Raw genomic sequence first — 461373 nt, forward strand, 5'->3', positions numbered from 1 at the left:
ACGGCAGGTCGCAGACATCGGTGATTCGGCGCACGTCCACCAGCACGTCTTCCAGGGTGTTGATGCCCAGGTCCGGCAGGCCCAGCGAGCCCGCGGCAACACCGCCGCCGGACAGGTAAATGGCGCGGAAGCCGGCGCGCTTGGCCAGCAGGGCGTGGTTGGCGTTGATCGCGCCGATCACCTGCAGCGGCGATTCGGCAGCCAGCGCCTCACGGAAGCGGGCACCGGCGGAGAAAGGAGTGGAAGCTGTCATGCGGCAATCCAGGTTGAAGTACGGGAAAGAGACCGCAAGCACCATGCCAAGCTGCAAGCCGTTGATTTCACGGGAATGACGTCGACGCAACAGTGAAACATATGAAACATTGAAACAGATGTATCATGAAACATCCCGTCCAACGCGCGCCGTCATGTACCTGCCCCGCTCGCCCCTGCGCCACGCCGATGCCGACCCCAGTCGGCCGGTGATCTGGACCGTCAGCGTCTCGCGGTTGACCGGTCTTCTCGGCGACGTCATTCCCGAGTTCGATCGCCGCGCGCGTGTCGAGCAGATCAACCTCGGCTTCGAGGAAGCGGTGGACGTGATCGGCCAGCGCCTGCGCCGCGAGCACTGCGACGTGGTCATCGCCGGCGGCTCCAACGCGGCCTGGCTGCGCAGCCGGCTGGAGCTGCCGCTGGTGCCGATCCAGGCCAACGGCTTCGACCTGATGGAAGCCTTGGCGCGCGCACGTCGGATCGCCGGCCGTATCGGCCTGGTCACCCACGCCAGCGACGTGCCGGTGTTCAGCAACTTCCAGCAGAGCTTCGGCCTGGACATCGAGCATCGCCGCTTCGTCACCCGCGAGGATGCCCGCGACTGCATCGCCGACCTGCGCGCCAACGGCATCGAGGTGATCGTCGGCACCGGCATGGCCATCGACCACGCCGAACAGGCCGGACTGCCCGGCGTGCTGCTGTACTCGGCAGATTCGGTACGGCAAGCGTTCGAGCACGCGTTGGAACTGACCCAGACTCTGGCCCGCTCCGGCGGCAGCCGGCCCGCGCCGCGCCGCCGTGCCGCACCGCGCAGCGATGCCCACGACCTGCTCGGCGACAGCGAGGCCATGGCACAGGTGCGCGCACAGATCACGCTGTACGCCCCGCATGACAGCACCGTACTGGTCACCGGCGAAACCGGCACCGGCAAGGAACTGGTGGCGCGCCAGCTGCACGCCGCCAGCGGACGCCGTGGCCGCTTCGTGGCACTGAACTGTGGCGCGATCAGCGAATCGCTGCTGGAAGCGGAGCTGTTCGGCTACAGCGATGGCGCCTTCACCGGCGCACGCCGTGGCGGCCGCGTCGGCCTGGTCGAGGCCGCTGACGGCGGCACCCTGTTCCTGGATGAAATCGGCGAACTTCCGCTGCCACTGCAGACCCGCCTGCTGCGGGTGCTGGAAGAACGCGAGGTACTGCGTGTCGGTGCCACCGAGCCGACCCCGGTCGACCTTCGCGTGGTGGCCGCGACCCTGCAGTCGCTCGAGCAGCGCGTGGCGGCCGGCAGCTTCCGCCGCGACCTGTATTACCGCCTGGCCGCGCTGCGCATCGCCCTGCCCGCACTGCGTGCCCGGCGCGGTGACATCGCGCTGCTGGCGCAGCATTTCTTCCGCCAGCTGCGTGGTATCGACGCGCCACTGGATGCGGAGGCACTGGCGGTGCTGACCACCGCAGAGTGGCCCGGAAATGTGCGCGAATTGCGCAATCTGGTGGATCGGCTGCGCATCCATTGGCAACCTGGTGAGGGGCTGATTGATGCCGCGCGACTGCTGCAGCTGGCACCCGAGCTGGTGAATGAGGGCGCCGCTGCGCTACCAGTGGAAAGCAATGGCAAGCGGCCGCCGCGTGCGCAGTTGGAAACGCTGTTGCAGGAACACCGCAATGACCGCGAGGGCATGGCACAGGCGCTGGGCGTCTCACGCACCACGCTATGGCGCTGGCTGCGCGCGGAGGGATTGTAACGTCCTGCCATCTGGCTGGTGCACACCGATCTCTGGCCGGGGCGAACCGATGCCGATGTCTGTTTGGGGGCAAACCGATGCCCTCGGCGGTGCGAAGCGATTCCCGGTGGGTGCGAACCTTGGTTCGCACCGCTTTTCCCAATCATCCCATCCACGCATGGCGTGGATCTACTGGAGCGTCCAGGCGCTACAGCACGCTCGTCGGCCGGGCGCGGAATAAAGTGCAATCAGCGCGCCCAACGCGCTTCGATCGCGAACCGTCCACTCCCCACTGCGGCAATCCACAACAGCAACACACCCAGCGGCACTTCGCTCAGGTAGAAGAACCAGCTCAACCAATCCGGCACGCTCAGTCCCGCAGGAATGCGCGCGATGCCATCGGTCAGCGCTGCCACCGCACAGATCCCCGCCAGCAGCAGGGCCGAAGGCCGGCTGAGCAGGCCCAGCACCAGCAGGCCGCCCGCAATCCATTAAATGCCGCCGAGCACCGGCGCACTGAACACCGGGAACGGGATCCCCGCATCAACCAGCGTATGCACCATGCGTTCGCGGCCCGCATCGGTGAACACCTTGTTCCAGCCGGACACGCAGAACATCACCCCGGCGACGATGCGGGCGATCAACAGCAGGAACGCTTCCACGCCGTGACGCGGCGGCGGCACCGCAAACAGGCAACGCCAGGAGGGCATGGCAACTCCGGAAGTCGAGATCATCCATCGGAGTGTGCCGGTTATGGGCCTGCTCGCAGATGAAGCAATCCGGTCCATTTGCGACAGCCTGCTCTTGTGGAGTCGAGCCCTGCTCGACTGCCTCATGCGTCGGAGCAGCAGCCGAGCAGGGCTCGACTCTACAAAAGGCGTGCGTCGGCCAGCAGAAGCTCGATTTCCTCCACCTGCACCACCGGCACCTGCCACGGATGATGCGGCACGATGCCCTGTTCGAAGATGCGCTGCAGCCGCTGCGGATTTCGCGGCAGGCAGAATTCCAGGCGTACGCTGTCGACCACTTCGGTGCGCCCCGCCTCACCCTGCACGGGCGACGCACCCACGCGCGGGCGGAACTGTTCGAACCCCGGCGCCGACCACCACATACCGTGCTCGTAGTCGCCGGCCGCCAACGCATCCACCGCCAGGATGCCCTGCTTCACAGCGCCCAGTGCTGCCGACGGCACGAAAACCACCACGCGGTACAGCGGCAGGCGTTGCATCGGGCAGCCTTACGGGTACAGCAGGCGCTTGCTCCAGCGCCCTTCGGCGCCGGCTTCATAGCACCAGCGTTCGTGCAGGCGGAACTGCGCGCCGTACCAGAACTCGATGCGGTCGGGCACCACGCGCAGGCCGCTCCAGCCTTCCGGGCGCGGCACATCCTTGCCCTCGAAGCGGGCTTCGACCTCGGCCACGCGCGCATCGAATTCCTCGCGCGTTGCCAGCGTCTTCGACTGCTGCGAGGCCCACGCGCCGATCTGGCTCATGCGCGGGCGGCTGGCGAAATAGGCATCGGCTTCGGCATCGGCAACCTGCTCGACACGGCCTTCAATGCGCACCTGGATACCGGCCTCGCGCAGGCTGCGCCACAGGAACAACAGCGCGGCCTGCGGATTGGCCTGCAGCTCCTGGCCCTTGTGGCTGTCCATGTGGGTGTAGAACACGAAACCACGCTCGTCGAACGCCTTCAGCAGCACGGTACGTGCCGAGGGACGGCCGTGCGTATCGGCAGTGGCCACGGTCATCGCGTTCGGCTCGACCTCGCGGCTCTGTTTGGCTTCTTCGAACAGGCCGGCAAACGTGGACAGGGCTTCGGCGTACAGGTCGCTCATGATTGCGTTCTTCTCACACGGATTGGGCTATTGTGGCTGCATGGCCGCTGCTGCGTATATGCCCCAGGTGAAAGGATTCCCCGAAACATTGGCCGAACAGGTGCTGGACGATGCACTGGGCAACGCTGCAGCGGTTCCAGTATTGGCGATCAGCGGCCTGCAGGGGAGCGGCAAATCGACGCTGGCCGCGCAGGTGGTGGCGCGCGCCCAGTCGCGCGGCCTGAACGCCGCCACGCTGTCCATCGATGATGTCTACCTGACCCGCGCACAGCGGCAGCGTCTGGCCCGCCAGGTGCACCCGCTGCTGATCACGCGCGGCCCGCCGGGCACCCATGACCTGCCGTTGGCCCATGCAGTGCTGGACGCCGTGGCCACACGCCAGCCCTTCGCGATGCCACGCTTCGACAAGCTGGCCGATGAACGCCTGCCCGAAGCGCACTGGCCGCAGCTGCAACGACCGCTGGACCTGCTGGTCTTCGAAGGCTGGTTCCTGGGCACCCCCGCGCAGGATGAGGACGCGCTGGACAGCCCGTTGAACGCACTGGAGCGCGAAGCCGACGCCGATGGTCGCTGGCGGCGCTGGTGCAACCAGGCGCTGGCCCGCGACTACCCGGCGCTGTGGCAGCGCTGCGACCGCCTGTGGTTCCTGCAGCCACCGGATTTCTCGGTGGTACCGCGCTGGCGCTGGCAGCAGGAGCAGAACCTGCAGGCCGCGCAGCCGGGCCGGCACGGCATGAGCCGGCCACAGCTGGAGCGCTTCGTGCAGTACTACGAGCGGGTCAGCCGCCAGGCGCTGCATGCCCTGCCCGCCCTGGCCGACCACGTGGTGGTGCTGGACGGCCAGCGACAGGTGCAGGACGTGCGCTGAGCGCGCCTATTCCACCAGGAAGGTCACCCGCAGGTTGACCCGCCATTCGGTGATTTCGCCGCTGCCATTGGTCACCACCTTGGTCTCGTTCACCCAGGCTCCCTGGATGCCCTTGACCGTCTCGGAGACCTTCTTCAGACCGCTGCGCACGGCGTCCTCCACGCTCTTCGGCGAGGAGGCGGTGATTTCGATGACCTTGGCGACCGTCATTGCCTGTACTCCGGTTGGCGCGGGAAACCCCGCAGGAACGCCTACCCTGACGTGAAGGACGTAAAGGCCAGGGCACGGAGGTGTTAGCATCACAGGGCATGAATCCTGCTCCGAACCTGATCCTGATCGGCCCGATGGGCGCCGGCAAAACCTGCATCGGCCGCCGCCTGGCCGAGCGCTTCACGCTGGACTTCGTCGATGTCGACCAGGCCATCGTCGATGCCGCCGGCGCCAGCATCCCGACCATTTTCGAGCACTCCGGCGAAGCCGGCTTCCGCAGCCATGAACGCGAGGCGCTTGCCCGCGTGCTGGAAGGTCGCGGCCAGCTGGTCTCCACCGGCGGCGGCGCGGTGCTGGATCCTGGCAACCGTGCGTTGATCGCCCAGCGCGGCTTCGTGGTCTACCTGCGGGTCAGCGTGAACGCGCAGCTGGAACGCCTGGCCCGCGACAAAGGCAGGCCGCTGCTGCAGCGCCCGGACCGTGAGCAGGTGCTGCACGATCTGGCCGCGCACCGCGACCCGCTATACCGCGAACTGGCCGACATCACCCTTGATACCGACCCGTACACCGCTGCCGACGCGACCGCCCACCTGGTGGTCAAGCTGGCCACGCAATGGCAGCGCCAGGACCTGACCCCATGACTTCCCCCGCCCTGCTGCAGGTCGCCGTCGGCGGCGACCGCCCTTACTCCATCACCATCGGCGCCGGTGCGCAGGCAGACGGCATCGCGCTGGCCTCGCATGTGCGTGGCCGCCACGTGCTTTTGCTCAGCGACAGCGAAGTGGCCCCGCGCTATCTGGATGCCGTGAAGCAGACCCTTCTGACCGCACGCCCCGACCTGATCGTCGGCGAGCATGTGCTGGCCGCGGGCGAAGCCTCCAAGACGCTGGCCGAATTCGGCCGTGCCATCGAAGCGCTGGCCGCGCTTGGCGCCACCCGCGACGCCTGCGTGTTCGCCCTCGGCGGCGGCGTGGTCGGTGATCTCGCCGGCTTCGCCGCGGCCTGCTGGATGCGCGGCGTGGACTGCGTGCAGCTGCCGACCACCCTGTTGGCGATGGTCGATTCGTCGGTGGGCGGCAAGACTGCGGTCGACATCCCGGCCGGCAAGAACCTGGTCGGCGCGTTCCATCCGCCGCGCGCGGTGATCGCCGATACCCGTGTGCTGGCCACCCTGCCGCCGCGCGAGCTGCGTGCCGGCCTGGCCGAAGTGGTGAAGTACGGCGCGCTGGGTGATGCCGTGTTCTTCGAATGGCTGCAGCAGCATGCCGATGCGCTGCTGGCCGGCGAGGATGCGGTACTGGCCGAAGCCATCGCGCGCAGCTGCCGGCACAAGGCTGCCATCGTCGAGCGTGATCCGTTCGAGAAGGGCGAGCGCGCCCTGCTCAACCTCGGCCATACCTTCGGCCATGCCATCGAGACCGAGCAGGGCTACTCGGCCCCGGGCCGCGATGCACTGAACCACGGCGAGGCGGTGGCGGTGGGCATGGTGCTGGCCGCGAAGCTGTCCACCGATCTGGGCCTGGCCGACGATGCCGATCGCGCACGCCTGCAGGCGCTGCTGGAACGGCTCGGCCTGCCGGTGTCGATCCCGGCCGGGCTGGACCCGCAGGCCCTGCTCGGCCGCATGCGGCTGGACAAGAAGAATGTGGCCGGCCGTCTGCGCCTGGTGCTGTGGCGCGGCATGGGCCGCGCCGAAGTGGTGCCGGACGTAGGTGAGGCGGCGGTGCTGAAGGTGCTGTCGGCCCGGTAGTGCCGGCCGCTGGCCGGCAACGTCAGCAACGAGGAAGCCCGCCAGCCGCCGGCACGACCGCGTTGCGGCCGGGGTCACCCTGGCCCCGCTACAATCGGCCCATGCACGTCTACCTGCAACATCCCGATGCCGGTGCGCAGGCACCGCGCTTCCTGCGCCTGAGCCTGCAGCCGGACCTGTTCGGCGGCTGGGAGCTGCTGCGCGAGAGCGGCCGCGTCGGCAACCGCTCGCAGCTGCGGCGCGAGCTGTTCCTGCAGGCTGACGAAGCCCGTCATGCCTTCGAGAAGGCCCGCGATGCCGAACTGCATCGCGGCTTCCAGATCCTCTCGCACGGCGACTGACGCCGCTGCCAACTTTCGTCCAAGGAATGCCCATCGTGACCAGCCCTCTCCGCAACGATCGCCTGCTGCGCGCCCTGCGCCGCGAACCGGTGGACTGCACCCCCGTCTGGCTGATGCGCCAGGCCGGCCGCTACCTGCCGGAGTACCGCGCAACCCGGGCCAAGGCCGGCAGCTTCCTGGCCATGGCCAAGAACCCGGAGATCGCCTGCGAAGTCACGCTGCAGCCGCTGCGCCGATTCCCGTTGGACGCAGCCATCCTGTTCTCGGACATCCTCACCATTCCCGATGCGATGGGCCTGGAGCTGTACTTCGTTGAAGGCGAAGGCCCGAAGTTCCGCCATCCGGTGCGTGACGAAGCGGCCATCGCCCGGCTGGCGGTACCGGACATGGAGCAGGACCTGGGCTATGTGATGGACGCAGTGCGCCTGATCCGTCGGGAGCTGGACGGCCAGGTACCGTTGATCGGCTTCTCCGGCAGCCCCTGGACACTGGCCTGCTACATGGTGGAAGGCGGCGGCAGCAAGGATTTCGCGCGCATCAAGGCAATGGCGCTGAACCATCCGCAGGCCCTGCACCGCCTGCTGGAGGTCACCACCGACGCGGTGATTGCGTACCTGGGCGCGCAGCGCGCGGCCGGTGCGCAGGCGCTGCAGGTGTTCGACACCTGGGGCGGCGTGCTGTCGCCGGCCATGTACCGCGAGTTCTCGCTGCGCTACCTGCAGCGCATCGCCGAGGGCCTGGAGCGCGGCGAAGGCAGCGAGCGCACGCCGCTGATCCTGTTCGGCAAGGGTACCGGCCTGCACCTGGAAGCGCTGTCGCAGACCGGCGCCGATGCACTGGGCCTGGACTGGACGCTGGACCTGGACGAGGCGATGCGCCGCACCGGTGGCCGCGTCGCGCTGCAGGGCAACCTCGACCCGACCACGCTGTACGCCTCGCCGGATGCGATCGCCGCAGCCGCAGCGCGGGTGCTCGACACCTACGCCGCCGGCAACGGCGGTTCGCGCGAGGGCCATGTGTTCAACCTCGGCCACGGCATGTCGCCGGACATGGACCCGGCCCACGTGCAGGTGCTGGTCGACGCGGTGCACGCGCACAGCCAGCGCTGAGCATTCGGCATACGGTTGCGGCGCGATGTTGATCGCGCCGTGACCCACAGTGCGCGATCATGGCATCCCCCACGCTGCACCGGCCGCACCCCATGTCCACATCGCCATCGACCTACAACCGCCAGCGCCCCCTGCTGTGGCTGGTGTCCTTGGCGATCTTCATGCAGATGCTGGACTCGACCATCGTCAACACGGCATTGCCGGCGATGGCGGCCAGCCTGGGCGAAAGCCCGCTGCAGATGCAGTCGGTGGTGTTCAGCTACGCGCTGGCGGTGGCCACCTTCATTCCCGCCTCGGGCTGGATCGCTGACCGCTACGGCACCCGTCGCACCTTCCTGGTGGCGATCATTCTGTTCACCCTCGGCTCGCTGGCCTGCGCGCTGGCCCAGCACCTGCACCAGCTGGTCGGTGCGCGCGTGCTGCAGGGCATCGGCGGCGCAATGCTGCTGCCGGTCGGCCGGCTGGCAGTGATGCGATCAGTGCCGCGCGAGGATTTCCTGCGCGCGATGAGCTTCATCGCCATCCCGGCCCTGGTCGGCCCGCTGATCGGCCCCACGCTGGGCGGCTGGCTGGTGGAGATCGCCTCGTGGCACTGGGTGTTCCTGATCAACCTGCCGATCGGCGTGATCGGATTCATCGCCGCGATGAAGATCATGCCCGACCACTACGCCAGCCATCGCACCCGTTTCGACCTGCGTGGCTACATCATGCTGGCCTTCGCGATGGTGGTGCTGTCACTGGCACTGGACGGCATCTCCGGACTGGGCACGCCACACGCGTTGGTGATGCTGATGACCGTTGCAGGGCTGGCGGCGCTGGTGGGTTACTGGCTGCACGCTGCCAATTCGACGGCGCCGTTGTTCTCGCTGGCGCTGTTCCGCGTACCCAGCTACCGCATCGGCATTCTCGGCAATCTTTTCTCGCGCATCGGCAGCAGCGCCATGCCGATGCTGATCCCGTTGCTGCTGCAGGTCGGCCTGGGCCTGGGCCCGATGAACGCCGGCCTGATGATGGTGCCGGTGGCAGCCGCCGGCATGGTCTCAAAGAAACTGGCGGTGAAGCTGGTGGAGCGCTACGGCTACCGCCGCGTGCTGATGGTCAACACCGTGCTGGTGGGCCTGGCGATGGCCAGCTTCATCCTGATGACACCCGGCCAGCACCTGGCCTGGCGCCTGTTGCAGCTTGCGTTCTTCGGCGCGGTCAATTCGCTGCAGTTCACCGTGATGAACACGGTGACCCTGCGCGATCTGGACCGTGAGTTCGCCAGTTCCGGCAACAGCCTGCTGTCGATGGTGATGATGCTCGCCGCCGGCTTTGGTGCTGCTGCGGCCGGCAGCCTGCTGGCCGCGTTCGGCAACCACCTGGACAGCAACAGCGCCACCGCCGCGCTGCATGCCACGTTCCTGTGCGTGGGCGCGATCACCCTGACCTCGACGATGATCTTCTGGCAGCTGCCCGATACCAAGCCGGAGCCACGGCAGGTCGAACACGTTGCGGAGTGAGGGTGCTTCGGCAGGGCCTGCGGCCCTGTACCCGCAGAAGCCGAAGCAACAGCAACAGCGAGCATTCCGTGGGTTGGCGGGGCGGTGTGGGCTTGCAGCACACGCCGTAAACCCATCCCTGGGGGCTCGATGGCGCCATCCATGGCGCCAACGGTCCTGCAAGCCCACACCGCCCCACCTCTGACAGGTTCACGCGGCTGTGGGTAACAGCGACTGTTGGAACGCGCGGTTGTTGGTAGGTGTCGACCTTGGTCGACACATCTGTCAGATCTCGAATTCCAGATTGGGGTCAGAGCCCGTTGCGCAGCAACGGGATCCGACCCTGTGCTCCGACAGATCGCGGAAAACTGTCGAAGGCGGGGTGGGTCCGGTTGCGGGAGTGTCCGCGGCATGGATGCCGCGGCCAAGCCCCCATGGATGGGTTCACGGCGTCTCCCGCAACCGGATCCACCCCGCCATCCCACAGGACGCCAGCTTTTGCTTCGGCTGTTGCTGTTGCTCCGGCTTGCAGCAGGTGCAGGGCTGCAAGCCCTGCAATAAACCCTACCTGCCCATCGCCCTGGCGATCGCTTCCACCAGCAGTTCACCGGTCACCGGCTTGCGCAGGAAACCACCGATGCCGGCCGCTTCCACCTGCTGCTGAAGGTCCGGATCGGTCCGTGCCGTCACGGCGAGCAGTGGCAGCATGTAGCCTTGGTTGCGCAGGTGCTGGGCCAGCTCGAAGCCGCTCAGGCCCGGCAGGTCCAGATCCAGCAGGCCGACGTCGAAATCCCCTGCGCTGATCTCGCGCAGTGCCGCCAGCGCATGGCCCGCATGCACCACTTCATGGCCGCGCGCACTCAACAGCCCGCGCACCACATCAGCCACGGTTGCATCATCCTCGACCAGCAGCACGCGCAATGGCGGCATGTTGGCCGCATCCTCGCGGTGCACTTCGCCCTCGGACTCTGCATTGGCATCGACCACCAGCGGCAACGGCAGGGTCACGCCAAAACACGTGCCGCGGCCGAGCTGGCTCTCCACCTGGATACGCCCCTGCATCGCCTGCGCCAGTTCGCGGCAGATCGCCAGGCCCAGGCCGCTGCCGCCGTACTGCGCCGCGGTGCGGGCGCCATCGGCCTGCTCGAAGCGGCGGAACAGGCGCTGCTGCTGTTCCTGGCTGATGCCCGGCCCGGTGTCGCGCACTTCGAAATGCAACGCGCGCAGCTCGCCGTCGCTGCGCGCATGCAGGGTGATGGTTCCGCGGCTGGTGAACTTGACCGCGTTGGAGAGCAGGTTGAGCAGGATCTGCCTTACCCGCATCGCATCGCCGGTCGCCTGCAGGCCAGGCGGCAACTGGTTGTCGAGGGTGAAGCGCAGGCCCTTCTGCGCTGCCAGCGGTCCCATCAGCGCGGCCAGGTCCTGCAGCAGGCAGCTCAGCGCGAACGGCTTGGACTGCAGCTCCAGCCGTCCGGATTCGATCCGTGCCAGGTCCAGTGCATCGTTGACCAGGTGAAGCAGGTGTTCGCCGGCGTGCCGGATCGACTGCGTGTAGCCGCGCTGCTGCGGGTCCAGCGGCGAGGCCAGCAGCAGTTCGCTCATGCCGAGCACACCGGTCATCGGCGTGCGGATTTCGTGGCCGAGATTGGCCAGGAAGCGGGTCTTGGCCGCCGAGGCCTGTTCGGCCAGTTCCTGTTTATGCAGTGCCAGCTGATAGGCATGGCGCCGCTGCAGGCGACGGCGATACAACCAGGCAAACCAACTGGTCAGCAGAAGCGCGATCGAGGCCAGCACCAGCAGCCCGGACAGGCTGCGCCACCACGGTGGCTGTACACGGAATTCCAGGCTCTGCACCCGCGACCAGACATGGTCGGCCGAGCGCGCCTGTACCTCCAGGCGGTAGCTGCCCGGCGGCAGGCGCGAAAACAGGCGCTCACCGGCCGGCCCCACTTCCACCCAATCGGGGTCGTAGCCGGCCAGGCGGTAGCGGTAGCTGTTGGAGGCCGAATCGGCGAATGACAACAGTCGCGCGACGATGCGCAGGTCACGGTCACCATCGGCAATCTGCAAGGGCGTGTCGTGGGTCAGGTCGAGTACCTGCTCGTTGCGGCGGACTTCGACCCGTTCGATCACCAACGGCGCCCGCCGCACCGACGGCCGCACCTGTTCCGGGTCGAACACCACCACGCCGGCCGGGGTACCGGCCACCAGATGGCCATCGCCGGACATCGTCAACGTGTGCTCGCGGAACTCCTGGCTGGGCAGGCCGTCGTGGACGCCGTACAGGCGCACGCTCTGGCCATCGGCGCCAACCCGGACCAGGCCGCGCGCACTGGTGGCCCAGGCCACCCCCTGTGCGTCGACCACCAGCCCGGAAGCGGAGATCGCCGGGTAACCCTGCTCCGCGCCGACCACGGCCTGCCGTTCAAGCCGCCCCTGGCTCCAGCGGTAGCGCGACAGGCGGCCATCCTCCGACAGCCAGACCTGGCCATCGCGGCCCACGTGCAACGCATGGATCGCGGTCGCCGGCGCGCCCGGCACCGGCTGGAAGCGCTCGCTTTCCGGCAGCCACTGCAGCAGGCCACGGCTACTGGCCAGCCAGATGTGGTCCTGCGGCCCGCATTCCACATCCAGGTTGAGCTGGCCCTGCTGCAGGCCGCGCTGGCCGTTTTCCAGCTGGCGGCGCAGGCGACCGTCGAGGTCACGCTGCTGCAGGCCTGCAGGCAACATCAACCATAGACTGTCGCCGTCACAGGTCATCATCGACTCGATGACCCCTTCCATGGTCGCGTCGGCCCCGGCATCACGGCCCCAGCGACGTAGCTCACGTCGCTTCGGGTCATAGCGCAGCAACGCATCGGTCGAGCCGATCCAGACCTGGCCACGGCGATCCTCGCGTACCGAGGACAGCCAGTACATGCCATTGACCCAGGTGCGGTGCTGCTCGATCTTGCCGGTCCTGGGATCGAACCGGTCCAGCGCGCCGTGGCTGCCGACCGTCCAGATGCCGCCATTGCTGGAAGGGCTGGTGCCGAGCACGAAGGCATTGCGCAGCGAACCGGTGTCGTCCTCCAATCGCGACAGCACCGAGAACTGCCACCAGCGCGGCAGCAGGTGCCACAGGCCGGCATTGGTACTGGCCAACCAGATGCCGCCTTCGCGGTCCTCGTAGGCGCCCGTCCAGTTCGGCCGCACCGGCCCGCGCGCAACGGCGCTGTACAGCGGAACGGTCTGGTACTGCCCATCCACGGCCCGACCAAGCCCGGTACGGGTATCCAACCAATGCCCGCCCTGTTCATCGCGCAGCATCATGCCGAGCACCTGCTCGCCTGGCGGCAGTTTCCAGGGCGGCGATTCAAAACGCCCGTCGGGGCGACGCACCGTGGCGCCGGCCATCGTACTGATCCACAGGCTGCCATCGGGTTCGCTGGTCAACCCATTGATCAGCAGGCTGGGAATGACGTCGGTGCCGACCCGCTCGAAGTCGGTGCCGGTCCAGCGCGCCACGCCATGCTTGGTGCCGACCCACAGGCTGCCATCGGCCAGCGTAGCCAGGTACGGCACCGAGGCGGCAGGCAGGCTGCGGGGATTGTTGGCCTCGGGCAGGAAACGCTGCAGGCGGTCCTGGCTGTCCAGCCGGTACAGCCCACCTTCGTGGGTCCCGAACCAGATCGCACCGTCCGGCGTGGTCGCCAGGCTCCAGACCGTGTTGGTCCCCATCAACGGCTGGCTGCTGCGGTCGTAGAAATGCAGCTGGCGGCGGTCGGCCGACATCCGTACCAGGCCCGCGTTCTCGGTCCCGATCCAGAGCTGGTTGCGCGCATCGACCAGGACCGTCCAGATGCGGTTGTCGCGCAGGCCATCCTCAGAACGCCAGATCCGGTAGTTGCGCCCGTCGTAACGGGCCAGGCCGTCGTTGGTGGCGATCCACAGGTAGCCATAGCGGTCTTCGGCCATGCGGTTGACGGTATTGGACGGCAGGCCGTCGAATACCGTCACCTGGCGCGGGCTCGGTGGCACCGGCTGCGCGGCAGCGGGTGACAGGCCGCACAGGAGGATCAGCAGCAGCATTGCCGCCCGCAGATACACCACCGATTGCCTCCTCACGCTGCCTGATGATTCCCGCGCCGCGGGCGTCGGCATGGTAAACCGAAAGTCGCGCCGTTCACGCCCGGCGTCGACGTTTTCAAGGTGTGGTCTGTCGTTTGGCGCGAGCCTGGATGATCGCTGCCACCAGCATGTCGCCGGTCACCGGCTTGCGCAGGAAACCATCGAAACCGGCAGCGAGCACCTGCGATTCGGCATACGCATCGGAGCGGGCGGTCACCGCCACCAGTGGCAGTTCGTAGCCCAGGGTGCGCAGCTGGCGGGCGATCGCAGTGCCGTCCAGCGCAGGCAGGTCGAGATCGAGCAGGCCGACATCGAAGCCGTCGGTAGCGATCTCCGACAAAGCCCCCAGGCCATGCAGCACATGCACCACCTCATGGCCGCGGCTGCGCAGCAGGCCGGCGATGACCTCGGCCACGGTGGCATCGTCCTCCACCAGCAGGATGCGCAGTGGCGGCAGCATCGGCAGTGCCGGCGCTTCGCCCGTGGCGGCTGCCTGCCGGGTCCAGGGCAGCGGCAACCGCACCCGGAAACGCGCGCCCTTGCCTGGCTGGCTGTCCACTTCGATGCGCCCGCCCATCGCCACGGCCAGCTCCTGGCAGATCGCCAGGCCCAGCCCGCTTCCACCATAGCGCGAGGCCGTGCGCGGCCCATCCGCCTGTTCGAATCGGTGGAACAGCCGCTCCTGCTGCTCGGCATTGATACCCGGACCACTGTCGTGCACTTCGAAGCAGAGACCGCCGCCGTTCTCTTCCAGGTGCACGGCCAGGCCGACATGACCGCGCTCGGTGAACTTGATGGCATTGCCCAGCAGGTTGAGCAGGATCTGCCGCACGCGCATCTCGTCGCCACTGACGCTGATCGGGCCGGGCGGATCGTCGCCACGCTGGAAATCCAGCTTGCGCTGTTTCGCCATGGGCTGCATCAGCGCCTGCACCTGGTCGAGCAGTCCGGCCAGGTCGAACGGACGCAGATCCAGCTCCAGTCGACCGGCTTCGATGCGCGCGAGGTCCAGCGCATCGTTGACCAACCGCAGCAGATGGCTGCCGGCCTGCTGGATGGAGCCGGCATAGCTGCGCTGCACCGGGTCCAGCGGTGTGGCCAGCAGCAACTCGCTCATGCCAAGCACGCCGGTCATCGGCGTGCGGACTTCATGCCCCAGCGTGGCCAGGAACCGGCTCTTGGCCTGCGAGGCCTGTTCGGCCAGCTCCTGCTTGTGCACGGTCAGTTGCCATTGCTGGCGACGGCGCAGGCGCGCACGGATCGACCAGACCAGGACGAGCAGCAGCAGCGAACCGATCAGGATGTAGCCGAAGATCGCCATGCCGCTGCGCCACCAGGGTGGCAGCACCTTCACCTGCAGCTGCTGCGAAGGCGTCCATGCACCATTGGCGGTGGCCGCCTGCACTTCGATGACGTAGCTGCCGGTCGGCAGTCGCGACAGCGTGCGCTGGCCGTCGCCGCCCTGCTCCACCCAGTTCTGGTCATACCCGCGTACCCGGAAGCGGTAGCGGTTGCCCTGGGGATTGGCATACGACAACAACCGTGCATCGATCTGCAGGTCGCGATCATCCGGTCCCAGCAGCAGGGTGCCGGTGTTCGGCAGCGGCTGCCAGCCGCGTGCATCGTCGCGGCGCACGCGCACCTCGGCAATCACCAGCGACGACCCGGGCAGCACCACGTCGTCGGCATTCACGTCGAATGCAACCAGGCCGGTCTGGGCAACGGCCAGCACGCGACCATCGGCATTCACCGCTGGCGGCCGGCTGGTGAACTCGGCATCGGACAGGCCATCGCGTTCATTGAACAACTGCAGGCGCCGGGCTTTCGGGTCCCAGCGCAGCAGGCCGCGCGGCGTGGTCGCCCACACCCGGCCATTGTCGGCCAATGCCAGGCCCCCCATGCTGACCGGCGGCACACCGGCGCTTCCATCAATGCGCTGGATCAGGCGCAGGCTCATGCCATCCCACTGGTAGCGCTCCAGCGCGCCCTGGCGGGCCAGCCACAACTGCTGCGGATCCACCCACACCAGGTCGTAGATCAGCCCGCGCGAGACCCCCGGCACCGCTTCGAAGCGACCGGCCTGCTCACGCCAGATGCCCATGTCGCCCATCACCCATGCCTTGCCATGGGCATCGAAGCGGATCTGCTCGATGGGTGAGTCGGCCGCCTTGCGGAAATCGTCGAGAGGATAGCTGCGCAGCACCCGGCCCTCCGCACTGCGCTGCTGCAGGCCCAGGTTCATCACCGAAAGCCAGACCGTGCCATCGGGTGCCTGCCGCATCAGGTCGATGCGCTGGCGCAGATCGGCGCCTCCACCGATGTGCCAGTCGTGCAGCGCGCGGGTGGCCGGGTCATACACGCTGATGCGGCCGGCACGCCCCAGCCACAGGCGCCCGTCCGACCGCGGCAGTACCGACCACACCGCACCGCTGCCGATCTCGCGGTCGCTGGCCAGCAGGCGCAACGTGCCGTGTGCGTCCAGCTGATACACGCCGTGCGCCGAACCCACGTAGTAGTTCTGGCCATCACTGGCCGCGCCCAGCAGGTACTGGCTGTCCAGCGGCTTGCCATCGAGCTGGTTCCAGATCGAGAAGCGGCGCCAGTCCGGCGGGAGGTAGGCCAGTCCCTGGGTCAGCAGGGCGACCCACAATCCGCCTTCATGGTCCTGCAGCAGATCGAGCACACCGCTCTGTGCAGTGAGGAAACCACTGCCGCGGTCGCCGTCGAGCCGCCATAGCGCACTTGCGTCGCCACGCAGCAGGCCATCGGACGTGCCCGCCCAGTAGCCGCCCTGGCGATCGGCCAGCACCAGCGCCGAGCGCAGGCCGGCGCTGTCGCTCCAGCGCGGACGACTGACCCGGTCCTGCGCATCGATGCGGTACAGGCCATCGTTCTGGCTGCCGACCCAGATCGAGCCATCCGGATCGCGGCTCATCCGCAGCACGCTCAATGCGCCCAGCGCGTGCGGTGCCACGGGCTCGAAGTCACGGCCATTCCAGCGTGCGACGCCGGCCTCGGTACCGATCCACAGGCGCCCCCGCGCATCGACCAGGCTGCTGTAGATGGTGTTGCTGGGCAGGCCGTCGGCACGGGCCGGGTCGTGCTTGAAGAAGCGCAGGCTGCCGTCCTCCCCGAACCGGCAGATACCCTGGCTGCTGGTGCCGATCCACAACGCATCCCCGGCGTAGGCCAGCGTCCAGAACTGGCCCAGGCACGGACCATTGACCGCATCGAAGGTCTTGAACCGCTCGCGGTCGGCATCCAGGCGGGCCACGCCCTTGCCATTGATGCCCACCCACACACGGTCCAGCGGATCGACCAGCAGGGTCTCGATCTCGTTGCCGGGCAACGAACCGGGCTGTTCCGGGTCATGTTCCCAGACCCGCAGCGAGCTGCCGTCGTAGCGCACCAGACCGCCATCGGTTGCGGCCCAGACATGGCCCTGGCGGTCCTCGGCCAGCGCCAGCACCATGCGCGAAGGCATGCCTTCGGCGGCACCGAAGCGCCGCAGGCGTGGTGTTTCTGCCATGTCCAGGGCTGCAGCCGCCGTGGCAGACGCCAACAGCAGCAGCCCCGTTGCCGCGATGCCCAGGCACCACAGGCGCCAGCTGCTCGTCATCCTGAACCCCCTGTCCTGTCCCGATTGTCACACAGGGCCGGGGTCATGGCTGCAACAGCCTGTTGCCGGGGCAGGACCACCACGAACTGTTGCAGCCATGCACGCATCCTTGGCAGGGGCCTGTGCGTATGATCACAGCGTCCCCCTTCCGGAGCCCGCCATCGATGCGTCCCTGCCTGGCCCTGCTGCCGATGCTGCTCGCCACCGCTCCCGCCTGGGCGGATGCAGATACCTATCGCCTCGATCCGGTGCACACGCGTGTGCTGTTCAGCATCGACCACGCGGGCTACTCGCAGGCGATGGGCACGGTCTCCGGCAGTGAGGGCCGGCTGCAGTTCGATCCCGACAACTGGCGCGAAGCCACGTTGGACGTCGAAGTCCCCGTGTCGCGATTGGACCTTGGTGACGCCAAATGGAACCAGGCCACGCTGGCCCGCAGCCTTCTGGATGGCGAGCGTTTCCCGAAGGCACATTTCGTCTCCAGCCGGGTCGAACCGATCGATGCCAGGCGCGCCCACGTGATCGGCACCCTGACCCTGCGCGGGGTCAGCCAGGAGATCACGCTGGACGTGACCCTCAACGCCATCAAGCGCTACCCCCTCCCCCCGTTCCGACGCACCGCCGGTTTCTCCGCCAGCACCACGCTGAGCCGGCGCGCGTTCGGCATCACCGCCTGGCCGGGCGTCATCGGTGATGCAGTACAGCTGAGGATCGAGGCCGAAGCCACCCTCGACCGCAGCGACGCCCCGGGAACTCCCGCTCCCGTTCCACACTCCGACCCCAAGACGGCCCCCTAGAGGACCCTTCATGACCGCCAAGAACACCCCCGCCGCCTGGGGGAGTGTCAGCCAGATCCTGCATTGGTTGATCGCATTGCTGATCCTCGCCCTGGGCGTGGTCGGCCTGACCATGGGCGAACTGCCCAAGACCCCCAAGTATTTCTGGGTCTATACCGCGCACAAGTCGATCGGCATCACCGTGCTGGCGCTCGTGCTCTTCCGCCTCGGCTGGCGCCTGTATGCCGGTGCCCCCAAGCCGGTGCCGGGCGTGCCCAGCTGGCAGGAACGCATCGCCAGTGCCACCCACGTGCTGCTGTATGTGCTGATGTTCGCCATCCCGCTGTCGGGCTGGCTGTACGACTCGGCCAGCGGCCTGCGCCCGTTCCGCTGGTTCGGCCTGGTCGACGTGCCCAAGCTGAGCGGTCCCGACCCGCAGGTGGTCGCCGTATCGCATGCCATCCACGAGTACGGCTTCTGGCTGTTGATCGCGGTGGTGCTGGCCCATGCCGGCGCTGCCTTCTACCACCACCTGTTCCAGCGCGATGCGACCTTGTCCCGCATGTTGCCGCGCGGCTGGCTTGCCTCCCCTCAGAAGGACTGACCGATGAACCTGAAACTGACCACTCCGGCCGCCGTGGCCGCCGCCCTGGCCGGCATGCTGGCCACCACCCCGGTGTTCGCCGCCGACTACGCACAGGCGCCCGGCGCCGGCTCGATCCTGGTGTTCGCCACCAAGTACGACGGCGAAGTGTTCACCGGCACCTTCCCGGGCTTTGCCACCAAGCTCAGTTTCGACCCGGCCAATCCGGCCGCCGGTTCGCTGGACGTGGTGATCCCGCTGGCCGGCGCCAAGAGCGGCAACAGCGACCGTGACTCGACCCTGCAGACCGCTGACTTCTTCAATGTTGGCAAGTTCGCCACCGCACGCTACACCGCCAAGGGCTTCCGCGCGGTGGGCAATGACCAGTTCGCCGCCGATGGCACACTGGAGCTGCGAGGCGTCAGCAAGCCGGTCACCCTCACCTTCACCTGGAAGCCGGGCACCCAGCCGGTGCTGACCGGCAAGGCCACGGTCAAGCGCCTGGACTTCGGCGTCGGCGGCGGCGACTGGGCCGACACCAAGACCATCCCGGACGAAACCGCGATCAGCACGATCGTGAAGTTCGACGCGAAGTAAACCGCGTCTGGTAGTGCCGGCCGCTGGCCGGCATCACCGGGCACGGCAACGCATCTGGTAGTGCCGGCCGCTGGCCGGCATCACCGGGCACGGCAACGCATCTGGTAGTGCCGGCCGCTGGCCGGCATCACCGGGCATCGCGGGGTTGCCGGCCAGCGGCCGGCACTACCGATCGACGGCCAGCCAGGCCTGGACCGTGGCCGCGTCGAACGGCCAGTCCAGCTCACGGTCGCCGCGCTCGTCGCGCAGCACCGGCACCCGCGCGCCGTAGCGCGCTTCCAGCGCAGGCTGGTCATCCAGGAACACCGATTCGAACTCCGGTGCCCGCGCCTTGGCCAGCTCGGCCAGGGCCATGTCGCACAGGTGGCAGTCATCGCGCTGGAACAGGGTCAACACCGGTTTTGCTCCCTCTGCCGAAATGCTGCGCCGCAGCCATGGAAGTGCGGCATGAACCGCTAGAATAGCGGTCTCCTCCGGTACCCGCAGTACGGCAACCATGGCTGTCAGCACGTTCGACGTTTTCAAGATCGGCATTGGCCCGAGCTCCTCGCACACCGTCGGGCCGATGAAGGCCGCCGAGCGATTCATCCATCGCTGGCTGCTCGACCCGGGTCGCCTGAACGAAGTCGCGCGCATCCGCGCCGATGTCTATGGCTCGCTGGCGCTGACCGGCCGCGGCCATGGCACCGACAAGGCGATCCTGCTGGGCCTGGAAGGCCAGCGGCCGAACCTGATCGATCCGGACATCATTCCGGCCACCCTGGAGCGCATCCGCAGCAGCAAGCGCATCCAGCTGATGGGCCAGCACGAGATCGCCTTCGACGAGAAGCGCGACCTCGGCATGAACAAGCGCCAGAAGCTGCCGTACCACACCAACGGCATGCGCTTCACCGCGTACAACGCCGAGGACGAGGTGATCGCCACCCGCGACTATTACTCGGTCGGTGGCGGCTTCGTGGTCAACCAGGACGACGCGGCCGATGACCGCATCGTGCCCGACGAGACCCCGCTGCCCTACCCGTTCAAGAGCGGCGACGAGCTGCTGGCGCAGACGGCGCGCAGCGGCCTGAGCATCGCCCAGCTGATGTTCGAGAACGAGAAGTGCTGGCGCAGCGAAGACGAGATCCGCGCCAACCTGCGCGAGATCTGGAGCGCGATGCAGTCGTGCGTGGCGCGCGGCATCCGCGAGGAAGGCGTGCTGCCGGGTGGCCTGAAGGTCGGCCGTCGTGCACCGGCGCTGTACCGCGAGCTGTCGTCGAAGCCGGAAGCAGCGATGCGCGATCCGCTGACCACGCTGGACTGGGTCAACCTGTACGCGCTGGCGGTGAACGAAGAGAACGCCGCCGGTGGTCGCGTGGTGACTGCGCCGACCAACGGCGCTGCCGGCGTGCTGCCGGCGGTGCTGCATTACTTCGACCGTTTCTGCCCCGGCGCCAACGAACAGCGCGTATTCGACTTCCTGCTGACCTCGGCAGCGATCGGCATCCTGTACAAGGAAAACGCCTCGATCTCCGGCGCCGAAGTGGGCTGCCAGGGCGAAGTGGGCGTGGCCTGCTCGATGGCGGCCGGGGGCCTGGTCGCGGCGCTGGGTGGCAACCCGAGCCAGATCGAGAATGCCGCGGAAATCGGCATGGAACACAACCTCGGCCTGACCTGTGATCCGATCGGCGGGCTGGTGCAGATCCCCTGCATCGAGCGCAATGCGATGGGCGCGGTGAAGGCGATCAATGCCTCGCGCATGGCGATGCGCGGCGACGGCAAGCACAAGGTGTCGCTGGACAAGGTGATCAAGACCATGCGCGATACCGGCCGCGACATGCAGGACAAGTACAAGGAAACCAGCCGTGGCGGCCTGGCGGTGAACGTCATCGAGTGTTGAGGCCGACCGGGCCCGGCGCGATGGTGCCGGGCCGCAGGTAGAGTCGACTGTTGGTCGACTATCGCGCGCAGCGCGGGATTTTCGCTCGTTGTGGGGAAGGTAGTCGACTAACAGTCGACTCTACCCAGTCGACTCTACCTCGTCGCCCTTGCCCGGTCGGACGACACCGTCACTGCGTTCCGGTTAGGCTCGGGGCTCCCCTATCCAGGACCGCCCCATGCGCGTGATCGCTGCCGCCCTGCTTGCCTGCCTTCCACTGCCTGCGCTGGCCGCGCCCACTTACGGGCCGCGGCTGGAGGGTTTCGACTACGGCTATCCGGTGAAGACCTTCGCGCTGGAATCGCAGCGGCAGCCGCTGGAAATGGCCTACCTCGACATCCCGCCGAAGAAGGCACCCATCGGCGTGGTGGTGCTGCTGCACGGCAAGAACTTCTGTGCCGCCACCTGGAAGGAATCGATCAAGCCACTGGTTGCCGCCGGCTATCGGGTGATCGCCCCGGACCAGGTGGGCTTCTGCAAATCCAGCAAGCCCGAGCGTTACCAGTATTCGTTCGCGCAGTTGGCCGCCAACACCCATGCCCTGCTGCAACAGCTGCAACTGGGTGATGTCCCGGTGCACCTGGTCGGTCATTCGATGGGCGGCATGCTGGCGGTGCGCTACGCGCTGATGTTCCCGCAGGACCTGCGCAGCCTGTCACTGGTCAACCCGATCGGGCTGGAAGACTGGAAGGCGCTGGGTGTTCCCTGGCGCAGCGTGGACGCGTGGTACGCCGGCGAGATGAACATCAGCTATGACAGCATCCGCCGCTACCAGCTGGATGTGTACTACGACGGCAAATGGAAGCCGGCATATGAACCGTGGGCGCGGATGCAGTCGGGCATGTACGAAGGCCCGGGCAAGCAGGCCGTTGCATGGAGCCAGGCGCTGGCCTCGGACATGGTGTTCAACCAGCCGGTGGTCTACGAACTCAAGAATGTTCAGGTGCCGACCACGCTGTTCATTGGCCAGAAGGACCGCACCGCGATCGGTCGCGACCTGGCGCCACCAGCGGTGAAGGCGACGCTGGGCAACTATCCGGTGCTCGGGAAGGCGGCAGCCGCGGCGATTCCCGGCGCGACGCTGATCGAGTTCGCCGAACTGGGCCATTCGCCGCAGGTGCAGGACCCGAAGCAGTTCAACGCGGCGTTGCTGAAGGCATTGAAGGCGCATTGAACGGCAGCCCTCCCCTGTAGAGTCGAGCCATGCTCGGCTTATCCAGCAAGAGGGATCTCGCCAGTAGCAGCCGAGCATGGGCTCGGCTCTACAGAAGCAGTGCGATCAGCCGAGGATCCGCAACACGTCATCCAGCAGCGCGGCGGCGGTGACTTCCGCGCCCGCGCCCGGGCCCTGGATCAACAACGGCTGGCGGTGATAGCGATCGCTGTGGATGGCCACGCGGTTGTCGGTGCCCGCGCCCTGCGCCAACGGGTGATCGGCAGGCAACTCACGCAGGCCCACCTGCGCACCCTCGCCATCGACACGGCCAACGAAACGCAGCACGCGGCCATTGTCATGCGCCTGCTGCCAGCGCGCCTGCAACGGCGCATCCAACTGCTCAAGCGCCGCCACCGCATCCTCCAGCGGCAGCGCTGCCAGCGCTTCAGGCACCAGTGAATCCACCTGTACCTGCGACGCATCCAACGCCAGCCCGCTGCTGCGCGCCAGGATCAGCAGCTTGCGGCGCACGTCTTCACCGGAAAGGTCCAGGCGCGGATCGGGCTCGGTGTAGCCGGCAGCCAGCGCCTCGCGCACCGCCGCCGAGAACGGCGACTGGCCGTCATAACGATGGAACAGCCACGCCAGCGAACCGGACAGCACGCCTTCGATGGCATGGATGTGATCGCCACCGGCCACCAGTGCACGCAGGCTGCTCAACAGCGGCAGGCCCGCGCCCACCGTCGCGCTGTCGCCATAGCGCGCGCCACTGTCGGCACAGCTTTCCGCAATGGCCTGCGCGCGGGCCAGCTGCGCACCACGGCCCAGCTTGTTGGCGGTCACCACATGCACGCCCCGCGCCAGCCACTGCACGTGGCGCGCGGCCACGTCTTCGCTGGCGGTGGCGTCGACCACCACGTCGCCACGCTCCAGTCCTTCGGCACTCGCCCACGGTGGCGAACTCTGGCCATCGCGCGGTGCACGCCGTGCCAGTTCCAGCGGCAACGCCAGGTCACGATCGATCTCCAGCGCAGTGCGTGAATTGGCCAGCCACTGCACGCTGGGCAGTTCCAGCCCACGCGCCTGCAATGCCTGGTAACGCTGTACGAAGGCCGAGCCGACCGTGCCGGTGCCCAGCAGCGCCAGGCGTCCCACGCCCAGAGCAGGAATTTCTGCGGCGAGCGCGCTCATGCATCCACCACCTGTTTGCGGCGCGCAGCCGCATCAATCACCGCTTCGGCACGCTGCAGCGCGGCGCCGAGATCGGCCAACAGGTCACGCTCGGCCTCGATGCCAACCGACAGGCGCAGCAGGCCTTCGCTGATGCCGGCCGCAGCACGCGCTTCGGCGGTCATCGCCGCATGGGTCATGGTGGCGGGATGCGCGATCAGGCTTTCGACGCCGCCCAGCGATTCGGCCAGCGTGAAACAGCGCAGGCCATCGACGAGCGCGCGCACCGCCGCGTGCGGATCATCACCCGCGCAGTGCGCCAGTTCGAACGACAGCATCGCGCCGAAGCCACTCTGCTGGCGAGCAGCGATGGAGTGGCCCGGGTGATCGGCCAGACCCGGATAATAGACGCGGCCGACCGCCGGATGCTGGTCCAGCAGCGCAACGATCGAAGTGGTGTTCTCCTGATGCACGCGCAGGCGCGCATCCAGCGTGCGCAGGCCACGCAGGGTCAGGAAGGCATCAAACGGCGAACCCGTCAGGCCCAGCGCGTTGCCCCACCACACCAGCTGCTCATGCAGTGCCGGATCGCGCGCGACGACCGCACCGCCCACCACGTCGCTGTGGCCGTTGATGTACTTGGTGGTGGAATGCAGAACCAGATCCGCACCGAACGACAGTGGTTGCTGCAGGGCCGGCGACAGGAAGGTGTTGTCGACCACAACCAGAGCACCTGCCTTGTGCGCGGCATCGATGACGAAGCGCAGGTCGGTGATGCGCAGCAGCGGATTGGACGGCGTTTCCACCAGCACCAGCTTCGGCTGGGTGGCCAGCGCCTGCGACAGCGCGCGCGGATCGGTCAGGTCGGCGGTGACCAGTTCGAAATGGCCCTTCTTCGCCAGCGCATTGAACAGCCGCCAGCTGCCACCGTACGCGTCGTGCGGCACGACCAGGGTATCGCCCGGCTGAAGCAGCGCGTTCAGCACCAGGTTGATCGCCCCCATGCCGGTGGCGGTGATCACGCCGCCCGCACCGCCTTCCAGCTCGGCCAGCGCTTCACCCAACAGGTCGCGGGTCGGGTTGCCACTGCGCGTGTAGTCGTACTGGCGCTTGTTGCCGAAGCCTTCAAAACTGAAGTTCGACGACAGCACGATCGGCGGCGTGACCGCGCCATGCGCGGTGTCCCGATCGATGCCGGCACGGACGGCGGCAGTGGTGCGGCTACAGGACGGCTCGTTGGCGTGCAGGCTCATGCGGACTCTCCAGAGGTGCGGAAGGCGGTGGCGAGGATCGCGTCGATGCGATCGGTTTCTTTGAGGAAGGCGTCGTGGCCATAGGGCGAGCGCAGCACGCGCAGGCTTCCGCGCGGCCCCAGCCCCTCGACCAGGCCGACCAGGTCGGCCAGCGGCACCAGGCGGTCACCCTCCACCGCGACCACCACGGTCGGCGGCAGGATGGCCGCGGGGTCCACGCGGTGCAGGTCGATCGATTCGGACAGGCGCAGGTAGGCGGTCACCGGCGTGCGCGCGACGTACTGCGCGCCGGCGGCGTCCAGATAGTCCTCGGCGGCGACCCGCACGCGGCCGTTGATCACTTCCGGCGCGGCGTCGAAGCGCTCGCCGAACTCTTCCGGGGTGCGGTAGCTGAGCATGGCGAACTGCCGGGCCAGCGCCAGGCCGTGGTCTTCGCCGCACTGCAGTTGGCCGAGGGCGACGGCGCGGCGCTGCAGTGCGCGCCAGGCCGCGGCATACGGGTGCGGACGATGCGCGCCGCTGGCCAGCACCAGCTGGCGCACCCGGGCTCGATGACGGATCGCGAACTGCTGGCCGACCAGCGCGCCATACGAGTAGCCGACGAAGGCCTTCAGCGTGCGGATACCCAGATGATCCAGCAGCAGTGCCAGCGCATCGGCCTGGTCAGCGGTATCGATCGGCACGTCCAACGCACCGTCGGCCCCGATGAAGTCGAACGCCAGTACGCGCAACTGCTGCGGATCCAGCGTGCGACCACTGCCGACCAGGTCTTCGGCCCAGCCCTTCTCGCTGAACTGTGCGTTGGACGCCACATGGCGATGGGCGGAGATGCCGCCGGCCAGCACCACCACCGGCGCATTGGCCGGGCCGACCCACTCATAGCGCAGGCGCACCGGGCTGGGGCCAGCGTGACGCATCGACAGCACCGCGGCGAACTCACCGCGCTCGGCATGCACGCGGTCTTCGACCGGCACGCTGACGGGGACAAAGGGTTCGGGGCGAACGGCGGTACTGGCAGCGAAGCTCATGGCGGGATCCGGTTGGGGAATCGGCCATCGAGCCTTCGCGGGGCTCGCGTTCGAGATGCACGTGCGGTGCATGGATCGAACCATCTTTCGGTGGACGCCACGGTCCCCGCAGGATTTGGCACCTACGCGAACGCTTTCGCATCCGCGGGCTGCCCCGGCTTCAAAGGGCCTGTCCCTCTGCCGGTCTCGATGGTGAGGCCACGATGCCAGCGCTTCCGGGCGCTGTCAATCCCTTCATGCGGATAAAGCGATGAATATTTTCGCAACAGGTATGCGAGAGGCGTCGCGGTCGCTCCGTTCAGGATCGGGTACAGTCCGGACGGTCCGTTTTCCTGAATCCGCTGATGCCACGCCTGCCCTTGACCTGCCTGCTCCTGCCGCTGCTGGCCAGCGCCTCTGCCGGCGCCAGCGACTGGCGCCAGGGCTGGGGGATGCTGCCGAAGGCGCCTGCCCCCGCCAGCGCGGAGGCGAAGGCCCCCCTTCCGATGGCCCAGCTGCGCCTGCAGTCGATCGGCGAACAGTGGCAGGCCCGGATCGACAACACCCTGGCCGGGCCGTTGCAGATCGAACTGCGCGCCGCCCCTGGGCACCCGGTCGACGGCTTGCCGGTGCAGTCACTGATACAGGGCGACAGCAGCCTGGTCGTCGGCCACCTCCCCGCGCCGGTCAACGGCCCGATGCTGGACCTGCGCCTGCAGTCGGTACCAGGCAACCCCGCCGCACAGGCCGAGGATGTGGCCTACCGCCTGCCCTTCGATGATGCACGCCCGCGCGTGGACCAGGCGCCGCAGGGCCGGTTCAGCCACGACGACGAGGAAAACCGCGACGCGGTCGACTTCGCACTGCCGGAGGGCACACTGGTGCTGGCCGCGCGCGAGGGCACGGTGATGCAGATCCAGGATGGCTTCCGAGGCAACGGCCAGGACCGCGAACGTGATGGTGCCCGCGCCAACTTCATCCGCGTGCTGCACAGCGACGGCAGCATGGCCCTGTACGGCCACCTGCAGGCCGGCGGCATGCGCGTGCGTCGCGGCCAGGCGGTGGGCGCCGGGCAGCCGATCGGCCTGTCCGGCAACAGCGGCTTCAGCAGCGCACCGCACCTGCACTTCGTGGTGCAGGTCAACCGCGGCATGGGCCTGCGTTCGGTGCCGGCACGCATCTTCGCCGAGCAGGGCCAGCTGCAGTTCGCCCGCCAGGGCGAGGCCGAGGGCGGCATCGGGCGCTGAACGGCCCCGGCCGGTATAATCGGGCGCTTATCTCTTTGAAAAGCGCCCCGGGCGGGCGCCACTGCCATGTCCGAAGTCGCCAACGAAGCGTCGCGTCGCCGCACCTTCGCCATCATTTCCCATCCTGACGCCGGCAAGACCACGCTGACCGAAAAGCTGCTGCTGTTCGGAGGCGCGATCCAGATGGCCGGTTCGGTCAAGGGCCGCAAGGCCGCCCGCCACGCCACCTCCGACTGGATGGCATTGGAAAAGGAACGCGGCATCTCCGTCACCTCTTCGGTGATGCAGTTCCCGTACGAAGACAAGATCGTCAACCTGCTCGACACCCCCGGCCACGCCGACTTCGGCGAGGACACCTACCGCGTGCTGACTGCGGTGGACTCGGCGCTGATGGTGATCGACGTGGCCAAGGGCGTGGAAGAGCGCACCATCAAGCTGATGGAAGTGTGCCGCCTGCGCGATACCCCGATCATGACCTTCATCAACAAGCTCGACCGCGAGGGCAAGGACCCGATCGAGCTGCTGGATGAAGTGGAAACCGTGCTGGGCATCCAGTGCGCGCCGGTCACCTGGCCGATCGGCATGGGCCAGCGCCTGAAGGGCGTGGTCCACCTGCTGACCGGCGAAGTACACCTGTACGAGCCGGGCCGCAACTTCACCCGCCAGGACTCGACCATCTTCCCGTCCATCGACGCCCCCGGCCTGGCCGAGAAGATCGGTGCGCAGATGCTGGCCGACCTGCGCGACGAGCTGGAACTGGTGCAGGGCGCCAGTCATCCGTTCGACCTGGAGGCCTACCGCGCCGGCAAGCAGACCCCGGTGTTCTTCGGCTCGGGCGTGAACAACTTCGGCGTGCAGCCGCTGCTGGACTTCTTCGTCGAGCATGCGCCGTCGCCACAGGCCCGCTCCACCACCGGCCGCGAGATCGCCCCGGAAGAAAACAAGCTGACCGGCTTCGTATTCAAGATCCAGGCCAACATGGACCCGCAGCACCGCGACCGCGTCGCGTTCATGCGCGTCTGCTCGGGCCGCTTCAGCGCTGGCATGAAGACCTTCCACGTGCGCACCGGCAAGGAAATGAAGCTGGCCAACGCACTGACCTTCATGGCCAGCGACCGTGAGATCGCCGCCGAGGCGTGGCCGGGCGATGTGATCGGCATCCACAACCACGGCACCATTTCCATCGGCGATACCTTTACCGAAGGCGAAGCGGTCACCTTCACCGGCATCCCCAACTTCGCCCCGGAACTGTTCCGCCGCGCGCGCCTGCGCGATCCGCTCAAGCTCAAGCAGCTGCAGAAGGGACTGGCCCAGCTGTCCGAAGAAGGCGCGACCCAGTTCTTCCGCCCTCTCACCAGCAACGACCTGATCCTGGGTGCGGTGGGTGTGCTGCAGTTCGACGTGGCGGCCTATCGCCTGAAGGACGAGTACGGCGTGGAAGCCACCTTCGAGCCGGTCAGCGTGACCACCGCGCGTTGGGTCCACTGCAGCAACGAGAAGAAGCTGGAAGAGTTCCGCGAGAAGAATGCGCTGAACCTGGCACTGGATGCAGCCGGCCACCTGGTCTACCTGGCACCGACCCGGGTCAACCTGCAGCTGGCGCAGGAACGCTCGCCGGACGTGCGTTTCTCGGCCACCCGCGAAGCGGCGCATACCGTTTCGGTGGGCTGATGCCACGGGGTCGGATCCCTTTCCGGCAGGAAAGGGCTCTGACCCCAGCCAACGCAAGGCCGGCATTCACCCACCATACGGTGACCGGCGTGCACGCATCGCCCATCGCGGCGATGATAAGGGGGTGCGGGTCCCCCTCCCCGCGAACAATGCCTACGCCATGTCCACGACGTCCATTGCTTCGATCCGTGAAGAAATCGCCAGCGCCCTGACCCATGGCCTGGGCGCGGTATTCGCCCTGGCCGCCAGCGCGGTGTTGATCACCCTGGCTGCGATCTACGGCGACGGCTGGCAGCTGGCCAGCGCGATCGTGTTCGGTATCGCGCTGTTGCTGCTGTACACCGCCTCCACGCTGTACCACGCCATCCAGCATCCGGTCGCCAAGGGCCGGTTGAAGGTATTCGACCACTGCGCGATCTATGTGCTGATCGCGGGCACCTATACCCCGTTCACCCTGATCGGCCTGCGCGGTCCGTGGGGCTGGGGCCTGTTCACCGCGATCTGGGCGCTGGCGCTGGGCGGCGTGGTGTTCAAGCTGTTCTACACCGGCCGTTTCAAGATGCTCTCAACGGTGATCTACATCGCCATGGGCTGGCTGGTGGTCGTGGCGATCAAGCCGATGTGGGCCTCGATCGATGGCGGCACCCTCACCTGGCTGTTCGCCGGCGGCCTGTCGTACACGCTGGGGACCTACTTCTACCACCGTGAATCGATCCCGTACTCGCATGCCATCTGGCACCTGTTCGTGATCGGCGGCAGCGTCTGCCACTTCGTCGCGGTCACCATGCAGGTGCTGTAAACGGCCGCTCGAGGGCGGCGTGTGCACGCCATGCACATGGTCGCTTCGCGCCCTGTCCACGAACAGAGGGCAACCATGGCAGCGTGAATGCTGCCGCCTCCCCTGCCGCAAGGCGCACGCCCCGCTGGCGCCTCCGCCGCCCCGGCCCACGAGGCCGGCGCTGGCTCACGATCCTGGTTTTCCTGCTGGCGGCGATCCTGGTACTGCTCGCGTTGTGGGACTGGAACTGGTTCAAGGGACCGGTGGAGCGCGCGGTGCAGGCACGCACCGGCCGAGTGCTGCACATCGGGAACCTTGATGTCGACCTCGGCCGCACCAGCACGATCCGCGCCGATGCGATCACCTTCGCCAATGCCAGCTGGGCGAAACAACCTGAGATGGCCAGCGCAGACCGCGTCGAGATCGACGTGCGGGTCTGGCCCCTGCTGCGCGGCAGCGTGCAGCTGCCCGAGGTGCGCCTGACCCGGCCGGACGTGCTGCTGGAAACCGCCCCGCGCAAGGGCGAGCCGGGCAACTGGGACTTCCTCGGTGACAGCGCCGGCGGCACAAGCCCGCAGCTCAAACGCCTGCGCATCGACGATGGTCGGCTGCAGTTCATCGATGCATTGGGCCGCACCGACATCCGCGTGGGCGTGCGCAGCGGTCAGCCGAAACAGGCCGATGCCTCGCCGCCGCTGCTGGTGCAGGGCAAAGGCCACTGGCAGGGCAACCCGTTCACCCTGCGCGGTGGAACCGAATCACCGCTGGAACTGACCGACAGCGACCACCCGTTCCGCATCCACCTCGACGGTCGCGCCGGCGCTACCCACGCGGTGGCCAGTGGCACGCTGACCAATCCGTTCCAGCTGCGGGTGTTCGACCTGCAGTTCGCACTCAGCGGGCAGGACCTGTCGGACCTGTACCCGCTGCTCGGCATTGCCATCCCGCCCTCACCGCCCTACGCCTTGGACGGACGGCTGAAGCGCGACCACAACGTCTGGCGCTACGACAGCTTCACCGGCAAGGTCGGTGACAGCGACCTCGCTGGCAACCTGCAGTTCGAGGTGGGACGCGACCGTCCACGGCTGACCGCGACACTGGAATCCAGGCGCCTGGACTTCGATGACCTGGCCGGCTTCGTGGGAGCGCCACCGAAGACCGGCGGCGGCGAAACCGCGAACGCGGAACAAAAGGCACAGGCCGCCCGCATCGCCGCCAGCAGCCGGGTATTGCCCGACACGCCCTACAATCTGGGCAAACTGCGTGCGATGGATGCCGACGTGCGCTGGAAGGCCCACCGCATCAACGCGCCCTCGTTGCCACTGGACGACATGGACGCGCACCTGCTGCTGGATGACGGCGTGCTGCGGCTGGACCCGCTGAACTTCGGCGTGGCCGGCGGCGATATCCGCAGCACGATCCGCATGGATGCACGCCAGGCGCAGATTCGCACCGCGTTGAGGGCCAGCGTACGCGGCGTGCAGCTGGGCCAGCTTTTCCCGGATGCGAAGCTGGCCGAGCAGGCCAAGGGCGGCATCGGCGGCGAAGTGGACCTGAGCGGGCACGGCAACTCGATCGCCGCCATGCTCGGCAGCAGCAGCGGCAAGGTCGGGCTGGCGATGGGCCGTGGCCATGTCGGCAACCTGGTGATGGAACTGGCCGGGCTGGATATCACCGAATCACTGAAGTTCCTGGTGACCGGTGACAAGCAGATTCCGCTGCGCTGCGCCTTCGCCGACTTCGGTGTGCAGGACGGCCTGATGACCAGCCAGGCACTGGCGGTGGACACCACCGATACCATCCTCATCGGCGAAGGCACGGTCAGCCTGCGCGACGAGACCCTGGACCTGCTGCTGAAACCGCGCCCGAAGGACAAGAGCATCCTGGTACTGCGGTCACCGTTGCATATCAGCGGCACGTTCAAGGACCCGTCGTTCCGCCCTGACTTCAAGGCGTTGGGTATTCGCGGCGCGGTGGCCCTGGCACTGGGCAGCATCGCGCCGCCGGCGGCATTGCTGGCTACGATTGAACCGGGGCCGGGCAAGGATGCCAACTGCGGTGGGCAGTATGCGAAGTAGGGTTACAGCGTTGTTCGCGGCGCCTCCCTTCCCGCGCGTAGAGCCGGAGCAAGGCGACAGGCAGGACACGCCGTAAATACGTCCCTGTAGGCTCGGTCGGCGCATCCATGCGCCTCACGGTCCTGCCTGCCGCCTTGCTCCGGCTCCGGACAGTTTCCTGCGCGCGCGGAACGAGAGCGAAGTTCAAAGTCAAAAGAAAGAGCAGAATCAAAAGCCAATGCCAACCAAGGTTGGCATCTGCCAGGAGCGGGGGACCGGCACTGAAACGCACCGCGCTCGCGGGAACGTGTCCAGAGGCGGAGGGTCCTGCCCAGCCGCACCCTCCGCCTCCCAACGTATCAGGAAGGCGCTGCTTTGGCTTTGAGCTTCGAAAAGCGGGCCGGCGGGCCGCAGGCCCGCCAGCGAAAAACTCATCCCGCCACGATGTACTGCTGCAGCTGATCCAGCTCCCTGCGCTGCGCATCGATCACCGACTTCACCAGGTCGCCAATGGAAATCACCCCCAGCACCTGCACGCCCTCCACCACCGGCAGGTGGCGGATGCGGTAGTCGGTCACCAGCTGCAGGCAATGCTCCACCTGTTCGCCCGGCGACACCGTCACCACCTGCGTCGTCATGATCTCGGCCACCGCCGTATCGCGCGAAGAACGATCACGCAACACGATCTTGCGCGCGTAATCGCGCTCCGAAAGGATCCCGACCAACCGCGGCCCGTCCATCACCAGGACCGCGCCAATGCCCTTTTCCGCCATCAACCGGATCGCATCGATCACCGCCGCATCCGGCGCGACCGCATGTACTTCAGGAGACTTGCCGTCCAACAGTTGCCGTACCGTGGTCATCTGCCTGCCCTCCGAGGGTGGGTTGCAGGTCCGAGTCTGCCACGGCGGATGCTAGCCACGCGTCAACCAGGTACAACGGCCGCTGCTTGGACTCTTCGTACAGGCGCCCCAGGTACTCACCGATCAGGCCCAGCGCGATCAACTGCACCCCGCCCAGGAACAGGATCACCGCCATCATCGTCGGCCAGCCCGCCACCCGGTCGCCGTACAGCGCGGCCTTGACGATCACCCACATGCCGAACACGAAGGCCACCGCCGCGGTTGCCAGCCCCAGGTAGGTCGCCGCGCGCAGAGGCACGGTCGAGAACCCGGTGATGCCCTCCAGGGCGAAGTTCCACAGCCGCCACAGGCTGAACTTGCTGGTGCCGGCCACGCGTGCGTGGCGGTGATAGGGCACCGCCACGCGCTTGAAACCCACCCAGCTGAAAAGCCCCTTCATGAAACGATGGCGCTCACGCATCTCGCGCAGCGCACTCAGCGCGCGTGGTGACAGCAGGCGGAAATCCCCGGTGTCGGCCGGGATCGGCGTACGCGAAAGGCGCCCCATCACGCGGTAGAAGATCGCCGCCGTGGCACGCTTGATCCAGGCCTCGCCATCGCGCGCCAGGCGCGTGCCATAGACGTTGTCATGGCCCTCGCGCCAGCGCGCGACGAACTGCGGCACAAGCTCCGGCGGGTCCTGGCCATCAGCATCCAGGATCATCGCCGCCCCTTCGCGCACCAGGTCCAGGCCAGCGGTCAGTGCGGCTTCCTTGCCGAAATTGCGCGACAGCTTCAGCGCGGAGACCCGCGCGTCGGATTGGGCCAGGCGGGCGATCACTTCCCAGGTCCCGTCATGGCTGCCGTCGTCCACGTACAGAATGTGGCCGTCGATGTCGGGCAGCGCGTCGAGCACCGCGCACAACCGCGGATGCAGCAACGGCAGTGCCAGGGCCTCGTTGTAGGCGGCGATGACGAAAGTGAGCCGTTCGCGGGTCATGCCCGGATTGTACGTTGCCGCCGGCCGTAGATCAGGCGGCGCGCGCTCACTCTTCCGAAAGGTACGCGGCCCCGCCCAGCTGCCGTGCCTGGCGCTGGATCCAGGCGGCGCGCCGCTGCACGTACGGCCCTGGCTTTGCGGCGTTGTAGCGCCGCGGTGCCGGCAGCACCGCCGCCAACCGCGCGCTATCGGCCGGGCTCAACCTGGCCGCGTCCTTGCCCCAGAACTTCTGCGCCGCCGCCTGAGCTCCGTACACGCCATCACCGAACTCGGCGATGTTGGCGTACATCTCCAGGATGCGCTCCTTTGGCCACAGCGCTTCGATCAGCACGGTGTACCAGACCTCCAGCCCCTTGCGGATCCAGCTGCGGCCCTGCCAGAGGAACAGGTTCTTGGCCACCTGCTGGCTGATCGTGCTGGCGCCACGCAGTCGCCCGCCCTTGGCATTGTGGTCGCGGGCCTTCTCGATGGCCTGCAGGTCGAAGCCGTTGTGGTCGGGGAAACGCTGGTCCTCGGCGGCCACCAGCGAAATCGGCAGGCTCGGCGCCATCTGGTCAAGGTCGCGCCACTGGTAATGCAGGCGATAGGACCAATCGGCCTCGCCCAGCGCCTCGCCATAGCGCCACAGCATCACCATGGACACGGGCGGGTCGATGAACCGCAGCACCAGGACCTGCAGGCAGCTGAAAGCAGCCAGCAGCACCGGCAGCCACAGCAGCCGTTTCCAGCGCCAGCGCCTGCGGCGCGGGCCTTCTACGACAGCTTCCACCTTGTGCTGCTCTCCCCCTGCCCCCATTACTGGTGCATCCTTCTTCTATCTGGTTGTCGGCGCATTATCCGGCAACTGCCCCCGTTTACGCGCGATGTGAGCCGATGACCGCCAACTCCGATTCCCTGATCCGCTTCCTGCTCCCCGACGCCGGCGTCCGCGGCGTCCACGTGCACCTGCAGGCCACCTGGCAGGAAATCCTGTCCCACGCCGAGTACCCGGATACCGCCGCCGAACTGCTCGGCGAGGCCTGCGTGGCCTCGGCGCTGTTCACCGGCCATACCAAGATCGATGGACGCCTGTCGATCCAGCTGCGCAGCAGCACTGCCCTGCGCACCCTGTTCGCCGAATGCACCGCCGCCGGCACCCTGCGCGGCATCGCCCAGCTCAGCGAAGGCGGCGACGCGCCGCGCGACCTGTCCAGCCTGGGCGATGACGCGATCCTCGCCATCACCATCGAGAACCCCGGCCTGGACCCGCGTGAACCACAGCGCTACCAGAGCCTGGTCGGACTGACCGCGCCGGAACTGGACGAGGCCTTCGAGGACTACTTCCGCCAGTCCGAGCAGCTGCCGACCCGCCTGCTGCTGGCGGCCGACCGCAATGGTGCCGCCGGCCTGCTGCTGCAGAAGCTGCCGGGCGACGAGGGCGACGAGGACGGCTGGGCGCGCGCCAGCGCCCTGTTCGAGACCCTGGGCAAGGCTGAACTGCTGGCCACCCCGGCCGAGCAGCTGCTGCACCGCCTGTTCCACGAGGAGAAGCCGGCGCTGATGGGCGAAAAGCCGCTGTCCTTTGCCTGCTCCTGTTCCCGCGAGCGGGTGGCGGCGATGCTGCAGTCGCTGGGTGAGGAGGAGGCCCGTGCAGCGGCTGCAGACACCGGCGCCGTCGAGGTCCGTTGCGAATTCTGCGGGCGTGAGTATCACTTTCCATTGACGGAGTTCGGCATACTGTTCCACGGCGCCCAGGGGGCTGTACCGGCGCCTGAACGGCTTCAATGAACGGCAGTCTTGTACCTGGGGAGGATCAAGGCTTGTTAAGAATTCATAAACACCCTACGATCAAGTTCCCGTCCCCACGGGAACTTCCGTTGTCCGTCCCTGTCTGAACTGGTCCGATGCGTACCTTCCTGCGTCTACCGCTGGCCATGATGATCGCCCTTGGCGCGATCACGGGCGTGCATGCGCAGAGCAAGGACACCCGCACCGTGCTGCCGGTATGGAACAAGGGCAGCGGCAAGGTCGAGGCCCTGCTGTACCTGGAGCCGACCGGTGAGCAGGCGGCCGGGGCGCGTTGGCATTTCGGCCGCAACTCGCTGGATGCGGCCTTTGGCCTGTCCTCCGGCGATTCGCTGGGCCTGCTCTGCAGCAGCAGCGGGACCAGCATGAGCGGCCTGGCCAGCCACTGCATGCTGGCCAGCCTCGGCGACGAGGACGACCTCAACAGCCGGCGTTTCACCGGCACCGCCGCATTGAACCGTGGCAGCAGCCGCCTCGGCATCACCGCCGGCACCGGCCGTGAAACCCTGCCGGCATGGCTGGCAGGCCCGAACAAGACCCCTTCGCTGCGCGCCGAGCAGAATGACCTGACCGTGTTCGCACAGAAGAACATCGGCCGCGAAGGCTTCGTGTCCATTGCCGGCACCTACGCCAAGGCCCGCCTGGTACCGCTGGCCGACGCCTCGCCGGCCATTGCCGACCGCTGGGACAGCAAGAGCCTGAGCATCGGCGCCGGCTACGGCAATTTCACCGGCAGCATCATCGGCCGCGTCATCGACGTGCCCGGCAAGCCCGGCAAGTGGGAAGGCCTGGGTATCGGCCTGACCTGGCGCACGCCATGGTCCGGCCAGCTCACCGTGGGCGCCGAGAACGTGATCAGCCGCGGCAAGAATCCGTTCTCGCCACGCAACGAAAGCAACGACGACGGCACCGTGCCGTACGTGCGCTACGAGCAGGACCTGTAAGCTCCCTGCTGCCTCACCGCGACGTTTCCGCGCGCGCTCCCTTCGCCCATCCCCGTAATGACACCTCGCCGCCACCACGCGGCGATGCGCAAGCGCCTGTGCGCGGCCTGGTCCAGCACGGCTGCGCAAAGGCCTGCGCCATCAAGCCTGGCTGCCCCATGAAAAAAGCCACGCCCCTTTCGGGGCGTGGCCATGTCACACATACATATTACGCCGCGATCAGAAGCGCTGGGTGTACTTCATGTACAGGAAGCGACCGATGTCGAAGCCACCGTAGTAGGAGACGTTCGCGCTCGGCTGGCTGTACATGGTCGGGCCCACGCGGCCGAACACGTTGTTGGCACCCACGGCCACGGTCGCATTCCACGGTGCGTTCCAGCGCAGCTGGACGTCGTTGAATACGGTCGCGCCACGCTGGTTGGTCGCGCTGCCCACCGCCACGCCCTGGTTGTTCGGCGAAGCGTAGTTCGGCAGGTTGCACTCTTCCGGGAACGTCACGGCACTCAGGCACGCTTCCTTCATGCCGGAGAAGTAACGGACGGTCCAGCTGGCGCCGAAGTCACCCATTTCCCAACCCAGGTTCAGGTTCGAACGCACGCGGAAGGCGTAGCCAGCCCAGCCCACGCCGGTGCGGGGGTTCGGGTGGGTGACCGCGTTCTTGGTGGTGACCAGGTCATCACGCGAGGTGTAGGTGCTGGTCCACTGCGCGCTGAAGTTGCCGAAACGATCGGTCGGCAGGCGGTAGCTGACATCCAGGTCGAAGCCTTCCACCTCGCGGTAACCGGCGTTGATGCCGGTGCGCTTGAGGTTGTTGACGATGCCGGTCACCGGGTCACGCGTGAACGCCGAGCAGCGTGCCGCGATGTCGTTGATGTAGCAGTCGTTGAGGATCAGGTTGGCCGTGTCCGAGATGATGGTGTTCTCGACGCGGATTTCCCACCAGTCCAGCGACATGTTGAAGTTCTGGATGAAACCCGGGCTCCAGACGAAGCCCAGGGTCTTGGACGTCGAGGTTTCCGGGGTCAGCTGGTCGTTGGAGCCGGAGACGAAGGCCAGCGGGGTCTGCGACGATGCAGCGGTGGTCGGGGTGAAGCCCTGCTGCTGCTGGCGGAAGTTGGCTGCATTTACGCCGGCCGGCAGTGCGGCGGCGCAACGGGCACGCACCGCAGGATTGGTGCGCGCCGCACCGTAGACCGAATCGCACGGATCGGTGAAGAAGTCGAACGACTGCGAACCGCCGCTGTACAGGTCGGCGATGGTCGGGGCACGGAAGCCTTCCGCCCAGGTACCGCGGATGAGCAGCGAGTCGATCGGCTTCCACTTGAAGCCGAACTTGCTGTTCAGCGTGGTGCCGAAGGTGTCGTAGTCCGAATGGCGGGTGGCCGCGTTGAGGCTCAGCTCGCGGGCGCCCGGCAGGTCGGCCAGGATCGGCACGTTGAACTCGGCATAGACTTCGTCAACCTTGTAGCCACCACCGGTGGGGAAGTTGGCCAGGCCGGAGGTGTTGCCCGACTGCACCAGCGCGTCCGGGCTGAAGCTGCCGGTTTCCTTGCGGTGCTCGACACCCACGGCGAAGCCCAGGTCGCCGGCAGGCAGGGTGAACAGGCTGCCGGCCAGGTTGGCGGTGATGACCTTGGTGGTGGTCTCGGCGGTGGAGTGCGCGGACGGGAACAGCAGGTTCTGCAGGGCGGTGTTGCCGGTCAATGCGCCGTTGGCACCGTTGCTCTGGATGCCGGCATGCAGGAACGGGTTGTACGGCACGCACTGGTTCAGCCCGATCGGGTTGGCCACGGTACCGCACTGCGCCACGCCGCTGCTGTTGATGAAGGACGGACCCACCGCCGCACGCAGCGCGGTCAGGTTGAGGTCGCCGGTGCTGGTCTGGACCAGCTTGTTGTTGTTGTACAGGTAGCCGACATCCCAGTCGAACAGGCGGTCGGAGAACTCGAAGCTGCCTTCCAGGCCGCCGCTGAAGCGGAAGGTGGTCAGCTCGGCGCGGGTGTTGCGCGGCACTTCCGAAGTACGACGCCACCAGTTGGCGATGTCAGCACCCAGCGGATTGAACACACTGCTGGCCGAAATCGGCGAACCGAAGGCCAGTGCGCCGTACGGGTAGCCGGCGATCTGGCGGTTCGAATCGCGGAAGCTGTACAGCATGTTGGTGCGCAGGCGCACGTTGTCGGTCAGGTCGTAGATGCCATCGACGAACACTGCACGGCGTTCCTGCGGGGTACGCAGGTCGGTCTGCAGGTTGGTGTTGGTCTTGTCCTTGGTGGAGAAGCTGTTGACGTTCTGCGCGACGTAGTCGGCCTTGTTGTTCGCGTTGCCACCCTCACGCAGGATCACGCGCACTTCGCGGTTCGGGTTGGATGCGCTGGCGGCCGGATAGGTGACGCCCGGCAGGCCATCGGCCGGACGGCTGACGAAACCGCCGAACTCACCGACGGTGGTCCAACCGAAGTCCGGGTGGTTGGAGCTGCGCGGGAACGCACCGTACGGACGATCGGCCGCCCGCACCTTGTCTTCCTTGGCGTACTCGGCACCGATGGTCAGCGAACCGCGCTCACCCTTCACGCCCATGGTGAAGTCCATGGTGCGGGTGGCACCGTCGCCTTCACTGTACTGGCCGTAGTAGACGCTGCCGGTGGCGCCTTCGAAGTTGGTACGGGTGATGATGTTGATGACGCCGGCGATGGCATCGGAACCGTAGATCGACGAAGCGCCGTCCTTCAGCACTTCGATGCGCTCGATGGCCGAGACCGGCACGGTCGAGATGTCCTGCAGGCCACCGGTGGTGATGCCCAGGCGCTTGCCGTTGAGCAGCACCAGGGTGCGGGTGGCGCCCAGGTCACGCAGGCTGATGTAGGTGCCGCCGACGGCTTCGCCCGAGGACAGCGGCTGGGCACGGCTGATCGGCGGCGTACCCACGGCGCTGATGTTCTGCAGGATGTCAGCGACCGACGAGAAGCCCTGCTTCTCGATGTCAGCGCGGTTGAGGGTCAGGACCGGCTGGGCGGTTTCGACGTCGACGGTACGGATGCGCGAACCGGTGACTTCGATGCGGTCCAGGTTGGTGGCGGTCTGGGCAGACGCCACCCCGGTACCGGCAACGGATGCGGCGCTGGCGGCCAGCGCAACGCACACTGCATCGCGCAGCTTGTTGCTGTTCAACTTCATGGGCTCTCTCTCCATGGATCTTGGGTTGTGTGCTGAGTCCAACCGACGTGCCCCAAAAGGGAGGCACAAAAAACGGCTGGTGACCCGATAGTAGCCACACTTGATCTGGAATTAAAGAGTCGTTAAGAAAATGCCCAAATCGCGTGAAACCAGCCTCACCACGACATACGTTGGCGCATTGAGGTCGCCTGCAAGGCGCATTCGGCACTTGCAGGGCGCCAATCTCCCATTCAGCTGGGAATGAGCGTCTCGATCAGATGCTCGACATAGGCCTCGAAATCCTCGCGGGCCTGCTTGGGTTGCTGCAGCTGCAGCGACAGCTGCAGGAAGCCGACGTAGGCGGCATAGGCCAGGCGCGCGCGATGCCGTGCATCGGTGGAGCTGAGCCCGGCCTGGCGGAACGAAGCAACCAGGTAGTCGAGCCGGCGCTGCGAAACGCGGTCGATCACCGGGCGCACCATCGCGTGGTCCAGCGCCTTCAGCAGTTCGCTGTAGATGATGTGCGGCTGCACTTCGTGCGCGACCATCTGGAACAGCTGGCGCAGGCGCACGCGCGGATCCGGCACGTCCTCCAGGCTGCCGAACACCTGTTCCTGTTCGAACAGTTCCCAGCGTTCCAGCGCCGCCTGCAGCAGTGCATCACGCGAGGGGAAGTGCCAGTAGAAACTGCCCTTGGTCACACCCAGGCGCCGCGCCAACGGTTCCACCGCGACGGCACCCACACCTTGTTCAGCAATCAGATCGAGAGCGGCCTGGGCCCAGTCTTCGGCACTCAGGCGGCTGTTGCGGCCGGCGCGCGGTTCGCCGGCGGAAGCGTCAGGTTGATTCATGGGCTGATTTAACCATACGCCGGGGTTCGTTGCAGTACGCGGTTGCGGCCGAAACCGTCGCGACGCCCGCCTGGGCACCTGCCGCAGCGCACCATACCGTGCAGTATTGACTTCCCTCGCAAGCGATCCATACTAGCAAGTATGGTTACGTCCCCTACTCCCGCTGCGTTCCATGATCTTCGCCTGGAGGCCGCCCATGGCACACGCCTGGCCGCAACCGCCAGCGACCACGGCCGCCGTGGCCGCGTGTTGTTCGCGCATGGCTTCGGCCAGACCCGGCACGCATGGAACGCCCCCGCGCGGGCCCTGTCTGCGGCGGGGCTGCAGACGCTGGCCTACGACGCCCGTGGCCACGGCGATTCGGACTGGAATTCTGCCGAACTGCCCTATCACGGCGAGCAGTTCGCTGATGACCTGATCGTGCTGGCCGGGGAACAGCCACGCCCGCCGGTGCTGGTCGCAGCCTCGATGGGCGGCCTGTTCGGCCTGCTGGCCGAATCGCGCTGGCCGGGCCTGTTCTCGGCAATGGTGCTGGTGGACATCACCCCGCGTTGGGATACCGCCGGTGTTGAACGCATCCTGGCCTTCATGACCGCCCATCCCGACGGCTTTGCCTCGCTCACCCAGGCCGCCGATGTGATCTCGGCCTACATGCCGCACCGTCCGCGCAAATCCGAGCAGTCGCTGCGCGCACTGCTGCGCGAGGACGGCCACGGCCGCTGGCGTTGGCACTGGGACCCGCGCCTGGTGGCCGAACTGGCGCGCGACAGCGAGCAGCACCAGGATGCGCTGGCCGAGGCCGCACGCCAGGTGAAGTGCCCGCTGCTGCTGGTCAGCGGCGGCCGAAGCGACCTGGTCACGCCACAGACCGTGGCCGAATTCCTGGCGTTGGCGCCGCACGCGCGTCATGTACAGCTGCCGCAGGCCACGCACATGGTCGCCGGCGATGACAACGACGCCTTTACCGCTACTGTGTTGGACTATCTGGACGTGTTGCCCGCAGCGGATGCTGCAGCTTCGTCCGCCACAAACGAGCACGTCACCGGAGCACGCTCATGAGCATCGTTCTTCCCTTCCTCGCCCTGCTGCTGGCAGGCGCGTTCGTCGCCTACCACCGCATGCGGCTGGTTACCTGGACGCTGATCAGCGTGGCCCTGCTGGTCGCCTGCTGGTTCATTCCCTACGTCAACCAGACCGCCACGATCGTGGCTGCCGCCGTATTGGCCGTCATCGCCGTGCCGCTGCTGCTGCCGTTCATCCGCAAGCCGCTGCTGACCGGCCCGATGATGAAGGTGTTCCGCAAGGTGCTGCCGCCGCTGTCGCAGACCGAGCGCATCGCGCTGGAAACCGGCTCGGTTGGCTTCGAGGGCGAACTGTTCACCGGTGATCCGGACTGGAACATCCTGCTCAATTACCCCAAGCCGCAGCTGACCGCCGAAGAACAGGCCTTCCTCGATGGCCCGGTCGAAGAGCTGTGCACGATGGTCAACGACTGGGAAATCACCCACGTCCACGCTGACCTGCCGCCGGAGCTGTGGGCCTTCATCAAGAAGAACAAGTTCTTCGGCATGATCATCCCGAAGGAATATGGCGGCCTGGGCTTCTCTGCGCTGGCCCACCACAAGGTGATCCAGAAGCTGGCCTCGGTGTCCTCGGTGGTCAGCTCCACCGTCGGTGTGCCCAACTCGCTGGGCCCGGGTGAACTGCTGGTGCATTACGGCACCCAGGAACAGAAGGACCAGTACCTGCCGCGCCTGGCCGATGGCCGCGAAGTGCCCTGCTTCGGCCTGACCGGTCCGTTCGCCGGCTCCGACGCCACCTCGATTCCAGACTACGGCATCGTCTGCAGGGGCGAGTGGAACGGCGAGCAGGTGCTCGGCGTCAAGCTGACCTTCGACAAGCGTTACATCACCCTGGCCCCGGTCGCTTCGCTGATCGGCTTGGCCTTCCGCATGTACGACCCGGATGGCCTGATCGGCGACACCCGCGACATCGGCATCACCCTGGGCCTGCTGCCGCGCGACACCGCCGGCGTTGAAATCGGCCGTCGCCACTTCCCGCTGAACTCGACGTTCCAGAACGGCCCGATCCGCGGCAAGGACGTGTTCATTCCGCTGACCCAGCTGATCGGTGGCGCGGCCATGGCCGGCAAGGGCTGGAACATGCTCAACGAGTGCCTGGCCGTGGGCCGCTCGATCACCCTGCCGTCCACCGCCAGTGGCGGAGCCAAGGCCGGTGCCGCCGTGACCGGCGCCTATGCACGCATCCGCAAGCAGTTCGGCCTGTCGGTCGGCCGCTTCGAAGGCGTGGAAGAAGCGCTGGCCCGCATCGGCGGCAAGGCGTACAAGATCAGCGCGCTGTCGCAGGCCACCGCTGCTGCAGTCGACCGTGGTGACGTGCCGTCGGTACCGTCGGCCATCGCCAAGTACCACTGCACCACCATGAGCCGCGAAGTGATCTCGGACATGATGGACGTGATCGGCGGCAAGGGCATCATCCTGGGGCCGCGCAACTTCGCCGGCCGCAGCTGGCAGGCCGCGCCGATCGCGATCACCGTGGAAGGCGCCAACATCATGACCCGCAGCCTGCTGATCTTCGGCCAGGGTGCGATCCTCTGCCACCCGTGGGTACTGAAGGAAATGAAGGCCGCGCAGGATCCGGATACCCGTGCCGGCCTGCAGGACTTCGACCGCAGCCTGTTCGGCCACATCCGCTTCGGCATCTCCAATGCCGTGCGCTCGTTCTGGTTTGGCCTGACCGGCGCGCGCTTCGGCGCCGCCCCGGGTGACGCCTACACCCGCCGCTACTTCCGCAAGCTGGACCGTTACTCGGCCAACCTGGCGCTGATGGCCGACATCTCGATGATGACCCTCGGCGGCAAGCTGAAGTTCAAGGAATCGCTGTCCGGCCGCCTGGGCGACGTGCTGAGCCACGTCTACATGACCAGCGCCATGCTCAAGCGCTACCACGACGAGGGCGCACCGCAGGCCGACCAGCCGCTGCTGGCCTGGGCCTTCCATGACAGCGTGCACAAGATCGAGGAATCGCTGTCGGCGGCCCTGCGCAACTTCCCGATCCGTCCGATCGGCTGGCTGATGTGGGCGCTGATCTTCCCGCTGGGCCGTCGTGCCGAGGCCCCGGGCGACCGCCTGAGCCGCCGCGTCGCCGCCCTGCTGATGGCGCCGAACGAAGCCCGCGACCGCTTGGCCAGTGGCGTGTTCCTGACCCCGTGCGAGAACAACCCGGGTGGCCGCATCAACAGCTACCTGAGCAAGGCGATCATGGCCGAGCCGGTGGAGCGCAAGTTCCTGAAGGCGCTGAAGAGCAAGGGCATCGAGGCGCTGGACTTCAAGAGCCAGCTGGACGAAGCCGTGGCCGAGGGCGTGATCACCCAGGACGAGCGCAGCCTGCTGGAAGAGCTGCGCACGCTGACTCTGGATACGATCACCGTGGACGACTTCGACACCCACGAACTGCGCGCGGCCAGCTACTACGACCGCCAGCACAAGGATCCGCATTCGCAGGCCGCCTGATCGCCCGCGATACGCGTTGCCTTCGACGGCGGGCCTCGGCCCGCCGTCGCTCTATCCGACGACCGGAACACCGACCATGTCCACGCCTCTGCTCTCGCTCTACCACCGGCTGCAACGCTGGCCTGCCGGCACCTGGCTGTTCTCGCGCGCGGTCTGCTTCAAGGCGCCCTACTTCGCCAGCATCGCGCCGCGCATCACCCGCCTGGAACACGGCCGCTGCGAAGGCACGCTGGCCGACCGCCGCAGGGTGCGCAACCACATCGGCACGGTGCACGCGATCGCGATGTGCAACCTGGCCGAACTGACCGCCGGGCTGATGGTCGACGCCTCGCTGCCGAAGGGCATGCGCTGGATTCCGAAGGGGATGCAGGTGCAGTACCTGGCAAAGGCACGGGGCATGCTGCAGGCGGTGGCATTGCCGGCCCAGCCGATCGTGGCCGCTGCCGAGGGCTATGCACTGCCGGTGACGGTGAGTGTGCGCGACCGCGCGGGGACGGAGGTGTTCAGCGCGGTCATCGACATGTGGATGTCGCCGGCGAAGTAGTGTTCCGACGAACGGCGCAGCCCCTCGTGGGTGGACGGTTGATCGCGGAAAGCCTTGGTTTGGCTGGGGGCGGTGAGTTCGCGGGGGACGCCGTGAACCCGTCCCTGGGGGCTTGGCCGCGGCATCCATGCCGCGGACACCCCCGCGAACTCACCGCCCCCAGCCTCTGACAGATTTCTGCGGCGTCCACCCACGGAAGAAAAAAAAGATCAAAAGCAAAAGCAAAAGCAAAAGCGGCCCTTCGGCCGCTTTTTTCGTGCGCGCAGAACCCACGAGCGCAGCGACCCGCTGTTGCTCTTGATCTTCTTTTTCTTCTCCGTGGGCTGGCCGCACACGGAACCTGTCCGGGGTCGGGCGGATGGGCTGGGCAGGGGTGTCCGCGGCATGGATGCCGCGGCCAAGCCCCCAGGGACGGGTTTACGGCGTCCCCTGCCCAGCCCATCCGCCCGGCCAGATCCACGACCCGCATTCCGCGACCAACCCACGAGGGGCTGCGCCGTTGGCTGGAAACTACGCCACCGCGCGAAACACCAACGCCAGGATCGCCGGCACCGCCTGGATCATGAAAATGCGGCGGCTCACGCTGTAGGCGCCATAGCACCCTGCCACCACCACGCAGGCCAGCGAGAACGTCACCAGCACCGGCTGCCCGATCACCAGCCCCACCACGATGCCTGCTGCCAGGAAGCCGTTGTACAGGCCCTGGTTGGCCGCCAGCACCCGCGTGGTCTCCGCCTTCTCCGGCGTGTTGCGGAAGGTCTTCAGGCCCAGCGGGCGGGTCCACAGGAACATCTCCAGCACCAGGAAATAGACGTGCAGCAGGGCGACGAGCAACGTCAGGGTGAGTGCGATCCAGTACATGGGCAGTTCCTTGGACAGGGATGGGGATCGGGCCCCGGAAAATCAGCGGTCGCGCGGCAGTTTCTTTTCTTCGCGCAGTACACCGAACGCGGCTGCGGTCATGCACGCGGCCACCAGCATGCCGCCGATGAACACCACGTGCGAGCCGAACAATGACAGGCCCTTGTGCACCCAGGCAAAGCTCAGGTCCGCACCGCGGTAGACCACGGTGTCGATCGCTGCGCCGGCCTTGTAGCGCCACTGCCGGTCCACGCGCGTGTAGATGGTCTCGCGCGCCGGCTTGGCCAGTGCAAATTCGCTGGCGCGGGTCATCACCTGCACCACCGCGACCATCAACGGCATCGGCGAGGCTGCCAGAACCGAGAAGCCGATCAGGATCGCGAAACCGGGAATCAGCAGCGCCGGCGCGATGCCGTGGCGCGACAGCAGCCAGCGGGTCAGGCCCACCTGCATCAGCAGCGCCAGCGCGTTCACCGCCAGGTCGATGCGCGAGAAGAACGCGGTACTGGCCGCCGGGTCGGTGAACGCCGCACGCACGATCGCAGCCTGCTGGTTGTAGAGCAGCGTCCCCACGCCCACGCCGAACACCACCATGATCGCCAGCCAGCGCAGCAACGGCTCGCGCACGATCAGTTTCAGGCCATCCAGCACGCTGCCGCCCATCGGCTTCTCACCCGATACCAACTGCTGCTCCTGCTCGCGCAGCACCGCCCAGTGCCGCAGGCGCCAGATGCAGAACAAGCAGATCGCCAGGAAACCGGCCGACACCAGCATCAGGTTGGCGATGCCCACGCGCTGCACCAGCGCACTGGTGATGACCGGACCAAGGAAGGCACCGACGGTGCCCGCCGCGCCGATGTAGCCATAGAAGGCCCGGGCCTGCACATTGGAGAAGACATCGGCCATGAAACTCCAGAACACCGCCACTGCGAACAGGTTGAAGACGGTGATCCAGAAGAAGAAAGCCATGCCGCGGCCAGGCACGCCGCTGTCGAACATCATGTAGAAGCCAAGCAGGGTCACGATGAAGAACCCATACACCGCCGGCAGGAACACCCGTCGCGGGAAGCGGCTGACCAGCCAGCCGTACACCGGCTGCAGCACCAGCATGATCACGAACACACAGGAGAACAGGAACTGCAGGACGAAGTCCTTCAGCGCGATGCCGTGACCGGCGAACCAGGCAATCAGCATTGGCGGGAACACCGTTTCCAGGTCCGCCGAGGCGGCCATGGCTTCACGCACCGGACGCAGCACGTAGTAGCCGCTGAGCAGGCAGAAGAAGTACAGGAACGACCACCACAGCGCCGGGGACTCGCGCAGTGCCGCCATCAGCCCCTGCAGCGGGCCCTTCCCTCGTACCGCGCTCACGCGGCGTCCCTCGCCAGATGACGGCGGTTGGACAGCGGCATGGCAAGCTCCGGGGCGGTGAAGCGCGTACGTTATCCAATGCACTGCAACATCGCCAGCAGGTGGCCGTCTGAAGGCCGCAACGCGGTGTCATGACCGGGTCCGGATGACACGTTCCGATACACGCCTTCGAGGCGTCAAAATCCCAACTTTTTCAACGAGATGCGCATTCATCTTCGCTTTGTTTGTGCACAGAGGAAAAGCGGCGCTAGAATCGCCATCAGCAGTCGCGCACGGGTCCCACCGATGAAAAAGAACAGCCTGCGTCGTCCGATCCGTTCGGCGGCCACCGGTTTGCTGGGCATGTTGATGCCTGTTGCCTTGTCCACCACCGCGCAGACCCCGCCGCCGTTGCCGCCGATGCCGGCCAACATCGAGTCCGCTGCGGCCACCGCCGTTGCCCACACCCAGCCGGCGGCCTACCGTACCGGGCTGGTGCCGCAGGTGCAGGCGCCCGCCGCAGGCTTCAACGTCGCCAATATCGAATCGATGGCGCAGCAGCTCACCTATGGCGAGCGCGTGCCGGGCATGGCCGTGGCCATCGTGCAGGGCGGCCGCATCCTCAGCGCGCGCGGCTATGGCGTTACCGACGTCAACAATCCGCTGCCGGTCGACGCCCACACCGTGTTCCGCCTGGCTTCGCTGTCCAAGGCCTTCGCCGGCACCATGGCCGGACTGCTGGTCAACGATGGCACGCTGCGCTGGGACAGCAAGGTCACCGACTACGTGCCGGGCTTCCGCCTCAACTCGCCCGAAGCCACCGACCGCCTGACCGTGGCCGATGTGCTCAGCCACCGCGTCGGCCTGCCCTACAACGCCTACGACCGCGACATCGAAGGCAACGCCGAGTACTACGCGCTGACCCAGAAGCTGGCCAACACCAGCCTGAAGTGCCTGCCGGGCGACTGCTACGCCTACCAGAACGTGGCCTTCAGCCTGATCGGCGACGTCGTCTATGCCGCCTCCGGCAGCTTCTACGAGCAGTCGGTCGAGCGCCGCATCTTCAAGCCGCTGGGCATGAACGATGCCAGCCTCGGCCTGGCCGGCATCCAGGCCAGCTCGCGCTGGGCTCGCCCGCACGTGCGCAGCCGCAACGGCTGGGTGTCGCTGACACCGAAGCCGACCTACTACCGTGTTGCCCCGGCGGCTGGCGTCAACGCCAGCGCCAGCGACATGGCGCAGTGGCTGCTGGCGCACACCGGCCATCGCCCCGATGTGCTGCCGGCACCGTTGCTGGCTACCCTGCATTCGAGCCTGATCAACACCCCCGGCGAGATGCGTTCGGGCTGGCGCCGCGAGCGCCTGCACTCGGCCGGCTACGCGCTGGGCTGGCGCACCTTCGACTACGCCGGCCACGACGTGGTGTTCCATGCCGGTGCCGTACAGGGCTACCGCGGCCTGGTCGCGCTGGTCCCCGAACGCGATCTCGGCATCGCCATCATGTGGAATGGCGAGAGCGGCCTGCCCAGCGGCCTGCTGCCGACCGTGCTCGATTCCGCGCTCGGCCTGCCGGCACAGCGCTGGCTGGATGTGGACACCGACTTCGGCAGCGACAACCTGATGGCCGAAGGTGCAAGCCCGGCGCAGCAGGACAAGCGCAAGGGCAAGGGCGCTTCGAGCAACCGCGCGGTGGCGTCGCCGCGCTGATCAGGCGGGCGCGACCGTGAGCATGAAGGGCGGCCTGCAGGCCGCCCTTTTTGTTGGCTGTTGTGGAATCGAGCCGCGCTCGCCTCTACAAACGCAGCGCTAATGCGCGAAGTAGTGCATGCCGCCGTCCACCGGAATCACTGCACCGGTGATGTAACCGGCCAGCGGCGAGGCGAGGAATGCCACCAGCGGCGCCACTTCTTCCGGCTCACCGAAGCGTCCGATCGGGATGTTACTGGCGATGAACGCGCGTCGGCTTTCCTCGGTGGGATGCAGGCGGTCCAGGATCTGCGGGCTGTTGATCCGACCCGGCGCAATGGCATTCACCGTGATGCCCTGCCCGGCCACCTCCGACGACAGCCCCTTGCTCCACAGATGCAGCGCTGCCTTCGCCGCGGTGGCGGCATTCACCGAACGGGGCTCCATCGAACCGCTGAAGTTGATCACCCGCCCCCATCCCTGCGCCTGCATCGCCGACAGCAGTGCCTGGGTCAGCCGTCGTGCGGCAGAGAAGTTCAGCGCCAATGCCTCCTCCCAGATCGTGTCGGCTGCATCGACGGTCGTTGGCCGCGAACCGCCAGCCGCGTTGACCAGGATGTCCACCCGCTGCAACGCCGCCAGCGACGCGTCAGCAATGCGTCGCACGTCCCCGGCGTCAGTGACATCGCCCAGCAGGATGATCGGCGCGGGTGCGCCCGCCGCTTCGATCCCTGCCGCCAGCGCCTGCAGCGGTGCCTGCCGCCGTGACGAGATGGCAACACGTACGCCCTGCGCGGCCAGTTGCCTGGCGACAGCGGCACCGATCCCACTGCCCGCCCCGGTGACCAGCGCTGTGCGTCCCTCAAGATTCAAATCCATCGTGTTCTCCTTTCAGCACGGCCGGTGGATCCGGCCCCTGCAGTGCATGCTGTTTGATCACCCGTGATTGATAAACTCCGCAAAAGTTTCAGCATTCAACACCCGGAGTTTCAGATGAACCTGCTGGAAAGCATGCAGGTGTACGTGCTGATCGTGGACAAGGGCAGCCTCAGCGCTGCAGCGGCAGCACTGGCCATCTCCCCGACGATGGCCGGCAAGCACCTGCGTGCGTTGGAGGCGCGGCTGGGCATGCAGTTGCTCAGTCGTACCACCCGGCGCCAGCACATGACGCCGTTCGGCGAGGACTACTACGCCCGCTGCCGGGAGATCCTGCGCCTGGTGGAGGAAACCGATGCTCAGGCCCAGTACCAGCACCTTGCACCCGCAGGCACGCTGCGCATCAGCGCGCCGGTGATCTTCGGCACGCATGCGCTGGTGCCGGCGTTGGCCGATTACATGGCGCGCTACCCCGACGTGCGTGTCGACGCGGTGCTGACCGACCGCGTGGTCGACCTCGCAGAGGAGGGTTTCGAAGCAGCCCTGCGCATCGGCACGCTGGCCGACAGCAGCGTGCTGGTGGCGCGTGCATTGGCACCGTATCGCTTGATGATGTGCGCCTCGCCCGGATACCTCGCCCGGCACGGTACGCCCTCCGACCTGCTGGCGCTTGCCCGGCACCAATGCCTGTCCTTCGAACCCAGCGCGCTGGCGCAGTGGCTGCAGGCCGATGCTGGCGGGCTCGGCCATGTGCCCACAGGTCGGCTGCAGATCAACAACGGCGAAGCGCTGCGTACAGCGGCGCTGCATGGGCTGGGCATCGTGCTGCAATCGGCACTGCTTCTGGCCGCGGATGTCGAGGCTGGGCGGTTGGTGCAGCTGTTTCCCGAACACGGCCACGCGGGGCGGCCGATGCACGTGGTCTACGCCCACGACCGCTACCCCTCGACCCGCCTGCGCAGCTTCATCGATTTCCTGGTGGAGCGCTTTCCACCGGCGCCGCACCGCTAGCATCGACCGTCAGCAAGGCGGTCGAGCATGGCTCGACGCTGCCAATGGCCCCATAAAAAAACCCCCTCCCCGCTGGGCAGCCAGGGAAGGGGTTTCAGGATGCGGCTATCGGGAAGTACTTAGATCAGCGGCGCCGGGGTTGCCGGCAGAGCGACCGGAGCGGCCTTCTTCTTGCGGGCGGCCGGCTTGCGCTTGGCAACCTTCTTCGCTGCCTTCTTCGGGGCAGCCTTCTTGGTGGCCTTCTTCGCGGTCTTCTTCACTGCCTTCTTGGCGGTCTTCTTGACGGCCTTCTTGGCAGTCGCCTTCTTCGCGACCTTCTTGGCCGGCTTGCGGGCCGTTGCCTTCTTGGCAGTCTTCTTGGTGGCCTTCTTGGCTACCTTCTTCGCGGTCTTCTTGGCAGGAGACTTCTTGGCTACCTTCTTCGCCGCCTTCTTCACTGCCTTCTTCGCAGTGGCCTTCTTGGCGACCTTCTTCGCAGCCTTCTTCACTGCCTTCTTGGCGGTCGCCTTCTTCGCGACCTTCTTCACTGCCTTCTTGGCAGCGGCCTTCTTCGCGACCTTCTTCACCGCCTTCTTGGCGGCGGGCTTTTTCTTCGCAGCTTTCTTGGTTGCCATGGGATGGCTCCTCGTCAGTGATAGGGAGTTGAAACGCCCAGGTGGATCAAACCCGCGGATGCTGCGTGCGGGGACCGCCGGCGCGTCAAGCGCGCCGTTACGGATGCGGCAATGCCCGCCTCGATCGGCGGAGCGGGCATCGGAACGGGAGGTGCCTTGCATTTCTCCGGGGGAAGCGGGGCCATGTCCACCGTCATCTGGGTCGCGGTGGTCTTGAAGGGGCTGCTTCGCATCGGACGATTGATTCTGCGCACTCGGTTTGGCAGGCAAGGTCTGCTGAGGCGAAACCTAATCACGGTTTTTTTTACTGTCAACAACCCCCGCGAAAAATTTTCACATCCGCGCCATCCGCGGTGTTGCCTGCACGGTCGCGACGCTCCGCCCTCGACGACCAACAAAGCACCACGCACGCGCGTTGCCTGCAGCAACAACAACGCAAGCGTTGAACAAAAACCACTTGAAATAGGCACTCTGCGCAGATGCATGCATGTTGGCGGCCACTGCATGCACGCAACGCCGGCACCGGCCGGCGCCGGCACCAGCGCCAGCACAACGGCACCGCAACGGGGGGCGAAAAGTTTTCACATCCGGACGCGTCGGCGCGGGGCGGAAACGCGGATTTGCGCAAAACTGCGCACGCCCCTCGGTACCGTTCGCGGGTCTGCTGATGCCGCGTCGAGGGCGCGCAGCAAACCCTGCGTCATGAGCCGACGTACTCGCCAAAACAAAAACGGCCACCCGAAGGTGGCCGTTGCAGAACCCGGAAACGACGACTCAGTGGTCGTCGTTCTCCAGGGCTTCGGCGTACGCGTCCGGGTCCAGCAGCTCGTTGACCTCTTCAGCGTTGGTCAGTTCGACCACGAACATCCAACCTTCGCCGTAGGCATCTTCGTTGATGGTTTCCGGCTTGTCGGACAGGGCCGAGTTGACCTCGACAACCTTGCCGCTGATCGGGCTGTAGACGTCCGAGGCGGCCTTCACCGACTCGACGACGGCGATCTGTTCGCCGGCCTTGGCGTCGGCGCCGACTTCCGGCAGTTCGACGTAGACCAGGTCACCCAGCAGGCCCTGGGCATGGTCGGAAATACCGACGGTGACGCGGCCATTGCCTTCGACACGGGCCCACTCATGGGACTTGAGGAACTTGAGGTCGCCGGGGATCTCGCTCATGGGACTGCTCCAGAGATATGCAGGGGTGGAAAAAACGGGGCTAGTGTAACCAACCGGCCGCCACTGCTGTCAGTGACGACCGGCATGTCCGGATCAGGCGTCGGCGAGCACGCCGGGCTGGGCCTGGCCTTCGCGCACGAACGGGAACTTGACCACGCGCACGGGCACCTGCCGGCCGCGGATGTCGACGGTGACCTCGCCGAGTTCACCGGCGGGCACGCGGGCAAAAGCGATGCCCTTGGCCAGGGTCGGCGAGAAGGTGCCGGACAGGATCTCGCCCTGGCCGCCAGCGGTGGTCACCGCCTGGCCATGGCGCAGCACGCCCTTCTCGTCCATCACCAGGCCGATCATCTGGCGTGCTGTGCCTGCAGCCTTCTGCGCTTCCAGCGCGTCGCGACCGATGAAGTCGCGGCCTTCGTCCAGCGACACGGTCCAGGCCAGCGCCGCTTCGTACGGGCTGATCTCTTCGTCCATGTCCTGGCCATACAGGTTCATGCCGGCTTCCAGGCGCAGCGTGTCGCGTGCGCCGAGACCGGCCGGCTTCACGCCCGCCGCCAGCAGGCGGTTCCAGAACGCGACCACCGCGTCCTGCGGCAGCAGGATCTCGAACCCGTCCTCGCCGGTGTAACCGGTGCGGGCGACAAACAGTTCGGCGCCGTCGTCGGACTGCACCTGCAGGGCGGCGAAGCGACCCAGCTTGGTCAACGCGGCACGGTCGGCTTCGCGGGCCAGGCCGATCACGATGTCGCGCGCCTGCGGGCCCTGCACGGCGAGGATGGCCAGGTCCGGGCGCTGCTCGACGGTGACGCCGAACGGCGCAGCCTGCTCGCGCAGCCAGGCCAGGTCCTTTTCGCGGGTGGAGGCATTGACCACCATGCGGAAGAAATCCTCGCCCAGGTAGTAGACGATCAGGTCGTCGATGACGCCGCCGCGCGGATTCAGCATGCACGAGTACAGCGCCTTGCCGGTGACCTTCAGCTTGTCGACCGAGTTGGCCAACAGGCGGCGCAGGAACGGCTTGACCTGGTCACCGCGCAGGTCGACCACGGTCATGTGGCTGACGTCGAACACACCCGACTCGCGACGCACCAGGTGGTGCTCGTCCAGCTGCGAGCCGTAGTGGATGGGCATGTCCCAACCCCCGAAATCGACCATCTTGGCGCCAAGGGCGCGGTGGGTATCGTTGAGCAGCGTCTTCTGGGTCATGACCGGGTCCGGCAGCAGAGGAAACAAGAATGCCCATTATCCCAGATCGGTCGCCTGCAGGTCGCGCCGCAGCGCAGCGGGGGGTGTTTGGCCGGCCTGCGGCCGGCGGGCGCCTTTTACAGGCCAGGCAACGGCAACAGCCAAAGCGTATCGGCTCGGCGAAGTCGACGGCTTGGCCGGAGCGGTATGGGCGAGCGGGACACGCCGTGATCCCATCCCTGGGGGCGCTTTGCTTGCGAAGCACTGCTTCGCAAGCGCCCGAACGCGCAGCCGCCAGCGGCTGGGCCGGACCGCGGAGCGGGGTTTACGGCGTGTACCCCGAACCCAACCCGCCCGACCCAACACATGCCAGTCGACTATCAGTCGACTCTACCCGCAGCAGACTCGACCACCAGCGTGCTGCCCTGCACCGCTACCACCCGCACCATGGCACCGGCCTGCAGTTCCGGGCCGCTGACCTGCCAGTACGCGTCGTCGATGCTGACCCGGCCCTGCCCACCAACGATACCCTGCTGCAACGGCACCACCCGTCCGACCAGTTGTTCGGCGCGGCGGTTGAGCAACGGTGCATCGCTGGGTCGCGCCCTTGCCTTGCCCCAGCGCCGGTAGCACTGGATCGAGACAACGCTCAGCACGACGAAGGCAACGACCTGCCACAGCAATGGAATGCCGCTGAACACCGCAACCAGTACGAACACCGCCGCCGCGCCAATGCCGATCCACAGCATGAACGCCCCGGGCGCCAACGCCTCGGCGGCAAACAGCAGCAGCGCCAGCGCGCCCCAACCGACGACTTCCCAGCGCATGTCAGCCTCCGAGCGGCGGCGGCCGCTTGCCCGCGGCCTTGTTGTCCTGGCTGGCCAGCGCCTGCTTCGCCAGTTCGGCCACGCCGGCGATCGAACCGATCACGCCACTGGCCTCCATCGGCATCAGCACCAGCTTCTGGTTCGGCGAACTGGCCAGCTCCTTGAACGCTTCCACGTACTTCTGCGCAACAAAGTAGTTGATCGCCTGCACGTCGCCCTCGGCAATCGCCGCCGACACCACCTTGGTCGCCATCGCTTCGGCCTCGGCCAGGCGCTCGCGCGCCTCGGCATCGCGGAACGCGGCTTCGCGACGGCCTTCGGCCTCCAGCACGGTGGCCTGCTTTTCGCCATCGGCGCGCAGGATCTCCGACTGGCGGGAACCCTCTGCCTCTAGAATCTGCGCGCGCTTCTCGCGCTCGGCCTTCATCTGCCGCGCCATCGCATCCAGCAGGTCGCGCGGCGGCTGGATGTCGCGGATCTCGATGCGGTTGACCTTCACACCCCACGGGTTGGTGGCATGGTCGACCACGCTCAGCAGCTGGGCATTGATCACCTCGCGCTGGCTGAGCGATTCATCCAGGTCCATCGAACCGATCACGGTACGGATGTTGGTCTGCACCAGGGCGATCATCGCCACTTCCAGGTTGGCCACCTCATAGGCAGCCTTGGCGGCATCCAGGACCTGGAAGAACACCACGCCGTCCACGCGCACGGCGGCGTTGTCCTTGGTGATCACTTCCTGGCTGGGTACATCCAGCACCTGCTCCATCATGTTCACCTTGCGCCCGACCCCGTACACGATCGGAATCAGGAAGTGCAGGCCGGGGCTCATGGTGTGCGTGTAGCGCCCGAAGCGCTCGACGGTCCACTCGTAGCCCTGCGGCACCATCCGTACCGCCTTGAACAGGATCACCACGGCCACGAAGGCCAGCACCACGGTAAAGAACATGGTCGGGAACATCTTGCTTTCCTTATCTATGACGTCCAGGCCCCAGCATAGCGCGTGAAGGCCGCATTCACAGCGGAGCTACCAGGGCATGCGCCCGCGCAGGATGTCGGCGAACATCACCCAGTCGCCCATGAACGAGTACAGCGGGTGCTGGAATGTCGCCGGGCGGTTCTTCTCGAAAAAGAAGTGACCGACCCAGGCGAAGCCGTAACCGCAGACCAGGGCGGCCAGCACGAGGATGGCTTGCCCGCGCAGGATTGCCGCCGCAACCAGCAGCAACACCCCGCAGCTGCCGATGAAGTGCAGCCGGCGCGATACCGGGTGGCGATGCTCGCTGAGGTAGAACGGATAGAACTCGCGGAAGCTGGCGAAGCGGGACATGCGCGTGCTCCGGGAACCAGGGGCGTCGCCATCATGCACCATCGCTGACCTTGTGGCGCCGAGCCATGCCCGGCTTGCGCGCGCCAGCGCGGTCGGAAGGAGGCGCAGCCACGCACGGCCCGGCGCTACCCTGATGAGGTGCGCGGCCCGAACATGATCACCGCCATGCCGGCCAGGCACAGCGCAGCGCCCAGCAGGTCCCAGCGGCTGGGGCGGATGCCGTCGACCAGCCACAACCAGAACAGCGCGGTGCCGATGTACACGCCACCGTAGGCCGCATAGACCCGCCCACTGGCGGCCGGGTGCAGGGTCAACAGCCACGCGAACAGGGCCAGGCTGGCCGCGGCCGGCAACAACAACCAGACGCTGCCGCCCTTGCGCAGCCATACCCAGGGCAGGTAGCAGCCGACGATCTCGGCCAGCGCGGTCAGCAGGAACAGGCCCAGCGTCTTCACGCTTTCTCCGCCGCCTTGGCCTGCTGCCACAACGCTTCCTGCGCATCCAGGCCCATCGCAGCCAGCGCCCCACCCTGCGCGTCGGCCTGCGCTTCCATCGCGCGGAAGCGGCGTTCGAACTTGTGGTTGGCCCCGCGCAGCGCCGCACCCAGGTCGATGTCGGCATGGCGCGCCAGGTTGGCGCAGACGAACAGCAGGTCGCCCAGTTCTTCCTGCAGCCGCGCCTTGTTGCCGGCGATATCGCCGCGTTCGAACTCCTCGCGCAGTTCCTGCAGTTCCTCGGCCGCCTTGTCCAGCACCGGCAACGGGCCGGGCCAGTCGAAGCCGACCTTGGCCGCACGCGACTGCAGCTTCACCGCCCGCTGCCATTCCGGCAGCCCGCGCGAAATGCCGGCCAGCGCGGAGGTGTCCTGCTCGCCCTTGGCGGCACGCTCGGCACGCTTGATCGCGTCCCAGTTGCGCGTCACGCCGTCGGCATCGTCGACGCTCACGTCGGCGAACACGTGCGGGTGACGGCGCTGCATCTTGTCGCTGATCGCGCGTGCGACCTCGGCGAAGGCAAAGGCCCCCTGCTCTTCGGCCATGCGCGCATGGAACACCACCTGCAGCAGCAGGTCGCCCAGCTCGTCACAGAGATCGTCGAGATCGCCACGGTCGATCGCATCGGCCACCTCGTAGGCTTCCTCGATGGTGTACGGCGCGATGGTTGCGAAGTTCTGCTCCAGATCCCACGGGCAGCCGCCCTGCGGGTCGCGCAGGCGCGCCATGATCGCCAGCAGGCGCTCCAGCTCGTGGGCGGCGGCGCTGCCGGTGGCGGGGGTGTCGTGCGCGCTCATGCGGCCTCCAGGTTCAGTCGGACAACCAGTCGCGCCACGGCAGGCTGGTATCACCAAGGGCAATGAAATCGCCGTTCAACAGGGTTTCGCGGCGGTTGTAGCGGAACGGCTTGCCGGTCGCGGCCGACAGTACCGCACCGCCGGCGGCGTGCAGCACGCACTGGCCGGCGGCGGTATCCCATTCGGAGGTCGGGCCCAGCCGCGGATAGACATCCAGGCCACCTTCGGCGATCCGGCAGAATTTCAGCGACGAGCCCTGCGCGATGGTCTCGATGCGGCCCATGCGCGCCAGCAGCGCCTCGGTTTCCGCTGAGCGGTGCGAGCGGCTGGCGGCGACGCGCAGCGGGGCGGTGGCCGGCGTGCGGGTGCGCAGCACGGTGTCGTGCAGGCCCTGCCGGCGATAGGCCAGCTCGCCACGCATGGCATGCCAGACGATGCCGGTGACCGGGGCCAGCACCACGCCGAACGCTGGTGCGCCCTGGTAGATCAGCGCGATGTTGACGCTGAACTCGCCATTGCGCTTGACGAACTCGCGGGTGCCGTCAAGCGGATCCACCAGCCAGTACGCGCCCCAGTGGCGGCGGTGCTCCCACGGCACCTGCGCCGATTCCTCCGACAGGATCGGCAGGTCCGGGGTCAGCTGGCGCAGGCCCAGTTCGATGACCTGGTTGGCGGCCAGGTCGGCGGCGGTGACCGGGCTGTCGTCGTCCTTGATCTGCACCTCGAAGCCATCGGCGTACACCTGCATGATGGCCTGTCCGGCTTCCTGGGCGATGGCGATGGCGGTCTCGCGCAGGTCCGTGGTCAGTTTGATCATCGCGTTCCCTGCAGCCACTGGCGAGCGATGAACAGCGCCGCCAGCGAGCGTCCCTCGGAGAAGTCCTCGCGCAGCATCAGCTGGTCCAGTTCGGCCAGCTTCCACGGCACCACCTCCAGTTCTTCCGGCTCGTCGCCGGCCAGCTTTTCCGGATACAGGTCGCGTGCCACCACCAGCCACGACTGGTGGCTCATGTAGGTGGGGGCCAGGGTCATCGCGCGCAGCACGTCGACCCGGCGTGCACCGTACCCGGCCTCTTCCTTCAGCTCGCGGTCGGCGGCCTGCCCGGGGGTTTCGCCGGCGTCGATCCGGCCTTTGACCAGGCCCAGTTCATAGCGGTGCATGCCGGCGGCGTATTCACGCACCAGCAGCACCGTCTCGTCATCGAGCATCGGCACCACCACCACCGCACCATGGCCACGGCTGACCAGGCGTTCGAAGCGGCGGCGTTCACCGTTGGAGAACTCCAGGTCCAGGTGCTGGCGCTGGAAGGGGCCGTTCTCCTCATCGGTGATCCGATGGATGATCGGCAAGCGCCGGCCGGCACGGTCATCGTTCATGCGGAATCTCCGCGGCGGCCGGCGCCAGCGCCGGGGCCGATAGAATGTGCAGGCAGCAACATGTTCATGAGCCCGAAATGCTAGCAGACCCAACCCCCTCCCCGCTGGCCCAGCACTGGCGGCAACGCGACCTGCAGGTGCTGTGGCATCCGTGCACGCAGATGCGTGAGCACCCGCATACCCTGCCGCTGGTGCCGATCGCCCGTGGTGAAGGCGCATGGCTGATCGACCACGACGGCAACCGCTACCTGGACGCCGTCAGCAGCTGGTGGACCAATCTGTTCGGCCATGCCGAGCCGCGCATCGGCGGCGCCATCGCGGCGCAGGCCGGGCAGCTGGAACAGGTGATGCTGGCTGGCTTCGGCCATGAGCCGGCGATCACCCTGGCCGAGCGCCTGCTGGCGCTGGCGCCACGCCAGCCCGGCCGCGAGCCGCTGGCCAAGGTGTTCTACGCCGACAACGGCTCGGCCGGCGTTGAAGTCGCGCTGAAGATGGCCTTCCAGTATTTCCAGAACCGCGGCGAGCCACGGCGCACGCGCTTCATCGCGCTGGAGAACGGCTACCACGGCGAGACCCTTGGAGCGCTGGCGATGGCGGACATTCCGCTGTACCGCCGCGTCTACGCGCCGCTGCTGGCCGAAGGCCTGTTCGCGCCCTCGCCCGATGCCTACCTGGCCGAGCCGGGCCAGAGTGCGGCTGATCGCGCACGCCAAGCCGCTGATGGCCTGGCCACTCTGTTTGACCAGCATCCCGGCGAGATCTGCGCAGTGATCCTGGAACCGCGCCTGCAGTGCGCCGGCGGCATGCGCATGCATGACCCGGTGTACCTGCAGCGGGTGCGCGAACTGTGTGATGCGCACGGCGCATTCATGATCGCCGACGAGATCGCCACCGGCTTCGGCCGCACCGGCACCCTGTTCGCCTGCGAGCAGGCCGGCGTGATGCCGGACCTGATGTGCCTGTCCAAGGGCCTGACCGGCGGCTTCCTGCCGCTTGCCGCGGTGCTGGCCACGCAGGCGCTGTACGACGCCTTCCTTGATGACTCGCGCGAGCGCGCCTTCCTGCATTCGCACAGTTACACCGGCAACCCGCTGGCCTGTGCGGCTGCGCTGGCGACGCTGGACATCTTCCGCGACGACGATGTGATCGCCCGCAACCGTGGCATCGCCTCGGTGATGGGCGCGCTGGCTGCGCCATTGAGCGACCATCCGCACGTGGCCGACGTCCGCCAGGCCGGCATGGTGGTGGCCTTCGAGCTGTCGCGGGATGGCAACAAGCGCACGCCGTTCGATCCGGCGCTGCGACTGGGCCTGCACGCCTACAAGGCTGCGCTGAAACGTGGCGTGGTGCTGCGTCCGCTGGGCGACGTGCTGTACTGGATGCCACCCTACTGCGTGGATGACGAACAACTGGAGCTGCTGGCACATACCACGCTGGCGGCGATTGACGAGGCGATTGCATGCGCGTGACCCGCTGCCCCATCGACCTGGCGCTGCACAGCGGCCAGACCGTGACCCTGCCGGAAGAGACGGCCAACCATCTGGTGCGGGTGATGCGCCTGCGCGAGGGTGATACCTGCGTGCTGTTCAACGGCGATGGCCACGACTACAGCGCCACGCTGACCGCCGCTGGCAAGCGCGAGGTGCAGGTGCGCATCGATGCGGTGCAGGCGGTGGACAACGAATCGCCGCTGGCGATCACTCTGCTGCAGGGCATTGCCCGAGGCGAGAAGATGGACCTGATCCTGCAGAAGGCCACCGAGCTGGGCGTGAGCGCCATCGTTCCGGTGAATGCCGAGCGCACCGAAGTGAAGCTGGATGCCGCGCGCGCGGAGAAGCGCGTAGCGCACTGGAACAACGTGGTGACCTCGGCCTGCGGCCAGTCCGGGCGCGCGCGCATTCCGCAGGTGGGCTCGCCGGTGGCATTGGCGCAGGCGGCGGCGACGCTGCCGGCCGATACGCTGCGGCTGACGCTGGACCCGCACGGTGCCCATCGCCTGTCGACGCTCGACGCGGCGCCGACCGGCGGCATCGTGATCGCGATCGGCCCGGAAGGCGGCTGGTCGCCGCGCGACCGGGATCAGCTGGCAGCGGCAGGATTCCAGGGCCTGCAGCTGGGGCCGCGCATCCTGCGCACGGAGACCGCCGGGCTGGCCGCGATCGCGGCATTGCAGGCGTGGTTGGGCGACCTGGGGTAAGGTTGATTGGTGGTAGTGCCGGCCGCTGGCCGGCATCCAAGGGATCATGAGGTTGCCGGCCAGCGGCCGGCACTACCGGGAACCCGACCGGCGGATTGCCGATCAGGTCGCCAGCGAATCCAGCGCGGCTTCCAGCGCATCCAGGTTCGGCAGCAGCGCGCTCTGCTCACCCAGCAGCACGCGCATGTGCACGATCTGCGGCAGGGTTTCCTCGGAAGCATCGGCCAGCAGGCCATCGCGCGGCACCGAGATCAACTGCGGGAAATTCTGCGTCAGCAGCGCGTAGTAGGGGCGCTGCGCGTTGCCGCTGAGGGCCTTCAGCACGACGACCTTGTTGTGGCCGCCCACGGCTTCCTCGCCCAGGCCGGAAAGGCGCGCGAACGACACCAGCGGCACCTGCCAGCCGTGCCAGCCGATTTCGCCGACCAGCCAGCGCGGGGCGTCGGAAACCGGCTGCACCGGCACCCGCGACATCATTTCGGCCACGGTGGCATTGGGCAGCAGCACGCGCTCGTTGCCGGCCTGGATCAGGACGCCGCGGATTTCGTCATTGCTGGCATAGCTCATGGTGCCTCTCCGTTATCGTCTTCCACGCCCCAGCGCGAGGCGATGGCCTGCGCCAGTTCCTGTGGCTCACCCGCCACCATGCCAGCGGCGACCACCGCCGTGGCTGCGGCAGGGTCATAGCAGCCCTCGCCGACCTGCCCGGCCACCCAGGCACCGGCGGCGGCCAGATCCAGCGCCGGACCCACATGCGCAAGGTCGGCGCCGCTGAGCAGGACCAGCGCAGTGTGGTCGGCCGGCAGCCCGGCAATCGAAATGCCTTGCGCGTCGCTGACGAAATGCAGGCCGTCGCTGGCTGCCTGCACGCCGATGTCATCGGCCAGCACGTGCACTTCACCGGGTGTTGCACGCTGGCCGGCTTCGGCCAGCTGCACCGGCAGCGGCGACACCCGTGCCATCTGCTTGACCAGGTTGCCGTAGCGGCCACCGTCCAGGCGCATGTGCACCAGCACCGGCACGCTCAGCGACGACGGCAGCGCACCGAGCAGGCGGCGCAGCGCATCCGGGCCGCCAATGCCGGCCAGCACCAGCAGCGAGCCGGCACGTGCGCCCGCAGGCGCCGCAGTGTCCAGGTCCACCAGGCTGAGGTGATCGGTATCGAAGGACGGCAGCGGGGCTTCCATCGCGGCGCTGTACCCGGTGGCTGCGGGTGCGTCTGCTACATCCTCGACCAGTGACCACGCGGTGTGGTCGAAGGACACCGGCGGCGTTGCCGGTGTGGCAACCGGCTGCATCGGCACTGTCTCCAGCGCCTCCGGCACCACCGGCTGCAGCGCGGCCAGTGCCTGCTCCAGCGCGATCGGTTCGTGCAGGTGCGCCGGTGGCGCATACAGGCTGTCCGCCGGTACCTCGTCGGCCCAGCTCAATGCCTGGTCCAGATGCGGCTGGAGCGCTTCTTCCCGTGGTGCCGGCGGCGGTGCCGGGTGGCCCGGTTCCAGCTGCAGGGCGGGTTCGTCTTCCGCACCCGGCGGCAGCACCTGCTGGTGGCCGTGCAGCTTGGCGGCCAGGTGGCGGCCCCAGCGCTGTGCCTCCCAACCATCACGGCGCGCCGCCAGCTCGGCTTCGTCGAAGACCAGGGTCAGGCCTGGTGCGGACAGCACCGCTTCAAGCCGCTCCAGAGCATCCTCGATGGCCGCTTCCAGCGCGATCACCACGAACTGTGGACGCGCGTCCTGCAGCAGCTGCGGCTCCAGGCCGTTGGGGTCGTCTTCCAGCACCAGCTGCACATCGGCATGCGACAACGCCTCGCGCAGGCGCTCGCGCGCCGCGCCAGGACGGGCCAGCAGGGCGACGGCCGGGGCCGCCTGGGCTTCACTCACGGACACGGGCGATCCCCAGCAGGTCGTACACGTTACGCATCAGGTCCAGCTCCTGGTACGGCTTGCCCAGGTAGCGCTGCACGCCGATCTCGAAGGCGCGCTGGCGGTGCTTGTCGCCGCTGCGCGAGGTGATCATCACGATCGGCACGTCCTTGTAGCGCGGGTCGGCACGCATCGCGGTGGCCAGCTCGTAACCATCCATGCGCGGCATCTCGATGTCCAGCAGCATCAGGTCGGGCACGCGTTCTTCCAGGCGCTCCAGTGCTTCCACGCCGTCGCGGGCGACGCTGACCTCGAAGTTGTGGCGTTCGAGGATGCGCCCGGTCACCTTGCGCATGGTCAGCGAATCGTCCACCACCATCACCAGCGGCACCTGGCGCTCCTGGCGTGGCGCGTTGGCCAGCACCGGCAGCGTCGGGTTGGCGAGGAAGCGGCGCACCAGCGGCGCGACGTCCAGGATCACCACCACGCGGCCATCGCCGGTGATGGTTGCACCGTAGATGCCCGGCACCGACGCGATCTGCAGGCCGACCGGCTTGACCACGATTTCGCGGTTGCCCAGCACCTGGTCGATCGCCACGGCGGCACGCAGGTCACCGGCACGGACCAGCAGCAGCGGTACCTGGTCCTGGCCATCGGCACGCGCCGGGGCCTGCCCGACCAGGCTGCCGAGGTCGTACAGCGGATAGTCCTCGCCGCTGTAGCGATAGCTGCTGTCGGCCGCTTCGAAACGCTCGCGCGACAGGCGGCCGATGCCACTGACCGATGCGACCGGCACCGCAAAGGTGGTTTCGCCGATCTGCACGAACACCGCCTGGGTGACCGCCAGCGTCTGCGGCAGGCGCAGGGTGAAGCGCACGCCCTGGCCCCGCACTGACTGGATATCGACCGAACCGCCCAGCTGGCGCACTTCGTTGCGCACCACGTCCATGCCCACGCCACGGCCTGCCAGCTGGCTGACCTGGTCGGCGGTGGTGAAACCAGAGGCGAAGATCAGGTTGTCCAGTTCCTGCTCGTTCGGCTGCGCATCGGCAGCCAGCAGGCCACGGTCGATGGCGCGGCGGCGGATCGCCTCGCGGTCCAGGCCGGCGCCGTCATCGGCCACTTCCAGCACGATTTCCGAGCCTTCGCGGTGCAGGCGGATGGCGATCTCGCCCTCCTCCGGCTTGCCGGCGGCGCGGCGCTGTTCCGGCGCCTCCAGGCCATGGGCCACGGAGTTGCGCAGCATGTGTTCCAGCGGCGCGACCATGCGGTCGAGGACGTTGCGGTCCAGTTCGCCGTGGGTACCTTCCAGGGTCAGGTGGACCTGCTTGCCGGTATCCATGCCGGACTGGCGGACCACGCGGCGCAGGCGCGGCACCAGACCGTCGAACGGCACCATGCGCGCGCGCATCAGGCCATCCTGCAGTTCCGAGCTTACGCGCGACTGCTGCTGCAGCAGGGAGTCGTACTGGCGCGACAGATCGTCCAGGACGCCCTGCAGGCCGCCAAGGTCGGCGGCGGACTCGTTCAGCGCACGGCTGAGCTGCTGCAGGGTGGAGAAACGGTCCAGTTCCAGCGGATCGAACTTCTGGTCCGCCTGGTCCTGCTCGCGCTGGTAGCGGGCGACGATCTGCGCCTCGGTTTCCAGGTCGAGTCGGCGCAGCTGGTCGCGCAGTCGCGCATTGGTGCGCTCCAGTTCGGCCATGGCACCACGGAAGGCACCCAGCTGCTGTTCCAGACGCGAGCGATAGATCGCCACTTCACCGGCATGGTTGACCAGGCGGTCGAGCAGGTCGGCGCGCACCCGCACCTGCTCCTGCTGCGGACGCGCCAGCGGATCTTCGTCGGCCACGCGTTCGGCCGGCAGTGGTGCCGACAGCGGGGCATCGGCCGGCGTCGTCAGCGGGCCCACAGCCTGTGCCGGCACGGCCTCGGCCTCGCTGGCCGCACGCGCGGCCGCAGCGGCCGCCGCGATATCGGTGGTGGTGCGGACCTCGAAGGCCTCCACCAGGTCCTGTGCAGGCGCCACCACGCGGTGGGCACCGGTCCGCGTCAGCAGCTGGTGCAGGCGGTCGAAGCCGCGCTCCAGCAGCTGCACGTCGCGGCGTTCGATCTCGGTGCGGCCGGCCGCCACGGCTTCCAGCAGGGATTCGATGCTGTGGCCAAGGTCGCCGATGGCATTGATGCCGGCCATGCGTGCGCCCCCCTTCAGGGTGTGCAGGTCACGCTGCAGGCCGGCCAGCACCTCGCGATCCTGCGGCGCATTGCGAAGCTCGCTGATCAGGCCATCGCAGTGGTCGAGCAGGTCCTTGCCTTCCTCGACGAAGATGTCGACCAGTTCGCGGTCGTACACGCTGAAGTCGAGCGCATCGGCGCCATCCGCGGTGTCTTCCAGGGTGGAGGCTTCATCGTGGAGCGGCGCCCGCTCTCCGGCGTCGGCCTCGGCAGGTTCGGCATCGGTGTTGGCCGTGCCCTGCCCCGGCGCTTCTTCCAGTTCGAAGAACCGCACCGGCTCGGCGGTGGCCTGCAGTGCTTCGGCAGCGCTCACCTCGTTCACCGTCGCCGGGGACGGCTGATCGGCGCTCTCTCCTTCGCCGACCGCCGCCTCCCCGCCGACGTCCGCATCCTCGGCAAAGGCTTCCGCCTCGCCCGGCGCGAGTTCGCTGGCCTGGAGGCCGAGCACGGGCCATTGCCCGTCGTCGTCCAGGGTCTGCTCGTCTTCGATCACGTGCAGGCCGGCCTCGAGCGCGGCTGCCAGCGTGACCGGTTCTGCAAAACCCGGCGCAGCCATTTCATCCTGCAGGCTCGACAGCCCGCTGTCGAGTGGCAGTGCAGCAGCGGCGTCAATGACGCTGTCATCGGCACTGCCCGAATCAAAGGACAACGGCGTATTCAGGTCGATCGCGTCAACTTCCGCAGGCACCGGCCGCTCTTCCGCGTCGCGGTCATCCACCGGCAGCGCACTGGCGTCGAGGTAGGGCGACAGATCGTCGGCCATGGTCAGATCAGCGTCGTCGACCGTCGCGATCGTGGGCACGGCATCTGCTTCGGCCACTTCGACAACAGGCGCACTCTCGACCGGCTGGATCGATTCAATCGCGCCGGGGTCCGCCACGGCAGGTTCACCTTCGCCCGGCACCGACGGCCAGCCGGCGTCGAAGTAACGCGAAAGATCGTCGCTGGCGGTCAGCTCGCCCACGTCCAGGCCGCTGTCGGCCGCGATGTCCAGCGTCTGCGGGTCGGTTGCAGCTGGAACCGGTTCCAGCGCATCTTCGGCAAGCGGCTGCGGCTCGGCACTGAGATCGGGCGCCGCGTCGAAAGCGGACGCCATGCTGGTTTCGTCCAGCGTGTCCAGCCCGGCCAGCGGCGCTTCGGCTTCGGATGCCTGCCCGACATCGGGCGCCAGCTCGATGCCCTCTTCATCCTCGTCTCCCAGCCCGACCATCGGCCAGCGCGCTTCCGGCAGTTCACCGGCCAGCGCCTGCAGGCGCTGCACCAGCGCTTCCTGCGGCATGATGCGCGGCTGTTCGGCCTGCAGCGCTTCCATGGTCGCGGTGATCGCCTGCGCGGTCGCGTCCAGCGCAGCCACGCCCTCGTCGCCCGGCACCACGTCCGCGGCCAGCGCGCGCTTGATGTAGGACTCGGCACCGCCGGTAACGGCAGTGATTTCCGGCACTTCGGTCATCGCGAAGGCGCCGTTCATGGTGTGCACCGCGCGCAGCAGCGCGTCGCTGACCGGCTGCTGCGCCTGCTGTGCCAAGCGCAGCCAGTCCTGCAGGGTCGCCTGGTGGACTTCCACTTCGGCTTCCAGGATCTCGCGCAGCACGCTGTCGATGTTGGCCGGCGTGCCCAATGCTTCGGGCGCCGGGTCCGCATCGGCTTCAGCCTGCACCGACGCCATTGCTGCGCCTTCGAGGATGCGGCTGATCTCGTCCTCGCCATCGGCTTCGACCACCGGTGCGGCGGGAGCGGCCGCAACCGGCAGCGGTACGTAATAGGTTTCCTCACCCGCGCCGACGCGATCGGCAATGGCCTGCATCGCTTGCAGGTCCACGCTGATCCGCTGGCCATGACGCAACGCGGCGTTCAGCTGCGGCAGCGCGGCATGCGCGTTGTCGACCATGGCCAGCACGGCTGGCGTCGCCGGGCGGCTGCCGTCGAGCACGCGGTTGAGCATGCCCTCGATCTTCCACGCGAATTCGCCCAGGGTGCGTGCACCGACCAGTCGGCCACTGCCCTTGAGCGTATGGAAGATGCGACGGATGGGACGCAGACGGTCCATGTTGTCCGGCTGCATGCGCCATGCCGGCAGCAACGTTCCGAGGTTGGCCAGTTCGTCGTCGAACTCTTCCAGGAACACCTCGCGGATGTCCTCGTCGATGTTCTCGGCATCGTCGTCGAAGCCGGCCTCGAAGCCGGCGTCTGCATCTTCCGCGCTGCCCACGGCGACTGGCGCTTCCGCATCGGCCGGCGTCGGGGTCGCCTGCGGATTGAAGTCCGCGGCGGCAGCGCTCAGCTCGACAAAGAACTGCGCGTCGGCTTCGCTGAAATCAATCGGTGCGATGGTGTCGATGTCGATCATCGACACCGCCGCTGCCGGCACATCGGCAAGCGGTGCCGGCGCTTCCACCGGCACATCCACAGGGGTGATGTCCGGCTCTGCGGCAGCCGGGCTCTCTTCCACCACCGCAGGGGCAGTGGCATCGATGCTCTCCAGCGACGGATGCAGCCCGGCAGCGTCCTCCAGCGACAATGCCTCCATCGCATGCAGCGACAACACGTCGTCGGCATTGTCCAGCGCATCGGCATCGAAACGGAACACGACGTCGTCACTTGCAGAAACCGCGTCATGTTCGGCGGCCACCGGGTCGAACCCCGGTGCGGCATGCGCGCCGGTCTCGATGGACAGCGAGGCGTCGGCGGCGTCCTCTACGTCCAGGCCGGTTGTCGCATTGGACTGCACTGGCAGAGCCGCCTCCGACAGCGTCCAATGGGCGGCGGCGCCCTGCCCTGCATCGAGCTGTTCGAAACTGACCGGATCGAAGCTGGCAAACGTCGGACTGCGCTCATCGTCCGCTGGAGCGGGCGGATCGGTCTCAGGATGGAACGGTGCCAGATCCCATTGCGGGACCTCGGGTGCAGGTGCACTGGAGGCGGCAAAGACCAGCGGTGCATCCGACTCGTCACGCAGCGATAGTGGCGCGGAGGCGACGGATCCCAGCCCACCGAACATCAAGCTGTTGTCCGCCGCTGCAGGCGAAGGCGTGGCCGGTGGCGGATCGAAGGTGAAGTCCGGCAGCGGTACCGGCACCTCACCGGGTGCCGGCGCGGCCGACTGTACCGGGATCTCGATGTGCTCTGGCTGCAGTGCCTCGCCCTGCAGCACGACCGGCTCACGCTCGATCGACTGCGGCACGGACGCTGCCGGCTCAGCCGCATCGTGGTCCGGCAACGGCCAGTAGCGCAGCGCCTCAAGGCTGCTGCGGGTGATGTCGAGGATGTCCTCGCGACCCGGACGACGGTCGCGCAGGGCTTCCAGGTAGTACTCCAGGCTGGCCATGGCGTCGGCCAGCGTGTCCAGCTGGCGGCCACTCGGCACGCGCTGGCGACCGATCAGCTCGGCTTCGATGTACTGCTGCACACCGCGCAGGTAATCGGCGGCGGTACCCAGGTCGAGCATGCGCAGCGCACCGGACACATCGCCCAGCAGGCGCGGCACGTCGTGCAGCTCGGCATGGTTCCAGCTGGTTTCAATGAACGCGACGAAGTGCTCGCGCGCGGCGGCGAAGTTGGCGATGGCCTCGTGCGCCAGCACCTCTACCGTGCGCCGGTTCTCCACTGCGCTCGGATCGTCCTGGCCACTGCCGCCGGCGCCCAGGTGGGCGACCTGGTCATCCAGCGACGCATCCACGTAGAGCAGCGCCCCGGCGATATCCAGCAGCAGGTTTTCGTCGATCTGCTGGCGGCCCTCGACCACGCCACGCAGGGCATCACGTTGCTGCACGACCACGCCGCGGGCCACGCCCAGGCCCATCATGCCCAGCGTATCGGCGACCGCACCGAGCTCGTTGGCCTGGGTCTGCAGCTGCTCCGGCGCACCGCCGGTACGCAGGTGCAGGTCCAGCGCATCCTTGATGCGCAGCAGTTCTTCCTTCACTGCACTGCCCACGGTATCGAGCAGCTCGCGGTTGCGCCCGCTCAGGCTGCCACGGGCATGGTCCAGCTCGGCCTCGGTGGCGGTGACGCTGTCCGGTGCGAATGCCAGCAGCACGCTGTCATGTACGCCCTCTTCGCCACGTGCGGCACGGATCTCGTTCAGCAGCGGCATCAGCACGATCGGGATGTCACGGTGACCGTTCTGCAGGCGCTCCAGGTAATCGGGCAGCAGCACGCTGCCACGCATCAGGGTCGCGCAGGCTTCATCCCGATCGGCCACGCCACCGGCGCCAATGGCATTGGCCAGCTGTTCCAGCTCCTCGGCCACCATGGCCGGGGCGTACAGCTCGACCATGCGCAGGGTGCCCTGCACCTGGTGCAGGTAGCCGGCGCAGATGCGCATGCGGCTGGCGTCGGTCGGGTCTTCCGCGTAGTACTCGACTTCGTTGCGCACCTGGCGCAGGGTCTCGTCCAGCTCGGGCTTGACCCAGCCCAGCGCTGCGTGGCTCATCGCATCGCGCAGACTGCTCATGGACGCGCTCCGTTCGCCGCCGCGCGGAAGCCGCGCGAGTTCTGGCGTGGGGAATGGAAATGCTTCATCGACTGGTTCCTTGCTCGCCGCCCTGCCCGCGTCACGCCGGCAGCTTGAAGTCGGCGACCGAACGACGCAGGTCGGCCGCCAGCTGCGCGAGGTGGCCGATCGATTCGGCGGTCTGCCCGGCACCCTGCGAGGTCTGGCCGGTGATCTGCCGGATCACGCCCATGGTGCGGGTGATGTCCGAGGCCGCGGCCGACTGCTGCTGGGCGGCGATGGAGATGTTCTTGATGAGGGTGTTCAGTGCATTGGACACGCGCTCGATCTCGGTCAGCGCGGTGCCGGCATCCTCGGCCAGGCGTGCACCGGACACCACTTCGGCGGTGGTCTGTTCCATCGAGGTGACCGCTTCGTTGGTATCGGCCTGAATGGCCTGCACCAGGTTCTCGATGCGTCGGGTCGCGCCGGAGGTACGTTCTGCCAGGCGCTGCACTTCGTCGGCCACGACCGCGAAACCGCGACCCGCTTCACCGGCCGACGCCGCCTGCACTGCCGCGTTCAACGCCAGGATGTTGGTCTGTTCGGAAATGTCGTTGATCAGTTCCACGATCGAGCCGATTTCCTGCGACGACTCACCCAGGCGCTTGATGCGCTTGGAGGTTTCCTGGATCTGGTCACGGATCTGGTCCATGCCCTGGATGGTCTCGCGCACCACGCCGGCACCTTCGGCGGCGATCACCACCGAACGCTGTGCCACGTCGGCCGACTCGGCCGAGTTGCGCGACACCTGTTCGATGCTCGCCGCGATTTCGCCGATGCGGTCCGACGCCGAGGTGATCTGGTTGGCCTGGTGGCCCGCCGCCTCTGCCAGCTGCATGGCGGTGGCCTGGGTTTCCTGGGTGGACAGCGCGACCTTGGCCGAGGTGTCGTTGATGGTGGTCACCAAGTGGCGCAGCTCGTCGACGGCGTAATTGATCGCGTCGGCGATGGCGCCGGTCATGTCCTCGGTCACCGAGGCCTTCACCGTCAGGTCGCCCTCACCCAGCGAGGAGATTTCGTCCAGCAGCCGCATGATCGCCTGCTGGTTGCGGCTGTTGAATTCCACCTGGGTCTGGTAACGCAGTTCCTGCTCGCGCGAGCGGCTGCGCACGTTGGTGGAAACGAAGCCGATGATCGCGATCAGCGACAGCGCACCGGACACCACACCGATCCAGAAGTTCGGGAACAGGCGGGTGTCAGACACCGAGCCGAACGAGGAGAACGCGTCGAACAGCTTGCGGCTGTCATCCAGCATGTGGGCCGAACCCTGGCCCAGCGCGGTGGCGGCGGACTGCGCCGCGAACAGCTGGCGCGAGCTGGCCAGGATCGCGTCAGCGTCCTGCTTCATCGCTTCCCACTTCTGCTGCGACTGCTCCAGTGCGGCGACGGCGGCGGCACCGCGCACGGCGGTGATGCCCAGTTCCTCGTTGCCGTTGCGCAGGCCGTCGAGCACCTGCGAGAACACGGTGATGTCGCGTGCCAGTGCATCGCCGGACGTCGCTGCGGCGCTGCCACCGGCACGCATTTCGGTTACGCGGCGGGCCATCGAGCCAGCCACCACGACCTGCTGCAGTGCGCTGTACACCTGCGACGACGGCGCGCCGGAGGCGGACATCGCACGCACCAGCTCGTTCAGCTGGGCCTGCAGGCCCGGCACCGCGCCGGTGAAGTTGTTGGCATTGCCGGCCAGCGCCAGCACCGCCGGTTCGCTGGCGACCAGCTGCCCGGCCTGCTTGCCCAGCGGCGCCCAGGTCTCGCCCAGGGTGGCGATGGCACCGGACACGCCCGGCTCCTTGCCGTAGCGCCCCTGCAGTGTCGACACGTTCTGTTCGATCGCGTTGCGGGTCGCCTTGAAGGCGGTGAACGCCTGCGCGTTGCCGCCCACCGCGTCACGGCCCTGGTTGGCCAGCTGCTGCGACAGCACCTGCAGGTCGGCCGCCTTGGAACCGGCATCGGCCAGGCGACTGCCCTGCCAGGTGGCGACGCCGGTGTTGACGCCGAACAGGATCATCGATGCCAGCAGCAGGAACAGCCAGAGGTTGCTGCCGCCCAGCCGCAGCTTGCCGGTCTTGGTGGCGTCCGAAGCAGTACTCATCGTTCAACCTCGATCTTCAATGCAGGGGGCGATGCCCGGCCTCAGGCCGCGGCTTGCCGGAATTCAGGGGTACGCGACAGCAGCGAGAGGGAGAACACGCCCCAGTCGTGGCCGTCGGCGTGGAAGGCGCGATCGACGAAGTGGCCGTAGCGCCCTTCGGCCAGCGTGCCGGCCGCGATCTGCTGGTCCAGTTCAAAGCTGCGCTGGCCGAACAGTTCATCGATGGTCAGGGCGACGTCGCCGCCGGCCTGGCGCATGATCAGCACGCGCTGGCCTTCCTGCTGCACGGTACGCGTGCCTTCCAGGAAGTACTTCAGGTCGACCACCGGGAACAGGTTGCCGCGCAGATTGCCCACGCCCAGCAGCCACGGCTGCGCGCACGGCACCGGGGTCACCGGCGGCATCGGCACGATTTCCACCACTTCGCGGAAATCGGACACCAGCCGGCGCTGGCCGACGCGGTAACCCACGCCACGCCAGAGGTCCTGGGCGAACTGCCGCTCGGGCAGCTGCACCGCGTGGGCCAGGCTGCGCCGTTCGTAGGCTTCGAGAATGTCGAAGGGCGAGCGCATCAGGCCACCAGTTCGTTGATCCGCGCGATCAGTTCATCCTCGCGCGGCGGCTTGACGATGTAATCGGCCGCGCCCTGGCGCAGGCCCCATGCCTTGTCGGTTTCCATCGCCTTGGTGCTGACGATGATCACCGGGATGTGCTTGATCGCCGCATCACGGGCCATCGCGCGGGTGGCCTGGAAACCGCTCATGCCGGGCAGGACCACGTCCATCAGCACCAGCTGCGGCACCTGGTCGCGGACCAGCTGCAGTCCATCCTCGGCATTGTCCGCCTCCAGCACCTCGTGGCCGGCACGGCGCAGCCACTGGGTGAACACCGCGCGGTCGGTCGGTGAATCCTCGATCAGAACGATACGAGCCATTGTGCCTTTCCCCCCTGGTCAGGCGTTGACGTATGTGCGGATGGCACCCAGCAGTTCTTCACGCGTGAAAGGCTTCGTCAGGTACTGCTCCGAGCCGACGATGCGTCCCCGCGCCTTGTCGAACAGGCCATCCTTGGACGACAGCATGATGACCGGGGTCGCCTTGAACAGCTGGTTGCCCTTGATCAGCGCACAGGTCTGGTACCCGTCCAGGCGCGGCATCATGATGTCGACGAAGATGATCTGCGGCTGCTGGTCTGCGATCTTCGCAAGCGCTTCGAAGCCGTCGGTGGCGGTGACCACCTCGCAGCCTTCGCGCTTGAGCAGCGTTTCCGCAGTCCTGCGGATGGTCTTCGAATCATCGATGACCATCACCCGGAGTCCTGCGAGTTCCCCGCCCGCAGTCGTGTTTTCAGTCATTGCCTATCCCCAAGCGCACGGCCCGATCTCTGGCGGGGGCCGCTACGAAAGCGTATCTATATCGCACTTTCCGCGCCCGCTTCAAGGCCGCCCCATGGCGCGGGGCATGGCACCCTCCTGAACGTGACGGGTTTCGCAATGCGTGCGCGACCGCCGGGCGGACGCTGCGTTGCAGGACGGCGGGGAGGCGCGCGAGCGGCGTTGCCGCTACCATCAACGCCTTGCCTGACAGGTGCGCCCATGCCGTTGAACGTCATCGTGGTGATGGATCCCATCGCCCACATCAAGATCGCCAAGGACACCACCTTTGCCATGCTGCTGGAAGCCCAGCGCCGCGGCCATGCCCTGCACTACGTGCGCCCGGGCGGCCTGGCCCTGGAGGGTGGCGTAGCGGTGGCCCAGACCGCGCCGCTGCAGGTGCGCGACGACCCGGCCGGCTGGTATGAGCTGGGCGCGTTCAGCCGCACCGAGTTCGGCCCCGGCCAGATCGTGCTGATGCGCAAGGACCCGCCGGTCGACGCCGAATACATCTACGACACCCAGGTGCTGGACGTGGCCGCAGCGGCTGGCGCCTGCGTGGTCAACAACCCGCAGGGCCTGCGCGACTACAACGAGAAGCTGGCCGCGCTGCTGTTCCCCCAGTGCTGCCCGCCGACCCTGGTCAGCCGCGACGCGAAGGTCTTGAAGGCCTTTGCGCTGGAGCACGGCCAGGCCGTGCTGAAGCCGCTGGACGGCATGGGCGGCCGCTCGATCTTCCGCAGCGGCCAGGGCGATCCGAATCTGAACGTGATCCTGGAAACCCTGACCGACGGCGGCCGCAAGCTGGCGCTGGCCCAGAAGTTCATTCCCGACATCACCGCCGGTGACAAGCGCATCCTGCTGGTCGATGGCGAACCGGTGGACTACTGCCTGGCGCGCATCCCGCAGGGCGATGAATTCCGCGGCAACCTGGCCGCCGGCGGCCGCGGCGAAGGCCGCCCGCTGAGCGAGCGCGACCGCTGGATCGCCGCCCAGGTCGGCCCGGAGATGAAGCGCCGCGGCATGCGCTTCGTCGGCCTGGACGTGATCGGCGATTACCTGACCGAGGTCAACGTGACGAGCCCGACCTGCGTGCGCGAACTGGACGCGCAGTACGGCCTGAACATCGCTGGCACCCTGTTCGACGCACTCGAGGCCGGCCTGCGCTGATGTCTGCCGCACCTGCCGTCCTGCCCCCGCCGCCGCGCGAAGCGCAACGGCTGGGGGCGACCATCGCGCTGTCGGTGCTGGTCCACGCCCTGCTGATCCTGGGCGTGGGCTTCGCCGTGAAGGGCGATGCGCCGCTGGTGCCGACACTGGAAGTCATCTTCAGCCAGACCCGCACCGCGCTGACCCCGAAGCAGGCCGATTTCCTGGCCGCGGCCAACCAGGAAGGCGGTGGCGAGCACGACCGCGCACAGCGTCCGCGCGACAACCAGGCCGGCATCGTGCCGCAGGCCCAGTCCGGAATCAGCCCGGTTCCACAGCAGCAGCAATCGGCCGCGCCGGTTCCGCCGCCACAGGCACGGGTGGTCAGCAGCCGCAATGGCGAAGAGGTGGTGGCGCAGGCGCAGTCCCGCCCCACGCCGGATCAGCCCGAACCGGATGCGCCCTTGAGCGCACGCGAACAGCGCGACGTGGAGATGGCGCGGCTGGCTGCCGAAGTACATCTGCGCTCGGCGCAGTACGCCAAGCGCCCGAACCGCAAGTTCGTGTCGGCCAGCACGCGTGAGTATGCCTATGCCAATTACCTGCGCGCCTGGGTCGACCGCGCCGAGAAGGTAGGCAACCTGAATTACCCGGATGAGGCGCGGCAGCGCCGCCTCGGCGGCCAGGTAGTGATCAGCGTGGGCGTGCGCCGCGATGGCAGCGTGGAGAGCAGCCGGATCCTGCGTTCGAGCGGGACGCCATTGTTGGATGAGGCCGCACTGCGGGTGGTGCAGCTGGCCCAGCCGTTCCCGCCATTGCCGAAGACTGAAGACGAAATCGACATCCTGCAGGTTACCCGTACGTGGGTGTTCCTGCCGGGCGGCGAACTGCGCGACGACCGGTAGGGTTTGTTGCCCGGGCCTGCGGCCCGGGACCCGCTGAAAGGCTAGAGCAACGGCAACAGCAACAGCGGCGGTTGGTGTACTGAAGCGTGGCGAGGCGGGGTCGGGCGGCGGGGGCGCCGCAAGTACGTCCGTGTAGGCTTAGCCGCGGCATCCATGCCGCGGATACCCCGCCGCCCGACACCGCCCCGCCTCTGACAGATCGCGGCGCACCACTGCTTTGGTAGGTGTCGACCTTGGTCGATACACATCCACGCTACGCGTGGATGCGAGCGAAGCGATCCGCTTTTGACTTTGATTTTCTTTTTTGATTTTCCGTGGCAGACGCACACGGAAACTGTCAGAGGCCGGGCGGGTGGGCTGCGCAGGGGCGTGAGCCGCATGGGCCCGAGGCATGCCTCGGGCGGGTTGGGCAGGACGCCCAACCCCGGTCTTGCCGTGTGCGCAGGACAGCGCACACGAGCAAGCGGCGACCGAGCTTACAGGGACGTACTTGCAGCGCCCCCTGCGCAGCCCACCCGCCCGGCCAAACCACGGCTTTTGATCTACGCGACCAATCCCGCCACGAGGGGCTCAGCCGTTGGCCTTCGCCTTCGCCTCGCGCGCGGCCTGCTGCTCGACCAGGGTCAGCGCCACATTGTCACGCAGGTACGCCGGCTCGACCTTCTCCGGTGCAATGGCTTCGCCGCGAGCGAACGCCGGCACCGCCAGTGCCAATACATCCGACGCCCGCGGCAGCGCCGTCGCATCAAAGCCGCGCAGGCCGGTGCCCAGCTGGGTCACCAGTGCCCCCTCGGCTGCACCGAAACCGGTGCCGACACCGTAGGCCGACATCCCTTCCGGCAGCGCAACCGCAGCGGGTGCGCACACGCGCTCGGCATCGCGTGCCACCGGTAGGCCGTCTACACGTTCGAAGCGCGCGACATACAGCTCCCCCATCCGTGCATCGATCGCCGACAGGATCTGCGTTTCGTCCGCCGGTGCCCGCAGCGCCAGCACCTGCAGCGTCGAGACCGGCAGCAACGGCCGATCCAGTGCCAGCGCAATGCCTTGCGCGATGGCGATCGCCAGGCGCACGCCGGTGAACGCACCCGGGCCGCGGCTGAGCGCGATACCGTCCAGCTGGCGGCGGCTGATGCCTGCTTCGGCCAGCAGCGCCTCGGCCCACGGCAGGCTCAGTTCGGCATGCCGGCGCGGGGCGATCTCGAAGCGTTCCAGCACCTGCCCATCGACATGCAGGGCAACGGAACAGGCTTCGGTGGCGGTTTCAAAGGCGAGCAGTTTCATCGGATCGGGTCAGAACAGGGGGAACGTGGCACCGGGCGCCGGCTCGGGGCCGGTCGCAACGGCGGCCGGGGCAGCCGCATGATCGGCCACGGGCGCCCATTGTGGCGTAAAGAAGGCCTGCACATCGGCCAGACTGCGGGTACGGCGGAATGGCGGCAGTGAATCGAGGAAGACCCGGCCATAACCACGGTTGAGCAGGCGCGGGTCGCACAATACCAACACACCACGGTCGCTCTCACTGCGGATCAGGCGACCGACGCCCTGTTTCAGCGCAATCACCGCCTGCGGCAGCTGCTCATCGCGGAACGGATTGCCACCCTGGCTGCGGATCGCCTCCAGCCGTGCCTCGTACACCGGATCGTCCGGCGCCGCGAACGGCAGCTTGTCGATCATCACCACGCTCAGCGCCTCGCCCACCACGTCCACGCCCTCGCGGAAACTGGCCGAGCCCAGCAGCACGCCATTGCCCGATTCGCGGAAGCGCTGCAGCAGCGTCGCGCGCGGCGCCTCGCCCTGCACGAACAACGGCCATGGCCCATCACGCAGTGCCTCGGCGGCCTCGCGCAATGCACGGTGCGAGGCAAACAACAGGAATGCCCTGCCCTGCGAGGCCTGCAACACCGGCCGCAGGGTCTGGATCAACGCAGTACCGAAGCCCCGCGCAGCCGGATCAGGCAGGCCTTCGGGCAGGTAGCACAATGCCTGCTCGGGCCAATTGAACGGACTCGGCTGGACCAGCGTGTGCGGATCGTCCAGGCCCAGGCGGGTGGCGATGTGGTCGAAGCCACCGCCCACGGTCAGCGTCGCCGAGGTGAAGATCCATGCCGCGCGACTGCGTTCGCGATGCTCACGCAACGGGCCGGACACATCCATCGGCGTGCGCTGGCAGCGAAAACCACGTGGCGTGAGCTCGTACCAGAGCACATCAGCGGCAGTGGCGGTTTCGGCCGGGTCGGTATCGAAATCGAGGGCAGGTTCGTCATCGCCCAGCCAGCGGCTGAGCCGCGAGACCGCTTCGCGCGCCCGTGCATGGCAGGCATCCAGGCCCGCCGCGGCTTCGCGCAGCGGCTGCAGTGCCTGCTCCAGCGTCACCAACCCCGCCATCACCGTATCGAATCCATCGCGCACCTGCGGCATCGCCAACGCGCGCCATTGCGTGCCACGCGGCGGCAGTCCCTCCATCGCCGAACGCAGGGCCAGCAGCGCCTGCTGCAACTGGTCGACCGGTTCCTGCAGCGCGGACTGCGCGCCGCCGACGCCACGCGCTTCGGCCAGGCAGTCGCGGCCCAGTTCCTGCCACGGGCGCATGCCGAAACCTTCGCCGAAGAACTGCGCGGCCAATTCGGGCAGCTGGTGTGCCTCGTCGATGACGAAGGCCTGCGCCCCCGGCAGCAGTTCACCGAAGCCATCCTGCTTCAGGGCCAGATCGGCCAGCAGCAGGTGATGGTTGACCACCACCACATCGGCCGCCTGCGCACGCTGCCGCGCGCGCACCACGAAGCAGTCATCCCAGAACGGGCAGTCGGTACCCAGGCAGTTGTCGACAGTGGAAGTGACCATCGGCAGCAGCGGCGAATCATCGGCCAGGCCTTCCAGTTCGGCGATGTCACCGAACTCCGAACGACCGGACCAGGCCAGGATGCGCTGGAACTGCGCCGCCTGTTCGGGGCTGGAAAAACGCGGCTCGCCACGCGCCTGCTGCAGGCGATAGCGGCACAGGTAGTTCGCGCGCCCCTTCAGCAGCGCACTGCGCAGGCCGACACCCAGCGCCTGACGCACCCGTGGCAGATCGCGGTGGTAGAGCTGGTCCTGCAGCGCGCGGGTTCCGGTGGAAATGATGGTACGCAGCCCGGACAGCAGCACCGGCACCAGATAGGCAAAGGTCTTGCCAGTGCCGGTACCTGCCTCGGCCAGCAGCAGGTCACGCTGCTGCAGCGCATCGGCGATGGCTTCGGTCAGGTGCAGCTGTGCCGGACGCGGGACGAAGGCATCCAGGTGCGAGGCGAGCGCGCCGCCGTCGCTGAGGGCTTCGCGGCTGGCATGGACAAGGTCGGACATCAGAGGGAAAGGATACCCGGCCGGGCGCTGCCCGGCACCCGTTTCAAGCCAGGGCAACAGCAAGAGCAAGAGCGTTGTTCATGGCTCTGGGTTGTACTGAGGATTGGCGGGGGACTGTGGGTTTGCGGGGACGCCGTGAACCCGTCCCTGGGGGCTTGGCCGCGGCATCCATCCCGCGGACACCCCGCAAACCCACAGTTCCCCGCCTTCGACAGTTTCCCGGTGACGGAGGGACGCGCTTCGTAGCGTCGAGCTTGCTCGACTGGCAGCTCAGAAGCTGTGGCAGGAACGGGAAAAGAAGAGGGACTACTGCGAGCGCGCGCAGCGCGCGACCCGCTTTTGTTTTTGATTTTGTTCTTGCCTGCGGCCCGCGCGATGTATGGCGGGCCGGGTGGGTGGGGCGTGCAGGACCGTTGGCGCCATGGATGGCGCCATCGAGCCCCCAGGGATGGGTTTACGGCGTGTCCTGCACGCCCCACCCACCCGGGCCATCACCCGCATCCATCAGTGCGCGCGCCGCGGAGGGGGCAGCGCCCGATGGAGTGGAATACCTCAGTACCGCTTGATCCCCGGCACCGTGCAGCCTTCCAGCTGCGCATGCGCCGACACCGCATTCTCCTTCTCGCCCCGCGCCAGGCGAGACTGCTCGATCGTCGCCCAATGCCGGCGGCACAGCGGCCCTGTCTTCGAGCCCAGGTCGACCGCTTTGCGCGCGAACGCCTCCGCCTGCGCCCACTGCCCCTGCAGCAGCGCCAGCTCGGCGCGCTCCTGCAGCACCGCCGGGTCGCCGGCGACGATTTCCAGCGCGTGGTCCAGGCTGCTGGCGGCACCGGCCAGATCGTTGGCTTGGCGTTGCGCCTGCGCGGTCACCCGCAGATCTTCCACCTGCGAGTCACGCAACGGCTGCACCGACAGCTCCTTGTCATCCGGGCCAGCGGCTGCGTCAACTGCGGCCAGGCGCTGCGCCGGCGTGGTGGTATCGACCGGTTTGACCACCGGCGGTGCACTGCTCACGCAGGCGGCCAGGGACAGGCTGAGGCCGGTCAGGGCCAGGGGCTGCAGCAGGGATCGCATGTTCATCGGCATCATCGGCTCGGGGGAGGAGTGGCAGCGGGCGTCGCGGCAGGTTCGGCAGGCACTTCCGGCTTGCGGTCCAGGCCGAACCAGCTGCGCCAGCCACCACCCTCGCCTTCGGCCTCACCCTGCCCGTCCGGCGACACCGCCGGTGCACAGGGCGCATAGGCCGGCGCATAGCCGACCACGAACGGAAAGCGGCGCGCTCCCGGGCAGCCTTCGTCGGTCGTGTTGAGGCCGCTGGCGGCCACCGACTGCCAGTCCAGGCCCTTGTTGCTGACCCGCAGCGGCGCACTGGGAAGACGCTGGAAGATACCCGACCAGACCCGCATCGCGCCGGTAGCACCGTACAGGCCAGCCTGCTCGTTCTGGTCGTTGCCGATCCAGATCACCGCCAGGTGATCCCCGGTGTAACCGGCATACCAGCTGTCACGACCATCATTGGTGGTACCGGTCTTGCCGGCCGGCTGCAGGCGGCTGAGGCCATCGGCGTTGAGCCGCTGCGCGGTGCCGCTGGCAACCACCTGCTGCAGGCCGACACTGATCAGGTTGGCGGCAATCGAATCGCCTTCCTGGGCCGGTGCCGGGGTCTTGTCGTAACGCTTGAGCAGCTTGCCCTGCGGATCGAGCACGCCACGCACCGCATGCAATGGCTGGATTTCGCCACCGGACGCGAGGAACTGGTACAGCTGTGCCATCGCGTATGGGCTCTGGTCGGTCGAACCGAGGATCACCGCCGGATTCGCTTCGGCCTTGATGCCGGCCAGCACGTGGATCAGCTGGGTCACACGCTCGGGGCCGACCTGCATGCCCACGCGCACCGTGGCCTGGTTGTAGGAATGCGCCAGCGCGTCGATCAGGCGCACGGTGCCGTGGCTGCGGTTGTCCGCGTTGCCCGGGCTCCAGTTGCGGCCACGGCCGAGCTGCACCGTCACCGGCGAATCGTCGACCCAGCTGGCCAGCGAGTAGCGGTCCGGCTGCGCCAGCGCCAGCAGGTACACGAACGGCTTCAACAGCGAGCCGACCGGGCGCTGTGCTTCGATCGCTCGATTGAACCCCACCTCGGACACCTCACGGCTGCCGATCACCGCCAGCACGTCACCGTTGTGCACGTCGGTCAGCACCATGCCGGCCTGCAGTTCGGGACGGCGCTTGCTTTCCAGCGACTTGATGGTGCGGGTCACCGCGCCTTCGGCATAGGCCTGCGCGGACGGCGACATGCCGGTCATCACGCTCAGGCCGGCGCCCTGCAGCGCCGATTCCGGATAGTCATGGCCGAGCTGGCGGCGAACCAGGTCCACATAGGCCGGGAAGCGGTTGGCCGCCACCAGGCCCGGCGTCTTGGGCACGCCCAGCGGCGCCTTCAGCGCACGCTGGTACTCGGCATCGTCGATCAGCGTCGCCTCATGCAGCTTGCCCAGCACGAAATTACGGCGATCCAGCGCGCGTTCCGGGTTGCGCCGCGGATCGTAGTAGGACGGGCCCTTGACCAGGCCGATCAGCAGCGCGATCTGCTCGGTTTCCAGCGATTGCAGGTCACGGCCGAACCAGAACTCGGCGCCGGAAGACATGCCGTGGATGGCCTGGCTGCCGCGCTGCCCCAGGTACACCTGGTTGAGATAGGCCTCGAAGATGGTGCGCTTGTCGTAGCGCGCCTCCATGATCAGCGCGTACAGCACTTCGTTGAATTTGCGGGTGACCGTCTGTTCCTTGCCGATCCCGAGCAGGCCGCTGCGGGCCAGCTGCTGGGTCAGCGTGGACGCCCCCTGGCGACTCTGGCCACCGGAACGGACCGTCACCCACACCGCGCGCGCGATGCCGGACAGATCGATGCCGTGGTGACGGTTGAAGTCCTTGTCCTCCACAGCCTGCAGGCCGGTCACCAGCAGGTCCGGCGCCTCGTCCATGCGGATCAGGCGGCGTTCTTCCTGCTTCTGCCCGTACAGGGTGGCAATACGCGCCGGGTCCAGGCGCGCAGCCTTCAGCGCCTTGCGGTTGTCGGCATCACGCAGCGACGCGACCGCACCGTCTGCCAGCGACAGTTCCAGCCGACGCGGTGCGACGCGGCCATCCACATCGTTGTAGCCACGGCTGGAAATGACAAAGCGCCCGCCGTTCACCGCATAGGTCGCCGGCTCCTTGCCCTGCCCGTCATCGCGGTAGGCGGATGCGGCGAGTTCGGTCTTCAGGGTCGCCGCGTCCATCGCCTTGCCGGGTGTGAGCACCAGCGGCCGCGCATATACCCGGGTCGGGATCTGCCAGCGCAGTTCACCGAAGCGCTGGGTCACCTGTTGGTTCAGGTACAGCGTATAAGGGATCAGGAAGCCCAATCCCAACGCGACCGCAGCCATGCTCCAGGTGATCAGGCGACGCCGCCACAGCGGGCTGTCGTCCTGCTGGTCGTCGTCGAAATCGTCGATGTCGTCGGAATCGTAGCGTCGGGGCACGGGCATGCAGGCAGGTAGGGTCTGGCGAGTCTAACGCAGGCGCCGCGGTGGCTGGCAGGCGATGGCCCGCGGTTTCACTGCAGTTCAAGCAGCGCGCGGCGCCCGCCACCCGGCCCACGCACCCGCAAGCGCTGCCCAGCCCCCTTTCCAGCCGCCCCCCGCCAGGCAGACGTTGGCCAGGCGTGCGATCAACCGCGGCGCATCATGGGCGATCCAGCCTGCCGGCACATCCACGCGGCGATACAGCTGCAGGCGCGACCAGGCCATGCGCCAGGCGAGCGCGTGAAGTCCCTGGAAGCGCTCCGGCGCCACCACCACGCCGCGCTGCCCCAGCAGATCGGCCAGGGCCAGCAGGCGCCCGGCCGTGCGCTGGCGCGCCTGTGAATCGAACAGATCGAGATGGCGCAGGCGTTGCAGGAAACCGCGGCGACTGGCACCGATCTGGTTGTTGCCATGCTGCCGGTAGTCGATGGTCGGTTCGGCCAGCATGTCCAATCCTCCACGCAGCGATGCGTGGACCGCCAGCCATTCGTCGTGGCTCCAGCCCGGCGGGACCGGCAGCGATCCGGCCAGCAGCCCGCGGCGCAGCGCACAGGTGGCACCGGTGATGAAGTTGCGCAGCAGGATCGCGTCGATCGCAAGGCCCGAGCGTTCCAGCTCGACCTCGGCCGGATGGACCACCAGTACCTCCAGCAGCCGCTGGCCAAGCGGCGCGCCCTGCGCGTCCACCAGCCATGCATCGCTGTGCAGCAACAACAGGCCCTGATCGGCCTGGAAGCGCTCCACATAGCGGCGGACACGCCCCGTATGCCAGACATCATCCTGGTCGCACAGGAACAGGATGTCGGCCTGGCAACGCATCAGTGCATCGGCGAAATTGCGCACATAGCCGAGATTGCGCGCGTGCTGGACGATCTCGACACGGATGCCCAGCGCCTGTGCACGCGGCACGAAGGCCTGCAGCAGCTGCAGCGTCTGGTCGCTGGAACCGTCATCGCCGATCATGACTTCGTTCACCGGAAGATCCTGGTCGAGGATGCTGTCCAGCTGCGCCTGCAGGTAGCGCGCACCGTTGTAGGTGCACAGCGCGACGCCAATGCGCTCGGCAGGGGCCGATCGGGATGGCGCGTCAGGCATCGAACGTACTCGCGGAAACAAGGGCCGGGGGATGGTAGCAGAGCCCCCCAAGAGGATGGATACGGTGGCTGGCTAGCCGTTGCCGGGATACGCAGCGATCCGCTGCACGGCCTGGGCCGCGCTCATCGGTCGCCACGTGTCCGCGTCGGGCTGGAACGGCCGCGGATGTACGTCCAGCAGCGCCTGCAGCGGGCCATTGTCCGCAATCAGATCCTGCTGCAGGCGTGACACCGGACCACGCGCCCGCGGCAGCACCGCGGCCAGGCCCCGCAGTGCCGCGCCCGGCAACGGCAGCGCCAATGTCGGCTGTGCCAGGCTGGCGTGCACGCGGCGGAACATCGCGTGATAGGGCAGGCGCTCGCCACCGCCGATTTCCAGCACCCGTGCCGACGCTGCACCGGTGGCGATGCAGGCCACCACGGCGCGGGCGATATCGTCGGCATGCACCGGTTGGCGCAGGCCTCCCACCAGCGGAATCGGAAACAGGCGCAGACGCAGCGCACGCTGCACGATCGGGGTGATGCTGCGGTCGATGCCGGCCCCATAGATCAGGGTCGGCCGCAGGATCGTCCAGCCCATGCCAAGACGCTCGGCCTGCGCGATCAGGCCCGCTTCGCCCCGCTGCAGCATCGCCACGACGTCCTGCTCGTCGGCCTGCTCGGAATTCTGCTTGCTCAGCACGCTCATCGAACTGGTGGCGATGACCTGCCGCGCGGGGGCCGCCGTCTGCCGCGACAACCACTGCGCCAATGCTTCAAGGGGGCCGAAGCTGGCAATCGCCTGCCAGTCCGGAGACGGCACGCTGTCCAGCGCAGCTGCCAGGTCCCCGCACAGCCACTGCACGCCGTCCTGTGCCGGTTGCGGTTGCCGGCTCACCGCCTGTACCCGCCCATGCGCCTGCACCAGGCGCGGCAGCAGGAACCGGCCGATCTGGCTGGTGGCTCCGGAAACAAGGACGGTCATCGGCACTCCGTGGGGATGTTGCGAGGGGTGGCTACTATAGCGGTCCCTCCGGCAGCGGCGGGCTCAGGGCGACGACACCCCGATGTCGCGCAGGCGCTGCCGCAACTGCTGGTACTCGCTGCTGGAAGTGCCGACGCCAAGCTCGCCCGCCTGCTGGAGCGCACGTTCGGCAAAGGCGACATCTCCGTTGCCCAATCGTTCGCTGCCAATCGCAATCCAACGCTGCGCGAGGCGCTGGCGGGCCGCAGGCAGGCCGCCAGCGGTGGGAGACAACGTCTGCCAGGCCTGCAGGCAGGCACCTGCAGCCTGCACCCGGTTCTGCCGGAGGTTGTCGTCGAAACAACGGCGACTGGCAGGCAGCAGGCGCGCGGCCGCGGCCTTCACCCGTGAATCGCGCGGTGCCAGCGCCTGTGCTTCGCGAAGGGCATCGAATGCGCTGTGCCCCGGCGGGCTGATCCATTGGCCTGCGCGCTCGGCGCGTTCGATCCGGCGCAGGTGATCGCGCAGCTCGCGTTCACGCTGCGCGTTGCTCACTGCGGGCTGCTGCAGTGCCTCCCGGGCCTGCCGTGCACGCTGCAGGCGCTGCACCAGTTGCTGTCGTGCCGCCTGCGAAGCGCCCAGTGCTTCGGCCAGCACGGCATCACGCTGCGCCGCCTCGAACTGGAAATCGTCGGCCTGGATCTGGCTTCGCGCCAGCACCGCCTGCAGCACCTGCTCGCGGCCCCGCTGGGCAGTGGGATCGTCCGGCGCCACCGCCAGCACGGCCAGGAACCCCTTTGCGGCACGTTCCAGCTGCTGTCGCTGAAGTGCGCGCTGTGCCTGCCGCAAGCGCTCGTCGACCGCCCGTGCCAGGGCCTCCTGGCTGGCGGGAAGATCGGCGTGGCCTGCATCGAACAGGCGCGCGCGCTGCAACGTCGTAGCGGCTTCAGCCAGTTCCCCGCGTCCAGCCAGCGCGCGCGCATGCTGCAGCAGATCGCTCAGTGCATCCTCGCGCCCCTCCAGAGCGGGCAGGTTGTCCGGCTGCAGTGCCAGGATGCGCTGGAACAGCGGCAACGCACTGCTGTCGCCATCGTCCAGCCGGCCGGCCGCGAACGCATTGCGGGCCTGGGCCAGCAACGCGCCGATACCGGCGCCGGCGCTACGCCGCGCCTGCAGTTGGCGGGCCACGGCGTCGGCGTCGCCCTGCGGCACCTGCAGCTCGCGGGCCAGCGCCAGTGACTGCGCGCTGCCCTCCAGATCGTCGCCCTGCAGCTTGTCGCGGGCCTGCTGCAATGCTGCCGCGGCGGTTCGTGCAAGGCCCTGGCGCGCCTGCGGCCGATCGCCATCCAGTGCCAGCACCGCCTGGTAGCGCTCCCGCGCACCACTGCCGTCGGCCGCACTCAGCCGGCCGGCGGCGAGCGCGCGATCGCCTTCGACCAGCAGCTGATCGATCTGCGGCTCGTCCCAGAACCAGTCGGCCAGCGGCTTGCGCAGCAGCACCAGCAGCACGAACACAGCCAGCGCCGCGACCAGCGCCCATCGCCAGACCCGCCGCGCATGACGTGCCTGCAGCCACCACCAGCGGCCTTCGCGGCGGACGCGATCCAGCGCAGGGTGTTCAGCGCCATGCGGGCGATGCGGGGGCTCGCGTTCCATGCGTGCAGGGTAGCCGGGGCGGCGTGAAGCTCAGCCGAGGCGACGCGCCTCGCTCACGCCCGGCAGCGCGTCCAGCTTGCCCAGCAGGTTCGACAACTGGTCGTAGTCGCTGACCTTCAGCCTCAGGCGCAGATGGGCACGGCCACTGTTGCGCACGTTGTCACTGTGGATGTCGAGCACGTAGGCGTCTTCCTGGGCGATCAGGTTGGTGACGTCCTTCAGCAGCCAGCGGCGGTCGACCGCATTGACCACCACGTCCACCTCGTAGCCGCCCCCGGCCTGGCCCCATTCCACCGGCAGGATGCGCTGCGGGCTGGTGGCCGCCAGCCGGGCCAGCGCGGCACAGTCTGCCCGGTGCACGGTGACACCACGGCTACGGGTGAGGTAGCCGACGATCGGTTCGCCGGCCACAGGCTGGCAGCAGCGCGCCAGCTGCACCAGCAGATTGCCCACGCCCTGCACCGTGAACTTGGACTTGCCCAGGTTCTCGCGGCGGGCGGTCGGGCGCGGAAGCGCCGGCGCAGGGGCCGGCTGGCTGGCCGCGCGCTCTGCCTCCAGCAGCGTACGGCTGACCTGGTTCGGGCCGGTGTCGCCCAGCGCCACCTGGATGTAGAGGTCGTCAACGCTGTCGGCATGGAACTTCTTCGCCGCCACCGCCAGATCCGAATGCTGCAGCCCCAGACGCTTCAGCTCGCGCTCGAGCAGTTCGCGCCCGGCCTGCACGTTGCGCGCGCGGTCCAGCTTGTGGAACCAGCTGCGCACCTTTTCGCGCGAGCGGTTGCTGGCCAGGAAGCCCAGCGCGGGCATCAGCCAGTCGCGGCGGGGGTCGGCCTCCTTGCCGGTGAGGATCTCGACACGGTCGCCGCTGCGCAGGCGATAGGTCAGCGGCACGATGCGGCCATTGACCTTGGCGCCACGGCAGCGGTGGCCCACCATCGTATGTACCTGGTAGGCGAAATCGAGCGGCGTGGCCCCCTGGGGCAGGTCCAGCACCTCGTCCTTCGGGCTGAGCGCATAGACCCGGTCCTCGGTCAGCTCGGCGTCGAGTGCCCCGGCCAGTTCATTGCCCTGCCCGTCCTGCGCCTGCTCCAGCAGCTGGCGCATCCAGGTGATCTTGCGATCGAACGACTTTTCCGCGCCCTTGCCGCCTTCCTTGTACTTCCAGTGCGCGGCCACGCCCAGCTCGGCCTGGGAATGCATCTCGTGGGTGCGGATCTGCACTTCGATCGTGCGCCCTTCCGGGCCGACCACGGCGGTGTGCAGCGAACGGTAGTCGTTGGCCTTCGGGCGTGCGATGTAATCGTCGAACTCGCTCGGCACCGGGGCCCACAGCGCATGCACCACACCCAGCGCGGCGTAGCAGGCGGCGACGTCGTCGACCATCACCCGCACCGCGCGGATGTCGTACAGCTGGTCGAACGCCAGCCGCTTCTTCTGCATCTTCCGCCAGATGCTGTAGATGTGCTTGGGGCGGCCACTCACTTCGGCATGGATGCCCTGTGCGGCCAGCTCGCGCGACAGCTGCTTCTTCACGTTCTGCACGTAGCGCTCGCGCGCCACGCGGGTTTCGTCCACCTCGCGCGCGATGCGGCGGTAGGTTTCCGGCTCCAGGTGGCGGAACGCCAGGTCCTCCAGCTCCCACTTCAGCTGCCAGATGCCCAACCGGTTGGCCAGCGGCGCATGGATGTCACGGGTCAGCTGCGCCAGCGCCCGGCGCTGCTCGTCGTCCAGCTTGTCGGCAGCGCGCATTCTCGCCAGCTGCCGGGCCAGCAGGATCGGCACCACGCGCAGGTCGCGGATGATCGCCAGCAGCAGGCGGCGCAGGCCCTCGCTGTTGCGCCCGGCCTCGCGGCCAGCATGCAGCGCCCAGACCGGATCGGCGGCGTCCTGGCCGTCGAGCAGGCCGATCACCGCCGCCTTGTGGTTGCCCAGCGGCAGCTGGTCCAGGCTGGCGCGCAGGCCGGGCAGGTCGAACAACAGCGCGGCAACCACCGCGCCTTCGTCGGCCGAGAGCATCGACAGTGCATCGAGGGTATCGCCCAGCACCGACCAGCTGGCGCGCATCTGGTGGTCGCACTCCGGTGCTTCCCAGTGTTCGCGCAGGGCCTGGCGCAGCGGAGCGGGCAGCACCGCGGCGGAGGGACGGTTCAACAAGGCATCCAGGCCGGGGACAGAAGCGCGGTTCACAGCATCGAGCAGGCAAGACAGAGGTTCCTACACTAGCGCCGGCGCCGTTCAGGGACAATCACCGCAGCCACCATCACCCGGCATGAAGACATGCCGCTACACTCGCCGGCAAACCCAGGAGAGTTCCGCCATGCCCTCGATCGCCCCACGTTTCCGTCCACGGCTGCTGGCCTGCGCCGCACTGCTGCTGTCCCTGTCGGCGCCTGCGCTGGCCCAGCGCGTGGTGGACGGTGACCTGCAGCAGCAGATGTCGCCGACCGAATTCAAGGCGGCCGGCCTGGACAAGCTGAGCGCGCAGGAACTGGCCACGCTCAACCGCTGGCTGCAGGGCAAGGTTGAAGCGGCGACGACCCAGGCTGTGGCAGCGGTACGCGAAGAAGCCCGCGAACAGGGCCGCCAGGAAGTGATCGTGAAGAACCGCGGGTTCTTCGATTTCGGCAGCAGCGAGCCGATCACCGGCGTGCTGCAGGGCGAGTTCCGTGGCTTCGGCAAGGGCCGCGTCTACGTGCTGGACAACGGCCAGGAATGGGAGCAGACCGACAGCACCAGCGTGGTCGGCGTGCGCAAGCAATCGCCCAAGGTCAGCATCAAGCCCGGCGTGATGGGCGTGTGGTACATGAAGGTGGAAGGCGTGAACAGCCAGCCCAAGGTGCGCCGCTCCAAGTAGTGGATCCACGCCACGCGTGGATGACATTCCACCGTACCCCGCCGGTCATCGTCCGGCGGGGTCGGGTCGGGGGTTACGAGGCCTGGCGCAGTGCCGTCACCCGCTGCGCCAGCTTCTTCGCCGAAATGCCGGTACGTGCCCCCAGCTCCTGCGCGAACAGTGACACCCGCAGCTCTTCCAGGTCCCAGCGCAGCGCCTGCCATTGCGGGCGATCGCGCAGGCCCTGCTGCTCTGCCGTTTCCAGCGCTTCCAGGAACGGATGCAGTTCCAGCATGCGTGCCTGGTCACGTGGCGGATCACGCTTGGCGCGTTCGCTGCGCAGGATCATCGCCTTCAGGTAGCGCGGATACTGCGCCAGCGCGTCGGCCGGCGTGTCGCGCAGGAAGCCGGGGTGGATCAGCCCGGACAGCTGCGCTTCCATGTCGTCCAGGTTGCCGCGCGCCCAACCCATCAACGGTGCTTCCAGCATCGGCTTCAGTTCCGCCACCAGCGCCAGGATGGTTTCGGCCAGTTTCAGCCGCGACATGGCCTCGCCGAACAGGGCCTTGGCCGCATGCTCACGGCGCTGTTCGAAGGCCGCCGCATCGCGGATGTCTTCCAGGCCCTCCGCCAACACCGCGTTCATCGCCGCATCCACCAGGTCTCCGCGCAGGCGCTCCTGCGACTCGATCGCCGCATACAACAGGCCGGTCTTGGCGCCCACCGGCAGCTGCTTGCGCGCCTGCTTGACCTTCTCGGCCAGGGCGAACTCCAGCAGCCGGCGCACGCCCAGCGGGTGAGCCTCCTGTGCCTGCTGCCGATCGGCGAAGATGCGCAGCGCCACGCTGTCACCCTCGTCCAGCAATGCCGGATAGGCCGGAACGCCGGCTTCACCGGGCACCTGCAGCGGCATCGGCGTGGCCGGGAACGTGCGCAGGCCATCGGCCGCCATCTCGCGGCCAGCGCGTGCAGCGAACGCATCGCCGGCACGACCGCCGAATTTCGCGCGCAGTGCGTCCAGATCACGCGAAGTGGCCAGCACCTTGCCCTGCTCGTCGCGCAGCCGCAGGTTCATGTGCAGGTGCGGCTCGATCGAACCGGGCTCGAAATCGAGCGCGGTCACGGTGGCACCGGTTGCACGTGACAGGAAACGTGCCAGTTCGCCGGTGATGGCATCGGCGCTGGGCTGCGGGAACGCCTCGTAGAACGCGCGGCCGAAGTCCGGCGCCGGCACGTAGTTGCGGCGCGTTGCCTTGGGCAGGCTGCGGATCAGTGCCGAGGCCTTGTCGGCGACGAAGCCCGGCGCCAGCCAGCCCAGCTGCACCGGGTCCAGTGCATTGAGCAGGTGCAGCGGCACGTCCAGGGTCACGCCGTCATCGTCGGCACCCGGCTCGAAGCGGTAGTGCAGCGGCAACCGCGCCTGGCCCAGCGCCAGGTATTTCGGGTAGCGCTCCTGCTCACTGCCCTCTCCGGGCAGCAAGTCTGCGAGCGACCAGTGCAGGGTCTTGCGCTGTTCCGGCACCAGCCCCTTCCACCAGGCATCCAGGCCCGCCGCCGAATGGATCTGCGGCGGCACCCGGTCCAGGTACCAGCGCGCCTGCCAGTCCTCGTCGGCGACGATGCCGGCGCGGCGCAGCTTGGCTTCCTCCTCGCGGGCGACCTCCAGCACTTTCTGGTTGTCGGCCACGAAACTGGCGCGGGTGTTGATCTCGCCGGTCACCAGTGCCTGGCGCACGAAGATGTCATGTGCCTCGCCCGGCTCGATGCGGCCGTAATGCACCGGCTTCTTCGGCGCCAGCACCAGGCCGAACAGGCTGATCTGCTCGGAGGCCAGCACCTGTCCCTGCGCGCGCGACCAGTGCGGATCGAAGTGCTTGCGCAGCAGCAGGTGCGGCAGCTCGGCAATCACCCAGTCCGGTTCGATCGCGGCCAGGGTCATGCCCCACACCTTCTGCGTATCCAGCAGGTTGGCCACCAGCAGCCACGGCGGCGGCCGCTTGGACAGCGCCGACCCCGGGAACGGCAGGAACCGGCGCTGGCGTGGTGCCTGGAAATCGCCCTTCTCGGTGCGGTGGCCGATCTGCGTCGGCAGGCCCGCCACCAGCGCCCGGTGCAGGGTCTGGTAGGCGGCGGCGCGCACGCGTTCGCTGAAACCGCCGCCAACCGGCGCCTGTTCCTTCTGCGCGCGCACGGCCACCGGCGCCGGTGCGGCCTCCGCCTTGCCTTCGCGGGCCAGGCGCGCGGCGCGGTGCAGCTGGCCCCGGGTGGCTTTCACCGCCGCCGCGTCGTCACGCGCCGGTGCCGGCGCACTGCTGCCGGCCAGCAACGGCGCCATCGACGCCTCGCTGGCCTCCTCCTTCCAGCCCAGTTCCTCGCACAGCAGCCGCAGCTGGCGATGCAGCTCGCGCCACTCGCGCATGCGCAGGAAGCCGAGGAAATGACGTCCGCACCAGTCGCGCAGCTTGGACTGGGTCAGGTCTTCATGGGCCTGCCGGTAGGCATCCCACAGGCGCAGCACGCCAACGAACTCGGAGCGGCCATCGGCGAACTGCGCGTGCGCGCTGTCGGCCGCACCACGCGCTTCGGGTGGGCGTTCGCGCGGGTCCTGGATGCCCAGGAACGAGGCGATCACCAGCATCGGCCGCAGGCAGCCTGCAGCCTGCGCGGCCACCAGCATGCGCGCAAGCTTCACGTCCACCGGCAGGCGTGCCATCTGCTTGCCGATGGTGGTCATGCGCCGCTCGGCATCGATCGCGCCCAGTTCGGTCAGTTGCTGCCAGCCATCGGCCACCGCACGCTCGTCCGGCGCTTCCAGGAACGGGAAATCCTCGATGCGGCCCAGGCCCAGCTGCAGCATGCGCAGGATCACCCCGGCCAGGCTGGAGCGGCGGATCTCTGGATCGGTGAATTCGGGCCGCGCCTGGAAATCGGCTTCGGCGTACAGGCGGTAACAGATACCTTCGGCGATACGTCCGCAGCGACCTTTGCGCTGGTTGGCGCTGGCCTGCGAGATCGGCTCGATGTGCAGGCGGTCCAGCTTGTTGCGCGGGCTGTAGCGCTTGACGCGGGCGAAACCCGGATCGACCACGTAACGGATGCGCGGCACCGTCAGCGAGGTTTCGGCCACGTTGGTGGCCAGCACGATACGCCGGTTCGGCCCGGGGTTGAACACGCGGTCCTGGTCTTGGTTGGACAGCCGCGCGTACAACGGCAGCACCTCGGTATTGCGGTACTTGCGCCGTTCCAGCGACTGGTGCGCATCGCGGATCTCGCGCTCGCCCGGCAGGAAGATCAGCACGTCGCCGCGCGCATCCAGGCGGGTGATCTCGTCGATGGCCGACACGATGGCGTCGTTGACGGTGCGTTCGCCCTGGTCTTCGCCCTCGCCTTCCAGCGCGCGGTAGCGCACTTCCACCGGATAGGTACGGCCTTCGACGCTGATCACCGGCGCATTGTCGAAATGCTGGGCGAAGCGTTCGGTGTCGATGGTGGCCGAGGTGACGATCAGCTTCAGGTCCGGGCGCTTGCGCAGCAGCTGCTTCAGGTAGCCCAGCAGGAAATCGATGTTGAGGCTGCGTTCGTGCGCCTCGTCGACGATGATCGTGTCGTAGTTCGACAGCCAGCGGTCACTGGCGATCTCCGCCAGCAGGATGCCGTCGGTCATGAACTTGATGCGGCTGTCTTCGCTGACCTTGTCATTGAAGCGCACCTGGTAGCCGACCAGCTGGCCCAGTTCACTCTGCAGTTCCTGTGCGACACGGCTGGCCACCGCACGTGCGGCAATCCGTCGCGGCTGGGTGCAGCCGATCATGCCGGCCTGGCCACGGCCGGCGGCCAGGCACAGTTTCGGCAGTTGGGTGGTCTTGCCCGAGCCGGTTTCACCGGCGATCACCACCACCTGGTGTTCGCGGATCAGCCCGATGATGGCGTCGGCTTCACGCGCAATCGGCAGCTGCGGGTCCAGAGTAATGGACGGCTGCTGTTGCGCCCGCACCTGCCGGCGCTGCACCGACGCCTGCAAGGCCTGCTCGAAGGTGGCGGCCAGTGCCGCATCCTGTGGCTTGGCCTGGCAACGCGAGAGCATCCCCAGCAAACGGCCCCGGTCGCGGCTCATGGCGCCGTCGATGGCGGCACGCTGTTGGCGCAGGCGGGGCGATGGATTTTTATCGATAGAGTTCATCAATCGGTTCGTTCAAAACTTTGAAAGCGACCAGTCATCACGACCGGTTTATTGTGAAGGCCAACGATTCCACAAGGAGGAACCCCATGGCGAAGACCAAGAGCACGACCAAGGCCAAAACCGGCAAGCAGAAGCTTGCTGCGGCGGCACCGTCGGCACCGAACATCGATATCGGGATCACCCAGGGCGACCGCAAGAAGATCGCCGACGGTCTGTCGCGCTTCCAGGCCGATGCGTTCACGCTCTACCTGAAGACGCACAACTTCCACTGGAACGTGACCGGGTCGATGTTCAACTCGCTGCACACCATGTTCGAGACGCAGTACACCGAGCAGTGGGCGGCACTGGACGACGTGGCCGAGCGCATCCGCGCGCTGGGCTTCAATGCCCCGGGCTCCTACCGGGAATTCGCTGCGCTGACCTCGATCGCCGAGGAACCGGGCCTGACCGACAGTGCGGACTGGCGTGAAATGGTACGCCAGTTGGTGGTCGCCAACGAAGCAGTCTGCCGTACGGCACGTGAAGTGCTGGAGGTGGCGGCCAAGGGGGACGACGCCCCGACCGAGGATCTGATGACCCAGCGGCTGCAGACACACGAGAAGTACGCCTGGATGCTGCGTTCCCTGCTCCAGTAAGGGTTGGGGGGCTCGGCAGGGCTGCGCCCTGCACCCGCCGGGGCAACGGCAACGTCAAAAGCTGGCTATCTGTGGGCTGGCGGGGTGGGTCCGGTGGCAGGGGACGCCGTAAACCCGTCCTTGGGGGCTTGGCCGCGGCATCCATGCCGCGGACACCCCTGCCACCGGCCCCACCCCGCCTTCGACAGATTTTCGCGATCTGCTGGAACAGCGTCCGCTCTGGTAGGTGTCGACCTTGGTCGACACGGATGAATTCATTCGATATCTGACAGAGGTGTCGACCAAGGTCGACACCCACCAACGGCCGCGGGAAACTGTCGAAGGTGGGGCGGTATCGGATTGCGGGGTGTCAGCCGCATGGATGCGGCTGCCAAGCCTACACGGACGTACTTGCGGCGTCCCCGCACTCCGACACCGCCCCACCAAACCACGAATCCCCCCCAGAGCCGGCTGTTGCCTTTGACGTTGCTCTGGCTTGTAGCAGGTGCAGGGCGCAGCCCTGCCGACTCCCCCGCCGGGGTAAACTAGCCGGATGGCTTCCCGTCCCGCGCACGACCTGCTCCAACGCGTCTTTGGTTACGACGATTTCCGTGGTCCGCAGCAGGACATCGTGGAGCATGTGGCTGCCGGTCATGATGCCCTGGTGCTGATGCCCACCGGCGGTGGCAAGTCGCTGTGCTACCAGGTCCCGGCCCTGCTGCGTGACGGATGTGGCATCGTCATCTCGCCGCTGATCGCGCTGATGCAGGACCAGGTCGAAGCCCTGCGCCAGCTCGGCGTGCGTGCCGAGTACCTGAATTCAACCCTGGATGCCGAGACCGCCGGCCGCGTCGAGCGCGAACTGCTCGCGGGTGAGCTGGACATGCTCTATGTCGCTCCCGAGCGGCTGCTGACCGGCCGCTTCCTGTCGCTGTTGTCGCGCAGCCAGATCGCCCTGTTCGCCATCGACGAAGCCCACTGCGTGTCGCAGTGGGGCCACGACTTCCGCCCGGAATACCGCCAGCTGACCGTACTGCACGAGCGCTGGCCGCAGATCCCGCGGATCGCGCTCACCGCCACCGCCGACCCGCCGACCCAGCGCGAGATCGCCGAGCGCCTCGACCTGCAGGAAGCACGCCACTTCGTCAGCTCCTTCGACCGCCCCAACATCCGCTACACCGTGGTGCAGAAGGACAACGCGCGCAAGCAGCTGACCGATTTCCTGCGCGGCCACCGTGGCGAGGCCGGCATCGTCTACTGCATGTCGCGGCGCAAGGTCGAGGAGACCGCTGAATTCCTCTGCGGCCAGGGCTTCAACGCCCTGGCCTACCACGCCGGCCTGCCGCCGGAAGTGCGCGCGAACAACCAGCGCCGCTTCCTGCGCGAGGACGGCATCGTCATGTGCGCCACCATTGCCTTCGGCATGGGCATCGACAAGCCGGACGTGCGCTTCGTGGCGCATACCGACCTGCCCAAGTCGATGGAAGGCTACTACCAGGAAACCGGCCGCGCTGGTCGTGATGGCGAAGCTGCCGAGGCCTGGCTGTGCTACGGCCTGGGCGACGTGGTACTGCTCAAGCAGATGATCGAACAATCCGAGGCCGGCGAAGAACGCAAGCAGCTGGAGCGGGGCAAGCTCGATCACCTGCTGGGCTACTGCGAATCCATGCAGTGCCGCCGCCAGGTGCTGCTGGCCGGTTTCGGCGAGACCTATCCCCAGCCGTGCGGCAACTGCGACAACTGCCTGACGCCGCCGGCCTCGTGGGACGCGACCATTCCGGCGCAGAAGGCACTGAGCTGTGTCTACCGCACCGGCCAGCGCTTCGGCGTCGGCCACCTGATCGACGTCCTGCGTGGCAGCGAGAACGAGAAGGTGAAGCAGCAGGGCCACGACAAGCTCAGCACCTACGCCATCGGCCGCGATCTGGATGCGCGCACCTGGCGCAGCGTGTTCCGCCAGCTGGTCGCCACCAGCCTGCTGGAAGTGGACAGCGAGGGCCACGGTGGCCTGCGCCTGACCGATGCCAGCCGTGACGTACTGACCGGCCGCCGCCAGATCAGCATGCGCCGCGACCCGGCCAGCAGCACCAGCGGACGCGAGCGCAGTGCGCAGCGCACCGGCTTGTCGGTACTGCCGCAGGACCTGGCACTGTTCAACGCCCTGCGCGGGCTGCGTGCCGAACTGGCGCGCGAACAGAACGTGCCGGCCTTCGTGATCTTCCACGACAGCACCCTGCGCAACATCGCCGAGCAGCGCCCGACCAGCCTGGATGAACTGGCCCGGGTCGGCGGCATCGGCGGCACCAAGCTGAGCCGCTACGGCCCGCGACTGGTCGAGATCGTGCGCGAAGAAGGGTAACGCCGGGCTCCCTGTAGCGCCGAGCCCACGCTCGGCTGCCGTGGCCGCAGAAGCAGCCGAGCGCGGGTTCGGCTCTACATTGGTGCAGGTCCATCCTTGAACCGGCCATTCAGCCGGAAGTGCATCCACGGCCGCTTGCGGCTAGATTAGCGCCATGTCCCTCGCCTCGACCCTGCTTCGTGTCGTGCTCATGCTCAGCCTGCTGCTCAACGGGCTGAACGCGGCCATGGCCAGCGGTCACGAGGAAATGGGCCGGATGGCCCACGCGGCAGCCGCCCTTGAAGGCGGCAATGCCGACTGCCACCACCACGCCGCCATGCAGGCCGATCAGGCCCCGCAGGCCAAGGCCCCCGCCCACGACGCCCACTGCCAGATCAAGGACTGCGTGCGCAGCTGCGCCCAGCACCCGCTGCTGGTGGTGCAGGCGTTGCCGTTCATGGCCGGCCCGGCGTTGTCGCTGGCACCACAGCCGATGCCGGCCACCGGCCGCCCGTCGCCGCCGCTGCCGCCGATCTCACGCCCTCCCATCGGCTGATTCCCCACGCACTGTGCGCCCTGCGCACCGGAGCCGGCGGCCTGCCGGCGTCTTTCCGTGTCTGGAGTCTCCACCATGAATACCCGCAATCCCCCCGGTCCGGGCGCTGTGCCCATGCCGTCGCGCCGCCTGTTCGTGCAGGGCCTGGCCGCCGGTGGCGTGGTCGCCGGCATCGCCGCTGTCGGCGTGCCGCAGCGCGCGCTCGCCGCCGCCACTGCCGCCCCACGGTTGGCCGGTGCCCCTGCCGTGCTCAGCGATACCCGCATCGAACTGGCCATCGGCGAATCGCTGGCCAATTTCACCGGCCGCACCCGCCCGGCGATCACCGTCAACGGCTCGTTGCCGGCCCCGATCCTGCGCTGGCGCGAAGGCCAGACCGTGGACCTGTTCGTGCGCAACACGCTGGAACGCCACCCGACCTCCATCCACTGGCACGGCATCCTGCTGCCGGCCAACATGGACGGCGTGCCGGGCCTGAGCTTCAACGGCATCGGCCCCGGCGAAACCTACCACTACCACTTCCAGCTGAAGCAGTCGGGCACCTACTGGTACCACAGCCACTCGATGTTCCAGGAACAGGCCGGCCTGTACGGCGCGCTGATCATCGACCCGGCCGAACCGGCGCCGTACCACCACGACCGCGAGCACGTGATCATGCTGTCGGACTGGACCGACATGGATCCGGGCGCGCTGTTCCGGCGCATGAAGAAGCTGGCCGAGCACGACAACTACTACAAGCGCACCCTGCCCGACTTCCTGCGCGACGCGAAACGCGACGGTTGGTCCGCGGCGCTGTCCGACCGTGGCATGTGGGGCCGGATGCGGATGACGCCCACCGATATCTCCGATATCAACGCGCATACCTACACCTACCTGATGAACGGCACCGCCCCGGCCGGCAACTGGACCGGCCTGTTCCGCAGTGGCGAAAAGGTGCTGCTGCGCTTCATCAACGGCGGGTCGATGACCTACTTCGACGTGCGCATCCCCGGTTTGAAGATGACCGTGGTGGCCGCTGACGGCCAGTACATCCACCCGGTCAGCATCGACGAATTCCGCATCGCTCCCGCCGAAACCTACGACGTGCTGGTCGAACCCACCGGCCAGGATGCGTTCACCATTTTCTGCCAGGACATGGGTCGCACCGGCTACGCCGCCGGCACGCTGGCGGTACGCCACGGGCTGCAGGCACCGATTCCCGCGCGCGACCCACGCCCGTTGCTGACGATGAGCGACATGGGGCACGACATGAGCAGTGGTGGCCATGGTGGCCACGACATGGCCGCGATGAAGGGCACGGAAGGTAGCTGCGGCGCCAGCATGGGCCACGGTGCGCACGGCGGCGGTGCCGCCAGCAAGGTACCGAAGCATCCGGCCAGCGAGCGCAACAACCCGCTGGTGGACATGCAGAGTTCGGCCACCGAGCCGAAGCTGGACGACCCTGGCATCGGCCTGCGCGGCAACGGCCGCCAGGTGCTGACCTACGGCGCGATGCGCAGCCTGTTCGAAGACCCGGATGGCCGCGAGCCGAGCCGCGAGATCGAGCTGCACCTGACCGGCCACATGGAGAAGTTCTCCTGGTCGTTCGATGGCGTCCCGTTCGCCAGCGCCGAGCCGCTGCGGCTGAACTACGGCGAGCGCATGCGCATCGTGCTGGTCAACGACACCATGATGCAGCACCCGATCCACCTGCACGGCGTGTGGAGCGATCTGGAAAACGCGCAAGGTGAGTTCCAGGTCCGCAAGCACACCATCGACATGCCGCCGGGCACCCGCCGCAGCTATCGCGTGCGCGCCGATGCACTCGGCCGCTGGGCCTACCACTGCCATCTGCTGTACCACATGGAAGCGGGCATGATGCGCGAAGTGAGGATCGAAGAATGAGCCGCTCACTGCTTTCCCCCACCCTGCTGGCCCTGGGCCTCGCCGCCGCGTTGCCGGTGTTCGCGCAGTCGCACGCCGGCCATGACATGGGCGCGATGAACGCGCCTGCGAAGAGCGCGAAGACCCCGGCCGAACCGGTCGATCATTCAAAGATGGATCATTCGGAGATGGACATGGGTACGGCGGATCACGCCGGCATGGACCACTCCACGATGGACCACTCGAAGATGGACCATGGCGCGATGCAGCCGGCGACGATGGACCATTCCAAGATGGATCACTCCAGCATGGATCACGCGGCGATGGGCCACGGCACGCCTGCACCCACCGAACCGCGCGAACCGATCCCGGTCCCGACCGATGCCGACCGCGCCGCCGCCTTCCCGCAGATCGCGCATGGCGCGATGGAGCACGCGCCGGAGATCAACAGCCTGCTGCTGATCGACCGGCTTGAGCATTGGGATGGCAAGAGCAGCAACGGCCAGGCATGGGAAGCCACCGGCTGGATCGGCGGCAACATCAACCGCCTGTGGCTGCGCACCGATGGCGAACGCAGCCGCGGCCGCACCGAATCGTCGTCACTGGAAGCACTGTATGGTCGCAGCGTGTCGCCGTGGTGGGACGTGCTGGTCGGCGTGCGCCAGGACTTCCGCCCGTCCGACTCGCGCACATGGGCGGCCATCGGCATCCAGGGTCTTGCGCCGTACAAGTTCGAAAGCTCGGCCACGCTGTACATGGGCTCCGGCGGCCAGGTGCTGGCCAAGGCCGAGGTCGAGTACGACGTGCTGCTGACCAACCGATTGATCCTGCAGCCGCTACTGGAAGCTACCGTTGCGGCCAAGGACGAGCAGGAGTACGGCATCGGCCGTGGCCTGAACAAGGTAGAGGCCGGCCTGCGCCTGCGCTACGAGTTCAGCCGTCGCTTCGCGCCCTACATCGGCATCAGTCACGAACGCAGTTTTGGCGACACCGCCGACTATGCCGGTGACCACGCGCGCGACACGCGCTGGGTGGCCGGCGTGCGCATGTGGTTCTGAGCAGCAGATCGTGAGCAATGGCCAGCCCCGGCAGCCGCCGGGGCCGGCTACACTTCGCCACGTTCCAATGCAGGCACCGCCATGTCGTTGCAGATCCGCCGCGCCACCCTTGCCGATGTCGACGCGCTGTCGGCGATCGCCATCGCCACGTACAACGAAACCTGGGGCGATTCCTATCCGCCGCAGGAGCTGCACGATTTCCTGCAGGCGCACTACAGCAGCGAACCGCAGCGCATCGAACTGTCCGACCCACGCAGTGCCATCTGGCTGTTGCTGGACGATGACGCCGTGGTCGGCTACCTGGCCGCCGGTGCCAACACCTTGCCGCACACGGATGCATGCGAGGGTGACATCGAACTGAAGCGGTTCTACATCCTGGCCGGACACCAGAACGGCGGACATGGTGCACGCATGATGGACGCGTTCATGGCGTGGCTGGACCAGCCGCAGCGCCGCACCCTGTGGGTGGGCGTGTGGGAAGAGAATTTCGGCGCGCAGCGCTTCTACGCGCGCTATGGCTGCAGCAAGGTTGGCGAGTACGACTTCATCGTCGGTGACACGCGCGACCGCGAGTTCATCCTGCGGCGGCCGTGACCATGCGCGCCCTGTAGAGTCGAGCCATGCTCGACTATTGGCAGCAACAGCCAGTCGGGCATGGCTCGACTCTACACGTTAGAAATCGAACAACTCCGACAGGAAGCTGTCCTTCTTCTTTTTCCTGTAGCCGTGTCCGCGGTTGTCCTCGTAGCGCTGGCCGAGGTGGCGAGTGTCACGATGCATCACCGGCGGCGGCGCGGGCGCCGGCTGAGCCTGCACGGGCGCAGGCGGCGACACGGCCGCACCGGAACCCGCGCGCTCGATGATCTTGTCCAGCTCGCCACGATCCAGCCACACACCGCGGCAACTCGGGCAGTAATCAATCTCGATGCCATGGCGTTCGGCCATCTGCAGCGTCTGGGTCTTGCACACGGGGCACAGCATCGGCATTGCTCCTGTCGGTCTGGTTTCGACTGTACCTGCACCGCGATGACTGTGCGGCAACGCGTGACCGATGGCACAGGGACTTCCGGCGCGTGTCCACATGCATACCGCGTGGCACGCTGCGTCCTTGTTCCGCAGGGAATGCGTACATGACCGTGTTGTCCCGCCTGCCCACCACCGCACGCCTGTTGCTGGTGCTGCTGGGTGTCGGCCTTGGCCTGAACCTGCGCGATATCGCCACGGCCATCGGCACACCGATTCCCGCACTGCCCATCCCCTATGGCGGCAGCCTGTTGGACAACGCGCTGGCGGTACTGGTGGCACTGCTGCTGGCCGCGTTGCTGCGGCCCCGTGGCATGAGCCTGCTGGCCAGCCTCGGGCTGCGCACAAACGGCTGGAGCGGTCCAATGTGGGTGTTGCTGGCCAGCCTGCCCTGCTGGCTCGGCCTGGCGCTGCTCGGCACGCCGAACACCGCGCTGACCGCCTTGGATGCCACCATGCTGGCGGTGCTGTTCCCGCTGGCCGAGGAAGTGCTCTTCCGCGGCCTGGGCTTCGTGCTGCTGGTGAAGATCGTGCGCGGCCCCTGGCCATGGCTTGCACTGCCGCAGGCGCTGTTGTTCGGCATGGTGCACTGGTTCGGCTTCGGCGGGTTCGACGGTGGTGGCATCGCGCTGTTCGTCGGCGCGGTGATCGGCCTGGGCGGCTTCATCTTCGCCTGGCTCGACCACCTTGACGGCAACACGCTCTGGTGCGGCCTGGTCCTGCATGTTTCGATGAACCTGGCCTGGAATGTGTTCAGCCTCGATGACGCCCTCGCATTGGGCTGGCAGGCCACCAGCCTGCGCATCGGCACCGCCCTGCTCGCGGTCGCGGTGCTGGCCTGGCACGTGCGGCTCCGGCGCCAGAGAAGCCTGTAACGCCCGCTTAGCTTGCCGTGCACGTCGGGATCACTACCGGCTTGCGCATACTTGCGCGCCTTTTCACCGTTGCTGTCCGGAGTTGTCGCGTCATGTTGCTGTCCAAGCGCCACGTTGAACCCCGCGTCCTGCTCATCGAGGACGCCGAGGAAACCCGCGAACTGAGCCGGCTGGCGCTGGAAAGCCAGGCCTGCCACGTAGTGGGCGTGAGCTCTGCCGAAGCGGCGCTGGGCCTGCTGGCCGCCGGTGAGCGTTTCGACCTGCTGTTCACCGACGTGAATCTGGGCGCGATCAGTGGCATTGAAGCCGCCAACCGGGTCCGCGGCCTGTATCCCCAGCTGCCGATCCTGGTGACGTCGGGCATGGACCAGCACCAGGTGCTGCCGCAGCTGCGCGACGGCATCCATTTCCTGCCCAAGCCGTACAACATGAGCGAGCTGCTCGACGCCATCCGGCTGTGCTTCCGGCACGCCGATGTGGGCGTGTTGACCGGGCCGGATGCACAGGCGGCCTGAGGCATTCATCAACCGCTGCTGTACGGTCCGGTACCCGGGAACACCTTCAGCAGTGCGCGGGTGATCATGTCCGGGTAGACGGTGAAGTGATCCTCGTCATCGATCACCATGTTCTCCACCTTCAACGATCGCCCGCTGCTGCGCAGCTGCTGGGCGAATTCGGCGTTGTGGCGCAGCATGTCGTTGCGGGTGAAGTAGCGCGGTTCGGGCTTGACCGTTTCAAAGCTGCCCACCGACAGCACCACCGTGGTGGGCTGCGCCGGCGCCTTGGCTTCGGCCTGCATGCGCGGCACCCGATGGTCGTCGAACCACAACGATGGGCTGGACAGGATGTAGGTGCGGAACATGTCCGGGCGCGTGGTCAGCACATAGGCGCCGAACAGGCCACCATAGGAATGACCCGCATAGGCACGCCGCGCCGGATCGGTGCGGTAGCGCGCATCGATCATCGGCAGTACCTGCCCAGCGAGGAAATCGCGGTAGTGCGCCGCGCCGCCGTAGCTGACATCATCGCTGTAATCACGCGGATCGGTACGCGCCGGGTCGCTGGGCGTGTAATCGCGCGAGCGGCTCTGCTTGGAGGTCAGGCCTTCCTGCGGCGGCAGCCCGACCAGGATGAAATCCTCGATGTTGACGCCCTTCTGCCCGACCATGTTGCGCACGCTGCGCACCAGCGGGAAGCTGTACAGCGCATCGGTCACGTACAGCACCGGGTAGTGCTTTTCCGGACGCGCCGCATAGTCGGCCGGCAGCGCCACCCAGACCGGATAATCGCGGCCGACAGGGTCGTGCACGCGCAGCGCTTCGGTGTCTGGCAGCACCACACCCGGCGTGGCAGTCGGCGCACTGTCCTTCGCTTCACTCTGCACTGCGGGCGGCGCGACCGACATCGCACAGCCACTCACGGCCAGGCAGGCCGCCACACTCCATCCACGCACACGCTGCATCCACACGCTCCCGTTGCGGGCGGCGCACCCGATGGCGCCGCTGCCGCATCGTTGCATGGTGTGCAGCCGGGTACCAGTGCGGTCAGGGCGAGGCCGGCGGCGGCGCCGGGAACAGCGTGCGCAGCGCCTGCAATGCGGCCGGGTGATAGATCGTGGCGTGGGTTTCCTCCGGCAGCGGCAGGTACTTCACCAGCGCAGATGGCGATGATTGCTCCAGCAGCGTTGCCAGCTGTGCGGCAGAGGCTGCCAGCTCCGGCTGCCCACTGCTGGCCAGGAACACGCGCGGCCGTGTGCGCGTCACCGCCGGCAGCTGTCTGGCCGCCCCGGCCAGCATTGCACCACGGTTCCACCACAGGCTGGGGTCCAGCGCGATATAGCTGTTGAACAGCGTCGGCTCCTGCAGCAGCGTCTCGACCACGAACAGGCCGGCCAGCGACTCGCCGATCAGCGCGCGCTCGTCGGTGATCGGGTAGCGCTTGCGTACCTGCGGCATCAGTTCATCGCGCAGGAACGCGCGGTAGGCCGCCGAGCCACCGATGCGCGGCGCGATCTTCTGGTCCTGCGGGTCCTTGCTGGGGCCGGTCATGTCGCGGCGGCGCTCGGTGTTCTCGATGCCAATCAGCAGGAACGGACGCATGCTGCCGTTGCCGCTGAGCACCTGCACCAGCCCGGCCACATGCAGGAAGTCCTCGCCGATGCCGCCGTCGGGCATGTAGAGCACCGGTAGCGGTGCCTTCGGGTCCAGCCCCCACGGCTGCGGGCGGTAGACGTTGATACGACGGGTCTCGCCCAGCGCCTTCGACTCGACGGTGAAGGTCTCGCCGATGACCAGCGGCGTGGCGGCGGCGGGCGACGCGGATTCGGCGGCCATCAGCGGCGCGGCGGAGACGACGGACAACAACAGCGACAGCACGATCAGACGCATGGGACGGCCCATCCTGGGAAAGATGCCGAGCATAGACCGCCGGAGGCACTGTCGTTCGCGGCACTTTGCCGATCTGCCGGAACTGGAGCACCATGGAGCCGGTGATGGTCATGCAACGGGCACCTTGGCTCACGGACTGGTCGCCGCCACGCTCATATCCACAAGGAGGTTCCCATGTTGAGTGTATTGATCGCCACCACCCTTGCCGCCGCCTCACCGCAGTCCAGCAGCACTCCGCCAGCATCCGCAGCGTATGCGGACTGCCTGCTCGCCCACCTCCAACCGGGATTGTCCGACCACGCGATCCCGCTGCTGCAGCAGGCCTGCGTCGCGAAGTATCCGGAGAGCTACGTCGCATATTCAGAACTGGAACGCCGGATCAGCGCGCAGCGCCGGGCTGACTTTGACGCGGCTCAAGCGGAAGCCGTGCGTTCCGCGAATGCGGCAGCGACGGCCGCACAGCAAGCTGCCGACGCGGCGGCCGCAAAAGCCAAGGGAATGCGGGCGAAGTAGAGGCCACGGACCAGGGCAACAAAAAAGGCACCGCATTACGGTGCCTTTCTGAATGACCTGGGTCATTGGATGCAATGGTGGGCCGTGAAGGATTCGAACCTTCGACCAAAAGATTAAAAGTCTTCTGCTCTACCGACTGAGCTAACGGCCCATTGCACTGCCCCAGCCTTTCGGCGGGGTGGGCATTCTACCCTACTTTGCCGGGCCGGGTGAAACCCTGGTGCGTCGAGGTTGCCGGCCAGCGGCCGGCACTACCCGATCTGGTGAGCCCGCTTAAACCTTCTGGGCCTCACGCGCATCCCAGCTGTGATTCCTGCCCGGAGCCACGGATGCGCCTGCCCTTCTGCCTCATTGCCGCCCTGTTGCTGCCCTGTACGGCACTGTCCGCCCCATCCCAGGTCGCCACCGACGACATCGGCCGCTTCTGGGCCACCTATGACGCGGTGCGCGCCGAGCCGGACGTTGAACGCCAGGTCGCACTGGTGCAGGAGCGCTACATCGATCCAGGCAGCCCTGGCCTGCATGCGCTGATGCAGGTCCGCAACTACACCGCCCGCGAATACGCCGAGGCCATGCGTGCGTGGCCGCGCTTCTGGACGTCGGTACGCCCATTGACCACCAACGCGCAGCAGGCCAGCGCCACACTGGAACGGGACCTGGCCGCCTTCCGCACGCTCTACTCCGCCCTGCGCCCGGCCACCATCACCTATGCCGTGGGCGTGCTTCGCACCGGTGGCACCACGCTGGGTGACAAGGTACTGATCGGTGCGGAGATGGCGCTGGGCGATGAGCGCGTGGACGTGAGCGAGCTGCCGGAGCCGATGCGCAGCCGCCTGCGGATCTTCTACGACAGCCGTCCGGGGGCGAACAACGCGCAGAACAACCTGCACGAGTATGTGCATACCCAGCAGCGCGAAACTACCGGCAGCCTGGCGCAGTACGCGGTGCGCGAAGGCGTGGCGGAGTATGTGGCCGAACGGCTGAGCGGGCGTCGGCCAGCGTTGCCGCTGTACAGCTACGGGCCCGCGCACGAAGCGGAAATCCGCGCGCGTTTCGTCGCTGAAATGGACGGCGGGGATCTGGACAACTGGCTGTACAACAGCGCCGGTAATCCGTTCGGGGTAAGTGATGTGGGGTACTACGCCGGCTACCGCATCGCGCAGGAGTACATGCGCCAGCAAGCCGACGAGAAAGCCGGTGTCGCGCGGATGATCGAGCTGAACTATGCCGATCCGAAGGCGGTGCGGGCGTTTATTGAAGCGTCGGGGTGGCTGCGGCAGCGGTAGCGCCGGGCCATGCCTGGCGGGTCAGGGAGTGCGATCCAATGGTTCGCGCCCACACCCGAGTCAGACCTCCCCGGCGGGTCAGGGAGTGCGAACGAAGGTTCGCACCCACCGAGGAGCAGTTCGCCCCCACCATCTGGGAATTCACACCCATCAGGGAAGCCGGCCAGCGGCCGGCACTACCAGCGGCGATCAGGCGTACAGCGTCGGGTCGGGCACGCCGGCTTCGGCGAAGCCCTGCGCGCGCAGGCGGCAGGCATCACAGTGGCCGCAGGCGGCGCCGTTGGCGTCGGCGTTGTAGCAGGACACGGTCAGGCCGAAGTCCACGCCCAGGCGCACGCCTTCGCTGACGATCTGGCCCTTGCTGAGGAACTGCAGTGGGGCATGCACCCTGATGCCCGCACCTTCCACGCCCGACTTGGTGGCCAGGTTGGCCAGCGCCTGGAACGCGGCCACGAACTCGGGGCGGCAGTCCGGATAGCCGGAATAATCCACGGCGTTGACGCCGCAGAAGATGTCGTTGGCGCCGAGCACTTCGGCCCAGCCGAGGGCCAGCGACAGCATGATGGTGTTGCGCGCCGGTACGTAGGTGACCGGAATGCCGGCACCGCCGGCCTCGGGCACGTCGATGTCATCGGTGAGCGCCGAGCCACCGATGCTGCGCAGGTCCACGTCCACGGTCTTGTGCGCGACCACGCCCTGGGCCTTGGCCACGCGGGCGGCGGCATCCAGTTCGGAGGTATGGCGCTGGCCATAGCGCACGCTCAGGGCATGCACGGCAAAGCCCTGTTCCTGGGCCATGGCGATGACGGCGGCTGAATCCATGCCGCCGGAGAGAAGCACGACTGCCTTCTTCATGGGTAAAACATCCGGTTGGGAGGGGAAAGCCAGCACGCTGTCCCGCGCCGGAGCTACATCAGGGAACGCCGCGCGGGCTCATCGGCCCGGCTCGTCGTTCCACAGGATTTTATGCAACTGCATCTGGAAGCGCACCGGCAGGCGGTCTTCGACGATCCAGTCGGCCAGCTGCCGCGCGGTGACCTCGCCCTTGCTGGGCGAGAAGAACACGGTGCAGCGCTTCACCAGCTCGTGCTCGGCGACCAGGGCCTTGGCCCAGTCGTAGTCCTCGCGGCTGCAGATGACGAACTTGATCTGGTCGCGTGCGGTCAGCAGCGGCAGGTTTTCCCAGCGGTTGCGCGCCACTTCGGCCGAACCGGGGGTCTTGATGTCGACCACACGCGATACGCGCGAATCGACCGCGCTGACGTCCAGCGCGCCGGAGGTTTCCAGCGAGACGTCCATGCCGGCGTCGCACAGCTTCTGCAGCAGCACCAGGCAGCGTTTCTGCGCCAGCGGCTCGCCGCCGGTCACGCAGACGTGGCGCACGCCCTGGGCCAGCACCTCGGCCACGATGTCGTCGATGTCCCACCAGGTGCCGCCATGGAAGGCATAGGCCGTATCGCAGTACTGGCAGCGCAGCGGGCAGCCGGTCAGGCGCACGAACACGGTCGGCCAGCCGGCGGTATCGGCTTCGCCCTGCAGCGAGGTGAAGATCTCGGTGATCTTCAGGCGCGGCAGCGGCGACTGCACGATGTCGCTGGGGGTGGCGACGGCGTTGGACGGAGTAGCGGCGGTCATGGCAAACAATTCTTCATGGGACGGGCGACCGATTTATCGGCGCCGGAAACGAAAGCAGCCGAGCATGGGCTCGGCTCTACAGGAGGCTGCCGGAAATCAGCCCGGCGCCAGGGTACGCATTGTACGCCCGGTCAGCGGATCAACGGATCTGCTTGCCGAGGCGGATGGACTGCAGCCGATCCTGGGCGGTGCGCGCGGCGTCCGAGCCCGGGTACTGCGCCACGACGCTCTCCAGCGTCTGCTGGGCCTGGTCGACCTTGCCCTCGCCATACTGCGAGAGGCCAACCTTGAGCAGGCCGCCAGCGGCCTTGTCGTGGGTCGGATAGCGCGCGAGCAGTTCACGGAACTGGGTCTCGGCCATCGGGAAATTGCGGGTGGCGTAGTAGCTCTCGCCCAGCCAGTACAGCGCGTTCGGCGCGTAGACGCCGTTCGGGTACAGCTGCAGGAAGCTCAGGAACAGCTGCGCCGAATCATCGTACTTGCCGGCCTTCAGCGAATCGAAGGCGACGTTGTAGGAGGTGCGCTCGTCGCCGGTGGCGGCAAGGCTGCCGGCATCACCATGGACGGAAGGCGGCCGCTCGGAAGTGGCCGCCGCTGCGGGTTTTGCCGGGGCCGGTGCGGCCTTCGGCGCGCTCGCCGGAACGGGCGGCAGGGCCGGGGCCGCATTGCCCCCTTCCAACCGGTTCAGGCGGCTGTCCAGATCCAGATACTGGTCCTGGGCGGACTGCTTGAGCTGGGCGTTGTCGTGCTGCAACTGCTCGATCGAGGCCTGCAGGCTGGTGACCTGCTGCCGCAGCTGGTTGATCTGGTTCAACAGGTCCTGGTTGGCACTGTTGTTGTACATCTGCTGCTCGAGCGCGCCGACACGGTCAGCCAGGCTCTGTCGCTGTGCATGCGCCGGTGCGGCAGCCACGAGGGCTGCCGCAACGACCAGCATCAGTTTGATGCCAATGCGCATGGATTACTGCGCGGTGTAGACGATTTCGACGCGACGGTTCTGCGACCAGCAGGACTCGTTCGACTCGGTGCAGACCGGACGCTCTTCACCGTAGGAAACGACGGTCAGCTGCGAAGCCGAGCCACCGTTGGCCTGCAGGGCCGAGTTGACGCCGTTGCCACGACGCTCACCCAGGGCCTGGTTGTACGCGCGCGAACCGCGCTCGTCGGTGTGACCCTGCAAGGTGATGCGCGAGGACGGACGGTCACGCAGGTACTTGGCGTGGCACGCCATGATGGCCTGGAATTCCGGCTTCACGTCTTCCTTGTCCAGGTCGAAGTAGACAACGCGCTGGCGCAGGCAAGCGTCGGTATCCAGGTCGCCCGGGCCGTACAGGCCCGAGGTCGACGGACCGGTCGGGGTGGTGGTCGAGGTGCCGGTGTCGACCGGGGCTGCCGGCTCTTCCTTCACCTTCTTCGAGCAACCGGCCAGGACGGCCACAGACAGCAGGGAAACAAGCAGAACGCGGGTGGACTTGTTCATGGCGATACCTTTGTGGCTCCTAGGCCGATGAGGGGTTCAAGACAACGAAAATATTAACACTCTTTTAGCGCTGGGTACGGTATGGGGACCATGCCGGCTCGCGCACATCACCATCGGCCAGGACCAGGCGCTGGCGAACCCGCGCATCGGCCGAGACGGCATACAACACACCACGGCCACCTTCGCGGGCGGCGTACAACACCATGCTCGCGTTGGGCGCAAAGCTCGGCGATTCATCCAGCGAGCCCGGGGACAGCGTGCTCCAGCGAGGCGAACCCAGCGAGCTGTCCATCACCGCGATCTTGTAGCTGTTGCCCGAGCCCTGGGCGACGGCGATCTTCTTGCCGTCGTAGGACACCGAGGGCTTGGCATTGTAGTTGCCCTGGAAGGTCACGCGCTCGGCGCTGCCGCCGCCCGCGCCGACCTTGTAGACCTGCGGACGGCCGCCGCGGTCGGAGGTGAAGTACACCGCGCTGCCGTCCGGCGCCCAGGTCGGCTCGGTATCGATGGCGAAGTGGTTGGTCAGCTGGGTCAGCTGCTTGCTGCCCAGGTCCATCACGTAGATTTCCGGGTTGCCCGAACGCGACAGGGTCAGGGCCAGCTTGCGGCCGTCCGGCGAGAACGCCGGGGCGCTGTTGATGCCGCGGAAGCTGGTGACGAGCTCACGCGCGCCGGTACCGATGTTCTGGATGTAGATGGCCGAATTGCCACGCTCGAAGCTGACGTAGGCCAGCTTGCTGCCATCCGGGCTCCACGACGGCGACAGCAGCGGCTCGGCCGAACGCACGATGGTCTGCGGATTGAAGCCATCGGAGTCAGCCACCATCAGCGCGTAGCGCATGGCGTCGCCCTTGCCGCTGGCGGTCACGTAGGCGATGCGGGTCCAGAAGGCGCCGCGCACGCCGGTGATCTTTTCGTAGATGGCGTCGGCCATCTGGTGGGCAACATCGCGCATGGCGTTGCCACGGGCGGTCATCGCCAGGCCCAGCAGGCGCTCGCCCTTGGGTACGTCGAACAGTTCGTACTCGACGCGGTAGGCGCCGGCACCGGCGTCGAGCACGCGGCCGACCACGATGTAGTTCTGCTTCAGCGCGCGCCAGGTGGCGAACTGGATGTCGCCGCCGCGCACCGGCTTCTCGACGATCTGCGCTTCGGGCAGCGTACGGAACTGGCCCGAGCGCTCCAGGTCGGCACGGACCACGCCGGCGACGTCGGTCTGCGGTGCAGCCGACGACCCCTGGTAAGGCATCGGCACGATGGTGATCGGCAGCGCGGAAGCATTGCCGCCGATGATGTCGATATCCAGCCCCTTCTGCTGCGCGACGGCAGCAAAGGGCAGCAACAGGGCCGCAAACACGGCAAGCCAGCGAGGCATCTTTTTCATGGAGCGCTCAATAGGGGGAAACCGGAACGAGGGATAACAAAGCGGCAGTGAACCGCTTCGCAATCATGAACCAAGGGTACGTGAATTCCGGGTCAGTTCCAGCCCGTCCTCTCACGCACCGTTAACGTCGTGGCTAACATCGCGCCCGTCTCCCCGTCACGCCGCCCTGCGGGGCGGTGTCCGACAGCAGCCCACAGCCTGCCCGGTCGAGACCTGGCCTGCCAGAGGCAAGCGCGACATCCGTGGACGCGGGCAGCGGAGAGCCACCCTGCCCTGCCCGCATCAGCGATCCTGGGCGGTGAAGGTGAAGTTGAGCGTGCGTGCGAACACCGACTCGAAGCCGCGGTACGGCAGCGGCTGCGCGTTGAGTACCGCGGCCTCGATCGAACGCTTGCCGGCCTCGTCGTACGGGCAGTTCGGGCTGACCTTGGCCTGCATCACCGTGCCACCCGGAATCTGGGTGATGGTGATCTGGCAGCGCTGGCCCAGCGGCACCGTATCCGGGCGCACCCACTGCGACAGCACCTTGGCCTGGATGGCGGCTGCGTACTTGGCCGAAAGGTCGTCGCTGTTGCCACCGCCACCGGCGGCCGGCTGCGAGGCACCACTGGAACCGGCAGCGGCACTGCCGGCGGCATTGCGCGCGGCGGCCACCTGGCGCAGCTTCTGCTCGGCCAGCTTGGCTTCCTTCTCGGCCTGCTCGCGGCGGGCACGGATCTCGGCGATCTTCTTCTGCTTTTCGGCCTCGGCCTTGTCAGCGGCCACGCGCTCCTGCTCGGCCTGCTTCTTCTTCTCGTCCGCTTCCTGCTGCTTGGCCAGGCGCAGCTTCTGCTCGGCTTCTTCCTGGCGCTTGCGTTCGGTCAGGTCGATCTGTTCCTGGCGGCGCTTGGCTTCCTGTTCCTGCTTGGCCTTCTCCTGGGAGATGGCCAGCGCACTCACCGCTTCCTGGTCCTTGGTATCCGGCTGCGCGACACGCTCCTGCGCCTGTTGCTGCTGCGGCGTGGGGGCGTCCTGTGGGCGCGGTTCCGGGATCGGCTGCGGCGGCGGAATGGTGTCTTCCGGCACCGGGATGGGCTCGGCCACCGGCGGCGGCAGGTCTTCCAGCTTTTCCGACTGGCGCAGGGCCTGGCGCGCAGCGGAGGCCTCCGACGCAGACAGCGCCAGGCTGGCCTCGACCGACGGATCGCCGGCGGCGGCGTCGGTGTTGCGCTCGGGCGACCAGAACCAGGCCACGATGAAGACCAGCGCGACCAGCAGGTGTACCAGCAACGCCAATGCCAGGGGCAGGCCCCAGCCGGGTTCGCGCTGATGCGGGGGTGGCAGGACGTCAGCGTGCATCGGTGGCCAGGCCTACCTTGTCTACCTTGGCGCGCTTGATCACATCCATCGCAGCGATGACCTTTTCATAGGCCACGGCACGGTCGGCGGCGACGATCACGCGCACGCCCTTGTCCTGGGCGGCGATGCCGGCCAGGCGGCCTTCCAGTTCCTCGGCCGACACGGCGGTCGGTTCCTTGGCATCGGGCAGCTTCAGGCTGAGCTGGCCGTCCTGGCGCACCGAGACGATCACCGGGTCCTGCTTGCTCTCCAGCGCCTTGGCGTTGGACTGCGGCAGGTCGACGTCGAAGCTCAGGGTGAGCAGCGGCGCGGTGACCATGAAGATGATCAGCAGCACCAGCATGACGTCGATGTAGGGAACGACGTTGATTTCCGATTTCAGCTTGCGGCGCTTGCGGCGACCGATGGCAGCGGACATGGCTTGGACTCCCGGGTCAGGCGCTTACTCGTCGCCAGCGCTCTGGCGCTGCAGGATGGAGCTGAACTCTTCGGCAAAGGTCTCGAACCGCACCGACATGCGCTCAACGCGCGTTGTGAAGCGGTTGTAGGCCCACACCGCCGGGATCGCCACGAACAGGCCGATGGCGGTAGCGAACAGGGCTTCGGAAATGCCCGGCGCGACGGCGGCGATACCGGCCTGCGCCCCACTGCTGATCATGTCGTGCATGGTCACCATGATGCCGAACACGGTGCCGACCAGGCCCACGTACGGCGCGGTCGAACCGATGTTGGCCAGCAGTTCCAGGTTGCGCTCGAGCTGGTCCACTTCGCGGGTATAGGTGGTGCGCATCGCGCGCTGCGCGCCTTCCAGCTGTGCGCGGCCATCCAGGCGGCGCTTGTCACGCAGGCGGGTATATTCGCGGAACCCTGCTTCGAAGATGGCTTCCAGGCCGGTCACGCTGCGGCTGCGGTCGGTGGCCGCGCTGTACAGCTTGCCCAGGTCCGCGCCGGACCAGAAGCGGTTCTCGAACTCGTCGGCTTCGCGGGTGGCCTGCTTGAACACGCGGGCCTTGCGGAAAATGATCACCCAGCTGACGAACGAGCCGACCAGCAGCAACAGCACGATGATCTTCACCGGCAGGCTGGCCTTGGCCATCAGTTCGAGGTAGTTGATGCCGCCGCCGGTGGTGGCCTGGGCAAGGGTCTGTGTCGCGGCGTTGCTGACGTCGGCCGGCAGTGCCTCGGTGACCGTGGCCTGCAGGGCCAGGAGCGTTGCGATCATCCGTTGTTCCTCAGTGTTCGGATTCGGGGTGGAGGTGGGGTTGCAGCACGGCAAGGACGGCCTCGTCCATGCCACGCGGGCGGAAACTGGCCGCGTCCAGTGCGGCGATGCGGACCTGGGCCGACAGCAGCAATTCGCCGTCGCGCAGGATCTGCTGGTCGAAGACCATGCTGGCCTTCTTCAGCTGGACCAAACGGGCGCTCACCTGCAGGGTGTCATCCAGCCGTGCCGGCCTGATGAAATCCATCTGCATCGAGCGCACCGCGAAGATCATCCCGTGCTCGGCGCGCATGCGCTCCTGGCCGTAGCCCAGCGCACGCATCCATTCGGTCCGGGCCCGTTCCATGAAGGCCACGTAGCGGGCGTGGTAGACCACGCCGCCAGCGTCGGTATCTTCCCAGTAAATGCGTGTCGGCCAACTGAATAGTGGCTCAACCGACATCGGGAACCTCCGCGAACAGGTCCTGCGGCGGGTTCTTCGGCTTCAGACCCATGTGCCGGTAGGCCTTGTGGGTGGCCATGCGGCCACGCGCGGTACGCACCAGGAAGCCCTGCTGGATCAGGTACGGCTCGACCACGTCTTCCAGCGTGCCACGCTCTTCGGACAGCGCCGCGGCCAGCGATTCGATGCCGACCGGGCCACCATCGAAGTAGTCGACCATGGTCTTGAGCAGGCGCCGGTCAAGCTCGTCGAAGCCTTCCGGGTCGACCTTGAGCATCTTCATCGCGGCCTGGGCCACGGGCTCGTCGATGTGGCCACCGGCCTTGACCTGCGCATAGTCGCGCACGCGTCGGAGCAGGCGGTTGGCGATACGCGGGGTACCACGCGCGCGGCGCGCGATCTCCCCTGCCCCATCGGCGGTGCAGTCGATGCCGAGGATGCTGGCGGAGCGGCGCACGATACGGGTCAGTTCCTCGACGCTGTAGAACTCCAGGCGCTGGACGATGCCGAAGCGGTCGCGCAGCGGCGCGGTCAGCAGGCCGGCGCGGGTGGTGGCGCCGATCAGGGTGAACGGCGGCAGGTCGATCTTGATCGAGCGGGCGGCGGGGCCCTCGCCGATCATGATGTCGATCTGGAAATCTTCCATCGCCGGGTACAGCACTTCCTCGACCACCGGCGACAGGCGATGGATCTCGTCGATGAACAGCACGTCGTGCGGCTGCAGGTTGGTCAGCAGCGCAGCCAGGTCGCCGGCCTTTTCGATCACCGGGCCGGAGGTCACCCGCAGGGCCACGCCCAGTTCGTTGGCAATGACATGGCTGAGGGTGGTCTTGCCCAGGCCCGGCGGCCCGAAGATCAGTACGTGGTCGAGCGCGTCGCCACGCCCCTTGGCCGCCTGGATGTAGATTTCCATCTGCTCGCGCACCGGCACCTGGCCGAGGTAGTCGGCAAGGCGCTTGGGGCGGATGCTGGCGTCGGCGGCGTCATCCTCGCGGGTGGCGCCGGCGCCGATGATGCGGTCGTCGGTCATGTGCTGATTATGCGGCAAAAGTACGGGTTTCGGCCGGGCTGCGCCCGGCACCCGCAGAGGCAACAGCAACGGCAACATCCAGAGCAACAGCCGAAGCGGGCTTCCTGGGGAATGGCGGGGTGGGTCCGCTTGCGGGGGACGCTGCAAGTACGTCCATGTAAGCTCGGTCGCCGCATCCATGCGGCTCACGCCCCCGCAACCGGACCCACCCCGCCTTCGACAGGTTTCTGCGATCTGCCTGGATGGCGTGGCCTGCTCTGCCTACTCTTGGTGGGTGTCGACCTTGGTCGACACGGTAGATCCACGCCATGCGTGGATGGATGTGTGGATGGCTCAAGACATGGGGTCAGAGCCCTTTTCCTGCGGAAAAGGGATCCGACCCCGCGCGGTCAGATCTCCACCTGCGCGCCGAGTTCCACCAGGCGGTTGCCCGGAATCCGGAAGAAGCCGGTCGCGGGCGCGGCATTCCGGTGCATCAGCGCGAACAGCTTGTCGCGCCAGATCGGCATGCCGCGGTTGGCGGTGGCCACAATGGTTTCGCGGCTGGCGAAGAAGGTGGTGTCCATCGGGTCGAAGTAGATGCCACCGTGGTCACACGAGCGCATCAGCGCCAGCGGCACGTCCGGGGTTTCCATGAAACCGAAGCGCACATAGACCCGGTAGAACTCGTCGCCCACCGACTCGATCTTCAGCCGCTGCCCTTCCATCGCATAGGGAATGGGCAGGGTTTCCACGTGCAGGAACACGTTGCGCTCGTGCAGCACCTTGTTGTGCTTGAGGTTGTGCATCAGCGCGTGCGGGGCCACGGTCGGGTCGGCGGTGAGGAACACCGCGGTGCCCGGCACGCGTACCGGCGGTGCCAGCATCAGGCCCGGCAGGAAGGTGTCCAGGCGGATGCCGTCCTTGCGGATCTCATCACGCAGCAGCTCGCGGCCACGCCGCCAGGTGCGCATCATGGTGAACAGGAAGATGCCCAGCACCACCGGGAACCAGGCGCCCTGCAGCAGCTTGGCGCCGTTGGCGATGACAAAGCCGAGGTCGATGATGAAGAACACCACGCACAGCGGCAGCAGCCAGCCACGCGACTTCGGCCACAGCGAACGTGCCACCACGGCCAGCAGCAGGGTGTCGATCAGCATCGTGGCCGACACCGAGATGCCGTAGGCCACGGCCAGGTTGGACGAGCTGCGGAACGCCAGCACCAGGCCGAACACCATCACCGCGATGCCCCAGTTGATGCCCGGGATGTAGATCTGGCCGATGGTGTCGTGCGAGGTGTGCTTGATGCGCATGCGCGGGATATAGCCCAGCTGCATGGCTTGGCGCGAGACCGAGAACGCGCCGGTGATGACCGACTGCGAGGCGATCACCGCCGCCATGGTGGCCAGGATGATCATCGGGTACAGCGCCCACGAGGGCACCGCCTCGAAGAACGGGTTCTTCAGGGCCTCGGGGTGGTTGAGCACCAGTGCGCCCTGCCCCAGGTAGTTCAGCACCAGGCACGGCAGCACGAAGAAGTACCAGGCGTGGCGGATCGGTCGCAGGCCGAAGTGGCCCATGTCCGCATACAGCGCTTCGCCGCCGGTCACCGCCAGCACCACTGCACCGAGAATGAAGATGCCGTGCCAGCCGTGCTCCATGAAGAAGCGGATGCCCCACCATGGGTTGAAGGCCTTCAGCACCTCGGGCGCATCGACAATGTTGTAGATGCCGATCGCCGCCAGCGATACGAACCAGATCGCCATGATCGGGCCGAACGCCTTGCCGATCTTCTCGGTACCGAAGCGTTGCGCGGCGAACACTGCCAGCAGCACCACCAGGGTGACCGGCACGATGAAGACATGCAGTCCGGGCGCGGCCACCTCCAGGCCTTCGACCGCACTGAGCACGGACATGGCCGGGGTGATCACGCCGTCGCCGAAGAACAGCGAGGCGCCGAAGATGCCGAGGATGCCCACTACATAAGCCGAGCGCGAGCCATTGCGCAGCGTGCGCTGGGTCAACGCCATCAGCGCCATGATGCCGCCCTCGCCATCATTGTCGGCGCGCATGATGATGGTGACGTACTTCAGCGTCACCACCAGGTTCAGCGCCCAGAACGCCAGCGACAGCACGCCCAGCACGGTATCGTGGTCGCTGTTGAGCCCGTAGTGCGGCGAGAACGCCTCCTTCAGGGTGTACAGCGGGCTGGTACCGATATCGCCGAAGACCACGCCGATCGCACCGATGACCAGCGCCAGTCCTCCAGCGGAGGGGGCGTGGCCATGGCCGCCGGGGGCGGCTGCGTGCGGGGTTTGACTGCTGGACATGGGACTCCTGGCGAAGCTCAGGCGGTTTGTTGAAGGAAAGGAAGGCGGATCAACGCAGCGCCGACTGCAGCGCCTTGCGGATCACGGTGGCCACTTCGTCGCCTTCATTGAAGGCGTCCCGGGCCATGCGGGCGGCTTCAGCCGGCTTGTAGCCCAGCTGCTGCAGCGCCACGGTGGCATCGGACAGCGGGTCGGCCGGGGCCGGGCCACTGCCGGTGGGCAGCGCGCCGCCGGCACCGAACTGGGCCGCGCGGTCACGCAGCTCCAGCACCATGCGCTCGGCGGTCTTCTTGCCGATGCCCGGAATGCGGGTCAGCGCGGTGATGTCACCGGCCTGGACCATGCGCGCGAACTCCTCGACGGTGACGCCGGACAGCACGGCCAGCGCGATCTTCGCGCCGATGCCGCTGACCTTCTGCACGTCGCGGAACAGGCGCCGCTCGCCCTCGCGCAGGAAGCCGTACAGCGAGACGCTGTCTTCCTTCTGCGAGTAGTGGGTATACAGGGTGACCTCGCGGCCGAGCTCGGGCAGGTCGTAGAAGGTGCTCATCGGCGCCTCCAGTTCGTAGCCCACTCCGTTCACGTCCACCACCAGCCACGGCGGCGCCTTGTAGGCGACGATGCCGCGCAGTCGACCGATCATTGCGTGCAGCTCCTCATTTGCGGCCCCATGCCTGGCGGGCACTGAGCCCCAGGCGGTTGGCCGTCGCCCTTACGTGGGCATGGGTGATCGCCACCGCCAACGCGTCGGCCGCGTCGGCCTGCAGCTTGATTTTCAGGTTGAGCATGAGCCCGACCATGTGTTGAACCTGTTGCTTTTCGGCGCCACCGCGCCCGACAACCGCCAGCTTGATCTCGCTGGCAGCATATTCGTGCACCGGCAGGTCGCGCAGCACCACCGCCGAGATCGCCGCGCCACGGGCCTGGCCCAGCTTCAATGCCGAATCGGGGTTGCGGGCCATGAACACGCGTTCGATGGCCACTTCCTGCGGCTCATACTCGCGGCACAGGTCGGCCAGGCCCAGCACCAGCAGCTTCATGCGCTGCGGGAAGTCGTCAGCGCCCAGCAGCACCAGCGGCTGGTGGTGCACGTAGCTGACGCGTCCGGTGGCATCGACATCAATGATGCCGACCCCGGTCCGCTGCGAACCGGGGTCGATGCCGAGGATGCGGGTCATGCTGCACTCCTGGCGGGGCGGAACGGAATGCGCTGGCAGGCGTATGGGCTCATGACTGTCCGCGGTGACCGTTCAACGGCCCGCGCCCAGGCCGTCGAAGACGGCTCAGGCGTAGGCGTCGGCGCCGAGTTCGGCGTTGGAATACACGTCCTGCACGTCGTCCAGGTCTTCCAGCATGTCCAGCAGCTTCTTGACCTGCAGGGCGACCTCGCCCTCGACCTTGATGTCGTTGTCGGCGCGGAAGGTGATCTCGGCGTGGTCGGCGACATGGCCAGCGGCGGTCATCGCGTCCTTGACTGCGCTGAACGCGTCAGGGCTGGTGACCACATCGATCGAGCCATCGTCCGGATAGACCACGATGTCATCAGCGCCGGCCTCGATGGCCGCCTCGGTGATGGCTTCCTCGTCGGCACCCGGGGCGAAGCTGAGCACGCCCAGGCGCTTGAACATGAAGGCCACCGAGCCTTCGGTGCCCATGTTGCCGCCGCACTTGCTGAACGCATGGCGGACATCGGCCACGGTGCGCACGCGGTTGTCGGTCAGGCAGTCGACGATCACGGCCACGCCACCCGGGGCGTAGCCTTCGTAGCGGATTTCCTCGTAGTCGACGCCTTCCAGTTCACCGGTGGCCTTCTTGATGGCGCGCTCGATCACGTCCTTGGACATGTTCACGGCCAGGCCCTTGTCCACCGCCACGCGCAGGCGCGGGTTGTTGTTGGGGTCGCCTCCACCGCCGCGCGCGGCAACGCCGATCTCGCGGATGATCTTGGTGAAAATCTTGCCGCGCTTCGCGTCGGACGCGTTCTTGCGGGCTTCGATGGAGGGGCCTCTACCCATGGGTGCTACCGTCTGGCTGCTTCAGGATCAAGGCGCGGATTCTACCTGATCGGGGGCGGCAACCGTGTCTAGGGCGGAGATGCCGTCGCGCATGGCCCGGCGAAGCGCGTGCGAACCAACGGTTCGCATCCACCAAGGCAGGACGGTCCGCACCCACCGAGCCAGGGCGGTCGCCCCTACCAGATTACGCGGCGGCGGCGTCGCGGCTGTGGTCGAACTGGCCGTGGCGCAGGAAATGCGCGGTCTGCCGCGCGGCATCCGGCGACACCACGAGGCCGCTGTGGCTGGTGCGCACCACGCAATGATCGGTCAGGCCCGGCAGGCGGGTTTCGGCCAGGGCCACAGTGCCATCGGAGGCGTCGTCCATCGCGCCCAGCAGGCTGCCCAGACCATGCGGCACCGAACCGGCGATCAGCCCGACCTCGGCCTTGCCCTGCCAGTCCGGCAGGCCGTCCAGCAGCAGCTCGCTGCTGCGCCCCAGCGCCAGCCCCCAACCATGATCGGACAACGAGCGCGCGGTGCCACTGCCGCGCAGCGGTGAACCCAGGCAGACCACGCGCTGCACCGGCAGCTGCGGATTGCGCCGCAGCGCTTCCAGCGCCAGCAGCCCGCCCAGGCTGTGGCCGACCAAACTCAGTGGGCCGGCGTCGGCCAGCCGCTCCAGCAGCTGCGGTACGGCCACGTCCGGCCCACCGAACACCGAGGAATAACCAAACGCGTGCACCTGGAAGCCGCGCGCGCGCAGGCGCCAGGCCAGCGGCCCGACCCAGGCGCGGGCATTCCAGATGCCATGCAGCAGCAATACGGGGGGAGTCATGCAAACAGCCTGGCGGTCAGCGGGGCAGGAACGTACGGTGATTGAACACGCGCGCGCAGCAAGCGGCAGTGAACATCAGGCCGCGCGCGGTGCGCGGCGCAGGATGAATTCGAGATCGTTCGTGTCGCCCACCGGGAACAGGTATTCGCCGGCCTTCTCGAACCCGTAGCGGGCGTAGAAGCGCTGTGCGCCGAAGTTCTCCGACCACACGCCCAACCACAGGGTGCGCGGGCCCTCGTGTTCCAGCCAGGCCAGCGCGGTTTCCAGCAGGCGGCTGCCCCAGCCGCAGCTTTGCTGCGTCTTGATCAGGTACAGGCGCTTGAGTTCGCCGTCACCGGGCTTCACGTCCGGGTGCGGCAGGCCACAGGGGCCGGCGGCGGCATGGCCGACCGCCTCCCCGTCCAGCTCCAGCAGCCACACCGCGTAATCCGGGTGGGCCAGGATCACGCGCTGGCGCTCGACCGTGTAGGCCTCCTCAAGGAAGGCCTGCAGGTCCTGCGGCGGATACAGATGGCCGAAGGTTTCGGTGAACGTGCGGGCGGCCAGCGCCGACAGGGTCGGCGCGTCGTCCACGGTGGCGCGGCGGATGGAATACATGCAGGAAGTTGACGTCAGCGCGAAGGGGCGGTCAAGCCTTTTCCGACGATTCCGCTTCTTCGTCTTCCTCGTCCTCTTCCTCGTATTCCTCTTCGTCCTCGTCTTCTTCGCCTTCCTCGTCCTCGTCGTACTCTTCCTCTTCGTCGTCCTCGTAATCCTCGACGCCGAAGTCTTCTCCATCCCAACGGCCTTCACCGTCGGCGACGAAGGTCAGGGCCATCGCGGCCGGGTTGGTACCGACGCGGACCAGCCAACCGCCGAACACGCGTGCACGCTCGGTGACCAGGTTGGCCTCGGAGCCTTCATTGCCCAGCTTTTCCCACTCCAGCGAAAACGCAAACTCGGTCATTGCCTGGATCTCCTGATCAGTTGGTCTTGGGGCGAACCTGGATGTGTACTTCGGCCAGCTGCGCGTCGACGATCGGCGACGGCGCGTCGGTCATCAGATCCTGTGCACCCGTGGTCTTCGGGAACGGGATGACGTCGCGGATCGACTCGGTGCCGGCCATCAGCGCGGCGATGCGGTCGATGCCGAAGGCGATGCCACCGTGCGGCGGCGCGCCGTAGTTCAGCGCGTCGAGCAGGAAGCCGAACTTGGCACGGGCTTCTTCGGCACCGATGCCCAGCAGCTCGAACACCGCGCTCTGCATGTCCGGACGGTGGATACGGATCGAACCGCCGCCGATCTCATTGCCGTTGAGCACCATGTCGTAGCCGCGCGAAACGGCGGTACGGGCATTGGCGCGCAGGTCGGCGATGTCGTCCACGGCCGGTGCGGTGAAGGGGTGATGCAGGGCGACGTAGCGCTGTTCTTCCTCGTCCCACTCGAACATCGGGAAGTCGGTGACCCACAGCGGCGCCCAGCCGTCGGCGACCAGGCCGAAGTCCTTGCCGGCCTTCAGCCGCAGCGCGCCCATGAAGTCGGAGACCTTGTTGTAGCCACCGGCGCCGAAGAACACGATGTCGCCGTTGCCGGCGCCGACGTGGGCCACCAGCGCGGCGAAGGATTCCTCGCTGAAGAACTTCTGGATCGGTGAGCTGATTTCGCCGTTGTCGGCGATCTTGATGTAGGCCAGGCCCTTGGCGCCGTACTTGGCGGCATGCGCGGCGTATTCGTCGATCTGCTTGCGCGACAGCGACGCACCGCCCGGGATGCGCAGCGCAGCAACGCGGCCTTCGGCATCATTGGCCGGGCCGGTGAACACCGGGAACTCGCTGTCCTTGACCAGTTCGGCCACGTCCACCAGCTCCAGCGCGATGCGCAGGTCCGGCTTGTCCGAGCCGTAGCGGCGCATGGCCTCGGCCCAGGTCATGCGCGGGAAGCTGGCATCCAGCTGCACGTCCACCACTTCCTTGAAGATGGCGCGGATCATGTCCTCGACGAAATCCTGCACGTCGCGCTCGCGGACGAAGGCGAATTCCATGTCCAGCTGGGTGAACTCCAGCTGGCGATCGGCACGCAGGGCCTCGTCGCGGAAGCAGCGCGCGATCTGGTAGTAGCGGTCGAAGCCGGCCACCATCAGGATCTGCTTGAACAGCTGCGGGCTCTGCGGCAGTGCGTAGAACTCGCCTGGGTGCATGCGCGCCGGCACCAGGAAGTCGCGTGCGCCTTCCGGGGTGGCCTTGGTCAGGATAGGGGTTTCGATGTCCTGGAAGCCCTTTTCGTCCAGGTGGCGGCGCAGCGCCTGCACCAGCTTGATGCGGGTGCGCTGCATGCGCTGCATTTCCGGGCGGCGCAGGTCCAGGTAGCGGTACTTCAGGCGGGTTTCCTCGCCCGGGTTCTCATGGGCGTGGAACGGCAGCGGCGCAGCCTTGTTCAGCACGGTGATGGCGGTGGCGATCACTTCCACCTTGCCGGTGCGCATCTTGTCGTTCACCGCGTGGCGGGCACGCACGACGCCTTCCACCTGCAGCACATCCTCGTAGCCCAGCGACGCGGCCACCGCAAACACTTCGGCATTGTCGACCTCCACCGTCACCTGCACGATGCCTTCATGATCGCGGAGATCGATGAAGCAGACGCCGCCCTGGTTACGGGCCACGTCGGTCCAGCCGGCGAGGGTGACAGTCTGGCCAATCAGGGTCTCGTCGACCAGGCCGCAGAAGTGGGTACGCATGGGGGGAAGCTCCGCTGGAGAACGCCGGCACTGGGTGGGGGCCGGAAAGCCTCGTATTCTGCGGCCGAGGCCCCGGCTGGGGCAAATCCGGCCAGTCACACCGGCTTGATCGTCCCCCTCCCTATAGTCGGGCACCTGCCACCGTATGGGATGCCGCCATGAAACCGCTGTCCCTGGCCAGCCTGGCCGTGACCCTCAGCCTGGGTGCGCTGGGCACCCTTGCCCTGCCCGCCCCGTCCGCCTCTGCGCAGAACGGGGTGATCCGCTGCGAAAGCCAGAGCAACCGCGAACGGGTCTGCAACACCGGCTGGCGCGGCGCGCAGCTGGTCCGCCAGTTGTCTGGCAGCCCCTGCGAGGAAGGGCGCTCCTGGGGCAGCCGCAATGGCAGCATCTGGGTCACCAATGGTTGCCGCGCCGAGTTCGTCGAGGCCCGTGGTGGCTGGAGCGGCGGCAATGGCGGTGGCTGGGGAGGCAACAACGGTCGGCCCGGCGAGACCATCCGCTGCGAAAGCCAGAACAACCGCGAGCGCAGCTGCCCGGTCGGCTGGCGCAATGCCCGCCTGGTCCGCCAGTTGTCCGGCAGCCCTTGCGACGAGGGCCGTACCTGGGGTGTGCGCAACGGCGCGGTATGGGTCAGCAATGGCTGCCGCGCCGAATTCGCCGAGGCCCGCGGCTGGGGCGGTGGCGGCTGGGGCGGTGGCAACAGCAACTATTCCGTCACCTGCAGCAGCAACAACAACCGCTCGCAGACCTGCGACTGGGATGAGCGCCAGGGCCGGCCGGTGCTGCAGCAGCAGCTGTCGGGCAGCGCCTGCCAGGAAGGCCGCAGCTGGGGTTACTCGCGTGGTCAGGTGTGGGTGAGCAACGGCTGCCGGGCGCGCTTCGGCACGCGATGAGTGCAGGGTCGGGGTCAGAGCCCTCCGCAGGAGGGATCCGACCCCGGGATCACGGCGCGGGTGCTATGTCGTCGCCCCACGGTGGCGGTGGCAGGTCGACCGGCTTGCTCAGGTCGAACTGCACGCGGAAGCGGCGGCCGTCCGGGCGCGTCAGTTCGTAGACGAACGTCTGGTCCGGATCGATCTCCATCGCCCAGGTGTTGTGCGTGGAAGCCAGCATGTCGGCACGGCGGAACATCGCCACCGAATCGGCATCGGCAGGGAACTGCTGGCGCTCGGCGGTGCCCGGCGGCGTGCTGTCGCCACCGTACAGGGTGATTGCGTCGGGGCTGCCGTCTTCGTGGCGATGGTCGTGTTTCAGGCGCAGCCCGTTCGGCGTGCGGGTCAGCACCCAGGTCCGCGAGTGGTCATCACCGACATGGAACGGAATGCGCAGCTCATGCGCCGGGTCGGCGCAGCCGCGCACATGCATGACCAGGCGCTGCCCGGCGAACGGATCCTTGGCGGTCGGTGCAGGCGTGTCCTCCACCACCTTGCCGACGTAGGCCTGGCCGCAATGTGCGGCGATGGCGGCCATGAACGCATCGGCCGGTGCGGTCGCCAGGTCATGGGCGACCGTATCGGAGCGCTGCGTGCACGCAGCGAGGCTGAGCAGGAGGGCGGCGGTAGTGGCAACGGCAATCGGTCTCATGCCCCAACCCTAACGGCCATGGACGATGGGCGCAAACCGCGCGCCAGTCCCGCTCAGCGCTCGGCAGACGGTGCTGCCGGCAGTGCTTCGGTCGCCGCCACCGGTGCGGCCTCGCCCTCGCCGGCCGGCTCCTGCTCCACCGGATCAACGTCAAACGGTGTACGGAACACCAGCGACGGCAACAGCGTGGTCAGCGCCGCGTACAGCAGCAGCGCACCGAACAGCACCGCCGGAATCTGGAAGCGCTCACGCATGATCGCCGCCAGCACCAGGGTGAAGATCAGCGTCGGTGCCAGCGCCAGCGAGACCCGCAGGCTGCTGCGGAAGCTCTCGCCGAACATCACCCGGCGCTGCAGCCAGACCACGCCGATGCGCAGCGGCAGCACCACCAGGGTGATCACGATGCCCAGCCCCAGCGCCTCGAAGCTCAGCGCTTCGGCGGGCACCTTGGTGCCGGCGTTGAAGAAGTAGAACGGCACGAAGAACGAGGCGAACAGGCGCAGCGCGTGCAGGTTCTCGTGCGAGGCCAGCAGCGGCATGCGCTGGTGCAGCAGGCGCGCGACCAGGCCGGCGATGAACGCGCCAACCAGGTAGTACACGCCCAGCAGGTAGGTGATGTAGGCCGCCACCATGCCGACCATCACCAGCAGCGAGAATTCCGAGCCCGGCGCGTGCGGTGCCACCCAGCGGCCCAGCGCGATGAACAGCAGCGGCAGGCCGATCATCATCGCCAGCAGTGCCAGGCTGGACAACGCCATGTGCCCTGGGTCACCGGCCTGCAGCACGATGAACAACGCCGCCAGCGCCAGCAGTTCACCGGCGATGGCCTTGCTGGTCACCCAGAACCGCTCGTCTTCGCTGAGGCCCAGCCGCGACAGCGAGTCCATGATGAAGCCCGTGGACGGCGTCAGCAGCGCCAGCGCCAGCAGCCCGGCGGCCTGCCACGGCAGCCCCGCATAGCGCCAGGCCAGCCAGCCCACGCCGAACAGCGTGCCGGTACGGATCACCAGGTGCGCCAGCAGCGGCCACATGCCACGGCGCAGCGCCTGCAGGTCCACTTCCAGGCCGGCGAACAGGAACAGCGAGGAAATGCCCAGCGTGGCCAGCAGGCCGATCACCGCATCGTGGGCCTGGTCGCCCAGCCAGAGCATGCCGATGATGCCGAACAGCAGGCAGGTCAGCGGCGCGGGCAGGCTGAAACGCTGCAGCGCGCGCGGGATCACCAGCAGCGCGAAGATCAGCAGCAGGTAGATCAGTTCATGGCTCATGGGGGACTTCCGTGTGGTTCGAACGCGCGCAGGATGCGCGCGCCGAACCGATCCGGCAAGCCACGTTTGAATGACCCCGGTTACCTCATCCGATCAACCGGTCGGCAATCCGCCCCACCTGTGCCAGCACGCTAGCGCGTTGCTCGTAGCTGATCGCACCTGCCTGCAGATAAGCCGTCAACACCCACGGGGCGCCCCCGGCTACGGGCCACAGCACGGCGATGTCGTTGCGCGCGTCTTCACCATTGCTGCCGGTCTTGTCACCCACGCGCCAGCGCTTGCCCAGGCCCGCGCGCAGGCAGGCGTCGCCGGTTTCGTTGTCGATCAGCCAGTCGGCCAGCTGCTGCCGCGAAGCCGGTTGCAGTACCTCGCCCAACACCACGCGCTGCAGGGTCGCGGCCATCGCCGCCGGCGTGGTGGTATCGCGTGGATCGCCCTTGGCAAAGCTGTTCAGCTCCGGCTCCAGCCGGTCACTGCGGCTCACCGTGTCGCCGCTGGCGCGCAGGAACGCGGTCACTGCGGGCGGGCCACCGACCACGCCGAACAGCAGGTTGGCGGCGGTGTTGTCGCTGGTGATGATCGTGGCACGGCACAGGTCGCGCACGGTCATGTCCTTGCCGGCGTGGCGGCGGGTGACCGGTGCATGCGAGAGCAGATCGGCCTCGCCCACCGGCACGCGCCTGTCCAGCAATGCCGGCATGCGTTCGGCCTGGCTGAGCGCGGTGGCCGCCAGCATGCTCTTGAAGGTGCTGCACATCGGGAAGCGCTCGTCCTGGCGATGACCGATGCGGCGACCGCTGGCAGTGTCCAGCAGGGTCACGCCGAGGCGTCCGGCGCAGGCCTTTTCCAGCGCGGCGAAATCACTGGCGGCGGTGATGGCGGCATCGGTGGGTGCGTTGGCGGTGGCCTTGCCCGCTGCACGTGCCAGCAGCGGCAAGGCAAGCGAGGAAGCCACGGCGGCACCACTGAACTGCAGGAATCGGCGACGGGCGAGCATGCGGGTTCTCCTGGGGGACCGCTCGATTATTGAAGCCTAGATCGGGGGCGACCAGCGCAAAAAATCTGCGAGAGACATTAGTTCAACTAATGCCTGACGCGTTCAACCCCTTAATTTTCCGAAATGTTTCGTTGAAGCGTTAGGATCATCCATCACTCCAGCTCACGACTGCGCGATGTTGCACCCTGCCCTGCCACTGAACGCGCTGCGCGCCTTCGAGGCCGCCGCCCGCCACCAGAACTTCACCCGTGCCGCGCTGGAGCTGTGTGTCAGCCAGGCCGCACTGAGCCACCAGATCCGTGGGCTGGAGGACCGGCTCGGCATCCGCCTGTTCCATCGTCTCCCGCGCGGCGTGGCGCTCACCGATGAAGGCGCGGCCCTGTATCCGGTGCTCAACGAATCGTTCGAGCGCATCTCCGCCAGCATCGCGCGTTACACCGGCGGACCTGCGCGTGAAGTGCTGACCCTGGGCGTGGTCGGCACCTTCGCCACCGGCTGGCTGCTGCCACGGCTGGCCGCGTTCGAGGCAGCGCACCCGGACATCGAGCTGCGCCTGCAGACCCACAACAACCGCATCGACCTGGCCGGAGAAGGGCTGGACCTGGCGATCCGCTTTGGTGATGGCGACTGGCAGGGCCAGGCGTGCACGGCGATCCTCGACGCGCCGTTTGCACCGCTGTGCGCACCGGCGCTGGCGCGGCGCCTGAAACAGCCACGCGACCTGGGCACGCTGCCGCTGCTTCGTTCCTACCGCAGCGACGAATGGCCGCGCTGGCTGCAGGCGGCCGGGGTCAGCGGCGTGGAAGCGCGCGGGCCGGTATTCGATTCCTCGTTGACGGTCGCGATGGCGGCCGCCGGTGGCGCCGGTGTGGCCTTGCTGCCGCTGCGCATGTTCGAGCAGGAACTGGCCGAGGGTCGCCTGCTGCAGCCGTTCAGCACCACGCTGGAGCTGGGGCGCTACTGGCTGACGCGGCTGCGATCGCGTGCCGAACGTGAGCCGGCCAGGCGCTTCCGCGAATGGCTGCAGGCACAGGGCGCGTAGGCAGTGCCGGCCGCTGGCCGGCCATCCCTTGATCGTTGTGGGCGCATCGCGCTGCCGGCCAGCGGCCGGCACTACCGGTCAGGACTCGAGCAGTTCCATCCAAGCGGCTTCGGCCTTTTCCAGCTGCGCGGCGGCGGTTTCGCGATCGCGGCCAAGCACGGCCATGCGCGTGGCATCGGCGTAGTTGGCCGGGTCGGCCAGCTGGCGGTCCAGCTCGGCCAGGGCACCTTCCAGCTCGGCCACCTTGGCTTCAGCGGCGGCCAGCTTGTGCGGGTTCACCGGCTTCTTCTGCATCACCTGCGCCACCGGGGCGGTCTTGACCACCACCGGCTCTTCCACCTGTTCCATGCGCGCCTTGGTGCCCTGCGCCTGAGGGCGGGTACGCAGCCACGCGGCGTAGGCATCCAGGTCGCCATCGAACGGCTCGACCACGCCATCGGCCACGCGCCAGTAGGTATCGCAGACCAGGCCGATCAGATGGCGGTCGTGAGAAACCATCACGATCGCGCCTTCGAAGGTGGCCAATGCTTCGGCCAGCGCTTCGCGCATTTCCAGGTCAAGGTGGTTGGTCGGTTCGTCCAGCAGCAGCACGTTCGGCTGCTGCCAGGCGATCAGCGCCAGCGCCAGGCGTGCGCGCTCGCCACCGGAGAAGCCATCGACCGGCTCGAACGCGCGGTCACCCGGGAAGTTCCACTTGCCGAGGAAGTCGCGGAACGACTGGTTCGGTGCGTCCGGGGCGATCTCGCGGAAGTGCTCCATCGGCGACTGGCCTTCGTGCAGCGACTCCACCGTGTGCTGGGCGAAGTAGCCGATCTTCAGGTCCGGGTGCGCCATGCGCTCGCCGACGATCGGCGCCAGCTCGCCCACCAGGGTCTTCACCAGGGTGGTCTTGCCGGCACCGTTCGGGCCGAGCAGGCCAATGCGCTGGCCCGCTTCCAGACCGAAGCCGACGTTGTGCAGGATCACTGCGTCCTTGCCGTAGCCGGCCTCGACATGGTTCAGGCGGATCAGCGAGAACGGCAGCTTGGCCGGCGGCGCGAACTCGATGCGGAACTCGCGCTCGGCGCGCACTGCTTCGGTGCCGGCCAGCTTGGCCAGGCGCTTCATGCGGCTCTGCGCCTGCGCGGCCTTGCTGGCCTGTGCCTTGAAGCGGTCGATGAAGCTCTGCAGGTGGGCGCGCTCGGCCTGTTCCTTCTCGTGCGCGATCTGCTGCTGGCGCAGCTGTTCGGCGCGCTGGCGCTCGAAATCGGTATAACCGCCCGGGTAGAGCTTGGCGCCGCCGCCGTGCAGGTGCAGGGTGTGGGTGGCCACGTTGTCGAGGAACTCGCGGTCATGCGAGATCAACAGCAGGGTGCCGGGGTACTTCAGCAGCCACTGCTCCAGCCAGTACACCGCGTCCAGGTCCAGGTGGTTGGTCGGTTCGTCCAGCAGCAGCAGGTCGCTGGGCATCATCAGCGCGCGGGCCAGGTTCAGGCGTACGCGCCAGCCGCCGGAGAACGAGGACACCGCGCGGTGGTGGGTCTCGGCCGGGAAACCGAGGCCGTGCAGCAGCTTGCCGGCGCGCGCTTCGGCGTCGTAGGCCCCCATCTCGGCCATCTTCGTGTGCGCGTTGGCCACCGCCTCCCAGTCTTCGCGCGCGGTTGCTTCAGCCTCTTCAGCCAGCACCGCAGCCACATCGGTATCCCCGCCCAGCACAAAGCTCAGCGCCGGGTCCGGCAGCGACGGGGTTTCCTGGGCCACGCTGGCGATACGGACCTTGCCGGGCAGGTCGACGTCACCCTTGTCGGCCTCCAGCTCGCCCTTCACCGCCGCGAACAGGCTGGACTTGCCAGCACCGTTGCGGCCGACGACTCCCACCCGGTAACCGGCGTGCAGGGTCAGGTCGACATTGGACAACAGCAGCCGCTCGCCGCGGCGCAAGGCGAAATTACGAAGGGAGATCATCGGGGGAGGGGTCCATATAACCGGATGGAATGTGCTGGTGAGCACTGTTCCTGCGACGTAATTCTAGCGTTAACGAATACTTGACGCGCCCCGGGATGCGCGGCGGCAGGCCAACTCTCTCCCTCGTCGGCCCCGCGCAGCCCCCGGGCCCCACCTCCCGCCGCTGCCCTCTGCCGCTAAATGGTTGCTGCTGCAACGTTTTTTCCTGTTGCAACCATTTGACAGGCACTGAATATCCCGTTAATTCCTGCCTTGCGCACCGCAACAACCGCCGTCCGCCTCACCCCCGTGATGTCGATTCCGGTGCCACCCCCGCCAACCGGAGCCCCATCCCGATGACCCGCAAGACCAGCCTGATCGCCGCCGCCGTCGCTGTCGCACTCGGTGGCTCTCCGTTCGTTGCCGCTGCCCAGCAGGCCGGCACCGCCGCCAACACCCTGGACACGGTGATCGTCACCGGCACCCGCGTGGCCGACCGCACCGTCGCCGAATCGCAGTCGCCGATCGACATCATCACCCCTGAAGTGCTGCAGTCCACCGGCACCAGTGAACTGGCCACCGCACTGTCGCGCGCCCTGCCCTCGCTGAACTTCCCGCGCCCGGCCTTGACCGACGGCACCAGTGGCGTGCGCCCGGCGCAGCTGCGCGGCCTGTCGCCGGACCAGGTGCTGGTGCTGGTCAACGGCAAGCGCCGCCACACCTCGGCGATGATCAACGTCAACGGCAGCATCGGCCGTGGCTCGTCGGCAGTGGACATCAATGCGATCCCGATTGCCGCCATCGAGCGCGTGGAAGTGCTGCGCGACGGTGCGTCGGCACAGTACGGCTCGGACGCCATTGCAGGCGTCATCAACATCGTGCTCAAGGGCAGCGGCCGTGGCGGCAGCCTGGCCGTGGACTACGGCCAGTACTCGGCCGGTGACGGCAACAAGTACCAGCTCTCCGGCGATACCGGCGTCGAGTTCGGCAACGGCCGTGGTCGCGTGCACGTGGCTGGCCAGATCAGCCAGCAGGACGAGAGCAACCGCGCCGGCCCGTACCGCGGCACCACCCCGAACACCGGCAACTTCCCCAGCATCGGCCAGAAGACCTTCATCGTCGGCGACCCGCGCGTGGATGCCACCGCCGCGTCGGCCAACGCCAGCTTCGACTTCAGCGACCACGTGACCGGCTACGCCAGCGCGCTGCTCAGCAACCGCGACATCACCTCGTTCGCGTTCTACCGTTCGCGCAACCACAGCGGGCAGAGCGCGCTGCTGGCGCAGACCTACCCCGACGGCTTCGTGCCGGAGATCAACCAGTATTCGAAGGACCGCTCGCTGGTGGCCGGGGTCAAGGGCAACACCGACAACGGCTGGACCTGGGACCTGAGCCTGAACCACGGCGAGAACACCCTCGACTTCCACACCCGCAACAGCATCAACTACAGCCTCGGCGCAACCAGCCCGCGCTCGTTCTACGACGGCACGCTGAAGTACCAGCAGGACATCTTCAATGCCGACCTGACCAAGTCACTGGACTGGGGCCTGGCCTACCCGGTCACGCTGTCCTTCGGTGGTGAGTACCGCAAGGAAAAGTGGGACCAGAACCCGGGCGAGCTGAACTCGTACACCGGCAGCGGCGCGCAGGGCTTCGCGGGCTTCACCCCGACCAATGAAGTGCATGCGGACCGCCACAACTACGCGGTCTATGCTGGCCTGGAAGCGGACCTGACCGAGAAGTTCTCGGCCGGCATCACCGGCCGCTACGAGGACTACTCGGACTTCGGCGACCGCTTCTCCGGCAAGCTGTCGGCGCGCTATGCATTCACCGACAAGGTCGCGCTGCGGGCCACCGCCTCCAGTGGCTTCCGTGCACCGTCGCTGGCGCAGCAGGGCTACCAGGCAGTCACCAGCCAGTTCCTCAATGGCGTATTCGTCGAGCGTGGCACCTTCCCGACCACCAGCCCGGCCGCGCAGGCGCTGGGCGCCTCGCCGCTGAAGGCCGAAACCTCCACCTCCTACAGCCTGGGCCTGGTGCTGCAGCCGGCCGACCGCCTGTACATCACCGTCGACGCCTACCAGATCGACATCGATGACCGCATCGCATTGTCGTCCAGCATCACCACCAACGCGGCCACCAGCGCGCTGCTGGGCACCCTGGGCCTGCCGCAGGTGACCGCGTTCTCCTACTTCACCAACGGCCTGGATACGCGCACACGTGGCGTCGACTTCGTGTCCAGCTATACGGTGCCGTTCGGCGCCAGCAGCCTGGAGCTGACCGCTGCGTACAGCTACAACGACACCGAAGTGCGCCGCGTCGGTGGCACCCCGCCGGTGTTCGGCACGCTGGGCCTGACCCAGTCGCTGATCGGTCGCGATGAAATTGGCCGCATCGAGGACAGCTACCCGCGCGACAAGGCGATCCTGAGCGGCACCTGGCGTTCGGACCACTGGGAACTGGGCCTGGCCGCCACCCGCTACGGCAAATTCACTGTGCGCAACTCGGCCACCGCGCTGCGCGACCAGACCTACGGCGATGCATGGGTGGTGGATGCCTCGGCCAGCTACAAGCCGAGCAGCAACTGGACCCTGACCGTAGGCGCCGACAACCTGCTGGACAAGTACCCGGACCGCACCGAAGACCTGCAGAACTCGACCTTCGGCATGCTGCCGTACAGCAACTACTCGCCGTTCGGCTTCAACGGCGCGTATGTGTACGGGCGGATCAAGTACACCTGGTAAGGGGTAGAGCCGGCCGCTGGCCGGCAACCCCGGGCCGCGTCTGGAGGAGCGCCCCTTCTTGTTGAAGGGGCGCTCCGAAGGCGGGGGTAGAAGAGAAATGCGTGGGCAAACCCGCCGGCCACGGCACGTGGACGGCGGGTTTGCCGTATCTGGCCGCTTCGGTGAAAATCGGGGTATCCCCCTGCTTTCTGCGAGTGCCGATGCACCATGACACCGACCTGATCAACATCGTTGCCGTTGGCCTGGGGCTCGCCTTCATCTTCGGCGCGCTGGCCAACAAGCTCCGCTTGTCTCCCTTGGTCGGTTACCTGGTTGCTGGCATCTGCGTAGGTCCGTTCACCCCCGGCTTCGTCGCCGACCAGGCGCTGGCCAACCAGCTGGCCGAACTGGGCGTGATGCTGCTGATGTTCGGTGTCGGCCTGCACTTCTCGCTGAAGGACCTGATGGCGGTCAAGGCCATCGCCATTCCCGGTGCCATTGGGCAGATCGCAGTGGCCACCCTGCTCGGCTGGGGCGTGGCCTCGCTGATGGGCTGGCCCGCCATCCATGGCGTCATCTTCGGCTTCTCGCTGGCCACCGCAAGTACCGTCGTGCTGCTGCGGGCGATGGAGGAACGCCGCCTGCTGGAGACGATGCGCGGCAAGATCGCGGTCGGCTGGCTGATCGTGGAAGACCTGGCCTGCGTGCTGGCACTGGTGATGATGCCGGTGATGGCCGGCGTGTTCGGCCCCGACGCGGCCAAGGAATCGCACTCGCTGGGCAGCGTGCTGGCCGACATCGGCTGGACCTTCGTGCAGCTGGGCCTGTTCGTGGCGGTGATGCTGGTGGTCGGGCGCCGGGTCATCCCGTGGATCCTGGAACGCATCGCCGGTACCGGTTCGCGTGAGCTGTTCACCCTGTCCGTGCTGGCGATCGCGCTGGGCGTGGCGTTCGGCTCGGCGATGCTGTTCGGCGTCTCGTTCGCGCTGGGCGCGTTCTTTGCCGGCATGCTGCTCAACGAATCGGAGCTGAGCCACAAGGCCGCGCATGATTCGCTGCCGCTGCGCGATGCGTTCGCAGTGTTGTTCTTTGTGTCGGTCGGCATGCTGTTCGACCCCAACATCATCGTGCAGCACCCGTGGCAGGTGCTGGCCACGGTGCTGATCATCATGTTCGGCAAGTCGGCCGCCGCGTTCTTCATCGTGCGTGCGTTCGGCCACCCGACCAGCACCGCGCTGACCATCTCGGCCAGCCTGGCGCAGATCGGCGAGTTCGCCTTCATCATCGCCGGCCTAGGCGTGGCGCTGCAGATCCTGCCGAAGGAAGGCCAGTCGCTGGTTCTGGCCGGGGCACTGGTGTCAATCATGCTCAACCCGCTGGTGTTCGGCCTGCTCGACCGTTGGCAGGCCAAGCAGGAGCAGTCTCCGCAGGTACCCGAGCCGCCCGAAGCGATCGGCCCGTCGCGCGACCTGCATGACCACGCCATCGTGATCGGCTATGGCCGGGTGGGCAGCGAACTGGCGCAGGTGCTGCGCGACCGTGGCGTGCCGGTGCTGGTGATCGATGACAACAAGGAACACGTCGAGCAGGCGCACGCCAAGGGCCTGGCGGCGATCCGCGGCAGTGCCGCTGCCGACCGGGTGCTGGCCGAGGCCCATCCGGAGCGCGCGAAGATTGCGGTGCTGGCGATTCCGCAACCGCTGGAAGCCGGTGAGGCGCTGGCCAAGCTGCGGGCGATCAACCCGGACCTGACCCTGCTGGCGCGCGCACACAGCGATGCGGAAGTGAAGCATCTGCTGGAACACGGTGCCGATGGCACGGTGATGGCCGAACGTGAGCTGGCGTATTCGCTGGCGGAGATGATCATGTCCACGCCGCCGTACCGGAATCTGGGGCAGCACAGCATTCCGGTGGTGTGAGGGGTGTGGGTGCGGCAGGGCTTGCAGCCCTGCACCTGCCAAGGCAACAGCAAAGGCAAAGGCAAAAGCTGACTATCCGTGGGATGGCGGGGTAGGTCCGGTTGCAGGGGACGCCGTGAATCCGTCCATGGAGGCTCGGTCGCGCCATCCATGGCGCTCACGCCCCTGCAACCGGACCCACCCCGCCTTCGACAGATTCCTGCGATCTGCCGGAACGGCGTTCTGCTCTGGTAGGTGTCGACCTTGGTCGACACGGCGGCGCATGGGGTCAGATCCGTTTTCCGCAGGAAAACGGATCTGACCCCGGAAACAAAAAATCCCCGGTCGACCCGCATCGACCGGGGATCTGGATCGCCACGTTGCCACGCCTTGGAGAGGCAGTTCCACCGTAGCGCATTGCAGCGCCGGTGGTGATCGCCTGTGGCGATGACGACCAAGCGTGTGGCTATCAGGCGCCGGCCAGGGCCTGTTCCAGGTCAGCACGCAGGTCGCCGATGTGCTCGATGCCGATCGACAGCCGCACGGTGTCCTCGCTGACGCCAGCCTTGGCCAGTTCGGCGGCATCCAGCTGGCGGTGGGTGGTCGAGGCTGGATGGGTGGCCAGTGACTTCGCATCGCCGAGGTTGACCAGGCGGGTGAACAATTTCAGCGCGTCAAGGAAACGTGCGCCTGCCTCGCGCCCGCCCGGCAGGCCGAAGGTCAGCACGCCCGAGCCGTGCCCACCCAGATAGCGCTGCGCGGCGGCGTGCTCGGGATCGTCGGCCAGCCCGGCATAGCGCACCCACGCCACCTTTGCGTGTGACTTCAGGAACTGCGCGACAGCCAGTGCGTTGGCGTTGATGCGTTCCATGCGCAGGGCCAGGGTCTCGATGCCCTGCAGGATCAGGAACGCATTGAACGGCGACAACGCAGCACCGGTATTGCGCAGCGGCACCACCCGCGCGCGGCCGATGTAGGCCGCTGGCCCCAGGGCTTCGGTATAGACCACGCCGTGGTAGCTGGGGTCGGGCTGGTTGAGCCGCGCGAAGCGTTGGGGCTGTGCGGTCCAGTCGAAGCGGCCGGAATCGATGATCGCGCCGCCGAGGCTGGTGCCGTGGCCGCCCAAGTACTTGGTCAGCGAATGCACCACGATGTCGGCGCCGTGCTCGAATGGGCGCAGCAGGAACGGCGTGGCCACGGTGTTGTCGACGATCAGGGGCACGCCAGCGGCATGCGCGACCTCCGCAATCGCAGCGATGTCGGTGACGTTGCCGCGCGGGTTGCCGATGGATTCGACGAACACCGCCTTGGTGCGCTCGTCGATCAGCGCGGCGAACGCGGAAGGATCAGCCGGATCAGCAAAGCGCGCCTGGATGCCGTACTGCGGCAGGGTGTGCGCCAGCAGGTTGAGGCTGCCGCCATACAGCGCACTGGAGGCGACGATGTTGTCGCCGGCCTCTGCAATGGTCTGGATGGCATAGGTGATCGCGGCCTGCCCTGAGGCCAGCGCCAGCGCACCGATGCCGCCTTCCAGCGCGGCCAGGCGCTGCTCCAGCACGTCGGTGGTGGGGTTCATGATGCGCGTATAGATATTGCCCGGTACCTTCAGGTCGAACAGGTCGGCGCCGTGCTGGGTGTCATCGAAGGCATACGCCACCGTCTGGTAGATCGGCACCGCCACCGCGCGGGTAGTCGGGTCGGGACGGTAGCCGCCGTGCACGGCCAGGGTTTCCAGTTGCCACTGCGGGTCGCTCATTGCGCCAGGCTCCATCCGGGGAAACCGCCACCATAGGCCAGCCGTCGCCGGCCGCTGAAAGCTGCTGGCGATGACGTCCATACCGGGGGTTATCAGGTTGGCCGCGATTCAGGCAGCGGTCACGGGGCGTTGATAGGCTTCGCCGCCGGGCGCTCCTGCCCGGGCACGGAGGCCCCACGCGCATGCAGCCATCCCCCTGGACACCCACCGCCAACGGCACCCCGACCCAGGTCTTGTTGGTGGAGGACGACCGTCGCCTGGCCGAGCTGGTCAGCGACTATCTCCACGAACATGGTTTCGCCGTGCAGCATGTCGCGCGCGGTGACCTTGCCGGCGCGGCCTGCCGCCAGCATGCGCCCGAGCTGGTGGTACTGGACCTGATGCTGCCCGGCCTCGGCGGCATCGATGTGTGCCGGCAGATCCGCAGTTTCTCCGACGTGCCGATCCTGATGCTGACCGCCTGCGAAGACGACATCGAGCAGGTGCTGGGCCTGGAATCGGGCGCCGATGACTATGTGCACAAACCGATCGAGCCGCGCCTGCTGCTCGCCCGCCTGCGCGCCCTGCTGCGCCGCCGCCATGGCAGCAGCAACACCGGCACACCCAGCCGTCTGATGCATGGCGAACTGCTGATCGACCGCATGCAGCGCGAAGTGCACCTGCACGGTCAGCCGGTCGAGCTGGGCACCACGGAATTCGAGATCCTGTGGCTGCTGGCCAGCCAGCCGGGGCAGATCCTGTCGCGCGACCAGATCCTGCAGGCAGTGCGCGGCATCGGCTTTGACGGCCTGGACCGCAGTGTCGATGTCAGCATCGGCAAGCTGCGCCGCAAGCTCGGCGATGATGCGCGCGAGCCGCGGCGGATCAAGACCGTGTGGGGCCGTGGCTACCAGTTCAATCCGTCGGCCTGGACGGCATGAAGCGGCTGTTCCTGTGGTTGTGGTTTATCACGGGTGCCTGCTTCCTGGTGTCGGTGTTCTTCCTCAACCACATCCTGGACGGCATCTACACGCCCGTGCAGGATCGCGTCTTCGTCCAGCAGGTGCGTGGTCAGGTGTACGCCCTGCGCAGTGGCCTGGCCGGCCTGGATGCCGACCAGCAGCGTGAGCGCCTGCAGCAGTGGCAGCCACACTACGGCATCGCCCTGACCCTGCTCGACAAACCTCCCGCACTCGACGCGCAGGAACAGGTGGCCGTGAAGGCCGATGGTTTCATCGTGCGCGATCAATACCAGCAGGTCCTGCTGCCCATCGAGGGCAGCGATGGCCGCTGGCTGCACCTGCGCCTGCCTGGCGCGGTGCAGATGACGACGTACATGACCATCGCCGCCTACCTCAGCATCCTGCTGCTGGTGGGCGCCAGCCTGTACGCGTGGGTGCGCCTGCTCTGGCGCGACCTGGAAGCGCTGCGCCGGCATGCCGACCGCATCGGTTCGGGCGATCTGCAGGCACGTGCACAGGTCTCGCCACGCTCGCAGATCCGGGTCATCGTCGACCACTCCAACCGCATGGCGGCACGCGTGGCCGAACTGGTGCAGCGCCAGCGCGACCTGACCCATGCGATCTCGCACGAGCTGCGCACGCCGATCGCGCGCGTGGCCTTCGGCCTGGACCTGATGCAGGACAGCGATGACCGCGAACGCCGCGAACGGCTGGCGCAGGGCCTGCACGGTGACCTGGCCGAGCTCAACCGGCTGGTCAGCGAACTGCTGGCTTACGAACGGCTGGAGCATCCCAGCGAGGGCGAGCCGATGCAGCGCATCGAAGCCAATGACTGGCTGCAGGCCTGCCTGGCCGATGCGCGCCGTGATGCCGAACGTGCCGGGGTGGTACTGCGCGTGCAGCCCAGTGCGTTGCCGCGGGTGGATGCCGAACCACGCCTGCTGCAGCTGGCACTCAGCAATCTGGTGGGCAATGCGCTGCGCCATGCGCGTTCGCAGGTGGAAGTCTCGCTGGTCGGTGTCAGCGGCCGCGCCTGCCTGCGTGTGGATGACGACGGTCCCGGCATTGCCGAAGCCGATCGCGAGAAGGTGATGCGCCCGTTCACCCGCCTGGATGACAGCCGCAGCCGCGATACCGGGGGCTTCGGCCTGGGCCTGGCCATCGTCAGCCGCATTGCCGTCCGCCACGGCGGCGAGCTTCGCATCAGCCGCGCCACGTTGGGCGGCGCGCGCATGGAAATGCACTGGCCGCTGGCTGCCAGCTGAACGCCCTTGGGCGCAATTACAGTTGATTACAACTCCCGCACAACTGCGGACGGATCGGTCGCCGGAGTATCGCCACGCTAGCGACCCTGCAGCACTCGCCGGATGCGCGTGCTGCCTTCCTCCCATTGTCGAGAGTTTCCATGTCCCAGCTTCGCCGTTCCCCCGCCCTGCTCTGCTTGGCCCTGTTGCCGCTGTTCGCCGCACCGATCGCCCACGCCAAGGATGACCACTGGACCTTCGAGGTCGCTGCCGGCGGTGGCGTGGCGCCGCGCTACAGCGGCAGCGAGGAGTATCGTGCGACGCCGTCGTTGTCCTTTGATGTCACCTCGCCGGGTGGATGGTTTCTGGGCACCAGTGGCATTGGCTGGGGCACCTCCATCGGCGAGCACACCCGCGTGCGCGCGTATGTCGGCGCCAGCGGCATCCGCAAGGAAAAGGACTCGCTGCTCGGCGGTTCCGACTTCCTGCGCGGCATGGGTGATATCGATGCCCGTCCCCTGGTCGGCATCTCGGCTGGTTATACGCTGGGCGAAGCCGTGCTGAGCGGCTCCTGGCAGTTCACCCGCAAGGACGAGGACAAGGCCGAGAACGGCCTGGCCACCCAGCAGATCCATCTGAACCTGAGCATGCCGCTGTTCGACCTGGCCGGTGGCGTGGTCAGCGGCAGCGTGTCCACCGACTACGGCAACCGCGGCTACATGCAGACCTGGTACGGCGTCAGCCCGGAACAGGCGGCGCGTACCGGCTTTGCCGAGCACAAGCCAAAGGCCGGCCTGGTCAGTGCCGGTGTCGGTCTGAAGTGGAGCCACCGCGTGGGCCGCAACGGCAACTGGTACATCTCGGCCGAAGGCACGCGCCTGCTCGGTGATGCCGCCGACAGCCCGATCGTGCAGAAGGCGAACCAGTTCGGCTTGATGAGCGGCTATACGCACCGCTTCTGAGTGAGCGCCGGGCATGGCCCGACCCACTTCGCAGGAAACGGGGCGCTGCGGCCAAGCAGCGCCCCGTGTGAATCACGCTTTGGCGAACACCAGGCGGCCGCCGTCGTTTCCGACTTCGATGGTATCGCCGTTGACGAAAGCACCGGACAGGATCTGCTGCGCCAGCGGATTCTCCAGCTGCGACTGGATTGCACGCTTCAACGGGCGCGCGCCATAGACCGGATCGAAGCCGACGTTGCCGAGCAGGTCGAACGCCGCATCGGAGACCGCCAGCTTCAACCCGCGCTCGGCCAGCCGCTTCTCCAGCCCGCGCATCTGGATGCGCGCGATCTGCTTGATCTGCTGCTTGTCCAGCGGGTGGAACACCACGATGTCGTCCAGGCGGTTGATGAACTCCGGACGGAAGTGCGCCTGTACCACGCCCATCACCGCCGCCTTCATCTGCGTGTAGGCCTCCGGACTGTCGTCGGCGCTCATGTCCTGGATCTGGTGCGAGCCCAGGTTCGAGGTCATCACGATGACGGTGTTGCGGAAGTCCACGGTGCGGCCCTGTCCATCGGTCAGGCGGCCATCGTCCAGCACCTGCAGCAGGATGTTGAACACATCCGGATGCGCCTTCTCCACTTCGTCCAGCAGGATCAGCGAGTACGGACGGCGACGCACGGCCTCGGTCAGGTAGCCACCTTCCTCGTAGCCGACGTAGCCCGGAGGCGCGCCGATCAGGCGGGCCACGCTGTGCTTCTCCATGAATTCGCTCATGTCGATGCGGATCATCGCGTCGGCACTGTCGAACAGGAATTCGGCCAGCGACTTGCACAGCTCGGTCTTGCCGACACCGGTCGGGCCGAGGAACAGGAACGAGCCGGCCGGGCGATTCGGATCGGACAGGCCCGCACGCGAACGGCGCACGGCATCGGAGACGACCTTGATCGCTTCTTCCTGGCCGACCACGCGGTTGTGCAGCACCTCTTCCATGCGCAACAGCTTGTCGCGCTCGCCTTCGAGCATCTTGTTGACCGGGATGCCGGTCCAGCGCGATACGACTTCGGCAATCTCCTCGTCGGTCACGCGGTCCTGCACCAGCTTGAAGTCCTTGTGCTCGGCCTCCTGGGCCGCGGCCAGCTGCTTTTCCAGCTGCGGCAACAGCCCGTACTGGATCTCGCTCATCTTGGCGAAATCCTGGCGGCGCTGCGCGGCCTCCAGCTCCAGCTTGGCCTGCTCGACCTGTTCCTTGATCTTGGTCGCGCCCTGCAGCGCGGCCTTCTCCGACTTCCAGATTTCATTGAGGTCGGAGAACTCGCGCTCCAGCCCGTCGATGTCGTTTTCCAGATCGGCCAGGCGCTGCCGCGAGGCTTCGTCCTTCTCCTTCTTCAGCATCTCGCGCTGGATCTTCAGCTGGATCACCCGGCGCTCAAGGCGGTCCAGCTCTTCCGGCTTGGAGTCGATCTCCATGCGCAGTCGCGAGGCGGCTTCGTCCATCAGGTCGATGGCCTTGTCCGGCAGCTGGCGGTCGGTGATGTAGCGGTTGGACAACGTCGCAGCCGCGACGATGGCCGGATCGGTGATCTCCACGCCGTGGTGCACGGCGTACTTTTCCTTCAGGCCGCGCAGGATCGCGATGGTGTCCTCCACCGACGGCTCGCCCACGAACACCTTCTGGAAGCGACGCTCCAGCGCAGCATCCTTCTCGATGTACTTGCGGTATTCGTCCAGCGTGGTGGCGCCGATGCAGTGCAGCTCGCCGCGTGCCAGCGCTGGCTTCAGCATGTTGCCGGCATCCATCGCGCCATCGGCCTTGCCGGCGCCGACCATGGTGTGCAGTTCGTCGATGAACAGGATGATCTGGCCCTCGTTCTTGGCCAGGTCGTTGAGCACGCCCTTCAGGCGCTCCTCGAATTCGCCGCGGAACTTGGCCCCGGCAATCAGCGCGCCCATGTCCAGCGACAGCACGCGCTTGCCGCGCAGGCCTTCGGGCACTTCGTCGTTGATGATGCGCTGGGCCAGCCCTTCGACGATCGCGGTCTTGCCCACGCCGGGTTCGCCGATCAGCACCGGGTTGTTCTTGGTCCGGCGCTGCAGCACCTGGATGGTGCGGCGGATTTCCTCGTCACGGCCGATCACCGGGTCGAGCTTGCCGCTCTCGGCACGCGCGGTCAGGTCGATGGTGTATTTCTCCAGCGCCTGGCGCTGTTCCTCGGCATTCTCCGACTGCACGTTCTCGCCGCCGCGCAGCTTGTCGATGGCCGCCTGCAGGCGGGTCTTGTCGGCACCGGCGGCGCGCAGCGCCATGCCCAGCGTGCCGCCGTCGTCCAGCGCCGCCAGCACGAACCACTCGCTGGCAATGAAGGCGTCCCCGTGCTGCTGCGCCAGCTTGTCGGTCTGGTTCAGCAGGCGCCCCAGATCGTTGCCCATCGAGACGTTGCCGGCCTGGCCGGACACCTTCGGCAGCGCATCCAGCGCCTCGGTCAGGCGCTCGCGCAGCACCGGCACGTTCACCCCGGCCTGGGCCAGCAGCGGGCGCGTGCTGCCACCCTGCTGGTCCAGCAACGCGCTGAACAGGTGAACCGGTTCGATGATGCTGTTGTCGCGGCCCACGGCCAACGACTGTGCGTCTGCCAGCGCCTGCTGGAAACGCGAGGTGAGCTTGTCCATCCGCATTGCGAATCCTCATCGGTCATCAGGGCCGGCCCGCGCCGGCGATGCTGGAAAGATGCGGTTGCCCCACCCGGTTTCAAGGGTGGCTGCGACTGCACCCCGAGGCCAGTCAGGCTCCGGCCAGCATGCCGGAACCGGTGTGGTCGGCGCGTTGATCCCGATCAGTTCTACGCGGTGAACGGGCTCAGCGGGTGATCGCGCTGCGGATCGCCCGCAGCTGCTGCTTGACCGCCCGCGCCTGGGCGGCATCCATCCGCAGCAGCGCCTTCTGCCCGATCGAGCGCGACTGCAGGGTGGGATCGACAAAGCGGTAGCGGCCGCGTTCATCGCGCTGCACCACTGGGGACTGGGCCAGTTCCGGGGTGTCCAGCAGGTTGTCGATCACCGCGACCAGGCGGTCGTTGAAGTACCCGTCGGGCCGGCCCAGGTCCACATAGGCCTGCTGGATCAGCGGATAGAAGCGCTTGTAGGCGGTAGACGTTGCCGCCGGGTCCAGCGCGGTGAAGGCCTGCACGTAGGGTGCATAGCGCGCCGCGTTGCTGGCGGCGATGCGTTCGCCACCCTCGCCCGGCTCGACCTGCAGGTTGCCCGGCAGCGGCCGCGCGGCCAGCGCAGTCGGCGGCACGCTGGGCTTGTCCAGGTTGTCGACCTGGGTGACCAGGCGCTGGATCAGATGATCGCGCAGCAGCAGGGTCAGTGGCCCCTCGCCCTGGAACAACTGGGTCAATGCACCCCAGGCGGCCGTATCGCTGTCAGCCAGCTTCGGCAGCGCCGGATCGGCTGCGGCCTCGGTATCCAGCGGATGCTTGATCGCGGGCGGTGCTGGCGCGGGTTCTGCGGCCGCATGCGGTTGCGGCGGCGCGCTGGTACTGGCGGGGGTTGATTGCACCGGCACGGAAACACCGTCTGCCAGGCGCTTCAGCTGATCGCGGAACAACCAGCCGCCCGCACCACCGATCACCACCACACCCAACACCCAGGGCCAGACCGCCTTTCCGCTCTGCATGATGCAGCACCTCGTATTACACGCATGGAAAGGGTGTGACCCCCACGGTTGCAACGGGTTCCCCGCCTGTTCCGCTGCCGTTGGGGTTCGCCTGCACCCGTGTCGCGCTCACGCCTGCTTTGCATGCTTCGCGCGAGGCTGTACGCCTTGCACTGTGGAGGCACCACCATGCAGTACGCGCTGTATTACTGGACCGGCATCCAGGGCCGTGGCGAGTTCGTGCGGCTTGCGCTGGAGGATGCCGGTGTCGATTACATCGACATGGCGCGGGTGCACGGCGATACGGTGATGCAGCCGTTTCTCGATGGCAGCAGTGAAGGTGCGCAGCCCTTCGCGCCGCCGTTCCTGAAGGCGGGCCGCCAGGTCATTGCACAGGTCGCCGCGATCCTGGATTTTCTCGGCCCGCCGCTGGACCTGGTGCCGCAGGCGGCCTCGCGGCGGGTGCAGGCGCTGCACTTGCAGCTGACCATCGCTGATCTGGTAGCCGAGGTGCACGACACCCACCATCCAATTGCCGCATCGAAGTACTACGAAGAGCAGAAGACCGAAGCCAAGGCACGGGCCGCCTCCCTGCGTGGCGAACGGCTGCCGAAGTTCCTCGGCTACTTCGAGCAGGTGCTGGCCGCCAATGGTGGCCGCCACGCACTGCGCGAGCATTCCTATGTGGATCTGTCGCTGTTCCAGCTGCTGAGCGGGCTGGACTACATGTTCCCGCGCCGGATGCAGGCACTGGCGCCGACCCTGCCCCTGCTGCGCGCGCTGCAGGAGCGGGTGGCAAAGCGGCCGAACATCGCCGCCTATCTGGCCTCGGAGCGGCGGTTGCCGTTCAACACCAACGGTATCTTCCGCCACTACCCGGAACTGGACGCCGAACGGTAGTGCCGGCCGCTGGCCGGCAGCTGCACGATCCGACCGAAGCCCATGAGGATGCCGGCCAGCGGCCGGCACTAGCGTTGGGTCAGTTGTTTTCACCCAGCGGCTGCACCGGCTGCTTCTGCAGCGAAAGCAACCCCAGCAACAACGCCAGTGCCACGTAGGCACCAGCGAACTGCCAGCTGATGATGCGCGCCAGGCCGTCCAGCTCCCACGGGAGATAGATGCCACCACGCGGATCCACCGAGTGGATCAGGCCGAACAGGGTCAGCACCGCAGCCACCAGCAGGAAGCCGCAGGCACGGCGCAGGCGGCCATCGACCATCGCCGCCACCGCCGAAATCCACAGCATCGAGGTGATGATGAAGCCGTTGCCGAGGGTAAAGATCACCGCCAGCTCGGGCAGGCCGTGGCCATCCAGTTTGGTCAGCAGCTGCGGCAGCTGGTCCGGCGCGATCCAGCCAGGTGCCTTGATCGCCAGCAGGTAGGCCACCGACGGCAGGAAACCGAACACCATCGCACCGGTGTGGTGACGCGGCGTGGCCTGGAAGGCCTGGGTGGTGATATCGATGGCCACGTACACGATGATCGGTGCCAGCACCGCCAGCGGCAGCCACTGCACCAGCCCGGAGATGATGCCGAGCATGCCGCCGATGCCGACGAACAGGCCGGTCAGCAGCGTGTAGCCGCTGCGCGCACCCATGTGCTTGTACGCCGGCTGGCCGATGTACGGCGTGGTCTGCGCCACGCCGCCACAGACACCGGCCACCAGCGTGGCTACCGCTTCCACCAGCAGGATGTCGCGGGTGCGATAGTCGTCGCCGGCTGCGCGCGCGCTTTCAGACACGTTGATGCCGCCGACCACCATCAGCAGACCGAACGGCAGCAGCAGCGGCAGGTAGGTCATCGCGGTGGGCAGGCCGTCGAGGAAGCCCAGTGTCGGCAGCGGCAGCACCACCTGCGGCGGCACCCACTCCGGTACATGGAAGCCCGGCGCGCCCAGCCCGGCCAGGCCGAGGCCGTAATACAGCACGGTGCCGAACACGAAGGCCAGCAGCACGCCCGGGCCACGCACCGGCAGCTTGCCCTTGGCGATCAGCACGTACAGCAGCAGGCCCAGCGTGGTGAAGCCGACCAGCGGCGAGCGCAGCGTTTCCAGCAGCGGCAGCAGGCCCATCAGCACCAGCGCGATGCCGGCGATGGAACCCAGCAGCGCGGCTCGCGGCAGCGCGCGGGTGACCGCTTCGCCGAAGAACGACAGCACGAACTTGAGCACGCCCATGATGACCAGCGCGGCCATGCCCAGCTGCCAGGTGGCGATGCCCGCAGCGTGCGGGTCCATGCCCTGCTGCTTGAACGCGAGGAAGGCCGGGCCGAGCACCAGCAGCGCCATGCCGATGCTGGTCGGTGCATCCAGGCCCAGCGGCATGGCGGTGACGTCGTCGCGGCCGGTACGCGCGGCCAGCCGGCGCGCCATCAGGGTGTACAGCAGGTTGCCGACCAGCACGCCGAAGGCGGTGCCGGGGAACATGCGGCCGAACACCACGTCGGCGGGGAACTGGAAGATCCCGACCAGGGCCATGGCGATGAAGCCGAGGATGGAGAGGTTGTCGACGACCAGGCCGAAGAAGCCGTTGAAGTCGCCGGCGACGAACCAGCGACGCGGTGCGGCGGAAGCGGGAGCGGACATGGAAGGGGCGGTGGGGGGTGGGGACCGCCGATGGTAGGCCCAGCGGGGCCAGCGCGCCAATTCCGTCGTGGAATGATGGGTTCCAGCCAACGGCGGAGCCCCTCGTGGCTGGGGGGGTCGTCAAAAGCAGCTTTATCGGAGTGGGCCGGTCGGGATGGGCTGCGCAGGACACGCCGTAAACCCATCCCTGGGGGCTCGATGGCGCCATCCATGGCGCCAACGGTCCTGCGCAGCCCATCCCGACCGGCCCCTGATAATTCCTTGCGCGTGCCAGCCACGGAAAGGAATCAAAGGATCAAAAGCAAAAGCGGGTCGCTTCGCTCTGAGCCGAGCATGGCTCGGCTCTACACGAACAATTCGATCATTTCCACGCTATCCACGCAGGGCGTGGATCTACCGACAGATCGCAGGAAACTGTCGAAGGTGGGGTGGGTCCGGTTGCGGGGGTGTCCGCGGCATGGATGCCGCGGCCAAGCCCCCAGGGACGGGTTTACGGCGTCCCCCGCAACCGGACCCACCCCGCCATCCCTCAGGAAGCCCGCTTCTGCTCTGGCTCCGGCTCGTAGCGGGTGCAGGGCGCAGCCCTGCATCAAACCCACCCCGTTACTTCTTCAGGAAGTTGTCCACCAGCAGATGCTTCACGTCGTCGAAGCGGCCGTTCAACACCGCCTTGGCTGCATACAGCGCGGTACCGGCCACCTGCTTGGCCTCGATCTGCGGCGGCATCACCAGCTCGGCGCGGCTGGTATGCACATCCAGCAGCGCCGGGCCACGCTGCGACAGGAAATCCTGCACCGCTTCTTCCAGGTCCTCGCTGCGCGTCACCGTGCGGCCGTGGAAGCCGATCACTTCGGCAAGGCGGCCAAAATCCGGGTTCTTCAGGTCGGTGTAGTTGTCCAGCAGGCCTTCCACCTTCTGCTCCAGCTCGACGAAGTTCAGCGAGCCATTGTTGAACACCACCACCTTGATCGGCAGGTTCTCCTGCACGGCCGTCAGCAGGTCGCCCAGCAGCATCGCCAGGCCGCCATCGCCGGACAGCGAAATCACCTGCCGGCCGGGGAACGCCTTCTGCAGGCCCAGTGCCTGCGGCATTGCATTGGCCATCGTGCCGTGCAGCAGGCTGGTCAGCGTGCGGCGGCGACCGTTGACGCGGATATGCCGCAGCACCCAGACCATCGGCGAGCCGCCGTCAGCGGTGAACAGCGCATCGTCGCTGGCGTACTTCGACAGCAGCGCGGTCAGATGCTGCGGGTGGATCAGCTCGCCCTCGCCCGGCTGTTCTTCCTGCTCGCGCTTCTTCAGCGCCTTGTCGCGACGTTCGATACATTCGTCCAGGAAACTGCTGTCCTCGCGCGGCGGCAACATCGGCAGCAAGGCATCCAGCGTCGGTGCGATGTCACCGACCACGCCAAGGTTCACCGGGTGGCGGCGGCCAAGGTGGCTGCCATCGCGGTCGACCTGGATGATGGTGGCCTTGTCCGGGTAGAACTGGCCCCAGGCGAAGTCGGCGCCGAGCAGCAGCAGCGTGTCGCACTCCATCAGCGTGTGGAAGCCGGATTCGATGCCGAAGATGCCGGTCATGCCCATGTTGTACGGGTTGTCCGGCTCGACGAAATCCTTCGCGCGCGAGGTATGCGCGATCGGGGCCTGCAAGCGCCGGGCCAGCTCCAGCAGCTGCGCGTGCGCGCCCTGGCAACCGGCACCGGCGTAGATGCCGATGCGCTTGCCCTGCCCCAGCAGCTCGGCGATGCGCTGCAGCTCGGCGTCGGAGGGGCGCAGTACCGGCTGGGTGTAATGCACCGAGAACGGCACGTCGTGCTTCACCTGGGCCTGGCTGATATCGGCCGGCAGGATCACCACCGCCACGCCACGGCGGCTGATCGCGGCCTGGCAGGCCAGGGCCACCACGCGTCGCGCCTGCTCCGGGCTGTGCACCTGCTCGCAGAACACCGTGCAGCTGCCATAGACCGCCTTGAAATCCACTTCCTGCGGGAATTCCATGCCCAGCTCGCTGGTCACCACCTGGCTGGCGATCAGCACCATCGGCGCACGGTTGCGGTTGCTCTCGAACACGCCGTTGATGAAGTGCAGGCCACCGGGACCACAGGAACCCGCGCAGGCGGTCAACTCGCCGCTCACCAGCGAATCGGCGCCGGCAGCGAATGCGGCCACTTCTTCATGGCGCACATGCACCCAGGCGATCTCGCTGCCATGCATCGCATCGGTCACATGGTTGAGCGTATCGCCCACGATGCCGTAGCAACGGCGGACACCGGCCTGCTGCAGGGCGTCCACCACGATTTCGGCTACGCGCTTGCTCATCGGATACATCCTCGAACGGGGGAACGTCCGAGGCTAGACCTGATGAAGTGATGCCTCCGCAAAAAAAGGGGACGGAGGGAATTAAGTCGTATGTGCCACAAACGACTTAATTCCCTCCGTCCCCTTTTTCTTCAATCGTTGACGTTGATCCAGCCCACCACCGCGCCCTGCTTCACGTTGCGGTAGCGCAGCTTCACCCAGCCGTCCTGTTCATCCAGCAGTTCCACGCGATCCCCCTGCACCAGGTAACGTTTGGTGCTGGACGCGCCGGGTCGGTCGAAGAGGAACAGGCGCGCGGGCACCACGGTGGCCTGCTGCCCCCGCAACGGCCCGTCCGGCGGTGCTCCCAGGCCATCGGCGATGGCACTTTCCAGCACACGGCCGGCGGGGTCATAGGTGCGCCAGACCGCCAACGGGCCCTGCTCTTCGGTCTGTTCCCAATGCAGCGCGGCGTTCAACGTATCGCCCAGCATCAGCACGCTCTCAGAGCGGTACAGATGGAGCTTCGCGCCTGCAAACCGGTACTGGTCGGTGTACCACATCGGGCCGCTGCGGCAGCTGCTGGTCAGGGTGCGGCTCGGACGGTCGACACTCAGCCCCATCAGGTCACCACAACTGTCCTTGCCGTGGGTATCGGCCTGCAGCGCGCGGAAACCGGCACTGGCCGGATCGAAGCGGTACACCGCCACCGCCTCGTTGACCATGCCTACCGAGGCGCGCGCGACCAGTTCCGGGTAGCCATCGAAATCGACGTCCTCCAGACCCCAGCGCGAATTGCCGTCGGCATCCGCCGCGCCCGCCAGCGTCTGCCGCTTGCCCGACGGTGACAGCTGCACCACGATGCTTCCGTCCTGCTGGGGATCGGCGTGCGCCTGCACATGCGCGGCCACCTGGAAGCGTAGCGTTTCGCCCTCGTCCTTCGCCTGCGCCGTCGGTGCCAGCGCGCCGGCCAACACCAGGCCCAGCAGGCATTCCCTGTAGTTCATCATTGCTCCCTGCGGCACCGCGGCGGCACCTTCAACTCAGAACGATACCTCGACCGGCTGCCGCGACCACAGCACCGACTGATGCCTGGTCTGCTGCTTCCACGCCAGGCGGATCGCTTCGATATCGGCGCGGCGCTGCGGGGTGTCCTCATGCAGCACCACCAGCACCTTGGTGCGCAGGCGGTTGGGCGCGGCATCACCGCGGAACAGCCATTGGCCATAGGCATCGAACACGGTCAGGCCATCCGGGAAGCGCGGGGTCACTTCCTTGTCCAGGAAGGTGCGCCACTGCGCCTCGCTGATGGTATCGGCCTGCGGGCGGTTGCCGGCGCCCTGCTCCTCGCCCACGCCGAAATACAGCTCGCTGCGCACCCAGCCGTGGCCGGCGGACGGGCGTGCAGCATCGCCCTTCAGTTCGGCGGTGGTGGCCGTGGCATAGGCGCTGGGCGCCTGCGATGAGAGGCTGGCGCAGCCGCTGGTGGCCAACAGCACGGCGAAGACGAGGCCAAGGTGTTTCATCGGTACAGCTCCGGAGAAGGGGGGACAAGGCGAGCCGGCAGCGTACAGCGCCACCGGCCCGGCGTGCTGATGCCAACCGGGCATCAGCTCATGCCGGACCGGCAGGGGCTTGCATCGGCACCGGTCATCACGCGAAGATAATATATCGCTTCATCCGGATGGATGTAAGTGAAACCATCTCCCCCCTTCCCCGTCGTCGTTGTTGCTGGAGCCCCCATGTCCGTCCGCCTGCCCGCGTCGCCGCTCGGCCTCGCCATCGCCCTCGCGCTTTCCTCCGCCGCCGTCCCGGCCCTGGCCCAGGACGCCACCAACCTGGACACGGTGATCGTCACCGGCACCCGTGCCGCCGACCGCACCGTGCTTGAATCCACCTCGCCGGTGGATGTGCTCAACGCCGAGGACATCCGCAAGGCCGGCGTGGTCAACGGCGAGCTGGGCAGCGCGCTGCAGGCGCTGTTGCCGTCGTTCAACTTCCCGCGCCAGTCCAACTCCGGTGGCGCCGACCATGTGCGCGCCGCACAGTTGCGCGGCCTGTCGCCGGACCAGGTGCTGGTGCTGGTCAATGGCAAGCGCCGCCACCACACCGCGCTGGTCAACACCGACAGCAAGATCGGCAAGGGCACCACCCCGGTTGATTTCAATTCGATCCCGGTCAGCGCGATCAAGCGCATCGAAGTACTGCGTGATGGCGCTGGTGCGCTGTATGGCTCGGATGCGGTGGCCGGTGTGATCAACGTGATCCTCGACAACGGCGGCGACGGTGGCGAGATCGAGGCCAGCTACGGCGCCAACCACACCGACCTCAAGCCGATCGGGCGTACCCTTACCGACGGCCAGACCGGCAATATCAGCGCCAAGGTCGGCACCTCGCTGGGCGAGGACGGCGGCTTCCTGCGCGTCGGCCTGGAATACAAGCACCGCAACGGCACCAACCGCGCCGGCTTCGACCAGATTCCGCCGTGGGACCAGACCCCGGGCAACCTGGCGCTGCAGGGCAAGCGCAACTATGTGCTGGGCGATGGCAAGAGCAAGGACATCAACCTGTGGCTGAACACCGAGATCCCGGTGGGCCAGACCTCGACCTTCTATGCATTCGGCACCTTCAACCAGCGCGATACCGAAGGCGCCAACTACTTCCGCTATCCCGATGGCGATGCCAACTGGAAGCAGGTCTATCCGAACGGCTACCGACCGATCTCCGAAGGCGAGAACCGCGACGTACAGGCCGTGGCCGGCGTGCGCGGCCAGTGGGGCGAGTGGAGCTACGACGGCAGCCTGGACTACGGCCAGAACGACTTCACCTACCGCCTGCGTGATTCGCTCAACGCCTCGCTGGGCCCGACCAGCCCGACCCGCTTCAAGACTGCCGATTACCAGTACGCACAGACGGTGGGCAATCTCGACCTGAGCCGCGTGTTCACCCAGAGCGACAGCATCAGCCACACGCTGGGCCTGGGCGTGGAAGCGCGCCACGAGCGCTACCAGACCCGTCCCGGCGACCCGGCCAGCTATGCGGCCGGCCCGTACACCGACCGCCCGACCGGTTCGCAGGCCGGTGGCGGCTTGACCCCGCAGGACGCGGCCACCCTGTCGCGCGATGTCGCCAGCGCCTACGCCAGCCTGTCCAGTCAGTTCGGCGAGAAGTTCTCCACCGACCTGGCCGCGCGCTACGAGCACAACGACGACTTCGGCGGTGAACTGACCGGCAAACTCGGCCTGCGCTATGAATTCACCCCGGCGTTCGCGCTGCGCGGTGCCATCTCCAACAACTTCCGTGCGCCGTCGCTGGCACAGATCGGCTACGAATCCACCTCCAGCGGCTACAACGCTGGCGGCCAGCTGGTGCAGGGCCGCCTGCTGTCGGTCAACAATCCGATCGCGCGTGGCCTGGGTGCGCAGAATCTGAAGCCGGAGAAATCGCTGAACACCTCGTTGGGCTTCACCAGCCGCATCGGCGAGCATTTCGACCTGTCACTGGACTTCTTCCAGATCGACATCGACGATCGCATCGCGCTGTCGGAGAGCATCACCGGCGATGCACTGACCGACTACGTGGCCGCCAACTACGGCGTCAGCGGCCTGCAGAGCGCCAGTTTCTTCGTCAACGCCGCCGATACCCGCACCCGCGGCGCCGAGCTGGTGAGCAACTGGCGCCAGTCGCTGGGCGACGGCCAGCTGCTGCTGACCGGCACCTATGCGTACACCAAGACCACGCTGAAGAACGTGCTGGCCACGCCGGCACAGCTGCGTGCACTGAATCCGGACTACGTGCTGTTCGGCATCGAAGAAACCAACACGCTCACCGACGCCACGCCGCGCACGCGCGGTAGTTTCTCTGCCGCGTGGAGCAACGACCACTGGTCGCTGAGCAGCCGCGTGAACCGCTACGGCAGCGCCACCCGCGTGTTCAACTTCGGTGACGGCTACATCCCGCGCCAGACCTACCAGGCCGAGTGGCAGCTGGATGCGGAGGTCGAATACCGCATCACTCCGCGCTGGAGCGTGGCCATCGGCGGCCAGAACCTGACCGACAACTACCCGGATCGATCCAACAGCGATATCCACTACTTCGGCAACCTGCCGTATGACGTGCTGTCGCCGATCGGCAGCAACGGCGCGTACTACTACGGCCGCGTCCGCTATACGTTCTGATCGCATTGGGTAGGTGCGGACCGTTGGTCCGCACGACACGGTAGTGCCGGCCGCTGGCCGGCAACTTCGTGATCCGGGTGCGGATCTGCTTTGGGGGGGGGCGGACCGTTGGTCCACACTGTTTGAGCTGGATGCAGGCTGACCTGCCGTGCCGACCAACGGTCGGCACCCACCGAAGCAGGGCCGTGGCCTGCCCTCGACCCCGCGTACACGCCCACGCTGGCAAGCTGGGCGTCATGGCTGAACCGCTCCCCCTGCGTCCGCCACCGCCATTGCTGGACGACGCCTGTGCGTTGTTCCTCGATGTCGATGGCACCCTGATCGAATTCGCTGCACGCCCGGATGCCGTGCAGTTGCTGCCGGATGTGCGTGAAGCCATCGGCCGCATCAGCGACCGCCTGGAAGGTGCCGTGGCACTGGTCAGTGGTCGCCCGCTTGAACAGCTGGATCAACTGTTCGCCCCTCTGCAACTACCCGCCGCCGGCCTGCACGGCCATGAGCTGCGTGGCGAAGACGGTCGTGTGCTGCGCGACGAACACGACGACGACACCGCCGAATGGCTGCACGCGCTGCATCAGCAGGCGATGCGCTTCGCCCATGGGCATCCTGGCGTGCTGGTGGAAGACAAGGGCGTCGGCCTGGCCTTGCACTGGCGCGGTGCGCCGCATGCCGCCAGCGATGTCCGCGCCTTCGCTGACCGCCACGTGCGTGGCCGCACCAGCTACCGCCTGCAGCCTGGCGACCATGTGGTCGAGTTCGTGCCTGTCGGCACCGACAAGGGCCGTGCCGTGCGCCGGATGATGCAGTACCTGCCCTTCCGCGGCCGCCTGCCGGTGTTCCTCGGTGATGACCTCACCGACGAATTCGGCTTCGATGCCGCCAACGGCCAGCATGGCTGGAGCGTGCTGGTGGGTGAACGTGAACCCAGTGCGGCCGTGTTCGCGCTGCCCGACATACGCAGCGTGCACGCCTGGCTGCGTGAGAATGCCTATTGACCCGGCCAACCCCCACGGCCGCAACCGAGATGTACCGCGTGATGACCCAACCCGATCTTGATCTGGGCGTGGTCGGCAACGGCAGCTTCGGCGCCCTGGTCGACAAACATGCCCGCGTTGTCTGGAGCTGCCTGCCCACCTTCGACGGCGACCCGACCTTCTGCGCCCTGCTCGGCCCCAACCAGCAGACCGGCGGCGACTTCGCCATCGAGCTGGAGGACTTCGCGAGCAGCGAGCAGGAATACCTCACCAACACTGCGATCCTGCGCACCGTGCTGCGTGACACGCAGGGCGGCGCATTGGAAATCCTCGATTTCGCCCCGCGCTGGCGCCAGAACGATCGCTTCTACCGCCCGGTCAGCCTGATCCGCCAGGTGCGTCCGCTGGCTGGCAGCCCGCGCATCACCGTGCGTGCGCGACCCCTGGCGGACTGGGGCGCACGCGTGCCCGAATCCACCTGGGGCAGCAACCATGTGCGCTGGATCCTGCCCGAACACGTGCTGCGGCTGACCACCGATGTGCCGGTGCGCTTCGTGCGCGACGGCCTGCCGTTCGTGCTCAACCATCCGATCCACCTGATCCTGGGCGTGGATGAATCGCTCAATCGTTCGATCAGCGGCTACGTGCAGGAAGCCTTCCAGCGCACCCGCGACTACTGGCGCGAGTGGGTGCGCTACCTGTCCATTCCACTGGAATGGCAGGACGCGGTCATCCGCAGTGCGATCACGTTGAAGCTGTGCCAGTACGAGGACAGCGGCGCGATCATCGCGGCGATGACCACTTCCATTCCGGAAGCACCCGGCAGCGTGCGCAACTGGGACTACCGCTACTGCTGGCTGCGCGACGCGGCCTTCGTGGTGCGGGCGCTGAACCGTCTTGGCGCCACGCGCACGATGGAACAGTTCCTCGGCTACATCTTCAACCTGGCCACCACCGACGGCACGCTGCAGCCGCTGTATGGCATCGGCTTCGAGGCCAAGCTGGACGAGGACGAGGTACCCAGCCTGTCCGGTTATCGCGGCATGGGCCCGGTGCGGCGCGGCAACCTGGCCTGGGTGCAGCGCCAGCACGATGTCTACGGCAGCGTGGTACTGGCCTCCACGCAGCTGTTCTTCGACCGGCGCCTGCAGGACCCGGGTGATGCGCACACCTTCGCCCGCCTGGAACCCCTGGGCGAACAGGCCTTCGCCCTGCACGACGTACCCGATGCCGGCCTGTGGGAATTCCGCGGCCGCACCGAAGTGCACACCTACACCAGCGCGATGTGCTGGGCTGCCTGCGACCGCCTGTGCAAGATCGCCGTGCGCCTGAAGCGCGATGACCGCGCGCATTACTGGCGCGAGCGCGCCGACACCATCCACGCGCGCATCATGGCCGAATCCTGGAACGAGGAGCTGGGCCACTTCACCGATACCTTCGGCGGCCATCGGCTGGATGCCTCGCTGCTGCTGCTGGCCGATATCGGTTTCATCGACGCGCTGGACGCCCGCTTCATCGCCACCGTCGATGCCATCGGCCGCGACCTCAAGCATGGCAATTCGCTGTACCGCTATGTCGCGCCGGATGACTTCGGTGAGCCGGAGACCAGCTTCACCATCTGCACCTTCTGGTACATCGACGCGCTGGCCGCGATCGGGCGCATGGATGAAGCACGTGAGATGTTCGAGCTGCTGCTGAAGCAGCGCAATCACCTGGGCCTGCTGTCGGAGGATCTGGCCTTCGACAGCGGCGAGGCCTGGGGCAATTTCCCGCAGACCTATTCGCACGTCGGCCTGATCACCGCCGCAATGCGCCTGTCGCGGTCCTGGCAGGAGGCATCGTGAGTCGTCTGGTCGTGGTTTCAAACCGTGTGGCCGTGCCCGGCGAGAACCGCGCCGGCGGCCTGGCTGTCGGCCTGCTGGCTGCCCTGAAGGAACGCGGTGGCCTGTGGTTCGGCTGGAGTGGCAAGACGGTGAAGGAAGGCAGCGGCACGCTGCACCGGCAGAAAGACGGTGACATCGACTACGTCACCATGGACCTGAGCAAGCGCGAGGTCGATGGCTACTACAACGGCTTCGCCAACCGCACCTTGTGGCCGCTGCTGCACTTCCGCCTGGATCTGGTCGACTACGACCGCGGCACCCGCGAGACTTACCACAAGGTCAACGCGCTGTTCGCCGACAAGCTCGCGCCACTGCTGCGCGAGGACGACATCGTCTGGATCCACGACTACCACCTGATCCCGCTCGGTGCGCTGCTGCGCGAGCGCGGCATCGGCTGCCGCATAGGCTTCTTCCTGCATATCCCGATGCCGTCTGCCGACCTGCTGCAGGCGATGCCCGACCACCTGCGGCTGTTCTCCGCGCTGTACGCCTACGACCTGGTCGGCTTCCAGACCCAGCGCGACGCTGATCGCTTCCAGACCTACCTGCGCCTGTTCGGCGGCGGCCGCGTGCTCGACAACGGCGAGCTGGAAGCACCGGGCGGGCGCCGCTTCCGTGCCGCCGCCTTCCCGATCGGCATCGACACCGAGCTGATCGCACGCCAGGCCGGCACCGCGGCCACCAAGGCCGCCGTGAAGAACCTGCGCGCCAGCCTGCGCGATCGCCAGCTGGCGATCGGCGTGGATCGCCTGGACTATTCCAAGGGCCTGCCCGAACGCTTCCTTGGCTTCGAGCGCTATCTTGAGCGCCACCCCGACCAGCGCGGCTCGCTGACCTACCTGCAGATCGCCCCGGTCTCGCGCGGCGACGTCACCGAGTACCGGCAGCTGCGCAGCCAGCTGGAACAGATCGCCGGCCACATCAACGGTGGCCACGCCGAACCTGACTGGACGCCGCTGCGCTACGTCAACCAGAACTTCACCCATGCCACCCTCACCGGCTTCTACCGGGCGGCGGCGGTCGGCCTGGTCACGCCGTTGCGCGATGGCATGAACCTGGTGGCCAAGGAATACGTGGCGTCGCAGGACCCGGAAGATCCCGGCGTGCTGGTGTTGTCGCTGCTGGCCGGCGCTGCCGACGAACTCAAGCAGGCATTGCTGGTGAACCCGCACGATCTGGACGGCGTGGCCGACGCCATCGCCACGGCAGCAACGATGTCACTGAGCAGGCGCAAGGAACGCTGGCACGCGATGATGGATCACCTGCGCACCTACGACATCAATCACTGGCGCCGCAGCTATCTGGACGCGCTGGAAGGTTGAGGAAAAAAGGGACGGAGGGGATCAAGGCGTTTGTGCACAAACGACTTGATCCCCTCCGTCCCTTTTTCCTTCAATCCAGGAATCGCGCTGCCTGCTCCGGTGCGGGCAGATGACAGGCGTCGTGCCGCCCGAACCAGCGGTAGCGGTTGCGCGCCAGCGCGCGATACGCGGCATCACGCCAGCCACGCGGCACTGCCCGCACCACGCCGATCAGGCGCCAGGCGCCGCCCAGCCCCGTCAGCACGCGCAGGATCGCATCGGTATCGGTCCAGGCGCCCTGCGCGTCCAGCAGCAGGAACGACATCGGGTCCTGCGGGTCCAGCCCGTGCGCGCGCAACATCGCGCTGCCCTGCTGCCCCTGCATCGCCGCAAAGCGGTAGCGCCCCGCGCGGCCGAAACGCAGCAGGAAGCGCACCCAGCGATTGCACAGCGCGCATACGCCATCGAATACGATCACCGCGCTGCCCGCCTCGGCGGCGGCCTCACTGCGGTTCGAGCCAACCTTCATAGCGGATCAGGGCTCCCGCCCAGGGCAGCGTCACATCGACCAGGAAAGTGTAACGCTCGCCCTGCCAGGCTTCGCGGCAACGCACGCCACCAAACCAGCGCCTCGGCAACGGCAGCAGCCCGAACGCCCAGACCCGGCGCACCGACCAGTCGATGCCACCCTCGCGGGCCTGCAGATCAAACTCGAAGCGCACCGCGCCCAACTGCTCGCGCAGGCAGCCCTCGTGCGCCCATAGACGCGACACCATCGGCCAGCGGCCAAAACGCCGCGCCCACTGCTCGCCCTGCCCGTGTGCACTGAACGCCACTTCGGTCGGCAACGCTCCACCGTCCTTCGGCAGCCGCGCCAACGCGGCCAGCAGCGGCACCAGCCAGTGCCGCCCCCTCACGATGTGCGCCCGCCCCACGTAGCGGCAAGGCAACGGCGCGGCATGCAGCGCCTGCACCGGCGCGCCAGGGTGGCGAAGGCCGGCCCCAGCACGCGCGCGAACAGCGGCAAGGTCAGGGCGCGATCCAGGCCAGCGTCGCCATGCGCCCGGTGCGACGGTCGCGCCGGTGCGAATACAGGTCCGGATCGGCCATGGTCGACACCGTGCCGCCATGGACCTGCGCCGGGTCCATGCCCGCCGCCTGCAACCGCTGCCGCGCCAGCGCGAACAGGTCCACCCTCCAGTGGCCCGCGCGGGTGGCAACGAACGCCGCCTCGGCGGCCGGATCATGGCCGACGAAGGCGTGGTAGACCTCCTCGCCGATCTCGTAGTCGGCCGGTCCGGCGGCCGGGCCCAGCCACGCCCGCAGCTGCGCCGGCGGCGTCTGCATGGCGGCCACGGTGGCCTCCAGCATGCCGTCGGCCAAGCCACGCCAGCCTGCGTGGGCCGCGCCCACCTCACTGCCATCGGCGGCGGCAAACACCACCGGCAGGCAGTCGGCAGTCAGGATCGCCAGCACCACGCCCGGCACCGAGGTCACTGCGGCATCGGCCACCGGCTCGCTTGCGCCGGGCACCGGCGGCGCGGTGAAGCGCAGCACGGTGCTGCTGTGCACCTGGCGCAGCCAGTGCGGTGTCGACGGCAGCGCCAGCCCCTGCTGCAGCAGCTGGCGGTTGTGCTCTACGTTGGCTGGGGTATCACCGTCGGCCGCGTGCCGGTTGCCCAGGTTGAACTGCGCGAACGGCGCCGGCGAAATGCCCGCACCGTGCCGACGCGTGGTCAACGCATGGACGCCCGGCGGCGCCGGCCAGTCCGCCTGCAGCACGGGCAGCGCGGCGGCCATCACCAGCGGTCCCGCTCGCGCGCGGCGAAGGCCTCGCTGTCTTCGCGCAGCACCTTCATCAGGTGCAGCATGTCCTCCGGCACCGGCGCGGTGTTGCGCACCGGCTCACCGGTGATCGGATGGGTGAACTCCAGGGTCTCGGCGTGCAGGGCCTGGCGCTTGAAGCCACGCAGCGCGGCCACCAGCTCATCGCTGGCCCCCTTGGGCAGCTTCAGCGCACCGCCGTACAGCGGGTCACCGATGATCGGATGGCGCACATGCGCCATGTGCACGCGGATCTGGTGGGTACGGCCGGTTTCCAGGCGGCACTCCAGCGCGGTGTGCGCACGGAAGCGCTCGCGCAGGCGGTAGTGGGTGATCGCTTCCTTGCCGTCCTCGCGCACCGCCATCTTCAGGCGGTCGCGCGGGTGGCGGTCGATCGGGGCATCGGCGGTACCGCCGGCCACCAGCGCACCCATCACGATGGCCAGGTACTGGCGGTGCACGTCGCGTGCGGCCAGTTGCTCGACCAGCGCGGTCTGCGCTTCCAGGGTCTTGGCCACCACCATCACGCCACTGGTGTCCTTGTCCAGGCGGTGCACGATGCCCGCGCGCGGCAGCACCGCCACCGACGGGTCGCGGAACAGCAGGGCGTTGACCAGGGTGCCGCTGTGGTTGCCCGCGCCCGGGTGCACCACCAGGCCGACCGGCTTGTTGATCACCAGCAGGTGCTCGTCCTCGAACAGCACGTCCAGCGGGATGTCCTCCGGCTGGGCGTCGGTCTGGGTTTCCAGCACCACGTTGAGGGTCACCACCTCGCCACCGCGCAGCGGATCGCGCGGGCGCACCTGGGCGCCGTCCAGCAGGACCTCCCCGGCCTTGATCCACTCGGTCAGGCGCGAACGCGAGTATTCGGGGAACAGTTCGGCCACCACAGCGTCGAAACGGCGGCCGGCAGCGGTGTCGGGGACGATGGCCTGGCGGGCCGATTCAGAGGGTTGTTCAGACATGGCAGGGGGCATTCTTTGAAATTTTGGGGTCCCGGCGGCCGGTTTCAGTCGCTGGACAGGACACTAGGCTATCATCGACCCTTCGTATTCCAGCCGCGTCCCGCCTTGACCTCATGATCCGACGCTCCTCCATGCTCTCCGCGCCCGTCCGCCTCACCGCCCTGCTGCTGGTGCTGGTCATCGCCGCCACCGGCTGCCACCGTGGCGCCAAGAAGGGCGATCGCCCCGATGAAGGGACGCCGGTCGAACAGTTGTACGAGAAGAGCCACAAGCTGATGCAGGGTGGCAACTGGAGCGGGGCTGAAACCAGCTTCCGCCGCCTCGTGGCCCAGTATCCGTACGGCCCGTATACCGAACAGGCGATGATCGAAACCGCCTACGCGCAGTACAAGGCCGGCAAGCACGACGATGCGGTGTCCAGCATCGACCGCTTCATCCGTACCTACCCGACCCATCGCAACATCGCGTACCTGTACTACCTGCGCGGCCTGGCCAACTCCAACCGCAGTACGGTTTTCCTGCGTCGCGTATGGTCGCTGGATGCCAGCCGCCGCGATCTGTCCACGCCGCACCAGGCGTATTCGGACTTCAACATCGTGGTGGACCGTTACCCGAACAGCCGCTACGCCGCCGATGCGCGCCAGCGCATGCTGGAGCTGCGTGACGTGTTCGCCCAGCATGAGCTGGACAACGCCCTGTACTACATGCGCCGCGGCGCCTGGGTCTCGGCCGCCGGCCGCGCCAACTACCTGCTGGAAACCTATCCGCAGAGCGCGTTCCAGTACGATGCCGTCGCCGTCCTGGCCGATTCCTACACCCACCTGGGCAACAAGACCCTGGCCGACGACGCCCGCCGCGTCCTGCAGCTGAACCAGCCGGACCACCCGTGGCTGGAAGGCAAGTGGCCGAAGTACCCGTGGATGATCCGCAAGCTGAACCCGTTCGCTGGCGAAAAGTCCGCCAGCACCGGCCAGCGCAACGCGCGACTGGAAAAGAAGTAAAAGAAGGCCCCGAAAGGGGCCTTTTCTTTGTCGGCAGATCCACGCCATGCGTGGAGGGTTCGTGCGCCCATGGACCACGACACTAGGAATTCTACGAATCCCCGGCGGATGCGACGCCGGTCCCGATCGGCGTAGGCGAGGCCATCCACACTGCGGCGCAACGGCCATCCCGGCCGTGAAGGAGCGCCCCATGACCCCACCGCCCCGCCGTTTCCGCCCGCTCGCCTGCCTCCTCGCCACTGGCCTGCTGGCGCTGTCCTCGGGCCCCGTGGCGGCTGCCTCACCCGCACCCGGCGATCTGCTGTCTGCTGCCCCCTATCGCGCATCATGGGTGCCGTCCAAGGCCGCGCAGGCCTACAAGCTGCGCTACCGCACCCCGGATCATCGCGGCCAGCTGGCCGAAGGCGCCGGCCTGCCGTACCTGCCCGCCGGCGCGGCGCCTGCAGGCGGCTGGCCGGTGGTGTCCTGGGCACATGGCACCCAGGGCATCGCGGATTACTGTGCGCCCTCGGTCTCCGGCCCCTACCAACCCGAACGCGACGGCCGCTTCCTCGATCAGTTCCTGGCACAGGGCTATGCGGTGGTTGCTGCGGACTACCAGGGCCTCGGCAGTCCAGGTGACCATGCCTATCTGCATGTGCGCGCTGCCGCGCGCAATGCCATCGACCTCGTCAAAGCCAGCCGCCAGTACCTGGGCACCGCAACGCTGTCGCCGCGCTGGGTCTCGGTCGGCCATTCGCAGGGTGGTGCCGCCGCGCTCACTGCCGGGCATCTGGCGCCCACCTATGCTGGCCCGTCGCTGCACTACCGCGGCAGCTTCACCACCGGCACGCCCACCGCCGTCGATCTGACCGCACTGGTGATGAAGCCGGACAACCGCATCGCCAATCCTGGCGCGCTCAACGCGTATCACGCGTATCTGCTCGATGGTCTGTTGCAGGTTGCGCCGCAGATCGACCGCGTCCTCAGCGACACCGGCCGCGCTCGCGTGGCAGTGGCACGCGAGCAGTGCCTGGGCGAACTCGCCACCACGCTGGACGGCGCGGATACCGGCAGCATGTTCACCGCACCGCTGACCAGCGTGCCGGGCATCTGGGCCGTGTTGTACGACTATCTTGGCGTACCGCGCCGCGGTTTCAGCCAACCGCTGATCCTGGGCCACGGCAGCGAGGACCGCGACGTGCCCTATCTGACCACCCTGCTGTATGCCGCAGGCCTGGCGCTGCGCGGCGAGCCGGTAGCGTTCCGGCGCTACCCGGTCGACCATCGCGGCACGCTGGACGCGGCGGCGGATGGCCTGGCGTTTGTGCGTGCACGGCTTGAAGACGGCCACTTCAACGACGCTGCGGAAACCGCCGGCCTCGAACAGCTGCTCGACGACGCCCGGTAGATCCACGCCATGCGTGGATGCGCGGCATACGGGCTGCCGGCCAGCGGCCGGCACTACCTGCCAACGGCTACCTCAACCCTTGTAGCCGTTGCTGATCGGGTAGCGACGCTCACGACCGAAAGCACGGCGCGACACCTTCGGGCCTGGCGCGGCCTGGTGCCGCTTCCACTCGCTGATGCGCACCAGGCGCAGCACGCGGTCGACCACGGCCGCGTCATAACCGGCGGCAACGATCTCCGTGCGCGACTGCTCCTGGTCGATGTAGCGGTACAGGATGCCGTCCAGCACGTCATAGGCCGGCAGCGAGTCCTGGTCCAGCTGGTTCTCGCGCAGTTCGGCCGACGGCGGGCGGCTGATCACCGCCGGCGGGATCACCGGCGCGCCGCCCACGGTGTTGCGCCACTTGGACAGCCCGAACACCTCGGTCTTGTACAGGTCCTTCAGCGGCGCATAGCCACCGCACATGTCGCCGTAGATGGTGGCGTAACCCACCGCGTACTCGCTCTTGTTGCCGGTGGTCAGCAGCAGGCCACCGAACTTGTTGGCCAGCGCCATCAGGATCACGCCACGGCTGCGCGACTGCAGGTTCTCTTCGGTCACGTCCGGCGCAGTGCCTTCGAACATCGGCGCCAGCGATTCCATCAGGCCCTTGAACGCCGGCTCGATCGAGACCGCTTCCAGCTTCACGCCCAGTGCCTGGCACTGCTCGGCGGCGAGATCGTTGGACATGCCGGCGGTATAGCGCGACGGCAGGCGCACAGCGGTGACGTTCTCGGCGCCGAGCGCGTCGACCGCCAGCGCCAGTACCAGCGCCGAATCGATGCCACCGGACAGGCCCAGCCAGACCTTCTTGAAACCGTTCTTGCGGCAGTAGTCCTGGATGCCACGGGTCACCGCGCGCCAGGCCAGCGCGTCCATGCTCTCGTCGCCGTCGTCCATCCACACGTTCGGCATGAAGCGGCGTGTTTGGCCGTCGTACTCCACCACCAGCCACTGGTCGACGAAGGCGGCGGCGGCGGGGTGCACCGTGCCGTCACCATCGGCCACCACCGAGGCGCCATCAAACACCAGCGCATCCTGGCCACCGACCACATTGAGATAGGCAATCGCTGCCCCGCTCTCGCGGGTGCGTGCGGCCAGCACCGCATCGCGCTGGGCGTGCTTGCCGCGCTCGTACGGCGAGGCATTGGGTACCACCACCAGCTGCGCGCCGGCGCGCACGGTGTCGGCCAGCGGCTCGGCGAACCACAGGTCCTCGCAGATCAGCAAACCCACCGGAATGCCGTTGACCTCGAAGACGCAGCTGCCGCCGTCCGGATCAACATCGAAGTAGCGGCGTTCGTCGAACACGGCGTAATTGGGCAGCTCACGCTTGCGGTAGGTCTGCTCGACCAGCCCGTCGCGCAGCACGCTGGCGGCGTTGTAGACCACCGCGCCAGCCGCCTGCGGCCAGCCGACCACCGCGGTGATGCCGCGGCAGGCTGCGGCAATGCGCATCATTGCCTGCTCGCACTCGTACAGGAAGCCCGGGCGCAGCAGCAGGTCTTCCGGCGGATAACCGCTCACCGCCAGCTCGGGGAACATCACCAGCTCGGCGCCGTACTCGTCGCGCGCCTGGCCGATCATCTCGATGATGCGCTCGGTGTTGCCGGCGACGTCGCCGACCGGGAAGTCGAACTGCGCCATCGCGATGCGGATCGAAGCCATGGGAATCCAGCCTGTGGTTGCAATGCTGCCATTGTAGCGCTGCGCCATGCGCGCGCCGGGCGCGCTCGCTGCGTGGACAGCCCCGGCTCAGTAGATCCACGCCATGCGTGGATGAGCTTGCCGGGATGGCCAGGGCGCCAGACGCAGAAAGGCCGCCCGGAGGCGGCCTTTCTGTTTCAGCAGCCGGCCAGCGGCCGGCCCTACAGCATCGTCTGCCGGAGGCAGTCGATCTTATTTCACCAGCTTGGCGATGGCAGCGCCCAGGTCGCCCGGCGAGCGGACGGTGACAACACCGGCAGCTTCCATGGCGGCGAACTTGCCTTCGGCAGTGCCCTTGCCGCCCGAGGCGATCGCACCGGCGTGGCCCATGCGCTTGCCGGCCGGAGCCGACGCACCGGCGATGAAACCGACGACCGGCTTCTTCACGTGGTTCTTGATGTACTCGGCACCGGCTTCCTCGGCGTCGCCGCCGATTTCACCAACCATGATGATGCCTTCGGTCTGCGGGTCTTCGTTGAACAGCTTCAGGCAGTCGACGAAGTTCAGGCCGTTGATCGGGTCACCGCCGATGCCGATGCAGGTGGACTGGCCCAGGCCGACTTCGGTGGTCTGCTTGACCGCTTCATAGGTCAGGGTGCCCGAACGCGACACGATGCCGATCTTGCCCGGCTGGTGGATGTGGCCCGGCATGATGCCGATCTTGCACTCACCCGGGGTGATGACGCCCGGGCAGTTCGGCCCGATCAGCACGGTGTCCGGATGCGAACGGGTCAGCACGTTCTTGACGCGCAGCATGTCCAGCACCGGGATGCCTTCGGTGATGCAGACGATGACCTTGATGCCGGCAGCAGCGGCTTCCAGGATCGCGTCAGCCGCGTACGGCGGCGGCACGTAGATGACCGAGGCGTTGGCGCCGGTGCTCTGCACGGCGTCGGCAACGGTGTTGAAGACCGGCAGGTCGATATGGGTGGTGCCACCCTTGCCCGGGGTCACGCCGCCGACAACCTGGGTGCCGTACTCGATCATCTGAGTGGCGTGGAAGGTGCCCTGCTGGCCGGTGAAGCCCTGCACGATCACCTTGGTGTTCTTGTTGATCAAAACAGACATTGGAATTCCTTGGTGTCGGTATCAGGCGGCGTTCTTGACAGCTTCAACGATCTTCTTGGCGCCATCGTTGATGTTGTCAGCCGGGATGATGGCCATGCCGCTGTCACGCAGCAGCTGCTTGCCTTCTTCCACGTTGGTGCCTTCCAGGCGCACCACGACCGGAACCTTGACGCCCACTTCCTTCACGGCGGCGATGATGCCTTCGGCAATCATGTCGCAGCGGACGATGCCGCCGAAGATGTTGACGAAGATGCCTTCGACCTTGTCCGAGGACAGGATCAGCTTGAAGGCTTCGATGACGCGCTGCTTGTTGGCACCGCCGCCCACGTCCAGGAAGTTCGCCGGCTCGCCGCCGTTGAGCTTGATGACGTCCATGGTGGCCATGGCCAGGCCGGCGCCGTTGACCATGCAGCCGATGTTGCCGTCCATGGTGACGTAGTTGATGTCCAGTTCCGAAGCGATCACTTCGGTCGGATCTTCCTGGGTCTTGTCGCGCATGGCGACCAGGGCCTTCTGGCGGAACGCGGCGTTGTCGTCGCTGTCGAACTTGCCGTCCAGCGCGTACAGGTTGCCGTCGTCCAGGATGGCCAGCGGGTTGATTTCAACCAGGGCCAGGTCCTTTTCGTTGAACAGGCGGTACAGGTTCACCATGATGCTGGCGAACTGGCCGGCCTGCTTGGCGGTCAGGCCCAGCTTGAAGCCGAAATCGCGGCCGTGGTAACCCTGCACGCCTTCGACGAAGTCGACGTTCAGCGAGTGGATCAGCTCCGGGGTTTCAGCGGCGACCTGCTCGATCTCCACGCCGCCTTCCGAAGAGGCGATGTAGGTGATGGTCTTGGTGCCACGGTCGACCAGCACCGACAGGTACAGTTCCTTGACGATCTCGCCGGCGGTGGTCACCAGCACCAGGTTGACCGGCAGTTCAACGCCAGCGGTCTGGTAGGTGGCCATCTTGGTGCCGAGCATCTTGGCCGCAGCGGCCTTCACGTCGTCGGTGGTCTTGCAGAACTTGACGCCGCCAGCCTTGCCGCGGCCGCCAGCGTGGATCTGCGCCTTGACCATCCAGGGGCCCTGGCCCAGGGAGTTGGCAGCGGCAACCGCTTCGTCCGGGGTCGCAGCGACCTTGCCGGCCGGGACCGGGATGCCGTACTCGGCAAGCAGTTGTTTTGACTGGTATTCGTGGAAATTCATGCGTCACCGTGGGAATAGGAACGACCGCACGCAATTCCTCAGGGCCCCGGCGGGGCGCCGGCATGGACCGCGGCGGGCCCACTATTGTGGCCGAGCCGGCGCCGGGGCGCAAAGAAGTCTGTACAAAACGCCAGACGCGGGCAGATTTCCACGGTCATTCAGGCAGTTGCACCCGGGCCGTGGCTGGCCACCGGTGTCCGCATCGGGCCAAATGCGCGATCCGGGCCACTTCGGCGGCGCCCGGCCGGGGGCCCTATACTGCCCGTCGCAAACGCGACGTGCCGGCCCGGCTTCAGGGGACGCCGGCCAGGCCCGCCGCAGAATCCAGACCCAGGCAGCCAGAAGGGGAGTTCCGGCGTGTCACCCAGTGCTTCATTGATTGACCGCATCGAATCGATTCCGCGGCGTGAACTGTATTTCTTCGCGCTGTACCGGGTGCTGATCGCTACGGTCATTGCCGCCCTGCTCTACAGCCCGTTGTCGGCCATGGTCGGCGAAGCCCACCACCCGCGGCTGGCCGATGTCGTTGCGGTCATCTACCTGGCCCTGTCGCTGCTGGCCCTGGTGGTCGGCCGCAACGAACGCTGGCTGCGCCCGATCGTGCTCAGTGGCGTGCTGGTGGATATCGTGGCCGCCACCCTGCTGTCGCACGCCCTGCCCGGCGCCAGTGCCGGTATCTCGATGTCGCTGCTGTTCAACATCGCCGCCGCCGCCACTCTGCTGCCGCTCAGCCTGGGGCTGGGCCTGGCGCTGGCCGCCAGCCTGGCCACCGGCGTCGAGTACACCTGGAAGCTGCTGGAAGGCGGCGACCCCACCCGCACCCTCGCTGAACTGGCGATGTTCGCCACCAGCTACCTGGCACTGGCCTTCATCAGCTACCAGGTGGGCAACCGCGCCCGCCGCAACCAGCAGCTGGCCAACCAGCGCGGCGATGAAGTCGCCAATCTGTTCCAGATCAACGAACTGATCATCCGCCGCATGCGCACCGGCGTGCTGGTGGTGGACGCCGACAACCGCATCACCCTGGCCAACGAAGCCGCCTCGATGCTGCTGGGCGACAACGACGGCAACGGCGAAAGCGGGCGCCTGGACCTGGCCAGTGCCGCACCGGAACTGGCGCGCCGGCTGCAGCGCTGGCGCAATGGCTGGGCACAGGACGAACTGCCGCTGCAGCTCAACCCCGACCAGCCGGAAGTGCAGCCGCGCTTTGCCCGCCTGCTGGCCGGCAGCGACCTTGCGCTGGTGTTCCTGGACGATTCCAGCGTGGTCTCGCGCCGCGCCGAATCGCTCACTCTGTCGGCCATGGGCCGCTTCTCGGCCAGCCTGGCCCACGAGATCCGCAATCCGCTGGCGGCGATCAACTATGCCGTGCAGCTGCTCGAGGAAGGCACCGGCTTCAACGAGAGCGACCGCCGCCTGCTGCAGATCATCCGCCAGCAGTGCCAGCGCACCAACGGCATCGTCGAGAGCGTGCTGGGGTTGGCTCGGCGCGAACGCGCCACGCCGGAGAACGTGGACCTGGTCGCCTTCGTGCGCCGCTTCGTGCTGGAGTACAAGCAGGGCCAGACCCTGGAGACCGACAGCATCGAACCGATCATCAACGACACATCGGTGATGGCCCAGGTCGACGCCAAGCATCTCTACCAGGTGCTGACCGTGCTGGTGCACAACGCACTGAAGTACGGCCGCATCGGCCAGCAGCCTGCACGGGTGCGGCTGCGCGTGGCCCAGCACGAACGCAGCGCGGTGATCGACGTGATGGACCGTGGCCCGGGTATCCCGGAGAGCGTGGCCGCTCAGCTGTTCCGGCCCTTCTTCACCACGTCCGAGCATGGCACGGGACTGGGCCTGTACATCGCGCGCGAGCTGTGCAGGGCCAACCAGGCCCGCCTGGACTACATCGCGGTGCCGGCCGGTGGCTCCTGCTTCCGCCTGGTGCTGCCCGGTCCACATACGCTGCTACCGAGCTGATCCCCATTCTGTGCGTCAAACATTTGTCGCTTCCAGCCCCCTCGTTTATCTTTCACGCCCATGAATGAAACCCGCAGCGCCCTCGTCGTCGACGACGAACGCGACATCCGCGAACTGCTGGTGCTGACCCTCGGCCGCATGGGGCTGCGCATCAGTACCGCCGCCAACCTGGCCGAGGCACGTGAGCTGCTGGCCAGCAATCCGTACGACCTGTGCATCACCGACATGCGCCTGCCCGATGGCAACGGCATCGAGCTGGTCAGCGAGATCGCCCAGCACTACCCGCGCACGCCGGTGGCGATGATCACCGCATTCGGCAGCATGGATCTCGCTGTGGAGGCACTGAAGGCCGGTGCGTTCGATTTCGTCAGCAAGCCGGTGGACATCTCGGTGCTGCGCGGACTGGTCAAGCACGCGCTGGAACTCAACAACGCCGAGCGCCCGGTACCGGGCCCCAACGCCGAACAGGGCGGTCGCCTGCTGGGCCACTCGCAGGCCATGGATGTGCTGCGCACCACCATCGGCAAGGTCGCGCGCAGCCAGGCGCCGGTCTACATCCTCGGCGAGTCGGGCGTCGGCAAGGAGCTGGTTGCACGCACCATCCATGCCCAGGGCGCGCGCGCGGCCGGCCCGTTCGTGCCGGTCAACTGTGGCGCCATTCCCGGCGAGCTGATGGAGAGCGAATTCTTCGGCCACCGCAAGGGCAGTTTCAGCGGCGCGCACGCCGACAAGCCCGGCCTGTTCCAGGCGGCGCACGGCGGCACCCTGTTCCTGGACGAAGTGGCTGAACTGCCACTGCAGATGCAGGTGAAGCTGCTGCGCGCGATCCAGGAAAAGTCGGTGCGCGCGGTGGGCGCGGCCAACGAGGAGCCGGTGGATGTCCGCATCCTCTCGGCCACCCACAAGGATCTGGCCGAGCTGGTCGAGGACGGGCGCTTCCGCCACGACCTGTACTACCGCATCAACGTGATCGAACTGAAGGTGCCACCGCTGCGCGAGCGCCGCCAGGACCTGCCCGAACTGGCCGCGGCCGTGCTGGCCCGATTGGCCCGCAGCCACGGCCGTGCCACCCCGCTGCTGGCGCCGTCGGCGCTGGAAGCGCTGGCGCAGTACGCGTTCCCGGGCAATGTGCGCGAGCTGGAGAACATCCTGGAACGTGCGCTGGCCCTGGCCGAGGAAGACTGCATCGGCGCCGATGACCTGCGCCTGCCGCAGCACGCGCCGCGTGCACCCGGCAGCGCGGCGCCCGCCGAAGCGGTGGCCGACCTGCAGCCGGGCAGCGCCGCCCTGCCCTCCTACATCGAGCAGCTCGAGCGCAGCGCCATCCAGCGTGCGCTGGAAGAGAACCGCTGGAACAAGACCCGTACCGCCGCGCAGCTGGGCATCACCTTCCGTGCGCTGCGCTACAAGCTGAAGAAGCTGGGGATGGAGTAAACCCGGGGGCCGGATCCCTTTCCCAAGGAAAGGGCTCTGACCCGGCGCGTACCACCAACCTGGTAGTGCCGGCCGCTGGCCGGCAACCCCATGCATCGCGTCATCCACGCATGGCGTGGATCTACCTCAATCCTTGGTGACGCGGTTGATCTCGGCCAGGCTGGTAATGCCCGCCGCCGCCTTCTTCAATGCCGACTGGCGCAGGTCATTCACCCCGATCTGCTGCGCCGCCTCGGCAATCTGCAGCGCATTGCCACCGGCCAGCACGATGGTGGCGATCTCATCGGTCATCGGCATGACCTGGTAGACGCCGGTCCGGCCCTTGTAGCCCTCGGTGCATTCGTCGCAGCCCACGGCCTCGTACAGCTCGATGCCCGCATCCAGCTGCGCCTGGGTGAAGCCTTCGGCCAACAGCGCATGTTCGGGCAGGCTGGACGGACGCTTGCAGTTGCCGCACAGGCGGCGCGCCAGGCGCTGGGCGATCACCAGCGTCACCGAGCTGGTGATGTTGTAGGGCGCGATACCCATGTTCATCAGGCGCGCGATGGTCTGCGGCGCATCGTTGGTATGCAGCGTGGACAGCACCATGTGGCCGGTCTGCGCGGCCTTGATCGCGATCTCCGCCGTTTCCAGGTCGCGGATTTCGCCGACCATGATGATGTCCGGGTCCTGTCGCAGGAACGAGCGCAGCGCCGCGGCGAAGGTCATGCCGCGCTTGTTGTTCTGCTGTACCTGGTTGACGCCGGGCAGGCGGATTTCCACCGGGTCTTCGGCAGTGGAGATGTTGCGCGTCTCGTCATTGAGGATGCCCAGCGCGGTATACAGCGACACCGTCTTGCCCGAACCGGTCGGGCCGGTCACCAGCACCATGCCGTAGGGCTTGTGGATGGCATCCAGGAACAGCTTCTGCTGGTCCGGCTCGTAACCCAGCTTGTCGATGCCCAGCTTGGCCGCGCTGCCATCGAGGATACGCAGCACCACCTTCTCGCCGAACAGGGTCGGCAGCGTGCTGACGCGGAAGTCGATCTGCTTGGTCTTGGACAGGTTGAGCTTGATGCGGCCGTCCTGCGGGACGCGCTTCTCGGCGATATCCAGCTGTGCCATCACCTTCAGGCGCGCGGCGATGCGCTGGTTCAACTTCACCGGTGCGCGCGCGACCATCTTCAGCAGGCCGTCGATGCGCAGGCGCACGCGGTAATCGTCTTCGTAGGGCTCGAAGTGGATGTCCGAGGCGCCCTTGCGGATCGCATCGACCAGCACCTTGTTGACGAACTTCACCACCGGGGTGTCGTCACCCTTGGCATCGATGCCGGACTCGCCGCCGGTGGCGCCGAGATCCTCGTCGCCGGCCGCCACGTCCAGGTTGCCCATGCCATCGTCATCACCACCCAGGGCATCGCCGAGGGTGTCATGGCTGGCGTGCCACTGTTCCAGCGTGCGCCGGATCTGGTCCTCGTCGACCAGGATCGGCTCGACCACCAGGTTGGTGTGGAACTTGATCTCGTCCAGCGAGTGGGTCGGATTGCTGGTGCCGACGAACAGCTTGCCACCGCGCTTGAACAGCGGCAGCACGTTGTGCTTGCGCAGCAGCTCCTCGCTGACCAGGCTCATCGCGTTCTGGCTGGCGTCGAAGGTGGACACGTCGAACAGCGGCATGCCGAACTCGACCGCATTGGCGGCGGCCAGCTGCGAGGCATTGACCAGCTTGTTCTGCGCGAACCACGTCGGCAGCGGCTGGCGCGCGGCGGCGGCCTTGGCCATGGCGTCGCGGGCGGTGGCCTCGTCCAGGGCCCCGTCCTGCACCAGGCGACGGGCCAGGCCGGTGATGCCGACAAGATTGGCGGTGGTGACAGCGTTCATATGAATCCTTGGCTCATGGGGTCATGCCATGCCGTGCGTCTTGCACGGACACCGCACGGGGCAGCAGAACCCGCCGCGACCCAACGGCCATCGGCATTGCCAATCCATGAGCAACACTGCCTTGCCCGGCACTCCCGGCCCGGCAGGCACGATCCTGACTCCCCCGGGGATGATAGCCCCGTCAAGGGGCAGCCAGCATCCCATCGGATGCGCTGAAGTGTGATCAGCAGCCTGTCGGGCGATAGCGCGCTTCGAACGCGCTGCCATCGCAGCTCCAGATGCCCTCGGCGGAGCGGCGCAGGATCAGGTCCTTGCCGTCCAGCGCGCTGTGTCCCTTCAGGGTGCAGCTGATGTGGCCGACACCGGAGTCGCTGAGTTCGGCTTCGACGTTGGAGCAGTGGGCGTTCTGGGCGCCGCCGATGAACTCGGGGGTGACCAGGCTGGCCGAGCGGTTTTCATAGACGACCGTTTCAACCAGCATCTTGCCCGGGCTGATATCGGCCAGCGCGGCCGTCAGCTGGGTACGGATAATGTAAGGCTGGAACGCCACCGTCGCGATGGTCGCCAGGATGGCGATGATGGCCACCACGATCATCAGCTCGATGAGCGTAAAGCCCTTCTGTGTGTACATGACTCCCCCTGTTTGTGTCAGCAATCCCCATTGCTGCGTGCTGACCGGAGTTCGTACTCCAGTCAGCACAAGGCCCGCCGAAGCGGGCCCTGTGTCAACTCTGATGACAGCTACAGGAGCAAAAAACTCCTATGCCTGTCACGTCAAGAGTATTAGGTACCAGTGCAGCCAGCCGGACGGAACTTCTTGTCAACCGACACGGTGACGCAGCTGAAACCACCCGCCGCGGTGATCGCGCCCGTGGCTGCGTCAACTTTCGCATCAGCATAGGTCAGGGCGATGGTGGAGCTGGTGCCGATACGGCCCGGATCACGGATGGTGCAGGTCATGCCATCAGCATCAACAGCAATCTTCGAGCAGCTACCGGTCTCCTTCGCTTGGAAGCCCGCAGTCACCTCGGTCGGATCACGGCCCGCGCTCTTCTCCATCTCGAACTGGGTCTTGTGCGAGGCCAGGTCGGCCAGCGCAGCGGTGACCTTCGACTTCGAGGTGTAGTCCTGGTAAGCCGGCAGCGCGATGGCGGCCAGGATGGCGATGATCGCGACGACGATCATCAGTTCGATAAGGGTGAAGCCCTTCTGGTTCTTCATTGGTACATCCCCAAGATAGTGGTGGTTGAGTTCAGTGCACGGGATCGGACCGGACGGTGCCGGTTGAGCGGGCCCCATGCCCTGCGGGTGGATCAACGCAGGTTGCGTGCCAACCCCGGCACGCCTCCCCCTGGATTTCCCCGCGCCCATGATGGCAGCAATTTCGCGGATGGGAACCCCCCGCTTACGAATCTGCGATGGACGCGGCAATGTGACGCAGTACGTCACCTTTGGTCGGCACCCGGCACGAAATCGCACGCTGGGCCGCCTGCCAACTGCCCATCCGCCCTTGAACCCGCTACCATCGATGGCTAGTTACCCGCCTGGGGATGGCGGGTCTTGGGGAGCCAACATGTCTGTCAGTCGCAGTGCGATCAAGAAAGAGCCGGTGGCGCGCGCCACCATGGAGCTGCAGCCGTTTGTCTGGGAGGGGACCGACAAGCGGGGCGTGAAGATGAAGGGCGAGCAGCTGGCCAAGAACGCCAACCTGCTGCGCGCCGAGCTACGCCGCCAGGGCATCAACCCGGGACAGGTCAAGCCCAAGTCGAAGCCGCTGTTCGGCGCTGCCGGCAGCCCGATCAAGCCGAAGGACATCGCCTTCTTCAGCCGGCAGATGGCCACGATGATGAAATCCGGCGTGCCGATCGTGTCGTCGCTGGACATCATCGCCAGCGGGCACAAGAACCCGCGGATGAAGAAGCTGGTCGACACTATCCGCACCGACATCGAGGGCGGCTCCTCGATGTACGAAGCGATCAGCAAGCACCCGGTGCAGTTCGACGAGCTGTACCGCAACCTGGTGCGGGCCGGCGAGGGCGCCGGCGTTCTGGAAACCGTGCTGGACACGGTGGCCACCTACAAGGAGAACATCGAAGCGCTGAAGGGCAAGATCAAGAAAGCGCTGTTCTACCCGATCATGGTGGTGGTGGTGGCGATGCTGGTCAGCGGCATCATGCTGGTGTTCGTGGTGCCGCAGTTCGAGGACGTGTTCAAGAGCTTCGGTGCCGAGCTGCCCGCCTTCACCCAGATGGTGGTGAACCTGTCACGGTTCATGGTGTCGTGGTGGTGGCTGATGCTGCTCATCGCGATCGGTGCCGCTGTCGGCGCCATCATGGCCTACAAACGCTCGCCGAAGATGCAGCATGCGATGGACCGGTTCGTGCTGAAGGTACCGGTGATCGGGCAGATCATGCATAACAGCGCCATCGCCCGCTTCTCGCGCACCACCGCGGTGACCTTCAAGGCCGGCGTACCGCTGGTGGAGGCGCTGGGCATCGTGGCCGGCGCCACCGGCAACACCGTGTACGAAGAGGCGGTGCTGCGCATGCGCGACGACGTCTCGGTGGGTTACCCGGTGAACATGTCGATGAAGCAGACCAACCTGTTCCCGCACATGGTCATCCAGATGACCGGCATCGGCGAAGAGGCCGGTGCGCTGGACGCCATGCTGTTCAAGGTGGCCGAGTACTATGAGCAGGAGGTCAACAATTCGGTGGATGCCCTGAGCAGCCTGCTGGAACCGATGATCATGGTGTTCATTGGTACCATTGTGGGCGGCATGGTGATTGCCATGTACCTTCCTATCTTCAAACTCGGCGCCGTCGTCGGATAACACATACATGGCTTTTCTCGACCAGCATCCTGGCCTCGGCTACCCCGCCGCGGCCGCCTTCGGACTGCTGCTGGGCAGTTTCCTGAACGTCGTCATCCTGCGCCTGCCCAAGCGGCTGGAGTGGCAGTGGAAGCGCGATGCGCGCGAGGTCCTGGAGGAGCCGGACTTCTATGAGCCGCCCCCACCGGGGATCGTGGTCGAGCCGTCGCACTGCCCGCACTGCAAGCACAAGCTGAGCTGGTACGAGAACATCCCGCTGTTCAGCTGGATCATCCAGGGCGGCAAGTGCCGCCACTGCAAGGCGCCGATCTCGCTGCAGTACCCGCTGGTGGAGGCGCTGACCTCACTGCTGGTGGTGGCCTGCGTCTGGCAGTTCGGCTTCGGCTGGCAGGGTTTCGGCGCCATCGTGCTGACCTGCTTCCTGATCGCATTGTCCGGCATCGACCTGCGCACCCAGCTGCTGCCCGACCAGCTCACCCTGCCGCTGATGTGGCTGGGGCTGATAGGCAGCATCGACAACCTGTACATGCCGGCCAAGCCCGCCCTGGTGGGCGCGGCGGTGGGTTACCTGTCGCTGTGGACCGTCTGGTGGCTGTTCAAGCAGCTGACCGGCAAGGAGGGCATGGGCCACGGCGACTTCAAGCTGCTGGCAGCGCTGGGCGCATGGTGCGGGCTGAAGGGCATCCTGCCGATCATCCTGCTGTCCTCGGTGCTGGGCGCCATCATCGGCTCAATCTGGCTGTACAGCCGGGGCCGTGACCGCGCCACGCCGATTCCGTTCGGCCCCTACCTGGCCATTGCCGGCTGGTTGTACTTCATGTGGGGTGCGCCGCTGGTGGAGCAGTACATGGTGATGAGCGGGCTGCGCTGAGGGGAGGCCCCATGAGCCGCTATGTGGTTGGCCTGACCGGTGGCATCGCCTCGGGCAAGAGTGAAGTGACCCGGCGCTTCGAAGCGCTGGGCATCGTGGTGGCCGATGCCGACCTGGCCGCCCGGGCCGTGGTGGCTGCCGACAGCCCGGCGCTGGCCCGCATTGCCGAGCGTTTCGGCGCCGACATGCTGCTGGCCGACGGCAGCCTGGACCGGGCCCGCCTGCGCGCCCACGTCTTTGCCGATCCGGCCGAGCGGACGGCGCTGGAAGCCATCACCCACCCGGCCATCCGCCTGCTGATGCAACAGCAGTGCGAGCAGGCTGGGAGCCCCTATGCGATTGCGGCCATTCCGCTGCTGACCGAGGTGGGCGGGCGGAAGGCCTACCCCTGGTTGGACCGGGTATTGCTGGTGGATGCACCGGAAGCCGTGCAGCATGCCCGGCTGATGCAGCGCGACGGCATTGATGCTGCGCTGGCCGACCGGATGATTGCTGCGCAGGCCAGCCGTGCACAACGGTTGGCGCTGGCCGATGACGTGGTGGTCAATGATGGGCAGCCGGAGGACCTGCAGGTGCAGGTGGAACGGCTGCATGCACAGTATCTGGGCTTGGCCGGGGCTTGAGGCCTGGTTGCCGGCCAGCGGCCGGCACTACCAAAGCGCATCCATGCGTGGCGTGGATCTACTGGCCGATTCGATTGCCGGCCAGCGGCCGGCACTACCGAAGCGCATCCGTGCGTGGCGTGGATCTACTCCAGCTGCTGGCGGGCGTAGCGGGCCAGTTCGCGGGCGCCCAACAGCAGGCCGTCGACCACATCGGGATTGAGCTGCTGGCGGGCGCCACCCTGCTCCCGCGCGATTTCGGCAGCGTGCAGCAGCTGGATCAGGGTATTCAGGCCGGCAAGCGTGCGGCTGAGACCGGCCATCGTGGCGGCCTGCGCCGGGCTGGCCCCCTGCACATCCAGCCGCTGGCCGTCGGCGGCGTCGCGGCCATCCATGCGCGCCAGCAGGGCGGGCAGCAGGTCCCTGGGGTCATCCAGCAGAACTTCGACCCGCTCGGCGACGTCGGCAGGCAGCAGGTGGGCGGCATCGCCGATCAGGGCGTGCAACTGGGGGAACAGCGCGCGGGTGGACATGGTGAAGCTCCTCGCAGACGGCAGGCCACCTGCAGATGCAAGGTGGCGGACGGTGCGGGTTGGCGTACCGGACAACTCCCAGATGGATGGAAACTCCGGCGGATTCCCGGGAATCCCCACGCACCGCCCGCCATGAAGCGAGCACAGCGCATTGTCCGCGATGCCGCGCGAGGCATCGGAAGTTTTCCATCTGACAGTTGATTTCAGGACGCCAATCCCGGCCAAGGCACCTGCCCCAGCCAGGTCATCAGGCCATCGCCGCGCACGGCAATCTGTAAGGAAATTCCCAAGTGCGGCGCGGGCTTGCGAATGCGTGCGTTGGAACACGCGCCGGGCGCGGCAGCGATCACGGTGGTGTCGTGTCGGGCCTGCGATGGGATGTTCGCGTGCGGTGGATTCAGTGGCACAAGCGACACAGGGCGTGATGCAAGGTCGGCAGGGTCCGTGCCGACCAAGGTCGGCACCCACCCAAGCAGGGGTGCTTACAACGGCTTCGGCGAGAACGTCAGGGTGGCGATCACGCCACGCTCGCCACCGGGACGCACGCTCACCTGCCAGCCGTACAGGTCGCACAGACGGCTGACGATCGACAGGCCGATGCCGCCGCCCTGCGAATGACCAGCGTGCGTGCCGCGGTAGCCACGCTGGAACAGCTTGGCCGCATCTTCCTCGCTCAGGCCCGGGCCGCTGTCGGTCACCGACACCGAATTGGCGCCCACGAAGACGCGTACTTCGCCATCCTGCGAGTACTTCACCGCGTTGCCGATCAGGTTGCCCAGCGCCACCGACAGCGCCGCCTCGGGTGCATCGATCACCAGGTTGCGCTCGCCTTCCAGCAGCAGCTCCAGCGGCTTGCCACCCAGCTGCGCGCGGTGCGCATCCAGCAGCTGCTCGGCCACGCGGGCCACGTTGCTGGTGCCCTGCCCGCGCTCGTTGCGCGACAGCAGCAGCAGTGCGCCGATCAGGTCGCTGCACTGCTGCTCGGCACGCTGGATACGCTGCAGGCGCTGCAGCACCTTCTCGTCCAGGCCGGGCCGGGTCAGCAGCAGCTCGGTGGCACCGCGGATCACTGCCAGCGGCGTGCGCAGTTCATGGCTGACGTCTGCATTGAACTCGCGATCGCGCTGCACCACTTCGGTCAGCCGCGAGGAATAGTCGTCCAGCGCCTGTGCCAGCTGCCCCACCTCGTCATCGGGAAAGCGCGGCGCCAAGGGCTCGGGCTCACTGGTACCGCCGCGGTACGCACGCAGCCGCGCGGCCAGGTCCGACACCGGCTTCATCACCTTCGACGCCGACCACCAGCCCAGCACCAGCGACAGCACGCTGAACACCAGCACCGACAACACCAGCGCGCGGTTGAGCTGCTTGCCGCCGCGCACGCTGTCGGTCATGTCATAGGCGAGGAAGAACCAGGCGTCGTCGGCCTTGCGTACCGCCAGCTTGTAGGCATACGGCTGCCCCTGCTCGTCGGTGCCACTGAGGTTGTAATTGCCGTTCTGCAGGTCGGCCCACTGCGGCCACGACTCGCGGGCCTTGTCGAACTTGTCAGCCGAGTAGGCGTACGCCCGGATCTGCTGCACGGGCACTGCCGGATTGCGCCCCGGATGCTCGTAGAAGCGCCGCGCATACTCTTCGATGTTGTGGTTGATCACGTCTTCCACCAACTGGTTTTCCACCCGCATGCGGGCCCAGTTGGTGGCGAACGCGAACAGTGTCGTCAGGCAGAAGCCCAACAACACGAACGAGACGATGATGCGGCTGCGCAGGCGCCGCCGGTATGGCGTGCGCCGGCGCTCCCCCTTGGCTGCCACGGAATCAGGCTTCCGGGGTGGCGATGCGGTATCCGATGCCATGGCGGGTCTGGATCAGCGGCACTTCAAACGGCTTGTCGACCACCGCACGCAGGCCATGGATATGCACGCGCAGCGAATCCGAATCGGGCAGTTCCTCGCCCCACACGCGGGTTTCCAGCTCCTGGCGGGTCACCACCGCCGGTGCCGCTTCCATCAGCGCCTGCAGGATCTTCAGCGCGGTCGGGTTGAGCTGCAGCAGCTTGCCCTGGCGGCGCACTTCCAGCGTATCCAGGTTGTATTCCAGGTCGCCGGTTTCCAGCACGCGGGTCTGCACGCCCTTGCCGCGGCGCGACAGGGCGTTCAGACGCACTTCCACTTCCTGCAGCGCGAACGGCTTGATCAGGTAGTCATCGGCACCGGAATCGAAGCCGGCCAGCTTGTTGTCCAGCGAATCGCGGGCCGTCAGCATCAGCACCGGGGTCTGCTTGCGCGCTTCATTGCGCAGCTTGCGGCAGACTTCGATGCCGTCCATGCCTGGCAGGTTGAGATCCAGCACGATCGCGTCGAACTCGTGCACCACGGCCAGATGCAGGCCGGTGACCCCGTCAGCCGCGAAGTCCACCGTATGCCCCCGGTCCTCCAGATAGTCGCCCAGGTTGGCCGCAATGTCGCTGTTGTCTTCGATTACCAGGATTCTCACTGTCACCTCTAATTGACTGTACTGCCGGCGCGCATGACCTGCCTCATGTCCTGCTGTGCCCGTTCCTTCTGCCGAGCGCGCTCGGCAACGGTCATGCACTGCGTCGTGGTCCGGTTGGAACCGATGGGCTTTTCACGTTGGCATATTAGACGACTATCTTCACGCGCCCGTGTCAAAACCGTGTTCACGACCTGCTGATCGTTGAAGACCTGGGTTTGCACCGGTTCAGGCATGGAATCGCGTGCCGGGTACTGCTCCACCGCTGCGCGCATGCGTGCCAGGGCGTCGTTGACGCGGGTGCGCTCGTCCTGCTTGAGTTCCGAATAGGTTTCGCCGTCCTTGAGCTCCACCTCGATACGCGCGATCTGCTGCTGCAGCGGCTGGCCGGGCACGAACACGTCCTTGCCCCTGGATGCCGATGCGGTACTGACCAGGGCGAGTCCTGACAACAGGACGGCCGACATCAAAGCCTGTTTCATGGCAAACAAATCCTTGTCTGTGGCGAATCCCGACTCTATTCGCACCCCCTTCACGCCAGCAAGTGCCAATGGTCGGGGCAGCGGAAGCCCTACCGCGAGCTGGCAGGGTTGAAGTTGTTGAAGGTGCGCTGGTCGTTCAACAGCGCCTTGCCCTTTTCCTCGATCCGGCGGCGCTCGGCCACCGTCAGGCAGCGGCTTTTGGGCATGTTGCTGCCGGTACTGCGCGTGTGCTGGCAGATCTGCCGGCTGTCCTCGTGGGCGCGGGTGAGCAGGGTATTGATCCGCTCCTGGTCGTTGAAGACCTCCCCCTGCACCTGCGGCGGCAGTTCCTGCACGCTCTGGTGGCCGCCCATCCTCGCGGTGATCCGGGCCAGCGCTTCGCGCACGGTGCTGCGGTCATCAGCGGAAATCTCGCTGTAATCGCCATCATCCAGGGCCTTTTCGACCTGGCGCACCTGCTCGGCCACCGGCGACTGCCGGTCCATCTGCACAACGGGTTTCTCCGGCTTGGCCGCAGCAGATCCGGCCAGGCCCAGCAACAACGCGATCATCGTGATGCGGTACATCGCCAGCCTCCGATCCATCCAGGAACGATGGGGGCCACTCTACGGCCGTCACGCCACCTCCACAAGGGACAGCGGGCAGGCATAAAAAAGACCCAGGCGGTGCCCCCGCCTGGGTCTGAAGTTGTATCCCGATACCGATCCTGCTGAGAGGCAGAGCTGCGGTTCGCTGAAGCCTACGCGTGGGCCGATTAAAGGCTTGTTAAAGCCGGCCTCATCCGCCCGTGAGAATCTCAAGGCGCTGAATAATCAGGGTTTTTTAAGCTTCTCGACGTGCTCGATGATGCGCGTGGCCACGTCCACCCCGCAGGCGGCCTCGATCCCTTCCAGCCCCGGCGTTGAATTGACCTCCAGCACCAGCGGGCCGCGCTCGGAGCGGATCAGGTCCACCCCGCACACCGACAGTCCCAGCGCCTTGGCCGACCGCACCGCCACCTGCTGCTCGGCACGGCTGGCCTTGGCCGCCACCGCCGTACCCCCGGCATGCAGGTTGGAGCGGAAGTCACCTTCCGGCGCCTGCCGCTGCATCGAGGCAACCACCTGGTCACCGACCACGAAGCAGCGCAGATCGGCGCCCTTGGCCTCGCCGATGAATTCCTGCATCAGGAAATTGGCGTACAACCCGCGCAGGGCCTCGACAATGCCGCGCGAGGCGCTGGCCTTCTCGGTCAGGATCACGCCGCGCCCCTGGGTACCCTCGTTGAGCTTCACCACATGCGGCGGTGGGCCCAGCATGGACAACAGGTCGACGGTGTCGTCGGGGTTGTCGCCGAACACAGTGACCGGCATGTCGATGCCCTTGGCCGCCAGCAGCTGGTGTGCGCGCAGCTTGTCGCGCGAACGGAGGATCGCGTCGGACGGATTCGGGGTGCGTGCACCCATCAGTTCGAACTGGCGCAGCACGGCCGTGCCATAGCGGGTGATCGAGGCACCGATGCGCGGGATGACCATGTCCACGCCGGTCATCGGCCGGCCCTTGTAATGCATCGAAAAGCCATCGGCGGCAATGCGCATGTAGCAGCGCAGCGGATCGAGGATGCGCACGGTGTGGCCGCGCGCGCGCGCCGCCTCGACCAGCCGGCGGGTGGAATACAGGGAACTGTTGCGGGACAGGATGGCGAGCTTCATCGCGGCAGGATCGGGCGGCAGGCGCGCAGCATAGCGCGGGCGTGTGGCGGGCGGATGATGCCCTGCGGCGTGGCTTGCTCAGGCGCAGGCGGCACACTGCGGGGCAGGCCAGACCGCAAGGAAACCCGATGTCGATCACCGTATTCCCGCGCTTCTCCGAAGTGGATGTACTCGGCCACGTCACCAACACCGCCCTGCCCGTCTGGTTCGAGGAAGGCCGCCAGGAGATCTTCCGGCATTTCAGCCGCGAGGCCAGCATGCGCGACCTGGCACTGATCCTGCGCCGCTACGAGATCGACTTCCTGCAGCAGATACAGGCGGGACACGAAGTGCGCATCGAGACCCGGATCGAGAGCATTGGCCGCTCCTCGCTGTCGATCGTGCAACAGGCGTTGCAGTTCGAGGCCCTGGTAGCCAGCGGGCGCAGCGTGATGGTTCATTTCGACTACACGGCCAACGCCTCGCGCGAGATCGATGCGGAGCAGCGCCAGGCGTTGTCGGGGCTGTTCACCGAGGAATATGCACAGTCGCTGCGGGAAACGAGCGCGCGCGCCGCCGAGGCCTGATCAGCGCGAGGGAAGGCGCAGCCTGAAGCGCCCATCACGGGCGCGCAGCGCCAACCCGGTTTCACGCCATTCCACAGGCAGCTCCAAGGCTGTGTGGCGCGTGGGGTTTCGATGGACGGCATCGAACTCCCAGCGTTCCTCATAGGCTTCGCACTGGAGTGTGCCGTCATCGTCAGCATCGATCACATTGATCCAGGCCACGCTCCGGGCCTTGCCGAAGCCGCCCATCGCATGACGGGCAAAGGCTTGCCAACGACCCTGCCAGCAGACAAGCCACACGCCCTCGATGGGTCGCAGGTTCTCATCAAGCACACTGCCGGCCACCACCAGGCAGCGTCCCGACGGGCTCGCGATCACCGTCTCCAGATCACAGGCGTGGCGACCACTGGAGGCGTCGTCAAGGTAAAGGGCATACGGGCAGATGCACGCGAACAGCGCCGGATGCGCGGTCACGCGCAGATCCTCGGGAAGCAGCGGGACCGCGCGCAGCACCCGGGCATCAGGCAGGACGTGCCTCAGCTCCCGCGGCACTCCGGCGGCCAGCGCCGGATGTCCCTGCTCCAGCCATAGGCCCCGGCAGGGATGCAGCTGGGTCATGCCGCCGGGCTGGCTGCGCAGCCACGCCTCCGCACCGGCGTCCCCATCGGACTGCTGGCGCTCGCTCAGCTGCTGCCGGAACAGGCCGGGAGCAGCCGCAAGCACCTGCACCGTCTTTTGGCGCTCGTCGTAGACGATCACTGCTTCGCATCGATCAACATACCCGCTGGCCAGGCGCAGCGCGCCTCCCGGCAGGTCCTGCCATTCACCACTGGCATCACGACTGCCTCCAGTGGATACGCCTTCGACGATGGCGCCATCGCGCAGCATCTGCGTGCTGTACGCCGGTCCGCCCATGCCCAGCTCGCCCCAATCCAACAGCACATCATGTGCGGGCGGCCGTTCGGCAAAGGGCTTCATCGATCGCGAGCGCAGGCGTGAACCGCCCACCGCATCGCCGACCAGATCGATGCGCTGCAGCGCGCCCCCCAGCGCAAGGCACACGGCAAGGCCGACAATCACTCCCAGAGGCGACCACCAGGCCACACAGACGGCGACCAGGGCCAGGAACGGCAACCACTGGGTGTAGCGCCGCAGGGCGGTTCGATCAAGGGACATGCGGATGAGAGAGGCGCCCCAGCGAACCGTCCACGCCTTCAATGCCGATCCGATCGATTGAGGCCGATGCCGGTTCAAGCATCCTGCGCTCCTGGAACTGCGCCAAATCGATTCTCTTCCTCACTCCCGGGAAGCAGCATGACCGGAAAGAGGACGAACACCCCCAAGGGAATGAACGCGATCACGGTGTACCAGCCTGACTCGTCGATGTCGTGCAATCTCCGCACGGTCAGGGCCAGCATCGGAGGCAGGAAGACGATGACAGCGCAGACGGTCATGACCCATCCCAGCTTCCACAGGATCTCTGACGTTTCCCAATCGAACGACAGGTAGCCGACCAGCCAGTAACCGCGATCCATCACGCTGTAGCTCACCGCTATGACGAACCCGGCAAGCAGCGAATACGACCAGAACTCCCGCCGGTCGGATCGCCCGGAAAAATCAAAGCATCGCCTGATGGGCACAAGTGCAGCGATCATTCACGCTCCGGGCAACGGATGATGGGCGTCAACAGCTAACGATCTTTTAGCATTCCCAAGCCAAGCATCAACTGAACCCTGCAGCCTGACCAAGCCCGGAAGGCCACAGCGCTGGGGCAGGGGAATTCCTGTCCTGCAGGCTATGCGCAAGGATGCATTCGGACACGACCGATCCGGCCGAGGGATGTTTGCGAAGCGACGTCCAGCCCTGGCATTCACCGGGCATCTCGACCGGGATCCATGCGCGGAAAAGCGGGGTTCGGATATCGCGGAGCGTCTGCCTGATACAGACCGCTGGAGACATGGAGCGGGCGATGGGAATCGAACCCACGTCAGTAGCTTGGGAAGCTACAGCTCTACCATTGAGCTACGCCCGCGTTGCGGTGGAAAGTCTATGCGCTGGGCCCCGTGTTGCGCAATGGTGCCCATCGCATCAGGCCGGGGGTCAAAGCCCTCTCGTTGCCGAGAGGGCCGACCCCGCCTGGTTTCTGCTTAGAAGCTGCCGCTGAAGTTGGCGAACAGCGTTGCGTCCTGGGCACGCTTCTGCCCGGCCGATGCACTCAGGCCGAAGTTGCTCTGCAGCCCGAACAGTTCGGTGCGGGCGCCCAGCACGACGGTCGCGTAGTCCTTGTCGAACTTCAGGCCCGGCACACGGTAGCTGCCCAGTTCCGGCAGGGTCTGCAGCCACGCGCTGCCCTGCTTGGTGTCTTCGAACTCATGGTCGTAGGTCAGCTGCGCGTACGGCTTGAGGGTGCCGCCATCGAAGCGGGCCTGCCAACCGATCCGACCAACGGTCGAATCAACGTTCTGGCGGTCGTAGCCCAGCGCGGTGGCCAGGGTGCCGGCCGCAGCGCTTTCGGTGTAACCATCGATCTTCACCTTCTGCCAGATCACCGAAGCGATCGGGCCGTGGCGGAAGCCGCCTTCGGTGCCGAACTCGTAACCGGCGTTCAGGGCGGCGGTCAGGTTGCTGCCGTCCGGCGAACCACCGTGCTCGCGGGTGGCCGGGCCGAGCTGGACCTTGCGGTTCACGTCATACGACAGCCAGGTGTAGCTGACCTGGCCGTTCACCCAGATGCGATCGCCGTACCAGCCGGCGAACAGACCGGCGGTGGTGTCCTTCTGGGTGAAATCGCCACGGCTGTTGCCGAAGTCGGCGTTGAGGCGGCCGAAGCCGGCGAAGCCGCCGACCACCATGCCGTCGCGCGCCCAGTCGATGCCGAACAGGCCGGCCGGCGCCAGGCCGTCGTACAGATCCGCGTGGTCGTAGCGCTGCAGGTCACCGCGGACGCCGCCCCACCAGGACAGGCCGTCGGCCGGACGACCGCCCAGGTGCATGCTGACCTGATCGGCACGCGAACGACCGATGGTCTGTGCCGAGTGGCTCAGCACCTGCTGCAGGCGCGGGGCTTCCAGCACCGAGACCGCGTACTGGCCCAGCAGCTGGTGGCCCGCCGTGGTCGGATGCACGCCATCGGCGAACAGATAGGTGTTGGCCGCATCCGGGCTGACGTAGCTGGTCGGATTGCAGGTCAGGATGCTCTGGGTCGAATTGGCCGGATCGATCTTGCAGGCGGTGCTGGTGACGTTGGTGAAGCCGTACATGGCCGGATTGGCGGCGACTTCGCCCAGCACGGTGAAGGTATCGAGCGGGATGAACTCGATGCCGGCCTGCTTCAGGCCACCATAAAGAGCCTTGTTGTAGCCGGCTGACAGCGCGGTGGCGGTGGCCGCGTTCGGGCCGCGGAAGGCCGGAGTCAGGCCGACGTTCGGCAGGTTCGGCACCAGCACATACTGCGCACCGGCCTGCTTCAGCGCACCCACCAGAGCGATCTGGTCGGTGACGGCGGCGCCGATAATGGCCTGTGCCTGCGTCGGCGCAGCTGCGGCGGCGAACAGGTCATTGGCGCCGCCCCACACCGTGTACAGGACATTGCCGTCAGCCTTGCCGCCGTTGGCGGCCAGATAACGGGCCGCCTGCGACTTCAGCGAGGGGATAGTCCCCATTGCGCTCGGCACGTCCACGCCAACGCGGGCACCACCGACCGCGTAATTGTCACCGTTCTGGCCGTTACCATTGGCGGCGCCATTGAGGCCATAGTAGTTGGCGACCTGCTGCGACCACACCCAGCCCGGGTTGGTGGTGAACTGGCCGGTCACCGGACGCACATCGGCCGGCAGCAGCGGGCGGAAATAGCCGGCATCGGTCAGGCTGTCGCCGAAGAACACGGCCTTGGAATACGGGGATTCGCCTGCCATGGCCGGAAGCGCGGCCAGCGCGATCGCGGCCGCCATCAGGGTGCGGATCGGGCGTTTGCTGAGCAGCATGAAAAAACTCCTGTGGGGATATCGTTGAGGACCCGGCGGACGTACGCCGGCGCACGGTGAATGGTTTCACTGCGCCGCGTTTTGCTCACGCTGCGCCGCCGCATGGATTGTCGCCCGATCACCGGGAAACCTGCTGTGCCGGAGCTGGCGCCCCGTTCAATTTGCAAGTGTTCCGATCCCGGCGGGCTATCGGCGACAATGCACGGATGAACATCCAGCTCAATGGCGAACCCCGCGCCCTGCCCGCTTCGGCAACCCTCCACGACCTGCTCGAGGCCGAACAGTTGCTGCAGCGCCGGGTGGCGGTCGAGGTCAACGGCGAGATCGTCAGCCGCAGCCGCCACGGCGAGCACGTCCTGGCCGAAGGCGACGTGGTGGAGATCGTGCACGCGTTGGGCGGGGGCTGAGACCTCCGGGTGGTGCCGGCCGCTGGCCGGCAATCCGACGCTGTCAGGCACCCTGCATGTGCCGGCCAGCGGCCGGCGCTACCCTCGCCCTCCTGCGGACAGCACCGCCTTGCGTGATCCCATCTTCAGGCGGATAGGCGATAATCGCGCCATGAACGTTCATGTCTCCCCCGATTCGCTGGTGATCGCCGGCAAGACCTATGGCTCGCGGCTGCTGACCGGCACCGGCAAGTTCAAGGATCTGGAAGAAACCCGCCTGGCCACCGAGGCCGCAGGCGCCCAGATCGTCACCGTGGCGATCCGCCGCACCAACATCGGGCAGAACCCGGGTGAGCCGAACCTGCTCGACGTGCTGCCGCCGGAGCGCTACACCATCCTGCCCAACACCGCCGGCTGCTACACCGCCGAAGACGCCGTGCGCACCTGCCGCCTGGCCCGTGAGCTGCTGGACGGCCATAACCTGACCAAGCTGGAAGTGCTGGGCGACCAGAAGTCGCTGTACCCGGACGTGGTGCAGACCCTCAAGGCTGCCGAGCAGCTGGTCAAGGACGGCTTCGAAGTGATGGTCTACACCTCCGACGATCCGATCCTGGCCAAGCGCCTGGAAGAGATCGGCTGCGCTGCGGTGATGCCGCTGGCCGCGCCGATCGGTTCGGGCCTGGGCATCCAGAACAAGTACAACCTGCTGCAGATCATCGAAGACGCCAAGGTGCCGATCATCGTCGACGCCGGCGTCGGTACCGCGTCGGATGCCGCGATTGCGATGGAGCTGGGCTGCGACGGCGTGCTGATGAACACGGCCATTGCCGGTGCGCGCCACCCGGTGCTGATGGCCAGTGCCATGCGCAAGGCGGTCGAGGCCGGCCGCGAGGCCTTCCTGGCCGGGCGCATCCCGCGCAAGCGCTACGCCAGCGCCTCCTCGCCGGTGGATGGGCTGATCGGCTGATGACCAATCCTTTCGACAGCGCCGGTTCCAAGGCTCCGCCCAAGCCCTTCACCGTAAGCGAGGGCCGCCGCGAAGTGCGCAGCTTCGTGTTGCGCCAAGGCCGCTTCACCCCCGCCCAGCAGCGCGCGTTCGACGAACGCTGGCCGCGCTTCGGCCTCGACTACACCGGCCAACCGCGTGACCTGGACGCCACCTTCGGCCGCCCGGCACACAAGGTGCTGGAAATCGGCTTCGGCAACGGTGCCGCGCTGCGCTTCGCCGCCCAGCACGACCCGTCGCGCGATTACATCGGTATCGAGGTGCACGCCCCGGGCGTGGGCCGGCTGCTGAACGCGCTGGCCGACGACAACGCCGACCACGTGCGCCTGTACCACCACGACGCGGTGGAAGTGCTGCAGAACGAGATCGCCGATGGCGCGCTCGATGAAGTGCGCATCTACTTCCCGGACCCGTGGCACAAGAAGCGCCACAACAAGCGCCGCCTGCTGCAGCCGGCGTTTGCCGAACTGCTGGTGCGCAAGCTGCGCCCGGGCGGCCGCCTGCACTGTGCCACCGACTGGGAGGACTACGCCGAGCAGATGTGGGACGTGCTCGATGCCACCGCCGGCCTGGTCAACCGTGCCGGCCCGCGTGGCAGCGTGCCGCGCCCGGACTGGCGCCCGCAGACCCACTTCGAGACCCGCGGCCAGAAACTCGGCCATGGCGTCTGGGACCTGCTGTACGACCGCACCTGACGATCGCCTGAGGACGCCGCGCCCCACATGGATACCGCGCTGACGCTGACCAACGACATGAAGCTCGTGCTCGGGCTGGTCGGCTTCACGATGGCGATGTTCCTGTTCGAGCGCATCCGCGCCGACGTGGTCGCGCTGGTGGTGCTGGTGGTGCTCGGTGTCACCGGGCTGATCGCGCCGGAGGAAATCTTCGGCGGCTTCTCCGGTAACGCGGTGATGAGCATCATCGCCACCACCATCCTCGGTGCCGGCCTGGACCGCACCGGGGCGCTGAACCGGCTGGCCGCGTGGCTGCTGCGACGCGGTCATGGCGTCGAGCAGAGGCTGCTGATGATGACCACGGCCATTGCCGGCCTGAACTCGTCCTTCATGCAGAACCCGTCGGTGATGGCGCTGTACCTGCCGGTGGCTTCGCGACTGGCAGCGCGCACCGGCCTGACCCTGCAGCGCCTGCTGCTGCCGATTTCGGCGGCGATCGTGATGGGCGGTGCGCTGACCATGGTCGGCAATTCACCGCTGATCCTGCTGAACGACCTGCTGGCCTCGGCCAACAACAACCTGCCCTCGGGCCTGGCCACCATCGAGCCGCTGCGCATGTTCGCGCCGCTGCCGATCGGCGTGGCGCTGCTGATCGCCTCGCTGCTGTACTTCCGCTACTACGGCGACCGCAAGCTGATCGAGGAAGAGAACCTGGCCAACGACGGGGTCACCCCGGCGCGCACCGAAAGCTACTTCGCCAAGACCTATGGCATCGAAGGCGATGTGTTCGAGCTGGTGGTCAGTGCCGAAAGCCCGCTGGTCGGCATGACCCTGGGCGAGGCGGAGAACCTGCACGATGCCCCGCTGCTGCTGGCCCTGAAGACCGGCAACGACACGCGCCTGGCGCCGCCGGCGGAGATGCGCATCTGGGTGGGCAGCGTGCTCGGCGCAATGGGTCCGCGCGAGCAGATCAACGACTTCGCGCAGAACCAGTTCCTGCGCATGTCTTCGCGCCTGAAGCACCTGGGTGACCTGTTCAACCCGAGCCGCGCCGGTATTTCCGAGGCGGTGGTGCCGCCGACCTCGAACGTGATCGGCAAGAGCGCGGCCGACCTGCGCCTGCGCAAGGAGCGCGGCATCAGCCTGCTGGCGATCAACCGCGACAAGCAGGTGATCCGCGAGGACGTGCGCGACGTGCAGTTGCGTGCAGGCGACATGCTGGTCTTCCACAGCATCTGGACCGACCTGGCACAGGCGGCCAAGAGCCGCGACTTCGTGGTGGTGACCGACTACCCGACCGGCGAACAACGCCCGCACAAGTTCAAGATCGCCATGGCGATCTTCGCGTTGACCATCCTGATCGCGCTGACCAGCAAGCTGCCGGTGGCGCTGACGCTGATGACCGGCGTGGCCGGCATGCTGCTGACCGGCGTGCTGCGCATGGACGAGGCCTATGCCTCGATCAACTGGAAAACGGTGTTCATGATGGCCGGGCTGATTCCGCTCGGCTGGGCGATGGACTCCAGTGGTGCGGCGGCGTGGGTGGCCGGCCATACCATCGACAAGCTGCCCACCGGCATCCCGGTGTGGGTGCTGGAGGTGGCGCTGGCGCTGCTGACCACGGCGTTCTCGCTGGTGATCAGCCACGTGGGCGCGACCATCGTGATGGTGCCGATCGCGGTGAACCTGGCACTGGCGGCGGGCGGCAACCCGACCGCGTTCGCGCTGATCGTGGCGCTGTCGGCGTCCAACAATCTGATGACGGCCTCCAACCCGGTGATCTCGATGATCACCGGCCCGGCCAACTACACCCCGCGCGAGATGTGGCGGGTCGGCGGTCCGCTGTCGCTGATCTACACCTGCGTGGTGGTGCTGATGATCAACCTGATGTTCTGAGGGGCTTGATCGGCAGGGCTGCGCCCTGCACCTGCAGAAGCCGAAGCAACAGCAACAGCAACAGCGGGCATTCCGTGGGATGGCGGGGCACTGTGGGTTTGCGGGGACGCCGTAAACCCATCCATGGGGGCTTGGTCGCGGCATCCATGCCGCTCACACCCCGCAAACCCACAGTGCCCCGCCTTCGACAGTTTCACGAGGCTGGTGGTGGGTGCCGACCGTTGGTCGGCACGGATCTCGCTCTGGTAGGTGTCGACCTTGGTCGACACGGCTTTTGTAGAGTCGAGCCGTGATCGACTGTTTCTGGCCTCAAGCCAGGTAAACCTGCCCGTCGCGCACGTCCACCGGCACCACGCGCAGGCGGTCGCCCTTGCAGGGGCCGGCGATGCAGTCGCCGCTGTCCAGCGCGAACGAGGCGCCATGCGCGGCGCAGACCAGGTGGCCTTCACGGCTCTTCAGGAACTGGCCCGGGGCCCAGTCCAGGCGGCGGCCGGCGTGCGGGCAGATGTTCAGGAACGCACGCACCTGCGCACCGTCGCGGTACAGCACCAGCGATTCGGCATCGCCATCAACCACCGCTTCGACCTCGGCAAACGCGCCATCGGCAATGGCATCAAGGGCGATCAGGGCGGCAGAGGCAGTCATGGCGAAGGCTCGGACAGTAAACCCGCATTGTCGCACGCCCACTCAGGTGACTGGCTGCGACATGAACACAAGTCATTGATCCGTAATAAGCACAGGCTATATTTAACGAGTTTTTCACTCAATGACAGTGGCGCGTCCCGATACTCTGGTTTCGCTGATCCCAGCCTATCGAGCCGCCATGTTCAATCGCGCATCCGCCTTCAACCAGTTCCGCACCCTGTTCGCGCCGCGCAAGCCGCGCCATCCGCTGGTGCGCGTTGCCGTGGGCCTGCTTGGCCTGGCGATCCTGGCCGCGATGGTGTTCATCGGCGTGTTCGTCGGTGCAGCGATGATCCTGGTCGGCCTGGCGTGGAAGCTGCTGGCCTCGCGCAAGCCGGGCGTTGCCCGTCCGGTCGATCCGACCGTGGTCGAAGGCGAGTACCGCGTGGTGCGCAAGCCGGTGCTGCCGGCCTCGCGCTGATGCGGGTCTTCCGCGCCCGCTGACGGCGGGCGCCATGCGTTCTAGACTGCGGGCACGCCCTTCCTGGATGCCCGCATGTCCGATGTCTCCGATGTGATCCCTGCCGTAGCCCTGCCGCGTGTACCGGTGGTGGGCGGTGGCAGTTTCCCCGTGCACCGCATCTACTGCGTCGGCCGCAACTTCGCCGACCACGCCCGCGAAATGGGCGCGGCGGTGCCGGCGGCCGATGACCGTGGCCGCCCGATGTTCTTCAGCAAGCCGGCCGATGCGATCGTGGTCGGCCATGACGACGCCATCCCCTACCCGCCGGCGACCGCCAACCTGCACCACGAAGTGGAGCTGGTGGTGGCGATCGGCCGTGATGCGCCCGCAGGCGAACTGGCCGTGGCCGATGCCGAAGCACTGGTCTACGGCTACGCCGTCGGCCTGGACCTGACCCGCCGCGACCTGCAGGCTGCGGCCAAGGACAAGGGCCACCCGTGGGATGCGGCCAAGGGCTTCGATGCCTCCGCGCCGATCAGCGAGATCGTCCACGCCGAAGAGGTCGGCGACCTGGCCGCGCTCAACCTGTCGCTGGAGGTCAACGGCGAGGTGCGCCAGCAGGCGCTGCTGGACCAGATGATCTGGAACGTGCCGGAGATCCTGCACGAGCTGTCCAAGCTGTGGCAGCTGCGTGCCGGCGACCTGGTGTTCATGGGCACCCCGTCAGGCGTGGCTGCACTGAAGCCCGGCGACCGCTTCAGCGCGCGCCTGGAAAACGTGGCCGAGCGCCACGGCGTGATCGCCGGCTGACATTACCTGCGCTACCCTGCGCGCTGTCCACTTCCCCACCGGAGAAAAACAACAATGGGAATGCTCACCGAGTTCAAGGAATTCGCGATGCGCGGCAACGTCATCGACCTCGCCGTCGGCGTGGTGATCGGCGCGGCCTTCGGCAAGATCGTGACGGCGCTGGTCGAGAAGATCATCATGCCGCCGCTGGGCCTGCTGATCGGCAAGGTGGATTTCTCGCAGCTGGCGTGGACGCTGTCACCGGCCCGCATCGGGCCGGACGGCAAGGAGATTCCGGCCGTGGTGATCGGCTATGGTGACTTCATCAATACGCTGATCCAGTTCGTGATCGTGGCCTTCGCCATCTTCATCGTGGTCAAGGCGATCAACCGCCTGTCGCGCAAGCAGGAAGCGGCACCGGCCGCACCGGCCGAAGAAGTGGTGCTGCTGCGCGAGATCCGCGACAGCCTGAAGAAATAAGGCCGCAGAACGGTAGTGTCGGCCGCTGGCCGGCAATATCGGAACATGCGGAAGCCGGCCAGCGGCCGGCACTACCGCGACTGCGCGAAAGCCCCGCTCCGGCGGGGCTTTCGCTTTGCCGGACATGGCGGAAAACAGCGTTCGCGCCAGCCATGACCTCCCGCCCATGCGCCGGGCTGAACGACTGTTAAGCTCCAAGGCTTAGGTCCCTTCCCGGAGTTGTCCATGCGTCGCCGCGTCCTTGCCATCGCATCCTCCCTCGCCCTGCTGGCCGCCCCGGCCTTCGCGGCGCCGCATACCACCACCCTGCCCCCGGCGTCGCTGGCCACCGCCGCGCAGCTGCGCGACCAGGCGCTGGCCGATGACACCGGCTGGAAGGTGGTCGAATCGCTCACCACCGAAATCGGCCCGCGCATCGCCGGCAGCGAGGCCGACGCCCGCGCCGTGGCCTGGGCCGAAGCCAAGTTCAAGGCACTGGGCTTCGACAAGGTGTGGAAGGAACCGGTGACCTTCCCGAAATGGGAGCGCCGCAGTGAACACGCTGCCGTGACCGGCAGGAACCAGCAGCCGCTGCAGATCACTGCGCTGGGCGGCAGCCCGGGCGGCACGGTGGAAGCGGAGGTGGTGCGCTTCGCCGATCTGGCCGCCCTGCAGGCGGCACCGGCCGGTTCGCTGAAGGGCAAGATCGCCTTCGTCGATTACCAGATGCTGCCGTTCCGCGATGGCCGCGACTACGGCCGCGGCGGTGCGATCCGCAGCAAGGGACCGTCAGAAGCGATCCGCAAGGGCGCGGTGGGCTTCCTGATGCGCTCGGCCGGTACCGACTCCCACCGCGTGCCGCACACCGGCATCACCCGTTTCGATGACGGCCTGACCCCGGTGCCGTCGGCCGCGCTGTCGGTGCCCGATGCCGACCAGCTGGCGCGCCTGCTGGCGCGTGGCAGCACCACGGTGAAGGTGGCGCTGGACTGCGGTTGGGATGGCACGGCCACTTCGTACAACGTGATCGGCGAGATCACCGGCCGCAGCCTGCCGAAGGAAGTGGTGGTGATCGGCGGTCACCTGGATTCGTGGGACCTGGGCACCGGCGCCGTGGATGACGGCGCGGGCGTGGGCATCACGATGGCCGCCGGCCACCTGATCGGCCAGCTGAAGCAGGCACCGAAGCGCACCATCCGCGTGATCGCCTTCGCCAACGAGGAGCAGGGCCTGTACGGCGGCAAGGCCTACGCCGAAGCGCACGCCAAGGACGTGGCCCTGCACCAGCTGGCCGCCGAGAGCGACTTCGGTGCCGGCCGCATCTATGCCTTCAATACCGGTTCGCCGAATCCGGAAGGCTCACGTGAAGCGACGAAGCAGATTGCCGAAGTAATGAAGCCGCTGGGCATCGAGTACCAGGCCGACAAGGGTGGCCCGGGCCCGGACGTCGGCCCGCTGGCCGCCAAGGGCGGTGCGTGGGCGTGGCTGGCGCAGGACGGCTCGGACTACTTCCACCTGCACCACACCGCCGACGACACGCTGGACAAGATCGACCCGAAGGCGCTGGCGCAGAACGTGGCCGCCTACACCGTGTTTGCCTACCTGGCGGCAGAAGCCGATGGCAGCTTCGGCAGCGAAGCCAAGGCGACCACGCCTCCGAACGAGTGATGCGGTAGTGCCGGGCCATGCCCGGCGAGCGCAGCGGCAGGAGCGGTGCGAACCAAGGTTCGCCCCCACCAAGGCGGGTCCTGAATCAGGAACCCGGCAGGGTCAGAGCCCTCGCCTGCGGCGAGGGATCCGACCCCGATCATGCGAGCCCGGATACGGGATCACCCGCGTCGACTGGCCCATTGCGCCAGCAGCACCGCCGTGGCCGAGGCCACGTTCAGGCTCTCCACCGCGCCACTGCCGGGAATCGAGACCCGCATGTCGCATTCGCTGGCCAGGCCGCGGTCCATGCCCTCGCCTTCAGCGCCCATCACGTACACCAGCCGCTCCGGCAGCGACGCACGGAACACGTCGTCGCCACCCTCAACGAGGGTCGCCGCCAGCCCGAAGCCGGCCGCACGCAGCTGCGCCATCGCCTGAGCAGTCTCCGGCAGCTGCACCAGCGGCACCGACTCCGCCCCGCCTTCGGCCACGCGTGCGGCAGCACCGGACAGCGCCAGCGTACTGCCGACCGGCAGCAGCAGCGCCTTGACGCCGAAATGCGCGGCCGAGCGCAGGATCGCGCCGAAGTTGTGCGGGTTGCCGACACCATCCAGCCACAACGCCAGCACCGGGCCCTGCTCCAGATCGGCCAGCCACTGCGCCAGCGGCACGACCGGCGCACGCAGCACGTCGGCCACCAGGCCCTCGTGATGGGTCGTGGCAGCCAGCTTGTTGAGATCGCCTTCCTCCACCACGCGATAGCCCACGCGGTTGGCCACGCACCACTTCAGCACCGGCTGCATGCGCGGAATCAGCGCGTCCACCAGGTACAGCTTGCGCAGCGCCTGCGGGCGCTTGGCGAACAGCGCCTGTACGGCGTTCCAGCCATACAGGCGCAGTTCGTCGTTGCCGCGCCCCGGCGGCGGCGGGGTGCCGCCCTCACGCGGTGGCAGCGGGGTGGCCCGCGGCGGTCGCGACGACGGGCGGCGGGCATTCTTCCAGGGATCATTCACTACGGGACAACTCCAGCTTGCGTTGACGCCAGAAATCGGCGTTCTTGATGCCCAGGGCATCGGGGTCGAAGATTGGATCGAGGCCGAGCTTCTTCTGTCGTTCGTAATCACGCAGGGCGAGCATGGCCGGCTTCTGGATGATGAGGATGGCAATGATGTTCAGCCAGGCCATCAGGCCGACGCCGATGTCACCCAGCGCCCAGGCCAGGGTCGCATTATGGAACGCGCCGAACACCACCATGCCGATGATGCCCAGGCGCAGCACCAGCACGGTCAGCGGGCGCTTCCTGTTGTGGTTCACATAGCTGAGATTGGTCTCGGCCATGTAGTAGTACGCCATGATGGTGGTGAACGCGAAGAAGAAGATGGCGATGGACACGAACGCCGAACCCCAGCCCGGCAGCACGGCTTCCACGCCGGCCTGGGCGTAACCGGCGCCTTCGGGAATGCCGGCCAGGCCCTGGAAGATCGGCGGGGCGCCGGCACCTGCCGGCGAGTACACGTTGTAGGTGCCGCTGGCCAGGATCAGGAAGGCGGTAGCGGTGCATACCATCATGGTGTCGAAGTAGATGGCGAAGGCCTGCACGTAGCCCTGCTTGGCCGGGTGCGAGACTTCCGAGGCGGCCGCTGCATGCGGGCCCGAACCCTGGCCGGCTTCGTTGGCGTAGATGCCGCGCTTGATGCCCCACTCCACTGCCAGGCCCATCATCGCGCCGAACGCGGCGTGGGTGCCGAAGGCGCTGCTGAAGATGATGTTGAACATCTCCGGCACGCGGTCGTAGTTGATGATCATGATGACGATGGCCATCAGGATGAAGCCGGCGGCCATGAACGGCACCACCACTTCGGCGAAGTTGGCGATGCGCTTGACGCCACCGAAGATCACCACGCCCAGCAGCAGCGCGACCACGATGCCGATGCCCAGCTTCAACGCCTGCACCGATTCCATGCCGAAGGCCTGGCCATCGAGCGGACCGCACAGGGCGGTGCCACGGCAGGCGTTGATGATGCTGTCGGCGATCGCGTTGGCCTGCACGCCCGGCATCAGGAAGCCGGCGGCGATGATCGTGGCGATGGCGAAGGCCAGCGCGTACCACTTCAGGCCCATGGCCTTTTCGATGTAGTAGGCCGGGCCACCGCGGTAGCGGCCTTCGGCGTCCTTGGTCTTGTAGATCTGCGCCAGGGTGCATTCCACGTACGAGGTGGACGCGCCGAGGAAGCCCATCACCCACATCCAGAAGATCGCACCGGGGCCGCCGAAGGCGATGGCGGTGGCCACGCCGGCGATGTTGCCGATACCCATGCGGCCGGCCATCGACATGGCCAGGGCCTGGAACGAGGACACGCCGGCGTCGGATTTCTCACCCTTGACGGTGAGGCGGCACATCTCGAGGAAGCCGCGGATCTGCATGAAGCGCGTGCGCAGGCTGAAGAACAGGCCGGCGCCCAGGCACACGAAGATCAGTGCCTTGCTCCAGATGATGCTGTTGATGAAATGTACGGTTGCTTCCACGCGCGCTCTCTCCAGTCGGCGGGTTGTAAGGACGTCCCGTCGGCTGGAAGGGACCGGTCGATTCTCCCTGATCGAAGGCCGCTGCGGTAGCGCCAAGAGGATGGGGTCACGGCAGCTGGGTGCGTACCCGGGCGAAGCGGCGCAGGTCGTGCAGGACGCCGCGCTTGTAGACCGCACAGCGCTCCACGCCCTCTTCCTGGAAGCCGTTCTTCTCCAGCACCCGGGCCGAGCCGAGGTTGAAGTCGACCACGGTGGCCTGCAGCCTGAACAGGCGCAGTTCGTTCATCACCCACGGTGCGAACAGGCCAACCACGCGGGTCATCACGCCCTGCCCCCAGTAGGCCTGGCCGAGCCAGTAACCCAGTTCGGCGGTGTGCCCACGCTCGGCCACGCCCTGCTGGGCGCCGACGCTGCCGCAGGCCTGGCCGTCGATCTCGATGGCCAGGTTCAGCGTGCCAGGGGCCAGCACGCGGCCGGCGAGGAAGGCCTCGCCATCCTCGCGCGTGTACGGGTACGGGAAGCGATCACGCAGGCCGCGCGATACCTCGGCGTCGTTGGCATGGCGCAGCAGCGATTCCAGGTCTTCCGGGCGCCAGGGGCGCAGGCGGAAACCTTCTCCCTGTAGTGGCGGGGTCAGAGCCCTTTCCGTTCCGGAAAGGGCTCTGACCCCTGGACCGACCCCGTCGGCAGGCCGGTCAGGCATGCCCGCCCACCGAGGGCGATTCGGCTTCCTGCTTCTCCAGCTCGCGCTTCACCGCTTCCGGCGAGCGGGTGTACGGGGCCAGCCGCGCGTAGAACGCCGGCACCACGAACAGCGACAGGAACGTCGAAAGAGTCACGCCGAAGATGATCACGATGCCGATCGTGCCACGGCTGGCCGAGCCGGGGCCACCGGCCACCACCAGCGGAATCGCGCCGACCACGGTGGCGATCGAGGTCATCAGGATCGGGCGCAGGCGCACCATCGCCGATTCGATGATCGCCTCGCGCACGGTTCTTCCGTCGTCGCGCAGCTGGTTGGCGAATTCGACGATGAGGATGCCGTTCTTCGCTGCCAGGCCGACCAGCATGACGATGCCGATCTGGCTGAACAGGTTCACCGTGCCGCCGCTCACCCACAACCCGACCAAGGCACCGAGCACGCCCAGCGGCACGGTCAGCATGATGGTGAGCGGGTGGATGAAGCTCTCGAACTGCGCGGCCAGCACCAGGTAAACCACCAGCAGGGCCATGGCGAAGGTCAGCAGCACCGCGCCACCCGCACTCTGGTACTCGCGCGATTCGCCCTTCCAGTTCACCTGCGCATACTGCGGCAGTTCCTCGCGGGCCACGTTCTGCGCCCAGGCGATGGCCTCGCCCAGCGGATAGCCCGGTGCCAGGCCGGCGGTGATGGTGATCGAGCGCAGGCGGTTGAAGCGGTTCAGCGTGCCCGCCTCGGCCACTTCACTGAGCGTGACCAGGTTGGACAGCGGCACCAGTTCGCCGGAGGTGGCGCGCACGCGGATCGCAGCCAGGTCGGCCGGGCTGGCACGGCCATCGCGACCGGCCTGGACCAGCACGTCGTACTCCTCGCCGTTGTCGACGAAGGTGGTGACGCGGCGCGAGCCCATCATGGTTTCCAGTGCCGAACCGATCGCGGTGACCGGCACGCCGAGATCCGCCGCACGCTGGCGGTCGATGTTCACCCGCATCTGCGGCCGGGTTTCCTTGTAGTCCGAATCCGGGCCGACCAGGCCCGGGTTGTCGGCCATGCGCAGCAGGATGCGGTCACGCCACTGCGCGATCTCGGCGTATTCCGGGCCGCCCAGCACGATCTGGAACGGCTGGCCGCCACTGCGCACCAGCCCGCCACCCACCTGCGTACGCACGCGCACGCCGCGGATGGTGTCCAGTTCCTTCTGCAGTGCGTTGGCCACGTCCGGCGTGGCCTCGCTGCGCTGGCGCCACGGCTGCAGGAAGATGCTGACGCGGCCGGTGTGCATTTCCTCGCTGGCACCGAAGCCGCCGGGCACGCGCGGGTTGGCACGCACGATCGGCTTGTCGGCGCCCACGTGCGGGGCCAGCAGTGCCTCCACCTGCTGTACCTGCTGCACGGTGTAGTCGTAGCCGGCGCCTTCCGGGCCGTCGATCATGATCTGGAACGAACCGCGGTCTTCGGCCGGCGCCAGCTCCGACGGCAGCAGTTTCAGCAGGCCCCAGCTGGCGGACAGCGCGGCCACCATCACCAGCAGGTAGATCCACGTGCGGTCCACGTGATGGTCGAGCACGCGGCCATAGCCGGAGGCCAGGCGCTCCAGGTTGCGGTTGACGAAGCCATGCAGGCCGCGCGGTGCCTGCCCGGTGTGCGGCTTGAGCAGTTTGGAGGCCATCATCGGCGTCAGCGTCAGCGCCACGAACGCGGACAACGCAACCGCTGCCGCCAGCGCCACCGCCAGTTCGCGGAACAGGCGGCCGGTATTGCCTTCCAGGAAACCGACCGGCAGGAACACCGCCACCAGCACCGCGGTGGTGGCGATCACCGCGAAGGCGACCTGCGTGGTGCCACGTTTGGAGGCCACCAGCGGGGGCTCGCCCAGGTCGATGCGGCGCTGCACGTTTTCCACCACCACGATCGCATCGTCCACCACCAGGCCGATGCACAGCACCAGGGCCAGCAGGGTCAGCAGGTTGATCGAGAAATCGAACGCATACAGCGCGATGAACGCCGCGACCAGGCAGACCGGCACCGTTACCGCCGGGATCAACGCGGCGCGGAAACTGCCGAGGAACAGCCAGATCACCGCCAGCACCAGGATCATCGCTTCCACCAGCGTGGCATAGACGCGGTCAACTGCGGCTTCGATGAAGGTGGTGTTGTCGAAGGCGACGAAGATCTGCGTGCCCTTGGGCAGGGTCAGTGCCACCCGCTCGGCTTCAGCGCGCGCGGCACGCGCCACGTCCAGCGAGTTGGCGGTGGAGGTCTTGACGATGCCCAGGCCGATGCCCGGCTCGCCGTTGCTGCGGTAGTACGCGCGACGCTCGGCCGAAGCCAGTTCGATCTTCGCCACGTCGCCCATGCGCACCACGTAGCCGTCGCGGCCCTTGCCCAGCGGGATGGTCGCAAAGTCTTCCGGCTTGATGTAGTTGCGCTCCACGCGCAGGGTGAAGTCACGGTCGGTCGACTCGATGCGGCCGGCCGGCAGTTCCACGTTCTCGTTGCGCAGTGCGGTTTCCACATCGCCAGTGGTCAGCCCGCGCGCGGCCAGCTGGTCACGGTCCAGCCAGATGCGCATCGCATAGCGCTGGCGGCCACCGATGCGGACCTGGGCCACGCCATCGAGGCTGGAGAAACGATCGACCACGTAGCGGTCGGCGTAGTCGCTCAGCTCCAGCGTGTCCATGGTCGAGGACACCATGTTGAACCAGATGATCGGGTCGGCATCGCTCTCGACCTTGGCGATCTCCGGCGGACGCGCTTCTTCGGGCATGCGGTCGGCGACGCGGCTGACCGCATCGCGCACGTCATTGGCGGCCGCTTCGATATCGCGGTTGGAGGTGAACTCGATGCTGACCTGCGAGCGGCCGTTGGTGCTGCGCGCATTGATCGTATCGATGCCTTCGATGCCGGCCAGCGCATCTTCCAGCACCTGGGTGATGCGGCTTTCGATGACCGCCGCCGAGGCGCCGGTGTAGTCCACCGACACCGACACGATCGGCGGATCGATGGCGGGCAGTTCGCGCAGGGTCAGGCGGGTGAAGGACATCACGCCCAGCACCAGCAGCAACAGGCTCATCACCACGGCGAACACTGGCCGCTGGATGGAGATGTCGGACAGCTTCATCCGCCGTGGCCCTCGGCCGCGGCCGGCGCCGGTGCATCCGCCGGTTTGGCACCGCTGGCCGGGGCCGCATCCTTGGCCGCGACCTTCAAGCCCGGGCGCAGCTTGCCGGTGCCATCGACCACGATGCGCTGGCCGGCTTCCAGGCCCTGTTTGATCTCAACCACGCCGGCGCGGCGCGCACCGGTCACCACGTCCACGCGTTCGACGCTGTCGTCGCTCTTGATGCGGTACACGAACGTGTCGCGGCCCACCTGCACCACGGCGATTTCCGGCACCACCAGCGCCGGGCGCTCGGGGCGGAACAGGCGCACGTCCAGCAGCATGCCCGGGCGCAGCGCGTGGTCGCTGTTGGCGAAATCGCCGCGCACGGTCACCGCACGGGTCGCCGGGTCGATGCGTGCGTCGATGGTACTGACCACGCCCTCGAAGGTGCGGCCCGGCCACGCCACGCTGGTGGCGCTGACCTTGTCACCGACGCCCAGTGCGGCCAGTTCCACTTCCGGCACCTGGAAATCGATGTGCATGTGCTCGATGTCGTCGAGCGTGGCGATGACCGTGGTCGGGGTCACCAGCGAGCCCGGGCTGACCTGGCGGATGCCGAGCACGCCGGCGAATGGTGCGCGTACACGGCGATCACCGATGTCGGCCTGCATCTGCATCACGCGCGCCTCGGCGGCATCGCGGATCGACTTCTGCGTATCCAGCGTGGCACTGGACACCAACCGCTGGGAGGCCAGCTCGCGCTGGCGCTTGTACAACTGGTCGGCCTCGTGGAAGGTGGCCTGCGCCTGCACCAGCGCCGCTTCCTGGGCCTGCCCGCGCAGCGTCACGATCGGGGCACCGGCGGCGATGTGCTGGCCGCTTTCGAAATGCACCTTCTCGACGATTTCGCTGACCTTGGCGGTGACGCTGATCGACTCGCGCGCCTTGGCCGTGCCCAGCGCCTGCAGGGTGTCGTTCCACTGCGTGGGCTGCACCACCTGCGCCGTGACCGGCACTGCTTCGCCCTGCCGACGCGCGGCGGCCTCCTGTTTGCCTGCGCACCCGGCCAACACGGCCAGGCTGAGGCCAAGGGCCAGGGTCGAAGCGATACGAGCCAACATGAAGGGTCCTGATTGATCCACGGCCGCCGAGTGTAGGCAAGGCCCCGCAGAAGCGGTATGTGCCAAGCGTTTACCATCGTGGAACCGAAGCCGTGATAGCGCCTTGAACCCGTTCCGTGCAAGGCTGTCCTTGGCGGTGTCGGCGTGTGTCGGGTTGTATCCAGCCGTGCACCACGGGCGTTGCCATCGTAGAGTCGAAGCTGCCCGACAGAGGGCGTCGGGCGGGGACGGATCCTGGCGGGGATCCGGCCCCGGTTTTTTTTGCACCCGGCGGATCAGTACCGGTAGTTCACCTTCATCCACAAGCTGCGCCCGGGCTCGTTGATGCGCACCGGGTCGGCCGGGAAGCCGAAGTCGGCACTGCCGGCCAGGTTCAGGTGCTCGCTGTAGGCGCGGTCGAACAGGTTGTCGACGCCCGCGCTGAGCTGCAGCTGCGAACTGAAACGGTACGCGGCGTTGAGCGCGAACGTGGCGAAACCGGCACTCGGCCCCAGGTCCTGCGCAACGACATTGCCTTGGCCATTTGCGACACGATGCTGGTGGTTCACCGCACGCAGCAGTGCCCCGGCGCTCCAGCGCTGGCCTTCCCAGTTCGCACTCAGGCGCGTTTCCAGCGGCGGCATCTGCGGCAGCGGACGCTGCTGGTCGCGGTTCTCGCCCCAGGCATAGGCCAGCGTGCCCCCCAGTTTCCACTGCTCGGCCACGCTTACCTCCAGCCCCGCCTCAGCACCGGCGATGCGCGCGTCGACATTGCGGGCCTGGCTCATGCCCATCATGCCGCTGCCGTGGTACGTGAACAGGATGTAGTCCTGGATCTGCCCGGCGTACGCCGAAACCCACGCCTGCACGCGCGGTCCCTTGTACTGCAGGCCGACGTCGAGCTGGGTGGTGCGTTCGGGCTGCACGCCGGTGAACGCGTTCACTGCGCCGGCCGGGCCATGGTTGGGCGAGAACAGCTCCCAGTAGTCGGGCATGCGTTCACTGTGGCCGAGCCCGGCGTACCAGGTCAGGCCGTCGGCCAGATCCTGCTCGTAGCGCAGGAAGCCGCTGCCGAGCCAGTCCTTGCGGCGCTGGCCCGCAGTCGGATTGGGCCTGTTCCCCATCATTCCGCGGATCGATTGCCGCTCATCTCGGACGCTGCCGCGGTCGATGCGCAGGCCGCTGATCCAACGCTGATCGGTGCCGGCGCCGAGGGTCAACTCGGTGAACACGCCATAGCGGCGGAAGTGGGCATCGGTCCCCCAGGCGGCCTGGCGGTAGGTGTCGCGGCCCATGCCCATGCGGCCACGATGGCGGCTGTCTTCGCCGTCCACACCCGCCACCAGTTGCACGTCCTGCCAGTGCCACTCGGAACTGACCCGGCCGCCCTGGGTACGGCGGTCCACGTTCGACGCCATCGGCATCGGCATCATGCTGTTGGGATTCGGCGTGCGCAGCGTGTAGTTGTCCATCACGTGGTCGGCTTCGTTGTAGTACACGTTGGCCTGCAACGTGTCCCACGCACCGGGCAGATTTCGTTTTTCGAAGCGCGCGGCATAGCTGGTGCGTTCGAACGCGGCACCGTCCATGCCGCGCCCGGCGTAACGCGCGATGGCATCGCCGGCACCGGCGGAAATCTCCAGCAGCGTGTCGGCATCCGGCGTCCAGCCGATGGCCACGTCGCCATTCCACTTGCGCCACTTCGACGGCACCACGTCACCGTGGCCGTCCTTGTAGTCATCGGCCTCGGAGCGGTTGCCGCTGGCGCGTACATAGCCGGTCGGATTGCCCAGGGTCAGGTCCAGTACCTGGTCATTGCGGTTGCGCGAGCCGACCAGCGCACTGGCATCGGCACGCACGCCGGGTTCATCGAAGCGCGGGGTGTCGCGCTCGAAGCGCACGGTACCGGCCGAGGCACCTGCGCCCCAGCGCACGCTCTGCGGGCCCTTGATGATGGTCAACCGGTCGAAGCTTTCCGGCGCGATGTAGGACAGCGGATTGTCCATGCGCGACGGGCAGGCACCGATCAGGTTGCCGTCGTTGCTGAGGATGTTCAGGCGCGAACCGAACATGCCGCGCAGCACCGGGTCGCCGTTGGTGCCGCCGTTGCGGATGGCAGAGAATCCGGGAACGGTTTTCAGGTAATCGGCACCATCACTGGCCGGCACCGGCTGCCGCGGCAGGCGTGGGTCGGTCACCCAGTGCAGCGGCGAGGACGGTGCGGCGGCGGTGACCACCATCGTATCGAGGGTACGCGCCTCGTCGGCGGGCGCAGCGTGGGCCAGTGACGCGGCCACGGCCAGGCCAAGGGCAACCGGCAGGCGCGCGCAGGCGCCCGCGGGGCGGGAAGTCATTTTCATCGGAACAGCTCCAAGGTACGCACGCGCGCACGGCGCCCGGTCAGGCGCGTCGTGCGGCAGATTCACGGGGATATCAGCGGACGATGGAGACGCGCGGTGGCCCACGTGCGGCATGTGCGGGCCAGTGCGGTGCGGGCAGCACCCGTTGCGACCACGGGAACACCAGGCGCGGCCGCCACAGCAGCGGCAACAGCAGCACCAGCACCGCCAGCCATGGCAGCAGGCGCATGGCCAGTACGCAGTATTCGCAGGCTTCGCCATGCATGGCGTGGGGATCGGCCGGGCGGTCAGGCGCTGCCGGCGCGGCGCCGTGCTGATCGTGCCCGGCCATGGCCATGTCATGCATGTCGTGACCCATGGCGGCGTGGTCCATGCCCGCCATTGCGGTGTGGTCCATCGGCGGCGCCTGCAACGCGCGGCTGACCAGCGGCGCAAGCACCATCAGCAGCGTCGCCAGGATGGCGAGCTGGAGCAGAAGGGGCTGCGGGCGGGACAGGCGGGGCACCCCGCTAGTGTAGATGCGGGTCCAGGGTTGCCCGTGCGACGAACGGTCGCAGGAGGGGGTTTATCGGCAGGGCTGCGCCCTGCACCCGCTGCGAGCTGGAGCAACAGCAACAGCCGAAGCAAAAGCGGGCTTCCTGTGGGTAGGCGGGGTGGGTCCGGTTGCGGGAGACGCCGTAAACCCATCCTTGGGGGCTTGGCCGCGGCATCCATGCCGCGGACACTCCCGCAACCGGACCCACCCCGCCTTCGACAGATCTCTGCGATCTGCAGTAGATCCACGCCATGCGTGGATGAATCTCAATCGGAATCGAATATTTCGAACTGGAATCGAAAAGCATCCACGCATGGATCTATCGTGTCGACCAAGGTCGACACCTACCAACAGCCGCCGGAATCTGTCAGAGGTGGGGCGGTGTCGGAGTGCGGGGTGTCAGCCGCATGGATGCGGCTGCCAAGCTTACAGGGACGTACTTGCAGCGTCCCCGCACTCCGACACCGCCCCGCCAACCCACGGAATGCCGCTTCTGCTGTTGCTGTTGCCTTTGTCCGCAGCAGGTGCAGGGCTGCAAGCCCTGCTCGACCAACCCCTCACACCGTGATGGTCTGGGTCAGTGACTCCCACGTCGGGGGCACCGGCCACGCGGCGGCCTGGTTGCCATCCAGCACCCTGCGCAGATCGCGCGGATCAATCTGCGGTGCCAGCACGTGCACCAGCTCCAGCGCGTAATCGCGCAGCACCCGGTCGCGCGGCAACACCGCCCAGGCAATGCACTCGCTGATCGGGTCCGGCGCCGGCCACGAGCGCAGGTCTTCGTCGCTGGAACTGACCGCCATCTCGGCCAGCAGGCCTACGCCCAGACCGGTACGCACATAGGTCTTGATCAGGTCCGCATCGAGCGCGGTCAGCGCCAGGTCCGGCGCCAGGCCGTTTGCAGCGAAGGCGCGCTGCAACGAGGAATTCGGGCGGGTCGAGGATTCGTAGCTGATCAGCGGCTGCCGGGCCAACGCGGCCAGGTCCGGTGCGCGGCCGGCGCGGTCCAGCGGGTGCCCCTTGGGTACCACCACCAGGCGTCGCCAGCGGAACAGCGGCACCGCGATGCCATCGGTGGGCTCACTGCCGGCGGTGCTGATGATCGCGATATCCGCGTCACCCTGGTTCAAGCGGTCCAGCGCGTCGGTTTCACCGGCCTGCTGCAGGTGCACGCTCACCTGGGGATAGGCCTGCTTGATCGCTGCCACCGCCGGCGGCAGCACGAAGCGCGCCTGGGTGTGGGTGGTGGTCAGGATCAGCTGGCCCTGGCTCTCGCGGCGCTGGTTGGCCGCGTAGGTGCGGATGTTGTTGGCCTCGGCCAGCACCGCGCGGGCGCGGGCGATCACCTCGGTACCGGCCGGGGTGACCGACTCCAGGCTGCGGCCCTTGCGCACGAACAACAGGAAGCCGAGCTCGTCTTCCAGCTGCTTGAGCTGCTTGGACAGGCCGGGCTGGGTGGCGTGCACGCGCGAGGCGGCCAGCGTGATGTTCAGCTCGGCGTCGGCGATGGCGACCAGGTAGCGCAGCTGGGTCAGCGTCATGGGAGGCGGGCGGCGTGGGGCGGAGGTCCACTCTAGGGTCAATTGCCGTCACCAGCTTATAACCAAAGGTTGTTTAAGAAAGGTATCTGGTCATTTCCGGGCGTCATATGCCGGCGCTACGGTCAGCCGGCAGCCGCTGGCCTGAACAGCCAGCCCTCCCCTTCTGCCCGCCGGCGTCCGGCGCGGCCCTGTTTCCGGAGCGCTTCCATGGCCCTGTACGACTCCATCCTCGATACCGTCGGCAACACCCCCATCGTCAAGCTGCAGCGCCTGGCGCCGCCGCAGGTCAGCGTCTACGCCAAGGTCGAGTCGTTCAACCCGGGCGGCTCGGTCAAGGACCGCCTGGCGCTGGCGATCATCCTCGACGCCGAAGCACGTGGCCTGCTCAAGCCGGGCGACACCATCGTCGAAGCCACTTCTGGCAACACCGGCGTGGCGCTGGCGATGGTCGCCGCCGCGCGCGGCTACAAGTTCGTGGCGACCATGGTCGAGACCTTCTCGGTGGAGCGCCGCAAGCTGATGCGCGCCTATGGCGCCAAGGTGATCCTGACCCCGGCCGCCGAACGCGGCAGCGGCATGGTGCGCAAGGCGCGCGAACTGGCCGAGCAGCACGGCTGGTTCCTGGCCAGCCAGTTCGCCAACCCGGCCAATCCGGCGTATCACCGCAACACCACCGCCGCCGAGATCCTGCGCGACTTCGCCGGCAAGCGGCTGGACTACTTCGTCAGCGGCTGGGGCACGGGCGGCACGCTCACCGGCGTGGGCGAAGTGCTGAAGGTCGCGCGTCCGCAGACCCGCATCATCGCCACCGAGCCAGCCGGCGCCGCACTGCTGAAGGGCGATGACTGGAAGCCGCACAAGATCCAGGGCTGGACCCCGGACTTCGTGCCCGACGTGCTCAACCGTGATGTGGTGGATGAACTGGTGACGGTGGAAGATGACCGCGCGATCGCCACCGCGCGCCGACTGGCTGCGGAAGAAGGCATCTTCGTCGGCATCTCCGCCGGCGCTACCGTGGCCAGCGCACTGGATGTGGCCGCACGTGCCGAACCGGGTTCAGTGATCCTGGCGATGCTGCCGGACACCGGTGAACGCTACTTCTCCACGCCGCTGTTTGCCGACGTGAATGAGGGTTCCGACGACGACTGGCTGGCCGGCCTGCCGTGACACCCGGGCTCAGAGCCCTTTCCATCCGGAAAAGGCTCTGACCCCATCCTGTTGCATGCCCAGGGTCGGATCCCTTTTCCGCAGGGAAAGGGCTCCGCCCCCCTTCTGCTTCAGCCTGCATGAAGGCGTCGCCCGCCATCGTGCGTGAAGGCCGTCGGATCGCAGCGCGTGAGACGGTCATGACGCAGTATCGATGCCCTGTCCCCTACCGTGGGAACAGCCGGCGCAGATGCTGCGCGGATCACCTCACAGGCAGGAGACGGACGCATGAAGATCGAAGTTTGGCAGGGCGACATCACGACCCTGGCGGTGGATGCGATCGTCAACGCGGCCAATGAAACGCTGCTCGGTGGTGGCGGTGTCGACGGCGCGATCCATCGTGCGGCCGGGCCCGCATTGCTGGCCGAATGCGCGCAGCTGCCGGAACTGCGCCCGGGCGTACGTTGCCCGACCGGCGAAGTGCGCGCCACCAGTGCTTACGCTTTGCCTGCACGCTACGTACTGCACACGGTGGGCCCGGTCTGGCACGACGGCCAGCGCGATGAACCGGCGTTGCTCGCCAACTGCTACTGGAAGTCGCTGCAGCTGGCCGAACCGCTGGGCGTGCAGTCGATCGCATTCCCAGCCATCAGCTGCGGCGTATACGGCTATCCGCTGTACCAGGCCGCGCAGATCGCAGTGACCGAAACACTGGCCTGGCAGCGCAGCCACGCGCAACCGATGCGCATCGTGCTGGTGGCGTTCAATACCGCTACGGCCAAGGCCTACCAGCAGGCGTTGAGTGCCGCCGGGCAAAGCGCCGACAGCGAACCGCACGGGTCGATGCTGCCGCCCCTGGGTGACACGGGTTTTGCCGCCGCGCATTGAATCGCAACGCAGCGCGGAAAGGAAAAGGCCGGGCATTGCCCGGCCTTCTCAGTTGCACCGTTGATGTCATCCACGCATGGCGTGGATCACGCTCAACGACTGGCAGCTTCCACCGCAGCGGCGTCATCGGCCACGGCGGCTGCCGCGTCGGCAGCGGCACGTGCAGCCGAGGCGGCAGCACCCTCGGCGCTGGCCCCTTCCACCTGCACGCGCACCTCGACCATGCCTGCACCATTGTTCAGGCTGGACACGTCGACGGTGTAATGACCGGCCGGCAGAGTCTCTTCCAGGCGCGAGTTGGTACCGTTGCCACCGTCGTCGTCGGTCAGCTCGACATCGCCACCGACCACGCGCAGCACGGTATCGACCTGGCTGGAAATCGCGTCCAGGCGCACGTCGGCCGGCCGGTCCAGGGTCAGCAGGAAGCGGCGACGGCCTTCGTTGTCCAGCATGGTGTACACGCTGCCCGACTTCGGCAGGGCGGTGCCATCGCGCTCGACCAGATTCCCCGGCAGTTCGATGCGGGAGGCAGACAGGGTGAACATGCCATTGACACCGCTGCCGAGGCCGCGCGCGGTCAGGGTGTACTTGCCCGGCTTCAGCGACAGGGTCAGCCGCGAGTTGGTGCTGTCGTTGCCATCGTCGTTTTCGGCTTCAACGCCCTGGCCCGACAGCTTCAGCACCGGATCGAAGACATCCGACACCAGGCGGATTTCGTACAGGCCGGCCTTGTCCACCTGCAAGGTGTAGTCCTGCGAATCACTGGCCAGCATGTCCACGATTTCGCCACTGCCCGCCAACGGCTTGCCGTCGTAAGGTTTCAGCTTCTCGGCTCGCAGGCGATACGGACCAAAGGCGGTCGGGCCATCGGCATTGACCGCCACCTGGTAGGTGCCGCCGCCATTGGCACGGAACGCCAGCGAGACGTCGCCTTCGCGTTCGTAACCGGTGTTGCTGGTGGAAACAAGACTGCCGTTGTTGAACACGGCGATCGAGCCGCTGAGGGCACCAGTGAGCTTCAGGCCGACCAGATCCTTGTCTTCCAGCTTGATCTGGTAGAGCTGGTGATGGCTGCCATCATTGAAGTTGATGCCGCTGCGCGAGGTGATCTCGCCGGACACCGGCTTGTCGAAATCGAGCGACGCGGCCTTGCCTGCCTCTGCGCCGCCGCCGATACGGTTGCACCCGCCGGCGACCAGGACCGTGGCTACGGCCAGTGTGATTGCTGCCAAACGCATGTTGTTTCTCCTTGGCCTTCCATGTGGTTCCCGCGTACCGGCCGGGCACGCGGGGGCGGAAAAGATACCCGCAAAAGCAAACGCCGGCGTGATGCCGGCGCTGCCTTGTTCATCCAGCGATGGGACGGATCAGCCGTTCCACTTGCCCAGCGCAGCCAGGCCGTTGTCCTTGGCACGCTCGTACACGGTCTTCTGGGCGGCTGCGTAGTTGCCCTTCATGTCCTTGGCCCACAGCTTCAGCGCGGCCTGCTGCATGGCGCGGCCGTAGGAGAAGCTCAGCGGCCACGGCAGGTTGCCCAGCTGGTTCATCGCGTTCAGGTGCTCGGTGGACTGCTCGTCGCTCTGGCCACCGGACAGGAACACCACGCCCGGCAGGATGGCCGGCACGGTGCTCTTCAGGCACATCACGGTCGACTCGGCCACTTCCTCGACGTCGGCCTGCTCATCGCAGTTCTTGCCGGAGATGACCATGGACGCCTTCAGGATGGTGCCTTCCAGCAGCACGTTCTGCTGGTACAGCGCGTCGAACAGCGAACGCAGGGTGGCTTCGGTGACTTCGTAGCAGGTCTCGATGTCGTGGTCGCCGTCCATGATCACTTCCGGCTCGACCATCGGCACCAGGCCGCATTCCTGGCACAGGGCGGCATAACGGGCCAGCGCATGGGCGTTGGACTCGATGCAGGTGCCCGACGGAATGCTCTCGCCGATGTTGATGACCGCACGCCACTTGGCGAAGCGCGCACCCAGCTTGTAGTACTCCTGCAGGCGCTCGCGCAGGCCGTCCAGGCCTTCGGTGACCAGCTCGCCCGGGCAGCCGGCCAGCGGGTGCGCACCCTTGTCCACCTTGATGCCCGGAATCATGCCGTGGTCGGCCATGTACTTGGCGAACGGCACGCCGTCCCTGGTCGACTGGCGGATGGTTTCGTCGTACAGGATGGCGCCGGAAATGTGCTCGTTGAGCTTCGGCGTGGTCAGCAGCAGCTCGCGGTAGGCACGACGGTTCTCCTCGGTGTTCTCGATACCGACGCCGGCGAAACGCTTGGCGATGGTAGCGGTGGATTCGTCGATCGCGATGATGCCCTTGCCCGGGGCGACCATGGCCTGGGCGGTTTCGGCCAGCTGTTCGATGCTCATGTATTTCCTGTGGCGGGTGCGGGAAAAACGTAAGTATAGCCCCGCTGCCCGTTGCCCCGGTGTCGAGGCCAGGATGGAAACGATTCCAATGTCCGCGCAGGACAAGGGATGTCCTGCGGCATGGGGTCAGAGCCCCTTTGGGGATCTGACCCCGGGTCGGATGCGCGCAGCGGCTCCGATCCAAGGCCGACTGGGTTTACAGATCGCCCAGCCCAATGGCACGGCCGTCTTCACCCACTTCCAGCAGGCGCAGGGTATTGGTGGCACCGTGGGTTTCCATGTGCTCGCCGCTGGTGAACACGACGCGGTCGCCGGCCTGCAGCAGTTCGGCTTCCACCAGCAGGCGGATGCTGCCGCGCGCGGCTTCGCGCGGGGTCAGGCCGCGGCTGTCGAAGTTGATCGGGAACACATCGCGCATCAGCGCCATCTGCCGGCGCGCGCCGTCATGGCGGGTCACCGCGAACACCGGCGCCTTGGCGCGGAAACGCGACAGGTAACGCGCGGTGCCACCGGACTCGGTCATTGCCACGATCGCGCGCACGCCCACGTGCTGGGACAGGAACATGGTGGCCATGGCAATGGCCTGGTCGGCACGCTCGAGGTTGCGCGGCGAAGCGTTGAAGTCGGTCTCGGTCTGGAACTGGCGCTCGGCCCCCAGGCAGATGCGCGCCATTGCTTCGACCGCCTTGACCGGCCAGGCACCTGCAGCGGTCTCGGCCGACAGCATCACCGCATCGGTGCCGTCGATGACCGAGTTGGCCACGTCCAGCACTTCGGCACGGGTCGGAATCGGGCTTTCCACCATCGACTGCAGCATCTGCGTGGCGGTGATCACCACCTTGTTCTGTGCCAGCGAGGCCTTGATGATCTTCTTCTGCAGGCCCGGCAGTTCGGCATCGCCGATCTCCACGCCAAGGTCGCCACGGGCGACCATCACCACGTCGCTGGCCTCGACGATTTCTTCCAGGTTCTCGATGGCCTCGGTGCGCTCGATCTTCGACACCAGCGCAGCATCACAGCCATGCGAGCGGGCGATGTCACGCGCATCGTTCATGTCCTGCGCGTTGCGACAGAACGACACGGCGATGAAGTCGACACCGATCTTGGCGACGATGCCGATCAGCTCCTTGTCGCGCTCGGTCAGCGCGCCCAGCGAGAGGCCGCCGCCCTGCTTGTTCAGGCCCTTGCGGTCGGACAGCACACCGTCGTTCAGTACGGTATTGATGATGCGTTCGCCCTGCACCTCCACCACCTGCAGCTGCATCAGGCCGTCGTCGAGCAGCAGGACGTCGCCCGGACCCACGTCCTGCGGCAGGCCGAGGTAGCTCACACCCACCTGGGTGGCATCACCCGGGCCGGCGCCGGTGCTGGCGATCAGGTCGAAGCGGTTGCCCGCCTTCAGCTGCACCTTGCCTTCTGCGAAGCGCTCGATGCGGATCTTCGGGCCCGGCAGGTCGGCCAAGATGCCCACTTCCACGCCGACGCGGGCGGCGGCGGCACGCACTTCGGCGGCACGCTTGGCCTGGCCGGACGGGTCACCATGGCTGAAGTTGAGGCGCACCACGTTGACGCCGGCGCGGAACAGATCCTCCAGCACGCCCGGCGGATCAGTGGCCGGACCGAGGGTGGCAAGGATCTTGGTGCGACGCTGACGCTCGAACATGGTGAATGGGCCTCTCCCGATAAAGAACGGAAATTAGCACATCCTTCACGCCGCATGTATACGGTTACAGCCTTGTGCTGCCTGACTTCGCGGGTCATGGAACGGACATCACCCCGACATACGCTGGCGCAGGGTGTTCTGTAGAGCCGGGCCATGCCCGGCTGCACCGTGGGCCGCAATCAGCCGAGCGTGGGGCCAGCTCTACAGGCAAGGGCGGCTAGGCCAACAGCGTCGTCAGCTGTGCCGGCTCGCGAGCCAGCTGGCCCGCACCGGCTTCGGTCAGTTCGGCCTCACCGCCAAAGCCCCACAGCACGCCCACGCTGCGCAGGCCGTGGTGGCGTGCGCCCTCGATGTCCATGCGGCGGTCGCCGATCATCCAGCACTGTGCGGGCTGCAGCTGCAGGCGGCGCAGTGCCTCCCCGACCAGCTCGGGCTTGTGGCTGCGCGAGCCGTCCAGGGTCGAACCGACGATCTCCTCGAACAGCCCGCCAAACGGCAGGTGCGCAAGGATGCGGCGCGCATGCGGCTCGTTCTTGGCGGTGACCACCGCCAGGCGGTGGCCTCGGCCATGCAGCGTGCGCAGGGTGTCTTCCACCTGCGGGTACACCGTGTGTTCGCGCCAGCCTTCGGCATCGAAGCGCTCGCGGTAATAGCCCACCGCCTGCTCCACCCGCGCTGGTTCGACGAACAGTGGCGTGAAGGTGGTACGCAGCGAAGGACCGATCCAGCCCAGCAGCGTCTCCTGCGGCGGCACCGGATGGTCCATCTTCTGCAGCGCATAGGCGATGCAGGCGGTGATGCCCACCTGCGAGTCGATCAGCGTGCCGTCCAGGTCGAAGAACAGGACATCCTTGCTGTGCCCGGCACTCATGCGCCGCGCGCGTCGAGTGCGGCCACCGCCGGCAGGGTCTTGCCCTCCAGGAACTCCAGGAACGCGCCGCCGCCGGTGGAGATGTAGCTGACCTGCTGGGCGATATCGAACTTGTCGACCGCCGCCAGGGTGTCGCCGCCACCGGCGATGGAGAACGCCCTGGAGCTGGCGATGGCGCGGGCCAGCGCTTCGGTGCCCTTGCTGAAGGCCTCGAACTCGAACACACCGACCGGGCCGTTCCAGACCACGGTACCGGCCTTGTCGATCAGCTGCGCGTACTGCGCCGCGGTCTGCGGGCCGATGTCCAGGATCAGATCATCTTCGGCAACGGCGTCGACTGCCTTCACCTGGGCGACCGCGTCGGGCATGAACTGCTTGGCGGTCACCACGTCCACCGGCAGCGGGATGTCGGCGCCGCGCGCCTTGGCATCGGCCACGATCTTCTTCGCGGTGTCCAGCAGGTCCGGCTCGTACAGCGACTTGCCGACGTTGTAGCCGGCGGCAGCGATGAAGGTGTTGGCGATGCCACCACCGACGATCAGCTGGTCGACCTTGCCGACCAGGTTGGCCAGCAGTTCCAGCTTGGTGCTGACCTTGCTGCCGGCGACGATGGCCAGCAGCGGCTTGGCCGGTGCATCCAGCGCCTGCGCCAGTGCGTCCAGTTCGGCCATCAGCAGCGGGCCACCGGCAGCAACCGGGGCGAAGCGGATGACACCGTGTGTGGAGGCCTGCGCACGGTGCGCGGTGCCGAAGGCGTCCATCACGAACACATCGCACAGGGCGGCGTACTTCTTCGACAGGGCTTCATCGTCCTTGCCCTCGCCGACGTTCATGCGGCAGTTTTCCAGCAGCACCAGCTGGCCCGGCTGGACCTCTACACCGTCGACCCAGTCGCGCACCAGCGGAACCTCGCGACCGAGCAGCTCGGACAGGCGCTGGGCCACCGGCGCCAGCGAATCGGCTTCGCTCCACACACCTTCCTTCGGGCGCCCCAGGTGCGAGGTGACCATCACCGCCGCGCCCTGCTCCAGCGCGCGCTTGAGCGTCGGCAGCGAAGCGGTGATGCGCTGTTCGGAAGTGATGCGGCCATTCTCGATCGGCACGTTCAGATCCTGGCGGATCAGCACGCGCTTGCCGGAGAGGTCGAGGTCGGTCATGCGGACGATGGACATGGGCAACTCTTTGGCTCGGGGACGGGATGCCGGAATGCGGCAGGCGGCCATTGTATCGGGTGCGGGTGGTGGGAGGGTCGATGCCTGCGGCAGGCAGAGGCGTAACTGCAACTGCAACTGCAACTGCAACTGCAGCAGCAACAGCACAGCCAGAGCCAAAGCGCTGGCGCTTCGTGGTGCCGTGAGTGGGCCGGGGCGGTGTGGGCTCGCGGGGGACGCCGTGAATCCATCCCTGGAGGCTCGGGCGCGCCATCCATGGCGCTTACGCCCCCGCGAGCCCAGACCACCCCGGCCTCGACAGGTTCATGAGGCGGAGCGGACGGCGAAAGCAAAGGCGGTTTCTGGTGTCGGAGGGAGATGGAAGGTTGAGCCGAGCTGATGCTCGGCTGGAGATCTCGTGGAGAGCAGCCGAGCGTGGGCCCGGCTCTAGAAAGAGCGCCCAGCCAAGCAGCTGTTGCTCTTCTTTTTTTCTTTCCGTGGGTGGACGCACACGGAAACTGTCAGAGGCCGGGCGGGTGGGCTGGGCAGGGGTATCCGCGCCATGGATGGCGCGGCTAAGCCTCCAGGGACGGATTCACGGCGTCCCCTGCCCAGCCCATCCGCTCGGCCCATCCCCGGGATCGCGCTTTGCAGCCACCCACGAGGGGCTGCGCCGTTCGCTGGAACCTATTCCGAAGGCGCCGGCTTCTGCCGAAGCAGGCTGACCGCCAGGCCGCCAACAACCAACACACCCAGCCCCAGCAACGCCCACAGCAACCACGCCTTCCAATCGTGCTGCGGCTTCAGCGCCGCGTCACCGGCCAGCGGCTCCGGGCTGCCCTCCAGGCGCGCCAGCGTCGGCTGCCACGACGGATCATTGCGCTGCCGCAGTTCCTCGATCAACACACCGATCGGCGCTTCCATGCGGCGCGCGGTCGCGCTGCCCACTGCCAGTGCATACGGCGCTGCCCCCTGGCTCAGGAACACCAGTACTTCCGGCTGGTAGCCCAAGCGCAGGGTCGGTGCGGTCGCAGTTTCCGCCGGGTTCGCCACCAGCTTCCAGTAGCGGTCACGATGCACGCCCCCCAGCGGCTGGGCCGCTGATTGCTGGCGCTGGCCCTGCGCGCCCTGCTGCAGTTGGTACGCAATCCATGGCGCACCGCGGCGCTGCCATTCCGCACTCTCGTCATCGCGGCTGAACAACGTCCACTGCACCAGGCTGTTGTCGGTGCTGGTCACATCCGCGCGCGCTACCGGGAAACGGCCGTCGAGTTCGAAGGTGTATTCACCCTTGCCCTTCGAGGTCGGTTCCAGCGACAGCCACTCCCACGGCAGCGTGGCCGGCGCCGGCGGCAGCTCGGCCAGCACGCTGCGCAGCGTCGGCAGGCGCGTATCGCCCTGCGCCAGCACGCGCACATAGCGCGCCTCGCCGTCCACCTGCAGGCGGCGCTGCAGCAGGCGCTTGCCAGCACGCTGCAGGTCGACCAGCGGGATGTCACGCCCGATCGGACGCCAGTGCTGCAGGTCGTCGCTGGCATCCAGCTGCACCTGCGCCTGCAACGGCTGTCCGCTGTCAGCCCAGTCCAGCACCAGTGCCGCCAACGGTTGCTGGCCGAGCACGCTGGCATCGATCAGCCAACCACCCTGCCCGTTCGCTGCCGCACCGCCGCTCACGCGTGCTTCGACGCGACGGACACGGCCATCGGTATCGCGCTCGGTCAGCAACTGCAGATCGTTGCGCTGTGCTTCGGCCAGCGGCGGCAGCGCGAACCACGGCAGCTCACGCTGCACCGGCGGCTGTGCCAGCGGCTGGTCCGGCGCCAGCAATGCCGATGGCAACGATTGGCCGGCGGCGTTGAACACCTGCAGGTCACCCAGGTCTGCGGCACCTGCACGGCGATAGATCGCCGGCTCCAGAACCACCCTGTACGCACCGGACTGTGCGCTGGACAGCGTCAACGGCCACTGCTCGGCGTACTGCGTGCGGTAGTCGGCGGCCTGCACCGCGACGGCGGCCAGCATGCCGAACATCGCCGGCAGCAGCGCCCTGCTCCACTTCCTCATTGTTTTTCCTCCACGGACGGCGCCGCGCTGGGCGGTGCCGGTGCCAGATAACCCACGACCGTGCACAGCAGGCCGTAGGCGATGAACGATGCGATGCCCAGCAGGTTGCCCAGGTGCTGGCGATCGACGATGACCAGCTTGGCCAGCACCACGCCCATCAGCACGGCACCGACCATCCACAACACGCGCTGGCCACGGCGCGATCCCCACACCCAGGCAATCACGCCAAGCACGCTCCACAGCACGGTCAGGCTGGTCTGCGCCAGGCTGGAACGCATCATCGACGCACTCCACGACAGGCCGCCCCACTGATGCACGCCATGCAGCACCACGCTGGTCAGCGCGACGAACGTTGCCAGTGACAGCAGCGGCATGCGGATTCCCGACAGGGTCTTCGGCGCCTGATCGCTGTACAGCCAGCGTGCAAGCAGCAACAGGCTCAGCCACTGTCCGAGCTCGGCCGGATTCAATACCGGCAGCCAGAGCAGCGGCGCAGCATCGCCCGGCAGCAGCTGTCCGAACAGCCAGCCGATCGACAACAGGCCGAACAGCACGCACTGCAGCGGCTGGCGCACGCGATCGAACGCTGCACCCAGCGGCCAGCGAAGCGCATTCCAGCGCCACAGCGACAGCGCCGCCATCAGCAGCCACGGCACCGTCACCAGCAACGTGGTCCAGCCCTGTGCCAGCCCGGCCTCGCCACCGCCCCACAGGGCCAGCAGCGAAAGCAGAGACGGCCACAACAGCCACCACAGGAACTGCGCGATGCGCGCCACGCTGTCGCCCCCCTGGCGCAGGCAGAGCAGCGTGCGCACGCCCATCACCGCGAACACCGCCCAGGCCAGCGCGCCGTAGCCGGCGAATGGCTGATGGTGCGCGTCGCTCTGCATCAGCGCCAGCGGGAAGCCCAGCGCCAGCATGGCCAGCGCGGTCACGCCCAGTGCGCGTGCCGGCTGACGGCGCTGCATTTCGGCGGCCAGCCAGGCAGTGACGGCGGCCAGCACCAGCAACGCGTCCACTTCGGCGCGGTACGGGAAGAAGCGGGTGATCTCATGCACCATGCCGCCCAGCCACCACAGCAGGCCCCACAGGTAGTAGACCAGGGCGATCTCGTGGCGTGACCTGCGCTGGTAGCTCCAGGCCGACGCGAAGCCGGCCAGGGCCAGCAGCAGCGCCCCGATGGCAGTCGGATTGATCAGGAAACGCAGGTCCTCATGCCAGTGATCGCCACCGGCCACGAAGGCGAACGCAGCGCCCATCTGCAGCAGCGCGCCGGACACCTGCGGCAGCCAGCGCTTCTGGCGCAGGCCCAACCAGGCCAGTCCGGCGCCTTCCAGCGCGAAGACCGCGCCGGTGGCCCGCGCCGACAAGGCCAGCGGCACCGCCAGCGTGGCAAAGCCCACCGCCAGCACCGCGTGCGACTGCGCCAGCACGGTGTACGACGCGCGCCTGATCAACGCCCACGCCAGCGCCGCGTAGATCGCGGCCAGGCCCAGTGCGCACAGCGCCAGCGTCATCGGCTGCTGGTACAGCATCCCCGCCTGCAACGAGAACGCGACCAACGGCGTACCGAACACCAGGCTGCCATCGACCAGGTCACGCTGCCCGGCGGGCTGCCGGCGTGCGTAGAGCAACGGGATCAGCAGGTAGAAGGCGAAGAACAGCAGCAGGAACGGCTCGGTGCTGCTGAACTTGTCAGGCGCGTACTGCAGCACGCCCCAGAACGTGCCGATACCGAAGGTGAAGGCGAAGCCCAGCAGGTTCAGCGCGCGCCACGGTCGGAACCAGGCAATGGCGAAGATGCCGGCGTTGAGCACGGCGTAGTAGCTGAACAACCCCACGTGGTTGCCGCTGCCGGTGGACAGCCACAGCGGTGCCATGAAGCCGGCGAGGATGCCCAGCACCGCCAGCGTACGCGAGTTCTGCACCACCGCCAGCACGCACAGCGCGGCCACCAGTGCAATGGAGCTGACGAAGGCGAAGCCCGGCGGAATCAGCTCGAAACGCTTGAAGGCCGCGAAGATGGTCAACAGCAGCACGCCGATGGCACCGCCCTGCAAGGCCAGCGCAAACAGGCGCCGGCGCTCGCGCTGGTGCCAGCCGAACGCCAGCAGGCCCAGTGCACCGACGGTGACACCGGCCAGGCGCAGCTCGATCGGCAGCACCAGCCAGCCCTGGTCGCTGACGTACTTCAGCAGCGCAGCGACACCGGCCAGCAGCACCAGCATGCCGATCTTCACCGGCACGTTGCCCTCGGTGAACCAGCGCTTGACCGCGCCACTGCCGCGCTCGATGAAGTTCGGCAGCGCCGGTCCGGAAGGCAACGGTGGCTGCATCGGCGCGGGTGGCACCGGCGGTGGTGCGATCGGGCGCGGCGCCTCCGTTGCCGCAGGCACCGCTTCGCGCACCGGCGTTGGCTGAGGCGGAGGCGGAGGCGGAGGCGGTGCAGCAGCCGCCACCGGCCGCAGGAACGGTGGATCGGCACTGGCCACAGGGGGGGCCGCAGGCCGTTCAGGCGCGTGCATGGCGGCGACCGGCGCGGCAGCCATGGCGCTTTCCAGCGCGGCGACGCGGCGGCGCAGGCCGGCAATCATCACCAGCGCCACCACCAGCAGCAGCGGGATGGCCAGCAGGACCAGTACGACCAGGGCAATCAGTGCTTCCATTGCGTGCTTCCATAGCGTTCCCGCGCCCCAGCGGCAGCGGTCGACCGGCCCATGCTACGACAGGGCCGGCCCCATAAACGACGAACCCCGGCCAGGCCGGGGTCCGTGTGCGATCTTCGCCGGCCTTACTTGGCGGCGATGACCTTGGCCATTTCCAGGCACTTGTTCGAGTAGCCCCACTCGTTGTCGTACCAGGTGACCAGCTTGACGAAGGTGCCGTCCAGGGCGATGCCAGCGTCGGCGTCGAACACCGAAGTGCAGGTTTCGCCGCGGAAATCGGTGGCCACCACCTTGTCTTCGGTGTAGCCCAGGATGCCCTTCAGCGGGCCTTCGCTCTGTGCCTTCACTTCCGCGCAGATCTCGGCGTAGGTGGCTTCCTTTTCCAGTTCGACGGTCAGGTCGACCACCGACACGTCAGAGGTCGGGACGCGGAAGCTCATGCCGGTCAGCTTCTTGTTCAGTTCCGGGATGACCACGCCGACGGCCTTGGCCGCACCGGTGGACGACGGGATGATGTTCTCCAGGATGCCACGGCCACCGCGCCAGTCCTTGTTGGACGGGCCATCGACGGTCTTCTGGGTGGCGGTTGCCGCATGCACGGTGGTCATCAGGCCGCGCTTGATGCCCCACTTGTCATTGATGACCTTGGCCAGCGGGGCCAGGCAGTTGGTGGTGCACGAGGCGTTGGAAATGATCGCCTGGCCGGCGTAGGTCTTGTCGTTCACGCCGTAGACGAACATCGGCGTGTCGTCCTTCGACGGCGCCGACATGATGACCTTCCTGGCGCCGGCATCGATGTGCTTCTGCGCGGTTTCCTTGGTCAGGAACAGGCCGGTGGCTTCCAGCACCACGTCGGCACCGACTTCATCCCACTTCAGGTTGGCCGGGTCGCGTTCCTGGGTCAGGCGGATCTTCTTGCCGTTGACCAGCAGGTCGTTGCCCTGCACTGCCACGTCGGCCTTGAAGCGGCCGTGCACGGAGTCGTACTTGAGCATGTACGCCAGGTAGTCCGGCTCCAGCAGATCGTTGATGGCCACGATTTCGATGTCGTCGCCGAAGTTCAGCACCGCCGAGCGCAGGACGTTACGCCCGATGCGACCGAAACCGTTGATACCAACCTTGATTGCCATTTCTCAAGCTCCTGCGGCCGCTACGGGTGCGGCGGGATGGATAGGGCCCACAAGTCTAGCAAACCGGGGCTGGCCACCGTGGGCCAGCGCCCGGGCCAGAGGGCCGGCGGACAGGATTTGATCCGGATCAAAGCGTTAGCACGGCGTGAGGCCGAGACTGTCGCCATCCACCCAGCAACGAGATCACCCCCATGCGCAAGACCTCCCCCCTGATCCTGGCCGGCCTGGCCGCCGCCCTGTCCCTCGCCGCCGCCCCGGCCATGGCCCAGTCCAAGGGCGACTGGACCGTCTCGGCCGGCGTCCACCAGGTGGCGCCGAAGTCGAACAACGGCTGGCTGGCCGGCCACACGCTGAACGTCGACGTCGACAACGACGTCAAGCCGACCATCACCGGCGAGTACTTCATTGCCGACAACCTGGGCATCGAAGTGCTGGCCGCGCTGCCGTTCAAGCACGACATCAACATCAATGGCCTCGGCCGCGTCGGCAGCACCAAGCAGTTGCCGCCGGTGGTGACTCTGCAGTACCACTTCAACAGCAAGGGCAAGGTCTCGCCGTTCGTCGGCGCGGGCGTGAACTACACGACCTTCTTCAGCGAAGACACCACCGGTGCGCTGGCCGGCAGCAAGCTGAAGCTGCAGGATTCGTGGGGCCTGGCCGCGCATGCGGGCATCGACTTCGCGATCGGCGAGAAGGGCGCCCTGCGTGTGGACATGCGCTGGATCGACATCGACAGCAAGGTGAAGTTGAACGGCGAGAAGATCGGCACGGTCAACATCGATCCGCTGGTCTACGGCGCGTCGTACGTCTTCAAGTTCTAAGCGGTGTGTTGGGCGCGGGGGCTTCGCCCCCGCTCCCCCGCCATACGCAAAACCCTCGCAGCATGTTGCCCCGGTGATTGCCGGGGCTTTTTTTGTGCCTGGGACTGAAGCGGTTCCGGAGCTGGGGCAAGGCGGGGAGCAGAGCCGGGACACGCCGCCCCTCCCGCTGCGCTCCCGCTTCGGAACAGGAACGCGCCGCTCTTCAATCCACCTACACCGCTAGAATGTGCGCATGAAAGCCCTGCATTCCCTGTTCCTCGCCGCCGCCCTGGCGCCGGTCCTGCTGTCCGCTTCCGCCCCCGCCCATGCCTGGGGCGCACAAGGCCACCGCCTTGTCGCCGAAGTCGCCGACGCCCGTCTCAACCCCGCTGCCCGCGCAGAAGTGGACCGCCTGCTGGCCACCGAACCGGACGCCACGCTGGCCAGCATCGCCCCGTGGGCCGACCAGCTGCGTGCCAAGGATCCGGGCCTGGGCCGTCGCTCGGCCGGCTGGCACTACGTCAACATCGCCGAAGACAATTGCCATTACGAAGCACCGAAGCACTGCAGGAACGGCAACTGCATCGTCGAGGCCCTGAAGGCACAGAGCACCATCCTCGGCGACCGCAGCCTGACCGATGGCGAGCGCCTGCAGGCGCTGAAGTTCGTCGTGCACCTGGTCGGCGACATCCATCAGCCGATGCACGCCGGTTACGCGCACGACAAGGGCGGCAACGAATTCCAGCTGCAGTTCGGCAACCGCGGTACCAACCTGCACTCGCTGTGGGACAGCGGCATGCTCAACACCCGCAAGCTGGACGACGCGGGTTACCTGCCGCTGCTGCAGAGCCAGCGCGCGCCGAAACTGGCCCGCCAGTCCAACCCGCAGCGCGACCCGCAGACGTGGGCAGAGGCCAGCTGCCGCATTTCCATGCAAGCTGGCGTTTATCCGGCCACGCGTAAAATCGGTGACGAATACACCGAGCGCTACCGGCCGCTGGCCGAAGCGCAGCTGCGACTAGCCGGTGAAAACCTGGCGCAGTTGCTGAACCGCGTGCTCGGCGCGCGCTGAGGAGGGTTCCAATGTCAGTCCAGGTGCAGTCGTTCTTCCACCGTGACAGCAATACCTTCAGCTACCTGGTCAGCGACCCGGCCAGTAGCGAGGCAGTGCTGATCGACCCGGTCCTGGACTACGACCCGGATACCGACGCCAGCAGTGAAGCGCCGCTGCATGCCGCATTGCAGGCCATCGAGCAACAAGGCCTGCAGCTGCGCTGGCTGCTGGAAACCCATGCCCACGCTGACCATGTGTCGGCCGGGCGCCGCCTGAAGCATCGTTTCCCGCAGGCCACCCTGGCCATCGGCGAAGGCATCCGCGCGGTACAGGCAACGTTTGCACCACGCTATGGCCTGCAGCTTCCTGCCGAAGATGAAATCTTCGATCACCTGTTCAGCGACGGCGAAACCTTCGCTCTGGGCGAACTGCGCTGCCAGGTGATCGCAGTGCCCGGCCATACCAGCGACAGCATCGCCTACCTGATCGATGATGCGCTGTTCACCGGCGACTCGCTGTTCATGCCCGATGGCGGCACCGCCCGCTGTGACTTCCCGGGTGGTGATGCCGCGCAGCTGTACCGCTCGATCCAGCGCCTGCTGGCCCTGCCCGATGCAACGCGCGTGTTCGTCTGCCACGACTACGGCCCGGGTGGACGCAGTTTCGCCAACGAAACCACCATCGGCGAACAGCGCGCGCACAACATCCACGTGCATGACGGCGTAGCCGAGGCGGAGTTCGTCAGCGTGCGACAGGCCCGTGATGCCATGCTGGAAGAACCGAAACTGATGCAGCCCGCAGTGAAGGCCAACATCCAGGGCGGGGCCTGATCGACGCCGCTGTACTGGCCGGGCATGGCCCGGCGCCACCCGGCATCACGCGCGATCATTTTCCCTGCGTGCGGACCGTCTGCCGGCCCTTCACGACCTCGAAGGTGAAGGCGTACTGCAGGGTGACGGCCACCGGTTCGACCCGCTCGGCACTGCGGCAGTCGCCGCGATCTGCCGGCACTTTACCTGCCGCGAAGTGGCAGACTGCGGCAGACGAGTACTTCCACATGGCAACCGCCTCCTGCGCTGCCTGCAGCAAGGGCGCATTCTCCGGTGCCTCACCCGCACTGCATTCGCTGCGGTCGGTCAGCGGGATGCTGCGCTCAACGCTGCCCTGCGCATCCACCACCACCTGCAGGCAGACCGTAGTCGGCGGCAGCGAGGTGCGTGGATCACGCTCGCCCACTACCGGGTCCGGTGCCGTATGCAGTTGTGGCATGCGGTAGCCTTCGCTGGCGGCCAGTGCGTAGGGCTGGATCTGGCCGGTCCCTCCCCCCGCATCGGGTCGCAGGCGCTGGTGACCGACATTCTCGCTGCGGGTATCGGCCGTGGTCAGGCGATCCTGGGTTGCACATCCCGCCAGCAGCACGGCCATCATCAGCAGCGGCGCTCGCTTCACTTCGTGTCCTCGGTGTCATCCATGGCGTAGGTAATCGGGACGCGCACGGCACCGGCCACCGGCTTGCCGTTCTTCACTGCGGGCCGATAGCTCCAGCTGCGCGCCGCAGCAATCGAGACAGCATCGAACACCCCCGGATTGGTGGCGCTGAGCACCTGGACGTCGGTGGGATGGCCTTGGGCGTCCACTTCCACGCGCAGGTTCACCACGCCCACCTGGCGCTGCTCGACCGCAGATTTCGGATAGGACGGTGGCGGCATCTTGTCGACCTGGATCTCCCGGTCCATGACGGACCCTGCCGCGCCTCCCGCGCCTCCGCCCTGGCTGGCCCACGCCACCGCTCCCATTCCCAGGCACACCCCGACCACCAGTACCTGTCCCGACACCCACGGCAATGCCTTCCGCTTGGACTGCTTCAACATGGCGATGCGCTCCTTCAACACGGGTTGGCTGCGCCAATGGCAGACCGCGGGCGCAACCGGTTGGACCAGCTGCGCCTTCAGCAGCGTGCTGGCGTAGAGGCCGCGCAGCGCAGGCTGCGGGCCGATGGTGCGGGCATCGCAGGCCAGTTCCTGGTCGCGCAGGAAGCGGCATGCGGCCCAGGGCAGCAACGGGTGGAACCAGAACACCGCGCGCACCAGCAGCAGCGCGCCGTTGGCCCAGTGGTCGCCATTGCGACGGTGGCTGCGCTCGTGCTGCAGGATCAGGTGCTGTTCCTGTGCACTGAAGTGCTGGTCGAAGTCAGGGCCGACCACGATGCGCGGCCGCCACAGGCCAACCAGGGCTGGCAGACCTGGGTCGCCGCTCGCCTGCCAGCTACCATCGGTGCGCGGCGTCAGTGGACCCATGCTCCGTTCGAAACGGCGCTGCGCACGCAGGTCGCGCAGCAGGCAGAGGCCCATGCCCACGGCCCAGAATGCCAGCAACAACCCGGCCCATGGCAAGGACTGGCCGGCCGCGCCATCAATGGCACCGGGCAGCACTTTCAGCGGCAGCGTGGGTACCTGCTGCAACAACGCAACCTGCGGCAACGGCAGCATCAGTGCCACCAGCAGCATCGGCAGCAGCCACCAGCTGCGGTATGCCAGACCAGCGCCCCCCAATCGCACCAGCAGCGGCCGCATCACCGCCAGCAGGACCGCGCCCACCGCCAACCACAGGCTGGCCTGCCACACTCCGTTGAGCAGCTCAGTCATGGTCCAGCTCCTGGATCAGTTTCTTCAGTTCGGCGATGTCCTGCGCACTCAACTGGCCGCGTTCGCTGAAGTGCGCGACCAACGGCGCAACGCGCCCTTCAAAGACACGGCCGATGAAGTCCTGGCTCTGCGCCTCCACCCACGCCTGGCGCTGCAGCAGCGGCCGGTACAGGTAGCGCCGGCCATCACGTTCGGCAGCAATCGCGCCCTTGGTCAGCAGACGATTGAGCAGGGTCTTGATGGTCGGTTCGGCCCAGTCGCGGTGGGCCAGTGCGGCTACCACTTCATCGGCGCTACGCGGTGCCTGCTGCCACAGCACCTCCATCACAACGGCTTCGGCTTCGCTGATCGGGGTCATGGTTTACATCCGTAATCGACGCAACGATTACGCGCGTAATCGAATCGTCTGTCAAGCCCCTCGACTCCAGGTTCATCCCGGCTGCGCCAGCATCGATGCCTCCCGCTCCAGGCCCCGGATGAAAGCGCTGCCCAAGAAGGATTTCCCGGTCGAGCAGGCCCGCCGCTTCCTCGAACCTGGCCCGATCGTGCTGGTCAGTACCGCCTGGCGTGGCCAGCGCAACCTGATGACGATGGGCTGGCACATGGTGATGGGCTTCTCGCCGTCATTGGTCGCCACCTACCTGTGGGACGCGAACCACAGCCACGCGCTGGCCCGTGGCAGCGGCGAGTGCGTGATCAATGTGCCGGGCGTGGAACTGCTCGACACCGTGGTGGACATCGGCAACTGCAGCGGCCGCGAGGTCGACAAGTTCGCCCGTTTCGAGCTCGATGCGCTGCCCGCGCGCGAGGTCGGCGCGCCGCTGGTCGGCCAATGTCATTCGAGCTTCGAATGCCGACTCTACGACGACAGCCAGGTGCAGTCGAGCAACCTGTTCATCTGGGAAATCGTGCGCGCCCACGTCGCGCCCCGGCCGAAACTGCCGCGCACGGTGCATTACCGGGGCGATGGCCAGTTCATGGTGTCCGGCACCGAAGTCTCGCGTCGACGGCGGTTCAAGCCCGACATGCTGTAATGCCAGCACTCCCCCACACGCAGGACCGCCGCGCATGACCGAACACCTCACCGACCTGGACGCCGCCGTCGACTGGTTGTTTGCGCGCGTGGACGGGCCGCTGCGGATCGGGGCACCGCTGGCACTGGGCAAGCCGCATCGGCTGCTCAATGCCCTTTATGCACGCGTCGAGCACGATCCGTCGCGACCGCTGCAGCTGTATACCGCGCTGTCGCTGAACCCGCCGAAGGCGCGCGGCAACGGCCTGGAAGCGCGCTTCATGGCGCCGTTCGCGCAGCGCCATTTCGGCGACGATTTCCCGCGCCTGGCCTATGCCGATGCGATCGCGCGCGATGCACTGCCGGCACATGTGCAGGTGGAAGAGTTCTACATGCAGTCCGGCGCCCTGCTCGGTTCGCGCCAGGCGCAATCCACCTATACCAGCCTGAACTACACCCACGCCGCCGATGCGGTCGCGCAGCGCGCGCCGCAGGTGATCGTGCAGAAGGTGGCGATGCGGCCGAACGATCGCCGGCTTTCGCTGTCGTGCAACAACGACATCACCCAGGACACGCTGGATGCGATGACCGCGCGCGGGCTGCCGCGCCCGTTGCTGATCGCCGAGATCGATCCGCAGCTGCCTTACATGGGCGGCTCGGCCACGGTCGATGTGTCGTTCTTCGATCTGGTGATCACCCCGCCGCCGCCGTACCCGGCGCTGTTCGGGCTGCCGCGGCAGCCGGTGGGCGATGCCGACTACGCCATCGGCCTGTACGCCAGCACGCTGGTGCGCGACGGCGGCACCCTGCAGATCGGCATCGGCACGCTGGCCGACGCGCTCAGCCATGCGCTGGTGCTGCGCCACACCGACAACGCGCGCTACCGCCGCGTGCTGCATGCGCTGGATCCACAGCTTGCCAGCCACCCGCTGGTGCAGGAGATCGGCGGACTGGATCCGTTCGAGGTGGGCCTGTACGGCTGCAGCGAGATGCTCAACGAAGGCTTCCGCCGGCTGGTGCAGACCGGGGTGATCAAGCGCAAGGTGCACGACGACCTGGCGCTGATGCAGCGCATCGAGAACGGCAGCACGCTGTCCATCGACCACGCCACCCTGGCCGCCGAGGGCGAGTACCTGCACGGCGCGTTCTACCTGGGCTCGCCGGAGTTCTACGAGTGGCTGCGCACGCTGCCGGAAGACGAATGCCGTGCGATCGGCATGCGCCGCATCAGCGAAATCAACCAGCTGTATGGCGGCAACGAGACGCTGGAGCGCCTGCAACGCCGCCATGCGCGCTTCTTCAACTCCTGCATGATGGCCACTGCACTGGGCGCGGCCGTGTCGGATGCGCTGGACGACGGACGTGTGGTGTCCGGCGTGGGTGGCCAGTACAACTTCGTGGCGATGGCACATGCCCTGCCGGAAGCGCGCAGCGTCTTGATGTTCCGCGCGGCGCGCGATGACAAGGGCCAGCGCGAATCCAACGTGCGCTGGAACTACGGGCACACCACCATCCCCCGCCACCTGCGCGACATCTACCTCAACGAATACGGCATCGCCGATCTGCGCGGCCTGACCGACGAGGACTGCGTGCATGCGATGACGGCGATCACCGAAGCCCCGTTCCAGAGCGGCCTGCTGCAGCAGGCGCAGGCCTCGCGCAAGCTGCTGGCAGCCACGCAACCGGATCCGGAGCGCCAGCAGCGCAACACGCCACAGGCGCTGGCGGCGGCGCTGGCACCGTTCCGTGCCGATGGCAGCCTGCCCGACTATCCGCTCGGCAGCGATTTCAACGAGATCGAACAGGTGCTGGTCAAGGCGCTGGGTTGGCTGAAGGCCAACACGCAGACCCGCGGCGACAAGCTGCGCACGGTCTGGGCGGCTCTGCGGCAACCGGCCGGCGACGGCGATGCGGTGTACCTGCAGCGCATGGGTCTACAGGCCCCGAAGGATTTCGCCGAGCGCCTGGACGCGCGACTGCTGCGGCTGGCGCTGGCGCGTACCGCCTGAGAAAAGGGGACGGAGGGGATTAAGTCGCATGTGCACAAACGACTTAATCCCCTCCGTCCCCTTTTTCCTGCGGCAAAGAAAAGGCCGGCGTGCGCCGGCCTTTCCTCATTACGTCGCGAAGCTGCTTACAGCGACTTGGCCGCTTCCACCACGTGGGCAGTGGTGATGCCGAAGTGCTTGTACAGCTGGTCGGCCGGGGCCGAGGCACCGAAGGTGTCGATACCGATCACGGCACCGTCCAGGCCGACGAACTGGCGCCAGAAACCGGTGACGCCGGCTTCCACTGCCACGCGCTTGCGCACGGCGTTCGGCAGCACCGATTCACGGTAGGCCGCATCCTGGCGCAGGAACACGTCGGTGGACGGCATCGAGACCACGCGGGTCTTGAGGCCGGCCGCGTCCAGCTGGGCCTTGGCTTCGGTGGCCAGCGAGACTTCCGAACCGGTGGCGATCAGGATCACGTCCGGGGTACCGGCAGCGTCGGCCAGCACGTAACCACCGCGCTCGATCTGGGCGATCTGCTCGGCGTTGCGCGGCTGGTGCGGCAGGTTCTGGCGGCTGAACACCAGGCAGCTCGGGCCGTCCTGGCGGGTGATCGCAGCCTTCCAGCTCACCGCCGACTCGACCGCATCGCACGGACGCCACACGTCGTTGTTCGGGATGTAGCGCAGCGAGGCCAGGTGCTCCACCGGCTGGTGGGTCGGACCGTCTTCGCCCAGGCCGATCGAGTCGTGGGTGTAGACGTGGATGGCGTGGGCCGGGATCAGCGCGCTCATGCGCACGCCGTTGCGGGCGTAGTCGCTGAACACCAGGAAGGTGGCGTCGAACGGAATGAAGCCACCGTGCAGGGCCAGGCCGTTGGCAATGGCGGTCATGCCGAACTCGCGCACGCCGTAGTACACGTAGTTGGCGTTGGCGTCGTCGCTGGCAACCGATTTGCTGCCCTTCCAAAGGGTCAGGTTGGAGTGCGCCAGGTCGGCCGAGCCGCCGACGATTTCCGGCAGCAGCGGTGCGTAGGCTTCGATGGCCAGCTGCGAGGCCTTGCGCGAGGCGATTGTCGGGCCTTCAGCGGCCACCTGGGCGATGTAGGCATCGGCCTTGGCAACGAAGTCGGCCGGCAGTTCGCCATGCGAGCGGCGGGTCAGTTCGGCCGCTTCAGCCGGGTACTGGCTGGCGTACTTGTCGAACAGCTGTTCCCATTCGGCCTGGCGCAGCGTGCCGGCGCCGTTGGCGCGCCAGCCGTCGTAGATCGCCTGCGGGATCTCGAACGGACCGTATTCCCAGCCCAGCTGCTTGCGGGTGGCTTCCAGTTCGTCCTTGCCCAGCGGTGCGCCGTGGCTGGATTCCTTGCCCGCCTTGTTCGGCGAACCAAAGCCAATGGTGGTGCGGCAGCAGATCAGGGTCGGCTTGTCGCTCTGCGACAGCGCGGCCTCGATGCCGGCCTTGATGCTCTCCGGGTCATGGCCATCGACATCGCGCACCACGTTCCAGCCATAGGCCTCGAAACGCTCCGGGGTGTTGTCGGTGAACCAGCCCTCGACGTTGCCGTCGATGGAGATGTGGTTGTTGTCCCAGAAGCAGACCAGCTTGTGCAGGCCCCAGGTACCGGCCAGCGAAGCGGCTTCATGCGACACGCCTTCCATCAGGCAGCCATCGCCCATGAACACCCAGGTGCGGTGGTCGACCACTTCCAGCTCCGGGCGGTTGAAGCGCTGTGCCAGCAGCTTCTCGGCCAGGGCGAAGCCCACGGCATTGGCGAAACCCTGGCCCAGCGGGCCGGTGGTGGTTTCCACGCCCGGGGTCTCGTGGCGCTCCGGGTGACCGGCGGTGTGGCTGCCCAGCTGGCGGAACAGCTTCAGCTGCTCGATCGGCAGGTCGTAACCACTCAGGTGCAGCAGCGCGTACTGCAGCATCGAACCGTGGCCGTTGGACAGCACGAAACGGTCGCGGTTGAACCAGTGCGGGTTGCTCGGGTTATGGCGGAGGTAGTCGTTCCAGAGGACTTCGGCGATGTCGGCCATGCCCATGGGCATGCCGGGGTGGCCGGACTTTGCGGTTTCAACCGCATCGGCGGCAAGGAAGCGGATGGCGTTGGCCAACTGGCGACGGGTAGGCTGCGTCATGGTTCTGTCGGAATCGGGAGGCGGCCGCGGACGTGCGGGCGGCCTATTGTCCCATAGTCGCCGGGCGGGGGGTCGGTTCACCTTGCCCGGTCGTGCCGGCCGCTGGCCGGCAACGTCGTCATCTCCCCCGGATTCCGCATGTGAAGCGGGGTCGGAGCCCTTTCCCTGCGGAAAGGAATCCGACCCCGATCAGGTCGCCAGCAGTGGCGTTGGACTCAGTCCTGCTGCGGGCCCAGCGCCGGGCCGTCGTGCGATTCGCCCTTGGCCACCAGGGTGGTCAGGGCCAGGTCGCCGGTCACGTTCAGCGCGGTACGGCACATGTCCAGGAAGTGGTTCACGCCCAGGATCAGGCCGATGCCCAGCGGGTTCACGCCCACCATCGCACAGATCATCGCCACCACCGGTAGCGAGCCCGACGGCACGCCGGCGGTGCCGATGCCACCGAGGATGCAGACCGCCATCACCATGATCTGCTGGCCGATGCTCAGGTCCACGCCGAAGAACTGGGCCAGGAAGATCACCGTCACGCCCTCGAACAGCGCGGTGCCGTTCTGGTTGGCGGTGGCGCCCACGGTCAGCACGAAGCGCGACACGCGCTGCGGCAGGCCCATCTGGTCGGCCACGCGCAGCGCGGTCGGCAGGGTGGCGTTGCTGGAGGCGGTGGAGAACGCCATCACCGTCGCTTCCTGGGTATCGCGGAAGAACGACAGCGGCGAACGGCCGGACAGCCACACGGCGGTACCGTAGGTCACGATCATGTGCAGGCCGAGTGCCAGCACTACCACGCCCACGTAGGCACCGAGGCGGATGATCAGCTCGAAGCCGAACAGCGCGGCCAGGTTGAACATGAAGCAGGCCACCGCATACGGAGCCAGGCGGATGACCAGGTTGATCAGGGTCATCGAGATTTCGAACACGCCTTCAATGGCGCGGCGCAGCGGGGCCACCTTCTCGTTGTCGGTCAGCACCATGCCGATGCCGAACATCAGCGCGAAGAACATCAGCGACAGGATCGCGCCGTTGTCGGACGCAGCCTGCAGCACGTTGCTCGGCACGATCGACAGCAGCATGTCCATGCCCTTCGGCGTGCCATGGATGCCAGCAACGATTTCCTTGCTGCGCTCGGCGTTCTCCGAGAGCATCATCGCGGCGACCTGTGGATCGACGCCGGCACCCGGCTTGAGCAGGTTGACCAGCACCAGGCCGATGCCCACGGCAATGCCGGACAGCAGCACGGTATACGCCAGGGTCTTCCAGCCGATGCGGCCGAGGGCGCGGATGTCGCCCATCTCCGACACGCCCATGATCAGCGCCGAGAAGATCAGCGGCACGATCAGCATGAAGATCAGGTTGAGGAACAGGCCCGACGCCGGGGTGGTGATGTAGTCCATTACCCACTTGGCACCGGCCTGCAGACCATCGACGCTGCCGCCCAGGGCGTGCACGATCAGTCCCAGGATCAGGCCGATCGCAAAGCCGATGCCCATCTTCCAATGCAGGGGCAACTTCTTCTTGTCGGCAGCAGCTGCTGTCATGCGCGGGTTTCCTCGAAAAATGAATGCACTCTAACAAAGCGCGCAAGCGGCGCCGGTTCAGGTTCGCCGCGTTGGATACAGCGGCGCCAGGCCAGTGTCAGCGGCGCCGGTAGCCGCCGACCAGTGCGGTCCGTCACGGAAGACCTCGCGCAGACGCGCGCGCAGCGATGCCAGGTCGCCCTGCCCGCCCCAGCGTGCCTGCTGCAGGTCCTGCAGCACCTGGCGCTGGCCTGGGTCATCCAACCGCGCGATGACCTGCTCGATGCGCTCAACCCCGGCCATCGCGCACAGCTGCGCTTCCACCTGATCGAAGCCTTCGCCATCCAGCGTGCGGCGCAGTTCGGCCAGGCCGGCACGTCCGCGCGCCACAGTCGGCACAGAGGGCCTGCCGGCTGCAGGCGTCGCCGCACGCGGTCGGCGGCCTCGCTGCCAGCCCCACAACAGGGTCAGCAGCCACAGCAGCGCCAGGCCAATGGCCGCGCCCATCCACGGCCACGGGCGTTCGGCCAGGCCGCTGGCGCGCGGATCGGTCGCGGCGATGCGGCTGTCCTGGCCATCGCCACCCGGCAGCGCAGCATCGGTGTCGATCGGCGGCAGCGGCGCAGGTGAAGCACTGCCACCGCCACTGCCGGCTGCGACAGCCAGTGTCAGGTCCGGCAGCTTCGCTTCCTGCGCCTTGCCTGCGCGCACATCCCACCACGGCAGGCGCGGCCCCGGCACCACCAGCGAGCCTGGCTGGCGCGGCACGATCGAATAGCGGCGGGTGATCTTCAGCCGCGGGGTGCTGCCATTGAACGATTCTTCGTACTGCGCAGGTTCGGCGAATACCTGCGCACGGGTGCCCAGATCCGGCACCGGCAGGTCGGTGAACTGTGCGCGGGTTGCCCCTTCGGCAATCGCCTCGACCACCACAGTGGCGGCCTCACCGGTACGGGCGCTGGTCGGCGCACTGGTGTAGCGCAGCTGGAGGCTCTGCAGCGGAAGCCATGGCTGCGGCGCCTGTGCCGGTTGCGCCTGCACCTGCAGCGTGCGGTCGGCGCCGGTGGCATTCATGCGGCCGTCGCCGCCGCCGAAGAAGTCGTCGAAGAAGCCACCGGCACTGCGCCCACTGAAGCGCGCACCGGCCAGCCGAAGTGCACCGCTGCGCTCGGGGATCAGCAGGAAGCGGCGCTCGACCACGTTGTAGCGGCGGCCGTTGACCTGCCGCACATCGGTGCGGTCATCGCCTACCCGCTGCAGCGACGCACCCGCCGGGGTATCCAGCACCAGTTCGCCAGAGGCCAGCTGAGAGGCGAAGAACAGCCTCACCACCACGCCTACGCTCTGCTGCACGTACGGCGTTTCGTCATCGACAACGGTTTGGATGAATGCCACCGCATTGCTGTCGGGGCCGGCCACGGCAGCGGCATCCACCTGCAGGGTCAGCGGCGCGGTACGTGCACTGCCCACCTGCAGGCCCGGCACCACCAGTGCACCGCTGCGCCGTGGCGTCAGCGCCACGCCATACAGGTTGCGCTGCTGCATGCTGCCGTTGCTCCACTCCACCTGGCGGCTGCTGGTCTGCCCGCTGAGGTCGAAATCGGTGCGCAACGGTGTGAAGTCAGGGGCGCCCTGGTCGCTCTCGACATTGAGCGTGACCGTGTCGCCCATCGCGATGCGGTCGCGGTCAAGCCAAGCGCGCGGCTGCGCCCAGGCCAGCAGCGGCAGCCACAGCAGCAGCGCCGCCAGTACCTGTCGGGGCCAGTGCCCGTGCATGTTGATCGCCCGCGTCATCGCCCTTCCCTCTTCCTGCGTTCATTTTCCAGCTGGAACTTTGCCCGCAGCAATGCGCCCGGATCATCCGGCACGCGCCGCATCCACGCCTCGACCGCCTGTTGCTCCTCGCGTTGACGCGGAGTAGTGCCGTCACTGCCTGGCACGGGTTTGCCATCCTGTTCGCCCTTGCCCTCACGTGCCTGCTGCATCGCCTGCTGCATGCGCTGGCGCTGCTGCTCATCAGCCTGGGCCTGCGCCTTGGCATCCTCCACCTGTGGTGGCACCTGCTGTCCATCACGGCCACGCTCACCGGGCTGAGGCGCCGACTGCGCGTCGTCGTCACCCGCCTTGGGCTGCCCCTGCTGGCCCTGCTGAGATGGTGGCTGACCCTGTCCTGGATCCTTCTGGCCCTGCTGCGGTTGCTGGCCCTGCGGGTTCCGCTGGCCCTGTGAATTGTTCTGCTGCTTCTGCTGCCCGTTCTGCTGCGGTTTCTGCTGGTCCTGGCCCTGCCCCCCCGACTGCTTGCGCTTGCGTGCGGCATCAACCACGGCACGGTTGGCGGCCGCATCGGCCATGCCGGGATGCAGCGCCAGCGCGCGGTCGTAGGCGGCGATGGCTTCGTCGTAGCTGCCCTGGCGCGCCAGCGTGTTGGCCAGGTTGTACCAGCCCGCATCACTGTCGATGCCCTCGAACTGCTTGCGCGCAGTGGAGAAGTCGCCCGCGCGATAGGCCTGCACGCCGTCGGCCAGGCGCTGGTGCTGCAACTGGTCGGCGCGCTTCCACAGCGTGCCCTGCGATGGCGGCGAAGCGGGCGCTGAAGGTGCCTGCGCCTGCACATCCCCCATCCAAGGCAACAGGCCCACCGCCAGTACTGCGGCCAGCAGCGCGCGGCGTCGGAAGGCGAGCAGCGCCAGCAGCATCACCGGTGGCAGCAGCCAGAATCCTTCATCGCGCCATTGCCTGCCCTCGCCGGGCCGCTGCGCCGCAGTACCTTCGCGTGCATCAAGCACACCCAGTGCGCGCAGGTCACTGCCATCGGCGGTGATGCGCGCATAGCGACCGCCACCTGCCGTCGCCACCGCACGCAGGCGGCCTTCGTCCAGCGCAGCCTGGCGGATCTGTCCGCTGTCGTCACGATACGCCGCACCCGCCGGTGTACCGAGCCCCAGCACCGACACCTGCAGGCCGAGACCACGTGCCTGCGCGGCCGCCAATGCAGCTTCACCATCGGCTTGATCGGTGACCAGCAGAATCTGTCCCTGCGGTGCAGCGATCTGCCGCATCAGCCGCGTGGCCCAGTCGATGCCACGGTCGGCACGCTGGCCATCGCGCGGCATCACATCCGGTGACAAGGCATCCAGATACAGCGCGACGTTGCTGCCGTCATCGGTCAGCGGCGCGACGGTGTAGGCATCTTCGGCGTACACCACCAGCCCCACCTGCCCACCCTTGCGCGCGCGCAGGAGCTCGCCGACCTTGGCCCGTGCCTGCAGCAGGCGCGACGGTGGCAGGTCGGTGGCAGTGATGCGGCTGGACAGATCCAGCACGATCAGCAGCGGTGCGCTGGGCTGGAACATCGGCTGTGACTGCTGCCGCCAGCTCGGCCCCGCCATCGCCAGTGCTGCCAGCGTCCACCCCAGCAGCACTGCCAATGGAAGCCGCACGCGACGGCGAGCACCGGCCACCAGCAGATGCGGCAACAGGTGCGCATCCACCGCCTGCCGCCACGCATCGCTGCGCCGCTGCCGGTAGAGTGCCACGGCGAGAATCACCGGCAAGGCCAGCAAGGCCCACAGCCATTCCGGGCGCAGGAAGTGCAGCGCATTCCAGTCGGGAAGATGGGATGCCAACGCGATCATCGACGGCGCTCCGGCCACATCCAGGCCAATGCCCCCAGCAGCAAGGCCAGGCCCAACGGCCATGCGTAGCGTTCCTCACGCGGGCGCAGGCTCGGTCCCTTCGCCGCGATCGGCTCCAGCCGGTCCAGTTCGGCGTAGATGCCGGCCAGCTGCGCGGTATCGCGTGCGCGGAAGAACTGGCCACCTGTCAGGCTGGCAATCTTCTTCAACGTGGCCTCGTCGACCGGGTCCTGGTCGGCGGAAATGGGGATACCAAACAGGCGCATGCTGCCATCGCCACCAAACGCAACGGTGTGGATGCGTACACCTTCGGCCTGCGCGACTTCGGCCGCACGCAGCGGTTCGAGCACGCCGGCATTGCTGACGCCGTCGGTCAGCAGGATCAGTACACGCTGCCCTTCGGGCTGGCTGCGCAGGCGCTTCACTGCCAGGCCGATGGCATCACCGATGGCCGTCTCGCGGCCAGCCAGGCCGACCACGCTGTCGCGCAGCTGGTCGCGCACACTGGCCAGGTCGGCAGTGAGCGGGGTGAGCGTATAAGCGCGGTCGCCGAAGATCAGCAGGCCGATGCGATCACCGGCGCGACGATCCAGGAAGTCGGCCAGCACGGCCTTGGCTGCGGTGAGGCGATCCACCGCCTGCCCACCCAGCACCATGTCGCCCTCGCCCATGCTGCCGGATACGTCCATCGCCAGCATCATCTGCCGGCCCTGCTGCGGTGGCGTGATCGCTTCGCCCAGCTGTTGCGGGCGAGCCAGTGCGACGCACAGCGCGCACCAACCCAGCCACAACAGCAGCGTACGCAGCCACGACACATCGACGCGGCCGCCACCGGCCAGCGCTTCCAGTTCCGTCGCCGCATAGGGCACGCGCAGCGCAGCGCCGGGATCGGCACGACGCTTCCACCAGCGCATCAGCAGTGGCAGCGGCAACGCCAGCAGGGCCAGCGGCCACGCCAGCTGCAGGTCAGGCCAGGGCCAGTAACTTGCCAGCAGGCTCATCGGCGGCGCTCCAGCAGCATCGCCAGGTAGCGCTCGCGGGCCCAGCTGCGCACGGCCGCCACTTCGCTGGCGTCCACGCGGGGGCGATAGGCACCTTCGGCCAACAGGCTGCGACGCGCGTCGGGCAACGTGCCCTTCGGATCCACGCGCTGCCACCAGGCATCGTCGCGCAGGGATTCACTGCCTGGCTGTGCCTGCCGCGCAGCACGGCGCAGCAGGCCGGCGATCACCGCCAGCTCCGCGGTGGCATCGGCGGTGGTGGCCAGCTCCTGGTCGAACGCCTGCAACCAGCGTTGGCGACGACGGCGGCGTTTCCACCACAGCAGGGCCAGCGCCAGGATCACCAGCAACACCGCGCCACCGACCATCAGATAGCCGGGGGCCGGCGGCCACCACGACGGTTCCGGCGGCAACTGCACATCGCGCAGCGGAAGGTTGGCGCTCATGCCGGCACCTCGGTTACCGGTGGTGCCAACCAGGCGTCGCTGGGCGCATCGGTGGACAACACCTGCACGTCAACGCGGCGTGCGCCGAGCTGGCGGCGCAGCGCCTGCAGTGGTTCGACGAAGTGCGCCTGCCAGTGCGCCTGCACCTCGCTGCGACGCAGGTCGAGGCCAATGCGCTGCTGCGCGGTCTGGAACTGCAGGGCCGCCGAGGGCGGTTGCAGCTCGAGGGGATCGACCAGCAGCACCAGGCTGAGGTCATGGTGCTGGGCCAGCGCGCTCCAGCGCACGACGGGAATCCGCGCGGCCTGCTGCGGATCGGCCAGCACCAGCATGCGCGCCCCGGGGCGCAGCACGCGGGCGGCATGGTCCAGCGCGCGCTCCAGGCCGAGATCGTCGGCGGGCGGCTGTGTGTACCAGCGGGTGAGCGCGTCGAGCACGCGCAGTACACCACGCGGCCCACCCGCAGGTGCAATCGGCGCTTCGCGGTCACTGCCGCGCAGGGCACCCACGCGGTCACCGCGACGCTGTGCCGACCACGCGGCAACGGCGCCCGCGCGGGCCGCCTGCACCGACTTGAATCGCACGCGGGTGCCGAAATACAGCGCCGGCGACGTATCGGCCACGATCAGGCTGACCCGCTCGCGTTCGGCCTGGAAAAGCTTGGTATGGGCACGCCCGGTCCGCGCGGTCACGCGCCAGTCGATATGCCGGGCATCATCACCGGCCACGTACTCGCGTGACTCGGCGTACTCCATGCCACGCCCACGCAGCGGCGACGGCGCCTGCCCGGCATTACCGGCACGACCACGGCGCGGCGGCGGCGGCCGCTGTGCCAGCCGGCGCAGCGCCACCAGCTCGGACAGGTGCGGGCGCAATCCGTCGCCATCACTGACGGTGGATGCGGCTTCCAGGGATGGATCGGTCATGCGCGGGCTCAGGGTGCCGGCACCCGGGCCAGCAGCTCCTGCACCAGGCGTTCGCCATCCCAGCCTTCGGCGGTGGCTTCGTAGCTGGGCAGCACGCGATGGCGCAGCACGTCGGCGGCGACCGCACGCACATCGTCGGGAGTGACGAAGTCGCGGCCGGCCAACCAGGCGCGTGCACGTGCGCAGCGTTCCAACGCAATGGAGCCACGCGGGCTTGCGCCCCAGGCGATGCGGCGCCCGAGGCCGGCGTCATAGCGCGACGGATCACGCGAGGCCAGCACAAGTTCGACCAGATAGCGTTCCAATGCCGGTGCCATATGCAGGTCCAGCACTTCGCGGCGGGCATCGAACACATCCTGCATCGGCAGCTTCTCCGGTGCGGGTGCCGCTTCGCCCAGTGCGCCACGGGCACGCTCGCGGGCGAGCCGCAGGATCTCCGATTCGGCCGCCTGGTCCGGATAGCCGATGCGTACGTGCATCAGGAAACGGTCCAGCTGCGCTTCCGGCAGCGGGAAGGTACCTTCCTGCTCGATCGGATTCTGCGTGGCCATCACCAGGAACAGCGGCGGCAATGCATAGGTGTGGCGGCCAACGGTGACCTGGCGCTCGCCCATCGCTTCCAGCAAGGCCGACTGCACCTTGGCCGGCGCACGGTTGATTTCATCGGCCAGCAGGATCGGATGGAAGATCGGGCCGGGTACGAATTCGAAGCGCCCTTCCTGCGGGCGCCAGATCTCGGTGCCGGTCAGGTCGGCCGGCAGCAGGTCGGGGGTGAACTGCACGCGGGCGAAATCCGCCTCCAGGCGCGAGGCCAGCGCGCGGATGGCCGTGGTCTTGGCCAGGCCCGGCGCGCCCTCCACCAGCAGGTGGCCGTCGGCCAGCAATGCGATCAACAGGCGTTCGACCAGGGCCGCCTGGCCGACGATTTCGGCCGACAGCGCGTCGCGCAGCTGGTTGAAGGCGCCATGCAGGCGGGAGGTGGCCGGCGCGGGCGGCGGGGAGATGGTTTCGGGCATCGGCGGTGGCAGGTTCATGGGGGCCTTTGACCGGCGCGGGACGGCACGGGTTCCCGACATCATCGCAGGGTGCCTTGCGATTGGCATCAAGAACGGCTGAACGGGCAACTCATCCACGCATGGCGTGGATCTACCGGATCATCCGCGGATTACGTCCGGCATGAACGAAGAAGGGCCGCACATGGCGGCCCTTCTTCGTATCGCGGGTGCGCTGGCTCAGTTCTGCCTGGCCACGCGCAGCACCTTCGGGGTGACGAACACCAGCAGCTCGGCCTTGTCCTTGCTGCGGCCACGCTTCTTGAACAGGTTGCCCAAGAACGGCACATCGCCCAGGAACGGAACCTTGCTGATGCTGTTGCGGTCGGTGAACTCGTACACACCACCGATGACCACGGTCTGCCCGTCCTCGACCAGCACCGCGGTGTTCACCTCGCGGCGGTTGATCGACGGCACGGTGCCATAGCCTTCCAGCTGGATCAGCCGGTCCACTTCATCCTTCTTCACCTGCATGTTGAGGAACACGCGGTTGTCGTTGGTGATGGTCGGGGTGACCTTCAGTTCCAGCACCACTTCCTTGAACTGCACGTTCGGCGTAGCGACACCGCCCGCACCGGCGCTGATGGTCACATAGCCGATTTCCTTACCCTGCTTGATCAGAGCCTCGCGCTGGTTGGTGGTGACCACGCGCGGGTTGGAGATCACTTCACCACGCGACTCTTCCTGCATGGCCGACAGCTCGACGTCCAGCAGGTAGCCGGCATTGAGGATCGACAGCGCAAGCGAGCCTGCCGGGTTGGTGGACGCCGCCGGCATGGCCCAGTTCAGGCCACGGGTGATTGCCGAGCCGACCGGCACCGGCGCCGGGCCCGTACTGCCACCGGCCAGCCAGTCGCGGTAGGCCTTGGCGTTGGTCGCATTGGCTTCGACCTGCGACTTGCGGGTTGCCTCGTTGGCTTCCAGATTGCCACTGAAGTAGGCGTTGTCGCGGCTGCCACTGATGCCGAACCGCGCACCCAGCTCACGCGCGAACGTATCGGTGGCGATCACGATGCGGCTTTCGATCAGCACCTGGTCGACCGGGCGGTCGATCACGTTGATCAGCTCACGCATGCGCGCGATCTTCTTCGGAATGTCGCTGATCATCAGCGTGTTGGTGCGCTCGTCGGCAACGATGCGGCCACGGCCGGACAGGAAGCCGCTTTCCTCCTGCGACGACCCACCGCCACCGCCACCTGCGCCACCACCGCCACCGCCGCCGATGCCCTTGGCTTCGGTCAGGGCTTTGAAGATCTGGGTGGCGCTGTGGTAGTTGATCTGGACGTAATCGGTCACCAGGTCTTCGCGGTTCTCGATGGCGATGCGCGCGTCTTCCTTCTCCTGCTCGAACTTGGCCAGCTCGGCCTGCGGGCCGACCCAGATCACGCTGCCATCGCGTCGCTTGTCCAGGCCCTTGGCACGCAGCACGATGTCCAGTGCCTGGTCCCACGGCACGTTGACCAGGCGCAGCGTCACATTGCCCTGCACCGAGTCGGAGGCCACCACGTTGAGGTTGGACTCTTCGGCGATCAACTGCAGCACGGTGCGCACCGGCACGTCCTGGAAGTTGAAGGTCACCGGCTTGCCGGTGAAGCCACGCTGGCCGACGGCCTTTGCGGCCTGGGTGACGCTGCCGGCGGTCACTGCACCGACGGCGGCCGGAGCCTGTCGCGCGCTGATCTCCACCACATATTCGTTGCCGCTCTGGTAGGCCAGCGACTCCACCGCACCGCCGGTGCTCAGCACCAGCTGGGTGCCGGCGCCGGACGGCTTGGCGTCGATGCGCTGCACCGGCGTGGCGAAGTCGACGACGTTCAACGGCTTCTGCAGGTTGGCCGGCAGGCGGGCATTGCCCACGTCGACCACCACGCTGTTGCCCTGCGTGCGCAGGTCCGGGATCGCGCCCTGGCCGTCAAACTGCACGATCAGGCGGCCCGCGCCATCATCGCCGCGCTTGAAATCGATCTTGGCCACCGACAGGCCGGCCGGTGCCGCGGCCGGTGCGACGGTGGTGCCCACCGGCTTCTCCGCCGGTGCGGCGGCCAGCGCCGGAGCGCAGGCCAGCATCAGCGCGACTCCCAACGCGCTGACACGGTTCAAGGTAGAGCGCCGGTTGGGACGCAGCCCCTTGGCTTGGTGAAAGGTCATCGTGCTATCCCCAGTAAACGATCATTGATCTTCAAGCGAGAGCGTTGCCGGCCGTTCCAGCCAGCCACCCGCGCCATCCGGCACCAGTTCGATCAGCTCCACGCGGTCTTCGAAGACCGCAGTGACCCGCCCGTCGCTCTGCCCCAGGTAACCGCCCGGGCGCACCCGGTAGGTCACCTTGTCCGGCCCCATCACCAGTGCGACGGTGCCGCCGCCGGTGCCGATGGTACCGACCATGTCCAGTGCGTCCAGCGGGAAGCCCTCCAGGGGCTCCTTGCGCCGGTTCGGATCCGGCCGCAATCCGCCATTCCCCTGCGGATTGGTCCAGGCATCGGTGAACGGATCACGCAGGCCCTGCGCGGAGTATTCGAAGGTCTCGAACTGCTGCATCACAGGCAACGGTTCCAGCGGCTGCGCCGGCCGGGCACGTTCGCCTTCCACCCACTTCTCGAGATTCGGCGCATCGCCCGGCGTGCTGGTCACGCCACGGCCGCAGGCAGCCAGCAGCAATACGGCAGCGGCCATCCCGCAGCGTGCAAAGAAGGAACGGATCACTTGCTGCCCTCCTTGCCGGCTTCAGCCTTCTGCTGTTCCTGCACCTCGGTCTCGTCGAGATACCGGTAGGTCTTGACCGTGCCGGACAATTCCAGCGCACCGGCACGCGAACCACCGCCGGCCTTGTCCGCCGGCTTCAGGTTGATGTCGTGCATGGTCAGGATCACCACGCGCGGCAGCGAGGCCACGCCACTGACGAACGCACCGAACTGGTGGTAGCTGCCCACCATCTTCAGCTTGATCGGCTTCTCGGCGTAGAACTCCTTGACCTGCTCCTGTTCCGGTTCGAACAGCTGGCTGGTCAGGCCGCTGGACAGCGCAGTCTGCGAAATGTCGATGATCAGGTCCGGCATTTCGGTCTTGCTGGGCAGCTGCCGCAGCATCTGCTGCAGCACCTGCTCCATCTGCGCCAGCTGCTGCTTCAGCGGCCCCAGGTTCACCGCGCGTTCCTGCTGCTTGGAGAACTCGGTACGCAGATCGCTTTCCTTCGATTCCAGGCTGGCCAGTTCATCGCGCTTGCCACTGATCAGCAGCATCCACGCAACGAACATGATCACCAGCGCCAACAGCGAGCAGAAGACGATCTTGGCCTTCTGCGGCCAGTTGCCGATGTCGTTGAAATCCAGGTTCTTCAGATCGATTTTCTGGCTCATGCGCGATCCCCCTGCAGCGGGGCGTTGAAGGCCTGCGGCGGCTGCGCCAGGCGGCTGCCCTCGGGCTTCGGCGCAGGCTTGGCAGCCGGGGCTGCCGGCTGGTTCGGCGCGGCCGGGGTGGCAGCAGGTGCGTTGACCGGAGCGGCGGCGGGGGCGGGTGCAGCCGGAGCAGCAGCGGGCTGGCCTGCGGCCGGTGCAGCAGGCGCCGCTGCATCCGGGCCGGCGGCAAGCGGGGCCACTGCGGGCGGAGCCGGCGTTGCCACCGAACCATCGGCGTTCAAACCGGGGGTGCCGGTCTCTTCACTCTGCGCAGGCAGCTTCACCGTGACCTTGAACATGTACGGCAGCGCCTTGATGTCCGATACCGGGCCGGCTGCACTCTTGTCTCCGGCGCTGGCCTGGATGATCGACAGCTCCGGGTTGGTCATCCAGCCGGAGGTTTCCAGGTTGCGCATGTAAGCCGACACGCGGGCATTGGACTGGGTGCGTCCCTCGAGGGTGAGCATGTCCCCCTCCTGCTGCAGGGCGGTCAGCACCACGCCGTCGGGAATCGTGCGCACCAACGCGTCGAACAGGTGGACCATCTGCGAGCGCTTGGCCTGCAGTTCCTCGATCACCTTCTTGCGGGCCAGCAGGCGGTCCTTCTGCGCATCGAGGCGATCGATCTCCTTGTTCTGTTCCTTGACCTTCTCGATCTCGGCTTCCAGATAGGCATTGCGGTCCATCTGGCCGCTCACCTGCCGGTCGTAATAGAACCAGATCAGCAGCGACAGCAGCAGGCCACCGATTGCGGCCATGCCCAGCATTGCGTAGAACTCGCGCTGGCGTTGCTTGCGCCGCTCGGCGCGCCAGGGCAATAGATTGATGCGTGCCATCAGTCGAAGCTCCTCAGCGCCAGACCGGTGGCGATCATCAGCGCGGGGGCATCCTGGGCCAGCGCATGTGCGTTCACCTTCGGGCCCAGGGTCATCTGTGCCAGCGGATTGGCGACCACGGTCGGCACGCCCAGCTGTTCCTCGACCATCTCCGGCAGGCCACCCAGCACGGCGCAGCCGCCGGCCAGCACGATGTGATCAACGCGGTTGAACTCACTGCCTGCATAGAAGAACTGCAGCAGGCGGCTGATCTGCTGGACCGTAGCTTCCTTGAACGGCTCCAGCACTTCCATCTCGTAGCTTTCCGGCAGCCCGCCCTGGCGCTTGGCCAGGCCGGCCTCCTCGTAGCTCAGGCCGTAACGGCGCATGATCTCGTCGGTCAGCTGCTTGCCACCGAACACCTGTTCGCGGCTGTACAGGCTGCGGCCGCCGCGCAAGACGTTGAGGGTGGTCATGGTGGCGCCGATATCGACCAGCGCGACCACGCCCTCGATGGACACCGGCAGCTCGCTGGCCACCAGGGCATAGGCGTTCTCGACCGCGAAGGCCTCCACGTCCATCACCTTGGCCTGCAGGCCCCCCAGCTCCAATGCCGACTGGCGCAGTTCCACGTTCTCCGAACGCGACGCGGCCAGCAGCACCTGGACCATCTCCGGGTTGTTCGGGATCGCCCCGATCACCTCGAAGTCCAGGTTCACTTCCTCGATCGGGTACGGAATGTAGTTGACCGCTTCCAGCTCGATCTGGGCTTCCATGTCGTTCTCGTCGAGCTCGGCCGGCATCGGGATCACCTTGGTGATCACCGCCGAACCGGCGACGGCGGCAGCGGCCAGCTTGGCCTTGCTCCCCGAGCGGTTCATCGCACGGCGGATGGCCTCACCCACGGCCTCCACTTCCACGATGTTCTTCTCCACCACCGCGTTCGGCGGAAGAGGTTCCACGGCGTAATGTTCCACACGAAAACGGTTGCCACTGCGGGACAGCTGCAAAAGCTTTACCGCAGTCGAACTGATGTCGACGCCTACAAGCGGCGACTGACTTTTTGGGATGAGCCCCACGGTTTCTCCCCTGCCGACGGGCACTTGGACGCAAGACCTGCGCCCGAGCATTAATAACGTATTCTTAGCAAATGGCAACGGCCCTGCTGTGAAGTCCCTCACGGATTCACCATGCAGCCCCTGACTGTTCCCCTTGCGCTCCCCGGTGCCGACCCCAGCCGCCACCTTGCGTAATCTATACTCTGCGACCACGAAATTCGCAATCGGAATCTGAACCCGATGACTCGACTCCGCCGCTGGCTGCGCTGGATCTTCCTGATTGTCCTGGTCCTGGCGCTGATCGGCGCGGCCGCCGTGGGCGGTCTGTACTACGCCGTGTCCTCCAAGCTTCCCGACGTGCAGACCCTGCGCGACGTGGAAATGCAGGAGCCGATGTACGTCTATGCCGCCGACGGCAAGCTGATGGCGGTGTTCGGCGAGACCCGGCGTACCCCGATCACCATGAAGGACGTTCCCGAGCGCCTGAAGCAGGCCTTCCTGGCCACCGAGGACGCCCGCTTCTACGAGCACGGCGGCGTGGACTACATGGGCATCGGCCGTGCGGTGTGGCTGCTGGCCACCACCAACGACAAGCGCGTGCCGGGTGGCTCCACCATCACCCAGCAGGTGGCCCGCCAGTTCTTCCTCAGCTCTGAGTACAGCTACACCCGCAAGCTGGCCGAGATCCTGCTGGCGCGGAAGATCGAGTCCGAGCTGAGCAAGGACGAGATCTTCGAGCTGTACCTGAACAAGAGTTTCTTCGGCAATCGTGCCTACGGCGTGGCCGCCGCCGCCGAGTTCTATTACGGCAAGAAGCTGAACGAGCTGGACCTGGACGAGATGGCCTCGCTGGCCGGCATCCCCAAGTTCCCGTCCTCGGGCAATCCGATCTCCAATCCGGAGCGCGCCCGCCAGCGCCGCGACAATTACGTGCTGCAGCGCATGGCGGACCTGAAGTTCGTCAGCCAGGCCGAAGCCGACGCGGCCAAGGCCGTGCCGATGCACGCCACCGCCCATGAGCCGCCGGTGCAGGTCGACGCGCCGTACGTGGCCGAACTGGTGCGCCAGGAAATGATCGCCCGCTTCGGCGGGGATGTGGTCAACAAGGGTTACCACGTCACCACCACCATCGACTCCACCCTGCAGACCGCCGCCAACCAGTCGGTGCGCGACGGCCTGCTGCTGTACGACCACCGCCACGGCTGGCACGGCGTGGAGAAGCAGGTGCAGGTGGGTGCCGGCGAAGACGCCGCCGCCCTGGCCGAGCACCTGCGTGGCCTGTACGGCCAGGCCGGCCTGCTGCCGGCCATCGTTGCCAGCACCGGTGCCGATGGCAGCGCCACCGTGGTACTGGCCAACCGCAGCGAGATCGTGCTGCCGGCCGGTGCCGCCAAGTGGACCAACAAGACCCCGGGCAAGCTGGTGCAGCGCGGTGACATCGTGCGCGTGCGTGCCGGTGCCAAGGAAGGTGAGTGGCTGCTGGACCAGATCCCGCGCGGCCAGTCCGCGCTGGTCTCGCTGGATGCCCACAGCGGTGCACTGAAGGCGCTGGTTGGCGGTTTCAGCTTCTCCGGCAACAAGTTCAACCGTGCCACCCAGGCCCGCCGCCAGCCGGGTTCGAGCTTCAAGCCCTTCATCTACGCCGCGGCCTTCGACAAGGGCTACAACCCGGCCTCGATCGTGCTCGACGCCCCGGTCGTGTTCCGCGACCGCCGCGGCAAGACCTGGGCCCCGCAGAACGACGGCGGCGGTTTCCGCGGCCCGATGCGCCTGCGCGAAGCGCTGGTGCAGTCGCGCAACCTGGTCTCAGTGCGTCTGCTCGATGGCATGGGCGTGGACTACGCGCGCAAGTACATCAGCGAATTTGGTTTCGCCGAATCGGAACTGCCGCCGAACCTGTCGATGTCGCTGGGTACCGCCTCGCTCACCCCGCTGTCGGTGGCCCGTGGCTACGCCGTGTTCGCCAACGGCGGCTCGCGCGTGGACACCTGGCTGATCGACCAGGTGAACGACCGCGACGGCAACCTGGTGTTCAAGGAAAACCCGGCGATGGCCTGCCGCGACTGCGCCGGCAGCAGCGACCAGCCGGTCAACCAGGTGGTGGACGGCTTCAACTTCGGCGCCCCGGCCCCGAAGGTGGACCCGGCGGCTGCGGCCAAGGCCGAAGCCAAGGCCGAGACCCCGGCCGCGCCGGTCAACCCCGATGCCCGCACCGCCCCGCGCGCGATCGACGCCCGCACCGCCTACCAGCTGGTGTCGATGATGCGCGACGTGGTCCAGCGCGGTACCGGCGCCCAGGCCAAGGTGCTCGGCCGCGAGGACGTGGGCGGCAAGACCGGCTCCACCAACGACCACCGCGATGCCTGGTTCTCCGGCTTCGGCGGCCCGTACGTGACCACCGTGTGGGTGGGCCGCGACGACTTCCGCTCGCTGGGCTACCGCGAATACGGTGGCAAGGCCGCCCTGCCGATCTGGATCGACTACATGCGCACCGCGCTGAAGGACACCCCGATTGCGCAGAACGAACCGCCCAGCGGCATGGTCCAGGCCACCCTCAACGGCGCGACCGAGTGGGTGAAGGTGGAAGACATGGACCGCCTGACCGACTACGACCTGAACCTCAATACGCCGCAGGCCGACGCCGCCGCGTTCGATATCTTCTGAGGAAGGATCAGGTGGGTGCCAACCTTGGTTGGCACCGATGCGGCTCCGGTAGCTACCAACCTTGGTTGGCGCCTCGTGCCGACCAAGGTCGGCACCTACCAAAGCGTCGGTGGGTGCCAACCTTGGTTGGCACCAATGCATCCGCCGGGCACGGTCCCGCGCTGCTCTGGTAGCCGCCAACCTTGGTTGGCGCCCCGTGCCGACCAAGGTCGGCACCTACCAAAGCGTTGGTGGGTGCCAACCGTTGGTTGGCATCTCTGCGCCATACCCACGCAGATGTCACATCCCTGCGCTACTCTGTAGCCAGGTCGCAACAGGGAGTCATCGCATGCATCGCGCCCGTCAGCATGCTGCCAGCCAGACCCGCGAGCGTCGCCACCGCCTCGCCCACGAAGCCGCCCGCCTGATGGCCGAAGGCGGCATCCGCGACTACCACCAGGCCAAGTTGAAGGCCGCCAGCCGGCTCGGCATCCACGACGATGCCTCCCTGCCCCGCAACACCGAGATCGAAGACGCCCTGCGCGAGTACCAGCGGCTGTTCTCCGGCCCCCAACACGGCAACGAACTGCAGCGCCGCCGCGAGGCCGCCATGCGTGCGCTGGAGTTCCTGCACGGCTTCTCCCCGCGCCTGGCTGGCCCAGTGCTGGACGGCACCGCCGACGCCAACAGCCCCGTGCAGCTGCACCTGCACAGCGACGACCCGGAAGCCGTGCACCGCTTCCTGGACGAGCACGGCATTCCCGCCGAATCACGGACGCGCCGCCTGCGCATGGACCGCGAACGCTGCCTGGACGTGCCGGTGTGGGTGTTCAGTGCCGAGGAACTGACCTTCGACCTGGCCGTGCTGCCGTACGACGCCCTGCGTCAGGCACCGTTGTCGCCGGTGGACGAAAAGCCGATGCGGCGCGCGTCTGTCGCGCAGTTGCGGCAGGTGCTGGCCGAGGCCGAGATCACCGCGTACATCGGCGGATGACGGCAGCGCCGGCCCATGGCCGGCGAGCGCAGCAGTACCTGCCTTTGGTGGGTGCGGACCGTTGGTCCGCACCGTGCTTCAGGCAATCGATTGCTGGCCGAAGAGCAGTCGAGCGCGGCTCGACTCTACAAAAGCTGCGCTACCTGCTCTGGCAGATGGCGCCCATCATGCTCCCGCTACCAGACGAAACGGGTATCGCGCAGCGGGTCGCTGAGCAACCGCGGCAACCAGGGCGCGGGGGCCCGCTGCGGATACTCCCGCATCATCTGCGCATGCATGGCCTGCAGGTCCCGCAGCAAGCCGGCCTGAAAGTAGACGTCGTTGAACGTATCCGACCACCCACTCTTCACCCGCTCACGCTCGCCGCCCTTCAAGAGCGGCATCTGGTCCAGCGGCACGTCCAGGATCGTCGCCAGTGAGGCGTTGATCTGCGCATTCTCCACAGCGGCCTTGCGCACGGGATCCAACCGATCCCGAATCTGCCGGCAGTCGTAGGGGAAGCACCCGCCTGTGACGTTGATGTAGTCAGCAATGTCCGCCAGCATGTCGGCCTTCAGACGCCACACCACCTCGCTGTCCATCACCTGCCGCACCCGCATCGTGCGCAGCGTACTCGCCCGCACGTCCTCCGGCGTGGTGAACTCGGCCCCCCGCGTGCTGCCAGCGTGGCGCACCAGCACGATGCGATGGATCGCCTCGTGGGTGACGCCCTCGATGCGCAGCGCCGCTGTATCCGGATGTATGCGCGGCGGCGGCACGCCCAGCATCTGCCACATGTACCACAGGACCAGCAGTAGACCGACGATGCACAGACCGCTCATCAGCGTCCACAGATCCAGGTTCCGTGTGTAGTAGCGATAGCGCGCCCGCCAGATATAGAACGTGCGATAGCTGATGAAGCCGCTTACCCATCTGTACATTGCCATCTCCTTGGCCAGGACCCCGGCGCGACGGGGTGGATTACGCGCGTCACGCCGGGGCTCCATCGCTTACCAGCCGATGCCCACACCCACGCCCATGCTGCGTTCACCGCTGTTGGTGAACGCACCATTGAGGCTGAAGGTGGCCGAGCCCTTTTCGTTGAGCACGCGCTGGTAGCCCACCGCCATGGCGGACTCACCCTCGGCATAGCCCACGCCCGCGCCGAGACGGTTGTAGGTGGCCAGGCCGGCGGTGTTCATGGCCATGGCCGTCTGCGCACTGCTCATCGCGGCCATGCGGTTGAAGCGTTTGTCCATCTTGTCCAGGCGACGCTCGAAGTTGCTGATGGCGCCATCGGTGTACTCGTTGGCGCGGGCCAGCATCTTCTCCAGTTCAGCGGTATCGACCTGCGGCGTGGGCGACGGCGTGTCGTCCTGCTTCGACTTCGGCTGCGGCGTAGGCGAAGTGCCCTCGCCTGCCGAGGCCACCTGCGGCGAATCGCTGGCTTCCGGCGTCGGCGTGACCTGTTCGGTGGGCGCGGCCGAAGCCGTAGCCAGCGCACGCGACTGCGGCTGGCCATCTACGCGCTGCTCCAGACCATCCATGCGGCCATTGAGCTGCTGCTGCACGGCGTGTAGCTGGCCACCGTTGACCGCCTCGCGGCTGCCGGCCGCGATCAGGCCGTTGGCCACGTTGGAGATGACCATGCCGTTGGCGCCCGCCAGGGTGAGCTGGGCGGTGCCGTCGCTGCGGGTGGACAGGGTTTCCTGGAAGACCGAGCGGAGCTGGGTTTCGACGCGGTCCATGCGGGAGCCGGTGGTGACTACGGCGGAGTCCAGCGTGGTGAGAGCGTCGTTGACGGTGTTCTGGTGCTGGCCCTGGACGGTGAAGCCGGGGGTGGTGACGTTGCCGTTGGCGTCGATGTTGCCGCCGAGGGTGGACAGGGCGCCGCGGAGCTGGCCGATGGTGGCTGCGTCGTTGGCGTTGCGGCCGTTGGCTACGCCCGTGAGACGGCGCTTCAGCCAGTCATTGCCGAAGGACACAGTGTCTGCATCATCGGCGATAGATTGATAGCCGATGGCAACCGAATTGCTGGCATTAGAACGGACCTCACTCCCTGCACCGAGAGCGATGCCCCCTCTAGCAGCCACTTGGGTCCTGCCACCCACAGCGAAGCCATCTTCTGCTTGCTCATGGACGTAGGACGCGCGCCCCAATGCCACCGAATTTTTTCCTTGGGCCGTTGCCCATGCACCTACAGCCACGCCGCCTTCTGAATGCAATGATGCCTTTGCGTTCTTGCCAATCGCCAACCCAGCTGGGCCTGCTTGAGCTGGATACTGCCAATCCTCAGGGATCCAGCCAAATGCGAAGTTGCTGCCCATTTCTTCAATGGAGCTCAGTCGTAGGTTCGTGCTGTAAAGCTGGCTCCCACGCACCACATCCGAACTATCAGCGGAGAGGTGCGCATCGGCAACACCGGTCAGGCGTGCGCCGCCGAAATCGATGAGGTTTCCATCGCTAGTCTCAGTCAGAAGATTCTTCTGATCCGAGCTCCAATCGCGCTGCATTGCATCAAGGTCGCGTCTGTTGCGCTCGATCTTCTGCTCCGTGGCATGCAGCTGATTGCCAGTCACCGCATCACGGCTGCCTGCAGCAATGCGTCCATCGGCCAGATTCGAAAGAACCATGCCTTGCGCACCGGCCAGATTCAGCTGACCAACTCCATCCACCCCGGTCGAGGATGATTGTTGGAACGTCGCACGCAACTGGCTTTCGATGTTCTCTACGCGGCCATCAGCTCTGACCACCGCGCCGTCCAGGACGGCCAAAGCGTCCCCGACGTTATTCTGAGTTCCGCCCTGCATGCCATAGACAGGGGCTACAACGCTACCATTTGAATCGACACCGGCACCTCCACCGAGGGCAGAGACAGACTCGCTCAACTGCGCGATGGTTGCGGCGTTGTCACCGGAGGTACCCCGCGCAACATTCGTAAGCCTGCGCTTCAGGGTTGAGCTCCCTATGGATACCACTCGCTCCTCCTCGGCGATCGAATTTGCACCTAGTGCAACCGAGTTAAACGCACCAGCCCTCACCTCTGAGTATGACCCCAAGGCGACGCCGTGGTCCTGAGCAACTGAAGCGCCAGCACCCAACGCGAAACCCGCTTCAGCAATTTCCTCGACTAGCGAGCCACGACCTAATGCAACCGAATTTTTGCCCAATGCAGTGGAGTAGCTGCCAACTGCAGTTCCCCCCTCTGTACGGAGCGACGCCTGCGCACCATTTCCAAGGGCGACGCCAAACAGCCCGGATTCTGCCTCCATAGCTCCAAGCTCCTTGCCGAAGTCAACCAAGCGATCCTTCAACTCAAGCGCTCCTATCCGAGAGTTGGTCGCAAACAGCTGCCCGCCATTCACCGCATCCGTACTGGCCGAAGAGCTGATATCACCCGCCGCCACACCGGATACGCGGGCACCCTCCATATCCACCAGAAGACGATCAGCACTGAACTTCACCACACCATCCAGATCCGGATCGAAGTTATCGAAGTCCGCACGCAGCGTATCCAACTCGACCCGGTTGTCGGTGATACGCCCATCCTGATCCGCCAGCTGCTGCGCATGCCCAGCCAAATCCTGTCGCTGTGTCTCCACCGTGGCATTGGTCGCAAACAGCTGCTGTCCGGTCACCGCATCCGTGCTGCCCGTACTCAGCGTGCCGTTGGCGATGTTGTAGATGCGCCGCTTGCCACCGCTCTTGTTCGCAACATCCACGATAGTCCCAGTGTTCTCCGCACCCAGGCGCACGTTGCCACTGGCAGACACCTGGCCCACCAGTCCGCCCAAGGCATCAGCCTTCAGAACAGCGCCGTCGGCTACGCCACGGGCAGCGTCGGCCGCCGTCTTCGCCGCGGTTGCCGCCGTGCGCACGCTGGTCACTTCGCTATTGGTGGCATTGAGCTGCTGCCCGGTCACTGCATCCGTGCTGGACGTACTGAGCACGCCATTGGCCAGATTCTGCAGCTTGCGCTTGGCCCCGGTCTTGTTAGCCACGTCGATGACGGTGCCGGTGTTGTCGGCGCCCAGGCGCATGTTGCCGGTTGCCGACACCTGCCCCACCAGGCCATCCAGTACCGCCAGCCGCGCCTGCGCACCGTCTGCGGTCGCCTTCACAGCAGCCACGCTAGTGTTGGTGGCATGCAGCTGCTTGCCGGTCACCGCTTCACTGCTGGACGTACTCAAGGCGCCGTCCGCCACGTTCACCACCTTGCGCTTCAACGAGCCGTTGCCCACCGAGACCTGATTGGTTGCAGTCGTGGCTGAGCCATTGCCCAGCGCAACCGCGCCCGCATGTGTCGCACTGGCGCGATCACCGAGGGCCAATGCGCTCTGCGCCGTGGCAGTGGCCTGATTGCCCAGTGCCGAGGCATACAGGCTGCTGGCTACGGCCCCGCGCCCAACGGCCGTGGCCTGGTTGGCCGACGCGTTGCTCTGGAAGCCTAGTGCCATTGCGTGCGTGCCTTTGCCGGATGCCTCATGACCGACGGCAATACCACGATCACCCGTTGCCACAGCGTCCAGTCCAAGTGCCACCGCACCGTTGCCACTGCGGGTTCCAGCACCGATGGACACACCCGCGTTGCCACTGATCTTGTTACCCGCGTCATCCACCGTCGCGCGAGCGTCTGCGCCCATGGCGACGCTCTTGCCGTTGTAGGCTTTGGCGTTGTTGCCCAGCGCCGTACTGATGCCGTAGCTGGCCTGCTCCGCGACAGCTCCCGCGCCCAGTGCCACCGCAATGGCATTCAGCCGTGCAGCCGTTGCGTCGGCTGCTGCCTGCGCCTTGCTGACATTGGCGTTGGTTGCATTGAGTTGCTTACCCGTCACGGCCTCAGTGCTGGATGTAGAAAGCGCCCCATCCTTCAGGCCGGTGATGCTGCGAACAGCGTTGGACTTGTTGCGGACATCCAGCACGGTGCCAGTGTTCTCGCCGCCCAGGCGCACGTTGCCACTGGCCGAGACCTGGCTGACCAGGCCGCTGACCGCATTGGCCTTGGCCAACGCTGTATTGGCATTGGTATTGGCCGTATTGGCCGTCGCCCTTGCAGCGTCGGCTGCGGCCTGAGCACTGGCCACATTACCGTTGGTGGCATTGAGCTGCTTGCCCGTTACCGCATCAGTACTGGTTGTCGACAGTCGTGCGTCGGCCAGATTCACGATGCGCCGCTTGATCGAACCATTGCCAACAGAGATGGAATTGGCCTCGTTGGCCAGTGAATGAGATCCCAACGCGATGCTTCCGGAGACTGTTGCTTTCGCACCGTAGCCCACTGAAATCCCGTCGTACTCCGAACTGGCAGAACCGCCAATAGCGATGGCTCCCGTGTAGCCACCTGTCCCGGCAAACGCTCCACCACCGATGGCAATTCGCGAGATGCCAGCGGAACTGTCCACGGTCCTTGCGCTTCGTCCAATTGCGATGGCGTCATCGCCAATGGCCGTCGCGTGGTTGCCCACTGCGATTGAGTATGCACCGAATGCCTTGGAGACGGCCCCCACCGCGGTCGCGTACTGTGAGGTTGCTTGGCTGAGGTAGCCAAGCGCGTGTGCGGTCTCGGCTGAGGCAACTGCAGAACTTCCAAGTGCGACCGATGATCGTCCACTGGCGGCGGCCTGACCACCAATAGCAACTGCACTCATGGCGGATGCCTTTGAATCCCTGCCCATCGCTATGGCGAAGGACTCGGTCGCCTGAGCGTTGGCACCCGCGGCAACACTGTAGGATGCACCGGCAAGCGCCCTCCAGCCGAACGCAGCGGAGTAGAAGTTTTCGGACTTCGCTTCCGGACCCACGGCCGAACTGCCATAGCCATTGGCTTTCGCTTGATAGCCAAGTTCCAGCGCATTGATGCCCGCACGTGGCGTAGCTGAGAACAGCGAGTATGCGGAAGAGGATCCTGCGCGCCCCCCCGCGTTCAGGCAAAGCGCCTGCCAGATGGACTCATCGCACTCATCAGCCGCGATGATGTCGCTGGCTTCCGCAGAGGGAACCGCAAGAACAAGCCCAAGCAACACTGCGCCCGCAGCCGTTGACCGCGGCTTACCTGCGGTCGACGCCAGTTCGCTGGCGACAACCCAGCATTGGCGGGTTCGATTCCACACACGTCTGTAGATACGGTTCATTGCTTACTCCTTAACAGCCAGTTCAAGTGAAAGCCCGCCAGCACCCGCTGGCGGGGCTGGGGAATCAACCGGCGCTGGGCGCCAGGGTCTGTACGTGCTCGCGATAGCCATCGCGGGTCAGCCGGTAACGCATCTGCAACGTGTGTCCCGGCTGCACGGGGAACGGCAGCTCCAACGCACTGCCGGGGTACAGGCTTCGCGACACATCGTGCGCGGTGCAGCGCGCGCCATCGCAGTCGGCGATGCTGGTGATGCCCACGCGCACCGTGCCGGTGTTGCGCAGGCGATTGCCTTCCACCTGTACCGCCATGGCTGGCTGCGCGGGCAGCACATTGACCAGCGCCCCCCAGACCAGGCTGACGCCGATGTTGGCCTGTGCACGCTCACCCTCGCCTGCGTGCTCAATCCCTTCAGGGCCACGCACACCTTCGAAGTACACGCGGTAGGCGGTTTCCTTCTCGACCGGCTGCAGCGGAATCACCCGGATCAGGCGATTGCCGCCACCGGCCAGCGCGAACTTGCCGGGGGTGATGGCGATGGCCGCTTCGCCGGGCTCAACCTCAACCTCCTGCTCATCTGCGCCGGCGGGATTGACGATGCGCTTGATCGAGGCCTGCACGTACTGCGGCTGGGTGGACTGCGAATAGATACGAATCTGCGCACCCTTCTTCACGTCTACCGACGTGCGCATGGGGTGCACGGTGAGATTGGCGTGGACAGGCATCGCCATCAGCAGCGACAAGGGAAGCAGGCAGCGAATGAAAGGCTTCATCGGGGGGCTCCATGGGAATCAGGGCGTGACAGTGGGAACGCGCAGTTCCACCTTCAGGTCGCCGTCGTAGTAGCCGGGGCGTTTGCTGCTGACCGGCACGCGGGGGGTATCCAGCGTCAGTGGCGTGGGCACGCAGAACACCGGCTGCGTCATGCCGGGCAACAGCACCAGGCGCAGCTTTGCGGTATCGACGCCATGCAGCAGCTGCTCCACGCCGTTGCGCATGGGCAAAGCGCTGCCGTTGTGATCGAGGGTGACGGTGTAGTCCACGCGCTGCGTGGCGTCGCTGCCGCCGTCGGTATGCCAGACCGAATAGCCGGAAGGCCCCGGAGGACGCGGCCCGCTGTCGCGCACGGTGACGCCCAGGTACTGGCTCTGCGAGCCCAGTCCGTCGTACAGGCACATGTCGAGTTGGGTTCGCCCTCCCACGGTCTGGGCGATCGGGTCGTACTGCAGGTTCAGGCCGACGTGCGGGGTGACCTGGTCGAACAGCGGGAAGTAGATGGAGACCGCGTTGTGGTCGGTGATGGAGAACTCGAATGCAAAGGTGTATTCAGCCAGCAACGCACCCGCGATTTCGCTGTACATGCCAAGCACCAGCTGTGCACGCCATTTTCCTGCTACGAGCCGATTCAACTCAGAGACAGGGACTCGGAGACTCGCTCCAATGCCGGCCGACTGGTCTCTCCCGCAAACATCGATGTCCGCAGCCCAAAGAGGCCTGATTACAGGTGCCCAATAGTCGGACGAGCAGGCCTGCCCGGTCATGGGGCGGCGTCGGCTACCGATTGCCCGGATTTCCTCTCGCAGGCCTGATCTGGTTTCGATTGCCTGAATCCATATTTCTCCGGCGCCATGCAAGCTCGCCTCTGAGCCGAGCACAGGGCACTTGCCGTTGGATGATTCGCTAGCCGACGAGCAGACAAGATGGGATTTTGCGTAGGGGAGTCCGCCTGTTGATTGGTAGGCGAGCAATGTATCTGCCGCCCACAACTCGATATCCCCAGGCATCGCAGAGCGATCCCAGCTCATCACGATGTCGCGATGCTCACTCGTCGGATGCGTTTCCGGCGGCCGCTGCGCCATCGCCCGCGGCGCCAGCACCACCAGCGCACACAGCACCACCATCACCCACCACAGCCTGCGGCTCACTGCGCACCTCCTGCGGCCGCGGTCTGCGGCGTGGCGGCAATCAACGCCTGCTCCTGCAGCAGTCGCGTCACCCGTGCCTGATGGTGGATATCGGGCGGCAGCTGCGCCACGGCCAGCGGTTCGCACTGCACGGTGCCCACCAGCATCACCACGCTGCGGCGCTCGCGCACCTGCAGCGGGCAGTGCAGCAGCCGGTCGTCCTGCAGCAGGTACAGGGTCTTTTCGCGTCGTGGGAAGTCGGCCACGAAGCCTCCATTGCTGCCGGTGCCGGGCACCGGCGCGTTGAGAATGCGGGCGCCGCGCAGCGGTGCGCCGGCGATGTCGTGGGCGTTGCCGATGAAGGTGTAGGTCACTTCAATCGGCACCGGCATGCGCACCAGGCGCCCAGGCGAGAGGAACAGCGGGCGCGCCCCGCCCACACCGCTCACGCGCACGGCGGCGATGCTGTCCAGTGCGCTGGCGTCCTGCACCTCGGCGCGGTGCGATTGGTAGGCGGAAATCGGCAGCAGGCGACGTTCGCCCAGCTTCAGCCGCTGCCGGCGCAGTCCGCCCACCTGCAGTTCGGCGGCAACGCCGGTCAGGTCCAGGTCGTCGGTGCCATCCACCTGCACCGCCAGCCCGGCATCGGCGCCCACGCCTGCGCCCCAGTACAGCCCACGCGAGCCGATGGCCAGGCCGGAACTGTGCGTAGCGCTGTACGCCACTTCATTGCCACCCTGGTGCTGGTAGCGCGATACCGTGGCACCGGTCTGGCCGATGCGGTTCTGCAGCTGCCCGCTGAGCGTGGCGCTGTAGCGTTCGTTGTTGTTGCCACGCAGTTCGCCGGACACTTCGCGGTACTGGTCTTCGTATTCCTGGCGCAGGGTCTGGCCGGCGCTGTAGTTGACGTCCGGACGTGCGTGCTGCGGCTGGCGCACATCCAGGCCGTAGCGACGCTGCGAACTGCCGTGGTCGCCGCGCTGCAGGCGGTTGAGGCTGAAGTTGAAATAGATGCCGCGATCGCGTCCATCGCGCAGGCCGCCGCCACTGGCCTGCTGCCACACGCCGATGCGGCTGGAGACACTGAACTCGCCCCAGCGCTGGCTGCGGCTGTAGCTGGCCTGCCAGGTGCGGCTGAGCTGCGGCACGCGCGTGGGCTGTGGAATCCACGGCGGCAACAGCGGGTCCAGCCCGGCCAGTGGATCATCCCCCAGCCCCGGCTGCACGGTGCCTGCGCGCCAAGTCTGGCGACGGGTGTAGGCCAGATAGGCATTGCCGCCAGCCACTGGCAGCGCCATCGAGGCGCTGAGCGAGTCGGCACAGCCCAGACGGTCGCGCGCGTCGTCCTCGAACTGGCACGCGCGACCGCGCATGCGCTGGTGGTACACATTCCACGAGGCGCGGCGACGGTAGGACAGCTGGTGCTGCTGGCCACGGCTGCCGTCGCTGCCGTGCATACCGCTGAAGGTGCCGCGGATCTCCTGGGTGGCGAACACATGGCGCAGGTCCAGCCGCAGTTCGCCATAGCTGAAGCCGCCGAGGTCGGCGACACCGGCCGTCACTGCCACGTTGCGCGACATCGGCACGCGCAGGCCGGCCATCGCTGCCAGCTCGTCGTTGAAACGGTCGCTGCGGCGCTCGTTACGGCGGCCGCCCTGCATGAACCACTGCACGCTGCTGTCGGTCCAGTCACCGCCCTTGTCGAATGGCGCGTCCTCGCTGCGCACCAGTACGCCGTCTTCGTAGATGCGCAGGGTGACGGTGTAGTTGCCCAGCGGAAACCGGCGCGTATCGAGCTGGTTGATACCGGCCTGCAGGTAGAAGGTCTGCAGCAGGCGCTCGCCATCGAACGCATCCACCCGTGCATCGCGTGCCAGCAGCACGGTGAGCGGCGTGGCTTGTACGGCGGCCGCCGAATCCACGTAGGCCTGCGTGGTGCCCAGGCGCAGGCCCTGGAAGCGGTCCATCGGCAGCATGCTGAAGCTGAAGGTGCCGCCCTGCGGACTGCTCAGGTTGCGGCGGTCCATGCGCCCGGCCTGCAGGTAGTGCTGCTGCCCCAGGTCATGGCGGTAATAGGCGTTGTCCAGCTGGAAGTCGCGGTTGGCGCGGCCGCCGCGATAGTGCTGCTGGCTGAAGGTCCAATCGGCAGACAGGTGCCCGCGCTGCAACACGCCCAGCGCGCCCATGCCCTGCGCGGCCAGCGACTGGTAGCCGCGGCCGCCGCTGACGTTGAGCGTGTGCTGGTGCAGGAAGGCATTTTCGGCATTGGCGCTGACCTGGTGGTAGCGCTCGGCGGCCGGTTCGCCGGGAATCCATTGGCGGGCGACGAACAGGCGCACCGCGCCCTCGCCTTCGTCATACAGCGCGCGCACGGCGGTGGGCTCCTCGGGGGGATCGATGTAACCGCAGCCGGCGCTGGCGCCACCGTAACGGCAGGCCAGATGGCTGTTGCGTGGCAGCGGCTGCGACAGCGCGGGCAACAACGCGGCCTGTGCCTCGGCGGGCAGCTGCAATGCCTGCAGTGCCTCCGCCGGTGCTTCCAGCTGCACGTGCTCCAGGGTCACGCGCACCGGCACCAGCCCGGTTGAACGGCCGAACAGGCGTACCTCGAGTTGTTCGGTCTGGCCTTCGACCAGATCCTCGAAACCGGCGGGAACGCCGCGCGCCGCGACCAAGGGCGTGGCCAACGACAGGGCGAGCGCGACCGCCAGCCGGGTGACGGCGGGTGCGGGAAATTTCATGGGGGTGTTACCGGAAGCGGCCGGCCCGGGATGCGGGCCGGCGCGGGCGCCTTACGGGCTGGCGGTCTTCTGCTGCATGGCGATGGTGACGATGCCTTCGTAGGTACCGCCCTTGGCGATCGGCGCCTGGGTGGTCTGCGCAATGCGCAGCGGCATCGGGATCGATGCGCCCGGCAGCGCGCCGTCGAACAGGTCGGAGGCGGTGAAGTCCTGTGCGGCCACGGTGAGCGCCTTGCCGTTGAGGCTGACGGTCAGTGGTACCGGGGCGCCGCTGCCATCGGTATTGAGCAGCTGCGGGGCGCTGCCGACGCGCACTTCGATGTCCTTGTCTTCGTCGTTGGAGTAGATGCGCACCTGCTGGGTCCAGGGCACCAGGCCGCTAACCGGGTTGTGGACCAGGTTCACGACGGAGTCCAGCGCGGTGCCATCGGCCTTCAGCAGGGCCAGGGTCGGGTCGACGTTGGCCCAGACCTTGATGTCGGCGTCGAACGCGTTGGCGGACAGCGAAACGGTGGCCAGCGCTGCAGCGAGCGTGGCCTTCTTCAGAATGGCGTGCATGTGTGTCTCTCTCGGACAGGGGGAATTTGAAAGCCCCCCTCCCCAAGGAGAAAGGGAGGGAGGCGCCGCCCGTGGAGGTGGTCACGGGCGACGAGAGAATGGTAGGTAGGCCTACCGCACGCAGGCCATGCAACGATTCCTAAAGAGCTGGACGTTAAGAAGAATTCTTGAGGGCTTTCAATGTTTGAGGATTATGCAAATTTCCTCACGACTTGAATGCAAGAAACCTCATTGCGTTGCATTTGTGGCGTCGAGCGATACTCGACTGTCGCTTGAGGCGCACCGTGTGCGCATGAGTCGAGCACGGCTCGACGCTACGTGTAGAAATCGCGAACGACCTTCAATGCGCAGGCACCACGGCGACGTACTCCACATCAATGTCGATGGGCTTGAAGCGGTGCGTATCCACCTCACCGTGCAGCTCCACCACGGTGGTCGCGCTGACGGCCTGGTGGCTGGGCAGATCCTTGTCGTCGATTTCCACATCGATCTCACCGGTGGCGTCCTTGAAGCGGTAGCGCTCGTGGCCGATCCTGGCCACCAGCGTGCCCCGCAGCACCACCGGCTGATCGTCACGCTGGGCGCGCGCCTCGGCAACCGTGGTGACGGCATGGGTGGCGCCCGGGCCGGTGTACTGGGCAAAGGCCCCAGCGCTGAGCAGGCTCAACGTGGTGGCGATGAGCGCAAGGGTGAGTCGTCGGTTCATGGTGTTGTCCATGCAGGGATAGGTGCCCACAGCTTCCTTCGTCTCGACTGTGGCGCCCATGCAATAACTCCGAAAAGATGTGAAAACGACATCCAATGTCAGAAACCATTCATCGTGGACCCGACACGTCTTTCAGGAATGATTCCGAGCGCATTTTCTGCGGCCTTCCGGCGTGCGCTGGGGTGTTCGCCGAGCCGGTATGCGGAGTCGTAGTTCAGCTGCCGCGTCTTGCTTTTGTAGCGTCGAGCAGGACTCGACGCTGCAGACACATGCTCACGCACGACGGGATGGCATCAGGCCGCCGTGCGGCGGCCTGACGGGTCCCACTCAACGATGCAATCTCAGAAGAAGATTGCGTACAGGATCAGCAGCGGAATCGGCACGCCCAACAGCCAGAGCAGAATCATTTTCATCTCAGGTCTCCTCGTTCAAAGGTCGCGGCGGCGGCCGCCCCAGGTGGCGCTGAGGCTGGCGAAGAACGCGCCGATCAGCAGGGTGATGAACAGCCACAGCGCGGCATACGCTGCGGCCTTGCGGGCATCGTCGGCCGCCTGCTTGGCGGTGGTCTTTGCCTTCTCCAGCGCGGCACGCATGCGCGTCTGCACATCGGTCACACGGGCCTGCGCTTCGGCCGGGCTCATGCCGGTCTCGCGCGCGATCAGCTGCGAGAGGTACTGGCTGTCGGCCGGGTCCAGGCCCTCGCCCTGCAGGCTGTTGACGATGATGCGGTTCACTTCGGCGCGGACTTCGCGGCGGTCGCCCACCGGGCCGTTGCCCGGCATCGGGCGTGGCGGCGGACCCATGCGCGCGTCGCGCGGGCCGACACTAGCGGCCGGCGGCGGCGGCGAGGGAGCATTCGGATCCATCGGCGCACCCGGCGGCGGCGCTGTCGGATCAGACGGCCTTGCGCTGGTCGCGCTGCGGAACAGTGAATCGACCCAGTAGTTGAGGTCGCCTTCCGGAGCCGCGCCGGCAGCGCTACCGGCACCTGCGGCGGCAACGCCGGCCGTGGATGCGGCAGCGCCCGCAGTGGCACCCGCCACCTTTGCACCGGCGCCCAGCACGCCGCCGATGGCCGAGGTCAGCAGGCCCGCAGTCAGCAGCGTGGCCACGGCCCACGACACGAAGCCGTGCGCGGTATCGCGGAAATAGGTTTCATCGCCATGGATCTGCGTCCATTTGGTGCGCAGGCGGCCAGCCAGGTAGCCGCCCAGGCCGGAGGCGGCCAGTGCGGTGAAGGTGAGCCAGGTGATGCTGGACCAGCCGAAGGTCTCTTTGCTGACGCCTTCGAACGACCATGGCGACACCGACGACAGGCCGAGGCCAACACCGAGGATCAGCAGGATGAGGGAGAGTGCAGCGGCAGCGGTGGCGCCAGCGAAGATCGCGCCCCAGGAAACGGCGCTTTCGCTGGGAGGGGCGACGATCGGGGCGGTGACGACGGCGGCGACGTCAGGGCCGAGCGGTCCGCGCTCGGGTGGGTCGAATCGGGTATTCATCGGGATGGACGCTCCATTTCAGGTGCTGCGGATGCAGCTGGCGTCCTGAGGCTGCGCGAGCGCTTGTGAAGCTGGCGAGACCCTTGAATCACGCGGTCTTGGCGCGATGAAGCGCGTGCCAACCAAGGTTGGCACCTACCGAAGGCGGGTGCGGCGGTAGATCCGCGCCATGCGTGGATGATTTTTCGCGGGCGCCGAAATCGTGCGGACCAACGGTCCGCACCTACCAGGTCCGCCCCAAAAAAACGCCCCGCGGATGCGGGGCGTTCTTCTCACAACTCACGCGGGGCGATCAGCCCTGGTAGTCGCGCACGTCGCTACCGGTGTAGACCTGGCGCGGACGGCCGATCTTCATTTCCGGATCAACCTGCTGTTCCAGCCAATGCGAGACCCAGCCGGAGGTACGGCCCAGGGCGAACATGACGGTGAACATTTCGGTCGGGATCTGCAGCGCCTTGTAGATGATGCCGCTGTAGAAATCGACGTTCGGGTACAGCTTGCGGGCGACGAAGTACTCGTCCTGCAGGGCGGCCTGTTCCAGCTTCACGGCCACGTCCAGCAGCGGATCCTGCACGCCCAGCTGCTTGAGCACCTTGCTGGTCATCTCGCCGATGACCTTGGCGCGCGGGTCGAAGTTCTTGTAGACGCGGTGGCCGAAGCCCATCAGGCGGAAGCCGGAGGTCTTGTCCTTGGCCTTGACCACGGCGGACTCGACGTTGTCGGCAGTGCCGATCTCTTCCAGCATCTTCAGCACGGCTTCGTTGGCACCGCCGTGGGCCGGACCCCACAGCGCGGTGACGCCAGCGGCGACCGACGCGTACGGGTTGGCACCGGTCGAACCGACCAGGCGCACGGTCGAGGTCGAGGCGTTCTGCTCGTGGTCGGCGTGCAGGATGAACAGCAGGTCCAGCGCCTTGACCACGTCCGGGTTCAGGTCGTACTGGCCGTCAGCCGACTCGAAGGTCTGCTTCAGGAAGCGGCTGACGTAGTCCAGCGAGGTGTCCGGCTTGTTGGCCGGCAGGCCCTTGCCGTGGCGGTAGATCAGCGCCGACAGGGTCGGCACCTTGGCGATCAGGCGCACGGCGGCCTGGCGGCGCTGTTCGGCGTCGGACAGGTCCAGCGAGTCGTGGTAGATGGCCGACAGCTGCGCGATTGCAGCGGCCAGGATCGCCATCGGATGGGCATCCTTGGCGAAGCTGCCGATCAGGGTGTTGATCGACTCATCGACGTTGGCTTCGGCGGTCAGCTCATCGGTGAAGGCCTTCAGCTGCTCGGCGCTCGGGCGCTCGCCGTTGATCAGCAGGTAGGCCACTTCGACGTAGCTCGACTTTTCCGACAGCTGTTCGATCGGGTAGCCGCGGTACAGCAGCACGCCCTTGTCGCCGTCGATGTAGGTGATGGCGGACTTGCAGCTGGCCGTCGCGGTGAAGCCGGAATCGTAGGTGAAGAACCCCGTTTCCTTGGTCAGCTTCGCGATGTCGACGCAGTCGTTGCCAAGGGTGGGTTTGATGACGGGCAGAACGACCGACTTGTCGCCGGCGTTGAGCGTGACCTGATCAAGATCGGACACTGTGTGCGCTCCTTCATGGGAAGGCGCCTGCCCAAGCGCATTGGTCAGGCACGTGAATGACGTCCTCGGCCTGTGCCGGGGATCAGGTCATTATCGCACAGCAGCATTTGCCCGGCGCTAGACAGAAGTCGTATACGACAGGCAGCCAGACACCGGCCGTTGAGCGGCCCGGATCGGCAAAAGCGTTGTCACACGAACGCAGTGTTCCGTCCATCCAAACGCCCGTTGGGTTGGCGTTGGGGAAAAACAAACGGCCGCGCAGAGCGCGGCCGTTGGTTCGAAGCTGGATCGACAGATCAGCGCGCGTAGCGCTTCTGGAACTTGTCGATACGGCCCGAGGTGTCGATGACCTTGTGCTTGCCCGTGTAGAACGGGTGCGAAGCCGAGGAAATTTCAACCTTGACCAGCGGGTATTCGTTGCCGTCTTCCCACTGGATGGTTTCCTTCGTCGCCATGGTCGAGCGGGTCAGGATCTTGAAATCGGAGGTGACGTCATGGAAGACGACGTCGCGGTAGTTCGGATGGATATCGGCCTTCATGGGCTCACACCGTAAATGGGCTGGTGGTCAAGAGCGGCATTATAAGCACCGGTTGCCGCCCGGGGCAACCGGTGCCGGTCAATCGACGTCAGTCCGCACCCAGGGCCTGGCGCACCAGGGCCTCGAAACGCTGCTGGTCGTAGGCCATCAGCAGATCGCAGTTGTCCGGCTGGCCGGTCTGGCGGTTCCAATCGACGATGGTGGCGCCGCGGCTGAACGTGCCGTTCAGCTCCACGTTCAGCGGGCGCGACTCGACCCGCAGCTGCCCTTCCGGGTTCAGCGCCCAGGCCATGGCCACCGCATCGGCGGTGTACCAGCGCCCGCCCTTGCTGTCTTCGGACAGGCCACGGGTCTTGCGCGAGATCAGTTCGTAGAAGCGGGCGCGATCGGAATCGGCCTGCAGCCACTTCTCGGCGTCCTGCAGCGGCAGGCCATGGGCGACAGTGGCCTCCCAGTCCGACACCAGCAGGTGCTTGAACGAGGTGAACACCACGTGCGCCGCTTCCGGGTCGAACGCAATGTTGAATTCGGCCGCCGGGGTGATGTTGCCGTGGCAGGTGACCGCGCCGCCCATCACCACGATGCGCTTGATGCGCTCGGGCAGGGTCGGGTCCAGCTTCAGTGCCAGGGCAAGGTTGGTCAGCGGGCCCAGCATCACCAGCATCAGTTCGCCGGCGTGCTCGTGCGACAGGCGCAGGATGGCCAGTGCGGCGTGTTCGGCTTCAGCCTGGCGGCTCGGCGGCGGCAGGTCCACGTCGCCGTAGCCGTCACGGCCATGCACGTGGGCAGCGTCAACGGAGGGATGCAGCAGCGGATCCGGGCTGCCGGCAAACACCGGCACGTCGGCGCGGCCGACGATGTCGCAGAGCTTGAGGGCGTTGCGGACGGTGTATTCGAGGCCGACATTGCCGGCGGCGATGGTCAGGGCGACCACGTCGTGCCGTTCATCGGCGAAGGCCATCAGCAGGGCCAGGGCGTCGTCCACACCGGGGTCGGTGTCGATCAACAGCGGGATCTTGTGGGTCATCGTTGCCGTCTTCAGATCGGCAACGAAGTGTGGACCGGGATGATGACCGTTGCAAGTATGGGGGTTGGGGTTCGGCAGGGCTGCGCCCTGCACCCGCCGAATCAACGGCAAACGCCGAATCAACGGCAAAAGCTGGTTTCCTGGGGGATGGCGGGGCGGATCCGGTTGCGGGGGACGCTGCAAGTACGTCCATGTAGCTCGGTCGCCGCATCCATGCGGCTCACGCCCCCGCAACCGGATCCACCCCGCCTTCGACAGATTTCCGCGGCTGTTGGTGGGTGTCGACCTTGGTCGACACATCCATGCAATGCGTGGATGAACATGGAGTAGATCCACGCCACGCGTGGATGCGTGGACCAAGGTCCACACCCATCAAGGTGGCGCTACGCCGAGGCGTAACGCACGGCGGTGCCGATCCAGCGCTGCACCACGCGGTCGGCCAGCGTGGGTTGCTGGGCCAGCAGGCGCTCGGCCAGGTCGTGCACGCCGGGCAGCAGGCCGGCATCGCGGGCCAGGTCGGCGATGCGGAAACCGGCCTGGCCGGTCTGGCGGGTGCCGAGCAGTTCGCCGGGGCCGCGCAGTTCCAGATCCTTTTCGGCAATGACGAAACCATCGTTGGTTTCGCGCATGGTCTGCAGGCGCTCGCGTGCCATCTGCGAGAGCGGTGCCTGGTACAGCAGCACGCAGCGCGACACCGCCGAACCGCGGCCAACACGGCCGCGCAGCTGGTGCAGCTGGGCCAGGCCGAGGCGTTCGGCGTTCTCGATCACCATCAACGAGGCGTTCGGTACGTCCACGCCCACTTCGATGACGGTGGTCGCCACCAGCAGGTCGATCTTCCCGGCCTTGAACGCCACCATCGTGGCCAGCTTTTCCGCAGCTTTCAGGCGGCCATGCACCAGCCCCACGCGTACGCCGGGCAGCAGCGCCTGCAGCGATTCGTAGGTGGCCTGCGCGGGCGTAGCGTCCAGCTCTTCGCTTTCCTCGATGAGCGTGCACACCCAGTACACCTGCCGCCCTTCCTGGCAGGCCAGGGCGATGCGCTCGATCAGCTCCGGGCGACGATCGTTGTTCAATGCGACGGTCTGCACCGGGGTGCGGCCCGGCGGCAGTTCGTCGATGGCCGAGACATCCAGGTCGGCGTATTCGGACATCGCCAGCGTGCGCGGAATCGGTGTTGCGGTCATCACCAGCTGGTGCGGCACGCTGTTGCCGCCTGCGCCCTTGTCGCGCAGCGCCAGCCGCTGGTGCACGCCGAAGCGATGCTGCTCGTCGACGATGGCCAGGGCGAGATCCTGGAACACCACCGCCTCCTGCATCAGCGCGTGGGTACCCACCACCACCTGCGCTTCGCCGCTGGCGACCTGCTCCATCACCTTGGCGCGCGCCTTGCCGGTGACCTTGCCGGCCAGCCAGGCGATGCGCACGCCGAGCGGTTCCAGCCAGCCGCGCAGGTTGTTGAGATGCTGTTCGGCCAGCAGTTCGGTGGGCGCAGCCAATGCAACCTGCTTGCCCTGCTCCACCGCCAGCATCGCCGCCAGCGCGGCGACCACGGTCTTGCCGGAACCGACGTCGCCCTGCACCAGCCGCAGCATCGGGCTGGGCCGCGCGAGGTCCTCGCGGATCTGCTTGAACACGCGCGCCTGTGCGCCGGTCAGGGCGAACGGCAGCTGCTTCAGCAGCGCCTTGGCCAGTTTGCCGGGGCCGGCCAGCGGCGGCGCATGGTGCGCCTGCAACGCGATGCGCTGGCGACGCAGGCTGAGGTGGTGGGCCAGCAGCTCTTCCATCGCCAGGCGGCGCTGCGCCGGGTGGGTGCCGGCGGCCAGCGCGGCCAGATCGGCATCTGGTGGCGGCCGGTGCACGGTCAGCAGCGCGCTGCGCAGTGACGGCAGGCCGAGGCCATCGAGCCAGCCGCTGGGCAGCAGTTCCAGCGCGCTTTCCTCGGGCAGGCGGTCCAGCGCCTGGCCGATCAGCTTGCGCATGGTCATCGGACCGACGCCTTCGACGGTGGGATACACCGGGTCGAGGCGGTCGCCGAGTTCGGGATCGTCGTTACGGCCCAGCACCTGGTAGCTGGGGTGGACGATTTCCAGGCCGAGCTGGCCCGGTTTGGGCGTGCCGAAGCAGCGCAGCCGGTTGCCGACCGCGAAGTGGCCGACCTGCTGCTGGCGGAAGTGGAAGAAGCGCAGCACCAAAGTGCCCCGCCCTTCGTCTTCCACCGCCACTTTCAGCATCGGCCGGTAGCGCATGCCGCGCTCGACCGCGACCACCCGCCCTTCCACCTGCGCCGGTACGCCGTTGCGCAGGTCTTCAATGCGGGTCAGCCGGGTCCGGTCTTCATAGCGCAGCGGCAGATGAAGCCAGAGATCCTGCAGGGTAGCCAGGCCACGCGCCTGCAGTTTGGCGGCCACGGCCGGACCGACGCCCGCGAGCATCGCCAGGGATGCTTCGCCGGACGGTGACAGGACCGGGGTGACCGCCGCCTTGCGTGCCACGTGGCGGTCAGTCGATGACCATCACCGCGTCGACCTCGAAGTTGGCGCCCTTCGGCAGGCCGGAGACTTCGATGGTGGAACGGGCCGGGTACGGGGCCTGGAAGTAGTCCTGCATGACCGCGTTGACCTTGGCGAACTCGCCCAGATCGGTCAGGTACAGGCCCAGACGCACGACCTTGTCCAGCGAGCCACCAGCGGCTTCGGCCACGGCCTTGAGGTTGTCGAAGGCGCGGCGGGCCTGTGCTTCGACGTCACCCGCGCCGACGATGTCGCCGGTGGCCGGGTCGAGCGGGATCTGGCCGGAGAAGTACACGGTGTTGCCGGCGCGCACGGCCTGCGAGTACGGGCCGATGGCGGCGGGGGCCTTTTCGGTGTTGATGATCTGGCGGGACATGGGTCGCTCCGGTGCTTGGGGGAAAACAGAGCGGTGATTGTACCGGGTGGGGGTGCATCCACGCATGGCGTGGATCTACCGCACCGCTCCGGTAGTGCCGGCCGCTGGCCGGCAATCGCGACGCCGTCGAGGATCCATGGGTTGCCGGCCAGCGGCCGGCACTACCGGTCCGCGCAGGACCTACTGGCGGCGTACCGACTGCACGACCGACAGACGACGCAGGCGGCGCATCACTTCGGCCAGGTGGTTGCGGTCGCGTACCTGGATGTTGAACGCCAGCACGGCGGCGTTGAAGTCGCGGTCCAGGTAGTCCACGCGCTCGATGTTGGAATGGCTCTGGGCGATGGCGGCGGCCAGCTGCGCCAGCACGCCGGTGCCGTTCTCTACTTCCACCACCAGCGAAGTGTCGTAGTCGCCGGAGACGGTGGTGTCCCAGCCGATCGGCACCCAGCGCTCGGGCGACTTGCGCAGCTCGGCCAGGTTCGGGCAGTCCATGCGGTGCACCACGATGCCCTTGCCGGCGGTGTGGTAGCCCATGATCTCGTCGCCGGGAATCGGCTGGCAGCAGCCGGCGAAGGTGACCACGCCGCGCTCGCTGCCGTTGATCAGGATCTTTTCCTGCGAATGGTGGCGCGAATGCGGGCCGCCACGCAGTTCGGCGTAGGCCATCAGCGCCTGCGCGGCCTGGGTCGGCATCCAGTTGCCCAGCGCCACCTCGGCCAGCAGCGCCTCCAGACGCGGGAAACGGTGCTCGGCCAGGAACGCATCCAGGCGCCCCTTCGGCAGCCGTTCCAGCGACGAATCCATCGCCTCCAGCGCACGGTCGAGCATGCGGTGGCCGAGCTGCACGGCATCTTCGTGCTCCAGCTGCTTGAGCTGGTGGCGGATGGCAGTGCGCGCCTTGCTGGTGACCACGAATTCCAGCCACTGCGGTTTCGGCGTGGCCGAGCGCGCGGTGATGATCTCCACCGACTGCCCCGACACCAGCTTGGTGCGCAGTGGCACCAGTTTCTTGTCCACGCGCGAGGCCACCGCCATGTTGCCGACATCGGTATGCACGGCGTAGGCGAAATCGAGCGCGGTGGAATTGCGCGGCAGGGCCAGGATCTTGCCCTTCGGCGTGAACAGGTAGACCTCGTCCGGGAACAGGTCGACCTTGACGTTGTCGAGGAACTCCAGCGAGGAGCCGGCGGCGCGCTGCGAGTCGATCAGCTCGACGATCCAGGCGTGGGCACGGCTCTGCGCGCTGTTGGGCGAATCGCCACCAAACTTGTAGGTCCAGTGCGCGGCCACGCCGCGCTCGGCGATCAGGTCCATTTCCTCGGTACGGATCTGCACTTCGATCGGCGAGCCGTACGGCCCGAACAGCACGGTGTGCAGCGACTGGTAGCCGTTGGCCTTGGGAATGGCGATGAAATCGCGGAAGCGGCCATCCAGCGGTTTGAAGGTGGCATGCACCGAACCCAGCGCGTGGTAACAGCTGGGCACGCTGCGCACGACCAGGCGGAAGCCGAACACGTCCATCACCTGGTCGAAGGATTTGTTCTCGTCGCGCATCTTGTTGTAGATGCTCCACGGGGTCTTGATGCGGCTGATCAGCCGATGCTCGATCCCCTCCTTGGCCAGGCGCTGCGACAGCTGCACTTCCACCTGCGCCATCGCCTCGCGGCGCACCACCGGCTGGCTGCGGATGTGTTTTTCAATGATGGCGTGGCGCCACGGGTAGAGCGCCTTGAAGCCGAGGTTCTGCAGCTCGCTCTTGACCAGGCTCATGCCCAAGCGCTGGGCGATGGGCGCGTAGATCTCCAGCGTCTCGCGGGCGATGCGGCCGCGCGCTTCGCGGCTCTGCGCGCCCAGCGTGCGCATGTTGTGCAGGCGGTCGGCCAGCTTGATCATGATCACGCGCAGGTCGCGCGACATCGCCAGCAGCATCTTGCGGAAGCTCTCGGCGGCCGCTTCCTGGCGGTCGCGGAACTTCAGCTTGTCCAGCTTGGTCACGCCGTCGACCAGTTCGGCCACAGCTTCGCCGAACTCGGCAGCCAGCGCCTCGCGGGTGAGCGGGGTGTCTTCGATGGTGTCGTGCAGGATCGCGGCGATCAGCGCTTCCACGTCCAGGCCGAGCTCGGCCAGCACCTGGGCCACGGCCACCGGATGGGTGATATAGGGCTCGCCCGACTTGCGCGTCTGCCCAGCGTGCGCGGAGGCACCGACTTCCCAGGCACGGCGCAGCAGCGGCAGCTGTTCCGGCGGCAGGTAATGGGCGGCGCGTTCAAGCTGGAGGACGTAGTCGGGTACGGCGGCAGCGGGGGCTGCGGCGACCTTGGCAGTGGGGCCTGGGTTCATGCCCGAAGCCTATTCCAGCGCGACGTTTACGGCAAATCCTGAATGCGAAACAGCCCGCACGGGGCGGGCTGTTCGGCGATCCAGCAATGACGTTGATCGATGCGATCAATCGTCGTTCTTGGACATGTCTTCGTCGGCGACCACTTCGGCGGCAGCCCACTCCAGCGCTTCGCGCTCGGCGCGCTCACGCTCGGCCTTCTCGACTTCGTCGATCAGCGCGTTGTCGATCTTGCGGGCGGCGATTTCACGCAACGCCAGCACGGTCGGCTTGTCCTCGGTCTCGCTGTTGTCCAGCGTGGCCTGCACGCCGTTGGCGAGCTGGCGGGCACGCTTGGAAGCCATCATGACCAGTTCGAAACGGTTGTTAACGACTTCCAGGCAATCTTCTACGGTGATGCGGGCCATACGGGCTCCCGGCGACCGGTCGGCCGCTCAGTCGAATGAGGGAAAGGGGACGGAGTGTACTGGCAGGGGCTGGACAAAATCAAGCCAACCCCCACCTGATTCTTTTGGAATCAGTCAGTTGCACCCGGATCGGGGGTCAGCAGAGCCTGGATCAGGCCGGCGTGGCGGACCTTCTGGGCCTCCCGGCGCAGGCGGCTGGCGGTGAAGATGGCGCACAGCTCGTCCACGGCGGTGTCGAACACCTCGTTGACGATGACGTAGTCGAACTCGTTGAAGTGCAGCATTTCATCGCGTGCCGCGCCCAGGCGCTGGGCGATGACCGCCTCGCTGTCCTGGCCGCGCTTGCGCATGCGGTCCTGCAGGGCCTGCTTGGACGGCGGCAGGATGAACACGGTGACCGTGCCCGGCACCAGCTGGCGCACCTGCTGCGCGCCCTGCCAGTCGATTTCCAGCAGCACGTCCTGGCCGGCGGCCAGCTGCGGCTCCACCGACTGCCGGGCGGTGCCCTTCCAGTCGCCGTGCACCCAGGCATGCTCGAAGAAGTCGCCGGCGGCGATCATTTCCTCGAACCTCTCCGCAGAGACGAAATGGTAGTGCTGGCCGTTCACTTCACCCGGGCGCATCGCGCGCGAGGTGAAGGAGATCGACAGGGCGATCTGCGGGTCACGCGCCAGGGTGGCGTTGACGATGCTGCTCTTGCCGGCGCCGGACGGGGCGGCCACGATGTACAGCGTGCCGCGCGCAACGGCGTCCGACGGCTTCGACGGGGCGCTCATGCGCGGAACCCAATTGGTTGATTTCGCAAAATTTTTCCTCGGTGTTCCAGGTCCGGCGCGGAGGATCGCGCCAGGACGGCGGGGGCTGCGCGGAACATCCTGGAACCAGGCCCGGCAGACGCTTCCCCAGGGGGCGGGCACGCAACTTTACCAGAGCAGGCCCTTTCCGGGCCCGTCCGGCAGGCGCCGCGCCTTGTGCCACATGGGCATCCGGAGGCCTGTGCTATAACCGGCCCGTACCCAACGACAGCCCGGAGGCCTGCGCCTCCCCGCCATCCCAGGAGAACGGCATGCCATCGATGAGCCGCCGCCAGTTCCTGAAAGTGACCGGGACAACCCTGGTCGGCTCCAGCCTGGCATTGATGGGCTTCGCGCCCGGCATCGCGCTCGCGGAGGTCAGGCAGTACAAGCTGACCCGCGCGACCGAGACCCGCAACACCTGTACCTACTGTTCGGTGGCCTGCGGCATCCTGATGTACAGCCTCGGCGATGGTGCCAAGAACGCCGAACCGAGCATTTTCCACATCGAGGGCGACCCGGACCATCCGGTGAACCGCGGCACGCTGTGCCCGAAGGGCGCCGGCCTGGCCGACATCATCCACAGCAAGTCGCGCCTGCTCTACCCCGAGTACCGCGCGCCGGGCTCGAACGAGTGGAAGCGGCTGAGCTGGGACGATGCGCTGGACCGCATCGCGCGGCTGATGAAGGAAGACCGCGATGCCAACTTCGTGCAGAAGAACGAAGCCGGGCAGACGGTCAACCGCTGGCTGACCACTGGCATGCTGGCGGCCTCGGCCACCAGCAATGAGACCGCGGTGCTGACCCACAAGGTCGTCCGCTCCCTCGGCATGCTGGCATTCGACAACCAGGCACGTGTCTGACACGGCCCGACGGTGGCAGGTCTTGCCCCGACGCTAGGCCGTGGTGCGATGACGAATCACTGGGTCGACATCAAGAATGCCGACCTGATCCTGATCATGGGTGGCAACGCCGCCGAGGCGCATCCGTGCGGGTTCAAATGGGTGACCGAGGCCAAGGCCCACAACAAGGCCCGGCTGATCGTGGTCGATCCGCGCTTCAACCGCTCGGCCGCGGTGGCCGACGTGTACGCGCCGATCCGCACCGGTACCGACATCGTGTTCCTGGGCGGCCTGATCAACTACCTGCTGACCGAGGACCGCATCCAGCACGAGTACGTGCTGAACTACACCGACATGTCGTTCCTGGTGAAGGACGAGTTCGCCTTCAAGGACGGCCTGTATTCGGGCTACAACGAAGAAAAGCGCAGCTACGACCGTTCCAGCTGGGACTACGCCTACGGTGACGATGGATTCGTGCGCAGCGACCCGACGCTGAAGGATCCGCGCTGCGTCTACAACCTGCTGAAACAACACTACGCGCGTTACACGGTGGAGATGGTCGAGCGCATCTGCGGCACGCCGGCCGACAGCATCCGCCAAGTGTGGGACATGATCGCGTCCACCGCCGGCAAGGACAAGGCGATGACCATCCTGTACGCGCTGGGCTGGACGCAGCACTCGATCGGCGCGCAGAACGTGCGTGCCGGCACCATGGTGCAGCTGCTGCTGGGCAACATCGGCGTGGCCGGTGGCGGCATGAACGCGCTGCGCGGGCACTCCAACATCCAGGGCCTGACCGACATCGGCCTGATGTCCGACCTGCTGCCCGGCTACCTGACCCTGCCGAAACAGGATGAGCAGGACTACAACGCCTACATCGCCAAGCGCACGCAGAAGCCGCTGCGCGCCAACCAGATGTCGTTCTGGCAGAACTATCCGAAGTTCCACGTCAGCCTGATGAAATCGTGGTGGGGCGATGCCGCCACCGCCGACAACAACTGGTGCTTTGATTACCTGCCCAAGCTCGACAAGCCGTACGACATGCTGCAGGCGTACGAGCTGATGAACGAGGGCAAGATCCACGGCTACATCTGCCAGGGCTTCAATCCTCTGGCCTCGGCGCCGAACAAGGGCAAGCTGATCAGTGCGTTCTCCAAGCTGAAGTTCATGGTCAGCATGGATCCGCTGGAAACCGAGACCATCGCCTTCTGGCAGAACCACGGCGCACTGAACGACGTCGACCCGAGCACGATCCAGACCGAAGTGTTCCGACTGCCCACCACTTCCTTTGCCGAGGAGAACGGCGCGGTGGTGAATTCCTCGCGCTGGCTGCAGTGGCACTGGAAGGGGGCCAACCCGCCGGGCGAAGCGCGCAGCGACATCGAGATCATGTCCGAGCTGTTCCATCGCATCAAAGCGATGTACGAGAAGGATGGCGGTGCGTGGTGGGAGCCGGTACGCGACCTGGCCTGGAAGTATTCCAACCCGGAGCTGCCGACGCCGGAAGAACTGGCGATGGAATACAACGGCAAGGCGCTCGTGGACGTGTTCGATCCGAAGGACCCGACCAAGCTGGTGCGCAAGGCCGGCGAGCAGCTGGCCGCGTTCGGCGACCTGCGCGACGATGGCAGCACGTCCTCCGGCTGCTGGATCTACATCGGCGCCTGGGGCCCGACCGGCAACATGATGGCGCGGCGTGACAACAGTGACCCGACAGGCATCGGCAACACGCTGGGCTGGGCCTGGGCGTGGCCTGCCAACCGCCGCGTGATGTACAACCGCGCCTCGTGCGACGTGGCTGGCCAACCGTTCGATCCACGCCGCACGCTGCTGGCCTGGAACGGCAAGAACTGGGGCAACGTGGACGTGCCGGACTTCAAGGCCGACGAAGATCCTGCCGGCGGGATGGGCCCGTTCATCATGAACCCGGAAGGCATCGCGCGCTTCTTCGCCAAGGCCGGCATGGCCGAAGGCCCGTTCCCGGAGCACTACGAACCGTTCGATACCCCGCTGCGCAGCAATCCGCTCAGCCCCGGCCAGGCCCTGACGCTGAACAACCCCGCGGCACGCGTGTTCGCCAGCGACCGTGCACAGATCGGTTCGCCGGACGAGTTCCCGCATGTGGCCACCACCTACCGCCTGACCGAGCATTTCCACTTCTGGACCAAGCACGGCAAGCTCAACGCCATCATCCAGCCCGAGCAGTTCGTCGAGATCGGTGCGGCATTGGCCGACGAGCTGGGCATCACCAACGGCAGCCGCGTGCGCGTGAGTTCCAAGCGTGGCCATATCGAAGCCGTTGCGATGGTGACCAAGCGGATCAAGGCCCTGCAGATCGATGGAAAGACCGTGCACCAGGTGGGCGTGCCGATCCACTGGGGCTTCCTCGGTGCGGCCAAGCCCGGATACATCGCCAATACGCTGACCAACGCCATCGGTGACGGCAACTCGCAGACGCCTGAATCGAAGTGCATCCTGGTCAAGGTCGAGAAGGTGTAGGAGACACGCCATGTCACTGCAATCCCTGGACATCATCCGCCGCTCGGCCACCACCACGCCCTCGCCGGAGGCGCGTGGTGCGCACACCGGCCAGGTCGCCAAGCTGATCGATGTGAGCAAGTGCATCGGCTGCAAGGCCTGCCAGGTCGCCTGCATGGAGTGGAATGACCTGCGCGACGACGTGGGAAGCTGCGTTGGCAGCTACGACAACCCGCCCGACCTGAGCGATCAGTCGTGGACGGTGATGAAGTTCCGCGAGTACGAGGACGAGAAGGGCAAGCTGGAGTGGCTGATCCGCAAGGAAGGCTGCATGCACTGCAGCGATCCGGGCTGCCTGAAGGCCTGCCCGTCGCCCGGTGCCATCATCCAGTACGCCAACGGCATCGTCGACTTCCAGGAAGAGAACTGCATCGGCTGCGGCTACTGCGTGACCGGTTGTCCGTTCGACGTGCCGCGCATCTCCAAGAAGGACCACAAGGCCTACAAGTGCACGCTGTGTTCGGACCGGGTTGCGGTGGGCCAGGAACCGGCCTGCGTGAAGACCTGCCCGACCGGCGCAATCACCTTCGGCAGCAAGCAGGCGATGACCGAGCATGCGGCCGGACGCGTGGAAGACCTGAAATCGCGCGGCTACGAGAACGCGGGCCTGTACGACCCGCAGGGCGTCGGCGGAACCCACGTGATGTACGTGCTGCAGCACGTGGACAGGCCGGAGCTGTATGCCGACCTGCCCAAGGACCCGCGCATCAGCCCGATGGTGGAGGTGTGGAAGGGCGTGGCCAAGCCGCTGGGCGTGCTGGCGATCGCCGCCACCGCCTTCGCCGGCTTCCTGCATTACATCGGCATCGGCCGCAACACGGTCAATGACGAGGAAGAAGAGGAAGCCGAGCACGAGGCGAAGAAGATCGAAGAGGAACAGCGGCCATGAAGTACGCCCCGCACCCGCGCCAGATCATCCGCTACCGCGCACCGACCCGCATCAACCACTGGATCGTGGCAATCTGCTTCGTGCTGACCGCGCTGTCCGGGCTGGCGCTGTTCCACCCTGCCCTGTTCCCGTTGACCCAGTTGTTCGGTGGCGGACCGTGGACGCGCATCCTGCATCCGTTCATCGGGCTGGCCATGGTGGTGGGCTTTGCGCTGCTGGCGTTCCGCATGTGGCGCGACAATCTGCCGACCGCCGACGATCGCGCATGGATGCGCGGCATGCGCGATGTACTGCGCAACGAGGATGAGAAGCTGCCGCCGGTGGGCCGTTTCAATGCCGGCCAGAAGCTGCTGTTCTGGGCCATCATCGGCTGCCTGTCGGCGCTGCTGCTGACCGGCTTCGTGATCTGGCGGCAGTACTTCAGCCACTTCTTCCCGATCGGGGTGATCCGCTTCTCGGTGCTGGCCCATGCGCTGTTCGGCTGGGTGCTGGTGTGCGCGATCGTGGTGCACATCTATGCGGCGATCTGGATCAAGGGCTCGGTGCGGGCGATGACCCAGGGCAAGGTGACCTATGGGTGGGCGTACAAGCACCACCGGCAGTGGTTCCGGGACATCCTGCGCGGACGTCGGGAAGAGGGTTAGCGGCAGGGCCTGCGGCCCTGCACCCGCAGAGGCAAGGTCAACGTCAACGTCAAGAGCGGGCTTCCTGAGGGGTGGCGGGGTGGATCCGGTTGCGGGGGACGCCGTCAACCCGTCCTTGGGGGCTTGGCCGCGGCATCCATGCCGCGGACACCCCCGCAACCGGATCCACCCCGCCTTCGACAGTTTCCCGCTGCTGTCGGAATGGCATGAGCTGCTCTTGGTGGGTGTCGACCTTGGTCGACACGATGAACATGGCAACGACCGAAACGGGTTTTTGTAGAGTCGAGCCGTGCTCGACTGCTCTGCTCGACTGCGCTGCCTGGAACACGCTGGACGCGAGCGCCGACAACGGCGAGGATGGAGGCTGGTTCCTCTGGCTGGCCCTGCATGGCGCAACGCATCCTTGAACCCGGTGAGATCGAGACGCTCGCCTCGCGCGATGTGCCGCGCATCATCCTGCCCGATATCGAGTCACTGTTCGCTGAGCGCGCGACGCGCCTGCGCAGCCTGGCCGCGCACAGTGCCATCGGCGGCTACCTGCAGCTGCTGGCGGCGTTGGCCGATGCACAGCAGGCGCTGCTGGATGAGCTGACACCGCAGCAGCGCGAGGCACTGCAGTCGCAGGCGCGTGCGCAGCAGTCGAGTGCGGCGGCCGGTGCCGGCATGCCGTTGCGGCCGGCCAACACGCTTCAGCTGGATGGATGCTGGCGCGACTGGCTGCGCACGCTGTGCCAGCACTGTGCCGACGAAGCCGGGCTTCCGGTGGAAACCCGGCAGGAGCTGCAACGCGTCGCGGCTGCCGACGACGCCTGGCTGGATGCTCAGGCGCACGCGGTGCTGGAGCGCGATGACGCGCCGTCGGTGTATGCGGTCACTGCGCTGCTGGTGATGAACGCACTGCAGGTTTACTGGGCGGTGCTCGCAGCCAGCTTCCGCCCTACCGACCTGAAGCCGCTGGCTGATGCGCCAGGGCTGTGCCCGCTGTGCGGCACGTTGCCGGTGACCAGCGTGGTGCAGGCACGCCCACCCTATGCATCCTACCGTTACCTGTCGTGCTCGCTGTGCGCCTGCCAATGGCACTACGTGCGCGTGCAGTGCAGCCAGTGTGGTGCCGCCGGCAAGGACATCGCCTATCGCGCCCTGGCCGATGTGGACGGCGACAGCGGCGAGGCGGTGCGCGAGAGCGCGGTGCGTGCCGAGACCTGCGACCACTGCCACAGCTACCGCAAGATCCTGTATCTGGAAAAGGACCCGTCACTGGAGCCGGTGGCCGATGACCTCGGCACGCTGGCGCTGGATCTGCTGCTGGCCGAGGAAGGCTATGCGCGTGCCAGCCAGAATCCTCTGCTGTGGCAATCCGACGGCGACTGAGGCGATGACAGCCATACCCCCCGCCCCGGCATCGGCCGCCGCCCTGCCCTCGCTGGACCGGGTGCTGCGCCTGCCTGCACTGGCGCCACTGATCGAAGGCCACGGTCGAAGCCGCATCACCCAGCTGCTGCGTTCGCACCTGCAGGTGCTGCGTGAGGGCGTCAGCGCCGGCCAGTTGTCGACCGCGCAGCTGCAGGAAGCGGTCGACGGCCCGGCGCTGGTGGCAGCGGTCGAGGCCGCACTGGCAGCCGATGCACGGCTGGACCTGCAGCCGATGTTCAACCTGACCGGCACCGTACTGCATACCAACCTGGGTCGCGCATTGCTGCCCGAGGCCGCGGTGCACGCGGTCACCCGCGCGATGACCGCGCCGGTCGATCTGGAGTTCGACGTCATCCGTGGCCGTCGCGGCGACCGCGATGCGCGGGTACAGGCACTGATCTGCGAGCTGACCGGTGCCGGAGCCGCCACTGTGGTCAACAACAATGCGGCAGCGGTCCTGCTGCTGCTCAACAGCCTGGCCAACCGCCGTGAGGTGGTGGTGTCGCGCGGCGAGTTGGTGGAGATCGGCGGCGCTTTCCGCATCCCGGATGTGATGCGCAGCGCGGGCGCTCGGCTGCTGGAAGTGGGTACCACCAACCGCACCCATGCGGCCGACTTCACCAACGCCATCGGCGCGCGCACAGCGCTGCTGATGGAGGTGCATGCCAGCAACTACGCGATCACCGGATTCACTGCCAAGGTCGACACGGCGGCGATGGCCACGATCGCGCACGAGCATGGCCTGCCGCTGGTGGTGGACCTGGGCAGTGGCAGCCTGTGGGATCTGGCCACGTTCGGCCTGCCGCACGAACCCACCGTGCAGGAAACGCTGACGGCCGGCGCCGATCTGGTTTCATTCAGCGGCGACAAGCTGCTGGGTGGTCCGCAGGCCGGCATCATCGCCGGCCGCGCCGACCTGATCGCGCGGATCAACCGCAACCCGCTGAAGCGGGCACTGCGCATGGACAAGATGGGCCTGGCCGCACTGGAAGCGGTGCTGGCCCTGTACCGCGAACCCGAGCTGCTGGCACAGCGGCTGCCGACACTGCGCACGCTCTCGCGCACGCAGGATGACATTGATGCGCAGGCCCAGCGCCTGCTGCAGCCGATGCGTGCCTCGCTCACGGCGGACTACACCCTCGGGCCCGCTTCGATGCACAGCCAGATCGGCAGCGGCGCCCAGCCACAGGCGCAGCTGGCCAGCGCCGGACTGCGCATTACCAGCGCGCGCCGTGGCGGACTGGATCGGCTGGCCAAGCGCCTGCGTCAGCTGCCGCGACCCGTGCTGGGCCGCATTGCCGATGACGCGCTGTGGCTGGACCTGCGCTGCCTGGAACCGGCCGACGAAGCCGACTTCCTCGCCCAGTGGAGCACGCTGCAGGCATGATCGTCGGCACCGCCGGGCATATCGACCATGGCAAGACCAGCCTGGTGCGGGCACTGACCGGCATCGAAACCGATCGCCTGCAGGAAGAGCGTACGCGTGGTATTTCCATCGAGCTGGGCTATGCCTATGTTCCTGTGGAACGCAGGGACGGCACAGGTCCTGTCGCGACGCTGGGTTTCGTCGACGTGCCGGGCCACGAGCGCTTCGTGCACACGATGGTGGCCGGCGCCACGGGTATCGACGTCGCCCTGCTGGTCATCGCTGCCGACGACGGCGTGATGCCACAGACCCGCGAGCATCTGGCCATCCTGCAGCTGCTGGGCGTGAACCGGGGTGCGGTGGCGCTGACCAAGATCGACCGTGTGGATGCGGCGCGCCTGGCCCGGGTCGAGATCGAGGTCGCTGCCCTGCTGGCCGGCACGCCGCTGCAGGATTCCCCTGTGTTCACCTGCAACAGCACCGCACCCGACGATGCTGGCATCAACGCGCTGCGTACCCAGCTGCACGCGTGGGCGGCGGACGACGCCAGCACGCGCCAGGCCGAACTGCGCAGCGAGCTGTTCCGCATGCCGGTGGACCGCGTGTTCTCGCTGGCCGGTCATGGCACGCTGGTGACCGGTGCAGTGCACGGCGGCATCGCCTCGGTGGGTGAGCATCTGCAGCTGATGCCGGCCGCCACTGAAGTGCGCATACGCAGCATCCACGCGCAGAACCAGGCCAGTGACCACGCGATGGCCGGGCAGCGCTGCGCGCTGAACCTGGCGGCCATCGCCCGTGATGACATCCGTCGCGGTGACTGGATCGCCGACGCACGCGCACTGCTGGCCACCACCCGCGTTGATGTGCGGTTGCGGCTGTCCGCGTTGGCCGCACCGTTGCGCGACTGGGCACCGCTGCATATCCACTGGGGCACGATGCACCGGCAGGCCCATGTGGTGCTGCTGGAGGACCATGACCACGGTGATGGGCAGTTGGTGCAGCTGGTGTTCGATGCTCCGGTCTGTGCGATGTGTGGCGATCACTTCATTGCCCGCGATTCAGCGGCCACCCACACGCTGGGCGGCGGCCTCGTGCTCGATCCGGACCCGCCACAGCGGCGCCGGCGCAGTCCTGCACGGCTCGCATGGCTGGGAGCACTGGAGCAACTGGCCGCGGGTGCGGGAATCGGCCCACTGTTGCAGCAGGCGCCCTTCGGCGTTGCCATGGCCGCGCTGCAGCGTTACTGCCGGCGCGCCGCCGACCGGATCGATCTTCCTGCAGACACGCGACGCATCGTCACCCGCGAAGACACGGTAGTCATCCTTGTGTCGCACTGGCAGGCATTGCGCGAGCAGGTGATCGCCTCACTGCGTGGATGGCATGAGCGACGCCCGGACGAACCCGGTGTCGACAGCGGCCGCCTGCAGCGCAGCACCCTGCCCGCGCTTGCAGCGAGCCTCTGGAATGCGCTGCTGCAGGACCTGCTGGACGACGGCAGCGTGCAACGCGTGGGTGCCTGGTGGCGCCTGCCCGGGCATGACCATGCGCCACCGGAACGCGAGCGTCTGCTGCTGGAACGCGTGCTGCCGCAACTGCACGCCGGTCGCTTCGATCCGCCGTGGGTGCGCACCCTTGCTGCCGAGATCGGCCTGGCCGAAGACGAAGTCCGCGCCGTCCTGCGCCGTGCCACCGCACGTGGCGAGCTGTTCCAGGTGGTGCCGGACCTGTTCTATGCACCCGCGTGCATTGCGGAACTCGCCGCGATCGTCGCGCAGCTGTCACAGGCCAGCGGCACGGTGGATGCGGCCACGTTCCGCGATGCCATCGGCCTGGGCCGCAAACGCAGCATCCAGATCTTGGAGTTCTTCAATCGCGTTGGCTACACTCGACGCGTCGGTGACCAGCATCGGCCGCGCGGCGACCTGCAGTGGAACGCAGCCCGCGACTGAGCCCACCGGTACCGCCGTACTTTCGGAAGGCATGCGCATCCGGGCATGCGGCTGGGCTTCAAACCCAGTAGGGGGCGTCGATCGTTCCCTGGTAGGTTCGACTCCTGCTGCCTTCCGCCATTCGCGTTCCCGCAGGAGATGTCGGCATGGCCACGCACGCGCAGTCCCCCGCCCCTTCAACGGCCGATGCCCCGCAACGACTGACCTCTCTCGCGCATGGCGGCGGCTGCGGCTGCAAGATCGCGCCGGGCGTGCTGAGCGAACTGCTGCGTGGCGTTCCAGTACTTCCGGCACCGGCTGAGCTGCTGGTGGGCCGTGAGAACAGCGACGACGCCGCGGTGTATCGCCTCGATGACCGGCAGGCGATCGTCGCCACCACCGACTTCTTCATGCCGATCGTCGACGACCCGTTCGACTTCGGCCGCATCGCGGCCACCAACGCGCTGTCGGACCTGTATGCGATGGGCGCGCGCCCGCTGTTCGCACTGGCCATCGTCGGCATGCCGATCAACACGCTGCCGCAGGACACGATCCGCGGCATTCTGCAGGGTGGCGAACGCGCCTGCGCCGATGCTGGCATCGTGGTCGCTGGTGGCCACAGCATCGATTCGGTGGAACCCATCTACGGCCTGGTTGCGATCGGCGTGCTCGACCCGCAACGACTCAAGCGCAATGCCGATGCCCGCGCCGGCGACGTGCTGGTGCTGGGCAAGCCGTTGGGCGTGGGCGTGTATTCGTCGGCGCTGAAGAAGGAAGTGCTGGATGCCGACGGCTACCGGCAGATGATCGCGTCGACCACCCGCCTGAACACCGTGGGCGTGCCGCTGGCCGCGCTGGACGGTGTGCATGCCATGACCGACGTCACCGGCTTCGGCCTGCTCGGCCACCTGCTGGAAGTGTGCCGCGCCAGTGGTGTCGCTGCCGAGGTGGACAGTGCACAGGTGCCGCTGCTGCCGCAGGCGCTGGAGCTGCTGCAGCGTGGCTGCGTGACCGGCGCATCCAACCGCAACTGGGCCTCCTATGGCACCGAGGTGCGCTTCGCCGATGGGTTGCCGGCACACTGGCAACCACTGCTGACCGACCCTCAGACCAGCGGCGGACTGCTGGTGTCGTGCGCTCCGGAGGCGGTGGATGCAGTGCTGGCCTGCTTCCACGACGCGGGGTTCGGCCAGGCAGCCGTGGTCGGGCGTTTGAGCGAAGGAGCGCCGGGCGTCAGCGTGCGCTGATGCGCTGGAACGACAAGGGCGCCCGAAGGCGCCCCTGCTGTACCGCTGGATGCAACATCACTCGATGTTCTGCACCTGTTCGCGGATCTGGTCGATCAGCACCTTCAGCTCCACCGCGGCATTGGACGTACGGCTGTCCACCGACTTCGAGCCCAGCGTATTGGCTTCGCGGTTGAACTCCTGCAGCAGGAAGTCAAGGCGGCGACCGACCGGCTCGCGCTGCTTGAGCACGCGGCGGATCTCGACGATGTGGCTGCCGAGGCGGTCCAGCTCTTCATCCACGTCCAGCTTCTGCAGCCACAGGACCAGTTCCTGCTCGGCGCGGCCGGGGTCGACCGGGTGCGGCAGGTCGGCCAGGCGTGCGGCCAGCTTGGCGCGCTGGCCGTCGCGAATGGCCGGAATCAGCGTGCGGACTTCGGTGGCGATGCGTTCGATGCCGTCCACACGCTCGCTGATGGCCGCAGCCAACTTGCCGCCTTCGCGCTCACGGGCCTCGACGAAGCCATCCAGCACCTGGTCCAGCAGCGCCAGCGCCTCGACCTGCAGGGCGGCGGCGTCGGTGGCCTCGCCACGGGTCACGCCCGGCAGCTGCAGCAGGTCGGTGAAGCTGACCTGCAGGTTGGGGAAATCGGAGGTCAGGCGGTGCGCCAGGCGGCCCAGCTGGCCCAGCAGGGCCTCGTCCACCTGCAGGTTGGCCGCCGCTTCCGGCGCGCGCAGGCGCATCACCAGATCCAGCTTGCCACGGCTCAGGCGCGCGGCGATGCGCTCGCGCAGCTGCGGTTCGAGCGCCCGCAGTTCCTCGGGCAGGCGGGTGCCGACCTCCAGGAAACGGTGGTTGACCGAGCGCAGCTCGCAGCCCAGCGTGCCCCACGGGGTGACCCGCTCGCCGCCGGCATAGGCGGTCATGCTTCGAATCATGGATTGTGTCCGGTGCGTGCAAAGGGGGAATGGTACCCTAGCGCCCTCACCAGAGCCCCCTTGCCCGCCCCGTGAAGGCCGCGGGCGTGGCGGCGTACTCCCTCGCCATTACGGAACCCGCACCATGTCCGATTCCCGCCCCAGCGGCCGCCAGCCCGACCAGCTCCGCCCGGTCGTCATCCAACGCGGCTTCACCCGCCACGCCGAAGGTTCGGTGCTGGTGTGCTTCGGTGAAACCCGTGTGCTGTGCACCGCCAGCGTCGAGAACCGCGTGCCGGGCTTCCTGCGCGGCAAGGGCGAAGGCTGGGTCACCGCCGAATACGGCATGCTGCCGCGCGCCACCCACACCCGCAGTGACCGTGAAGCGGCCCGTGGCAAGCAGGGTGGCCGCACCCTGGAGATCCAGCGACTGATCGGCCGCAGCCTGCGCGCCTGCGTGGATCGCAACGCGCTGGGCGAGCGCACCATCACCCTCGACTGCGACGTGCTGCAGGCCGACGGTGGCACCCGCACGGCCGCCATCACCGGCGCCTACGTGGCGCTGGTCGATGCGGTGAACGTGCTGATGAAGCGTGGTGACATCAAGCGCAACCCGATCCTGGGCGCAGTGGCCGCCGTATCGGTAGGCGTGTACCGCGGCACCCCGGTGCTGGACCTGGACTACGCCGAAGACAGCGACTGCGACACCGACATGAACGTGGTGATGAACGACGGTGGAGGCTTCATCGAGCTGCAGGGCACCGCCGAAGGCCACGCCTTCCGTCGCGATGAACTGGACGCGCTGCTGGGCCTGGCCGAGAAGGGCGTGGGCGAACTGCTGGCCGCGCAGCAGGCGGCGCTGTCGGCATGAACCGGCGCATCGCCCTGACCACCCTGGTGGTGGCCGACTATGACGAAGCCATTGCCTGGTACACCGGCAAGCTCGGCTTCGCACTGTTGGAGGACATCGACCAGGGCCACAAGCGCTGGGTGGTGGTCGGCCCGACCGACGGCAGCGCCGCCGCCCTGCTGCTGGCCCGCGCCAGCGACGAGGAGCAGCGCAGCCGCATCGGCAACCAGACCGGCGGCCGCGTCGGCTTCTTCCTCAACACCGACGACTTCCGCCGCGACCACGCGGCGATGGTCGCCGCCGGCGTCGAGTTCCTGGAAGCGCCGCGCGAAGAACCCTATGCAACGGTTGCGGTGTTCCGCGATCTGTATGGCAACACCTGGGACCTGCTGGAGCCCCGTCAATGAAGAAACTGGTACTGGCCAGCCACAACGCCGGCAAGCTGGTGGAGATGCAGGAGATCCTTGCCGATCTGCCGCTGCAGATCACCTCGGCCGCCGAACTGGGCCTGGGCGATGTGGAAGAGACCGGCCTGACCTTCGTCGAGAACGCGCTGCTGAAGGCACGCGCAGCCTGCGAAGCGACCGGCCTGCCGGCGCTGGCCGATGATTCGGGCCTGATCGTCGATGCCCTCGGCGGTGCGCCGGGCCTGTACAGCGCACGCTATGCCGGCCACCCGACCAATGCCGCAGCCAACAATGCCAAGCTGCTGGACGCGATGACCGATATTCCCGATGGCCAGCGCAGCGCCCGCTTCTATGCGGTGATCGTGCTGCTGCGCCACGCCACCGACCCGCAGCCGTTGATCTGCGAAGGCCGCTGGGAAGGGCAGATCATCCGCGAACTGCGCGGCACCAATGGTTTCGGCTACAACCCGGTATTCCTGGACACCACCCACGGCCTGACCGCCGCGGAAATGGAGCCGGCACTGAAGAACGCCATCAGCCACCGCGCCATTGCCCTGCAGCAGCTCAAGCAGCAACTGGCGACGCTGTACTGACGCCACCCGATCGACCCAGGGAAGCCGGCCAGCGGCCGGCACTACCGAAGAAGCCCATGCCGCACGCCCACGACCACTGCAACCACCTGCCCGGCGAAGCCTGCTCCGCCGACCACGACAACCCGCCGCGGCTGGTGCCGCCACCGCTGTCGTTGTACGTGCACCTGCCGTGGTGCGTGCGCAAATGCCCGTACTGCGATTTCAATTCGCACCAGGCCAAGGGCGAGCTGCCGTTCGACGCTTATATCGATGCGCTGCTGCGCGACCTCGACCAGGACCTGCCGCTGGTCTGGGGCCGGGTGGTGCACAGCGTGTTCTTCGGTGGCGGCACGCCCAGCCTGTTCCCGCCGGAAGCGATCGACCGCTTCCTGCAACAGGCCAGCGCACGCCTGCGTTTCGCACCCAATGCCGAAATCACCCTGGAAACCAACCCGGGCACCGCCGAGCATGGCCGTTTCGACCGCTACCGCGCGGCCGGCGTGAACCGCCTCAGCTTCGGCATCCAGAGTTTCGACGATGCGATGCTCAAGCGCCTGGGCCGCATCCACGACAGTGGCGAAGCCGAGCGCGCGGTGAAGATGGCGCAGGACGCGGGCTACGACAACTTCAACATCGACCTGATGTACGCGCTGCCGGAACAGACCCTGGCCGGTGCCGAGGCCGACCTTGAACGCACGTTCGCGCTGCAGCCGGCACACATCTCCCACTACCAGCTGACCCTGGAACCGAACACGGTGTTCTTCGCGCGGCCGCCGCAGGGCATTCCCGATGAAGACAACGCCTGGGACATGCAGGAACACTGCCAGGCATTGCTGGCACAGGCCGGTTTCGGCCAGTACGAGGTCAGCGCCTATGCGCGCCCCGGCCGGCAGAGCGCGCACAATCTGAACTACTGGCGCTTCGGCGACTACCTGGGCATCGGTGCCGGCGCGCACGGCAAGATCAGTTCCGGCGCCGAGGAGCATGTGCTGCGACGTTGGAAGCTGAAGCACCCGCAGGCCTACCTGGACAGCGCCGGCACGCCCGCCTCGTTCGGCGGCGACGATGTGATCGCGCCGGAGCGCCTGCCGTTCGAGTACATGCTCAACCTGCTGCGCCTGCACGAAGGTTTCGGCCTGCGCGATTTCGAGTCGCGCACGGGGCTGCCGCGCAGCGTGCTGGACGCTCCCCTGGCCGAGGCCGTGCAGCGCGGCTGGCTGGAAGTCACGGATGGGCATGTGCAGCCGACCGAGCTGGGCCGCCGCTTCACCAACGATGTGGTGAGCCTGTTCCTGGAGGATTGATCCTCGCCTGACAGAGGGTTGTGCCGGCCGCTGGCCGGCAATCCGGTGAAGACATATCTGCCGGCCAACGGCCGGCACCACCGTTCATCGGTCGGGCCAGGCCCGGCGGATGCGATTCACGTTCAGCCTAAAGTAGCGCCGACATCGGCCGACACGGTAGATTCACCAGATCGATCCGCGGGAATCCGGGTACCGCCTGCCGATGTCAGCTGTCTTTTCCATCACTCCTGCCGACAAGAACCGCCTGGCCGCCAGCGATCTGCCACCGCGGGTACGTGAGCTGCTGGGCGCGCTGATCGGTCTGTGCCGGCAGACGCTGGCCGCGCCCCTGATCCTGACCGTCGAGGCGCTGGAGCAGACCCTGCTGCACGACGCCGACCGCGCACGCAATCCGCAGCAGCAGGCCGAGCTGATGGCCCAGCGTGGACAGCTGCACGCCTTCGCCGGCCATTTCGCCGATCGCATGCTCGATGCCGTGGCCGACGCCCTCGCGCGGTTGCGCGAACCGGTCAGCGGTGTCAGTACCAGTGCTGGGCCGCCAGCGCTGCCGGGCATGCTCGGGCTGTCGCTGGTTGATGAGCACGAAGTGGATCGCGACCTGCTGCTGACCGAGATGGTGCGGCGCGAAACCCTGCGTTCAACCAACACACTGAACCTGCTTGGCCAACGCCTGGGCGTGCTGGCGGCGGCGCCGGCCTTCGAGGCCGACACCCTGCCACTGGCACCGCAGGCACTGTGCGCGATGGTGCGCCGGATTGCCGAACAGGACGCTCTGAGCGTCGAGGTACAGCTGGCGCTGTATCGCAGTTTCGAACGGCAGGTGCTGGAACGGCTGGGCGATATCCTTGACCGTGCCAATGCCCTGCTGGCCCAGTCCGGTGTACTGCCGGGGCTGGTCTACACCCCCTACCTGGCACGCTCGTCGAGCACGCGGCGGATCATCACCCAGTCGGTGGGGGGCGGCCGCACCACGCAGCCGGCCAAGCGCACCGCAGCCCCCCTGACCGGCTGGAACGGTTCGGCACCGGCCGGCTCCTGGTCCAGCCTGGTACAGGACGCCTTCCACGAGGGCGGCGCAGGCGGCCCCGCCACGCCGGGCGTGACCACCTCCACCGGCAGTGCACTGCATGAACTGCTGCAGCAGGCACGGCACGGCAGCCCTGCCCCGGCGGACAGCGGCGCGGTGCCCAGCGCGGCAGTCGACGCGGTACTCGCGCGCCTGCAGGCCCAGTCCAGTGCGGCAACCAGTGTGGCCGACCTGCAGGCTGCCGTGGTCGCGCAGCTGCGCAGCGAGCATGGTGCGCAAGCCCAGCTGGGCAGTCACGACCGGGACAACCTCGACCTGCTGCGCATGCTGATGCAGCAGGTGCAACAGCAGCAGCGCCCCGATCCAGTGCCGGCCGCGCTGCTGGCCCGCCTGCAGGTACCTCTGGCACGCGCCGCCATGGCCGATCCGGGCTTCTTCGTGCGCGACGAACACCCCGCGCGTGAGCTGCTCAATCAGATCGCCGAAGTCGGCGCCAACTGGCTGGGCGATGAGGATGTCGACCCGCAGTTGCTGCAGCGCATGGCGCAGAGCGTGCAGGGCCTGCTGGGGCAGGATGCGCGTTCGCCGGAAGTCTTTGCCGCCGCTAGTGAAGACGTGCAGCAGCACCAGCGCGCGGCGGCCCATCGTGCCGAACTGGCCGAGCGCCGCCATGTGGAAGCCGCGCGCGGCAAGGAACGATTGGAACTGGCCCGTCGCCAGGCCACCGCACAGATCGACCAGTGCTGCGACACCCGGTCGCCACCGCGCTTCGTGCAGACCTTGCTGCGCCAGGCCTGGGCCGATGCACTGACCCTCACCCGCCTGCGCCATGGCGACGATTCACCGCAATGGCAGGAGCGCCTGCAACAGACCGAGCGCATCGCTGCCATCACCGCGCAGGCCATCGACGCTCCCGGCGGCACCGATACCGTACTGGCAGCGGACGTGGAGGCCGCATTGCTGCAGGTCGGCTACCACGCCGAGGAAGCCGCCGCTGTCGCGCGCAGGCTGGCCACGCCCGGCGGCGAGGATGAAAGCACCTCGCGTACCGAGCTCAGCGCACGCCTCAAGGCACGTGCGCGCCTGGGCGAGCACGCCGGCACGAACAGTGGCGCCGCACCTGCCACGCCGCGCAGCAGCGCCGAAGAAGCCGCCTACCAACAGCTGTCCAGCCTGCCGTTCGGCAGTTGGTTCGACATCGACACGGGCGATGGCACGATGCGCCGCCAGCGCCTGTCCTGGTACAGCCTGCTGACCGGCCACGCGTTGTTCGTCAATGCGCGCGGGCAGAAGATCACCGATACCGACCTGGATGCGCTGGCACGGCAGATCAGTGCCGGGCGCGCGCAGCTGGTCACCGAAGACAAGGGCCGGCTGGTCGACCGTGCCTGGGAAGCCAGCCTCGGTGCGCTGCGCGCACTGGCCACGGCTCGCGCACAGGAGACCCCCGCATGAAAGCCGTACCGCCGCAGGACACCCGCCGCGCGCCGCGCCGCCAGGTCTCGGACCTGGTGCCGGTTACCGACCAGATGCGCGAGTGCGTGGTCGGGCGCCTCGGCAATGTCTCCGAAACTGGCATGCTGATGCTGGCCAGCATGCCGCTGCGCGAGGATGCGCTGTACCAGCTGCGCTTTCCCTTGCCATTGGGTGATGGCCGCCAGCAGGCCATCGACGTAGGCGTGCATCTGCTGTGGAGCGAGCCCGCACACGTTCCCGGGCAGAGCTGGACCGGCTTCCGCTTCCTGACCCTGTCGCGCGAACATCGACAGCTGCTGCGGCAGTGGGTGGGCGAAGACAGCGACGAGGGACCGGTTTCGACGGCCTGAGTGCCGGTTCCGGCACAGCGGTTTTTCGCGGTATGCGGCAGAATCTAAGGCCGTTTTCCGTGTCGAGCCACCGCAATGATCCAGCAAGACCCCGGCGCCCTGTATTCCGACCACCTGGCCGTGCTGTGCCGACGCGCCGAGCAGGCGCTGGCCCGCGGCGGCTTCGACCATCTGGTGGTGCCCAGCGGCACCCTGCACTACCAGGTGTTCGACGACCGCGACTACCCGTATGCGGTCAACCCGCAGTTCAAGGCCTGGCTGCCGCTGACCCGCGTGCCCAACAGCTGGATCGTGTTCACCCCGGGCAAGCGCCCGGCAGTGATCTTCCACCAGCCCTTCGACTACTGGCACGTGGTACCGGACGCCCCCAGTGGCTGGTGGGTGGAGCACTTCGACATCCACATCATCCGCAAGCCCGAAGAGGCGCTGGCCCTGCTGCCGGCCGACCCGTCGCGCTGCGCGATCCTCGGCGAGCCGCAGAGCGCACTGGGCAACTACGTGCCGAACAATCCAGCGCCGGTGGTGAACTACCTGGAATGGCACCGCGGCAGCAAGACACCGTATGAAATCGCACTGATGCGCCAGGCCCAGGTGCTGGGCGTGCGCGGCCACCGCGCCGCCGAGGCCGCGTTCCGCAACGGTGCCGACGAATTCAGCATCCACATGGCGTACTGCCAGGCCGTCGGCCAGGATGCCAACGAGCTGCCCTACGGCAACATCGTGGCGTTGAACGAACACGCCGCCGTGCTGCATTACACCGAGCTGGGCCGCAAGGCACCGCAGCCGCTGCGCAGCTTCCTGATCGACGCCGGCGCCAGTGCGCACGGCTACGCCAGCGACATCACCCGCACCTACGCCGCGCAGGGCCACGACGAATTCGCCGCGATGATTGCGGCCGTCGACGCCGCCCAGCAGCAGATGTGCGCAGCGGTGCGCCCGGGCTTCGACTACAAGCAGCTGCACGTGGACGCACATCTTTCGCTGATGGGCGTGCTGAGGGACTTCGGCGTGATCAAGGTGTCGCCACAGACCGCGCTGGAGACCGGCGTCAGCGCCGCATTCTTCCCGCACGGCATCGGCCACCTGATCGGCCTGCAGGTGCACGACGTGGCCGGCTTCGCCGCCAGCGACGAAGGTGGCCGCATCGAGCGCCCGGCCGGCCATCCCTACCTGCGCCTGACCCGCGTGCTGGAACCGGGCATGGTGGTGACCATCGAGCCAGGCCTGTACTTCATCGACATGCTGTTGAACGAAGTGAAGGACGCCGGCCATGGTGATGCGATCAACTGGGAGCGCGTGGACTTCTTCCGTCCGTATGGTGGCATCCGCATCGAAGACGAAGTGCTGTGCACTGATGGCGAGGCGGACAACCTGACGCGGCCGGCGTTTGCGGCGGCGAACGGCTGAGCCCCTCGTGGTGGGGCGCTGAATTCAGAAGCCGCGCTTGGTGGGGCGGGTAGGCCATGCAGGGGACGCTGCAAGTACGTCCCTGTAAGCTCGATGGCGCCATCCATGGCGCCAACGCCCCTGCATGGCCTACCCGCCCCACCTTTGACAGTTTCCTGCCGCGTCCAACCACGGAAAAGAAAAAAGAGAAGCAGAAGCGGGTCGCTCGCTGCGCTCGCTCTGTGTCGACCACGGTCGACAACTACCCAACAGCCGCAATTGCCCGTAGATCCACGCCATGCGTGGATGATTCATTCGATATCTGACAGATGTGCCGATCAACGATCGGCACCCACCAACAGCCGCGTGAACCTGTCGAAGGCGGGGTACTGTGGGTTTGCGGGGTGTGAGCGGCATGGATGCCGCGACCAAGCCCCCATGGACGGGTTTACGGCGTCCCCGCAAACCCACAGTGCCCCGCCATCCCACGGAATGCCCGCTGTTGCTGTTGCTGTTGAGGTTGCCGGCCAGCGGCCGGCACTACCGCGGGTGCAGGGCTGCAAGCCCTGCAGAACACCCCTTACCCCGCCATCACCGCTTCAATCTCGTCGGCGCTGCGCGCCAGGCCTTCGGTCAGCACGCGATGGCCATCGTCGGTGATCAGCACGTCATCCTCGGTACGGATGCCGATACCGCGCCAGCGCGGCTCCACCGTCGTGTCATCCACGCCGATGTACAACCCCGGCTCGATGGTGAACGCCATGCCCGGCTCCAGCAGACGCGAGTCACCGGCCAGGCGGTAGTCGCCCACGTCGTGCACGTCCATGCCGATCCAGTGCCCGGTCTTGTGCCGGTAGAAGCGCTGGTACAGGCCTTCGGCCAGGTTCTTTTCCAGCGTACCCTTCAGCAGGCCCAACCGCAGCAGGCCCTCGGTCAGGGTCTGCACTGCGGCGAGGTGACCGGCCTCGTACGGCACGCCCGGCCTGGCCTGGGCCAACGCAGCGGCCTGCGCATCGCCGACCAGGTCGTGCAGTGCACGCTGCTCGGCACTGAAGCGGCCATTCACCGGGAACGTGCGGGTGATGTCACTGGCGTAGCCACGGTACTCGGCACCGGCGTCGATCAGCACCAGCTCGCCGTCGCGCGAACGCGCGTTGTTGTCGCGGTAATGCAGGATGCAGCCGTTGCGGCCGGCGCCGACGATGCTGCAGTACGCGGGCACCGCATCATTGGCGCGGAACACGCGTTCCAGCTCCGCCTGCAGTTCGTACTCGTGGATGCCGGCCCTGGCGGCCTTCATCGCGGCCAGATGCGCACGCACGCTGATCTGCGCGGCGTGGTGCATCAACGCCACTTCGGCACCGGACTTGAACAGGCGCTGCTCGTGCAGCAGGTGGCCCAGTTCGAGGAACTCGTGCGGCGGCTGCGCCCCGTGGCGCACCTGCGAACGCACGCGGTTGACCCAGCCGATCAGCTTCAGGTCGAAGTCGGCATCCCGGCCGAAGTGGTAGTAGACGCGCGAACGGCCTTCCAGCAGGCCCGGCAGGATGTCGTCCAGATCATCGATCGGGTAGGCGTCGTCCATGCCGTACTGCGCCACCGCGCCTTCCTGGCCGGCGCGGCTGCCGTCCCAGGCTTCGCGTTCGGCATCGCGCTCGCGGCAGAACAGGATGGCCTCGCCGTGGCGTCGGCCCGGGATCAGCACCAGCACTGCTTCCGGCTCCGGGAAGCCGCTCAGGTACTGGAAATCCGAATCCTGCCGGAACGGATAATGGGTATCGAGGCTGCGCACCTTCTCGGCCGCCGCCGGCAGCACCAGGATCGCGTCCTCGCCGGCCATGTCCATCAGCTGGCGGCGGCGACGCTTGTACTCGCCGGCGGCAATGCCGGTGCGCTGCTTGATGTCCATCAGTTCAGGCGCTGACGATGGCGCGAGGCCAGCACCACGTCGCCGTGCAGCAGGAGCACCGCCACGCGGATGAATTCCTCGATCTCCGACAGAGCTTCGTCGTCATCATCGCCACCGGCCTCGAAATCCTCGCTGGAGGCACGCGCCAGGCTGGCCATGTCGGTCAGCGCTTCCTCGCCCTCTTCGGACAGGGTCGGGCGGCGGCCGCCGCTGCCCAGGCCGAAGCCGCCCAGGAAGGACCGGGTCCAGCTGAACATGGCATCGGCCTGCGCGGATACGTCGTCGCCGTCGGTCAGCAGCAGCTCGAAGGCGAAGTCGCGGTCTTCCAGCTGCTTGATGGTGGCCTGCAGCAGCTGCCCCAGCACGCTGTCGGCGGCCACCGGCGGCAGGTTGTCGTCGGCCAGCACGCGCGCCGGCCAGTCGTTGCCGGGGGCACCGCCGGCAGCCAGCCAGCCGCACAGCGCGCCGTGCAGCTCTGCAGCGGTGGCGCCCAGGCCCAACGCCTGGCTGGCGCGGGTAACGTCGTCGACGGAGGGAAGTTCGGTCATCGTGCGGCTCGTTCGGAAAGGAAACCCGGGGCGCGCACGCGCGCGCCCGTGAGACCCCGTAGTGTAGCAACCCGACGGCATCCTCTCCGCAGGCGTCCAGCCTTGCTGCGACAACGCTTGACCGCCCTTGCCCGGCTTGCCTATCGTGCCCGCATGGAACCCGCCGATCCCCTTGCCCAGCTGCAGGACTTCGCCGCCCGCGTGGAAGCGTTGCTTGAACGCAACCAGCGCCTGGCCGAGGAGAACCGCAGCCTGCGCCACCAGCAGGAGCAGCTGGTGGCCGAGCGCTCGACGCTGCTGGCCAAGAATGAGCAGGCACGTTCGCGGGTGGAAGCAATGATCAGCCGGCTCAAATCCCTGGAGCAGCACACATGAGCGCCGAACCGGTCAGTGTCCGCATCCTCGATCGTGAATACACCGTGGGCGTCGGCGGCGATGAACGTGACAGCCTGATGGCCGCCGCGCGCCTGCTGGATGCGCGCATGCGTGAGATCCGCGGCAGCAACCGCATGGCCGCGGTCGATCGCGTCGCCGTGTTGGCCGCGCTGAACCTGGCCCACGAACTGCAGCTGCTGCGCGACGAAAACGCCCGCCAGGCCGTGGCCCTGCAGCAGACCCTGGCCGACCTGAACCGGCGCCTGGACCGCGCCATCGACGGCGGCGCCTGAAAATCGTGCAAAACGCGTCTTCTCATATCTGAATTGGCACGGACTGTTGCCGACGAACGGCCTATCCAGATCCTGCGTGCTGGCTATAATGGCCACGCGTTCTCTGCGGTACTCGACGGCATGTGCAAACATTCGCCTTGTCCCTTAAGAACGACACCGGGAGCGCGACAGCGCCGGGAGTGCAGGTCCGCCTTGCAGCGGGAAGCCCGATGGTTCTCCAGCGTTCCCACTTGAGCCCCCGGGTTCAAGGTCGTTTCGCATGCATCGACATTGCGGAGAATGCAATATTCCAGCAAGGGCGGCGTCTTCGGGCGTCGCCCTTGTTCTTTCCGGCACAATGACGGCTGATCCTTGCCGCACGCTGCCATGACCGACCCGCGCCAGGCCCTGCGCCACGACCTGCGGCAACGCCGCCGCGACCTTTCCGCCGCTGAGCGCATCGCCGCCGCCGAATCGCTTGCCGATGCCCTGCTCGCCCTGCCGTTCGCCCCGCGCGAAGGCGCCGTGGCCGGCTACTGGGCGCTGGATGGCGAGATCGCCCTGCACCGCTGGCAGTTGCAGTTGCCCGAAGGCCTCACCTACTGCCTGCCGGTGCTGGCCGGCGACGTGCTGCGCTTCGCGCCGTGGCGGCCGGGGCAGCCGCTGACCAGCAACCGCTACGGCATTCCCGAGCCGGACGTGGCGCTGGAAGACACACTGGAACCAGCACAGATGGCGCTGGTGGTGGCCCCGCTGGTGGGTTTCGACACGCAGTGCCGGCGGCTGGGCATGGGGGGCGGCTGGTATGATCGCAGCTTCGCCTTCCGCCACGACCGGCCGGCGCCGCCCTGGCTGGTCGGTGCTGCGTTCGCGGTGCAGCAGGTCGAGTCCTTGCCGGTGGCGTCGTGGGACGTGCCGGTGGATGCGATCTGCACCGAAGACGGCACCCTGTTCCCCTCCGCTGCCCCCGTGAACGCATGACCGCCCGCAAGCGCTACTGGCTGATGAAGTCCGAACCGGACGCCTTCTCCATCGATGACCTGGCCAAGGTCAAGGTCGAACCCTGGAACGGGGTGCGCAACTACCAGGCGCGCAACTTCATGCGCGATGGCATGCAGGTGGGCGACGGCATCCTGTTCTACCACTCCAATACCAAGGTGCCCGGCATCGTCGGCCTGGCCACCGTGGCCAGTACGGCCTACCCGGACGACACCCAGTTCGATCCGAAATCCGACTACCACGACCCCAAGAGCACGCGCGAAAACCCGCGCTGGATGCTGGTGGACGTGGCATTCGACCGCAAGCTCAAGCAGGTGATCGCGCTGGACGAGATCAAGCTGCACGCCGAAGAACTCGGCGAGGGCTTCCCGCTGGTTGCCAAGGGCAACCGCCTGTCGGTGTTCCCGGTGACCGCCGCGCAGTGGAAGCTGCTGCTGTCGCTGGAAAAGAAATCCTGATTCCCTGCCTGAGAGTTCTCCCATGTCCGAAGCCAAGCGCCTGGCCGCCGAGAAAGCCATCGAGTACGTTGAAGACGGCATGATCGTCGGTGTCGGCACCGGTTCCACCGTGGCCTATTTCATCGATGCCCTGGCCCGCATCCAGCACCGCATCAAGGGCGCTGTGTCCAGCTCCGAGCAGAGCACCGCGCGCCTGAAGCAGCACGGCATCGAGGTGATCGAGCTGAACCACAGCGGCAACCTGTCGCTGTACGTCGATGGCGCCGATGAGTGCGACGCCAACAAGTGCCTGATCAAGGGCGGCGGCGCCGCGCTGACCCGCGAGAAGGTCATCGCCGAGGCCAGCGAGCGCTTCATCTGCATCATCGACCCGAGCAAGCAGGTGCCGGTGCTGGGCAGGTTCCCGCTGCCGGTGGAAGTGATCCCGATGGCGCGCAGCCTGGTCGCCCGCCAGATCCGCGACATGACCGGCGGCCAGCCGACCTGGCGTGAAGGCGTGGTCACCGACAACGGCAACCAGATCCTGGACATCCACAACCTGCAGATCACCGATCCGGAAAAGCTGGAGCGCGAGCTCAATCAGCTGCCGGGCGTGGTCTGCGTCGGCCTGTTCGCGCGCCGCCGCGCAGATGTGGTGATCGTCGGCGGCGAGCCGCCGGTCGTGCTCTGACCCTTTCGAAGGATCCTGACGATGTCGCTGTTGCGTTCGCTGCTGATGCTCCCGCTGCTGGCCCTGGCTGGCTGCGCCACCGACGCGGCCCGCCACTGGGTCGAACTGGATGGCGCCCGCTACCAGGTCGAGCTGGCCACCAACGATGAAACCCGCGCACGCGGTCTGATGTTCCGCGACCAGATGGCGGCCGACCACGGCATGCTGTTCATCCACGACCGCGAGGAAATGCAGGCGTACTGGATGAAGAACACCAGGATCGCGCTGGACATCCTGTACTTCGACAGCCAGCGCAAGCTGGTCAGCCAGCAGCGTGATGTGCCGCCGTGCTCGGCCGGCGACATGTGCCCGCCCTACCCCAGCGGTGGCCCGGCACGTTACGTGCTGGAGCTCAACGCCGGCCAGGCCGAGAAGCTCAAGCTGAAGGACGGCACGGAGCTGAAGTTCGGCCCAGGCATCGAGTAACAGGGTTCTGCCCGCGGTAGTGCCGGCCGCTGGCCGGCAACCCTGCAGGGGTCAGATCCCTTTCGCACGCGAAAGGGATCTGACCCCTGGATTTTTCACGCGGCACCGCTTGAAACCGCCTGCGAATGACGCCAGTCTGTGGTCATGCAGGACCGGATCACACTCCCCGACTGGGATGCACTGGCCGACCTCGAAGACGAGGCGCTGCCCTTGTTGCCGACCGCGCTGCTGATCGCGCGCGATGAATACCCCGATCTGCAGCCGTCCACCTACGACGCGCTGATCCAGAGCCATGTCGACCACCTCCGTTCGGAAGTGGAGAGCATCGACAACAGCCCACTGAAAATGGCGGCGATCAACCGCCACCTGTTCGACGAGCTGGGCTACAGCGGCGACCACGACGAGTATTACGACCCGCGCAACAGCTACCTCAACCAGGTGTTCGAGCGACGCCTGGGCAATCCGATCTCGTTGGCGCTGGTGCAGATGGAAGTCGCACGCCGGCTCGGCATACCGTTGGATGGCGTGTCCTTCCCCGGCCACTTCCTGGTGCGCTTGCCGGTGGACGACGGCGTGCTGGTGATGGACCCGTTCAACGGTGGCCGGCCACTGGACGTGGACGAACTGCGCGAACGCGCCAAGTCACACCTGGGCGGACAGATGCCCGATGACCAGGTGCTGGCGCAGATCCTCGACCCGGCGCCGGCGCGCGCGATCCTGATGCGCATGCTGCGCAACCTGCATGGTGTCTACGCCGAAGCCGGTGAATGGGATCGTGCCGCACGCAGTGCCGACCGCCTGCTGAAACTGGCGCCCGAGCAGGACGACGCGCTGCGCGACCGCGGCCTGGCGTACCTGCAACTGGAGTATCTGGCCGGTGCCCGCCATGACCTGGGGCAGTACCTGAAGCGCAATCCCGAGGCCAGCGATGCGCAGTGGCTGCGCGAGAAGCTGATCGACCTCGGCGGGCCGGTGCCGCGGCTGCATTGAGGGTGTCGGTGTGTGGACCAACGGTCCACACCCACCCCAACGGTCCTCACCCACAGGATGGGCCGGGTGGCCCGCCGGTCAATCGACCTCGACCATCTCGAAATCGGCCTTGGTCACCCCGCAGTCCGGGCAGGTCCAGGTCTCGGGAATGTCCTCCCAACGCGTCCCGGGCTCAATACCCTCCTCCGGCAAGCCTTCCGCTTCGCTGTACAGGAAGCCGCAGACCACGCACATCCAGGTTCGCAGGGTGGTGGGGCTGGCGTCGCTCATCGGATAATCGGGGCTGGATTCACGGGCGGCCATTGTCCCATTGCAGCCCACGCACCGGTAGCCATCGATGACTTCTGCTTCCCCGGCGCCCCGCGGCGTCTACCTGATCACCCCGGACGAGCCCGATACCGCGCGCCTGCTGGCCCGTACCGCGCCGCTGCTGGCCGCGGGTGCCACCTGGCTGCAGTACCGCAACAAGACCGCCAGCGACGCGCTGCGGCAGGAACAGGCGGCGGCCCTGCAAGGCCTGTGCGCCGCCCACGGCGTGCCGCTGATCGTCAACGACGATCCGGTGCTGGCCAAGGCCGTGGGCGCCGCCGGCGTGCATCTGGGCGGCACCGACGGGGACATCCCCAGCGCGCGCGCGCTGCTCGGTGCCGAGGCCATCATCGGCGCCTCCTGCTACGACCAACTGGCCAATGCCGAGAAGGCCGTGGCGGCCGGCGCCAGCTATGTGGCCTTCGGCGCCTTCTTCCCGACCACCACCAAGGTCACCAGCAGCCGCGCCCACACCGACCTGCTGCGGCAAAGCGCCGCACTCGGCGTGCCGCGGGTGGCGATCGGCGGCCTGACGCCGGACAATGTCGGTCCCATCATCGACGCCGGCGCCGATCTGGTGGCCGTGGTCAGCGGTATCTATGCCGCATCGGACCCGGTCGCGACCCAGCGCGCCTATCTCGCCCAGTTCGCGTAATGCCCAGGAAAGCCCCATGAACCACGACCAGTCCCACGCCCTGTTCTCCCGTGCCCAGCAGCTGCTGCCGGGCGGCGTCAATTCGCCGGTACGTGCGTTCAAGTCGGTCGGCGGCGAGCCGTTCTTCGTTGAACGCGCCGATGGCGCCTACCTGTACGACGTCGATGGCAACCGCTACATCGACTACGTCGGTTCCTGGGGCCCGATGATCGTCGGCCACAACCACCCGGCCGTGCGCCAGGCGGTGAAGAAGGCGATCGACAATGGCCTGTCCTTCGGTGCGCCGTGCGCGGCCGAAGTCACCATGGCCGAGACCATCACCCGCCTGGTGCCATCGTGCGAGATGGTGCGCATGGTCAACTCCGGCACCGAGGCCACGCTGTCGGCGATCCGCCTGGCGCGTGGCGCCACCGGCCGCAACCGCATCGTCAAGTTCGAAGGCTGCTACCACGGCCACGGCGACTCGTTCCTGGTCAAGGCCGGCAGCGGCATGCTGACCCTGGGCGTGCCGACCTCGCCGGGCGTCCCGGCCGGCCTGAGCGAACTGACCCTGACCCTGCCCTACAACGACTTCGAAGCGGCCACCGCCCTGTTCGAACAGCAGGGTGAGGACATCGCCGGCCTGATCATCGAACCGGTGGTCGGCAACGCCAACTGCATCCCGCCGCGCGAGGGCTACCTGCAACACCTGCGTGCGCTGTGCACGAAGCATGGCGCGCTGCTGATCTTCGACGAAGTGATGACCGGCTTCCGTGTTGCCCTCGGCGGTGCGCAGGCGCATTACGGCATCACCCCGGACCTGACCACTTTCGGCAAGATCATCGGCGGTGGCATGCCGGTGGGTGCTTACGGTGGTCGCCGCGAGCTGATGCAGCAGATCGCACCGGCCGGCCCGATCTACCAGGCCGGCACGCTGAGCGGCAATCCGGTGGCAATGGCCGCCGGCCTGGCGATGCTGGAGCTGATCCAGCAGCCGGGCTTCCACGCCGACCTGGCCGAGCGCACCGCGCGCCTGTGTGCCGGCCTGGAAGCGGCCGCCGCCGAATCCGGTGTGGCCGTGACCACCACCTGCGTGGGTGCGATGTTCGGGCTGTTCTTCACCAGCGAGAAGGTGGAGACCTATGCGCAGGCCACCGCCTGTGACATTCCGGCGTTCAACCGCTTCTTCCACGCAATGCTGGAGCAGGGCGTGTTCCTGGCCCCGTCGGCGTACGAGGCCGGCTTCCTGTCCAGCGCCCACGACGATGCCGTGATCGAGGCGACGCTGGCCGCAGCACGCGTGGCGTTCAAGGCTGCCAAGGGCTGATCGCAAAAAAGGGGACGGAGGGGATTAAGTCGTTTGTGCACAAACGACTTAATCCCCTCCGTCCCCTTTTTTTCAACCGAAGACGAACTTGCCCTTCATCATCGCGAAGTGGCCGGGGAACGAGCAGAAGAAGGTGTAGTCACCGCCCTTCTGCAGGCCCTGGGTGGAGAAGCGCACGCGCGTGGTCTCGCCACCGCCGATCACCTTGGTGTGCGCCAGCACGCGCTTGTCGGCCTTCGGCAGGTAGCTGTCGGCCAGGGTCATGCGCATGCCCGCCATCGCCACCGGCTGGTAATCGGCAGTGCGGGTCAGTACCCAGTTGTGGCCCATCGCGGTGGCGGCCAGCTTGCCGGTGTGGCGCAGGGTCAGGTCCACGGCGGTGCAGTCGGCGGCGACCTTGATCTCGCGGCTGCTGAAGCTCATCTGGTCGGTGCTGTCGATGCTGACCGCACACACCCGCGCCATCGCCGACGGCGCCAGCATCAGCGCGCCCAGTCCCACTGCCACCATCCAAGCCTTCATCGTTGCATCTCCTGCGGATTCAAACGCCATTCTAGGCAGCCCCCTGTGGCCGCGTCTGCGACCGTCTGTCGCACGCGCACTCCAGGGTTTCCGCGCATCCACCGCGATGGCATGCTCGGCCGATGCGGATCGATCTGTTGCTGCTGGATGTGGACGGCGTGCTGGTGCAGTACCAGCGCGCGCAGCGCGTGCTGCATCTGGCACAAGCGCTGGATGTCGCGCCGGAAACCGTGCAGGCCGCGCTGTACGACAGCGGGCTGGAAGCAGCACATGACAATGGCACGCTGGATGGCCCGGCCTATCTGGCGCAGCTGAGCAAACAGCTGGGCCGCACCGTTGATGTACACACGTGGATCGCGGCGCGACAGGCCGCCAGCCATCCACAGCCGGCCGTGCTGCAGCGGCTGCAGGCCCTGCAGCTGCCGATGGCGGTGCTGACCAACAATGGCGCACTGATGCAGCAGGCCTTGCCCACTCTGCTACCGGAACTGTTCCCGGCCCTGCATGAGCGCGTGTTCTGCAGCGCGGAGTTCGGCTTGCGCAAACCGGCGCCCGCGGTGTTCCTGCGCACGCTGGAAGCACTGGACGTGGCACCTGCGCGCACGCTGTTCGTCGATGACCTGTTCGCCAACGTGCGCGGCGCACGCGCCGCCGGCCTGCACGCGGAAACCGTGCGCGATGGCCGTGGGCTGGGCAAGGTGTTGAAGCGTTACGCGGTGGGCTGATCGGGGTCAGAGCCCTCTGCGCAGGAGAGGGATCCGACCCCGACGCCAGGGCGTCAGCGCGCGGCGATGAACGCGGCAATTGCCGCGCGCAGGCGCTTGAGGCCTTCAGCCACTTCTTCGTCGGTGATGTTCAGCGACGGCACGAAGCGCAGCACGTCCGGGCCGGCCTGCAGGGTCAGCAGCCCCTGCCCGGCAGCGTGGTCGAGGATCGCACCAGCCTGGCCGGCGAAGTCCTTGCTCAGCACCGCACCCAGCATCAGGCCGCGACCACGCACCTCGCTGAACACGCCGAACTCTTCGTTGATGCGCGCGAAGCCATCGCGCAGCGCCTTCGACTGGCGGCTGACGTTGGCGGCGATCTCCGACGAGGCCAGCTTGCGCAGCGCCACGCGGGCCACCGCAGCGGCCAGCGGGTTGCCACCGAAGGTGGTGCCGTGCGCGCCAAACTGCATGGTCTCGGCCACCTTCGGGCCGGCCAGCATCGCACCGATCGGGAAGCCGCCACCCAGTGCCTTGGCCAGGGTGACCATGTCCGGCACCACGTCGTCCTGCCAGTGCGCGAACAGCGTGCCGGTGCGGCCCATGCCGGCCTGGATCTCGTCCAGCACCAGCAGCGCGTCGTGCTGGTCGCACAGTTCGCGCACGCGCTTGAGGAAGCCGGACTTGGCCGGCATCACGCCGCCCTCGCCCTGGATCGGCTCCAGCATCACCGCCGCCACGTCACCGGCGGCCATCGCGGTTTCCAGCTGCACTTCGTCGTTGAAATCGATGTAGCGGAAGCCACCCGGCAGCGGCTCGTAGCCTTCCTGGTACTTCGGCTGCGCGGTAGCGGTCACCGCGCCCATGGTGCGGCCGTGGAAGCTGCCACGGAAGGTGATGATGACGCGCTTGTCGGCCGGGCGGCCCTGGCTGGAGGCCCACTTGCGGACCATCTTGATCGCCACTTCGTTGGCTTCGGCGCCGGAGTTGCACAGGAACACCCGCTCGGCGAAACGACTGGCCTTCACCAGTTCCTCGGCCAGGTGCAGCGGCGGTGCGCTGTAGAACACGTTGCTGGTGTGCCAGAGCTTGCCGGCCTGCTCGACCAGCGCGGCCACCAGGTCCGGATCGTTGTGGCCCAGGCCGCACACGGCGATGCCGGCAGCCAGGTCGATGAACTCACGGCCCTGGCTGTCCCATACTCGGGCGCCCTGGCCTCGCTCCAGTACCACCTGGCGGGGCTTGTAGACCGGCAGGTAATAGTGCGAAAGGGAGATCAGCGGATCGGTCGCGGCGGTCATGGCAGTCGGCAGGGTTCAGGAACGCCCATTCTCGCGCCGGAACCCCTGCGGCACAATGCGCCCATGCGACCGTTTTCCGCCCCCCAGCTCAACCCCGCCACCGAGACCGGCTGGCGCCGTCGGTGGTTCGACATCATCTACCGCCATGACACCCGCCCTTCGCGCAATTTCGACCTGATCCTGGTGGTGGCGATCGTCGCCAGCATCCTGGTGGTGATGATCGACAGCGTGCAGCACCTGCATGCCGAATGGTCCACCGGCCTGTACATCCTGGAATGGGGATTCACGATCATCTTCACCGCCGAGTACCTGCTGCGGCTGGCGGTGGTCAAGCGCCCGCTGCGGTATGCAGTGAGCATCTGGGGCATCATCGACCTGCTGTCGATCCTGCCCGCCTACCTGTCGATGTTCATCCCCGGCGCGCAGAGCCTGCTGGTGGTGCGCGCGCTGCGCATCCTGCGGGTGTTCCGCATCCTGAAGCTGACCCGCTACATCGAGGAAAGCGGCGTCCTGATGACGTCGCTGTGGCGCAGCCGGCGCAAGGTGCTGGTATTCCTGTTCACGGTGATCACCATCACCATCATCGCCGGTGCGCTGATGTACGTGATCGAGGGCCCCGAACACGGTTTCACCAACATCCCGGCCAGCATGTACTGGGCGGTGGTGACCATGGCCACGGTCGGCTTCGGCGATATCGTGCCGCAGACCGTGCTCGGCCGCTTCGTCACCTCGGTGCTGATCCTGATCGGCTACAGCATCATCGCCGTGCCCACCGGCATCTACACCGCCGAACTGGCCAGCACCATGCGTGAAGCCGAGCAGGCCGCACGCCGCGATGCGCGTGGCTGCCCGGACTGTGGGCTGGAAGGCCATGAACCAGATGCACTGCACTGCCGCAAGTGCGGCGGCAAGCTGCCGGATGCGTTCAGTCATTGATGCGAGCGCCGGCGATGTACACCGGCGCACGCTGATCACGCCATAAGCGGGAGCACTACTGGCGGTTGCTCTGGAAAACGAGCGTGTTGTATTCCTGCATCAGCTTGCTGGCAGAGCCGCGCGGCGCCATCGAGGGCGAATCCAGCATACGCCGTTCGAAATCGCTGTAGGGCGTCTTGCTGCTGACCCGGTGCAGCCGCTCCTTGCCTTCCCGACGGAAGTTCTCGGCTTCGCGCTCGAAGCTGTTCCAGTCCAGCTTGCCCGGCTCCTGGTCAGCCACCTTCGCATGCGCTTCGTCGGAAATGCGGTTGAACGCATCCAGACGCTCGCGGGCCTTGGCCTGATCGAAATCATCCTCGCTCATCAGATCCATGATGCCCTTGGCTTCCAGCATCATCGCCAGGCGGTAGTACTCGCGCGTGCGACCCTCGGCCTGCTCCAGTGCCTTGAGTTGCTCGCGCTGGGCGGCGTCGTTCTGGCGCTCCAGCTCGGCATTGAACGTTTCGCTGGCAGCCACGAAATCCTTGAAGGCGGCCATCAAGGGCGCGTGCAGCTGCTTGCCCTTGGCGAACTGGTCGTCTTCGTAGTCCTGGCGATCGTAGTAGTCGTGCGCGTCCTTGCTGATCGGCACCAGTGCCTTCAGCGCCTGCTGGTAGTGGCCGGCAGCAGCATCGAGTTCGGCCAGCACTGGCTTGGCAGCCATCGCCTCGGTCACGGGGGCATCGCACTGCTTCATGTCGTAATCGCTGATCTCGAACGGACCGTACACCTGTGTCTCGCGACCGGTCGGGCCGGCGGCGACATCCTTGATCCAGCGCGTATAGGACTCGATGCTGCCGTGGGTCTTCGAATCAAGCGCGTTGAAGCAGCCGATGTAGGCGTTGAGCTTGGCGGCCAACTGCTGCTGCGGGTCGGACGGCGCCGCGCTGGCGTCCGGCGTGCCGGAGGCAGCGGCGCCGCCCGCAGCGGCGGGTGCCTTGCCACCGCAGGCGGCCAGGATCAACGACAGCGAAGCGGCCAGCGCCGCGACGGAAAGAGTGCGTGACATGTGCTCACATCCCTGTTGAAAACGATTACAGCCGCACATTCTAGCGCAGCAGGCCGAAGGTCGGAGCCCTCGGCCTCTTCCGGCGACGTACGATCAATCCAGGAACAGATCCGGCAGCAACGGACGCGATGGATCCACTGCGTAGCCCGAAAGATCGGTGATACCCGCCTGCGCCAGCACGTCATCGTCGATCAGGAACTGGCCATGGAAGCCCGCCGCTTCGCGTACCAGCACCGCATGCGCGGCATCAGCCATGATCTGCGGCGTGCGGCAGCCGGCCGCATCCACGCCCGGGATCATGTTGATCGCATCGGTGGCGATGACCGTGCGCGGCCACAGCGCATTCACCGCCACGCCCTGCGGGCCGAATTCCGCGGCCAGGCCCAGGGTAACGAAGCTCATGCCCATCTTCGCCAGCGTGTAGCCGGTATGCGGTGCCCACCACTTCGGCTCCAGGCTGGGCGGCGGTGCAAGGGTGAGGATGTGCGGATTCGGCGCCTGCAGCAGGTACGGCAGGCAGGCCTGCGCGCACAGGAAACTGCCGCGCGCATTGACCTGCTGCATCAGGTCGAAACGCTTCATCGGCGTATCCAGCGTACCGCGCAGCCAGATCGCGCTGGCGTTGTTGACCAGGATGTCGATGCCGCCGAAGGTATCGACCGTGGCCGCAACCGCCGCGTGCACCTGCTCTTCCTCGCGGATGTCGCACTTCAGGGCCAGGCCCTGCCCGCCTGCCGCCGTCACCGCTTCAGCCGCGGTATGGATGGTGCCCGGCAGCTTCGGATTCGGCACCGACGACTTGGCCGCAATGGCCACGTTGGCGCCGTCGCGCGCAGCGCGCAGTGCGATGGCCAGGCCGATCCCACGCGAGGCTCCGGTGATGAAAAGCGTTTTGCCCTGCAGACTGCCCACGTTCCACACTCCAGCGTATGCAATGAGCCGCTAGTATGCCGCGCCGACGCGGAGTTCACCCGGCCTTGACGATACTCGGGCCTCCAGCCAACGCACGAGGTCCACGCCATGCGCCGTTCCCGCCTGTTGCTGCCTGCCTTGGGGCTTGCCCTGCTGACTGCCTGCCAGGGCCGTTCGCCGGAACCCGGCAAGGAGCCACCCGCCGGTGACGCGCCCAGCGCGGAGAAGGCCGCCGCCGACGGCAAGATGCGCTGGAGCGAGGCCGTGGTCTGGGATGGCGATCTGAACGCATGCCGCCAGGGCGAGAATGCCGCCACCCGGGATTGCCTGCGCGATGCGATGCGAGCGGGGGGAGCAAGCGCCGAGGCGATCACCGCGGCCGAGCAACTGTCCAGCGCCGGGGAACTGGCGTATGTCACCGCCTGGCATGAGAACGAGGGGCTGGGCATTGCCACGGTCGAGTATCCCTTCCGGGCCAACACCAACGAAGGCACCCGCCTGGTCGACGCCAGCGGCAAGCGCATCGATGTGGATGCCGTACAGCTGGACGACACGCTGCGTGCCGACCCGGCCGTGCAGGAGCTGTTGAAGGCCAACCCGCAGGCCACGCCGTTCGCGCCGGCGCAATCGGCCGGAGCGACACCGCTGGAGGGCGGCGGGATCCGCCTGCTGTACCGCACACCGCTGCGCGACTGCCACGCCTGCCCGGACGTGGGCCAGCTGCAGATCGCCTATGACTTCGATGCCAAGCGCAACTTCATCGGCCAGCAGGTGGTGCCGGCGACGCCGTAACCCGGAAACGCCGCGTGTCGCCGGGCATGGCCCGGCGAGCGCAGTGTCGAATCATCGGTACGCCTGCACCTGCTTCTGCAGCAGATGCGGCACGATCAACCTGTGCACGGGCGCGACCGGCAGCATGTAGAGGCGCCCGAATGCGTTATGCGTATGCACCACCGTCACCACTTCCAGCGCATCGCCCTGCCATTGCAGGGCCAGCTGTACGCGCAGGTGGCGATCATCGTCTTCCAGCACGATGGCATCGTCATCCAGCGACTGCAGGGTGAAGATGCCCAGCCGCTGGCCGGCAGCCGGATCGTCGGTGTCCTGCACCGCACGCAATGAGCCAAGGTGCTTCATCCCAAGCAGGCGCATGCCTTGGTTGCGCAGCGCCATCAGACCATCGAACCAACCGGGAATGCTCGCGGCCATGTCGCGATAGGCCTGCAAGGCCGAGCGCCCATCACGACGGGTGGTCGCATGGCACGCATGCACGAAATCCGCACCGGGCAGCTGAGTTCGCAGCACGCTGCCCGCGCTCGGCGGCGCGCTCATCACCTGCGATGCACTCACGGCTTCGGTCCCTGCCCCTCGTTGTCTTCCCAGTGCAGGATGCGGCGGGTGACGAAGCGGTAGACCGGCTTGCCGGTGGCGAACCACAGTTCGCGCACCCACGAGGTGCGCTTGAGCACGCGCTTCTCCACCGGGGTGAGTGATTCGCGGCAGTACATGCGCTTGTGCTTGAGCAGGTGGCGCAGGTCCTCGCGGGCCAGCAGCCGCATCCAGCGCGAGCGCGGGTTGCCGATCACCGCCAGCTGGAAGTCGATCAGCGCCGGTCGCCCATCTTCAGTGACCAGCCAGTTGGCTTCCTTGGCCAGGTCGTTGTGGGCCACGCCATTGCGATGCAGCTGCTGCAGCAGGCGACGCGCGGCGCGGAACCAGGCCAGATCGCCGCGCGGCGGACGCTGGTACATGGCATCGCCGGCCATGAAGCTGCGGTCGAGGTGGCGGCCATCCCAGGCCAGCAGCTGCGGCACATCGGCCATGCCATGGATATGGCGCAGCGCGCGTGCTTCGCGACGTGCAAGCCACCACGCGGGCAACCGCAGCCACAGCGGCGTGGCCCCCAGATCGCGGCGTACGAACGGGCCATCGGGCCCTTCAACCAGAAGGATCTGACCGAAACTGTCGGCCTTCAAAGCACGGTGGGGAGCGTCTGGCGTATGCGGCATGACTCCATTCTAGGCGATGGCGCCGGTTGCAAACGGTCACGAAGCGGCTGGGAACCAGTCACCTTCACGCCCCTATAATCGGGCAATGGACTCTTCATGGATCGACGCCACGCTCGCGTGGATTGCCGCTCACCCCGTGCTGGCGGGCGCCGTTATCTTCCTCATCGCCTTCTGCGATGCGGTCATCATTCTTGGCGCCATCGTGCCGGCACTGCCACTGCTGTTCGCGGTGGGCGTGTTCATTGGCCTGGGCCAGATCTCCGGGCCGTACGCGGTGGCGGCTGCGGCATTGGGTGCGTTTGCCGGCGATGGCATCAGTTACTGGATCGGCCGCCGCTGGGGCGACCGCCTGCGTGGCGTGTGGCCGTTCAGCCGTTACCCGCAGCTGCTCGACCGGGGCGAAAACCTGTTCCGCCGCAATGCCTTCAAGAGCATCCTGGTGGCACGCTACGTCGGCGCGATCCGCCCGTTCGTGCCGGCCATCGCCGGCATGATGAAGATGCCCGCCAGCCGCTACGTGCAGGCCAGCGGCATCGCCAGCATTTCCTGGGCGGTGCTGTTCCTGGCGCCGGGCTGGATCCTCGGCGAAGCGTACGACGCGGTGGCTGCTGTGGCCGGGCGGCTGGTGGTGGTGGTCGGCCTGCTGGCAGTGATCCTTGGCCTGGTCTGGGCCATCGTGCTGTACGGCTACCGCTGGTCGGCCGCACGCATGGACAACTGGCTGGCACGCCTGCTGGACTGGTCCAACCGCCACCCGACGCTGGGCCGCTACACCGTTGGCGTGCTGGACCCGAAGCGGCGCGAATCGGTGCCGCTGGCGATGCTGGCGCTGATGCTGCTCCTGCTGGGCTGGGGCTGGTTCGCGCTGTTGACCGTGGTGGTCGCACACGGCGAGCCGCTGGCGATCGACCTGCTGGTGCACCAGGCCATGCTGGCGCTGCGCAATCCGCTGGCCGACTACCCGATGGCTGCGCTGGCGTCGCTCGGGGCCTGGCAGGTCCTGCTGCCAGCCACCGCCGCGGCGATGGGCTATCTGATCTGGCGCCGACGCTGGATGGCCGCTGCTCACTGGCTGGCGGCACTGGCCTTCGGCCTGGCGCTGACCATGCTGCTGGGCGCCACCGTGGATGTGGTGCGCCCGATCGACGCCAGCAGCGGCTTCGGCTTCCCGTCGGTGTCGGTGACCATGGCCACCATCACCTTCGGCTTCTTCGCGGTGCTGATCGCACGCGAGATGCCCGGCCGCACCCGCGTCTGGCCGTACCTGGTCTCGGGCATCGTGGTCAGCCTGATCGGCTTCTCGCGCCTGTACCTGGGCGCGCATTGGCTGAGCGACGTGATCGGCGGCATGCTGTTCGGCACGTTCTGGCTGCTGGTGCTGGGCATCGCCTATCGCCGCCGCTTCAACCGCTCGTTCTGGGTGAAGCCGGTGGCCTGGCTGTTCTACGGCGTCTTCGCCGTGGCGGCGATGTGGTACGCACCGCGCAACATCCCGGTGAAGCTGGAACGCTTCGAACCGACCCTGCCGGCCCCGCAGGCGATGGACATGCAGGCCTGGTGGCAGCACGACTGGGCCACGCTGCCGGCGCGCCGCAACGAGTTCGACGACGACCAGCGCTGGCCGCTGGACGTGCAGGTGGCCGGGCCATTGGCACCGCTGCAGGCGCAGCTGGAAGCGCGTGGCTGGAAGCGGCAGGAACAGGCAGGCTGGCAGCAGGCGCTGCTGATGCTGGACAAGAACACCGGCGCCGATGAACTGCCGGTGCTGCCGGCCACGCTGGACACCCGCGTGGAAGCACTGCTGATGGTGCGCCAGGGTGCGAAGCCGGACGAACGCTATGTGCTGCGCCTGTGGCCGGCACCCGCGCAGCTGCAGGCGGGCAACACGCCGCTGTGGCTGGGCAGTGCACAGACCCTGCGTTACGAACGCCACTTCGAATGGATCGGCATGTGGCACCCGCTGCGTGGCGTCGACCCGGCGTTGAACGCGGTGAAGGACGCCGTGCAGGGCCTGCCGCAGCGCGAGGACGTGCACAGCGAAACCGGGTTGCCGGTGCTGCGGTTGAAGACGACAACGCCCTGAGGAGGCCGCCGGGCATGACCCGGCGCTGCCGGAACACGACAGGTAGCGCCGAACCATGCCCGGCGGAGTAGATCCACGCCATACGTGAATGACATTCCCCGCATGCATCAGCGTGTGCACCAAGGTGCACACCCACCCGAGGCAGGCTGCTACGGCATCCAGCCCAGCAACTGCTGCAACCGCTGGTGCGGGTCGTCCATCTGCAGCAGCTGCAGGCGCTGCTGCTCGCTCAGCGGCAGCAGTTCGGCCAGCCGCCAGCCAACCCAGCTGGCCTGGTCCAGCAACGCCGGATTGGCCGGCGCATAGGCCTCACCGGCCTGCTCGATGATGTGCCCCAGCACCGTGGCCAGCAGCGCATGCTGCGGCCGCAGCTCATCGTCGGGGTCTTCGTCGCACCAGCGCACGTCGGCCACCACCAGGCCGTTGTCGCGTACGCGGGTGCGCTCGACATGGAAGCGGCGGGTGCCTCGCAGGCGCAACTGCAGCACACCGTCGGCGCCGACATCGAAGTCTTCGATGCGTACCTGCACGCCATACGCTGCCGGTGTCGCCGGGGCTCCCACTTCCTGGCCGTCGAGGATCAGGCAGACACCGAAGCCCTCGCCACTGCGGCCGCTGTCGCGGACCAGATCCAGGTAACGCCGCTCGAACACGCGCAGGCCGACCGCTGCACCCGGCACCAGCGTGGTGTGCAGCGGAAACAGCGGCAGTGATGTGTCGCTGCTCATCGGGCCTGCAGCGCGGCGAGGAAGCGGCGCGGTGCGCCGTCGAAGCCCCCATTGGACATGAACACCACGTGGTCGCCGCTGCGCGCGCTGGCCTGCAACTGCGCCAGCAGCGCGTCGGTATCGGGCACCGCGTGCGCTTCGCCTCGCACTGCGGCGATCACCGCGGCCGCATCCCAGGCCAGTTCCGGGCGATGCAGGAACACCACCTCGTCAGCCAACGCCAGCGACGGGGCCAGCGCCTGCGCGTGAGCGCCCAGCCGCATCGAATTGCTGCGCGGCTCCATCGCGACCACGATGCGCGCGTCACCCACCTTGGCACGCAGGCCTTCCAGCGTGGTGGCGATCGCGGTCGGGTGATGGGCGAAATCGTCGTAGATGGTGATGCCGTCATGGCGGCCGATCACTTCCATGCGGCGCTTGACGCTGCGGAAGCGCGCCAGCGCAGGAATCACGTCGGCCGGCGCCACGCCCACCGCATGTGCGGCAGCCAGCGCAGCCAGGCCGTTGAGCACGTTGTGGCGGCCCAGCAACGACCAGTGCACATCGCCCATTGCCTGCCCGCGGTGGTGTACGCGGAAGGCGCTGCCATCGGCAGCCAGCAGCTCGGCATGCCATTCCAGCGACGGGTCGAAGCCGAAGCGCTCGACCGGGGTCCAGCAGCCCATCGCCAGCACTTCGGCCAGATGCGGGTCCTCGCCGTTGACGATCAGTCGGCCACGCGCCGGCACCGTGCGCACCAGGTGGTGGAACTGGCGCTGGATCGCGGCCACGTCCGGGAAGATGTCGGCGTGGTCGTATTCAAGGTTGTTGAGGATGGCCACCAGCGGCCGGTAGTGCACGAACTTGCTGCGCTTGTCGAAGAACGCGGTGTCGTACTCGTCGGCCTCGACCACGAACTCGCGGCCCTGGCCCAGCCGGGCGGAGACGCCGAAATCCTCGGCGACGCCGCCGATCAGGAAACCGGGCGAACGACCGGCGCTTTCCAGCAGCCAGGTGAGGATGGTGGTGGTGGTGGTCTTGCCATGGGTACCTGCCACGGCCAGGGTGTCGCGACCCGGCAGTACCTGTTCGGACAGCCATTGCGCTCCCGAAATGTAGCGCTGGCCGGCGTCGAGCACGGCCTCAACGGCGGCATTGCCGCGCGAGAGGGCGTTGCCGATCACCACGTCATCGGTGCCGGCCGGCACGCTGTCGGCGCGGTAGCCCTGGTCCAGGGCGATGCCCAGCTGCTCGAGCTGGGTCGACATCGGCGGATAGATGGCCTGGTCGCTGCCGCTGACCGTATGGCCCAGTTCCCGCGCCAGGGCGGCCACGCCGCCCATGAAGGTGCCGGCGATTGCAAGGATATGTACGCTGCTCATGACCGAGGATTGTGACCGATGACGGCTGTATAGGGCCAATGTCCGCCCCCGGGTAAGACAAGTCCTACACGGGATGTGAGAAAACTCCAATCACCTGTCAGGGAATTCCCGATAGCGATGTTCTGTGAACCCGGACACAATTCGAACTGCCAGCCGCAGTACCCGAACCGGTCCTACTCCCCAAGAGGCCATCCCCAAGGGAGCTCATGCTGCGGGGCCCTGAGCAAGCCCTTCGCTGGCGCCTGTCAAACGACACAGGCCTGATCCTCACGGACCAGGCCTGTGTTTTTTTGCGCCCGAAGGGCCGGCAACAGACCGGCCCCGCCGGATCAACCCTTGATCGCCGCCAGGATGCGGGCTTCGATCTCGTCCAGCTCACCGACGCCATCGACGCGGGCCAGGGTGCCACGGCCGGCGTAGAAGTCGACCACCGGGGCGGTCTGGTCGTTGTAGACCTGCAGGCGCTGGCGCACCGCGTCCGGCGTGTCGTCGGCGCGGCCCTGTTCCTTGGCACGACCGGCGATGCGCTCGACCAGCAGCTCGGTGGCCACGTCCAGCTGCACCACGGCATCCAGCGGCTGGCCGATCTTGGCCAGCAGGCCGTCCATCGCATTGGCCTGGGCCACATTGCGCGGGTAGCCATCAAGAATGAAGCCCTTGGCGACATCGGGCTGGGTCAGGCGCGACTCCAGCATGCCCAGCAGGATGTCATCCGACACCAGGTTGCCGGCATCCATCACCGTCTTGGCCTGCTTGCCCAGCTCCGTGCCCGCGGCGATTTCCGCGCGCAGCATGTCACCGGTCGAAATGTGGGCGATCCCCAGCTTTTCCTTCAGGCGCGTCGCCTGTGTCCCCTTGCCCGAACCGGGCGGTCCCAACAGAACCAATCGCATTGACCTGACTCCAACGTGTTGAAAACAAAGAAGGTTCGCGTCCCGGACGGACCGGTATCGCTGCACCGCAATAGCGCCACTTTACCGCATCCGGGTAATGTCCCTGCAATGTCCTTTCCCCCGAGCAGGTAGACGCATGCGCAACGGTACTCTCCTCTACGCCCAATCCGGTGGTGTCACCGCGGTCATCAACGCCACGGCGGCGGCAGTGATCGAGCAGGCCCGGGCCAAGGGCATCAAGGTCCTGGCCGCGCGCAACGGCATCCTCGGCGCGCTGCGCGAGGAACTGATCGACACCAGCAAGGAGAGCGCTGCGGCCATCCGCGCCCTCGCCCATACCCCGGGCGGCGCCTTCGGCTCCTGCCGGGTCAAGCTGAAATCGCTGGACGCCGACCGCGCCCGCTACGACCGCCTGCTGGAGGTGCTGCGCGCGCACGACGTGCGCTGGTTCCTCTACAACGGCGGCAATGACTCGGCCGATACCGCGCTGAAGGTCTCGCAGCTGGCCAAGGCCTCCGGCTACGACCTGACCTGCATCGGCGTGCCCAAGACCATCGACAACGACCTGGCAGTGACCGACACCTGCCCCGGCTTCGGCTCGGCGGCCAAGTACACCGCGGTGTCGGTGCGGGAAGCGGCACTGGACGTGGCGGCGATGGCCGAGACCTCCACCCGCGTCTTCATCTACGAGGCGATGGGCCGCCACGCCGGCTGGCTGGCCGCGGCCGCCGGCCTTGCCGGCAACGGCGATGACGAAGCGCCGCACATCATCCTGCTGCCCGAACGCGCCTATGACGAGGCGGCGTTCCTGGCCAAGGTGAAGGCCGTGGTCGAGCGCGTCGGCTACTGCGTGGTGGTGGCGTCGGAGGGCATCGCCACCGCCGATGGCCGCTTCGTCGCTGACGCTGGCGGCGGCAAGGACTCGTTCGGCCACTCGCAGCTGGGTGGCGTGGCCGCGCACCTGGCCGGCCGGGTCAAGGACCAGCTGGGCCTGAAGGTGCACTGGGCGCTGCCCGACTACCTGCAGCGCTCGGCCCGGCACCTGGCCAGCAGGACCGACTGGGAGCAGGCGCAGGCGGTCGGCAAGGCCGCCGTGCAGCTGGCGCTGAAGGGCCAGAACGGCGTGATGCCGGTGATCGTGCGCAGCAGCGATGCGCCCTATCGCTGGAAGATCGAGGCGGCGCCACTGTCGAAGATCGCCAACCATGAAAAGAAGATGCCCGCCGGCTTCATCCGCCGCGACGGCTTCGGCATCACCGCCAGGGCGCGGGCCTACCTGTCGCCGCTGATCAAGGGCGAAGCACCGCTGCCGTATGGCGCCGACGGCCTGCCGAAGTACGTCACCCTGAAGAACGTGGCGGTGAAGCAGAAGCTGCCGCCGTTCGAGGGCTGACCCGAAAAAGGGGACGGAGGGGATTAAGTCGCATACGCCCCTCTGTCATCTCCAACAGCGTCAGTAGTGGGTCGGATACGACTTAATCCCCTCCGTCCCCTTTTAGTGGAGGCACACCATGGCATTGCGTGTTGTTCGACTCGGTACGCCGCGCGTGCCTGGCGAGGGCCTGCGCATCGGCACCGTGCGGCGGCCGCCGCGCGGCGTGCCGCGCAGCGAGTTCGCCCAACAGGACTGGTACGACGTCTGGTTCCCAACCCTGTCACCCAGCGCGGAACTGGTGAAGCGGGCGCATGAGGCGAAGACGGCCGCCGACTGGACCGCGTTCTTCCGCCACTACAAGGCCGAGATGAAAGCGCCCGATGCCGCCCATGCACTGGACCTGCTTGCCGCACTGTCGCAGCACAACGACATCAGCGTGGGGTGCTACTGCGAGGATGAGGCGCACTGCCATCGCAGGGCTTTGCGCGAGCTGCTGGTGGCGCGCGGGGCGACGCTGGCGGAGTGATGATTGCAGGGTTGCCGGCCAGCGGCCGGCACTACCCGTGGATGACCGCGTGGGTACACCGCCCACGCAAAATTCAATTGCAGGCCTTGCCTTCCACCTGCAGCTGCGCGGCGAACATCGTTACCTGCGGAATCTGGCCGGCAGCGGCCTGCTTCCTGGCCTCTTCCAGATAGATGCGTGACTGGCCCTGACCGTCCAGCTCCACCTTGTTGGTCGACGGCAGCCGCCACACGCGCACCACCGCCTGCTGCGCCGGGCACGCGGCGCTGGGCACGCGGATCACATCATTGAGCTTCCAGCCCTTGTCGGCACTTGGCTGCGCCTTGGCGTAGTCGACGAAGCGCGCGCGTGGCTGGCATTGTTCGCTCGTACGCACCGCGGAGAAGCGGTACGGCTCGGCCGCCTGCCCGGTGAAGGCGCCTTCCAGGCGCGCACAGGCCTCGGGGATCTGCCGCAGCGTATGCACCGCCCCTACCGCCTGCGGAGCGCCCACGGCGCGCTGTAGCTCCGGGGTTTCCGCGGCGAGTGCCGGTACAGCCGGGACCAGGGCGGCAAGCATCAACAGGGACAGGCGCATGGGGGATCTCCTTCAGGACTCCACGCAGGCTCGCAGAGGCTGGCTTAACGGGGTGCAAAGGCCGGTGGCTCTCGAATCAAGCCCATTGACTGGCGGCATGCGCTGCGGCTCGCAGAAGCCAGTCGAGCACGGCTCGACTCTACAGTGCGCGGCACGCATACTGCCGGCACCAGGGAATGCTGAACACCGCCATACGTCGGACGACCGCCAAGGTCGGTACGGGTTGGTTCCAGGCTGCAGCCCGTCGTCCCCCTCGTGGTGCCGTTCATCGCCACTGGATGCCTACATCCATTCTGCGGAGGGGTCTAATGCTGGAACGTCACGGGCTGTCACTGGCGCTGGGCTGCGCCATTCTCGCGATCCTGTTCGGAATCGTCTCGGCGCGCTGGATCCTGCGCCAACCCACCGGCAATGAACGCATGATCGCGATCGCCACGGCGATCCAGGAAGGTGCGCGTGCCTATCTCAACCGCCAGTACCTGACCATTGGCGTGGCCGGTGTGGTGCTGTTCGTGCTGGTCGGTGTGTTCCTCAGCTGGTACACCGCGATCGGCTTCGCGGTCGGCGCGGTACTGTCCGGCGCGGCCGGCTACATCGGCATGAACGTGTCGGTACGCGCCAACGTGCGCACTGCCGAAGCTGCACGCCACGGCATCAGCGCCGCAATGGACGTCGCCTTCCGCGGCGGTGCCATCACCGGCATGCTGGTGGTCGGCCTCGGCCTGCTGGGCGTGGCCGGTTACTACGCGCTGCTGCTGCGCATGGGCCTGCCGATGGAACAGGCGCTGCATGCGCTGGTCGGCCTGGCCTTCGGCTCGTCGCTGATCTCGATCTTCGCGCGGCTGGGCGGTGGCATCTTCACCAAGGGCGCCGACGTCGGCGCCGATCTGGTCGGCAAGGTGGAAGCCGGCATTCCCGAGGACGACCCGCGCAACCCGGCGGTGATCGCCGACAACGTGGGTGACAACGTGGGCGACTGCGCCGGCATGGCCGCCGATCTGTTCGAGACCTACGCGGTGACCGTCATCGCAACGATGCTGCTGGGCAGCCTGATGCTGGCCGAGGCAGGCGCCAATGCGGTGCTGTATCCGCTGGTGCTGGGCGGCGTATCGATCATCGCCTCGATCATCGGCGCGCTGTTCGTCAAAGTGAAGCCTGGCGGCTCGATCATGGGCGCGCTGTACAAGGGCGTGATCGTCTCCGGCGTGCTGGCCGCCATCGCCTTCTACCCGATCACTACCGGCCTGATGGGTGACAACGTGCACGGGCCGATGGCCCTGTACGGCTGCGCGTTGATCGGCCTGGTCCTGACCGGGCTGATCGTGTGGATCACCGAGTACTACACCGGCACCCAGTACAAGCCGGTGCAGCACGTGGCGCAGGCCTCGACCACCGGCCACGGCACCAACATCATCGCCGGCCTCGGCATCTCGATGAAGTCCACCGCGCTGCCGGTGGTGGCCGTGTGTACGGCGATCTGGGGCGCGTTCGCGCTGGGTGGGCTGTACGGCATCGCCATCGCCGCCACCGCGATGCTGTCGATGGCCGGCATGATCGTCGCTCTCGATGCCTACGGGCCGATCACCGACAACGCCGGTGGGATTGCCGAGATGGCCGAGCTGCCCTCGGAGATCCGCGACATCACCGATCCACTGGATGCGGTTGGCAACACCACCAAGGCGGTGACCAAGGGCTATGCGATCGGTTCGGCCGCACTGGCCGCATTGGTGCTGTTCGCGGACTACACGCACAACCTGCAGGCTGCACATCCGGGGCAGGAATTCCGCTTCGACCTCAGCGACCACACGGTGATCATCGGCCTGCTGATCGGCGGCCTGATTCCCTACCTGTTCGGTGCGATGGCGATGGAAGCGGTCGGCCGCGCGGCGGGTGCGGTGGTGGAGGAAGTACGTCGCCAGTTCCGCGAGATCCCCGGCATCATGCAGGGCACCGGCAAGCCGCAGTACGACAAGGCGGTGGACATGCTGACCCGCTCGGCGATCCGCGAAATGATCGTGCCCTCGCTGCTGCCGGTGGCGGTGCCGGTGGTGGTCGGCCTGCTGCTGGGGCCACGCGCACTGGGTGGCCTGCTGATCGGCACGATCGTGACCGGCCTGTTCGTGGCCATTTCGATGACCACCGGCGGTGGCGCCTGGGACAACGCCAAGAAGTACATCGAAGATGGCCACTTCGGCGGCAAGGGCAGCGAGGCGCACAAGGCTGCGGTGACCGGCGATACCGTCGGTGACCCGTACAAGGACACGGCCGGCCCGGCGATCAATCCGCTGATCAAGATCATCAACATCGTCGCGCTGCTGCTGGTGCCGCTGTTGTAGATCCACGCCATGCGTGGATGACGGCCTCGATGGGGTCAGAGCCCTTTCCTGGGGAAAGGGATCCGAGCCCACCGTCAATCACCGCCCGCGCAGGAAGAACGACACCGGCACCATCACGTCCACCGGGTCGCCGGCCACTTCGGCCGGCGGCGCCGGTACCGGGCTGGCGCGCTGCACGGTGTCCAGCGTCTCCTGGTCAAGCAGCGCGAAGCCACTGCTGCGGCCCAGCTTCAACCCCGAGACCGCGCCATCGCGGGCCACGGCAAAGCGCACGTAGACCACGCCCTGCTGGCGCAGCCGCTCGGCCTGGCGCGGATAGCGGCGATGCTTCTGCAGGTGCCCCAGCAGGCGACCTTCCCAGCTTGCCTCGGCGCGACTGCGCTCACCCGCCGTGGTCTGCGGTGCGGCGTAGCGCGCGGCGGCGTCAGCGGCCACCTGTGGCGGTGCGCTGGTCTGCGCGACATTGGCGTCGGCGACATCCGGCGAGGGCGTCGGCTCTGGTGTACGCGGCGGTGGCAGGTCACCCTGCGGCTGCACCGGCGCCTTCGGTTGCTCGCGCAGGGCCGGCTTCGGCGCCTGCCGCTGCTGTTGCTGCTGCAGTGGACCGGTGGCGACCTCGCGCGGCGGCACCGGCGGTGCCTGCGCCATCGGTGCCAGTTCCAGCATCAGCGCGGCGGGCGGCGCCGTCGCAGCCAGTACCGGTGCGCGCGTCGCCCACCAGCAGGCCGCGCCGATCAGCAGCGCGTGCACCAGCAGCACGATCACCAGGCTGGTCGCCCAGCGCCGCAATCCGCTCATCGCGCGCCTTGCTCCAGTCCAACCAGTGCCACCTTCAAGTAGCCTGCGCCACGCAGCGCGTCCAGCGTCGCCATCAGTTCACCGTAAGGCACGCGGGTATCGGCACGCAGGAAGATGCGCTGCGCGGTGTCGCCGTGGGTGGCCGCCTGCAATGCAGCGGCCAGCCCGTCACGCGCCACCGCCTGCTCGCCCACGCGCAGCGACAGATCGGCCTGCACGGTCACATACACCGGCGCCTGTTCGGGCGGCGTGGCACTGGCGCTGCTGGCCGGCAGCTGCACGGGCACTGATACGGTGGCCAGCGGTGCGGCTACCATGAAGATGATCAGCAGCACCAGCATCACGTCGATGAAGGGCGTGACGTTGATCTCGTGTGCTTCTTCCGGTGCGTCGTCGCGGTCGGACGCGGTCCTGATCGCCATCGTGGCGCCTCAGTGCACCGCGCGCAGCGGTGCCGCTGCGGTACGCGGCACGGCACGATCAAGATCGCGCGAGACCAGCTGTTGCACGGCCGCCGACAGATCGCCGAGCAGGCCCCGCAGGCCGGCCAGCACGCGGCTGAAATGGTTGTAGACCAGTACCGCGGGAATCGCCGCGACCAGGCCGAGTGCGGTCGCCAGCAGGGCCTCGGCGATGCCGGGCGCAACCACCGCCAGGTTGGTGGTGTTGCTGTGCGCGATGCCGATGAAACTGTTCATGATGCCCCACACCGTGCCGAACAGGCCGACGAAGGGCGCCACCGCGCCGAAGCTGGCGAGCACACCGATGCCGCGCCGCTGCACGCGCGCGGTCTCCAGCTCGATGCGGTCCAGGCGCGAGGCGATGCGCTCCTTGATGCCGTCGCGACTATCCAGATCCTGCGACAGACGCAGTTCGGTGCGTGCTGCGTCCAGCATCGCCAGCGCGGTGCCCTGCTGCAGACTTGCCTCTTCGCTCTGCGGCGGCAGCTGTGCGGACTGCAGCAACAGCGCGCGCGCCGCACGCAGCTGCCGGGCCTGGCGCGTCAGTTCCCAACCCTTGGCCAGCAGTATGGTCCAGGTGGCCAGCGACGCCAGTGCCAGCGCGATCATCACGGCCTTCACCACCACGTCGGCGGCCAGGTACATGCCCCACGGGGTCAATGCGGGGGCGGCCACGGGGACCAGGTCAGCAGGCAGCATCGTCTCGGTTTCCATCAGCATCAGGGGTCGCTGCGCGACGACGGGCCGCGCGCGGATCATTGGCGTCGTCCACTTCCACGACCGGATGGGGTTCCAGCCGCGGTGCCGGTCGGCTCAGCACGTAGCCGGCGCTGACCGCGAAGAACAGGCCCACGCCCAACAGCAGGCGCCAGGACGGGTGCGCGCCCCAGCAGAACAGGGCAAAGCCCAGCGCCATGCCGGCACTGGCAAACGCCTTGCCCTTGCGCGATACCGCGCCCTGCTCGCGCCACAACCGCAGCGACGGGCCGTAGCGCGGATGCGCCAGCAGGCGCTGCTCGAACTTCGGCGAGCTGCGCGCGAAGCAGCCCACGGCCAGGATCAGGAAGATGGTGGTCGGCATCACCGGCAGCAACGCGCCGATCACCCCGAGCCCGACCATCAGCCAGCCCAGCGCGAACCAGAGCCAGCGCATCAGCGCTGCACCTGTGGGCGTGCGCCGTGCATCAGGCGAATTCCACTTCGACGTGGCCGTGCACGCTGCGGAACGCGGCGTCGGCCGCATCGATCACCTGCTGCTCCTGCTCGGCACTCAGCGGTACCGCGTCCAGCGCCGCGGTGAACTCACGCCAGTGGCGCGCCGCGCCATCCGGATGCGCGGCCAGGTGGCGGGCGCCAAAATCACGGTCCAGGCCGAGCTTGGCAGCCATCTTGTACAGAATGGTGCCGCCCAGGTTGGAGCCTTCAGCCACGTACAGCCAGCCCAACGCGGCGGGCAGTTCCAGATCGGACGGCAACGCCGCGATGTCAGCCCCCGGCAGGGTCTGCTCCAGGTCCTGCAGGTCGCGCGCGACCTGGGTCAGGCGGCGGCGCTCGCCCAGGTCCGGCAGCAGTGCGTCCAGCGCAGGGTTGGCATACAGCGCATCGATGCTGCGGTGGAAGCGATACTGCACGCGCAGGAAACGGGCGAAATTGCTGCGGTCGGCGAAGATGTCGCCGGCCATGATGCGCTTGTCCAGGGCACCGTGGCTGTCGCGGGTGGCGGCCTTGAGCCGCAGGCTGCGGCTTTCTTCAGGGGCGATGTGTGCGTTCATGGGGGAATGCCAAGGGGGTCGTCGTGCTGTAGACGTCTGCCACGGGGCTTTCCCCAAGGCCGTCTACACCGATAATGGGCCATCCCCTTGTCCATCCGGAACCGACGATGATCACCACCGAACCGCGCATGACCAACCTGTTCCTGCAGCTGGGCCTGGATGCCAGCGCCGAGGGCATCGCCCGCTTCATCCGCGAGCACCAGCTGGCCACCGATGTCGAAGTGGTCGAAGCACTGTACTGGAACGATGCCCAGCGCCAGTTCCTGTCCGAATCACTGCAGGCCGATGCGGCATGGACCACGGTGGTGGATGAGCTGAACGAGTCGCTGCACGAAGATGCGGTAAAGGCTTCGAGCGGGCTGTAAATAGACGCCGGGCATGGCCCGGCGCTGTCGATTGCACGGCAGAAGCGGTGCGGACCAAGGTCCGCACCCACCGAGGGCGGTTGGGGCTCGCCGGGGTCAGAGCCCTTTCCGCAGGAAAGGGATCCGACCCCACCACTCATCCGCGACCGATCAGTACTTCCAGGTCAACGCCAGCCGCGCGGTGCGGCCCGGGGCCGGCATCACGCCCAGGGCCAGCGGGTCCAGGTAGTAGCGGTCGGTCAGGTTGTCCACGCCGGCTTCCACCGACAGCTGGTCGTTGAAGCTCCAGCTGGCGAACAGGTCCACCAGCGTGGTTGGCCGGTACAGCTGCTGGATCGCCGACAGGCCCACGTTCCAGTCCTTGTCCAGCTTGCTGATCGGGCCGGCGTTGTGGACCACGCGGGTGCCGAAGGTCAGGCGCTCGTCGAACAGGCGCGAGCCCAGGGTCAGGTTGACCATGTAGCGCGGTGGGTTCTGGGTATTGGTGTACGAGCCCTCGAAGCCGCCGTCCACGCAGTCGGGCGTGTTGGCCAGCTCGCCGTTCCTGCGCTGCGCCCCATAGGCACGGCGCTCGGCGGCGATGTCCGGCGCGCAGGTCTTGGCCTTGAAGTAATAGTGTGCGGACAGATCGGCAAATACCTTGCCGCTGTCATAGCTGGACTGGAACTCCATGCCCGAGACCTTGAACTGGTCGACGTTGCGGATCAGGCCCGCCGACAGCGTGCGGTAGTCACGGGTGATCAGGTCGTCGATGCGGGTATCGAAGTACGCCAGCTTCAGCGCCAGGCGATCGCCGGCAGTGAACAGGTCATAGCGGAGGGTGCTGGCACCGATTTCCCAGCTGCGCGCGCGCTCCGGCTTCAACTCACCCACCGGCTTGGCGGCGGTGAACAGGCCCAGCGTGGTCTCGAACAGGCTCGGCAGCTTGGTGCCTTCGGCGTACTTCACGTAGACCATGGTGTCTTCGCTGAAGCGGTAGGCCACGCTGGCGGTCGGCGAGAACGCGTTATCGCGACGGCGGATCGGCTGCGACCAGGTCCAGCTGACCGGCACTTCCAGGTCCTGCGCCTTGCCGGCGTCGTAGAAGTTCCAGCCACCGATGTCGCCCACCGTGCCCTTCTTGTACGGCGAGGCCAGCAGCGATTCCTGGGTGAAGTTGCCGTTGGCATCCGGATACCAGTTCAGCAGCGCGATGCGCTTGGCCCGCCACGACGGCAGCGCCGGGTTGCCATTGAGCAGTTCGGTGTAGCGGTACTGGCCCTGCACCTCATAAGCATCGGGCGTGGCCAGGCGGTTGCGGTCATGCACATCCACGCGGTTCCAGCGGCCGCCGGCCAGCAGTTCCCAGTGTTCATCGGGCTGCCACTTCAGCGAGGCCACGGCGCTGTATTCCTTGCGCTCGGCGTTGCGCAGGAAGCGGTTGTTGATCAGGTCATCGTGCATGACCGGCCCCGAACTGCCTGGCGCGATGTCTTCGTCGCTGTAGGACAGGCCGTAGTCGAGGGTGAACGCGCCAGCACGTGTGTCGAACTTCGAGGTGTTGCTGGCATCCAGTCCGAAGCGCTTCTGTCGCAGCGGATTGCGGTAGGCATCCTTGTAGCCGGGGTCACCACTGAAGCTGGGCGCGTCGTACCACTCGGTACGACGATCGAAATACCACGGGGTGATGCCGGTCAGGCTGTTGTACATCACGCTGTCGGTGTCGGCGTACGCGGCGTTGACGCGCAGGTCGACCAGCTCGCTGTCCGGGTGGAAGCGATAGCGTAGGGTGTAGCTGTCCATGTCGACGTGGCCCGGATCCCATTGCGGAACGCGGTCGCGATCGACGCGGATGATCTGCGAGGCCATGATCTCGCCGGCGGTGCCTTCGTAGCGGCGGTAGCCCGCCTCCAGGGTCTGTGCATCGTCGATACGCCAGGTGCCCTTGAGCAGCGCCGACTTCGAGCGCGCCGAGGTATTGAAGACCTCGGTGTGCGGCGGATTCAGCGGTGCCAGCGTGCGCCGGGTCTGTGGGAAATCATCGTAGCCGTGCTTGCCGGAGAAGTAGTTGCCATTGTCGCGGTAGGCGTAGGCGGCGACCAGATCGAAGCGATCCCAGTGTCCCGCAGCGGCCACGTTGAAGAACTGACTGCCGGTGGCGCTGCGATCGTTGCGCGGCGCGGCACTGTAGGAAGGCAGGTTGTTGGCGCTGTTGTTGGCCAGGCCGCCACGCACGCGCACGCCGAAGTCGCGCTCTTCGCGCAGCACGTCGCCGATCTTCAGCGTCTCCATCTCGACCACGCCGCCGATGCCGCCAGAGGCGTTGGCCTGCAGGCTCGGGCCCTTGGTGATGGTCAGGCTGGAAATCAGGTCCGGGTCGAGGTAGGTACGCTGCGATTGACCGGCGTAGCCGCGGTAGGTATCGATGCTGGACTGGCCACCGTCGATGATCACCGGCACGCGGCCCTGGCCCTGGATGCCGCGGATGTTGACGTCGAAACCATTGCCGACGCGTGGGTCACCGGCAGTGACGCCGGCCACGCCCTTGACGATGTCGCCGTTGGACGTACCGCGGAAACGCTCCAGCTGCGTGCGGTTGAGCGTGGTGGTGGAACCGACGCTGCGATAGCTGTCGAGCAGGCGCGCCTCGTCGCTGGTCGCGCCACTGTCGACGCGGTCGCCGGCCACGCTGAGCGTGTCGGTGACGATCACGCCGCTGTCGGCCTGCGCCGGCGTCGCCGCTTCCAGCGTGACTGCATCTGCGCTGACCCGGCGCACCGCCAGGCCACTGCCCTGCAGCAGCTGCTGCAGCGCCTCGTTGGCCGGCAAGCTGCCATTGACCGCACGCGAGGTCACCCCCCGGGCCAGAGTGGCCGGATACACCACCTGCACGCCGGACTGGCGCATGTAGCTGCGCAGCGCTTCGTCCAGTGGCTGCGCAGGAATGTCGAAGCGCTGCACGGCAGCGTGATCACCGCTGGCGTTCTGCGCCAGAACCGACGGCGCGGCGCTGGCCAGGCCGGCCGCCAGCAGGGCGATGCACAGGCGGGACGGGCGCGGCATGCGGCCCGGACGATGGAAATCGAACATGGGGAAACCTGTCAGGTAATCAGTGCCGCGGGCGCGGCGTCATCCGCAACACAGGCGGACACGGCGACGTACGTGGCGGCGGCGGGTACGTTCGCGGGGTAAGACGGTTGGGCGCGCGGCAACCCCAAGGGCGATTTGCGGCCGCAGAGGGTGCCGACCGTTTGCCGGCACATCGGGAACATCATCCACGCATGGCGTGGATCTACTGATGGATGATGGCGACGCCGAGCGGCAGGCGGGTGACCTGCAGACCTGCCGTCGCCGCCAACGCGTCCAGCGCCTGTTCCGGGCGATCGATGCGCAGCGCCGCACTGATCGCCGGCAATCGCGACAGATCACCGCGCACGAACGTCGGGCCGGCACGATAGCGCCCCACCCATTGCACGGCGTCGGCGACGCTGGCCTGCTCCAGCAGCAGCTCGCCTTGGCGCCACGCGCCCACGCTGTCGGCCGCCACATCCTGCAGACGCGTCACGCCGTTGCGCTCGCCATAGACGGCACGCTGGCCCGCCTGCAGGTAGGTCCAGCCACCGTCGGCCGGGCTGGCCACACGCACCCTGCCCTGCCCGACCTGGGTTTCCACCCCGTCATCGCCACGCGCGACGGTGAACGCGGTCGAGATGTCCTCAACCACGCCATTGCCGGCACGCACGCTGAAACGCCGCTGCGCATCCGGGCTGACCTCGAACCAGACGCGCCCGCGCAGGAGCTCGACCTCGCGTGCGTGCGCATCGAAGCGCACGGCGATCGCGCTGTCCGCATCCAGCACTGCGCGGCTGCCATCGGGCAGCGTTACGTTCTGCACGACGTGCGAGCTGCGATGGTCGGCCTGCAGCCGCAACCAGGCCTCCGGCCATGCCACCAGCATCGCCAGCACAGCTGCAGCGGCCATCGCCCAGCGCATTCGATGCGGGCGGCGGCGTTCGGCACACCGGGCCAGCGGGCGTGGCCCGACGCTGCGCCACAGCGTGCGCTCGTGCTCGAAGGCCCGGCGGTGCCCCGGCTCTGCCAGCCAGCGCTCGAACTCGTGCATGCGCCCCTCGCCGATGTCACCCGAGGCCAGCCACGCAATCCAGCCCCGGGCCTGTTCGGCCAGGGCATCGTCATTGGCGGCGGGCAGCGTGCTCGGCGGGCTCATCGGCTGGCGGACAGGCGCATTCAAGCGCGGGCGGGGGAACTAGACCGCATCCACGGTCCAGTGATCAAGACGTTTCAGCGAGGGCCAGCCCCAAGCCGGGGCGATCATCGGCCGCTGCGCGCCCAGGCCAGGCGTTGCAACGCGGTGCGCACATGGTTCTCGACGGTGGTCACCGACACCCCGAGGCGGCGGGCAATCTCGGCCTGGGTCAGGCCCTGCAGGCGGTTGAGCCGGAAGATGGTGCGGGTCGGCTCCGGCAGGTGTCCGGCCGCATCCAGGACACGCTGCAGCTCGTCCTGGGCCATGGCCTGTTCCTCGGTCGAGATGACCTCGTCCGCTCCCCACAGGTAGTGGTCGGCCAGCAGGCGGTTGCGCCGGGTCGATTCGCGGCCGTGGTCGGTGGCCAGGTTGGCGGCCAGCCGGTACAGGTAGGCACGCGGATTGTCGATGGCCTGGCTGTCATCGACACCACACGCCTTGAACCACACCGCCTGGATCACGTCCTCGGCGCCGTTGTCGCCCCCCAGGATGCGTTGCACCCGGCGCAACAGCGCAGGCCGCTCGCGGATCAGCAGTTCGGTGAGGGAGGCGGCATTGGAGGACATGCGCGGAACCGGGACGACAGACGGAAGGCGCCGCGCATGCTACTCCGTTAATGAGAATCAGTCACGTTCGCATCAATGGATGCACCCGGTCAGCCCGTCATAGACGCTCCGCGAGGTCCCCGGCAACGGGTCATGCAGTGGATTGCGGGCGGCGAGCGCGGCATGGAAGGCTTCCACCGGTGTGCCAGGCTCCAGCGGCAGGCGGCACAGCCAGGTCGGTTGCCGGGCGACGATCGCACCGTCATGCCGCCGCACAGCCAGGTCACTGGCGGCAAATGCCCACAGGCACTCATGCACCGTGCCGCGCACCGCGTCCACCGAGCAGCGCAGGCGCAGGGCGCGGATATCGCTGTACTCGCCTTCGCAGAAGGTATCGCCGCAGATCGCATCGAACCCGTACTGCAGACGTCCCTCCAGGGCAAAGAAGCGGTCCCAGTTGGCTTCCTGCCGCGGGTAGTCGATCAGGTCGACGTAAGGAGAGGCCTGGGCCAACGGCGCAACCAGCAGCATGCAGAACAGGGCGAACGGCAGGGCAGACACTTTCATCGGCGGACTCCTTGGCAAGGTCGTTCCAGCCTGCGCCCCCGCACCGGCCGGCCCTATCAGCCAACCCCGGCCTGCCACGTGGGTCCCTGCCCCACGCAGCGGTCAGCCCCTCCCTCTGCACAGCGCCCGGCAAAGGCATAAAATGGGGGGCTATCCGTCTATATCCCCCACCTGGAGCACGACCATGGGTCTGGAACTCGTCTCGCCCGGCAAGAACCCGCCGGAAGAAATCAACGTCATCATCGAGATCCCGAAGGACTCGGAGCCGGTGAAGTACGAAGTGGACAAGGAAACCGGCGCGATCTTCGTCGACCGCATCCTGTCCACCCCGATGCGTTACCCCTGCAACTACGGCTACGTGCCGAGCACCCTGTGCGGCGACGGCGATCCGGCCGACGTGCTGGTGGTGCTGCCGCTGCCGCTGGTGCCGGGCTCGGTCGTGCGCTGCCGTCCGGTCGGCGTGCTGAAGATGAGCGATGAGGCGGGCAGCGACGAGAAGATCCTGGCCGTGCCGGTCTCGAAGATCTTCAGTGGCTACGCCCACGTTGAAGACATCGCCCAGGTGTCCAGCCACTGGCTGGAGCGCATCGGCCACTTCTTCGAGCACTACAAGGACCTGGAGAAGGGCAAGTGGGTCAAGCTGGACGGTTGGGGCGGCGCCGCTGAGGCCAAGCAGATCCTGATCGAGGCGCACCAGCGCCACCTCGACAGCAAGGCCTGAGCCTGAACCGGATCGCTCCGGCGGTACCCTGCCGGAGCGATGCGGGTCACGTTTCATGATGACGGCACATCACTCTTGCTGCCGTATTAGGTAAATTGCGTCACTTCACACGTCATCGACATCCATCGTCGAGACAGCCAGGGGAATGTGTCGTGCGTATTCTGCTTGTTGGGGATGCAGCCAGCCTGCCGGCTGAGCTGACCGAATTCATTGCCGATCTTGGGGAAGACTGGCAGCCGCTGACCGCCACCGATGGCCAGACCGCGATGACCGCGGTTGCCACCCAGGGCGTGGACGCGGTGATTGTCTGCCCGCAGCTGCCGGACCTCAATGCCACCACGCTGCTCGGCCAGATCAGGACCCTGCGTCCGGAAACCATCCGCATCGCGCTGGTGGACGCACAGCATGGCAACCGGCCGCCGCCGGCACGCCTGATCGGTGTCGCTCACCGTTTCCTGCCGTTGCCACTGGCACCGGAAGTACTGCTGGAAGCGCTGACCAGCCTGGAAGAGCTGCGCGAAGTGCTGGACAGCCCGCGCCTGCGCGATGCCATCGGCCGCATCGAGAAACTGCCGTCGCCGCCGCACCTGTACCTGAGCCTGACCCAGGCGCTGGAGCATGATGACGACGCCGACAGCGCCGACGTGGCCAAGCTGGTGGCCGCCGATCCGGCCATCGCCGCCAAGGTGCTGCAGTTGTCGAACTCGGCGTTCTTCAGCCAGGGCCGCACCATTGCCGACCTGCGTACTGCGGTCACCCGGCTGGGCCTGGCCACGCTGCGTGACCTGGTGCTGGCCAGTGAAGTGTTCTCGGCGCCGACGTTGTCGACTGCCGAACGCAACTCGCTGCAGCAGCGCGCCCTGCTCGCCTCGCGCCTGGCCGCACGCCTGCTGCCCGAATCCAGTGCCGAACTGGGCGCAACCGCGGCACTGCTGGCCGACATCGGCCTGCTGCTGCCCGGCGTACGCAACGAGCGCACCGAGCCATCGCTGGCCGGTGATACCCGACCGGGCCATGCCGAAGCCGGTGCCTACCTGCTGGGGCTGTGGGGCCTGCCGATGCCGATCATCGAAGCGGTGGCATTCCACCTGCAGCCGCAGCGCGCCAACACCCGCAGCTTCTGGGTGACCGGTGCGGTGCATGTGGCCCTGGCGCTGGTCAACGGCGACCCGGTGGATGAGGACTATCTGCAGCGCGCGGGCGTGCTCAACAAGCTGCCGCAGTGGCGCGAACATGCCAACAGCCTGATGGGGCTTACGCCGAGCGAAGCCTGAGCTCCACCGGCAATCCACACGATGAAGGCGCGTCCGCAGGGACGCGCCTTCGTTGCATCAGGGCTGCGCGCAGTGGTCGTACACGCAGCGCTCGAACAGGAACTGGCAGTACGCCGCATCCTCACCGGCCTTGATGCAGTTGCTGCGCACCTCCGCGCAATAACGGCCATTGGCACACACCAGCGGACCGGCCGACACACTGCCGGCCAGGCTCAGGACGGCGAGAACTGCAGCAGCAAACATACGTGGCATCGCGTTGTTCATTTCGCGCTCTCCTTGGTCCGGAATGGACCTCTGCGAACCTACCAGCGGTCCAGTTGCGACAAGCGTGACCCCTGTCGCTGAACCGCCCGATTCAGAGTTTCCCGACCCGGCTCTGCCAAACGCAAAGAGGGCGGGCCTTGCGGCCCGCCCTCCTCGTCTTGCCTTCAGGCTTCGATGGATCAGAAGCGCTGGTTGTACTGGATGAACAGGAAGCGGTCGTAATCCAGCATCGGGTCCAGCTGCACGGCACTGGCGTTGGTCACCGCGTAGGTGATCGGCGGAGTCTTGCCGAACACGTTGCGGGCACCGACGGTCACGCTGCCGTTCCACGGGGCCTGCCAGGTGGCCGAGATGTCGTGATAGACGATCGCGCCCTTCTTGTTGGCACCCAGGCCACCGCTCCAGCCACCGTTCTCGGTGTAGTAATCCGGCTGGTTGCACTCCAGGCCATTTTCCTGGTCGTAGCAGAAGTCGCGGAAGCCGCCGTAGTAACGCATGGTCCAGGTGGCCGACAGGTCGCCCTTGGTCCAGGTGCTGGCCAGGGTGCCGCGGACACGCGGGTAGTTCCAGTAGCCTGCGTAGTCATCCCATGCAGCACCCTTGGTGGCCTGCTGACGGAAGCTGGTCAGGTAGTTGGTGTCCAGGTTGAACGACAGGGTACCGAAGCTGTATTCCGGCATGCGGTAGCGGACGCCGAAGTTGTAGCCTTCGGTTTCCAGCGAGCCCAGGTTCGCGTTGCCGCGGCTCAGGCCGGTGACCTGCTGGCCGTTGGCGACGTCGCCACGGCTGTACTGGTCACAGAAGGCCTGCACACCGTTCTGGTAGCACTGGTTCAGCACGTAGTTCGCCGACAGCGCGGTGATCACGTTGTCGACAGTGATCTTGTACCAGTCCAGCGATACGTTCAGGCCGCTGACGAAGCTCGGGCTCCAGACCAGGCCCGCGGTGCGGGTCTTGCTGGTTTCCGGCTGCAGCTTGTCGTTGCCCACACCCGAGTTGAACGGGTTGTTACCCTGGGTGTCACGGGCACTGATCGGACGACCGGCAGCGTCGGTCTGACGGAAGTCGGACGCCAGGCCTTCAGCACCGCAACGGGCTGCAACGGCCGGGTTGCTGCGCTGGCCGAACACGGCATCACACGGATCGGTGAACTTGTCGAAGGTCTGCGAACCACCACCGAACGTGTCGTCCAGGGTCGGGGCACGGAAGCCCTCGCCGTAGGTCGCACGCACCAGCAGGTCGTCGATCGGCTTCCAGGTCACGCTGAACTTGCTGTTGACCGTGTTGCCGAACTTGTCGTAGTCCGAGTAGCGGCTGGCGATATCCAGCGACAGCTCCTTGGCACCCGGCAGGTCACGCAGCAGCGGCACCATCAGTTCCAGGTAGAACTCGTTGGTCTTGTACTTGCCTTCGGTCGGCTGCGCGGCCAGCTCGGTGGTGTAACCCGAGGAGGACAGTGCGTCCGGGTGATCGTAGCCCGACACTTCGCGGTGCTCGTAACCGGCAGCGAAGGCGAACTCGCCCGCATCGCCCGGCATGTCGAACAGCGAACCGGTGATGTTGGCGAAGTACTGCTTGCTCTTGCTCTGGCCGGTCGAGTTCAGCAGGGTGTTGATGTACTTCAGCGCATCCGGGGTCGCGGCGCTGGCGCCGCCCAGCAGGTCGAACGGAACGCAGCTGCCCGGGCTGGTGCCCAGCGCGATCGGGTTGGCAGCGGTGCCGCACTGGGCGACGCCATTGGCGTTGATGAACGACGGGCCGAGGGCGTTCTTCAGGGCCAGCAGGTTGATGTTGCCCGAGCTGGTCTGGGTCACGTCGAACTGGTTGTAGTTGATGCCCACATCCCAGTCGAACGGACGGTTGTTGAAGTCGAAGTTGCCTTCCAGGGCCGCGTCGAAGTGCAGCGACTTGACGTTGTTCTGGGTGATGCGCGGCAGTTCGAAGATACGACGGCCCCAGCCACCGATGTCAACGCCGGCGCCCGGGTTGGCCCAGTTGCCCAGCGGGTTGTAGATGCTGTCCTTGCTGATCGCCACCGGGAACTGCGGCTGCGAGGTGCCGGTCAGCGGGTAGCCGGCGATCTGGCGCTTGGAATCGCGCTCGGAGTACATCGCCGTCGACTTCAGACGCAGGTTGTCGTTGATGTCGTAGCTGGCCGAGGTGAACATGGTCTTCGACTCAGCGCCCTGGTTCAGCATCATCTGCTGCGAGGCGTTGTAGTAGTCGTCCAGACCAATCAGGTGGTAGTTGTTGAAGTTGTTCGACGGCTGGCCAACGCCGACCGGGGTGTCCCAGGAACCGGTGTGGTTGACCACCCAGGTGTTCGGGACCCACTTGCCAGCCTTGTTGTATTCGCCAGCACCGGCGGTGCCTTCGGCACGCGGATCGGTGAAACGACCCCACGGGCCAGCCGGGCTCAGACCGTCTTCCTTGTGGCCCTGGCCATAGGAGTATTTGGTCAGGCCACGATCCTTGGCCCACACCGGATCTTCCTTGATGTAGTTCGCGCCGAACACGATCGAGGAGCGCTCGCCGCTGGCACCCAGGGTCAGGCTGTACTGGGTCTTGGAACCGTCGCCGTGGCTGTTCTGGCCATAGTAGGCACTGGCCTCGGCGCCGTCGAAGTTCTTGCGCAGGATGATGTTGACCACGCCGGAGATGGCGTCGGAACCGTAGATCGCCGAGGCGCCGTCCTTCAGGACTTCAATGCGCTCGATCAGCGAGGTCGGGATGGTCGACATGTCGGTGAAGCCGGCCAGGCTGGTGCTCCAGCGCTTGCCGTTGACCAGCACCAGCGTGCGCTGCTCACCCAGATTGTACAGGCTGACGTACTGGCCGCCCTGTTCCGGGTTGGACGCCAGCACGGCCGCCTTGCTGAAGGTCTGGGTGCCCGCCACGGACAGGTTCTGCAGCAGGTCGCCGACGCTGACCAGGCCCGAACGCTGGATGTCCTCATGGCTTACGGTGAGGACCGGCTGGGAGGTTTCCACATCCACCGAGCGGATGCGGGAGCCGGTGACTTCCAGGCGATCAAGGGTGGTCGGGGCACTGGCTTCCTGTGCGGAAGCAAATGCCGGTGCCAGCGCCAGCGCGATGCCGGCGGGCAGCAGGCCCAGCCGCACGGCAGGGGTGCGAACGTTCATCAATCTCTCCAAGGTACGTGTTAGTAGCGTGTTAAAACGCTCCAGCACGTTACGATTGCGTTGCGATGCTGTATTTGCGCGACCCAACCGTAGACTTTGCAGAGTGTGGCGGGAGCAAGCCGCCGTTTTCCCTGAACCGGGAGGCAGACTGCCCGTAACGGGCGCGGAAGGCCCGGGCGAAGCTGCAGCAGTTGTCGAATCCGCTGGCCGCGGCGACCTCGCCCACCATCATGTCGGTGTCGCGCAGCAGATCGGCGGCCCGCTCCAGGCGCAACCGTGCCGAAAGCGACTGGGGGCTCTCTTCATACAGGCTCTGGAAGGTCTTGGAGAGGTACCAGCTGGAGAAGTTGGTCAGCTCGGCCAGCTCGCCGATCCGCACCACGCGGTGGCTGTTGCCCTCCAGATAGAGACGGGCACGCTGCATGCGGCCGAACACCTGGCGCTTGCGGCTGCGTGAGCGACCGGGGCAGCGCTGTACGTTGTCGGCCAGGTCACGCTGCAGGCCGGCCAGGTGCAACAGCAGGGGCCGCAGCGCCTGCGCCGGCAGGCCGCTGTCGAGCGCATCGCGCCACAGGCGCAGGGCAACGCGGGCGTCGCCGCGGCTCATGCGACCACGACCGGCATACAGGCCGCAGTCGGCCATCTCGGACAGCACCCGCATCGCCTCCGCAGTCAGGCTGAGGCCCACGCACAGTCCGTTACGGCCGGCCTGCACCAACGGGCGCGACTCCTTCTCGAAGGCAATCCACTCACCATGGCGCAGGCGGAAACGCCCTTCCTTGGCTTCCACCCAGGAACTGCCCCGCACCTGCAGCCAGACAGTGAAGCTTGACCCTGCCGTCTGCAGGCTGCCGAGCCGGGCCACGCCCATGCAGGTCGGCGCGAGATCGTCCAGCGCCTTGTCGAGGGAGACGGTTTGGCCACGATCGGCCAGCGAGAGTTGACGCATGGGGCACCACGGGTTTGCCTGATACAGGCTTCCGTTTTGCCTAATCAGGCGTCAGCCCGTCAGGAAAATCCGCCGAGATCGCCACGAATTCGCGGCGAGAACTCCACGAAAAAATCACGAAGAGATATTTTTCTTCAGGATCAACGACTTGAGAAAGGCCGGGAACAGTGCCGGCGCCGACCGGGGCAGCTGCATGACGCCGATGTCGGCACCATCGCTGACCGCCAGTGCGACGTACAGATCCCGGCCATCGGCGCTGGCACTGATGCCGTTGCCCGCACTGAGCCGCTGCCGGTCCAGGCAGCGCTCGGGGGCTTCGGTGCCGGCCTGGATATGGATCAAGGTCGTACCGCATTCGGTCGAGTTGCCGAGATACCCGATGCCTCCGGTGCCCGCCACCGTCCAGGTGCGATAGCGCCATCGGCTGGGCCGGTCTTCACTGACCTGCTGCACGCTGGCCGGGGACAGTGCCGCATCCACCGACCACAAGCCGCCGGACGCCAGGCGTGTGAACAGCACGCGGCCATTGCCCCGATCGAAACGCGCCTGGGAGACGCCGTCGATACTGGCCAGGCGGCGCCAGGGGGTCACGCTGCGATCGAACAGGCTCAACCGGGTGCGTTGCTCTGCATCGCGCTCGACTACCAGCAGCTGCTCCGGGGTTGCCCCGTACAGGGCCTGCAGCGGCTGATCCACCGGAACCGGCAGCGGTTGCAGGTGCTCGTCGCGCGGGGCGATCTCGTAGACAACGGTACGCCCATGCTCGTCACGCCCGACCACCAGCAGCTGGCGGCTGTCGGCCGACCAGTCCGGCGCCTGCCGCCCCTCCGGACGCAGGCCCTCGATCGGCCGCAGTGAGTCGGGCCGCTGCATGTCCGCCCACCACAGCGCGAAACTGCCGGAACGATCGGAGGTGAAGACCAGCTGGCGACCGTCGGGCGCCGCCATCGGCTGCCCGTCGCGCCCACTGGACGCGAACAGCCGCTCGGCGCTGCCGCCGGCCATCGGCACCTTGAACACGCCGAACTGGGCACGGCGGTGAACGAAGGCCAGCACGTCGCCGTGGCGCGACACCGCAGGCCACTGTGCGTCGTCGAGGCCGGCATCACGCAAGGTGCGGCGCTCCACGTCCAGGTAGTACAACCGCACCTCGCTGTCCACGCGCCGGCCGAACACGATGCTGCGCCCATCGCCCAGCCAGGCCCAGCCACGCTGTTCGGCGGATTCGTTGGTCAACTGCTCCAGCTCACCGCCTCCGGCCGGCATCCGCCACAGGTCGCCCATCTGTGGATTGCGCACGAACACCAGCCACTTGCCGTCGGGCGAGTAGCGTGGCGCGTAGTCAAAATCATCCTGATCGACCGCGTAGTCCAACGCCCGCCACTGGCCGCTGGCCAGGTCGAGCACACGGATGCCGCGATGGGCGTAGCGGCCCACCATGCTGCCAAAGACCAGGCCGCGGCCATCCGGTGTCCAGTCGAAGCTGAGCAGCTCGGTTCCATCGCAACGGGTCGCCTGGCGCACGCCGCCGCCAGTGGCACTGGCGATCAGCACCTGGCAACCGCCGTCGGCTCCAAAGCGGGCAAAAGCGATCTCGCGCCCGTCCGGTGACCAGCTCGGGAAACGGTCACTGGCCCCCTTGGGCGGCAGCGCCAGCTGCCGGGCCGGCGCATTGCCCGAGGTCTGCACCTTGATCACACCACCTCCGGCGCCATCCTCGTTGGCGCCTTCGTAGGCAACCTGGGAGCCGTCCGGCGAAAGTGTGGGATAGGTTTCAAAACCACTGGTAGCGGTGATCAGGCGATAGGGACGCTGCGGGCTGCCGATCACCCGCACGCCGTTCTCGACCGCTGCATCCACCGGTGAACTCGGCTCCGGCCCGCGCCGCAGCAACAATGTGGCCATGACCAGCAGCGCGGCCAGCATCATCACACCCAGCACCCACAACAGCTGGCGGCGCAGCTGGCGCCAGCCGCGCCGGCGTGAAGGCGCTGCAGGCACGGCCAGCGCCGGAATCGTGCCGGCACCGTCCGGCGACGGCATCACATCCGCAACGGCCACCGCATCCACTTCCGCCACCGGCTCGAAGTCGTCCAGCGCCTGCACCGGTACCAGCAGCCGATAGCCGCTCTTGGCGATGGTCTCGATGTAGGCCTGGCCATTGTCGTCGTCGTTGGCGAACGCCTTGCGCAGCTGGGTGACGGCCTGGGTCAGCACGTCATTGGTCGGCAACGTATCGGGCCAGACCTCGGCAAACAGCTCTTCACGGGTGACCACGCGCCCAGGCTGCCGCATCAACACGCGAAGTACGCCCAGCGCTTTCGGCGTCAGCCGCCGCGGACGGCGCGCGCCTTCAACCTCGACCTCACGCGAGGACAAGGTAATGACACAGTCGCCGACCTGCACGCGGTCGGCGTCAATGGGCGTGAGTTCGCTGCTGTTCATTTTCCGCTATACAGTAGGGACGGGATCTGGGCAGGGCTCACCAGCAATACCGTCCCCACCGTCCCTGGACAGGGCCATCGAAAAGCCAGATTCCGCACAAAGCATCGGCGCATACCGCAAAAACAATAACGCCCCCGGATATTAGCCTAAGCCGGTTACCCCGCCTATGACGGGGTCGACACTCAGGCTCTCTCTCGCCGACGCATTCACATAATCTGCATCACCATTCGCGCCCTTTTGGGCGCGAAATTTTTATCTGGCGTTCATTTTCACATGCGCCGAAGCATGGTCAACCCGACCAGACGCGACACCACAAGGCCGATATACATGACGCCTGCGAACTGTTCGAGCATCACCAGGGCCCGTGCCTGCGGGTGCAACGGCACGACGTCACTCAATCCAACTCCGGACAACAAGCTGAAGCTCAGATAAAGCAGCTCCATCCAACTGCGCTCGGGGCCAGCAGTCGCACCCTGGAAACTGCCTGGATACCACTGTTGGCACACCGCGAATGCAAAGGCGAACCCCCAGGCCAGCAGGGTGAAGGTTGCCCCGGCTGCGAACAGTTCGTCGCGTGTTACTCGATGGTCCTGCAGCATGTAGGCGATCAATGCCCCGGCCGTATAGAAGTACAGCAGGCTTTCCAGCAGCTGCGCGGTGGTCAGCAGCGCGCTGCGGTCCAGCAGGGCGCCAGCCAGCGAGAACACCACCGATGGAATGGCCAGCAGCAATGCCAGCCACGTGCCCAGCGGACTGCGCTGGACCACCCACAGCGCCAGGCCGAGTACCGCCATGCCGAACATGCCCAGCGCCGCCCGGCCAGCGGCGGTGTCATCGAGGGCGGGATACAGCAGTACCGCGATCAACTGGGCGGCCAGGAGCCAGGCCGAAGGATGGCGGCGGGCGATGGCCAGCCAGCGGGTGGTCGTGGCAACGGGCATGGCGTCCTTTCCCCTGGGCGATGCGCGGAGGATAGCCGGGCGCGGCGTGATGAACGGTAGTGCCGGCCATTGGCCAGCACTCCCCCCGGTCCCGTGCACGACGGAATGCCGGCCGGCGGCCGGCACTACCCGTTACCCGTCACCCCTGGCGGTAGACCTCGGCCCCGCCAGCACGGAACTCCTGCGACTTCTCCTTCATGCCGGCCTCGGCGTAGTCGCGCACGTCCTGGGTGATCTTCATCGAACAGAAGTGCGGTCCGCACATCGAGCAGAAGTGGGCCAGCTTGTGCGCGTCCTTCGGCAGCGTCTCGTCGTGGAATTCCTTGGCCTTTTCCGGATCCAGGCCCAGGTGGAACTGGTCCTCCCAGCGGAACTCGAAGCGCGCCTTGCTCAGCGCGTTGTCGCGTACCTGCGCGCCCGGATGACCCTTGGCCAGGTCGGCCGCGTGCGCGGCAATGCGGTAAGCCATGATGCCGTCGCGCACGTCCTGGCGGTTGGGCAGGCCCAGGTGCTCCTTCGGCGTCACGTAGCAGAGCATGGCCGTGCCAAACCAGCCGATCATCGCCGCGCCGATCGCACTGGTGATGTGGTCGTAGCCCGGCGCGATGTCGGTCGTCAGCGGCCCCAGCGTGTAGAACGGCGCTTCGCCGCATTCGCGCAGCTGCTTGTCCATGTTTTCCTTGATCAGCTGCATCGGCACGTGGCCGGGGCCTTCGATCATGGTCTGCACATCGTGTTTCCAGGCGATCTTCGTCAGTTCACCCAGCGTTTCCAGTTCGCCGAACTGCGCCGCGTCGTTGGCATCAGCGATGCAACCCGGGCGCAGCCCGTCGCCCAGCGAGAAGGTCACGTCGTAGGCCTTCATGATTTCGCAGATGTCTTCGAAATGCGTGTAGAGGAAGTTCTCCTTGTGATGCGCCAGGCACCACTTGGCCATGATCGAGCCGCCGCGGCTGACGATGCCGGTGACACGCTTGGCGGTAAGCGGCACGTAGCGCAGCAGCACGCCGGCGTGGATGGTGAAGTAGTCCACGCCCTGCTCGGCCTGCTCGATCAGGGTGTCACGGAAGATCTCCCAGGTCAGTGCCTCGGCGCGGCCGTCAACCTTCTCCAGGGCCTGGTAGATCGGCACGGTACCGATCGCCACCGGCGAGTTGCGGATGATCCATTCGCGCGTCTCGTGGATGTGCTTGCCGGTGGACAGGTCCATCACCGTGTCACCGCCCCAGCGGATCGCCCACACCAGCTTCTCCACTTCCTCGGCGATGCCGGAAGACACCGCGCTGTTGCCGATGTTGGCGTTGATCTTGGTCAGGAAATTGCGGCCGATGATCATCGGCTCGCTTTCCGGGTGGTTGATGTTGTTGGGCAGCACCGCACGGCCACGTGCAATCTCGTCGCGCACGAACTCCGGGGTGATGACTTTCTGGATCGACGCACCGAAGGCCTCGCCCGGGTGCTGCTGCAGCAGGCCCGCATCGCGGATCGCGTCCAGCCGCTGGTTCTCGCGGATGGCGACGAATTCCATTTCCGGCGTGATGATGCCGCGGCGCGCGTAATGCATCTGGGTGACGTTGGCACCGGCACGTGCACGGCGTGGCAGGCTGCGCGCGGGGAAACGCACCGCGTCAAGCTTCGGGTCATGCTCGCGATCGCGGCCGAACGAAGAACTCAGTCCTTCAAGCTGCTCGGTATCACCGCGCTCTTCCACCCAGCCGCGACGCAGTGCCGGCAAACCGGCGGACAGATCGATGCGCACCTCCGGGTCGGTGTACGGGCCCGACGTGTCGTAAACGGTCACCGGCGCATTCTCTTCGCCGCCGAACAACGTCGGCGTACGGGTCAGCGCGATCTCGCGCATCGGCACCTGCAGATCCGGGCGTGAACCAGGCACGTGGATCTTGCGCGAGCCGGGAATGGGCCGGGTCACGGATGCGGAGAGTTGCTGGGCCTGTTGCTGCAGGGCGGAGAGCTGTGCGTTCATCGGGCATCGTCCAGGAAGGTCAGGGACGAAGCGGCGGCGCACGGCACCCGCGCACGGACGGTCCTTGGGCGGAGTCCGGGCACGGCTGCATTGCAAAGCTTCCCTACGCCGGTATGAGCCGGATCAGGTTCCAAGGGACTGTCTCAACCGTGGCCACATGGCCCGGTACCCCCGCTTCTTGGTGCGCATTAGAGCATAGACCGCCCGCCTCCGGGACCAGGTCGCCATTCGTTAACGGAACCATGACGTCGCGTTCAGTAACGTGCACGCCATCGCGTCGCTGAGATCGATGCGTTCCCCGCCGCCTTCGCGGCCCCTGCCCGGTCCATGCTGCATGCCGCCGGCCCTTCGCCGCAAGCTCTGCTCGCTCCCCTCAATCCCCCTTGATCGGAGAAGCTCCTTCATGGTGTTTCGCGTTTCCATCGCACTGGTTCTGCTGCTGGTGCTGCTCGCCGGTATCGCCCCCGGCCCATTCAACACAGTGGTCCAGTCGATGCTGGCAGAAGTCATCCGCAGTGTCGGCTGGCTGTACCTGCTGGTGGTGTTCCTGGCGCTGGTGTTCCTGATGTACCTGGCGTTCGGCCGCTTCGGCAACCTGCGCATCGGCGGCGAGGACGCCGAACCCGAGTTCTCGCGTGCCAGCTGGATGTCGATGCTGTTCGCCGCCGGCATGGGCATCGGCCTGGTGTTCTGGGGTGCGGCCGAGCCCATCTCGCATTTCAGCAAGCCGCCGGAAGGGCTGGCACCCGAAAGCATGGACGCTGCCCGTGCTGCCATGCGCTACGTGTTCTTCCATTGGGGCCTGCACCCGTGGGCCATCTATGCGCTGATCGGCCTGGCAATGGCCTGGTTCCAATTCAACCGCAACGGCCGTGGCCAGATCAGCGACATGCTGCAACCGATCATCGGACGTCACCATCGTGGCTGGATCGGGCATGTGGTCAACATCTCCGCTGTCGTCGCCACTGCGGTTGGCGTGGCTACAGCACTGGGCTTCGGCACGGTGCAGATCGCAGCCGGCGTGGAACGCGTATTCGGCGTGCAGGCGGGCGTTCCGCTGCAGTTGACGATCATTGCGGTGGCCTTCGTTCTGTACATGGCGTCCACGCTCAGCGGCGTCGGCCGCGGCATGAAATGGCTGTCCAACTTCAACCTTGCACTGGCGGCGCTGCTGCTGGCGCTGGTGCTGGTACTCGGCCCGACTGGCGCGATCTTCAACACGTTCACCACGACGCTGGGCTCCTATCTCAACCAGCTGGTGACGATGAGCCTGCGCATGTCACCGTTCTCGTCCAGCACCTGGGTCGCGGACTGGACGATCTTCTACTGGGCCTGGTGGATTTCCTGGGCACCGTTCGTCGGTTCGTTCATCGCGCGCATCTCGCGCGGTCGCAGCGTTCGCGAGTTCGTGATCGGCGTGGTGCTGGCACCGACGCTGCTGGGCTTCTTCTGGTTCTCGGTGTTCGGTGGCACCGCGATCTGGATGCAGATCTTCGGCCAGGCCGACCTGCTGCAGGCACTGGGCAACGGCTATGAAACGGTGCTGTTCACTATGTTCGACAGCCTGCCGCTGCCGTTGCTGCTGTCGTGCATTGCGCTGGTGCTACTGATGATCTTCTTCGTGACCTCGGCTGATTCTGCGGTACTTGTGCTGGCCAGCATGTCCACGGACGACGCGGGCGAGCCATTGCGCAAGCACAAAGTGGCGTGGGGTGTCGGCATTGCGCTCGTGGCGGGTTCCTTGCTGTTGGCAGGGGGACTGGAGGCGCTGCAGGGCATGATCACCATCACTGCGCTGCCGTTCGCGCTGCTGATGCTTCTTGTGATGGTGTCGCTGTATCGGGTGCTGGACCAGGAGTACACCCGCGAGCGACGGCAGGCGCAGCGCCAGCGGCACATGATCGATGCGTGGATCGCACGCGAGATGGCGGCGCAGGAGGAGACGCAGGCCGAGGCAGCGCGCGCGCACGATCAGGATTGAGGGTTGTTTTGCAGCCTGCGGCTGCACCGCTTTTCTCAAGCAACGACAACAGCAACCTCAAAAGCAGCTCTGGGTTGCTGCTAGTTTGGCGGGGCGGTGTGGGCTGGCAGGACACGCCGTAAACCCATCCCTGGGGGCTCGATGGCGCCTTGCTCGTGTGCGCTGTCCTGCGCACATGGCAAGACCGGGGTTGGGCATCCTGCCCAACCCGCCCGAGGCATGCCTCGGGCCCATGGCGCCAACGGTCCTGCCAGCCCACGCCGCCCCACCCCCGACAGTTTCCGTGTGACGGTGGGTTTTCCACGCTATGCGTGGATGAGGTGTATCGGAAAACAAGAAGGGGTCGGATCCGTTTTCCTTCGGAAAACGGATCCGACCCCAACCCACAGCGCGCGGCTGTTGCTGTTGCCTTTGCTTTTGATCTTCTTCCTTTTCTTCCTGCGGTGGCGGCCACGGAAACTGTCAGGGGCCGGGCGGGTGGGCTGGGCGGGGGTGTCAGCCGCATGGATGCGGCTGCCAAGCCTCCAGGGACGGATTCACGGCGTCCCCCGAACAGCCCACCCGCCCGGCCCAATCACATGATCCCGCTTCCACGAACCACCACCGCAGAGGGGGCTCAGCCCGGTGGCCGGGAAACCTCAATACCCCGCCGCCTGCCCGTCCTTGCGGCTCTCCGAAGCGCCGTAGTAAACCCCGCTCTCGGGATCGCGCATGATCGCCTGGTACCCGCCATAAGGCCCATCGGCGAACACGATGCGATGCCCCTTGCGCATCAGCGCGCGCACGGTCTCGTACGGGAAGCCGGTTTCCAGATTCACTTCACCACCATCGGTCATCGCCGTGGCCTGACCCGTCGGTTCAGTCGAGCCTTCGTGCTGGATGCGCGGTGCATCACCGGCTTCCTGCAGGTTCATGCCGAAGTCCACCAGGTTCATCACGATCTGCGCGTGGCCCTGCGGCTGCATCGCGCCGCCCATCACGCCGAAGCTGGCATACGGCTTGCCGCCCTTGGTGATGAAGGCCGGAATGATGGTCTGGAAGGGGCGCTTGCCCGGCGCGTAGCCGTTGGGATGGTTCTTCTGCAGCACGAACATCTCGCCGCGGTCCTGCAGGATGAAACCCAGACCGGGCGGTGCCATGCCGCTGCCCATGCCACGGTAGTTGGACTGGATCAGCGAAACCATCATGCCGTCGGCGTCGGCCACGGTCATGTAGATCGTGTCGCCCTCCTCCAGCTGCTTCGGCGTGCCCGGCTGCACTTCCTTCAACGCCTTGTCCATCGAGATCAGCGCACGACGCTGCGCGGCGTACTCCTTGGAGATGAGCTTCTGCACCGGTGCCGGCTGGAACGCCATGTCGGCGTAGAAACGCGCACGGTCGGCAAAGGCCAGCTTCTTCGCTTCGACAAACAGGTGCACGTGTTCCGGTGAACCGAACGGGATCTTCGAGAAGTCGTAGCCTTCCAGCACGTTGAGGATCTGCAGTGCGGCGATGCCCTGGCTGTTCGGCGGCAGTTCCCAGACGTCGTAGCCACGGTAGTTGCTGCTGACCGGTTCGACCCACTCGCCATGATGGTCAGCCATGTCCTGGTAGCTCAGGTAGCCACCGTTGGCCTTGAAGTAGTCGCCGATGGTGTGGGCGATCTCGCCCTTGTAGAAGGCGTCGCGGCCACCGTCGGCGATCTTCTGCAGGGTGCTGGCCAGGTTCGGGTTCTTCCACATCTCGCCCTTGCGCGGGGCGTGGCCGTTGATCGTGAACTGCTCCTTGAAGCCCGGGTACTGCGACAACTTGGGCACCGAGCGGTCCCAGTAGTAGGCGATCACCTCGGCCACCGGGTGACCCTCGCGGGCGTAGCGGATGGCCGGCGCCAGGTTGTCGGCCATCGGCTTGCGACCGAAGCGGTCGTGCAGCGCGAACCAGCCATCGACGGCACCCGGCACCGACACCGGCAGTGGACCGGTGGCCGGGATGTCCTTCAGGCCACGGCGCTGGAACTCGGCCAGTGTGAGCGACTTCGGCGAGCGGCCCGAGCCGTTGTAGCCGTAGAGCTTCTGCGTCTTCGGATCCCACACGATGGCGAAAAGGTCGCCGCCGATGCCGTTGCCGGTCGGCTCCATCAGGCCGAGCGCGGCGTTGGCGGCAATCGCCGCGTCCACTGCCGAACCGCCGCCCTTCATCACGTCCAGCGCGATCTGGGTGGCCAGTGGTTGCGAGGTCGCGGCCATCGCATGCGGGGCGATCACCTCCGAACGGGTGGCGAAGGTGTGGCCGGTGATGCGGTCGGCGGCGAAGGACAGCGCCGGTACGGCAGCCAATACGGCGGCGGCGAGCAGGGAACGGGCAAGGCGTCGGGACACGGTCGGGTTCCGATGGACGGGTGGTTCCCCGATCTTCGCCGGTGCGGCCTTCAAGCGGTATCGGACAGACGTCATGGACGTTGATCCTTGGGCGGAAAAATCCACCGGATTCCGCGCAAAAACCGCCCCGAAAGGAGTGAATTCGGGTTCACCGAAACACTTTCAGCAGCAACCATCCTTGTGCCGCAAGCAATTGCGCTGGATGCAGCGGAAACCGATAGAAAATCCGTCGCGAGGGTTGACACCGCCGAAATGGCTGTGTTTCTCTCGATCACATGTTGCATCACAACACGCCACCGCGAACCCACATCGAAGCCGCCGACACCGGCGCCGCCTCGCTGCGTTCGATTCTTGTGCTCGTACTTATTACCCAACCAACAGGTGCGGGACGAGCCAGCGTGTAAGCAACACACACACCGGAACTCTTCAAAAACCCGCACCCGCCCCGGTGCGGGTTTTTTCATTTCAGAACCTGGTTTCAGACGCAACCACCATGACCAACGCTCATCGCACAACCCGGACCTGCACCACCACGCCTTGTGGTGGCTGTGCCTGTGCGATGCGCGGCGCCTCCTCCACCGCTTTCCCCTGACCGGCCGGCACGTCACCTCGACGACCGGCCGTTCTTTTTTCTTCCCACCGCAAGGAACCTCCCCCATGAGCACCAACGACCTGCCCCAGACCAAGATCGCCGTCATCGGCTACGGCAGCCAGGGCCGCGCCCACGCACTGAACCTGCGCGAATCCGGCTTCGACGTGGTGGTAGGCCTGCGTCCGGGTGGGCCGACCGAAGCCAAGGCGCAGGCCGATGGCTTCACCGTGATCGCGCCCGCCGAGGCCGTGAAGGACGCCGACCTGGTTGCCGTGCTGACCCCGGACATGGTGCAGAAGAAGCTCTACAACGACGTGCTGGCGCCGAACATGAAACAGGGTGCATGCCTGCTGTTCGCGCATGGCCTGAACGTGCATTACGGGATGATCGAGCCGCGTGCCGACCTGGACGTGGTGCTGGTCGCGCCGAAGGGCCCCGGCGCGCTGGTGCGCCGTGAGTACGAGATCGGCCGTGGCGTGCCGTGCATCTGGGCGGTCTACCAGGACATCAGCGGCAAGGCCGCGCAGCATGCGCAGGCCTATGCCGCCGGCCTCGGCGGTGCGCGCGCCAACCTGATCCAGACCACCTTCAAGGAAGAAACCGAAACCGATCTGTTCGGTGAGCAGGCGGTGCTGTGCGGCGGTGCCTCGGCGCTGGTGCAGGCCGGATTCGAGACCCTGGTCGAAGCCGGCTACCAGCCGGAGATCGCCTATTACGAAGTGCTGCACGAACTGAAGCTGATCGTGGACCTGTTCTATGAAGGCGGTATCTCGCGCATGTTGGAGTTCATCTCCGAGACCGCGCAGTACGGCGACTACGTCAGCGGCCCGCGCGTGATCGATGCCGGCACCAAGGAACGCATGAAGGAGGTGCTGAAGGACATCCAGGACGGCACCTTCACCAAGAACTGGGTGGCCGAGTACGAAGCGGGCCTGCCGAACTACAACAGGTTCAAGCAGGCCGACCTGGAGCACCCGATCGAGAAGGTGGGCAAGGAACTGCGCGCCAAGATGGTCTGGTTGCAAGGACAGGCTGCGTAACCACGCGGCCCTCCCCCACCCGCTTTGCAAGGTTCCCCCATGAACTCTTCGACACATCGCAGCGCGCCGCCCAACGGCGCGCGCTGGCTGACCCAGGCGCTGGAGGCCGAAGGCGTCCGCACGCTGTTCGGCTATCCCGGTGGCACCATCATGCCGTTCTACGACGCGCTGGTGGATTCGTCGCTGAAGCACATCCTGGTACGCCATGAGCAGGGCGCGGCCCTGGCCGCCAACGGCTTCGCCCGCGCCAGCAACCAGGTGGGCGTCTGCGTGGCCACCTCCGGCCCGGGCGCCTCGAACCTGGTCACCGGCATTGCCGATGCGATGCTGGATTCGGTACCGATGGTCTGCATCACCGGCCAGGTCGGCACGCCGCTGCTGGGCACCGACGCCTTCCAGGAACTGGATGTGTTCGGCCTGACGATGCCGATCGTCAAGCACAGCTGGCTGGTGCGTAGCGTCGATGACCTGCCGCGCGTGGTGGCCGATGCGTTCCGCATTGCCCGTGAGGGTCGCCCCGGCCCGGTGCTGATCGACCTGCCCAAGGATGTGCAACTGGCCGATGCCAGCCATCTGCCGGCGCATGTGCCCAGCAGCGTCGAACCGCCGCCGGCGCCGGCCGAGGCCGCCATCGCCGAGGCCATCGCCGCGCTGGCGGCGGCCGAAAAGCCGGTGGTCTACGCAGGTGGCGGCATCGCCCTGGGTGATGCCGTGCAGGACCTGCGCGACTTCGTCGAGGCCAGTGCCATCCCCACCGTGATGACCCTGCGCGGCCTCGGTGCACTGCCGGCCCACCATCCGCAGTCGCTGGGCATGCTGGGCATGCATGGCACCCGCGCGGCCAACATGGCGGTGCAGGAAAGCGACCTGCTGCTGGTGCTGGGCGCGCGCTTCGACGACCGCGCGACCGGCAAGCTGGCCGAGTTCGCGCCATTCGCCCGCGTCGTCCACATCGATGCGGACGCCTACGAGATCTCCAAGCTGCGCACTGCCGACATCGCCGTGCCTGGCAACGTCGGTCACGCCATCCGCGCCCTGCGTGCGGCCTTCCCCTCCCCCAGGGCCCACCAGGACGCGTGGCGCAAGCGCTGTGCGCAGCACCGCGATCGCTTCGCCGCCCGCTACGACGCACCGGGCCAGCACATCTACGCCCCGGCGCTGCTGAAGCGACTGAGCGAGCTGGCCCCGGCCGATGCGGTGATCGCCTGCGATGTCGGCCAGCACCAGATGTGGGTGGCCCAGCACTGCCGCTTCAACCACCCCCGCAACCACCTGACCAGTGGCGCACTGGGCACGATGGGCTTCGGCCTGCCAGCGGCGATGGGTGCGCAGTTCGCCTGCCCGGAGCGCACCGTGGTACTGGTGTCCGGCGACGGCAGCTTCATGATGAACGTGCAGGAGCTGGCGACCATCGCCCGCTGCCGCCTGCCGGTGAAGATCGTGCTGCTGGACAACAGTTCGCTGGGCATGGTGCGGCAGTGGCAGGAACTGTTCTTCGCCGAGCGTTACAGCGAGATCGACCTGTCCGACAACCCGGACTTCGTAGCCCTGGCGCAGGTGTTCGGCATTGCCGCCACCCGCATCGACAACCGCGACGACGTGGAAGGCGGCCTGGCCGCGCTGCTGGCCGAGCCCGGCCCGGCGCTGCTGCACGTGGCCATCGATGCACGCGCCAACGTGTGGCCGCTGGTGCCGCCGAACACCGCCAACAGCACGATGCTGGAAAGCAATCCCGCCCACGCCCGCCAGGAGACCCCCAATGCAATACCGGCTTGACCTGGTGCTGCACCCGGCCGAAGGCGCGCTGCTGCGCGTGATCGGCATGGCCGAACGCCGCGGCTTTGCGCCGCGTGCGATCAGCGGTGCGCCGGTGGCCACCGACGATGGCCGCTGGCACCTGCAGCTGGTCGTCGATGGCCAGCGCCCGGCGGAAACGCTGTGCCGGCAGATCGAGAAGATCTACGACTGCGTGTCCGTGCAGGTCACCGCCGTGGAAGGAGTATCGCCATGAACACCCGTACCGTAGCGACCACGGTGCCGGTACGGAGGCGTCTTCTTCGCCGTCCGTGCCCGCATGCGGCGGTCTTCCGCACCGCGCTGGTGGCCCATGCCGGCCGCTGACACCAGCCAGGAAAGCGATGTCGGCGACGTAAGCGTCGCCGACGTCCTGGCAGCGCAGGCCCGCCTGCGCCGCTTCCTGCCGCCCACCCCGCTGCACCACGCCGAACGCTTCGGTACCTGGCTGAAACTGGAGAACCTGCAGCGCACCGGTTCCTACAAGGTGCGCGGCGCATTGAATGCACTGCTGGCCGGCCGCGAACGCGGCGACACCCGGCCGGTGATCTGCGCCTCGGCCGGCAACCACGCCCAGGGCGTGGCCTGGGCCGCCTATCGCCTGGATGTGCCGGCCATCACTGTGATGCCGCATGGTGCACCCGCCACCAAGATCGCCGGCGTCGCCCACTGGGGCGCGACGGTGCGCCAGCACGGCAACAGCTATGACGAGGCTTACGCCTTCGCGGTCGAACTGGCGCAGCGCCACGGCTACCGCTTCCTGTCCGCGTTCGACGATGCCGACGTGATCGCCGGCCAGGGCACGGTCGGCATCGAGCTGGCCGCGCATGCCCCGGACGTGGTGATCGTGCCGATCGGTGGCGGTGGCCTGGCTTCCGGCGTGGCCCTGGCGCTGAAATCACAGGGCGTGCGCGTGGTCGGCGCGCAGGTGGAAGGCGTTGATTCGATGGCACGTGCGATCCGCGGTGACGTACGCGAGATCGCACCCGTCGCCTCGCTGGCCGACGGCGTGCGGGTGAAGATTCCCGGCTTCCTGACCCGCCGCCTGTGCACCTCGCTGCTGGACGACGTGGTGATCGTGCGCGAAGCCGAGCTGCGCGAAACCCTGGTCCGGCTGGCACTGGAAGAACACATCATTGCCGAGGGTGCCGGCGCGCTGGCGCTGGCCGCTGGCCGCCGCGTCGCGGGCCGCCGCAAGTGCGCGGTGGTCTCCGGCGGGAACATCGATGCCGGCGTGCTGGCCGGCCTGCTTACCGACATCCGACCGCGCCCGCCGCGCAAGCCACGGCGACGGCGCAGCGAAACACCCCGCTCGCCCGCCAAGGCCAGCGCGCCGCCCTCCCCCATGCCTTCCCCTTCCCACCTGCAAGCCGCAACGCCCGCTGTCGAGGAGATTTCCCTGTGACCACCATCGAACGAATTACCACCCCGCGCATCCGCATCTTCGACACCACCCTGCGTGACGGCGAGCAGTCCCCTGGCTGCAGCATGAGCCCGCCGCAGAAGCTGGTGATGGCGCGTGCGCTGGACGAACTGGGCGTGGACATCATCGAGACCGGCTTCCCGGCCAGCTCGCAGTCCGACCGCGAAGCGATGGCACTGATCGGCCGCGAACTGCGCCGCCCGAGCCTGACCCTGGCAGTGCTGTCGCGCTGCCTGCAGGCCGATATCGAGACCTCGGCACGCGCACTGGAAGCCGCAGCCAACCCGCGCCTGCATGTGTTCCTGTCGACCAGCCCGCTGCACCGCGAGCATAAGCTGCGCATGACCCGCGAGCAGGTCCTGGAGTCGGTACGCAAGCATGTATCGCTGGCCCGCTCCTACATCGACGATGTCGAGTTCTCGGCCGAGGATGCCACCCGTACCGAGCTGGACTACCTGATCGAAGTCGCGCGCGTGGCGATCGCCGCCGGTGCCACCACCATCAACCTGCCCGACACCGTCGGCTTCACCACGCCGGAAGAAATCCGCGCGATGTTCCAGCAGGTCATCGCCGGCGTCGCCGACGTTCCGAACGCCGCCAATGTGATCTTCAGCGCGCACTGCCACAATGATCTGGGCCTGGCCGTGGCCAACTCGCTGGCCGCCATCGAAGGCGGCGCGCGCCAGGTCGAGTGCACCATCAACGGCATCGGCGAGCGCGCCGGCAACTGTTCGCTGGAAGAGATCGCGATGGTGCTGAAGGTGCGCCAGGCCTTCTACGAGCAGGACAGTTCGATCAACACCCCGCGCATCGTCGGCACCTCGCAGTTGCTGCAGCGCCTGGTCGGCATGCCGGTGCAGCGCAACAAGGCCATCGTCGGCGCCAACGCGTTCGCCCACGAATCGGGCATCCACCAGCACGGCATGCTGCGCCATCGCGGTACCTACGAGATCATGCGCCCGGAAGACGTGGGTTGGGAGGACTCGCAGATGGTGCTGGGCCGCCACAGTGGCCGTGCCGCCGTTGAAGCGCGCCTGCGTGCGCTGGGCTTCTGGCTGGAGGAAGACGAACTGAAGCTGGTGTTCGAGCAGTTCAAGGGCCTGTGCGAACAGCAGCGTGTGGTCACCGATGCCGATCTGCAGACGCTGATGCAGGGCGGTTCCAACGCACAGGGCTACCGCCTGGCCTCGATGACCATCAGCGATGTCGGCAGCCGCGCCAACGCACTGGTCGAACTGTCCGATCCGGACGGCAACCGCGTGGCCGAGACCGCGCAGGGCGACGGCCCGGTCGATGCGCTGTTCGGCGCACTGTCGGCCGCCACCGGCGTGCAGCTGATGCTGGACAGTTACCACGTGCACAGCGTCGGCATCGGCGCCGATGCGCGCGGCGAAGCCAATCTGAGCGTACGCCACGAGGGTGTGGAGTACGACGGCACCGGCACCAGCAAGGACATCATCGAAGCCTCCGCGCTGGCCTGGCTGGATGTGGCCAACCGCCTGCTGCGCCAGCGCCAGGCTGCCGCCCACAGCAACACCGACGTTGCCACCGCCGCCACCGCCTGAGGACCCCGCCATGAGCGCCTTCGACATCCCCACCCCGGCCAGCGCCGCTGGCCAGCAGTGGAACGCCCAGGACTATGCGATCGATGCCGGCTTCGTGCCGCTGCTCGGCGGCGCGGTATCGCGCCTGCTCGACCCGCGCGCCGGTGAGCGCATCCTCGACCTGGGCTGTGGCGATGGCGTACTCAGTACCGAGCTGGCGCTGAGCGGCGCACGCATCCACGGTGTGGATGCTTCGCCGGAACTGGTGGTCGCCGCCCGCGCACGCGGTGTCGACGCGCAGGTGATGGACGGCCACGCGCTGTCGTTCGACAGCGAGTTCGATGCAGTGTTCAGCAATGCCGCACTGCATTGGATGACGACTCCGGACCGCGTGCTGGAAGGCGTGCGCCGCGCCCTGCGCCCCGGCGGCCGCTTTGTCGCCGAATTCGGTGGCCACGGAAACGTGGCCACGATCATCGCGGCGGTACAGGCCGCGCGTGTGGCCCACGGCCATGGCGCCAGCACCTTCCAGTGGTATTTCCCGACGGCCGATGCCTACGCCGACCGCCTGCGCCAGCATGGCTTCCAGGTGCAACTGATCGAGTGCACGCCGCGCCCGACCGCACTGCCGACCGGCGTGGCCGGCTGGCTGCGGGTCTTCGCCGCACCACTGCTGGACGACCTGCCGGCCGAGGCGCGCGCCACCGTGCGCGAGGCCGCCACCGCGTTGCTGGCCGAGCTGCCGCGCAATGCCGCCGGCCAGCCGCTGGCCGACTACGTGCGCCTGCGCGTGCTCGCCCGCCGTCGCTGACTTGACCGTTTCGTTTTCTTTACTGATGTTCGCTCTTTCGTACTTCTGCCAGGCATACGCATGACTTCCGCACCCCGCACCCTGTACGACAAACTGTGGGACGCCCACGTGGTGGTTCCCGAATCCGACAGCGCCCCCGCCGTGCTGTACATCGACCTGCACCTGATCCACGAGGTGACCTCACCGCAGGCGTTCACCGAACTGCGCGAGCGCGGCCTGTCGCCGCGCCGCCCGGACCGCACCAAGGCGACGATGGACCACTCCACGCCAACCCTGCCGCCTGCCGCCGACGGCACGCTTCCCTACGCCAGCGCTGCGTCCGAAGCTCAGGTCGCCACCCTGGCACGCAACTGCGCCGAACACGGCATCGAACTGTTCGACATGGCCTCGGACAATCGCGGCATCGTCCACGTGATCGCGCCGGAACAAGGCTTCACCCAGCCCGGCATGACCATCGTCTGCGGCGACAGCCACACCTCCACCCACGGTGCGTTCGGTTCGCTGGCCTTCGGCATCGGCACCAGTGAAGTCGGCCACGTGCTGGCCACGCAGTGCCTGCTGCAGCGCAAGGCGAAGACCTTCGCGATCACCGTCGATGGCCCGCTGGCGCCCGGCGTCGGCGCCAAGGACGTGGTCCTGCACATCATCGGCGTGATCGGCGTCAACGGCGGCACCGGCCACGTCATCGAGTTCCGTGGCAGTACCATCGAAGCGATGGACATGGAACAGCGCATGACCCTGTGCAACATGTCGATCGAGGCGGGTGCGCGTGCCGGCATGGTGGCGCCGGACCAGGTCACCTTCGACTTCGTCGCTGCTACCCCGCGCGGCCCCAAGGGTGCCGACTTCGATGCGGCCGTCGCACGCTGGCAGCAGCTGCGCAGCGATGACGGCGCGCGCTTTGACAGCGAAGTGCACATCGACGCCGCCGACATCCGCCCGACCCTGACCTGGGGCACGCATCCGGGCACCGCCATCGCGGTGGATGCACCGATCCCCGCCGCCAACGATGCCGCCGCACAGAAGGGTCTGGACTACATGCATTTCCAGGCCGGCAAGGCGCTGGCGGGCACGCCGGTGGACGTGGTGTTCGTCGGCTCGTGCACCAATGGCCGCCTGAGCGACATGCGCGAGGTGGCGCAGGTGCTGCGCGGTCGTCGCGTCGCTGACCGGGTGCGCATGCTGGTGGTGCCGGGCTCGGAGATCGTCAAGCGCGAGGCCGAGGCCGAAGGCATCCACGAGATCGTGCGCGCGGCCGGTGCCGAGTGGCGCGAGCCGGGCTGCTCGATGTGCATCGCCATGAACGGCGATCTGGTCGCGCCCGGGCAGCTGGCCGTCAGCACCAGCAACCGCAATTTCGAAGGCCGCCAGGGTCCTGGTTCGCGCACGCTGCTGGCCTCGCCGATGAGCGCGGCGTGGGCCGCGGTGAACGGGCACGTCGCCGATACCCGCGAACTGTTCGCACAGGAGGTGGCGTGATGGCCGGTTCCCGTACCCTGACCTCGGCCAGCGTGGTGCTGCGCCAGACCAACATCGACACCGACCAGATCATTCCGGCGCGGTTCCTGTCCACCACCGAACGCGCCGGCCTGGGCCGCAACGCGTTCAATGACTGGCGCTGGCAGGCCGACGGTTCGCCGGTGGCCGACTTCGCCTTCAACCAGCCGCACAACGCCGGCCGCAGCATCCTGCTGGCGGGCCGCAACTTCGGCTGCGGCTCGTCGCGCGAGCATGCACCGTGGGCACTGACCGACCTGGGCCTGCGCGCCATCGTCAGCAGCGAGATCGCCGACATCTTCCGCGGCAACTCGCTGAAGAACGGCCTGCTGCCGATCGTGCTGGACGAAGCCGACGTGCAGGCGCTGATGCAGCGCCCGGACGACGAGCTGACCATCGACGTGGCCGCGCGCGAGCTGCGCACGCCCGATGGGCGCGTCTATTCCTTCCCGCTGGATGGCTTCTCGCAGACCTGCCTGCTGGAAGGCGTCGACCAGTTGGGGTATCTGTTGGGCCGTGTCCCTGAAATCGAACGCTACGAGAGTGAGCATGCACGCTGAAATTGTTGTCCTGCCCGGTGATGGGATCGGCCCGGAAGTCGCCGCCGCCGCAGTCGCCGTCCTGAAGGCCGTCGCCGAACGCTTCAACCACACCTTTACCTTCAGCGAGCACGACATCGGTGGCATCGCCATCGACCGCCATGGCGAACCGCTGCCCGCCTCCACCCTGGCTGCCTGCCAGGCTGCCAACGCCGTACTGCTGGGCGCAGTCGGCGGCCCGAAGTGGTCTGACCCGAACGCCAAGGTGCGCCCGGAACAGGGCCTGCTGGCGATCCGCAAGGCGCTGGGCCTGTATGCCAACCTGCGCCCGGTACGTACCCATGAGGCCGCGCTGCACGCGTCGCCGATCAAGGCCGAACTGCTGCAGGGCGTGGACTTCGTGGTGGTGCGCGAGCTGACCGGCGGCATCTACTTCGGTGACAAGACCCGCGATGCCGACAGCGCCAGCGACCTGTGCCGCTACACCGTGGCCGAAATCGAGCGCGTGCTGCGTAGTGCGTTCCGCCTGGCGCAACAGCGCCGGGGCAAGGTGACTTCGGTGGACAAGGCCAACGTGCTGGAGACCTCGCGCCTGTGGCGCGACGTGGCCGCGCGCATCGGCCGCGAGGAATTCCCGGACGTTGCACTGGAGCACCAGCTGGTCGATTCCATGGCCATGCATCTGCTGGCCAAGCCGCGCGAGTACGACGTGATCGTCACCGAGAACATGTTCGGCGACATCCTCACCGACGAAGCCTCGATGCTGGCCGGCTCGCTGGGCCTGCTGCCGTCGGCCTCGCTGGGCGAGCCGGGCGCGGTCGGCATCTACGAACCGATCCATGGTTCGGCCCCGGATATCGCTGGCAAGGGCATCGCCAATCCGTACGCGACGATCTTCAGCGCCGCGATGCTGCTGCGCCATTCGCTGGGTTTGGAAACGGAAGCCGCTGCGGTGGAAGCCGCCGTGCACGCCGTGCTGGACGACGGCGTGTTCACCGCCGATCTGGCCGCCAAGGGCCAGGCGGTGAGCACGGCAGCCGCCACCGACGCAGTGCTGGCCAAACTCAACTGATCCGATAGCGCCACGCCATGCGTGGCGCCTCTCCCTCCGGACATTGCGGGCAGCCACCCATGGGGTGGCTACATTATTTGGTGGTGTACCCACCATTGACCAGGATGGTCTGCCCGGTCATCCACCAGCCATCGGTCACCAGGAAGCGGATCCACGGCACGATGTCGGCGATGTCGGTCAGGCCGGTGCGGGTGAACGCCGAGAGCGCGGCCGCGGTCTTGTGGTACGCCTGCGCATCGGCACTCTCGGCCGGGTAGAAGAACGGCGTGTCCATCGGGCCCGGCCCGATCGCAGTCACCGAGATGCCGCGCTCACCGAACTCCTTGGACGCCGCGCGGGTGAAATGCTCAACCGGCGCCTTGGTGCCGGCATAGCTGGAATAGAACGGCGTGAACGCACCCAGCAGTGAGGTGACCAGAGTGCAGACGCGGCCACCGTCGTTGACGTGGCGTCCAGCCTCCTTGAGAAAGAAGAACGCGGCCTTGGCGTTGACCGCGCTCATCTCGTCGTACTCGGCTTCGCTGATCTCCAGCAGCGGCTTCTTCAGCACCTTGCCGACCGTATTGATGGCGATGTCGGGACGGCCGACTGCGGCCACGGCATCGGCGAACAAGCGCTCCATCGCTGCCGCCGACGTCAGGTCGCCCTGCAGGGCAACGGCCTTGCTGCCAGCGGCCTGCACGGCGGCGACGGTCGCCTCTGCATCGGCCTGGGTGGCGGCGCTGTTGTAGTGGATGACGATGGCTTTGGCGCCCTGGCTGGCGAAGTCGCGGGCGATCAGTCCGCCCAGGTTCTTGGCGCCACCGGCAATCAGCACGGTCCTGCCCTTGAGGGAATGGTCGGTCATGGCGTCGGTCTCGGGAGGGGGCTGCCCGGGGTGGCAACCCTGCCCTGACGACGATATCGTGCAGAAAATGCGGATAAAGCCCGCCGCATTGACTTAACCTTCCAGAGCCAGCGAACAATGGACCGGATCGATCGCTTCCGCATCTTCACCCGGGTGGTGGAGTGCGCCAGCTTCACCCGCGCCGCCGACCAGCTCGGCCTGCCCCGCTCCACCGTCTCGGCAGCCATTGCGGAGCTGGAGCAGCGGCTCGGCACCCGCCTGCTGCAGCGCTCGACCCGACGGGTGTCCACCACCCACGACGGCGACGTGTTCCATGCCCGCTGCCTGCGCCTGATCGCCGAAGTTGAAGACGCCGAAGCGCTGTTCCGGCAGGACGACGCGCAGCCGGTGGGCCAGCTGAAGATCGACGTGCCCAGCCGCATCGGCCGCCGCATCCTCGCCCCGGCGCTGCCCGACTTCTTCGCGCGCCATCCGCAGGTGGAAGTCGACCTGGGCATGACCGACCGCGCGGTGAACCTGATCGAAGACGGCTGCGACGCCGTGCTGCGGGTCGGGCAGTTGGGCGATTCCAGCCTGGTCGCGCGCACACTGGGCCAGCTCGACTTCGTCAACGTGGCCGCGCCGGCCTACCTGCGCGAGTACGGTGTGCCGCAGCAACCTGCCGACCTGCAGCAGCACCGGGCGGTGAACTACGCGTCGCCGACCACGGCGCGGGTGGAAGCGTGGGAATGGCAGGAGGGTACGCAGCTACGCACATTGCCGATGCCCGGCTGGGTGCGGGTGAACAGTGCAGAAGCGTCGATCGCGTGCTGCGTGGCGGGGCTGGGGCTGCTGCAGATTCCGCGCTACGACGTGCAGGCCGAACTGCAATCCGGTGCGCTGGTGGAAGTGATGCCGCAGCATGTGGCGCAACCATTGCCGGTGACCCTGCTGCAGCCGCATCGGCAGCACCGCGCACAACGCGTGCAGGTATTCATCGAATGGCTGCTGCCAGTGCTACGGAGCGGCCTGCAGCTACAGTAGATCCACGCCATGCGTGGATGCGTGCTGCAGTGCCAACCAAGGTTGGCACCTACCAGGGCAAAGACCAGCTGCAGTAGATCCACGCCATGCGTGGATGCGTGCCGCAGTGCCAACCAAGGTTGGCACCTACCAGGGCGGTGGCCGCAGAACCCGGGGCATTACGCCCCGGATTCGTCCGGCTTCACCCGGAACCATGCCGCGTACAACGCCGGCAGGAACACCAGGGTCAGCACCGTGCCGACGATCAGGCCGCCCATGATCGAGATCGCCATCGAGCCATAGAACGCGCTGCGCGACAGCGGAATCATCGCCAGCACGGCCGCCAGCGCGGTCAGTACGATCGGGCGGAAGCGGCGCACCGTCGCGTCGATGATCGAATGCCAGCGGTCATGCCCGGCATCGATGTCCTGCTGGATCTGGTCGATCAGGATCACCGAGTTGCGCATGATCATGCCGGCCAGCGCGATCGTGCCCAGCAGTGCCACGAAGCCGAACGGCGCGCGGAACAGCAGCAGGAACAACGTCGCGCCGATGATGCCCAGCGGCGCGGTCACCAGCACCATCGCCGCACGCGAGAAGCTGCGCAGCTGCAGCATCAGCAGCGTGGCCACCACCACCAGGAACAGCGGCATGCCGGCCTTGATCGAGTTCTGGCCACGTGCCGAATCCTCCACGGTACCGCCGGTTTCCAGCAGGTAACCGTTCGGCAGCTCGGCACGGATGCCATCCAGCGTCGGCAGGATCTGATGCACCACGTCCAGCGGCTGCATGCCATCGCTGATGTCGGCACGCACGGTCACCGTCGGCAGGCGGTTGCGGTGCCAGATGATGCCGTCCTCGAAGCCGTACTCCATCGTCGCCACCTGCGACAGCGTGATGCTGCCGCCGTTGGCGGTCGGCATCGACAGGCTCGACAGCAGCTCCAGCTGGTTGCGCTCGTCGGCCGGGCCACGCAGCAGCATCTCGATCTGGCGGTTGCCCTCGCGGTACACGCTCACCGACTGCCCGGCCAGCGAACTGGACAGGAACTGGCTGACCTGGGCACTGCTCACGCCCAGCGCCCGCGCACGCTCCTGGTCGATCACCAGCCGCACCACCTTGCTCGGCTCGCTCCAGTCCAGGTTGACGTTCATCACGTGCGGGTTCTCGCGCACCTTGGCTTCGACCTGGCGCGCGATCGCCTGCACCTTCTCGATGTGCTCGCCGGAAATGCGCATCTGCACCGGATAGCCGACCGGCGGGCCGTTCTCCAGGCGGGTCACGCGCATCTGCACGTCCGGGAACTTCGGAATCACCTCGTGCAGCAGCCAGTCACGTGTGCTTTCGCGCGCCTTGATGTCCTTGGCCAGTACCACGAACTGGGCGAAGTTGGTGGCCGGCAGCTGCTGGTCCAGCGGCAGGTAGAAGCGCGGCGAACCGGTGCCCACGTAGGACACGTAGTTCGCGATGCCCTCGCGGCTGGACAGCAGCTTCTCCAGCTTCTCGGCCTGGGCCTGGGTCGAGCGCAGCGATGCGCCCTCGGCCAGCTCGATGTCCACCATCAGTTCCGGCCGGGTCGAATCCGGGAAGAACTGCTGCGGCACGAAGCGGAACATCATCAGCGAGAACACGAACAGGGCGATGGTCGCGGCAATCACCCACCAGCGGTGGCGCAGGCAGCCATCGAGGAAGCGACGGAAGCTGCGGTAGAACGGGCGCTGGTACGGATCGTGGTCGTGCCCGTGCTGCGGCGGCGCGATCAGGTTGGCCAGCGCCGGATAGCGGTCGGCCCACTGCTGGCGCTTGGCATGCCAGCGCGCGGACACGCTGCCCGGCTTCGGCGGCTGCGGATTGAACAGGTCCGGCAGCATCTTGTCGCCCAGGTACGGGATGAACAGCACCGCCGCGATCCACGACACCACCAGCGCGATGGTCACCACCTGGAACAGCGAACGCGTGTACTCACCGGTGCTCGAGGCCGCCGTAGCGATGGGCAGGAAGCCGGCCGCCGTGATCAGCGTGCCGGTCAGCATCGGGAACGCGGTGGATTCCCAGGCGAAACTGGCCGCGCGCAGGCGGTCGTAACCCTGCTCCATCTTGGTGGCCATCATCTCCACCGCGATGATCGCATCGTCCACCAGCAGGCCCAGCGCCAGCACCAGTGCACCCAGCGAAATCTTGTGCAGGCCGATGTCGAAGTAGTGCATGACGAAGAAGGTCATCGCCAGCACCAGTGGAATGGTCACGCCCACCACCAGGCCGGTGCGCAGGCCCAGCGAGAAGAAACTGACCAGCAGCACGATCACCACCGCTTCGGTCAGCACCTGCACGAACTCGCCGACCGACTCTTCCACCGACTGCGGCTGGTCGGACACCTTGCGCAGCTGCATGCCCGCCGGCAGGGTCTTCTGCAGGCGCTCGAACTCGGCATCGAGATTGGCGCCGAGCTTGAGGATGTCACCGCCATCCTTCATCGCCACTGCCAGGCCGATGGCCTCTTCACCCATGAAGCGCATCTTCGGCGACGCCGGATCGGCGAAGCCACGCTTGACCTCGGCGATGTCGCCCAGGTGCACGGTGCGGTCACCGGCGCGGATCGGGAACTGGCGGATCGCTTCGATGTCGTTGAACTGGCCGGTCACGCGCAGCTGCACGCGGTCGGTGGCGGTCTCGAAGAAGCTGGTGCCGGTGACCGCATTCTGGTCGGCCAGCGCCTGCTGTACCTGCTGCATCGACACACCCAGCGTGGCCAGGCGGGTGTTGGACAGCTCGATCCACACCTTCTCGTCCTGCAGGCCGACCAGGTCGATCTTGCCGACATCGGGCACGCGCTGCAGTTCCAGCTGGATGCGGTCGGCGTAGTCGCGCATCACAGCGTAGTCGAAGCCCTTGCCGGTCAACGCATAGATGTTGCCGTAGGTGTCGCCGAACTCATCGTTGAAGAACGGACCGACGATCTCGCGCGGCAGCGTCGCACGGATGTCGCCCACGCGCTTGCGCACCTGGTACCACAGGTCCGGGATCTGCCTGGAACGCAGGCTGTCGCGGGCCATGAAGATGACCTGCGATTCGCCGGGGCGCGAATAGGAGCGGATGAACTCGTACTCGCCGGTGTTCATCAGCGCCTTCTCGATCGGCTCGGTCACCTGCCGCGAGACCTGTTCAGCGGTGGCGCCCGGCCACAGCGTGCGCACCACCATCGCCTTGAAGGTGAATGGTGGATCCTCGGACTGGCCCAGGTGCTTGTACGACCACGCGCCGATCAGCGCGAAGGCCAGCATCGCGAACAGCACCAGCGGGCGGTTGGCCAGCGCCCACTCGGAAAGATTGAAGCGGCGCACCGGCTTACTCCTTGGCCTTGGCGGCAGCGGCCGGCGCGGCCGGCTTCAGCACCGGGCGGTTCTGCCGGTCCACGGCGATCACCGGCTGGCCCGCCCGCAGCAGGTGGCCACCGGCGGCAACCACCCAGTCACCCGCGTTCACGCCGGACAGCACCGGCACGGTCTCGCTGCCAAACGCACCGGTGGTGACCGAGGCGGCCTTCAGCGTGCTGTTGGCCGGATCGACCACCCACACGCTGGCGGCACCGTTGGCACCGCGCTGCAGCGCGCCCAGCGGCAGCTGCAGGGTACCGTGGCGACCGGCGCTGCTGTAGACGCGTGCGCTCTGGCCCAGTTCGACATCGGCCAGCGCATCGGCGGCCAGGCTGACGCGGGTGGCATAGGTGCGTGCCTGCGGATCGGCGGCGGCGGCGATCTCGCGGATCGTACCGGGCAGGCGCTGGCCCGGGCGGTTCCACAGTTCCACCTCGACCGGCTGGCCGACCGCGTAGTCGCGGATGGTCGCCTCGGGCAGGTCGATCAGCACTTCGCGGCCGCCATCGGCGGCCAGGTTGAAGATGGTCTGGCCGGCGGACACCACCTGCCCGGCTTCGGCCTCGCGGCTGGCGATCACGCCATCGGCCGGCGCGCGCAGCTGCGCGTAGTCAGCCTGGTTGCGCAGCACATCGAGGTTGGCGCGGGCCGCATTGGCCCGGCCCTGCGCGGCCTTGAACGCCGCGGACTGCTGGTCCAGCTGCGAGCGGCTGACCAGTTGCTGGTCGGCCAGCACCTGGTAGCGCTTCAGGTCATCGCGGGCACGCACCAGGTCGGCCTCGGCCGCAGCCAGCTGCGCCTGTGAGGCACGGGCCTGCAGCGCGAAGTCAGCCACGTCCAGTTCGGCCAGCACGTCGCCCTTCTTCACCCGCTGGCCGGCATCGACGTGGCGCTTGACCAGGTTGCCTCCGACGCGGAACGACAGCGGGCTTTCCTGACGGGCACGCACCGTGCCCGGGAATGCCGCCGGCGCCTGTCCGGCCTGTTCGCCGGGGTGAACCACCAGTACCGGCACGGCCGCCTGCGGCGCCTGTTCCTGTCCCGAACAGGCTGCCAGCGCAGCCACCCACACCATACCGCCCATCCAGCGCACGATCTTCATCGGTCAACGTCCTGAAAACGCAGGGTTGCAACAAGGGGGAGCCGCGACTGCCGGCCCAATTTAATAAACCGGCCGGTATAGTATAAATATCGAACCGCTTGGTCTAGTATTGTTGCGATGAGTTCTTCCACTTCCCGCAAGCCGTCGGCCAAGCCCGCTGCCAAGGCCGCCGGACCCGGGCGCCCCAAGGATCTGGGCAAGCGCGCGGCGATCCTCGAAGCAGCCAAGGTACTGTTCATCGAACAGGGGTATACCGGCGTGAGCATGGACGCCATTGCCGCCCAGGCCGGCGTCTCGAAGCTGACCGTGTACAGCCACTTCGGCGACAAGGAGACCCTGTTCTCCGAGGCCGTGCAGTCAAAGTGCGTTGAAATGCTGCCCGATGCCCTGTTCGTGGCCGACGCGGACGGCCCGCTGCGCGACCAGCTGATCGGCATCGGCCTGGCCTTCTTCGAACTGATCACTTCCGATGCGGCGATCTCGATCCAGCGCATGATGATGGCGCCGGAGACCGACGAACGCCTGCGCGAGCTGTTCTGGAAGGCAGGACCGGAACGTACCTGCGAGGCCCTGGCTGACTTCCTGCGGGCACGCGCCGAGCGCGGCGAGCTGGAAATCACCGACTATTCGCTGGCTGGCGAGCAGTTCCTGACCCTGGTCAAGGGCGAAGTGCACATGCATATGATGTGCGGCATGCCACTGTCACCGGTGGAGTGCGACCCTCTTGCCCACGTGACCGCCAGCATCGACTTCTTCCTGCGCGCCTATGCGCCGCGAGGGGCCGGGACGGCTGAATAACCAAAACTGAACGAACCGGAGGTCGCGATGACTTCCGGCACTGCGACCCCGGCCACCCGGCAGCTGATGCTCTGGGCGCGCCGCCGGCCTCCGGCACCGGTAAAATGGCCGGCCCACTGCGCTGGATTTGAACCTCATGACGATTGATTACGCCCACGCCCGCGAACTGATGGTGGAACAGCAGATCCGTCCCTGGGACGTGCTGGACATCAAGGTGCTCGACGTCCTGGCCCGCCTGCCGCGCGAGGCTTTTGTCGCCGATGCACACCGGGCGCTGGCCTACGCCGATGTCGAACTGCCGATCGGCCACGGCCAGAAGATGATGAAGCCGGTCATCGAGGGCCGTACCCTGCAGGCACTGGATCTGCAGCCGGGTGACGAAGTGCTGGAAATCGGCACCGGCAGCGGCTTCCTGTCCGCCTGCATCGGCGCGCTGGCGCGCGACGTGCTGAGCCTGGAGATCGACCCGGAGCTGGCCGCCGCCGCGCGTGCCCGCCTGGACGCCTCCGGCCTGGGCACCAACGTCCGCGTGGAAGTGGCTGACGCCCTGTCCTGGCAGACCGAACGCCGCTTTGACGTGATCTGTGTCACTGGTGCGGTCGACGTGGTGCCGTCACAGTTCGCCTCGTGGCTGCGTCCGGGTGGTCGCCTGTTCGTGATCCACGGCCGCTCGCCGGCGATGGAGGCCCTGCTGGTCAAGGCCGACGGCAGCACCGAGTCCCTGTTCGAGACCGATATCGATTACCTGCGTGGTGCCGCCCCGGCCCCCCAGTTCCACCTCTGAGTCCAAGGAAGCCGCAATGATCCGCCGATCCCTCGCTGTTGCGCTGGCCACTGCCCTGCTGCCGTTGTCTGCCCATGCCGCCGACCTGCTGCAGGTCTACGAAATGGCACGCAACGGCGATCCGCAGCTGTCCGCCGCCGAATCGACCCGGCTGGTCGACAAGGAAGGCGCCGTGCAGGCGCGCGCCGCCCTGCTGCCGCAGATCAACGGCCAGGCCACGCTGAACCGCACGCGCAGCGAGCCGAACGCCGACATCAACTCCGGCTCGTTCACCAACAAGCGCCGCAATTACACGATCGATGGCAGCCAGACGCTGTTCAACTGGACCCAGATCAACAACCTGCGTTCGCAGCGTGAGCTGAGCAAGGCGGCGGACTTCACCCTCGAATCTGCCAACGACAGCCTGATCGTGCGCACCTCGGCGGCCTACTTCAACGTGCTGGTGGCGATCGAATCGCTGAACGCCGCACAGACCAATGAAGCGGCTGCGAAGAAGCAGTTCGACTTCGCCGACAAGCGCCTGGAAGTGGGCCTGGCGCCGATCACCGACGTGCACGAAGCACGCGCCCAGTACGACCAGGCGCGCGCCAACACCATCGTTGCGCAGAACACCCTGGCCGATAACTACCAGGCGCTGACCGAACTGACCGGCCAGCCGGTGACCAACCTGCGTGGGCTGCCGGCCGACTTCCGTCCGGAAGTGCCGGCCAACCGTGGCAACATCGACGAGCTGGTGCACCAGGCCACCACCCAGAATCCGGCGCTGAAGGCGCAGGAACTGAAGGTGAGCGCCGCCGAAGCCGGCGTGCAGGCCGCGCGTGGTGGCCACTACCCGACCCTGTCGCTGGGCGGCAGCTGGGGCAAGACCGCGACCTGGGGCGACAGCACCGGCTCCGGCTCGCTGTCCCCCGACGCCCGCACCAACAGCATCGGCCTGACCCTGAACGTGCCGATCTTCGCCGGCGGCGCTACCCAGTCCGGCGTGCGCCAGGCGCTGGCCCAGCGTGACATTGCCCAGGACGGCTACGAGCAGCAGAAGCGTGCCCTGGACCGCAACACCCGCAATGCGTACCAGACCCTGGTACAGGGCATCAGCGAAGTGGAAGCCCGCCGCCTGGCGGTGGTCTCGGCACAGAGCGCCTATGACGCCTCGCAGGTCGGCCTGGAAGTCGGCACCCGTACCGTGCTGGACGTGATCCAGAACCAGCGCATCCTGTTCTCGGCGCAGCTGGACTACGCCCAGGCCCGTTACACCTTCCTGCAGAACCGCCTGCTGCTGAGCCAGTCGCTGGGTGCGCTGGACGTGGCCGAGCTGCAGGACGTCAACCGCCTGCTGACCCAGGACGCGGGCAACCCGGCAACCACCACGCACTGAGTCGTCAGCCTGCCGGTCACGAAGAAGCCATCCGCGAGGGTGGCTTTTTTGTTGGTCGCGCGGACGGAAGCATGCACCCACCGACCGTCAGCCGGGCCAGACCCGCATCCGTTCGACTGCGGCCAGCAGACACAGTGCGATGGCGACGGGAGCCAGCACCGGCAGGGCGCGTGACCGCGGTGCCCGTCCGCGCAGCACGGCCACGCACACGGCCCCCATCACCAACAGGGTTGCCGGACCAGGCAGTACCGGCAGGCTGCCCATGGGCGCCCACAACGCCAGCAATGCCGCCGACAGGACGACGGCAACCGGCACCAGTCTCTCCAGGAACTCCAGGGATCGGTCACCTGCCGTCGGCCACAGCTGCATCGCCACCCGCGCAGCCAACATCAGCAGCACCAGGATGAGCGCCACCAACCCTGCCACTCCGGCCAGCGGCAGCAAGGGCATCGCCCAGTACAACTGCGGGTGATGCTGCAGGGCGACCGACAAAGGCCGCGTGCTGGCCAGGGCCGGAAATTCGACCAGGCCCGTCTGCAACGCGGCCAGTACAATCAGCAGCACCATGGCCAGCAGCACGCACGCCGGCAGCAGCGGCGGCCGTGCCCTCGCCTGCCTGCCGATGCCAGGAAATCCCATCGCCAGGCCAACGGTGGCGAACACACCGTACAGCGGCACGCTCGCCGCCAGTACACCGCCGATCCCGAAGCGATAGGGTGCCGTTGCCGGCGGCAGCCATGGAATCCAGTACGCGTAGTGCACATGGCGGGCTGCCAGCACCAGCAACAGCAGGCCGGCGCCGACCTTCACCGTCAGCAGCACGCAGGCAACCAGCACCACACGGTGTGGCCGCAGCGACCCGACCGCTGCAAGCAACAGCAGGCTGGCAGCAGCCATCAGTTGACCCGGCATCCCGTTGCTGGCCTCGATTCCACAACCAGCCAGCAGAACATGCAGATGGTTGGCGACGGACTGCGCAACGCCAGCGGCAGTCACCACCAGTTCCAGCAGCAGCGCGCCACCGAGCAGAACGGCCGGCACGCCTCCCCAGCAGTCCCGCACCACGCCATGCAGGCCATCGGCAGCGGGCCTTTGCTGGTTCAGAACGTGCAGGCAGTACAGCAGCGGCCCTGTACCCAGCGCGGCCAGCAGCAGGCTCAGGACGATGGCCGGGCCTGCCTGGGCTGCGGTGTGCTGCCCGACCAGCGCGACCACGCCGCCTCCCAGCAGCAAGGTCAGTGCCACCACCACAAGGCGATCGCCGTACCCGGGCTCATCGATGCCGGGGCTGCTGTCGCTGTCCATCGCAAGTTCCCTTGATATCCGCCCAAGCGCGGTCGACAGCAGACTGACAGCCTGTGCCGGGAGGCGGTATCGGAATACGCGCCATGCGCATCACGATGTGACGGCAGGCACGTTGGCAAGCAAGCTCCCGGTCCCGCTACGACAGATTCCAGGTCGCTAAGCAGAATTGACGCGGTCTTTCACGACAGTCACGTCGCGTGCGCCGGCCCTTCGGACTCAGCGGCAAGGCGGCGGCAGGTGCGGTCCGACCAGCGCCAGCGTACGCTGCAGGGCACCGCGTCCGTTGCTGATCAGCGTGCAGCCTGCCCGCGCCATGTCCTCGCGTGCCTGCGGATCTTCGAGCAGGTGCTGCAGCAGTTCGCCGACCGCCTGCACGTCTTCGCCGATCAACAGCGCGCCCGCCTCGCGCATGCGGCGGGAAATCTCCGAGAAGTTGTGCAGGTGCGGGCCCGTCACCGCAGCGGTGCCCATCGCCGCCGGCTCCAGCAGGTTGTGGCCACCGATCGGCTGCAGGCTTCCACCGACAAACGCCACCTGCGCGCAGGCATAGAACGGCATCAGCTCGCCCAGGGTATCGATGACGAACACATCGGTTCCAACCTCCGGCCACTGCTTCGCGCGCCGGGTTGCCACGTTCCAGCCCTGCTCCCGCGCCAGCGCCTCCACCTTCGGGAAGCGCTCGGGATGCCGGGGCGCCCACAGCAGCAACAGGTCGGGGTGCTGCCGGCGCAGGCGACGATGCAGATCGATCACCGCCTGTTCTTCACCATCATGGGTACTGGCGGCGATCCACACCGGCCGCCGGGCCGGCACGCGGGCATGGAACTGCTCGACGAAGCCCTGCACGTCCGGCGTAGTGATGTCGAACTTCAGGTTGCCCAGCGCCTGCACCTGCTCCGGCGCGGCACCCAGCTGCACGAAACGCTCGGCATCGTCCTGCGACTGAGCGGCTACGCAGGTGACCGTGCGCAGTGCGCGGCGGATCAATGACGCCAGCAGCCGGTAGCCCCGCAGCGAACGCGCCGAGAGGCGCGCGTTGAGGATGTAGACCGGAATGCCACGGTCACGGCAGCCGAACAGCATGTTCGGCCACAGTTCGGTTTCCAGGATCAGCGCCAGGCTGGGCTGGAAGTGGCCGAGGAAGCGGTTGACGCTGCCGGGCACGTCATACGGCAGGTAGACGTGGTCCAGGGCGTCGCCCCACAGCGCACGCACGCGCTCGGAGCCGGTCGGGGTGATGGTGGTGATGACCCAGCGGATGTCCGGGCGCTCCTTGCGCAGCGCGTTCACCAGCGGCGCAGCGGCATTGACTTCGCCCACCGAGACCGCGTGCAGCCAGACCCGCGGTTGGCCGGTGGGCTGCGGATAGGAAGCATAGCGCTCATCCCAGCGCCGGAAGTATTCACGGACCCGGAAGCCGCGCCAGACCAGGTGGTACACGGTGATCGGCAGCAGGATGTAGAGCACGACCGAGTACAGGCCGCGCAGGATCCATTCGACAGGGTCTTTACGCATGCGGCAAGGATACGGGAGCCCCCCGGGAAAGACACGCGGCCGCCTTGGTAGAATGGGCCAATGTCCGATGCCACCACCGCCGTCCGCCCGTCGCTGCGCGATCCCCGCAACTGGCCGATGTTCGCCGCCATGCTGGGCGCCTTCGCCATCGCCCGCCTGCCGTGGATGCTGCAGCGTGCGCTGGGCCGGGGCGTCGGCTGGATCACCTGGCGCCTGCTGGGCAGCCGTCGCCGCGCCGCCGAGGTCAACCTGCAGCTGTGCTTCCCCGAGAAGGACGAGGCCTGGCGCCAGCGCCTGGTGCGCGACAGCTTCGATGCCCTGGGTGTGGGCGTGTTCGAGTGCATCCGCGCCTGGTGGGGCAGCATCGACAGCATCCGCCCGCAGGTGCAGATCGAAGGACTGGAACATCTACGGCAGATGCAGGCGGAAGGTCGTGGCGTGCTGCTGGTGTCCGGCCATTTCATGACCCTGGAAATGTGCGGGCGCCTGCTGTGCGACTACGTTGATCTTTCAGGCATGTACCGCAAGCACAAGAACCCGGTGTACGAGTGGGCGGTGAAGTTCGGCCGCCTGCGCTACGCCAAGGCAATGTTCGCCAATGAGGACATCCGCGCTACCGTGCGCCACCTGAAGAAGGGCGGCTTCCTCTGGTACGCGCCCGACCAGGACATGCGCGGCAAGGACACCGTGTTCGTGCCGTTCTTCGGCCACACCGCTTCGACCATCACCGCCACCCACCAGCTGGCGCGGATGACCGGCTGTGCGGTGATCCCGTATTTCCATCGCCGCGAAGGCGGGAAGTACTTCCTGAAGATCGGCGCGCCACTGGAGAATTTCCCCAGCGACGACGTGGAAGCCGATACCACGCGGGTCAACCAGGCCATCGAAGAGATGGTGCGCGAGGCGCCCGACCAGTACCTCTGGATCCATCGCCGATTCAAGCGGCAGCCGGGTGGCCGGAGCGCTTTCTACAAGTAACGCGGGGAGCGGATTGGCTCTCTCCACGCATGGCGTGGATGCGCAGTTACTTCAGCGCCGGCGATTCATCCGCGTCGCGCGCCAGCAGGCTGCCGGCGAACAGCGCGGCCAGCAATACGGTCAGGCCACCCCAGAAGGCCGAATAGAACGCCAGATGGGTGTTCAGCGGGAACACGGTCACCGCCAGCGCCAGCATCGCCGGACGCGCGCGTTCGCGGGCCATTGCCGGCGCGTAGCGCCATGCGCGCCAGGCCTGGGCCACCGCCGCCAGCCACAGCAACAGACCAATCACTCCAGTCTCTGCGAGGATTTCCAGCACGATCTGATGGGCATGAAGCGCCGGGGCATTGCCCCACACGGCCGGCCCTTCCTCCGCCACGCAAGCGGAATAGGCATCGCGGAAACCACGTGCACCCACGCCATTGATCGGGTGCTCTTCAATCATGCAGGCGGCGGCTTCCCAGATCCGCGCGCGCCCTGACAGGGCCTCGTCGACACCACGCTCGCCCCCATCCAGGGCCATGGCCGTACGCGCGAAGCGCTCGCGCAGCTGCGGCACGCTGGCGGTCAGCGCACCGGCGCCGAGCACCGCCACCAGCGCCAGCGCGGCCAGCCGTTTCCAGCCGAACTGGCGCACGCCGCTGTAGGCCAGCACCAGCGCGAAGGTGATCCACGAGGCGCGCGAACCGGCCAACAGCAACACGCTGCCCAGCGCTGCCGCAGCCAGCAGCCAGCCCGTGTTGCCAAAGCGCCGCGCGGCGGGCAGCAGCAGGAACGGCGACAGGCTGGCCAGCACCTGGCCGAACTTCAGGTTGCACGGTCCCAGTGCGCCACTGAGGCGATCTGCCAGTGCGGCCTCGTCGGCCGGGCACAGTGCGTGGCCACTGACCGCCAGCTTCAGGTGTTCCAGCGACCAGAACCATGGGCTGGTGCCGGCCACCGCCTGCACCAGTGCATCCAGCGTCCATGCGCCGGTGATCAGTGCCAGCCCCGCGAAGGTCAGCCGCCGCCGCTCCGGCGTAGCCACCGCGATCGCCACCAGCCACATGAAGGGCAGATAGCGCAGGCCCGCAGCAGCCTTGGTCCACGAGGCCGCCGGATCGATCGCATCGAATGCGGAGAATGCCTGCGGCAGCCAGTAACCAAGGAACAGGATCGAAGTCAGTGCCCAGGCCGCCGTGCTCAACAGATGCGGGCGGCGCTGCAGGCGGCGCGTCACCATGCGCGCCGCCGCGTACAGCGCGCCCAGGCCCAACACGGTTTCGGCGATGCCTGGCAACGGCCACATCGCCACGTACGCCAGCACCCACCAGGGCGCCCAGCGCCCGGCGCGGTCGTCGCGCACGATGACGGCGGGGTCAGCCGGCGAGGTCGGCATAGAGGCGGAGGGTATCGCGCTGCATGGCCTGCAGGGTAAACGGGATGCGGGTCGGCAAGGACGGGGGCTGGGCCAGCAGGGCCAGCGCACGTTCACCCAATGCCCGCGCATCGCCGAGCGGCACGGCACCTGCGGGTTGCAGCTGCCGAAGCAGCTCACCAACGCCGCCATGGTCCCAACCCAGCACCGGCCGGCCCACCGACAACGCCTCGACCACGGTGCGGCCGAACGCTTCGGGCTTGTCCGACAGCTGCAGTACCAGGTCGCTGGCCGCGTAGGCCTGGGCGATGCGTGCGGTCGGCGTGCTGATGTGCACGGCCTCGGCCACGCCGAGCGCGGCCGCCTGCCGGCGCAGGTCGGCCACGTAGGCTTCACGGCCGGGTTCATCGGTGCCCAGCATCCACAACTGTGCCGGCACGCCGGCGGCGCGCACATCCGCCAGCAGCTGCAATGCGTGTGCGTGACCCTTCAGACGGGTGCCACGCCCCGGCAACAGCAGCAAGGGGCCTTCAACCTGCGCCAGCCATGGGTACTCTGCCGCAAGCGCCATCCGCGCACGGCGATCGGCACGCGCCACGCGCGGGAACTGGGCCACATCGACGCCACGCGGAATCACCTGCAATGCCTGTTCGGGCACGGTCGGGTAGTGGCGCTGCACGTAATCGCGCACGGTGTTGGACACGCAGATCACGCGTTCGCCGCTGGTCATCACCGCGCTGTAGCGGCTGGGCGAATTCAGCCCATGCACGGTGGTCACCCAGTGCGGGCGTTGCGCGGCAGGCAGGGCACGGATTGCGTACAGGCCCAGCCAGGCCGGCAGCCGCGAGCGGGCATGCACGATGTCCGCACCAACCTCGGCAAACAAGCGACGCAGGGTCGGCAAGTGGCGCAGGGTCAGCAGCGACTTGCGGCCAATGTCCAGGGTGAGGTGCTCGGCACCGCTGTCGAGCAGCGGCTGCACCAGGCGGCCACCGGCGGAAACCACCAGCGCGCGATGGCCGGCGGCGACCAGGGCCGCAGCGATTTCCAGGGTCGAGCGCTCGACGCCGCCGGAGTGCAGCGCCGGCAGCAACTGCACCACGGTCAATCGGCGCATCAAGGGGGCGGCCGCTTAGTCGGCCAGCACGAACACGGAACCGCAGTACGGGCACTGCGCTTCGCCATTGGGCTCGTCTTCGATCGGCAGGTACACGCGCGGATGCGAGTTCCACAGCGCCATTTCCGGGGTCGGGCAGCTCAGCGGCAGATCGCTGCGGTGCACGGTGTAGCGCTTCTCGGCGTTGGCGGGCGCAGTGGCGGTATGGCTCATGGCGGATGTCGATGAACGGGTTGCGAGGCCTGTGATTCTAGCATCCAGGCCGCCCCGACATTGCGCCGCAACGGGTCTTTGCGCGTACCGGGCCGATTCCCTGCGACCTTGCGTGCCACTTCGGGATGAGGTGCCGGCGGGAATTCCCGACCGATCCTGCAGATTCACCCCGGGAAACCACCGACAACGATATTTACCGCATTTGGATCGAACTAAATGGCACTTGTCAGGTTGCCACGGCTGTTGCAGGATCGGGCCAGGTCGTGAACCGGCCTGCCCCAATCCGACCCGATCGCATGGCCCGCCCCCACCGGACCGGCATCGCCTCTTCCACTGCCATCGCGGCGGGCGGAGCGATGCTGTCCGTGGTGTCCGCCGATGCGGGTTATGCCCGCCGCCAGCCCTTCCGGGAGACCCTTGCATGACCCTGTCCGATCCACGCCGCGCCCTGCTTCCGCTCGCCCTGGCCCTGGCCTGTGCGACTACCGCGATGCCGGTGCTGGCACAGGGACTGCAGAGCTCGTTCGAGCCGGGCCAGCCGGCTCCGGAACCGGCCGCAGGCGCATTGCAGGTCATGATCGGCAATGGCCCCGCGGCGCCCTACGCCGCCAAGCGCAATGTCGGCTACAGCGGCCTGCACGCACTGCGCTACAGCAGTGAAGGTGGCAATGTGCGGCGCGAACTGTTCAAGGCGGACGTGACCATCGAGGCCGATACCACCCTGTCGTGGTTGGTGCTGCCGGAGATCGTCGGCAAGGACACCGTGGCTTCGACCTATGTGTCTCTGGACCTGCTGCTGGACGATGGCAGTCGGGTTTCGGCCGGCGCTGCGCGTGACCAGCATAGGGTGGCCCTCGGCGCCCGCGCGCAGGGCGACTCGAAGACGCTGTACCCGCAGCAATGGGCGCGCAAGGCGGTGCGGCTGGGCGATGTGCCCGCGCTGAAGGGCCGCCGCGTGGTGGCGATCGAACTGGAGGTGGCCAGTGCCGACGGCGCACCGGTCTCCGGCTGGATTGATGACGTTCGCCTGGACGCAGTGCCACGGCAGCAGCCAGCGCGCGTCTCCGACTGGGTGCTGACCACCCGCGGTACGCAGGCCAACGGCACCTTCTCGCGTGGCAACAATTTCCCGGCCACGGCGGTGCCGCACGGGTTCAACTTCTGGACCCCGGTCACCGATGCCGGTGCGCTGAACTGGCTGTACCGCTGGAACGAGCAGAACGACGCTCAGAACCGTCCGCAGCTGCAGGCGCTTGCGCTGAGCCATCAACCCAGCCCGTGGATGGGCGACCGCCAGACCTTCCAGGTGATGCCATCGGCCAGTCGTGGCGTGCCGGAGGCTGACCGCCGCAAACGTGCCCTGTCGTTCGACCGCAGCCACGAAAGCGCCCGCCCTTACCGCTACGACGTGCGCTTCGACAACGGCGTCGCGGCATCGATCGCGCCGACCGACCATGCCGCGCTGTTCCGCTTTGACTTCCCGGAGGGAGGCGACGCCAACCTGCTGTTCGACAACGTCGATGCCCGCGGTGGCCTGACTCTGGACGCCGCCACGCAGACGCTGTCCGGCTACACCGACACGCGCAGCGGCCTGTCCAACGGCGCCAGCCGCATGTACGTGGCAGCCAGCTTCGACAGACCCTGGCGCAGCAGCGGTCGCCTCGACACCGGCCGACCGACCGGTTACATCAAGTTCGATGCCGGCAGCGACCGGCGGGTGACCATGCGCATCGCCACTTCGCTGATCTCGGTGGAGCAGGCACGACACAACCTGGCGCTGGAAATCGCCGCCACCGATACGCTGGAGAGCGTGGCCGGCCGTGCGCAGGATGCATGGGACGCACGCCTGGCCCGCTTCGACATCGGCGATGCCAGCGACGACCAGAAGACCACGCTGTATTCCAGCCTGTACCGGCTGTTCCTGTACCCGAATTCAGGCCATGAAAACGTGGGCAGCGCCGCCGCACCGGAGTGGCGCTACGCCAACCAGGCCAGCGCCAGCGATGACAACACCGAGGGCAGCGCGACCCGCACCTTTGCCGCCGTGCGCGATGGCAAGGTGTTCGTCAACAATGGCTTCTGGGACACCTTCCGCACCACCTGGCCGGCCTACGCGCTGTTCACGCCCGACGATGCCGGGCAGATGGTGCAGGGTTTCATCGAGCAGTACCGCGCTGGCGGCTGGATCGCGCGCTGGTCGTCGCCGGGCTACGCGGACCTGATGGTCGGCACCAGCTCGGACGTGGCCTTCGCCGATGCGTGGCTGAAGGGCGTCGGCGGCTTCGATCCGGGCGAGGCCTACGCCGCCGCGCTGAAGAACGCGACCGTGGTACCACCCGACCGCCATGTCGGCCGCAAGGGCATGGACCGTTCGACCTTCCGGGGCTACGCCAGCGCCGACGTGCATGAGGGCATGTCGTGGACGATGGAAGGCGCACTCAATGACTTCGGCATCGCCAACATGGCCGATGCGCTGGCCAAGCGCGCGACCGCACCCGCCGCACGCGAGCGCTACAGCACCGAAGCCGACTACTTCCGCCACCGCGCTGCCAGCTACGCGACGATGTTCGACCCTGCCGCCGGCTTCTTCCAGGGCCGCAGGGCCGATGGCCGCTGGCGCGTGGACGCCAAGGACTACGACCCGCGCGTGTGGGGCCACGATTACACCGAATCCAACGGCTGGACCTTCGCCTTCACTGCCGCCCATGACGGCGAAGGCCTCGCCGCGCTGTACGGTGGCCGCGACAAGCTGGCGGCGAAGCTGGATACCTTCTTCGCCACGCCGGAAACCGCAGACCCGGCACTGGCCGGTTCCTACGGCGGCACCATCCACGAGATGACCGAAGCGCGCGACGTACGCATGGGCATGTACGCGCACAGCAACCAGCCGGCGCACCACATCCCGTGGATGTACCTGTATGCCGGGCAGCCGTGGAAGACCCAGCAGCACGTGCGCGAGATCCTGTCGCGGCTTTACGTCGGCAGCGAGATCGGCCAGGGCTATCCGGGCGATGAGGACAACGGCGAAACCTCGGCATGGTACGTGCTGGCCTCGCTGGGCCTGTACCCGCTGCGCATGGGCGCCCCGGAGTACGTGATCGGCTCGCCGGCCTTCGAACATGCACGAGTGGAGCTGCAGGGTGGCGCGGTGCTGACCGTGAACGCGGCCAACAACTCGCGCGAGAACGTCTACGTGCAGTCGCTGAAGATCAACGGCAAGCCGTGGACGAAGACCTGGGTGCCACACGACCTGATCGCCAAGGGCGCGACCCTCGACTTCGTGATGGGACCCCGTCCCTCGCGCTGGGGCAGCGGCGTGGACGATGTGCCGCGCTCGTTGACCGCGCGCGGCCAGCGCCCGCAGCTGCTGCACGACCTGCTCGGCAGCGGCGCGAAGGCGACGCTGGCCGATGGCCGCACCCTGCCCGCACTGGTCGATGACGATGCGAGTACCACCGTGGGCCTGGGCGGCGGCGCAACCATCGCGCTGACCGGACTGAGCGACGGCACGCCGACGATGTACACGCTCACCAGCGGCGACGGCCGCATCCAGGGCGGTGAGTGGACGCTGGAGGCGCGCAACGGCGGCGGCAGCTGGACCGTGCTCGACCAGCGCAGCGGCGAAGACTTCGAATCCGCCCGCCAGACCCGTCCGTTCCGCATCGCCAGACCCGGCCGCTACAGCGAATACCGCCTGTGCCTGGCGGCACCGGCACGGCTGCCACTGGCGGAGATCGAACTGCTGGCTGCCGGCACCGTACAATGAGCGGCATGCGCGACCGTCTTCTGCCTCTGGCCCTTGTTGCCCTGTCCTTCTCAAGTTTCGGCCAGACCCAGGCGTTCGATACGCAGCTGACCCGCGACGGCGTGACGCTGAACTACCAGGACGCCCGTGGCGCCCTGGCCGCGCCGCAGCGCAAGCGGGTGATCGATACGTTCTTCTTCGCCTACCTGCGCGAACGCGCGGACTTCCACCCGGCCGCGCCGGCGATGGTGCGCATTGTGATCGATCCGGCCTACACCGGCATCGCCTTCGTCGGCGACAAGGACCAGGCAGCGACGATCACCATCAACCCAGGCTGGTTGGCGCAGCACCCGAACGACATCGACCTGGTCACCCATGAGGCGATGCACATCGTGCAGGGCTATCCAGGTTACGGCGATGCACGGGTGCCGGGCTGGCTGGTGGAAGGCATCGCCGACTACGCACGCGACCGCTACGGCATGGACAATGCCGCCGCAGGCTGGGTGCTGCCGGGCAAGGTCGAGAAGGAGCAGAATTTCGACAGCGGCTACCGGGTGACCGGTGCGTTCCTGAAATGGGCCGAGGCCGAGTATCCCGGCCTGGTGCTGGCGCTGGACAAGGCCCTGCGCGACGGCCGCTATACGCCGGCGCTGTGGCAGAAGCACACCGGCAAGGCACTGCCGGCGCTGTGGACGCAGTACGCCAAGCCGCGTTCGGATGCACCGCCGCCGGCACCAGCGCGCCGCGGCAAGCGGCGCTGACTGGGCGATCAACTGGGTATTGCGGCGACTGGGTAGAGTCGACTGGGTAGAGTCGACTGTTGGTCGACTGCCTTTCGTACGGCCCCCGAAAACCCCGCGCTTCGCGCGATAGTCGACCAACGGTCGACTCTACCTCGCTGGCGTCTACGCCTCAGCGCGACTGCACGAAGCCGGCGTACAGCGCGAACAGCTGCTGGAAGTACCGCCGCGTCACTCGATTGCGCATGACACCCTCGCCCATGGAAAGTTGGTCGGGCCCAGGGTGGGAAGGCCGGTCCGGTCCCTTCCCACGGCCAGGCCGCGTGGACGTATTGGGCCGCAACGGCGTTGCAGGGACATGACCGGGTTGCGTAGCGCGTGTGGCAGCGGTGGGACCGGCATCGGGACCGGTAGAGTCGACTGCTAGTTGACTATCGCGCGATCGCGCGGGATTTTCGGCGTCCGAATCAAGAGCAGTCGACTAACAGTCGACTCTACCCGTTTCCGCTTTGCGGAAACAGAAACGCGCCCCGTAGGGCGCGTTTCTGCAGCTGTCGCCGGAAAGAAGGCTTACGCCTTCTTTTCCGCTTCCAGCTGCTTGCGAATCTGCGCATCCACCGCCGCAATGGCGGTCATGTTCAGGATCCTGCGCGAGGTCGCGCTGGTGGTCAGGATGTGCACCGGCTTGTTCACGCCCATCAGGATCGGGCCGATCGCCACGCCGTCGGTGAACACACGCACCAGGTTGTAGGCGATGTTGGCCGCTTCCAGGTTCGGCAGCACGAACAGGTTGGCGCGGCCCTGCAGGGTCGAGCCCGGCAGCAGCTTCTGGCGCAGCGCTTCATCCCACGCGGTGTCGCCCTGCATTTCGCCGTCCACGTTCAGACGCGGGTTGCGCTTGAGCAGCAGCTCGCGCACCTGGCGCATCTTCAGCGCGTCCTTGGAATCGTGGCTGCCGAAGTTGGAGTGCGACAGCAGCGCCACCTTCGGCTCGATACCGAACAGCTTCATGCGGTAGGCCGCCTGCAGGGTCGCTTCGCACAGCTGCTCGGCGGTCGGGTCTTCCTGCACGTGGGTATCGACGAAGAAGAACACGCCCTGCTGGTTGATCACGCCGGTCATCGCAGAGGTCGAGGTGACCTTCGGCTCCAGCGGCAGCACGCTGCGCACGTAGCCCAGCTTCTTGTGGAAGCGGCCGACGATGCCGGTCAGCATCGCATCGGCTTCGCCACGGGCCACCATCACCGCCGCGATCAGGGTCGGGCGCGAACGCATCAGGTTCTTCGCCGCGGCCACGGTCACGCCACGACGGCCGGTCAGGCCGTGGTAGTACTGCCAGTATTCGTTGAAGCGCGGGTCGTCGTTGATGTTGGTGACTTCAACGTTCTCGCCGATCTTCAGGCGCAGGCCGAGGCGCTCGATGCGCGACTCGATCACTTCCGGGCGGCCGATCAGGATCGGGTGCGCCAGGCCGTCGTCGACCACGTTCTGCACCGCCTGCAGCACCACTTCCTCTTCGCCCTCGGCGTACACCACGCGCTGCTTGTCGCTGCGCGCGCGGTCGTAGACCGGCTTCATCATCAGGCTGGTGCGGTAGACGAACTGGGCCAGCTTGTCACGGTAGGCGCCCATGTCCTCGATCGGGCGCGAGGCCACGCCCGAGTCCATCGCGGCCTGGGCCACGGCGGCCGACAGCTCCACCAGCAGGCGGCGGTCGAACGGGCGCGGGATCAGGTATTCACGGCCGAAGCTCGGCGTCTCGCCACCGTAGGCCGAGCCCATGTCGGTGGCGGCACGACGGGCCAGCGCGGCGATGGCACGCACGCAGGCGATCTTCATTTCCTCGTTGATCGCGGTGGCGCCCACGTCCAGCGCACCACGGAACAGGTACGGGAAGCACAGCACGTTGTTGACCTGATTCGGGTAGTCCGAACGGCCGGTGCCGATGATCGCGTCCGGACGCGCGGCGCGCGCCACCTCCGGCATGATTTCCGGGGTCGGGTTGGCCAGCGCGAAGATCACCGGATCCGGCGCCATGGTCTTGACCATGTCGGCGGTCAGGATGCCGGGTGCCGACAGGCCCAGGAAGATGTCCGCGCCGTCGACGATCTCGGCCAGGGTGCGCTTGTCGGTGTCGCGCGCATAGCGCTGCTTTTCCGGATCCAGGTCGGTACGACCGGTGTGGATCACGCCCTCGCGGTCGAAGGCCAGGATGTTTTCCGGCTTCAGGCCCAGCTGCACCAGCATGTTCACGCAGGAAATGCCGGCTGCGCCCATGCCCGTGGTCGCCAGCTTCACGTCCTCGATCTTCTTGCCGGTGATCGCCATGGCGTTGAGCACCGCCGCGCCGACGATGATCGCCGTGCCGTGCTGGTCGTCATGGAACACCGGGATCTTCATGCGCTCGCGCAGCTTGCGCTCGACCACGAAGCATTCCGGCGCCTTGATGTCTTCCAGGTTGATGCCGCCGAAGGTCGGCTCCAGCGAGGCGATGATGTCGACCAGCTTGTCCGGGTCGGTTTCATCCACTTCGATGTCGAATACATCGATGCCGGCGAACTTCTGGAACAGCACGCCCTTGCCTTCCATCACCGGCTTGCCGGCCAGCGCGCCGATGTTGCCCAGGCCCAGCACCGCGGTGCCGTTGGAGATCACCGCCACCAGGTTGCCGCGGGCGGTCAGCTCGCTGGCCTGCTGCGGGTCGGCCTTGATCGCTTCACAGGCGTACGCCACGCCCGGCGAATACGCCAGCGACAGGTCGCGCTGGGTCAGCATGGGCTTGGTAGCGGAAACCTTGATCTTTCCCGGCGGGGACATCCGGTGGTAATCGAGGGCGGCCTGTTTGAAATCTTCGTTGGACATCGATGTGGGTTACATGAATGGGCAGAAGGGACAGGGGATGATACCCCCGTTGGAGCGTCTGGACCTGTCGCTATCCTGTCGCAGGCATGCTGCGACTGCACAATTCCGTGCCGTATGCGACGGTACTGGGATGCCAGCATCGGCGCCCCCGATGACAGCCATGGGACGCCCTGAAACGCCGCGGGGCCGTACCACTGTCGTGATCGGCCCCGCGGTACCACACACCTGGGTCAGCCCTTGGCCGGCAGCGCTTCGGGCAGTGCGTCCACCGGCGGCGGCAGCTCGCTTTCGCGGCCATCCAGCGCCAGCTGCAGGCGGTTGCGGTCCAGCGCGCCTTCCCAGCGCGAAACCACCACGGTGGCCACCGCATTGCCGATGAAGTTGGTCAGCGAGCGGCATTCGCTCATGAAACGGTCCACGCCCAGGATCAGCGCCATGCCGGCCACCGGTACCTCCGGCACCACGGCAAGGGTGGCGGCCAGGGTGATGAAGCCGGCACCGGTGACGCCGGCCGCCCCCTTGGAGCTGAGCATGGCAACCAGCAGCAGGGCGATCTGGTGGCCCAGGGTCAGTTCGGTGTTGGTGGCCTGGGCAATGAACAGTGCCGCCAGGGTCATGTAGATGTTGGTGCCGTCCAGGTTGAACGAGTAGCCGGTCGGGACCACCAGGCCCACCACCGACTTGCTGCAACCGGCGCGTTCCATCTTCTCCATCAGCGACGGCAGCGCCGACTCCGACGAGGAAGTGCCCAGCACCAGCAGCAGCTCGGCCTTCAGGTAGCGCGCCAGCTTGAACACCGAGAAGCCGCACAGTCGGCAGACCACACCGAGGATCACCGCCACGAACAGGAACGCGGTGAGGTAGAACGAGCCCACCAGCCACGCCAGGTTGACCAGCGAACCGACGCCGTATTTGCCGATGGTGAAGGCGATGGCGCCGAAGGCACCGATCGGGGCGGCCTTCATCAGGATGTGCACCAGCTTGAACACCGGAGCGACCAGCGCCTCCAGGAAGTTCAGGATCGGCTTGCCCTTCTCGCCCACCGAGGCCAGCGCGATGCCGAACAGCACCGCGATGAACAGCACCTGCAGGATGTTGCCGTCGACGAAGGCGCTCACCAGCGTCTTCGGAATGATGTCCATCAGGAAACCGACCAGGGTCAGGTCGTGCGACTTCTCGACGTAGCTGTGCACCGCGGTCTGGTCCAGCTCGGCCGGGTTGATGTTCATGCCGGCGCCGGGCTGTACCACGTGCGCCACGATCATGCCCACGATCAGTGCCAGCGTGGAGAAGAACAGGAAGTACGCCATCGCCTTGGCGAACACCCGGCCCACCGTGCGCAGGTGGGTCATGCTGGCGATGCCGGTGACGATGGTGAGGAAGATCACCGGCGCGATGATCATCTTCACCAGGTTGATGAAGGCATCGCCGAGCGGCTTCATCTTCTCGCCGATCAGCGGTTCGTAGTGGCCGAGGATGGCGCCCAGGACGATCGCCACGATCACCTGGAAATACAGCTGGCGATAGATCGGCAACGGCTTTGCAGGCGCCGGGGCTGCGGTCGGGATGTGCATGGCGGACTCCGGAAGGGGCGTTTTCAGGCACGTACGGCCCCGGGACAGCACGGGAACCGTTACCGTGGAAACTGATCGCAGGCCCTGTGCTGCATGCGCAGGAGGTGCGACCAATGGACGCCTTTGTACGCGCCGGGCACGCCGGCGCAGATAACCTATTGGTACTAGCCCCCCGGTTCAGGTGGCGGCGATGCCTACACTGGCGCCGCACCGCCCGATCCTGGGGAGGCCGGTGGCCCGTGCTGAACGGCCGGGCGCGTCATTGCGAAAGTTTCGGCCCCTGCGGCCGTTGTTGTCCTGTCCACACGCAATCTGAGAGAGCCGCACCCAACATGCGCCCGATTCCCACCTTGCTGGCCCTGTCGCTGGCCGCGCTTCCCGCCTTCGCTTCGGCTGCCGATTTCGACAACTGGCCGACCAAGTACGCCTTCGGCGACGGCACCGAGTTGGCCGCTACCGCCAACATCGCCTACGACTACAACGATTTCTCCTCGGGCAGCGGCCTGGAGGACGACGACGCCGTGCGCCGCAAGGAGTTCGGTGCGACGCTGAAGAAGAAGGGCGTCTACGACGCGATGGTCTACTACGACTTCCAGTCCGATACCTGGCTGGACGTGTTCGTGCGCTTCGAGAGCAAGGCCTTCTTCGGTCGCGACATCGGTCGCTTCCGCTTCGGCTACATGAAGACGCCGGTCGGCCTTGATGCGAACACCTCTTCGCGTGCCGGCAGCTTCCTGGAAACCGCACTGCCCGTGCAGGCCTTCTACGAAGGCCGCCGCACCGGCGTGGAATGGGTGCTGGAGCGCCCGCAGTACCTGCTGCAGGCCGGCGCCTATGGCGGCAAGGACCTGCAGGGTGACAACCCCGGCACCACCCAGGCAGTACGTGCGGTGTGGACCCCGGTGAAGGCGCCCGGTGACGTGATCCACCTGGGCCTGGCCTACTCGCAGGAAAATCCGCGCGGTTACAGCGATGGCCGTGACGTGCACCACGAGGCCAGCGCGCGCCTTCGCGCACGCCCGGAAGCCGGCCTGACCGACATCCGCTACGTCGATTCCGGCGCCCTGGTCACCGCCGACCAGATCCGCCGCACCGGCCTGGAAGGCATCTGGATCCGCGGCCCGTTCTCGCTGCAGGCCGAAGCCCTGCGCGCCACGGTCACCCGCCATGACGGCAAGCCCGACTACACCGGCAGCGGCCAGTATGCGATGGCCAGCTGGGTGCTGACCGGCGAGTCGCGCCCGTACAACGCAGGTGCCGTGGCCAACATCAAGCCGGCGCACGACTACGGCGCGGTGGAACTGGTGGCCCGTTACAGCCGCATGGACCTGGACGATGGCAGCATCCTTGGTGGCCGCCAGCACGACCTGACCCTGGGCGCGAACTGGTACCTGACCAGCCACTTCAAATTCCAGGCCAACTACGTGAAGGTCGACGCCAGCCGTCGCGGTGTGCACAGCACGCCGGAGATCTTCGAGCTGCGCGCGCAGATGCACTTCTGACCCCTTCCACGTCAGATCCCGGCGGGCGTGCACGCCACGCCCGCCGGCCCTGCGTAGACTGCCGCCATGTACTGGCTCAGCCGCCACCGGATGCTGTTGCTGACCATCCTGGTGATGGTCGGTGGCACCGTGCTGTGCGCGGTCGCCGCCGGCCACTACGCCTGGCGGCGCGCCCTCGGCGAGGAAAGCAGCCAGGTGCAACGCCAGCTGCAGCTGTACGGCCAGGGCCTGCAGCAGCGCATCGACCGCTTCGGCACGTTGCCGCAGGTACTGGCGCTGGATCCGGATCTGCTGCACGCCCTGCGTGTGCCGCCCTCGCCCACCGAACAGCAGCGGCTGAACCTCAAGCTGCAACGCGCCAATGAAGTCACCCGTGCCTCGACCCTGACCCTGGTCGGCCACGACGGGGTGGCAGTGGCAGCCAGCAACTGGGACCAGCCGACCAGCAACGTCGGCGAGAACTACAGCTACCGCCCCTACTACCGGCAGGCACTGGCGCAGGGCCGCGGCCGCTTCTACGGCATCGGCATGACCACCGGCGTACCCGGCTACTACCTGTCGCAGGCCATCGAGGAAGACGGCAAGCGGCTCGGCGTGGTGGTGATCAAGGTCGAGCTGTCGGCGCTGGAGCAGGAATGGTTGAGCAGCCCGGACGTGGTGCTGGCCAGCGACGACCATGACGTGGTGTTCCTGGCCAACCGTGACAGCTGGCGCTACCGCCTGCTGCGCCCGCTGGGCGCCGATGAGCGCCGCGAAATGCTGGACGCCCGCCAATACGCCGACCGCGCGCTGCAGCCATTGCGCGCGCGTACTGAAGACGTGCTTGCCGATGGTGGCCGCATGGTGCGCCTGCTCGATCCCGCACTGCCGCAGCCGATGCTGTGGCAAAGCCTGCCGCTGCCCGCCGAAGGCTGGAACCTGCATCTGCTGCACGACGCCAGCGCCGCCACCGCCGCCGGTCGCGCGGCCGCCCTCACCGGCGGTGCCGCGTGGCTGGCGCTGGGCTTCCTGGTGCTGTTCGTGCAGCAGCGCCGACGCCTGGCCAAGCATCGCCTGCGAAGCCGCCGCGAACTGGAAACCCTGCTCAAGCAGCACGCACAGGAACTGCGCACCGCACAGGATGGCCTGCTGCAGGCGGCCACCGACGCCGACAGCGGACTCAGCCGCAGCCTCGAACACCTGCCGCAGGGCGTAGTGGTGATCGACCGCGAACTGCGCCTGGTCGCGTGGAACTCGCGCTACCTGGAACTGTTCCGTTTCCCACAGGACCTGGTTCGCGTCGGCCGGCCGATCGAGGAACTGTTCCGCTTCAACGCACGCCGTGGCCTGCTCGGTCCGGGCCCGGTCGATGAAGCAATCGAGCGCCGCCTGAACCACCTGCGCAGCGGCCGCCCGCACATGCGCGAGAGCGAGAAGGACGACGGCACGGTGCTGGAGATCCGTGGCAATCCGCTGCCTGACGGCGGCTTCGTCACCAGCTATGCCGACATCACCAGCTACAAGAACGCCGCGCGCGAACTTCGCTCGCTGGCCGATGCGCTGGAGCACCGCATCGCCGAGCGCACCCATGATCTGGAAGAAGCACGCCGCGAAGCCGAGCAGGCCAACCGCTACAAGACCCGTTTCGTTGCCTCGGCCGTGCACGACCTGCTGCAGCCCCTCAACGCGGCGCGCATGTTCGTCTCGGTGCTGCGCGGCAAGCTGAGTGACCCGGCGCAGCAACAGACCAGCGACCACATCGATGCTGCATTGGCCGCGCAGGATGCGATCCTCAACAGCCTGCTGGATATCGCGCGCCTGGAATCGGGCAGCCTGCCCACGCGCGTACAGGCGTTCCGGCTCGGGCCTTTGCTGCAGACGCTGGCACGCGAGTTCGGCATCGCCGCGCAGTCACGCGGGCTGGCGGTCGACTGGGTCGATACCGCTGCGGTGGTGGTCAGCGATGAAGCGCTGCTGCGCCGCATCCTGCAGAACTTCCTGTCCAACGCACTGCGCTACAGCGAACGTGGCCGCGTGCTGCTCGGCTGCCGTCGCCGCGAAGGCCTGCTGTGGATCGAAGTTCACGACCAGGGCCCCGGCATTCCCGATGCGCTGCAGGGCGAAATCTTCGAGGAGTTCCGCCGCCTGCACGACGGCCAGCAGCGCGGCGCCGGCCTTGGCCTGGCGATCGTCGACCGCATCGGTCGGCTGCTCGGCCACCCCATCCGCCTGCGCTCGCAGCTGGGCCAGGGCAGCGTGTTCGCGGTGGGCGTGCCGTTCGGCGAAGCCAGCGCGATTCCCGCTACTGCTCCTGTGCCGGTGCTGGTGCAGGAACCGGCCGCGGACAATCCGCTGCGCGGTCGCCGGGTGTGGGTGATCGACGACGATCCGCACGTCTGCGCCGCCAGCCGCGCGCTGCTGGAGCGCTGGGGCTGCGAGGTGGCGCTGGCCGACGGCCCGCAGGCGGCGCTGCAGCTGGCGGCAACAGGCGCGGTGCCGGAGCTGGTGCTGCTGGATGTGCGCATGGGCGATCACCACGGGCCGGTGCTGTACGAGACGCTGGCCGAGTTGTGGCAGGCCCGTCCGCCGGTGGTGCTGGTTACCGCCGAGCGCGATGCGGGATTGCGTGAGATGGCCGCCGAGCGCGGCTGGGGAATGATGGCCAAGCCGGTGAAGCCGCCGGCGCTGCGGGCGTTGATGAGCCAGTTGTTGATCCGCCATCGCGGGTAGTTTCCAGCCAACGGCGCAGCCCCTCGTGGGTGGTCGCACAAAGCAGTTCATCGGTGGGGCCGGGCAGATGGGCTGCACAGGGGCCGCTGCAAGTACGTCCCTGTAAGCTCGGTCGCCGCATCCATGCGGCTCACGCCCCTGTGCAGCCCATCTGCCCGGCCACGGACACGTTCCGTGCGCGTCCACCCTCGGAGAAGAAAAAAGATCAAAAGCGGGTCGCGCGCTGCGCTTGCTCGTGTAGAGCCGAGCCCATGCTCGGCCTCACGGACGGGCCGGAAAGCAGCCGAGCGTGGGCTCGGCTCTACGAAAAATGGCCTGCCAGGCTGCCTTTGCTTTTGATCTTCTTTTCTCTTCCGTGGGTGACAGGCCACCGAAATCTGTCAGAGGTCGGTCGGGTTGGGTGCGCGGGGGTGTCAGCCGCATGGATGCGGCTGCCAAGCCTCCAGGGACGGATTCACGGCGTCCCCCGCGCACCCAACCCGACCGGCCCGCTCGCAGCTTCTGCTTTCAGCGACCAACCCAAACCCACCCACGAGGGGCTGCGCCGTTGGCTGGAAACTACAACCCGATGCCGGCGTCGCCCTCAGGCTCCAGCGCCTTCACCAGCACCGCCGCCTGTGTGCGGCTGTGGCATTCGAGCTTCTTCAGGATCGCAGTGACATGTACCTTCACCGTGTTCTCGGCCAACCCCAGCGTGTAGGCGATCTGCTTGTTGAGCAGGCCATCGGCCAGGCACAGCAGTACCCGGAACTGCTGCGGGGTCAGCTGGGCCAGGCGGCTGGCCAGCAGTGCGTCGGCCTCGGAGCGTTCGGCGGCCATCGCCGGGAACCACAGGCCACCATCGAGCACCGCCTGCACCGCCTCGCCGATGGTCTCGGCCGGAGCAGACTTTGGAATGAAACCAGCCGCGCCGAACTGCTGGGCACGACGGATCACCCGCGGATGGTCGTTGGACGAGAGGATCACCACCGGAATGTCCGGATGCGAGCCGCGCACGTGCAGCAGGGCGGAGAAACCGTGCGCGCCGGGCATGGTCAGGTCGAGCAGCACCAGGTCCACGTCCGGGTGCGCGTCGAGTGCTTCGGCCAATGCCTCGGCGCTGGCGACCTCGCGCACCTGCGCCAGCGGCAGACTCTGCCGCAGTGACTGCACCACCGCCGAACGCAGCAGCGGGTGGTCATCGGCGATCAGGATGGTGTATTCGCTCATGCCGCCATTGTACGGGCAGGCCGGAGCCTCAGCGCCCCGCCGGCTCCACGCTGCTGCGCCAGGCATCCAGGAACTGGCGGCGCTTGAGTGCGTCCAGGTACACCAGCAGGCCCGGGCCGAGCTGGATCGGGCGGCGGCTGCGGCCGGGCGCATCGTCGCCACGTGCGTTGCCGGTCACGATCGGCATCAGGCGTGCCTCGCGCGACAGCACCTGCTGGCCACGCGGTGACAACAGGTAGTCGAGGAAGCGCCGGGCTTCTTCCGGGTGTGGGCTGGTACGTGGAATCACCGCGGTACGCAGCACCACCAGCGTGTAGTCCTCGGGCTCCACGATCGCCAGCGGCGCACCCGCGTCGATGCGCGCCTGCGCGTAGGAGCCGAGTACGTTGTAGACCAGCGACAGCTGTCCGCTGGCGACCTTGTCCAGCAGCACGCCGGTGCGCTCCTCGCGCACCACGTCGTTGTCGCCCAGCGCGCCCAGCAACGCGCCAGCGATGCTGCCACGCTGTGCATCCTGGGTAGACAACAGGTAGCCGACACTGCTGCGCTCGATGTCATAGGTACCGACCCTGCCGCGCAGCGGTGCCCCCTCCGCGCGCAACCGGTCCAGCAGTTGCCGACGCGTGTGCGGCACCTTCGCAGCCGGCAGTGCGCGGGTGTTGTAGACCATCACCACCGGCTCGTAGCTGATGCCGAAGGCCTCGTTGCGCCACTGCGCCCAGGCAGGCAGCGCGGCGGTCTGCGCCGAACGATGCGGCAGCGCGTGGCCGTCGTTGACCAGCTTGGTCTGCAGGTCCATGCCGCTGGAGATCAGCAGGTCCGGCGATGCCGGTCCGCCGCGGTCGTGCAGGTACCGCGCGTACAGGTCCTGGGTGATGATGTCCTCGTACACCACCTCGGTGCCGGGGTGCAGCCGCTGGTAGTCGGCAATCACTACCGCGAACACCTCGATGTCGGTGGTGCCGTGGATGCGCAGCTGCGCAGTGGCCTTTGCCTGGGCCGGGAAGCGGCGCACGTCGCCCGGTGCTGCAAGCACCGGCAGGGCCAGCAGCAAGGCAACGGCAGCAGCGAACAGGCGGATCATGGAGTGCTCCGGGGCAGGCGGATGGTGGCGACCAGCCCGCCCTGCGGACGGTTGCTGAGGTCGATGCGACCGCCATGGCTGTCGACCACGCGCTTGACGATGGCCAGGCCAAGCCCGGCGCCGCCGGACGGCGCGCCTTCGCCACGGGCGAAGCGCTCGAACACGCGTTCGGCATCGGCGGCGGCAATGCCGGCACCGTGGTCGGCGATGGTCAGCACGGCCTGCCCGCCTTCCACGGTCAATGCGATCTGCAACGGCCCATCACCACCGTACTTCAACGCGTTGTCGACCAGGTTCTTGATCGCCTCGCGCAACAGCAGCGCATCGCCATGTACCTGTACCGGCTCGGCGGTCATCGCCAGTTGTACGCGCGGTGCCGGGCCGGCCTGCGGCAGTGCTTCATGCAGGGCCTGGTGCACGGTCTCGGCCAGGTCCACCGCTGCAAAGCGCTGCAGATGCGAGCGATGGATCACGCTGGCATCGCTGAGCAGCTGGTTCAGCAACCGGCTCATGTGGGTGGCATTGCGTTCGATCGCCTGCAGGCTGCGCCGCATGTCCTCGGGGTCGTCGTCATCCAGCGCCAGCTGTGCCTGCGCGCGCAGGGCAGCCAACGGCGTACGCATCTGGTGCGCGGCCTCGGCCATGAACGCGCGCAAGGTCTCGTTGCTGCTGGACAGTCGTTCCATGAAGCGGTTCAACGCCGCCACCATCTGGTCCATCTCGCGCGGCACGCGCGCATCCAGCGGTTTCAGATCGGACGGCTCGCGACGCGACAGCTCGCGTTCCACCCGCACCAATGGCCGGAACGCGCGATGCACGCCAAAGGCAACCAGCGCCAGCAGCAGCCCGGACAGCACACCGATCGCCAGCAATGCACGGTTGACCATGTCCTGCGCAACCGCTTCACGTGCACGCCGGGTCTGGCCGACCTGCACCTGCACCTCGCCCTGCGCCGACGCGGCGGCGAAACTGCGGCCGACCACCACGAAGCGCACGGTCTCGCCGCTGTACGCCGCATCAAACAGCTGCGGTTGCGTGCCGGGCCGGCGCGGTGGCGCCGGCAGGTCGCCGTAGCCGGTGATCAGGTTGCCGCGACTGTCCGCGACCCGATAGAACACACGGTCTTCCGGGGCCATCGCCAGCAGGTCCAGCGCGGCATAGGGAAGATCGACCTGCCACTGGCCATCGACCAGGGCCACCGAATCGGCAATGGACAACGCCGAGGACACCAGCAGGTGATCATAGGAACGGTTGGCGGCGCGCTGGCCATAGCCGCGCGCCGCAAACAGCAGGGCCACCGCGAACACCGCCAGCAACGCGCCGAGATAGAGCAGCAACGTGCGCCGCAGCGAGCCCGGCGCGGCATTCGCGGTACGCGCGTCAGCCATCGGCGTCGGCGCTGCCGTCACTGGCTTCCAGCAGGTAGCCAACGCCGCGCACCGTGGTGATGCGCAGCGGTGCGCCTGCCAGCTTCTTTCTCAGGCGACCGACATACAGCTCGATGGCATTCGGGCCGGCTTCGTCGTCGAAGCCGAACAGGCCGTTGCCGATTTCGTCCTTTCCAACCACCTGGCCAATGCGCCCGACCAGGATTTCCAGCAACCGATATTCGCGGTTGGGCAGTTCGATCGGTTCACCGTCGAGGCTGACCCGGTGCGCGGCGTTATCGAACTGGAAGCCACCGATCTGCACCACTTCGCTGGCCTGACCACGCGCACGCCGCAGCAGCACGCGGCAGCGTGCTTCGAACTCGCGGAAATCGAACGGTTTGCCCAGGTAGTCGTCGGCGCCGACGTCCAGCGCCTGCACACGGTCTTCGATGCCATCGCGCGCGGTCAGCATCAGCACCGGCGTGCTGTCGCCGCGCTCGCGCATGCCGGCCAGCACGCGCAGGCCATCGAGCTTGGGCAGGCCGATATCCAGCACCACCAGGTCGAAGCTCTGGTAGCGCAGCACGCTGGCCGCCGCCAGGCCATCGGCCTGCCAGTCCACGGCATGCCCACTGCGGCGCATGCGGCGGATGATCGCATCGGCCAGATCCGGGTTGTCTTCGACCAGCAGCAGGCGCATGGGCACGGGGGTGGGAAGGGAAACGAATGCTACCGCATGCCGCTGCCGCGCTCGCCGCGCCCCGCCCGGAGGTGGCAGCGGGCCGCTTTACGCTGCACCGCACAATCCGTTGACAGGACGATGACAGCTTGCGCGACCCAGACTGCGGCCGCGCACCGTCCGGTGCCCACGATTGCCGCGCGCCTGGCGCGCACCTGGGAGGGTTTGTGGAATTCACGTTTGCCTGGCGGCGCCCTGCCGCCATGATGGCGCTGGCTGCCCTGTCGGCGCCGGCCTTCGCCGCGGAAGACGACCGTCCGGTCACCGCCACCCTCGGTGGTCGCCTGCACCTGGACTTCGCCACCTTCGACAACGACAACCGGGGCACCCCGAACAAGGACGACACCGAAATCCGCCGTGCGTGGGTTGACGTGTCCGGCAAGTTCTTCGTGGTCGACTACAAGCTGGAAGCCGATTTCTCCGGCGACCGCGTCGAGGCCAAGGACGTGTACCTGGCACGCAGCTTCGGCAAGGCCGGCAAGCTGACCGTGGGCCAGTTCAAGCAGTACTTCTCGCTGGATGACCGCACCAGCTCCAACTACGGCAGCTTCCTGGAACGTGGCAACGCCGGCACCACGTTGGCGCCGCTGTACCGCTTGGGTGCGTCATGGCAGGCCAACCCCGGTGACTTCACCTGGGCGGCCAGCCTCTACAGCCTGGAGAGCATCGACGCCTGGCAGGTGAAGGGTCGCGCCGCCGGTGGCCGCGTCACCTGGGCACCCTCGCCCAGCGATGGCAACGTGCTGCACCTGGGCCTGTCGCTGGCCCGCGAGGCCTACGACAACCCCGGCGCCAACGGCGTGCCCGGCCTGCGCATCCGCCCGCGCCCGGCCGGCCATCTGTCCGACAACAGCCGCCTGACCCTGGTCGACTTCTCCGCCGGCCGCGATACCGACGTCAACAAGTGGTCGCTGGAATACGCGCAGGTGCGCGGCCCGCTGTCGTGGCAGGGCGAGTTCAGTGGCGCCACCTTCGACGACGGCGCGCAGCGCGGCGATGTAATGGCGGCCTACGGCATGCTCAGCTGGTTCGTCACCGGCGAAAGCCGTGCCTACGACCGCAAGACCGGTCGATTCGCGCGGGTCAAGGACATCCGGCACAAGGCCGGAGCCTTCGAAGTGGCGCTGCGCTACGACCAGATGTGGGGCGCGCAGCATCTCGACGGTGCGCCGGACCTGCGTCGCGGCAGCACCGAAGCCTGGACGCTGGGTGGCAACTGGTACCTGCGCGACAACCTGCGCTTCATGCTCAACGTGATCGAAAGCCGCAACCGTGATCGCCTGGCCGGGGTCACGGTGGACCGCACGCGCGCGGTCACCGGCCGCCTGCAGTACGACTTCTAGGCCCGACATTCCGGGCATTCCGCCCGGGCCCCTTCCACTCCCCACGTCCTGTTTTCGCAAGGAGTCCGCAGATGATGCTGAGCATCCTCGGCTTTGGCATGGTCATTACGTTCATGTACTTGATCATGAGCAAGCGCCTGTCGCCGCTCGTCGCCCTGATCACCATCCCCATCCTGTTCGCGCTGATCGGTGGCTTCGGTGCCGGCATCGACGAGATGATGCTGGAGGGCATCAAGAAGATCGCGCCGACCGGCGTGATGCTGATGTTCGCCATCCTCTACTTCGGGGTGATGATCGACGCCGGCCTGTTCGATCCGCTGGTGCGGGTGATCCTGCGTTTCGTCAAGGGCGACCCGATGAAGATCGTGCTTGGCACCGCGGTGCTGGCGATGCTGATCTCGCTCGATGGCGATGGCTCGACCACCTACATGATCACCGTCTCGGCGATGCTGCCGCTGTACCAGCGGTTGGGCATGAACGCGCTGAACATGACGTGCGTGACCATCCTCGCCGGCGGCGTGATGAACCTGACCCCGTGGGGCGGCCCGACCGCACGCGCGGCCACCGCGCTGCACGTGGACCCGGCCGACGTGTTCGTGCCGCTGATCCCGTCGATGGTGATCGCCTGTGCCGGCGTGCTGCTGCTGGCCTGGTACCTGGGCCTGAAGGAACGCCGCCGCCTCGGCGTGGTGACCCTGCCCAAGGGCGGCAGCTGGATGGACAACAGCGTGTCCGATGACAGCAACCCGCTGCCGACGGTGGAAGACGCCGAAGACATCAAGCGCCCGAAGCTGCTGTGGGTGAACCTGGCCCTGACCGTGGCACTGATGACCGCGCTGATCATCGGCGTGCTGCCGATGCCGGTGCTGTTCATGGTCGGCTTCGCCATCGCCCTGGTGATCAACTATCCGAACCTGGCCGAGCAGCGCCGCCGCGTGGTCAACCATGCCGGCAATGTGCTGTCGGTGGTGTCGCTGATCTTCGCCGCGGGCATCTTCACCGGCATCCTCAACAACACCGGCATGGTCGAAGCGATGTCACACAGCTTCCTGGCGGTGATTCCGGAATCGTGGGGCCCGTACCTGGCGGTGATCACGGCGGTGGCGTCGATGCCGTTCACCTTCTTCATGTCCAACGACGCGTTCTACTTCGGCGTGCTGCCGATCCTGTCCGAGGCCGCTGGCAACTACGGCATCACCCCGGTGGAAATGGCACGCGCCTCGCTGGCCGGCCAGCCAGTGCATCTGCTCAGCCCGCTGGTGCCGTCCACCTACCTGCTGGTGGGCCTGGCCAAGGTCGAATTCGCCGATCACCAGAAGTTCACCCTGAAGTGGGCCATCGCCATCTCGATGCTGCTGATGATCGGCAGCCTGCTGTTCGGCCTCTATCCCCTCGCCGCCTGACCCTTTGCCAAGGAGCCTTCTGCAATGACGCTTCGAATCGCTTACGTCACCAGTGGAATGGGCAGTGTCGGCACTGCCATCTGCCAGAGCCTGGCCCGCAGCGGCCACACCGTGGTTGCCGGCTGCGCGCCGAACTCGCCGCGCAAGGCCAACTGGCTGCGCGAGCAGCGCGAACAGGGCTTCGACTTCATCGCCTCCGAAGGCAACGCGACGGACTGGGCCTCGACCAGCGCGGCGTTCGCCAAGGTCCGCGCCGAAGTCGGTGAAGTGGACGTGCTGGTCAACAACTCCGGCGGCAGCCGCGACCTGCTGTTCCGGCAGATGACGGTGGAGGACTGGAACGCGGTGATCGCATCCAACCTCAACGCGCTGTTCAACCTGACCAAGCAGGTGGTGGACGGCATGGCCACGCGGGGCTGGGGCCGCATCATCAACATCGGTTCGGTCAGTGCCCACAAGGGACAGATCGGCCAGGTGAACTACGCCACCGCCAAGGCCGCGATGCATGGCTTCAGCCGTGCGCTGGCTGCCGAAGTTGCGTCGCGCGGGGTCACCGTCAACACGCTGTCGCCGGGCTACATCGCCAGCCAGGCGATCAGCAGCTTCCCGCCGGATGTGCTGGACCGGCTGGCCGCCTCGGTACCAGTGCGCCGCCTGGGCCGCCCCGAGGAAGTGGCCGGCCTGTGCGCGTGGCTGGCGTCGGATGAAGCCTCGTATGTGACCGGTGCCGACTATCCGGTCAACGGTGGTCTGTACATGGGCTAAGCCCTCCCCCACGGAGTGCGCGGGGGTCGGATCACCTTCAGTTGTGAAGGTGATCCGGCCCCTTTTGTTTCTGCATTTCTGAGACGCACTTCCCGATACATCGGCAGGACCGGTGCTATACCTGCCAGCGCTCGCCGAGCCCGATGGATGAACGGCTGGAATCGCGGATCAAGGAGGTTGGCATGCGTGCATTGCTGATTGCGCTTCTCGTGGTCGCCACTACGCTGCTGGCGACACCGACCCGCGCGGAGCCCCCGCCTATGCGGGTGATCACGGGCCTGGGCTGCCCCGACTGGCTGATCCCAGGCGCGCCCACGCTCGACGCGCAGATCACCGGCCATCCGGAGTGGACCTTCGCCTGGGCTCCCGCGTCCTATACCAATCGCGATCCCATCCGGATCTACATCCAGTCCTTCGACTGCGATTCCTCCGACATTGCTGGCTATTACTTCCGGATCGCAGCCATTGCCCATGAAGTGGGACACGCACTGTATTTCGAAGGTATCGCCTTGAGCACCCGAGGTGCGTTCATCCAGCACTTCTGCACCATGGAGGGGAAAGCGGTACTCAACAACCTCACCGCGCGCAGTGAGCTTCTGGTGACCAGCCTGGGGTACTACGACATCGGCGTAGCTGCGTCCAACGGTCCTGGCCTCATCGCACAGGCCGATGCCGGCGGTGAAGACCTGGACCGGCAGGTAGGTAAGCTGTTCTGCGACAACAACGTAACTTCAACCACCGGCGAGAACTACAACGACTTCTACGGAAGAATCTACGATGAAGCGATCGCAGCCCGTCCCTGAACTTCTTCTGATCCTGAGCCTGTTGGTTGCCGGTTCTGCAACAGCAGCCACGTCCGCTGCCACTGCGGAAGAGGCGGATGCAACCTGGCGGCTCGTGGAGCGCTGGTCCTTGCAGCTGTCACGCTCTGACCTTGTCGCGCAGCTATCACCCCTGGCTCCGGCCGGCTCGCGTTCGGAAGCAAGAATGGGCCGGGGCGACAGCGCCACCATCGATCTGGCGCCATTCGCGGTCGCTGGGAGGATCAAGGGGCCCTCTGGCCAGATCTACACCGACGCGTCGGGGCGAATCATCAAAGGCATTACGCTGCGGCTGAGCGGCGCCTGCATCTCGCGAAAGCAGATGGGTCGTCGCTACCCCGACTTCAATGTCCTTTCCGTGCCGTCAGGGCATAGCCTGGACGAGTCGACGGTGTTCGGCACAGTAGTGAACGGCATCCAGATCGGGTTCTCATTCTCCGAACATGACCGTGACTGCATGGACCAGCTCAAATTGAGCTGGCCTGGGGAGCGCTTCTGATTCCCACCGGCCTACCAGCATGACGAACATGTTGCAGGACACGCACCACTGCCCTGCATCGTTCGTTGGTTTTTCGTAAAGAAGGTTTCATGTTCCGTTCGCATAGTGGCCATGCACCGCGCACGCGTGCCGGTGACCACCCCCAATGCAACGGACCACCATGCAGACCCGACACCTGACGATCGCCGTGGCGATCGCCCTCTCCGCCGCCACCAGCGCCCATGCCGCCACCGCCGCCGATACCGGCGCCAGCACCGATGCCGCGCTGAGCGCGCAGACGCTGGATACCGTCTCCGTGATCGGCCAGGGCGAGACCCGCCAGGTGCAGCGCATCACCACCGTCGACAAGCAGGTGCTGCCGCCGGGCACCAGCGGCCAGAAGATCCTCGACCGCCTGCCGGGCGTGTCGGTGCAGTCCAACGATGCCTTCGGCGCCAACGAAGAATCGCAGACCATCAGCCTGCGCGGCTTCGACAAGAGCCGCCTCGGCTACACGCTGGACGGCATCCCGCTGGGCGACAACAGCTACGGCAACTACAACGGCCTGAGCATCGCCCGCGCGATCATCGCCGAGAACCTGGCCGGTGCCGAGCTGTCGCAGGGCATCGGTTCGCTGGGCGTGGCCTCGACCAGCAACCTGGGCGGCACCATCCAGTACTTCTCGATGGACCCGTCCACCGAGTTCGGTGGCCGCGCCAGCGTCACCGTCGGCGACAACAGCCAGCGCCGTGGCTACCTGCGCGTGAATACCGGTGACATCAACGGCTTCTCGGCCTATGTGTCCGGCGTGCACCAGGACCAGGACATGTGGGCCGCGCCCTACCAGAACCAGACCACCCGCCAGTTCAACGCCAAGGCAGTGTGGAATGTCGGCGACCACCGCTTCGGTGCGTTCGTGGCCACCTCGCGCGCCAGCCAGGCCAACTACGCCTACCTGTCCAAGGACATGCTGGCGCGTGGCCTGGGCTGGGATTGGAACATCTACGCGCCGGACTGGGATCGCGCCGTCGCCGCTGCGTACTGCGCGCCGGGCACCTACAACAAGGCACGCTGCAAGTTCAGCGGCGGCGTCAACAGCATCGACGATGCCTACTACCAGAGCCGCGCATTGCGCGACGACAATCTCTATTCGGTCGATGCCGACCTTCGCCTGGGCGAGCAGGGCCGCCTGAAGCTGCTGGCCTATCACCACGACAACCGTGGCCAGGGCCACTGGTGGGCACCGGGCCAGCCATCCTACCCGGGCACCGACAGGATGCTGCCGATCTCGATCCGCAGCACCAACTACACGATCAACCGCGATGGCCTGACCGCCGCATTGTCGTGGACGGTGGGCATCCACGAACTGGAAGCCGGCCTGTGGTACGAGCAGAACGACCACAACGTCTCGCGCAACTTCTACTACATCAGTGGCCCGTTCCTGGACGACCTGTACCTGAAGAACCCTGATCGCCTGCTGTTCAACCAGGACTTCGACATCCGCACGCGCCAGTTCTACGTGCAGGACCGCATGCGCTTCCTGGACCAGCGCCTGACCGTGGACGTGGGCATCAAGAGCCCGAACACCCGCATGCGTGCCACCGCCCAGCCGGGCGTGGAAACCAGCATCGCCTCGGGCACGCTGACCGCCAAGGAATCGGTGCTGCCGCAGGTGGGCCTGGGCTTCAAGCTCAACGCCAACAACGAGCTGTTCGCCTCGTACGCCGAAAACATCGCCGCCTTCGTCGGCGGTGGCAGCGGCGGCCCGCTGCAGGTGTCGCCGGAATCGTTCGCGGCCAGCGCTGGCCTGGAGCCGGAGAAGTCCAAGAGCCTGGAAGCCGGCTTCCGTACCTTCGGCGAGAAGTACCAGGCGTCGATCGCGGGTTACAACGTGAAGTTCGACAACCGCCTGCTGTCGTTGAACCCGTGCTCGAGCATCGAAGTCGGCACGCGTCCGGAGTGCGTGACGCGCTTCATCAACGTCGGTTCGGTGAAGAGCTACGGCGCGGAACTGACCTTCATCCTCAAGCCGATCGACGGCCTGCAGTGGTACAACGCGCTGTCCTGGAACAAGACCACCTACGAGGATGACTACACCTCGGGCGGCGCCATCGTTCCGGTGGCCGGCAAGATCACGGTGGATACGCCGCAGCGCATGGCCTCCAGTGAGATCAGCTGGAACCGCGATGGCTTCTTCGCCAGCCTGCGTGCCAAGTACACCGGCAAGCGCTACTACACCTACACCAACGACCAGTCGGTGCCGGGCGTGACCACCTTCGACGCCGGTGCGGGCTACGACTTCGGCCCCGGCCTGGGCCTGCGCAACGTGCGGGTGTCGTTGAATGCGACCAACCTGACCAACAAGCGCTATGCCGGCCAGCTGAGCTCGTTCGCACCGAGCGACCCGAAGGGCACGCGTTATGCGATCCATGCGAGCGCACCGCGGCAGTTGTTCATGACGGTGGCGGCAGAGTTCTAAGTCGAAAGCGTTGCCCCGCGGCGTCTTGATTATCGTCGCGGGGCAGGGCCGGATGGGCCGGCGCAGGACACGCCGTAAACCCATCCATGGGGGCTCGATGGCGCCATCCATGGCGCCAACGGTCCTGCGCCGGCCCATCCGACCCTGCTCGACGGTTTCCCGCGCCACGGTGCGGAAGGCAAAGAAGAGCAAAAAGCAAAGAGCCGGGCATTGCCCGGCTCTTTGCTTTTCAAGCGCAATCCCTTCGGCGCGGTGATGTGCTGCCGCCCGCGCGGGAAAATGTCTGGCGGCGGTGGGGCACCCTGGCCAGGACCGTGAGGCGCATGGATGCGCCGATCGAGCCCCCATGGATGGGTTTACGGCGTGTCCTGGCCAGGGTGCGCCACCCCCGCCCAGCGACATCAATCGAGGCGCCAGCGCATCATCCCGCCAACGCATTTCATTCCGGCGCCAGCTGGTCCATCCGTATCCGGTTGGCGAACAGCGAGAACGCCAGCATGCCGGCCAGGCCGTTCGCCCGGCTCACCCAGTGCGGCAGCCAGCGCGGAGGCTTCAGCACTCCCGCCTCGAACAACGGCGCGAACGCGATCGCATCGGTCAGGCTCATCTTGCCGGCGAACAACCAGCGGCAGACCTGCAGGCGGTCCTCGGCCAGCATGTGGCGGAAGAAGGTGTGCACCGACACCAGGCCGCGCAGGTACACCGTGTCCTTGGTGAAGGCCAGGCCGCCACTCGGCGGCACGCCGCGGAACACGCGCTGTGCCGAGGCGAAACTCTCCTCTGCGTTCTGCCCCGCATCGCAGAAATAGCGGAACACTTCGATGAAATCGGCGCCTTCGCGTGCCATCGCAATCGCTTCGGTACGAAGGCTGATGCGCTTGAGTCGCTCGATGTCGATGCTGCCGGTGATCTGCTCGGCGAAGGTGGCCAGACCTTCCTGGGTGGCGGTCACCCGTGGCGAGGACAATGCCAGGCTCGGCAGCACCGGTTGTTCGCGGCCGTTCAATGCGGTCAGCGAATGCACCAGCGCTTCGTGGTGGAACAGCTGCGCGCGGTCGTAGGCACTGAAGCGGGCACTGGTGCGCAGTCGGATACGGGTCGGACCGGCAGCCGCCTTGGACACCAGTTCCGGGTCGAGCTGCACCTGGATGATGCGCGATTCGAAGAAGGCATCCAGGTCGTTCTGCAGCTGCAGCTGCAGCGCGATGGCCGAGACCGGCACCTGCTCTTCCGGCGCCAGCAGTTCGTGGTCCAGTTCGGCGGCAATCTGGATGAAGTGGCGCGCCGCTTCGCGCGTGCTCGGGCCATTGCCCGGCAGCGGCTGCTCGGGTGCGCCAAACAGCTGCACCGAACAGGTATCGACGGCGGCGGTGCCCAGCCCTTCCAGCAGTTGCGCGGCCAGATCCCAGCTCTGCGCCGACTGCCGCACGTAGTGGCCCAGTGGGTGGCTGTCGTCGCAGTCGGTGGCGATCGCGGCCAGCGCGCGACGTTCTTCGCTGAAGTCCAGCCGTGGGTAATCCACCTTCGGCAGCACCGGCTGGCCACGTGCCACGCTGTCCAGGAACGGTGCCTGCACCGTTGCCGGCCAGCTGGTCAGGCCCAGCAGGCGGATGCCTCCCACGGCCTCGACCAGGCGCGCATCGAGCGCTGCATGGTGGGCCACGTCACGGTCCAGCGTCGCAGTCGGTTCCATGCGCGGACTATAGCGCCCTGCCCGCGCGTTGGTAGGTGCCAATCTTGGTTGGCATCCGCCGAAGGCGGGCTTCGGACACGTCCGTGCCAACCAAGGTTGGCACCTACCAGAAGCAGGTTTCCTGCACCTGCCAGGCGCGGGCAGAGGCGGGATTCATTGCGCAGATCAGCGCCCATTGCGGTGCAATGGGATCCGACCCCGCGGTACCGATCAGCGCCTACGCGGCTTGCCGGCCGGGCGAAACTGCTGGCCCTTGCCCTTCTTGCCGCCACGCTCCTGCGCGGTCTCGGCCTGGCGGACCGCCAGCTTGGCGGCGGCGGCGGCCACTTCTTCCTTCAGCTTGAAGTAGTTGAGCAGCCGGCTCTCTTCGATCTCACCTGCGTCGATCGCTGCGCGTACGGCACAGCCCGGTTCCTGCTGGTGCTTGCAGTCGTTGAAACGGCACTGTGCGGCCAGCGCTTCGATATCGGCGAAGCCGCCTTCGGACAGCGTCTCTTCACCGGTCGGCTTCAGCTCGCGCATGCCGGGAGTGTCGATCAGGCAGGCGCCGGTCGGCAGCGGCATCAGTGCGCGGTGCGTGGTGGTGTGGCGTCCGCGCGAATCGTTGGCGCGCACCGCGTTGGTCTTCATCCGCTGCTCGCCCAGCAGGGTGTTGGTCAGCGTGGATTTGCCGGCACCGGACGAGCCCACCAGCACCACCGTGCGACCCGGGCCCAGCCACGGTTGCAGCACCGCCACGCTGTCGGCATCCAGGCCATTGATCGCATGCAGGGCGATACCCTGCATCTCCAGCTCTTCCAGCACCGCCAGCGCGTCTTCGCTGTACTCGGTCTGGTCAGCCTTGGTCAGCACCACCACCGGTTCGGCACCGCCACCGCCGACCAGCAGCAGGTAGCGCTCGATGCGCCTCGGATTGAAGTCGGCATCCAGGCCGCAGACGATGAACACCGTATCGATGTTGGCTGCGATCACCTGCTGGTGGTAATGCTCGCCGGCAGCACCACGCTTGATCGCGGTACGACGCGGCAGCAGGGCGACGATGCGGATGCCATCGAGCAGCACCCAGTCACCCACCGCCGGCCGTTCATGGCTGGGGAAGCGCGGGCGCTGCCATTCCGGCAGCGACTCGGCCTTGATCGACGCATCCGGGCCATCGGCCACCACGTAGTGGGTGCGGTGCTGTTCGATCACCCGTGCCGGGCGGGCCTGCGGATGTGCGGCCATCGCGGCCTGCCAGTCGGCCTGCTGCGCCGGGCCCGGCCAGGGCCAGCCAATGGTCTGCAGGGCGATGAAATCGGGGGTCTGGGTCATCGCCGCCATTCTACCTGTGCCGGCGCCCTGCCAGCCCAGCAATGACGGGCCCCGCGCCCTTGCCATGCATTGCAGCAATTCCGGTAGGATGGAAGCCCCATGCCTTTTGACGGCCCAGCTCCCATGTCCACCAACTCGCCCAAGCCCCTGGCCATCCGCGAGCGCCTTTCCGAAGTGCGCTACGAAATCCGCGGAGAACTGGCGCGGCGAGCCCGGGAGCTGGAGGCGCAGGGCCGCAAGCTGATCAAGCTCAACATCGGCAATCCGGGCGCTTTCGGCTTCCGCGCGCCGGAGCACCTGCAGCGTGCGATCGCTGACGACATGGGCCGCACCGACCCGTACACGCACCAGCAGGGCCTGCCGGTGGCGCGCGAAGCCATCGCCAGCTACTACGCCCGTCGTGGCGCGCCCGATGCGCACCCGGACCGCGTCTTCCTCGGCAATGGCGTCAGCGAGCTGATCGACCTGTCGCTGCGTGCGCTGCTCAACCCGGGCGATGAAGTGCTGGTGCCCTCGCCCGACTACCCGCTGTGGTCGGCCTCGACCATCCTCAACGATGGCCGTCCGGTGTACTACCGCTGCGCACCGGAGAACGGCTTCCAACCGGACCCGAGCGAGATCGAGACGCTGGTGTCCTCGCGCACCCGCGCCATCGTGCTGATCAACCCGAACAACCCCAGCGGCGCCAGCTACCCGCGCGAACTGCTGGAGCGCGTGGTCGAGATCGCACGCCGCCACAACCTGTTGCTGCTGGTCGACGAGATCTACGACCAGATCCTGTACGACGACGCGGTGTTCCAGCCGGTCGCGCCGCTGGCCGGTGATCATCCGTGCCTGACCTTCAGCGGCCTGAGCAAGGTGCACCGCGCCTGCGGCTGGCGCGTGGGCTGGGCCCACCTCAGCGGCGACGATGCCCGCCTGGGTGACTTCCGCGCGGCACTGGATCTGTTGGGTGCGCTGCGCCTGTGCGCCAACGTGCCGGGCCAGTACGCCATCGAGGCCGCAGTGAACGGTCCGGACACCATTTCCGAACTGTGCACGCCGGGCGGCCGCCTGTATGAAACCCGCCGCGCGGTCATCGAGGCCTGCGAAGCCAGCGAGCACCTCTCGCTGGTCGCACCGGCCGGCGCGCTGTACGCGTTCCCGGCCGTGGTCGGCGCCGCTGCGAAGGGCTTCGACGACCACAACTTCGCGCTGGACCTGATGAACAACGAAGGCGTGCTGGTGGTGCCGGGCTCGAGCTTCAACGTGCCCTACCGCCATCATTTCCGCGTGACCCTGATGCCGGAGGCCTCGGTGATGCGCGATGTGTTCGCGCGCATCGACCGCGTGCTGGCGCGACGTGCCGAGGACGCGACCAAGGTCGTGCCGCTGAAGCCGCGCCGCTCGGTGGCCTGAGCGTGGCGCTGTCCTACCTGGCGCTGGGCGATTCGTACACCATCGGTGAAGCGGTTGCAGTCGAAGGCCGCTGGCCGCACCAGCTGGCCGCCACGCTGCGTGCGCAGGGCATTGAGCTGTCCGATCCGCAGACCATCGCCACCACCGGCTGGACCACCGACGAACTCGATGCGGGCATCGATGCGGCTGCGCCGCAGGGGCCGTTCGATTTCGTCAGCCTGCTGATCGGCGTCAACAACCAGTACCGCGGGCGTCCGCTGGACGAATACCGCAGCCAGTTCCAGGTGCTTCTGCAGCGGGCGATCGGCTTCGCTGGCGGTGATGCCGGACGCGTGCTGGTGCTGTCCTTCCCCGATTGGGGCGCGACCCCGTTCGGCGCAGGCAGTGGCCGCGACCTGGCCGCGATCGAGATCGAGACCGACGAGTTCAACGCGGCAGCCGAGGTGATCAGCACCCAGCAGGGCGTGGCCTTCGTCGACATCACCGATATCAGCCGCGCACAGGGCGAAGACCCGACGATGATCGCCGAGGATGGCCTGCACCCTTCGGCGCGGATGTACGCGCTGTGGAGCGCACGCGCCCTTCCGGTGGCCGCGCACCTGCTTGGCGGCACGGACTGAGGCGATGGACGGCACGCCACGGAACGGCCCGCCCCTGCCCTGCACTCCCCTGACGGCCCCGCAGGCCCGCTTGATTGCCGAGGCCTTCCGCCCGGCGCAGGCCTGGGGCAGCCGCCGCGACTACTACTACACCCGCGGCAAGCTCGGCAGCGATCCGCTGTACGACGGCGTGCTGCAGCATCTGCCTGACGATGGGCAGCCGGTGCTGGACCTGGGCTGCGGGCTGGGCCTGTTCGCCCATGTACTGCGCCAGCGCGGCGGTACCCAGCGCTACCTTGGCGTGGACGTGGATGCCGGCAAGATCACCCGCGCGAAGCGTGCTGCCGCCGACCTGCATGACGTGCGCTTCGATTGCGTGGATGTGCAGGCGCCGCTGCCGGCGCAGGCCGGGCACGTCCTGCTGCTGGACGTACTGCAGTACCTGCACGCGGGCCCACAGCAGGCACTGCTGCGCGCGGCCAGCGCTCAGGTGGCCCGTGGCGGCTGCCTGCTGCTGCGCACGCCGCTGGCCACCGGCGATGGCCGCGACCGCACCACGCGGGTGGCGGACCGGCTGGCCTGGCTGATCGGCTGGATGGGCACGCGACCACGCCACTACCCCGATCCGCAGGTATTGCAGACAACGCTTGCCGAAGCTGGATTGCAGGTGACCGCACCCCGCCCGCTGCACGGGCGTACCCCCTTCAACAGCTGGCTGCTGGTGGCCAAACGCCCCGCGTTGTAGGACCGAACCCAGGCTCGGCTGTGCTGTTGCGGTAGATCCACGCCATGCGTGGATGGCCTCGCGACCATTCCTGTAGGGGCGAGCCCACGCCCGGCTGCCCCAAGCGGCCAGAAGCCTGGTTTACAGGACCGGCAGCCGCGCCTTCAGCCCCCGCTCGTCCAGCGCCTGCAGCACGCGTTCGATGATCACCCGATTGTGACCGTGGGCGGCGCCCTCATGCAGCAGCACGATGGCGCCGGGTTGCAGGTCAGGCAGCAGCCGCGACAGCACGCCCTCCGGCGTGCAGCCGACGCCGTCGTAGCCCCGGGCACTCCAGCCCACGCGCACCAGGCCCAGCGCCTTCAACACCGGTGCCACGAACGGATTGGTCATGCCCACCACCGAGCGGTACCAGCGCACCGGATGCCCGCTCAGGGCCTGCAGTGCATGCTGGCAGCCCTCGATCTCGGCCCGCATCGCCGCCGGGCCCAGACGCCAGAAGCGCGCCTGTGGGTGGCTGTGGCTGTGGTTGCCCAGGTCGTGGCCGCGGCGCAGGATCTCCTGCACCAGTTCCGGCTGTGCCAGCGCACGTTCCCCCACCAGGAAGAAGGTGGCGCGCGCCTGGTGGCGGTCCAGCAGGTCGAGCACGGCGCGGGTTTCCGGGCCGGGGCCGTCATCGATCGTCAGCCAGACGCTGTTGCCGGCCTCTGGCAACCGGCTCAGCACCGGTGCGTAGAAGCGGCTGTTGGGCAGGAATATCGGCACCATGAACAGCGCGTGGCTGGCCACCATCAGCGGCAGGCCCCAGTGCCAGCCTGCCAGCACCCATACCAGGATCACGGCCAACTGCGACGCCACCAGCCAGGGCAGCCAGCGCCAGGGCCGGGTCGGGATGCGATGCAATGTTCCTGCGTTGCTCATCCCCCATGATGCCATGAGGGGTAGAATTGATGATTCGAATTCCCGGAAACCCGACGTCCATGTCCCTCGATCCCGCCCTGCGTTCGCGCATCGAATCCATCCTCAACGCCAACCGCGTCGTGCTGTTCATGAAGGGCCAGCCGTCGATGCCGCAGTGTGGTTTCTCGGCCAAGGCCGTGGGCGCCCTGCAGGACCTCGGCGTCGAGTTCGCCCACGTCAACGTGCTGGCCGACCAGGAAATCCGTGAAGGCATCAAGGCCTATGGCGACTGGCCGACCATCCCGCAGCTGTACATCGACGGCGAACTGGTCGGTGGCAGCGACATCGTGCTGCAGATGGCCGCCAGCGGCGAGCTGAGCAGCGTGCTGGGCCTGGCCGCACCGGACCGCACCCCGCCGAGCATCACCGTCACCCCGGCCGCCGTGGAAATGCTCAAGGGCGCGCTGGCCGATGCCCCGGGCGCTGCCCTGCAGCTGAGCATCGACGCCGGTTTCCAGCCGAACTTCCAGCTGGCCCCGCACGACGAAGGCGCGATCGCTGCCGAGTCCAACGGCCTGCGCGTGCAGTTCGACCTGGCCAGCGCGCGTCGCGCCAACGGCATCACCATCGACTGGGTGGACGACATCCGCGGCAAGGGCCTGGCCATCGACAATCCGAACGCACCCAAGCCGGTGCAGGAAATCAGCGTGCGTGATGCCGATGACCTGGTGCGTGCCGGCAACATCACCCTGGTGGACGTGCGCCCGGCCGAGGAGCGCGAGATCGCTGCCGTGGGCGTGCCGTTCAAGAGTTTCGACGGCAACGGCCGTGCGGAGCTGGAGGCCCTGCCCAAGGACACCGCACTGGCGTTCATGTGCCACCACGGCGGCCGCAGCGCACAGGCTGCCGAGCAGTTCCGTGCACTGGGCTTCACCAAGGTGTTCAACGTCACCGGCGGCATCAACGCCTGGTCGGAAGAAGTGGACAACGGCGTGCCGAAGTACTGATCGGCACTGAAAAAGGGGACGGAGGGGATTAAGTCGTTTATGGCACAAACGACTTAATCCCCTCCGTCCCCTTTTTCTTAGCCGGCGAACCCGCCTTCGGCCAGGTAATCCAGCTCTTCCGCCGTGGGGAAGCGACCGAGCACGGCATTGCGATGCGGGAAACGACCGAAGCGGCGGATGATGTCGCGGTGCAGTTCGGCGTACTGCAGGTATTCCTTGTCACCCAGCACGTCGAACATCGCCACCGAGCGGTCCTGGTCCAGCGGATCCTCGGAGTGCTCGAACGGCAGGTAGATGAAGGCGCGCAGCTTCGGCACCAGCTGCAGGTCCAGGCCTTCCTCGATGGCGCGCATGGCGTAATGCCGGGCCAGGCCATCGGTGGCGTAGGAATGGGCAGTACCCCGGAAGCAGTTGCGCGGGAACTGGTCGAGCAGCAGCATCAGGGCCAGCGCCCCTTCGGCACTGCCCAGCCAATGTTCGCGCGCGCGCGAAGCGGCGGCGAAATGCTCATCCAGAAACAACTGGCGGAACTGCGCGTCGAACGCGTCGTCGCGGGCGAACCACTTCGCAGGGCCCGCCTCCTTCCAGAATTCCACCACTTGCGCGGCAACGTCCATCACCTACTCCCCAGGGCCGGCGCGCCGCGCCAGGCCATCATCATCATTCGTCGAAGCGCAGGTGGCGGACCGACTTGCCGTTGCGCCGGATAAGCTTAAGCGCCTCGATACCGATCTGGATATGGTTTTCCACGAACTGGGAGCTGACCTTGGCATCGGAGGCTTCGGTCTTGACCCCATCGGGGATCATCGGCTGGTCCGACACCAGCAGCAGCGCACCGCTGGGGATGTGGTTGGCGAAGCCGGCGGCGAACACGGTGGCGGTTTCCATGTCGATGGCCATGCAGCGCATCGCCCGCAGCCGCTCCTTGAAGGCCTCGTCGTGTTCCCAGACCCGGCGGTTGGTGGTGTAGACGGTACCGGTCCAGTAGTCGTGGCCGAGGTCGCGGATCATGGTCGAGACCGCACGCTGCAGCGCGAACGCCGGCAACGCCGGCACTTCCGGCGGCAGGTAGTCACCCGAGGTACCCTCACCACGGATCGCAGCGATCGGCAGCACCAGGTCGCCCAGCTGGTTCTTGCGCTTGAGGCCGCCGCACTTGCCCAGGAACAGCACCGCCTTGGGCATCACCGCCGACAGCAGGTCCATGATGATCGCGGCATTGGGGCTGCCCATGCCGAAGTTGATCATGGTGATGCCGTCGATCGTGGCGCTTGCCATCGGCCGGTCCAGGCCGATGACCGGCGCACCGGTCAGCTCGGAAAAGGTATGCAGGTAGCCGCCGAAGTTGGTCAGCAGGATGTGCTGGCCGAACTGGTCCAGAGGCACGCCGGTATACCGGGGCAGCCAGTTGTCGACGATTTCCTGCTTGCTTTTCATGGGCGGTCCGGTACGGCGGGGGACCGGGTATTTTCGGCCACCCGGCCGGTGCAGTCGAGCCGCCGTCGACCGTCCTGTGAAGAAGGTCACTTGGCAAGCCCGCCGCCACCGGGCTAGCGTCGGCGGTTGGACCAGGTTGCAAGGGGAACTGCATGGCATCGACGTTGTTGCGCGCCGGGGTGGTCCTGGCGCTGCTTTCATTGAGTACGGCTCCGGCGGTGGGCGCCTCGCGCTTTGTCGCCGATCCCTACCCCAGCACCTACCAGGCCCATCCCGATGCGCCGGTACTGATCCACAACGCCACCGTGCTGACCGGTACCGGCCTGCGCCTGGACAACGCCGATGTGCTGCTGCGCGACGGCCGCATCGTTGCCGTCGGCCGCCAGCTGCAGGCCGATGCCGGCGTCACCCGCATTGATGCACAGGGCAAGTGGGTCACTCCGGGCCTGATCGACGTGCATTCGCACCTGGGCGTGTATCCCAGCCCGGGTGTCGGTGCGCACAGCGACGGCAACGAGATGACCGCACCGGTCACCGCCAACGTCTGGGCCGAACACTCGGTGTGGCCGCAGGACCCGGGCTTCGCCACCGCGCTGGCCGGCGGCGTGACCAGCATGCAGGTGCTGCCGGGCTCGGCCAACCTTGTCGGTGGCCGCGGCGTGACGCTGAAGAACGTCCCGGCCATCACCTACCAGGCGATGAAGTTCCCCGGTGCGCCGTGGGGCCTGAAAATGGCCTGCGGCGAGAACCCCAAGCGGGTCTATGGCGAGGGCAAGGGCGTGACCCCGGCCACGCGCATGGGCAACGTGGCCGGCTATCGTGCCGCCTTCATCGATGCCGCCGACTACATCGCCAAGAACAAGCCCAAGCCGGCCAAGCGCAAGAGCTGGTTCGGCAGCGACAAGGGCGACAGCGCCGGTGATGCCGGCGGCAAGCGCGATCTCAAGCTGGACACGCTGGCCGGCGCGATCGAAGGCGACATCCGCGTGCACATCCACTGCTACCGCGCCGACGAGATGGCCACCATGCTCGATCTGGCCAAGGAATTCGGCTTCAAGGTAGCCGCCTTCCACCACGGCGTGGAGGCCTACAAGCTGGCCGACAGGCTGGCCGCCGACGGCGTCTGCGGTGCGCTGTGGGCCGACTGGTGGGGCTTCAAGATGGAAGCCTTCGACGGCATTCCGGAGAACATCGCGCTGGTCGACCGGCCGAAGAACAGCTGCGCCATCGTCCACTCCGATTCACCCGAGGGCATCCAGCGCCTGAACCAGGAAGCAGCCAAGGTGATGGCGTCCGCACGCCGCGCGCGCATGCCGGAGATCACGCCCGAACACGCCATCACCTGGATGACCGCCAACGCCGCCAAGGCGCTGGGCATTGAAGGCCAGACCGGCACCCTGGAGGCCGGCAAGATGGCCGACGTGGTGGTCTGGAACGGCAACCCCTTCAGTTCGTATGCGCTGGCCGAGCAGGTCTTCATTGATGGCCGCAGGTTGTACGACCGCAGTGCACCGGCAGCGACGCCGCGTTCTGATTTCCAGCTTGGCCAGGAGGTGCGTTGATGATGGTGCTCAAGCAGTTGGCGCAGTCTGCCGCGAAGGGCAGCCGAGCATGGTTCGGCGCTACTGTCATGGTGCTGGCCTGCATCTCCGCATCCGCACAGGCACAGGACCTGCTGGTGCGCAACGCAACGGTGCACACGGCCAGCGCACGCGGCAGCCTGCACAACGCCGATGTGCTGGTCCAGGGTGGCATCATCCGCGCGGTCGGCCCCGGCCTGTCCGCGCCGGCCGGGGTGACCGTGGTCGAAGCCAATGGCAGGCCGCTGACCCCGGCCCTGTTCGGTGGCATCACCGAAACCGGCATCGAAGAGGTCTCGGGTGAATCGAGCACGGTGGACAGTTCGTTGAAGCTCGGTGAGCAGCCGCTGCGCCCGGAATTCGACGTCACCCTCGCCTACAACCCGGCCTCGGTGCTGATTCCGGTCACGCGCCTGGAAGGCATCGGCTTCACTGCATTGGGAGCAGCCACTGGTGGTGGTTTCGTGGCCGGCCAGGGCGGCGTAATGCGTCTGGACGGCAGCGCCGACCCGATCGGCCCGCGTGCCCTGTTCCTGCGCATCGGCGCGGCCGCCTCCGAACTGACCGGCCATTCGCGCGCCGCGCAATGGATGCTGCTGCAACAGATGGTCGACGAAGCACGCGGCCAGGTTGCTGTGGATTCCCCGCACGCGCTGTTGACCCCGGCCGGGCGCCGTACGCTCAGTCGCTACCTGGCCGGCCAGGGCCGCATCGTGGTGGAGGTGGATCGTGCCTCGGACATCCGCCAGCTGCTGCGCTGGGCCACACGCGAGAAGGTGAAGATCGCCATTGCCGGTGCCAGCGAAGCCTGGCAGGTCGCGCCGGAGCTGGCCGCTGCGCACGTGCCGGTATTCGTCGACGTGCTGGCCAACCTGCCGGCCAGCTTCGATCAGCTCGGTGCCACCCTGGAAAACGCCGCGCGCCTGCAGCGTGCCGGCGTGGCGGTTTCTTTCGTGCAGCGCGGCGACGCCACCCACAATGCGCGCAAGATGCGCCAGCTGGCTGGCAATGCAGTGGCCAACGGCCTGCCCTGGGCTGACGGTCTGGCCGGGCTGACCCGGGTACCCGCACAGGCGTTCGGCGTGGCCGACCAGATCGGCAGCATCGAGCCCGGCAAGCGCGCCGACCTGGTGCTGTGGGAAGGCGACCCGCTGGACGTGGCGCACTATGCCGAACAGGTCTGGCTGGGCGGCCGTGCGATGCCGATGCGCTCGCGCCAGACCGACCTGCGTGATCGCTACCTGCAGCGCAATGCGCAGCCCTGACCGCATTGAAGGACACCACCATGGCCACCCTGCGCTGGTACTTCGACTTCGTCTCGCCCTACTCCTACCTGCACTGGCAGAAGCTGAAACAGTTGCCGCAGTTCGCGCAGATCCAGACCGTGCCGATCGCCTTCGGCGCGGTGCTGCATCACCTGGGCAATCTCGGGCCGGCCGAGATTCCGGCCAAGCGCCGTTTCATCTACCGCCAGCTGCAATGGACCGCGCAGGCCGAGGGCACGCCGATGCGCTTCCCGCCCGGCCATCCGTTCAATCCGTTGTCGGCGCTACGCCTGTGCCTGGCCGCCGGAGCCAGCGCACAGGCGGTGGACGTGCTGTTCGACTGGATCTGGCGCGACGGCCATGCCGGTGACAGCGCCGAAGCCCTGCGCGAACCAGGTGCGCAGCTGGGCATCGAGGATGTCGCCAGCGCCATCGCCGCCCCGGCGGTCAAGGAACAGTTGCGGCGCAACACCGAGGCCGCAATCGGCGCCGGGGTGTTCGGGGTCCCAACCCTGGCCATCGACCAGGAACTGTTCTGGGGCAACGACGCCCATCCGCTGATGGCGGCCGTGCTGGCCGATCCTGCCCTGCTGCAGCAGCCCGAATGGCAACGCCTGGACAGCCTGCCGGTGGCGGTGCAGCGCGATCGCTGAACAGGGGTGGCGCGTTTCCCTCGGGCGCGGGCTCTGGTTTTGAGATAGATTTCACGTTTCCGAACCTACAACCGCCCTGGAGGGGGAGCCGCGGATGCGCATCGGAATCGTCGTCGACTCGGCCTGCGACCTGCCGCAGGACTTCATTGCCGAGCACAACATCGTGCTGCTGCCGATCACCGTCCGCATCGGCGAAGCCGTGCTGGCCGATCACCGCGATGAGCAGGCCACGCTGAGCTTCCTGCACGCGCACGTGGCCGAACACGGCGCCGAGGCGGAAACCATTCCCTTCAGTGTCAACCAGATCCGCGACCTGTTCCTGCAGCAGCTGGTGATCGATTACGACCACGTGTTCTGCATGACCATCACCAAGACCCGCAGCCCGATCCACGACAACGCACTGCAGGCCAGCTTCGCCATCCTCAACGACTACAAGCCGGTGCGCCAGGCGGCAGGCTACAACTCACCGTTCGCGCTGCGCGTGCTCGATACCCAGAACCTGTTCGCCGCGCAGGCGGTTACGGCGGTGGAAGCCGTGCGCCTGCGCGAGAGCAACGCCAGCGTGCAGCAGATCCGCGAGCGGCTGGAGGAACTGGCCGGCAACGTGCACGGCTACATGGTCACCCGTGACCTGTACTACATGCGTGCGCGCGCACGGCACAAGGGCGACCGCAGTGTCGGCCTGCTCAGTGCGGCGCTGGGCAGCGCGCTGGACATCAAGCCGGTGCTGCACGGCTACCGCGGCGAAACCGGGCCGGTAGCCAAGATCAAGGGCTTCGACAATGCCGTGCAGAAGCTGTTCGCGGTGGTCGGCCAGCGCGTACGTGCCGGACTGATGACGCCGACGGTGTGCGTCAGCTACGGCGGAGAACTGGACGAGCTGCGTGCGCTGCCCGGCTACGCACAGCTGAAAGAGGTCTGCGCCACCCATGGCGTGACCGTGTACGAATCGGTGATGAGCCTGACCGGCATGGTCAACGTCGGCAAGGGCGCGGTCACCGTAGGCTTCGCCGATGGGCCGCATCGGTTCGAATGAGCGCTGGCCACGGCCGGAATCTGCACATCGATTCCACTGCGGTTGTGCCAGTCTTGCCGCACTTCAAGGAGAACTCCATGCCTGCGCAGTACCACATCAGCCTGCCCGACCCGTCCAAGGCCCGTGGCAATGACCCTGACCTGTCCTTCCACTCGCAGGGCGCCGCCGGTTTCGCCGAAGAGCTGCAGGACGCCCTGCGCAGCGGCACGCTGTTCGAGCGCTGGAAGGCCAAGCAGCCCGACCCGGACGCGGTGGAACCGCAGTGGGGCGTGACCGATCCGGAGGCCACCGTGACCGGCGAGCAGAAGGACCTGCGCATCAACCTGGTCGCCACCACCCGCATCGACAGCGACGTGTTCAAGCAGCGCCTGCGCCTGCTGGCCGGCAGCCACTGGGAACTGCGCGACGTGCGTTGAGGCCCTGCCCTGGTAGTTGCCAACCTTGGTTGGCAACTACCGGGACGCGAGGTAGTGCCGGCCGCTGGCCGGCATCCGCAACATCCATGAAGGTGCCGGCCAGCGGCCGGCACTACCAGCCTCCACCCAGCGCGCGGTACAGCTCTACACGCGCGATCGCGGCGGTGGCCTGGCTGTTGGCCAGCGCGGCCTGGTTGTCCAGTGCGATGCGCTGGGTGGTCAGCACGTCCAGCATGTCGACCACGCCGGCCTGGTACTGCCGGCGCGCCGCCCCCAGTGCCGTCTCGCTCTCATCCACTGCCACGTGCAGCTGCACCGTGCGCTGCTGCTCGGCACTGTAGCCATCCATGGCGTCATCCACTTCGTGCCATGCCTGCAGCACGGTACGGCGGAACTGCAGGGCAGACTGTTGCTGCTGCAGCCTGCTCAGCGCGAGATTGGCCTTCAGCCGTCCGCCCTGGAAGATCGGCAGGCTGATCGACGGACCGATGCTGAAACGGTGCGCGTTCCAGCCATCCAGATCATCCAGCTGCTTGGCCTGGAAGCCGGCGTCGCCATTCAAGGTGATGCGCGGCAGGAAACTGGCCTTGGCCACGCCGATGCCTGCCGTTGCCGCATGCAGTGCCGCTTCGGCACGACGGATGTCCGGGCGACGCTCGGCCAGTTCACTGGGCAGCCCCATCGCTACGGCCGGCAACGCCGGCCAGTCACGGCGTGCATCCTGCAGCTGCGCGTCCAGCGCCTGCGGCGGCTGCGCCAGCAGGAACGCCAGCGCATTGCGCAGCTGCGATTCGCGATGCCGCAACGGCGCGATGCGTGCCTGCAGCGATGCCACCTGCGCGGCCGCGCTGGACACCTGCAGCGTGCTGGCCACACCCTGGCGTTGGCGTGCTTCGGTCAGGCGTTTGATGTCGTGGGCGATGCTGAGGTTGTCCTCGGTGATCGCCAGCAGCTGCCGCGTCGCGCGCAGCTGCAGATAATCACGCGCGGTTTCCGCCAGCAGCGCGATGCGCGCTGCATGTGCATCCTCCTCGGCCATCTGCACGCGCGCTTCGGCCGCTTCCACCTGGCGCCGCACGCGGCCCCACAGGTCCAGTTCCCAGCTCAGGCCGATACCGGCCTGGAACAGCCCGTAGTCATCACGGCCGCCGTTGCCGGACGGATCATTCAGGCCCACCTCGCTGTTGCGTGCACGCACGCCACTGGCGCTCGCGCTGACGCTGGGCAGGCGATCGGCGCCGGTGATGCCGCGTGCAGCACGGCTCTGCTGCACGCGGTTGGCCGCCAGCTGCAGGTCCAGGTTGGCCGCCAGCACCTGGTTGGCCAGCTGCCCCAGCAGCGGATCGTCGAAACCGGCCCACCAGGCCGCGTCCTGGTCGATGGCGTTGCCGGCGACGGCCTCACCCTGCCAGTGGCTGGGCAGTTCCGCCTGCGGGCGTACGAAGTCCGGACCCATCGTGCAGGCAGCCAGGGCCGTGCAGAGGCTGGTCGCAACGAAGGTGCGGAACACGGTGACTGCGCTCATGCGCCCTCCCCGCTCTTGTGGCCCGGACGGTGCTGCACGCTCTGCGCGCGCGCGCGGCTGCCCAGGTCAACGCTGGCTTCCACCGACATGCCGGCACGCAGCTGGTCCAGCAGCGGCTGGCCCGGCTCCAGCACGATCTTCACCGGAATGCGCTGCACCACCTTGGTGAAGTTGCCGGTGGCGTTCTCTGGTGCGACGGCAGCAAAGGTGACGCCGGTGGCTGGTGCAATGCTGTCGATGTGCCCGCGCAGCGGCTTGCCCGGGAATACGTCCACCTTCAGTTCGACCTGCTGGCCGGCCTGCATGCGGGTCATCTGCGTTTCCTGGAAGTTGGCGACCACGAAGGCGCGCTTCAGCGGTACCACCGCAGCCACCGGCGTACCCGGCGTCAGGTAGGCACCCACGCGCACTGCGCGGCGACCGACCATGCCATCGATCGGTGCGCGCAGCACGGTGTGCGACAGATCCAGTTCGGCGCGTGCCTGCGCGGCTTCCGCACGCTGCACCGCCGCCTGTGCAGCCTGCACGCCCGCGCTGAGGATGTCGGTGCGCTGACGTGCGGTCGACAGCGCGGCCTGGCCCTGCTGCAGATGCGCACTGGCCACGGCCTGCTTCGACTGCGCCTGCTGCGCGTTCTGCACGGTACCGGCGCCGTCACGGGCCAGTTCGCGGTAACGCTGCTGGTCGGCACTGGCCAGGGTCAGTTCGGAACGGCTGACATCGACACTGGCCCTGGCCTGCGCGATCAACGAGTCCTGCTGGGCCAGTGCGGCCTGCGCATTGGCCAGCTGTGCACGGGCATTGGCGAGGTCGGCACGGGCCGCCTGCAGGGCGACCTGGTAGTCGCGGTCGTCGATGCGGGCCAGCACATCACCGGCCTTCACCGACTGGTTGTCCTCGACTTCCACGGCACTGACGAAGCCGGGAATCTTCGGCGCTACCAGGGTGTAGTCGGCCACCACGTACGCATTGTTGGTGGTCTGGTGGCCGCCATCGCGCAGCAGCAGCCACGCGCCGACGGCCAGGGCCAGCACGCCCAGGCCCAGACCAGTGTTGAGGGTGGTTCGATTGATCGTCATGAGGGGGTTCCTGCGAAAGGTTCAGGCCACGGCACGTGGCGGATGGATGCGGGTGGGCATCCAGGCAATGAGGGGAATGAAGGCCAGCGCCACCAGTGCGACCACCCAGTACAGGTCGGCCGAAGTCAGCGCCTGTACCTGTGCATGCAGGCGCGCGCCCAGCTGCGGGCCATCGGCCAGCCACGGTTGCTCGCCAAGGCGGTCGACCAGCACGGTGGAATGGAAATGACGGCGGCCCTGGGCGACGGCATCCAGCACGCCACCGGCGAGCACGGCAGCGAAGCCCTTGACCGTGTTGAACCAGGCCGAGGCGAACGGGCCGTCCTGCGGCGCCAGGCCGCCGGTGGCCAGCATCAGCAGCGGCAGCACCGCCATCGGTTGCGCGAACACCTGCAGCAGCTGCACCCACAGGAAGTTGTCGCGGATCCAGGCCACGTCCAGGTGCGAGCCCAGCCAGCAGGCCAGCGCCAGCATCGCCAGGCCCGTGGCCTGCACCCAGCGGCAGTCCACCGCGCGGATGTTCAGCAGCGCCGCCACCAGCGGCAGCGCGATCACCTGCGGCAGCGCCACCCACAGCAGCATCGGTGCGGTCTGCAGCGGCCGGTAGCCCTGCACGCTGGCCAGGAACCCGGACGGGATCGAGATCACTGCCAGCAGCACGAACAGCACGCCGCCCAGCGTCACCAGCGAGTAGCTGAGATTGCGGTTGGCCAGCAGCTGCAGCTTGAAGAACGGCAGCGGATGGAACCATTCATTGATCATGAACAGCACCATCAGGCCGGCACCGCCACCGATCATCAGCGTGATCATCGGCGAGTCGAACCAGTTCAGCCGCGGGCCCTGCACCAGGCCCAGCACCAGCAGCACCAGCGCCGGCAGGCCCAGCAGCAGGCCGACGCCATCGAACTGGGCAAAACGCTCCAGCCGCAGCGGGTCCTGCGGCAGGCCCCAGCCGACCATCGCCATGGCGGCCAGGCAGTACGGCACGATCTGCCAGAACGCCCAGTGCCAGCCCACCTGCTCGACCCAGAACGCGGCCAGCGGCGTGCCCATGCTTGGGCCGAACGTCGCCGTCAGCGCGTAGCCGGCCAGGCCATACAGCTTGATGCCCGGGGGCAGGAAGCGCAGCGCCACGCTCATCAGCAGCGGCGGCAGCGCGCCACCGCACAGACCCTGCAGCGCGCGCAGCAGCAGGAACACCTGCAGGTTCGGGGCAAGCGGGCACAGCACGCCCAGCACCATGAAGCCACCGATCATCGCCAATGCGAAGCGGCGCAGCGAGAAGGTGGCGGCACACCACGGTGCGAAGGCCATCGCGCTGACCGACATCGCGCTGTAGAGGGCGACGACCCAGCTGCCGTCGTCGACGCTGAAACCCATCGCGCCACGGATGTCGGCCAGGGCGACCTTGGTGATGTTCTCGTTGAAGCCCGACACCAGCACCGCCAGCAGCACGCCACACAGGCCGACCAGAATGCGGCGATCGAGCCCGGGGGCGGCGGCAGGACGGGGCGCTGCGGCGGCCGGGACAGCGGCGGCCGGCGTACTCATCGCCGGGCACCTATCCGTGCAGTGCACGGCATGTTGGGGGTCATTGGAATGCGCTCAGTGAAACTCCGGGGAGCGCAGTCTAGGGAGCCGGTACCCTGCGAAAAATGGCGCAACCCGCATCCCAGGCGTGCGCCAGGCGCACGCCTGCAGATGTCAGCGCGGGGCCTCCCCTGCGCTTTCGCACATGGTCTTGATCGAGCGCCGCAGCCACTGGTGGGCGGCGTCGTTGTCCAGGCGTGGATGCCAGGCCTGCACGATGGCGGCGGTCCGCACCGGGATCGGCAGCGGGAACAGGCGCAGCGGCAGGCGCATGCTGACGATCCGCTCCAGCATCACGCTCGGCATCTGCGGCAGGATCAGGTCCGATTCGGCCGCCGCGAAGATCGCGCCGTGGAAGGTCGGGCTGATCAGCGCCACCCGCCGCTGCAGGTCCAGCGCGGCCAGATCATCGTCGATCGGACCACGCGGCAGGCCGCGGCGCGACACCGCGATGTGGTCGCAGGCGGCAAAACGCTCGGCGCTGATCTCCTCATCGAACAACGGATGATCTTCGCGCGCGGCGCCCATGAACGAGGTACTGAACAGGTTCTGCACCTTGGTATCGGGCGCATGCTTGCCGGCCGTGCTGATGTACAGGTCGATCCGGCCCTGCGCCATCGCATCGTCGTCGGTATCGCCTTCGGGCACGAAGCGCAGCACTGCGCGCGGCGCCTGCTGGCGGAACAGCTCGCGCAGGCGTCCGCCGAAACCACCGACGAACACATCATTGGCACGCACGCTGAAGGTCTGCTCGAGCACGCGCATGTCTACTTCGCGACCGGCGTTGAAGACGCGGTGGGCCTGCTCGATCACATCGCGGACCTGCTCGCGCAGCTGCAGGGCGCGGGGCGTGGGCGCCAGACCGCGGCCGGCACGAACCAGCACCGGGTCGCCCAGCGCGGTGCGGACCCGGCCCAGGGTACGGCTCATCGCCGGCGCGCTCAGGTTCATCCGGCGCGCGGCGGCGGCCACGCTGCATTCGTCAATCAGCACGTCCAGTGCCAGCAACAGGTTCAGGTCCGGCAGGGGCATGAGAGTCTCCAGTAAATCAGATGACTTTACGGCACTTGCAACCACGGTGGATTGCGTTCGACGCATTCATTGACTGCCGCGCACGGCATGGGTGCGCGCGGTGACATCGGCGACCATCCCCGGCCTGCCAAGGAGACATCCATGTTCAATACCCTGCTGGTCGCCCTGGATGGTAGCCCCCAGCACGCACGCGTGCTGGACCTGGCCGCCGCCATCGCCGGCCCCCACAGCCGCCTGCACCTGCTGTGCGTGCTCGACCCCGAATTCGCGCTGGCGGCCAATGCCAGCGAAGCCGACCGCATCGAGTACCCGGAAGCCGCCCGCCAGCGCTCGCGGGCCGAAGCGGTGCTGGCCGAAGCCCTGGCCGAGCTGTGCGAACGCGGCGTCGACGCCATCGCGCAGATTCCCTCCGGCGACCCGGGCGAAGTGATCAGCGAGCAGGCCCGGCGCCTGAAGTGCGACCTGATCGTCATCGGCCACCGCCACCTGTCCCGGCTGGAACGCCTGTTCGAACCCTCGATCGGGCAATGGACCATCGACCACGCGCCCTGTCCGGTGCTGGTGGAAACCCGCGACCCACAGCCCTAGCCACCATGGCCTCCCGTTCCCCGTTGTTTCCCACCCGGGTCAACTACCGCGCCTTCGGTCGACAGTTCGGCCGCGGCGAACAGGCGCTGCTGGGCGCGATACGGCAGTTGCGCGACCCCGATCTGCAGGCCGATGGCCTTGCCCAGCTGAGCGGACTCGGGCTTGGCCAGGAGGGATGCGACGCCTTCATCGGCCTGCTGCCCCTGCTGGCCACCCCCGCCGCTCCGATCGATCTGCTGCCGGCCGGCTCTCCCTTCATTGCCGCCAGCGAGCTGGACCTGCTGGTCTGCCTGCTGCGCATCGCACAATGGCGGCATGCGCGGCCCCGCGAAGACGACACGCTGGCACCGTTGCGCCGTCAACTGGCACGCTGTGCGATGGCCGTGCAGGCGGCAAACCTGCCGTTGCGGCAGCGCTCGTTGTCACCGGTCGGGCTGAGGCTGCTCGATCCGACCGGCTGGTTGCGGCAGCGATAAGCCGTCGCGTCCCCCGTGTGATCGCATGCAGAGAGCTGCTCAGCAGTCCATCGTTCCGTGCGTGCTGCCCTCGTCGTCCAGCACGTGCGCATGCAGGATCACCTGGTTGCGGCCAGCCCGCTTGGCGGCATACAGGCCGGCATCGGCGTCTGCCAGCAACTGATCGGCACTGGCCAGAGCCGGCGGATGCAGGTAACCCACGCCGACGCTGATGCTGACCGGGCCTTCCGGCAATGGCAGCGCTTCGACCGCTTCGCGCAGCCGCTCGGCCAGCGCCAGCACGCCCGACAACGGGCTTCCGGGCACGATGACGGCGAACTCTTCACCGCCATAACGCGCAACGCTGTCACCACCGCGACCGGCTATGGTCTTCAGCACCCCGGCCACCGCCTGCAGGCAACGATCACCGGCCGGATGGCCGTGCTGGTCGTTGAAGGCCTTGAAGTGGTCGATATCCACCAGCAGCAGGCCCAGCTCGGTGCCGCTGCGCCGTGCGCGATTCCACTCGGACGTCAGCCGTGCGTCGAACTCGCGGCGGTTGGCCACGCCGGTCAGGCCATCCTGCCGCGCCAGTTGATCCAGTGCTGCCTGGCGTTCCAGAAGATCGGTCTGCAGCAGGACGCTGCGCAGGCCGAAGCCAAGGGTGGCTACGACGAAGCCGGCAACGGCCAACGGCCGCGCATGATCGACCACCAGCGTGCCGACCACCAGCAGCAGCAATGGCAGGATGATCGGACCGGCGGCCTGCACCGTCCTCGCCAGCCGCGGGTGTGCCGTGGTGCCTGTGTCCGGCCTCGTGTCCAGCGCCAGGCAGGCGATCAGCAGAAAAGGTACGTCGATCAGCAGATCGTTGAACGCACCGAATGCATCATCGGAGGTGTAGTGGTTGATGTAGTAGGCCACCAGCAGATAGGCCAGTGCGTACAGCGCCAGTGCGCGGAAGAACCTGCGCCGTTCGGGCACGTCGCCGGCCAGCCATCGCACCACGGCGAACGCGGCGATACACAGGTTCTGGATGTCGAACATGCGCTGCATGTTGGACATCGCATGGGCGTCGACCTCGACACGGGCGGCGAACGATGCGGTGTGCACGAAGAACAGCACACCCAGCAGCGCCGCCATCGCCGCGTCGATCAGGCTGATGCTCAGGCGCTCGCGGCGTGCCCGCGCCAGGATGAACACCAGGGGCACGCCATACAGCACGTACAACAACAGGCTGACGCGTGGGGTGAAGTCAGCCCGGCCGGCACCCAGCGCATCCACCATGTTGAACGTCATGCCGCCGGCCCACAGCAGCAGTGCCATCGCGGTAGAACGCCAGCCCAGAGTGGCGCGGTCACGTTGCGCCCGCACCAGGCACGCGGCGGCGGCCAGCAGCGGTGCGCCGGTCAGGAAAACGAAGGAGCCTACCCCGGCGGGGCCAGGCCACAGGGCCAGCACCATGCCATGGCACAGCACATACAGCAGCGCCAGCACTACCGGCATGCATCCCCCGATCCGCAAGGCCTTCTACGCGCACGATAGCGCGGGGCGGCGCCATAAGGGTGTGATCCATCGCTGAAAAAGGGGACGGAGGGGATTAAGTCGTTTGCGGCACAGCGGCAAATGACTTAATCCCCTCCGTCCCCTTTTTCCCAGGGCGCTCAGCCCTGCAGGGCGCGGGCGTGGTGGGCGATGTGCTCGCCGATGAAGCTGGCGATGAAGTAGTAGCTGTGGTCGTAGCTGGGCTGCAGGCGCAGGGTCAGCGGATGGCCGGCGGCATCGCAGGCCTGCTGCAGGCGCTGCGGCTGCAGCTGGGTCTGCAGGAACTCGTCCGCCTCGCCCTGGTCGACCAGCAGCGGCAGACGCTCGTCAGCCATAGCGATCAGCTCGCAGGCATCCCATTGCGCCCAGTCGGCCGGGCTGTCGCCCAGATAGGCATGGAAGGCCTTCTGCCCCCATGGCACGTGGCTGGGCGCGACGATCGGCGAAAACGCCGACACGCTGCGATAGCGCCCGCGGTTGCGCAGCGCGATCACCAGCGCGCCATGGCCGCCCATCGAATGGCCACTGATCGCGCGCGCGTCGGTCACCGCGAAGTTCGCCTCGATCAGCGCCGGCAGCTCCTGCGCCACGTAGTCGTGCATGCGGTAATGCTTCGCCCACGGTGCACGGGTGGCATTGAGGTAGAACCCGGCGCCCTTGCCGATGTCGTAGCCTTCGGCATCGGCCACGTCATCACCGCGCGGGCTGGTATCAGGCGCAACGATGATCACACCGTGTTCGGCGGCGTAGCGCTGTGCGCCGGCCTTGGTGATGAAGTTCTGCTCGGTGCAGGTCAGGCCGCTCAGCCAGTACAGCACCGGCAGCTTCTGTGTTTCCGCCTGCGGTGGCAGGTACACGGCAAACTGCATGTCGCAGCCCAGCGTGGTCGAATGATGGCGGTAGACGTCCTGCCAGCCGCCAAAACAGGCGCGGTGTTCAATGCGTTCCATGGTGCTCTCCTGCGCGGCGCGTCAGCGCACGCGTGCTTCTGGTAGATGCCGACCTTGGTCGGCTTATCCACGCCCGGCGTGGATGCCTTGGTTGATCAGTTCATCCAGCTGTGCCAGCAGGCGCAGCAACGATTCGACGCCAGGCTGGCCGTCCAGGTTGCGATACGCCGCCACCGCCACGTCGCTGCGCGGTGGCCACTGGCCGTCGGCGCGGGCCTCGTAGAGGCGCGGCAGGAATACCTGCGCAAGCCACTGCTCGAACGGCATGCCATCGTCGCTGCCGAAGGCCGAAGTCACCGCACGCGGTGGTCCCACCTCGCCGTCGACCCAGCCCAGCGCACGCAACGCCTGCTCGATCGACACCACCAGAGCCGCGCGCGGGTCTTCCGCACGCGGCCGGCGCAGGGCATCGAACCAGCCCATGACGCGGCTCAGTAGTGGACCACCGAACGGATCGACTTGCCTTCATGCATCAGGTCGAAGGCGTCGTTGATCTTGTCCAGGTCCATGGTGTGGGTGACGAACGGGGCCAGTTCGATATCGCCCTTCATCGCATCCTCGACCATGCCTGGCAGCTGGCTGCGGCCCTTCACGCCGCCGAAGGCGGTGCCCATCCACTTGCGCCCGGTCACCAGCTGGAACGGACGGGTGGAGATCTCCTGGCCCGAACCGGCCACGCCGATCACCACGCTCTGGCCCCAGCCACGGTGCGCGCATTCCAGCGCCGCGCGCATCACGTTGACGTTGCCGATGCACTCGAAGCTGTGGTCCACGCCCCAGGTGGTCATTTCAACGATGACCTGCTGGATCGGCTTGTCGAAATCCTTCGGATTGATGCAGTCGGTGGCACCGAATTCGCGCGCCAGCTCGAACTTGGACGGGTTGGTGTCCACCGCGATGATGCGGCCGGCCTTGGCCTGGCGTGCACCCTGGATCACCGCCAGGCCGATGCCACCGAGGCCGAACACGGCCACGCTGTCGCCTTCCTGCACCTTGGCGGTGTTGTGTACCGCGCCGATGCCGGTGGTGACGCCGCAGCCGAGCAGGCAGACATGTTCCGGGTTGGCGTCCGGGTTGATCTTCGCCAGCGAGACTTCGGCAACGACGGTGTACTCGCTGAAGGTCGAGCAACCCATGTAGTGGTACAGCGGCTCACCGTTGTAGCTGAAGCGGCTGGTGCCATCGGGCATCACACCCTTGCCCTGGGTGGCGCGCACGGCCACGCACAGGTTGGTCTTGCCGCTCTTGCAGAACAGGCACTCGCCGCACTCGGCGGTGTACAGCGGAATCACGTGGTCGCCGGGCTTGACGCTGGTCACGCCCTCGCCGACCTCCACCACGATGCCGGCACCTTCATGGCCCAGCACCACCGGGAACAGGCCTTCCGGGTCATCGCCGGACAGGGTGAACGCATCGGTGTGGCAGACACCGGTATGGGTGATCTTCACCAGCACCTCGCCTGCCTTCGGCGGGGCGACGTCGATCTCGACGATCTTCAGCGGCTGGCCGGGACCAAAGGCGACGGCGGCACGGGACTTCATGGTGGATTCTCCAGAGACAGGCAATGACAGGATGGGCGGCGCCATGTTGCGCCATCGTTTATTTCAGGTACGAGCGGATCAACGCGCTCATGTCGCGCACGCGTTCGGCGCGTTGTTCATCGGAGGCTGCGGGTTGCCCGAACTCCTCGCGCAGATGAGCCTCCATCACCTCGGACATCAGGCCGTTGACCGCGCCACGGATGGCGGCGATCTGCTGCAGCACCGGCCCGCAGTCGGCGCCGGCTTCCAGCGCGCGGTCCAGCGCATCGCACTGGCCGCGGATGCGGCGCACGCGGGCCAGGACCTTTTTCTTCTCTTCGGGGGAGTGCGGCATGGCGGGCCACCTCGGAACTATACTGGGGGACAGTATACAAGCCGAAGTCACGAACTCAATCCTGGCCGGCTCAGTCGAACAATCCCTCACCCGCCAACCGGGTCAGCTCATCCACCACGTAGCGCACCTTGGGCCGCAGGTGGCGCGTCGGTGGCCACAGTGCGTGGATATCGATGTGCCGTTGCATGTGCGCATCCAGCACCGACCGCAACGCGCCGGAATCCAGGTGGCGTCGTACCAGTGAAACCGGCATCTGGCAGATACCAAGCCCGGTGATGGCCGCCTCGATCACCGCGTCGCCGTCATTGAGTTGATACGGCGCATTCGGGATGAATGTCCCTTCGTCCTCCTCGCTACCGATCCGCCACCACACCGGTTGCCCGTGGCGGAAGCCAACAATGCTGCGGTGCTGCGCCAGTTCCTCCACCGTGCGCGGCACGCCGTGGGCCTGCAGGTACTCCGGCGATGCGCAGGTGACCAGTCGCTGGCGCCCCAGCCGCCGCGCCACCAGATGCTCGGCCTGGTGCAGCCCGCCGAAGCGGATCAGCAGGTCGATGCCGTCCTCGACGGGATCGACGAAATGATCGGTGAAGGTCATCGTCAACTGCAGGTCCGGGTACTGCCGGCACAGCCGCAACAGCACCGGCAGCACCACCAGGCGCCCGAACGAGGATGGCATGTCGATGCGCAGCCGCCCGCTGGGCAGGCCGGCCGAACCCAGGCAGGCCTCGGCGGCGGAGATTTCTTCCAGCGCCGCCGCGCACGATGCGTAGTACGCCTCGCCATCGGTGGTCAGCGCGATGCGCCGCGTTGTGCGGTGGAACAGGCGCACCCCCAGCCGCGCTTCCAGCCGGGCGATGGCCTTGCCCACCGCCGAGCGCGAGATGCCCAGCGCGTCGGCGGCCTCGGTGAAGCTGCCTGAGCGGGCCGTGGTGACGAACGTGACCAGGCCATTCAACGATTCCAGCGGCAGCATCGTTCGCGCTCCATTGGGGACAAATAGTCCCGCACCCAGGGAGATCGAAGCGCTTTATGCGCCCGCATGTCAACTCCATCCTGTGTGCATCGCGCCGCTGGCGCCTTCCCCCGCACCGAGATGACCGACATGACCGCCGTCCTGTTCCGCCCCTTCGACCTTGCAGGCACTTCCCTGCGCAACCGCATCGCGATGGCGCCGATGACCCGTGCCCGCAACCCCGGAGCGGTCGCCAACGAACTCACCGCGCAGTACTACCGGCAGCGCGCCAGCGCCGGCCTGATCATCAGCGAAGGCACGCCTGTCTCGCCGCAGGGCCAGGGCTACATCGACGTGCCGGGCATCTGGTCGGCCGAGCAGGTGGCCGGGTGGAAGCGTGTCACCGAGGCGGTGCATGCCGCACAGGGCACGATCTTCGCCCAGCTCTGGCACGTCGGCCGCATGTCGCATTCCTCGCTGCAGCCCGGCGGTGGGCAACCGGTCAGCGCCGGTACCCGCCCGGTGGCCAGCGCACCGAAGAACACCTCGTTCGTGTACCTGGACGATGGCAGCCGCGGCCACGCCGATCCCACTCCGGCACGTGCACTGGAGACTGCGGAGATCCCCGGTATCGTCGACGACTTCGTGCGCGGGGCAGACAACGCCATTGCGGCCGGCTTCGACGGCATCGAACTGCATGCCGCCAACGGTTACCTGTTCGAGCAGTTCCTCAACCCGCTCATCAACCAGCGTGATGATCGCTACGGCGGCTCGCTGCCCAATCGTGCGCGCTTGATCCTGGAAACCGTCGATGCGATGGCGCAGCGTATCGGTGCGCATCGCATCGGCGTGCGCCTGGCACCGAACAACCTCACCTTCGACATGCCGTTCTACCCCGACAACGAAGCCACCTATCTGTACCTGGCCGAGGAACTGGGCAAGCGTGGGCTGGCCTACGTGCACCTCAACGACAACCTGCAGGCGGGCCGGTCGGTGCTGGGCGAGGCGTTTCTGCGGCAGTTCAGGCAGGCCTACGGTGGCACCGTCATCCTGGCAGGTGGCATGACCCGCGAACGCGCCCTGCAGCTGGTCGAAGCGGGCACCATCGACCTGGCCGCGTTCGGCCAGCCGTTCATCGCCAACCCGGATCTGGTCGAACGCCTGCAGCGCAACATCGCGTTGGCCACGCCCGACCGCAGCACCTATTACGGGGGCGGCGAAGCAGGCTACCTCGACTACCCGGCCGCGGGCTGATCCCCCACGGGGCCCGCACGGGGTCGGATCCCTTTCCAACGGAAAGGGCTCTGCCCCCTGTTCGGCGAACAAAGCGTCAGAGCCACGCTGCGCGCGGATCCGACCCCGGCCTTCAGGCGTCCTCGCGCACGTAGGCGAACGACTCGTCCAACCGCTCGAAGCCGATCACCTCAGCGACGATGGCCTGTGCATCCTCGTCGCTGATGTTTCCTTCAGCGATATCGTCAACGCGGGCGAACAGCCGCTGCAGGGCTGCGTACTGGTCATCGCGCAGGAACGGCTGGTGGCTCTGCAGCCAGCGCCGCAGGTTGCTGGCCAGCTCGCCGTGCGACAGCAGCGTGTACGGCCCCTGGTAGTCAGCAACGGCTTCGACCATCTTGCGGAACAGGAAATCCTGATAGCTGGCGGCCAGCACATCGGCACGATCATCGTCATGCCACACCAGCACGACGGGGGGCTCGGCAAAGCCGGGCGCGTTGCTCCAGAAGCAGTAGCTGTCGCCACCGCCGGTCCGCGCAAAGGGCAGCAACTGCAGGTCAGTGCGCAGGGGATTGTAATGATCCTCCGCAGTCAACTCCTGCCACGCCTCGAGCAGCTCATCGTCCTCCAGGGGCTCATAGTCCTGGGCATACAGCAGCACCGGCGGATCCGCCTGCAGCGTCGGGAATACCACCTCGGACCATTCCGGATGTGGGGCACCCCAACTCAACCGATCCGCTGCGTGCAGCTGCTTGAACAGGGGCGGGAAGGACTGGCCGGTGGCCTGTTCGATGCCGGATAGCGCGCTCATGGATGTCCTTGTCGATAGAGACCGCCCAGCTTGCCCGAATCCGCGCAGGAGATGAACGGGTCGCAGCACGCGGCAGGACTAGACTGCGACCACCGGATGCCGCCCATCGCTGCCATGAACGCCACTGCCCACAGCTTCATCGTCAACCTCGACGTGCCCGACCTGGCCGCCGCCGAAGACTTCTACATCCGGGCCTTCGGCCTGCGCATCGGCCGCCGTCTCGGCCCGGGCGCCGTGGAGCTGCTCGGTGGGCCAACGCCGCTCTACCTGCTGCACAACGACGCCGGCAGCGCCGCCACCGAAGACGGCGACGTGCGCGACTACGAGCGCCATTGGACGCCGCTGCACCTGGATTGGGTGGTGGATGACATCGAAGCCGCGCTGGTACGTGCGGTCGCAGCCGGGGCGACGCTCGAGCAGTCCGTGCGCGAGCGTCGCTGGGGGCACATCGCCGTGCTGGCCGATCCGTTCGGCCACGGCTTCTGCCTGATCCAGTTCAGTGGCGAAGGCTACGACGCGCTGGTCGAATGACAGGCGCCACGTTCACCACGGCAACGGCACCGCTTCGCCGTTGGCGCGCTCGCCGTAGTACAGCGACGGCAGCAGGCGCGAGAGGAAACTGAACTCCGTGTAGCAATGCTTGAGCAGGCCCAGGCCGACCGCATCGCCGGCATCGCAGCGTGGATCGGCGCTGTCCAGGCCGAGCACGAAGCGGCTGCGCAGCACACAGCCAAACGGCGTATCACGCGCCACGTGCAGCATCTGCCCGTCGCAGGGATCACCGTTTGCATCCAGGCGGACGTGGTCGCCGAAGCCGATGCGCGCGGCGATCACCGCCGATACATCGCCTGCATCCTGTGCCGCCTGCAGGCGCTCGGGCACCAGCAGCGTGCGCGGGTCATGGAACTTCAGGCGCGCCGCCACCGGCGGAATGTCGGCCAGCGATTCCACCGCATGGATGCTGGCACCGTGGTAGCTGCGTCCGCGCTGCCAGGCCGCGTCCCAGCCGCGATGCTCGACATGATCGACCGGATGCCACCAGCGGATGTGCTGGGTGGTCTCGAAGAAGGTGAACCACCAGTCCAGCATGCGGCCCTTGCAGCCGTGCAGATCGGTGCGCACCGCCACCAGCAGGGTGCCGTCTTCGCGGCGCTGGATGCCGGTCTCCAGGTGCATCGGCGCCGGGTCCAGCAGATCGTGGTGGTCCAGCCAGGCGCGTGCGTTCACAGCGGTATACATCGGGGTCTCCTGCGGTGTTGGGAGCCCCGACAATATGGAAACGCTATTCGTTTCGCAATTGTCCGGATGCGGTAAGATGGGCGCAATGAACAGCACCACCGTGCCCGAGCCCACATCACCGACCCGCCGCCGCGGCCGCCCTGCGCGGCCGGAAGCCGAAGTCCGCCACGCCGTGCTGCAGGCCACGCTGGAACTGCTGCTGGCGCAGGGCTACGAGGCCACCACCATCGAAGCGGTGGCGGCGCACGCCGGGGTGGCGAAGAAGACCGTCTACCGCCACGCCAGCAATCGCGAGGAACTGGTTGGGTTGGCGGTGCGTGAGTGGACCGACGGCTTCGCGCCACAACTGCAGCGCGATGCGCGCAATGCCCAAGAGGTCGTGCCGTTGCTGCAGGACATCCTGCACGCGGTGTGCGCGCAGGCGCTGTCGGCGCAGGCGGTGCAGGTGTTCCGCCTGCTGGCCACCGACTTTCCCGGCAAGGACGCGCTGCTGCAGGCCTATCTGGACAACGGCATCCAACGCGGCCGTGCGCTGCTGGCCGACTGGCTGGCGCGCCAGCAACAGCGTGGGCTGCTGCGCGAGGGAGATCCTGTTCGCATGGCGCGATTGCTGCTGGCGATGGCCGTGGCCGAGCCGCTGCGCGAACGCGTGATCGGTGTGGTGGCCGAGGATGCGCCGGTGGACGTGCACCTGCGCGACTGCGTGGCGTTGTTGGCGCCGGTGTTGCAGGCGCCGTAAGGTTGCTCCATCCACGCGTGGCGTGGATCTACCGGCCGGTCCCGATTCGTTGGTCGGCAATGGCCTGCCCCGCAATGGCCTTCCCCGGTGGGTGCCGACCGTTGGTCGGCAATGGCCTTCCACGGTGCCGACCGTTGTTCGGCACTCCTGCAGCAACTCACTCGCGCAGCATGTCCACGAACGCGCGCAACGCACCGGGCATCTGCCGCTGCTTCGGGTAGTACAGCGCGAAGCCGGCGAACGGTTCGCTCCAGTCTTCCAGCACTGCCACCATCTGACCGGATTCGATGTACGGGCGGGCGGTGTCTTCCAGCACATAGGCCAGGCCGATGCCATCGAGTACCGCTCTGACCACGGTGCCCTGCTCGCACAGCGTCAGCCGCCCCGGTACATCGATCTCCAGCGCCTGCCCACCGCGCTCGAACTGCCACTTGTACAGATGCCCGCTGGCGAAGCGGAAGCGGATGCATTCGTGTGCGGCCAGGTCGCGCGGATGCTGTGGCGCCGGGCGCCGCCGCAGGTAGTCCGGCGAGCCGACAATCAAGCCACGCAGTGGTGGGCCCATCGGCACCGCCACCATGTCCTCGGGTACGAACTCGTGCAGGCGCACGCCGGCGTCGTAGCCTTCGGCAACGATATCGACCAGGCCATCGTTCTCGGTCAGCTCCACCCGCACGTCGGGATGGGCGTGCAGGAAGCGCGCCAGCCGTGGCCCCAACTGGGTCGGCACTGCGGCGCGGGTAGCATTGATACGCAGCAGGCCCGCCGGCGCGGCGCGGAACTGGTTCATCTCCTCCAGCGCGTCATTCACCTGGCCCAGCGCGGGCTGCAGGCGTTCCAGCAGGCGTTGCCCGGCCTCGGTCAGGGCCACGCTGCGGGTGGTGCGATGGAACAGGCCCACGCCCAACCGTTCCTCCAGCGCGCGGATCGCATAGCTCACCGCCGAGGTCGACAGCGCCAGCTCGGCGCCGGCACGGCGGAAGCTGCGGTGACGGGCGACCGCCGCAAACGCGGCCAGGTGGGTGAGATTGTCAGTGGCCATGATTGTGCAGTTTCACTTGATGAATCATGCCGATATCCGTGCTTCTTGCGGCTGGGTACGGGGCGTATTGTAAAACGCCTTTCGACAAACCCTGCCAAGGATTCCCCATGTCCCTCGCCCGTGGTTACGCCGCCCACTCCCATACCGACCCGCTGGTGCCCTTCGAGTTCGAACGCCGCGCGGTCGGCCCGGACGATGTGCGCATCGAGATCCTCTACAGCGGCATCTGCCACTCCGACCTGCACCAGGCCCGCGACGACTGGGGTGGCTCGATCTACCCGATGGTGCCGGGCCACGAGATCATCGGCCGCGTGACCGAGGTCGGCAGCAACGTCACCCGCTTCAAGGTCGGCGACCACGCCGGCGTCGGCTGCATGGTCGACTCCTGCCGCCACTGCGATGCCTGCGAGCACGACCTGGAGCAGTACTGCGCAGAGGGCGCGACCTGGACCTACAACGGCCGTGAACGCGAAAGCGGCGCGCCGACCTACGGCGGCTATTCCGACCACGTGGTGGTCGAACAGCGCTTCGTGGTGAAGGTGTCCGACACCCTCGACCTGAAGGCCGCCGCCCCGCTGCTGTGCGCCGGCATCACCACCTGGTCGCCGCTGCGCCACTGGAAGGTCGGCCCGGGCCAGAAGGTCGGCGTGATCGGCCTCGGTGGCCTCGGCCACATGGGCGTGAAGTTCGCCAAGGCACTCGGCGCGCACGTGGTGATGATCACCACCACGCCGGAAAAGGGTGCCGACGCCAAGCGCCTGGGCGCCGATGAGGTACTGGTCTCGCGCGATGCCGCGCAGATGAAGGCGCACGCCGGCAGCTTCGACTTCCTGCTCAACACCATCCCGGTCGGCCATGACACCAACCCTTACATGGGCCTGCTCAAGCGTGAAGCCACCATGTGCCTGGTCGGCGTGCTGACCGAACTGGACCCGCCGTTGACCGGTGGCAGCGTGATCTTCGGCCGCAAGCACCTGACCGGCTCGGCGATTGGCGGCATGGCTGAAACCCAGGAAATGATGGACTTCTGTGCCGAGCACGGCATCGTCAGCGATGTGGAGATGATCGACATCAAGAACGTCAACGAAGCCTGGGAACGCATGGCGAAGAACGATGTGCGCTACCGCTTCGTGATCGACATGGCGACGATGAAGGACGCGGCCTGATCCAGGGCAGATGCGAAAAAGAAAAACCCCGGCAATGCCGGGGTTTTTTTCTGGTAGTGCCGGCCGCTGGCCGGCGCCCCCGCCTGGCTGCCGGCCAGCGGCCGGCACTACCGCAATCCACTCAGTACGCGAATTCGCGGAACACCGGATCGACGTCGCCGTGCCAGCGGCCATGGAACAGCGCCAGCTTGCGCTCGGCCGGGGTCAGCCCGGATTCGACGATCTCCTGCAGCACGTCCAGGAACTTGCTCTCGTCCTGGCCGTCGGCATTGCGCGCCGCGCGGCGCTTGAGGCCTTCGACGGAAATCTTCACGGCTTCGCGGGCCAGGTCGCGCACCGTGCCATTGCGGAACGGCAGGCTCATCGCATGCTTCGGCACGCCGTCGCGCAGTGCATGGCGCTCGGCCAGGGTGAAGTCACGCACCAGGTCCCACGCAGCGTCCAGCGCGGCGTCGTCGTACAGCAGCCCGACCCAGAACGCCGGCAGCGCACACAGGCGGCTCCACGGACCACCATCGGCGCCGCGCATTTCCAGGTACTTCTTCAGGCGCACTTCCGGGAACGCGGTGGTCATGTGGTCCGACCAGTCGCGCAGCGTCGGCAGCGCGCCCGGCAGCACCGGCAGCCTGGCCTGCATGAAATCGCGGAAGCTCTGCCCGCTGGCGTCATGGTAGATGCCATCGCGGTAGGAGAAATACATCGGCACGTCGAGCAGGTAATCGACATAGCGCTCGTAACCGAAGCCATCCTCGAACACGAAGTCGAGCATGCCGGTGCGGTCAGCGTCGGTGTCGGTCCAGATGTGCGAGCGGTAGCTCAGGTAGCCGTTGGGCTTGCCTTCGGTGAACGGCGAATCGGCGAACAGCGCGGTGGCGATCGGCTGCAGCGCCAGCGATACGCGGAACTTCTTCACCATGTCCGCTTCGGTGGCGTAGTCCAGGTTCACCTGTACCGTGCAGGTGCGGGTCATCATGTCCAGGCCGAGCGAACCGACCTTGGGCATGTACGAACGCATGATCTTGTAGCGGCCCTTGGGCATCCAAGGCATCTCGTCGCGCTTCCACTTCGGCTGGAAGCCCATGCCGAGGAAACCCAGCTGCAGTTCGCCGGCCACCTGCGCCACTTCGTTGAGGTGGGTGCCGGTCTCCACGCAGGTCTGGTGGATGGTCTCCAGCGCCGCACCGGACAATTCCAGCTGGCCGGCCGGTTCCAGCGTCACCGAGGCGCCATCGCGCAGCAGGGCGATCGTGTTGCCGTTCTCCTGCACCGGCTCCCAGCCGAAGCGGACCAGGCCGTTGAGCAGCGCTTCGATGCCGCGCTCGCCTTCGAAGGTCGGCGGGCGCAGGTCATCCAGGCGGAACCCGAACTTCTCGTGCTCGGTGCCGATGCGCCACTGCGCGCGGGGCTTCTCGCCGGAGGCGATCACCTCCACCAGCTGCGAGCGGTCGGTAATGGGGGTATCGGCGACGTGGCTGGGGCTCGACAAGGGAAAGGCTCGCTGGACGGTGGCGGGGGATGTGGGGCTCGCGGCCTTCCATCGCAAGGGCGCACTATAGCGTGGCACCCCGTTGCGTCATGCGACGGTGACGGGTTTCAGCATCCTACCGACGCCCTCTTGACCCTCGTACACTCAGAGCCATGAGCCGCCATTCACGACACCCCGAACTGCATCGCTCCGAGCGCGTCGGCTGGCTGCGAGCCGCCGTGCTGGGCGCCAACGATGGCATCGTCTCGGTGGCTGGCCTGGTGGTCGGCGTGGCCGCCAGCGGCGCCTCGGCTGCGACCATCCTGGCCACCGGCGTGGCAGGTACCGTGGCCGGCGCGATGTCGATGGCGGCGGGCGAATATGTCTCGGTGCAGACCCAGGCCGACACCGAAGCGGCCGACCTGGCAATGGAAAAGCGCGAGCTGCGCGACGATCCGCACAGCGAACTGGAGGAGCTGGCCGCAATCTACCGACACCGCGGCCTGGAGCCTGCGCTGGCGCGGCAGGTGGCCGAACAGCTCACCGCCCACGATGCGCTGGGTGCCCACGCCCGCGACGAACTGGGCATCACCGATACCCTGCGCGCCCGTCCGCTGCAGGCAGCGCTGGCCTCGGCCGGTGCGTTCACCTGTGGTGCGGCGCTGCCAGTGCTGACCGCCCTGCTGGCGCCGGTCGACAAGGTCGCACTGATGACCACGGCCAGTACCCTGCTTGGCCTGTGCCTGACCGGCGCGGTGGCAGCCCAGGCCGGCGGCGCCCCGCCGGTACGCGGCGCAATGCGGGTGATGTTCTGGGGGGCACTGGCAATGGCCGCCGCTGCAGGCGTCGGTCGCCTGTTCGGCGCCCAGGTGACATGACCGGCATGCTGCCGCCAGTTACCGCACTGCTGGCCGAGATGGCCAGCCTGGCCGGCTGCGCACGCGCCGAAGGTTATGCGTGCATCACCGCTCGGCGCGAACATGGCGCCAGCTCGGTGGAGATTCCGCAACCGCAGTTCGCGATCCTGCTGGAAGGCCGCAAGCAGGTGCGTACCGCGCACCAGTCGCTGGAGTTCATCCCCGGCGACATCCTGCTGCTGACCCAGCGCTGCCGCATCGATGTGGTCAACACCCCCGACCCACGCAGTGGCCGCTACCTCAGTGCCATCGTGCCGCTGTGTGCCGAAGTGCTGGCGGCCGCACGCACGCTGTGGAGCGAGGAGCTTCCCGCGCCAGGCCAGGCGATGGCGCGACTGCCGTTGATCGATCATGGCGCGGTGCTGCGCCAGTGGCGGCAATCGCTGCAGGACGGTCGTTACAGCGAAGCGCGGCTGGCCCTGGCCTCGCTGGTACTGACCTTGTGCCGGCAGGGCCACGGCAACCTGCTGCTGCCGCAGGCACCGAGCCTGGGCGAACAGATCCGCGACCGCATCGCCGCCGAACCGGCCCGCGACTGGCAATCGCGCGATGTGGAAGAACAGTTCGCGTTGAGCGGCGCGACACTGCGCCGCCGTCTTGCCGCCGAAGACACCAGCCTGCGCCAGCTGCTCACCGAGGCGCGGCTGGCGCATGGCATGCAGCTGCTCTACACCACGGACCTGCCGTTGAAGACCGTGGCAGCGCGCGCGGGCTACCGGTCTGCGGCGAGTTTCAGCAAGCGCTTCGCCGAGCAGTACGGACTGGCTCCCACAGACATTTGAGGGGGTTCGGCAGGGCTGCGCCCTGCACCCGCCGAAGCGAGAGCAAGAGCCGGAGCAACAGCAACAGCGTGCATTCCGTGGGATGGCGGGGCGGTGTGGGTGGGCAGGACACGCCGTAAACCCGTCCCTGGGGGCTCGATGGCGCCATCCATGGCGCCAACGGTCCTGCCCACCCACACCGCCCCGCCTTCGACAGGTTCACTCGGCTGTTGGCAACTGCGGCTTTGTTCCGCGCGGCTGTTGGTAGGTGTCGACCTTGGTCGACACATCTGTCAGATATCGAATGAAACTCTGGGGTCAGATCCGTTTTCCTGCGGAAAACGGATCTGACCCCACGAGCTGACAGATCGCGGAGATCTGTCGAAGGCGGGGCGGGTCCGGTTGCGGGAGTGTCCGCGGCATGGATGCCGCGGCCAAGCCCCCATGGACGGGTTTACGGCGTCTCCCGCAACCGGACCCACCCCGCCATCCCACGCATAGCCCGCTGTCGCTGTTGCTGTTGCTTCGGCCGTTGCCCTGGCTCGTAGCGGGTGCAGGGCGCAGCCCTGCAGACAACACCCCTTCCCTGAGCATTCCGCGCAGTGGTTTGAGCGCCGTGCACACACCGGCCACGGCACTCTGGGCACAACGGAACCGCCCGTCATCCACCGAGAACCGCCATGACCCTGCGTCCCCTGCCGCTGCGCGGCGCCCTGCTGCTGGCCCTGTCGTCCCTGCCGCTGGTCGCGCTGGCCGAGGCCACTTCGCCCGCCCCCACCCAGCAGGTCCCTGGTGTCTATCACCAGCGCATCGGTGCGCTGCAGGTCACCGCCCTGTTCGACGGCGTGGTCGCGCTCGGCCGGCAGGAAGTGGTGGACGTGCCGCCGACGCTGGTCAGCCGCCTGCTGGAAGGCCGTTACGTGCCGGAAGACAAGAAGGGCCTGCAGACCGCGATCAATGCGTTCCTGATCCGCCAGGGCAACCACCTGACCCTGGTCGACACCGGCACCGCGCAGTGCTTCGGCCCCGGCCTGGGCCAGGTGCTGGGCAATCTGCGCGCCTCCGGCGTGGACCCGGCCGAGGTGGATGAGGTGCTGCTGACCCACGCCCATCCGGACCACCTGTGCGGCGTACTCGACGCGCAGGGCAAGCCGGCCTATCCCAATGCCACGGTGTGGCTGTCCAAGGCGGATGCCGATTACTGGCTCAACCCAGCCAGCGAGGCCACCGCGCCGAAGGGCGTGCGCTTCGCCTTCCCGCTGGCACGCAATGCGGTCGCGCCATACCAGGCCAGCGGCCACCTGCGCACCTTCAGCCCCGGCGACGCCCTGCCCGGCGGCGCGGTGGCGATGGACACCCATGGCCATACGCCCGGCCATGTCTCTTACCGGTTCGACAGCCAGGGCCAGTCACTGCTGGTATGGGGTGATGTGCTGCACTTCCATGCGGTGCAGTTCGCGCACCCGGAGGCGGCATTCGAGGCCGATTCGGACCGCACAGCGGCCATCGCCAGCCGTCGCGGGCTGCTGCAGCAGGCCACCGCCAACGGCTGGTGGGTAGCCGGTGCGCACCTGCCCTTCCCAGGCCTGGGCCATGTGCGTGGCGAGGGCAAGGCCTATGCGTGGGTGCCGGCGGAGTATTCGCCGTTGTGAGGGTGTGCCGACCAAGGTCGGCACCCACCGATCGGGTAGCGCCCGGCTGCCAGCCGGGCGACCGGAAATGCCTTACTCCAGCCCCAGCCAGCCGCCGATCACGCCGCGGGCTTCGTCCACGCCGGTACGGTCTTCGCCCGAGAACACCTGCACGCTGACGCTGTCGCCGTAGGCCGATTGCAGTTCCTTGCGCACCTTCTGCAGGGACTGCATCTGCTGGCTGCGGCTGAGCTTGTCGGCCTTGGTCAGCAGGGCGTGCGCCGGCAGGCCGCGCTGCACGGCGTAGGACAGCATCTGCCGGTCGTAGTCCTTCAGCGGATGGCGGATGTCCATCACCACCACCAGCCCCTTCAGGGCTTCGCGGGTGCGGAAATACTTGTCGATGAAGGCCTGCCAGTGCGCCTGCAGGTCCAGCGGCACCTTTGCATAGCCATAACCTGGCAGGTCGACCAGATGCGCTTCCGGGGTGACCTGGAAGAACACCAGCTGCTGGGTACGGCCAGGGGTCTTGGAGACACGGGCCAGGGCGTTCTGGCGGGTCAGCGCGTTGAGCGCACTGGACTTGCCGGCGTTGGAGCGGCCGGCGAAGGCCACTTCGGCCCCTTCGTCGGGCGGCAGCTGCCGCACGTTGTGGGCCGAAAGGTGGTAACGGGCGCGTTCGATGAGCAATGACATGTGCCTAGGATCGCATGTTGCGGCGCCGCGCGCCCGTGCCGGCGGCCTCTGCGGGCATTTTGCTGCACTGCTGCGTTGACCGTGCGCGGAAACGGCGTTGATAATCCGGGCGATGCCGGCGGCCACCGCCCGGCCCGGTCCATACGGAGCTTCAGCATGCGCCACGCTCGCGTTCTTGCCGTATCCGCCCTTGCCACTGCTGTAGTCGTTGCCGCTGCTGCGTTCGCGCAGACCACGTTGACCCCGCTGCCCGACAACGGGCCGATCAACACCGCCTCGCTGGAGGTGGATTTCAGCAAGACCCACTGGGGCGATGCCAAGGCCGGCCAGACCAAGGCCTCGGCCTGCGCGGCCTGCCATGGCGCCGACGGCAATTCCACGGTGGAGATGTACCCGTCTATCGCCGGCCAGAGCGAACGCTACGTCGCCCAGCAGATGGCCCTGATCGCCAATGGGCAGCGCAGTTCCGGCGCGGCGGTGGCGATGGTGCCGTTCGTGCAGAACCTCACCCCGCAGGACATGCGCGATATCGGCGCGTTCTTCGCCACGCAGAAGGCCACCGCCGGCATCGCCGATGACACGGCAGTCGCTGACGGCCCTTACAAGGGCATGAAGTTCTACGAGATCGGCCAGCAGCTGTACCGTGGCGGCGACGCCAAGCGCGGCCTGCCGGCCTGCATGGCGTGCCACGGCCCCAGCGGTGCCGGTAATCCGGGTCCGGCCTATCCGCACATCGGTGGTCAGCACGCCAGCTATGTCGCGCGCCGCCTGCAGGAATACCAGGCCGGCCAGACCAACGAGACCGACAAGGCCCACTTCCAGATCATGGCGACCGTCGCGCAGAAGCTGAGCGAGCAGGAGGTGCAGGCGCTGTCGAGCTACCTGCAGGGCCTGCACAACAAGGCCGACGATGTGGCCACTGCCCCCCCGTCGGCGCAACCGGCTGCCGCCCCCTGACCACCACTGGTCGGCCCGGGCCGCCACCACGGCCCGCGCCTGCGGTATGTTTCCTTCACGCCGGCGACCGCGCCGGCGTTGCTTTTTTCAACGGAGATGCGTGTCGATGAGGTTGATTTCCCGCCTGCTGTTGTCCGTGCTGGTGCTGCTGCCGCTGGCAGCCTGCGCCGCTACCCCCGCCAATGCCCCGCTGGTCGAGGGCAAAGACTACGAGCGCATCGCCCAGCCGGGCCCGTTCCAGCCGCTGGCCGGCAAGATCGAGGTGGTCGAGGTCTTCGGCTACACCTGCCCGCATTGCGCCCACTTCGAACCGCAGCTGGAAGCCTGGGCGGCCAAGCTGCCGGCCGACGTGCGCTTCACCCCGGTCCCGGCTGCCTTCGGTGGCGCCTGGGATGCCTGGGCACTGGCCTACTACGCCGCCGACGAGGTCGGCGTGGCCAAGCGCAGCCACGCTGCCGTGTTCAAGGCCCTGCACGAGCAGGGATCGCTGCCGATGCAGAACGTCTCGGCCGATGAGCTCGCCACCTTCTACAAGGCGTATGGCGTGACCCCGGACCGTTACCTGCAGGCCCTGCGCGGCGACGCCGTACAGAAGAAGGTCGATGCCGCGCGCGCGTTCGCCCAGCGCACCAGGATCCCGGGGACCCCGGCGCTGATCATCAACGGCCAGTACCTGGTGCGTGGTAACAGCTTCGACGACCAGCTGCGCATCGCCTCGGCGCTGATCGCCCAGGCCCGCGCTGCCCGCGGCCGCTGAACCAACACCCACCACCGACACGGCGCTGTCGCCGCCGCATGTCATCATTTCCCTCTGGCCGGCGCCTGGCGCCGGCCCCACCATTCCAGATGCTGGAGACGTTTCCATGAAGATCCGTTACGCCCTCGCCCTCGCAGCGCTGCTGCCGATCCTGGCTGCCTGCAAGGCTGATGACGGCAGCACCAACACCACCGCGGCCCCGGCCGAACCGGCTGCAGCCCCGGCAGCCACCGCCGAACCGGCTGCTGCGCCGGCGGCGGGCAGCGAAGGCGCCGCGCCGGCTGCCGCTGAAGGCGAGAAAGCCCCGGCCGAAGCGGCTCCGGCCACCGCACCGGCCCCGACCACCGCCGCACTGACCGGCCCGGCCCCGGTGGAAGGTGCCGACTACCAGGTGATCCCGAACGGCCAGCCGTTCCAGCCGGCCACCGGCAAGATCGAAGTGACCGAGATCTTCGGCTACGTCTGCCCGGCCTGCGCCGCATTCCAGCCGCTGGTCGGCCCGTGGAAGGCCGGCCTGCCGAGCGACGTGAACTTCGTCTACGTGCCGGCCATGTTCGGCGGCACCTGGGATGACTACGCCCGTGCCTTCTACGCCGCGCAGACCCTGGGCGTGCAGGAGAAGACCCACGAAGCGCTGTACGCCGCCATCCACTCGCAGAAGACCCTGAAGGGCGAGCGCGGCCGTGATTCGGTGGAAGACATCGCCAAGTTCTACGGTGCCTACGGCGTGGATCCGAAGCAGTTCGCCGCCACCATGGGCAGCTTCGCGGTGAATGCCAAGACCAACTCGGCCAAGCAGTTCGCGCAGCGCAGCCAGATCAGCGGCACCCCGTCGATCATCGTCAACGGCAAGTACCTGGTGAAGGGCAAGAGCTTCCCAGATATGCTGCGCATCGCCGACCACCTGATCGCCCGCGAACGCGGTGCGGCCCAGGCTCACTGATCCAAGAGAAGCGTTTCCCGGCCGTGAATTCCCCCCGTACACGGACCCTGCGCTTGCTGACGGCCAACATCCAGGCCGGCTCAAGTACCCGCCGCTACAGCGACTATGTGACCCGCAGCTGGTCACATGCGCTGCCGGCGGGTCGCAAGCGCAGCAGCCTTGACGCGATCGCCACCTTGGCGCGCGACCATGACATCGTCGGCCTGCAGGAGGCCGACCCGGGAAGCCTGCGCTCGGGCTTCACCAACCAGACCCACTATTTGGCCCAGCGCGCCGGCTTCAATTACTGGAGCCACCAGCCGAACCGGCGCATGGGTGGGGTCGCCTCCAGCGCCAACGGCCTGTTGAGCAAACTGGAACCGGTTGAAGTGCAGGATCACGCCCTGCCCGGCCGCATCGGCGGGCGCGGCGTGCTGCTGGCCAAGTTCGGCGATGGTGCTGATGGCCTGGCGGTGGCGGTGGCCCATCTGTCGCTGGGCGCGGGCTCGCGGATGTCGCAGCTGGGCTTCATCGCCGAGCTGCTGTCCGACCACCCGAACGCGGTGTTGATGGGTGACTTCAACTGCCTGGCCGAACGCCCGGAAATGCAGGTGCTGTACCAGAAGACCCGGCTGCAGCCCCCGGGCCGCATCGTGCCAACCTTCCCCAGCTGGCGCCCCGACCGCGCCATCGACCACATCCTGGTCAGCAGTGGCCTGCAGACTCGTACCGTGGAAGCCGTACCAGCCGCGTTCTCCGATCACCTCGCCCTGGCGATGCAGATCGACGTCCCGGCCGACGCCCTGCGCTGACTCGCCGTTACGGTAGGTGCGGACCGTTGGTCCGCACGCTCTGCGCCGGGCGCCGCCCGGCGCCCCCTAAATCGGGGCATAAACGACTTAATCCCCTCCGTCCCCTTTTTTTCAGGCGGTGACGGGTACCTTCAACCGCCGCGCGGTCATCGTGCTGCCCACCGAGGCCAACACCGTGCAGCCGATCGCCAGCCACTGCAGCCCGTGCAGGTGCTCGTGCAGCAACAGCATCGCCCACAGCGCGGCCACCGCCGGCTCCATGCTGATCAGGATGCCGAAGGTCTCCTTCGGCAGGCGCTTGAGCGCCATCATCTCCAGCGACATCGGGATCGCGCTGGAGACCAGCGCCACCAGCAGGCCGGCCGCCAGGATCTTCGGATCGAGCAGCGCGGCACCGGCATGCACCACGCCCACCGGTACCACCACCAGCGAGGCCGCCAGCAGCCCCAGCGAGACCGAGTGCCCGGCATGCAGATGACCGGCACGCTTGCCGAACACGATGTACAGGCCCCAGCAGGCCGCAGCGCCCATCGCGTACAGCACACCGGCCGGGTCCAGCGCGGGGCCACCGCCGATCGGCAGGAGCAACAGCAGCCCCACCGCCGCGCAGCCTACCCAGAGGAAATCGATCGGGCGTCGTGATGACAGCATCGCCACCGTCAGCGGCCCGGTGAACTCGATGGCCACCGCGATGCCGAAGGGAATGGTGCGCAGGGCCATGTAGAACAGCAGGTTCATCAGCCCCAGAGTGAGCCCGTAGCGCAGGATGGTGATCGCATCCACGCGGCTGGTCTTCCAGCGCCATGGCCGCCAGAACAGCAGCAGCAACAGCGCTGAAAAGCCCACGCGCAGCGCGCTGGTGCCCTGCGCACCGATCAGCGGGAACAGGTGTTTTGCGTAGGAAGTGCCGATGGCCAGCGAGGTGACCGAGCCGAGCACCGCCAGCGCCGGCAACATCGGCGCAAGTCGTGAGGTCTGCATCCGCAAAGTCTATTGCGTCGGCGCCGAGCACTTGGCTCAATTGACAGCCTGTTCGTGCAACTTCTGCTCGCCATGGCCATCGCTCCCGTGCTCGACAGTTTCGACCGCGCCATCCTCGACCTCCTGCAGAGGGACAACACCCTGCCGCAGCGCGAAATCGCCGAGTCCGTGCACCTGTCCACCCCGGCCGTGCAACGGCGCATCAAGCGCCTGCAGGACAGTGGCGTGATCGCGGCCAACGTGGCGGTGGTCGCCGCAGCCAAGATCGGTCGGCCGCTGACCATCATCGTCGAGGTGCGCGTGGTCAGCGAGCAGCGCGACCGCGTGGCGCCGTTCAGGCGCCGCGTGCAGGACGACCCTGCGGTGCAGCAGTGCTACTCCATCACCGGCGATGGCGATTTCCTGCTGCTGCTTTCGGCGGCGTCGATGGAAGAGTACGAGGCCATCACCGAGCGGTTGTTCGGCGGCGATGACAACATCGAGCGCTTCCGCACCTCGGTGGCGCTGGGCACGTTGAAGCGGAGTTTCGAGGTCCCGCTGACACCGGTTCTGTAGCGTCGAGCCATGAATACACCGTCCTCCCACGCCCACCGCCTTCGCCGCTGGTTGCTGCGTGGCCTGTGGCTGGCCATTGCGCTCGTCGCGGCGATGACGCTGTGGAACAGCCCATGGGCGGTCGCACCGAAGATGCTGTGGGCGCTCTCGCGGATGCCGCCGGCCACGCAACTACCGGTGCCGGTGGACGGCGTGCGGCCACGCCAGATCGCCGATACCTTCGGCGCGCCACGTGGCCGTGACCGCTCCCACGCCGGCATCGACATCTTCGCCAAACGCGGCACCCCAGTGCGCAGCGCCACGGCCGGTGTCGTCGCGGATGTCAGCGAACGCGGGCTCGGCGGGCGTCAGGTCTGGGTGATCGGGCCTGGGCGCGAACGCTACTACTACGCGCATCTGGAGGACTGGGCCGACGGCCTGGCACGCGGCCAGGTGGTGCAACCCGGCGATCTGCTCGGCCATGTCGGCGACAGCGGCAACGCCAAGGGCACGCCGCCGCACCTGCACTGGGGCGTCTACGGCACCGACGGCGCGCGCGACCCGCTGCCATTGCTGCGCTGACTGCCACTGCGCACCCGCAGACCGATCTGTTCATGATTTGTAAATAGGAATAGTTCGTATTACCATTTCTTTCGTTTCCGGTGGTGCCAGGACGGCCTGCCCGTCCGTTTCCCACCCGTAGCGCCTCGCCTCTGGATGCCGGCCGGGCGCGCGTGCTCGTCCAGGACCCCCATGACCCGTTCCGTCTTCCGTACGCCGCAGCCACAACGGCTGTCCGTTGCCGTGCTCGCCGTTCTCTGCGCCGTGGCCCCGGCCGCCTTCGCCGAAACCGCCGCCGATCCGACCAACCTCGACAAGGTGGTGGTGAAGGGTGAACGCGCCGAAGGCTATTCGGTGCGCCGCACCTCGGCCGGTACCCGCTTCGACCTGGCCCCGCGCGAGATCCCGCAGTCGATCAGCATCATCAGCCACCAGCGCATCGAAGATCAGAACCTGGACGACATCATCGACGTGCTGGCCAACACCACCGGCGTGACCAGCACCCAGTCCGACAGCGAACGCACCGAGTTCTACGCGCGCGGTTTCTACATCGATGCCTACCAGTTCGATGGCCTGCCGACGCAGATGGTGCAGAACTGGAGCTACGGTGATTCCGGCCTGGACCTGGCGCTGTACGACCGCGTGGAAGTGGTGCGTGGTGCCACCGGCCTGCTCAGTGGTGCCGGCAATCCGTCCGCGTCGGTGAACCTGATCCGCAAGCATGCCGACAGCGCCGAACTGAACGGCAGCGTCTCGGTGAACGTCGGCAGCTGGGGTCGCACCCGCACCACCGTGGACGTGGGCAGTGCGCTGAACGCCAGCGGCACCGTGCGCGGCCGCGTGATCGGCAGCTACCTGGACACCGACGGCCAGATGGATCGCTACAACCAGCGCAAGACGCTGGGCTATGCGGTCATCGACGCCGACCTGACCCCGGACACCCAGCTGAGCGTGGGCTACGACTACCAGCAGAAGCGCGCCAACGGCGCGACCTGGGGCGGCTTCCCGATGCTGTACTCCGATGGCTCGCGCACCGGCTATGACGAATCGTTCAACGCCAGCCCGAACTGGACCTACTGGGACACCACCAGCAAGCGCGCGTTCGCCACCCTGCAGCACGCCTTCAGCAATGGCTGGAAGTTCAAGGTCGGTGCCACGCACGATGAGACCAAGGCCGACGACAAGCTGTTCTACCCGGCATACAACGACTGGACCACGGGCGCGTCGAACTTCGACAGAACCAACGGCACGGGCATCTCGCCTTCCGCGGGTTTCTACAACACCGAGCGCAAAGTCACCGGTGTTGATGGCTACGTTGACGGTCCGTTCCAGCTGTTCGGCCGCGAGCACCAGTTCATGGCCGGACTGAGCTACAACAAGCGCGACTATGCCAACTACGGCGACTACCAGGTCGGTGGCGCCGGCAAGACCTGGGACCCGTTCACCAGCTACCTGCACTGGACCGGCAACATCAGCGAGCCGAACTGGAACCCGCTGGCACTGGCCAGCCAGGGCACCATCACCCAGAAGGCCGGTTACGCCGCCGTACGCCTGTCACTGGCCGATCCGTTGAAGCTGATCATCGGCGCCCGCTACACCGACTGGAAGAGCGAAGGCGAGAACGACGACCGCGAACACAAGGTGACCACCCCGTACGCCGGCCTGGTGTATGACATCAACGACACCTACTCCGCGTACGCCAGCTACACCGAGATCTTCCAGCCGCAGACCGCCCGCGACCGCAACGACCGTTATCTCGACCCGGTCGACGGCAAGAGCTACGAGGTCGGCGTCAAGGGGGCTTGGTTCGACAACCGCCTGAATGCCTCGCTGGCGGTGTTCCGCATCGAGCAGGACAACGTCGCCCAGGTCACCAGCGAGCCGATCATCGGCCGCCCGGGTGAGTTCGCCTCGATCGCCGCACGCGGCACCGTCAGCCGTGGCTTCGAGTTCGAGGTGAACGGTGAACTGGCACCGGGCTGGAATGCCACCTTCGGCGCCTCGCGCTACGTGGCCAAGGACATCAACGACGCCGACATCAACACCAACCTGCCGCAGACCGCCCTGAAGCTTTTCACCAGCTACACCCCGCAGTCGCTGCAGGAACTGACCGTCGGTGGCGGTGCCAACTGGCAGAACCGCATCTACTACGCGGTGCCTGCCTACGGCCGCATCGAGCAGAGTGGCTATGCACTGGTCAGCGCCTTCGTGCGCTACCGCATCTCGCCGGAGTTCAGCGTGCAGGCCAACCTCAACAACCTGCTGGACAAGAAGTACCTGTCGCAGATCAACGGCTACGGTGCGTATGGCGATGGCCGCAACGGCTCGCTGACGTTCACCTGGTCGTTCTGATCCAACCGGCGTTGTAGCGTCGAGCCATGCTCGACTCGATCATCCAGGACAGTCGAGCATGGCTCGACGCTACAACGGCGCCGGGCTGAGCCCGGCGCCGCTCTCACATCAGAACCGCAGATCCGCGCGCAGGTACCAGTAGCGGCCACGCGGGATGTCGTAGGTCGAAGCGTCGTAGCCGTTCAACGAGCACGACAGGCAGATCGGCGGATCCTTGTCGAACACGTTGTTCAGGCCGGCCGTCAGCTGCAACCCCTTCATCCAGTCGATCTTGTAGCCCACCTGCATGTCGTGGAAGGTGGTGGCCGACAGCGTGTTGGTGCCCGCCGCCTGGTTGCTGCACACCGGGAAGGCCGCGGCATCGCCACAGTTCTCGGTCAGCTCGGAGATGTGCCGCACCGTCCAGTTGGCGCTCCAGCGGTCCATCGTCCAGCCGATGCTGGCATTGCTGGTCCACTCCGGAATCGAGCTGTCGGCCACTTCCACGCCCGGCTTCTGCGGCTGCTTCTGCCCGGCCGCGCCGGTGGCCTCGTAACGGCCGACGAAGGTGTTCTTCCACGCCAGCTTGAACTGGCCGATGGAGGTCTGCGGCAGGGTCCAGAACAGATCCACGTCCCAGCCGTCGGTCTTGATCGACCCCAGGTTGGTCAGGCGGTTGTTGAAGCTGCTGACCGCACCGGTGCTGGCACGGGTGATGCCATCGCAGTAGATCGGGTCCAGCGTATCCACGCACAGGTCCAGCTGGGTCTGCGCGTTGATCGCCTGGATCGCACCATCGATGGCATGGCGGTAGAAGGTCACCTCCACATCGAAGCGCTCCGACCACGACGCATTGTTGCCGAACCACGGGCTCCACACGAAGCCGGCGCTGAAGCTGCGCGAGCGTTCCGGCTCCAGCTCGCGGTTGCCGCCGGTGGTCACCGAGATCTGCGAGTTGGCCTGCTGGAAGCCGGCCGGCACGCCCAGCGCGGCACAGTTGGCGGCGCTGCCACGTGGCGGAGTGCCGCCCAGACCCACCGAGCACGGGTCGAACAGCTGCAGGTCGGCACGCGCCGCCGAGCCGTACAGTTCACCGATCGACGGTGCGCGGAAGCCCTCGGCGTAGGTGGTGCGCAGAACGAAGTCATCGGTCACCTGCCAGCGCAGGCCGTACTTGGGCGTGAACTCGCCACCGAAGGTGGAGTAGTCCGAATAGCGGCCGGCCAGGCTCAGGTCCAGCTTCTTGCCGAACGAGGAATCGGCGAAGATCGGCACGCTCAACTCCAGGTAGGCCTCGTTGACGTCGTAGGAACCGGAGGTCGGCTGCGACGGCACGCCGTTGTAGTGGCCGATCACCGTCAGCGGATCGGGCTGGTAGGAGCCCTTGTACTTGCGGTACTCGAAGCCGGTGGCGAAGGATACCGGACCGGCCGGCAGCGAGAACAGCTCGCTGGACAGGTTGGCGGTGAACAGGCTCAGTTCGTTCTGGCTGCGGTCGCGCACCACCGGCTGGATCCACTTCAGCATGTCCGGGGTGATCGAACCGACGCCGCCGAAGATGTTCAACGGCACGCAGCCCGGCGTGGCTGCACAGACGGACGGATCGCCCAGCGCCATGTTCACCTTGTAGATGTCATAGCTGCCGTAGTTGGTCTGTTCGGCCTTGTTCTTGCTGTACATGCCGTTGACGTCCCAGTACCAACTGCGGTCGGCGGCATGGAAATCACCGACCAGGCCGGTGGCGAAGTAAGTGGTGTCCACTTTCTGCTTGAACACGCGCGCACCGCCTTCCACCGGGCGACGACCGATCAGGCTCATGTTGTCGCCGGAAACCAGATCGAAGCCGAACGGGTTGTACGGATTCAGGCGCGAGACCACGATGTTGTCGGCCAGCGGATTGCCGGTGGCGCCATCGGGGCCGAAGAACAGCGGCTCCGGGCCGGCCTGGTTGGTCGACTCACGACGGTTGCCCAGTGCCTTGACGTACCACTGCACGTTGTCGGTGATGTCGAAGCGGAACTGACCGAACAGGCCTTTGCGCTCCGACGGCGTCAGCACCATGTTGTATTCGGCGAAGTTGAAGCGGTCGGCGGTGGTGAAGCAGTGGTAGTCATCCGTGCGGCTGCAGCCGGCGCTGCCGTCGTAACGCGGATTGCTCACGCCGGTATTGGGCACGATGTTCTGCACCGCACCGGTGTTCGGGTCGGTGAACATGAAACGGCCCTGCGGAATGCCACCGCTGCCGAACGCCAGGCCGGTGCCGGGAATCGGGAAGCGCGACTGCTCGCGGTCCTTGGCGAATACCGGATCCTGCTTGGTCCAGCTGGCGCCCAGGAACAGGCTGAAGCGGTCGCCACTCTTGCCCCAGGCCAGGTCCACGCCCTTCTGCGTGCCGTCGCCCTTGCTGTACTCGCCGTAGTTCAGCGTCACCTGCCCACCATCAAAGTCACGGCGGGTGATGATGTTGACCACGCCGGCAATGGCATCGGAGCCGTACAGCGACGACGCGCCATCTTCCAGCACCTCGATGCGCTCGACGATGGCCAGCGGAATGGTATTGAGATCGGTAGCCGAGCCGACGCCGGAGGCGGACGACTCATTGACCCAGCGGATGCCATCGACCAGCACCAGCACGCGCTTGGCCCCCAGGTGGCGCAGATCGACCTGCGCCGAGCCGGCACCCACGCCACTGCCATCGGGCGGGAAACCGAAGTTGCCGGACGAGTTGAACTTGGCGTTGAGCGCCGAACCGGAACCGGTGAGCTGCTGCAGCACTTCGCCGATCGAGGTCAGGCCGGTGCGTTCGATGTCACCGCGCGTCAATGTCTGGATCGGCACCTGGCCTTCGACTTCAGCGCGCTTGATGCGGGTACCGGTCACTTCCACCGCATCGAGGTTGGTGGTGGATTGCGCAGCGGCACCCAACGGTGCCAGGGCCGTCACGCACAGCGCAACGGCAACCGCCAACGGGCGGTGATGCAGGTGAATCATTCGCTCTCTCTCCAAAGGAATGTCGGGACTTGGACTGCCGCGCTCCCCCCTGCATGGCGGCAGCGTCTCCTTTGTAAACAAGTGGTAAAAACCAAGGCGTGATGATCGACACTATTTCACGCGGAATTGACGCAATTGCAGGCCGATTACGTCAGATAGCTGCAGGTTATGACCGGACGATACTGTTCGCAGCAGGCAGCCTTGATGCTGGCTGCGACAGCGCGCGCCGGGAGCTGCCGCATTCATGAAAAAGGTCTTTGCCGGACCGTTTCAGGAATAGTTTGAAATTCCTTCGTTTAGAAGGCCCCGCTAGTCGACCCCGTGCAGACTCGCACCTGCAGCCATTCGCGGGAGGATCGATCATGAAAGCAGCAACTGCCGTGCCGGGCGTCATGATGGTACTGACGCTGCTTCTTTCCTTGGCAGGCGAATCAAGGGCAGGCGGCGTGATCGAGTGCAACAACTGCCCCTCTCCCAGCGATGCGGCCTTGGCCTCGGGAGAGGGACTGACGGTTGTGGTGGATTTCGAGAGAGCCGAGTTGACTGCTTTCGACGTTGAACATGACCCTGAGAGCAGAAAGTGGCGAGCACATCCGACAGCGGTTCCAGCGCAGATTGAAATGGCTTTTCTGCGGATCCTGGATGCGACACTGTCAGCAGGGCAAGCGCCGCTCATGCAGCAATCACCGCATGAGCGGCAGTGAGACAACGCCCTACCGCACGAACGCAATGCGCTCCATACCGGTGGCCTCGGCAGCGGCCAGAATCCGCGCCATGCCTTCGTACTCGGCCGCCGGATCGGTGGCGATGCGCAGCTCCGGCAGGTTGCCGGCATGTTCGCCCACCTGTGCCTGCAGGCGCGCCTGCAGATCGCCGATGACCATCGGCTGGCCATTCCAGCTGAGCTGGTTGCCAGCGTCCAGGCTCAGCTCGATCGGCGGTGGCGGTTCGAGGCGATCGATCGTGCGATCGGTGGACTGTGGCAGCTGCACGGCAATCGGCCGGGCCACGATCGGCGCGGTCACGATGAAGATGATCAACAGCACCAGCATCACATCCACCAGTGGCGTGACATTGATGTCCGCCAGCGGGCCGCTTCTTCCTGCGCTACTGAACGCCATGTGCCGCTCCGTGCAGCCGGGCCGTTCGCCCAAGGCCGACAGTACGTCGCCTTCCGTCACCTGCGGCAGTGGCCTGTACGGGTTCATTCAGCTGTCGTTGCCAACGCCCGGCGTCCACACAATGCGAAACTGAATTCAGCCATCCCCCGCTATGCTGAGTGCCATGACCCGACGCTCCTCGACCGCCCTGTCCCTGCTGCCCTTGGCCACCACGCTGCTGATCGGCTGCGCCAATGCCCAGTCCCTCGACGCCCAGAACGCGCAGCTGAAGGCCGCGATCGCTGCCGCCGAACGCGGCCAGTTCGATCCCGGCCAGGCCGCCGCACTCAGCCGCCATCCGGCTTACAGCTGGCTGGAGTACGCCAACCTGCGCCGCAACATCGACACCGTCGATACCGCGCAGGCCCAGGCCTTCCTCAAGCGCTATGACGGCCAGGCCGTGGCCAACACGTTCCGCAGCGTGTGGTTGCCCTCGGTCGCACGCCGCCAGGACTGGCCCACCCTGCTCGCCAACTGGGTGCCCACCGACAACGCAGGCCTGCGCTGTGCGCAGCTGACCGCGCGCCAGGTGACGGGCAAGGTCGATCCGCAGTGGATCAGCGAGGCACAGGACCTGTGGCGCAAGAACGGCAAGTCGCTGCCAGACGGCTGTGACGCCGTTTTCGCCGTGCTGCAGGCACAGGGCGGACTGAGTGACGCATTGCGCTGGGAACGCATCGATGCCGCCGCCGACGCCCAGCAGCCGGCCGTGATGCGCAGCGCCGCACGTGGCCTGCCTGCCACCGACCTGGCGCTGGCCAACAATTACGCCGCCTTTGTCGACAAGCCCAATGCCAGCGCATTGAACTGGCCGCGCAACGAGCGCAGCCGGCGCATCGCCACCGACGGCCTGGCCAAGCTGGCCAAGGCCGACCCGGCCGCCACCGAACAGCAGTTGCCGCAGTACGCCCAGGCGCTCGGCCTGAGTGCCGAGCAGCAGGGCCAGGTGCTGTACCAGATCGCGCTGTGGACGGTGGCTTCCTACCTGCCCGATTCGGCACGCCGCCTCAACGCAGTGCCGGAATCGGCGTATGACGAACGCCTGCACGAATGGCGCGTGCGCGAGGCGATGTCGCGCGGTGACTGGCCGGCGGCACTGACCGCGATCCGCAAGATGGCCAGCAAGCAGCGCAGCGACCCGCGCTGGCGCTACTTCGAAGGCCGCATGCTGGAGAAGACCGGCCAGGCCCAGCAGGCGCAGCCGTTGTTCCGCGATGCGGCGCGCGCACCGACCTTCCACGGTTTCCTGGCTGCCGACAAGCTGCAGCAGGGCTATACCCTGTGCCCCTGGAAGCCGAACGACAGCGCGCAGGCACAGGCGGTGATCGCGCGCGACCCGGCCATCCAGCGCGCGATGGCGCTGTACCAGATCGACCGCACCGGCTGGGCTGTGGCCGAATGGAACAGCGCGCTGTCGCGCTTCGATGACACCCAGCGCCGCCTCGCGGTACGCGTCGCGCAGGACAACGGCTGGTTCGACCGCGCCGTGTTCGCGCTCGGCAAGCAGCCGCAGGAACAGCGCCTGTACGACCTGCGCTTCCCGCTGCACCACGACGCCACCATCCGCCGCGAATCGGCACGCAACGCGATCGATCCGGCCTGGGTGGCGGCGGAAATCCGCGCCGAGAGCACGTTCACCCCGCGTGCGCGCTCGCCTGCAAACGCCATGGGCCTGATGCAGGTGCTGCCGGCCACCGGTGCCGGTGTGGCCAAGTCGATCGGCCTGACCGGCTACGGCGGCGCCGACAGCCTCTACGACCCGGACACCAACATCGCCATCGGCACCGCCTACCTGCGCCAGCTGATGAACAAGTACGACGGCCTGCCGTACGTGACCATCGCCGCCTACAACGCCGGCCCGACCCCGACCGCGCGCTGGCAGAGCCAGCGCCCGGGCTTTGACCCGGACCTGTGGATCGAGACCATCAGCTACAAGGAAACCCGCGAGTACGTGGCGCGCGTGCTGGCCTTCAGCGTGATCTACGACTGGCGCCTCAATGGTGATGCGCTGCCGCTGAGCGACCGCCTGATGGGCCGCCTGGTGGACAAGCGCAAGAACTTCAGCTGCGCCGCCAACGCCGAGCAGGGCGGGGATTGATCGCACTGCGGTAGTGCCGGCCGCTGGCCGGCATTCCCCGGTATCCACGCCCAGGAGTGAAACGATGAGCCTGCTGGCCTGGATCAGGCTGGCCGCTGTATCGGTAGTGCCGGCCGCTGGCCGGCAGCTTCGGGGTGACTGCCGTTGCCGGCCAGCGGCCGGCACTACCGGTGCATCTGCGCCGGGCATGCGATGATTCCAGCCATGAAGATCTATCTTGTCGGCGGCGCCGTACGCGACCGCCTGCTGCAGCGCCCCGCCGGCGACCATGACTGGGTGGTGGTTGGCGCCACGCCCGCGCAGATGGAAGCGCAGGGCTACACCGCGGTCGGCCGCGATTTCCCGGTATTCCTGCATCCAAAGACCGGTGAGGAGTACGCACTGGCGCGCACCGAACGCAAATCCGGCCGCGGCTATCGCGGCTTTGTGGTAGATGCCGACCCGGGAGTGACGCTGGAAGAAGACCTGCAGCGCCGCGACTTCACCATCAACGCGATTGCCTGCGACGAAGACAGCGGGGCGCTGGTCGATCCTTACGGCGGCGTGCATGATATCGAGCAGCGCGTGCTGCGCCATGTCGGCCCTGCGTTCGTGGAAGATCCGTTGCGCGTGCTGCGCGCGGCACGCTTCATGGCGCGCTTCGCGCCGCTGGGCTTTACCGTCGCCGAAGAGACCATGGCGCTGATGCGCGAGATCGCCGCCAGTGGCGAACTGGATGCACTGGTGCCGGAGCGAGTGTGGCAGGAACTGCGCAAGGCGCTGGTCAGTGAGCAGCCCTCCGCCTTCCTGCGCACGCTGCACGATGCACATGCACTGGGCCCGATCCTGCCCGAGCTCGAAGCACTGTATGGTGTGCCGCAGCGTGCCGAATTCCACCCGGAAGTCGATACCGGCATCCACCAGGAAATGGTCAGCGACATGGCGGCGAAGCTGGCCCCCGGCGATGACCTGGTCGGCTTTGCCGCGCTTACCCACGATCTCGGCAAGGGCCTGACCCCGCCGGAGGAGTGGCCGCGCCACATCATGCACGAACAGCGCGGCATCAAACCCCTGAAGGCACTGTGCGCGCGGTTGAAGATTCCTGCCGAGCACCAGCAGCTGGCCGAAGCGGTCTGCCGGGAGCACTTGAACGTGCACCGCATCGACGAACTCCGCGATGCCACCGTGTTGGAACTACTGGGCCGCTGTGATGCGCTGCGCCGGCCGGAGCGCGTGGCCCGCATCGCACTGTGCTGCGAGGCCGACAAACGCGGCCGGCTCGGCTTCGAGGACGCCGACTACCCGCAGGGCGAAACGCTCAAGCGCCTGCACCAGGCGGCACTGTCAGTACAGGCGCGGGACCTGGATACCACCCATCTGAAGGGCCCGGCCATCGGTGAAGCGTTGGCCAAGGCGCGCGTAAAAGCCATCGCCGCCGCCCGCTGATCCGCAACCGCCGTGGCGGCCGCGCACCGACTCCCATGGGTAGTGCCGGCCGCTGGCCGGCAACCCTATACCGCTGGCTTCAATGCGCCATCCCGCGGGTGATCGCCGCCGCCCGCTGCTTCAGCTGGGCCACGGCATCGGGAATCATCTCCATGCCCACGTCCAGGCCGGGGTTCAGCACCAGGCCGACGCCGTCGCCGATCCCGGCCAGCAGCGCGTGCACCGCGATCGGCATGGCGTGGGCGAACTGCGGCAGCTGCTCATGCCACAGGCCAGCGCGCTCGGGCGCAGTGAACACCGCGAACATCGGCTCGCCGCTCTCGCTGGTCAGCACCAGCGGCGAGATGCTCTCGTCCCAGGCACCGTCTTCGCCGATGGCCTTGTCCAGCAGCACGAACGCCGTCGAGGTCAGCAGGCCATCGAGGAACTGCGATGCGGTCAGCGTGCCGTCCTGGGCCTGCAGCAGGCGCACCTCGAGGTCGTTGAGGGGTTCGAACGGGGTGTCGTGGTCCATGGTCGGTTCCGGTACGTGGTTGCAGGGCAGACTTTAACAGGCCCGCTCCTCAACCGAGGAATCCATGCCGCCACAGCCAGCCCAGCGCGGCCAGCCCGGCCACGCCCACCAGCATCAACGGCAGGCCGAAGCGGTGCCGCCACGGGATCGGCACCCCGCCCAGCTGCTGGTCCATGGTCTCGGTATCCAGCACCCAGCCGTGCTCGCACCGGGTGCAGGCCAGCTCGTAGCGACGCTGGTAGGTGAAACCGAACAGCAGGTCGATGCGCGCCATCCTGTAGCGCAGCCGGGGCGCGAACTCGGTTTCCGTCTGGCAGCGCAGGCAGTGGTGGGCTTCGGTCGGGCCGACCACCACAACCCGCTCCTGCTGGCCGATCAGGATCATGGATCAGCGGCCCTGGCAGGCGGGTTGGGCCAGCAGCCAGGCTTGGGCGGCGGCCAAAGTGGCGGCATCACCCTCGATACGCTGGTCGGGCTCGATCTTCAAGCCATCACCACGATCATTGCGGTCGCGCATCACGGTGGTGGTCAGCAGCAGGCGACTGCCATCGGCAAGCGTCTGCACGACATTGCCAGTGGAGACACCCGCAGTGGGCTGACCGAAACTCCGCGTCTGCGGACGACCTCGCCACGCCAGCACCGAGGCCTCGCCCGAACTGCCGGTGCGCGGCCCGAACAGCACCGCCACCGGCGCGCCGGGCTGCCGCAGCACATAGCCGGACTGGCCGAAGTCAAGCACCGACTTGCCTGCACGCTGCACGGCGGTCGCGGTCAACGTCCAGCGCTCAGGCCCCTGTGCGGTTTCGAACGACCCCACATCTTCGTTGTTCACTACCGAGGTGCGCAGCAGCGGTGCCATGCCCAGCAGCATCGGCCACATGTTGCCACCGCTGTTGTCACGCAGGTCGACGATCCAGCCACAGCGCGCGCCGTCGTCCTTGCTGCGGATGACCTGCTGCCACCGCGCGGCACGCTGGATGTCCTGGCGGAATTTTTCCTGCGGCGTCGCGCCCGGCGTGGAGGCATAGCCCTCGATGACCACCCAGCCGATGCGCATATCCACCGCATCGGCCGCCTTGGCCCGGTCCACGGCGGCGGCGCCGGCCTGCTGCGCGCGCGCAAGGGATTCGCTCTGGCGCTGGGTCGTCGTCCATCCGCCATGATTGCCCGTGCTGACCGCAATGGCTTCGCGCAGAACGGCCAGCCGTTGCGCGGGGTCGCCCTGCGCCGATTGCAGGCGTACGCGGGTGGCGGCCCAGTCCACCCGATCGCGATACAGCGCCTGGCGTTCAAGCAGATTGAGGATCTCGGCCTCCGCCTCCGGCGAGGGCACCTCGACCGCGCCTGGCGTATCGGCCATGGCGCCGGTCGCCAGCAACACGAGCATCAGCGCGCCGATGCGACGCACTCCCTTGCGAACCTGCATGCGACGTTTCCTTGTCGTTGAGTCAGGCGCGCAGCATAACCGGGGCATGATCACTTTCGCCATGCGCGAACTGTCGTATCTGGCCCGGTCGCGGGTTGCAGCAAGACGGCTTGCACGCGATCAGTAGATTGCAACTTTGCCCATGTCATCGCCAAGCACAACGCGCCAAGGTGGCCCGTCGGCGCCTCCTGCGCTGGTCGGGATTGGCGTCCTGAATGAAGCTACCTGAAGTCGGGCTTGCGACCATGTCGTGGTCTCGAATACTGCACCGTCCGTCGTTCTGCGGTGGGCGGTGCGTGGGGATCCTTCCGATCCGCCGGCTTCGTTTCCTTTGGGTAGCTTCACCGGCACGCCAACCCGCACCGCCCGCCACCTTGCATCCCTGCAGGTGGCCCAGCCTTGTGAGGTTGCTGCCATGACCACGCTCCACCCCACCTATCCACGCCTGCATGTACTGCTCGGTGCCGCATGCCCGGCCTGCAGCTCTCCAATGCCGTAGCCGAGGCGTTGGAAGATGCGCTCACAGAAGCCCATGAACACGCTCCGCCGCCGGCCTTCTTCGCCCGGTTGTACGGCATCGCGCAAAGCCACGCCGCCGATGGTCAGGTCTGGCGCGAACGGCAGCTCAGCGATGTGCGTGGCCGGGAACTGGCCGAGGCGACGCGCTGCTTGGCAGCATTGTCTGCGTGCGGCGGGGTACTGCTGGCTGCACAGTCGGCGCGCGAGACGGACGATGCGCAGGCGCAGTGTCCGCCGCAGGTGGAGGAAGGCCTGCTGCACGCGGTGGTGGTGTTGGCCGATCATGCCGGCGCGCTGGTGGAACCGGATGCGTGCGCACCGCTGCTGTAGAGCCGAGCCGTTGCTGGGCTGCGCGGAGGTCATGGCATCGGTGGGATTCGTGCCGACCAAGGTCGGCACCTACCAGAGCAGGTCATGGCAGTGGAAAGCATCGTGCCGACCAAGGTCGCCACCCACCAGAGCAGGTCATGGCGTCGATTGGCCCTGTGTCGACCAAGGTCGACACCCACCAGAGCGGGTCATGACACCCGTACCGCGCGCTACCAGTCCGCGCGCAGGCCGATGTTGCCTTCGATGATGCGGCGCTTCTCGTTGCGATCGCCACCCAGTTCACGGGTGTAGTCGGCCACCGCGTACGCACTGATGGTGCGGTTGAGGCGCCCGACCACACCGACGCCGGCCTCCAGTGCACGCGAGCGCTGCGAATTGAAGATCACGTCATCGTCGAAGCGGATACGGTCCTCGCCGGAACGGCCATGCCAGTAGTTGAGCTTGAAGTACGGCTGCCAGCCGTTGTCGGCCAGCTGATAGTCGCCGGCAAGGCGCAGGCCGATGCGGCCGGTCCAGGCGTTGTCGTTGTCGAAGCGTACGCTCGACACCGCATCGCGGCGGTCGTCCAGCGAGGTGCGTTGCCAGATCACCTGCACCTGCGGTTCCAGCCACCACCCCGACTGCCCGAAGTGCAGCAGCGGTTTGCCCGCCTCCACCGACACGCTGGTGCCACCACCCTTGATCCCGAAGCCGAGCCCGCGCGAGGAACGTACGCGGCCGTCGTAGCGGCTCTGCATCGCCACGGCGTCGATGTAGCCGCCACTGCTGTCGGTAAACGTCCAGTACAGGCCCACGTGCTTGTCGTCCAGGCGGTTCTGGCCTACCTGCACGTTCTCCCAGCCCAGTGCCAGGCCGGTGGTCTTGCCCTGCGCGCGGGTGCGGCCGACGAACACGCCGATCTGGTTGCGGTGGTTGTCAGAGGCAGCAGCCCACACGTCGAGGCCGGCCTGCAGGCCCATCACATCGCCATCGAAGCCCGGCTGCGCATCGCCCTTCCAGTGGATCTCGCTGCTCTGCCCCACCAGACGGCCCCAGGCGGTGCGGAACGCACCCTGGTTGTACAGCAGGCCTGCTCGCCCTGCCGCTCGTGGAAGGTACCCAGGCTGGCCAGCGAGGTCTCGCGCAGCAGCGGCGGCACCACGGCATAGGTGGCAGTCTCGACGCGGTACAGCGGCACCACCGCGCCTTCGGCGGGGCGTGCGCCCGGCGTCGGCGGCGTACCGGTTCCGGGTAGCGCACCGCCGGCCACCGGCACGTCCGGCACCGCGGGATCACTGGGCGGCGCCACAGGCGCCGGTTCCGGTGGCGGCGGCGGTGGTGCGGTCTCGCCGGCAGTCAGGTCTGGATCGGTGGCGCCTTCGGGCGGCGGCGGCGGTGCCGGGGTGATCGGTGGCGGTGGTGCGACGGGCGGCGTCGGCGTCGGCGGCGGCGGCACGCCATTGATACCGCTTCCGTTTGGCGCTGGTGCCGGGCCGGCCACCAGGGTCGAGCGCAGGTACCAGTTCTCGCTGGTACCGGCACTGACACCCCCCTTGAACAGGAAGTACTCGTAGGCACCGGCCGCGACCGGTGCGAACAGCGAAAACGCGCCCGGCGCGGTGCGGCCACCATTCAAGGCCTGCACCACCAGGATGCCATCGGCCAACGTGGCAGCGCCGCTGCCGCCGGCATTGAGCACGCCGATGCCGGTCGTGCCGGTGACGGCACCACCATCGATCACCAGGCGGTCGCTGGTTGAATTATCCGCCCCCAGAACGGTGCGCAGGTACAGACCACCACCGTCACCGCGGTAGTTGCCACGCACGGTGAACACGTCGCCGGCGCCAGTACCGGTCAGGTCGACGCGCCCGGCATTGACCATCTCCACCAGTGCACCGCTGTTGAACGGACGGACGGCATGGCTGCCACTGCCCGCGTAGACGGTGCTGGTGTCATCCACCGTGAGCGTGCCGGTGCCGGTTCCGCTGTCGCCCAGCACCAGATCGCCATCAAAGGTCAGCTCGGTGCTGTTGGCCAGGCTGATCGCCTCCCAGTTCTGGAAGCGGCCCACGCCCGTGGTCTTGACGTTGTTGAAGTTGAGCCGGTCGATGCCACTGCCGCCGTCGAACAGCGGCACCGCACCGAAGTTGCCCTGGTTGAGGCTGCTGAGGTTGGCCACATCGTTGTCCGGCCCCATGTCGATCGCGCCGTAGACGATGCCACCGCCACTCCAGTTGAAGGTGTCGCTGCCGGTACTGAGCAGCACCTGTCCGCGCACGGTGCCGTCGGTGATGGTCACGCTGTCGTTGCCGCCACTGACACTGATGTTGCCGCCGATGTAGGCCGTGCCCGAGATGATGATGGTATCGGTGTCGAAGCCGGTCACCACGTTGCCGTCAACCGTACCGCCAGACTGGTCCCACAGGTTCTTGTCCAGCTTCATGTTGACGCGGCCGATGCGGCCAGCGGTCATCCAGGCCTGGTCGCCATCCTCGAACGCGCCGATGATGCGGCCACCGCTCATGCGGAAGGTATCGATGTTGTCGCCCTGCTGCAGCGCGCCGATGGTGCCGCCACTCATGATGAAATCATCGCGGCCACTGCCCTGCGCCACCACGCCGGTGACGGCGCCGCCGGTGACGGTCATCTGGTCATCGCCGCCGCCCTGGTCGACGCTGTCGATCGTGCCATCGCTGAGCAGCAGCACATCATTGCCATCGCCCTGCAGGACGCCGCCGGTGATGCTGCCGCTCTGCATCTCGAGGCGATCATTGCCCGCATCGAACTGTACGCCGGTGCGCCCGCTGATCGCTCCTCGATTGACCAGCACGCTGTCGCCCGCACCGACGAACTGCAGGGCGGTGTTGTTGCCGGTGCTGATGCTGCCGGTGTTGTCGACGCGGCTGCCACCCCCAAGCTGCACGGTTACACCGCCGACCGAACTGATCGCGCCCTGGTTTGACAGCAGGTGACCACCGGCGCCGACCAGCGCGATGGCCGATCCACCACCACTCTGCTGCAGCTGTGCACCGGCGGCGACATTGACGGTGATGCCGGCCGCACCATTTGCGGTAACGGGAGTGGTCTGCGGATTCGGCGCGTTGGTATCACAGGTGACCGTCTGGCCGGCAGTCGGTGCCGGGCTGTTGCAGCCGGCCCAGGCAACGCTGGCGGTCGTCAGAAGCAGGGAGGGAACGGCGAGGGCCTGCAACACGGAAACAGCAAGGCGGCGCGGACGGAACGCACGCGGAACGGCACGGTACATGGGGCACTCCTGGGCGGGCAATCAGGAACTGCGTATGTGCGGCACGGCGCTTGCAGTCTGCCGTGTGGTGAACCATTTCGATAGGTGAACTTGCGTGCGGGAAATCACAGTTCAGATGTGAAATCGCCCAGCCCTCACGCCGATGTGATGTGGCTGAAATCGTTCATTTTTTCCGGCATCCGGAATCACGCGCAAAGCATCCATGCATGGCGTGGATCTACTGATCCTGCATCGCCAATCGATTCGCTCACGGCACCTGGTAAATCTACGTCATGCCTGGATGCCGTTGGCGGATGGGGTCAGATCTTCAGGTAGATCTTCCGCTTATCCAGCCACCACGCCACGCCCCACCACAGTGCGACGAACACCAGCGCCTGCAGCATCGACGCCAGCTCCAGCGCCTGCGGCATCGCGGTGGCCAGCTGCTGCCAGATCCACCCCCAGATCCCGGTGGCCATCAGCACCACCGACATCACCGATGCCCCCAGGTACGCGGTGATCGCATTGACCCCGAAGCGCCGGCCGAGTGCCGGCCAACCCTTCTGGTCGATCAGCACGTGGCCCAGCCACAGCGCCAGCGCGGCCAGGCCGCCGGTCCACAGCACGTAGCTGGGCGTCCACAGCTGCTTGTTCAACGGCAGAACCACGGCCAGCAGCAGGCCCAGCACAGCGGTCGCCACGCCCAGCCCTGCCAATGCCGCCGAACGCCCGTTGCGCAGCAGGCCACCGGCAAGCAGGCCGAGCACGGTACTGGCCAGCGCCCCCAGCGTGCTCAGCAATCCTTCCGGGTCATGGCCCAGTCCGGTATCGGCATGCCACTGGTAGATCCACGGTGCGAACAGCGCGGTATCCAGGCGGCTGGCCGGGTTGGTCCACGGCGCCAGGTCGCCGCCGCCCAGCAGCAACACGGTGTATCCCACCAGCAGCGCGATCAAAGCGCCCACCTGCACGCGTGGTCGCGCGTAGACCGCCAGTACGCCCACCAACCCCGCACACACCGCGATGCGTTGCAGCACGCCCCAGATGCGGAAGTGACGCGTATCCAGTGCCCACCAGATCAGCAGGTGCAGCAGCGCACCGGCCACCAGGATGCGCAGCGCGCGCTCCAGCACGCCGCGCGCCAACGCGGGTCGCGCCGCCGCATCCTGCGCGCGCGGTGCCACGCTGAAGGCCATCGACACGCCCACCAGGAACAGGAAGAACGGGAACACCAGGTCGGTGGGCGTGCAGCCATGCCATTCCGAGTGACGCAGCGGCGCGAACACCGCACTCCAGTCGCCCGGATTGTTGACCAGCAGCATCGCCGCCACGGTGATGCCGCGCAGGGCATCGATCGAGCCCAGCCGGCGTGGCGGCGAACTGTTCATCAGGCGGCCTCGTACTGTCCGGCAATCCAGGTACCCCGCACCTGCAGGGCGTCGTCCAGCAGCACCAGGTCGGCCTGGTAGCCCTCGGCGATGTGGCCCAGGCGATCATCGACATTGAGGAACTGCGCTGGGTACGTCGATGCCATGCGCGCCGCTTCGGCCAGCGGCTGGCCAAGCAGCTGCACGGTGTTGCGCACCGCGGTGCCCATGTCCAGCGCCGAGCCGGCCAGCGAACCGGCAGCATTGCGCACCACGCCGTCGACGGCGGTAATGGTTTCGCCGTACAGCACGTAGCTGGGATCGTCGGCACCGACCGGCGGCATCGCATCGGTCACCAGCAGCAGGCGGCCTCGCGGCTTGGCCGCCAGCGCCACGCGCAGGCTGGCCGGGTGCACGTGAACGCCATCAACGATGATGCCGATCCAGCTGTCGCGGTCCTCCAATGCGGCGCCCACCGCACCGGGCTCACGGCCCTGCAGCGGCGACATCGCGTTGTACAGGTGGGTGAAGCCACGCACACCGGCATCCAGGCCGGCACGGATCGCTTCGTAGGTACCTGCGGTGTGCCCGGCCGCAACGATCACGCCACGCTCGACCAGCGCACGGATGGTCTCCAGCGGCACGCGCTCCGGCGCCAGCGTCAGCACGGTCACACCGTTGTCCAGCGATGCCGCCAGCGCGATTTCTTCTTCGTCCGGCACGCGGAACTTGCTGGCATCGTGCGTGCCCTTGCGCGCCGGTGCGATGTACGGGCCTTCCAGGTGGATGCCGATCACGCCTGGTACACCCTGCGTGATCGCCTCGCGCATCGCAGCGATCGCTTCGCGCATCACTGCCACGTCATCACTGATCAGTGTCGGCAGCATCGCCGTGGTGCCGAAACGGCGGTGCGCCTGCGCGATGGTGCGCAGTGCCGCCACGTCCGGCGTGTTGTTGAACAGCGCACCACCGCCACCATTGACCTGCACATCGATGAAGCCGGGCAGCAGCCAGCCGCCACCCAGGTCCACCTGCTCGGCGGCATGGCCGAGCTGCGGTGCGGCGTCGGGCAACAGCGCGCTGATGCGACCGTTCTCGATCACCAGCGCCAGATCATCGCGGAAGTCGTCGCCCGCCAGGATGCGGGCATTGCGCAGGACGGTCGCCATTACACGGTCTCCGTCACCTTGTTCAGGTGCGGCGGCAGGTCCGGGTTGAAGCCACGACGCAGCGCCAGCGCATTGATAGCGCGGTAGAAGCTCTGCACGGTCAGCAGCGGTGCGCACAGCGGGTGCGGCGCAGCAGCCACCGGCAGGTTGCCGCCAGCACCGGCCATCCATACCTGTGCGCCACGCGCGGTGAATTCTTCGACGACGGCACGGGTGCCGGCGCCGGTTTCATCCGGCTGGGCAAAGGCCAGCACCGGGAAGCCGCGGTCGACCAGCGCCATCGGGCCATGCTTCACTTCAGCCGAGCTGTAGGCTTCGGCATGCAGGCTGCAGGTTTCCTTGAACTTCAGCGCCGCTTCCTGCGCCGCCCCCAGGCCCAGGCCACGGCCGAGCACGAACAGGTTGGTGGCCTCGACCAGGCCTTCGGTCACCGCGCTCCAGTCGCACTGCCACGCCTCACGCAGCGCGTCGGGCAGCAGGTCCAGCGCCGCGCGCAGGCTGCTGTCCTGCTTCCAGTACGCGGCCAGCTGCAGCAGCGCGGCCAGCGACGCCAGGTAACTCTTGGTCGCCGCCACGCTCTTTTCGGCACCCGCGTGCAGCGGAATGACCGTGTCGGCCAGCTGCGCCAGCGGTGAATCCTCGACGTTGACCAGCGCGATCACGCGCGCACCGGCCGCCTTGGCGGCCTCGGCGTTGCGCAGCAGGTCCGGGCTCTTGCCCGACTGCGAGATGACGATGAACAGTGCGCCGCGCAGCTGCAATGGTGCGGCGTAGACCGACCCCACCGATGGCGAGGCCGACGCGACCACCAGGCCCAGCTGGGTTTCCAGCAGATACTTGCCATAGGTGGCGGCGTGGTCGGAGCTGCCGCGTGCACAGGTGACCACGAACGGCGGCGGTGCAGCACGCAGGCTGGCGGCCAGGGTTTCCATGGTGGCGTGGTTGCGCGAGAACTGGCGCGCGACCACGTCGGCCGCTTCAGCGGCCTCGGCGAACATCAGGGTGGACGTGGGGTCTGACAGCGACATGGCAGGCTCAGGCAGGATCGGAAGGAAGGGGGCGTGCGCCGGCGGGGCGCATCGGCGCGGTCGAACCACGCACAACCAGCTGCGGCACGAAGCCCTGGTTGTGCAGCGGCGCCGGCGCGTCGTCGTAGGCATCGCTGCGCAGCTGCGCGATCAGCAGGCGCGCGGCGTGGCGGGCGATGTCTTCGGTGGCCTGCTTGGCCGTGGTCAGCGGCGGCCACGACTGGCGCGAGAACGGGCTGTCCTCGAAACCGGCGATGGACAGGTCGTAGGGCACGTTCATGCCGGCCGACTTGGCGGCGGCCAGTACGCCGGCGGCGATTTCGTCGTTGGAACCGAAGATGGCGGTGGGCGGCTCGCGCAGCGCCAGCAGGCGGCGCGCACCGCGGAAACCGTCATCGAAGGTGTAGTCGCCTTGCACCACCAGATGCTTGTCCACGGTCATGCCGTAGTCCTTCAGCGCGGCTTCGTAACCGGCATAGCGTTCGCCCGAAGACCGGTGCGAGCTGCCGCCCCAGAGGAAGCCGATGCGCTGGTGGCCCAGCTGGATCAGGTGCTCGGTGATCTCGTAGGCGGCCTCGCGGTCGTCCACGAACACACAGGCGCCATCGGCCGGGTCTTCGGTGGCAGCGATGATGCGCACCAGCTTGATGCCGCGCGCGGTCAGCGCCTGGATCAGGTCGCGGCGCTCGGACATCGGTGCGGTCAGCACCAGCCCGGCCAGGCGCGAACGCTGCACCCAGTCGGCCAGTTCATCGGCCAGCAGCGGCGAGCTGGAATCGCAGGGATGGATCTGCAGCCCGAACCCGGTCTCGCGGCAGGCGGCGAGCACGCCGTTCTGCACGCCGATGATGTGGTATGGGTTCGGGTTGTCGTAGACCAGCCCGATCACGAAGGTGGTGCCGCTGCGCAGGTTGCGCGCGGACGGATCGGGTTCGTAGTCGAGCTCGGCGATGGCACGCAGCACCCGCGCGCGGGTGGCCTGCATCACCGAGGGCTCGTTGTTGATCACGCGCGAGACCGTCTTCAGCGAGACCTTGGCTTTCTCCGCAACGTCCTTGATGGTCGCTCTGCGCATGGGTTTTCCCTGGGGTTGGCTGCCGTCCATCATCGCCGATCAGGCCTTGTCCTGCGGCAGGCCGGCGCGATGCCCGATCACCGAATAGAACAGGATGTACAGGTAGCACGGCACCATCAGCAGCACGAAGGTCAGCTGGAAATCGATGTGCTGCTTGAGCAGGGCGAACAGCTGCGGAATGATCGCGCCACCGGCGATGCCCATCACCAGCAGGGCCGAGCCGGTTTCGGTGAAGCGGCCCAGGCCACGGATCGCCAGCGGGAAGATGGCCGGCCACATCATGGCGTTGGCAAAGCCCAGCAGGGCCACGAAGGCTACCGACACATAGCCGTGGGTGGCCCAGGCGCCAAGGCAGAACACCACGCCCAGCACCGCCGAAATGGTCAGGTAGCGCGACTGCGAGACAACCTTGGGGATCAGCAGCAGGCCGACCACGTAACCGACCAGCATTGCGCCCAAGGTAAGCGAGGTGAACATCTTGGTCTGGTCCAGTGGCAGGTCGAAGCCGTGGCCGTAGGTACCGATGGCATCGCCGGCCATCACCTCCACGCCCACGTAGACGAACAGGCACAGCACGCCCAGCCACAGGTGCGGAAACTGGAAGATGCTGCGCCGTTCGGCGGCACCGGCCGCAACCGGCGTGGCATTGGCTTCGGACGACTTGATTTCCGGCAGCGGCGAGAACAGCACGGCCACCGCCAGCAGCACCAGCAGGCCGGCCATGGCCAGGTACGGCGCGTGGATCTTGGCGGCGAATTCGTTGAGCAGCTGTGCCTTGGTGGCTTCGTCGGCCGCGGCCACGCTGGCCGACAGGTCGCCGATGCCGTGCAGCACTACGGTGCCGATCAGCACCGGCGCCAGCATGCCGGCGATCTTGTTGCAGATACCCATCAACGCGATGCGCCGCGCCGCCGTTTCGATCGGCCCAAGGATGGAGATGTACGGGTTGATGGCCGTCTGCAGCAGGGCCAGGCCGCTGCCGATCACGAACAGGCCGCCCAGTGCGCCGGGGTACCAGCGCTGGGTGGCGAATTCGCCGAACAGCGCGGCGCCACCGGCCATCACCAGCAGGCTCAGGCTCAGGCCCTTCTTCATACCGGTGCGGCGCAGGATCCACGATGACGGCAGGGCCAGGAAGAAGTAGGACAGGTAGAACACCATCAGCACCAGGAAGGCGCCGACCTCGCTGAGTTCGAAGGCGAGCTTGACGAAGGTGATCAGCGGGCCGTTGAGCCAGGTGAAGAAGCCGATCAGGAAGAACAGCACGCCGACGATGGCGATGGAGGTGGCCACGTTCGGGCGCACGCTTGCAGCGGAGACGGCGGACATCGGGAAGGGCTCCTGCGGCGACGGCCGCAGCACGCGGCGTCGGAGAGTGGCTGGGAACAACGTTGTCACATTCTTTCGATGGACAACCGAGGTTTGTCAACTTCCCCGCGAGGCCGCGTGAACCTCGTGCTGCACTGCGCAACCCGATGGCAGCGGGTCGTGCTGAATGCGCCGCAGCCCTTGAGCCCCGTGCAGCAACGGTTCCAGCGTGAAACCCATGCTCACGCCATGTAAACGTTTACTGCACGCCGCATTCGTTGCGACGCAGCAACGAAAGTGTCACGAACTCGTTGACATCGTTGTCAGCGCGGTTACAGACTCCGCCCCAATCGCCGCCCTCGAACCTTGGGGACGGCCCCACCTGCAGCAGGAGCCCGCGTGACCGCCAGCCACCCCGCCCCGGCCCATGTCCTGTCCCGAATCGCGCCCTCGTTCCTGGCCGCCGACGTCGGTGGCACCCATGTGCGCGTGGCCCGGGTCCAGGCCAGCGGTGATGCCGCCCATCCGGTGCAGGTGCTGGAGTACCGCAAGTACCGCAACGCCGACCATGCAGGCCTCAGCGCGATCCTGTCCGACTTCCTCGGCGAAGGCCCGCGGCCCACGCACTGCGTGGTCGCCAGTGCCGGCTACGCCCGCGAGGACGGCACGGTGATCACCGCCAACCTGCCGTGGCCGCTGTCGGCGCGCCAGGTGGAAGCCGACGTCGGCCTGCAGCGGGTCTTCATCGTCAACGACTTCGAAGCCGTGGCCTATGCCGCCGCGCAGGTTGACGCCAGTGGCGTGCTGCACCTGTGCGGACCGGAAACCGCCGCCCGCGGCCCGACCCTGGTGGTCGGCCCCGGTACCGGCCTCGGCGCCGCACTGTGGATCCCCACCGCGCACGGCCCGGTGGTGCTCCCGACCGAAGCCGGCCAGCCGACCCTGGCCGCCAGCACCGAACTGGAAATGGCCATCGTCCGCCACATGCAGCGCGACCGCGCGCACGTGTCGATCGAACATGCGATCTCCGGCCCGGGCCTGATGAACCTGTACCGCGCGGTATGCGCGCTGCAGGGCCAGGCGCCGACCCTGGCCAGCCCCGACGCGGTCACCGCTGCGGCCATGGCCGACAGCGATGCACATGCGCGCCAGGCGCTGGATGTGTTCTGCGGCCTGCTCGGCAGCACCATCGGCGACATGGCGCTGTTCTACGGCGCCCACGGTGGCGTCTACCTGGCCGGCGGCATCCTGCCGCAGATCCGCGAGTACCTGCACGCCAGTACCTTCGTCGAACGCTACCTGCAGAAGGGGCCGATGGGCGAAGCGCTGGCACGCATCCCGGTGAAGGTGGTCGAGCACGGCCAGCTGGGCGTGGTCGGCGCTGCCAGCTGGTACCTGCAGCAGCAGTCGGCCGCCTGACACCGCAACAGGCTTCAACGCAATCGCAGCACGCAGTACGTGGCACGCCAACGCACGGGACTTCGCCGCCGCCCCGCGCATGTCATCGCAACCGTAATCGAACACCGCCGCCGGCATCCAATCGAGTGATGAGGAGAGACATCATGAACACCCGCAAGACCCTGCTTTCGGCCGCCATCGTCAGCTGCATCGCCTTCAGTGCACATGCGCAGCAGGCCGCCCAGACCGCCACCGACCTGGATACCGTGCAGGTCACCGGCATCCGTGGGTCGATGGAAAAATCGCTGGACACCAAGCGCGAAGCCAATGCGCGCGTGGAAGTGGTCACCGCCGAAGACGTGGGCAAGCTGCCCGCGCACAACGTCGCCGACACCCTGCAGCGCCTGCCGGGCGTGAACATCAGCTCGTCCAGCGCCGACGAAGGCGGCTTCGACGAAGCCGACCGTGTCAGCCTGCGTGGTACCAGCCCGAGCCTGACCCAGACCCTGATCAACGGCCACACCGTCGGCACCGCCGACTGGTTCGTGCTCAGCCAGGGCAACAACGTCGGCCGCAGCGTCAGCTACTCGTTGCTGCCGTCGGAACTGGTGCGCTCGGTGGAAGTGAACAAGTCCTCGCAGGCCAAGCTGCAGGACGGCGGCACCACCGGTACCGTCAACATCCTCACCCGCAAGCCGCTGGAATTCTCCAAGCAGCTCACTGCGGAAGGCTCCATCGGCATGGTGCGTTCGGACCAGGCCAAGTCCAACGACCCGCAGCTGTCGGCACTGTTCAACTACAAGAACGACGAAGGCAACTTCGGCGTGATGGTGCAGGCCTTCAGCCAGAAGCGCGAGCTGCGCCGCGAAGCGCAGGAAATCCCGGGCGGTTTCTTCCAGATCGATCCGAATGGCACCGTGGCCAAGTCCAACCCGGACCTGGCCGGCGTCTATGCCCCGGGCCTGCTCGGCTCGACCCTGTTCGAACAGACCCGCGAGCGCAAGGGCGGCCTGGTGTCGCTGCAGTTCAAGCCGATGGACAACCTGACCCTGGGCCTGGAAGGCTTCAGCTCGGAACTGAAGGCGAACAACTACAACCGCAACTTCATGCTGTGGGGTGGCCGCATCCTCAATGACCGCACCGTTGAAGATGCCAATGGCAACAAGATCCTGATTCCGGGCCAGGCCCCGAATCCGGGTTACGTCATCAAGGATGGCGTGCTGTCCAACGCCACCTTCGCCGGCCAGGCCGACCGCGACTACGCGGTGTACGACATGATCTACCGCGAGTCGAAGGCCAAGACCAACTACATCACCTTCGATGCCGACTGGCAGATCAGCGACAACCTGGGCATGAAATTCCAGGCTGGCAGCACCAAGGGCACCGGCGAAACGCCGCGCCAGTACATCGCCGAAGTCAACCTGGCCCGTGGTGGCGGCGCCACCTGGGCAACCCACGGCAACGGCTCGCCGATCGACTGGAACGTCGGTGGCAACATCGGCCCGAGCGGCGTGACCGACTTCGGCACCTGGGGCAACCAGCAGGTCACCGCGATCGACAAGGAAAAGTGGGCCACGCTCGATTTCAACCAGTACTTCGCCGACGCTGGCGTACTGAACTCGATTGATTTCGGCGCCCGCTTCGGCGACCACAAGCGCGAGGCCAAATCGCCGGAAGGCGCAACCCCGGGCGCGATCTGGAATGCGCTGAAGAACGGCGCCACCGCCAACTTCCCCGGTGGGTTCGCCAACGGCATCGGTGGCAGCTTCCCGCGTGACCTGTGGTACTTCACCCCGGGCGCACTGAAGGAAGCAGTGACCAACAACTCCACCTGGCTGTCCGGCAATGACGGCCCGACCGGCCGCCACAACTACGGCGCCGAGTGGACGGTGTCCGAGAAGAACTTCGCTGCCTACGTACAGGGCAACTTCAGCGGCGACCGCTGGAGCGGCAATGTCGGCCTGCGCTACGTCAACATCAAGCAGGATATCGATACCTACGCCGCCGCCACCGGCTCGACCGTGCCGGACGTTAGCAGCCTGTTCGGCGCGTGGACCCGCGAAGCTTTCGAGAACAAGCACAACCGTGTGCTGCCGAGCGCCAACTTCAAGTACGACCTGCGTGACGACCTGGTGCTGCGCGTGGCCGCCTCGCAGACCCAGACCCTGCCGGACTTCTCGGCACTGGGTGCCTCGTCGTACGGTTCGGACCTGAACCGGACCGGCGGTGGCGGCAATCCGAAGTTGAAGCCGGTGGTGTCGACCAACTTCGACGCCAACCTGGAGTGGTATTTCATGCCGCGCGGCATGTTGTCGATCGGTGCCTACTCGATGCGCCTGAAGGACTACGTCGCCTTCAGCACCGAGAAGGAAATGCTGTTCAGCGAGCTGACCAACCGTCTCGAGGAGTACAACATCTCCCGCCCGCGCAATGCCGACGGCAAGGTGCGCGGTATCGAAGTGGCCTATGAGCAGCCGATCGGCGAGTACTTCGGTGTCAATGCCAACTACACCTACGCCGATGGCAGCACGGACCACACCTGGGCCGATGGCAGCGACAACCTGCTGGGCACTTCGAAGAACACCTACAACGTCGGTGCCTACTTCGAGAACGATACCTTCGGTGCACGCGTCAGCTACACCCGCCGTTCGTCGTTCCTGATCGGCCTGTCCGGCGCCAACCCGTACTACCAGGATGACTTCGGCACCCTGTCGGCGTCGCTGAGCTACAAGGCCACCGACTGGCTGAGCATCAGCTTCGATGCGCTCAACCTCAACAACCCGACCTACAAGTACTACCAGACCGCGGCCATCCCGACCTCGTTCTACAGCAACGGTCGCCAGTACTACCTCAACTTCCGCTTCAAGTACTGATCCAGCGGCGGCAACATCGCCGAGTCGTGCACGCACGCCGGGCCTGGGTCATTCCGGGCCCGGCGTTTTTCATGTATAGCGTTCATCGCACCGTTCCAAGGAGTCGTACCGATGGTCAAGCCTTCCCGCGCCCGGATGCGCAGCGCAGTGCTGCTGGGCAGCCTGCTCGCCCTGTTGCCGGCACTGCCGGCACTTGCCGCCGACCCCACGCCCGCCACTGAAGCACCCGGCCCCCTGCTGCGCGCCGGCAGCCTGATGCTGATTCCTGCCCCGGCCACCGTGCAGCGCGGCCAGGGCAGCGGCATCACCGTAAGCGCCGACACCGTGCTGCAGGCCGAAGGCGAAGCCGCGCAGCGCGTCGCCAGCCAGTTCGCCGATCTGCTGGCCCGCAGCGGTGGTCCGCGCCTTGCACCAGCCAGGGGCAAGGCGGCAGGCACGTCGGGCAGCATCCGCTTCCAGATCGTGCCCACCTTCCGCGACAGCGGCGAAAGCTACACGCTGGAGAGCACCGCGCAGGGCGTGCTGATCCAGGCCGGCAACGAAACCGGCCTGTTCTACGGCGCGACCACCCTCGCCCAGCTCGCCACCGGCGGCAGCAATGGCGTGCTGCCGGCGGTGCAGATCCAGGACGCGCCACGCTTCAGCTGGCGCGGTTTCATGCTCGATTCGGCACGTCACTTCCAGAGCCTGGACGAGATCAAGCGCGTGCTCGACGCGATGGCCGCGCACAAGCTCAACACCTTCCACTGGCACCTCACCGACGACCAGGGCTGGCGCATGGAGATCAAGCGCTACCCGAAGCTGACCGAAGTGGGCAGCTGCCGCCTGCCGGCCGGCGACGGTGGCATCGATGCGGTCACTGGCAAGGAGCATCCGTATTGCGGCTTCTACACGCAGGACCAGATCCGCGAAGTGATTGCCTATGCGGCGAAGCTGCATATCCAGGTGATTCCGGAAATCGATGTGCCGGGCCACGCGACTGCCGCGATTGCTGCGTATCCGGAGCTGGGCACCATCGATACGCCGTTGAAGCCGATCAGCGAATGGGGCGTGTTCCCCAACCTGTTCAACACTGAAGACAGCACCGTCACCTTCTTGGAAAACGTGCTGGAAGAAGTGATCGACCTGTTCCCGGCCAAGTACGTGCACGTCGGTGGCGACGAAGCAGTGAAGGACCAGTGGGAAGCGTCGAAGCAGGTGCAGCATCGCATGCGTGCGCTGGGCATCAAGGATGAAATGGCCATGCAGAGCCACATCATCAAGCGCCTGGAGACCTTCCTGGAGGAGCACGACCGGCGCCTGATCGGCTGGGATGAGATCCTCGAAGGCGGGCTGCCGCCGCAGGCCACGGTGATGTCCTGGCAGGGCACCGAAGGCGGACTGGCTGCGGCCAGCGCCGGCCATGACGTGATCATGTCGCCGGTCGGCTACCTCTATCTGGATTACCTGCAGACGGCCTCGCCGAACGAACCGCCCGGCCGCCCGACCCAGGTCAACCTCGGCAAGCTGTACAACTTCGAGCCGGTGCCGGCCGAGCTGGCCGCTGACAAGCGCGGGCACATCCTCGGCCTGCAGGCCAACATGTTCACCGAGCACACACGCAGCTACGCACGCCTGCAGCACAACCTGTTCCCACGCCTGGCCGCCGTGGCCGAGACCGGCTGGAGCACGCCGGAACATCGCGATTTCCGCGATTTCCTCGCGCGCCTGCCGTCCCAGTTGCAGCGCTACCGTGCCTGGGGCCTGGCCTATGCGCAGACCCCGTTCGAAGTGGGCGTGGCCTACACCGACAATCGTGCGGACAACACGGTGACGGTGTCGCTGGCCAATCCGCTGGGCTATGAAGTGCGCTACAGCACCGATGGGCAACCGGTGAGCGCGCAGTCACCGCTGTACCAGCAGCCACTGACCGGAAAACTGCCAACCACCGTGCAGGCTGCCGCGTTCTACCAGGGCCAGATGCTGGCGGCGAAACCGACCATTGCCACCTTCACCGCACAGTCGCTGCTCAGCCGCCGCAGCGATGAGCTGCTCAGCTGCGTGGGCAAGAAGGGCCTGGTGCTGCGCCTGGAAGACGATGGCCCACGCGAAGGCAACCGTGCGGTGTTCAACGTGGACATCTTCCAGCCGTGCTGGCGCTGGCCGCAGGCACAGCTGGACGGCATCGGCAGCCTGGAAGTCCGCGCGGGGCGTATTCCGTACTACTTCCAGCTTGCCCACGATGAATCCAAGCGTCGCTTCGAGAAGGCCAAGCGCGCGCACGGCGAGATGCAGGTGCGTCGTGGCGACTGCAGCGGCAAGGTGCTCGCGGAAGTGCCGTTGCCGGCCAAGCCGGATGCCGATGGCTTCGTGACCCTGCGTGCGGCGCTGCCGAAGGGGACGCAGGGCAGCGGTGACCTGTGCATCAACTTCACCGGCGACACGCGCCCGGCGATGTGGGTGCTGGATGTGGTGACCCCGGGGAAATGACGGCAGGCCTGTCCAGGTGGGTGCCGGCCTTGGTCGGCACCTCGGGCAGAGCATCTACGCATGGCGCGGATCTACGGGTAGGTGCCAACCTGGGTTGGCACGCCTTTACCCGCGCCAGCGCAGCAGCAGGTCGCGCAGCGGGGTCAGTGCGGTGGCCATGCCGGCGAGCACACCGACCGTGTTGGCGATGGCATCCATCGGGTCGGCCATGCGGTTTCTGGTCAGCGCACCCTGGGCAAATTCGATGCCGATGCCCATCAACACCAGGCCCACGCCCACCCACAGCAGCGGGCGGCCCCGACGGAACAGCTGCACCGCGCTGCCGGCCAGGATGAAGTAGGCGAGGAAGTGCTCGCCCTTGTCGCTGTTTTCCGGCAACGGAATCGGCGGCGGTGGAATCAGGCAGACCACGATCACCAGCAGTACTGCCGCCGCCCACAGCCCGGCCCACAACCGCGGCCGCCGCAGCGGCTTGATCGCCGGCAACACCTCGCTCACAGGCGCCAGCTCAGGTCACCCAGCTCGAAGGCCGGTTCGAAGTCGACGCCACGCTGCAGGCCGATGGCCTGGAAGCGCTCGCCCATCTCGGTCGGCAGGGTCAGCTTCTTCACCTGGTCGCGCAGCTGGATGCGGCCGACCTCATCGGTGCGTTCCTCGGCCAGCAGCAGCACCTGGTCCAGGCCATTACCGAGCAGGAAGCTGGCCTGGCTGCAGTAGCCGGCCAGCTCGAATCCGCCGTGCATGCCGGCCTCGGCCATCGCGGTGAAATCCACCGACGCGGTGATGTCCTGCAACCCCGGCCAGCGGTGCACGTCGTTGTGCACGTGGTGGCGGTAGAACGCACGCACGGTGCCATCGTCGCGGTCGTGCTGGTAGAACTCGCTGCGACTGTAGCCGTAGTCGACGAACAGCATCGCACCACGCTGCATGCCACCGGCCACCGCCTGCAGCCAGTACGGCAGCTGCGGCAGCACTTCAGAACGGTAGCCCTCGGCGAAAGGCTTTTCCAGGTAGCGCTCGATATGGCGCACCGCACCGTTGAGCAGGATGTCGGCCGGCTGCGCGCCACGGATGAAGTTGCCCTCGGCGTCCAGCTCGACGGTTTCCTCGTAGACCTCGCCATCCCGGATCAGGAAGCGCGGGGTCGGCAGCGCGTCGATCACCTCGTTGGCGAACACCACGCCTTCCCAGTCCTCCTCGAACGGGCGGTCGACCCAGTCCACGTGCGCGGCCAGCTCGGCCGGCAGGTTCTGCTGCAAGCGCTGCTGCTGGCGCTCGCGCAGATCGGCACTGGGTTCCAGGATGGCGTAGCGCGACGGCAGCGCATCCAGCTCGGCCAGGCGCAGCAGCACCGCCTCGGCAAAGGCGCCGGTACCGCCGCCCAGTTCCAGCATCCGCGCCTGCGCACCCAGCTGGGCAAACACCGGCGCCAGCGCATTGGCCACGCTGCCGGCGAACAGGCTGCCGAGCTCGGGCGCGGTGGTGAAGTCGCCACTGCCACCGAACTTGCTGGCGCCGGCGCTGTAATAGCCCCAGCCGGGGGTATACAGGCAGAGCTCCATGAAGCGCGAGAACGGCATCGCCCCGCCCTGGGCAAGGATCTCGGCGCGCAGGGCGGCCGCCAGCTGGTCGCTATGGGCCAGGGCATCGGCTTCGGGCAGGGGGAAGGTGGGCTGCATGGCGTCTTCGAATGCGGTGACAATGGTGCACAGGATAGCCGAGCCTTGGAGGACCCTCGATGAGCGATACCCACCCCGTGGTCCTGATCACCGGCAGCGCGCGCCGGATCGGTGCGGCCATCGCCCGCCAGTTCCACGCCTGTGGCTGGTCGGTGGTGCTGCACGCCAATACCTCCAGCGCCGAGCTGCAGCAGGCCGCGTTCGATTTCGACAACGTGCGCCCGGGCAGCGTGCTGGCCCTGCAGGCCGACCTGCGTGACGCCGACGCCCTGGCCGACCTGGTGGAACAGGCGGTCACCCACTTCGGCCGACTGGACGCGCTGGTCAACAACGCCTCCAACTTCTTCCCCACCCCGCTCGGCCAGGTCACCGCCGAGGCAATGGACGAGCTGTATGCGGTCAATGCACGCGCGCCGCTGCTGCTGTCACAGGCGGCGGCGCCCTACCTGCGCCGCCAGCAGGGCTGCATCGTCAACCTGACCGACCTGCATGGCACCGACCCGATGCGCGACCACATCGCCTACACCATGGCCAAGGCCGCGCTGGAGATGGCCACCCGCGCGCTGGCATTGGAGCTGGCGCCGAAGGTGCGTGTGAATGCGGTGGCCCCGGGTGCGATCCTGTGGCCGGAGCAGGGCAAGGACGATTTCGCCCGCGAGGCGTTGCTGGCGCGCACGCCGCTGGCAAGGATCGGCACGGTCGAGGAGATCGCCGAAGCGGTCTACTGGCTGGTGGCCGAAGCCAGCTTCGTCACCGGCCACACCCTGCGCGTGGATGGTGGGCGCACGGTCAGTTGAGGTAGTGCCGGCCGCTGGCCGGC

General features: G+C 67.2%; 387 protein-coding genes, 3 tRNA genes, 1 other RNA gene, 3 pseudogenes and 2 riboswitches (1 of these 396 running past the window's edge). Of the genes and pseudogenes, 169 read left to right on the plus strand and 225 right to left on the minus strand.

All coding sequences use genetic code 11. The annotated features are described in order from the left end of the window. A protein-coding gene (gene prpB, locus AC5P68_RS00505) for a methylisocitrate lyase (protein WP_010482769.1) crosses the window boundary here: on the minus strand, positions 1–253 show its beginning. 641 nt of this gene lie to the left of the window's left edge; the window shows 253 of its 894 coding nt (coding positions 1–253); it begins with the start codon at positions 251–253; its stop codon lies off the left edge, out of view. Between the two features lie 154 nt (positions 254–407). Between prpB and prpR the strand changes: the two genes are divergently transcribed. After that, on the plus strand, positions 408–1991 hold the full coding sequence (gene prpR, locus AC5P68_RS00510) for a propionate catabolism operon regulatory protein PrpR (protein ID WP_049431674.1): 1584 nt from the start codon (positions 408–410) through the stop codon (positions 1989–1991). Between the two features lie 227 nt (positions 1992–2218). On the opposite strand, the pseudogene AC5P68_RS00515 reads toward prpR, so the two are convergent. From AC5P68_RS00515 to pdxH, 3 genes and pseudogenes are all read right to left on the minus strand, one after another. Next, a pseudogene (locus tag AC5P68_RS00515) lies at positions 2219–2680 on the minus strand (DoxX family protein). A gap of 158 nt (positions 2681–2838) precedes the next feature. After that, positions 2839–3198, minus strand: coding sequence for a YqfO family protein (locus tag AC5P68_RS00520; RefSeq protein WP_049404536.1), 360 nt, complete (start codon positions 3196–3198; stop codon positions 2839–2841). A gap of 9 nt (positions 3199–3207) precedes the next feature. Continuing rightward, a complete protein-coding gene (gene pdxH / locus AC5P68_RS00525) occupies positions 3208–3807 on the minus strand; it encodes a pyridoxamine 5'-phosphate oxidase (RefSeq protein WP_033835389.1) in 600 nt (199 codons plus the stop codon). Positions 3808–3847: 40 nt separating this feature from the next. On the opposite strand from pdxH, the gene AC5P68_RS00530 reads away from it, so the two are divergent. Beyond that, positions 3848–4675: a hypothetical protein gene (locus tag AC5P68_RS00530; RefSeq protein ID WP_005410662.1), complete on the plus strand. Its 828-nt coding sequence runs from the start codon at positions 3848–3850 to the stop codon at positions 4673–4675. Between the two features lie 6 nt (positions 4676–4681). Here AC5P68_RS00530 and AC5P68_RS00535 read toward each other — a convergent pair whose 3' ends face one another. Beyond that, positions 4682–4885, minus strand: a complete 204-nt coding sequence (locus AC5P68_RS00535) for a dodecin family protein (protein ID WP_005410663.1) — start codon at positions 4883–4885, stop codon at positions 4682–4684. A 98-nt stretch (positions 4886–4983) separates the two neighbouring features. Between AC5P68_RS00535 and AC5P68_RS00540 the strand changes: the two genes are divergently transcribed. The 5 genes from AC5P68_RS00540 (at position 4984) to mdtD (ending at position 9587) form a co-directional block, all read left to right on the plus strand. Then, positions 4984–5526, plus strand: a complete 543-nt coding sequence (locus AC5P68_RS00540) for a shikimate kinase (RefSeq protein WP_012481014.1) — start codon at positions 4984–4986, stop codon at positions 5524–5526. Continuing rightward, a complete protein-coding gene (gene aroB / locus AC5P68_RS00545; RefSeq protein WP_033835390.1) occupies positions 5523–6635 on the plus strand; it encodes a 3-dehydroquinate synthase in 1113 nt (370 codons plus the stop codon). Before AC5P68_RS00540 ends, aroB begins: the two co-directional genes overlap by 4 nt. A gap of 101 nt (positions 6636–6736) precedes the next feature. Next, a complete protein-coding gene (locus tag AC5P68_RS00550) occupies positions 6737–6976 on the plus strand; it encodes a WGR domain-containing protein (protein ID WP_005410666.1) in 240 nt (79 codons plus the stop codon). Positions 6977–7002: 26 nt separating this feature from the next. Beyond that, a complete protein-coding gene (gene hemE, locus AC5P68_RS00555; RefSeq protein WP_012481016.1) occupies positions 7003–8085 on the plus strand; it encodes a uroporphyrinogen decarboxylase in 1083 nt (360 codons plus the stop codon). A 92-nt stretch (positions 8086–8177) separates the two neighbouring features. After that, positions 8178–9587, plus strand: a complete 1410-nt coding sequence (mdtD, locus tag AC5P68_RS00560) for a multidrug transporter subunit MdtD (protein ID WP_010482759.1) — start codon at positions 8178–8180, stop codon at positions 9585–9587. Between the two features lie 543 nt (positions 9588–10130). Here mdtD and AC5P68_RS00565 read toward each other — a convergent pair. Together AC5P68_RS00565 and AC5P68_RS00570 are read right to left on the minus strand one after the other, a co-directional pair. Next, complete coding sequence (locus AC5P68_RS00565; RefSeq protein ID WP_033835392.1) at positions 10131–13658, minus strand: hybrid sensor histidine kinase/response regulator; 3528 nt, start codon at positions 13656–13658, stop codon at positions 10131–10133. Positions 13659–13752: 94 nt separating this feature from the next. After that, on the minus strand, positions 13753–17295 hold the full coding sequence (locus AC5P68_RS00570) for a sensor histidine kinase (RefSeq protein ID WP_231522725.1): 3543 nt from the start codon (positions 17293–17295) through the stop codon (positions 13753–13755). Positions 17296–17459: 164 nt separating this feature from the next. Here AC5P68_RS00570 and AC5P68_RS00575 point away from each other — a divergent pair, with 164 nt between their 5' ends. The 3 genes from AC5P68_RS00575 to AC5P68_RS00585 are packed head-to-tail and all read left to right on the plus strand — an operon-like array spanning position 17460 to position 19251. Next, positions 17460–18092, plus strand: coding sequence for a YceI family protein (locus AC5P68_RS00575; protein ID WP_005410671.1), 633 nt, complete (start codon positions 17460–17462; stop codon positions 18090–18092). Between the two features lie 10 nt (positions 18093–18102). Continuing rightward, on the plus strand, positions 18103–18675 hold the full coding sequence (locus tag AC5P68_RS00580; protein WP_005410672.1) for a cytochrome b: 573 nt from the start codon (positions 18103–18105) through the stop codon (positions 18673–18675). A 3-nt stretch (positions 18676–18678) separates the two neighbouring features. Further along, the gene (locus AC5P68_RS00585) at positions 18679–19251 is read left to right on the plus strand and encodes a YceI family protein (protein ID WP_033835394.1); all 573 of its coding nucleotides are present in this window, start codon (positions 18679–18681) and stop codon (positions 19249–19251) included. Between the two features lie 165 nt (positions 19252–19416). Here the strand turns inward: AC5P68_RS00585 and AC5P68_RS00590 are convergent, their stop codons facing one another. Further along, a complete protein-coding gene (locus tag AC5P68_RS00590; protein WP_005414144.1) occupies positions 19417–19647 on the minus strand; it encodes a glutaredoxin family protein in 231 nt (76 codons plus the stop codon). 100 nt (positions 19648–19747) lie between these two features. Between AC5P68_RS00590 and AC5P68_RS00595 the strand changes: the two genes are divergently transcribed. Beyond that, the gene (locus AC5P68_RS00595; protein ID WP_005410675.1) at positions 19748–21130 is read left to right on the plus strand and encodes an L-serine ammonia-lyase; all 1383 of its coding nucleotides are present in this window, start codon (positions 19748–19750) and stop codon (positions 21128–21130) included. Between the two features lie 217 nt (positions 21131–21347). Beyond that, complete coding sequence (locus AC5P68_RS00600) at positions 21348–22343, plus strand: alpha/beta fold hydrolase (protein WP_495216756.1); 996 nt, start codon at positions 21348–21350, stop codon at positions 22341–22343. Between the two features lie 105 nt (positions 22344–22448). Here the strand turns inward: AC5P68_RS00600 and AC5P68_RS00605 are convergent, their stop codons facing one another. The 3 genes from AC5P68_RS00605 to metX are packed head-to-tail and all read right to left on the minus strand — an operon-like array spanning position 22449 to position 25776. Then, positions 22449–23516, minus strand: coding sequence for a homoserine dehydrogenase family protein (locus AC5P68_RS00605; protein WP_495216755.1), 1068 nt, complete (start codon positions 23514–23516; stop codon positions 22449–22451). Beyond that, positions 23513–24748 carry an O-succinylhomoserine (thiol)-lyase gene (locus tag AC5P68_RS00610; protein ID WP_033834026.1) on the minus strand — a complete coding sequence of 412 codons (1236 nt, stop codon included), beginning with the start codon at positions 24746–24748 and terminating at the stop codon, positions 23513–23515. Before AC5P68_RS00610 ends, AC5P68_RS00605 begins: the two co-directional genes overlap by 4 nt. Continuing rightward, positions 24745–25776, minus strand: a complete 1032-nt coding sequence (gene metX / locus AC5P68_RS00615) for a homoserine O-succinyltransferase MetX (RefSeq protein WP_005410679.1) — start codon at positions 25774–25776, stop codon at positions 24745–24747. Before metX ends, AC5P68_RS00610 begins: the two co-directional genes overlap by 4 nt. A gap of 77 nt (positions 25777–25853) precedes the next feature. Then, positions 25854–25972, minus strand: a riboswitch (SAM riboswitch). Between the two features lie 148 nt (positions 25973–26120). Here metX and AC5P68_RS00620 point away from each other — a divergent pair. The 4 genes from AC5P68_RS00620 to AC5P68_RS00635 all read left to right on the plus strand — a co-directional run bounded on the left by AC5P68_RS00620 (position 26121) and on the right by AC5P68_RS00635 (position 31529). Then, on the plus strand, positions 26121–27002 hold the full coding sequence (locus tag AC5P68_RS00620; RefSeq protein ID WP_033834028.1) for a M23 family metallopeptidase: 882 nt from the start codon (positions 26121–26123) through the stop codon (positions 27000–27002). Between the two features lie 66 nt (positions 27003–27068). After that, the gene (locus tag AC5P68_RS00625) at positions 27069–28673 is read left to right on the plus strand and encodes a peptide chain release factor 3 (protein WP_005410681.1); all 1605 of its coding nucleotides are present in this window, start codon (positions 27069–27071) and stop codon (positions 28671–28673) included. A gap of 160 nt (positions 28674–28833) precedes the next feature. Next, the gene (trhA, locus tag AC5P68_RS00630) at positions 28834–29472 is read left to right on the plus strand and encodes a PAQR family membrane homeostasis protein TrhA (RefSeq protein ID WP_184014039.1); all 639 of its coding nucleotides are present in this window, start codon (positions 28834–28836) and stop codon (positions 29470–29472) included. Positions 29473–29555: 83 nt separating this feature from the next. Beyond that, entirely contained in the window at positions 29556–31529 is a 1974-nt protein-coding gene (locus tag AC5P68_RS00635; RefSeq protein WP_164124369.1) for an AsmA family protein, read from the plus strand. A gap of 410 nt (positions 31530–31939) precedes the next feature. Here AC5P68_RS00635 and AC5P68_RS00640 read toward each other — a convergent pair whose 3' ends face one another. Genes AC5P68_RS00640 through mtgA form a run of 3 tightly spaced genes read right to left on the minus strand, consistent with a single transcriptional unit; the run spans position 31940 to position 34146 of the window. Continuing rightward, positions 31940–32371 carry a CBS domain-containing protein gene (locus AC5P68_RS00640; protein WP_033834030.1) on the minus strand — a complete coding sequence of 144 codons (432 nt, stop codon included), beginning with the start codon at positions 32369–32371 and terminating at the stop codon, positions 31940–31942. Beyond that, complete coding sequence (locus AC5P68_RS00645) at positions 32331–33350, minus strand: glycosyltransferase family 2 protein (protein WP_033834031.1); 1020 nt, start codon at positions 33348–33350, stop codon at positions 32331–32333. Before AC5P68_RS00645 ends, AC5P68_RS00640 begins: the two co-directional genes overlap by 41 nt. A 46-nt stretch (positions 33351–33396) precedes the next feature. After that, the gene (gene mtgA, locus AC5P68_RS00650; RefSeq protein WP_005410686.1) at positions 33397–34146 is read right to left on the minus strand and encodes a monofunctional biosynthetic peptidoglycan transglycosylase; all 750 of its coding nucleotides are present in this window, start codon (positions 34144–34146) and stop codon (positions 33397–33399) included. Positions 34147–34223: 77 nt separating this feature from the next. Here mtgA and hslO point away from each other — a divergent pair, with 77 nt between their 5' ends. Both hslO and AC5P68_RS00660 read left to right on the plus strand, forming a co-directional pair. Next, on the plus strand, positions 34224–35117 hold the full coding sequence (gene hslO / locus AC5P68_RS00655; protein WP_005410687.1) for an Hsp33 family molecular chaperone HslO: 894 nt from the start codon (positions 34224–34226) through the stop codon (positions 35115–35117). 149 nt (positions 35118–35266) lie between these two features. Beyond that, positions 35267–36079 (plus strand): XOO1806 family protein, encoded by an 813-nt coding sequence (locus AC5P68_RS00660; protein ID WP_024956328.1) that lies wholly within the window; start codon positions 35267–35269, stop codon positions 36077–36079. Between the two features lie 219 nt (positions 36080–36298). Here the strand turns inward: AC5P68_RS00660 and AC5P68_RS00665 are convergent, their stop codons facing one another. Then, entirely contained in the window at positions 36299–39256 is a 2958-nt protein-coding gene (locus tag AC5P68_RS00665) for a TonB-dependent receptor domain-containing protein (RefSeq protein WP_033834033.1), read from the minus strand. Positions 39257–39486: 230 nt separating this feature from the next. Continuing rightward, positions 39487–40086, minus strand: coding sequence for a TetR/AcrR family transcriptional regulator (locus tag AC5P68_RS00670; protein WP_231522728.1), 600 nt, complete (start codon positions 40084–40086; stop codon positions 39487–39489). Between the two features lie 141 nt (positions 40087–40227). Between AC5P68_RS00670 and AC5P68_RS00675 the strand changes: the two genes are divergently transcribed. The 3 genes from AC5P68_RS00675 to AC5P68_RS00685 all read left to right on the plus strand — a co-directional run bounded on the left by AC5P68_RS00675 (position 40228) and on the right by AC5P68_RS00685 (position 44163). After that, positions 40228–41145 (plus strand): alpha/beta fold hydrolase, encoded by a 918-nt coding sequence (locus tag AC5P68_RS00675; protein WP_231522729.1) that lies wholly within the window; start codon positions 40228–40230, stop codon positions 41143–41145. Continuing rightward, positions 41142–43619, plus strand: coding sequence for an acyl-CoA dehydrogenase (locus tag AC5P68_RS00680; protein WP_005410692.1), 2478 nt, complete (start codon positions 41142–41144; stop codon positions 43617–43619). The genes AC5P68_RS00675 and AC5P68_RS00680 overlap by 4 nt, the downstream gene beginning before the upstream one ends. 76 nt (positions 43620–43695) lie before the next feature. Beyond that, positions 43696–44163: a hotdog fold domain-containing protein gene (locus AC5P68_RS00685; protein ID WP_005410693.1), complete on the plus strand. Its 468-nt coding sequence runs from the start codon at positions 43696–43698 to the stop codon at positions 44161–44163. Positions 44164–44673: 510 nt separating this feature from the next. Here AC5P68_RS00685 and AC5P68_RS00690 read toward each other — a convergent pair. Together AC5P68_RS00690 and AC5P68_RS00695 are read right to left on the minus strand one after the other, a co-directional pair. Next, positions 44674–45024, minus strand: coding sequence for a DUF1304 domain-containing protein (locus AC5P68_RS00690; protein ID WP_043034500.1), 351 nt, complete (start codon positions 45022–45024; stop codon positions 44674–44676). 42 nt (positions 45025–45066) lie between these two features. Next, positions 45067–46356, minus strand: a complete 1290-nt coding sequence (locus AC5P68_RS00695) for an NTP/NDP exchange transporter (protein ID WP_172958442.1) — start codon at positions 46354–46356, stop codon at positions 45067–45069. Positions 46357–46680: 324 nt separating this feature from the next. Here AC5P68_RS00695 and AC5P68_RS00700 point away from each other — a divergent pair, with 324 nt between their 5' ends. Further along, entirely contained in the window at positions 46681–48081 is a 1401-nt protein-coding gene (locus AC5P68_RS00700) for a serine hydrolase domain-containing protein (protein WP_005410697.1), read from the plus strand. Positions 48082–48180: 99 nt separating this feature from the next. Here the strand turns inward: AC5P68_RS00700 and AC5P68_RS00705 are convergent, their stop codons facing one another. Continuing rightward, complete coding sequence (locus tag AC5P68_RS00705) at positions 48181–48939, minus strand: SDR family NAD(P)-dependent oxidoreductase (protein WP_033834038.1); 759 nt, start codon at positions 48937–48939, stop codon at positions 48181–48183. A gap of 114 nt (positions 48940–49053) precedes the next feature. Between AC5P68_RS00705 and AC5P68_RS00710 the strand changes: the two genes are divergently transcribed. Beyond that, positions 49054–49947, plus strand: a complete 894-nt coding sequence (locus AC5P68_RS00710) for a LysR substrate-binding domain-containing protein (protein WP_005414244.1) — start codon at positions 49054–49056, stop codon at positions 49945–49947. Between the two features lie 119 nt (positions 49948–50066). On the opposite strand, the gene AC5P68_RS00715 is transcribed toward AC5P68_RS00710, so the two are convergent. From AC5P68_RS00715 to nudE, 10 genes are all read right to left on the minus strand, one after another. Beyond that, entirely contained in the window at positions 50067–50561 is a 495-nt protein-coding gene (locus AC5P68_RS00715) for a hypothetical protein (RefSeq protein ID WP_049402545.1), read from the minus strand. 774 nt (positions 50562–51335) lie between these two features. Further along, positions 51336–51731 (minus strand): glycine cleavage system protein GcvH, encoded by a 396-nt coding sequence (gene gcvH, locus AC5P68_RS00720; protein ID WP_005410701.1) that lies wholly within the window; start codon positions 51729–51731, stop codon positions 51336–51338. A 93-nt stretch (positions 51732–51824) separates the two neighbouring features. Beyond that, positions 51825–52937 (minus strand): glycine cleavage system aminomethyltransferase GcvT, encoded by a 1113-nt coding sequence (gene gcvT, locus AC5P68_RS00725; RefSeq protein WP_049402546.1) that lies wholly within the window; start codon positions 52935–52937, stop codon positions 51825–51827. 359 nt (positions 52938–53296) lie between these two features. Beyond that, positions 53297–53743, minus strand: coding sequence for an NfeD family protein (locus AC5P68_RS00730; protein ID WP_049454216.1), 447 nt, complete (start codon positions 53741–53743; stop codon positions 53297–53299). Between the two features lies 1 nt (position 53744). Next, entirely contained in the window at positions 53745–54704 is a 960-nt protein-coding gene (locus AC5P68_RS00735) for an SPFH domain-containing protein (protein ID WP_322534950.1), read from the minus strand. Between the two features lie 66 nt (positions 54705–54770). After that, the gene (locus tag AC5P68_RS00740) at positions 54771–55073 is read right to left on the minus strand and encodes an Mpo1-like protein (RefSeq protein ID WP_033833429.1); all 303 of its coding nucleotides are present in this window, start codon (positions 55071–55073) and stop codon (positions 54771–54773) included. Between the two features lie 125 nt (positions 55074–55198). After that, on the minus strand, positions 55199–55528 hold the full coding sequence (locus AC5P68_RS00745; RefSeq protein WP_033833430.1) for a YnfA family protein: 330 nt from the start codon (positions 55526–55528) through the stop codon (positions 55199–55201). Beyond that, positions 55525–56364 (minus strand): nucleoside triphosphate pyrophosphohydrolase, encoded by an 840-nt coding sequence (mazG, locus tag AC5P68_RS00750; RefSeq protein ID WP_033833431.1) that lies wholly within the window; start codon positions 56362–56364, stop codon positions 55525–55527. The genes AC5P68_RS00745 and mazG overlap by 4 nt, the downstream gene beginning before the upstream one ends. A gap of 13 nt (positions 56365–56377) precedes the next feature. Next, complete coding sequence (gene cysQ, locus AC5P68_RS00755) at positions 56378–57181, minus strand: 3'(2'),5'-bisphosphate nucleotidase CysQ (RefSeq protein ID WP_033833432.1); 804 nt, start codon at positions 57179–57181, stop codon at positions 56378–56380. After that, complete coding sequence (gene nudE / locus AC5P68_RS00760; protein WP_033833433.1) at positions 57178–57741, minus strand: ADP compounds hydrolase NudE; 564 nt, start codon at positions 57739–57741, stop codon at positions 57178–57180. Before nudE ends, cysQ begins: the two co-directional genes overlap by 4 nt. Positions 57742–57818: 77 nt before the next feature. Here nudE and bioA point away from each other — a divergent pair, with 77 nt between their 5' ends. Both bioA and AC5P68_RS00770 read left to right on the plus strand, forming a co-directional pair. Beyond that, complete coding sequence (bioA, locus tag AC5P68_RS00765; RefSeq protein WP_033833434.1) at positions 57819–59210, plus strand: adenosylmethionine--8-amino-7-oxononanoate transaminase; 1392 nt, start codon at positions 57819–57821, stop codon at positions 59208–59210. Next, entirely contained in the window at positions 59201–59938 is a 738-nt protein-coding gene (locus AC5P68_RS00770; protein ID WP_033833435.1) for a 16S rRNA (uracil(1498)-N(3))-methyltransferase, read from the plus strand. Before bioA ends, AC5P68_RS00770 begins: the two co-directional genes overlap by 10 nt. A gap of 102 nt (positions 59939–60040) precedes the next feature. Here AC5P68_RS00770 and AC5P68_RS00775 read toward each other — a convergent pair whose 3' ends face one another. From AC5P68_RS00775 to pilG, 7 genes are all read right to left on the minus strand, one after another. Further along, a complete protein-coding gene (locus tag AC5P68_RS00775) occupies positions 60041–60505 on the minus strand; it encodes a chemotaxis protein CheW (RefSeq protein WP_033833436.1) in 465 nt (154 codons plus the stop codon). Next, positions 60502–61827 (minus strand): chemotaxis protein CheB, encoded by a 1326-nt coding sequence (locus tag AC5P68_RS00780; protein ID WP_164209100.1) that lies wholly within the window; start codon positions 61825–61827, stop codon positions 60502–60504. Before AC5P68_RS00780 ends, AC5P68_RS00775 begins: the two co-directional genes overlap by 4 nt. After that, positions 61814–68491, minus strand: coding sequence for an Hpt domain-containing protein (locus AC5P68_RS00785; RefSeq protein WP_495216753.1), 6678 nt, complete (start codon positions 68489–68491; stop codon positions 61814–61816). The genes AC5P68_RS00780 and AC5P68_RS00785 overlap by 14 nt, the downstream gene beginning before the upstream one ends. A gap of 100 nt (positions 68492–68591) precedes the next feature. Next, the gene (locus tag AC5P68_RS00790; RefSeq protein WP_005410715.1) at positions 68592–70628 is read right to left on the minus strand and encodes a methyl-accepting chemotaxis protein; all 2037 of its coding nucleotides are present in this window, start codon (positions 70626–70628) and stop codon (positions 68592–68594) included. 41 nt (positions 70629–70669) lie between these two features. Further along, positions 70670–71200: a chemotaxis protein CheW gene (locus AC5P68_RS00795; protein ID WP_005410716.1), complete on the minus strand. Its 531-nt coding sequence runs from the start codon at positions 71198–71200 to the stop codon at positions 70670–70672. Continuing rightward, positions 71200–71562 carry a response regulator gene (locus AC5P68_RS00800; protein WP_005410717.1) on the minus strand — a complete coding sequence of 121 codons (363 nt, stop codon included), beginning with the start codon at positions 71560–71562 and terminating at the stop codon, positions 71200–71202. The genes AC5P68_RS00795 and AC5P68_RS00800 overlap by 1 nt, the downstream gene beginning before the upstream one ends. Before the next feature lie 18 nt (positions 71563–71580). After that, on the minus strand, positions 71581–71982 hold the full coding sequence (gene pilG / locus AC5P68_RS00805) for a twitching motility response regulator PilG (protein ID WP_005418455.1): 402 nt from the start codon (positions 71980–71982) through the stop codon (positions 71581–71583). 240 nt (positions 71983–72222) lie between these two features. On the opposite strand from pilG, the gene gshB reads away from it, so the two are divergent. Then, a complete protein-coding gene (gene gshB, locus AC5P68_RS00810) occupies positions 72223–73170 on the plus strand; it encodes a glutathione synthase (RefSeq protein WP_005410718.1) in 948 nt (315 codons plus the stop codon). Next, positions 73170–74054, plus strand: coding sequence for an energy transducer TonB family protein (locus tag AC5P68_RS00815; RefSeq protein WP_111108631.1), 885 nt, complete (start codon positions 73170–73172; stop codon positions 74052–74054). The genes gshB and AC5P68_RS00815 overlap by 1 nt, the downstream gene beginning before the upstream one ends. A 570-nt stretch (positions 74055–74624) precedes the next feature. On the opposite strand, the gene tsaB is transcribed toward AC5P68_RS00815, so the two are convergent. From tsaB to AC5P68_RS00855, 8 genes are all read right to left on the minus strand, one after another. Beyond that, positions 74625–75338, minus strand: a complete 714-nt coding sequence (gene tsaB / locus AC5P68_RS00820; RefSeq protein ID WP_012481047.1) for a tRNA (adenosine(37)-N6)-threonylcarbamoyltransferase complex dimerization subunit type 1 TsaB — start codon at positions 75336–75338, stop codon at positions 74625–74627. A 9-nt stretch (positions 75339–75347) separates the two neighbouring features. Next, positions 75348–77396, minus strand: coding sequence for a DNA repair helicase YoaA (yoaA, locus tag AC5P68_RS00825; RefSeq protein ID WP_111172445.1), 2049 nt, complete (start codon positions 77394–77396; stop codon positions 75348–75350). Between the two features lie 552 nt (positions 77397–77948). After that, the gene (locus AC5P68_RS00830; RefSeq protein ID WP_049404693.1) at positions 77949–78485 is read right to left on the minus strand and encodes a hypothetical protein; all 537 of its coding nucleotides are present in this window, start codon (positions 78483–78485) and stop codon (positions 77949–77951) included. Beyond that, a complete protein-coding gene (gene mrcB, locus AC5P68_RS00835) occupies positions 78482–80917 on the minus strand; it encodes a penicillin-binding protein 1B (protein WP_049453541.1) in 2436 nt (811 codons plus the stop codon). The genes AC5P68_RS00830 and mrcB overlap by 4 nt, the downstream gene beginning before the upstream one ends. 84 nt (positions 80918–81001) lie before the next feature. Then, positions 81002–82054 carry a glycosyltransferase family 2 protein gene (locus AC5P68_RS00840; protein WP_495216749.1) on the minus strand — a complete coding sequence of 351 codons (1053 nt, stop codon included), beginning with the start codon at positions 82052–82054 and terminating at the stop codon, positions 81002–81004. 72 nt (positions 82055–82126) lie between these two features. Further along, positions 82127–83017, minus strand: a complete 891-nt coding sequence (locus AC5P68_RS00845) for an SDR family oxidoreductase (protein ID WP_005414259.1) — start codon at positions 83015–83017, stop codon at positions 82127–82129. A gap of 63 nt (positions 83018–83080) precedes the next feature. After that, positions 83081–84652 (minus strand): hypothetical protein, encoded by a 1572-nt coding sequence (locus AC5P68_RS00850; protein WP_495216747.1) that lies wholly within the window; start codon positions 84650–84652, stop codon positions 83081–83083. Between the two features lie 30 nt (positions 84653–84682). After that, entirely contained in the window at positions 84683–86839 is a 2157-nt protein-coding gene (locus AC5P68_RS00855) for a bifunctional (p)ppGpp synthetase/guanosine-3',5'-bis(diphosphate) 3'-pyrophosphohydrolase (RefSeq protein ID WP_495216745.1), read from the minus strand. A 130-nt stretch (positions 86840–86969) separates the two neighbouring features. On the opposite strand from AC5P68_RS00855, the gene AC5P68_RS00860 reads away from it, so the two are divergent. Then, positions 86970–87506: a hypothetical protein gene (locus AC5P68_RS00860; RefSeq protein WP_005410728.1), complete on the plus strand. Its 537-nt coding sequence runs from the start codon at positions 86970–86972 to the stop codon at positions 87504–87506. Between the two features lie 73 nt (positions 87507–87579). Here the strand turns inward: AC5P68_RS00860 and hrpA are convergent, their stop codons facing one another. Then, positions 87580–91665, minus strand: coding sequence for an ATP-dependent RNA helicase HrpA (gene hrpA, locus AC5P68_RS00865; protein WP_164209071.1), 4086 nt, complete (start codon positions 91663–91665; stop codon positions 87580–87582). Between the two features lie 86 nt (positions 91666–91751). On the opposite strand from hrpA, the gene AC5P68_RS00870 reads away from it, so the two are divergent. The 6 genes from AC5P68_RS00870 to AC5P68_RS00895 all read left to right on the plus strand — a co-directional run bounded on the left by AC5P68_RS00870 (position 91752) and on the right by AC5P68_RS00895 (position 98688). Then, complete coding sequence (locus AC5P68_RS00870; protein WP_005410730.1) at positions 91752–92300, plus strand: Dps family protein; 549 nt, start codon at positions 91752–91754, stop codon at positions 92298–92300. A 532-nt stretch (positions 92301–92832) separates the two neighbouring features. Beyond that, positions 92833–94638, plus strand: a complete 1806-nt coding sequence (recQ, locus tag AC5P68_RS00875; RefSeq protein WP_033832969.1) for a DNA helicase RecQ — start codon at positions 92833–92835, stop codon at positions 94636–94638. Between the two features lie 154 nt (positions 94639–94792). Continuing rightward, the gene (locus AC5P68_RS00880; RefSeq protein ID WP_049396260.1) at positions 94793–95173 is read left to right on the plus strand and encodes a CopL family metal-binding regulatory protein; all 381 of its coding nucleotides are present in this window, start codon (positions 94793–94795) and stop codon (positions 95171–95173) included. A gap of 75 nt (positions 95174–95248) precedes the next feature. Further along, positions 95249–97057: a copper resistance system multicopper oxidase gene (locus tag AC5P68_RS00885; protein ID WP_033832971.1), complete on the plus strand. Its 1809-nt coding sequence runs from the start codon at positions 95249–95251 to the stop codon at positions 97055–97057. Continuing rightward, positions 97054–98094 (plus strand): copper resistance protein B, encoded by a 1041-nt coding sequence (locus AC5P68_RS00890; protein WP_049432718.1) that lies wholly within the window; start codon positions 97054–97056, stop codon positions 98092–98094. The genes AC5P68_RS00885 and AC5P68_RS00890 overlap by 4 nt, the downstream gene beginning before the upstream one ends. 81 nt (positions 98095–98175) lie before the next feature. Next, on the plus strand, positions 98176–98688 hold the full coding sequence (locus AC5P68_RS00895) for a GNAT family N-acetyltransferase (RefSeq protein WP_184014032.1): 513 nt from the start codon (positions 98176–98178) through the stop codon (positions 98686–98688). Between the two features lie 78 nt (positions 98689–98766). On the opposite strand, the gene AC5P68_RS00900 is transcribed toward AC5P68_RS00895, so the two are convergent. Next, entirely contained in the window at positions 98767–99075 is a 309-nt protein-coding gene (locus tag AC5P68_RS00900) for a TFIIB-type zinc ribbon-containing protein (RefSeq protein ID WP_024958169.1), read from the minus strand. A 149-nt stretch (positions 99076–99224) separates the two neighbouring features. Between AC5P68_RS00900 and AC5P68_RS00905 the strand changes: the two genes are divergently transcribed. Further along, positions 99225–99992, plus strand: coding sequence for a CPBP family glutamic-type intramembrane protease (locus AC5P68_RS00905; protein WP_111172790.1), 768 nt, complete (start codon positions 99225–99227; stop codon positions 99990–99992). A 92-nt stretch (positions 99993–100084) separates the two neighbouring features. Next, positions 100085–100507 (plus strand): response regulator, encoded by a 423-nt coding sequence (locus AC5P68_RS00910; RefSeq protein WP_005414268.1) that lies wholly within the window; start codon positions 100085–100087, stop codon positions 100505–100507. Positions 100508–100515: 8 nt separating this feature from the next. Here AC5P68_RS00910 and AC5P68_RS00915 read toward each other — a convergent pair whose 3' ends face one another. Both AC5P68_RS00915 and AC5P68_RS00920 read right to left on the minus strand, forming a co-directional pair. After that, positions 100516–101454 (minus strand): alpha/beta hydrolase, encoded by a 939-nt coding sequence (locus AC5P68_RS00915; RefSeq protein ID WP_288417951.1) that lies wholly within the window; start codon positions 101452–101454, stop codon positions 100516–100518. 82 nt (positions 101455–101536) lie between these two features. Next, complete coding sequence (locus tag AC5P68_RS00920) at positions 101537–102379, minus strand: alpha/beta hydrolase (protein WP_033832976.1); 843 nt, start codon at positions 102377–102379, stop codon at positions 101537–101539. Positions 102380–102553: 174 nt separating this feature from the next. Here AC5P68_RS00920 and AC5P68_RS00925 point away from each other — a divergent pair, with 174 nt between their 5' ends. Continuing rightward, positions 102554–102892 (plus strand): hypothetical protein, encoded by a 339-nt coding sequence (locus AC5P68_RS00925; RefSeq protein ID WP_005410743.1) that lies wholly within the window; start codon positions 102554–102556, stop codon positions 102890–102892. A gap of 75 nt (positions 102893–102967) precedes the next feature. Here the strand turns inward: AC5P68_RS00925 and AC5P68_RS00930 are convergent. Then, positions 102968–103043: transfer RNA gene (locus AC5P68_RS00930), tRNA-Lys, on the minus strand. 178 nt (positions 103044–103221) lie between these two features. On the opposite strand from AC5P68_RS00930, the gene AC5P68_RS00935 reads away from it, so the two are divergent. Continuing rightward, complete coding sequence (locus AC5P68_RS00935) at positions 103222–104178, plus strand: DUF2268 domain-containing putative Zn-dependent protease (RefSeq protein WP_111172794.1); 957 nt, start codon at positions 103222–103224, stop codon at positions 104176–104178. A 189-nt stretch (positions 104179–104367) separates the two neighbouring features. Here AC5P68_RS00935 and queC read toward each other — a convergent pair whose 3' ends face one another. The 18 genes from queC to aspS all read right to left on the minus strand — a co-directional run bounded on the left by queC (position 104368) and on the right by aspS (position 120564). After that, positions 104368–105033 (minus strand): 7-cyano-7-deazaguanine synthase QueC, encoded by a 666-nt coding sequence (gene queC, locus AC5P68_RS00940; RefSeq protein WP_049404669.1) that lies wholly within the window; start codon positions 105031–105033, stop codon positions 104368–104370. Positions 105034–105111: 78 nt separating this feature from the next. After that, positions 105112–105813 (minus strand): 7-carboxy-7-deazaguanine synthase QueE, encoded by a 702-nt coding sequence (gene queE / locus AC5P68_RS00945; protein ID WP_231522010.1) that lies wholly within the window; start codon positions 105811–105813, stop codon positions 105112–105114. Between the two features lie 139 nt (positions 105814–105952). Continuing rightward, positions 105953–106771: a tol-pal system protein YbgF gene (gene ybgF, locus AC5P68_RS00950; protein ID WP_005414274.1), complete on the minus strand. Its 819-nt coding sequence runs from the start codon at positions 106769–106771 to the stop codon at positions 105953–105955. A gap of 3 nt (positions 106772–106774) precedes the next feature. Then, positions 106775–107293, minus strand: a complete 519-nt coding sequence (pal, locus tag AC5P68_RS00955; RefSeq protein WP_005410748.1) for a peptidoglycan-associated lipoprotein Pal — start codon at positions 107291–107293, stop codon at positions 106775–106777. 64 nt (positions 107294–107357) lie between these two features. Then, positions 107358–108677, minus strand: a complete 1320-nt coding sequence (gene tolB / locus AC5P68_RS00960; protein ID WP_005410749.1) for a Tol-Pal system beta propeller repeat protein TolB — start codon at positions 108675–108677, stop codon at positions 107358–107360. Positions 108678–108959: 282 nt separating this feature from the next. Beyond that, entirely contained in the window at positions 108960–110015 is a 1056-nt protein-coding gene (tolA, locus tag AC5P68_RS00965; protein ID WP_049404665.1) for a cell envelope integrity protein TolA, read from the minus strand. Continuing rightward, a complete protein-coding gene (gene tolR, locus AC5P68_RS00970) occupies positions 110005–110433 on the minus strand; it encodes a protein TolR (protein ID WP_005410751.1) in 429 nt (142 codons plus the stop codon). The genes tolA and tolR overlap by 11 nt, the downstream gene beginning before the upstream one ends. A 24-nt stretch (positions 110434–110457) precedes the next feature. Next, positions 110458–111237, minus strand: a complete 780-nt coding sequence (tolQ, locus tag AC5P68_RS00975) for a protein TolQ (RefSeq protein WP_005410752.1) — start codon at positions 111235–111237, stop codon at positions 110458–110460. Positions 111238–111247: 10 nt separating this feature from the next. After that, positions 111248–111679 carry a tol-pal system-associated acyl-CoA thioesterase gene (gene ybgC / locus AC5P68_RS00980; RefSeq protein ID WP_099604826.1) on the minus strand — a complete coding sequence of 144 codons (432 nt, stop codon included), beginning with the start codon at positions 111677–111679 and terminating at the stop codon, positions 111248–111250. Next, the gene (gene ruvB / locus AC5P68_RS00985; RefSeq protein WP_005410754.1) at positions 111669–112709 is read right to left on the minus strand and encodes a Holliday junction branch migration DNA helicase RuvB; all 1041 of its coding nucleotides are present in this window, start codon (positions 112707–112709) and stop codon (positions 111669–111671) included. Before ruvB ends, ybgC begins: the two co-directional genes overlap by 11 nt. A 389-nt stretch (positions 112710–113098) precedes the next feature. Further along, positions 113099–115018 (minus strand): potassium transporter Kup, encoded by a 1920-nt coding sequence (locus AC5P68_RS00990; protein WP_005410755.1) that lies wholly within the window; start codon positions 115016–115018, stop codon positions 113099–113101. 49 nt (positions 115019–115067) lie between these two features. Next, the gene (ruvA, locus tag AC5P68_RS00995; protein ID WP_005410756.1) at positions 115068–115661 is read right to left on the minus strand and encodes a Holliday junction branch migration protein RuvA; all 594 of its coding nucleotides are present in this window, start codon (positions 115659–115661) and stop codon (positions 115068–115070) included. A gap of 13 nt (positions 115662–115674) precedes the next feature. Next, complete coding sequence (gene ruvC / locus AC5P68_RS01000) at positions 115675–116196, minus strand: crossover junction endodeoxyribonuclease RuvC (protein WP_005410757.1); 522 nt, start codon at positions 116194–116196, stop codon at positions 115675–115677. A gap of 105 nt (positions 116197–116301) precedes the next feature. Next, a complete protein-coding gene (locus tag AC5P68_RS01005) occupies positions 116302–117033 on the minus strand; it encodes a YebC/PmpR family DNA-binding transcriptional regulator (RefSeq protein WP_005414277.1) in 732 nt (243 codons plus the stop codon). A gap of 184 nt (positions 117034–117217) precedes the next feature. Then, positions 117218–117850 (minus strand): esterase/lipase family protein, encoded by a 633-nt coding sequence (locus tag AC5P68_RS01010; RefSeq protein WP_005410759.1) that lies wholly within the window; start codon positions 117848–117850, stop codon positions 117218–117220. Between the two features lie 75 nt (positions 117851–117925). Beyond that, the gene (locus AC5P68_RS01015; RefSeq protein ID WP_005410760.1) at positions 117926–118447 is read right to left on the minus strand and encodes a GNAT family N-acetyltransferase; all 522 of its coding nucleotides are present in this window, start codon (positions 118445–118447) and stop codon (positions 117926–117928) included. Positions 118448–118478: 31 nt separating this feature from the next. Then, on the minus strand, positions 118479–118796 hold the full coding sequence (locus AC5P68_RS01020) for a hypothetical protein (RefSeq protein ID WP_005410761.1): 318 nt from the start codon (positions 118794–118796) through the stop codon (positions 118479–118481). 16 nt (positions 118797–118812) lie between these two features. After that, entirely contained in the window at positions 118813–120564 is a 1752-nt protein-coding gene (aspS, locus tag AC5P68_RS01025) for an aspartate--tRNA ligase (RefSeq protein ID WP_005410762.1), read from the minus strand. Between the two features lie 158 nt (positions 120565–120722). On the opposite strand from aspS, the gene AC5P68_RS01030 reads away from it, so the two are divergent. Further along, positions 120723–121460 carry a DUF3011 domain-containing protein gene (locus AC5P68_RS01030; protein WP_033832987.1) on the plus strand — a complete coding sequence of 246 codons (738 nt, stop codon included), beginning with the start codon at positions 120723–120725 and terminating at the stop codon, positions 121458–121460. A gap of 49 nt (positions 121461–121509) precedes the next feature. Here AC5P68_RS01030 and AC5P68_RS01035 read toward each other — a convergent pair whose 3' ends face one another. From AC5P68_RS01035 to blaL2, 3 genes are all read right to left on the minus strand, one after another. Further along, positions 121510–122151 carry a hypothetical protein gene (locus AC5P68_RS01035; protein ID WP_033832988.1) on the minus strand — a complete coding sequence of 214 codons (642 nt, stop codon included), beginning with the start codon at positions 122149–122151 and terminating at the stop codon, positions 121510–121512. A 53-nt stretch (positions 122152–122204) separates the two neighbouring features. After that, positions 122205–123419 carry a cation:proton antiporter gene (locus tag AC5P68_RS01040; protein WP_005410765.1) on the minus strand — a complete coding sequence of 405 codons (1215 nt, stop codon included), beginning with the start codon at positions 123417–123419 and terminating at the stop codon, positions 122205–122207. Positions 123420–123504: 85 nt separating this feature from the next. Then, positions 123505–124416 (minus strand): L2 family extended-spectrum class A beta-lactamase, encoded by a 912-nt coding sequence (gene blaL2, locus AC5P68_RS01045; RefSeq protein ID WP_231522011.1) that lies wholly within the window; start codon positions 124414–124416, stop codon positions 123505–123507. 175 nt (positions 124417–124591) lie between these two features. On the opposite strand from blaL2, the gene ampR reads away from it, so the two are divergent. Beyond that, on the plus strand, positions 124592–125458 hold the full coding sequence (ampR, locus tag AC5P68_RS01050; RefSeq protein WP_164208830.1) for a LysR family transcriptional regulator AmpR: 867 nt from the start codon (positions 124592–124594) through the stop codon (positions 125456–125458). A 78-nt stretch (positions 125459–125536) separates the two neighbouring features. Here ampR and AC5P68_RS01055 read toward each other — a convergent pair whose 3' ends face one another. Then, entirely contained in the window at positions 125537–127402 is a 1866-nt protein-coding gene (locus tag AC5P68_RS01055; protein WP_033832991.1) for an ABC-F family ATP-binding cassette domain-containing protein, read from the minus strand. A gap of 335 nt (positions 127403–127737) precedes the next feature. Here AC5P68_RS01055 and AC5P68_RS01060 point away from each other — a divergent pair, with 335 nt between their 5' ends. Both AC5P68_RS01060 and ybaL read left to right on the plus strand, forming a co-directional pair. Continuing rightward, positions 127738–130125, plus strand: a complete 2388-nt coding sequence (locus tag AC5P68_RS01060) for a TonB-dependent receptor plug domain-containing protein (RefSeq protein WP_049403876.1) — start codon at positions 127738–127740, stop codon at positions 130123–130125. A 200-nt stretch (positions 130126–130325) separates the two neighbouring features. Further along, positions 130326–132023, plus strand: coding sequence for a YbaL family putative K(+) efflux transporter (gene ybaL / locus AC5P68_RS01065; RefSeq protein WP_032958934.1), 1698 nt, complete (start codon positions 130326–130328; stop codon positions 132021–132023). A gap of 448 nt (positions 132024–132471) precedes the next feature. On the opposite strand, the gene AC5P68_RS01070 is transcribed toward ybaL, so the two are convergent. Further along, positions 132472–133758: an O-acetylhomoserine aminocarboxypropyltransferase/cysteine synthase family protein gene (locus tag AC5P68_RS01070; protein ID WP_005410771.1), complete on the minus strand. Its 1287-nt coding sequence runs from the start codon at positions 133756–133758 to the stop codon at positions 132472–132474. A 182-nt stretch (positions 133759–133940) separates the two neighbouring features. Here AC5P68_RS01070 and AC5P68_RS01075 point away from each other — a divergent pair, with 182 nt between their 5' ends. The 3 genes from AC5P68_RS01075 to AC5P68_RS01085 all read left to right on the plus strand — a co-directional run bounded on the left by AC5P68_RS01075 (position 133941) and on the right by AC5P68_RS01085 (position 136905). Next, complete coding sequence (locus AC5P68_RS01075; protein WP_005414287.1) at positions 133941–134678, plus strand: winged helix-turn-helix domain-containing protein; 738 nt, start codon at positions 133941–133943, stop codon at positions 134676–134678. Further along, entirely contained in the window at positions 134675–135964 is a 1290-nt protein-coding gene (locus AC5P68_RS01080) for an ATP-binding protein (protein WP_049403882.1), read from the plus strand. The genes AC5P68_RS01075 and AC5P68_RS01080 overlap by 4 nt, the downstream gene beginning before the upstream one ends. A gap of 140 nt (positions 135965–136104) precedes the next feature. After that, positions 136105–136905 (plus strand): MipA/OmpV family protein, encoded by an 801-nt coding sequence (locus AC5P68_RS01085; RefSeq protein ID WP_049451218.1) that lies wholly within the window; start codon positions 136105–136107, stop codon positions 136903–136905. 72 nt (positions 136906–136977) lie between these two features. On the opposite strand, the gene clpB is transcribed toward AC5P68_RS01085, so the two are convergent. Beyond that, positions 136978–139563, minus strand: coding sequence for an ATP-dependent chaperone ClpB (gene clpB, locus AC5P68_RS01090; RefSeq protein WP_012481080.1), 2586 nt, complete (start codon positions 139561–139563; stop codon positions 136978–136980). A gap of 181 nt (positions 139564–139744) precedes the next feature. Then, complete coding sequence (locus AC5P68_RS01095; RefSeq protein WP_049431239.1) at positions 139745–140566, minus strand: DUF3014 domain-containing protein; 822 nt, start codon at positions 140564–140566, stop codon at positions 139745–139747. 168 nt (positions 140567–140734) lie between these two features. On the opposite strand from AC5P68_RS01095, the gene AC5P68_RS01100 reads away from it, so the two are divergent. After that, entirely contained in the window at positions 140735–141445 is a 711-nt protein-coding gene (locus AC5P68_RS01100; protein WP_033833006.1) for a glutathione S-transferase, read from the plus strand. Positions 141446–141524: 79 nt separating this feature from the next. Here AC5P68_RS01100 and AC5P68_RS01105 read toward each other — a convergent pair whose 3' ends face one another. From AC5P68_RS01105 to AC5P68_RS01120, 4 genes are all read right to left on the minus strand, one after another. After that, positions 141525–143129, minus strand: a complete 1605-nt coding sequence (locus AC5P68_RS01105) for a SulP family inorganic anion transporter (protein WP_033833007.1) — start codon at positions 143127–143129, stop codon at positions 141525–141527. Between the two features lie 603 nt (positions 143130–143732). Further along, entirely contained in the window at positions 143733–145451 is a 1719-nt protein-coding gene (locus AC5P68_RS01110) for a thiamine pyrophosphate-dependent enzyme (RefSeq protein WP_033833008.1), read from the minus strand. A gap of 131 nt (positions 145452–145582) precedes the next feature. Beyond that, entirely contained in the window at positions 145583–146437 is an 855-nt protein-coding gene (locus AC5P68_RS01115; protein WP_231522013.1) for an XAC2610-related protein, read from the minus strand. A 36-nt stretch (positions 146438–146473) separates the two neighbouring features. Further along, positions 146474–146956: a DUF3574 domain-containing protein gene (locus AC5P68_RS01120; RefSeq protein ID WP_049410962.1), complete on the minus strand. Its 483-nt coding sequence runs from the start codon at positions 146954–146956 to the stop codon at positions 146474–146476. 216 nt (positions 146957–147172) lie between these two features. Between AC5P68_RS01120 and AC5P68_RS01125 the strand changes: the two genes are divergently transcribed. The 4 genes from AC5P68_RS01125 to otsA all read left to right on the plus strand — a co-directional run bounded on the left by AC5P68_RS01125 (position 147173) and on the right by otsA (position 153787). Continuing rightward, entirely contained in the window at positions 147173–149608 is a 2436-nt protein-coding gene (locus AC5P68_RS01125) for a TonB-dependent receptor plug domain-containing protein (RefSeq protein WP_495216736.1), read from the plus strand. Between the two features lie 236 nt (positions 149609–149844). After that, positions 149845–150603, plus strand: coding sequence for a trehalose-phosphatase (otsB, locus tag AC5P68_RS01130; protein WP_005410783.1), 759 nt, complete (start codon positions 149845–149847; stop codon positions 150601–150603). A 41-nt stretch (positions 150604–150644) separates the two neighbouring features. Further along, on the plus strand, positions 150645–152426 hold the full coding sequence (locus AC5P68_RS01135) for a glycoside hydrolase family 15 protein (RefSeq protein WP_005410784.1): 1782 nt from the start codon (positions 150645–150647) through the stop codon (positions 152424–152426). Next, positions 152423–153787, plus strand: coding sequence for an alpha,alpha-trehalose-phosphate synthase (UDP-forming) (otsA, locus tag AC5P68_RS01140; protein ID WP_005410785.1), 1365 nt, complete (start codon positions 152423–152425; stop codon positions 153785–153787). Before AC5P68_RS01135 ends, otsA begins: the two co-directional genes overlap by 4 nt. Positions 153788–153857: 70 nt before the next feature. On the opposite strand, the gene AC5P68_RS01145 is transcribed toward otsA, so the two are convergent. The 4 genes and pseudogenes from AC5P68_RS01145 to rluD all read right to left on the minus strand — a co-directional run bounded on the left by AC5P68_RS01145 (position 153858) and on the right by rluD (position 156555). Continuing rightward, positions 153858–154295 carry a thiol-disulfide oxidoreductase DCC family protein gene (locus AC5P68_RS01145; RefSeq protein WP_111108679.1) on the minus strand — a complete coding sequence of 146 codons (438 nt, stop codon included), beginning with the start codon at positions 154293–154295 and terminating at the stop codon, positions 153858–153860. Further along, a pseudogene (locus AC5P68_RS01150) lies at positions 154270–154793 on the minus strand (DUF4166 domain-containing protein). Before AC5P68_RS01150 ends, AC5P68_RS01145 begins: the two are co-directional and overlap by 26 nt. A gap of 2 nt (positions 154794–154795) precedes the next feature. Continuing rightward, positions 154796–155566, minus strand: a complete 771-nt coding sequence (gene pgeF / locus AC5P68_RS01155) for a peptidoglycan editing factor PgeF (protein WP_049403024.1) — start codon at positions 155564–155566, stop codon at positions 154796–154798. Continuing rightward, positions 155566–156555 carry a 23S rRNA pseudouridine(1911/1915/1917) synthase RluD gene (rluD, locus tag AC5P68_RS01160; RefSeq protein ID WP_019660164.1) on the minus strand — a complete coding sequence of 330 codons (990 nt, stop codon included), beginning with the start codon at positions 156553–156555 and terminating at the stop codon, positions 155566–155568. Before rluD ends, pgeF begins: the two co-directional genes overlap by 1 nt. A gap of 113 nt (positions 156556–156668) precedes the next feature. Between rluD and AC5P68_RS01165 the strand changes: the two genes are divergently transcribed. Further along, positions 156669–157556, plus strand: a complete 888-nt coding sequence (locus tag AC5P68_RS01165) for an outer membrane protein assembly factor BamD (protein WP_024956778.1) — start codon at positions 156669–156671, stop codon at positions 157554–157556. Positions 157557–157746: 190 nt separating this feature from the next. After that, the gene (locus AC5P68_RS01170; RefSeq protein WP_049430271.1) at positions 157747–158946 is read left to right on the plus strand and encodes a lipase family protein; all 1200 of its coding nucleotides are present in this window, start codon (positions 157747–157749) and stop codon (positions 158944–158946) included. A gap of 72 nt (positions 158947–159018) precedes the next feature. Here the strand turns inward: AC5P68_RS01170 and AC5P68_RS01175 are convergent, their stop codons facing one another. The 3 genes from AC5P68_RS01175 to sucC form a co-directional block, all read right to left on the minus strand. Next, a complete protein-coding gene (locus AC5P68_RS01175) occupies positions 159019–160653 on the minus strand; it encodes an NAD+ synthase (RefSeq protein ID WP_033833113.1) in 1635 nt (544 codons plus the stop codon). 231 nt (positions 160654–160884) lie between these two features. Further along, positions 160885–161760 carry a succinate--CoA ligase subunit alpha gene (gene sucD / locus AC5P68_RS01180; protein ID WP_005410793.1) on the minus strand — a complete coding sequence of 292 codons (876 nt, stop codon included), beginning with the start codon at positions 161758–161760 and terminating at the stop codon, positions 160885–160887. A 21-nt stretch (positions 161761–161781) separates the two neighbouring features. Further along, positions 161782–162951 (minus strand): ADP-forming succinate--CoA ligase subunit beta, encoded by a 1170-nt coding sequence (gene sucC, locus AC5P68_RS01185; protein WP_004154430.1) that lies wholly within the window; start codon positions 162949–162951, stop codon positions 161782–161784. A 357-nt stretch (positions 162952–163308) separates the two neighbouring features. Between sucC and AC5P68_RS01190 the strand changes: the two genes are divergently transcribed. Both AC5P68_RS01190 and AC5P68_RS01195 read left to right on the plus strand, forming a co-directional pair. Further along, complete coding sequence (locus AC5P68_RS01190) at positions 163309–164922, plus strand: sensor histidine kinase (protein ID WP_414497932.1); 1614 nt, start codon at positions 163309–163311, stop codon at positions 164920–164922. A 60-nt stretch (positions 164923–164982) separates the two neighbouring features. Continuing rightward, complete coding sequence (locus AC5P68_RS01195; RefSeq protein WP_414497931.1) at positions 164983–166356, plus strand: sigma-54-dependent transcriptional regulator; 1374 nt, start codon at positions 164983–164985, stop codon at positions 166354–166356. Positions 166357–166482: 126 nt separating this feature from the next. Here the strand turns inward: AC5P68_RS01195 and pilB are convergent, their stop codons facing one another. From pilB to AC5P68_RS01210, 3 genes are all read right to left on the minus strand, one after another. Then, on the minus strand, positions 166483–168216 hold the full coding sequence (gene pilB / locus AC5P68_RS01200) for a type IV-A pilus assembly ATPase PilB (RefSeq protein WP_033833107.1): 1734 nt from the start codon (positions 168214–168216) through the stop codon (positions 166483–166485). A gap of 223 nt (positions 168217–168439) precedes the next feature. Further along, positions 168440–168847, minus strand: coding sequence for a pilin (locus tag AC5P68_RS01205; RefSeq protein ID WP_495216733.1), 408 nt, complete (start codon positions 168845–168847; stop codon positions 168440–168442). Positions 168848–168999: 152 nt separating this feature from the next. Then, positions 169000–169437, minus strand: coding sequence for a pilin (locus tag AC5P68_RS01210; protein WP_227843517.1), 438 nt, complete (start codon positions 169435–169437; stop codon positions 169000–169002). A gap of 352 nt (positions 169438–169789) precedes the next feature. On the opposite strand from AC5P68_RS01210, the gene AC5P68_RS01215 reads away from it, so the two are divergent. Genes AC5P68_RS01215 through coaE form a run of 3 tightly spaced genes read left to right on the plus strand, consistent with a single transcriptional unit; the run spans position 169790 to position 172543 of the window. Continuing rightward, entirely contained in the window at positions 169790–171049 is a 1260-nt protein-coding gene (locus AC5P68_RS01215; protein WP_049460357.1) for a type II secretion system F family protein, read from the plus strand. Between the two features lie 7 nt (positions 171050–171056). Continuing rightward, the gene (locus AC5P68_RS01220; protein WP_005410800.1) at positions 171057–171920 is read left to right on the plus strand and encodes a prepilin peptidase; all 864 of its coding nucleotides are present in this window, start codon (positions 171057–171059) and stop codon (positions 171918–171920) included. An 11-nt stretch (positions 171921–171931) separates the two neighbouring features. Then, positions 171932–172543 (plus strand): dephospho-CoA kinase, encoded by a 612-nt coding sequence (gene coaE / locus AC5P68_RS01225; protein WP_322535018.1) that lies wholly within the window; start codon positions 171932–171934, stop codon positions 172541–172543. Positions 172544–172668: 125 nt separating this feature from the next. Here coaE and AC5P68_RS01230 read toward each other — a convergent pair whose 3' ends face one another. The 6 genes from AC5P68_RS01230 to rimK form a co-directional block, all read right to left on the minus strand. Then, entirely contained in the window at positions 172669–173055 is a 387-nt protein-coding gene (locus AC5P68_RS01230; RefSeq protein ID WP_005414311.1) for a hypothetical protein, read from the minus strand. 482 nt (positions 173056–173537) lie between these two features. After that, on the minus strand, positions 173538–174866 hold the full coding sequence (locus AC5P68_RS01235) for a sensor histidine kinase (RefSeq protein WP_005410803.1): 1329 nt from the start codon (positions 174864–174866) through the stop codon (positions 173538–173540). Positions 174867–174870: 4 nt separating this feature from the next. Next, on the minus strand, positions 174871–175548 hold the full coding sequence (locus tag AC5P68_RS01240) for a response regulator transcription factor (RefSeq protein WP_005410804.1): 678 nt from the start codon (positions 175546–175548) through the stop codon (positions 174871–174873). A gap of 8 nt (positions 175549–175556) precedes the next feature. Next, on the minus strand, positions 175557–176027 hold the full coding sequence (locus AC5P68_RS01245; protein ID WP_322535017.1) for a hypothetical protein: 471 nt from the start codon (positions 176025–176027) through the stop codon (positions 175557–175559). A gap of 89 nt (positions 176028–176116) precedes the next feature. Further along, positions 176117–176593, minus strand: a complete 477-nt coding sequence (locus AC5P68_RS01250) for a hypothetical protein (protein WP_495216731.1) — start codon at positions 176591–176593, stop codon at positions 176117–176119. Between the two features lie 246 nt (positions 176594–176839). Next, positions 176840–177718 (minus strand): 30S ribosomal protein S6--L-glutamate ligase, encoded by an 879-nt coding sequence (gene rimK / locus AC5P68_RS01255; protein WP_033833116.1) that lies wholly within the window; start codon positions 177716–177718, stop codon positions 176840–176842. Positions 177719–177846: 128 nt separating this feature from the next. On the opposite strand from rimK, the gene AC5P68_RS01260 reads away from it, so the two are divergent. Beyond that, entirely contained in the window at positions 177847–178284 is a 438-nt protein-coding gene (locus AC5P68_RS01260; protein ID WP_231522021.1) for an acyl-CoA thioesterase, read from the plus strand. Here the strand turns inward: AC5P68_RS01260 and AC5P68_RS01265 are convergent, their stop codons facing one another. From AC5P68_RS01265 to AC5P68_RS01280, 4 genes are all read right to left on the minus strand, one after another. Beyond that, positions 178285–179439: a hypothetical protein gene (locus AC5P68_RS01265; RefSeq protein ID WP_049404362.1), complete on the minus strand. Its 1155-nt coding sequence runs from the start codon at positions 179437–179439 to the stop codon at positions 178285–178287. Between the two features lie 74 nt (positions 179440–179513). Beyond that, a complete protein-coding gene (locus tag AC5P68_RS01270; protein ID WP_033833118.1) occupies positions 179514–179918 on the minus strand; it encodes a DUF805 domain-containing protein in 405 nt (134 codons plus the stop codon). A 303-nt stretch (positions 179919–180221) separates the two neighbouring features. Then, positions 180222–180295: transfer RNA gene (locus AC5P68_RS01275), tRNA-Gly, on the minus strand. A 115-nt stretch (positions 180296–180410) separates the two neighbouring features. After that, positions 180411–182246, minus strand: a complete 1836-nt coding sequence (locus tag AC5P68_RS01280) for an autotransporter outer membrane beta-barrel domain-containing protein (RefSeq protein ID WP_231522105.1) — start codon at positions 182244–182246, stop codon at positions 180411–180413. Positions 182247–182452: 206 nt separating this feature from the next. Between AC5P68_RS01280 and thiS the strand changes: the two genes are divergently transcribed. From thiS to AC5P68_RS01300, 4 genes are all read left to right on the plus strand, one after another. Next, positions 182453–182653 carry a sulfur carrier protein ThiS gene (gene thiS, locus AC5P68_RS01285; protein WP_005410812.1) on the plus strand — a complete coding sequence of 67 codons (201 nt, stop codon included), beginning with the start codon at positions 182453–182455 and terminating at the stop codon, positions 182651–182653. Between the two features lie 151 nt (positions 182654–182804). After that, positions 182805–183599: a thiazole synthase gene (locus tag AC5P68_RS01290; RefSeq protein ID WP_005410813.1), complete on the plus strand. Its 795-nt coding sequence runs from the start codon at positions 182805–182807 to the stop codon at positions 183597–183599. Continuing rightward, positions 183599–184333, plus strand: a complete 735-nt coding sequence (trmB, locus tag AC5P68_RS01295; RefSeq protein ID WP_005410814.1) for a tRNA (guanosine(46)-N7)-methyltransferase TrmB — start codon at positions 183599–183601, stop codon at positions 184331–184333. The genes AC5P68_RS01290 and trmB overlap by 1 nt, the downstream gene beginning before the upstream one ends. A gap of 27 nt (positions 184334–184360) precedes the next feature. Further along, positions 184361–186208 carry an SLC13 family permease gene (locus tag AC5P68_RS01300; protein WP_043034315.1) on the plus strand — a complete coding sequence of 616 codons (1848 nt, stop codon included), beginning with the start codon at positions 184361–184363 and terminating at the stop codon, positions 186206–186208. 309 nt (positions 186209–186517) lie between these two features. Here AC5P68_RS01300 and AC5P68_RS01305 read toward each other — a convergent pair whose 3' ends face one another. Next, positions 186518–186853, minus strand: coding sequence for a Rieske (2Fe-2S) protein (locus AC5P68_RS01305; protein ID WP_049452127.1), 336 nt, complete (start codon positions 186851–186853; stop codon positions 186518–186520). A 178-nt stretch (positions 186854–187031) separates the two neighbouring features. On the opposite strand from AC5P68_RS01305, the gene AC5P68_RS01310 reads away from it, so the two are divergent. The 4 genes from AC5P68_RS01310 to AC5P68_RS01325 all read left to right on the plus strand — a co-directional run bounded on the left by AC5P68_RS01310 (position 187032) and on the right by AC5P68_RS01325 (position 190211). Next, on the plus strand, positions 187032–187313 hold the full coding sequence (locus tag AC5P68_RS01310; protein ID WP_005410817.1) for a hypothetical protein: 282 nt from the start codon (positions 187032–187034) through the stop codon (positions 187311–187313). Positions 187314–187388: 75 nt separating this feature from the next. Beyond that, positions 187389–188105, plus strand: a complete 717-nt coding sequence (locus tag AC5P68_RS01315; RefSeq protein ID WP_012481114.1) for a fumarylacetoacetate hydrolase family protein — start codon at positions 187389–187391, stop codon at positions 188103–188105. A 54-nt stretch (positions 188106–188159) separates the two neighbouring features. Continuing rightward, the gene (mscL, locus tag AC5P68_RS01320; protein WP_005410819.1) at positions 188160–188564 is read left to right on the plus strand and encodes a large-conductance mechanosensitive channel protein MscL; all 405 of its coding nucleotides are present in this window, start codon (positions 188160–188162) and stop codon (positions 188562–188564) included. Between the two features lie 225 nt (positions 188565–188789). Beyond that, on the plus strand, positions 188790–190211 hold the full coding sequence (locus tag AC5P68_RS01325; RefSeq protein ID WP_033834422.1) for a M28 family peptidase: 1422 nt from the start codon (positions 188790–188792) through the stop codon (positions 190209–190211). A 161-nt stretch (positions 190212–190372) separates the two neighbouring features. Here the strand turns inward: AC5P68_RS01325 and AC5P68_RS01330 are convergent, their stop codons facing one another. The 8 genes from AC5P68_RS01330 to AC5P68_RS01365 form a co-directional block, all read right to left on the minus strand. Then, positions 190373–191206 carry a TrmH family RNA methyltransferase gene (locus AC5P68_RS01330; RefSeq protein WP_231522107.1) on the minus strand — a complete coding sequence of 278 codons (834 nt, stop codon included), beginning with the start codon at positions 191204–191206 and terminating at the stop codon, positions 190373–190375. Continuing rightward, positions 191199–192719, minus strand: a complete 1521-nt coding sequence (locus AC5P68_RS01335) for an alanine/glycine:cation symporter family protein (RefSeq protein WP_005414320.1) — start codon at positions 192717–192719, stop codon at positions 191199–191201. Before AC5P68_RS01335 ends, AC5P68_RS01330 begins: the two co-directional genes overlap by 8 nt. Before the next feature lie 106 nt (positions 192720–192825). After that, a complete protein-coding gene (locus tag AC5P68_RS01340; protein WP_033834420.1) occupies positions 192826–193422 on the minus strand; it encodes a GNAT family N-acetyltransferase in 597 nt (198 codons plus the stop codon). Beyond that, positions 193415–196540 (minus strand): efflux RND transporter permease subunit, encoded by a 3126-nt coding sequence (locus AC5P68_RS01345; protein WP_049452124.1) that lies wholly within the window; start codon positions 196538–196540, stop codon positions 193415–193417. The genes AC5P68_RS01340 and AC5P68_RS01345 overlap by 8 nt, the downstream gene beginning before the upstream one ends. Beyond that, positions 196537–197643, minus strand: coding sequence for an efflux RND transporter periplasmic adaptor subunit (locus AC5P68_RS01350; protein WP_033834418.1), 1107 nt, complete (start codon positions 197641–197643; stop codon positions 196537–196539). Before AC5P68_RS01350 ends, AC5P68_RS01345 begins: the two co-directional genes overlap by 4 nt. A gap of 275 nt (positions 197644–197918) precedes the next feature. After that, the gene (locus AC5P68_RS01355; protein ID WP_495216728.1) at positions 197919–199982 is read right to left on the minus strand and encodes a TonB-dependent copper receptor; all 2064 of its coding nucleotides are present in this window, start codon (positions 199980–199982) and stop codon (positions 197919–197921) included. Positions 199983–200055: 73 nt separating this feature from the next. Then, positions 200056–200487, minus strand: coding sequence for a DUF2946 domain-containing protein (locus AC5P68_RS01360; protein ID WP_033834416.1), 432 nt, complete (start codon positions 200485–200487; stop codon positions 200056–200058). A gap of 587 nt (positions 200488–201074) precedes the next feature. Beyond that, positions 201075–202058: a LysR family transcriptional regulator gene (locus tag AC5P68_RS01365; RefSeq protein WP_005410828.1), complete on the minus strand. Its 984-nt coding sequence runs from the start codon at positions 202056–202058 to the stop codon at positions 201075–201077. Positions 202059–202265: 207 nt separating this feature from the next. On the opposite strand from AC5P68_RS01365, the gene cysK reads away from it, so the two are divergent. Then, complete coding sequence (gene cysK / locus AC5P68_RS01370) at positions 202266–203225, plus strand: cysteine synthase A (protein ID WP_012481123.1); 960 nt, start codon at positions 202266–202268, stop codon at positions 203223–203225. A 267-nt stretch (positions 203226–203492) separates the two neighbouring features. After that, positions 203493–204092: an O-acetyl-ADP-ribose deacetylase gene (locus AC5P68_RS01375; protein WP_495216727.1), complete on the plus strand. Its 600-nt coding sequence runs from the start codon at positions 203493–203495 to the stop codon at positions 204090–204092. Between the two features lie 92 nt (positions 204093–204184). Here the strand turns inward: AC5P68_RS01375 and AC5P68_RS01380 are convergent, their stop codons facing one another. The 8 genes from AC5P68_RS01380 to gap form a co-directional block, all read right to left on the minus strand. Further along, positions 204185–205330 carry a hypothetical protein gene (locus tag AC5P68_RS01380; protein WP_033834920.1) on the minus strand — a complete coding sequence of 382 codons (1146 nt, stop codon included), beginning with the start codon at positions 205328–205330 and terminating at the stop codon, positions 204185–204187. Between the two features lie 129 nt (positions 205331–205459). Then, positions 205460–206464 carry a class I fructose-bisphosphate aldolase gene (locus tag AC5P68_RS01385; RefSeq protein WP_005410832.1) on the minus strand — a complete coding sequence of 335 codons (1005 nt, stop codon included), beginning with the start codon at positions 206462–206464 and terminating at the stop codon, positions 205460–205462. A gap of 196 nt (positions 206465–206660) precedes the next feature. Next, positions 206661–208127 carry a pyruvate kinase gene (gene pyk, locus AC5P68_RS01390; protein WP_049453301.1) on the minus strand — a complete coding sequence of 489 codons (1467 nt, stop codon included), beginning with the start codon at positions 208125–208127 and terminating at the stop codon, positions 206661–206663. 217 nt (positions 208128–208344) lie between these two features. Then, on the minus strand, positions 208345–208998 hold the full coding sequence (locus AC5P68_RS01395) for an HAD hydrolase-like protein (RefSeq protein WP_012481127.1): 654 nt from the start codon (positions 208996–208998) through the stop codon (positions 208345–208347). Beyond that, positions 208995–210170: a phosphoglycerate kinase gene (locus tag AC5P68_RS01400; protein WP_049432698.1), complete on the minus strand. Its 1176-nt coding sequence runs from the start codon at positions 210168–210170 to the stop codon at positions 208995–208997. Before AC5P68_RS01400 ends, AC5P68_RS01395 begins: the two co-directional genes overlap by 4 nt. 666 nt (positions 210171–210836) lie before the next feature. Beyond that, on the minus strand, positions 210837–212213 hold the full coding sequence (locus AC5P68_RS01405; RefSeq protein WP_495216725.1) for a DUF3999 domain-containing protein: 1377 nt from the start codon (positions 212211–212213) through the stop codon (positions 210837–210839). Then, positions 212210–214879 (minus strand): DUF2339 domain-containing protein, encoded by a 2670-nt coding sequence (locus tag AC5P68_RS01410; RefSeq protein WP_053451634.1) that lies wholly within the window; start codon positions 214877–214879, stop codon positions 212210–212212. Before AC5P68_RS01410 ends, AC5P68_RS01405 begins: the two co-directional genes overlap by 4 nt. 125 nt (positions 214880–215004) lie before the next feature. Beyond that, positions 215005–216009, minus strand: coding sequence for a type I glyceraldehyde-3-phosphate dehydrogenase (gene gap, locus AC5P68_RS01415; RefSeq protein WP_005410838.1), 1005 nt, complete (start codon positions 216007–216009; stop codon positions 215005–215007). A gap of 191 nt (positions 216010–216200) precedes the next feature. Here gap and AC5P68_RS01420 point away from each other — a divergent pair, with 191 nt between their 5' ends. The 3 genes from AC5P68_RS01420 (at position 216201) to AC5P68_RS01430 (ending at position 218693) form a co-directional block, all read left to right on the plus strand. After that, the gene (locus AC5P68_RS01420; protein ID WP_033834924.1) at positions 216201–216830 is read left to right on the plus strand and encodes an OmpW/AlkL family protein; all 630 of its coding nucleotides are present in this window, start codon (positions 216201–216203) and stop codon (positions 216828–216830) included. 232 nt (positions 216831–217062) lie between these two features. Continuing rightward, positions 217063–217881, plus strand: coding sequence for a S1/P1 nuclease (locus AC5P68_RS01425; RefSeq protein WP_495216723.1), 819 nt, complete (start codon positions 217063–217065; stop codon positions 217879–217881). An 11-nt stretch (positions 217882–217892) separates the two neighbouring features. After that, positions 217893–218693: an MBL fold metallo-hydrolase gene (locus AC5P68_RS01430; protein ID WP_495216722.1), complete on the plus strand. Its 801-nt coding sequence runs from the start codon at positions 217893–217895 to the stop codon at positions 218691–218693. A 55-nt stretch (positions 218694–218748) separates the two neighbouring features. Here the strand turns inward: AC5P68_RS01430 and AC5P68_RS01435 are convergent, their stop codons facing one another. Genes AC5P68_RS01435 through AC5P68_RS01445 form a run of 3 tightly spaced genes read right to left on the minus strand, consistent with a single transcriptional unit; the run spans position 218749 to position 220866 of the window. Next, on the minus strand, positions 218749–219312 hold the full coding sequence (locus tag AC5P68_RS01435; protein WP_024958475.1) for a hypothetical protein: 564 nt from the start codon (positions 219310–219312) through the stop codon (positions 218749–218751). Beyond that, positions 219309–220508, minus strand: coding sequence for a TonB family protein (locus AC5P68_RS01440; RefSeq protein WP_495216720.1), 1200 nt, complete (start codon positions 220506–220508; stop codon positions 219309–219311). The genes AC5P68_RS01435 and AC5P68_RS01440 overlap by 4 nt, the downstream gene beginning before the upstream one ends. Further along, positions 220501–220866, minus strand: coding sequence for a BlaI/MecI/CopY family transcriptional regulator (locus tag AC5P68_RS01445; RefSeq protein ID WP_012481135.1), 366 nt, complete (start codon positions 220864–220866; stop codon positions 220501–220503). The genes AC5P68_RS01440 and AC5P68_RS01445 overlap by 8 nt, the downstream gene beginning before the upstream one ends. A 118-nt stretch (positions 220867–220984) precedes the next feature. On the opposite strand from AC5P68_RS01445, the gene AC5P68_RS01450 reads away from it, so the two are divergent. Both AC5P68_RS01450 and AC5P68_RS01455 read left to right on the plus strand, forming a co-directional pair. Beyond that, positions 220985–221542 (plus strand): flavin reductase family protein, encoded by a 558-nt coding sequence (locus AC5P68_RS01450; RefSeq protein WP_033834929.1) that lies wholly within the window; start codon positions 220985–220987, stop codon positions 221540–221542. Between the two features lie 34 nt (positions 221543–221576). Then, positions 221577–223529 (plus strand): acetyl-CoA hydrolase/transferase C-terminal domain-containing protein, encoded by a 1953-nt coding sequence (locus AC5P68_RS01455; protein WP_033834930.1) that lies wholly within the window; start codon positions 221577–221579, stop codon positions 223527–223529. 125 nt (positions 223530–223654) lie between these two features. Here the strand turns inward: AC5P68_RS01455 and tkt are convergent, their stop codons facing one another. The 13 genes from tkt to AC5P68_RS01520 form a co-directional block, all read right to left on the minus strand. After that, positions 223655–225652 (minus strand): transketolase, encoded by a 1998-nt coding sequence (gene tkt, locus AC5P68_RS01460; protein ID WP_005410847.1) that lies wholly within the window; start codon positions 225650–225652, stop codon positions 223655–223657. A 215-nt stretch (positions 225653–225867) separates the two neighbouring features. After that, on the minus strand, positions 225868–227187 hold the full coding sequence (locus tag AC5P68_RS01465) for a dicarboxylate/amino acid:cation symporter (RefSeq protein WP_005410848.1): 1320 nt from the start codon (positions 227185–227187) through the stop codon (positions 225868–225870). A 57-nt stretch (positions 227188–227244) separates the two neighbouring features. After that, positions 227245–228960, minus strand: coding sequence for a BatD family protein (locus tag AC5P68_RS01470; protein ID WP_495216719.1), 1716 nt, complete (start codon positions 228958–228960; stop codon positions 227245–227247). Beyond that, positions 228957–230801: a VWA domain-containing protein gene (locus tag AC5P68_RS01475; RefSeq protein ID WP_111172766.1), complete on the minus strand. Its 1845-nt coding sequence runs from the start codon at positions 230799–230801 to the stop codon at positions 228957–228959. Before AC5P68_RS01475 ends, AC5P68_RS01470 begins: the two co-directional genes overlap by 4 nt. Continuing rightward, complete coding sequence (locus AC5P68_RS01480) at positions 230798–231802, minus strand: vWA domain-containing protein (protein ID WP_049404040.1); 1005 nt, start codon at positions 231800–231802, stop codon at positions 230798–230800. The genes AC5P68_RS01475 and AC5P68_RS01480 overlap by 4 nt, the downstream gene beginning before the upstream one ends. Further along, a complete protein-coding gene (locus tag AC5P68_RS01485; protein WP_111172768.1) occupies positions 231799–232248 on the minus strand; it encodes a DUF4381 domain-containing protein in 450 nt (149 codons plus the stop codon). Before AC5P68_RS01485 ends, AC5P68_RS01480 begins: the two co-directional genes overlap by 4 nt. Then, positions 232245–233174 (minus strand): DUF58 domain-containing protein, encoded by a 930-nt coding sequence (locus tag AC5P68_RS01490; RefSeq protein WP_005414346.1) that lies wholly within the window; start codon positions 233172–233174, stop codon positions 232245–232247. The genes AC5P68_RS01485 and AC5P68_RS01490 overlap by 4 nt, the downstream gene beginning before the upstream one ends. An 8-nt stretch (positions 233175–233182) precedes the next feature. Further along, positions 233183–234208, minus strand: coding sequence for an AAA family ATPase (locus tag AC5P68_RS01495; RefSeq protein WP_049404036.1), 1026 nt, complete (start codon positions 234206–234208; stop codon positions 233183–233185). Positions 234209–234406: 198 nt separating this feature from the next. Further along, entirely contained in the window at positions 234407–236374 is a 1968-nt protein-coding gene (locus tag AC5P68_RS01500) for a type IV pilus secretin PilQ (RefSeq protein ID WP_005410855.1), read from the minus strand. Between the two features lie 21 nt (positions 236375–236395). Continuing rightward, positions 236396–236899, minus strand: a complete 504-nt coding sequence (locus AC5P68_RS01505) for a pilus assembly protein PilP (protein ID WP_044571441.1) — start codon at positions 236897–236899, stop codon at positions 236396–236398. Positions 236900–236925: 26 nt separating this feature from the next. After that, positions 236926–237582 (minus strand): type IV pilus inner membrane component PilO, encoded by a 657-nt coding sequence (locus AC5P68_RS01510; protein ID WP_005410857.1) that lies wholly within the window; start codon positions 237580–237582, stop codon positions 236926–236928. Further along, complete coding sequence (locus AC5P68_RS01515) at positions 237579–238457, minus strand: PilN domain-containing protein (protein WP_049453328.1); 879 nt, start codon at positions 238455–238457, stop codon at positions 237579–237581. Before AC5P68_RS01515 ends, AC5P68_RS01510 begins: the two co-directional genes overlap by 4 nt. Then, complete coding sequence (locus tag AC5P68_RS01520) at positions 238457–239515, minus strand: pilus assembly protein PilM (protein ID WP_010484061.1); 1059 nt, start codon at positions 239513–239515, stop codon at positions 238457–238459. The genes AC5P68_RS01515 and AC5P68_RS01520 overlap by 1 nt, the downstream gene beginning before the upstream one ends. Positions 239516–239734: 219 nt before the next feature. Here AC5P68_RS01520 and AC5P68_RS01525 point away from each other — a divergent pair, with 219 nt between their 5' ends. Further along, complete coding sequence (locus tag AC5P68_RS01525; protein WP_231522111.1) at positions 239735–242158, plus strand: penicillin-binding protein 1A; 2424 nt, start codon at positions 239735–239737, stop codon at positions 242156–242158. 328 nt (positions 242159–242486) lie between these two features. After that, the gene (locus tag AC5P68_RS01530; protein WP_010484059.1) at positions 242487–243131 is read left to right on the plus strand and encodes a hypothetical protein; all 645 of its coding nucleotides are present in this window, start codon (positions 242487–242489) and stop codon (positions 243129–243131) included. Positions 243132–243307: 176 nt separating this feature from the next. On the opposite strand, the gene AC5P68_RS01535 is transcribed toward AC5P68_RS01530, so the two are convergent. From AC5P68_RS01535 to gmk, 16 genes are all read right to left on the minus strand, one after another. Next, positions 243308–244051: a hypothetical protein gene (locus AC5P68_RS01535; protein ID WP_049432669.1), complete on the minus strand. Its 744-nt coding sequence runs from the start codon at positions 244049–244051 to the stop codon at positions 243308–243310. Positions 244052–244120: 69 nt separating this feature from the next. Beyond that, entirely contained in the window at positions 244121–249241 is a 5121-nt protein-coding gene (locus tag AC5P68_RS01540) for an ESPR-type extended signal peptide-containing protein (RefSeq protein ID WP_231522112.1), read from the minus strand. 64 nt (positions 249242–249305) lie between these two features. Beyond that, positions 249306–250013 carry a pilus assembly protein gene (locus AC5P68_RS01545; RefSeq protein ID WP_049432667.1) on the minus strand — a complete coding sequence of 236 codons (708 nt, stop codon included), beginning with the start codon at positions 250011–250013 and terminating at the stop codon, positions 249306–249308. A gap of 18 nt (positions 250014–250031) precedes the next feature. Beyond that, positions 250032–251141, minus strand: a complete 1110-nt coding sequence (locus tag AC5P68_RS01550) for a CblD like pilus biogenesis initiator family protein (protein WP_080354666.1) — start codon at positions 251139–251141, stop codon at positions 250032–250034. A 20-nt stretch (positions 251142–251161) separates the two neighbouring features. Then, a complete protein-coding gene (locus AC5P68_RS01555) occupies positions 251162–253885 on the minus strand; it encodes a TcfC E-set like domain-containing protein (RefSeq protein WP_049432662.1) in 2724 nt (907 codons plus the stop codon). A gap of 51 nt (positions 253886–253936) precedes the next feature. Then, entirely contained in the window at positions 253937–254443 is a 507-nt protein-coding gene (locus AC5P68_RS01560) for a CS1 type fimbrial major subunit (protein WP_049453695.1), read from the minus strand. Between the two features lie 340 nt (positions 254444–254783). Next, a complete protein-coding gene (locus AC5P68_RS01565; RefSeq protein ID WP_033834960.1) occupies positions 254784–255149 on the minus strand; it encodes a NirD/YgiW/YdeI family stress tolerance protein in 366 nt (121 codons plus the stop codon). Between the two features lie 428 nt (positions 255150–255577). Then, positions 255578–256648 carry a hypothetical protein gene (locus AC5P68_RS01570; protein ID WP_231522114.1) on the minus strand — a complete coding sequence of 357 codons (1071 nt, stop codon included), beginning with the start codon at positions 256646–256648 and terminating at the stop codon, positions 255578–255580. 292 nt (positions 256649–256940) lie between these two features. Next, positions 256941–258218 (minus strand): citrate synthase, encoded by a 1278-nt coding sequence (locus tag AC5P68_RS01575; protein ID WP_033834945.1) that lies wholly within the window; start codon positions 258216–258218, stop codon positions 256941–256943. 296 nt (positions 258219–258514) lie between these two features. After that, entirely contained in the window at positions 258515–258757 is a 243-nt protein-coding gene (locus tag AC5P68_RS01580; RefSeq protein WP_005410871.1) for a type B 50S ribosomal protein L31, read from the minus strand. A gap of 88 nt (positions 258758–258845) precedes the next feature. Then, entirely contained in the window at positions 258846–259784 is a 939-nt protein-coding gene (locus AC5P68_RS01585; RefSeq protein ID WP_021203710.1) for a nucleoside hydrolase, read from the minus strand. A 383-nt stretch (positions 259785–260167) separates the two neighbouring features. Continuing rightward, positions 260168–262279: an ATP-dependent DNA helicase RecG gene (recG, locus tag AC5P68_RS01590; protein ID WP_414497935.1), complete on the minus strand. Its 2112-nt coding sequence runs from the start codon at positions 262277–262279 to the stop codon at positions 260168–260170. Positions 262280–262286: 7 nt separating this feature from the next. Next, complete coding sequence (locus AC5P68_RS01595; RefSeq protein WP_005410875.1) at positions 262287–262673, minus strand: RidA family protein; 387 nt, start codon at positions 262671–262673, stop codon at positions 262287–262289. Between the two features lie 180 nt (positions 262674–262853). Beyond that, positions 262854–265016, minus strand: a complete 2163-nt coding sequence (locus tag AC5P68_RS01600) for a RelA/SpoT family protein (RefSeq protein ID WP_005410876.1) — start codon at positions 265014–265016, stop codon at positions 262854–262856. 105 nt (positions 265017–265121) lie between these two features. Continuing rightward, positions 265122–265421 carry a DNA-directed RNA polymerase subunit omega gene (rpoZ, locus tag AC5P68_RS01605; RefSeq protein WP_005410877.1) on the minus strand — a complete coding sequence of 100 codons (300 nt, stop codon included), beginning with the start codon at positions 265419–265421 and terminating at the stop codon, positions 265122–265124. Between the two features lie 110 nt (positions 265422–265531). Next, on the minus strand, positions 265532–266197 hold the full coding sequence (gene gmk / locus AC5P68_RS01610) for a guanylate kinase (RefSeq protein WP_032956072.1): 666 nt from the start codon (positions 266195–266197) through the stop codon (positions 265532–265534). A gap of 290 nt (positions 266198–266487) precedes the next feature. Here gmk and fdnG point away from each other — a divergent pair, with 290 nt between their 5' ends. The 9 genes from fdnG to selD all read left to right on the plus strand — a co-directional run bounded on the left by fdnG (position 266488) and on the right by selD (position 277082). Beyond that, entirely contained in the window at positions 266488–269556 is a 3069-nt protein-coding gene (gene fdnG / locus AC5P68_RS01615) for a formate dehydrogenase-N subunit alpha (RefSeq protein ID WP_495216715.1), read from the plus strand. 10 nt (positions 269557–269566) lie between these two features. Further along, a complete protein-coding gene (fdxH, locus tag AC5P68_RS01620) occupies positions 269567–270484 on the plus strand; it encodes a formate dehydrogenase subunit beta (protein WP_033834948.1) in 918 nt (305 codons plus the stop codon). Further along, positions 270481–271128, plus strand: a complete 648-nt coding sequence (locus tag AC5P68_RS01625; protein WP_005410882.1) for a formate dehydrogenase subunit gamma — start codon at positions 270481–270483, stop codon at positions 271126–271128. The genes fdxH and AC5P68_RS01625 overlap by 4 nt, the downstream gene beginning before the upstream one ends. Positions 271129–271379: 251 nt before the next feature. Further along, positions 271380–271535 (plus strand): hypothetical protein, encoded by a 156-nt coding sequence (locus AC5P68_RS01630; protein ID WP_495216714.1) that lies wholly within the window; start codon positions 271380–271382, stop codon positions 271533–271535. Beyond that, positions 271516–272499, plus strand: coding sequence for a formate dehydrogenase accessory protein FdhE (gene fdhE, locus AC5P68_RS01635; RefSeq protein ID WP_495216712.1), 984 nt, complete (start codon positions 271516–271518; stop codon positions 272497–272499). The genes AC5P68_RS01630 and fdhE overlap by 20 nt, the downstream gene beginning before the upstream one ends. Before the next feature lie 4 nt (positions 272500–272503). Then, the gene (gene selA / locus AC5P68_RS01640; RefSeq protein WP_495216710.1) at positions 272504–273928 is read left to right on the plus strand and encodes an L-seryl-tRNA(Sec) selenium transferase; all 1425 of its coding nucleotides are present in this window, start codon (positions 272504–272506) and stop codon (positions 273926–273928) included. Next, complete coding sequence (selB, locus tag AC5P68_RS01645) at positions 273925–275856, plus strand: selenocysteine-specific translation elongation factor (protein ID WP_049403447.1); 1932 nt, start codon at positions 273925–273927, stop codon at positions 275854–275856. The genes selA and selB overlap by 4 nt, the downstream gene beginning before the upstream one ends. Positions 275857–275880: 24 nt before the next feature. Next, positions 275881–275976, plus strand: a tRNA-Sec gene (locus tag AC5P68_RS01650). 26 nt (positions 275977–276002) lie between these two features. After that, entirely contained in the window at positions 276003–277082 is a 1080-nt protein-coding gene (gene selD / locus AC5P68_RS01655) for a selenide, water dikinase SelD (RefSeq protein ID WP_184014293.1), read from the plus strand. A 57-nt stretch (positions 277083–277139) separates the two neighbouring features. Here selD and AC5P68_RS01660 read toward each other — a convergent pair whose 3' ends face one another. Next, positions 277140–278000 carry a YicC/YloC family endoribonuclease gene (locus tag AC5P68_RS01660; protein ID WP_005410888.1) on the minus strand — a complete coding sequence of 287 codons (861 nt, stop codon included), beginning with the start codon at positions 277998–278000 and terminating at the stop codon, positions 277140–277142. A 124-nt stretch (positions 278001–278124) separates the two neighbouring features. On the opposite strand from AC5P68_RS01660, the gene rph reads away from it, so the two are divergent. From rph to pepQ, 7 genes are all read left to right on the plus strand, one after another. Continuing rightward, positions 278125–278850, plus strand: coding sequence for a ribonuclease PH (gene rph / locus AC5P68_RS01665; protein ID WP_005410889.1), 726 nt, complete (start codon positions 278125–278127; stop codon positions 278848–278850). Continuing rightward, positions 278847–279236: a VOC family protein gene (locus AC5P68_RS01670; RefSeq protein ID WP_005414366.1), complete on the plus strand. Its 390-nt coding sequence runs from the start codon at positions 278847–278849 to the stop codon at positions 279234–279236. Before rph ends, AC5P68_RS01670 begins: the two co-directional genes overlap by 4 nt. Then, on the plus strand, positions 279233–279829 hold the full coding sequence (rdgB, locus tag AC5P68_RS01675; RefSeq protein ID WP_033834954.1) for an RdgB/HAM1 family non-canonical purine NTP pyrophosphatase: 597 nt from the start codon (positions 279233–279235) through the stop codon (positions 279827–279829). The genes AC5P68_RS01670 and rdgB overlap by 4 nt, the downstream gene beginning before the upstream one ends. 56 nt (positions 279830–279885) lie before the next feature. After that, a complete protein-coding gene (hemW, locus tag AC5P68_RS01680) occupies positions 279886–281112 on the plus strand; it encodes a radical SAM family heme chaperone HemW (RefSeq protein WP_231522117.1) in 1227 nt (408 codons plus the stop codon). A gap of 202 nt (positions 281113–281314) precedes the next feature. Beyond that, the gene (locus AC5P68_RS01685; RefSeq protein WP_231522118.1) at positions 281315–283594 is read left to right on the plus strand and encodes a DUF1631 family protein; all 2280 of its coding nucleotides are present in this window, start codon (positions 281315–281317) and stop codon (positions 283592–283594) included. Then, complete coding sequence (locus tag AC5P68_RS01690; protein WP_005410894.1) at positions 283591–283965, plus strand: PilZ domain-containing protein; 375 nt, start codon at positions 283591–283593, stop codon at positions 283963–283965. The genes AC5P68_RS01685 and AC5P68_RS01690 overlap by 4 nt, the downstream gene beginning before the upstream one ends. Positions 283966–284040: 75 nt before the next feature. Beyond that, positions 284041–285372, plus strand: coding sequence for a Xaa-Pro dipeptidase (gene pepQ, locus AC5P68_RS01695; RefSeq protein ID WP_231522119.1), 1332 nt, complete (start codon positions 284041–284043; stop codon positions 285370–285372). Between the two features lie 559 nt (positions 285373–285931). Here the strand turns inward: pepQ and AC5P68_RS01700 are convergent. Continuing rightward, positions 285932–287254: an aminopeptidase P N-terminal domain-containing protein gene (locus AC5P68_RS01700; RefSeq protein WP_087944448.1), complete on the minus strand. Its 1323-nt coding sequence runs from the start codon at positions 287252–287254 to the stop codon at positions 285932–285934. A gap of 5 nt (positions 287255–287259) precedes the next feature. Next, positions 287260–287808, minus strand: coding sequence for a YecA/YgfB family protein (locus AC5P68_RS01705; RefSeq protein WP_005410897.1), 549 nt, complete (start codon positions 287806–287808; stop codon positions 287260–287262). A 153-nt stretch (positions 287809–287961) separates the two neighbouring features. On the opposite strand from AC5P68_RS01705, the gene AC5P68_RS01710 reads away from it, so the two are divergent. The 8 genes from AC5P68_RS01710 to AC5P68_RS01745 all read left to right on the plus strand — a co-directional run bounded on the left by AC5P68_RS01710 (position 287962) and on the right by AC5P68_RS01745 (position 292037). Continuing rightward, the gene (locus AC5P68_RS01710; protein ID WP_005410898.1) at positions 287962–288183 is read left to right on the plus strand and encodes a TIGR02449 family protein; all 222 of its coding nucleotides are present in this window, start codon (positions 287962–287964) and stop codon (positions 288181–288183) included. Then, complete coding sequence (locus tag AC5P68_RS01715; protein ID WP_006467013.1) at positions 288180–288476, plus strand: cell division protein ZapA; 297 nt, start codon at positions 288180–288182, stop codon at positions 288474–288476. The genes AC5P68_RS01710 and AC5P68_RS01715 overlap by 4 nt, the downstream gene beginning before the upstream one ends. Positions 288477–288573: 97 nt before the next feature. After that, positions 288574–288759, plus strand: a non-coding RNA gene (ssrS, locus tag AC5P68_RS01720) — 6S RNA. Between the two features lie 83 nt (positions 288760–288842). Continuing rightward, a complete protein-coding gene (locus AC5P68_RS01725) occupies positions 288843–289436 on the plus strand; it encodes a 5-formyltetrahydrofolate cyclo-ligase (RefSeq protein ID WP_033834478.1) in 594 nt (197 codons plus the stop codon). After that, entirely contained in the window at positions 289433–289912 is a 480-nt protein-coding gene (locus AC5P68_RS01730; protein WP_005410901.1) for an EVE domain-containing protein, read from the plus strand. The genes AC5P68_RS01725 and AC5P68_RS01730 overlap by 4 nt, the downstream gene beginning before the upstream one ends. 22 nt (positions 289913–289934) lie before the next feature. Then, complete coding sequence (gene rpiA, locus AC5P68_RS01735) at positions 289935–290582, plus strand: ribose-5-phosphate isomerase RpiA (protein WP_111172499.1); 648 nt, start codon at positions 289935–289937, stop codon at positions 290580–290582. Between the two features lie 21 nt (positions 290583–290603). Beyond that, a complete protein-coding gene (locus tag AC5P68_RS01740) occupies positions 290604–291047 on the plus strand; it encodes a DUF192 domain-containing protein (protein WP_005410903.1) in 444 nt (147 codons plus the stop codon). A gap of 144 nt (positions 291048–291191) precedes the next feature. Next, positions 291192–292037 carry a SirB1 family protein gene (locus AC5P68_RS01745; protein ID WP_005410904.1) on the plus strand — a complete coding sequence of 282 codons (846 nt, stop codon included), beginning with the start codon at positions 291192–291194 and terminating at the stop codon, positions 292035–292037. A gap of 78 nt (positions 292038–292115) precedes the next feature. Here AC5P68_RS01745 and AC5P68_RS01750 read toward each other — a convergent pair whose 3' ends face one another. Next, positions 292116–292307 carry a rubredoxin gene (locus AC5P68_RS01750; RefSeq protein ID WP_012481171.1) on the minus strand — a complete coding sequence of 64 codons (192 nt, stop codon included), beginning with the start codon at positions 292305–292307 and terminating at the stop codon, positions 292116–292118. A 67-nt stretch (positions 292308–292374) separates the two neighbouring features. Between AC5P68_RS01750 and thiE the strand changes: the two genes are divergently transcribed. Together thiE and hemL are read left to right on the plus strand one after the other, a co-directional pair. Continuing rightward, complete coding sequence (thiE, locus tag AC5P68_RS01755) at positions 292375–293001, plus strand: thiamine phosphate synthase (RefSeq protein WP_005414374.1); 627 nt, start codon at positions 292375–292377, stop codon at positions 292999–293001. A 16-nt stretch (positions 293002–293017) separates the two neighbouring features. Beyond that, a complete protein-coding gene (gene hemL / locus AC5P68_RS01760; protein WP_231522120.1) occupies positions 293018–294307 on the plus strand; it encodes a glutamate-1-semialdehyde 2,1-aminomutase in 1290 nt (429 codons plus the stop codon). A 72-nt stretch (positions 294308–294379) separates the two neighbouring features. Here hemL and azu read toward each other — a convergent pair whose 3' ends face one another. Next, the gene (gene azu, locus AC5P68_RS01765) at positions 294380–294829 is read right to left on the minus strand and encodes an azurin (protein ID WP_033834481.1); all 450 of its coding nucleotides are present in this window, start codon (positions 294827–294829) and stop codon (positions 294380–294382) included. 122 nt (positions 294830–294951) lie between these two features. On the opposite strand from azu, the gene AC5P68_RS01770 reads away from it, so the two are divergent. Next, complete coding sequence (locus AC5P68_RS01770) at positions 294952–295554, plus strand: HAD-IA family hydrolase (protein WP_005410909.1); 603 nt, start codon at positions 294952–294954, stop codon at positions 295552–295554. 53 nt (positions 295555–295607) lie between these two features. Here the strand turns inward: AC5P68_RS01770 and AC5P68_RS01775 are convergent, their stop codons facing one another. Continuing rightward, the gene (locus AC5P68_RS01775; RefSeq protein WP_005414378.1) at positions 295608–296834 is read right to left on the minus strand and encodes an acetylornithine transaminase; all 1227 of its coding nucleotides are present in this window, start codon (positions 296832–296834) and stop codon (positions 295608–295610) included. 63 nt (positions 296835–296897) lie between these two features. Between AC5P68_RS01775 and AC5P68_RS01780 the strand changes: the two genes are divergently transcribed. Continuing rightward, positions 296898–297770, plus strand: coding sequence for an ion transporter (locus tag AC5P68_RS01780; protein ID WP_005410911.1), 873 nt, complete (start codon positions 296898–296900; stop codon positions 297768–297770). A 55-nt stretch (positions 297771–297825) separates the two neighbouring features. Here AC5P68_RS01780 and AC5P68_RS01785 read toward each other — a convergent pair whose 3' ends face one another. Together AC5P68_RS01785 and AC5P68_RS01790 are read right to left on the minus strand one after the other, a co-directional pair. After that, positions 297826–298818: a YiiG family protein gene (locus AC5P68_RS01785; RefSeq protein WP_231522121.1), complete on the minus strand. Its 993-nt coding sequence runs from the start codon at positions 298816–298818 to the stop codon at positions 297826–297828. A gap of 93 nt (positions 298819–298911) precedes the next feature. Next, entirely contained in the window at positions 298912–299730 is an 819-nt protein-coding gene (locus tag AC5P68_RS01790; protein WP_005410913.1) for an SDR family oxidoreductase, read from the minus strand. Between the two features lie 108 nt (positions 299731–299838). On the opposite strand from AC5P68_RS01790, the gene AC5P68_RS01795 reads away from it, so the two are divergent. Next, complete coding sequence (locus tag AC5P68_RS01795; RefSeq protein ID WP_005414380.1) at positions 299839–300522, plus strand: hypothetical protein; 684 nt, start codon at positions 299839–299841, stop codon at positions 300520–300522. A 51-nt stretch (positions 300523–300573) separates the two neighbouring features. Here the strand turns inward: AC5P68_RS01795 and AC5P68_RS01800 are convergent, their stop codons facing one another. Both AC5P68_RS01800 and AC5P68_RS01805 read right to left on the minus strand, forming a co-directional pair. After that, positions 300574–301080 carry a DUF2867 domain-containing protein gene (locus tag AC5P68_RS01800; protein WP_033834484.1) on the minus strand — a complete coding sequence of 169 codons (507 nt, stop codon included), beginning with the start codon at positions 301078–301080 and terminating at the stop codon, positions 300574–300576. Beyond that, positions 301077–301739 carry a serine/threonine-protein kinase gene (locus AC5P68_RS01805; RefSeq protein ID WP_012481180.1) on the minus strand — a complete coding sequence of 221 codons (663 nt, stop codon included), beginning with the start codon at positions 301737–301739 and terminating at the stop codon, positions 301077–301079. Before AC5P68_RS01805 ends, AC5P68_RS01800 begins: the two co-directional genes overlap by 4 nt. An 85-nt stretch (positions 301740–301824) precedes the next feature. On the opposite strand from AC5P68_RS01805, the gene AC5P68_RS01810 reads away from it, so the two are divergent. Beyond that, positions 301825–303822, plus strand: a complete 1998-nt coding sequence (locus AC5P68_RS01810) for a bifunctional DedA family/phosphatase PAP2 family protein (protein ID WP_033834485.1) — start codon at positions 301825–301827, stop codon at positions 303820–303822. Positions 303823–303971: 149 nt separating this feature from the next. Here AC5P68_RS01810 and AC5P68_RS01815 read toward each other — a convergent pair whose 3' ends face one another. The 3 genes from AC5P68_RS01815 to AC5P68_RS01825 all read right to left on the minus strand — a co-directional run bounded on the left by AC5P68_RS01815 (position 303972) and on the right by AC5P68_RS01825 (position 306804). Continuing rightward, entirely contained in the window at positions 303972–304550 is a 579-nt protein-coding gene (locus tag AC5P68_RS01815) for an LON peptidase substrate-binding domain-containing protein (protein WP_012481182.1), read from the minus strand. Continuing rightward, entirely contained in the window at positions 304547–305911 is a 1365-nt protein-coding gene (gene mpl / locus AC5P68_RS01820) for a UDP-N-acetylmuramate:L-alanyl-gamma-D-glutamyl-meso-diaminopimelate ligase (RefSeq protein ID WP_024957120.1), read from the minus strand. Before mpl ends, AC5P68_RS01815 begins: the two co-directional genes overlap by 4 nt. A gap of 329 nt (positions 305912–306240) precedes the next feature. Next, positions 306241–306804 carry an adenylate kinase gene (locus tag AC5P68_RS01825; RefSeq protein ID WP_033835617.1) on the minus strand — a complete coding sequence of 188 codons (564 nt, stop codon included), beginning with the start codon at positions 306802–306804 and terminating at the stop codon, positions 306241–306243. Between the two features lie 136 nt (positions 306805–306940). Between AC5P68_RS01825 and AC5P68_RS01830 the strand changes: the two genes are divergently transcribed. After that, positions 306941–308197, plus strand: coding sequence for a 6-phosphofructokinase (locus tag AC5P68_RS01830; RefSeq protein WP_005410921.1), 1257 nt, complete (start codon positions 306941–306943; stop codon positions 308195–308197). 118 nt (positions 308198–308315) lie between these two features. Beyond that, entirely contained in the window at positions 308316–308705 is a 390-nt protein-coding gene (locus AC5P68_RS01835) for a DUF488 domain-containing protein (protein ID WP_033835619.1), read from the plus strand. A gap of 73 nt (positions 308706–308778) precedes the next feature. Here AC5P68_RS01835 and AC5P68_RS01840 read toward each other — a convergent pair whose 3' ends face one another. Then, complete coding sequence (locus AC5P68_RS01840; RefSeq protein ID WP_012481186.1) at positions 308779–309282, minus strand: hypothetical protein; 504 nt, start codon at positions 309280–309282, stop codon at positions 308779–308781. A gap of 308 nt (positions 309283–309590) precedes the next feature. Here AC5P68_RS01840 and AC5P68_RS01845 point away from each other — a divergent pair, with 308 nt between their 5' ends. Continuing rightward, positions 309591–311618: a sodium-translocating pyrophosphatase gene (locus AC5P68_RS01845; protein WP_231522122.1), complete on the plus strand. Its 2028-nt coding sequence runs from the start codon at positions 309591–309593 to the stop codon at positions 311616–311618. 78 nt (positions 311619–311696) lie between these two features. On the opposite strand, the gene AC5P68_RS01850 is transcribed toward AC5P68_RS01845, so the two are convergent. Genes AC5P68_RS01850 through AC5P68_RS01870 form a run of 5 tightly spaced genes read right to left on the minus strand, consistent with a single transcriptional unit; the run spans position 311697 to position 314649 of the window. Next, positions 311697–312416, minus strand: coding sequence for an energy transducer TonB (locus AC5P68_RS01850; protein WP_231522123.1), 720 nt, complete (start codon positions 312414–312416; stop codon positions 311697–311699). Continuing rightward, positions 312413–312838, minus strand: coding sequence for a TonB system transport protein ExbD (gene exbD / locus AC5P68_RS01855; protein WP_005410926.1), 426 nt, complete (start codon positions 312836–312838; stop codon positions 312413–312415). Before exbD ends, AC5P68_RS01850 begins: the two co-directional genes overlap by 4 nt. Before the next feature lie 9 nt (positions 312839–312847). Further along, positions 312848–313576: a tonB-system energizer ExbB gene (gene exbB, locus AC5P68_RS01860; protein WP_231522124.1), complete on the minus strand. Its 729-nt coding sequence runs from the start codon at positions 313574–313576 to the stop codon at positions 312848–312850. Further along, positions 313563–314030, minus strand: coding sequence for a YbaN family protein (locus tag AC5P68_RS01865; protein WP_005410928.1), 468 nt, complete (start codon positions 314028–314030; stop codon positions 313563–313565). The genes exbB and AC5P68_RS01865 overlap by 14 nt, the downstream gene beginning before the upstream one ends. Positions 314031–314061: 31 nt before the next feature. After that, the gene (locus AC5P68_RS01870; protein ID WP_024957126.1) at positions 314062–314649 is read right to left on the minus strand and encodes a biliverdin-producing heme oxygenase; all 588 of its coding nucleotides are present in this window, start codon (positions 314647–314649) and stop codon (positions 314062–314064) included. A 107-nt stretch (positions 314650–314756) separates the two neighbouring features. On the opposite strand from AC5P68_RS01870, the gene AC5P68_RS01875 reads away from it, so the two are divergent. Continuing rightward, positions 314757–315014 carry a DUF2789 domain-containing protein gene (locus AC5P68_RS01875; protein ID WP_495216706.1) on the plus strand — a complete coding sequence of 86 codons (258 nt, stop codon included), beginning with the start codon at positions 314757–314759 and terminating at the stop codon, positions 315012–315014. 150 nt (positions 315015–315164) lie between these two features. Here the strand turns inward: AC5P68_RS01875 and AC5P68_RS01880 are convergent, their stop codons facing one another. From AC5P68_RS01880 to AC5P68_RS01895, 4 genes are all read right to left on the minus strand, one after another. Then, complete coding sequence (locus AC5P68_RS01880; RefSeq protein ID WP_231522125.1) at positions 315165–318083, minus strand: TonB-dependent receptor; 2919 nt, start codon at positions 318081–318083, stop codon at positions 315165–315167. Positions 318084–318285: 202 nt separating this feature from the next. Beyond that, the gene (locus AC5P68_RS01885) at positions 318286–319221 is read right to left on the minus strand and encodes a FecR family protein (RefSeq protein ID WP_033835624.1); all 936 of its coding nucleotides are present in this window, start codon (positions 319219–319221) and stop codon (positions 318286–318288) included. Positions 319222–319325: 104 nt separating this feature from the next. Next, entirely contained in the window at positions 319326–319826 is a 501-nt protein-coding gene (locus tag AC5P68_RS01890; RefSeq protein ID WP_033835625.1) for an RNA polymerase sigma factor, read from the minus strand. Positions 319827–319898: 72 nt separating this feature from the next. Then, a complete protein-coding gene (locus AC5P68_RS01895; protein ID WP_033835626.1) occupies positions 319899–320372 on the minus strand; it encodes a hypothetical protein in 474 nt (157 codons plus the stop codon). 184 nt (positions 320373–320556) lie between these two features. Between AC5P68_RS01895 and ppa the strand changes: the two genes are divergently transcribed. Then, positions 320557–321093 (plus strand): inorganic diphosphatase, encoded by a 537-nt coding sequence (gene ppa, locus AC5P68_RS01900; RefSeq protein WP_005410935.1) that lies wholly within the window; start codon positions 320557–320559, stop codon positions 321091–321093. Between the two features lie 152 nt (positions 321094–321245). Then, the gene (locus AC5P68_RS01905) at positions 321246–322367 is read left to right on the plus strand and encodes an HDOD domain-containing protein (RefSeq protein WP_005410936.1); all 1122 of its coding nucleotides are present in this window, start codon (positions 321246–321248) and stop codon (positions 322365–322367) included. Positions 322368–322424: 57 nt separating this feature from the next. Here the strand turns inward: AC5P68_RS01905 and AC5P68_RS01910 are convergent, their stop codons facing one another. The 6 genes from AC5P68_RS01910 to thiC form a co-directional block, all read right to left on the minus strand. Next, positions 322425–322631: a hypothetical protein gene (locus tag AC5P68_RS01910; protein ID WP_005410937.1), complete on the minus strand. Its 207-nt coding sequence runs from the start codon at positions 322629–322631 to the stop codon at positions 322425–322427. A 179-nt stretch (positions 322632–322810) separates the two neighbouring features. Continuing rightward, complete coding sequence (locus AC5P68_RS01915; RefSeq protein ID WP_005410938.1) at positions 322811–325774, minus strand: TonB-dependent receptor plug domain-containing protein; 2964 nt, start codon at positions 325772–325774, stop codon at positions 322811–322813. A 49-nt stretch (positions 325775–325823) separates the two neighbouring features. Further along, positions 325824–326723: a helix-turn-helix transcriptional regulator gene (locus tag AC5P68_RS01920; RefSeq protein ID WP_005414398.1), complete on the minus strand. Its 900-nt coding sequence runs from the start codon at positions 326721–326723 to the stop codon at positions 325824–325826. A 114-nt stretch (positions 326724–326837) separates the two neighbouring features. Beyond that, the gene (locus AC5P68_RS01925; RefSeq protein WP_231522126.1) at positions 326838–329168 is read right to left on the minus strand and encodes a winged helix-turn-helix domain-containing protein; all 2331 of its coding nucleotides are present in this window, start codon (positions 329166–329168) and stop codon (positions 326838–326840) included. Positions 329169–329437: 269 nt separating this feature from the next. After that, complete coding sequence (locus tag AC5P68_RS01930) at positions 329438–330109, minus strand: ion channel (RefSeq protein ID WP_005410941.1); 672 nt, start codon at positions 330107–330109, stop codon at positions 329438–329440. 139 nt (positions 330110–330248) lie between these two features. Next, complete coding sequence (thiC, locus tag AC5P68_RS01935; protein WP_012481195.1) at positions 330249–332093, minus strand: phosphomethylpyrimidine synthase ThiC; 1845 nt, start codon at positions 332091–332093, stop codon at positions 330249–330251. Positions 332094–332175: 82 nt separating this feature from the next. Then, positions 332176–332276: riboswitch (TPP riboswitch) on the minus strand. A gap of 220 nt (positions 332277–332496) precedes the next feature. On the opposite strand from thiC, the gene AC5P68_RS01940 reads away from it, so the two are divergent. After that, positions 332497–334074 (plus strand): BCCT family transporter, encoded by a 1578-nt coding sequence (locus AC5P68_RS01940; RefSeq protein WP_495216705.1) that lies wholly within the window; start codon positions 332497–332499, stop codon positions 334072–334074. 638 nt (positions 334075–334712) lie between these two features. Here the strand turns inward: AC5P68_RS01940 and ggt are convergent. Beyond that, positions 334713–336431: a gamma-glutamyltransferase gene (gene ggt, locus AC5P68_RS01945; RefSeq protein WP_049453159.1), complete on the minus strand. Its 1719-nt coding sequence runs from the start codon at positions 336429–336431 to the stop codon at positions 334713–334715. Between the two features lie 657 nt (positions 336432–337088). On the opposite strand from ggt, the gene ilvC reads away from it, so the two are divergent. The 9 genes from ilvC (at position 337089) to leuB (ending at position 346743) form a co-directional block, all read left to right on the plus strand. Continuing rightward, the gene (gene ilvC, locus AC5P68_RS01950; RefSeq protein ID WP_005410945.1) at positions 337089–338063 is read left to right on the plus strand and encodes a ketol-acid reductoisomerase; all 975 of its coding nucleotides are present in this window, start codon (positions 337089–337091) and stop codon (positions 338061–338063) included. 39 nt (positions 338064–338102) lie between these two features. After that, positions 338103–339839: an acetolactate synthase 2 catalytic subunit gene (gene ilvG / locus AC5P68_RS01955; protein ID WP_049403575.1), complete on the plus strand. Its 1737-nt coding sequence runs from the start codon at positions 338103–338105 to the stop codon at positions 339837–339839. Further along, complete coding sequence (locus AC5P68_RS01960; protein ID WP_049453141.1) at positions 339823–340074, plus strand: ACT domain-containing protein; 252 nt, start codon at positions 339823–339825, stop codon at positions 340072–340074. Before ilvG ends, AC5P68_RS01960 begins: the two co-directional genes overlap by 17 nt. 96 nt (positions 340075–340170) lie before the next feature. Next, a complete protein-coding gene (locus AC5P68_RS01965; protein ID WP_033835631.1) occupies positions 340171–341262 on the plus strand; it encodes a threonine dehydratase in 1092 nt (363 codons plus the stop codon). After that, positions 341259–342845 carry a 2-isopropylmalate synthase gene (locus tag AC5P68_RS01970; protein ID WP_231522127.1) on the plus strand — a complete coding sequence of 529 codons (1587 nt, stop codon included), beginning with the start codon at positions 341259–341261 and terminating at the stop codon, positions 342843–342845. The genes AC5P68_RS01965 and AC5P68_RS01970 overlap by 4 nt, the downstream gene beginning before the upstream one ends. Positions 342846–342855: 10 nt before the next feature. Continuing rightward, positions 342856–343635 carry a class I SAM-dependent methyltransferase gene (locus AC5P68_RS01975; protein ID WP_033835633.1) on the plus strand — a complete coding sequence of 260 codons (780 nt, stop codon included), beginning with the start codon at positions 342856–342858 and terminating at the stop codon, positions 343633–343635. A 60-nt stretch (positions 343636–343695) separates the two neighbouring features. Continuing rightward, positions 343696–345114: a 3-isopropylmalate dehydratase large subunit gene (gene leuC / locus AC5P68_RS01980; protein WP_049403577.1), complete on the plus strand. Its 1419-nt coding sequence runs from the start codon at positions 343696–343698 to the stop codon at positions 345112–345114. Continuing rightward, positions 345114–345692, plus strand: a complete 579-nt coding sequence (leuD, locus tag AC5P68_RS01985; protein WP_033835634.1) for a 3-isopropylmalate dehydratase small subunit — start codon at positions 345114–345116, stop codon at positions 345690–345692. Before leuC ends, leuD begins: the two co-directional genes overlap by 1 nt. Further along, positions 345682–346743, plus strand: coding sequence for a 3-isopropylmalate dehydrogenase (gene leuB, locus AC5P68_RS01990; RefSeq protein WP_231522128.1), 1062 nt, complete (start codon positions 345682–345684; stop codon positions 346741–346743). Before leuD ends, leuB begins: the two co-directional genes overlap by 11 nt. Positions 346744–346816: 73 nt before the next feature. On the opposite strand, the gene AC5P68_RS01995 is transcribed toward leuB, so the two are convergent. Further along, positions 346817–347590 carry an SDR family oxidoreductase gene (locus tag AC5P68_RS01995; RefSeq protein ID WP_033835636.1) on the minus strand — a complete coding sequence of 258 codons (774 nt, stop codon included), beginning with the start codon at positions 347588–347590 and terminating at the stop codon, positions 346817–346819. A 117-nt stretch (positions 347591–347707) separates the two neighbouring features. On the opposite strand from AC5P68_RS01995, the gene AC5P68_RS02000 reads away from it, so the two are divergent. After that, a complete protein-coding gene (locus AC5P68_RS02000) occupies positions 347708–348613 on the plus strand; it encodes a LysR family transcriptional regulator (protein WP_231522129.1) in 906 nt (301 codons plus the stop codon). A 158-nt stretch (positions 348614–348771) separates the two neighbouring features. Here the strand turns inward: AC5P68_RS02000 and AC5P68_RS02005 are convergent, their stop codons facing one another. After that, complete coding sequence (locus AC5P68_RS02005; RefSeq protein WP_005410957.1) at positions 348772–351933, minus strand: efflux RND transporter permease subunit; 3162 nt, start codon at positions 351931–351933, stop codon at positions 348772–348774. Between the two features lie 4 nt (positions 351934–351937). Beyond that, the gene (locus AC5P68_RS02010) at positions 351938–353068 is read right to left on the minus strand and encodes an efflux RND transporter periplasmic adaptor subunit (protein WP_423373121.1); all 1131 of its coding nucleotides are present in this window, start codon (positions 353066–353068) and stop codon (positions 351938–351940) included. 117 nt (positions 353069–353185) lie between these two features. Between AC5P68_RS02010 and AC5P68_RS02015 the strand changes: the two genes are divergently transcribed. The 3 genes from AC5P68_RS02015 (at position 353186) to AC5P68_RS02025 (ending at position 356025) form a co-directional block, all read left to right on the plus strand. Beyond that, a complete protein-coding gene (locus tag AC5P68_RS02015) occupies positions 353186–353866 on the plus strand; it encodes a TetR/AcrR family transcriptional regulator (RefSeq protein WP_033835640.1) in 681 nt (226 codons plus the stop codon). A 136-nt stretch (positions 353867–354002) separates the two neighbouring features. Then, positions 354003–354650 carry a protein-L-isoaspartate O-methyltransferase family protein gene (locus AC5P68_RS02020; RefSeq protein WP_005414414.1) on the plus strand — a complete coding sequence of 216 codons (648 nt, stop codon included), beginning with the start codon at positions 354003–354005 and terminating at the stop codon, positions 354648–354650. 16 nt (positions 354651–354666) lie between these two features. After that, a complete protein-coding gene (locus tag AC5P68_RS02025) occupies positions 354667–356025 on the plus strand; it encodes a TolC family outer membrane protein (protein WP_033835642.1) in 1359 nt (452 codons plus the stop codon). A gap of 87 nt (positions 356026–356112) precedes the next feature. On the opposite strand, the gene AC5P68_RS02030 is transcribed toward AC5P68_RS02025, so the two are convergent. Both AC5P68_RS02030 and waaA read right to left on the minus strand, forming a co-directional pair. Continuing rightward, complete coding sequence (locus AC5P68_RS02030; RefSeq protein ID WP_231522130.1) at positions 356113–357330, minus strand: amino acid transporter; 1218 nt, start codon at positions 357328–357330, stop codon at positions 356113–356115. 216 nt (positions 357331–357546) lie between these two features. Beyond that, positions 357547–358845, minus strand: a complete 1299-nt coding sequence (gene waaA, locus AC5P68_RS02035; protein ID WP_049403581.1) for a lipid IV(A) 3-deoxy-D-manno-octulosonic acid transferase — start codon at positions 358843–358845, stop codon at positions 357547–357549. 60 nt (positions 358846–358905) lie between these two features. On the opposite strand from waaA, the gene AC5P68_RS02040 reads away from it, so the two are divergent. Then, complete coding sequence (locus AC5P68_RS02040) at positions 358906–359823, plus strand: LpxL/LpxP family Kdo(2)-lipid IV(A) lauroyl/palmitoleoyl acyltransferase (protein ID WP_033835645.1); 918 nt, start codon at positions 358906–358908, stop codon at positions 359821–359823. Between the two features lie 46 nt (positions 359824–359869). On the opposite strand, the gene AC5P68_RS02045 is transcribed toward AC5P68_RS02040, so the two are convergent. Genes AC5P68_RS02045 through AC5P68_RS02055 form a run of 3 tightly spaced genes read right to left on the minus strand, consistent with a single transcriptional unit; the run spans position 359870 to position 362510 of the window. Next, a complete protein-coding gene (locus AC5P68_RS02045; RefSeq protein ID WP_049453153.1) occupies positions 359870–361201 on the minus strand; it encodes an O-antigen ligase family protein in 1332 nt (443 codons plus the stop codon). Then, positions 361182–362297, minus strand: coding sequence for a glycosyltransferase (locus AC5P68_RS02050; RefSeq protein ID WP_049453155.1), 1116 nt, complete (start codon positions 362295–362297; stop codon positions 361182–361184). The genes AC5P68_RS02045 and AC5P68_RS02050 overlap by 20 nt, the downstream gene beginning before the upstream one ends. Positions 362298–362312: 15 nt before the next feature. Beyond that, positions 362313–362510: a zinc-finger domain-containing protein gene (locus tag AC5P68_RS02055; protein WP_005410967.1), complete on the minus strand. Its 198-nt coding sequence runs from the start codon at positions 362508–362510 to the stop codon at positions 362313–362315. Positions 362511–362931: 421 nt separating this feature from the next. On the opposite strand from AC5P68_RS02055, the gene AC5P68_RS02060 reads away from it, so the two are divergent. Next, on the plus strand, positions 362932–366276 hold the full coding sequence (locus AC5P68_RS02060; protein WP_495216703.1) for a GH92 family glycosyl hydrolase: 3345 nt from the start codon (positions 362932–362934) through the stop codon (positions 366274–366276). Then, entirely contained in the window at positions 366273–367016 is a 744-nt protein-coding gene (locus tag AC5P68_RS02065; protein WP_049432935.1) for a basic secretory protein-like protein, read from the plus strand. The genes AC5P68_RS02060 and AC5P68_RS02065 overlap by 4 nt, the downstream gene beginning before the upstream one ends. 549 nt (positions 367017–367565) lie before the next feature. Here the strand turns inward: AC5P68_RS02065 and AC5P68_RS02070 are convergent. Both AC5P68_RS02070 and AC5P68_RS02075 read right to left on the minus strand, forming a co-directional pair. Beyond that, the gene (locus AC5P68_RS02070; protein ID WP_005410971.1) at positions 367566–369857 is read right to left on the minus strand and encodes an NADP-dependent malic enzyme; all 2292 of its coding nucleotides are present in this window, start codon (positions 369855–369857) and stop codon (positions 367566–367568) included. A 230-nt stretch (positions 369858–370087) separates the two neighbouring features. After that, positions 370088–371431: a dicarboxylate/amino acid:cation symporter gene (locus AC5P68_RS02075; protein WP_005410972.1), complete on the minus strand. Its 1344-nt coding sequence runs from the start codon at positions 371429–371431 to the stop codon at positions 370088–370090. A 332-nt stretch (positions 371432–371763) separates the two neighbouring features. Here AC5P68_RS02075 and AC5P68_RS02080 point away from each other — a divergent pair, with 332 nt between their 5' ends. After that, complete coding sequence (locus tag AC5P68_RS02080; RefSeq protein ID WP_005414426.1) at positions 371764–372933, plus strand: OprO/OprP family phosphate-selective porin; 1170 nt, start codon at positions 371764–371766, stop codon at positions 372931–372933. Positions 372934–372999: 66 nt separating this feature from the next. After that, the gene (locus tag AC5P68_RS02085; RefSeq protein ID WP_227843772.1) at positions 373000–375642 is read left to right on the plus strand and encodes a hybrid sensor histidine kinase/response regulator; all 2643 of its coding nucleotides are present in this window, start codon (positions 373000–373002) and stop codon (positions 375640–375642) included. 558 nt (positions 375643–376200) lie between these two features. Here AC5P68_RS02085 and AC5P68_RS02090 read toward each other — a convergent pair. The 4 genes from AC5P68_RS02090 to AC5P68_RS02105 are packed head-to-tail and all read right to left on the minus strand — an operon-like array spanning position 376201 to position 380005. Further along, positions 376201–376851, minus strand: a complete 651-nt coding sequence (locus AC5P68_RS02090; protein ID WP_005414428.1) for a response regulator — start codon at positions 376849–376851, stop codon at positions 376201–376203. A 28-nt stretch (positions 376852–376879) separates the two neighbouring features. Beyond that, complete coding sequence (locus tag AC5P68_RS02095; RefSeq protein ID WP_049403556.1) at positions 376880–377935, minus strand: ABC transporter substrate-binding protein; 1056 nt, start codon at positions 377933–377935, stop codon at positions 376880–376882. Then, positions 377932–379323 carry a sensor histidine kinase gene (locus AC5P68_RS02100; RefSeq protein WP_005414430.1) on the minus strand — a complete coding sequence of 464 codons (1392 nt, stop codon included), beginning with the start codon at positions 379321–379323 and terminating at the stop codon, positions 377932–377934. Before AC5P68_RS02100 ends, AC5P68_RS02095 begins: the two co-directional genes overlap by 4 nt. Next, positions 379316–380005 (minus strand): response regulator, encoded by a 690-nt coding sequence (locus AC5P68_RS02105; protein ID WP_005414431.1) that lies wholly within the window; start codon positions 380003–380005, stop codon positions 379316–379318. Before AC5P68_RS02105 ends, AC5P68_RS02100 begins: the two co-directional genes overlap by 8 nt. 242 nt (positions 380006–380247) lie before the next feature. On the opposite strand from AC5P68_RS02105, the gene AC5P68_RS02110 reads away from it, so the two are divergent. From AC5P68_RS02110 to AC5P68_RS02135, 6 genes are all read left to right on the plus strand, one after another. Then, positions 380248–381387, plus strand: coding sequence for an OprO/OprP family phosphate-selective porin (locus AC5P68_RS02110; protein ID WP_033835202.1), 1140 nt, complete (start codon positions 380248–380250; stop codon positions 381385–381387). Positions 381388–381461: 74 nt separating this feature from the next. Continuing rightward, positions 381462–382790, plus strand: a complete 1329-nt coding sequence (locus AC5P68_RS02115) for a CitMHS family transporter (protein WP_005419191.1) — start codon at positions 381462–381464, stop codon at positions 382788–382790. Positions 382791–382814: 24 nt separating this feature from the next. Beyond that, positions 382815–383555 (plus strand): acetoacetyl-CoA reductase, encoded by a 741-nt coding sequence (gene phbB / locus AC5P68_RS02120; protein ID WP_005419193.1) that lies wholly within the window; start codon positions 382815–382817, stop codon positions 383553–383555. Positions 383556–383737: 182 nt separating this feature from the next. Beyond that, on the plus strand, positions 383738–384358 hold the full coding sequence (locus AC5P68_RS02125) for a hypothetical protein (RefSeq protein WP_065426815.1): 621 nt from the start codon (positions 383738–383740) through the stop codon (positions 384356–384358). Next, positions 384333–384875, plus strand: coding sequence for a hypothetical protein (locus AC5P68_RS02130; protein WP_049450563.1), 543 nt, complete (start codon positions 384333–384335; stop codon positions 384873–384875). The genes AC5P68_RS02125 and AC5P68_RS02130 overlap by 26 nt, the downstream gene beginning before the upstream one ends. A gap of 160 nt (positions 384876–385035) precedes the next feature. Further along, a complete protein-coding gene (locus tag AC5P68_RS02135) occupies positions 385036–387333 on the plus strand; it encodes a TonB-dependent receptor (protein WP_231523020.1) in 2298 nt (765 codons plus the stop codon). 439 nt (positions 387334–387772) lie between these two features. On the opposite strand, the gene AC5P68_RS02140 is transcribed toward AC5P68_RS02135, so the two are convergent. Both AC5P68_RS02140 and rsgA read right to left on the minus strand, forming a co-directional pair. Further along, entirely contained in the window at positions 387773–389026 is a 1254-nt protein-coding gene (locus tag AC5P68_RS02140) for a flavohemoglobin expression-modulating QEGLA motif protein (protein WP_059035387.1), read from the minus strand. A 210-nt stretch (positions 389027–389236) separates the two neighbouring features. Further along, entirely contained in the window at positions 389237–390346 is a 1110-nt protein-coding gene (gene rsgA / locus AC5P68_RS02145) for a ribosome small subunit-dependent GTPase A (protein WP_032965961.1), read from the minus strand. A 114-nt stretch (positions 390347–390460) separates the two neighbouring features. On the opposite strand from rsgA, the gene AC5P68_RS02150 reads away from it, so the two are divergent. Genes AC5P68_RS02150 through AC5P68_RS02160 form a run of 3 tightly spaced genes read left to right on the plus strand, consistent with a single transcriptional unit; the run spans position 390461 to position 393079 of the window. Then, positions 390461–391735, plus strand: a complete 1275-nt coding sequence (locus tag AC5P68_RS02150; RefSeq protein WP_005414441.1) for a pyridoxal phosphate-dependent aminotransferase — start codon at positions 390461–390463, stop codon at positions 391733–391735. A 2-nt stretch (positions 391736–391737) separates the two neighbouring features. After that, positions 391738–392355 (plus strand): SGNH/GDSL hydrolase family protein, encoded by a 618-nt coding sequence (locus AC5P68_RS02155; protein WP_033835206.1) that lies wholly within the window; start codon positions 391738–391740, stop codon positions 392353–392355. A 4-nt stretch (positions 392356–392359) separates the two neighbouring features. Continuing rightward, positions 392360–393079: a class I SAM-dependent methyltransferase gene (locus tag AC5P68_RS02160; RefSeq protein ID WP_164208761.1), complete on the plus strand. Its 720-nt coding sequence runs from the start codon at positions 392360–392362 to the stop codon at positions 393077–393079. 120 nt (positions 393080–393199) lie between these two features. Here AC5P68_RS02160 and AC5P68_RS02165 read toward each other — a convergent pair whose 3' ends face one another. Then, positions 393200–393979 carry a polysaccharide deacetylase family protein gene (locus tag AC5P68_RS02165; RefSeq protein WP_033835208.1) on the minus strand — a complete coding sequence of 260 codons (780 nt, stop codon included), beginning with the start codon at positions 393977–393979 and terminating at the stop codon, positions 393200–393202. A gap of 59 nt (positions 393980–394038) precedes the next feature. On the opposite strand from AC5P68_RS02165, the gene grxD reads away from it, so the two are divergent. Further along, entirely contained in the window at positions 394039–394965 is a 927-nt protein-coding gene (gene grxD / locus AC5P68_RS02170; protein ID WP_033835209.1) for a Grx4 family monothiol glutaredoxin, read from the plus strand. Positions 394966–395042: 77 nt separating this feature from the next. On the opposite strand, the gene AC5P68_RS02175 is transcribed toward grxD, so the two are convergent. Beyond that, positions 395043–395582: a DUF924 family protein gene (locus AC5P68_RS02175; RefSeq protein WP_005410992.1), complete on the minus strand. Its 540-nt coding sequence runs from the start codon at positions 395580–395582 to the stop codon at positions 395043–395045. A gap of 43 nt (positions 395583–395625) precedes the next feature. Beyond that, positions 395626–396402, minus strand: a complete 777-nt coding sequence (locus tag AC5P68_RS02180) for an AMP nucleosidase (protein ID WP_005414446.1) — start codon at positions 396400–396402, stop codon at positions 395626–395628. A 152-nt stretch (positions 396403–396554) separates the two neighbouring features. Here AC5P68_RS02180 and AC5P68_RS02185 point away from each other — a divergent pair, with 152 nt between their 5' ends. The 5 genes from AC5P68_RS02185 to AC5P68_RS02205 all read left to right on the plus strand — a co-directional run bounded on the left by AC5P68_RS02185 (position 396555) and on the right by AC5P68_RS02205 (position 401352). Beyond that, complete coding sequence (locus AC5P68_RS02185) at positions 396555–397964, plus strand: amidohydrolase (protein ID WP_049453359.1); 1410 nt, start codon at positions 396555–396557, stop codon at positions 397962–397964. Then, on the plus strand, positions 397964–399247 hold the full coding sequence (locus tag AC5P68_RS02190) for an amidohydrolase family protein (protein WP_080353449.1): 1284 nt from the start codon (positions 397964–397966) through the stop codon (positions 399245–399247). Before AC5P68_RS02185 ends, AC5P68_RS02190 begins: the two co-directional genes overlap by 1 nt. Before the next feature lie 20 nt (positions 399248–399267). After that, positions 399268–399900: a 2-hydroxychromene-2-carboxylate isomerase gene (locus AC5P68_RS02195; protein ID WP_049433577.1), complete on the plus strand. Its 633-nt coding sequence runs from the start codon at positions 399268–399270 to the stop codon at positions 399898–399900. Positions 399901–399994: 94 nt separating this feature from the next. Then, positions 399995–400936: a DegV family protein gene (locus AC5P68_RS02200; RefSeq protein ID WP_005410997.1), complete on the plus strand. Its 942-nt coding sequence runs from the start codon at positions 399995–399997 to the stop codon at positions 400934–400936. Between the two features lie 77 nt (positions 400937–401013). Next, a complete protein-coding gene (locus tag AC5P68_RS02205) occupies positions 401014–401352 on the plus strand; it encodes a hypothetical protein (RefSeq protein ID WP_005410998.1) in 339 nt (112 codons plus the stop codon). Between the two features lie 112 nt (positions 401353–401464). Here AC5P68_RS02205 and AC5P68_RS02210 read toward each other — a convergent pair whose 3' ends face one another. The 4 genes from AC5P68_RS02210 to AC5P68_RS02225 form a co-directional block, all read right to left on the minus strand. Beyond that, positions 401465–402877 carry an efflux transporter outer membrane subunit gene (locus AC5P68_RS02210; RefSeq protein ID WP_049403547.1) on the minus strand — a complete coding sequence of 471 codons (1413 nt, stop codon included), beginning with the start codon at positions 402875–402877 and terminating at the stop codon, positions 401465–401467. Further along, on the minus strand, positions 402874–403956 hold the full coding sequence (locus tag AC5P68_RS02215; protein WP_231522686.1) for an HlyD family secretion protein: 1083 nt from the start codon (positions 403954–403956) through the stop codon (positions 402874–402876). Before AC5P68_RS02215 ends, AC5P68_RS02210 begins: the two co-directional genes overlap by 4 nt. Before the next feature lie 21 nt (positions 403957–403977). Further along, the gene (locus AC5P68_RS02220; RefSeq protein WP_033835214.1) at positions 403978–405507 is read right to left on the minus strand and encodes an MFS transporter; all 1530 of its coding nucleotides are present in this window, start codon (positions 405505–405507) and stop codon (positions 403978–403980) included. A 153-nt stretch (positions 405508–405660) separates the two neighbouring features. Next, positions 405661–406578 (minus strand): LysR family transcriptional regulator, encoded by a 918-nt coding sequence (locus AC5P68_RS02225; RefSeq protein WP_049453357.1) that lies wholly within the window; start codon positions 406576–406578, stop codon positions 405661–405663. 141 nt (positions 406579–406719) lie between these two features. On the opposite strand from AC5P68_RS02225, the gene AC5P68_RS02230 reads away from it, so the two are divergent. Both AC5P68_RS02230 and AC5P68_RS02235 read left to right on the plus strand, forming a co-directional pair. Continuing rightward, the gene (locus AC5P68_RS02230; RefSeq protein ID WP_049403545.1) at positions 406720–407166 is read left to right on the plus strand and encodes a universal stress protein; all 447 of its coding nucleotides are present in this window, start codon (positions 406720–406722) and stop codon (positions 407164–407166) included. Positions 407167–407171: 5 nt separating this feature from the next. Beyond that, a complete protein-coding gene (locus AC5P68_RS02235; RefSeq protein WP_005411004.1) occupies positions 407172–407642 on the plus strand; it encodes a hypothetical protein in 471 nt (156 codons plus the stop codon). A gap of 39 nt (positions 407643–407681) precedes the next feature. Here AC5P68_RS02235 and AC5P68_RS02240 read toward each other — a convergent pair whose 3' ends face one another. From AC5P68_RS02240 to AC5P68_RS02265, 6 genes are all read right to left on the minus strand, one after another. After that, the gene (locus AC5P68_RS02240; protein ID WP_049403544.1) at positions 407682–409127 is read right to left on the minus strand and encodes a GGDEF domain-containing protein; all 1446 of its coding nucleotides are present in this window, start codon (positions 409125–409127) and stop codon (positions 407682–407684) included. Between the two features lie 158 nt (positions 409128–409285). Next, complete coding sequence (gene fghA, locus AC5P68_RS02245; protein ID WP_231522685.1) at positions 409286–410116, minus strand: S-formylglutathione hydrolase; 831 nt, start codon at positions 410114–410116, stop codon at positions 409286–409288. A gap of 63 nt (positions 410117–410179) precedes the next feature. Beyond that, on the minus strand, positions 410180–410539 hold the full coding sequence (locus AC5P68_RS02250) for a YqcC family protein (RefSeq protein WP_049433572.1): 360 nt from the start codon (positions 410537–410539) through the stop codon (positions 410180–410182). An 8-nt stretch (positions 410540–410547) separates the two neighbouring features. Continuing rightward, complete coding sequence (locus AC5P68_RS02255) at positions 410548–411657, minus strand: S-(hydroxymethyl)glutathione dehydrogenase/class III alcohol dehydrogenase (RefSeq protein WP_033835220.1); 1110 nt, start codon at positions 411655–411657, stop codon at positions 410548–410550. A gap of 58 nt (positions 411658–411715) precedes the next feature. Then, a complete protein-coding gene (frmR, locus tag AC5P68_RS02260) occupies positions 411716–411991 on the minus strand; it encodes a formaldehyde-responsive transcriptional repressor FrmR (RefSeq protein WP_005411009.1) in 276 nt (91 codons plus the stop codon). Positions 411992–412061: 70 nt separating this feature from the next. Then, a complete protein-coding gene (locus AC5P68_RS02265) occupies positions 412062–412967 on the minus strand; it encodes a LysR family transcriptional regulator (RefSeq protein WP_111172749.1) in 906 nt (301 codons plus the stop codon). 129 nt (positions 412968–413096) lie between these two features. Here AC5P68_RS02265 and AC5P68_RS02270 point away from each other — a divergent pair, with 129 nt between their 5' ends. Beyond that, positions 413097–414200 carry an alkene reductase gene (locus AC5P68_RS02270; protein ID WP_231522684.1) on the plus strand — a complete coding sequence of 368 codons (1104 nt, stop codon included), beginning with the start codon at positions 413097–413099 and terminating at the stop codon, positions 414198–414200. A 112-nt stretch (positions 414201–414312) separates the two neighbouring features. On the opposite strand, the gene AC5P68_RS02275 is transcribed toward AC5P68_RS02270, so the two are convergent. Next, positions 414313–414990 carry an SMI1/KNR4 family protein gene (locus AC5P68_RS02275; protein WP_005411012.1) on the minus strand — a complete coding sequence of 226 codons (678 nt, stop codon included), beginning with the start codon at positions 414988–414990 and terminating at the stop codon, positions 414313–414315. Positions 414991–415104: 114 nt separating this feature from the next. Here AC5P68_RS02275 and AC5P68_RS02280 point away from each other — a divergent pair, with 114 nt between their 5' ends. Further along, positions 415105–415521, plus strand: coding sequence for a VOC family protein (locus AC5P68_RS02280; protein WP_049403557.1), 417 nt, complete (start codon positions 415105–415107; stop codon positions 415519–415521). Between the two features lie 12 nt (positions 415522–415533). Here AC5P68_RS02280 and AC5P68_RS02285 read toward each other — a convergent pair whose 3' ends face one another. Continuing rightward, positions 415534–416229 (minus strand): DAPG hydrolase family protein, encoded by a 696-nt coding sequence (locus AC5P68_RS02285; RefSeq protein ID WP_231522683.1) that lies wholly within the window; start codon positions 416227–416229, stop codon positions 415534–415536. A 76-nt stretch (positions 416230–416305) separates the two neighbouring features. On the opposite strand from AC5P68_RS02285, the gene AC5P68_RS02290 reads away from it, so the two are divergent. Continuing rightward, entirely contained in the window at positions 416306–416968 is a 663-nt protein-coding gene (locus AC5P68_RS02290; RefSeq protein WP_049433569.1) for a TetR/AcrR family transcriptional regulator, read from the plus strand. 157 nt (positions 416969–417125) lie between these two features. Here the strand turns inward: AC5P68_RS02290 and AC5P68_RS02295 are convergent, their stop codons facing one another. After that, positions 417126–418010 carry a LysR family transcriptional regulator gene (locus AC5P68_RS02295; RefSeq protein ID WP_024956058.1) on the minus strand — a complete coding sequence of 295 codons (885 nt, stop codon included), beginning with the start codon at positions 418008–418010 and terminating at the stop codon, positions 417126–417128. Between the two features lie 107 nt (positions 418011–418117). On the opposite strand from AC5P68_RS02295, the gene AC5P68_RS02300 reads away from it, so the two are divergent. Beyond that, on the plus strand, positions 418118–419176 hold the full coding sequence (locus AC5P68_RS02300) for an NAD(P)-dependent alcohol dehydrogenase (protein WP_012481247.1): 1059 nt from the start codon (positions 418118–418120) through the stop codon (positions 419174–419176). A 121-nt stretch (positions 419177–419297) separates the two neighbouring features. On the opposite strand, the gene AC5P68_RS02305 is transcribed toward AC5P68_RS02300, so the two are convergent. After that, positions 419298–420662, minus strand: coding sequence for a glutamate--cysteine ligase (locus AC5P68_RS02305; RefSeq protein WP_005414465.1), 1365 nt, complete (start codon positions 420660–420662; stop codon positions 419298–419300). A 152-nt stretch (positions 420663–420814) separates the two neighbouring features. Here AC5P68_RS02305 and AC5P68_RS02310 point away from each other — a divergent pair, with 152 nt between their 5' ends. From AC5P68_RS02310 to AC5P68_RS02320, 3 genes are all read left to right on the plus strand, one after another. Further along, positions 420815–421519 (plus strand): VIT1/CCC1 transporter family protein, encoded by a 705-nt coding sequence (locus tag AC5P68_RS02310; protein WP_231522682.1) that lies wholly within the window; start codon positions 420815–420817, stop codon positions 421517–421519. Then, entirely contained in the window at positions 421516–422340 is an 825-nt protein-coding gene (locus tag AC5P68_RS02315) for a helix-turn-helix transcriptional regulator (RefSeq protein ID WP_005411020.1), read from the plus strand. The genes AC5P68_RS02310 and AC5P68_RS02315 overlap by 4 nt, the downstream gene beginning before the upstream one ends. Positions 422341–422999: 659 nt before the next feature. Further along, positions 423000–423971, plus strand: a complete 972-nt coding sequence (locus tag AC5P68_RS02320) for an MBL fold metallo-hydrolase (RefSeq protein ID WP_049402420.1) — start codon at positions 423000–423002, stop codon at positions 423969–423971. A 72-nt stretch (positions 423972–424043) separates the two neighbouring features. Here AC5P68_RS02320 and yihA read toward each other — a convergent pair whose 3' ends face one another. Then, positions 424044–424646: a ribosome biogenesis GTP-binding protein YihA/YsxC gene (yihA, locus tag AC5P68_RS02325; RefSeq protein WP_005411022.1), complete on the minus strand. Its 603-nt coding sequence runs from the start codon at positions 424644–424646 to the stop codon at positions 424044–424046. Between the two features lie 156 nt (positions 424647–424802). Here yihA and AC5P68_RS02330 point away from each other — a divergent pair, with 156 nt between their 5' ends. The 4 genes from AC5P68_RS02330 (at position 424803) to AC5P68_RS02345 (ending at position 428094) form a co-directional block, all read left to right on the plus strand. Continuing rightward, positions 424803–425603 (plus strand): c-type cytochrome, encoded by an 801-nt coding sequence (locus AC5P68_RS02330; RefSeq protein WP_033835228.1) that lies wholly within the window; start codon positions 424803–424805, stop codon positions 425601–425603. Between the two features lie 106 nt (positions 425604–425709). Next, positions 425710–426360 (plus strand): thiol:disulfide interchange protein DsbA/DsbL, encoded by a 651-nt coding sequence (locus AC5P68_RS02335; protein WP_005411024.1) that lies wholly within the window; start codon positions 425710–425712, stop codon positions 426358–426360. A gap of 106 nt (positions 426361–426466) precedes the next feature. Further along, complete coding sequence (locus tag AC5P68_RS02340; RefSeq protein ID WP_111173434.1) at positions 426467–427303, plus strand: thiol:disulfide interchange protein DsbA/DsbL; 837 nt, start codon at positions 426467–426469, stop codon at positions 427301–427303. 53 nt (positions 427304–427356) lie between these two features. After that, on the plus strand, positions 427357–428094 hold the full coding sequence (locus AC5P68_RS02345; protein WP_176425407.1) for an endonuclease/exonuclease/phosphatase family protein: 738 nt from the start codon (positions 427357–427359) through the stop codon (positions 428092–428094). A gap of 111 nt (positions 428095–428205) precedes the next feature. Here the strand turns inward: AC5P68_RS02345 and AC5P68_RS02350 are convergent, their stop codons facing one another. Beyond that, on the minus strand, positions 428206–429075 hold the full coding sequence (locus tag AC5P68_RS02350; protein ID WP_033835229.1) for an EamA family transporter: 870 nt from the start codon (positions 429073–429075) through the stop codon (positions 428206–428208). Positions 429076–429147: 72 nt separating this feature from the next. On the opposite strand from AC5P68_RS02350, the gene AC5P68_RS02355 reads away from it, so the two are divergent. From AC5P68_RS02355 to fhuE, 3 genes are all read left to right on the plus strand, one after another. Then, the gene (locus AC5P68_RS02355; RefSeq protein WP_005411028.1) at positions 429148–429630 is read left to right on the plus strand and encodes an Lrp/AsnC family transcriptional regulator; all 483 of its coding nucleotides are present in this window, start codon (positions 429148–429150) and stop codon (positions 429628–429630) included. Positions 429631–429639: 9 nt separating this feature from the next. Next, entirely contained in the window at positions 429640–430191 is a 552-nt protein-coding gene (locus AC5P68_RS02360; protein WP_033835231.1) for a M23 family metallopeptidase, read from the plus strand. A 171-nt stretch (positions 430192–430362) separates the two neighbouring features. Continuing rightward, entirely contained in the window at positions 430363–432522 is a 2160-nt protein-coding gene (fhuE, locus tag AC5P68_RS02365) for a ferric-rhodotorulic acid/ferric-coprogen receptor FhuE (RefSeq protein WP_231522681.1), read from the plus strand. Between the two features lie 108 nt (positions 432523–432630). Here fhuE and AC5P68_RS02370 read toward each other — a convergent pair whose 3' ends face one another. Beyond that, entirely contained in the window at positions 432631–435492 is a 2862-nt protein-coding gene (locus tag AC5P68_RS02370) for a TonB-dependent receptor plug domain-containing protein (RefSeq protein WP_049396480.1), read from the minus strand. A 362-nt stretch (positions 435493–435854) separates the two neighbouring features. Here AC5P68_RS02370 and AC5P68_RS02375 point away from each other — a divergent pair, with 362 nt between their 5' ends. Then, the gene (locus AC5P68_RS02375) at positions 435855–436196 is read left to right on the plus strand and encodes a hypothetical protein (protein WP_134948574.1); all 342 of its coding nucleotides are present in this window, start codon (positions 435855–435857) and stop codon (positions 436194–436196) included. 9 nt (positions 436197–436205) lie between these two features. Here AC5P68_RS02375 and AC5P68_RS02380 read toward each other — a convergent pair whose 3' ends face one another. Continuing rightward, a complete protein-coding gene (locus tag AC5P68_RS02380; RefSeq protein ID WP_043034017.1) occupies positions 436206–436613 on the minus strand; it encodes an ExbD/TolR family protein in 408 nt (135 codons plus the stop codon). Positions 436614–436764: 151 nt separating this feature from the next. On the opposite strand from AC5P68_RS02380, the gene AC5P68_RS02385 reads away from it, so the two are divergent. Further along, positions 436765–438750 carry a transglycosylase SLT domain-containing protein gene (locus tag AC5P68_RS02385; RefSeq protein ID WP_111172640.1) on the plus strand — a complete coding sequence of 662 codons (1986 nt, stop codon included), beginning with the start codon at positions 436765–436767 and terminating at the stop codon, positions 438748–438750. A 204-nt stretch (positions 438751–438954) separates the two neighbouring features. After that, positions 438955–440175 (plus strand): multifunctional CCA addition/repair protein, encoded by a 1221-nt coding sequence (locus AC5P68_RS02390; RefSeq protein WP_231522680.1) that lies wholly within the window; start codon positions 438955–438957, stop codon positions 440173–440175. Between the two features lie 79 nt (positions 440176–440254). Here AC5P68_RS02390 and AC5P68_RS02395 read toward each other — a convergent pair whose 3' ends face one another. From AC5P68_RS02395 to AC5P68_RS02405, 3 genes are read right to left on the minus strand one after another with little or no spacing between them, the layout of a single operon-like run. Continuing rightward, positions 440255–440689: an SseB family protein gene (locus AC5P68_RS02395; RefSeq protein ID WP_005411035.1), complete on the minus strand. Its 435-nt coding sequence runs from the start codon at positions 440687–440689 to the stop codon at positions 440255–440257. 49 nt (positions 440690–440738) lie between these two features. Further along, positions 440739–441074, minus strand: coding sequence for a hypothetical protein (locus tag AC5P68_RS02400; RefSeq protein WP_005411036.1), 336 nt, complete (start codon positions 441072–441074; stop codon positions 440739–440741). 3 nt (positions 441075–441077) lie between these two features. Next, on the minus strand, positions 441078–442115 hold the full coding sequence (locus AC5P68_RS02405) for a S41 family peptidase (RefSeq protein ID WP_231522679.1): 1038 nt from the start codon (positions 442113–442115) through the stop codon (positions 441078–441080). A gap of 468 nt (positions 442116–442583) precedes the next feature. Between AC5P68_RS02405 and AC5P68_RS02410 the strand changes: the two genes are divergently transcribed. Next, positions 442584–442964: a hypothetical protein gene (locus AC5P68_RS02410; RefSeq protein WP_370487469.1), complete on the plus strand. Its 381-nt coding sequence runs from the start codon at positions 442584–442586 to the stop codon at positions 442962–442964. Between the two features lie 209 nt (positions 442965–443173). Here AC5P68_RS02410 and AC5P68_RS02415 read toward each other — a convergent pair. The 6 genes and pseudogenes from AC5P68_RS02415 to AC5P68_RS02440 form a co-directional block, all read right to left on the minus strand. Continuing rightward, positions 443174–446208: pseudogene (locus tag AC5P68_RS02415) on the minus strand (autotransporter family protein). Positions 446209–446507: 299 nt separating this feature from the next. Then, positions 446508–447575 (minus strand): acyltransferase family protein, encoded by a 1068-nt coding sequence (locus AC5P68_RS02420; RefSeq protein WP_231522677.1) that lies wholly within the window; start codon positions 447573–447575, stop codon positions 446508–446510. Next, complete coding sequence (gene nagA / locus AC5P68_RS02425) at positions 447575–448723, minus strand: N-acetylglucosamine-6-phosphate deacetylase (protein ID WP_164208321.1); 1149 nt, start codon at positions 448721–448723, stop codon at positions 447575–447577. The genes AC5P68_RS02420 and nagA overlap by 1 nt, the downstream gene beginning before the upstream one ends. Next, positions 448723–449751: an SIS domain-containing protein gene (locus tag AC5P68_RS02430; RefSeq protein WP_005411044.1), complete on the minus strand. Its 1029-nt coding sequence runs from the start codon at positions 449749–449751 to the stop codon at positions 448723–448725. Before AC5P68_RS02430 ends, nagA begins: the two co-directional genes overlap by 1 nt. Before the next feature lie 7 nt (positions 449752–449758). Beyond that, positions 449759–450826 (minus strand): LacI family DNA-binding transcriptional regulator, encoded by a 1068-nt coding sequence (locus AC5P68_RS02435; RefSeq protein ID WP_005411045.1) that lies wholly within the window; start codon positions 450824–450826, stop codon positions 449759–449761. A 39-nt stretch (positions 450827–450865) separates the two neighbouring features. After that, positions 450866–452155 carry a sugar MFS transporter gene (locus tag AC5P68_RS02440; RefSeq protein ID WP_049453388.1) on the minus strand — a complete coding sequence of 430 codons (1290 nt, stop codon included), beginning with the start codon at positions 452153–452155 and terminating at the stop codon, positions 450866–450868. Positions 452156–452533: 378 nt separating this feature from the next. Here AC5P68_RS02440 and AC5P68_RS02445 point away from each other — a divergent pair, with 378 nt between their 5' ends. The 3 genes from AC5P68_RS02445 (at position 452534) to AC5P68_RS02455 (ending at position 458874) form a co-directional block, all read left to right on the plus strand. Then, positions 452534–453553: a glucokinase family protein gene (locus AC5P68_RS02445; RefSeq protein WP_024957032.1), complete on the plus strand. Its 1020-nt coding sequence runs from the start codon at positions 452534–452536 to the stop codon at positions 453551–453553. Between the two features lie 143 nt (positions 453554–453696). Continuing rightward, entirely contained in the window at positions 453697–456405 is a 2709-nt protein-coding gene (locus tag AC5P68_RS02450) for a TonB-dependent receptor (protein ID WP_005414491.1), read from the plus strand. A gap of 111 nt (positions 456406–456516) precedes the next feature. Then, complete coding sequence (locus AC5P68_RS02455; RefSeq protein WP_231522676.1) at positions 456517–458874, plus strand: beta-N-acetylhexosaminidase; 2358 nt, start codon at positions 456517–456519, stop codon at positions 458872–458874. 105 nt (positions 458875–458979) lie between these two features. Here the strand turns inward: AC5P68_RS02455 and AC5P68_RS02460 are convergent, their stop codons facing one another. Together AC5P68_RS02460 and AC5P68_RS02465 are read right to left on the minus strand one after the other, a co-directional pair. Then, positions 458980–459372 carry a VanZ family protein gene (locus AC5P68_RS02460; RefSeq protein ID WP_231522675.1) on the minus strand — a complete coding sequence of 131 codons (393 nt, stop codon included), beginning with the start codon at positions 459370–459372 and terminating at the stop codon, positions 458980–458982. After that, entirely contained in the window at positions 459369–460553 is a 1185-nt protein-coding gene (locus AC5P68_RS02465) for a class I SAM-dependent methyltransferase (protein ID WP_231522674.1), read from the minus strand. The genes AC5P68_RS02460 and AC5P68_RS02465 overlap by 4 nt, the downstream gene beginning before the upstream one ends. A 59-nt stretch (positions 460554–460612) precedes the next feature. On the opposite strand from AC5P68_RS02465, the gene AC5P68_RS02470 reads away from it, so the two are divergent. Beyond that, positions 460613–461350, plus strand: a complete 738-nt coding sequence (locus AC5P68_RS02470) for a pteridine reductase (RefSeq protein WP_005411052.1) — start codon at positions 460613–460615, stop codon at positions 461348–461350. Positions 461351–461373: the final 23 nt, after the last annotated feature.

The sequence above is a fragment of the Stenotrophomonas sp. YJH_SMC_58 genome, assembly GCF_059369635.1.

Coding starts and splice junctions, on each gene's coding strand:
- prpR (WP_049431674.1), top strand. CDS start 408: ATGTACCTGCCCCGCTCGCCCCTGCGCCACGCCGATGCCGACCCCAGT.
- AC5P68_RS00520 (WP_049404536.1), bottom strand. CDS start 3,198: ATGCAACGCCTGCCGCTGTACCGCGTGGTGGTTTTCGTGCCGTCGGCA.
- pdxH (WP_033835389.1), bottom strand. CDS start 3,807: ATGAGCGACCTGTACGCCGAAGCCCTGTCCACGTTTGCCGGCCTGTTC.
- AC5P68_RS00530 (WP_005410662.1), top strand. CDS start 3,848: ATGGCCGCTGCTGCGTATATGCCCCAGGTGAAAGGATTCCCCGAAACA.
- AC5P68_RS00535 (WP_005410663.1), bottom strand. CDS start 4,885: ATGACGGTCGCCAAGGTCATCGAAATCACCGCCTCCTCGCCGAAGAGC.
- AC5P68_RS00540 (WP_012481014.1), top strand. CDS start 4,984: ATGAATCCTGCTCCGAACCTGATCCTGATCGGCCCGATGGGCGCCGGC.
- aroB (WP_033835390.1), top strand. CDS start 5,523: ATGACTTCCCCCGCCCTGCTGCAGGTCGCCGTCGGCGGCGACCGCCCT.
- AC5P68_RS00550 (WP_005410666.1), top strand. CDS start 6,737: ATGCACGTCTACCTGCAACATCCCGATGCCGGTGCGCAGGCACCGCGC.
- hemE (WP_012481016.1), top strand. CDS start 7,003: ATGCCCATCGTGACCAGCCCTCTCCGCAACGATCGCCTGCTGCGCGCC.
- mdtD (WP_010482759.1), top strand. CDS start 8,178: ATGTCCACATCGCCATCGACCTACAACCGCCAGCGCCCCCTGCTGTGG.
- AC5P68_RS00570 (WP_231522725.1), bottom strand. CDS start 17,295: ATGACGAGCAGCTGGCGCCTGTGGTGCCTGGGCATCGCGGCAACGGGG.
- AC5P68_RS00575 (WP_005410671.1), top strand. CDS start 17,460: ATGCGTCCCTGCCTGGCCCTGCTGCCGATGCTGCTCGCCACCGCTCCC.
- AC5P68_RS00580 (WP_005410672.1), top strand. CDS start 18,103: ATGACCGCCAAGAACACCCCCGCCGCCTGGGGGAGTGTCAGCCAGATC.
- AC5P68_RS00585 (WP_033835394.1), top strand. CDS start 18,679: ATGAACCTGAAACTGACCACTCCGGCCGCCGTGGCCGCCGCCCTGGCC.
- AC5P68_RS00595 (WP_005410675.1), top strand. CDS start 19,748: ATGGCTGTCAGCACGTTCGACGTTTTCAAGATCGGCATTGGCCCGAGC.
- AC5P68_RS00600 (WP_495216756.1), top strand. CDS start 21,348: ATGCGCGTGATCGCTGCCGCCCTGCTTGCCTGCCTTCCACTGCCTGCG.
- AC5P68_RS00605 (WP_495216755.1), bottom strand. CDS start 23,516: ATGAGCGCGCTCGCCGCAGAAATTCCTGCTCTGGGCGTGGGACGCCTG.
- AC5P68_RS00610 (WP_033834026.1), bottom strand. CDS start 24,748: ATGAGCCTGCACGCCAACGAGCCGTCCTGTAGCCGCACCACTGCCGCC.
- metX (WP_005410679.1), bottom strand. CDS start 25,776: ATGAGCTTCGCTGCCAGTACCGCCGTTCGCCCCGAACCCTTTGTCCCC.
- AC5P68_RS00620 (WP_033834028.1), top strand. CDS start 26,121: ATGCCACGCCTGCCCTTGACCTGCCTGCTCCTGCCGCTGCTGGCCAGC.
- AC5P68_RS00625 (WP_005410681.1), top strand. CDS start 27,069: ATGTCCGAAGTCGCCAACGAAGCGTCGCGTCGCCGCACCTTCGCCATC.
- trhA (WP_184014039.1), top strand. CDS start 28,834: ATGTCCACGACGTCCATTGCTTCGATCCGTGAAGAAATCGCCAGCGCC.
- AC5P68_RS00640 (WP_033834030.1), bottom strand. CDS start 32,371: ATGACCACGGTACGGCAACTGTTGGACGGCAAGTCTCCTGAAGTACAT.
- AC5P68_RS00645 (WP_033834031.1), bottom strand. CDS start 33,350: ATGACCCGCGAACGGCTCACTTTCGTCATCGCCGCCTACAACGAGGCC.
- mtgA (WP_005410686.1), bottom strand. CDS start 34,146: ATGGGGGCAGGGGGAGAGCAGCACAAGGTGGAAGCTGTCGTAGAAGGC.
- hslO (WP_005410687.1), top strand. CDS start 34,224: ATGACCGCCAACTCCGATTCCCTGATCCGCTTCCTGCTCCCCGACGCC.
- AC5P68_RS00660 (WP_024956328.1), top strand. CDS start 35,267: ATGATCGCCCTTGGCGCGATCACGGGCGTGCATGCGCAGAGCAAGGAC.
- AC5P68_RS00665 (WP_033834033.1), bottom strand. CDS start 39,256: ATGAAGTTGAACAGCAACAAGCTGCGCGATGCAGTGTGCGTTGCGCTG.
- AC5P68_RS00670 (WP_231522728.1), bottom strand. CDS start 40,086: ATGAATCAACCTGACGCTTCCGCCGGCGAACCGCGCGCCGGCCGCAAC.
- AC5P68_RS00675 (WP_231522729.1), top strand. CDS start 40,228: ATGGTTACGTCCCCTACTCCCGCTGCGTTCCATGATCTTCGCCTGGAG.
- AC5P68_RS00680 (WP_005410692.1), top strand. CDS start 41,142: ATGAGCATCGTTCTTCCCTTCCTCGCCCTGCTGCTGGCAGGCGCGTTC.
- AC5P68_RS00685 (WP_005410693.1), top strand. CDS start 43,696: ATGTCCACGCCTCTGCTCTCGCTCTACCACCGGCTGCAACGCTGGCCT.
- AC5P68_RS00690 (WP_043034500.1), bottom strand. CDS start 45,024: ATGTACTGGATCGCACTCACCCTGACGTTGCTCGTCGCCCTGCTGCAC.
- AC5P68_RS00695 (WP_172958442.1), bottom strand. CDS start 46,356: ATGGCGGCACTGCGCGAGTCCCCGGCGCTGTGGTGGTCGTTCCTGTAC.
- AC5P68_RS00700 (WP_005410697.1), top strand. CDS start 46,681: ATGAAAAAGAACAGCCTGCGTCGTCCGATCCGTTCGGCGGCCACCGGT.
- AC5P68_RS00705 (WP_033834038.1), bottom strand. CDS start 48,939: ATGGATTTGAATCTTGAGGGACGCACAGCGCTGGTCACCGGGGCGGGC.
- AC5P68_RS00710 (WP_005414244.1), top strand. CDS start 49,054: ATGAACCTGCTGGAAAGCATGCAGGTGTACGTGCTGATCGTGGACAAG.
- AC5P68_RS00715 (WP_049402545.1), bottom strand. CDS start 50,561: ATGGCAACCAAGAAAGCTGCGAAGAAAAAGCCCGCCGCCAAGAAGGCG.
- gcvH (WP_005410701.1), bottom strand. CDS start 51,731: ATGAGCGAGATCCCCGGCGACCTCAAGTTCCTCAAGTCCCATGAGTGG.
- gcvT (WP_049402546.1), bottom strand. CDS start 52,937: ATGACCCAGAAGACGCTGCTCAACGATACCCACCGCGCCCTTGGCGCC.
- AC5P68_RS00730 (WP_049454216.1), bottom strand. CDS start 53,743: ATGCGCTGGGAAGTCGTCGGTTGGGGCGCGCTGGCGCTGCTGCTGTTT.
- AC5P68_RS00735 (WP_322534950.1), bottom strand. CDS start 54,704: ATGTTCCCGACCATGTTCTTTACCGTGGTGCTGGCCTTCGTGGCCGTG.
- AC5P68_RS00740 (WP_033833429.1), bottom strand. CDS start 55,073: ATGTCCCGCTTCGCCAGCTTCCGCGAGTTCTATCCGTTCTACCTCAGC.
- mazG (WP_033833431.1), bottom strand. CDS start 56,364: ATGAGCGCGCACGACACCCCCGCCACCGGCAGCGCCGCCGCCCACGAG.
- cysQ (WP_033833432.1), bottom strand. CDS start 57,181: ATGATCAAACTGACCACGGACCTGCGCGAGACCGCCATCGCCATCGCC.
- nudE (WP_033833433.1), bottom strand. CDS start 57,741: ATGAACGATGACCGTGCCGGCCGGCGCTTGCCGATCATCCATCGGATC.
- bioA (WP_033833434.1), top strand. CDS start 57,819: ATGCTAGCAGACCCAACCCCCTCCCCGCTGGCCCAGCACTGGCGGCAA.
- AC5P68_RS00770 (WP_033833435.1), top strand. CDS start 59,201: ATGCGCGTGACCCGCTGCCCCATCGACCTGGCGCTGCACAGCGGCCAG.
- AC5P68_RS00775 (WP_033833436.1), bottom strand. CDS start 60,505: ATGAGCTATGCCAGCAATGACGAAATCCGCGGCGTCCTGATCCAGGCC.
- AC5P68_RS00785 (WP_495216753.1), bottom strand. CDS start 68,491: ATGAGCAGTCTGCGCGATGCGATGAGCCACGCAGCGCTGGGCTGGGTC.
- AC5P68_RS00790 (WP_005410715.1), bottom strand. CDS start 70,628: ATGAGTACTGCTTCGGACGCCACCAAGACCGGCAAGCTGCGGCTGGGC.
- AC5P68_RS00795 (WP_005410716.1), bottom strand. CDS start 71,200: ATGCGCTCGCCCTTCGACATTCTCGAAGCCTACGAACGGCGCAGCCTG.
- AC5P68_RS00800 (WP_005410717.1), bottom strand. CDS start 71,562: ATGGCTCGTATCGTTCTGATCGAGGATTCACCGACCGACCGCGCGGTG.
- pilG (WP_005418455.1), bottom strand. CDS start 71,982: ATGACTGAAAACACGACTGCGGGCGGGGAACTCGCAGGACTCCGGGTG.
- gshB (WP_005410718.1), top strand. CDS start 72,223: ATGCCGTTGAACGTCATCGTGGTGATGGATCCCATCGCCCACATCAAG.
- AC5P68_RS00815 (WP_111108631.1), top strand. CDS start 73,170: ATGTCTGCCGCACCTGCCGTCCTGCCCCCGCCGCCGCGCGAAGCGCAA.
- tsaB (WP_012481047.1), bottom strand. CDS start 75,338: ATGAAACTGCTCGCCTTTGAAACCGCCACCGAAGCCTGTTCCGTTGCC.
- yoaA (WP_111172445.1), bottom strand. CDS start 77,396: ATGTCCGACCTTGTCCATGCCAGCCGCGAAGCCCTCAGCGACGGCGGC.
- AC5P68_RS00830 (WP_049404693.1), bottom strand. CDS start 78,485: ATGATGCCGATGAACATGCGATCCCTGCTGCAGCCCCTGGCCCTGACC.
- AC5P68_RS00840 (WP_495216749.1), bottom strand. CDS start 82,054: ATGCCTGACGCGCCATCCCGATCGGCCCCTGCCGAGCGCATTGGCGTC.
- AC5P68_RS00845 (WP_005414259.1), bottom strand. CDS start 83,017: ATGACCGTCCTTGTTTCCGGAGCCACCAGCCAGATCGGCCGGTTCCTG.
- AC5P68_RS00850 (WP_495216747.1), bottom strand. CDS start 84,652: ATGGAACGCGAGCCCCCGCATCGCCCGCATGGCGCTGAACACCCTGCG.
- AC5P68_RS00860 (WP_005410728.1), top strand. CDS start 86,970: ATGCCCTCGATCGCCCCACGTTTCCGTCCACGGCTGCTGGCCTGCGCC.
- hrpA (WP_164209071.1), bottom strand. CDS start 91,665: ATGAACTCTATCGATAAAAATCCATCGCCCCGCCTGCGCCAACAGCGT.
- AC5P68_RS00870 (WP_005410730.1), top strand. CDS start 91,752: ATGGCGAAGACCAAGAGCACGACCAAGGCCAAAACCGGCAAGCAGAAG.
- recQ (WP_033832969.1), top strand. CDS start 92,833: ATGGCTTCCCGTCCCGCGCACGACCTGCTCCAACGCGTCTTTGGTTAC.
- AC5P68_RS00880 (WP_049396260.1), top strand. CDS start 94,793: ATGTCCCTCGCCTCGACCCTGCTTCGTGTCGTGCTCATGCTCAGCCTG.
- AC5P68_RS00885 (WP_033832971.1), top strand. CDS start 95,249: ATGAATACCCGCAATCCCCCCGGTCCGGGCGCTGTGCCCATGCCGTCG.
- AC5P68_RS00890 (WP_049432718.1), top strand. CDS start 97,054: ATGAGCCGCTCACTGCTTTCCCCCACCCTGCTGGCCCTGGGCCTCGCC.
- AC5P68_RS00895 (WP_184014032.1), top strand. CDS start 98,176: ATGTCGTTGCAGATCCGCCGCGCCACCCTTGCCGATGTCGACGCGCTG.
- AC5P68_RS00900 (WP_024958169.1), bottom strand. CDS start 99,075: ATGCTGTGCCCCGTGTGCAAGACCCAGACGCTGCAGATGGCCGAACGC.
- AC5P68_RS00905 (WP_111172790.1), top strand. CDS start 99,225: ATGACCGTGTTGTCCCGCCTGCCCACCACCGCACGCCTGTTGCTGGTG.
- AC5P68_RS00910 (WP_005414268.1), top strand. CDS start 100,085: ATGTTGCTGTCCAAGCGCCACGTTGAACCCCGCGTCCTGCTCATCGAG.
- AC5P68_RS00915 (WP_288417951.1), bottom strand. CDS start 101,454: ATGCAGCGTGTGCGTGGATGGAGTGTGGCGGCCTGCCTGGCCGTGAGT.
- AC5P68_RS00920 (WP_033832976.1), bottom strand. CDS start 102,379: ATGCGTCTGATCGTGCTGTCGCTGTTGTTGTCCGTCGTCTCCGCCGCG.
- AC5P68_RS00925 (WP_005410743.1), top strand. CDS start 102,554: ATGTTGAGTGTATTGATCGCCACCACCCTTGCCGCCGCCTCACCGCAG.
- AC5P68_RS00935 (WP_111172794.1), top strand. CDS start 103,222: ATGCGCCTGCCCTTCTGCCTCATTGCCGCCCTGTTGCTGCCCTGTACG.
- queC (WP_049404669.1), bottom strand. CDS start 105,033: ATGAAGAAGGCAGTCGTGCTTCTCTCCGGCGGCATGGATTCAGCCGCC.
- queE (WP_231522010.1), bottom strand. CDS start 105,813: ATGACCGCCGCTACTCCGTCCAACGCCGTCGCCACCCCCAGCGACATC.
- ybgF (WP_005414274.1), bottom strand. CDS start 106,771: ATGCGCATTGGCATCAAACTGATGCTGGTCGTTGCGGCAGCCCTCGTG.
- pal (WP_005410748.1), bottom strand. CDS start 107,293: ATGAACAAGTCCACCCGCGTTCTGCTTGTTTCCCTGCTGTCTGTGGCC.
- tolB (WP_005410749.1), bottom strand. CDS start 108,677: ATGAAAAAGATGCCTCGCTGGCTTGCCGTGTTTGCGGCCCTGTTGCTG.
- tolA (WP_049404665.1), bottom strand. CDS start 110,015: ATGCACGCTGACGTCCTGCCACCCCCGCATCAGCGCGAACCCGGCTGG.
- tolR (WP_005410751.1), bottom strand. CDS start 110,433: ATGTCCGCTGCCATCGGTCGCCGCAAGCGCCGCAAGCTGAAATCGGAA.
- tolQ (WP_005410752.1), bottom strand. CDS start 111,237: ATGATCGCAACGCTCCTGGCCCTGCAGGCCACGGTCACCGAGGCACTG.
- ybgC (WP_099604826.1), bottom strand. CDS start 111,679: ATGTCGGTTGAGCCACTATTCAGTTGGCCGACACGCATTTACTGGGAA.
- ruvB (WP_005410754.1), bottom strand. CDS start 112,709: ATGACCGACGACCGCATCATCGGCGCCGGCGCCACCCGCGAGGATGAC.
- AC5P68_RS00990 (WP_005410755.1), bottom strand. CDS start 115,018: ATGTCCAGCAGTCAAACCCCGCACGCAGCCGCCCCCGGCGGCCATGGC.
- ruvA (WP_005410756.1), bottom strand. CDS start 115,661: ATGATCGGTCGACTGCGCGGCATCGTCGCCTACAAGGCGCCGCCGTGG.
- ruvC (WP_005410757.1), bottom strand. CDS start 116,196: ATGACCCGCATCCTCGGCATCGACCCCGGTTCGCAGCGGACCGGGGTC.
- AC5P68_RS01005 (WP_005414277.1), bottom strand. CDS start 117,033: ATGGGTAGAGGCCCCTCCATCGAAGCCCGCAAGAACGCGTCCGACGCG.
- AC5P68_RS01010 (WP_005410759.1), bottom strand. CDS start 117,850: ATGACTCCCCCCGTATTGCTGCTGCATGGCATCTGGAATGCCCGCGCC.
- AC5P68_RS01015 (WP_005410760.1), bottom strand. CDS start 118,447: ATGTATTCCATCCGCCGCGCCACCGTGGACGACGCGCCGACCCTGTCG.
- AC5P68_RS01020 (WP_005410761.1), bottom strand. CDS start 118,796: ATGACCGAGTTTGCGTTTTCGCTGGAGTGGGAAAAGCTGGGCAATGAA.
- aspS (WP_005410762.1), bottom strand. CDS start 120,564: ATGCGTACCCACTTCTGCGGCCTGGTCGACGAGACCCTGATTGGCCAG.
- AC5P68_RS01030 (WP_033832987.1), top strand. CDS start 120,723: ATGAAACCGCTGTCCCTGGCCAGCCTGGCCGTGACCCTCAGCCTGGGT.
- AC5P68_RS01035 (WP_033832988.1), bottom strand. CDS start 122,151: ATGAGACCGATTGCCGTTGCCACTACCGCCGCCCTCCTGCTCAGCCTC.
- AC5P68_RS01040 (WP_005410765.1), bottom strand. CDS start 123,419: ATGAGCCATGAACTGATCTACCTGCTGCTGATCTTCGCGCTGCTGGTG.
- blaL2 (WP_231522011.1), bottom strand. CDS start 124,416: ATGCTCGCCCGTCGCCGATTCCTGCAGTTCAGTGGTGCCGCCGTGGCT.
- ampR (WP_164208830.1), top strand. CDS start 124,592: ATGTTGCACCCTGCCCTGCCACTGAACGCGCTGCGCGCCTTCGAGGCC.
- AC5P68_RS01055 (WP_033832991.1), bottom strand. CDS start 127,402: ATGATCTCCCTTCGTAATTTCGCCTTGCGCCGCGGCGAGCGGCTGCTG.
- AC5P68_RS01060 (WP_049403876.1), top strand. CDS start 127,738: ATGACCCGCAAGACCAGCCTGATCGCCGCCGCCGTCGCTGTCGCACTC.
- ybaL (WP_032958934.1), top strand. CDS start 130,326: ATGCACCATGACACCGACCTGATCAACATCGTTGCCGTTGGCCTGGGG.
- AC5P68_RS01070 (WP_005410771.1), bottom strand. CDS start 133,758: ATGAGCGACCCGCAGTGGCAACTGGAAACCCTGGCCGTGCACGGCGGC.
- AC5P68_RS01075 (WP_005414287.1), top strand. CDS start 133,941: ATGCAGCCATCCCCCTGGACACCCACCGCCAACGGCACCCCGACCCAG.
- AC5P68_RS01080 (WP_049403882.1), top strand. CDS start 134,675: ATGAAGCGGCTGTTCCTGTGGTTGTGGTTTATCACGGGTGCCTGCTTC.
- AC5P68_RS01085 (WP_049451218.1), top strand. CDS start 136,105: ATGTCCCAGCTTCGCCGTTCCCCCGCCCTGCTCTGCTTGGCCCTGTTG.
- clpB (WP_012481080.1), bottom strand. CDS start 139,563: ATGCGGATGGACAAGCTCACCTCGCGTTTCCAGCAGGCGCTGGCAGAC.
- AC5P68_RS01095 (WP_049431239.1), bottom strand. CDS start 140,566: ATGCAGAGCGGAAAGGCGGTCTGGCCCTGGGTGTTGGGTGTGGTGGTG.
- AC5P68_RS01100 (WP_033833006.1), top strand. CDS start 140,735: ATGCAGTACGCGCTGTATTACTGGACCGGCATCCAGGGCCGTGGCGAG.
- AC5P68_RS01105 (WP_033833007.1), bottom strand. CDS start 143,129: ATGTCCGCTCCCGCTTCCGCCGCACCGCGTCGCTGGTTCGTCGCCGGC.
- AC5P68_RS01110 (WP_033833008.1), bottom strand. CDS start 145,451: ATGAGCAAGCGCGTAGCCGAAATCGTGGTGGACGCCCTGCAGCAGGCC.
- AC5P68_RS01115 (WP_231522013.1), bottom strand. CDS start 146,437: ATGAACTACAGGGAATGCCTGCTGGGCCTGGTGTTGGCCGGCGCGCTG.
- AC5P68_RS01120 (WP_049410962.1), bottom strand. CDS start 146,956: ATGAAACACCTTGGCCTCGTCTTCGCCGTGCTGTTGGCCACCAGCGGC.
- AC5P68_RS01125 (WP_495216736.1), top strand. CDS start 147,173: ATGTCCGTCCGCCTGCCCGCGTCGCCGCTCGGCCTCGCCATCGCCCTC.
- otsB (WP_005410783.1), top strand. CDS start 149,845: ATGGCTGAACCGCTCCCCCTGCGTCCGCCACCGCCATTGCTGGACGAC.
- AC5P68_RS01135 (WP_005410784.1), top strand. CDS start 150,645: ATGACCCAACCCGATCTTGATCTGGGCGTGGTCGGCAACGGCAGCTTC.
- AC5P68_RS01145 (WP_111108679.1), bottom strand. CDS start 154,295: ATGAAGGTTGGCTCGAACCGCAGTGAGGCCGCCGCCGAGGCGGGCAGC.
- pgeF (WP_049403024.1), bottom strand. CDS start 155,566: ATGGCCGCCGCGCTGCCCGTGCTGCAGGCGGACTGGCCGGCGCCGCCG.
- rluD (WP_019660164.1), bottom strand. CDS start 156,555: ATGTCTGAACAACCCTCTGAATCGGCCCGCCAGGCCATCGTCCCCGAC.
- AC5P68_RS01165 (WP_024956778.1), top strand. CDS start 156,669: ATGATCCGACGCTCCTCCATGCTCTCCGCGCCCGTCCGCCTCACCGCC.
- AC5P68_RS01170 (WP_049430271.1), top strand. CDS start 157,747: ATGACCCCACCGCCCCGCCGTTTCCGCCCGCTCGCCTGCCTCCTCGCC.
- AC5P68_RS01175 (WP_033833113.1), bottom strand. CDS start 160,653: ATGGCTTCGATCCGCATCGCGATGGCGCAGTTCGACTTCCCGGTCGGC.
- sucD (WP_005410793.1), bottom strand. CDS start 161,760: ATGTCTGTTTTGATCAACAAGAACACCAAGGTGATCGTGCAGGGCTTC.
- sucC (WP_004154430.1), bottom strand. CDS start 162,951: ATGAATTTCCACGAATACCAGTCAAAACAACTGCTTGCCGAGTACGGC.
- AC5P68_RS01195 (WP_414497931.1), top strand. CDS start 164,983: ATGAATGAAACCCGCAGCGCCCTCGTCGTCGACGACGAACGCGACATC.
- pilB (WP_033833107.1), bottom strand. CDS start 168,216: ATGAACGCTGTCACCACCGCCAATCTTGTCGGCATCACCGGCCTGGCC.
- AC5P68_RS01205 (WP_495216733.1), bottom strand. CDS start 168,847: ATGTACACACAGAAGGGCTTTACGCTCATCGAGCTGATGATCGTGGTG.
- AC5P68_RS01210 (WP_227843517.1), bottom strand. CDS start 169,437: ATGAAGAACCAGAAGGGCTTCACCCTTATCGAACTGATGATCGTCGTC.
- AC5P68_RS01215 (WP_049460357.1), top strand. CDS start 169,790: ATGTCTGTCAGTCGCAGTGCGATCAAGAAAGAGCCGGTGGCGCGCGCC.
- AC5P68_RS01220 (WP_005410800.1), top strand. CDS start 171,057: ATGGCTTTTCTCGACCAGCATCCTGGCCTCGGCTACCCCGCCGCGGCC.
- coaE (WP_322535018.1), top strand. CDS start 171,932: ATGAGCCGCTATGTGGTTGGCCTGACCGGTGGCATCGCCTCGGGCAAG.
- AC5P68_RS01230 (WP_005414311.1), bottom strand. CDS start 173,055: ATGTCCACCCGCGCGCTGTTCCCCCAGTTGCACGCCCTGATCGGCGAT.
- AC5P68_RS01245 (WP_322535017.1), bottom strand. CDS start 176,027: ATGAAACAGGCTTTGATGTCGGCCGTCCTGTTGTCAGGACTCGCCCTG.
- AC5P68_RS01250 (WP_495216731.1), bottom strand. CDS start 176,593: ATGTACCGCATCACGATGATCGCGTTGTTGCTGGGCCTGGCCGGATCT.
- rimK (WP_033833116.1), bottom strand. CDS start 177,718: ATGAAGCTCGCCATCCTGTCCCGCAACAGTTCCCTGTATTCCACCCGC.
- AC5P68_RS01260 (WP_231522021.1), top strand. CDS start 177,847: ATGTCGATCACCGTATTCCCGCGCTTCTCCGAAGTGGATGTACTCGGC.
- AC5P68_RS01265 (WP_049404362.1), bottom strand. CDS start 179,439: ATGTCCCTTGATCGAACCGCCCTGCGGCGCTACACCCAGTGGTTGCCG.
- AC5P68_RS01270 (WP_033833118.1), bottom strand. CDS start 179,918: ATGATCGCTGCACTTGTGCCCATCAGGCGATGCTTTGATTTTTCCGGG.
- AC5P68_RS01280 (WP_231522105.1), bottom strand. CDS start 182,246: ATGCTGCTCAGCAAACGCCCGATCCGCACCCTGATGGCGGCCGCGATC.
- thiS (WP_005410812.1), top strand. CDS start 182,453: ATGAACATCCAGCTCAATGGCGAACCCCGCGCCCTGCCCGCTTCGGCA.
- AC5P68_RS01290 (WP_005410813.1), top strand. CDS start 182,805: ATGAACGTTCATGTCTCCCCCGATTCGCTGGTGATCGCCGGCAAGACC.
- trmB (WP_005410814.1), top strand. CDS start 183,599: ATGACCAATCCTTTCGACAGCGCCGGTTCCAAGGCTCCGCCCAAGCCC.
- AC5P68_RS01300 (WP_043034315.1), top strand. CDS start 184,361: ATGGATACCGCGCTGACGCTGACCAACGACATGAAGCTCGTGCTCGGG.
- AC5P68_RS01305 (WP_049452127.1), bottom strand. CDS start 186,853: ATGACTGCCTCTGCCGCCCTGATCGCCCTTGATGCCATTGCCGATGGC.
- AC5P68_RS01310 (WP_005410817.1), top strand. CDS start 187,032: ATGTTCAATCGCGCATCCGCCTTCAACCAGTTCCGCACCCTGTTCGCG.
- AC5P68_RS01315 (WP_012481114.1), top strand. CDS start 187,389: ATGTCCGATGTCTCCGATGTGATCCCTGCCGTAGCCCTGCCGCGTGTA.
- mscL (WP_005410819.1), top strand. CDS start 188,160: ATGGGAATGCTCACCGAGTTCAAGGAATTCGCGATGCGCGGCAACGTC.
- AC5P68_RS01325 (WP_033834422.1), top strand. CDS start 188,790: ATGCGTCGCCGCGTCCTTGCCATCGCATCCTCCCTCGCCCTGCTGGCC.
- AC5P68_RS01340 (WP_033834420.1), bottom strand. CDS start 193,422: ATGCCTGACCGGCCTGCCGACGGGGTCGGTCCAGGGGTCAGAGCCCTT.
- AC5P68_RS01345 (WP_049452124.1), bottom strand. CDS start 196,540: ATGAAGCTGTCCGACATCTCCATCCAGCGGCCAGTGTTCGCCGTGGTG.
- AC5P68_RS01350 (WP_033834418.1), bottom strand. CDS start 197,643: ATGTTGGCTCGTATCGCTTCGACCCTGGCCCTTGGCCTCAGCCTGGCC.
- AC5P68_RS01355 (WP_495216728.1), bottom strand. CDS start 199,982: ATGAAAATGACTTCCCGCCCCGCGGGCGCCTGCGCGCGCCTGCCGGTT.
- AC5P68_RS01365 (WP_005410828.1), bottom strand. CDS start 202,058: ATGACGCTGACCCAGCTGCGCTACCTGGTCGCCATCGCCGACGCCGAG.
- cysK (WP_012481123.1), top strand. CDS start 202,266: ATGGCCCTGTACGACTCCATCCTCGATACCGTCGGCAACACCCCCATC.
- AC5P68_RS01375 (WP_495216727.1), top strand. CDS start 203,493: ATGAAGATCGAAGTTTGGCAGGGCGACATCACGACCCTGGCGGTGGAT.
- AC5P68_RS01380 (WP_033834920.1), bottom strand. CDS start 205,330: ATGCGTTTGGCAGCAATCACACTGGCCGTAGCCACGGTCCTGGTCGCC.
- AC5P68_RS01385 (WP_005410832.1), bottom strand. CDS start 206,464: ATGAGCATCGAACAGCTGGCCGAAACCGCCCAGGCCATGGTCGCCCCG.
- pyk (WP_049453301.1), bottom strand. CDS start 208,127: ATGTTCGAGCGTCAGCGTCGCACCAAGATCCTTGCCACCCTCGGTCCG.
- AC5P68_RS01395 (WP_012481127.1), bottom strand. CDS start 208,998: ATGAGTGCCGGGCACAGCAAGGATGTCCTGTTCTTCGACCTGGACGGC.
- AC5P68_RS01400 (WP_049432698.1), bottom strand. CDS start 210,170: ATGTCCATCGTCCGCATGACCGACCTCGACCTCTCCGGCAAGCGCGTG.
- AC5P68_RS01405 (WP_495216725.1), bottom strand. CDS start 212,213: ATGAGGAAGTGGAGCAGGGCGCTGCTGCCGGCGATGTTCGGCATGCTG.
- AC5P68_RS01410 (WP_053451634.1), bottom strand. CDS start 214,879: ATGGAAGCACTGATTGCCCTGGTCGTACTGGTCCTGCTGGCCATCCCG.
- gap (WP_005410838.1), bottom strand. CDS start 216,009: ATGGCAATCAAGGTTGGTATCAACGGTTTCGGTCGCATCGGGCGTAAC.
- AC5P68_RS01420 (WP_033834924.1), top strand. CDS start 216,201: ATGCGCAAGACCTCCCCCCTGATCCTGGCCGGCCTGGCCGCCGCCCTG.
- AC5P68_RS01425 (WP_495216723.1), top strand. CDS start 217,063: ATGAAAGCCCTGCATTCCCTGTTCCTCGCCGCCGCCCTGGCGCCGGTC.
- AC5P68_RS01430 (WP_495216722.1), top strand. CDS start 217,893: ATGTCAGTCCAGGTGCAGTCGTTCTTCCACCGTGACAGCAATACCTTC.
- AC5P68_RS01440 (WP_495216720.1), bottom strand. CDS start 220,508: ATGACTGAGCTGCTCAACGGAGTGTGGCAGGCCAGCCTGTGGTTGGCG.
- AC5P68_RS01445 (WP_012481135.1), bottom strand. CDS start 220,866: ATGACCCCGATCAGCGAAGCCGAAGCCGTTGTGATGGAGGTGCTGTGG.
- AC5P68_RS01450 (WP_033834929.1), top strand. CDS start 220,985: ATGAAAGCGCTGCCCAAGAAGGATTTCCCGGTCGAGCAGGCCCGCCGC.
- AC5P68_RS01455 (WP_033834930.1), top strand. CDS start 221,577: ATGACCGAACACCTCACCGACCTGGACGCCGCCGTCGACTGGTTGTTT.
- tkt (WP_005410847.1), bottom strand. CDS start 225,652: ATGACGCAGCCTACCCGTCGCCAGTTGGCCAACGCCATCCGCTTCCTT.
- AC5P68_RS01465 (WP_005410848.1), bottom strand. CDS start 227,187: ATGACAGCAGCTGCTGCCGACAAGAAGAAGTTGCCCCTGCATTGGAAG.
- AC5P68_RS01470 (WP_495216719.1), bottom strand. CDS start 228,960: ATGACGCGGGCGATCAACATGCACGGGCACTGGCCCCGACAGGTACTG.
- AC5P68_RS01475 (WP_111172766.1), bottom strand. CDS start 230,801: ATGATCGCGTTGGCATCCCATCTTCCCGACTGGAATGCGCTGCACTTC.
- AC5P68_RS01480 (WP_049404040.1), bottom strand. CDS start 231,802: ATGAGCCTGCTGGCAAGTTACTGGCCCTGGCCTGACCTGCAGCTGGCG.
- AC5P68_RS01485 (WP_111172768.1), bottom strand. CDS start 232,248: ATGAGCGCCAACCTTCCGCTGCGCGATGTGCAGTTGCCGCCGGAACCG.
- AC5P68_RS01490 (WP_005414346.1), bottom strand. CDS start 233,174: ATGACCGATCCATCCCTGGAAGCCGCATCCACCGTCAGTGATGGCGAC.
- AC5P68_RS01495 (WP_049404036.1), bottom strand. CDS start 234,208: ATGAACCTGCCACCGCCGATGCCCGAAACCATCTCCCCGCCGCCCGCG.
- AC5P68_RS01500 (WP_005410855.1), bottom strand. CDS start 236,374: ATGACCTTTCACCAAGCCAAGGGGCTGCGTCCCAACCGGCGCTCTACC.
- AC5P68_RS01505 (WP_044571441.1), bottom strand. CDS start 236,899: ATGGCCGCTGCCGTATTGCTGCTGGCTGCCTGCGGCCGTGGCGTGACC.
- AC5P68_RS01510 (WP_005410857.1), bottom strand. CDS start 237,582: ATGAGCCAGAAAATCGATCTGAAGAACCTGGATTTCAACGACATCGGC.
- AC5P68_RS01515 (WP_049453328.1), bottom strand. CDS start 238,457: ATGGCACGCATCAATCTATTGCCCTGGCGCGCCGAGCGGCGCAAGCAA.
- AC5P68_RS01525 (WP_231522111.1), top strand. CDS start 239,735: ATGACTCGACTCCGCCGCTGGCTGCGCTGGATCTTCCTGATTGTCCTG.
- AC5P68_RS01530 (WP_010484059.1), top strand. CDS start 242,487: ATGCATCGCGCCCGTCAGCATGCTGCCAGCCAGACCCGCGAGCGTCGC.
- AC5P68_RS01535 (WP_049432669.1), bottom strand. CDS start 244,051: ATGTACAGATGGGTAAGCGGCTTCATCAGCTATCGCACGTTCTATATC.
- AC5P68_RS01540 (WP_231522112.1), bottom strand. CDS start 249,241: ATGAACCGTATCTACAGACGTGTGTGGAATCGAACCCGCCAATGCTGG.
- AC5P68_RS01545 (WP_049432667.1), bottom strand. CDS start 250,013: ATGAAGCCTTTCATTCGCTGCCTGCTTCCCTTGTCGCTGCTGATGGCG.
- AC5P68_RS01550 (WP_080354666.1), bottom strand. CDS start 251,141: ATGGTGGTGCTGTGTGCGCTGGTGGTGCTGGCGCCGCGGGCGATGGCG.
- AC5P68_RS01555 (WP_049432662.1), bottom strand. CDS start 253,885: ATGAAATTTCCCGCACCCGCCGTCACCCGGCTGGCGGTCGCGCTCGCC.
- AC5P68_RS01560 (WP_049453695.1), bottom strand. CDS start 254,443: ATGCACGCCATTCTGAAGAAGGCCACGCTCGCTGCAGCGCTGGCCACC.
- AC5P68_RS01565 (WP_033834960.1), bottom strand. CDS start 255,149: ATGAACCGACGACTCACCCTTGCGCTCATCGCCACCACGTTGAGCCTG.
- AC5P68_RS01570 (WP_231522114.1), bottom strand. CDS start 256,648: ATGAATACCCGATTCGACCCACCCGAGCGCGGACCGCTCGGCCCTGAC.
- AC5P68_RS01580 (WP_005410871.1), bottom strand. CDS start 258,757: ATGAAGGCCGATATCCATCCGAACTACCGCGACGTCGTCTTCCATGAC.
- AC5P68_RS01585 (WP_021203710.1), bottom strand. CDS start 259,784: ATGACCCACAAGATCCCGCTGTTGATCGACACCGACCCCGGTGTGGAC.
- AC5P68_RS01595 (WP_005410875.1), bottom strand. CDS start 262,673: ATGTCCCGCCAGATCATCAACACCGAAAAGGCCCCCGCCGCCATCGGC.
- AC5P68_RS01600 (WP_005410876.1), bottom strand. CDS start 265,016: ATGAACCCAGGCCCCACTGCCAAGGTCGCCGCAGCCCCCGCTGCCGCC.
- rpoZ (WP_005410877.1), bottom strand. CDS start 265,421: ATGGCCCGCATCACCGTAGAAGATTGCCTGGAAGTCGTTAACAACCGT.
- gmk (WP_032956072.1), bottom strand. CDS start 266,197: ATGAGCGCCCCGTCGAAGCCGTCGGACGCCGTTGCGCGCGGCACGCTG.
- fdxH (WP_033834948.1), top strand. CDS start 269,567: ATGTCACTGCAATCCCTGGACATCATCCGCCGCTCGGCCACCACCACG.
- AC5P68_RS01625 (WP_005410882.1), top strand. CDS start 270,481: ATGAAGTACGCCCCGCACCCGCGCCAGATCATCCGCTACCGCGCACCG.
- AC5P68_RS01630 (WP_495216714.1), top strand. CDS start 271,380: ATGGCAACGACCGAAACGGGTTTTTGTAGAGTCGAGCCGTGCTCGACT.
- fdhE (WP_495216712.1), top strand. CDS start 271,516: ATGGCGCAACGCATCCTTGAACCCGGTGAGATCGAGACGCTCGCCTCG.
- selA (WP_495216710.1), top strand. CDS start 272,504: ATGACAGCCATACCCCCCGCCCCGGCATCGGCCGCCGCCCTGCCCTCG.
- selB (WP_049403447.1), top strand. CDS start 273,925: ATGATCGTCGGCACCGCCGGGCATATCGACCATGGCAAGACCAGCCTG.
- selD (WP_184014293.1), top strand. CDS start 276,003: ATGGCCACGCACGCGCAGTCCCCCGCCCCTTCAACGGCCGATGCCCCG.
- AC5P68_RS01660 (WP_005410888.1), bottom strand. CDS start 278,000: ATGATTCGAAGCATGACCGCCTATGCCGGCGGCGAGCGGGTCACCCCG.
- rph (WP_005410889.1), top strand. CDS start 278,125: ATGTCCGATTCCCGCCCCAGCGGCCGCCAGCCCGACCAGCTCCGCCCG.
- AC5P68_RS01670 (WP_005414366.1), top strand. CDS start 278,847: ATGAACCGGCGCATCGCCCTGACCACCCTGGTGGTGGCCGACTATGAC.
- rdgB (WP_033834954.1), top strand. CDS start 279,233: ATGAAGAAACTGGTACTGGCCAGCCACAACGCCGGCAAGCTGGTGGAG.
- hemW (WP_231522117.1), top strand. CDS start 279,886: ATGCCGCACGCCCACGACCACTGCAACCACCTGCCCGGCGAAGCCTGC.
- AC5P68_RS01685 (WP_231522118.1), top strand. CDS start 281,315: ATGTCAGCTGTCTTTTCCATCACTCCTGCCGACAAGAACCGCCTGGCC.
- AC5P68_RS01690 (WP_005410894.1), top strand. CDS start 283,591: ATGAAAGCCGTACCGCCGCAGGACACCCGCCGCGCGCCGCGCCGCCAG.
- pepQ (WP_231522119.1), top strand. CDS start 284,041: ATGATCCAGCAAGACCCCGGCGCCCTGTATTCCGACCACCTGGCCGTG.
- AC5P68_RS01705 (WP_005410897.1), bottom strand. CDS start 287,808: ATGACCGAACTTCCCTCCGTCGACGACGTTACCCGCGCCAGCCAGGCG.
- AC5P68_RS01710 (WP_005410898.1), top strand. CDS start 287,962: ATGGAACCCGCCGATCCCCTTGCCCAGCTGCAGGACTTCGCCGCCCGC.
- AC5P68_RS01715 (WP_006467013.1), top strand. CDS start 288,180: ATGAGCGCCGAACCGGTCAGTGTCCGCATCCTCGATCGTGAATACACC.
- AC5P68_RS01725 (WP_033834478.1), top strand. CDS start 288,843: ATGACCGACCCGCGCCAGGCCCTGCGCCACGACCTGCGGCAACGCCGC.
- AC5P68_RS01730 (WP_005410901.1), top strand. CDS start 289,433: ATGACCGCCCGCAAGCGCTACTGGCTGATGAAGTCCGAACCGGACGCC.
- rpiA (WP_111172499.1), top strand. CDS start 289,935: ATGTCCGAAGCCAAGCGCCTGGCCGCCGAGAAAGCCATCGAGTACGTT.
- AC5P68_RS01740 (WP_005410903.1), top strand. CDS start 290,604: ATGTCGCTGTTGCGTTCGCTGCTGATGCTCCCGCTGCTGGCCCTGGCT.
- AC5P68_RS01745 (WP_005410904.1), top strand. CDS start 291,192: ATGCAGGACCGGATCACACTCCCCGACTGGGATGCACTGGCCGACCTC.
- AC5P68_RS01750 (WP_012481171.1), bottom strand. CDS start 292,307: ATGAGCGACGCCAGCCCCACCACCCTGCGAACCTGGATGTGCGTGGTC.
- thiE (WP_005414374.1), top strand. CDS start 292,375: ATGACTTCTGCTTCCCCGGCGCCCCGCGGCGTCTACCTGATCACCCCG.
- hemL (WP_231522120.1), top strand. CDS start 293,018: ATGAACCACGACCAGTCCCACGCCCTGTTCTCCCGTGCCCAGCAGCTG.
- azu (WP_033834481.1), bottom strand. CDS start 294,829: ATGAAGGCTTGGATGGTGGCAGTGGGACTGGGCGCGCTGATGCTGGCG.
- AC5P68_RS01770 (WP_005410909.1), top strand. CDS start 294,952: ATGCGGATCGATCTGTTGCTGCTGGATGTGGACGGCGTGCTGGTGCAG.
- AC5P68_RS01775 (WP_005414378.1), bottom strand. CDS start 296,834: ATGACCGCCGCGACCGATCCGCTGATCTCCCTTTCGCACTATTACCTG.
- AC5P68_RS01780 (WP_005410911.1), top strand. CDS start 296,898: ATGCGACCGTTTTCCGCCCCCCAGCTCAACCCCGCCACCGAGACCGGC.
- AC5P68_RS01785 (WP_231522121.1), bottom strand. CDS start 298,818: ATGTCACGCACTCTTTCCGTCGCGGCGCTGGCCGCTTCGCTGTCGTTG.
- AC5P68_RS01795 (WP_005414380.1), top strand. CDS start 299,839: ATGCGCCGTTCCCGCCTGTTGCTGCCTGCCTTGGGGCTTGCCCTGCTG.
- AC5P68_RS01805 (WP_012481180.1), bottom strand. CDS start 301,739: ATGCCGCATACGCCAGACGCTCCCCACCGTGCTTTGAAGGCCGACAGT.
- AC5P68_RS01810 (WP_033834485.1), top strand. CDS start 301,825: ATGGACTCTTCATGGATCGACGCCACGCTCGCGTGGATTGCCGCTCAC.
- AC5P68_RS01815 (WP_012481182.1), bottom strand. CDS start 304,550: ATGAGCAGCGACACATCACTGCCGCTGTTTCCGCTGCACACCACGCTG.
- mpl (WP_024957120.1), bottom strand. CDS start 305,911: ATGAGCAGCGTACATATCCTTGCAATCGCCGGCACCTTCATGGGCGGC.
- AC5P68_RS01825 (WP_033835617.1), bottom strand. CDS start 306,804: ATGCGATTGGTTCTGTTGGGACCGCCCGGTTCGGGCAAGGGGACACAG.
- AC5P68_RS01830 (WP_005410921.1), top strand. CDS start 306,941: ATGCGCAACGGTACTCTCCTCTACGCCCAATCCGGTGGTGTCACCGCG.
- AC5P68_RS01835 (WP_033835619.1), top strand. CDS start 308,316: ATGGCATTGCGTGTTGTTCGACTCGGTACGCCGCGCGTGCCTGGCGAG.
- AC5P68_RS01840 (WP_012481186.1), bottom strand. CDS start 309,282: ATGCGCCTGTCCCTGTTGATGCTTGCCGCCCTGGTCCCGGCTGTACCG.
- AC5P68_RS01845 (WP_231522122.1), top strand. CDS start 309,591: ATGCTGGAACGTCACGGGCTGTCACTGGCGCTGGGCTGCGCCATTCTC.
- AC5P68_RS01850 (WP_231522123.1), bottom strand. CDS start 312,416: ATGAGCGGATTGCGGCGCTGGGCGACCAGCCTGGTGATCGTGCTGCTG.
- exbD (WP_005410926.1), bottom strand. CDS start 312,838: ATGGCGATCAGGACCGCGTCCGACCGCGACGACGCACCGGAAGAAGCA.
- exbB (WP_231522124.1), bottom strand. CDS start 313,576: ATGCTGCCTGCTGACCTGGTCCCCGTGGCCGCCCCCGCATTGACCCCG.
- AC5P68_RS01865 (WP_005410928.1), bottom strand. CDS start 314,030: ATGCGCTGGCTCTGGTTCGCGCTGGGCTGGCTGATGGTCGGGCTCGGG.
- AC5P68_RS01870 (WP_024957126.1), bottom strand. CDS start 314,649: ATGAACGCACACATCGCCCCTGAAGAAAGCCGCAGCCTGCGGCTCAAG.
- AC5P68_RS01875 (WP_495216706.1), top strand. CDS start 314,757: ATGATCACCACCGAACCGCGCATGACCAACCTGTTCCTGCAGCTGGGC.
- AC5P68_RS01880 (WP_231522125.1), bottom strand. CDS start 318,083: ATGTTCGATTTCCATCGTCCGGGCCGCATGCCGCGCCCGTCCCGCCTG.
- AC5P68_RS01885 (WP_033835624.1), bottom strand. CDS start 319,221: ATGAGCCCGCCGAGCACGCTGCCCGCCGCCAATGACGATGCCCTGGCC.
- AC5P68_RS01890 (WP_033835625.1), bottom strand. CDS start 319,826: ATGTCCTCCAATGCCGCCTCCCTCACCGAACTGCTGATCCGCGAGCGG.
- AC5P68_RS01895 (WP_033835626.1), bottom strand. CDS start 320,372: ATGAAAGTGTCTGCCCTGCCGTTCGCCCTGTTCTGCATGCTGCTGGTT.
- ppa (WP_005410935.1), top strand. CDS start 320,557: ATGGGTCTGGAACTCGTCTCGCCCGGCAAGAACCCGCCGGAAGAAATC.
- AC5P68_RS01910 (WP_005410937.1), bottom strand. CDS start 322,631: ATGAACAACGCGATGCCACGTATGTTTGCTGCTGCAGTTCTCGCCGTC.
- AC5P68_RS01915 (WP_005410938.1), bottom strand. CDS start 325,774: ATGAACGTTCGCACCCCTGCCGTGCGGCTGGGCCTGCTGCCCGCCGGC.
- AC5P68_RS01920 (WP_005414398.1), bottom strand. CDS start 326,723: ATGCGTCAACTCTCGCTGGCCGATCGTGGCCAAACCGTCTCCCTCGAC.
- AC5P68_RS01925 (WP_231522126.1), bottom strand. CDS start 329,168: ATGAACAGCAGCGAACTCACGCCCATTGACGCCGACCGCGTGCAGGTC.
- AC5P68_RS01930 (WP_005410941.1), bottom strand. CDS start 330,109: ATGCCCGTTGCCACGACCACCCGCTGGCTGGCCATCGCCCGCCGCCAT.
- thiC (WP_012481195.1), bottom strand. CDS start 332,093: ATGAACGCACAGCTCTCCGCCCTGCAGCAACAGGCCCAGCAACTCTCC.
- AC5P68_RS01940 (WP_495216705.1), top strand. CDS start 332,497: ATGGTGTTTCGCGTTTCCATCGCACTGGTTCTGCTGCTGGTGCTGCTC.
- ilvC (WP_005410945.1), top strand. CDS start 337,089: ATGAGCACCAACGACCTGCCCCAGACCAAGATCGCCGTCATCGGCTAC.
- ilvG (WP_049403575.1), top strand. CDS start 338,103: ATGAACTCTTCGACACATCGCAGCGCGCCGCCCAACGGCGCGCGCTGG.
- AC5P68_RS01960 (WP_049453141.1), top strand. CDS start 339,823: ATGCAATACCGGCTTGACCTGGTGCTGCACCCGGCCGAAGGCGCGCTG.
- AC5P68_RS01965 (WP_033835631.1), top strand. CDS start 340,171: ATGCCGGCCGCTGACACCAGCCAGGAAAGCGATGTCGGCGACGTAAGC.
- AC5P68_RS01975 (WP_033835633.1), top strand. CDS start 342,856: ATGAGCGCCTTCGACATCCCCACCCCGGCCAGCGCCGCTGGCCAGCAG.
- leuC (WP_049403577.1), top strand. CDS start 343,696: ATGACTTCCGCACCCCGCACCCTGTACGACAAACTGTGGGACGCCCAC.
- leuD (WP_033835634.1), top strand. CDS start 345,114: ATGGCCGGTTCCCGTACCCTGACCTCGGCCAGCGTGGTGCTGCGCCAG.
- leuB (WP_231522128.1), top strand. CDS start 345,682: ATGCACGCTGAAATTGTTGTCCTGCCCGGTGATGGGATCGGCCCGGAA.
- AC5P68_RS01995 (WP_033835636.1), bottom strand. CDS start 347,590: ATGACCGACCATTCCCTCAAGGGCAGGACCGTGCTGATTGCCGGTGGC.
- AC5P68_RS02000 (WP_231522129.1), top strand. CDS start 347,708: ATGGACCGGATCGATCGCTTCCGCATCTTCACCCGGGTGGTGGAGTGC.
- AC5P68_RS02010 (WP_423373121.1), bottom strand. CDS start 353,068: ATGAAGATCGTGCGCTGGATGGGCGGTATGGTGTGGGTGGCTGCGCTG.
- AC5P68_RS02015 (WP_033835640.1), top strand. CDS start 353,186: ATGAGTTCTTCCACTTCCCGCAAGCCGTCGGCCAAGCCCGCTGCCAAG.
- AC5P68_RS02020 (WP_005414414.1), top strand. CDS start 354,003: ATGACGATTGATTACGCCCACGCCCGCGAACTGATGGTGGAACAGCAG.
- AC5P68_RS02025 (WP_033835642.1), top strand. CDS start 354,667: ATGATCCGCCGATCCCTCGCTGTTGCGCTGGCCACTGCCCTGCTGCCG.
- AC5P68_RS02030 (WP_231522130.1), bottom strand. CDS start 357,330: ATGGACAGCGACAGCAGCCCCGGCATCGATGAGCCCGGGTACGGCGAT.
- waaA (WP_049403581.1), bottom strand. CDS start 358,845: ATGCGTAAAGACCCTGTCGAATGGATCCTGCGCGGCCTGTACTCGGTC.
- AC5P68_RS02040 (WP_033835645.1), top strand. CDS start 358,906: ATGTCCGATGCCACCACCGCCGTCCGCCCGTCGCTGCGCGATCCCCGC.
- AC5P68_RS02045 (WP_049453153.1), bottom strand. CDS start 361,201: ATGCCGACCTCGCCGGCTGACCCCGCCGTCATCGTGCGCGACGACCGC.
- AC5P68_RS02050 (WP_049453155.1), bottom strand. CDS start 362,297: ATGCGCCGATTGACCGTGGTGCAGTTGCTGCCGGCGCTGCACTCCGGC.
- AC5P68_RS02055 (WP_005410967.1), bottom strand. CDS start 362,510: ATGAGCCATACCGCCACTGCGCCCGCCAACGCCGAGAAGCGCTACACC.
- AC5P68_RS02060 (WP_495216703.1), top strand. CDS start 362,932: ATGACCCTGTCCGATCCACGCCGCGCCCTGCTTCCGCTCGCCCTGGCC.
- AC5P68_RS02065 (WP_049432935.1), top strand. CDS start 366,273: ATGAGCGGCATGCGCGACCGTCTTCTGCCTCTGGCCCTTGTTGCCCTG.
- AC5P68_RS02070 (WP_005410971.1), bottom strand. CDS start 369,857: ATGTCCAACGAAGATTTCAAACAGGCCGCCCTCGATTACCACCGGATG.
- AC5P68_RS02075 (WP_005410972.1), bottom strand. CDS start 371,431: ATGCACATCCCGACCGCAGCCCCGGCGCCTGCAAAGCCGTTGCCGATC.
- AC5P68_RS02080 (WP_005414426.1), top strand. CDS start 371,764: ATGCGCCCGATTCCCACCTTGCTGGCCCTGTCGCTGGCCGCGCTTCCC.
- AC5P68_RS02085 (WP_227843772.1), top strand. CDS start 373,000: ATGTACTGGCTCAGCCGCCACCGGATGCTGTTGCTGACCATCCTGGTG.
- AC5P68_RS02090 (WP_005414428.1), bottom strand. CDS start 376,851: ATGAGCGAATACACCATCCTGATCGCCGATGACCACCCGCTGCTGCGT.
- AC5P68_RS02095 (WP_049403556.1), bottom strand. CDS start 377,935: ATGATCCGCCTGTTCGCTGCTGCCGTTGCCTTGCTGCTGGCCCTGCCG.
- AC5P68_RS02100 (WP_005414430.1), bottom strand. CDS start 379,323: ATGGCTGACGCGCGTACCGCGAATGCCGCGCCGGGCTCGCTGCGGCGC.
- AC5P68_RS02105 (WP_005414431.1), bottom strand. CDS start 380,005: ATGCGCCTGCTGCTGGTCGAAGACAACCCGGATCTGGCCGATGCGATC.
- AC5P68_RS02110 (WP_033835202.1), top strand. CDS start 380,248: ATGATGGCGCTGGCTGCCCTGTCGGCGCCGGCCTTCGCCGCGGAAGAC.
- AC5P68_RS02115 (WP_005419191.1), top strand. CDS start 381,462: ATGCTGAGCATCCTCGGCTTTGGCATGGTCATTACGTTCATGTACTTG.
- phbB (WP_005419193.1), top strand. CDS start 382,815: ATGACGCTTCGAATCGCTTACGTCACCAGTGGAATGGGCAGTGTCGGC.
- AC5P68_RS02125 (WP_065426815.1), top strand. CDS start 383,738: ATGCGTGCATTGCTGATTGCGCTTCTCGTGGTCGCCACTACGCTGCTG.
- AC5P68_RS02130 (WP_049450563.1), top strand. CDS start 384,333: ATGAAGCGATCGCAGCCCGTCCCTGAACTTCTTCTGATCCTGAGCCTG.
- AC5P68_RS02135 (WP_231523020.1), top strand. CDS start 385,036: ATGCAGACCCGACACCTGACGATCGCCGTGGCGATCGCCCTCTCCGCC.
- AC5P68_RS02140 (WP_059035387.1), bottom strand. CDS start 389,026: ATGGAACCGACTGCGACGCTGGACCGTGACGTGGCCCACCATGCAGCG.
- rsgA (WP_032965961.1), bottom strand. CDS start 390,346: ATGGCGGCGATGACCCAGACCCCCGATTTCATCGCCCTGCAGACCATT.
- AC5P68_RS02150 (WP_005414441.1), top strand. CDS start 390,461: ATGTCCACCAACTCGCCCAAGCCCCTGGCCATCCGCGAGCGCCTTTCC.
- AC5P68_RS02160 (WP_164208761.1), top strand. CDS start 392,360: ATGGACGGCACGCCACGGAACGGCCCGCCCCTGCCCTGCACTCCCCTG.
- AC5P68_RS02165 (WP_033835208.1), bottom strand. CDS start 393,979: ATGAGCAACGCAGGAACATTGCATCGCATCCCGACCCGGCCCTGGCGC.
- grxD (WP_033835209.1), top strand. CDS start 394,039: ATGTCCCTCGATCCCGCCCTGCGTTCGCGCATCGAATCCATCCTCAAC.
- AC5P68_RS02175 (WP_005410992.1), bottom strand. CDS start 395,582: ATGGACGTTGCCGCGCAAGTGGTGGAATTCTGGAAGGAGGCGGGCCCT.
- AC5P68_RS02180 (WP_005414446.1), bottom strand. CDS start 396,402: ATGAAAAGCAAGCAGGAAATCGTCGACAACTGGCTGCCCCGGTATACC.
- AC5P68_RS02185 (WP_049453359.1), top strand. CDS start 396,555: ATGGCATCGACGTTGTTGCGCGCCGGGGTGGTCCTGGCGCTGCTTTCA.
- AC5P68_RS02190 (WP_080353449.1), top strand. CDS start 397,964: ATGATGGTGCTCAAGCAGTTGGCGCAGTCTGCCGCGAAGGGCAGCCGA.
- AC5P68_RS02195 (WP_049433577.1), top strand. CDS start 399,268: ATGGCCACCCTGCGCTGGTACTTCGACTTCGTCTCGCCCTACTCCTAC.
- AC5P68_RS02200 (WP_005410997.1), top strand. CDS start 399,995: ATGCGCATCGGAATCGTCGTCGACTCGGCCTGCGACCTGCCGCAGGAC.
- AC5P68_RS02205 (WP_005410998.1), top strand. CDS start 401,014: ATGCCTGCGCAGTACCACATCAGCCTGCCCGACCCGTCCAAGGCCCGT.
- AC5P68_RS02210 (WP_049403547.1), bottom strand. CDS start 402,877: ATGAGCGCAGTCACCGTGTTCCGCACCTTCGTTGCGACCAGCCTCTGC.
- AC5P68_RS02215 (WP_231522686.1), bottom strand. CDS start 403,956: ATGACGATCAATCGAACCACCCTCAACACTGGTCTGGGCCTGGGCGTG.
- AC5P68_RS02220 (WP_033835214.1), bottom strand. CDS start 405,507: ATGAGTACGCCGGCCGCCGCTGTCCCGGCCGCCGCAGCGCCCCGTCCT.
- AC5P68_RS02225 (WP_049453357.1), bottom strand. CDS start 406,578: ATGCCCCTGCCGGACCTGAACCTGTTGCTGGCACTGGACGTGCTGATT.
- AC5P68_RS02230 (WP_049403545.1), top strand. CDS start 406,720: ATGTTCAATACCCTGCTGGTCGCCCTGGATGGTAGCCCCCAGCACGCA.
- AC5P68_RS02235 (WP_005411004.1), top strand. CDS start 407,172: ATGGCCTCCCGTTCCCCGTTGTTTCCCACCCGGGTCAACTACCGCGCC.
- AC5P68_RS02240 (WP_049403544.1), bottom strand. CDS start 409,127: ATGCCGGTAGTGCTGGCGCTGCTGTATGTGCTGTGCCATGGCATGGTG.
- fghA (WP_231522685.1), bottom strand. CDS start 410,116: ATGGAACGCATTGAACACCGCGCCTGTTTTGGCGGCTGGCAGGACGTC.
- AC5P68_RS02250 (WP_049433572.1), bottom strand. CDS start 410,539: ATGGGCTGGTTCGATGCCCTGCGCCGGCCGCGTGCGGAAGACCCGCGC.
- AC5P68_RS02255 (WP_033835220.1), bottom strand. CDS start 411,657: ATGAAGTCCCGTGCCGCCGTCGCCTTTGGTCCCGGCCAGCCGCTGAAG.
- frmR (WP_005411009.1), bottom strand. CDS start 411,991: ATGCCGCACTCCCCCGAAGAGAAGAAAAAGGTCCTGGCCCGCGTGCGC.
- AC5P68_RS02265 (WP_111172749.1), bottom strand. CDS start 412,967: ATGCTGCCGCTGGAATCGTTGAATGGCCTGGTCACGTTCGTCACCACG.
- AC5P68_RS02270 (WP_231522684.1), top strand. CDS start 413,097: ATGACCGCCGTCCTGTTCCGCCCCTTCGACCTTGCAGGCACTTCCCTG.
- AC5P68_RS02275 (WP_005411012.1), bottom strand. CDS start 414,990: ATGAGCGCGCTATCCGGCATCGAACAGGCCACCGGCCAGTCCTTCCCG.
- AC5P68_RS02280 (WP_049403557.1), top strand. CDS start 415,105: ATGAACGCCACTGCCCACAGCTTCATCGTCAACCTCGACGTGCCCGAC.
- AC5P68_RS02285 (WP_231522683.1), bottom strand. CDS start 416,229: ATGTATACCGCTGTGAACGCACGCGCCTGGCTGGACCACCACGATCTG.
- AC5P68_RS02290 (WP_049433569.1), top strand. CDS start 416,306: ATGGGCGCAATGAACAGCACCACCGTGCCCGAGCCCACATCACCGACC.
- AC5P68_RS02295 (WP_024956058.1), bottom strand. CDS start 418,010: ATGGCCACTGACAATCTCACCCACCTGGCCGCGTTTGCGGCGGTCGCC.
- AC5P68_RS02300 (WP_012481247.1), top strand. CDS start 418,118: ATGTCCCTCGCCCGTGGTTACGCCGCCCACTCCCATACCGACCCGCTG.
- AC5P68_RS02310 (WP_231522682.1), top strand. CDS start 420,815: ATGAGCCGCCATTCACGACACCCCGAACTGCATCGCTCCGAGCGCGTC.
- AC5P68_RS02315 (WP_005411020.1), top strand. CDS start 421,516: ATGACCGGCATGCTGCCGCCAGTTACCGCACTGCTGGCCGAGATGGCC.
- AC5P68_RS02320 (WP_049402420.1), top strand. CDS start 423,000: ATGACCCTGCGTCCCCTGCCGCTGCGCGGCGCCCTGCTGCTGGCCCTG.
- yihA (WP_005411022.1), bottom strand. CDS start 424,646: ATGTCATTGCTCATCGAACGCGCCCGTTACCACCTTTCGGCCCACAAC.
- AC5P68_RS02330 (WP_033835228.1), top strand. CDS start 424,803: ATGCGCCACGCTCGCGTTCTTGCCGTATCCGCCCTTGCCACTGCTGTA.
- AC5P68_RS02335 (WP_005411024.1), top strand. CDS start 425,710: ATGAGGTTGATTTCCCGCCTGCTGTTGTCCGTGCTGGTGCTGCTGCCG.
- AC5P68_RS02340 (WP_111173434.1), top strand. CDS start 426,467: ATGAAGATCCGTTACGCCCTCGCCCTCGCAGCGCTGCTGCCGATCCTG.
- AC5P68_RS02350 (WP_033835229.1), bottom strand. CDS start 429,075: ATGCAGACCTCACGACTTGCGCCGATGTTGCCGGCGCTGGCGGTGCTC.
- AC5P68_RS02355 (WP_005411028.1), top strand. CDS start 429,148: ATGGCCATCGCTCCCGTGCTCGACAGTTTCGACCGCGCCATCCTCGAC.
- AC5P68_RS02360 (WP_033835231.1), top strand. CDS start 429,640: ATGAATACACCGTCCTCCCACGCCCACCGCCTTCGCCGCTGGTTGCTG.
- fhuE (WP_231522681.1), top strand. CDS start 430,363: ATGACCCGTTCCGTCTTCCGTACGCCGCAGCCACAACGGCTGTCCGTT.
- AC5P68_RS02370 (WP_049396480.1), bottom strand. CDS start 435,492: ATGATTCACCTGCATCACCGCCCGTTGGCGGTTGCCGTTGCGCTGTGC.
- AC5P68_RS02375 (WP_134948574.1), top strand. CDS start 435,855: ATGAAAGCAGCAACTGCCGTGCCGGGCGTCATGATGGTACTGACGCTG.
- AC5P68_RS02380 (WP_043034017.1), bottom strand. CDS start 436,613: ATGGCGTTCAGTAGCGCAGGAAGAAGCGGCCCGCTGGCGGACATCAAT.
- AC5P68_RS02385 (WP_111172640.1), top strand. CDS start 436,765: ATGCTGAGTGCCATGACCCGACGCTCCTCGACCGCCCTGTCCCTGCTG.
- AC5P68_RS02390 (WP_231522680.1), top strand. CDS start 438,955: ATGAAGATCTATCTTGTCGGCGGCGCCGTACGCGACCGCCTGCTGCAG.
- AC5P68_RS02395 (WP_005411035.1), bottom strand. CDS start 440,689: ATGGACCACGACACCCCGTTCGAACCCCTCAACGACCTCGAGGTGCGC.
- AC5P68_RS02400 (WP_005411036.1), bottom strand. CDS start 441,074: ATGATCCTGATCGGCCAGCAGGAGCGGGTTGTGGTGGTCGGCCCGACC.
- AC5P68_RS02405 (WP_231522679.1), bottom strand. CDS start 442,115: ATGCAGGTTCGCAAGGGAGTGCGTCGCATCGGCGCGCTGATGCTCGTG.
- AC5P68_RS02410 (WP_370487469.1), top strand. CDS start 442,584: ATGCCCGGCCTGCAGCTCTCCAATGCCGTAGCCGAGGCGTTGGAAGAT.
- AC5P68_RS02420 (WP_231522677.1), bottom strand. CDS start 447,575: ATGAACAGTTCGCCGCCACGCCGGCTGGGCTCGATCGATGCCCTGCGC.
- nagA (WP_164208321.1), bottom strand. CDS start 448,723: ATGGCGACCGTCCTGCGCAATGCCCGCATCCTGGCGGGCGACGACTTC.
- AC5P68_RS02430 (WP_005411044.1), bottom strand. CDS start 449,751: ATGTCGCTGTCAGACCCCACGTCCACCCTGATGTTCGCCGAGGCCGCT.
- AC5P68_RS02435 (WP_005411045.1), bottom strand. CDS start 450,826: ATGCGCAGAGCGACCATCAAGGACGTTGCGGAGAAAGCCAAGGTCTCG.
- AC5P68_RS02440 (WP_049453388.1), bottom strand. CDS start 452,155: ATGTCCGCCGTCTCCGCTGCAAGCGTGCGCCCGAACGTGGCCACCTCC.
- AC5P68_RS02450 (WP_005414491.1), top strand. CDS start 453,697: ATGAACACCCGCAAGACCCTGCTTTCGGCCGCCATCGTCAGCTGCATC.
- AC5P68_RS02455 (WP_231522676.1), top strand. CDS start 456,517: ATGGTCAAGCCTTCCCGCGCCCGGATGCGCAGCGCAGTGCTGCTGGGC.
- AC5P68_RS02465 (WP_231522674.1), bottom strand. CDS start 460,553: ATGCAGCCCACCTTCCCCCTGCCCGAAGCCGATGCCCTGGCCCATAGC.
- AC5P68_RS02470 (WP_005411052.1), top strand. CDS start 460,613: ATGAGCGATACCCACCCCGTGGTCCTGATCACCGGCAGCGCGCGCCGG.